We start from the raw sequence: 415,986 nt of genomic DNA on the forward strand, positions 1-415,986 counted from the left end.
GTCGTCCTGGGCCAGCTGCAGCTGGCGCCGCCGCGCGGCCTGTTCGAGCAGCAGCAGGGCGGCGCTGGCGCGCAGGTCGGCGCCGGCGAAGTGCTGGCGGCGCGTGCCGGCCGGCAGGCGCAGCCAGTCCTCGACCGTCGTCTGCGGCAGCGCCAGGCGCTCGCGGGCGATGGCGAACATGGCCTGGTAGCGCTCGCGGAAGGAGTCGAAGCGATAGCCCAGGCGCAGCGCCTCGCGCGGGTCGTCCAGCACGCTGCGGTCAGCCAGGCCACGCGCCTCGAGCAGCTCGAGCAGGCCGCTGGGGGTGATGCTGTCGAGGTCGGCGAGGCGCGGGTCGTGGCTGCCGCTCCTGAGCAGCTTGAGGGTCTCCACCGCGCAGTTGTTGCTGAGGAACCAGTAGTCGCCGTCGTGGCTCCAGTGCAGCTCGGCGGCATGCTCGGCCAGTTCGCGCAGCTGGCGGCGGCTCAGCCTGAGCGGCAGCGAGGCGAGGCTGCGCAGTTCGGTCTTGGTGTATTCGTCGATCACCTGGCCGAGCGGCAGGACGAACAGCCGCGACGGATAGGCGCCGGTCAGGCCGGCCCAGCTGGACAGCTGCACGTCGCCGACGAAGGCGCGGTAGGACAGCACCAGGTGCTGGTCGAGGTCTAGGCGGCAGTCCGGACCGCGCGGCCGGCCGGGGGCGCAGACCACCAGGCGCAGCATGCTGTGGCCCCAGCGGCTGACCCAGTTGTCGTTGGCCTCGGCGAACAGGTAGTCGACCGCGTAGAGGCGCTCGGGGTCGAGACGGCCGAGCGGTTGGCGGGCGAAGTCGCTGCCGGCGTTGAGGTAGGCCAGCTCGCCGGCGCAGGGCGCGGCCGGCGGCGCCCAGGCGAAGTGCTCGCGCAGGTGGCGATGCAGGGCCGGGCGGCGGCAGGCGTAGGCCGGATCGAGGAGGAAGTACTCGAGGTTCACCGCGACGAACTCGCGCGGGTTGCTCAGCTCGTAGGCGTCCGGGCTGCGCAGGTTCTGCGGATTGTCCGCCTCGCGCGCGCCGCGCTGGCCGACGCGCTGCGCCCAGCCGGCCAGGTCGAGCAGGCGCGGACTGTCGGAGAGGGTGAAGCGGCGCTCGGTCTGCCCGCGGCACTCGCCCGGCAGGCCGACCAGCCCCTGGCGCGCCGCCTGCTGCCGGCAGCGGCGGATCAGCCGTGCCTCGTCGGCCGGCCAGGCGCGCGCGCGGTCGTACAGGTGGGTCAGCTCGTGGAGCAGGGTGGCCAGCAGCTCGCGGCGCAGGGTGCCGTGCGGGCGGCCGGTCGGAGTGCGCGCGGCGCTGCCGTCGGCCAGCGCCGGCAGTAGGCGGGCGTTGAGCTCGAAGGCGTCGCGGCGGGTCAGGCGGCCGTACACCGCGCTCGGCAGCGCGTCGCTCCAGCGTACCGCGACGGTGCGCTCCAGCTGCTGGCGCAGGCGCGGCGGCAGGCTGGCGAGGGCCTCGTCGAGCAGCGCCTGGCTGGCCTGCCGTTCGCTGGCGGACAGGCCGCCGGCCTGCAGCTCGAGGCGCAGGCCGGCGGCGGACGGTGCGGGGCCGGCCTGCACGTTGCCCGGCTGGGCGAGCATGCCCAGCAGCAGGGCGAGGCCGCCCAGCGCCGCCCGCCAGTGCATCACAGGGCGAGCAGGGCCTGCGCCAGTTCGGCGTCGCTGGCCTGGCGGGCTTCCGGCACGCGCTCGCGCACCACCTGCAGGGCGGCTTCCAGCTGGGCGCCACGGATCGCGCCTGCGCTGGCGACGAAGCTGGCGGCGTCGTCGCGGGCGGCCTGCACCAGCTTCATGTCGCGCAGCGAGGTGGTGGTGTCGGAGGTGAAGTCGAAGCTGCGCTCGAGGGCGCGGACGACGATGTTGCTGGTGGCGACCAGGGTCTGGGCCTGGGCGCTGCCGGCGGCGAGCAGGACGAGGGAGGCGGCGATCAGGGAACGGCGCATGGCGGAACTCCGGTGAGGGGGGAACGAGGCGCGTAATGTATTGATTCGCATGGCCTCGTGCCAGTCGCGCAGCGCCGCAGCGTGACCTGTCTGGCGCCTGCGCGACGGGTCGCCCTTACAGGGTGAGGATGGCGCGCGCCAGCTGCAGGTCGTCGGCCTGCAGCTGCGGGGCCTGCTGGCGGATATGGCGCAGCGCGGCTTCCAGGCGGGCGCCACGGATCTGGCCCTGGCTGGCGACGAAACTGGCGGCGTCGTCGCGGGCGGCGAGGACGATCTTGTCGTCGTTGAACGAGGAGGAGATGTCGCTGGTGCTTTCGCTGGCGTTGGCGGTCAGGCCACCCAGGGTGTCGGTGGTGGCGACGAAGCTGGTGGCGGAGGCGTGGCCGGCCAGGGTCAGCAGGGCGGCGCCGGCGAGCAGGGTGAGACGGGGCATGGGGCAGTTCCTGTGCGCAATTGAGTCGATAAGATGGACAGCAGCAGGCGGCGCGAGTTCGCGGCGGCGCCAGCGGCAAGGCTGCCGCAAAGCCCGGCGCCGGGCAATCGGCGAGGCGGAAACGACTGCGCCGCCCGAAGGCGGCGCAGTGTTGCAGCGGTCAGCGAGTCAGCGCAGGCCGATCACTTGTTGCCCAGCATGTGGCCGGTCTGCTGCATGTTGATGTGCCAGGAGAAGGCCTCGCTCAGGATGTGCGGGGTCTGGCCGCCGACGGTGGCACAGGCGCGGTCGAAGTAGTCCTGCATGGCCGGGCGGAAGTCCGGGTGCACGCAGTTGTTGATGATCAGCTGGGCGCGCTCGCGCGGGGCCAGGCCGCGCAGGTCGGCCAGGCCGATCTCGGTGACCAGGATGTCGACGTCGTGCTCGTTGTGGTCGACGTGCGGGGTCATCGGCACGACGCTGGAGATGGCGCCGCCCTTGGCCACGGACTTGGTGACGAAGATGGCCAGGTGGGCGTTGCGGGTGAAGTCGCCCGAACCGCCGAGGCCGTTCATCATGTGGGTGCCGTTGACGTGGGTGGAGTTGACGTTGCCGTAGATGTCGAACTCCAGCGCGGTGTTGATGCCGATGATGCCGAGGCGACGGACGATCTCCGGATGGTTGGACAGCTCCTGCGGACGCAGCACCAGCTTGTCCTTGTACTTGTCCAGGTTGGCCAGCACGTGGTGGCACATCTTCTCGGACAGGGTGAAGGAGCAGCCCGAGGCGGCGGTCAGCTTGCCGGCGTCGAACAGTTCGAAGGTGGAGTCCTGCAGCACCTCGGAGTACATGGTCAGGCCGCTGAAGTTGGACTTCAGCAGGCCGTTCATCACGGCGTTGGCGATGGTGCCGACACCGGCCTGCAGCGGCAGCAGGCTGTTGGTCATGTGGCCGGCTTCCACTTCCTTCTCGAGGAAGGCGATCAGGTGGTTGGCGATGGCCTGGGTCTCGTCATCCGGCGGCAGGACGTTGGAGTAGGAGTCTTCCTGGTCGGTGATGACGATGGCGGCGATCTTGGCCGGGTCGACCGGGATGTACGGCAGGCCGATGCGGTCCTGGCCGTTGACCAGCGGGATCGGCTTGCGGTTCGGGCGCTTCTCCGGGAAGTAGATGTCGTGCAGGCCTTCCAGGGCCAGCGGGTGGGCCAGGTTCAGCTCGATGATGACCTTGTCGGCGGTGGCGCCGAAGGTGGCGGAGTTGCCCACGGAGGTGGTCGGCACGATGCCGCCTTCCTCGGTGATGGCGCAGGCCTCGATGATGGCCACGTCGACCGGCTTCAGGCTGCCGCCGCGCAGTTGTTCGGCGGTGTCGGACAGGTGCTGGTCGATGAACATCACCTCGCCGGTGTTGATCGCCTTGCGCAGGCCGGCGTCGGACTGGAAGGGCATGCGGCGGGCCAGCAGGCCGGATTCGGCCATCAGCTTGTCCAGATCGTTGCCCAGGCTGGCACCGGTGATCAGGGTGATCTTCAGCTCTTCGCTGCGGGCGCGCTCGGCGAGGGCGACCGGCAGGGCCTTGGCTTCGCCGGCGCGGGTGAAACCGCTCATGCCGACGGTCATGCCGTTCTTGACCAGCTTGGCAGCTTCGGCTGCGGTGGTGATTTTGTCGGTCAGGGACTGCAGACGAATACGATCAGGGTACTGGGACATGGAGCGGTTCCTTTGGATACGGCCTGGGACGAACACAGTGCGCCGAGTCTAAGGATTCGCTATCGCTACGCCTTTAATACTAAGGTCGTAATGCGCTGGACGGTTTTTGCAAGGCGTCGCGACCTTTTGCCGCAGAAACAGCCACTTCCGACCGGCGGAAGTGGCTGTTCCGGGGCGTTCTACGGCTTTAGTCGACCGCCTTGACCATGTCCTCGACCACCTTCTTGGCGTCGCCGAACACCATCATGGTCTTGTCCATGTAGAACAGCTCGTTGTCGAGACCGGCGTAGCCGCTGGCCATCGAGCGTTTGTTGACGATCACGGTGCGCGCCTTGTACGCGTCGAGGATCGGCATGCCGGCGATCGGCGACTTCGGATCGGTCTTCGCCGCCGGGTTGACCACGTCGTTGGCGCCGAGCACCAGCACCACGTCGGCCTGGCCGAACTCGGGGTTGATGTCCTCCATCTCGTGCACCTGCTCGTAGGGCACCTCGGCCTCGGCCAGCAGCACGTTCATGTGCCCCGGCATGCGCCCGGCGACCGGGTGGATGGCGTACTTCACCGTCACCCCGCGATGGGTCAGCTTCTCGGTCAGCTCCATCAGCGCGTGCTGGGCACGCGCCACCGCCAGACCATAGCCGGGGACGATGATCACGCTGTCGGCGTTGCCGAGCAGGAACGCGGCGTCGTCGGCCGAGCCGCTCTTCACCGGGCGCTGCTCCTGGCCGCCGGTCACGGTCGCGCCGGCTTCGGCGCCGAAGCCGCCGAGGATCACGTTGAAGAACGAGCGGTTCATCGCCTTGCACATGATGTAGGAGAGGATCGCACCGCTCGAACCCACCAGCGAACCGGCGACGATCAGCATCGAGTTGTTCAGCGAGAAGCCGATGCCGGCGGCTGCCCAGCCCGAGTAGCTGTTGAGCATCGACACCACCACCGGCATGTCGGCGCCGCCGATCGGGATGATGATCAGCACGCCGATGACGAAGGCCAGCGCCACCAGCACGGCGAAGGCGGTCAGGTCACCGCTGAAGGTGAAGGCCAGACCGAGGCCGACGATGGTCAGGCCGAAGGCCAGGTTCAGCCAGTGCTGGCCGGCGAAGGTCACCGGGGCGCCCTGGAACAGGCGGAACTTGTATTTACCGGACAGCTTGCCGAAGGCGATCACCGAACCGGAGAAGGTGATCGCGCCGATGGCCGCGCCGAGGAACAGCTCCAGGCGGTTGCCCGCCGGGATCGGCTCGCCGAGGGCGGCGACGATGCCCAGCGACTGCGGCTCGACCACGGCCGCCACGGCGATGAATACCGCGGCCAGGCCGATCATGCTGTGCATGAAGGCGACCAGCTCGGGCATCTTGGTCATCTCCACGCGCTTGGCCATGATGGTGCCGGCCGTGCCGCCGAGCAGCAGGCCGAGGACCACGTAGCCGATGCCGGCGCCTTCGCCCATCTGCGCGCCGAGCTTGTAGATCAGGCCGACGGTGGTGAGCACGGCGATGGCCATGCCGACCATGCCGAACAGGTTGCCCCGGCGCGAGCTGGTCGGGTGCGAGAGGCCCTTGAGCGCCTGGATGAAGCACACCGAGGCGACCAGGTAGAGGGCGGTGATCAGGTTCATGCTCATCTCAGTGCGCCTCCGCCTTGGCCGGCTTGTCTTTCTTCTTGAACATTTCCAGCATGCGCCGGGTGACCAGGAAGCCGCCGAACACGTTGACCGCGGCCAGCGCCACGGCCAGGGTGCCCATGGTCTTGCCCAGGCCGGTTTCGGTCAGCGCGGCGGCCAGCATGGCGCCGACGATGACGATGGCGGAGATGGCGTTGGTGACCGCCATCAGCGGGGTGTGCAGCGCGGGGGTGACGTTCCACACCACGTGGTAGCCGACGTAGATCGCCAGCACGAAGATGATCAGGTTGTAGAGACCGTCGGAGATCGGGTCCATGGGGGTAATCCTGTAATGGGGGTCGCAGAGGGTGGGAGCGATCAGGCCGCGTTGCGGCGGACCTGCTGGCCGCCTTCGCACATCAGGCAGGCGGCGACGATGTCGTCTTCGCGGTTGAGCTGGAACTGGCCGTCCTTGTCGAGGACCAGCTTGAGGAAGTCCAGCAGGTTGCGCGCGTACAGGGCCGAGGCGTCCGCCGCCACCAGCGCCGGCAGATTGCTGTGGCCGACGATGGTCACGCCGTGCTTGACCACCACCTGATCGACTTCGGTCAGCGGGCAGTTGCCGCCCTGGGCGGCGGCCAGGTCGATGACCACCGAGCCGGGCTTCATCGCCGCCACCGTGGCCTCGTGCAGCAGGGTCGGCGCCAGACGGCCGGGGATCAGCGCGGTGGTGATGACGATGTCGGCCTGCCTGGCGCGCTCGTGCACGGCCTTGGCCTGGCGCTCCATCCAGGATTTCGGCATCGGCCGCGCGTAGCCGCCGATGCCCTGGGCGCACTCGCGCTCTTCATCCGTTTCGTAGGGCACGTCGACGAACTTGGCGCCGAGCGATTCCACCTGCTCCTTGACCGCCGGACGCACGTCCGAGGCCTCGATCACCGCGCCCAGGCGCTTGGCGGTGGCGATCGCCTGCAGGCCGGCGACGCCGGCGCCGAGTACCAGCACGCGGGCGGCCTTCACCGTACCGGCGGCGGTCATCAGCATCGGCATGAAGCGCGGGTAGTGGTTGGCGGCGAGCATCACCGCCTTGTAGCCGGCGATGTTGGCCTGCGACGACAGCACGTCGAGGCTCTGCGCGCGCGAGGTGCGCGGCGCGGCCTCGAGGGCGAAGGCGGTGATGCCACGCGCGGCCATGCGCGCCAGGTTGGCGTCGTCGAACGGGTTGAGCATGCCGACCAGCACGGCGCCGGGCTGCATCAGCTGCAGCTCGCTGGCGTCGGGGGCGACGACCTTGAGCACCAGGCCGGCGCCGAAGGCTTCGGCGGCCGAGCCGATGCGCGCACCGGCGGCGACATAGGCGTCGTCGGGGACGCTGGCCTGGATGCCGGCACCGGACTGGACGACGACCTGGTGACCCTGGCCGACGAGTTTCTTCACCGTTTCCGGCGTGGCGGCCACGCGGGTTTCCCCGGCGTGGGTTTCGAGGGGGATGCCGATCTGCACGGGCAAATCTCCAATGGCTAGTTGTTGTTATCTGGAGCTCCGCAAGGCGCCAGCTCATCTGGCATGGGGCGCACGGGGCGCCCGCGCGGGGCAGTGGCGGCATTGTGCGGGGGGAAAGCCGCGCTCTTCAATAGTTCGCAACAGAATTAAGACGATAATTGCAAGTGGACTTTGGCCTAAAAGGTCGGCCTTTTCCCACTAAAGTAGCAGCGCGGCTGACGATCTGTTGAAAAACAGATTATTTATTTATATATTGTTTTCGGCTTAACTTTAGTGGGTTCCTGCATGCCTCTCGCCTGTCTCGACCTCGCCTTGCTGCGCTCCCGGGCCGACACCGCCAGCCAGCTGCTCAAGGTGCTGGCCAATCCCGACCGCCTGCTGCTGCTCTGCCAGCTGGCCGAGGGCGAGCGCAACGTCGGCGAACTGCAGGCGGCGCTGGGCATCGTCCAGCCAACCCTGTCGCAGCAGCTCGGTGTGCTGCGCCGCGAGGGCCTGGTGGCGACCCGGCGCGAGGGCAAGCAGATCCACTACCGCATCGTCAGCCCTGCTGCCCTGGCGCTGATCCATACCCTCTATCAACAGTTCTGCACCAAGGAGCAGCCATGACCATCGACTGGCTTCACTTCACCCCCTGGAGCGCCCTGGCCGGCGGCATCCTGATCGGCCTGGCCGCCGGGCTGTTCGTGCTGGCCAACGGCCGCATCGCCGGTATCAGCGGCCTGCTCGGCAACCTGCTCAATCCGCAGGCCAGCGGCCGCCTGGACAGCCTGCTGTTCGTCCTCGGACTGCTGCTCGCGCCCTGGCTGTGGCAGGCGTTCGCCGCCCTGCCGGTGATCGAGATGCAGGCCGGCGTGCCGGGCCTGCTGCTCGCCGGCCTGCTGGTCGGCTTCGGCGCGCGGCTGGGCTCCGGTTGCACCAGCGGTCACGGCGTGTGCGGCCTGTCGCGGCTGTCGCCGCGTTCGCTGGTGGCCACCCTGAGCTTCATGGCCACCGGCTTCGCCACCGTGTTCGTCGTTCGTCATCTGCTGGGAGCCTGAGCATGAACCGTCTGACCGCCTTCCTCGCCGGCCTGCTGTTCGGCCTCGGCCTGCTGCTGGCCGGCATGGCCGATCCGGCCAAGGTGCTGGCCTTCCTCGATCTGGCCGGCGCCTGGGATCCGTCGCTGGCTCTGGTGATGGGCGGCGGCATCGGCGCCGCACTGATCCCCTTCACCCTGGCCAAGCGCCGCCCGCAGTCGCTGACCGGCTGCCCGATGCAGCTGCCGAGCAAGCGCGAGCCGGACCGCGCGCTGGTGATCGGCAGCCTGCTGTTCGGCATCGGCTGGGGCATCGCCGGCATCTGCCCGGGGCCGGCGGTGGTGGTGCTGGGCAGCGGCAATGCCGGCATCCTGCCGTTCGTCATCGCCATGCTCGCCGGCATGGGCCTGTTCCGCTGGTATGAAAGTCGCCGCGCATGAACTGCGCGGCACACACGCGACGGTGGAACGGCTAATCTAGAGCCTTCGCCGGCCCGCTGGCCGGCATGACCGTGATTACACCGCTAAGGAAGGGAGAAGCGCCTGATGATGAACAAACTGATTGCCTGCAGCGCCGGCCTGCTGCTGACCTGCGCCGCCGGCCTGGCCGTGGCCCAGGTCAGCCCGGAAGACCAGATCGAGTACCGCAAGGCCGGCTACAGCTTCATGGCCTGGAACATGGGCAAGATCAAGGCGCAGGTCATCGACGGCTCGGTGGCCTACGACCAGGCGCAGGTCGCCGCCGCCGCCAACACCATCGCCGCCATCGCCAACTCCGGCATGGGCGCGCTGTACGGCCCGGGGACCGAGAAGTCGGTGGGCAAGGAGAAGACCCGGGTCAAGCCGGAGTTCTTCGAGCAGAAGGAAGAGGTCGCCAAGGTGGCCATCGCCTTCAACCAGGCCGCCAACAACCTGGCCAAGGTCGCCGCCGAGGGCGACAAGGCGGCCATCGCCCAGGCCTTCGGCGAAGTGGGCAAGAGCTGCAAGGGCTGCCACGACCAGTTCCGCATGGACTGATCGGTAGTCGATGCCCGATGCGTTTGGCACACCCTGCGCAGAAGCTGCTGTAGGGGGGGATGCGCACCGGGCTGTACGAGACGAAGAGGGCGACCCGCGGGTCGCCCTTTTTCGTTACCAGGCCGGCGCGCTCTGCGCCGGCGGTGGCGGGGCCGGAATCCAGCTGCCGCCGGCTGCCCAGACCGCGCCGCCGGCGCAGGCCAGGGCGACGATCAGCGCCGGCAGGCTGCCGCCGCTGGCCGGCTTGACCGGTTGGTTCGCCGGTACCCGGCGCTTGCCGTGGAGCATGGCCTCGATGAGGTTCTCGCCACGCACCAGGCGGTAGAACAGCAGCGCCGCCAGATGCAGGCCGACCAGCGCCAGCACCAGCCACAAGCCCTGGCGGTGCAGGCCGGTCAGGCGGCTGCTGGTCTCGGAATCGACCAGGCGGTACAGCGGGCCGGTGAAGGCGATGTCGTCGTTGGCGACCAGGCCGCTGGCGACCTGGAAGCCGAGGGCGGCGAGCATGGCCAGCACCGACAGCCAGCCCAGCGGGTTGTGGCCGCCGCCGTGCCATTCGCCGCGCAGGTAGGCCGGCAGGCTCTGCGGCAGGTGCAGGACCTGGCCGAAGCGCACGTAGGTGGAGCCGAGCACGCCCCAGGCCAGGCGGAAGGCGAGCAGGCCGGCGATGGCCAGGCCCAGGCGGCCGTGCCAGACCATCCAGTTGCCGCCGACCCAGCCGGTGGCCAGGGCGGCGGCGACGCTCAGCGCCAGCGACCAGTGGAAGATGCGGGTGGGCAGGTCCCAGATGCGGATATGCAGGGTCATCAGCGTGTCCTTGCCGGAGGGGAGCAGCGGATTATACGAGCGCCGGCACCCGCAGGGGGCGCCGGCGCATGCTGCGTGAGACTGCGTCGGGTCGCGCGGGCTCAGCTCCGTGCGGCGCGGCGCCGGCGGCTCTGCAGCAGCCAGACCAGGCCGAACAGGGCGAAGCCCGGCAGCCAGATCAGTTCCTTGGGCCAGCGCGCGGTGGGCGCGCGCACGTCGAGGATCTGCTGGTCGAACTCCAGGCCGAGGTCGGCGGCCGGGCTGCCGAAGGCGACGTTGTCGATCAGCGTCCTGCCGTCCTGTTCGTAGAGCTGGATGCCCAGCTTGCCGAGGCGTTCCTCGCCGCTCTCGCCGTCCGGCACCGGCAGCAGCACGGTGAAGGTGCGCGGATCGCCAATGGCGTCCTCGCCGCGGATGCGCAGACGCAGGCTGCTGTCCGCCTCGACCTCGCCGAGCGCGCTGGCCAGCTGCGCCGGCGGCACCGCGCGGTAGGGGTCGTGCAGCATGTCCATCCAGAAGCCCGGGCGGAACAGGGTGAAGGCGACCAGCAGGAGCAGGACGTTCTCGTACCAGCGGCTCCTGACCAGGAGGAAGCCCTGGGTGGCGGCGGCGAAGATCAGCATGGCGATGGTGGCGACGATGAAGATCAGTACGCCATGCCACCAGCTCACGTCGATCAGCAGCAGGTCGGTGTTGAAGATGAACAGGAACGGCAGCGCCGCGGTGCGCAGGCTGTAGTAGAAGGCCACCAGGCCGGTCTTGATCGGGTCGCCCTTGGACACCGCGGCGGCGGCGAACGAGGCCAGCCCGACCGGCGGGGTGACGTCGGCCATGATGCCGAAGTAGAAGACGAACAGGTGCACGGCGATCAGCGGCACGATCAGGCCGTTCTGCTGGCCGAGGGTGACGATCACCGGCGCCAGCAGACTGGACACCACGATGTAGTTGGCGGTGGTCGGCAGGCCCATGCCGAGGATCAGGCTGAACACCCCGGTGAGCAGCAGCATCAAGAGCAGGTTGCCCATCGACAGCAGCTCGACCAGGTCGGCGAGCACCAGGCCGACACCGGTCTGCGACACCGCGCCGACGATGATGCCGGCGGCGGCGGTGGCGATGCCGATGCCGATCATGTTGCGCGCGCCGGCGATCAGGCCCTCGCGCAGGTCGACGCAGCCGTCGATGAAGCTGCCGTGGGTGGCGCCGCCGTCACCGCGCAGCCAGCTCAGCAGCGGACGCTGGGTGAGCAGGATGATCATCAGCATCACGCTGCCCCAGAACGCCGACAGGCCGGGCGACAGGCGCTCGATCATCAGGCACCACACCAGCACCACCACCGGCAGCAGGAAGTGCAGCCCGGACAGCAGCACGGCGCGGGTCTCGGGCAGCGCGTCGATGGGCTTGTGCGGATCCTCGGCGGGCAGCGGCGGGTTGCTGGCGGCGACCTTGAGCAGGCCCAGGTAGACCGCGGCGAGCAGCACGGAAACGCCCGGCAGGGCGTAGTCGCCGAGCGCCGGCTTGAGCCAGCCGAGGCCGTAGTAGACCGCCAGCGACAGGCCGGAGATCAGCGCGACGCCGAAGGCGAAACCGGTCAGGCGGCGCAGCCAGGGTTTCGGCTGGCGCGTGCCGATCGGCTGCATGCCGAGCTTCAGCGCCTCAAGGTGGACGATGTAGAACAGCGCGATGTAGGAGATCGCCGCCGGCAGGAAGGCGTGCTTGATGATCTCCACGTAGGGCATGCCGACGTACTCGACCATCAGGAAGGCCGCGGCGCCCATCACCGGCGGCATGATCTGGCCGTTGACCGAGGAGGCCACCTCCACCGCGCCGGCCTTCTCCTTGGAGAAGCCGACCTTCTTCATCATCGGGATGGTGAAGGTGCCGGTGGTCACCACGTTGGCGATCGACGACCCGGAGATCACCCCGGTCAGCGCCGAGGACACCACCGCCGCCTTGGCCGGGCCGCCGCGCAGGTGGCCGAGCAGGCTGAAGGCCAGCTGGATGAAGTAGTGGCCGGCGCCGGCGCGCTCGAGCAGGGCGCCGAACAGCACGAAGAGGAACACGAAGCTGGTCGACACGCCGAGGGCGATGCCGAACACGCCTTCGGTGGTGATCCACTGGTGGTTGGCCAGCGCGGTGAAGCTCACCCCGCGGTGCGCCAGCAGCTCCGGCATCCACGGGCCGGCGACGCTGTAGACCAGGAACAGCAGGGCGATCACCGCCAGCGCCGGGCCGAGGGCGCGGCGGGTGGCCTCCAGCAGCAGCGGGATGCCGACGCAGGCGGTGACCAGGTCGAGGGTGGTCAGGTTGCCCGGCCGCTGCGCCAGCTGCTCGTAGGCGACGAACAGGTAGGCGGCGCTGGCCGCCGCGGCCAGGCCCATGGCCAGGTCGGTGAGCGGTACGCGGTCGCGTGGCGAGCGGCGGAATGCCGGGTAGGCGAGGAAGGCCAGCAGCAGGGCGAAGGCCAGGTGGATCGAGCGGGTCTCGGTGTCGTTGAACACGCCGGCGCCGATCAGGTACGGCAGCGGCGAGGCGATCCACAGCTGGAACAGCGACCAGGCCAGCGCCAGGCCGGTGATCACCTTGGCCATCGGCCCCGCGGGCAGGCGGGCGCCGACGTCCTGGGCGATCAGCTCCTCGGTGGAGAGTTGCTTGTCATGCATGGGTAGAACCTGCATCGGAAATAGGACAACGCCGGAACCCGCGGCCTCGCGGCGCGCGGGTTCCGGTGGGAAGCAGCGTGGCGGGCGCTACTAGCAGCGTAGCAGCGCCCGGAGGGGGTGGAGCGGCGGCGCCTTACAGCCAGCCGCGCTCCTTGTAGTAGCGCGCGGCGCCCTCGTGCAGCGGCGCGGACAGGCCGACCTTGATCATGTCCTCGGCCTTGAGGCTCTGGAAGGCCGGGTGCAGGCGCTGGAAGCGCTCGAGGTTGTCGAACACCGACTTGACCAGCTGGTAGACCACTTCCGGGTCGGTCTTGGCGCTGGTGGAGAGCACCGCCTTGCCGCCGATCGAGGCGGTCGGCGCGTCGTTGCCCTTGTACAGGCCGCCGGGGATCTCGGCCTTGCTGTAGTAGCTCTTCTCGGCCAGCAGCTTGTCGATGTCCGCGCCGGTCACCGGTACCAGCACCGCATCGACGGTGGTGGTGGCTTCCTGGATCGCGCCGTTGGGATGGCCGACGAAGTAGGTCATGGCGTCGATGTTGTTGTCGCTCAGCGCGGCGGCCTGCTCGGCCGGTTTCAGCTCGGCGGCGAGGGCGAAGGCCGACTTGTTCCAGCCCTTCACGCGCATGATCTCGTCGAGTGTGTCGCGCTGGCCGGAGCCGGGGTTGCCGATGTTGACGCGCTTGCCCTTGAGGTCATCGAAGCTGGCGATCTTGGCGTCGCGGCGGGCGAGGATGGTGAACACCTCGCTCTGCAGGGAGAACACCGCGCGGATGTCGTCCATCGGCCCTTCGGCCTGGAACGGCGCCTCGCCCTTCATCGCCTTGTACTGGTGGTCGGACTGCATGATGCCGAAGTTGAATTCGCCGCTGCGGATGCCGTTGACGTTGGCCACTCCGCCGCCGCTGGCCGGGGCGTTGCACTTGATCTGGTGCTCGGCGCTGCCGCGGTTGAGGAACCGGCAGATTGACTGGCCGGCCACGTAGTAGACGCCGGTCTGGCCGCCGGTGCCGATGGTGACGAACTTCTCCTGTGCCTGAACGGTACCGCCCAGAGAGAGGCCTGCCAGGGTTGCCGACAGGGCCCATGCCAAGGTTTTGCCTTTCATGGAGGTGCTTCCTTCTTCTGTTTGTTGGATCTGCCGGCGCGCTTGTGGAACGGCGGCAGACCGGCAAGTGTACCTGCAAACGCGTGCGCTTCCGCCTGTCGCGGCAGAAACCCTGTGCAGAGTGTAGAAGGTCGCGGCGTTGCGAACGGTCAGTCGGGCAGGGCCAGCAGCAGGGCGGCGCTGTGCAGGTCGGGCTGGCCGTCGTGCAGTTCGGGGCGGTACTTCATCTGGAAGGCGGCCAGCACGTTGCGGGTCGCCTCGTCCAGCTTGCCGTGCTGCGGCACCGCGTAGCCGACTCGTTCGAGCTGGTGCTGGAACCAGGCGACGTCGGGGACGCGGCCGTCGAGCTGGCGCAGCTTGTCCTGCACCGTGGCGGCCTGGGGCCAGGGGATCAGGCCGGCGGCGGCCAGCTGGCGCCAGGGGAACAGCGGCCCCGGGTCGACCTTGCGCTGCGGGGCGATGTCGCTGTGGCCGACGATGTTGACCGGCGCCACGCCGTGACGGGCCTTGAGGTCCTCGAGCAGGGCGATCAGCGTGTCGATCTGCGCCTGCGGGTAGGGATACCAGCGGCGGCCGTCCGGGGTGTCCTCGTAGCCGGGGTTGACGATCTCGATGCCGATCGAGCTGGCGTTCAGCCAGGTGCGCCCGCGCCACTGGCTGTCGCCGGCGTGCCAGGCACGGCGCTCGTCGTCGACCAGGCGGTAGATCTTGCGGCCGTCGGCCGGCAGCAGGTAGTGGGCGCTGACCCCGCCATGGGTCAGGGTGGCGAGCGAGGCGCCCAGGTCGCTGGAGGTGTAGTGGATGACGATCTGCTCGACGCGGCTGCTCTGGTCGCGGGAGCGCAGGCTGTCGTCGATGCGCAGGCCGCCGGTGCAGCCGGCAAGCAGCAGGGCGAGGGCCAGGAGGGAGAGGGTCTTCATGGCAGGCAGCGGTTTCAGGCCGGCTGGCGGCGCTCCGGCAGGCGCTGGGTATGCAGGCCGGCCGGCAGGCGGATGTCCACCGCCACCGGCAGGTGGTCGGAAATGGGCGCATCGAGCACCTGCATGCGCTCGAGGGTCAGTTGCGGGCTGAGCAGGATGTGGTCGATGCAGCGTTGCGGTTGCCAGCTGGGATAGGTGGCGCGGGTCTGTGGCGCGATCAGGGCGAGGTCGCGCAGCGGCGAGTTGACCAGCAGCTCCTCGGCGTGGGTGTTCATGTCGCCCATCAGCACCACATGGCGGTAGTCGCGGATCAGCTCGCGGATGTAGGCCAGCTGGCGGGTGCGGACCCTGGCGCCGAGGGCCAGGTGCATGACCACCACCGCCAGCGCCTCGCTGCCCTCGCCGAAGCGCAGCAGGATGGCGCCGCGCCCGCGCGGGCCGGGCAGCGGGTGGTCTTCCAGACTGCTCGGGCGTAGGCGGCTGAGCACGCCGTTGCTGTGCTGGGCCAGCGGACCGAGGTCGCGGTTGAGCTGCTGGTACCACCAGGGGAAGTCGCCGAGCTGGGCGAGGTGCTCGACCTGGTTGACGTAGTCGGAGCGCAGGCTGCCGCCATCCACCTCCTGCAGGGCGACCAGGTCGAAGTCGCCGAGCAGACGGCCGATCTGCTGCAGGTTGACCGCCCGCTCGCGGTGCGGCAGCAGGTGCTGCCAGCTGCGGGTCAGGTAGTGGTGATAGCGGCGGGTGCTGATGCCGACCTGGATGTTGAAGCTGAGCAGGCGCAGGCATTCGCCCACGCCACCGCCGGCGGCGTGCGGGTTGCGTTGCGCGGCCCGGATGCCGGGCGCGCGCGGGGTGAGCCAGCGGCGCAGCATGGCGGCCGCTTACTTGGCGGCACGCTCCTTGGCGATCAGGTGCTCGGCGACCTTGATCGCGCCGCCGGGACCGCCGGCGCTGCCGAGGTCGAAGCGGTACTTGCCGTTGACCACCAGCACCGGCACGCCGGTGATCTGATAGGCCATGGCCAGCTTCTTGGCCTTCTCCATCTGGCCCTTGATGGCGAAGGAGTTGAAGGTGCTCAGGTAGCTGTCCTTGTCGACGCCCTGGCTGGCGAGGAACTCGGCCTGCTCCTCGGCGGAGGCGAGCTTCTTGCCTTCGCGGTGGATGGCGGCGAACACGGCGTCATGCACCTTGCCTTCCACGCCCATCGCCTCGAGGGTCAGGAACATCTGGCCGTGGATGTTCCACAGGCCGCCGAACATGGCCGGGATGCGCACGAAGTTGACGTCTTCCGGCAGCTGCTTGGACCACGGCTGGATGGTCGGCTCGAGCTGGTAGCAATGCGGGCAGCCGTACCAGAACAGTTCGACCACCTCGATCTTGCCGGGCTTGGCGACGGGGACCGGGCTGGTCAGCTCGGTGTACTGCTTGCCGGCCTGGATGTCCTCGGCGTGGACGCCGGCGGTGGCTCCGAACAGGCTGACGCCGGCCAGCACGGCCGAGAGAATCAGGTTACGCATGCTTGACTCCTGAACAGGATGTAAAGAGGGCTGGATGGCAGTTTGACGTCGGCAGGGCCGACCTGTTCCGGGGATTGTAGGCGAGACGGGCAAAAAAAAGGGCGGCCGTGGCCACCCTTTTGTGTTGCGGGCTACTGCAGGTCTGCTCAGTGCAGGCCCTGGATGTAGCTGGATACCGCTTCGATATCCTTGTTGCTCAGCTTGGCGGCGATGGAGCGCATGATCATGGCGTCGCCGTCGTTGGTGCGGTTGCCTTCGCGGAAGTCGGTCAGCTGCTTGGCCACGTACTGGGCATGCTGGCCGCCCAGTTGCGGGAAGCCGGCCAGGTCGTTGCCGCGGCCGTCCGGAGCGTGGCAGCCGGTGCAGGCCGGCATGCCCAGTTCCAGGTTGCCGCCGCGGAACAGTGCCTCACCGCGCTCGACCAGCTTGGGATCGGCGGCGCCGACGCTGCCCTTCTGGCTGGCGAAGTAGGCGGCGATGTCGGCCAGGTCCTGATCGCTCAGGTTGTTCAGCAGGCCGGTCATCTCGATCACGGTACGCTTACCACCCTTGATGTCCTGCATCTGCTTGAGCAGATAGCGCTCGCCCTGGCCAGCCAGTTTCGGGAAATTGGGCGCTGCGCTGTTGCCGTCCGGGCCGTGGCAGGCGCCGCAGACGGCCGCCTTGGTTTGTCCAGCGGTGGCGTCGCCGGCGGCATGGGCCACACCGGTCACGCCCAGGGTCAACAGCAGACTCACGAGTAGTTTGTTCATCAGCTAATCCAACTACGGCTAAGTGGGGAAAGGGATTACTTGCTCATCCATTCGATGGTGGCTTTGTAGTCTTCGGCGGTGCAGTCGGTGCACATGCCACCAGGCGGCATGGCATTGAAGCCTTCGGTAACGTGCTTCACCAGGGTGTCCATGCCCTGGGCCAGGCGCGGTTGCCAGGCAGCGGCATCACCCTTCTTCGGTGCCATCGGCAGCTGGCCGTTGTGGCAGACGCCACAGGCCTTGTTGAAGACCGCTTCCGGATCCTGGGCAGCCTGGGCGGAGGCGGCGACAGCGACGAGCGACACAGCAAGCAGGAATTTCTTCATGGTCGACCTCATTTCATCAGGGGAATACGGCCCGGCATTCGGCTGGCAGGGTCCGTCCATATGGACACCAACTGGTAATGCAAAGCGCACACAAAAACCGTGGCATTATATACAGGCGACGTAAAAACGGAAACGGAACCGCCGCGCGCGACATTCGGTCGCAGCCCTCTCAGTCCCAGCCTGCCAGCCATCTTGGCCGGCGCAGAACAGGCCCACGCCATGTCCGTCAAGAATCCCATCCTCGGCCTTTGCCAGCAGGCCGCCTTCATCAAGAGCGCCGCCAAGGTCGACCAGTGTCCGCCGGACGAAGGCTACGAAGTGGCCTTCGCCGGGCGCTCCAACGCCGGCAAGTCCAGCGCGATGAACACCCTGACCCACGCTCGTCTGGCGCGCACCTCGAAGACCCCGGGGCGCACCCAGCTGATCAACTTCTTCCGCCTCGACGACGAGCGCCGACTGGTCGACCTGCCCGGCTACGGCTACGCGAAGGTGCCGATTCCGCTCAAGCAGCACTGGCAGCGCCATCTGGAGGCCTACCTGGGCAGCCGTCAGTCGCTGGTCGGCGTGGTCCTGTTGATGGACATCCGCCACCCGCTCACCGAGTTCGACCTGCTGATGCTCGACTGGGCCAAGGCCAGCTGCCTGCCCATGCACATCCTGCTGACCAAAGCCGACAAGCTGACCTTCGGCGCGGCGAAGAACACCCTGCTCAAGGTGCAGAAGGAGATCCGCCAGGGCTGGGGCGAGGTGGCCAGCGTGCAGCTGTTCTCCGCACCCAAGCGCCAGGGCATCGAGGAGGCGCAGGCGGTGCTGGCCGGCTGGATGGGGCTGCTCGAGGAGGGCGAGGCCGCGACCGCCGAGCAGCCGGCCTGAGTCTGACGCGGGCAAAAAAAACCGACCTTTCCGGGGGGGGATGAAAGGTCGGTTCATGGCGCCGGACGCCAGGGCGGGGCGAGCCGGCATACTGCCGCACAGGATCTTGCAGACATGATCCCATCGAGGGTCTGCCAACCACTCACCTGAGTTGACCCCGCCCCTGGCGCAAAGTTCGACCGTTGGTCGGGTTCAGTGCGCCTCGTCCCAGTTGCGGCCCACTCCGGCCTCGACCAGCAGCGGCACGTCCAGCGCGGCGGCGCCGCTCATGCGTGGCAGCAGGCCGGCCTTGAGCGCCTCGACCTGATCCTCGCGCACTTCCAGCACCAGTTCGTCGTGCACCTGCAGGATCATCCGCGCGTCCAGCGCGGATTCCTGCAGCCAGGCATCCACCGCGACCATGGCGCGCTTGATGATGTCGGCGGCGGTACCCTGCATCGGCGCGTTGATCGCCGTGCGTTCGGCGGCCTTGCGCATCGCACCGTTCCTCGAATGGATCTCCGGCAGGTACAGGCGGCGGCCGAACAAGGTCTCCACAAAGCCCTGCTCGGCGGCCTGGGCGCGGGTGCGCTCCATGTAGGCGAGCACGCCGGGGTAGCGGGCGAAATAGCGGTCGATGTACTCCTGCGCCTGCTTGCGCTCGACGCCGATCTGCTTGGCCAGGCCGAAGGCGCTCATGCCGTAGATCAGACCGAAATTGATCGCCTTGGCGCTGCGCCGCTGCTCGGCGCTGACCTGCTCCAGCTCGACGCCGAACACCTCGGCGGCGGTGGCGCGGTGCACGTCGCGGTCGTGGCGGAAGGCGTCCAGCAGGCCCGCGTCCTGCGCCAGGTGGGCCATGATGCGCAGCTCGATCTGCGAATAGTCGGCGGCCAGCAGGCGGTAGCCCTCGGCGGCGACGAAGGCCTGGCGGATGCGCCGCCCCTCGGCGGTACGGATCGGGATGTTCTGCAGGTTCGGATCCGAGGAGGACAGCCGGCCGGTGGCGGTCACCGCCTGGTGGTAGCTGGTGTGGATGCGTCCGGTACGCGGGTTGATCTGCTCGGGCAGCTTGTCGGTGTAGGTGCTCTTCAGCTTGCTGACGCTGCGGTAGTCGATCAGCACCTGCGGCAGCGCGTAGCCCTGCTCGGCCAGCTCGGCGAGCACGCCTTCGGCGGTGGAGGCCTGGCCCTTGGCGGTCTTCGACAGGATCGGCAGGCCGAGCTTGTCGTAGAGGATGGCGCCGAGCTGCTTGGGCGAGGCGAGGTTGAACTCCTCGCCGGCCAGCTCGAAGGCCTGGCGCTCGAGCTGCTGCATCTTCTCGCCCAGCTCGACGCTCTGCTGGCCGAGCAGCCGGGCGTCGACCAGCGCGCCGTGGCGCTCGATGCGCGCCAGCACCGGCACCAGCGGCATCTCGATGTCGGTGAGCACCCGGGCCAGCGACGGGATGGCCTCCAGCCTGGCCCACAGGGTCTGGTGCAGGCGCAGGGTGACGTCGGCGTCCTCGGCGGCGTAGGGGCCGGCCTGTTCGAGGGCGATCTGGTCGAAGGTCAGCTGCTTGGCACCCTTGCCGGCGATGTCCTCGAAGTGGATGGTCGAGTGGCCGAGGTATTTCAGCGCCAGGCTGTCCATGTCGTGGCGGGTGGCGGTGGAGTCCAGCACGTAGGATTCCAGCATGGTATCGAAGGCCAGGCCGCGCACTTGGATGCCGTAGCGGGCGAGGATGTTCATGTCGTACTTGGCGTGCTGGCCGACCTTGGCCTTGGCCGGATCCTCCAGCAGCGGCTTGAGCGCGGCGAGCACCGCGTCGCGGTCGAGCTGCGCGGGCACGCCCATGTAGCTGTGCGCCAGCGGCACGTAGGCGGCCTCGAGCGGGCTGACCGCGAAGGACAGGCCGACCAGTTCGGCCTGCTGGGCGTCGAGACCGGTGGTCTCGGTGTCGAAGGCGAACAGTTCGGCGGCCTCGAGTTTGGCCAGCCAGGCGTCGAACTGCGCCTGCTCGAGCACCGTCTCGTAGCGGGTTGCCGGTGCGACGGCGGTTTCTGCGGCGGGAGCCTCGCCGTCGGCGGCAGGTGTGGCCGCTGTCGCTTCGCCGGCCACCGGAATGCCGGCCACCGGAGCGCCGGCCGCCTTGGCCTCGCGCAGCAGGTCGTCCAGCCAGCTCTTGAATTCCAGCTCGCGGTACAGCGGGATCAGTGCCTCGCGGTCCGCCGGCGCCGGGTGCAGCTCGTCGATGGCGACGTCCAGCGCCACGTCGGTCTTGATGGTCGCCAGCTGGTACGAGAGGTAGGCCATTTCACGGTGTTCCTCGAGCTTGGCCGGCAGGCTCTTGGCGCCGCGGATCGGCAGCGCCGGCACCTGGTCGAGGTTGGCGTAGATCACGTCGAGGCCGCCGCCGAGGCCCTGCAGCAGGCCCAGCGCGGTCTTCTCGCCGACTCCGGGCACGCCGGGGATGTTGTCGACCTTGTCGCCCATCAGCGCCAGGAAGTCGATGATCAGCTCAGGACCGACCCCGAATTTCTCTTTTACGCCATCGCGGTCCAGCACGCTTCCGGTCATGGTGTTGACCAGCGTAATGTGGCCGTCGACCAATTGCGCCATGTCCTTGTCGCCGGTGGATATCACCACCGGCCGGTCGGCGGCGGCGCTGGAGCGCGCCAGGGTGCCGATCACGTCGTCGGCCTCCACTCCCTCGATGCACAACAGCGGCAGGCCGAGCGCGCGCACGCAGGCGTGCAGCGGTTCGATCTGCACGCGCAGGTCGTCCGGCATCGGCGGGCGGTGCGACTTGTAGTGCTCGAATAGTTCGTCGCGGAAGGTCGGGCCCTTGGCGTCGAACACCACGGCGAACGGACTGTCCGGGTACTGCCGGCGCAGGCTGAGCAACATGTTCAGCACGCCCTTCACCGCACCGGTGGGCAGGCCGGCGGAGGTGTGCAGCGGCGGCAGCGCGTGGAAGGCACGGTACAGGTAGGAGGAACCGTCCACCAGGACGAGAGGGGCTAGACTCATAGGGAAATCGACTCTTGGGCGATGCGACCGGAGTAAGATGAGAGGCTCGATAACTGCAAAGGAACAAGGTTACCACCATGCGCGCATTCAACCGCCTGTTGCTCGCCGGCCTGCTGGCCGTTGCCCCGCTGGCCGCCACTGCCCAGGACGAGACGCCGAGCGGCGAGCCTGACGTGACCATCCGCCAGGACGGCGACAAGACCATCCAGGAATACCGCATCAACGGCTTCCTCTACGCCATCAAGGTGACGCCGAAGCTCGGCAAGCCCTACTTCCTGGTGCGCGCCGATGGCGACAGCAACTTCATCCGCTCGGACAACCCGGACATGCTGATCCCGCAGTGGGAAATCTTCCGCTGGTAAGCCGCTAGACCTCGACACAGGAGACCCCATGTCCGTTTTCACCCCCCTGGAACGCCACGAACTGGAAGCCTTCCTCGCGCCCTTCGGGCTCGGGCGTCTGCTGGAGTTCCAGGGCATCGCCGCCGGCACGGAGAACAGCAACTTCTTCGTCAGCCTGGAGAAAGGCGAGTACGTGCTGACCCTGATCGAGCGCGGCCCGCGGGACGACATGGGGTTCTTCATCGCCCTGCTCGACGTGTTGCACGATGCCGGCCTGCCGGTGCCCTATGCGGTGCGCACCACGGACGGCCGGGCGGTCGGCGAGCTGGCCGGGCTGCCGGCGCTGCTGCAGCCGCGCCTCGCCGGCCACCACGTCAGCCAGCCCAACCCGCACCAGTGCCAGGCGGTCGGCGAGCTGCTGGCGCGCCTGCACCTGGCCACCCGCGAGCAGATGCTCGAGCGGCCGAGCGACCGCGGCTTCGACTGGATGCTCGCCGAGGGGCCGCTGCAGGCCCTGCGCCTGGACGACGCGGCCTGCAGCCTGCTCAAGGCCGCGCTGGCGGAGATCGCCCAGCTGCGCCCGCGCCTCGACCTGCTGCCGCAGGCCAACCTGCACGGCGACCTGTTCCATGACAACGTGCTGTTCGACGGCAACTACCTCAGCGGCGTGATCGACTTCTACAACGCCTGCTCGGGACCGATGCTCTACGACCTGGCGATCGCCGCCAACGACTGGTGCTCGGAGCCGTGCGGCGAGTTCGATGGCCACCGCCTGAACGCCCTGCTCGCCGGCTACGCGGCGCTGCGTCCGTTCACCGCCGCCGAGGCCGAGCTGTGGCCGGCCATGCTGCGCATCGCCTGCGTGCGCTTCTGGCTGTCGCGGCTGATCGCCGCCGAGGCCTTCGCCGGCCAGGACGTGCTGATCAAGGATCCGGAGGAGTACCGCCGCCTGCTCGCGGCGCGGGCGGCGGTGAAGGTCGGCTTGCCGTTCGCCCTGTGAAGCCGCGCGCTCAGTCGAGGTAGCGGGATTCGAGCTGATGCAGCAGCGCATGCAGCTGCTCGTGGCGCCCCTGACCGATGACCTTGTCCTCGTGCTCGGCGAAGGCCCGGGCCAGCGCCTCCATGGCGGGGGCGTCGAGCAGCCGCTCGCTCATGGAGAACAGCGCGGCGTTCTCCTTGTCGATGTGCGCGCGCAGGTGCGCGGCATAGGCCGTTGCGGCGCTGGCGAACTCGCTGGCGCGGATCGGCGGTGTGGCGGCCTCGGCCATGCGTCGGACCAGCTCGCGGCCCTGGACGTGCTCGGCGTGCAGCTCGTCGATGAAGCCGCCGTGCTCGGCGAGTCCGGCCCGGATCAGGGCCGGGAACAGCAGGCCTTCTTCCTTGCCATGGTGACAGCGGTCGACGAACTCGCGGAGGAAGTCGAGGAAGCCGCTCAGATCCTCGGCGGTGATCGTGCCACGGCCAGCGTGCTCGGCCATGCGCTCGAGGATCTGCAGGGCGAAGAGGATCGCTTCGTGTTCGTGGCGGAGATCGGCAATGGCCTGGCTCATGGCGCGGCTCCTGCGTGGCAAGGGACTCTACTAGGCAGTCTAGGGGGCGTCCGGGGCTTGTCCAGCATGCCCCGGCCAGCCGATGACCGGCCAGGCGGCGCCCGGCAGCCCGCCTAGACTTGTCAGCCTCTGCCGCGGCCCGAGCCGCTTTACGGAGGTTGCCATGAAAGTCGAACCCTACCTGTTCTTCTACGGGCGCTGCGAGGAGGCGCTGGGCTTCTACGTCCAGGCGCTCGGCGCCGAGATCACCTTACTTATGCGCTACCGGGAGTCGCCGGATCCGGCGCCGGTGCCCCCCGACTGGGGCGACAAGGTGATGCACGCCGGCCTGCGCATCGGCGATAGCACGCTGATGGCTTCCGACGGCTGCCCGGAGGGCACGGCCTTCGGCGGTTTCGCGCTGACGCTGGCGGCGCCTTCGCCGGAGCATGCCGCGGCCTGGTTCGCCGCGCTGGGCGAGGGCGGCAAGGTCGACATGCCGCTGCAGCAGACCTTCTGGGCGCGCGCGTTCGGCATGCTCACCGATCGCTTCGGGGTGAGCTGGATGGTCAACTGCGAGTAGCCGTGAGGCCTGCGGCTGCTCGGCATCCGCAGGTCGTGCGCCGGCGTGCGGATTTGCACGGGCGGCAGCGCCGTCTGGCGGACAGTCGGGCTACCCGCCGCATGCCGCGTCGGCGAGGGGTTACATCTGCGACTGCAGGTAGTTCTGCAGGCCGAGCTTGTCGATCAGCCCCAGCTGGATCTCCAGCCAGTAGGCGTGGTCTTCCTCGGTGTCGTGCAGCTGCTTCTCGAGGATCTCGCGGGTCACGTAGTCCTTGTGCAGTTCGCACAGGGCGATGCCCCTGGCCAGCGCCTCGCGCACCTCGTATTCCAGCGCCAGGTCGGTCTTGAGCATCTCCGGCACGGTCTTGCCGACCCGCACGGCGTCGGGGGTCATGTCCGGCACGCCCTCGAGGAACAGGATGCGCTGCAGCAGGGCGTCGGCGTGCTCGGTTTCCTCGGCCATCTCGTGGTTGAGGCGCTCGTAGAGCTTGTGCAAGCCCCAGTCCAGGTACATCCGCGAGTGGATGAAGTACTGGTCGCGGGCGGCCAGCTCGCCCTTGAGCAGGGTCTTCAGGTAGTCGATGACGGCGGTCTGACCTTTCATGGTGGGCGTCCTGCAATGCGTAAAGGAGCCTATGTTCGTCCCGTCGCGGCGGGGGGTCAATTCACTATAGACGCTGCGCCGGCGTCGGCATGTCTCAGCCGCTCGCGGCCTCGTCCTGCGCGCGGGCGGCGTGCGCCGCGCCGACTGCCTGATCGAGCACCCGCTGGCGCGGCAGCAGCCACAGGCACCAGGCCAGCAGCAGGGCGCCGGCGCCGCCCAGGGTGACGGGGGCGCCGAAGCGGGTGGCGAGCAGGCCGGCGCACAGGCCGCCGAGGGCCTCGAAGCCGAAGCGGCAGGCGATGTAGAAGGACACCACGCGACCGCGCAGGGCGTCCGGCGCCATGCTCTGCAGGAGGATGTTGGTGCCGACGTTGGCGCAGGTCAGGCCGAAGCCGAGCAGGACCATGGCGGCGAGCGCCAGGGGCAGCCGCGTGCTGTTGGCGAACAGCAGCAGGGCGCCGCCGCACAGCGCGCTGGTGACCAGGATCAGCCACACCTGACCGTCGGTCGAGCGACGGCTGGCGAGGAACAGCGAGGCGGCCAGCGCGCCGCCGCCGGCCGCGCCCCACAACCAGCCGAGGGTGCTGGCGTCGCCGGCGAACACGTCCTTGGCGAACACCGGCAGCAGCACCACGTAGCAGGAGGCGCACAGGTTGAGCATCGCGACGCCGAGCATCAGCCGGCGCATCGCCAGCTCGCCGCGCAGGTAGTCCAGGCCCTGGCGGAACACCGCCCCGACCGAGCCGCGCGCCGCCGGCGCCGCTTCGATGCGCATCAGGCGCAGGCCGGCGAACAGCGCCAGATAGGAGGCGGCGTTGAGGGCGAAGCAGAACGCCTCGCTGCTGACGCCGAGCAGCAGGCCGGCCAGCGGCGGGCCGACGAAGCGCGAGCTGTTGACCAGCATGGCGTTGAGCGCCAGGGCGTTGGGCAGGTCGGCGCGCGTGTCGATGAAGCGGCTCATCAGTGCCTGGCGGGTCGGTGTGTCGAAGGCGTTGAGCACGCCGAGCAGGGCGGCCATGGCCACCAGCAGGTGGGGCGTGACCCAGCCCAGCGCGGTGAGCGTGGCCAGCGTGGTGGCCTGCACGCAGAGCAGGCCCTGCACCTGTTGCAGCAGGCGGTGCTTGTTGCGGCGGTCGATCCAGGCGCCGATCAGCGGGCCGATCAGCAGCTGGGGGGCGAGGGCGAGGAAGCTGGTCAGGCCGAGCAGGGCGCTCGAACCGGTCAGCCGGTAGACCAGCCAGGCCAGCGCCACCTGCTGGATCCAGTTGCCGAGGATCGACACCAGCTGGCCGCCGAAGTACAGGCGGAAATTGCGATGGCGCAGTGCGCGCACGGCTTGGGGCCAGCGGCTGGCGCCGGCGGACGGGGTGGCACTCACGAAGGCGATCCGCAACCGGGAATTTCGGGCGGCACAGCTTACTGTCCGCCGCGGCGGCTGTCGCCCGCGGCGTGGCCCGCCCGCGCGCTCACTCCTTGTGCCGCAGTGCCTGCACCCCGCGGCTCTGCGGATCGAAGCCGTCCAGACGCATCTGTTCGGCGAAGGCGGGCAGCGCCGCGGCGGCGGAGAGAAACTGCGCGCGGGCCGCCGGCCAGTCGTCCGGACGCAGGCGCACCAGCCAGCCGGCGCCGTAGCAGTCGCGGTTGATCAGCCCCGGCTGTTCCGCCAGTACCGGGTTGCCGGTCAGCAGCTCGCCGGCCAGCGGACTGCGCGCCGAGCAGGCGGCCTTGGCGAACTCGACCACGCCGAAGCTGCGTTCGGCGTCGACGTGTAGGCCGGCGCGCTTGGCGGTGAAGGCGAAGATCTGCCCGTACAGCGCGCAGCCGTAGGCGGTCAGGCCGAGGGTCACGCTGCCATCGGCCTCCTCGCGCAGCCACAGGTTGTGCGCCGGCGCATACAGGCGGTCGGCGGGGAAGGGCAGGCCGTGCAGGTTGAGGGGCTCGCTCATCGGCACTCCAGGCGTTCAGAGGGTCAGCACGCGGTCGTACTCGAGGATCATCTGCGCCAGCTCGCCGCCGCTGGCGCTGCTCTCCACCTCGTCGATCAGCCGGTACTCGTGCAGCGGCACGCCCGGCGCACGACACATCAGCAGGCGCGCGCCGGCGCTGCGCGCCTGACGGATGAAGTGGCGGATCGGCTCGCCGCCGTCGATGGCGCAAAGCGTGTCGGCGATTTCGCTGCGGGCCAGTTGCACGCCCTCGCCGGTGAGGAACAGGGTCACCTCGGCGTCCATGCAGGCGAGCAGGGTGGCGATGTGGAACGGCGCGGCGCAGCGCAGCGGCGTGCTCGGGCCGCTGGCGACCAGGATCAGGATGCGCTGGCCCATGGCGCTCAGCGCCCCCGCGGCGGGTACTGGGCGAGGATCTTCGCCACACTGTCGTGGATCGCCCGGCTGCGCTCGGCCGGCGACTTCTGCCCGGAACGGAGGATCTGCGCTGCGCTGCCGCGCCAGATCAGCCGGCCGTCGCGATCGAGGAAGTCGAGCTGCAGGGTGCCCACCTGATAGTCGAGGGTGCGCACCTCTGTGTGGCCGGGGTAGCCCCACATGCCGCCCCAGTAGCCGCCGCCGTAGTAACCGCCGTAGTAGGTGGCGACCTGCTGCTGGCGCTGGTCGACGATCAGGAATGCCTGCACGAGGAAGTCGGCGGCCGCGGCGCTGGCAGCCTGGCGCAGGCCGCGTTGCTCGAGCTGCTGGCCGACCGCCTCGCGCAGCCGCTGGGCGGTGAGGTCGCTGCTCAGGCGCGGGTCGTTCGGTCGGTACTGCACGGCCGGCTCCTGCCAGGCCCAGCTCTGCAGGCTGGTGAAGTTGCGGTTGGGGTCGTAGTCGCTGTCGAGCTGCACGGTCTGGCAGGCGGGCAGGGCGAGCAGGGCGGCGACAAACAGCAGGCGGTGCAGCATGGTGGTGCTCCCGTCGGCGCTGAGGGCCGACTCTGTTGTTCCAGTGTGGCGCGCCGCCGGCCAGGGTCAAGGCGGCGGGAAGCTGCTCAGCGCCTCGGCCACCGCGCGGCGCAGGCTGTCGGCGATGCTGGCCGGGCCGTCGCCGGCGCGCACCGCTTCGCCGTTGCCGCTCCACACACGCACGCCGCTCTGCGCGTCGAACAGTTCGAGCCGCACCACCTCGACGGGGAAGCTGACGATGCGCACGATGGGCACCGGGGTGGTTCCCCAGTAGCCGGCGTGGCGGTCGTAGATGGCGAAGCCGTCGCCATAGGCCGGCTCGTCGAAGATCTGCCGCTGGTGGATGCTGGTGCGCTGCAGCACCCGGAGTTCCAGGGTGGCCGGTGCCTGCGCGGTGGCCGGGCGCAGGCCGCGCTGGTCGAGCGCGGCGCTGACGATGCCGGCCAGCGGCTCGTCGATCGCCATGCCCCATTGCCAGTTGCGGTAGCGACCGAGGTCGAGTGGCGGCGGTGGATAGCTGCCGGGGTCGGCCCGCACCGCCGCCTGCGGATCGCTGGGTGTCGGCGGGTAGGGCAGGTGGCTCGCGCTGTAGGGATTGTCGCGGCAGCCGGCGAGACTGGCGACGAGCAGCAGGGCGAGGCAGCGACGCATGCTGGTGACTCTCAGCTACGTGGCCGGCACAGCCAGTGCAGGTAGCGACCGAGCCCGGCGAAGGCCGGATGGCGGCGGTAGGCCAGCTCCATCTCCAGCAGGTCGCCCAGTTCGGCGCGGCCCTGGAACTCGGCCGGCATGTAGTCGTGGAACACCCGCACGCCGCTGCGCTGCTCGACGGCGAACCAGTCGTCGAGCTGGCCGGCCAGCTCGCGCGGATCGAGCGGGCGCTGCGGGGTCAGGCTCTGCCCCTCGCCGGCGAAGCGCTCCTTGCGCAGCTTGCGGAAGTGGCCCTTGAGCAGGTTGCGGTAGATCAGCGCGTCACGGTTGTAGAAGGCCAGCGACAGCCAGCCGCCTGCCGCGGTGAGCTGGTGCAGTACCGGCAGGATCGCCGGCGGCTCGGCCAGCCACTCCAGCACGGCATGGCACAGTACCAGGTCGAAGGGTTGCTCGAAGCGGCCGAGCAGCTCCTGCCAGGGCGCCTGGACGAAGGCGGCCTGCCGTCCGGCCGCGGCGAAGCGCGCACGGGCGCCGTCGAGCATCGGCGCGGCCGGCTCGGCGAGGGTCACCGCGTGACCGTGCTCGGCCAGCCACAGGCTCATGTGGCCGAGGCCGGCGCCGACGTCGAGCACACGCAGCGGGCGCTGCGGCAGCGCTTCCTTGAGGTCGGCCTGCAGCACGGCGAGGCGAATGGCGCCCTTGGCGCCGCCGTAGATCTTCTCGGCGAAGCGGGTGGCCAGCTCGTCGAAGTGGCGGTCGGGCAGAGGCATGTCGATCCCGCTCATCGCTTGTAGCGCCTTTCGGTGTCGGCCAATTTGGCGCGCACCACCTGGTCCAGGTCCAGACCGAGCTCGCCGCACAGCAGCAACAGGTAGAGCACCACGTCGCCGATCTCCTGACCGGCATGTTCCAGCTGCTCTGCCGGCAGGGCGCGTGCCTCGTCCTCGCTCAGCCACTGGAAGATCTCCACCAGCTCGGCCATTTCCACGCTGGCGGCCATGGTCAGGTTCTTCGGGCTGTGGAAGCGCCGCCAGTCGTTGTGGTCGCGGATGGCGTGCAGGCGGCGGGTCAGTTCGTCGATGTTCATGGGCGCTCCTTGAATGGAGCATAGCTTCGACCGCTGGCGCTCGGCAGGCAAGTGGCGGTCAGTGGCGCGGGTTGTCCAGTTCGCCGCTGAACAGCTCGTCTTCCAGGTTGTCGCCCGGAATCGCGTGCTCCTCGGCGGCCCAGGCGCCGAGATCGATCAGCTTGCAGCGCTCGCAGCAGAACGGGCGGAACGGGTTGTCGGCAGCCCATTCCACCTGCGCGCCGCAGGTCGGACAGGCGACGGTCAGCGGCTTCTTCATCAGCGGCCTCCTCGCAAGGTCAGGTAGTAGTCGTGCAGGCGCTCGACCTCGCGCTGCAGCCAGGCCAGGTCGCGATCGTTGACCAGCACGTCGTGGGCATGCCGCAGGCGCTCCTCGCGGCTGGCCTGGGCCTGCAGGATGGCGCGGACCTGTGCCTCGGGCACACGGTCGCGGGCGAGTGTACGCTCGACCTGCAGCTGTTCCGGCACGTCCACCACCAGCACGCGCTGGGTCATCTGCCGCTGCGGCACGGACTCGACCAGCAGCGGCGACACCAGGATGGCGTAGGGCGAGCGGGCCTCTTCCAGCACACTGCGGATTTCCTCGCGGATCAGCGGGTGCAACAGCTGCTCCAGCCACTGACGCTCCTCCGGCACCTGGAAGATCCGCGCACGCAGGGCGGCGCGGTCGAGATGGCCGCTGTCCTGGAGGATCTGCTCGCCGAAGCGGTCGACGATATGGGTCAGCGCCGGGCGTCCCGGTTCCACGACCCAGCGCGCTGCCTGGTCGGCATCGACCTGATGCACGCCGAGGCTGGCGAAGTGGCTGGCCGCGGCGCTCTTGCCACTGCCGATGCCGCCGGTGAGGCCGAGAATCCAGGGTTTCATGGGGAAGAGAAGATCCGTTGCCGCGATGGGCGCATTATCGCCCGGTTGGCGGCGGGCCTCCACAGGAGGGTGAGTCACCGTTCGGAAGCAGGGTGCGCATGGCGCACCCTACGTTCAACCCAGCCCGGCGAAGCGCAGGTAGCTGCCGGTGATCGCATCGCCCCACAGCAGGGCGATCCAGCCGGCGAGCGCCAGGTAGGGACCGAACGGCAGCGGCGTGCCGCTGTCGGCGCTGCGCAGGCGCAGGATGATGATGCCGAGCACCGCGCCGACCACCGAGGAGAGCAGGATGGTCAGCGGCAGGATCTGCCAGCCGCCCCAGGCGCCGAGCATGGCCAGCAGCTTGAAGTCGCCGTAGCCCATGCCCTCCTTGCCGGTCACCAGCTTGAACAGCCAGTACACCGACCACAGGCTGAGATAGCCGGCCACCGCACCCCAGAAGGCATCGCTCGGACTGGCCAGCAGCCCGGACTGGTTGACGATCAGCCCCAGCCACAGCAGCGGCAGTACCAGCACGTCGGGCAGCAGCTGGTGGTCTGCGTCGATCAGGCTCATCGCCAGCAGGCCCCAGGTCAGCAGCAGTACCGCACCGGTGGCCCAGGAGAAACCGAACTGCCAGGCGACCACGGCAGACAGCACACCGCAGGTCAGCTCGACCAGCGGGTAGCGCAGGCTGATCGGCGCCTTGCAACCGGCGCAGCGTCCCCGCAGCAGCAGCCAGCTGAGGATTGGGATGTTCTCCCAGGCGCGGATCTGGTGCCCGCAGTGCGGGCAGTGCGAGTCCGGCAGCAGCAGGTTGAAACGCTCGGCCGGTTCGACCGACTGCAGTTCCAGTACCTCGCGCGCCTGCGCCTGCCAGTCGCGCTGCATCATCACCGGCAGGCGGTAGACCACCACGTTGAGGAAGCTGCCGACCAGCAGGCCGAGGATGGCGGTGCAGAAAACAAAGGCCAGCGCGTGGCTGGCCAGAAAGTCGAGAATGTTCATCGATCAGACGACGGCACCCAGCTGGAAGATCGGCAGGTACATGGCGATGATCAGGCCGCCGACCAGTACGCCGAGCACGGCCATGATCATCGGCTCCATCAGCGTGGTCAGGTTGTCGACCATGTTGTCCACCTCCGCCTCGTAGTATTCGGCAACCTTGTCCAGCATGCTGTCCAGCGAACCGGACTCCTCGCCGATAGAGGCCATCTGCACGGCCATGGCCGGGAACACGCCAGTGGCGCGCATCGAGAAATTCAGTTGCATGCCGGTGGAAACGTCCTGCTTGATGCGGTTGACCGCTTCGCGGAACACCACGTTGCCGGCGGCGCCGGCGACCGAGTCGAGAGCTTCGACCAGTGGCACGCCGGCAGCGAAGGTGGTGGACAGGGTGCGCGCGTAGCGGGCCACGGCGCTCTTGTAGGTGATATCCCCGACGAGCGGCATTTTGAGCACGGTACGATCCACTTGATTACGGAATTTCTCCGAGCGCCTGTGGACTTCCTTGAAGGCGTAACCAATAGCTATGATCGCGACCAGGACGATCAGCCACCATTCCTGCAGCATCTCCGAGAGATTGATCACCATCTGGGTGAAGGCCGGCAGCTCGGCGCCGAAATTGGCGAATACTTCCTGGAATTGCGGCACGACCTTGATAAGCAGAATGGCCGAGACGATCAGGGCGACCACGATGACCGCGATCGGATAGGTCATTGCCTTCTTCACCTTGGCCTTGAGCGCCTCGGTCTTTTCCTTGTAGGTGGCAATGCGGTCGAGCAGGGTTTCCAAGGCGCCGGACTGTTCGCCCGACTCCACCAGATTGCAGTAGAGATCGTCGAAGTACAGCGGCTTCTTGCGCAATGAACTGGCCAGGCTGTTACCGGCGGCCACTTCCTGCTTGATATCCAGCACCAGGGCACGCATGTTCTGGTTTTCCACGCCGTCGGCGATGATGTCGAACGACTGCAGGAGCGGAACGCCGGACTTCATCATGGTCGCCATCTGCCGGGTGAACAGGGCAATATCGATGGGTTTGATCTTCTTGCCCTTGCCCAGTAACGAGCCGGTCTTCTTCTTCACCTTGAGCGGGTTGATACCCTGCTTGCGCAGTTGCGCCTTGGCCAGAGCCGGATCCTGGGCGCTGATCTCGCCCTTGACCTTGGCTCCTTTGCGGTCGGTGCCTTCCCAGACGAAGGTGCTGTTCTGTAACGCTTTTGCCGCCATGGTTAATCCTTGGTCACGCGGTTGACTTCCTCGAGGCTGGTCATGCCTTGCATGGCCTTGAGCAGGCCCGAGGTGCGCAGATCGTTGAAGCCTTCTTCGCGGGCCTTGGCCGCGATTTCGATGGAATTGCCTTCTTCCATGATAATGCGCTGCAATGCCGGCGTGATTTTAACCACTTCATAAATACCCACTCGGCCCTTGTAGCCGCCCTTGCAGACGTCACAGCCCACCGGCTGGTACAACTTGAACTTGCCGATCTGCTCCTCGGGGAAGCCTTCCTTGAGCAGCGTCTCGCGCGGTACGTCATGCACCTTCTTGCACGCCGGGCAGAGGCGGCGGGCCAGACGCTGGGCGATGATCAGGTTGACCGATGTCGCGATGTTGAATGCCGGTACGCCCATGTTGCGCAGGCGGGTGAGGGTTTCCGGGGCGCTGTTGGTGTGCAGGGTGGACATCACCATGTGGCCGGTCTGCGCGGCCTTGACGGCGATTTCGGCGGTTTCCAGGTCGCGGATCTCGCCGACCATGATCACGTCCGGGTCCTGACGCAGGAAGGCGCGCAGCGCCTGGGAGAAGTCCATACCCTGCTTGGGATTGACGTTGACCTGGTTGATACCTTCCAGGTTGATCTCCACCGGGTCTTCGGCGGTGGAGATGTTGATGTCCGGGGTGTTGAGGATATTCAGGCCGGTATAGAGGGAAACCGTCTTGCCCGAACCGGTGGGGCCGGTGACCAGGATCATGCCTTGCGGCTGGCTCAGTGCCTTGAGGTACAGCTCCTTCTGCTCTTCCTCGTAACCGAGGGCGTCGATACCCATCTGCGCGCTGGAGGGGTCGAGAATCCGCATCACGATCTTCTCGCCCCACAGGGTGGGCAGGGTGTTGACGCGGAAGTCGATGGCCTTGTTGGCGGAGATCTTCAGCTTGATTCGCCCATCCTGCGGCTTGCGCCGTTCGGAGATATCCATGGCAGCCATCACCTTGAGGCGTGCGGCGATGCGACTGGCCAGCTGAATCGGTGGGCGAGCCACCTCGTGGAGCATGCCGTCGGTACGGAAGCGCACCCGGTAGGTCTTCTCGTAGGGCTCGAAGTGCAGGTCCGAGGAGCCGCCGCGGATGGCGTCCAGCAGCATCTTGTTGACGAACTTGACTACCGGCGCATCGTCGGCATCGCTGCCGGCCACTGCCTCTTCCTTTTTCTCACCGCTCTGGTCGATGTCTACGCCGTCGAGGTCGACATCGGCCAGGTCCTCCATGCCGCTGGTGCCGGTATCGAAGAACTTGTCGATGGCCTCGCCCAGCTTGTCGTCTTCCACCAACAAGGTTTCCACGGTCAGGCCGATGCTGAACTGGATGTCGCGGATCGCCTGCTGGTTGGTCGGGTCGGAGGCGCCGACGAACAGCAGGTTGCCGCGGCGCAGCAGCGGTAGCACGCGGTGTTCGCGGATCAGCTTCTCACTGACCAGCTCCTTGGGTTGCAGCTCCTTGTCCAGCGCCTTGAGGTCGAAGAGCGGCAGGCCGAACTGCTCGCTGGCCATCTCCGCCAGCGCCCGCGGCTTGACCAGCTTGTTCTGCACCAGGTGGCTGACCAGCGGGACCTTGTTGCGCAGCGCTTCGGCCTGCGCCTGCTGTGCTGTTCTGGCATCCAGCAGCTCGGCGAACACCAGCTGGCGGGCCAGGCCGGTGAGGGCGATGGAGTCGTTCATGGGGGAGGCAACCTGTAAATCCGGTGGCTGCCTTATAGCGCAATGCCGTAGCGCTGCCAATTCCATACGAGCGGTGTGACAAAAAACGGCAGATCCTGGCGCGGATGGGGTTTCATGGGCGGGTGCATGGCCTGCAAACCCCGCAGAACAAGGCTTCTGCAAAGTTGGCATGCGGTCTGCATTAACTCTGGCAGGTCCGCAAGACCTCCTCTCTCTACATGGAGTACTAGTGATGAAAGCTCAACTGCAGAAAGGCTTTACCCTGATTGAATTGATGATCGTGGTCGCGATCATCGGTATCCTGGCTGCCGTCGCCCTGCCGGCCTACCAGGACTACACCATCCGCTCCCGCGTGACCGAAGGCGTCGGCCTGGCCGCCAGTGCCAAGCAGATGATCGGCGAAGTCAATACCGCAGCTGAGCTGACCGCTACCGCTAATACCTGGAACGCCCAGGCCAACGGCACCGGTGCCACCAGTAAGTACGTCACCTCCGTGCAGGTCGATCCCGGCACTGGCGAGATCACCGTCACCTTCAACGAGGCCAACGTCGGTAACATCCCGGCCGCTTCCACCCTGGTCTATACCCCCTACGTACAGACCGGCGTTGCTCCGGTGCAGCTGGCTGCCAACTTCGGTACCGGCAACACCGGCTCCGTCGACTGGGGCTGCGCTTCCGTCAACAACGCCGTCTCCACTGCTCGTAACCTGCCTGCTCTGAATGTCGGTACCCTGCCGCCGCAGTTCGCGCCGAGCGAGTGCCGCTAAGCAGAACGGGTCGCGCCTGATCTGCTTAGCGCCTAGCGCGGCCCTTCTGTCTTGAGTAAAAGACCCCTGATCTAAGGGGTCTTTTGCTTTGTGGGGGATTAAAGATTCGATATGCAGCCGTTTGGAGTTTCGCTCGAGATGGGTATGACGAAGTCGGTGAGTCGTTGGGGCGCTTTTGCTGTCCATCTGCTGATCAGCTTGCTGGTCTTTACCGTGCTGGCCGCGCTGGTATTGTTCTGGCTGTTTCCAGGCAGCTTGTTTCTCTCTGCCGGTGGTTGGGAAGGACTGCGGATCATCGCCGCCGTCGATCTGGTGCTCGGTCCCTGTCTCACCCTGATCGTGTTTAATCCGCGCAAGCCGAGGGCGGAGCTGGTCAGGGACCTGTCGCTGATCGGCCTGGTCCAGGTGCTGGCGCTGGCCGGCGGCTGTTATGTCGTTGCCCAGGCCCGTCCGCTGGCCGTGGTGCACGTGTTCGACACCTTCTACGTGCTCAACCGCGAGGATTACCGGCAGGCGGGACTCGATCCCAGGGTTGTGGACGAACTCGCCGGCTGGACGCCGAGATTTTTCTACCTCGAAGTGCCGGTCAACAAGGCCGACTTCCTGGTCCAGCATACCCAGGCGTTGCTCAATGGCGAGACGCCGCTGCAGCAGCGGGTGGAGCAGTACCGTGAACTGCCTGCCGACCTACAAGCGCTGAAGCAGGTTCTGCGTGTCGGTGACCAGACCGCCGGCGGCTCCTGCCTGCGCGTCGATCTCGAGAGCTCCTACCAGACCGGGTCGGTCTGTTTCGACCTGGAAGCACGCAAGGTCACGGACTTTATCCCAGCCACCTGAGGCGGGGACGCCCGCCATGTGTCTTCTCCGCGCCCCGTTGCGGCACGGGTGTGTCGAGATGCCACCGGCCCGGCGGCTTGCCATTCCGCCAGCTGCTATGGCCTGATTCCCCCATCGAATTTTCAAGGGAATCAAGACCATGAAACCACACCGCGCCGAACGCCTGCGCCACGCCATGCACCATCAGGCCGATGCCCTCGGCAATCTGCTGGTCGAGGGCTTCCACTATCTGGCGCTGTTCGCCATCGGCGGCACAGTGGCCTGGGCGGCGGCGGTGGCGTTCTGGGGGATGGTCGGCAAGGGTGCGGCGAGCATCGACGATATCCTGCTGCTGTTCATCTACCTCGAGCTGGGTGCCATGGTTGGCATCTATTTCAAGACCAACCACATGCCCGTGCGCTTCCTCATCTATGTGGCGATCACCGCGCTGACCCGTCTGCTGATCGCCGATATCCAGCACGAGCACAAGCCGAGCATGGGCATCGTCATGGTCTGCGGGGCGATCCTGCTGCTGGCGGTGTCGACCCTGGTGGTGCGCTATGCCTCGGCGCGCTTCCCGGTGCCGCCGACGGATGGCGGGCGCAAGGGGCTGGATCCGGCCAGTCTGGGCGACAAGCTCTGACGCTGGGGGCGAACCTCACTCGTCGAACCGCCCTTCCAGCCGCACGGCGCGGAACTCCAGGCCGGCGGCGCGATAGCCGGGGCGCAATGGTGGCAACGGCAGGCATTCCGTCCAGTCCCTGCCGGCCAGCACGGTGTGTGGGGCGCGGTAGTGCGGGCTGTCGTAGCGGCTGTCGGCGAGGTTGATGCTGTCGCCGCGCTGGTAGGCGCCGACCTGCCAGCGCAGGTCGTGCAAGGCGGCGTCGCTGCCGTTGTGCAGCCGCGCGCGCAGCGGGCGGTCGGCGGGGCAGACGGCGTCCAGCGCGAGGGTCAGTTCCAGGCGTTCGAGGCGTTGCCGCTGGCGCTGTTCCTGCCAGAGCAGCAGCAGCGCCACCAGACCGAGGGCGAACACCGCTGCCAGGCTGAGCGGCACCGCCCGCGCAGGGTAGCGGATCAGCAGAGCCAGCCAGCTGAGGGTGAGCAGGGCGCCGATCAGCATGCAGTCACCTCCCGTGGGTATCAGTCCTCGGCGTGGTCGCGCAGGAACACCAGCTTGTCCGCGCTCGAGTGCTGTTCAGCGTAGTAGTAGCCGTCGAGATCGAAGCCCTTGAGCGCCTCGGGGTCGCGCAGGCGGTTCTTGATCACGTAGCGCGCCATCAGGCCGCGCGCCTTCTTGGCGTAGAAGCTGATGATCTTGTACTGGCCGTTCTTCAGGTCCTTGAACTCGGTGTCGATGACCCGCGCCTGCACCGCCTTGCGCTTGACCGCGCCGAAGTACTCGTTGGAGGCCAGGTTGAGCAGGATGGCGTCGCCCTGTGCGGCCAGTGCCTGGTTCAGCCAGCCGCTGATGCGCTCGCCCCAGAAGGCGTCGAGGTCCTTGCCGCGCGCGTTGGCCAGTTTGGTGCCCATCTCCAGGCGGTAGGGCTGCATCAGGTCGAGCGGGCGCAGCACGCCGTACAGCCCGGAGAGCATGCGCAGGTGCTGCTGGGCGAAGTCGAAGTCGTCCTCGTCGAAGCTGTCGGCATCCAGCCCGGTGTACACGTCGCCTTTGAAGGCGAGCAGCGCCTGCTTGGCGTTGGCCGGGGTGAACTCCGGCGTCCACTCGGCGAAGCGCGCGGCGTTGAGGCCGGCGAGCTTGTCGGAGAGATGCATCAGCTCGGCGATCTGCGCCGGGGTCAGTTCGCGCAGCTGGGCGATCAGCTCGGCGGAGTGGTCCAGATGCTCGGGCAAGGTGTAGCGCGCGGTGACCGGCGCGTTGCCGTAATCGAGCGTCTTGGCGGGGGAAATCACCATCAGCATGGCGGGGCTCCTCGGACTTTGGCCCGATTCTAGCAGCGCTTTTCCCGTGTGGCTGCGGGCTTGACCTTGCCCCGGGGCAAGGGCGCAAGCTAGTGGCAAAGGCCGACAGGAAGCGTATCGATGGCTGAATGCGATCACTCGCGCTGGGAGTCCTCCCACGACTATCGTCCCCTCGAACGGCGCGCCGAACGCCAGGCTTGGACGGTGGTCGCGCTGACCGGGTTGACCATGCTGGTGGAGATCGTCGCCGGCAGCTGGTTCAACTCCATGGCCCTGCTCGCCGACGGCTGGCACATGGCCTCGCACATGCTGGCCCTGGGCCTTGCCGCGCTGGCCTACCAGATGGCGCGGCGCTACGCGCGCGATCCGCGCTTCGTCTTCGGTACCTGGAAGATCGAGGTGCTCGCCGGCTTCGCCAGCGCCCTGCTGCTGGTCGTGGTGGCCGGGCTGATGGCGCTGGAGTCGCTGGCGCGCCTGTGGCGACCGGAGCCGATCAGCTTCGACCAGGCGCTGTGGGTGGCTGGCATCGGCCTGGTCGTCAACCTCGCCTCGGCCTGGCTGCTGCACGACGAGCACGGCCATGACCATGCTCACGGTCATGGACATGCGCACGGCAGCAGCCACGCTCACCACGACCACGACCACGACCACGACCACGACCACGACCACGACCACGACCACGACCCTGCGCATGCCCATGGCGAGGGACAGGCGCCGGCCGGGCGCGACCTCAACCGCCATGCCGCCTTCCTCCACGTGCTGGCCGATGCGCTGACCTCGGTGGCGGCGATCGCCGCGCTGCTCGGCGGCAAGTACTTCGGCTGGGGCTGGCTGGATCCGCTGATCGGCGTGGTCGGCGCACTGATCATCGCAGTGTGGGCCAGGGGCCTGCTGCGCGAGACCAGCCATGCGCTGCTCGACCGCGAGGCGGACGACGGCGCCCTGGCGCGGAGGGTGCGCGCGCTGGTCGAGGCGGATCCGGACACCGAGGTCACCGACCTGCACCTGTGGCGGGTCGGTCGCGCCCAGTACGCCTGCCTGCTCAGCGTGGTGACCCACGATGGCCTGCAGCCGGACGACTACAAGGCGCGTCTTGCCGTGCTGGGCGAGCTGGTGCACGTCACCATCGAGGTCAATCGCTGCGCCAGCGGCCACCCGCCGCTGGCGACGCACTGAAAAAACAGGAGCAAAAAACTCCTGATGGCCGGCACACCGACGGACGGCCACCTAGACTGCAATCCAGGGGGAATCAACGCGGGGAGGAGGAAGTCAAACCCGGTAATCAATCGGTAAACGTTCAGGACGCAATTTGGCATGCAGGTCGCCACCACCGCATGACCCGGTGGCCGGGCGACCCCGAGGGCGGAGCGCCTGCGGGCATTCCGTCGCTGAGCAACGGGACCGGAGTACGAACATGGAAAAACACGCGGGCAAGACCACCCACCCCAGGCTGTATGTGCTCGATACCAACGTCCTGATCCACGACCCCAATGCCCTGCTGAACTTCCAGGAGCACCAGGTGGCCATCCCGATGACCGTGCTCGAGGAGCTCGATCATCTGAAGACCGGCAAGCACAGCGTGGCGGCCGAGAGCCGTCAGGCCATCCGCCTGATCGACCACCTGCTCGGCGAGGCGACGCCGGCGCAGGTCGAACAGGGCGTGCCGATCCAGCGTGGCAAGGGTGCCCCGCGCGGCAGCCTATCGATCCTCATGAGCCGCCTGGACACCACCCTCAGCGGCCTGCCCGAACACCTCAACGACAACAAGATCATCAACCAGCTGGTCGAGCTGCAGGGCCGTCGCCCGGACGTCGAGGTGGTGCTGGTCAGCAAGGACATCAACATGCGTCTGAAGGCGCGTGCCTGCGGGGTGGCTGCCGAGGACTACCACACCGACCAGCTGGTCGACGACGTTGCCCTGCTGCCGCGCGGCTACCACAGCGTGCCGGGCTCGTTCTGGCAGAAGGTCGGCAAGGTCGACACCCGCCAGGAGATCGGCCGCACCCTGCACCGCGTGCAGCTCAGCGACGCGCTGCCCAACGTCCACGTCAACGAGTTCATCGTCGACGAGCAAGGCTTCGTCGGCTGGGTCAAGGAAGTGCACAAGAGCCACCTGCTGCTGCTCGACCTGCACCAGGAGCCGCTGCTGCACCAGGAGGCCTGGGGCCTCAAGCCGCGCGACATCTACCAGGCGCTGGCGCTCTACGCGCTGCTCGACCCGGACATCCACCTGGTCAACCTGACCGGCGCGGCCGGCTCCGGCAAGACCATCCTCGCCCTAGCTGCCGCCATCGAGCAGACCATGGTCAGCAAGCGCTACCGGCGCATCATCGCCACCCGCAGCGTGCAGGGCCTCGACGAGGACATCGGCTTCCTGCCCGGCACCGAGGCGGAGAAGATGGAGCCCTGGCTCGGCGCCATCACCGACAACCTCGAGGCGCTGCACATGGACGACGAGAGCACCCACGGCAGTGTCGACTACATCCTCCAGCGCGTGCCGCTGCAGTTCAAATCGCTCAACTACATCCGCGGGCGCAGCTTCCAGCAGAGCCTGATCCTCATCGACGAGTGCCAGAACCTCACCCCGCACCAGATGAAGACCATCATCACCCGCGCCGGCAACGGCTCCAAGGTGATCTGCCTGGGCAACCTGGCGCAGATCGATACCCCCTACCTGTCGGCCACCAGCTCGGGGCTGACCTACCTGACCGAACGCTTCAAGGACTTCCCCCACGGCGTGCACATCACCCTGCAGGGAGTGCCGCGCTCGCTGCTGGCCGAGTACGCAGAAGCGCACCTGTAAGGACCGGCAGCGGCCTGCCCGGGATGGCGGGCCGCTGCACTCGGTCAATCCACAACTGCGGTAGGCGCCAGCAAGCTGGCGTCTACCGGCGGTGATCCGCCGATCGGTCGCGCGGGTAGAATGGCGCTCCGTTTCCTGTCCGGAGCCCAGCCGTGGCCTTGTCGTCCTCTCCCGCCACCCGTCCGCCCCGCCTGCGCCGCGCGCTGCTCGTGCTGGGTGGCCTGCTGCTGCTCGGCGCCGGCGGGCTGGGCGTCTACCTCTACGGCAAGCAGCCACAGCGCGACGGCGAGCTGCACCTGGCCGGCCTCGCCGCGCCGGTCGGCGTGCGCTTCGATGCCCAGGGCGTGCCGCACATCCGTGCCGAGCACGAGGCCGACCTGTACCGCGCGCTGGGCTACCTGCACGCCCAGGAACGCCTGTTCCAGATGGAGATGCTGCGCCGCCTGGCGCGCGGCGAGCTGGCCGAGATCCTCGGCGCCGGACTGCTCGACACCGACCGCCTGTTCCGCACCCTGCGCCTGCGCGAACGGGCCGCCGAGCAGGTGGCCCAGGCCGACCGCGCCAGCCCGGCCTGGCGCGCGCTGCAGGCCTACCTCGACGGCATCAACCAGTACCAGGCCAGCCGGCCGCTGCCGCTGGAGTTCGACCTGCTCGGCATCCGCCCGCGCCCGTTCAGCGCCGAGGACAGCTTCAGCGTGATCGGCTACATGGCCTACAGCTTCGCCGCCGCCCTGCGCACCGAACCGGTGCTGACCCATATCCGCGACCAGCTGGGCGTCGACTACCTGGCGGTGTTCGGCCGTGACCTGCCACCGGCGCGGTCCGCGCCGGCGCTGGCCGGCGCCGACTGGCGCGGCTTGCACGCCCTCGCCCGGCTCGGCGAGGCGGCGCCGGGGCGCAGCGGCCTCAGCCAGTTCGAGGGCAGCAACGCCTGGGCGATCAGCGGTGCGCATACCGCCAGCGGCAAGCCGCTGCTGGCCGGCGACCCGCACATCCGCTTCAGCGTGCCGCAGGTGTGGTACAGCGCGCACCTGTCGGCGCCCGGCTTCGAGCTGTACGGCCAGCACCACGCGCTGATCCCCTTCGCCCTGCTCGGCCACAACCGCGACTTCGGCTGGTCGCTGACCATGTTCCAGAACGACGACCTCGACCTGATCGCCGAGCGGGTCAATCCGGCGAACCCCGAGCAGGTCTGGTCGGGCGGACGCTGGGTGGCTCTGCAGAGCCGCACGGAGCGCATCGCGGTGAAGGACGCCGCGCCGGTGGAGCTGATCCTGCGCCGCTCGCCGCACGGCCCGCTGGTCAACGACGCCCTCGGCGCGCTGGCCGGGCCGACGCCGATCGCCCTGCGCTGGCTGCACCTGGAGGCCGATAACCCGATCCTCGACGCCTTCTACCGGCTCAACCGCGCCGACAGCCTGGCCGAGGGCCGCGCGGCGGCGGCCGAGATCGCCGCGCCGGGGCTGAACATCGTCTGGGCCTCGGCCCGCGGTGATATCGCCTGGTGGGCGGCGGGCCGCCTGCTCGAGCGTCCGCCCGGCGTCGATCCGGCCTTCGTCCTCGACGGCGCCAGCGCCGAGGCGGCGGCGCCGCGCCTGCTGCCGTTCTCCGCCAACCCGCGCGAGGAGAACCCGCCGCGCGGCTACGTGCTGTCGGCCAACCAGCGTCCGGCCGGCAGCGCGGTGCCCGGCTACTACAACCCGGTGGACCGCTACCGGCGCCTGCGCGAGCGCCTCGACGCCGCCAGCGGACACTGGGACGTGCACAACAGCCAGGCGCTGCAGCTGGAGGCGGGCAACGGCTTTCCGCAGCGCATCCTCGCCCCGCTGCTCGGCGAGCTGCGCGCCGCCGCGGCGGCGGACGAGGAGGTGCTGCTCGCCGAGCTGGCCGCCTGGGACGGCGAGCACCGCATCGGCTCGCGCGCCGCGGTGCTGTTCAACCAGCTGCTCTACCAGCTGGCCCACGAGGCGATGGCCGACGAGCTGGGCGAGTCGTTCTTCGCCGCGCTGCTCGGCACCCGCGCGGTCAACGACGCCCTGCCGCGGCTCGCCGCCGCCGAGGCCGCGCCCTGGTGGGACGACCGCGCCACGGCGGCGCGCGAGAGCCGCGCGGCGATAGTGGCGCGCGCCTGGCAGGCCAGCCTGGCGCACCTGCGCGCCACCCTGGGCGCCGACCCGGCCACCTGGCAGTGGGGCGCGGCGCACACCCTCACCTTCGAGCACCCGCTGGGCAAGGTCGCGCCGCTGGACCGCCTGTTCAACGTCGGCGCCTTCGCCGCGCCCGGTACCCACGAAGCGCCCAACAACCTGGCGCAGAAGTTCGGCCCGGCGCCCTGGCCGGTCGGCTACGGCCCCTCGGTGCGCCGCCTGATCGACTTCGCCGCGCCGCAGCAGGCGCTGGCCAGCAGCCCGCTGGGGCAGAGCGGGGTGCCGTTCGACGAGCATTACGCCGACCAGGCCGCTGCCTACCTCGCCGGCGACTACCGGCCGATGCTGCTGGACGAGGCGCAGATCGCCGCGCAGGCGCAGGGGGTGCTGTGGCTGCGCCCGCCGGGCGGCGCCGGGCGATAATGCGATCCTGCCATTCACACCGAGGAGACCCGTGACCGCGATGTTCGAGATCAAGCCGATGAACCCGGAGCTGTACCGGCGGCAGACGCGCCGCAGCACCCTGACCATCATCCTCACCTTCGTGCCGCTGGCCATGCTGCTGTCCGGCCTGCTGGTCCTGCTGTTCGGCACGCCGGGCGGCGACAACTTCCGCTGGAACCTCGGCGGGGTGGTCGGCGGCCTGCTGCTCACCGTGCTGCTGGTGCGCAAGCTGTACTGGTCGCAGCCCTGGATGGCCGCGGCGGTCTACGGCTGGCAGCTCAAGCGCAGCCTGATGAGCGTCACCAACGTCATGCACCATGTCGAGAGCGGCGTCGCCGCGGGCCGGCCGGAGGCGCTCAGGCTGCTGCGCTTCTACCACCTCGGGCTGACCCAGATGCACCAGCTGGACGGCAACTCCAGCGGCCTCAGCCAGATGGTGCGCGAGATCGACGCGCACCGGGCGCGCATGCAGGCGCTGGGCATGGACACCGAGCAGACCCGCCTGGATCCGGCCTGGCTGGAGGCGGTCAGGCGCGTCGACGGCTGAGGTTCAGGACGACACGGCCAGGCGCCGCCACGGTGCCTGCGTGCGCCACTGTTCGAGCCAGGTGGGCAGCTGCTCCGCCGCCATCGGCCGGGCGATGCCGTAGCCCTGGACGAGGCGGCAGCCGAGGCGCTGCAGGGCCTCGCCGTGCTCGAGGGTTTCCACGCCCTCGGCGATCACCCGGCGGTTGAAGGCGGAGGCCAGACGGATCACGCCGTCGACGATGGCGCGATCGTCGGGGTCGACCAGCATGTCGCGCACGAAGCTCTGGTCGATCTTCAGGGTGTCGACCGGCAGCTTGCGCAGGTAGGTGAGCGAGGAGTAGCCGGTGCCGAAGTCGTCGAGGGCGAAACGCACGCCCAGGCGGCCGCAGCGCTGCATTACCGCGATGGCCTGCGGCATGTCGGCGATCGCCGCGGTTTCCAGGATTTCCAGCTCCAGGCACTGGCGCGGCACCGCCGGGTAGCGCGCCAGCAGGCTGTCCAGGCGCTCGACGAAGTCGCCGTGCATCAGGTGCTGGGCGCTGATGTTGACGCTCATGTCGAGCTGCAGGCCGCTCTCCAGCCAGTGGTCGAGCTGCGCCAGCGCGTTGTCGAGCACCCATTCGCCGAGGGCGCGCTCCAGCTGCTCGACGCTGGCGACGTAGGGCAGGAACTCGCCCGGCGCGACCAGTCCGCGCCCCGGATCCTGCCAGCGCACCAGCGCCTCCACGCCGAGCACCCGGCCGTCGGCGAGGTCGACCTTGGGCTGGTAGTGGAGGACGAACTCGTCGCTCTCCAGGGCCAGGCGCAACTGCTCCAGGTACAGGCGGTGGCCCTGCGCCTTGCGGTGGCTGTCCGGGTCGAACAGGTGATAGCAGTTCTTGCCCGCCTCCTTGGCCATGAACATCGCCTGGTCGGCGTGGCGCAGCAGGGTGTCGCCGTCGACGTTGTCGTCGGGATACAGGCTGACGCCGATGCTCGCCGAGGTGCGCATCGGCCTGCCGGCGACCTTGACCGGCGTGGCGATGGCGGCCAGCACGCGGCTGAGGATGTTGGCGCAGTCCTCCGGCGAGTCGATGTCGGCCAGCAGCAGGGCGAACTCGTCACCGCTCAGGCGCGCCAGGGTGTCCTCGGCGCGCAGCACGTGGCGGAGGTTGCCGGCCACCGCCTTGAGCAGCGCGTCGCCGCCGGCATGACCGTACTGCTCGTTGATCTGGCGGAAGCCGTCGAGGTCGAGCATGCACACCGCCAGCGACTTGCCCGAGCGTGCCGAGCGGGCGATGGCCTGCTCCAGACGGTCGGCCAGCAGGCGGCGGTTCGGCGTGCCGGTCAGCGGGTCGTAGTTGGCCACCCGGTCCAGCTCGGCCTGGTGGTTCTTCAGCTGGCTGATGTCGGAGAACAGGCCGACGTACTGCTGCACGGTGCCGTCGGCGTCGCGCACCGCGGACAGCGACAGCAGCTGGGCGTAGCGCTCGCCGCCCTTGCGCCGGCTCCACACCTCGCCGCTCCAGAAGCCGCGCTCCTGCAGCGCCTGCCAGGGCGCGTCGGCGGGCTCCGAGTCGCCGGAGCCGGCGGCGTCCAGCCAGCGCGGCGGCCTGCCGAGCGCCTCGTCGGCGCTGTAGCCGGTGATGCGCACGAACGCCGGGTTGACCCGCACGATGCGTCGCGCGCGGTCGAGGATCATGATGCCCTCGTAGCTCGACTCGAACACCGCCGCGGCCTCCTGCTGGGCCAGCTCGGTCTGCTTGCGCGCGGTGATGTCGCGGGCGATGCCGAACAGGCCGCTGACCGCGCCGTTCTCGTCGAGCAGCGGTCCCTTGCTGACCGAGAACACCAGTCGGCGGCCCGCGGCGGTCGCCACGTGCTCGTCGAAGGTGCGGGTGTGCCCGCCGGCGATCACCTCGTGGTCGTTGCGGGCGATCAGCGCGCTGGCCTCGGGGCTGAACAGCTGTGCGTCGCTGCTGCCGATCAGCGTGTCGAGCGGGCGGCCGACGAAGTCCGCGGTGGCCTGGTTGGCGAGCAGGTAGCGGCCCTCGCGGTCCTTGACGAACAGGGCGTCGGAGGTGCCCGCGACCAGCGAGTCGAGCAGGCGGCGGTGGAAGCCCAGGCCCTCGCGGACACGCTTGAGCTGCTCGATGATCAGGCTGAGGGCGAGCCCGGTCAGCACGAAGCAGAACAGCTGGAAGCGCTCCACCCGCGAGGCGATCTCCAGGCTGCCGCTCGGCTCCAGGGCGAAGAGGCCGAGGCCCAGGGTGGCCAGCAGGGTGGCCAGCAGGCCCGGCAGCAGGCCGCCGAGCAGAGCGCTGAGGGTGACCGGCAGGACGAACAGGATCATCACCGGCCGCCCATCGATCACCCCGGCGAAGGTCTGCCGCACGCCGAGCACCACCAGGGTGATGGCCACGGCGAACAGCCAGGGCAGCCAGCCGTGCCGGCGCGGCGGCCCGGCACCCACCGCCATGCGTTCGAGCAGCGAGCCCGTGCGTGCGTCGGGCACGGCGCGCAGGGCGAAGAAGAGCAGGGCGGAGGTGGCCAGCACGAACAGCGCGCCCTTCCAGGTCGAGGCGCGCAGCAGGGTGTCCTTGTCGGCGAACAGCTCCAGCAGGCGGTCGGAAAGCAGGATCCACGCCGAACCGAGCAGCAGGTAGGTGACCGTCACGAGGCGAATGAACTTCGTGCGCGACATCTTGGTCATCTGCTGCTCCCACCCTGTTGTCCGGCGATGGTGCCACAGCGCCGGTGTCCCTCCAATCGCCCGAACGAACGAGATGCCGCCCCCGTCCGCCTACTGCATGCGCACCGCCAGCCGGGCCACGTGCTCGCCCTGGAAACGCGCCAGGGTCAGCTCCTTGGCGCTCGGCTGGCGCGAGCCGTCGCCGCCGGCGATGGTCGCCGCGCCGTAGGGCGAACCGCCGCGCAGCTCGCTGGTGTCGGTCAGCTCCGCGGCGCTGTAGGGCAGGCCGACGATCAGCATGCCGTGGTGGGCCAGGGTGTGCCAGAACGAGGTGATGGTGGTTTCCCCGCCGCCACCGGTGCCGGTGGAGGTGAACACGCTGGCCAGCTTGCCGATCAGCGCGCCCTTGACCCACAGCCCGCCGGTCTGGTCGAGGAAGTTGCGCATCTGCGCGGTCATGTTGCCGAAGCGGGTCGGCGTGCCGAACAGGATGGCGTCGTAGTCGGCCAGCTCCTGCGGGCTGGCCACCGCTGCCCGCTGGTCGAGCTTGGCGCCGGCCTTGCGCGCGATGTCCTCGGGCATGGTTTCCGGCACCCGCTTGAGGGTCACCTCGACCCCCGCCACACTGGCGGCGCCGGCCGCCACCGCCTCGGCCATCTGCTCGATATGTCCGTACATCGAGTAGTACAGCACCAGAACCTTTTTCATCGGCGTGACTCCAGTGGAAGGGGATGCCCGTTCAGCCTAGCAGCCGTGGCCGTGTCTGCCCGGATGACCGGGGGCGCTGCTGGCCGCTATCATCCGCCGCCTGCTTGCAAGGGAGATTCACGATGCTCAACGGCCTGTGGCTGGGATTCTTCGTCGTCGCGGCCATCGCCGCCGGCGGCCGCTGGCTGCTCGGCGACGACCCCGGCGTGTTCGCCGCCATGGTCGAGAGCCTGTTCGCCATGGCCAAGCTGTCGGTCGAGGTGATGATCGTGCTGTTCGGCACCCTGACCCTGTGGCTAGGCTTCCTGCGCATCGCCGAGCGCGCCGGGCTGGTCGAGCGCCTCGCCGTGCTGCTGGCGCCGCTGTTCCGCCGGCTGATGCCCGAGGTGCCCAGCGGCCACCCGGCGCTGGGGCTGATCACCCTCAACTTCACCGCCAACGCCCTCGGCCTCGACAACGCGGCGACGCCGATCGGCCTCAAGGCCATGCGCGCGCTGCAGGATCTCAACCCCAGCCAGACCTCGGCGAGCAACGCGCAGATCCTGTTCCTGGTGCTCAACGCCTCGTCGCTGACCCTGCTGCCGGTGTCGATCTTCATGTACCGGGTGCAGCAGGGCGCCGCGGACCCGACCCTGGTGTTCCTGCCGATCCTCTTGGCCACCAGCGCCTCGACCCTCGCCGGCCTGCTGGCGGTGGCCTTCATGCAGCGCCTGCGTCTGCACGACCCGGTGGTGCTGGCCTGGCTGGGCACCGGCGCGCTAGCCCTCGGCGCGTTCATGGCCTTCCTCGCCGGGCTGTCGGCCACCGCGCTGGCGGCGCTGTCCTCGCTCTTGGGCAACCTCACCCTGTTCGGCCTGATCCTCGCCTTCCTGCTGTTCGGCGCGCTGAAGCGGGTGCCGGTGTACGAGGCGTTCGTCGAAGGAGCCAAGGAAGGCTTCGAGGTGGCCAGGAACCTGTTGCCCTACCTGGTCGCCATGCTCTGCGCGGTGGGCGTGCTGCGCGCCTCCGGGGCGCTGGAGTTCGGCCTCGACGGCATTCGCTGGCTGATCGAGGCGTTCGGCTGGGACACCCGCTTCGTCGACGCGTTGCCCACCGCGCTGGTCAAGCCGTTCTCCGGCAGCGCGGCGCGCGCCATGCTGATCGAGACCATGCAGAGCCACGGCGTCGACAGCTTCCCGGCGCTGGTCGCCGCGACCATGCAGGGCAGCACCGAGACCACCTTCTACGTGCTCGCCGTGTACTTCGGCGCGGTCGGCATCCAGCGCGCCCGCCACGCGGTGGGCTGCGCGCTGCTCGCCGACCTGGCCGGGGTGCTGGCGGCGATCGGCGTGTGCTACTGGTTCTTCGGCTGACGCGCGCTGGCCGGCGCTTCGGCAGGGCACGCGCATGAATGGCTGCCGAGCCGGCCGGTTCCGCCGTAGGGGCGAATTCATTCGCCAAGACACCCCGCCAAGGCGAATGAATTCGCCCCTACGGGCCGGGGAAATCGGCTTCATGCGATGGCCCCGGGCGACTTGGCACCTTTCGGGCTGCGTGCTAGAGATGGCAGGCACGTTTGCAGGAGTTCGCCGCCCATGACGCCCCCCGCCGCTTCCCCGTTGCTTGCCGAGCTGGACAGCCTGAGCCAGCGCGCCGCGCAGCTGCGCGAGCAGGCGCAGTGGCGGCTGAGCACCCGCGATCCGGCGCAGGCCTCGAGCGGCCTGCACGAGAGCTACAGCCCGCACCGCATGCAGCTGCACGGCGACCCGGCGGCCTTCGAGATGCGCCTGGCGCGCCAGCCGCTGGGCAGCCTGGAGCTGAGCTGCCTGTCGTTCGGCACCGAGGTCGAGCTGGAGCAGGCCTGGACTACCGACTTCGTGCTGGTCACCACCCAGCTGTGCGGCCACTCGCGGATCCGCACCCGCGGCGACGAGGTGGGCGGCGCCGCCGGGCTGATCGTCGTCGACTCGCCGGAGAGGCCGGTCACCAAGCGCTTCAGCCCGGACAGTTGGCGGCTCAACCTGCGCATCGAACGCCAGGCCATGGAGCGCCTGTTCGAACGGCTCTACGAGCGTCCGCTGCGCGGGCCGATGCAGTTCCACCCCGCCATTGCCCAGGACAGCGCCCTGCACGAGCGCTGGCTGGCGCTGCTGCGCCTGGTGTCCAGTCAACTGGGCATGCCCTCGGCGCCGGCCCTGCTCGGCCCGCTGGAGGAGATGGCGATGCTCCTGCTGCTCACCGAGCTGCCGCACAACCAGGCCGCTGGGGCCGTCGCACCACCCCTGCCGGCGCCGCGCCATGTGCGCCGCGCCGAGGAGTTCATGCGCGCCCATCTCGGCGAGCCGCTGACCCTCGCGGCCATCGCCGCGGCCAGTGGCACCAGCATCCGCAGCCTGACCGCCGGCTTTCGCCAGTTCCGCCAGACCACCCCGATGCGCTGGCTGCACGAGCAGCGCCTGCAGGCGGCGCGCGACCAGCTGCAGCAGGCCGCGAGCGACGCCAGCGTGTCGAGCATCGCCCTGCACTGCGGTTTCGGCCATCTCGGGCGTTTCGCCGGCGACTACCTGCGCCGCTTCGGCGAGGCGCCCTCGGCGACCCTGCGCCGTCGCTGAGCCGTCCTCCCCGCTCTGCCTTTTAGCCTGGCTGGCGCGCGGCCGGGCGATTCCCGCCCGATGCGGACAGCCCTGGCCGGATGTGGATAGGCGCCGCTGGCCCCGCTGACTAAGGTTGACCTGCCTGACGTCCACGCTCCCCAGCGTGCCACCGACAAGAACAATAAATTTCCGAGGTTCCCATGAAGCCGGTATTCACCCGCCTGGCCGCACCCTTGCTGCTCGCCTGCGCTGCAGGCTCCGCCCATGCCGCTCCGATCACCCTGAAGATCGCGCATTTCCTGCCGGTCAACTCCAATGCCCAGCAGAACGTCATCCAGCCCTGGTGCGACGAGCTGAACCAGGCCTCGGCCGGCCGGCTGGTCTGCCAGATCTACCCCTCCATGCAACTCGGCGGCACCCCGGCCAAGCTGGTCGACCAGGTCCGCCAGGGTGTCGCCGACGTGGTCTGGACGGCGCCCGGTTACTCCCCCGGTCGCTTCCCCAAGACCGAGGCCCTGGAGCTGCCGGGCGTCCTGCCGCAGGGCGGGGTCGCCGCCGGCCGGGTGATCTGGGCCTTCTACCAGCAGCAGCTGACCGACGAGTACGCGCCCTACAAGGTGCTCGCCCTGTTCTCCGATGGCGGCATGAACCTGCACGCCACCCGCCATCCGCTGCGCACCTCGGCCGACCTGCAGGGCCTGCGCCTGCGCGTGCCCAACCGGACCATCTCGCGCACCCTCGAGGCGCTGGGCGTGGTGCCGGTGGCCATGCCGCCCGCGCTGGTCACCGAGTCGCTGTCCAAGGGCGTGGTGGATGGTGCCTCGGCGGTCTGGGAGGTGCTGGCGCCGACCAAGATGGACGAGATCACCCATCACCACCTGGAAACGCCGGCCGACCAGCCGGTACTCGGCGCCACCGTGCTGACGATGCTGATGAACAAGCGCAAGTACGACAGCCTGCCGGCCGACCTGCGGGCGATCGTTGACCAGCACAGCGGCCGGGCCCTGGTCGAGCGCTTTGGCCAGGCTTGGGATGTGGCCATCGAGCAGACCCGCAACAAGGTGATCGCGGCGGGGCACGAGGTTCATCGCCTGAGCGACGACGACTACCGGCAGGTGCTCGAGCGCGTGCGTCCACTCGAGCAGCAGTGGATCGACGAGGTGAGCGCCAAGGGCATCGACGGCCGCGCGCTGGTCGACGCCGCCCGCGCCCAGGCCACCCAAGCCGCCCGCTGAACAACCGATGGCCCTTATCCGGGCGGAGAGAGACGAGATGAACAACAACTACTACGAACGACCGCAACGCTTCAGCGAAGAGGAGTGGCAGGCCCGGGTCAAACTGGCCGCGGCCTACCGGATCTTCGACTACCTCGGCTGGTCCGAGCTGATCTACAACCACATTTCCCTGCGCGTGCCCGGCCCGGACAAGCACTTCCTGACCAATCCCTTCGGCCTGCACTACTCCGAGGTGCGGGCCTCCAATCTGGTCAAGGTCGACGTGGCCGGCAACGTGATCGGCGACTCGGACTGGCCGATCAACCCGGCCGGCTTCACCTTCCATGGCGCGATCCACGATCGCCTGCCGGAAGCCCACTGCGTGATGCACGTGCACACCACGCCGACCATGGGGGTCTGCTGCCTCGAGGACGGGCTGGAATTCAGCAACTTCTATGCGGCACAGTTGTACGGCAAGGTCGCCTACCATGACTTCGAGGGCATCACCGTGCACGCCGACGAGGGCGAGCGGATCCTGGCCAGCGCCGAGGACAAGCCGGTGCTGCTGCTGCGCAATCACGGCCCGGTGGTCATAGGCGCGACCCTGGCGCAGGCTTTCTCGTTGATGTTCCTGCTCCAGCGCGCTTGCGAGGTACAACTGGCGACCCGCACGATGGGTACGCCGCGGCAGATTCCCGAGGCGGTGCTGCGCAAGTGCGTGGCCGACTCGCTGCCGCTCGATCCGAAGTACGGGGCGGGCGAGGATGCCTTCTGTGCGCTGACGCGGCTGATCGATCGCATCGATCCCGACTACCGTCACTGATCGCCGGCAGTCGCCTGTTCCGCCAATCACCAAGGTCCTGCCGGGCTGTGTCCGGCCGGGCCTTTCCGGTCTCAGCAGAGGGTTATCCATGAAGGTCTGCATCGTCGGCGCCGGCGCCATCGGCGGTTTCCTCGGCAGCAAGCTCGCCGCGGCGGGAGCTACGGTCAGCGCCCTGGCGCGGGGCGCCACGCTGGATTCGCTGCGCCGCCACGGCTGGCGCCTGCAAACCGGCGAGGGCCTGCTGCAGGCGCCGCTGGCGGCGGCCGACGCCAGCGCCGGGGCGCTCGGCGAGCAGGATCTGCTGATCATCACGGTCAAGGGCCAGGCCCTGGCCGAGCTGGCGCCGCGTCTGGTGCCGCTGCTCGGGCCGGAAACCCTGGTGCTGCCGGCGATGAACGGCGTGCCCTGGTGGTTCTGCCACGGGCTGCCGGGCTTCGAGACACCGCTGGCCAGCGTCGATCCGCGCGGCGCCATCGCGCGGACTATCCCGCTGGAGCGGGTCGTCGGCTGCGTGGTGCACGCCAGCTGCACCGCTCCGGAGCCGGGACTGGTGCGCCACGTGATGGGCAACGGGCTGATCGTCGGCGAACCGGCCGGCGGCGCGTCCGCGCGGGTGCAGCAACTGGCCGGGCTGCTGGAGCGGGCCGGCTTCGCGGTCACCGTCAGCGCCGATATCCGCTACGACATCTGGTACAAGCTGTGGGGCAACCTGACCATGAATCCGGTCTCGGCGATCACCGGCGCGACCATCGACCGCCTGCTCGACGACCAGCTGGTGCGCCAGTTCTGCTCGGCGGCGATGGGCGAGGCCGCCGCCATCGGCCGGCTGATCGGCTGCGACGTCACCCAGAGCCCCGACGAGCGCCATGCGGTGACCCGCAAGCTGGGCGCGTTCAAGACCTCGATGCTGCAGGACGCCGAGGCGGGGCGCGCCATCGAGCTGGACGCCATCGTCGGCGCGGTGCAGGAGATCGGCCGGCGCGTGGGGGGCGAGACGCCGAACATCGACGCCCTGCTCGGCCTGACGCGGCTGTTCGCGCGGGTGCATGGCCTGTACCCGCAGGCCGGGGCGCAGGGCTGAAGGCCCGCGCCGCGGTTTTCTGCCGATACCCCCAGTTGCTGGTCGGTGGGCAATCGCTGCGCGAGTAGCGCCACCCTACGGACCAGGTGCCACAAACACGAAGCCCCCGCATCGCGGGGGCTTCGTGCATTGCAGCGAACTTGCAGGGTGGAAAACCGCGCAGCGTTTTCCACCGGCTAGCCAAGCCCTCAGGATCAGAACGCCGGCACCACCGCGCCCTGGTACTTGTCGGCGATGAAGGCCTTCACCTCGTCGCTGTGCAGGGCCTTGGCCAGCTTCTGCATGGCCTCGCTGTCCTTGTTGTCGGCGCGGCTGACCAGGATGTTGACGTAGGGCGAGTCGTTGCCCTCGATGGCCAGGGCGTCCTTGGTCGGGGTCAGGCCGGCTTCCAGGGCGTAGTTGGTGTTGATCAGCGCCAGGTCGACCTGCTTGAGCACGCGCGGCAGGGTGGCCGCTTCCAGTTCGCGCACCTGGATCTTCTTCGGATTGGCGGCGATGTCCTTCGGCGTGGCGGTGATGCCGGCGCCGTCCTTGAGGGTGATCACCCCGGCCTTGGCCAGCAGCAGCAGGGCGCGGCCGCCGTTGGTGGCGTCGTTGGGGATGGCCACGCTGGCGCCTTCGGGCAGCTCGTCGAGGCTCTTGATCTTGCTGGAGTAGGCGCCGAACGGCTCGATGTGCACGCCGGTCACGCTGACCAGCTCGGTCTTGCGGCTGGCGTTGAACTCGTCGAGGTAGGGCTGGTGCTGGAAGAAGTTGGCGTCGAGGTTCTTCTGCTGCACCTGCAGGTTGGGTTGCACGTAGTCGGTGAACACGCGCACCTTCAGCTCCACGCCCTGCTTGGCCAGCAGCGGCTTGACCACTTCGAGGATCTCCGCGTGCGGCACCGGGGTGGCGGCCACGTTGAGGGTTTCCGCCTGGGCGGTGGCGGAGAAGGCGGCGAACAGGGTCGCGGCGGCCAGCAGTTTCTTCATTGTCGAACTCCTTGTGGGATGGAACGCCGGGGCGGCGGATGGCCGCGCCCGATCGGATTCACTTGCGCGAGAAACGGATCACCAGGCGGTCGCCGACGCTCTGCAGCACCTGCACCAGCACCAGCAGGAGGACCACGGTGACCGCCATGACGTCGGGCTGGTAGCGCTGGTAACCATAGCGCACGGCGAGATCGCCGAGACCGCCGCCGCCGATCAGGCCGGACATGGCGGTATACGACACCAGGGTGATGGCGGTGACGGTGACCGCGGCGAGCAGGCCGGGGCGCGCCTCGGGCAGCAGCGCCGCGAGGATGATCTGCCGGGTGCTGGCGCCCATCGCCTGGGTCGCCTCGATGATGCCGCGGTCGACCTCGCGCAGCGCGGTCTCGGCCAGGCGGGCGAACAGCGGCGTGGCGCCGACCACCAGCGGCGGGATGGCGCCGATGGCGCCCAGCGAGGTGCCGACGATCAGCTCGGTGAGCGGGATCATCAGGATCAGCAGGATGACGAAGGGCACCGAGCGCAGCACGTTGACCACCAGCGACAGCAGGCGGTAGACGGGCTTGTGGTCGAACAGCTGGCGCGGGCCGGTGAGGAACAGCAGCACGCCGAGCGGCAGGCCGAACAGCACGGTGAACAGCAAGGATCCGCCGAGCATCGCCAGGGTGTCGAGGCTGGCCTGCCAGATTTCCGGCCAGAACACGTTGGGCAGCAGTTTCTCCAGCATCAGCGCAGCACCTCCACGTGCACGTCGGCGGCGTCGAGGCGCGCCAGGGCGGCCTCCAGGTCGCCGCCGGTGAGGGCCAGGGTCAGCTGGCCGTAGGGGATGTCGCGGATGCGGTCGATGCGTCCGGCGAGGATGCTGTAGTCGACCCCGGTGTCGCGCGCCACCTGGCCGAGCAGCGGTGCGTAGGTCGCCTCGCCGCGGAAGGTCAGGCGCAGGATGCGCCCCGGCACGTGGGCGAAGTCGTCCTGCTGCTCGCTTTCGTCGACGTGCTCGGACTCCAGCACGAAGCGCCGGGTGGTCGGGTGCTGCGGATGCAGGAACACGTCGGCCACCGCGCCCTGTTCGACGATCACCCCGCCGTCCATCACCGCCACGCGGTCGCACACGCGGCGGATCACCTCCATCTCGTGGGTGATCAGCACGATGGTCAGCTGGAGTTCGCGGTTGATCTCGGCCAAGAGCTGCAGCACCTGACCGGTGGTCTGCGGGTCGAGGGCGCTGGTCGCCTCGTCGCAGAGCAGGATCTTCGGCTCCAGGGCCAGCGCGCGGGCGATGCCGACGCGCTGCTTCTGCCCGCCGGAGAGCTGCGCCGGGTACTTGTCGGCGTGCGCGGAGAGGCCGACGCGGGCGAGCAGCTCGGCGACGCGCGCGTCGATCGCCGCGCGCGGCAGCTCGCCGGCCAGCTTCAGCGGCAGGGCGACGTTGTCGGCGACGGTCTTCGAGGCCAGCAGGTTGAAGTGCTGGAAGATCATGCCGATGCGCTGGCGCAGGCGGCGCAGACCGTCGGCGTCGAGGGCGGTGGCGTCGGCGCCGTCGATCAGGATGCGCCCGCCGGAGGGCTCCTCGAGGCGGTTGATCAGGCGCAGCAGGGTGCTCTTGCCGGCGCCGGAGTGGCCGATCAGGCCGAAGATCTCGCCGGCGCCGATCTGCAGCGACGTGGGCTGCAGGGCGGGTACGTCGCGGCCATTGACCCGGTACGCCTTGTGGACGTTGTCGAATTGGATCACGGGAAAACCTTGTGGGTGAGGGGACGGGCCCTGGCGGCAGAGTGTAGCGGCCCGTTTTTAGTGCGAAAAATGCTTTGAAAGACTATCGATATAGCTGATCGCGCGGAAAGGTCTACTCGGCGATCTCGCCGTCGACATCCGCCGCCGGCGCCGGCTGCAGCGCGCCACCCAGGCCGTTGGTCAGCGCCGGGGCCTTGGGCATCAGCGCGCGGGCGCGCGCCAGGGCGGTGGTGGCGGCGTTCAGGTCGCCGGCCTCGAGGGCCTGCTGGCTGCGCTGCAGCCAGGCGTCGGCGAGCAGGCGCTGGTAGGTCTCGGCCTGCGGATCGTCCTGTGCGCGCAGGTGGCCGAGGGTCAGCCCGGCCGCCTCCAGCTCGCCGGCGCTGAGCAGGCGCTCGAACTGCTGGCGCTCGCGGGCCTGTGCGCGACTCTCGGCACTCCACGGCAGGCTCTGGCAGGCAGCGAGCAGCAGCAGGCTCAGCAGCGGCAGGCAGCGAAGGGCACGGGTCATGGCAAAAGCCTCGGACTGTTCACAAAGTAGGCAATTCTACACCGCCCGGCGCGGCAGCAGGAAGCTCAGCAGGAACAGGGCGGCGGCGCTGACCACGATGGACGGCCCGGCCGGGGTGTCCTGGTACCAGGACAGCGCCAGGCCGGCGCACACCGCCACCAGGCCGACCAGGCTGGCGCCGGCGGCCATCTGCTCGGGGCTTTTCGCGTGGCGCTGGGCGCTCGCGGCGGGAATGATCAGCAGCGAGGTGATCAGCAGCACGCCGACGATCTTCATCGCCACCGCGATCACCACGGCGATCAGCAGCATCAGCGCCAGGCGCAGGGCGCCGACCGGCAGGCCCTCGACCCGCGCCAGCTCCTCGTGCACGGTGAGCGCCAGCAGCGGGCGCCACAGCCAGGCCAGCACGCCGAGCACCAGCGCGCTGCCGGCGACGATCCACCACAGGTCGCCGGCGCCCACCGCCAGCAGGTCGCCGAACAGGTAGGCCATCAGGTCGACGCGCACCGCGTCGAGGAAGCTGACGGTGACCAGGCCTAGCGACAGGGTGCTGTGGGCGAGGATGCCGAGCAGGGTGTCGGCGGCCAGCGGCTGGCGCTGCTGGAGGGTGACCAGCAGCACGGCGAGGATCACGCAGCCGACGGTCACCGCCAGGGTCGGGCTGACGTCGAGCAGGAAGCCCAGCGCCACGCCGAGCAGCGCGGCGTGGGCGAGGGTGTCGCCGAAGTAGGCCATGCGCCGCCAGACCACGAAGGAGCCGAGCGGGCCGGCGACCAGGGCCAGGGCGAGCCCGGCGAGCAATGCGTTGAGCAGGAAGTCGGGCATGTCAGTGCTTGCAGTTCGGGCCGTGGACGTGGGGTTGGGGGCGCAGCACCACGCTGCCGTGCAGGTCGTGCTGGTGGTCGTGCTGGTGGTGGTAGATCGCCAGGCTGCGCGCGTCGTTGCCGAACAGCTCGCGGAACACCGGGTCGCTGCTGACCTGTTCCGGATGGCCGGAGCAGCACACGTGGCGGTTCAGGCAGATCACCCGGTCGGTGGCGCTCATCACCAAGTGCAGGTCGTGGGAGACCATCAGCACGCCGCAGCCGTAGCGCTTGCGCAGGCGGCCGATCAGCCGGTACAGCTCGCTCTGCCCGGCGATGTCGACGCCCTGCACCGGCTCGTCGAGCACCAAGAGCTCCGGCTGGCGCAGCAGGGCGCGGGCCAGCAGTACGCGCTGCATCTCGCCGCCGGAGATCTTCTGCAGCGGGCTGTCGATCACCTTGGCCGCGCCCACCTCGCCGAGCGCCTCGAGGGCGCGGGCGCGGTCGACGCCGGGCACCAGGCGCAGGAAGCGCAGCACCGACAGCGGCAGGGTCGGCTCGACATGCAGCTTCTGCGGCATGTAGCCGATGCGCAGGCGCTCGCGGCGCCACACGCTGCCGCTGTGCGGTTCGAGCAGGCCGAGCACCACGCGCACCAGGGTGGTCTTGCCGGCGCCGTTGGGGCCGATCAGGGTGACGATCTCGCCGGGCTTGAGTTCCAGCTGCACGTCCTGCAGCACCGGGCTGCCGGCGAAGCTGACGCCGACGCCGTCGAGGCGGATCAGCGCGTCGCTCATGCTGCCTCCCGGCACTGCGCGCACAGGCCGACCACCTCGACCATCTGGCTCTCCACGGCGAAGCCGACCTCGGCGGCGGCGGCGTGGATGGCCGCGCCGATCGCCGGCTGCTCGACCTCGATGGCGGTGCTGCACTGACGACAGATGAAGAAGTGGCCCTGGTGGCTCTGCCCCGGATGGTTGCAGCCGATGAAGGCGTTCAGCGAGGCCAGGCGATGGATCAGGCCGTGCTCGAGGAGGAAGTCCAGCGCGCGGTACACGGTGGGCGGCGCGGCGCGGCGGCCGTCCTCGGCGCTGAGCACGCCGAGGATGTCGTAGGCGCCGAGCGGCCGATGACTCTGCCAGACCAGCTCCAGCACGCGCCGGCGCAGGGCGGTCAGGCGCGCGCCGGCGCGTGCGCACACGCTGTCGGCGGCGGCCAGCGCCGCGCTCACGCAGTGACTGTGGTCGTGGGGGTGACAGGCCAGCGGGGCGGTCGCCATGGTGACACTCCGGAGCAAAGGGATGTTATTGTATAACAATTTATGACTCTGGAGAGCTGCCACCGTGCGCCGTCTGTTTTCCCTGCTGTCCTCCGCCCTGCTCGCCGCCGCGCTGACCGCGCCGGCGCATGCCGAGGTGCGCGTGCTGACCAGCATCAAGCCGCTGCAGCTGATCGCCGCCGCCGTGCAGGACGGCGCCGGCAGCCCCGAGGTGCTGCTGCCGCCGGGCGCCTCTCCGCACCACTACGCGCTGCGCCCCTCCGACGTGCGCCGGGTATCCGAGGCCGACCTGCTGTACTGGATCGGCCCCGACCTGGAGGGCTTCCTGCCGCGCGTGCTGGAGGGCCGCAAGGCGCCCAGCCTGGCCGTGCAGGAGCTGCCCGGCCTGCACCTGCGCCGCTTCGGCGAGGAGCACCACCACGAGGACGAGGGGCACGCCGATGCCCATGGGGAGCACGACGCGCCCGGCCACGACGCGCACGAGGCCGGCGAACACGAGCACGACCATGCCCATCGCCCCGGTCTGCTCGACGCCCACCTGTGGCTGCTGCCGGGCAACGCGCGGGTGATCGCCGCGCGCATGGCCGCCGACCTGGCCCAGGCCGACCCGGCCAACGCGGCGCGCTACCAGGCCAACCTGGCCGCCTTCGAGCAGCGCCTCGCCGCCGCCGACGCCCGCCTCAAGGAGCGTCTGACTCCGCTGAAGAGCAAGCCGTTCTTCGTCTTCCACGAGGCCTTCGACTACTTCGAGGAGGCCTACGGCCTGCGCCATGCCGGGGTGTTCGCGGTCAGCGCCGAGGTGCAGCCGGGCGCCCGCCACGTCGCGGCGATGCGTCAGCAGCTCAAGGCCGCCGGACCGAGCTGCGTGTTCAGCGAGCCGCCGCTGCAGCCGCGCCTGGCGCAGACCCTCAGCGACGGCCTGCCGGTGCGCCTGGCCGAACTGGACGCGCTGGGCTTCGACCTCAAGGCCGAGGCCGGCGGCTACGAGCGCCTGCTGGAGAAGCTCGGCGACGGCCTGGCCGGGTGCCTGGAAAAGCTCTGAGGCGGGGGATGGCGCAGGGTGGGCAACCGCGTAGCGTTACCCACCAGCGCACGCGGGGTGGCCACTCCACGGTGAGGAAAATCGCTGCGCGAGTTTTCCACCCTACGGGCTGGAGCAGCTCCGAGGCAGGTGGATAGGTAGGGTAGGGCAGGCCGTAGGCCGTAACCCACCGACCGGCCGCCAGGCCGGCAACGGGGATGCCTGGCGGCATCCCGGGCGGGTTACGCCGCGGCGCGGCTGACCCGCCCTACAGCCAGCGCCTGACCCGCGCGCAGTAGGCGCGATACTCGTCGCCGAACAGGCGCTGCAGCGCGTGCTCCTCGGCGCGGATCTGGAAGCGGCCGATGAACCACACGAACAGCGGCAGCAGCAGGAAGTTGGCGGCGTTGCCGAAGCCGATCGCCAGCGCCAGCAGGATCAGCGCATCGCCGAGGTAGATCGGGTTGCGCGAGTAGGCGAACACCCCGGAAGTCACCAGCTGGCTGGCCCGCTCGGGCCTGAGCGGATTGACCGTGGTGCGCGCCCGGAACAGGCTCCAGGCCGCCGCCGCCATCAGCGCCAGCGCGGCCAGCAGCACCAGACCCGCCAGCGGACGCTGGCCGGCGAAGGCGAAGCCGCCCAGCGGCAGGTGCCCGGCCAGCAGCCACATGGCGTAGCCGAACAGCGCGACCAGCAGCGGCGGGGGGATCAGCAGCGGCATCGGTGGCTCCTCACTGCGCGTCGGTCCACGAACAGTAGCAGCCCAGCGCCAGGCTGCCGGTGCTGTGCACCGGGCGGCCGGCGAGCAGCGCCTCGAGCACCGGTTCGATGAAGCTGTTGGCCGAGGTGCAGGTGGCGCCCTCGCTGTACGGGCCGACGTAGGCCAGCGTGCCGTCCGCGGCCCAGATCGCCACCGCCGGGCTGGCCGGCAGCTGTTCCGCGCCGGGCAGCTCGGCCAGCGGCTGCAGCGCCTTGAGGGTGTCGGGCAGGTGGCCGCGGCTGCCGGGCTTCTGCCAGACATGGAAGCTCACCCGGTCGCCGAAGCGCGCGAGCAGTTCGGCCAGGTGCTGCTGGTTGCCGACGTTGCACGGGCAGGGCGGATCCCACAGGTGCACCACGCGGATCCGGCCCGACCCGGCCAGCTCGGCGGGCAGGCGCAGAGCGGCGCCGTCGAACAGCACGGTGGTCTCGCTGAACGGGCGGATGTAGCGCGCCTGGTACCACTGGTAGAGGCTCCACAGCACGGCGGCGCAGACGACGGCGAGCAGGGCGAGGACGAGGGACTGGCGGCGGGGCATGGGGCGACCTGCGGAAAATGACGGCCAAGCTTGCCATGTCGCGTCGCCGGTCTGAAGATCGACCATAGCAATCCATCAGCCCAAGCCGCCGTCCGGGCGGCCGAGTCCATGAGCGAAAACTTCGATCCCCACAGCCTGCGCCGGCAACTGCCGCCGCTGTCCGCTGCCGCGGCCGAGCACGGTCCGCAGGTGCAGGCCTACCGGCGCTACTACGGCCTGCAGCACCGCCCCGACATCCACAGTCGGCTCGGCTGGGTGGCGGTCGCGGGGCGGCGGGTCGCCGTGCAGGGCTGGTGGCGCGACGACGCGCGGGCGACCGTGCTGCTGCTGCACGGCTACTACGACCACATGGGCCTGTACCGCCACGTGTTCGACTGGGCGCTGCGCATGAACTTCGCCGTGCTGTCCTGCGACCTGCCCGGCCACGGCCTGTCCGAGGGCGCGCCGGCGAGCATCGGCGACTTCGCCGAGTACCAGGCCGTGCTCGCCGCGCTGTTCCAGGCCGCCGAGCTGCTGCACCTGCCGCAGCCCTGGCACCTGTTCGGGCAGAGCACCGGCGGCGCCATCCTGCTCGACTACCTGCTCACCGGCGCGCCGCGCCCGGACCTCGGCCAGACCGTGCTGCTCGCGCCGCTGGTGCGCCCGCGCGCCTGGCTGCGCTCCAAGCTCAGCTATCACCTGCTCAACCCCTTCGTCAGCCAGATCGCCCGGCGCTTCACCGACAACTCCGGCGATCCCGCCTTCCTCGACTTCGTGCGCCGCGATCCGCTGCAGGCGCAGATCCTGCCCACCGCCTGGGTCGGCGCACTGGCGCGCTGGATCCCGCGCATCGAGGACGCGCCGGCCTCGGCGCAGCGCCCGCTGATCATCCAGGGCGACGCCGACATGACGGTGGACTGGCAGCACAACCTCGAGATCCTGCAGGACAAGTTCCAGCGCGCCGAGCAGCTGATCCTGCCTGGCGCCCGCCATCACCTGGTCAACGAGGAAGAGGGGCAGCGCGAGAAGCTGTTCGAGCTGCTCGGCGAGCGCTTCGCCTGAAGCGCGGCCGGGGCCGGGCCGGCCTGGCGCCGGCCCGGCAGCGGCGTCAGCGCGCCGCCTGGCCGTTGTATTTGGCCACCAGCTGGCGCGCCTCCCGGAGCAGGGCGGCGCCGTCGGCGTAGCCCTGGCCCTCGACCTCGGCCACCCAGTCGGCGTCCAGGCGGCGGGCGGCCTCCATCCAGCGCTGCTGCTCGGCGGGCTCGAGCACGTGGATCTGGTTGTCGTGCTCGCGCGCCAGGCGGTGGCTGGTCTCCATGCCGTAGGCATCCCACAGGCGTCCGGCCTGGGCGGACAGGGCGCGTCCGCTGTTGGCGTCGATGATCTGCCGCAGGTCGGCCGGCAGGCTGTCGTAGCGCGCCTGGTTCATCGCCAGTACCAGCGCCGCGTGCATCAGCTTGGGCATGCCGGGGGCGGTTTCGGTGTGGTGCCTGACCCGCTCCTGCAGCCGGACCGAGGTGGCCACGTCCCAGGGCGCGGCGGCGCCGTCGAGCAGGCCGCGCGCCAGCGCGGCGGGCACCGGGTTGATCGGCATGGCCTGCGGCACGCCGCCGAACAGGGCGATCAGCCGGCTCTGCACCGGGTTGGCGCTGCGCAGGCGCAGGCCGGCGAAGTCGGCCATGCTGCGGATCGGCTGCTTGCGGGTGTGCAGCACCACGCTGTCGGTGAGATGGGTGGCGAGCAGCTGCACGCCCTGGTATTCGCGCTGGCCGTGCTTCTGCAGGAAGTCCCACAGCGCCTGGCTGCCGGCCTCGGCGCTGCGGTTCATGAACGGCTGCTCGAAGGCCGCGGTCAGCGGGAAGCTGCCGCTGTTGTAGCCAGGCAGCGCCCAGACCACGTCGGCGGTGCCGACCCGCGCCTGGTCGATCAGCTGGGTCGGCTTGCCGCCGAGCTGCATCGCCGGGAAGAAGTGGAAGCGGATGCGCCCGCCGGACTCGCGGCTGATCTTGTCCGCCCAGGGCTGGATGAACTGGCGCTGGGTGAACGAGTCGTGGGGCATGAAGTGGTGCACCTTGAGGGTGACCGTGTTTTCCGCGGCGGCAGTGGCCGCCAGGCTGGTGCTCAGGCTGAGCGCCGCCAGGGTTGAGCGCAGGTATTTCACCGTGACTGTCCTTTGTTCTTGTGGTCTTGGTGGGGTCGACTGCCCGCTGGGCAGCGGCGCTATGCTGGTGCGCACACGGGCCGCGCAACAATCCGGGCAAGCCAGCTTGTGTGCGATAGGCGCACGGAAAGTGAGGGCAAGCCGGCGGCAGGATGCCCAGCCGCCGCTCAGCCCTTGACGCACACCAGCGGCCGCAGCCGCGCCACCCGCCGCGCCAGGCCGGCCTGCTCGGCGGCCTCGACCACCGCGCCGACGTCCTTGTAGGCCAGCGGCGCTTCCTCGGCGACGCCGCGCAGGCTCGGGCTGCGGATCAGGATGCCGCGCCGCGCCAGCTCCTCGACCACGCTACGGCCCTGCCAGCGGCGCAGCGCCTCGTGGCGGCTCATCGCCCGCCCGGCGCCGTGGCAGGCCGAGGCGAAGGCATGGCTCTGGCTGCCGCCACTGCCGGCCAGCACCCAGGAGCCGGTGCCCATGCTGCCGCCGATCAGCACCGGCTGGCCGACCGCGCGGTACTCGGCCGGCAGCTCCGGATGGCCGGGGCCGAAGGCGCGGGTGGCGCCCTTGCGGTGGACGAACAGGCGGCGGCGCACGCCGCCGACGACGTGGCTTTCCTCCTTGCAGGTGTTGTGCGACACGTCGTAGAGCAGCGGCATGGCGATGCCGGGGAACAGCTCGGCGAACGCCGCGCGCGCCAGCTGGGTGAGGATCTGCCGGTTGGCCAGCGCGCAGTTGATCGCCGCACGCATGGCGCCCAGGTAGCTCTGCCCCAGCTCGGATTTCAGCGGCGCGCAGGCCAGCTCGCGGTCGGTGAGCTGGATGCCGGCGCGCGGCGCGGCGATCACCATCTCGCGCAAAAAATCCGTGCCGATCTGGTGGCCCATGCCGCGCGAGCCGCAGTGGATGGTGGTCAGCACGTCGCCGACGTGCAGGCCGTAGGCCTGCGCCGCCTTGAGGTCGAACAGTTCGTCGACCACCTGCAGCTCCAGGTAGTGGTTGCCCGAGCCGAGGGTGCCCATCTCGTCGCGCTGGCGGTGCCTGGCCTCGGCCGACACCGCGGCCGGCAGCGCGCCGGCCATGCAGCCGCCTTCCTCGATGCGCGCCAGATCCTCCGGGCTGCCGAAGCCCTGCTCGACCGCCCATCTGGCGCCGCCGCGCAGCATCGCGCCCATCTCCTTGCCGGTCAGGCGCAGCGCGCCGGTGCTGCCCAGACCCGCCGGGATGCGGCGGAACAGCAGGTCGGCGAGGCGTTCCCTGACCGCCGCGATGTCGGCTTCCTTCAAGCCGGTATGCAGGCTGCGCACCCCGCAGGAGATGTCGAAGCCGACCCCGCCGGCCGACACCACGCCGCCCGCGTCGGCGTCGAAGGCCGCCACCCCGCCGATCGGGAAGCCGTAGCCCCAGTGGGCGTCGGGCATGGCGTAGGCGGCGTCGACGATGCCCGGCAGGGCGGCGACGTTGGCCAGCTGTTCGCCGACCTTGGCGTCCATCGCCTCGAGCAGCTCGCGCGAGGCGAAGATCACCCCCGGCACGCGCATGGCGCCGTACCGGGGCATCTCCCATTCGAAGGGGCCGCGCTGGCGGAATTGGGCAAGGTCCATCGACGCTCTCCAGTGGGGAAGCCGTCGCCTGACTATAGGCGAGCGCCCCCGACCGGGGAGGCCCGGTCATCCGCCGGCCAGGCACCGGCGCAGATAGGCCAGCAGCACGTCCAGGGTGGTGAGTTGCTGGTAGTCGGCCTCGGGGATGTTCACCCCCAGGCGCTGGTGCAGGGCGGCGAGGAAGCGCAGCCAGTCCATCGAGTCGAGGTCGACCTCGTCGCGCAGCGGGCGGTCGCCGCGCAGGGTCTCGGGCTCGACCTCCGGGGCGATGCCCTGCAGGGCGGCGAACACTTCGTGGCGCAGTTGCGCGTCATCCATCGGGTTTTCCTCCTCACAGACGGTCGGGGTCCTGCAGGCGGCGGCGCAGCTCGGCGAGAAAGCGCGCGCCGTAGTGGCCGTCGCTGGCGCGGTGGTCGGCGGCCAGGCTGAACTGCGCAGTGGTCAGCGCGCAGACTTGGCCTTCGACCACCCAGGGGCGCTCGGCGATGCGGCCGACGCCGACCAGCGCCACCTGCGGCGGGTAGATCACGCCGAACACGCCGTCCACGCCCTGGTCGCCGAGCTGGGTGACGGTGAGGGTGGCCTCGCTCAGCTCCGAGCTGCGCAGCGAGTAGCTGCGCGCGCGCTGCACCAGGTCGCCCAGTTCGGCCATCAGCTGCGCCAGCGGCTTGTCGGCGACGTCGTGCAGCGCCGGGGCGATCAGCCCGCCCTGGCGCAGCGCCACCGCCACGCCGAGGTGGATGCCGGGGCCCGGCCGGAAGGCGTCGTCGCTCCAGAAGCCGTTGAGCTGCGGGTAGTCGCGCAGGGCCAGGGCCACCGCCTTGAGCACCAGCACGCCGGGCAGCAGGCGCCGCTCGGGCGGCAGCTCGGCGTTGTGCGCGGCGAGCCAGGCCAGCGCGGCGGCCATCGGCACCGTCTCGCTCAGGTAGTAGTGCGGGATCTCGTGCTTGGAACGGCTCATCGCCGTGGCGATGGCCTGGCGCATGGCGGCGTGGCGCTCCAGCGGCGTGGCCGGTTGCGCGGCCGGTCTGCTCGCGGCGGCGGCCTCGACGTCGGCCAGGCTGACCGAACCCTGCGGACCGGTGCCGGCCAGCGCGGCGGGATCGAGACCCAGCTCGGCGGCGCGCCGGCGTGCGGCGGGGGTGATGCGCGGGCGGCTGGCCGGCGCTGTGCCAAGCGTTGCTGCTGTCAGGGCTGGCGCCGGCTGGGCGGGTTTCGGCGCGGCGGTGCTGAGCGGGCGCGGGGTGCGCGGCGCCGTCTCCGCCGACTCACCGGCCTCCAGCAGGGTGGCGATGGGCGTGCCCACCGCCACCTTGGCGCCGGGCTGGATCAGCAGCTCGAACACCGTGCCGTCCTGCCAGCACTCGATCTCCACCGCCGCCTTGGCGGTGTCGACCACCGCGACCACCTGGCCGCGCGTGACCGCCTGGCCCGGTTCGACCTGCCATTCGAGCAGCGTGCCCGCGTCCATGTCGGCGCCGAGGGCGGGCATCCTGAATTCGATCATGCGTACCTTCCCGTAGGGTGCGCCGTGCGCACCATCGATCCTCGCGGTGCGCACGGCGCACCCTACGCCCGCAACCGCTTCGCGCCGGTCTGCGGCACTGCACCGGCTTGCAGCGCCGGTGGTGGGTAACGCTGCGCGGTTACCCATCCTACGTTTCAGGCCCGGCCGGGCAGATGCTTGGCCGCCGCGACGATGGTTGTAGCGCGTAGGGTGGGAAACTGCCGCAGGCATTTCCCACCAACACACACCGCCGGTGGTGGGTAACGCTGCGCGGTTACCCACCCTACGCTTCAGGTCCGGCCGAGCAGGCCCTTCGCCGCCGCCACGATGGCCGGCACCTGCGGCAGCGCCGCGTCTTCCAGGTGCTTGGCGTAGGGCGTCGGCACCTCGGCGCTGCACACTCGCGCCGGCGGCGCGTCGAGGTCGAAGAACGCCTGCTCGACGATGCGCGCCATCACCTCGGCGGCCAGGCTGCCGCTGCGCCAGCCCTCGTCGACCACCAGCGCGCGGCGGGTGCGGCGCACCGATTCCATGATGGTGACGTCGTCCAGCGGGCGCAGCACGCGCAGGTCGAGCACCTCGGCGGCGATGCCGTCGCCGGCCAGCTGCTCGGCGGCCTCCAGCGCCTTGCCCAGGGTACCGCCGTAGGCGATCAGGGTCAGGTCGCTGCCGGCGCGGCGCACCCGCGCCGAGCGGATGTCGACCACCTCCGTCTCGTCCAGCTCGCCCTCGAGGTTGTACAGCGCACCCTGCTCGAACAGCAGCACCGGGTCGGGGTCATGCAGCGCCGGCCAGAGCATGCCGCGGGCGTCCTCCAGGGTGGCCGGGGCGAGGATCCTCAGGCCGGGGATGTGCGCCAGCCAGCCCTCCAGGCTGTGCGAGTGCTGCGCGGCGAGCTGGCGCCCGGCGCCGGTGGTCATGCGCACCACCAGCGGCACCGAGAACTGCCCGCCGGACATGTGGCGCAGGGTGGCGGCGGTGTTCACCAGCTGGTCGAGGGCGAGCAGGCTGAAGTTCACCGTCATCACCTCGACGATCGGCCGCAGGCCGCCGAGCGCCGCGCCGATGCCGGCGCCGACGAAGGCCAGCTCGGACAGCGGGGTGTCGCGCACCCGCTCCTCGCCGAACTCGTCGAGCAGGCCCTTGCTCACCGCGAAGGTGCCGCCGTAACGGCCGACGTCCTCGCCCATCAGGAACACCCGCGGGTCGCGCGCCAGCGCCTCGCGCAGCCCCTGGCGCAGCGCCTCGCGGTAGCTGATGCGGCTCATGGCTGCGGCTCCGGCGTATGGAGGTCGCGCGCCAGATCCGCGACCGGCTCCAGGCTGCCGGCCTCGGCGAAGGCCACCGCCGCTTCCACCTCGGCGGCCGCCTCGGCTTCCAGCGCCGCCGCGCCGGCCGCGTCGAGCAGGCCGTCGGCGAGCAGCCGCGCGCGGTAGCCGGCGATCGGGTCGCGCTGCTTCCACGCCTCGACCTCGGCCTTGTCGCGGTAAAGCTCGGGGTCGAACATCGAGTGGGCGCGGAAGCGGTAGGTCTGGTACTCGAGGAACACCGGGCCGTGGCCGGCGCGCACCTGCTTGGCGGCCAGGCGGGTGGCCTGCTGCACGGCGACCACGTCCATGCCGTCCACCGCGCGGACCGGCACCTTGAACGCCTCGGCCTTGGCGCACAGGTCGGTCTGCGCCTGCGAGCGGGCCAGCGCAGTGCCCATGGCGTAGAGGTTGTTCTCGCAGCAGAACAGCACCGGCAGTTGCCACAGCGCGGCGAGGTTCAGCGACTCGGCGGCGGCGCCCTCGGCCAGCGCGCCCTCGCCGAAGAAGCAGGCGGTGATGCGCTTGCCGCCCTGCAGGCGCTCGGCCAGCGCCAGGCCCACCGCCAGCGGGATGCCGCCGCCGACGATGGCGTTGCCGCCGAAGAAGCGCCGGGCGGCGTCGAACAGGTGCATGGAGCCGCCGCGGCCGCGGCAGCAGCCCTCCCGCCGGCCGTACATCTCGGCCATGATCGCGTTCATCGGTGTGCCGCGCAGCAGGGCGTGGCCGTGCTCGCGGTAGGTGGCGACCACCGCGTCGCCGGCCTCCAGGGCGTGCAGCGCGCCGGTGGCCACCGCCTCCTCGCCGATGTACAGGTGCAGGAAGCCGCGGATCTTGCCCGCGCCATACAGCTCGGCGCAGCGCTCTTCCATCCGGCGGATGCGCAGCATGTCGCGCAGCAGGGTCACGGCGAACTCGGCCGGGTAGGGCACCGAACTCATGTCGGGTTCTCCAGGGTCGAGGTGTCGCCCTCGGGCAGGCCCAGCTCGCGGGCCTTGAGCAGGCGGCGCAGCAGCTTGCCGCTGCGCGTGCGCGGCAGGCTGGGCAGGATGTCCAGCTCCTTGGGTGCCACCGCCGCGCCGAGGCGCTTGCGCGCGTGGCCGAGCAGCTCGGCGTGCAGCGCTTCGCTGGCGCTGAAGTCGCCCTTGAGCGAGACGAAGGCCTTCACCGTCTCGCCGAGGATCTCGTCGGGCTTACCGATCACCGCCGCCTCGGCCACCGCCGGGTGTTCGAGCAGCGCGCTCTCCACCTCGAACGGGCCGATCAGGTGGCCGGCCGACTTGATCACGTCGTCGCTGCGGCCGACGAACCAGTAGTAGCCGTCGGCGTCGCGGCGGGCCAGATCGCCGCTCAGGTACCAGTCGCCGGCGAAGCAGCGCCGGTAGCGCTCGTCCTGGCCGAGATAGGCGCGAAACATGCCGGGCCACGGCTGGCGCAGCGCCAGCTCGCCGATGGCGTCATCACCGAGCATCTCCAGCGTGCCGTCGTCGCGGCGCTGGACGATGGCCGCCTCGATGCCCGGCAGCGGCTGGCCCATCGAGCCCGGCTTGATCGGCATGGCGGCGGTGTTGGCCAGCATGATCCCGCCGGTCTCGGTCTGCCACCAGTTGTCGTGGATCGGCAGGCCGAGCACCTCCTGGCCCCACCACACCGCCTCCGGGTTGAGCGGCTCGCCGACGCTGGCGACGAAGCGCAGGGCCGGATACTGGTGCGCGCGGGCCAGCTGGTCGCCGGCCTTGATCAGCAGGCGGATGGCGGTCGGCGCGGTGTACCAGACGCTGACGGCTTCGCTTCTGAGGATGCCGTACCAGCGCACCGCGTCGAAGTCGGCGCAGTCGACCACGCTGGTGACGCCGAGCAGCAGCGGGGCGAGGATGCCGTAGGAGGTGCCGGTGACCCAGCCGGGGTCGGCAGTGCACCAGAACACGTCGTCCGGATGCAGGTCGAGGGCGTACCGGCCGGTGACGTAATGGGTCAGCGCCGCGCCGTGCACGTGCAGCGCGCCCTTCGGCGTGCCGGTGGTGCCGCTGGTGAAGTGCAGCAGCGAGGGGCTGTCGGCGGTGGTCGGCGCCACGCTGAATTCGTCAGCCGCCTTGTCCATCAGCTGGTGCAGGTCGTGGGTGCCTTCGATCCGCACGCTGCCGCCATTGTCGTCGAACAGCAGCACGTGTTCGAGCAGCGGCAGCCGCTCGCGGATGGCCGCCACCTTGCGTCGGTACAGCGACTCGCTGGTCAAGAGCACGCTGCCCTCGCCCAGCTGCAGGCGGGTCTGCAGCGGCTCCGGGCCGAAGGCGGAAAACAGCGGCGACACCACGCAGCCGGCCTTGAGGCCGCCGAGCACGCCGAGGTACAGCTCCAGGCCGCGGTTGCACAGCACGAACAGCCGCGCGCCGGGCTTGACGCCCAGCCCCGCGAGGGCGCCGGCGAAGCGGCTGGTCAGCCGCGCCAGCTCGGCGTAGCTGACCTCGCGGCGGCCTTCGTCGCGCAGCAGCAGGCGCAGCGCCGTGTGGCCGCGCAGCGGCCCGGCGGCATGCCGGTCCACCGCCTCGTAGGCCAGGTTGAGGCCGCCGCCGGGCAGCCCGGTGAGGCCCTTGGCTTCCTCCGCCCAGGAGAAGGCGGCGCGCGCCGCGGCGGTGGCCGGCCAGTTGGGCGTCACCCGCAGCGCGGCGGGCGTCTTGTCGATCAGCTTCGGGCGCATCGGCGGCTCCTGTGCGCTTGGCTCCCTTCGCCCGCTGGCGAGAGGGACCGGGGAGAGGGAAAGCCGGCGTCACTCCATGCCCGGCATGGGCGGCGTGCTCTCGTGCTCGTCCTTGCCGGGGATCTCGGTCAGGGTCGCCTCGGTGAGCAGCAGTACGCTGGCCACCGACACCGCATTCTCCAGGGCGATGCGTACCACCTTGGTCGGGTCGATGATCCCGGCGGCGTACATGTCGACGTACTGGTTGGTCGCCGCGTCGAAGCCCACCGGCCCGCTCTCGGCAAGGATGCGCGCCACCACCACGCCGGCGTCCACCGCCGAGTTCTCGGCGATGCTGCGGGTCGGCGCCTCCAGGGCGCGGCGCAGGATCTGCACGCCGGTCTTCTCGTCGCCGGCGCACTGCGCCTCCAGCGCGGCGAGCGCCGGCACCGCGCGCAGCAGGGCCATGCCGCCGCCGGGGACGATACCCTCCTCGATGGCCGCGCGGGTGGCGGCGATGGCGTCGTCGAGGGCGTCCTTCCTGGTCTTCATCTCCGCCTCGGTGGGTGCGCCGACGCGGATCACCCCGACCCCGCCGGCGAGGCGGGCGAGGCGTTCCTGCAGCTTCTCGCGGTCGTAGTCGCTGGTGGCCGCTTCGATCTGCGTGCGGATCTGCGCGATGCGCGCCTCGATGGCCTCCTTGCGCCCGCCGCCGCCGATCAGCGTGGTGCTCTCCTTGTCGACTACCACCCGCTTGGCGCGGCCGAGCTGGCGCAGCTCGACCTGCTCCAGGCGCAGGCCCAGCTCGCTGGAGATCACCTGGCCGGCGGTGAGCACGGCGATGTCCTGCAGCATCTCCTTGCGCCGGTCGCCGAAGCCCGGCGCCTTCACCGCCACCGCGCGCAGCACGCCGCGGATCTGGTTGACCACCAGGGTGGCCAGCGCCTCGCCGTCGATGTCCTCGGCGATGAACAGCAGCGGCCGGCCGCTCTTGGCGATCTGCTCGAGCAGCGGCACCAGCTCCTTGAGCAGGCCGATCTTGTGGTCGCAGAGCAGCAGGAAGGGATCGTCGAGCACCGCCTGCATCTTCTCGGCGTCGGTGATGAAGTAGGGCGAGATGTAGCCGCGGTCGAAGCGCATGCCCTCGACCACGTCGACCACCGTCTCGGTGGTGCGCGACTCCTCGACGCTGATCACCCCCTCGCCGCCGACCCGCTCCAGGGCGTCGGCCACCAGCTCGCCGATCGGGTCGTCGTTGTGCGCCGAGATGGCCGCCACCTGGGCCTTCTCCTTGCGCGTCTGCACCGGGCGCGACTGCGCCTTGAGCGAGTCGATGGCCGCCTGCAGGCCGCGGTCCAGGCCGCGCTTGAGGTCTATGGCGCTGGCCCCGGCGACCACGTTGCGCACGCCGTCGGCGAGGATCGCGTGGGCCAGCACCGTGGAGGTGCTGGTGCCGTCGCCGACCGCCTCGCCGGTGCGCTCGGCGGCCTGGCGCAGCATCTGCGCGCCGAGGTTCTCCTCGGGGTCCTCCAGATCGACCAGCTTGGCGATGCTCACCCCGTCGTTGCACACCGTCGGCGTGCCCCACTTCTTCTGGATCAGCACCGACTTGGACTTGGGGCCGAGGGTCACGCGGATCGCGTCGGCCAGCTGGGTGGCGCCGCGCAGCACCTTCTCGCGCGCGGCGTTGCGGAACAGCAGCTTGGTGTGGGGCATCGGGGGTGCCTCCTTCGTCATTGAGCGGCGGCGGGATCGGCTCGTCGCCGGAGTCCTTTCAGCGTAGCGAGGGGATGGAGAGTTCGCCGGGCCGGCCGGCTTGACGGATCGTTCACGTCGCCCCGGCCATACTGGGGCTCTCATTCCAGGAGGATTCAGCATGTTTGGCAGACGGACAGGTTCGCTCGCCAGCGTCGCCCTGGCGCTGCTGGTCGCCGTGCCCATGGCGCAGGCGGGAACGCCGGAGATCTACGGCTGGGTCGAGGAGAGCCGCCTGCTCCCGGAGAACGTCACGGTGAAGAGCAAGCTCGACACCGGCGCGCTCACCTCGTCGCTGGATGCCAAGGAACTCGAGCGCTTCGACAAGAACGGCGAGAAGTGGGTGCGCTTCAAGGTCGAGGTGAAGGACAGCGACACCGGCAAGCAGGTGAGCATCCCCTTCGAGCGGCGCCTCGAGCGCGACGTCAAGGTGCGCGGCGCCGGCGGTGCCGAACGGCGCCCGGTGGTAATGATGCAGATGTGCATCGGCAGCCATCTACTCGACGAGCAGTTCTCCCTCAACGACCGCGGCGACATGCTCTACCCGGTGCTGATCGGCCGGCGCACCCTGGAGCACCTCGGCGCTGTGGACGTCTCGCGCACCTTCACCCACAAGCCCAGCTGTCCGGGCGGCAAGGCCCGATAACCGGCCCGGCCCAGCCAGACTCATCGCGCCGCACCCCGGCAGCGCCAGCCGGAGCATGACGGCGCGCGCTGTTCAGACGTCGACCACCGCCTGTGCCAGCCAGCTGCCGTCCGCCTGCTGACAGACCTTCAGCTCGCAGAACGACACCCCCTTGGCCTCCGCCGCCGGCTGATGCCGCGCCACGTCCACCGCCTCGCCCCAGGCGCTGGCGTGCAGGCGGGTGCCGTCGATCCTTATCTCGAAGCGCGAGAACAGCAGGTGGCGGGTGGCCATGCGGTAGATCAGCGCGTTCAGCCAGTCGACCAGCAGCAGCTCCAGGTCGGGCGCGGCGCAGTCGATGGTCAGTGACTGCTTCGGCATCACCGAGGCCGGATCGCAGATCGCGGCGGTCAGCGCCAGCGCCGCGCCGGCGAACGCCTCCTCCAGCGTGGCACCGCTGCCGCGTACGCCGATGTCGGCTTCGTGGGGGAAGGTTTGCCAGGGCATGGGGGCTCCGGGGCTGGAAGTCGACGCAACCTCATACAAGCTGTAACCGGCGTGGCGCCTTTTTTCCAGTCATGCGGCAGCCGCTTCGGTAGATCCGTCTGATGCCTCAATTGCCGCCTACTGTAGATCAGCCTGCTAGTAGACGTGACAGGCGGTGAGCGCCAATGATCGCTCATCTCGCAATGGTGTGGTGTGCTCCTGGCTGCTATAGAGTTGGCTTGCTGCAGTTTTACTTTTAGTTGCTGTTGAAGCCATGCATGCGAGTCATCAGTATCTCTTTCCAATGGCTCTCACGCTTACGCATGTTTTCCGGGCTTTCGCTGACGTCTGCGATTTCAAGGATTGAGTAACGAAACCCTGTGAGTCTGTCTGTTCCGCCGGCGTTCATTAAATCAATCAACTCCACATTTCCGCCATGCCCCGTATCAGCATATTGCACCCAGCGCTGCCAGATTCCTGCTCCACCAGTAGCACTGCCCACATAGAGTTTTCCTGAAACAGTGTCGGAAATCAGGTAGACCCCCGCGACGCTTGATAATGCTGTGCGCCAAGACTCTGGAGCGCTTCGGACCATGACCTGGAGGTCCTGGCGAGAAAGCAGTACCTTCTTGAACCCGGGGAACTCACCGATGCTGACTGCTTCACCCTTCCACTCGACTGCCTCGAACAGATCTTCCCATTTGTCCATGAGTAGGTATGACTGACGACCAGGGCGAGAAAACTTGACCACCAGCCGAGCTTTAAAGTCGCGAAATTCTTCAAGCTCTTCCAAGTCATAGAAAAATAAGTCTGGCCTGTTCTCCCTGATGACAGGTTTGCACGATTGGTATACGCCGGCGAATAGCCAGTGGTTTGGCTTTTTGAGTTTGATCAGGGAGACGACGAATTTCCGCTCGAAGTTTTTCTGTGACTGCCATTTTTGCCAGCGCTCGAAATTACCGCTGAGCAATTCGTCGTAAGGGTCTTCTCCCTCTTCATTTGGGACTGCGAGATGGACCTTGGCTGCTTTGGAAGAGAAGGTGGGTGACAACGTTCTGAGCAGGTCGATAAGGAGCATAAGACTTCCTTGCGTATGCCGGGAAAGGGGGGATTCATTCTTGATGGCGTCGATAGTCGCCCCAAGCTTACCAACTCAACGCTTCCCCGCCTCCCGATAAACCTCCCCGCGCTCCCGCTTGCCCACGGCGATCACCGCCACGGTGATTTCCTGCTCGCGGACTTCGTAGACCAGCCGGTAGCCGGCCGAGCGCAGCTTGATCTTGTAGCGGTTGTGGCTACCGCTGAGGCGGTCGCCCGGCACTACCGGGTTTTCCAGGCGCTCGGCCAGTTTCTTCTTGAACTGCTCGCGGACGGTGTCGCCGAGCCGGCGCCATTCCTTGAGGGCTTCTTCCTTGAAGACCAGCTTATAGGTCATCCAGCGAGACCTCGACTTCCGGCGAGTGCTGGCGGCTGTCGGCCAGGGCGTTGAGCTCCAGGTCTTCCAGGCGCGCCAGCAGGGCCTCGTAGGCTGGAGCGGGCACGCAGTAGAACGCCGGTTCGTTGCGATTGAGGATGGCCACCGCGCCGCCTTCGCCGGCCGCGACCGTACCCATGGGGTTGCGCTTGAGCTCGGAAATGCTGGCGGCAACGTCGGACAGCACCAAGTGAGTCATCGGCTTTGCTCCTGCTTGGGGGAATCGTTGGAGAGCCATTATAGGTGCTTTCAATGGTGCTGTTCAGCGTGCTCCAGGTCCGGAGGTGTCGGGTGGCTCCCCTCCAGCCTCGCCACCAGCAGAGCCGTCCCGGGGCGGCGCAGTCGATGATGACTCTGGCGGTGCGCTCACGTTTCCCTGATGCCCCTCCACAAACGCCTTCACCGCCTTGCGCATGGTCGGGAAGTACAGGGTGTCGTCGTCCTCGAGGGCGTGCGCCTTGCGCCAGTCCAGGATCTCCTTGCGCCGTCCGGCGACGACCAGCTGGATACCCTTCTGGCGCAGGGAAGCCTTCAGGTCCTCGACCACCAGGTAGCCTGTGACGTCCATCTGTGTGATCGGCAGGGCATCGAGGACTAGCCAGCGCAGGTCGGTGCCGGTATGCGCGACGGCGCGCTCGACCTGCTGCTTGAAGTAGTTGACGTTGAAGAACACCAGCGGCGCGTTGAAGCGCAGCAGCAGCAGGCCGGGCCAGGTGGTGGCCTCGGGGTGGTTGGCCAGCGGATGGAACCCGGAGATGCCTGCCACCTTGCCCAGTACATCAAAGCGCGGCCGCGAGGAGAGCATGACGAAGCGGATCAGCGAGAGGACCAGCACCACCAGGATCGCCTTGATGGCGCCCACCCAGATCACGCCCGTGGTGGCCAGCATCGCCAGGGCGAACTCGATCCGGCTGAAGTGCAGCAGCAGGACCAGGCCGCGCACGTCCAGCAGGGATATCGACGCCATGACCAGCACCGCGGCCAGCGCGGCGATCGGTACGTAGCGCAGGGGGTCGCTGAGGAACAGCAGCACCACGGCAATCGACAGCGCGGCGATCACCCCGGTCAGCTGGGTGCGGCCGCCGGCGGCGTCGCTCACCGCGGTGCGCGAGTCGGCGCCACTGATGGCGAAGCTCTGGGTCAGCGCGGCGGCGAGGTTGGCCGCGCCGAGGGCGGCGAATTCGCGGTCGGCATCGATCTCGTAGTGGTTCTTGGCGGCGAAGCTGCGCGCCGTCAGCATCATGCTGGAGAAACTGACCAGCGCCACGCCCAGCGCGGCCGCCATCAGTTCGTCGATCAGATGCCAGGGCACGTTCGGCAACTTCAGCTCCGGCAACCCCGCGGGCACCGCACCGACGACCGCCACGCCGCGCTGGTCGAGATCGAAGGCGGCGACCAGCGCGGCGGCGACCACCAGCGCCAGCAGGGCCGCCGGCAGGCGCGGCAACAGGCGCGGGGCGAGCAACAGCACGGCAAACGCGACCAGCCCGACCAGCAGGGTCGGCCAGTGGTAGTCGGCGTACTGCTCGAGCAGTTGCACCGTCGCCGGCACCACGCCGGGCGCATCGATGGATACCCCGGCCAGCTTGCCCAGCTGCCCGGCGAGGATGTGCACGGACACGCCGTTGAGGAAGCCGACCAGGATCGGCTTGGAGAGGAAGTCGGCCAGCGCGCCGAGGCGGATGAAGCTGGCCAGGATGCAGCACAGCCCGGCCAGCGCGGCGAGGGCGACCGACAGCGACAGGTAGAGCGCGGCATCGCCAGCGGCCAGCGGCACGAGCGCCGAAGCCACCAGCGCGCAGGTCGCCGCGTCCGGGCCGACGATCAGCTGGCGCGAGGTGCCGAACAGGGCATAGACCAGCAGCGGCAGGATGCTGGCGTACAGGCCGACCACCGGGCTGAAGCCGGCGAGCTGGGCATAGGCGACGCCGACCGGCAGGGCCACCGCGGCCACCGACACGCCGGCGACCAGGTCGCCGGGCAGATCGCGGCGCCGGTAGGCGAGCAGCGCCGCCAGGCCGGGGGCCAGGCGCGTGAGCCAGCGGGAGGAACGGCCGTGCTGCACTTTGCCCATGCTGGAGTCCTTGGCCGGAGGGCGGAAGGGGGAACATTGCCGGCAAGGCCCGGCGCCCTTCCGCCGTGCCGGTAGGCGCGGAGGGGCGAGCGCCGGGTGCCCATCCCTTCAGCGTAGCGGGGGCAGGGGAGTTCGCTGCTGCCCAGGTGGGGCGCTCTCTGCTGCACCGGGGGCTTGCGCGCGGCAGGCTACACTGCGGCTGTCGGTCGTCAGGATGGCGGAGCCGCCGCCTTGCGACGCAGGTCAATCGGACGTCGAGGGCTGCGCATGTGGTGCATCCGGAGAGCGGGCTGTGTGCTGCTGGCCCTGCTGAGCCTGCCGGCTCAGGCGGAACTGCCGGCCGGCGTGGTGAAGATCGCGCTGGATGTGCGAAGCGAAAGCCCGGCGCTCGCCCTCACCCATGATGGCCGGCTGCTGGTCTCCGCGGCGGTCTCCCGGGGGTGCTCGACGGAGGCCTGGTTGCTGCGCCTGCTCCCCGACGGGCGTCCGGACCCGGCGTTCGGCCAGGCTGGCGTGGTGGTGGTGAAGGGCGGCGCCGGCGACGCCTCGCTGGTGCCGGAGGCTCTGGCGCTGCAGGCGGACGGCCGGGTCGTCCTCGCCGGGAGCGCCTATCCGGCGCAGCGCCAGGATGGCGACTTCCTGTTGATGCGTTTCCTGCCCGATGGCCGTCCGGATCCCGGCCTGGACGGTCGGGGCTGGCTGGCGACCGGAATCGGCAGAAGCCACGACATGGCGCGCGGCGTGACGGTCCTGGCCGACGGCCGGATCATTGCGGCAGGGGGCAGCCTGCAGCGCCAGATGCTGATCAGCGCGCGCTACGACTTCGCGGTGGTGGCGTACCAGGCCGATGGCCGGCTGGATCGGCGGTTCTCCGGCAAGGGCAAGGCGCTGTTCCGGGTTGGCACGGTTTCCGAGGACTTTGCCGAAGCGGTGCTGGCGGACCGCCAGGGCCGCATCCTGGTCGCCGGCATGATGCATAGCCGTGGCAACCCGGACCTGGCGCTGCTGCGCCTGCAGGCCGATGGTCGGCCGGACCGTGCGTTCGCCCGCGGCGGCACCCTCGTCAGGTCGTTCGGGGACGCCACCTCCACGGTCGCCAAGGCCATCGCCGTGCAGGCTGACGGCAGGATCCTGCTGGCCGGGACGACCCACCAGAGGATATCCCGCGATGACGGCAGTACCGGCCTGGACTCGGCTGGCGTGCTGTTGCGCCATGACGACGCCGGCCAGCCGGACCCGACTTTCGGGCAGGCGGGCGTGGTGCGCTTGCCCATGGTTTCCGGGCTGGCGGCCATCCAGCTCCAGGACGATGGCCGGATAGTGCTCCTGGGAACCCGCAGCACCACGAGGCAGCAGTGGGCGGCCATGCGGGTGATGCGCCTGCATCCCGACGGCACGCCGGACACCGGCTTCGGGGAGGACGGGGTCGCCAGCGTCGAACTGGGCAGCCACCTCACCGCCACGGGCCTGGCGCTGGCCGCCAATGGCACGATCTTCGTCTGCGGCTCGGCGAGCACGCGCTTCCAGGATCCGGCGACCCGCCAGGACAACGGTCTGGTCCTGTTCGCCCTGACCCCGCAGGGCCGCCTCGACACGACCTTTGGCGCCCGCTGAGCGACTGCGGTCTGCCGGGGCGGGGCGCCAACCGGCGGCGCATCCGCGTCACGGCGGGCCTGGCGCTGGCGGGATACAGGCCCGCGCGCCGTCAGCGCCGGGAGTGGAGCGGGGTAATTGTTTAGTTCAGGCTAAACCATGCATCTGAAATGCTGGATTTTTGCGAAGCGAGCCCTGTGCCACCTTGTGTCCATCCGCTCCCCGCTGCGCCCGGGAGCCAACCCGACCAGGTCCCGCGGGGCCGGCACACAACACGCACGCAGGAGAGCACGCCCATGTCGCTGGCAGAGCAACTCAAGCTGGATGCCCACTGGATGCCATTTTCGGCCAACCGCAACTTCCAGCGCGACCCGCGGCTGATCGTCGGCGCGGAGGGCAGCTGGCTGGTCGACAGCGACGGACGCAGGGTCTACGACAGCCTGTCCGGGTTGTGGACCTGTGGCGCCGGCCACTCGCGCAAGGAGATCCAGGAGGCGGTGGCCCGCCAGCTCGGCACCCTCGACTACTCGCCGGGCTTCCAGTACGGCCATCCGCTGTCGTTCCGGCTGGCCGAGCAGATCGCCGAGCTGACTCCGGGCGAGCTGAACCACGTGTTCTTCACCGGCTCCGGCTCCGAGTGCTGCGATACGGCAGTGAAGATGGCCAAGGCCTACTGGCGCCTGAAGGGCCAGCCGAGCAAGACCAGGTTCATCGGCCGCGCGCGCGGCTACCACGGCGTGAACATCGCCGGCACCAGCCTCGGCGGCATCGGCGGCAACCGCAAGATGTACGGCCAGCTGATGGACGCCGACCACCTGCCGCACACCCTGCAGGCGGAACTGGCCTTCACCAGGGGCGCGGCGGAAACCGGCGGCGTGGCGCTGGCCAACGAGCTGCTCAAGCTGATCGAGCTGCACGACGCCTCCAACATCGCCGCGGTGATCGTCGAGCCGATGTCCGGCTCGGCCGGGGTCATCGTGCCGCCCCAGGGCTACCTGCAGCGCCTGCGCGAGATCTGCGATCAGCACAACATCCTGCTGATCTTCGACGAGGTGATCACCGCCTTCGGCCGCATGGGCAAGTGGACCGGCGCCGAGTACTTCGGCGTGACCCCGGACCTGATGAACGTCGCCAAGCAGATCACCAACGGCGCCATCCCGATGGGCGCGGTGGTCGCCAGCCGCGAGATCTACGCCACCTTCATGCAGCAGGCCAGCCCCGAGTACGCGGTGGAGTTCACCCACGGCTACACCTACTCGGCGCACCCGGTGGCCTGCGCCGCCGGCCTCGCCACCCTGGAGCTGCTGAAGAAGGAACACCTGGTCGAGCAGGCCGCCGAACTGGCGCCCTACTTCGAACAGGCGCTGCACGGCCTGAAGGGCGCCAGGCACGTCATCGACATCCGCAACTGCGGCCTGGCCGGCGCCCTGCAGCTCGCCCCGCGCGACGGCGACGCCATCGTCCGTCCGTTCGAGGCCGGCATGGCGCTGTGGAAGGCCGGTTTCTACGTGCGCTTCGGCGGCGACACCCTGCAGTTCGGCCCGACCTTCAACGCCAGGCCGGAAGACCTCGACCGCCTGTTCGATGCGGTCGGCCAGGCCCTCAACGGCGTCGCCTGATCGCCGCGCGTCCCGACACCCCAATCCCTTTCGTCCCGCCTGCGCGGCGGGGCATGTCGAGCCAAGGAAAACCAGATGAGCCTGATCCCCCACCTGATCAACGGCGAGCGCACCGCCAGCCAGGGCCGCGCGGCCGACGTGTTCAACCCCTCCACCGGCAGCGTCAGCGGCCAGGTCGCCCTCGCCGACCGCGCCACCGTGCAGCTCGCCATCGACGCGGCCAGGGCCGCCTTCCCGGCCTGGCGCAACACCCCGCCGGCCAAGCGCGCCCAGGTGATGTTCCGCTTCAAGCAGCTGCTCGAGCAGCACGAGGCCGAGATCGCGGCGCTGATCAGCGCCGAGCACGGCAAGACCCTCGAGGACGCCGCCGGCGAGCTCAGGCGCGGCATCGAGAACGTCGAGTTCGCCTGCGCCGCTCCGGAAATCCTCAAGGGCGAGTACAACCGCAATGTCGGCCCGAACATCGACGCCTGGAGCGACTTCCAGCCGCTGGGCGTGGTCGCCGGCATCACCCCGTTCAACTTCCCGGCCATGGTGCCGCTGTGGATGTATCCGCTGGCCATCGTCTGCGGCAACTGCTTCATCCTCAAGCCCTCCGAGCGCGACCCGAGCTCCACCCTGTTCATTGCCGAGCTGCTGCAGCAGGCCGGCCTGCCGAGCGGCGTGCTCAACGTGGTGCACGGCGACAAGGAGGCGGTGGACGCGCTGATCGAGGCGCCGGAAGTCAAGGCGCTGAGCTTCGTCGGCTCGACGCCGATCGCCGAGTACATCTATGCCGAAGGCAGCAAGCGCGGCAAGCGCGTGCAGGCGCTCGGCGGGGCGAAGAACCACGCGGTGCTGATGCCCGACGCCGATCTCGACAACGCGGTCAGCGCGCTGATGGGCGCCGCCTACGGTTCCTGCGGCGAGCGCTGCATGGCCATCTCGGTGGCTGTGTGCGTGGGCGACCAGGTCGCCGATGCGCTGATCGACAAGCTGGTGCCGCAGATCCAGGCGTTGAAGATCGGCGCCGGCACCAGCTGCGGCCTGGACATGGGCCCGCTGGTCACCGCCGCGGCGCGCGACAAGGTGGTCGGCTACATCGACGACGGCGTGGCCGCCGGCGCCGAGCTGGTGGTGGACGGCCGCGGCTACCGGGTGGCCGGGAACGAGGACGGCTACTTCGTCGGCGGCACCCTGTTCGACCGGGTGACCCCGGACATGCGCATCTACCAGGAAGAGATCTTCGGCCCGGTGCTGTGCGTGGTGCGGGTGAACAGCCTGGAACAAGCCATGCAGCTGATCAACGACCACGAGTACGGCAACGGCACCTGCATCTTCACCCGCGACGGCGAGGCGGCGCGGCTGTTCTGCGACGAGATCGAGGTGGGCATGGTCGGCGTCAACGTGCCGCTGCCGGTACCGGCGGCCTACCACAGCTTCGGCGGCTGGAAGCGCTCGCTGTTCGGCGACCTGCACGCCTACGGCCCGGACGGCGTGCGCTTCTACACCCGGCGCAAGGCCATCACCCAGCGCTGGCCGCAACGCGCCAGCCACGAGGCGGCGCAGTTCGCCTTCCCGAGCAACGGCTGATGGCCGCAGGGCCAGCAGCCTGAGCCGCCCGCAACGCCGCTTTCCTTCGGGGGGCGGCGTTTTGCTGCGTGCGGCTCCCTTTCAGATCCGGCAACAAAAACGCCCCGGACCCAGTTGGCGGGTCCGGGGCGTTGTGCAGGCTGGCGTGCGGGTCAGGCTTTCGCCTCGAAGATCACGTACACCTTGCGGCACGGCTCCAGCACTTCCCAGGTGCCGGAGAAGCCGGCCGGGATGACGAAGCGGTCGCCGGCGCGCAGGGTCTTGGCGTTGCCGTCCCGGTCGCGTAGCACCGACACGCCCTGGAGGATCTCGCAGTATTCGTGCTCGGTGTAGTTGACCTGCCACTGGCCGACCGCGCCCTCCCAGACGCCGGCATTGAACTGGCCGCAGGGGCTGGCGTAGTGGTTGCGCACGCTCTGCTCGGGGTCGCCGGCGAGCACCTTGTCCGCCGCCGGGCGGTAGTGCTCGGTGGCGGTGCTGGCCTGGGCGAAGTCGACGATCTCGCGGATGGACATGGGGGCTCTCCCGGTTGTTTGGCCGAACGGGATGGGGGTCGGTCTGTTGGTTATAGCCTGCCGGCGCACCGCGCCGGCAGGGCAGCAGGCGTCAGCGCAGCTTCTCCAGCAGCTGGTAGTACCACATGCCGGCCATCAGCAGCGGGTTGCCGAGGGCGTCGCCGAACGGCACGCGGATGTGCTTGCAGCTGGCGAAGGTGTCGAACTTGCCGAGGTCGCCGCTGATCGCTTCGGCCAGGATCTCGCCCATCACGTGGCTGGTGGCCACGCCGTGGCCGGAGTAGCCCTGGCAGTACCAGACGTTGTCCGACAGTTTGCCGAGCTGCGGGATGCGGTTGATCACGATGCCCATCGCGCAGCTCCACTGGTAGTCGATGCGCACGCCCCTGAGCGCGGGGAAGGTGCGCTCGATGCACGGGCGCAGCTCGCCGGCGATGTCGCGCGAGTCGCGCCCCGAGTAGTTGGCGCCGCCGCCGAACAGCAGGCGGCCGTCGGCGGTCAGCCGGTAGTAGTCGAGGACGAAGCGGCAGTCGTAGACCGCCAGATCCTGCGGGTTGATCTGCCGGGCCAGCGCGCCGAGCGGCTCGGTGGCGACGATGCCGCCCATCGCCGGGAAGATCATGCCCTTGAGCCGCTGCCGCTCGAGCTTGTGGTAGACGTCGCCGGCCAGCAGCACCTGGCGGGCGCGGATGCGCCCCTCGGCGGTGACCACCACGGGCTGCGCGCCGTGGACGATGTCCAGCACCGGCGAGTGCTCGAAGATCAGCGCGCCGAGGCTCTGCGCCGCGCGGGCCTCGCCGATGCACAGGTTGAGCGGGTGCAGGTGCAGGTTGCGGGTGTTCTTCAGTGCGCCCAGGTAGAGGTCGCTGGCCAGGTGCTCGCGCACCCCGGCGGCGTCGAGCAGGCTGACCTCGTCGGCCATGCCGCGGCGCTGGGCTTCCTCCCAGGAAGCGCGCAGTTCGGCGAGGTGCGCCGGGGTCATCGCCGCGTGCAGGTGGCCGCGCTTGAGGTCGCAGGCGATGGCGTACGTGTCCACCCGCGCCTCGATGATCTGCTGGCCGCGCCAGCGCAGCCACCAGATGAAGTCGTCCACCTCGGCGCCGAGGCGGGCGCGCATCTGCTTGCGCATGGCGCCCTCGCCGGACAGGCTGCCGGTGACCTGGCCGCCGTTGCGGCCGCTGGCGCCCCAGCCGATCTTGTGGGTCTCGACGATGGCGACCCTGAGGCCGCGCTCGGCCAGCTCCACGGCGCTGGCCACGCCGGTGAAGCCGCCGCCGATGATGGCGACGTCGACGCTGACCTCGCCCTGCAGGCGGGGGCAGTCGGTTTCCTGGTGGATGGTCGCGCTGTAGTAGGACGGCGCGCGCTCGGCGGCGGCGCGCATGGGCATTGCGATGGTCATGGCGTTTCCTCGAATTGCGGGAACAGGCGCGCCGCGTCCGGCGGCGCGCGCTGGATGGCAAGGCCGGGCGGCGGTTCAGACCTGGTTCAGGTACCAGCGCCAGTCCTGCTCGCCGACCTCGCTCATGAACTGGCGGTATTCGGCGCGCTTGACCGCCAGGTAGACGCGCAGGAACTCGGCGCCGAAGGCGTCGCGCGCCCAGTCGGAGCGCTCCAGGGCGTCGATTGCGGCGAGCCAGTCGGTGGGCAGCAGGCCGCTGGCCTGGGCGTAGCCGTTGCCTTGCACCGGATCGCCCGGATCGAGCTGATCGCGCACGCCGCGGTGCACGCCGGCGAGGATCGCCGCGGCGGCCAGGTAGGGGTTGGCGTCGGCGCCGCAGATGCGGTGCTCGACGTGCCGCGTGCAGGCCGGGCCGCCCGGCACGCGCAGGCTGACGGTGCGGTTGTCGACGCCCCAGTTCAGCGCCAGCGGCGCGTAGCTGTGGGCCTGGAAGCGCCGGTAGGAGTTGGCGTTGGGGCAGAACAGCAGCAGCGAGTCGAGCAGGCTGGCGAGCATGCCGCCGACCGCCTGGCGCAACAGCGGGGTGCCGGCAGCGTCCTCCGCGGCGAACAGGTTGTTGCCGGCGGCGTCGGCCAGGCTGACGTGCATGTGCAGGCCGGTGCCGGCGATTGCGGCGAACGGCTTGGCCATGAAGCAGGCGCGCATGCCGTGGGCATGGGCGACGCCCTTGACCAGGCGCTTGTAGCGCACCGCCTGGTCCATGGCCTGCAGTGCCGGGCCGTGCTCCAGGGTGATCTCCACCTGGCCGGGGGCGTACTCGGAGATCGCCGTGCGCGCCGGGATGCCCTGCGCCTTGCAGGCGGCGTAGAGGTCGGCGAGGAACGGCTCGATCTGCTCCAGCTCGCGCAGGCCGTAGACCTGGGTCTGGGTCGGCCGGCCGCCGTCGGCGTCCAGCGCTGGTTGCGGCCGGCCGTGGGCGTCGGGGCGCTCGTCGAGCAGGTAGAACTCCAGCTCGCAGGCCATCACCGGGTGCAGGCCCTCGGCGGCCAGCTGGTCGATCATGCGGATCAGCAGGTGGCGCGGGTCGGCGACGCTGGCCGGCAGGCCCTCCAGCGGGTGCATGCTGACCTGCAGCGCGCCGGTCGGCACCTTGCGCCAGGGCAGGCGCACCAGGCTGCCGGGCAGCGGGTAGGCGCGGCAGTCGATGTCGCCGACGTCCCACACCAGGCCGCTGTCTTCCACGTCCTCGCCGGCCAGGCTGAGGCCGAGGATGGTGCTGGGCAGCGGGCGGCCGCTGCGGTACACGGCGAGCAGTTCCTCGCGGTGCAGCAGTTTGCCGCGCGGCACGCCGTTGGCGTCGAGGATGAACAGTTCGAAGAGGTCGATGTCGGGGTTCTGGGCCAGGAAATCCTGGGCTTCCTGCTCATGGGCGAAATGCATGGTCGCTCTCGTCTGCGCCGGGGCGCACGGGCTCCTCCCGCCGGGTGGGGGGAAGCGTTCATCGGTTGCCGCACGGGGCGGCGTCAGTGGGTGGCGATGAAACGGCGACGAGACGCGGGAGGCCGGGCGTGGCGGCAGTGAAACAGCGCCCAGAAGGCGAGGATGGCGTTGAGGAAGGGGTTGAGCCACGCCGCCACGAACACGGCCCGGCGCCGCAGGGTGGCGGCGAGACGGAGCGGGCTGAGGTTTAGCGTGGTCAGGGACATGAGCTGGCTGAAGGACCGGGATGCATTGAATCTAGGTGGGTTCGGGCTTGCCCGCAATAGCGCATGTGCATTTTGTTGCACAGCCTGCCCGGGTTTCCGCCACGCCTGCCTCTCCGGCTTGCGAGCGGAGCCCGCCCGGCGGCGTGGCCACAGGTTATGCTCCCCGTGCTGCCGGCCGGCTCTTGTGCCAGGTACCGGAAAGCCCCGGGCGACTCTGGGGCGCGTCCGGCAGGGACAGTCCCCTTTTCAGGAGAAAGCATGGATATCTTCAAGTCGCGTTCCGCGGTCGTGCTGCTCACCGGCCTGGTGCTGGCGGCCGGCTCGCCGGCCCTGCTGGCCGAGCCCAGGGGCAAGGACGAGCACCCGCAGCAGATGCACTCGCCGCAACAGGGCAAGGGCAACCAGGGGCAGAAAGGCGCCGCGCCCCAGGGGCACCAGCCGCAGAACGGCAAGCCGGCCAGCGGCGGGCCGTCCCGCCATGACGGCCATGGCGATTTCCGGGTCGACAGCGAGCGCATCCGTGTGACCATCGGCGACAACCGCGCGTACTGGAATCCGGGCAAGCCGTTGCCGCCGGGCATCCGCAACAACCTGCAGCGCGGCAAGCCGCTGCCGCCGGGGATCGCCAGGCAGCAGCTGGACCGTCGCCTAGTCAGCCGTCTGCCCTACCACGAGGGGCACGAGTGGGTGCGGGTGGGGACCGACCTGGTGCAGGTGTCGATTTCCACCGGGCTGATCAACGCGGTGCTGAACGACATGTTCAACTGACGCGCACAGGCCGGGGTCTGCGTGCCCCGGCTTTTTGCTGCCGGTCGCGGTGCCGGTGGCTACCCTTGCATGACAGGAGTCAGGCGAAGGAGGCGGGGGATGAAGGGACAGCCGTTCATCAGGCGCGTGGGTTTTGCCCTGCACGGGCTGCGCCTGGCGGTGCAGCGCGAAGGCAGCCTGCGCACCCATCTGCTGGCCACCACGGCGGTGCTGGTTCTGCTGCTGGCGACGCGGCCGGCGCCGCTGTGGTGGGCGCTGCTGGCGCTGGCGGTCGGGCTGGTGCTGGTGGCCGAGCTGGTCAACAGCGCGCTGGAGGCGCTGATCGACCACCTGCATCCCGAGCGTCATCCGGAGATCGGCGCGGCCAAGGACATCGCCGCCGGCGCGGCGCTGGTGGCCAGCGGCATCGCCGTGGTGGTGGGAGTGGCCTTCGGGCTGGACTGGCTGGCGGGCTGAGGCGCGCGTGCAGAGACGCCTGAATTCAGAAAGCCGAACAAGGTGTCGGGCTGGCGGCGCGGACAAAAAGACGCCGGCTTGTGGCCGGCGCGGAGAGACAGATCTGGAGTCCAACCGAAACGCTGCCGGGAGGCAGCGCGAGGGGCTTGGGGCGGGCCGAGGAACGGGCCCCGCTTGTGGCGGAACGCCGGCCCTGGGCCGCGCCGCAAACCGTCCTGGGGTGACGCCGCGCCGGTGGGGCGCGGCGAAGTCTTGCGAAGGGCTCAGCCGCGCTTGGCCACCAGGGTCAGGATGTCGTAGCTGGCCACCAACTCGCCGTTCTGGTTGGTGACTTCCACGTCCCAGGCCACCACGCCCTGCGGGGTGCCGAGGCTGGACTGCTTGCCCTGGTCGATCTTGCGCTTGCAGGTCAGGCGCGCCTGGATGGTGTCGCCGATGCCCACCGGGCTGACGAAGCGCAGGGTGTCGAGGCCGTAGTTGGCCAGCACCGGGCCGACGCCGGGGGAGACGAACAGGCCGGCGGCCGCCGACAGCACGAAGTAGCCGTGGGCGATGCGCTTGCCGAACTGCGATTCCTTGGCGGCGATCTCGTCGAAGTGCATGTAGAAGTGGTCGCCCGACAGGCAGCCGAAGTTGACCAGGTCAGCCTCGGTGACGGTGCGGCGGTGGGTCAGCAGCGACTCGCCGATCTGCAGGTCCTCGAAGTGGCGACGGAACGGGTGCACTTCGGTCTCGATGACCTTGGCGCCGCGCACGTACTCGCCGGTGATGGCGCTGAGCATGGTCGGCGAACCCTGCACCGCGGTGCGCTGCAGGTAGTGCTTGACCGCGCGGATGCCGCCCAGCTCCTCGCCACCACCGGCGCGGCCGGGGCCGCCGTGCTTGAGCATCGGCAGCGGCGAGCCGTGGCCGGTGGATTCCTTGGCGGCCTCGGCGTCCAGCACGTGCACGCGGCCGTGCCAGGCGGCGGCGGCCGGCACCACCTGGGCGGCGACGCGCGGATCCTTGGTGACCAGGGTGGAGACCAGGCTGCCCTTGCCGCGGGCGGCCAGGGCCAGGGCCTCGTCGATCTCGGCGTAGCCCATCAGGGTGCTGACCGGGCCGAAGGCCTCGATGTCGTGGGCGCCGCCGGTGGCGTGCGGATCGCGGCTCTTCAGCAGGGTCGGGGCGAAGAACGCGCCCTCGGCGACGTTGTCACCGACGAACTGCGCCTCGCCGCGGAACAGCAGCTCGCTGCTGGCGAGCAGGGCGTCGACGCGGCCGGAGACGTCGTCGAACTGGTCGTGGGAGGCCAGCGCGCCCATCTTCACGCCTTCCTTGCTCGGGTCGCCGACCACCACCTTGGCCAGGCGCGCGGCCAGGCGCTCGGCGACGGCGTCGATGCGGCTCTCGGGGACGATGATGCGGCGGATCGCGGTGCACTTCTGGCCGGCCTTGACCGTCATCTCGCGGGCGACTTCCTTGACGAACAGCTCGAACTCCTCGTCGTCCGGGGTCACGTCCGGGGCGAGGATCGCGCAGTTCAGCGAGTCGGCCTCGGCGTTGAACGGGATCGAGTTGCGGATCAGGTTGGGGTGCACGCGCAGCTTGGCGGCGGTGTCGGCCGAGCCGGTGAAGGTCACCACGTCCGGGCCTTCCAGACGGTCGAGCAGGTCGCCGGTGCTGCCGACGATCAGTTGCAGGCTGCCCTCGGGCAGCAGGCCGGATTCGTGCATCAGGCGCACGCAGGCCTCGGTAACGTAGCTGGTCGCGGTGGCCGGCTTGACGATGCACGGCATGCCGGCGAGGAAGGTCGGCGCGAACTTCTCCAGCATGCCCCAGATCGGGAAGTTGAAGGCGTTGATGTGCACGGCCAGGCCGCCGCGCGGCACCAGGATGTGGGTGCCGGCGAAGTGGTTCTGCTTGCCCAGCGGGATGGCCGGGCCTTCGTGGACCAGGTTGCCGGAGGGCAGCTCGCGGGTGCCCATGCTGGCGTAGGCGAACAGGGTGCCGGCGCCGCCCTCGATGTCGATCCAGCTGTCCATGCGGGTCGCACCGCTGTGGTGGCTGATCGCGTAGAGCTGTTCCTTGCGTTCCATCAGGTACTTGCCGAGCGCCTTGAGGATCTGCGCGCGGCTCTGGAAATCGAGCTTCAGCAGCGCCGGAGTACCGCTCTGGCGGGCGAAGCTGACCGCCTCGGCGAAGTCGAGCTTGTCGGCGTGGGTGTGGGCGACGATCTGGCCGTCGATGGCGCTCTTCAGCGCCTGGGCGGCGTCGGCGCCGATCCAGCGGCCGCCGATGAAACTTTGCAGGGTGGTCATCAGGGAATCTCCTGAAGCAAGGCAGAACGGGCGGTCATGGCCGCCCGTGATTGTTCTGTCCTGCGGCGCCACGCTGGCGCCGCAGGGGATAAAGTCGCCAGAGCCTGCCCACGACCTCGCGAGCTAGAGCCAGGCAAGGCGGAATCGGTTGAGGAAGCGGAGTTTGCTGGCTGCAAATGAGCATTCCGAAACCGATTCCAACGCCGCCTGGCCGACGCGCAGCAGGTCGTGGGCTGGCTCTCAGAGCTGGTCGAAGTCCAGCACAACCTCGTCGCTGACCGGGAAGGCCTGGCAGGACAGCACGTAGCCGGCGGCCACCTCGTAGTCCTCCAGCGCGAAGTTGGCATCCATCTCCACCTCGCCCTTGACCACCTTGCACTTGCAGGTCGAGCACACGCCGGCCTTGCACGAGTAGGGCAGCTCCATGCCGTGGGCGTTGCCGGCGTCGAGCAGGCTCTGGGTGTTGCGCGCCAGGTCGAAGCTCATGCTGCGGCCGTCGCTGGTCACGGTGACGTGGCTGACCGCGCCGCCGACCCTGGCCGCGGCCTCGCGGGCGGCACGCTTCTCGGCGGCGGCGCCCGGGGTGCCGGCGGTGAACAGCTCGAAGTGGATGCGCTCGTTGATCAGGTCGTGGCGGCGCAGGGCGTCGCGCACGCACTCGGTCATCTCCACCGGGCCGCAGATGAAGGCGGCGTCGAGGTTCGGCACGTCCAGCCAGCGGGAGAACAGCGCGTCGCACTTGGCAGCGTCGATGCGGCCGTTGTACAGGTCGATGTCCTGCTGCTCGCGGCTGAACACGAAGATCAGGTTGAGGCGGTCGAGGTACTGGTTCTTCAGGTCCTCGAGCTGCTCGCGGAAGATGGTGCTGGCGCTGGAGCGGTTGCCGTAGATCAGGGTGAAGCGGCTGTCCGGTTCGGTTTCCAGGGTGGTCTTGACGATCGACATGATCGGCGTGATGCCGCTGCCGGCGGCCACCGCCAGGTAGTTGCCGGCGCGCGCCGGATCCAGCGGGATGGAGAAGTGGCCGGCCGGCGGCATCACTTCCAGGGTCGCGCCGGCCTTGAGCTGGTCGTTGGCGAAGTTGGAGAACAGGCCGCCGTCCACGCGCTTGATTGCCACGCGCAGGTCGTCCTCGCTCACCGCGCTGCAGATCGAGTAGGTGCGGCGCACTTCCTCGCCGTCGATCTGGGTGCGCATCACCAGGTGCTGGCCCTGGGTGTAGTGGAAGCTGTCCCTGAGCTCGGCGGGCACGGTGAAGGCCACGGACACCGTGTCGCGGGTTTCCGGGCGCACTTCGCGGATGGTCAGCGTATGGAACTTGCTCATCTTGTTATTCTCCAGGCCCGCGTCGCGGCGGTGGGCGAGCCGTTCAGATGCACTTGAAATAGTCGAAGGGCTCCAGGCAGGAGCGGCAACGGTACAGGGCCTTGCAGGCGGTGGACCCGAACTGGCTGACCACCTCGGTGTCGTGGCTGCCGCAGTGCGGGCAGCTGATCTCGTCCTTCTCGCCGAGCAGGCTGCGCTTGCTGCTGCTGCCGGACGGCGGGGCGATGCCGAAGGCGCGCAGGCGCTCGCGGCCCTGCTCGCTGATCCAGTCGGTGGTCCAGGCCGGCGCCAGGCGGCGCTCGATGCGCGGGGCGCGGAAGCCGGCGCGCTCCAGGGCCTTGCTCACCTCGTTCTCGATCAGCTCGGTGGCCGGGCAGCCGGAGTAGGTCGGCGTCACGGCCACCTGCAGGTGGCCGTCGACCCAGGCGACGTCGCGGATGATGCCGAGGTCGATCACGCTGACCACCGGCACCTCCGGGTCCATCACCTGCTCCAGCACCTGCCAGGCGCGCGGCAGGTCGGACTCGTCCGCCGCGCGGGCGCCGCCGTCGGAGGCGATCAGCCCGGAGGGCTGATCGCTGCTGCCCATGCCGGCGACGGGGCTGCCGCCGAACAGGGCGTCGAGCTCGGAATCTTTGCTCATGGCTCCTCCGCTTGCGGTCGGTTGCGGACCGGGCTTACCAGGTCGCACCCGGGTAGGCGCGCTGCAGGAACTGCATCTCCGCCAGCAGGATGCCCAGGTGCTCGGTGTGCAGGCCGCGCTTGCCGTCCAGGTAGAAGTAGCTGGCCGGCTGCGGCACCGGCAGGCTGGCGGCGCCGAACACCTGCTCGACGGTGGCCTGCCAGGCGCTCGCCACGGCCTCGGCGTCGGCGGCGATGCCGGCAGTGGCCAGGCGCTGCTGGATCTCGTCGCCGGCCAGCAGGTCGCCGGTGAAGCGCCACAGCTCGTCGATGGCGGCGAGCATGCGCTGGCGGCTTTCCTCGGTGCCGTCGCCCAGGCGCTCGACCCACTCGCCGGAGCGGCGCAGGTGGTAGGTCGCTTCCTTGAGGGCCTTGGCGGCGATGGCGGCGATGCGCTCGTCCTTGGAGGCGGACAGCGCCTGCAGGGTGTGCAGGTGCCAGGCGTCGAACAGGAACAGCTTGGCGGTGGTCACCGCGTAGTCGCCGTTGGGCTGCTCGACCAGCAGGGTGTTGCGGAAGTCGCGCTCGTCGCGGGTGAAGGCCAACTGGTCGGCGTCGCGGCCGTCGGCCAGCAGCTCGGCGGCGTACTCGTACCAGTTGCGGGCCTGGCCGACCAGGTCGAGGGCGACGTTCATCAGCGCCATTTCCTCTTCCAGGGCCGGCGCGTGGCCGCACCACTCGCACAGACGCTGGCCGTTGATCATGGCGTTGTCGCCGAGGCGCAGCAGGTATTCGATCAGGTCGTTCTTGTTGTCAGTCATGACCGGCATCCTCACATGTGCCCGACTTCTTCGGGCAGCTCGTAGAAGCTGGCGTGACGATAGACCTTGTCCTGCGACGGGTCGAAGAACGGCTCTTTCTCGTCGCCGGCGGTGGCGGTGATCTGCGCCGAGGGCACGACCCAGATGCTCACGCCTTCGTTGCGGCGGGTGTACAGGTCGCGGGCGCTCTCCAAGGCCATGTTGGCATCGGCGGCGTGCACGCTGCCGACGTGCTTGTGGTTCAGGCCGTGCTTGGAGCGGACGAAGACTTCAAAAAGGATCCATTCGGACATGGCGGGGTTCTCCGATTCAGGCGCCGATCAGGCAGCGTTTTGTTTTTGTTGGCGTTTGGCGGCGTGGGCGACGGCGGCTTCGCGGACCCACTTGCCATCCTCGAGCGCCTTGCGGCGGGTGGCGATGCGTTCGCGGTTGCACGGGCCGTTGCCCTTGAGCACGTCGTAGAACTCCTGCCAGTTGATCTGGCCGAAGTCGTAGTGGCCGCGCTCCTCGTTCCACTTGAGGTCCGGGTCGGGAGCGGTGCAGCCGAGGAATTCCAGTTGCGGCACGGTCTGGTCGATGAAGCGCTGGCGCAGGTCGTCGTTGCTCATGCGCTTGATCTTCCAGGCCATCGACTGGGCGCTGTTCGGCGAGTCGGCGTCGCTCGGGCCGAACATCATCAGCGCCGGCCACCACAGGCGGTTGATGGCGTCCTGGACCATGTCCTTCTGCGCCTGGTTGCCGTGGCGCATCATGGTCAGGAGGATTTCGTAGCCCTGGCGCTGGTGGAAGCTCTCTTCCTTGCAGATGCGGATCATCGCGCGCGAGTAGGGGCCGTAGCTGGTGCGCTGCAGCACCACCTGGTTGACGATGGCGGCGCCGTCGACCAGCCAGCCCACCGCACCCATGTCGGCCCAGTTCAGGGTCGGGTAGTTGAAGATGCTCGAGTACTTGGCCTTGCCGGCGTGCAGCTTCTCGATCTCCTCGTCGCGGTCGGCGCCGAGGGTCTCCATGGCGCTGTACAGGTACATGCCGTGGCCGGCCTCGTCCTGGATCTTGGCCATCAGCTGCAGCTTGCGCTTGAGGGTCGGGGCGCGGGTGACCCAGTTGCCTTCCGGCAGCATGCCGACGATTTCCGAGTGGGCGTGCTGGGAGATCTGGCGGATCAGGGTCTGGCGATAGGCGTCCGGCATCCAGTTCTTCGGCTCGATCTTGATCTCGGCATCGATGCGTTCCTGGAAGGCGCGCTCCTCGGGAGACATCTCCTCGAGGCTCTTGACGCGCTTGACTCCGGTTTCGACGAGTTGTGCGTACATTTTCTTGTTTTCTCCAGCCGTGGTTGCAGGCAGGGCAGGGCCTGGGCGTTGAGTATTTGTATATGATACACAAACGATGCGCAAGAAAATATTTTCAGTGTCGCTTTGTGCCTTTTGGCGATGAGCGGGAGGGTTTTCAGAGCATCGGGAAGTGCCCGGGCGCAGGGGACTCCGTAGGGTGGGTTAGGCCGCAGGCCGTAACCCGCCAACCGGCCGCCAGGTCGGCCATGGCGATGCCTGGCGGCATCGTCGGTGGGTTACGCCGCGTTGCGGCCAGCCCACCCTACGGAGGCCGTGCGGGTGATTTGCGGGCATAAAAAAGCCCCGCCGCAGCGGGGCTCCTGGCTGGCGCCGGTCAGGCGCTCTTGCGCTTGTCGTAGACGTGGCAGGCCTTGCCTTCCGAGCGCTTGAGGCTGAAGCACGGGCAGATGTTGATGCGCGTGCTGATGCCGACGCTGCTCTTGATGTGGTGGGCCAGCTCGCGGCTCACCGCCTGGCGTTCGACGTCGTTCAGGTGCTCGAACTCGGGCTTGAGCTCGACCAGCACGTCCATGCCGTCGAGATTGCCGTTGCGATACACGTGCAGCTCGTACTGCGCGGAAAGCTGTTTGACTTTCAGCACCTGCTCCTCGATCTGCGTGGGGAACACATTGACCCCGCGGATGATCAGCATGTCGTCGCTGCGCCCGGTGATCTTGTCGATGCGGCGCATGGCGCGGGTGGTGCCCGGCAGCAGGCGGGTCAGGTCGCGGGTGCGGTAGCGGATCATCGGCAGCGCTTCCTTGGACAGCGAGGTGAACACCAGCTCGCCCATCTGGCCGTCCGGCACCGGTTCGCCGGTCACCGGGTCGATGATCTCCGGGTAGAAGTGGTCTTCCCAGATGGTCGGGCCGTCCTTGCAGTCGACGCACTCCATGGCCACGCCCGGGCCCATCACCTCGGACAGGCCGTAGATGTCCATGGCCTGGATGCCCAGGCGGCTCTCCAGCTCGCCGCGCAGCTGGCCGGTCCACGGCTCGGCGCCGAAGATGCCCAGGCGCAGCGGCAGCTTGTGCGGGTCGATGCCCTGGCGCTCCATCTCGTCGGCGATGTTCAGCATGTACGACGGGGTGACCATGATGATGTCCGGCTGGAAGTCCTTGATCAGCTGGACCTGCTTCTCGGTCTGGCCGCCGGACATCGGGATCACGGTGCAGCCCAGGCGCTCGGCGCCGTAGTGGGCGCCCAGGCCGCCGGTGAACAGGCCGTAGCCGTAGGCGACGTGGATGCGGTCGCCCGGGCGGCCGCCGGCGGCGCGGATCGAGCGCGCCACCAGGTTGGCCCAGGTGTCGATGTCGTTGGCGGTGTAGCCGACCACGGTGGGCTGGCCGGTGGTGCCGCTGGAGGCGTGGATGCGCGATACCTGCTCCATCGGCACGGCGAACATGCCGAACGGGTAGTTGTCGCGCAGGTCGCTCTTGCCGGTGAAGGGGAACTTGGCCAGGTCGGCCAGCGACTTCAGGTCGCTGGGGTGCACGCCGAGGGCGTCGAACTTCTGGCGGTACACCGGCACGTTGTCGTAGGCGTGCTGCAGGGTCCAGCGCAGGCGCTCGAGCTGGTGGGCGCGCAGGTGGTCGAGGCTGGCGGTTTCCATCGGGTCGATGATGGCGGTGTGCGCAGAGGCATTGTGCATGGCGTTCATGGCGTCTCTCTTTGTTCTTGTGTGGAGCCACGGGCGACTGGCGAGGCCGCCCGTTCTTCTTGTTATTGCGAATCGTCGATCAGCGTAGCGCGCTCACGGGGCGGGGCGCGCTGCGCCGGGTATCACAGGCGTTCGATGACCATGGCGATGCCCTGGCCGACGCCGATGCACATGGTGCACAGCGCATAGCGGCCCTGGCGCTCCTCCAGCTCGTTGAGCGCGGTGGTGACCAGGCGCGCGCCGCTCATGCCCAGCGGGTGGCCGAGGGCGATGGCGCCGCCGTTGGGGTTGACCCGTGCGTCGTCGTCGGCGATGCCCAGCTCGCGCAGCACGGCCAGGCCCTGGGCGGCGAACGCCTCGTTGAGCTCGATCACGTCCATGTCGGCCAGGCTCAGGCCGGCCAGCTCCAGCACCTTGCGGGTGGCCGGCACCGGGCCGATGCCCATGATGCGCGGCTCGACGCCGGCGCTGGCCATCGCCAGCACGCGGCCGCGGGCCTTGAGGCCGAAGCGGGCGGCGGCTGCCGGGCTGGCCAGCAGCAGGGCGCAGGCGCCGTCATTGACGCCGGAGGCGTTGCCGGCGGTGACGCTGCCGCCGTCGCGGAACGGCGTGCCGAGCTTGGCCAGCTGCTCCAGGGTGGTGTCCGGACGCGGGTGCTCGTCCTGCGCCACGACCTTGGCCGGGCCCTTGCGCTGGGGAATCTCCACCGGGACGATCTCGCGCGCGAAGCGGCCGCGGGCCATGGCGGCGCCGGTCTTCTGCTGGCTGCGCAGGGCGAAGGCGTCTTGGTCGGCGCGCGAGACGTTGAACTGCGCGGCGACGTTCTCGGCGGTCTCCGGCATCGAGTCGATGCCGAACTCCTTCTGCATGATGGCGTTGACGAAGCGCCAGCCGATGGTGGTGTCGAACATTTCGGCCGAGCGCGAGAAGGCGCTCTCGGCCTTGCCCATGACGAACGGGGCGCGCGACATGGATTCCACGCCGCCGGCGATCATCAGCTGGGCCTCGCCGCAGCGCAGGGCGCGGGCGGCGCTGCCGATGGCGTCCATGCCCGAGCCGCACAGGCGGTTGACGGTGGTGCCCGGCACGTTGATCGGCAGGCCGGCGAGCAGCGAGGACATGCGCGCGACGTTGCGGTTGTCCTCGCCGGCCTGGTTGGCACAGCCGAAGATCACGTCGTCGACGGCGGTCCAGTCGACCTGCGGGTTGCGGGCCATCAGTGCGCGCAGCGGCACGGCGCCGAGGTCGTCGGCACGCACGGCGGACAGCGCGCCGGCGTAGCGGCCGATCGGGGTGCGGATGGCGTCGATGATCAGGGCTTCACTCATGCCTGGTTCTCCTGCTGGCGGACGGTGCCGCGGATCTTGTAGGACTTGCCGTGGAACACGGCGATCAGCTGGCCGTGCTGGTTCTCGATGCGCACGTCGTAGTTGCCGGTGCGGCCGCTGCGGCTGACCTGGGTGGCGCGTGCGGTGAGCACGTCGCCGAGGCGGCCGGGGGCGATGTAGTCGATGCTGCAGCCGAGCGCCACGCAGGCGTCGTCGTAGCTGTTGCAGGCGTAGGCGAAGGCCGAGTCGGCGAGGGTGAACAGGTAGCCGCCGTGGCAGCTGTTGTGACCCTGGATCATGATCTCGCTGACGGTCATCTGCAGGTCGGCCTCGCCCGGGCCCATGCGCAGCACCTCGATGCCGAGGTGGCGCACGGCCAGGTCGCGCTCGTACATGGCGGCGGCGCAGGCCTCGGCCAGTTCCTGGGGCGGCAGCTGGCCGTTGTCGTCGTTATGAAGATGCTCAGCCATGGAAACGCTCCCCGGCGCAGTGCAGGCGGCGCAGCAGCAGGGACGGGCGGTAGCGGTCCTCGCCGTAGCTGCGTTGCAGGTTGTCGAGCACGCTCAGCACGGTGCCCACGCCGATGGCGTCGGCCCAGGCCAGCGGGCCCTTCGGATAGTTGACCCCGGCGCACATGGCCAGGTCGATGTCGGCGGCGGTGCCGACGCCCTGCAGCACGGCGTCGGCGGCCTCGTTGGCGAGCATCGCCACGGTGCGCAGCACCACCAGCGCCGGGCTGTCGGTCACTTCGGTGACTTCGAGGCCGGCGGCCTGCAGCAGGCCGGCGACCGCTTCGCGGGCGGCAGCATCGCTGCCGGCGGCGAAGGCCACGGCCAGGCGGGTCGCCTTGGCGTAGTCCAGCGCCAGGTCGAACACGGCCAGGTTGCGCAGGCCCTCGTCGCGGGCGCGCTCGGCAGCCATGCGGCCGTCGCTGAGCGCCAGCAGCGCCTCGCCGACGCGCAGCAGGCCGGCGCCGTCGCGGCGGATCACCTGCACGCCGGCGGCCGCGATACGCTCGATCAGCGCGCTGGCCGGGCCGAGGTCGCCTTCCACCACCACGCATTCGGGCCTGGCGGCGGCTGGCAGGCTCTGCGCAGCCGGACGCTCGGCGCCTTCGGCGTAGTCGTAGAAGCCGCGGCCGCTCTTGCGGCCGAAGCGGCCGGCGTCGACCAGCTCCTTCTGGATCAGCGAGGGCTGGAAGCGGAAGTCGCCATAGTAGGCGTCGAACACCGAGCAGGTCACCGCGTAGTTGACGTCGTGGCCGATCAGGTCGGTCAGCTCGAAGGCGCCCATGCGGAAGCCGCCGGCGTCGCGCAGCAGGGCGTCGAGGCTGGCGCAGTCGCTGGCGCCTTCCTGCAGCAGGCGCAGGCTTTCGGCGTAGAACGGCCGGGCCACGCGGTTGACGATGAAGCCCGGGGTGGACTTGGTGTGCACCGGCTTCTTGCCCCAGGCCCTGGCGGTGGCGTATAGGCAGTCGACCACCGTCTTGTCGCTGGCCAGGCCGGCGACGATCTCGACCAGCGCCATCACCGGCGCCGGGTTGAAGAAGTGCAGGCCGGCGACCCGCTCGGGACGCTGCAAGGTGGCGGCCAGCGAGGTGATCGACAGCGAGGAGGTGTTGCTGGCGAGGATGCAGGCGTCGCCGCAGATGGCTTCCAGCTTCTCGAACAGCTCGCGCTTGATCTGCAGGTTCTCGACGATGGCCTCGACCACCAGGGCGCTGCCGGCCAGATCCTCGAGGCGCGCGGCCGGAGTCAGGCGGGCGACCACGGCGTCGCGCTCGGCGGCGTCCAGCTTGCCGGCCTCGACGCGCTTGTCGAGCTGCCTGGCGATGCCGGCGATGGCCTGGGCGGCGGCGCCTTCGCGGGTGTCGAACAGGGCGACCGGATGGCCGGCCTGGGCGGCGACCTGGGCGATGCCGGCGCCCATCGCGCCGGCGCCGATCACCGCGACGGCGGCGTCTTTATTCAGTGCGGTCATTTCAGCGGCCCTTGAACTCGGGGGTGCGTTTTTCCATGAAGGCGGCGACGCCCTCGCGATAGTCCTCGCTGCGCCCGGCCAGGCGCTGCAGGTCGCGCTCCAGGTCGAGCTGCTCGTCGAAGCTGTTGCTGGCGCTGGCGTTCAGCGCGCGCTTGATCAGCGCCAGGCCGTAGGTCGGCTGGGCGGCCAGGTGGCGGGCCAGCTTGAGCGCCTCATCCTGCAGGGACTCGTCGTCGACGCAGCGCCAGATCATGCCCCACTGCTCGGCCTGCTCGGCGCTGAGCTTGTCGCCCAGCAGGGCGAGGGCCTTGGCGCGGGCCATGCCGATCGCGCGCGGCAGGGTCCAGGTGCCGCCGGAGTCCGGCACCAGGCCGATCTTGCAGAACGCCTGGATGAAGCTGGCCGAGCGGGCGGCGAGGGTGATGTCGCAGGCCAGGGCGATGTTGGCGCCGGCGCCGGCGGCCACGCCGTTGACAGCGCACACCACCGGCATCGGCAGGTCGCGCAGGGTGCGGATCAGCGGGTTGTAGTTCTTCTCGATCGACTCGCCCAGGTCCGGCATGGCCGCGCCCGGCGCCACGTTGCGGTCGCTGAGGTCCTGGCCGGCGCAGAAGCCGCGGCCGTTGCCGGTGATCAGCAGGCAGCGCGCCTCGGGGCTCTGGCGCAGCTGCTTGAGGGCCTCGCGGACTTCCTTGTGCATCTGCGCGTTGAAGCTGTTGAGCTGCGCCGGGCGGTTCAGGGTCAGGGTGGCGACGCCCTGCTCGATGGTGAAGAGGATGTGTTCGAAACTCATGAAGGCTCTCTCTTATTAGAGGAGGGCGCGCGGCGCGCCCCCGGTGCAGAGGTGGGCTGCAGGCGCGCTCAGCGGCCCTTGTAGACCGGCTTGCGCTTTTCCTGGAAGGCGCGGATGCCTTCGTTGCGGTCCTCGGTGCCGGCCAGCAGGGTGAAAGCGTGGCGCTCGAAGCGCAGGCCGCTGGCCAGGTCGGTGTCCTCGGCCTTGAGCAGGGCTTCCTTGGCCAGGCGCACGGCCAGCGGCGCCTTCTCGGCGATCTTGCGGGCGATGGCGACGGCGCGCTCGACGGTCAGCTCGGGCTGGGTGATCTCGCTGACCAGGCCCGCCTCGAGGGCGCGGCGGGCGCTGATCGGCTCGCCGGTGAGGACCATCTGCATGGCCAGCGACTTGCCGACCGCGCGCAGCAGGCGCTGGGTGCCGCCGGCGCCGGGCATGATCGCCAGGTTGATTTCCGGCTGGCCGAACTGGGCGTCCTCGCCGGCGATGAGGATGTCGGCGTGCATGGCCAGCTCGCAGCCGCCGCCGAGGGCAAAGCCGTTGACCGCGGCGATCAGCGGCTTGGAGAAGCGGGTGATGCGCTGCCAGTGGGCCAGGCGCGGGTCCTCGAGGATGCCGACCAGGTCGCGCTCGGCCATCTCCTTGATGTCGGCGCCGGCGGCGAAGGCGCGGCGGCTGCCGGTGATGACCACGGCGCGGGTGCCGGCGCAGGCTTCGGCGGCATCCAGTTCGGCGGCGAGTTCGCCGAGCAGCTGGGTGTTGAGGGCGTTCAGCGCTTCGGGGCGCTGCAGGGTGATCAGGCGCACGCCCTGTTCGGGAGGCAGGACGCTGAGGGTCTGAGGCATGGAGGCACATCCTCGCGGTGCACGCCGGCAGATGGCGCCGGGCTCGTTCTTGGAATTGTTGTCGCTGCCGGGGCCCGTTCCTGCGCTGCTGACGGGACTTTAACGGGGCAGCCGTTTGAGCCGAGTATACCCATAAAGTGATACAGATCAACTAATGCAAAGTTGCTTTCCCGTGTCTGTTTTATCGCATTCCGTGCCCCGGCCGACGAGCGGAAGGGGTGGGCGATGGCCGCTCGTGGCGGCCCGGAATGCCGCCGGACAGGCCGGATTTACTGCCATTCCCTTGATTTGCAAGGGCTTTGCCCGGCGTATGGATTTCTCCGCCGGGCGCGGTTAAGGTGATGTGATACAAGAAAGTGGCTGCGCATTAGACAAATGTCGTGTTTGTCGGGCCGGCCCGTCACCCCACGAGGAAGCCGCCGTGCCCGCAACCGTCTCCGCACTCGACCTGTTCGCCCGCCACCAGCCGCTGCTCGAGCGCGCCGTGGAGGCCATCGCCAGCCGCGACCACTGGACGCCCTATCCGGAAAGCCAGCGTCCCTACGGCGAGGAGGCCGCGGCCGCCGGCCCAGCCAACTTCGCCGCGCTGCGTGACCGCCATTTCGAGCTGCACTGCCCGGTGGCCTCGACCCGCGTCGGCGGCGAGCGCTCGCCCTACGGCTTCGCGCTGGGCATCACCTACGACCAGCCGGACCTCGACGCCCTGCTGAGCCACCTGCAGGCGCAGCTGCCGAGCTGGCGCGCTGCCGGCCCCAGGGCGTGGATCGGCGTGTGCCTGGAGATCCTCCAGCGCCTCAACGCGCAGAGCTTCGACATCGCCCACGCCGCCGTGCATACCACCGGCCAGGGCCTGCCGATGGCCTTCCAGGCCGCCGGCCCGCATTCCCAGGACCGCGGCCTGGAGGCGGTGGCGCAGGCCTGGAAGCTGCTGCGCGAGGTGCCGGATACGGCGCGCTGGACCAAGCCGCAGGGCAAGCTCGACCCGCTGGTGGTGGACAAGCGCTTCCACATCGTGCCGCGCGGCATCGCCCTGGTGATCGCCTGCTCGACCTTCCCGACCTGGAACACCTATCCGGGCCTGTTCGCCAGCCTGGCCACCGGCAACCCGGTGCTGGTCAAGGCGCACCCCGGCGCCATCCTGCCGGTGGCGATGACCGTGCGCGTCGCCCAGCAGGTGCTCGCCGAGGCCGGCTTCGACCCGGCGCTGGTCAGCCTGGTGCCGGATACCCTGGAGGCGCCGGTGGCCAAGCAACTGGCCCTCGACCCGCGGGTCAAGGTGATCGACTTCACCGGCTCCAGCGCCTTCGGCGACTGGCTGGAGGACAACGCCCGCCAGGCCCAGGTGTTCACCGAGAAGTCCGGCCTCAACAGCGTGGTGATCGACAGCGTGAGCGACCTCAAGGCGGTGGCGCGAAACCTGGCGTTCAGTCTCAGCCTGTACTCCGGGCAGATGTGCACCACCCCGCAGGCCATCTACGTGCCGCGCGGCGGCATCCGCACCGCCGAGGGCGTGCTGGGCTTCGACGAGGTGGCGCAGACCCTGGCCACGGCGATCAGCAAGTTCCTGTCCGACAACGAGCGCGCCTGCAGCGTGCTCGGCTGCATCCAGTCCGAGGCCACGCTGGCGCGCATCGACGCCTGCCGCACGCTCGGCGAGGTGCTGCTGGACAGCGAGGCGCGCGTGCATCCCGAGTACCCCGAAGCGCGCGTGCGTACCCCGCTGCTGCTCAAGGTCGACGCCGAAGACCGCGAGATCTACGCCGAGGAGCGCTTCGGGCCGATCGCCTTCGTGATCGCCACCGACGACACCGCGCACAGCCTGCAGCTGGTGCGCGAGACCCTCAGCGAGAAGGGCGCGCTGACCCTGGCGCTGTACTCCACCGACGAGGCGGTGCTGGCGCAGGCCGAGGAGCTGGCGCAGGATGTCGCCGTGGCGCTGTCGGTCAACCTGGACAACGGCCTGTTCGTCAACCAGTCGGCGGCGTTCAGCGACTTCCACGGCACCGGCGGCAACCCGGCGGCCAACGCCGCGCTGACCGACGCGGCCTTCGTCGCGCGGCGCTTCGTGGTGGTGCAGAGCCGCCGCCACGTCGCCGCCGAATAAGCGGACCTTCCCGCAGGGGCGAATCCATTCGCCCCTGCGGGGGCACAACAACAAGAAGAGGAATACCTATGCCCTGCTACCGTTACGCCGGGGTCACCCCGGTGGTCCATCCCACCGCCTTCGTCCATCCCACCGCAGTGCTGATCGGCGACGTGATCGTCGGTCCCGGCTGCTACGTCGGCCCGCTGGCCTGCCTGCGCGGCGATTTCGGCCGGATCGTCCTCGAGGAGGGCGCCAACCTGCAGGACACCTGCGTGATCCACGGCTTCCCGGAGAGCGTCACCCGCGTCGCCCGCAACGGCCACATCGGCCACGGCGCGGTGCTGCACGGCTGCCAGATCGGCGAGGACGCCATGGTCGGCATGAACGCGGTGGTGATGGACGACGCGCAGATCGCGCCGCGCTCGATCGTCGCCGCCTGCGCCTTCGTCAAGGCCGGCTTCGCCTGCGAGGAACAGTCGCTGGTGATGGGCGCGCCGGCGCGGGTCAGCCGCCAGCTCACCGACAAGGAGGTGCGCTGGAAGCAGGCCGGCACCCGCGAGTACCAGGTGCTGGCGCAGCGCTGCCGCGAGGCGATGGAGGAGTGCGCGCCGCTCGCTGCGGTGGAGAGCGACCGGCCGAGCCTGCCGGCCTCCGAGGTCAAGCCCAAGGGCGCGTCCTGACCGGCGATTCTTGGCATGCGATATGCTCAACGCATGCCGGGAGGTGGCGAATGAACATGAAACACACGGCGGTGGATCAGGCCCTCGACGGTTGGCTGCAGCGCGTCAACGAGCTGTGCGGTCGTTTCTGTGCCAAGGCGCTGGGCGAGGAGTTCGCCGGGCGCATCGAGCAGTACCGGGGCGGCGCGCTGCAGATGTCGTTCAACGACATCGCCCACGCGCGGCTGTACCGCACCGAGCGCGAACTGGCCGCCGGCGAGGACAAGGGCTACTTCGCGGTGTTCCAGCTCGAGGGGCGCGCGCAGATGGCCCAGGACACCCAGCGCATCGTCCTCGCCCCCGGCGACATCACCCTGATCGACGCCGCGCGGCCCAGCGAGTTCGAGTACGGCGCGGGCTCGCGCCAGCTCAGCCTGATCCTGCCGCGCGAGCTGGTCGAGCGCAGCCTGCGCTTCTCCAGCGTGCGCAGCTGCGCGCGGATCGCCGCGCACACTCCGGTGGCGGTGCTGGCCCACGGCCTGGTGCGCGAGTCGGCGCGCCAGGAGGGGCTGAGCCTGGCAGAGAGCGAGGCGACCCTCGACGCGCTGGTCAGCCTGCTGCGCCCGGCGCTGGCCGGCGGCGACAGCGACGACGACCCGCACGCGCGGCTGTTCCGCCGCGCCCAGGCGTTCATCGAGCGGCACATATGCGAGGCCGAGCTGTGCCCCGAGCTGATCGCCCGCGAGATCGGCGTGTCGCTGCGCGGCCTGTACCGGCTGTTCGCCCGCCACCAGCTGGTGGTGGCGCAGTACATCCGCAACCGCCGCCTCGACCTGTGCGCCGAGGCGCTGCGCCACGCCGGCGGCGAACTCAAGCTGTCGGCGCTCGGCTACGACTTCGGCTTCTCCGACGCCAGCTACTTCTCCAGCGCCTTCAAGGCGCGCTTCGGGGTTTCGCCCGGCGAGTACCGCAAGCGCTACCAGTAGTGGTCGACCTGGCGTCCGTTAGTAGGGGCGAATTCATTCGCCAAGCAGGCCAGCGGCCTGCCCTTGGCAACAACCGGGGCCGCGTTGCGGCCCATGGCGAATGAATTCGCCCCTACAGGCGCCATGGCCGGACGGATGGCTGGGTGTGCTGGTCGCCTTGGCAGCCTCGGCAATGTGCCTGGCACGCACAGACCAGCTTTGCCTCCAGCGCCTGCGCACAATCCCCGCTGACTGTTCGGCATGGCCCGCGGGCCATGCGCGACTCCCGGATTCAGCGCAAGCGAGGTTTCAGCATGAGTGTCGTCAGTATCCTGCCGCAGGTCGCGGCCTTCCTTCAGCGTCGCCACGGCTGCTTCATCGACGGCCAGTGGCTGGTCGACGACAGCCCGCGCAGCCCGGTGGTCAACCCGGCCGACGGCCAGGTGATCGCCGAGGTGGCCGAGGCCGACGTGGCGCTGCTCGACCGCGCCGTGCAGTCGGCGCACGCTGCGTTCAAGGGTGGCGTGTGGTCCGGCCTGCGTCCGGCCGACCGCGAGCGCATCCTGTTGCGCTTCGCGGCGCTGGTCGAGGAGCACGGCGAGGAGCTGGCGCAGCTGGAGACCCTCAACCAGGGCAAGTCGATCAACACCTCGCGCATGCTCGACGTCGGCGCCAGCGTCGAGTTCATGCGCTACATGGCCGGCTGGGCGACCAAGATCGAGGGGCAGACCCTCGACGTGTCCATCCCGGTGCCGCAGGGCGCGCGCTACACCGCCTTCGCCCGTCGCGAGCCGGTCGGCGTGGTAGCCGGGATCATCCCGTGGAACTTCCCGCTGATGATCACCCTGTGGAAGGCCATGCCGGCGCTGGCCTGCGGCTGCACCGTGGTGCTCAAGCCGGCCAGCGAGACGCCGCTGTCGGCCCTGCGCCTGGTCGAGCTGGCCCATGAGGCCGGCGTGCCGGCCGGCGCGCTCAACCTGGTCACCGGCCGCGGCAGCCGCATCGGCAACGCCCTGGCCGGTCACCCGCTGGTGAGCAAGGTGTCGTTCACCGGCTCCACCGAGGTGGGCCGCGGCGTCGGCATCGCCGCCATGCAGAACATGACCCGCTTCGCCCTCGAGCTGGGTGGCAAGAACCCGATGATCCTGCTGGCCGACGCCGACCTCGACAAGGCGGTGCAGGGCGCGCTGCTCGGCGGCCTGCTCAACCAGGGCCAGGTGTGCGCCGCCGCCTCGCGCTTCTACGTGCACCGCTCGCGCTACGCCGAGTTCGTCGACAAGCTGGGCGCCGCGGTGGCCGGCCTGCCGCTCGGCCCCGGCCTCGACCCAGCCGCGGCGATCAACCCGCTGGTGTCGCGCAAGCAGCAGCAGAGCGTGCTCGAGCACATCGACAGGGCGCGCGCCGAGGGCGCCCGCGTGGTCACCGGCGGTCAGGTGCCGGCGCTCGACGGCTTCTACGTGCAGCCCACCGTGCTCGCCGACGTGCGCCAGGACATGGGCATCGCCCGCGACGAGGTGTTCGGCCCGGTGCTCGCGGTGCTGCCGTTCGACAGCGAGGAGGAGGCCATCGCCATGGCCAACGACAGCGAATACGGCCTGGCCGCCAGCCTGTGGACCAACGATCTGACCAAGGCGATGAACCTGGTGCCGCGCATCGAGGCCGGCACCGTGTGGGTCAACGCCCACGTGCTGCTCGACCCCAACATGCCGTTCGGCGGGGTCAAGCAGTCCGGCGTCGGCCGCGAGTTCGGCCGCGCGGCGGTCGAGGCCTATACCGAGATCAAGTCGGTGTGCATCGCCCACTGATCGATCGAGTGGGGTTGAAGACGGGCGGGGCAGCGATGCTCCGCCCGTTTTTCATTGCATGCGGGTCGATCAGAAGTTGAACACGTAGTTCAGATAGAAGCGTTCGGCATTGTGGGTGATGATGCCGGCCGGCCCGCGCGTGGTCATGTGCCGGGAAATACCGTCGGGTGTGCCTTCGGTCTCGAACTCCACGTGCAGCCAGGCGGCGCTGAGCCCTTTCAGGACGCCGTCGAAGTTGTATTGCAGGACGGTCTGCAGTTCGTCGCGGGAGAAGTCGTCGAAGCCGGCGGCGTGACTGGAAAAGGCATAGTGGGCGTCGAGGCGAAGTTGCGGCAGGCCGAAGTCGGCGAAACTCATGCCGGCGCTCAGCTTGAACATTTCCTCGTTCTCCAGGCCGAAGTAGTAGAACAACTTGGCGCTGCTGTTCCAGGTGCCGTGGTCTTTGGCGAAGAACAGTCGATCGTGGTCGTCGCCCCAGACCTTGTTGTAGGCGAGACCCGCGTAATACGCGCCGCTGCGGTACTTGGCCGAGAGGTCGAGATAGCGTGCGTCGTGGGACTGCTCCGCCTCGTAGAGGCCCTTCACGCCGGCGTACTCGAAGCGCTTGCCGGCGTCTTCCTGCAGGCCGCTGGTGGCGTAGAGGTCGAGGCCGCGACCGCCGCCGAGGTCGAAGCCGTGCTCGAGCTTGACCATCGCCTCGCGCAGGTAGTCGGCGGCCTCGGCGTATTCGGCCTGCAGGGCGCTGCCGCTGGGCAGCTTCCAGGTCAGCGCGTACAGGTGCAGGTCGTCGATCGTCTCGCCACGGAAGTTGCTCAGCGCGTCGCCCCAGCCGTTCTCGTGGCGCGGGCTGAAGGCGTGGATGCGGCTGAAGCGCAGCTCGAGCGGGTCGAGGCGGTAGCCGAGATCGAAGCCGACGGTGGCCGCCGGGAGGATGCGCGTGGTGTCGTCGCGGTACTGGGCGTAGCGGCGGATCTTCTTGCCGGTGCCGAAGCTGAACTCGCCGGCATCCCCGGCCAGCCTGCCGCGCAGGTAGGCTTCCAGCGGCTTGGCGATGCCGTGCGGCGACTGCACGCGGTCGCCGCGCTCCAGGTTGCTGATGCTGTTGGCGTCGTCGCCGACGTGCAGGTCGTCGGCCAGGCCGTAGCTGTAGTCGACGCCGAGCAGGTCGCGGTACCAGCCGGAGTTGAAGCTGAACTGGGCGGCCTGCACCCACTCGTCGCGGGTCGGGCCGAAGCCGCCGCCGTCGTTTTCATCCCAGTAGAACTGGCTGTAGCGCAGCGCAGTCTTGCTGTCGTCGAGAAAACCGCCGGCGTGCACGGCGCTGGCCAGCAGGCAATACGTCAGTCCCGCAATATGACGCGGTTTAATCCACATGAACTCACCTCTTGTTGTTATAGAGCAGTGCGTGAATCGGTCCGGCTGACCGGAAACCTAGATTCGCGACAAGCGTTCAGGCGGGCAATTCAATTGGGTTCCACGCTGTGGAATCGTTCGGCGGAGTGACACGGCGGGTTGTTCGGCAGGTTTGCCGGCGGGGTTCTGGCGGCGATGAGAAATGCGGCCCGCAAGTCGTTGCGGGCCGCACTTCAATAATTCGGGCGGGTAATCAGGACAGGTTTCAGTCGAAACTCTTCTGCAACTGGCTGACCGTCTCGGCGAGGCTGTGCAGGTGGCGGCGGCGCACCTGCTCGACGCTGCCCCGCTCCTGCGGCCAGTGCAGGGCCAGGCCGCCGACCAGGCGACCTTCGGCGCGTACCGGCAGGGCCAGGGCGCGGATCAGGAACGGCAGGCGCAGCGGGTATTCCCAGTGGCCCTCGGTGCGCTCGCCGAAGCCCTGGCGGTGGGCCTGCGCCTGCACCTGCTGCAGCTCCTCGATGCTGCCCCGGTGGCGCTGTGCCAGGCGCTCGACCTCGGCGCTGTCCAGCTCGCCGAGGCAGGCCTTGCCCATCGCCGAATGGAGCAGGCTGGCGGCCTGGCCGACCAGCATGCGGTGCAGCGGATAGCTCTTGCGCAGGGTCTGCGGGATGGCGCTTTCCAGCACGTAGAGGTTGTCGCCGTCGAAGAACGACAGGTCGGCGACCAGCCCGGTGCGTTCGCTGAGTTCCAGCAGCAGCGGCGCGGACTGCTCGACCAGGCGGCGGCTGAAGCGCTTGACCGGATCGCCGTACAGGCGTCGGGCGCACAGCCGGTAGCGGCGATCGCACAGGCCGCGGTAGATCCAGCCCTGTTCCTGCAGGGTGTGCAGCAGGCGCGACACCGTGGCCTTGGGCAGACCGGTCAGGTAGTGCAGTTCCTCAAGGCCGAGCTCCTGGTGCTCGCCGAGCAGCTCGACGATGGCCAGCGCCCGTTCCACCGAGCGCACGGTGCCCGCTTCGTCTTTGCCTTGCATCTTCACCTCCCGCCTGCGTAACAGAGAAGTCCCAGGCAAGAAACAGGCCCGTGCGCCGCTGGCCGGGGAGCCGGCTGCTCAGCGGCCGTCGCGCAGCAGGGCCGGCGGGTAGTCGCGCACCCACTGGGTGAGCTGCTCGTGGGCGTGGGCGAGCTGCAGCACGGCCAGATCGGCCTGCGCCGGGCCGATGATCTGCAGGCCCATCGGCAGGCCGGCGGGGCTGAAGCCGACCGGCACGCTGATCGCCGGCAGGCCGGCCAGGCTGGCGCCGACCACCACCTCCATCCAGCGGTGGTAGCTGTCCATCTCGCGTCCGGCGATGCGCCGCGGCCAGGGCTGGGTTGCGTCGAAAGGAAACACCTGGGCGCTGGGCAGCAGCAGGTAGTCGTAACGCTCGAACAGCTTGCCGAGCGCGCGGTACCAGTCGCTGCGGTCGACGCTGGCGCGGTAGACGTCGGCGCCGCTCAGCGCCAGGCCGCCTTCCACCTCCCAGCGCGCCTCCGGCTTGAGCAGTTCGCGCTTGGCCGGATCGGCGTACAGCTCGCCGAGCAGGCCCTGCACCAGCCAGTGGCGGTGCACCAGCCAGGTCCGCCACAGACGCTCGGGGGCGTAGTCGGGCAGGCAGGGCTCGACCTCGCAGCCGAGTTCGGCGAAGTCGGCCAGGGCGCGCTCGCAGAGGTTCAGCACGCCCATCTCCATCGGCAGGTGGCCGCCCAGATCGCCCAGCCAGCCGAGCCGCGCGTCCTGGAAGTCGCGCTCGAGCGGGCCGAGCAGGGCCGCCGGATCCTCGTGCAGCGCCAGCGGCGTGCGCGCGTCGTGGCCGGCCTGGGTGTGCAGCAGGCGGGCGACGTCGGCGACGCTGCGGCCCATCGGGCCTTCGGTGGCCAGCTGCTGGACGAACAGTTCGCCGCCCGGGCCGAACGGCACGCGGCCCTGCGACGGGCGCAGGCCGTAGACGTTGTTGAACGCCGCCGGATTGCGCAGCGAGCCCATCATGTCGCTGCCGTCGGCCACCGGCAGCATGCGCAGGGCCAGCGCCACCGCGGCGCCGCCGCTGCTGCCGCCGGCGCACAGGGTCGGGTCGTAGGCGTTGCCGGTGGTGCCGTGGACCGCATTGTAGGTGTGCGAGCCGAGGCCGAACTCCGGCACGTTGCTGCGGCCGACGAAGATCGCCCCGCTGGCGCGCATGCGCGCCACGGCGATGGCGTCGTGGCCACTCAGCTGCCCGGCGAACAGCGGCGAACCCAGGCTGGTCGGCAGCCCGGCGCAGGCGGCCAGATCCTTCACCGCCTGCGGCATGCCGTGCATCCAGCCCAGCCACTCGCCGCGCGCCAGCTGGCGGTCGCGCTCGTCGGCCTCGGCCAGCAGCGCCTCGGCCGGCTGCAGGGCGACCAGCGCGTTGACCCGCGGGTTGAACGTGTCGATCTGCTCCAGGTAGGCCTGCATCACCTCGCGGCAGGACAGCTGGCGGCTGCGGATCGCTTGGGACAGCGGCAGGGCGTCGAGGGCGACGATCTGCGCGCGCAGGCTGCTGGCTGCGGCGCTGCGCGGTGCTTGGTTGACGGCGGACATTCACAGGCTCCTTGCGCGGGCGGCGAGCGGGGCGCTGCGGAGCTGCTTGCGGGCCAGCGCGGCGGGCGCCGCCTCGCGCAGCAGGGCGATGCCGGAGAGGCCGATCAGCGAGGCGAACAGCACGTAGTAGGCCGGCGCCACCGGGGTGCCGGTGGTCTGCGTCAGCCAGGTGACGATGAACGGGGCGAAGCCGCCGAACAGCATCACCGCGATGTTGTAGGCCACGGCGAGACCGGTGGAGCGCACCTTGGTGGGGAACTGCTCGGCCATGGCGGTCGGCGTCGGGCCGAAGAACAGGCCCATGCAGGAGCACAGCAGCAGCTGCATGATCAGCAGGCGTTCCACGCTGGGCGCGGCGGCGACCCACCCGTACAACGGGTAGACCAGCAGGAAGAAGCCGAGCATGCCGGCCAGCAGCACCGGGCGGCGGCCGAGGCGGTCGGAGAGCATGCCGGCCAGCGGGATCACCAGGGTCATCAGGCCTACCGCCAGCATCTGCACCATGAACACCTGATCGAGCGCCAGGCCGAGCTGCTTGTGGGCGAAGGTCGGCATGTTCACCAGCACCACGTAGAAGGCCACGGTGCCGTTGATGGTCGAGGCCATGGTGGCCAGCACCGCGCGCAGGTTGCCACGGATCACCGCGAACAGGCCCTGGCCCGGCTCGGCGCTCTGCTGCGCGGCGAGGAAGTCCTCGCTCTCCTCCAGATGGCGGCGGATCCACAGGCCGACCGGGCCGATCAGCAGGCCGAGGATGAACGGCAGCCGCCAGCCCCAGCTGTCCAGCGCCTCGGGCGACAGGTTGTGGGTGACCAGGGCGCCCATGCCGGCGCCGGCGAACACCGCCAGGCACTGGCCGAAAAGCTGCCAGGCGCCGTACAGGCCGCGGCGGTTGGCCGGCGCGCACTCGACCAGGAAGGCGGTGGCGCTGGCGTACTCGCCGCCGGTGGCGAAGCCCTGCAGCAGGCGCGCGACGACGATCAGCAGCGGCGCGCCGATGCCGATGGCGGCGTAGTCGGGGGCGAAGGCGATCATCGCGATCGACAGGGTCATCAGCAGGATGATCAGCTGCATGGCCGCCTTGCGGCCCTTGCGGTCGGCGTAGATGCCGAGCAGCACGCCGCCCACCGGGCGCATGAAGAAGCCGACGCCGAAGGTGGCCAGCGCCATCAGCAGCGAGGCGTGCTCGTCGCCGGCCGGGAAGAACAGGCGGGCGATGATGCTCGAGAGGAAGCCGTAGACGATGAAGTCGTACCACTCGAGGGCGTTGCCGATGACCGCGGCGGTCACCTGGCGGGAACGCGAAGTCCCGCTCGGGGAAGCGTGCATGGGTATATCTCCTGTCAGGTATTGAGGATAGGGGGTCAGGCGGCCGGTGTGGCCTGCGGTTGGTCGGCGGGCGTTGCCGCCAGCCAGGATTCGGTGAGCGCGGCCCAGTAGGCGGCGCCACGCACCAGGAGGGTGTCGTTGAAGTCGTAGGCCGGGTTGTGCAGGTGCGCGCCGCCGCAGCCGTTGCCGATCAGCAGGTAGCTGCCCGGGCAGCGCTGCAGCATCCAGGCGAAGTCCTCGCTGCCCATCACGGTGGCGGCCTCGACCACCTCTTCGGGGCCGACCAGTTGGTGGCCGACCGCGCGGGCGAAGGCGGTTTCCTCGGCGCCGTTGACCAGCAGCGGGTAGGCCGGGCGGTGCTCGATCCGCACCTGGCAGCCGTAGCTCTGCGCCTGCGCCCGGATGATCGCCTGCACGCGCGCCAGCACCTGCTCGCGCACGCCGGGGTCGAGGGCGCGCAGGCTCAGGCGCAGCAGCGCCTCCTCGGCAATCACGTTGGCCGCCTCGCCGGCCTGCAGGGCGCCGACGGTGACCACCGCGGCCTGCTGCGGGTCGATGTTGCGCGCCACCACGCTCTGCAGGGCCACGACCGTGGCGGCGGCGGCGAGCAGCGGGTCGACGGCGAGGTGCGGCATCGAGCCGTGGCCGCCGACGCCGCGCAGGCGCACCTCGAGCAGGTCCTGCGAGGCCAGCAGCGCGCCGCTGCGGAAGGCCAGCTGGCCGGCGGGCAGGCCGGGCATGTTGTGCATGGCGAACAGCGCGTCGCAGGGGAAGCGCTTCAGCAGGCCGTCGGCGAGCATCGCCTCGGCGCCGCCCTGGCCTTCCTCGGCGGGCTGGAAGATCAGCACCAGGGTGCCGTCGAAGCGGCGGGTGGCGGCCAGGTAGCGGGCCGCGCCGAGCAGCATCGCGGTGTGGCCGTCATGACCGCAGGCGTGCATGCAGCCGGCGTGGCGGCTGGCGTGCGGTCGCGCGCCGGTCTCGGTGATCGGCAGGGCGTCCATGTCGGCGCGCAGGCCGAGGCGCCGCGCACTGTTGCCGCTGCGCAGCACGCCGACCACGCCGGTGCGGCCGATGCCGCGGTGCACCTCGTAGCCCCACTCGCCGAGCCGGCGGGCGACCTCGGCGGCGGTGCGGTGTTCCTCGAAGCCCAGCTCGGGGTGGGCGTGGATGTCGCGACGCAGGGTCTGCAGCTCGTCGCGGATGTCGTGCAGCCAGGCCAGGATGTGGGCGTGTCGGGCCATGCCGGTGCTCCTCGTAGCCGGGCTCGTGCCCGGTCTTGTTGATCGATGGCCACGCCTGGGGAATCCTCCGCCGGCGGCCGGTCTCCAGCTAACCGCGGCGGCGCGCCGAGGACAACGCAAGGCGGTTCCACAGGGTGGAACCATGGGCGAGGGCGATCGGTCGGGCAGGCGGTTAGCCTGTCTGCCGGGATGCTGGCGCGGAACTTGCTGCAATCCGCGCAGCCCGGACGGTCGCCAGGTTGACCTTTACGTCAACCGGGTGCCATGCAATGCTGTCCGCCCGCTCCCCTGCGCCCTGCCGGCGCCGGGGGCGCAGTGAACGACGGCCATCCGCTTCCCGGGCGATGGTTTCCCCCGGCCACACCGCGTGCGCCGGCGGGTGGTTTCCACTCACCCCGGCATGCGCCGGGGCGAGCTTCCGAGTCGTGATTCGCTGGAGTACCCATGGCCCTGTCGACAAGAACAACAGAAGACTTCATCGGGGCTTCGCGCAGGATCCGTCAGACCTTGCGGTCCGGCGGGCGCTTGCCCGAAGGCGTCCTGCGTGCCGAGATCGACGCCTCCTGGCGGCGCAGCCTCGACTTCGGCGTGAGCTGCGACGAGCCGGCGCTGGCCAGCGACGCCGCGCCCGACGCCGAGCAGGTGCTCGCCGTCAACCGCCTGCTGCTGGATGCCGCCACCCCGCAGCTCGACTACCTGACCCGCCAGCTCGGCGACAGCGGGCTGATCATCCTCGGCGACAGCGAGGCGCGCGTGCTGGCCATCGAGGGGCAGACCGCCCAGCTGGCGCGTTTCGGCCTGCACGACCTGCGCGTCGGCAGCTGCTGGAGCGAGGCGCTGCGCGGCACCAACGCCCTCGGCACCGCGCTGGTCGAGGCGCGGCCGACGCTGATCGACTGCGGCGAGCACTACCTCGACCGCCTCAGCCAGTTCTCCTGCACCTCGGTGCCGATCCGCGACCCGCGCGGCGGTGTGGTCGGCGTGCTCGACCTGACCCGCGTCGGCGGCATGCCGCAGCCGCAGGACAACCTCGCCACCCTGCTGCTGGCCGCCAGTCAGATCGAGAGCCGGCTGTTCGCCGCCCTGCATCCCGACCAACTGGTGGTGGCCTTCCACTGTCGCCGTCAGTACCTCGACTCGCCCTGGCAGGGCCTCCTGGCCCTCGACCTGGACGGCACGCTGCTGGCCGCCAACGACCAGGCCTGCGCGCTGCTCGAGCTGCCGCGCGAGCTGCTGCTCGGCCGGCGCTGCGCCGAGCTGCTCGGCGGCGACAGCCAGAACCTGCTGCGCCGCCTGCAGCAGGGCGCGCCGCTGTGCGCGCAGACCGCGCGCGGCGAGCTCTACTGCCGCACCCTGCAGCTGCCGGCGGCCGCCGCTGCCGGCGCGTGGACGGCGCCGCGCCCGGCCGCGGCGCGCGCCGACTGCCTGGAGGCGCTGGCCGGCGCCGATCCGCGCCTGGCCCGCGCCCTGCGCATGGCCCGCCAGGGCCTGGCCGGCGGCCTGCCGGTGCTGCTGCTCGGCGAGACCGGCACCGGCAAGGAGGTGGTCGCCCAGGCCCTGCACCAGGCCAGTGCGCGCGCCGACAAGCCGTTCGTCGCGGTCAACTGCGCGGCCATCCCCGAGGGACTGATCGAGTCCGAGCTGTTCGGCTACCGCGAGGGCGCCTTCACCGGCTCGCGCCGCGGCGGCATGGTCGGCCGCCTGCAGCAGGCCCACGGCGGCACCCTGTTCCTCGACGAGATCGGCGACATGCCGCTGGCCCTGCAGGCGCGCCTGCTGCGCGTGCTGCAGGAGCGCAAGGTGCTGCCGCTGGGCGGCGGCGCCGAGCAGGACATCGACGTGGCGATCGTCTGCGCCACCCACCGCGACCTGCGTAGCCGGGTGCAGGACAAGGCTTTCCGCGAGGACCTCTACTACCGCATCAACGGCATCAGCCTGCGCCTGCCGGCGCTGCGCGAGCGCGACGACCTCGCCGCGCTGATCGAGCGCCTGCTGGCCAAGCTCGGCGCGCCGCAGATGCGCCTCGACGCCGATCTCACCGAGCTGTTCGGCCAGTACGACTGGCCGGGCAACATCCGCCAGCTGGAGATGGTGCTGCGCGCCGCGCTGGCCATGCGCGAGGGCGACGAGAGCCTGCTCGGTCTCGACCACCTGAGCGACAGCCTGCTCGACGAGCTGACCGCCAGCACCCGGCAGGCCAGCAGCATCCGCGAGAACGAGCTGAAGCTGATCCGCGACACCCTTGACCGCCAGCAGGGCAACGTCTCCGCGGCCGCCGAGGCGCTGGGCATCAGCCGGGCGACCCTGTACCGCAAGCTCAAGCAGCTGCGCGGCTGACCGGCATGCTGAGTCTGCTGGTCCGCCTGATCGACAGCCCCGACCGCGCGCTGCTGGAGCGTTCGCTGCGCTGGCTGTTTTCCTTCGTGCGCCCGCACGGGCGGGCCATCGCCGGCCTGCTCGGCCTGTCGCTGTGCGCCTCGCTGCTGGTGCTGGCGCAGCCCTGGCTGACCAAGACGCTGATCGACGAGGGCTTGCTCGCCCGCGACTTCGACCGCCTGCTGCAGGTGGCGCTGGCGATGATCGGCGTCGGCGTGCTCGGCACCCTGCTCGGCGGGGTCAACCGCTACCTGCACACCCGCCTGTCCGGGCGCATCCTGTTCGCCCTGCGCGATGCCCTGTACCGCCACCTGCAGAGCCTGCCGCCGAGCTTCTACGCGCGCAGACGGATCGGCGACCTGCTGTCGCGCCTGGACGGCGACGTCGCCGAGATCCAGCGCTTCGCCGTCGACGCGCTGTTCTCCGCGCTGTCCAGCGTACTCGGCCTGTGCGGCGCGGTGGCGCTGATGCTGGCGCTGTCCTGGCAGCTGTCGCTGCTGCTCGCCGTGCTGGTGCCGCTGGAGGTGCTCTGGCTGCGCTGGATGCGGCGCAAGGTCGAGCGCCACAGCCGCGCGCTGCGCGAGCGTTCGGCGGACGTTTCCTCGTTCCTGGTCGAGACCCTGCCGGCGATGAAGTTCATCCAGGCCGCCGGCCAGCAGGAGCGCGAGGCGCAGCGCCTGGAGCGCCTTGGCGCGGGCTACATGAGCCAGCTGCTGCGCCTGCAGGTCACCGAATTCTTCACCCACGCGGTGCCCGGCACGCTGACTTCGCTGTCGCGCGCCGCCGCGTTCATCGTCGGCGGCTACTGGGTGGTGCAGGGCACCTGGCAGCTCGGCGCGCTGATCGCCTTCTCCACCTACCTGGGCATAGCGGTGGGGCCGGTGCAGAGCCTGCTCGGCCTGTACGTGGCGCTGCAGCGCATGACCGTCAGCCTCGGCCGGGTCATGGAGCTGCGCGCCGAGGCGCCGGCCATCGCCGCGCCGGCTGCGCCGCAGCCATTGCCCGCCGGTCCCGGCGAGCTGCGCCTGGAGGAGCTGTGGTTCCGCCACGACGGCCGCCAGGAAGCCGTCCTGCGCGGCGCCAGCGCCTGCCTGCCCGGCGGGACGAAGGTGGCGCTCAGCGGCCCCTCCGGGGTCGGCAAGTCGACCCTGATCGACCTGCTGCAGCGTTTCCACGACCCCGAGCGCGGGCGCATCCGGCTCGACGGCGTCGACCTGCGCGAGCTGGAGCTGGCCGAGCTGCGCCGCGCCATCGCCGTGGTCAGCCAGGACATCGTGCTGTTCCGCGGCAGCCTGGCCGACAACCTGGCCTACGCCGCGCCCGCCGCCAGCCGCGAGGAGATCGAACGAGTCGCGCAGCTGGCGCGCCTCGACGAGCTGCTCGCCAGCCTGCCGCAGGGCCTCGACAGCCCGCTCGGCGAGCGCGGCCAGCAGCTCTCCGGCGGGCAGAAACAGCGCATCGCCATCGCCCGCGCGCTGCTGCAGCAGCCGCGCATCCTGGTCCTCGACGAGGCCACCTCGGCGGTCGACGAGGCCACCGAGCGCGAGGTGATCGCCGCCATCGACCGGCTGTTCGCCGGGCGCACGCGCATCCTGATCAGCCACCGCGCCTCGACCCTGGCCGCCGTCGACCTGCACCTGGAACTGGTCGACGGCCAGCTGCGCGAACGCGCGCTGCGGGAGGTGGGGACATGAGCCGCGAACTGCTGATCGGCGTGGTCGACAGCGGCCACGCGCCGCACCAGAGCGCCCTGGTGCGGGCGGCGCGCGGTTTCTATCTGGTCGGGGACGAGCTGCAGGAGGACGCGGCGCAGACCGACCGTCTCGGCCACGGCAGCGCGGTGCTCGAGGCGCTGGCGCTCGAGCCGGGAGTGGTGCGCGGCTGCGTCGCCCAGGTGTTCGCCGAACGCTGGCAGACCAGCCCGCTGCAGGTCGCCGCGGCGGTGCACTGGCTGATCGAGCAGGACGTGGCGCTGATCAACCTGAGCCTCGGCCTGCGCCACGACCGCCCGCTGCTGCGCGAGGCCTGCGAGCGCGCGCTGGCCGCCGGCGTGCTGCTCTGCGCCTCCAGTCCGGCGCAGGGCGAGGCGGTGTGGCCGGCCAGCTATCCGGGTGTGCTGCGCATCACCGGCGACGCGCGCTGCGCGCCGGGGCAGTGGTCGTGGCTGGCCAGCGCCCAGGCCGACTTCGGCGCGCCGGTCACCGCCGGCGGCCTGGCCGGCGCCAGCCTGGCCTGCGCCCACTTCAGCGGGCTGCTCGCCCGCCATCTGCACGACCATCCGGGCAGCGACCGTGCGGCGCTGCTCGATCATCTGCGCTGCGGCGCGGCATTCCTCGGCCCGGAGCGGCGCGGGAGGCACCCATGAAGGCACCGAGGATCGCGGTGCTCGGCGCCGGCCCGGCCGGGGTGGCGGTGGCCATCGGCCTGCGCCGCCTCGGCTACGAAGTAGTCGTGATCAGCGAGTGGCGGCGCTTCGCCGCGGTGGAGGGCGTCTCGGCGCGGGTGCTCGACGGCCTGGGCCAGGCCGGCCTGCAGCGCACCCTGGCCAGCGCCGACCTGGCCTCGCCGCGGCGGGTGCTGTGGAACGGCACGGAAAGCGCGCTCAACCAGGAATTCCTCCTCGACCGCCCGCGCTTCGACGCCGCGCTGCGCGAGGACCTGCGCGCCGCCGGGGTGGGGCTGCGCGAGGCGCGGGTGCGCGAGGTGCGCAGCGACGCCCACGGCCATCGCCTGCTGCTGGACGGCGCCGAGGGCGAGCGGCAACTGCCGGCGGCCTTTCTGGTCGAGGCGCGCGGCCGCCAGGCGCCGCTCAGCGGCGGGCGCCTGCGCGGGCCGGAGACGGTCAGCCTGCTCAACCAGTGGCAGGAGGAGCCGGGCCGCGGCGGCTCGGCGGTGGAGAGCCTGGAGGACGGCTGGGCGTGGATGGCGCGGCTGGCCGACGGCCGCTGCTACTGGCAGATCACCTTGGACGCGGCGAGCGGCGCGCTGCCGGCGCGCGACGAGCTGCCCGCGTACTGCGCGGCGCGACGTGCGCAATCGGCGCGGGTCGCCGAGCTGTTCGGCGCCGCGGCGCTGCAGCCGGCCGCCCTGCACGCGCGCAGCAGTACGGCGATCCTCGCTTTGGAAACTGGCGGCGCCAACTGGCTGCGGGTCGGCGACGCGGCCATGGCGGTCGATCCGCTGTCCGGCAACGGCATCTTCCAGGCGCTGTCCTCGGCGCTGCAGGCGCCGGCGGTGATCAACACCCTGCTCACCCATCCCGAGCGCGCCGAGCTGGCGCTGGGTTTTCACCAGCGGCGCATCGAGCAACTGTTCCTGCGCTTCGCACGCACCGGCCGCGACTTCTACGCGCTGGAGCAGCGCTGGGCGGAGCAGCCATTCTGGGCGGCGCGGCGCGCCTGGCCGGACGACGAACCGCTGCACGCGCCGGCCGACTTCGCCAGCCTGCGGGTGGAACGCGCGCCGGTGCTGCGGGACAACCTGATCGACGAGGCCGAGGTGGTGCTCAGCGCCGACCAGCCATTGGGCATCTGGCACCTGCAGGGCATCGAACTGGCACCGCGCCTGCGCCGCCTGCAGGCCGGCGAGTCGTTCGAGCACATGGCCGCGGACCTGCCCGGGCCGCAGCGGGCGATGCTACGCGGTTGGCTGCACAGCCAGGGGTATGCGGGGGTGTAGGGGCGAATTCATTCGCCAAAATGCCCCGTAAAGGCGAATGAATTCGCCCCTACAGCGGCTGGCGGTTGCCCTGGCGAAAAAATGCCGGACCGCCCGCTGCCTTGGGAGGTCCGGCCAGGGTGGGAAGCTCCCCGGTCGTGGTGCGATCAGAGCCTGATCAGCACCGACTTCAGCTCGGTGTAGTGCTCGATGGCCGCGGCGCCCATCTCGCGGCCGAGGCCGGACATCTTGTAGCCGCCGAACGGCAGCGCCGGGTCGAGGGCGCTGTGGCAGTTGACCCATACCGAGCCGGACTTGATGCGCGGCACCAGGCGGTGCACGGCGGCCAGGTCGTTGGACCAGATGCTGGCGCCCAGGCCGTAGGGGTTGTCGTTGGCCATGCGCAGCACCTCGTCGATCTCGTCGAAGGGCATCGCCACCAGCACCGGGCCGAAGATCTCCTCCTGCACCAGGCGGTGCTGCTGGTCGACGTCGACGATCACCGTCGGCTGCACGAAGTAGCCGGGGCCGAAGCGCTCGCCGCCGCAGGCGACGGTGGCGCCCTGCTCGCGGCCGAGCTGGATGTAGTCGTGCACGCGCTGCTGCTGGCGCGCCGAGATCAGCGGGCCCATGTCGACGCTGGCGTCCAGGCCGTTGCCGAGCTTCATGCCGTTGGCGATGCCGGCGATGTCGGCCACCACGTTGTCGAAGTGCTTGCGCTGCACGTACAGGCGCGAGCCGGCGCAGCACACCTGGCCCTGGTTGAAGAAGATGGCGCTGGCGGCGCCGGCGGCGGCCTGCTGCAGGTCGGCGTCGGCCAGCACGATGGTCGGCGACTTGCCGCCCAGCTCCAGGGTCACCCGGGTCATGCTGTCCATGGCCGCCTTGCCGATCTGCTTGCCGACCTCGGTGGAGCCGGTGAAGGTCAGCTTGTCGACGCCCGGATGGCGGGTCAGCGCCGCGCCGGCCTGCGCGCCGCTGCCGCTGACCACGTTGAACACCCCGGCCGGGTAGCCGGCTTCCAGCACCAGCTCGGCCAGCTTGAACGCCGACAGCGGGGTCTCGTCGGCCGGCTTGAGCACCACGGTGCAGCCGGTGGCCAGCGCCGGGCCGAGCTTCCAGCAGGCCAAGAGCAGCGGGAAGTTCCAGGCGACTATGGCGCCGACCACGCCCACCGCCTCACGGCGGATGTAGCCGTGGAACTCGTCATTGGGCATCAGCGGCATCGACACGTCGACCGTGCTGCCCTCGATCTTGGTCGCCCAGCCGGCCATGTAGCGCAGGAAGTCGATGGCCAGCTGCACGTCCATCACCCGCGCCACCGCGGCGCTCTTGCCGTTGTTCAGGCACTCCAGCTCGGCCAGCACCTGGGCGTCGCGCTCCATCAGCTCGGCCAGGCGCCACAGCAGGTTCTGCCGCTCGCGCGGGCGCATGCGGCTCCATGGCGAGTCGTCGAAGGCGCGGCGGGCGGCCTGCACGGCCAGCTCGATGTCCTCGGCGCCGCCGGCCGGCACCTGGCACAGCGGCTCACCGCTGGCCGGGTTGTACACCGGCATGCGCGCGCCGGCGACGGCGTCGACCCACTCGGCGCCGATCAGCATCCGCTGCGGGCGGTCGAGGAATTCGCGGGTACGGGGATGGATGGGCAGGGAAGCGGACATGGGGGGGCCTCTCGGGTTGTTTGCCCCATCCCGGTACAACCGCCGTGCCAACTCGCTTGTTTAACTTAAGTAACTGAAATAAATGGGATTTTTTCAGGGTTGTGGCGGCGGCGGCGCATCCGCCTGTCGCAGTTTGAGACGCCGCGCCACGGCGTTGCGACAGTCGCCGCCGGCCCTGCTGCCGGGCGTCGCGCGGCTGTCTCAGATTGCAACCGCTGTCTCGAAATGTGACGCCACGGCTGTTTCCCCGGCCGCGCCAGGAGGCCGGAAAAGCACGCCATCCCGTTGTTTTAAAAAGGCTTTCCGATGAATGGCACGCAATGTGTATCGCTCCGTCGCAGGGGCGCATCCGCCGTGCCGCGGTGCCGATCAGAACAACAGCGAGGAGAGCCGATATCCATGATGACAAGACTCCGCTACTACGTCGGGGCCGCCAGCCTGGCCGCGGCCGCCGCCGGTCTGGCGCAGCCGGCCCTGGCCGCCGGGCGCACGGCCGAGCAGATCCTGGGCGAGACCTGCGCGGCCTGCCACGCCAAGGAAGGCGACCAGCAGTTCAGCCGCATCAGCCACCAGCGCAAGACGCCGGAAGGCTGGCTGATGAGCATCGCGCGCATGCAGGTGATGCACGGGGTGAAGATCGATGACGCCGACCGCCGCACCCTGGTCAAGTACCTCGCCGACCGCCAGGGCCTGGCGCCGAGCGAGACCGAGGGCGTGCGCTACGCCATGGAGCGCCGGCTGAACACGGTGGAGCAGTTCGACGACCAGTTCGCCCAGATGTGCGCGCGCTGCCACTCCGGCGCGCGGGTGGCGCTGCAGCGCCGCCCGGCCAAGGAATGGGAGCACCTGGTCAACTTCCACCTCGGCCAGTGGCCGTCGCTGGAGTACCAGGCGCAGTCGCGCGATCGTGACTGGCTGCCGATCGCCCTGGGCGAGATGGTGCCGCAGCTGGCCAGCCGGTATGCGCTGGACAACCCGGCCTGGGCCGACTGGCAGAAGGCGCGGCCGAGCGCCGCCGCGCTGCCGGGGCAGTGGAGCTTCAGCGGCCACATGCCGGCCAGGGGCGACGTGCGCGGGGTGATGACGGTGAGCGCCGCCGAGGGCGACAGCTTCAGGGTCGAGCTCAAGGGCCAGTACGCCGACGGCAAGCCGCTGGCGGGCAGCGGCTCGGCGATCCTCTACAACGGCTATGAATGGCGCGGCAACCTCAAGGTCGACGGCGTGACCATGCGCCAGGTGTTCAGCGCGTTGAACGGCGAGATCCAGGGGCGCATGTTCGAGAGCGAGCACGACGAGCGCGGCCTCGACTTCGTCGCCGCCAAGACCGGCACGCCGCGCCTGCTCGCCGTGCAGCCGGGCTATCTGAAGGCCGGCAGCACCGCCGAACTGACCCTGGTGGGCAGCGACCTTTCCGGCACGCCGGACTTCGGCCCGGGCGTCGCGGTGGTCAAGGTGCTGGAGCAGAGCCCCGAGCGGATGCGGGTGCAGGTCAGGGCCGCCACCGATGCCGCCGCCGGCAACCGCGCGGTGGCGCTGGGCGCACTGAAGGGCGCAAACCTGGCGGTGTACCGCGAGGTCAGCGAAGTCAAGGTGGTGCCGGCGTTCTCGGTCGCCCGCATCGGCGGCAACGGCGGCTCGACGCCCAAGGTGCAGGGCCGCTTCGAGGCCGAGGCCTGGGGCCAGGACGCCGCGGGCCAGGCCTTCCGCATCGGCTACCTGCCGGCACAGTGGGCGGTGGAGCCATTCAACGAGCAGGCGGTGGAGGACGAGGACGTCAAGTTCGCCGGCACCATGCATGCCGACGGCGTGTTCGTGCCGGGCGACGCCGGTCCCAACCCGGCGCGCAAGATGTCCACCAACAACGCCGGCAACCTCAAGGTGATCGCCCGGGTCGAGGACGGCGGCAAGCCGCTCGAGGGCGAGGGCCAACTGATCGTCACCGTGCAGCGCTGGAACAACCCGCCGCTGCCGTAAGCGCCCGCGTGCCGGGCGGGTCCGTCCCGCCCGCAGGGCAACGACGAGGGCAACGAATCCGGAGGCCGCCATGGGCGCAATCTTGAATCTGGTCGAGCGCAACCTGCACGAGGTGCAGGTCAACGCCGACCGTCTGCTGTTCCATATCCCGAGCAGCTCGCTGTTCGCCGCCGATGAATTGACCGGCGGCATCATCGACGCGCTGCGCGGCGCGGGCTGCTCGCCCGAAGCGCTGGTGCAGCGCCTGGCCGGGCGCTTCGAAGGTGCGGAGATTGACGAGACCCTGCGCGAGCTGATCGCGCTGGAGGTGGTCAGCGACGGTGCGCCGCTGACCCCGGAGATCGCCGTGCGCCGGGTCGAGCGCACCGCGCTGAACACCGTGGTGCTCAACGTCAACACCGGCTGCAACCTGAGCTGCACCTACTGCTACAAGGAAGACCTCGACAAGCCGTCGGCCGGCAAGAAGATGCAGCTCGACACCGCCCAGGCGTCGGTGGAGATGCTGCTCAGGGAGTCGCCGGACGAGGCGCGCTACACCGTGGTGTTCTTCGGCGGCGAGCCGCTGTCCAACCGGCCGCTGATCGAGGCGATGGTGGACTGGTGCGAGGCGCGCTTCGCCGCGGCGGGCAAGGCGGTGGACTTCGTGATGACCACCAACGCCACCCTGCTGACCGAGGAGATCGTCGACTGGCTCAACGCCCATCGCTTCGGCCTGTCGGTGAGCATCGACGGGCCGAAGACGGTGCACGACCGCAACCGCATCACCGTGGGCGGCCAGGGCACCTACGACGTGGTGAGGAAGAAGGTCGACATGCTGCTGTCGCGCTACGACAGCCGCCCGGTGGGCGCGCGGGTCACCCTGACCCGCGGCATCACCGACGTCGAGACCATCTGGAACCACCTGTTCAACGAGCTGGGTTTCGCCGAGGTCGGCTTCGCCCCGGTCACCTCGGGCGACGTCAGCGACTACAACCTGAGCGGCGAGGAGCTGGCCGCGGTGTTCGCCAACATGAAGGCGCTCGGCCGCCGCTATCTCGACGAGGCGCTGGCCGGGCGCAACATCGGCTTCTCCAACCTGCACCAGCTGCTCACCGACATCCACGAGGGGCAGAAGAAGGCCCTGCCGTGCGGCGCCGGGCTGAAGATGCTGGCGGTCGACCACAAGGGCGAGCTGAACCTCTGCCACCGCTTCACCGGCTCCAGCCTGCCGACCTTCGGCAACGTGCACGAGGGGGTGAAGCAGGCCGAGCTCAACGACTTCCTCTCCCAGCGCCTGGACCGCAGCGGCACCGGCTGCGACAGCTGCCGCATCCGCAACCTGTGCTCGGGCGGCTGCTACCACGAGAGCTACGCCCGCTACGGCGACCCGGCCCACCCCACCTATCACTACTGCGAACTGATGCGCGACTGGGTCGACTTCGGCATCGAGGTCTACCACCGGATCATGGCCGGCAACCCGGCCTTCTTCAGCCGCTTCATCGCACCGAGAAAGGCGCACTGACATGAAACATCTCAAGCCGCTCAACCAGAAAGCCCAGCTGCTCGACCAGGCCGCCGCGGAGGATCGCGTCGAGGACGTCATCGCCATGAGCGCCGTGGCCGGCTGCACCGCCACCACCGACCCGGGCTGGGAGATCGACGCCTTCGGCGGCGTCGCCTCGCTGTGCCAGCCGATGGAGTCCGACCTGTACGGCTGCTCCGACCCGTGCTGGTGGCCGGCCCAGGTGCCGGACATGATGAGCACCTACCCGGACTGGAACAAGGACGCGCAGGCCTCGGCCGAGGACTGGCGCAACCTCGGCACCGTCTTCCCGAAAGACCAGTAAACGGCCGCAGACCCACAGGGGAACCGACATGAAGCTGCACACCATCAGCGGCCTGGCGGCCGCCATCGCCGGCGTCGTACTGGGCCTGCCGGCGCACGCCGCGGACAGCGGCCCGGCGCTCAAGCCCGGCCACGAGTACCTGATCGCCACCAACTATCCGAACAACCTGCATGTGGTCGACCTGGCCAGCGACAAGCTCTACAAGACCTGCACGATGCCCGACGCCTACGGCCCGGGCACCACGCAGATCGGCCCGGACGGCAAGACCGCCTACGTGCTCAACAACCACTACGGCGACCTCTACGGCATCGACCTGGACAGCTGCAAGACGGTGTTCCACGCGCGCCTGGCGCAGGCGCCGACCGAGAAGGCCAAGGCGCTGTTCTCCATCGCCCTGAGCCCGGACGGCAAGGAGATCTACAGCGTCGCCAATCCGACCGAGCTGAAGACCGATCACTACGTGGTCAAGGCGCCGCGCCTGCAGGTCTACGCCACCGATGGCGGCCTCGACGCCAAGCCCGTGCGCAGCTTCGAGGTGCCGCGGCAGATCAGCATCATGCAGGCCGGCGCCGACGGCAGCCTGTACATGGCCGGCGCCGACGTCTACAAGCTCGACGTGCAGACCGGCAAGTACGAGGTGGCGCTGGCCAGCCGCAACTGGCAGCGGCCGCTGTACAGCCCGCCGGACGTGCTCTACGCCTGGCCGCAGCAGACCCACCTGGGCGACTTCTCGATGCTCTACACCGCGGCCAAGTTCAAGGACGACCAGCAGGACCTGGCGACCGCCGACTTCGTCTACGGCTACTTCAGCATCGACCTGAAGACCGGCAAGACCACGGTGCAGGACTTCGCCCCGCTGACCGAGATCTACTTCACCGGCATGCGCTCGCCGAAGGACCCGAACCTGATGTTCGGCGTGCTCAACCGCCTGGCCAAGTACGACATCAAGGAGCAGAAGCTGCTGAAGACGGCCAAGCTGGACCATTCCTACTACTGCATCGCCTTCAACAAGGCCGGCAGCAAGGTCTACCTCGGCGGCACCTACAACGACCTGGCGGTGTTCGACGCCGACAGCCTGGCGCCGCTCGGCAAGATCGAGCTGCCCGGCGGCGACATGGCCATCGCCACCACCCAGGTGTTTACCCGTTGAGGATGGTGCGGAACGGCCACTGACCAGCGCTCCGCCGGAAACGACGAGGCCGCTTCCCGTGTCGGCGGGGAGCGGCCTCGTCGCGTCTGCGCCGGGTTCAGGAGTTGCTTTCGGTCACGCCGCAGCCGGTGCTCCACTTGCGGTAGTCGAGCACGCGGACTTCGCCTTGCGAGTCCTGGTAGGTCATGCGCGCGGTGACCACGCCGCAGACATCCTCGGGTTCCTCGATGGTGATCACCCGGTCGATGTCCAGCGGCATGCCGTAGGTGTAGCGCTCTTCCGGCGGATCGGCGGCCAGCGCCGGGCCCGCGATCAGCGCGAGCAGGAGGAAATGGATCTTCATGGGGCACCTCCGGCTCCGATGGAAAACTTCCCTACCGTGGCCAGGCTGCCGGCTCCGCGGCAGTCTGTTACTTGTGCCAACAGACAAGTCTAGTTCGCGGCAGGGCGTGCCAAAGCCCCTGGAGGGACCGATGGGGAGCAGCCGACGATGGGCTGATAGCGAGTGGTGCTGAGGGGCGGAAGCGACGCGGGCCGGCTCGGGCCGGCCCGCGGGGCAGGAGCGACGGACTCAGGGGTTGCCCATGCCGTCGTCGATGGCAATGCCCTGCGCGCGCATCCGCTCGATCAGCCCGGCGCGGGTGCCGGGGCGGTTGAGCAGCGCCCGGTGGCGCACCTCGGCGACTTCCGTGGCGCTGTAGGGCTGGAAGTCGGCCGGAGTGCTGGCGCCGGCCATGCCGTGGCGCGGATCGAGGATCCAGTTGAGCAGCTCGGCGATCTGCGCGTCGCTGAGCGCCGACTGGGCTACGCCGGGCACGCGCACGAGGAACTCGCGCCCGCCCTCGACGCGCAGGAAGTTGCCGACGAAGCCGGCCATCTTCGGTGTGCCGGTGCGCGGCGCGCCCTCGCCGTGGCCCAGGTGGCAGCCGAGGCACTGCAGCTGGTAGTTGGTCGCCACGCTGTAGCCGGCCTGGGCGATCGGCGTCTGCGCCTGCTCGTTGCCCGGTGCCGGCTTCTGCTGCGGGTCGGGGAAGGCGCGGGCCAGGGCCGGCGGGGCCGCCAGTACGGCGGCAAGTCCGGCGAGCAGCAGCAGACGCATGGCGCTTCCCTCCCTCACCTGGCGACGCCGCGGATCACCGAGATGGTGCAGTTGTAGACGCTGTTGGACTTGGCGCCCAGGCACCAGTTGACGTCGTTGTTGTTGAACGGACGGTACATCGGCTCCTCGCTGTCGTTGCGGGTGCAGGCGCACTGGCCGCAGGCGTGCTTGCCGCAGCAGTCGTTGTAGGAGATGACGTAGTCGATGCCGTCGGCCGGGTTGCGGCAGGTGCCGACCCAGGTCACCTGCGACACTTCGGTGCCGGGCGGGCAACTGGTGGCGGTGCCGCCGCAGCAGCTGCACAGGAAGCCGTCCACCGAGCAGTAGCGCCAGTAGTCGCAGCTGTTCGGATCGCCCGGATCGCCGGGGATGCCGGTCTCGCCGGCGTGCGCCTTGGAGGCGCGGTCGATGGGCAGCAGCAGCGGCAGGGCGGCGCCGGCCACCAGCCAGGAGCCGATGCGGGAGATGGCCTGGCGGCGCGAGGTGAGGTCGGCGACTCGGCGGGCGGAGCGCTCGAACAGCAGGTCCAGCAGTTTCATGATCAGTCTCCTCGGGCCTTAGTGATGGATTTTCACGGCGTTGTCGGGGGTGTGCAGGTAGTCCTGCAGCGAGGCGATGCCCATGCGCTCGGCCTCGAACAGGCTGTCCAGGTGCTCGCGGGAGTTGACCAGGCCCTTGGCGCGCAGCACGCCGGCGGCGTCGATCAGCACGGCGTAGGGCAGCTTGCCGATCTGGTAGGTCATGCCGACTTCCGGGCCGACCACGTAGGCCGCGTCTTCCAGCTTGAACTCGCGGATCAGCGCGGCCTGGGCCTCCAGGTCGCCGTCGCTGACGTAGACCACCTCGAGATCCGTGCGCGCCTTGGCGATGGCCTTCACCGCCGGCAGCAGCGACTTGCAGATCGGGCAGGTCGGCGACAGGAAGAACAGCAGCTGGCCCTTGTCGCCGGCGTAGCCGAAGTTCAGCGGGCGGCCGTTGCGGTCGGCGGCGGTGACCTTGGGCGCCGGTTCGTTGACCGCCACGCCCTTGTCGATCATCAGCGCCCCGGCCGGGGCCAGGCGCGCGTGCAGCACGCCGATCTGGCGCACCAGGCCCATGAGCACGAAGGCCAGGGCGATCAGCAGGATCCACAGCAGGATGTTGGAAACGATCAGAGCTTCCATGGGTTCACCTTCCAGTCAGTTTGAGCAGGCGCGGGGCGTTGGTCAGCAGACCGTCGGCCGCCGCGTAGAGCAGCAGGAGCACCGCGGCGGCGGCGATGGCGACGAAGCCGTCGAAGGCGCCGAGCTCGCGCACCAGCGGCGGCTGGCCGGCGAGCAGGGCCAGGCCGAGCAGCGCGGCGTTGCGCGAGAGCAGCAGCGGGCGCAGCGGCTGGGCGGCGCCGGGGCCGGCGCAGCCGCAGTCGATGTCGCGGCGGCCGCGCCACAGATTGACGGCGATGGCGCCGGCGTAGGCCAGCATCAGCGCGCCGGCGGCCAGCGCAGCAAAGCCGCGGCTGACCGGCAGCAGCAGGCCAAGGGCGACGGCGCCCTCGACCAGCGGCAGCAGGCGGGCCACCGGCGTGAGCAGCCCTGCCGGCAGCAGCGCGTAGGCCTCCAGCTGGCTGGCGAACCAGCGCGGTGCGCGCAGCTTGTGGCTGGCCGCGGTGGCGAGGATCGCCGCCAGCGGCAGGGCGCAGGCGTGGATCAGGATGGGATCGAGCGGCATGGCGGCCTCCTCAGTGGCTCTGCACCAGGGTCGGCGTCTTGGCGATCCCGGTCATGGTGCCGGTGTGCTTGCCGCTCTTGAGGTCGAACACCTCCAGGTCGCCGGTGACGGTGCCGGCCAGCAGCAGCGGGTTGTCGTCGCCGGTGGCGTGCAGGCTCCACATCAGGCCGGACGACTCGAGGGTGCCGATCTTCTTGCCGGTCTTCAGGTCGAAGGCCCAGATGGTGTTGCTCGGGTCTTCCCAGTTCAGCGGCTTGTGGTCGGGGTGCATCAGCACGTACAGGCGATCGAGCTTGGGCGCCAGCGCCATCATCTGCCAGCCGCCGGGTGCCCAGCCGGCCTTCTTCTCTTCCGCGCTGACCAGCGACCAGGTCGGCAGGAACTTGGGCTTGTCGCCGGACAGGTCGACCGGATGGATCACCCCTTCGGTGGTGACGAAGTAGTAGGTATCGCCCTTGGCCACGGCGCGCTCGACCATCTTCACCTGGTTGGGATCGAACATCGGCGTCTGGTGGCGGGAAACCTCCTTGCCCGCGTCGTCGAGGGTGACCACCTGCAGGCTGCCGTTGCCGCACAGCGAGGCGAAGCGCCGCGCGCCCACCGGGTAGTTGAGGATGCAGCCGCTGATGTCGACCTCGCTGGCGACCTTGCGCGCCTTGACGTCGACCACGGTGACCGAGGTGGCGGGGGTGAAGTTGTAGATGTAGACGAAGCGGTCGTCGCTGCTGGGGTTCAGCGCGTAGCGCTCGGTGATGCTGTTGGTGCGCTTGGGCGGGATTTCCACCTCCCACAGCGGCGACAGGGTCGAGCTGTCCCAGGCGGTCAGCATGTCGGTGCGCGTGCCGCGCACGTAGCGCGACCAGTAGGTGTCGGCGGTGTACAGGGTCTTCTGGTCGTGGGCGGGCACCATCGGCGCCATGCCGCCGGTGCTGAGCATGCCGAGCATGCGCTTGGCGTCCGGATCGACCACCACCACGCGGGTGGCGATCATGTTCTGGAACTCGACGTCGACGATGTAGGCGCGGTGCGGCTCCGGCGGGAAGGGCAGGGTGACCTGGCCCTCCGTCTCCACCGGCAGTTCGGCGTGGGCGACGCTGGCCAGGGCGACGGTGAACGCCAGGGCAGTACGCGCAAGGATGGGGGTGATTGGCATGGGATGGCTCCCTGTTCTGGGTATCGGACCGCTGGTTTTTATGCGCGGTGGTTGGCGCCTCCGAGTCTGCCGGCCCGTCGCCCGGGCTGCATGGCTGTGCCTGCCAAGCGCTTGATTCACTGTGCCACGACCCGCCGTCGCGCCGCGGCGAGGATTGTGGCGCGCGGGCGGATCCTCTATGTATAGTCGCGATTTTTCGGCCCTTCCCTGACCCATGACCGCCCTCGCTCCCCTGGCCAACCTGATCAAGCGCTTTCAGGAACAGACCCCCATCCGCGCCAGCTCGCTGATCGTCACCGTCTACGGCGACGCCATCGAGCCGCACGGCGGCGCCGTATGGCTGGGCAGCCTGATCCAGCTGCTCGAGCCGATGGGCATCAACCAGCGGCTGATCCGCACCTCGGTGTTCCGCCTGACCAAGGACGGCTGGCTGAAGGCCGACAAGGTCGGCCGGCGCAGCTACTACAGCCTGACCGGCGCCGGCCGCCGGCGCTTCGAGAAGGCCTTCAAGCGCATCTACAGCAGCAGCGTGCCGGCCTGGGACGGCACCTGGTGCCTGGCGGTGCTGTCGCAGCTGGAGGCGGACAAGCGCAAGCAGGTGCGCGAGGAGCTGGAGTGGCAGGGCTTCGGCGCGCTGGCGCCGACCGTGCTGGCCAGCCCGCGCTGCGACCGCGCCGACGTGGCGGCGACCCTGCAGGAGCTGGAGGCGCTGGACGACACCATCCTGTTCGAGACCACCGCCCAGGAGGTGCTGGCCTCGCGCGCGCTGCGCCTGCAGGTCAAGGAGAGCTGGAAGATCGACGTGCTCGGCGCGCACTACAGCGAGTTCATCCAGCTGTTCCGCCCGCTCTGGCAGGCGCTGCGCGAGCAGGCGCAGCTCGACCCGCAGGACTGCTTCCTCGCCCGCACCCTGCTGATCCACGAATACCGCAAGCTGCTGCTGCGCGATCCGCAGCTGCCCGACGAGCTGCTCCCCGGCGACTGGGAAGGCCGCGCCGCGCGCCAGCTGTGCCGCAACATCTACCGCCTGGTCTGCGCGCCGGCCGAGCAGTGGCTGGGCAGTCTGCTGGAGACCGCCGACGGTCCGCTGCCCGAAGCCGGCGAGAGCTTCTACCGGCGTTTCGGCGGCCTCGAATAGAACATTTGTTCACGAGGCAGGCTTCCTTCATGTTTTTTGTATCGCATGCCCGGGCGGCGGGGCGGCCCTGCCGTGCCCGTCGCGCGCTCTAGCGTGCGTGCCGGCGCGTGGCTCCGGGGTGCTCGGCGGCCTGCCGGACGGACCGGCGAGGTGCCGGTTCTACGCCTAAAGAGATACGGAAAAATAGCTGTAGCATAGTTGATCTGTGTCTCTTTTTCGGTATGCTCGAAGCGTGTGGCACATTGTCGCTGGCCAGCCCGCCAGCCGCCGCCATCCCAAGAGCCTCGCAAGCTGATACAAAAATAATCCGGGAGCCTTACATGAAACGCCTCAAGTTGGCCGCACTGCTCGCTGCCCTCGGCTGCGCCTCCACCACCCTGCACGCCGCTGAAACCTACACCCTCAAGTTCGGCCACTTCCTGCCTTCCACTTCCTACCAGCAGCGCGAGATGTTCGAGCCCTGGTGCGCCAAGTTGAAGGAAGAGTCCGCCGGCCGTCTGCAGTGCCAGATCTACCCGTCCATGCAGCTCGGCGGCACCCCGGCCAAGCTGGCCGACATGGTGCGCAACGGCGTCGCCGACATCGTCTGGACCGCGCCGTCCTACTCGCCGGGCAAGTTCCCGCGCATCGAGGCGGTCGAGCAGCCGTTCCTGATGCCCTACGGTGCGCGCAACAGCGACCCGATCATCTGGAAGTTCTACGAGCAGTACGCCAAGGAAGACTTCCAGGGCTACAAGGTGCTGGCCATGCACGGCGACGGCGGCATGGGCTTCCATACCCGCAGCAAGGCGATCGCCAGCCTCGACGACCTCAAGGGCATGAAGCTGCGCGCCTCGCACCGCGCCTCCGCGCTGCTGGTCGAGTCGCTCGGCGCCGCGCCGGTGAGCATGCCGCCGCCGCAGATGACCGAGTCGCTGTCCAAGGGCGTGATCGACGGCGTGCTGTTCACCTGGAGCACCATCCGCGACGTCAAGGTCGACGAGGTCACCCGTTTCCACAGCGAGCCGCCGGCCGGTTCGCCGTCGCTGACCAGCACCGTGCTGACTATGCTGATGAACGAGAAGAAGTTCGCCAGCCTGCCCAAGGATCTGCAGGAGATCCTCGAGCGGAACAGCGGCCCGGCGCTCAACAACATGATCAGCGACGTGTGGGACCAGCACATGGAGAGCGCGGTCAAGGCCACTCCGGCTGATCAGATCGTCAACATCAGCGCGGAAAACTACGCCGCCATGCAGAAGGCCGCCGAGCCGGTGGCGCAGAACTGGGTGAAGGAAGTCGCCGCCAAGGGTGTCGACGGTACCGCCCTGTTGCAAGGTGTGCGCGACATCGCCGCTGCTCAGACCCGGTAAACCTCAATGGCTGAGTCGCTTTCCTTCGAAAGCGGGATCGAGGTGCAGCGCGGCCCGGTGGGCCGTCTGCTGCACTGGGCCTGTCAGGGCTTCGCCCTGGCAGGCGGCCTGATCCTGCTGCTGCTGATCAACATGTCGCTGATCTCGATCATCGGTCGCAAGCTGTTCGCCACGCCGATCCGCGGCGACATCGAGCTGATGGAGATCGGTGCCTCGATCGCCATCGCCGCCTTCCTGCCGCTGTGCGAGCTGCGCGGCACGCACATCAAGGTCGACACCTTCACCATGAAGGCGCCGCAGTCCGTGCAGCGCGGCCTGGACGCCATCGCCCACCTGCTGTGCCTGCTCGCCGCGCTGCTGCTGGCCTGGCGCACCAGCCTGCAGATGCTCGACAACATGGAGTACGGCGACGTCTCCACCCTGCTGTCGATCCCGATGTGGATCCCGCTCAGCATGATCGTACCCAGCCTGCTGCTGCTGGCGCTGGCCAGCGCCTGGCGGCTCGCCCTGTGCCTGAACCCCGGAGGCCGTCCATGATCCTCGGCCTGATTGCCCTGGCCATCACCCTGACCCTGCTGGCGCTGCGCGTGCACATCGGCATCACCATGCTGATCGGCGGCGCGGCCTGCTTCTGGGCGGTCAACGACGGCGACCTGTCCTCGCTGCTGTTCACCCTCAACAACCTGGCCTACTCGCGGCTGTCCAACTACGACCTGGCGGTGATCCCGCTGTTCGTGCTGATGGGCCAGTTCGCCACCCACGGCGGCCTGTCGCGCGCCATCTTCCGCTGTGCCGCCGCCTTCGTCGGCCACTGGAAGGGGGGCCTCGGCATGTCGGCGATCGGCGCCTGCGCCGGCTTCGGCGCCATCTGCGGCTCCTCGCTGGCCACCGCGGCGACCATGAGCCACGTCGCCCTGCCCGAGCTGCGCCGGCACAACTACTCCGGCCGCCTGGCCACCGCCACCGTGGCCTGCGGCGGCACCTTGGGCATCCTCATCCCGCCGTCGGTGCCGCTGATCATCTACGCGGTGCTGACCCAGGAGTCGATCGCCAAGCTGTTCGTCGCCGCCGTCATCCCCGGCATCATCGCGGTGATCGGCTACATGATCGTGCTGCGCATCATGGTCGCCCGCGAGGGCTCCCACACCAGCGGCGCGGAGCCGGCCAGCAATGCCGAACGGCTGAAGGCCTTCGTCAGCGTGCTGCCGGTGATCGGCGTGTTCGTGGTGGTGATCGTCGGCATCTACGGCGGCTGGTCCAACCCCACCGAGGCCGCCTCGATCGGCGCCGCGGCCTGCGGCATCCTCGCCGTGCTCCAGGGCGGCATGCGCTGGGAGGGCATCCGCACCAGCCTGCTCGGCACCGCCGAGACCACCGCGATGATCTTCCTCGTGCTGCTCGGCGCCGACCTGCTCAACTCCGGCCTGGCGCTGACCCAGATGCCCAGCGAGCTGGCCGAGTGGGTGAAGAACAGCGGCCTGGCGCCGATGCTGGTGCTGATCGCCATCCTCGCCCTGTACCTGTTCCTCGGCTGCGTGATGGACTCGCTGGCGATGATCCTGCTGACCATCCCGATCTTCTACCCGGTGATCATGGGGCTGGATTTCTTCGGCCTGGACGCCACCGAGAAGTCGATCTGGTTCGGCATCCTCGCCCTGATGGTGGTGGAGATCGGCCTGGTGACGCCGCCACTGGGGATGAACCTGTTCATCGTCCAGCGCGCCGCCGGCAACGTGGCGCTGACCGAGACCGCGCGCGGGGTGGTGCCCTTCCTGATGTCCGACCTGGCGCGCATCGTCCTGCTGGTGGCCTTCCCCGGCCTCAGCCTGTGGCTGCTGTCGGCCCTCGCCTGAGTCGCTGAACGCACAAGGCCCCGCCCGGTATCGCCGGGCGGGGCCTTGTCGTTTGCGCGGGCGAAGGAATCAGACCGCCACCGGCGCCTTGATGTGCGGGTGGCTCTGGTAGCCGACCAGCTCGAAGTCCTCGAAGCGGAAGGCGAACAGGTCCTTCACCGCCGGGTTGAGCTTCATGCTCGGCAGCGGGAAGGGCTCGCGCGACAGCTGCAGGTCGGTCTGCTCCAGGTGGTTGGCGTACAGGTGGCAGTCGCCGCCGGTCCAGATGAACTCGCCGGGCTGCAGGTCGCAGACCTGCGCCACCATCAGGGTCAGCAGGGCGTAGCTGGCGATGTTGAACGGCACGCCGAGGAAGATGTCGGCGCTGCGCTGGTACAGCTGGCAGGACAATTTGCCGTCGGCGACGTAGAACTGGAACAGCGCGTGGCACGGCGGCAGGGCCATCTGTTCGACCAGCGCCGGGTTCCACGCCGAGACGATCAGCCGGCGCGAGTCTGGATTGTTCCTGATCATCGCGATCAGGTTGGCGATCTGGTCGATCGACTCGCCGTTGGGCGCCGGCCACGAGCGCCACTGGTAGCCGTACACCGGGCCCAGTTCGCCGTTCGCATCGGCCCACTCGTCCCAGATGCTGACGCCGTTTTCCTTGAGGTAGCGGATGTTGGTCTCGCCCTTCAGGAACCACAGCAGCTCGTGGATGATCGATTTCAGGTGGCACTTCTTGGTCGTGACCAGCGGGAAGCCGTCGGCGAGGTCGAAGCGCATCTGGTGGCCGAACACGCTGTAGGTGCCGGTGCCGGTACGGTCGGCCTTGAAGGTGCCGGTCTCGCGCACGCGGCGCATCAGGTCGAGGTACTGTTTCATCGGAGGGCTCGGCGAAAGAGGGGGGGAGTCTCAAGGGGCGTAGGGTAGAAAACTCGCGCAGCAATTTTCTACCGATTCCGGCCGAAAGGTGGGTAATCGCTGCGCGAGTTACCCACCCTGCGGGGCTGGTGAATGAATTCGCCCTACGCGGTACGTCCGGCGCGCCGGTAGGCCCAGACCATCAGGCCGATGCCGCCGAGGATCATCGGCAGGCTGAGCAGCTGGCCCATGGTCAGCCAGCCGCCGGCCAGGTAGCCGAGCTGGGCGTCGGGCACGCGGACGAATTCGACCAGGAAGCGGAACAGGCCGTAGCAGGCGGCGAACAGGCCGGACACCGCCATGGTCGGACGCGGCTTGCGCGAGTACAGCCAGAGGATGACGAACAGCGCCACGCCCTCCAGGGCGAACTGGTAGAGCTGCGAGGGGTGGCGGGCGAGCTGCGCCGGATCGCTCCACGCCGGGAACACCATGGCCCACGGCAGATCGGTGGGCTTGCCCCACAGCTCGGCGTTGATGAAGTTGCCGATGCGCCCGGCGCCCAGGCCGATCGGTACCAGCGGGGCGATGAAGTCGAGCAGCTGGAACAGGCTCTTGCCGTGGCGCCGGCCGAACCACCACATCGCCAGCATCACGCCGAGGAAGCCGCCGTGGAACGACATGCCGCCTTCCCAGATGCGCAGCAGCCACAGCGGGTCGCGGATGAACTGCTCGAAGTTGTAGAACACCACGTAGCCGAAGCGGCCGCCGAGGACCACGCCGCAGGCGGCCCAGAACACCAGGTCGGAGAGGGTATCGCGGCTCCAGCTGGCGTCGAAGCGCGCCAGGCGCCGGCTGGCCAGCCACCAGGCGCCGCCGATGCCGACCAGGTACATCAGGCCGTACCAGTGGATCTTCAGCGGGCCGAGGGCGATGGCCACCGGGTCGATCTGCGGGTAAACCAGCATGTCAGGTCCTCAGAGCAGGAAATTCAGGCCGACGCAGAGCAGCAGCAGGGCGAACAGGCGCTTGAGCATCTGCGGCGACAGCTTGTGCGCCAGCTGCGCGCCGAAGCGGGCGAAGAACATCGAGGTGGCGGCGATGCCGACCATCGCCGGCAGGTAGACGAAGCCCAGGCTCCACTCCGGCAGCTGCGTTTCGTTGCGCCCCAGCCACATGAAGGTCAGTGCGCTGGCCACGGCGATCGGCAGGCCGCAGGCCGCCGAGGTGGCCACCGCCTGCTGCATCGACAGGCTGCGCCAGGTGAGGAAGGGCACGGTCAGCGAGCCGCCGCCGATGCCGATGATCGCCGAGGCCCAGCCGATCACCGTGCCGGCCACGCCGAGGCCGGTCTTGCCGGGCACGCTGCCGCTGGCCTTGGGCTGCAGGTTGAAGGCCATCTGCGCGGCCACGCTGATGGCGAACACGCCGATGACCTTCTGCAGCCATTCGCCCTGCAGCAGGGAGGCGGTCAGACCGCCGAGCAGGCTGCCGCCGAGGATGCCGACCGCCAGCCAGCGCACGATCTCCCAGCGCACCGCGCCGCGCTTGTGGTGGGCGCGGATCGAGTTGATCGAGGTGAAGGCGATGGTCGCCAGCGAGGTGCCGACCGCCATGTGGGTGAGCACTTCCGGGGCGAAGCCCTGGATCTGGAAGCTGTAGATCAGCACCGGCACGATGATCATGCCGCCGCCGACGCCGAACAGCCCGGCCAGCACACCGGCCGCGGCCCCCAGGATCAGGTAGATTACGAACTCCATTGCCACTCCCCGCAGGCAAAGCGGCATGGTAACGGATTGGGCGCTCGCGGCTCTAGGCTCCGGGCGAAAAGGCCCGGGCCGGGCTCAATTCTGCACGCTGCCGCTGGGGGCGAGGATGCGGCTCAGGCCCAGGTTGCGCATGTGCAGCTGCAGGGTGCTGTGGATCAGCGGCGCGTGGTCGAGCGACAGCACCAGTTCGAGCAGCTCGCGCGCCTGCTCCAGGGACAGCTGGCGCAGCAGCCACTTGACCTTGGGCAGGTTGGTGGCGTTCATCGACAGTGAGTCGAAGCCCATCGCCATCAGCAGCATGGCGGCAATAGGGTCGCCGGCCATCTCGCCGCAGATGCTCACCGGCTTGCCGACGCTGTGCGCGTCGTCGACCACGCGCTTGAGCGCCTGCAGGATCGACGGGTGCAGGTAGTCGTAGAGGTTGGCCACCCGCGGGTTGTTGCGGTCGACCGCCAGCAGGTACTGGGTCAGGTCGTTGGAGCCGACCGAGAGGAAGTCGACCTGGCGCGCCAGCTCGCGGGTCTGGAACACTGCGGCGGGGATCTCGATCATCACCCCGACCGGCGGCATGGGCACGTCGACGCCTTCCTCGCGCACCTCGCTCCAGGCGCGGTGCAGCAGGCGCTGCGCCTCCTCCAGCTCGGGCAGGCCGCTGATCATCGGCAGCAGGATGCGCAGGTTCTCCAGGCCCTCGCTGGCCTTGAGCATGGCGCGCGCCTGGACCAGGAAGATCTCCGGGTGGTCGAGGGTGACGCGGATGCCGCGCCAGCCGAGGAACGGGTTGTCTTCCTTGATCGGGAAGTAGGACAGCGCCTTGTCGCCGCCGATGTCGAGGGTGCGCATGGTCACCGGCAGCGGGTGGAAGGCCTTGAGCTGGTCGCGGTAGATCGCCACCTGCTCCTTCTCGCTGGGGAAGCGCTCGTTGGTCATGAACGGCACTTCGCTGCGGTACAGGCCGACGCCCTCGGCGCCGCGCTCCTGGGCGCGGGCGATGTCGGCGAACAGGCCGGTGTTGACCCACAGCGGCATGCGGTGGCCGTCGAGGGTCTCGCAAGGCAGGCTGCGCAGGGCGTCGAGGCCGCGGTTGAGCTGGCGCTCTTCCTCGGCGATCTCGCTGAACTGGCGACGCAGGCCGGGCGAGGGGTTGGTGAACACGTCGCCGCGATTGCCGTCGACGATCAGCTCGATGCCGTCGAGCATGGTGTAGGGCAGGTCGACCGCGCCCATCACCGTGGGGATGCCCATGGCGCGGGCGAGGATGGCGACGTGCGAGTTGCTCGAGCCGGTCACCGAGACCAGGCCGGTCAGCTTGCCGGGCGGCACCTCGCCGAGCATCGCCGGCGACAGCTCCTCGCTGACCAGGATGGTGTTGTCCGGGTAGACCAGCTTCTGCTGCCGCGCCTGCTGCAGGTAGGCGAGGATGCGTCGGCCGATGTCCTTGACGTCCGAGGCGCGCTCGCTGAGGTAGGCGTCGTCCATCAGCTCGAAGCGCTGCACGTGGCCGTTGACCACCTGGCGCAGGGCGCCCTGGGCCCACTGGCCGGTCTCGATGACCTTGATCACCTCGCCGGCGATCGAGGCGTCGTCGAGCATCATCAGGTAGACGTCGAACAGCGCGCGCTCTTCCTGGCGCAGCTGGGTGGAAAGGCGCGCGGACAGCTCGCGCATGTCCTTACGCACCGCCTCGATGGCGTTGTAGAAGTAGGCGATCTCGCCGTCGATGTCGTCGATCGGCCGGTCCGGCACCACCTCGAGGTCGGCCGGCGGCAGCACCACCACGGCGCTGCCGAGGGCCACGCCGGGCGAGCCGGGCACGCCGATGAAGCGGGTGTCGGGGGTGGCCTTGCCCTGCTTGCCGAGGCCGCGGATCGAGCCGGTGGCCTCGGCGTGGGCGATCACCCCGGCGAGCTGCGCGCTCATGGTGACCAGGAAGGCTTCCTCGCCCTCGTCGAACTGGCGGCGCTCCTTCTGCTGCACCACCAGCACGCCCATCACCCGGCGGTGGTGGATGATCGGCGCGCCGAGGAACGAGGCGTAGCGCTCCTCGCCGGTCTCGGCGAAGTAGCGGAAGCGCGGGTGACTGGCGGCGTCCTCGAGGTTGAGCGGCTCCTCGCGGGTGCCGACCAGGCCGACCAGGCCCTCGCTGGGCGCCATGCTGACCTGGCCGATGGAGTCCTTGTTGAGGCCCTCGGTGGCCATCAGCACGAAGCGGTTGCTCTGCGGGTCAAGCAGGTACACCGAGCAGACCTGGGTGCCCATGGCTGCACGCACGCGCTCGACGATGATCGCCAAGGCGGTGTCGAGATCCCGGGCGGCATTCACCTCCTGGATGATCTTGCGCAGCGTGTGGAGCATGGTCAAAGGTTGGGCGCTCCTCTAGTGGGTCGGCCTCGGTGGATGATTCACTCGCGGATCGGCAGGCGTGGCGCCAGTTCCTTCAGCGCGCGGCGGTACACCTCGCGCTTGAAGGACACCACCTGGCCCAGCGGATACCAGTAGCTGACCCAGCGCCAGCCGTCGAATTCCGGCTTGCCGGTCAGGTCCATGCGCACGCGCTGCTCGTCGCCGGTCAGGTGCAGGAGGAACCACTTCTGCTTCTGGCCGATGCACAGCGGCTGGCTGTGGGTGCGCACCAGACGCTGGGGCAGACGATAGCGCAACCAGCCGCGGGTACAGGCGAGGATGCGCACATCCTGCGGCTCGAGACCGACTTCCTCGTTCAATTCGCGAAACAGCGCATCTTCCGGCGACTCCTGCGGGTTGATGCCGCCCTGGGGGAACTGCCAGGCATCCTGGTTGATGCGTCGCGCCCACAGCACCTGGCCGACCTCATTGGCCAGGATGATGCCGACATTGGGTCGGAAGCCATCGGGATCGATCACGGCAGACACCTCGAAACACATATGCCCGGATTGTTCCACAAAGCCCGTCACAGCGGCAACGCGCGCGCGTGGGCGCATGGGCAGTGCCGACAAAACGGGGTAATCTTGGCCCTTCCTTGCACCTGTCTGAGAGAGCCTATCCGTGCGTCTGGCGTTGTTCGACCTCGACAATACCCTGCTGGCCGGCGACAGCGACCACGCCTGGGGCGACTGGCTGTGCCGGCGCGGCATCCTCGACGAAGCCAGCTACAAGGCGCGCAACGACGAGTACTACGAGGATTACCTGGCCGGCCGCCTGGACATCCAGGCCTACCTGAACTTCTGCCTGGCGGTGCTCGGCCAGTACGACCGCGCGCAGCTGGATGCCTGGCACCGCGAGTTCATGGCCGAGTGCATCGAGCCGATCATCCTCGCCAAGGGCGAGGCGCTGCTCGCCGAGCACCGCGCCGCCGGCGACATGCTGGTGATCATCACCGCCACCAACCGCTTCGTCACCGGCCCGATCGCCGCGCGGCTGGGCGTCGATGCCCTGCTTGCCACCGAGTGCGAGATGCAGGGCGGGCAGTACACCGGGCGCACCACCGACATCCCCTGCTTCCGCGAGGGCAAGGTCACCCGCCTGGAGCGCTGGCTGCTGGAGACCGGCATGAGCCTGGACGGCAGCTGCTTCTACAGCGACTCGCGCAACGACTTGCCGCTGCTCGAGCAGGTCGACAACCCGGTGGCGGTCGATCCCTGCCCGGAGCTGCGCGCCATCGCCGAGCAGCGCGGCTGGCCGGTGCTCTCGCTGCGCGGCTGATGACCGCGGAGCACTGAAGACGGCGCCTGCGGGCGCCGTCGTCGTTTGCGGCTCAGGCCGGCTTGGTGACCATCAGGAAGAAGATCACCACGAAGGCGGCGAAAGCCGGCCAGCCGAGGGCGAACCACCAGGCCATGTAGCGCCCGGCCACGGCCGGCAGCGGCGAGCCGTCGCGCTCGGCCTGCACGGCGAGGTCGCGCACGCGGATCTGCAGCCCGACCACCGGCAGCCAGCACAGCCCAGCCAGCACGTAGAGGACGAGGGTCAGCAGCAGCCAGTGCTGGCCGAGCGGCCAGCCGGCCAGGTGGACCATGGCCAGGCCGCTGAGCGGCTGGATGACAGCGGTGGGGGTGGTGAACAGCCAGTCGGCGGCGACCAGGTGGCGGAAGGTGGTGGCGATGGTCGCCACCTGCGCGCTCTTCCAGGCGCGCCAGGCGTAGTAGGCCGAGCCGAGGCCGGTGCCGAACAGCAGGGTGGAGGAGAGGATGTGCAGGGTCTTCAGCAGCAGGTAGAGGGTCATGCTTCGCTCCGTCCGTGAGCGGGGGGCAGCCACAGCAGCCACAGGCTGACCGCCAGCAGCATCAGGTTCTTGCCGACGCCCTGGAAGGGATCGAACCAGTAGTGCGGCAGCAGCCAGGTGATCAGCGCCGTGTAGGCGAGCATCAGGGCGACCTGCGCCTGCAGCGCGCGGCGCCGCCAGCGCCGCCACAGCAGGCTGAGGCCCAGCGCGCCGTCGAGCAGGGCGCCGCCGAGCACGGCGATGCGCGCCGGCCAGCCGTCGATGCCGGCCTCGGCGAGGATGCGCAGGCCCCAGGCGAAGCCGGGGCCGAGGCAGGCCAGCGCGGTGCCCAGCCAGACCAGCACCAGCAGGGCGAGCAGCAGCGGCTGCAGGATCAGGCCGAGGCTGTGCGTCGCCTGCGGCCAGTCGTGCAGGTGCGTCTCCAGCGGCAGGCAGCGATGGCCGCAGGCCTCGGCCAGCGGCTCCGGCGAGGCGAGGTTGTCGCGCCGCGCCAGACGCAGGGTCTGACGGTTCAGCGCGCGCCAGCCGAGGCGCTCGCCGAGCCAGGCGCCGGCCAGCGCCAGCGGCCGCGGTAGCGCCCAGTAGTGGCCCGCCCCCCAGCCTTGGGCGGCGCGCAGGCGGTCGAGGATCTGGCCCATGCTCAGCGCTTCGGGGCCGACCAGCGCCAGGCTGCACGGCTGGGCCGGCCAGTGAGCGAGCAGGGCGAGCACCGCGCTGCACAGGTCGTCGACGTGCAGCGGCTGCAGGCGCGCGCGGTTGTCCAGCAGCGGCGTCCACGGCCAGGGCGACAGGCGCTGCAGCCAGCGGCTGCTGGCCGCGCCCGGGCCGAGCACCAGCGAGGGACGCAGCACCACGGCGGGGATGCCGAGGCCGAGCAGGTGGCGCTCGGCGGCGGCCTTGCTGGCGAGGAACTCGGTGTCCGGCGTCTCCTCGGCGCCGAGTGCGGAGATCTGCAGCACCCGCGCGCCGTGTGCGGCGGCCAGCTCGAACAGCGCGCAGGCGCCGAGGTGCTGGACCTCGTGCAGGCGGGCGCGGTCGCTGGACAGCAGGCCGGCGGCGTTGATCACCAGCTCGATGCCGGCCGGCCAGGCGCAGCTGCGCGGATCGCGGGCCAGTTCGGCGAGATCCAGCGCCAGCCAGTCGCCGGCGGCGGCCGGATCGGGCTGGCGCGCCGTGGCCAGCACCGAATGGCCGGCCGCGCGCAGCGCGACATGCAGGTGGCGGCCGATGAAGCCGCCGGCGCCGACCAGCAGGATGCGCATCAGCACAGCCTCCCGGTCGGACGGTGGAGCGTGGGGAACATGGCGATCACCTCCCTGTGATCAGGCCGGCTTCAGCCGAGGAACAGCTTGTAGGCCGGGTCGTCGCTGGCGCTCCAGTACGGGTAGCCGATGTTGTCCAGCGCCTCGGTGAGCAGCGGCAGGTCGGCTTCCGGCACCTGCATGCCGACCAGCACGCGGCCGTCGGCGGCGCCGTGGTTGCGATAGTGGAACATCGAGATGTTCCAGCGCCCGCCCAGCTTGTTGAGGAAGTTGAACAGTGCGCCGGGGCGCTCGGGGAACTCGAAGCGGAACACCCGCTCGTTCTCCGCGCCCGGCGCGTGGCCGCCGACCATGTGGCGGATGTGCAGCTTGGCCAGTTCGCTCTCGGTCAGGTCGAGCACCGGGAAGCCCTGCTCGCGCAGGCCGGCGACCAGCTGCTCGCGCGGGTCTGTCTCCGGGTGGGTCTGCACGCCGACGAAGATGTGCGCCTGGTCCGGGCGGTTGTAGCGGTAGTTGAACTCGGTGATCGAGCGCTTGCCCAGCGCCTGGCAGAACGCCTTGAAGCTGCCCGGCTTCTCCGGGATGGTCACGGCGATGATCGCCTCGCGCTGCTCGCCCAGTTCGGCGCGCTCGGCGACGTAGCGCAGGCGGTCGAAGTTGACGTTGGCGCCCGAGTCGATGGCCACCAGGGTCTGCCCGGTCACGCCCTCGCGCTGCACGTAGCGCTTGATCCCGGCCACGCCCAGGGCGCCGGCCGGCTCGGTGATCGAGCGGGTATCGTCGTAGATGTCCTTCATCGCCGCGCAGATCTCGTCGGTGCTCACGGTGACCACCTCGTCGACGTGCTCGCGGCAGATGCGGAAGGTCTCGGCGCCGATCTGCGCCACCGCCACGCCGTCGGCGAACAGGCCGACCTGGTTCAGCACCACGCGTTCGCCGGCGGCCATGGCGGCGCGCAGGCAGTCGGACTCCTCGGGCTCGACGCCGATCACCTTGATGTCCGGACGCAGGTACTTGACGTAGGCGGCGATGCCGGCGATCAGGCCGCCGCCGCCGACCGGCACGAAGATGGCGTCCAGGCGCCCCGGCTGCTGGCGCAGGATCTCCATGGCGATGGTGCCCTGGCCGGCGATCACTTCCGGGTCGTCGTAGGGATGCACGAAGGTGTAGCCCTTCTCCTCGACCAGCTTCAGGCAGTGGGCCAGCGCTTCGGGGAAGGCCTCGCCGTGCAGTACCACGCGCGCGCCGCGGGCGCGCACCGCCTGGACCTTGATGTCCGGGGTGGTCTTGGGCATGACGATCACCGCCTTGATGCCGAGCTGCTTGGCGCTCAGCGCCAGGCCCTGGGCGTGGTTGCCGGCGGAGGCGGCGATCACCCCGCGCGCCTTCTCCTCCTCGCTGAGCTGGGCGACCTTGTTGTAGGCGCCGCGGATCTTGAAGGAGAACACCGGCTGCAGGTCCTCGCGCTTGAGCAGGATCTGGTTGTTGAGCCGCTCGGAGAGGCTGCGCGCCGGTTGCAGGGGGGTTTCCACCGCCACGTCGTAGACGGGCGAGGTGAGGATCTTCTTGACGTACTGTTCGAGCATCGGAGGGGGTCGCAGGCGGAATGGGCAGGATGGGCCGAGTCTACTCCTGCGACCGATGGTCGGCCAACCGCGCGGCCGCGCCGCGCCGGCTTGGCGCTATAATGCGCGGCGATTTTTCCCTCTCTCCGCGGAATCCGTCATGACCCAGGATCAGCTCAAGCAGGCGGTGGCCCAGGCCGCCGTCGATTTCATCCGCCCGCGCCTCGATGCCAAGAGCATCGTCGGGGTCGGCACCGGCTCCACCGCCAACTTCTTCATCGACGCGCTGGCCCAGTACCGCCACGACTTCGATGGCGCGGTGGCCAGCTCCGAGGCCACCGCGGCGCGCCTGAAGAGCCACGGCATCCCGGTCTACGATCTCAACGGCATTCCCGAACTGGAGTTCTACGTCGACGGCGCCGACGAGAGCAACGCGCGCCTGGAGCTGGTCAAGGGCGGCGGTGGCGCACTGACCCGCGAGAAGATCGTTGCCGCGGTGGCCCGGACCTTCGTCTGCATCGCCGACGAGAGCAAGCTGGTCGAGCGCCTGGGCGCCTACCCGCTGCCGGTGGAAGTGCTGCCGATGGCGCGCAGCCACGTGGCCCGCGAGCTGGTCAAGCTGGGCGGCGATCCGGTGCTGCGCGAGGGCTGCGTCACCGACAACGGCAACCTGATCCTCGATGTGCACAACCTGCTGGTCGGCGACGCCGTGGCCCTCGAGCAGCAGATCAACAACATCGTCGGCGTGGTCACCAACGGCCTGTTCGCCGCCCGCCCGGCCGACCTGCTGCTGCTCGGCACCAAGGACGGCGTGCGTCGCCTGGAGTGCTGATCCCCTCGCCGGAATGCCCCCGAACGCCGGACGGCCCCGCCGTCCGGCGTTTTTTGTTGCCTGGCGCACGTTCCGGAGACTTCGCCTGCCCGGTGGCGGCAACCGGACCGGCGTGCGGTGGTCACAGCGTCTAGGGTTATCGGCGAGCGATGATCCGCCAACACGGAGGTGCCACCATGTCCGGCAAGTTCCACCTGAAGAAGGCCGCCAACGGCCAGTTCCACTTCAACCTGGAGGCCAGCAACGGCCAGCCGATCCTCACCAGCGAGCTGTACAAGTCCAAGGAGTCGGCGCTCAACGGTATCGAGTCGGTGCGCAAGAACGCCGTGCGCGAGGGGGCGTTCGAGCCGCTGCTCGGCAAGGACGGTCGGCCCTATTTCGTGCTCAAGGCCAGCAACGGCCAGACCATCGGCCAGAGCCAGATGTATGCCAGCGTCGACGGCTGCAAGCTGGGCATGGAGTCGGTCAAGCGCCACGCCCCGGAGGCCGTGCTGGTCGACGCTACCCAGGGCTGAACCGTCAGTCGGCGGGCTTGTGGAACAGGTAGAACAGGTTCGGCTCGCTGACCAGGTAGAGGTTACCCGCATCGTCCAGGGCGATGCCCTCGGCCTGCGGCACCGAACGCTGCAGGCCGTGCTGGCCGGCCAGCAGCGACAGGCTGCTGATCGGCCGGCCGTGGCTGTCCAGCTCGAGCACCAGGCGCGACTCGTCGGACAACGCCAGCAGGTGGCCGCTGGCGCTGTCGTACTGCAGGCTGGACAGGTCGCGGACGAACAGTCGCCGGTCACGCTGCGGGTCGTCCTGTACCTGCACGGCCAGCGGCTGGGCCGCATCGACGTGGGGGAAGCCGCGGATCTCGTAGATGCGCATGGGGTCGCGCTCCTTGGCAACGAACAGGCGCTGGCCGGCGGAGTCGTAGGCCAGTCCCTCGAAACCCTTGTTGTCGTCGGCGTGCTCGATGCCCAGCGCCAGCTGCTGACCGTCGCGGGCGTCGAGGGCGGTGGCGCTGTCGTCGACGCGCACCTTGATCAGGCGCTGGTCGCGCTCGTCGCTGATCACGAACACGCCGGGGGCGATGTACTCGATCGCCTCCGGATCGCCGAAGCCGTGCAGGGCGATGCGCCGCAGGATGCGGCCGTCCAGCGACAGTTCGAGCAGCTCGGGGGTGGCGTTGGTCACCGTGAACAGGCTGCGCCGCCCGGGATCGAAGGTCAGCGCGGAGATGTCATCTTCCAGCCCCTCGATCGGCCGCGCCTCGATGGCCACCCGGTAGTCCGGCAGCCACAGCGAGCGCTCGCGCCACTCGGCGGTGTGCCGCCACTCGCGGACGAAGAACCAGCCGCGCTCGAACAGGCGCAGGTGCTGGGCGAAGGCCAGCAGGCCGAGCGCCAGGAGGGCGGCGAGCAGCCCGAGCAGCAGGCGTGCCGGGCGTGTGCGGCGCGGCGCAGGTGGCAACAGCGGCATGGTCTGGAAGCTCTTCATGGTGGGCTCCGTCTCCCGGCACTCGACTGAATGCACGAGCTTGCCCGCCTTGCATGAATCTAGGCTTAAAGCGTGGCGTCCGCCGGCTGGCGGCTGAACACGTAGAAGCGGTTCGGCTCGCCGACCACGTAGATGTTGCCGGCGGTGTCCATGGCCACGCCCTCGGCCTGGGCGATGCCGCGCACCAGGCCGTGCAGGCCGCTGAACAGGCCGATGAAGCTGCGCGGCTTGCCCTCCAGGTCGAGCTCGACCAGCAGGCGCGATTCGTCGGAGAGCAGCAGGGTATGCCCGCTGCGCGGATCGATGGCCACCGAGGACAGGTCGCGGACCAGCAGATGGGCGCCGGGCATCGGCTCCAGGCTGCCGGCGGCGCCGTCCTCGCCGGGGAACGGCAGGCTGAACAGGCCGAGCGGTTCGCGCTCCTTGGCCAGCAGCAGGCGGCGGGTGCGCGGGTTCCAGGCCAGCCCCTCGAAGCCCTTGTTGCCGGCATCGGCGAAGCCCAGGTCGTAGCTGGGCAGCGTGGCGAAGTCGAGGTGCTCGACGCCGGGCTCGAGGTGGAACACCGCGAGGCGCCGGCGGCGCTCGTCGACGATGGCCAGGCGGCCGTCGCCGAGGGCCTCGACCGCCTCGGGGTCGGAAAAACCGTCGAGGCGGATACGCCGCAGGATCACCCCGCCGGGGGTGAACTCGACCAGCTGCGGGTTCTGTCCGGTGACGGTGAACAGGGTGCCGGTCAGCGGGTTCCAGGTCAGGCCGGAGGTCTCGTCATCCTCGAGACCGGCCAGCTCGGTCTCCAGCTGCAGGCGGTAGTCCGGCAGCCAGATGCCGGACGTGCGCTCGGCGTCGGTCGCCGACTGCTCCTGCCAGAACAGCGCCAGCTGGTCATCCCAGTGCAGCAGATGGGTGGCGCTCAGCAGGGCGGTGGCGCCGAACAGCAGACAGACGAGCAGCAGGTGGCGCCAGCGGACGGGGCGGGAGGAGCGGAGCGGCATCGGCGACGGTCATGTGGACAGGGCGTGCCAGAATGCCTGCGCATTGTTGAAAAGCGTGTGAAGGGCGGACCGCAGGCGCACGCCGCGGCCCGCCGTCCGCTCAGAGCACGTGGGTCGCGAAGCGGCTCAGTCCGGGCAGCTCGACCACCAGCTGGTCGCCGCTGGCCAGCGGGCCGACTCCGGCCGGGGTGCCGGTGAGCACCACGTCGCCCGGTTGCAGGGAGAAGTGGCCGCTGATGTGGCGGATCAGCGGCAGGATCGGGGTCAGCATGTCGCGGCTGTTGCCGTCCTGGCGCACTTCGCCGTTGAGGGTCAGGCGCACGCCGATGTCGCTCAGGTCTTCCACCGCGTCGCTGGGCACGAAGGGCGACAGCGGGCAGGCGCCGTCGAAGGCCTTGGCGATCTCCCACGGATGACCCTTGTCCTTGAGGCGTGCCTGCACGTCGCGCAGGGTCAGGTCGAGGGCCACGCCGAAGCCGGAGATGGCGCCGAGGATCTCCTCGTCGTCCGGGTGGGTGGACAGCGGCTTGCCGATCAGCACGGCGATCTCGGTCTCGTAGTGCACCTCGCCGCGGCCTTCGGGAATGGCGAAGCCGCCTTCCAGATTGACCACCGCGGTGGCCGGCTTGATGAACAGCAGCGGCTCGCTGGGCACCGGGTTGTTCAGTTCCTTGGCATGTTCGGCGTAGTTGCGGCCGACGCAGACCACCTTGCCCAGCGGGAAGTGGATGCGCGTGCCGTCGGCGTACTGGTGCTGGTAGCTCATGCGTGACTCCTGAAGGCTGGGGTCCTTGACGGGCGAGAGGGGTGGCAGCCGGCATGCGGTCCGCCACCCTGGGCGCATCAGGCCGGGAAGATCTTGCCGGGGTTCATGATGCCGTTGGGATCGAATACCGCCTTGACCGCCTTCATGCAGGCGATTTCCTCGGCCGAGCGACTGTAGCCCAGGTAGTCGCGCTTGGTCATGCCCATGCCGTGCTCGGCGCTGATCGAGCCGTGGTACTTCTCCACGGTCTCGAACACCCACTTGTTGACGGTAGCGCACTTGGCGAAGAAGTCTTCCTTGGCCATGGCGTCGGGCTTGAGGATGTTCAGGTGCAGGTTGCCGTCGCCGATGTGGCCGAACCAGACGATCTCGAAGTCCGGATAGTGCTCGCCGACGATGCTGTCGATTTCCTTGAGGAACGCCGGCACCTTCGACACGGTGACCGAGATGTCGTTCTTGTACGGGGTCCAGTGGCTGATGGTCTCGGAGATGTACTCGCGCAGCTTCCACAGGTTCTGCAGCTGCTGCTCGCTCTGGCTCATCACGCCATCGAGCACCCAGCCCTGCTCGACGCAGTGCTCGAACAGCTCCAGCGCGGCGTTGGACACCTCCTCGCTGCTGGCTTCGAACTCGAGCAGCGCGTAGTACGGGCACTCGGTCTCGAACGCCGCCGGCACGTCGCCGCGGGCCAGCACCTTGGCCAGCGCCTTGTCGGAGAAGAACTCGAAGGCGGTCAGGTCGAGCTTGTCCTGGAAGGCGTGCAGCACCGGCATGATCGAGTCGAGGTCGGCGGCGCCGAGGACCATGGCGGTGAGGTTCTTCGGTGCGCGGTCGAGGCGCATGGTCGCTTCCACCACGAAGCCCAGGGTGCCCTCGGCGCCGATGAACAGCTGGCGCAGGTCGTAGCCGGTGGCGTTCTTGATCAGGTCGCGGTTCAGCTCGAGGATGTCGCCCTTGCCGGTGACCACCTTGAGGCCGGCGACCCAGTTGCGGGTCATGCCGTAGCGGATCACCTTGATGCCGCCGGCGTTGGTGCCGATGTTGCCGCCGATCTGGCTGGAGCCGGCCGAGGCGAAGTCCACCGGGTAGTACAGGCCCTGCTCTTCGGCGAAGTTCTGCAGCTGCTCGGTGACCACGCCGGCCTGGCAGCGCACGGTACGGTCGAAGGCGTTGAACTCGAGAATCTTGTTCATGTAGTCGAAGGCCACCACCACCTCGCCGTGGGCAGCGACGGCGCCGGCGGACAGGCCGGTACGGCCACCCGAAGGCACCAGGGCGACCTTGCGCTCGTTGGCCCAGCGCACGATGGCCTGCACTTCCTCGATGGACTTGGGGAAGGCGATGGCCAGCGGCGCCGGGGCGAACTGCTTGGTCCAGTCCTTGCCGTAGGCGTCCAGGGAGTCGGCGTCGGTCAGCACCTTGCCGGGCTCGACCAGTGTCTTCAGTTCTTCGATCAGGGCAGCTTGGCTCATCTGCGGAAATCTCGGGCGGTTCATGGTCACCCTGAGCAGGCTTCATGCTCGGGGATGGGCGCTTCGCGGGGGCGCTATGGTAGCATACGCACCCCGCCGATCGCGCCCGCCGCCGACTTTCGGGTCGGCACAGCCCGCGCTGTCCATCGCCCAGACAACCCCCGGGACAACAGGTTTACGCAGATGAGCAAGACGACCTCTCTCGACAAGAGCAAGATCAAGTTCCTTCTTCTCGAAGGTGTGCACCAGAACGCCGTGGACACCCTGAAGGCCGCCGGCTACACCAACATCGAGTACCTGAAGGGCGCCCTGTCCGGCGAGGAGCTCAAGGCCAAGATCGCCGACGTGCACTTCATCGGCATCCGCTCGCGCACCCAGCTGACCGAGGAAGTCTTCGACTGCGCCAAGAAGCTGGTAGCCGTCGGCTGCTTCTGCATCGGCACCAACCAGGTCGACCTCAACGCCGCCCGCGAGCGTGGCATCGCGGTGTTCAACGCGCCCTACTCGAACACCCGCTCGGTGGCCGAGCTGGTGCTGGCCGAGGCCATCCTGCTGCTGCGCGGCATCCCCGAGAAGAACGCCTCCTGCCACCGCGGCGGCTGGATCAAGTCGGCGGCCAACTCCTTCGAGATCCGCGGCAAGAAGCTCGGCATCGTCGGCTACGGCTCGATCGGCACCCAGCTCTCCGTGCTCGCCGAGGCCCTCGGCATGCAGGTCTACTTCTACGACGTGGTGACCAAGCTGCCGATCGGCAACGCCACCCAGATCGGCTCGCTGTACGAGCTGCTGGGCATGTGCGACATCGTCTCCCTGCACGTGCCGGAGCTGCCGTCCACCCAGTGGATGATCGGCGAGAAGGAAATCCGCGCGATGAAGAAGGGCGGCATCCTGATCAACGCCGCGCGCGGCACCGTGGTCGAGCTGGACCACCTGGCCGAGGCGATCAAGGACGAGCACCTGATCGGCGCCGCCATCGACGTGTTCCCGGTCGAGCCCAAGTCCAACGACGAGGAGTTCGAGAGCCCGCTGCGTGGCCTGGATCGCGTGATCCTCACCCCGCACATCGGCGGCTCCACCGCCGAGGCGCAGGCCAACATCGGTCTGGAAGTGGCCGAGAAGCTGGTCAAGTACAGCGACAACGGTACCTCGGTGTCCTCCGTGAACTTCCCGGAAGTGGCCCTGCCGGCCCACGCCGGCATGCACCGCCTGCTGCACATCCACCAGAACATCCCGGGCGTGCTCAGCGAGATCAACAAGGTGTTCGCCGACAACGGCATCAACATCTCCGGCCAGTTCCTGCAGACCAACGAGAAGGTCGGCTACGTGGTGGTCGACGTCGACAAGGAATACTCCGACCTGGCTCTGCAGAAGCTGCAGGAGATCAAGGGTACCATCCGCTGCCGCGTGCTGTTCTAAGCATCGCGCCAGGATGAAAAAGGGAGGCCTCGGCCTCCCTTTTTTGTTTTTGTGGTCCGCGCTTACTGCACGGTGATGGTGATCTTCTCCGACAGCACCGGCGGCTGGTGCGGGACATGGTTCTTGTCGCCCATCAGCAGCTGCAGGCTGTGCTGGCCCGGCGGCAGGGTCAGTTCGGTCTCGGTCTGGCCCTTGCCGAAGTGGCGGATGTTGTCGGTGGCCGGCAGCGGCTGATCCATGGCCGGCAGCTCGGCGACGTCGATCAGCAGGTGGTGATGGCCGGAGGCCGGGGCATCGGAGCCGGCCGGTGCCACGCTCATGCCCTCGAGGCCGAACTTGACGGTGAACGGTCCGCTGAGGGTGGCGCCGTCGGCGGGTTCGACGATGTGCACGGCGGCGCCAGCCGGGGCCGGGGTGCGCGGCACTTCGGCCATGGCCGGAGTGGCGAGGGCAACGGCGGCGAGCAGACCGCAGGTGGCAAGCAGAGAGCGCATCGCAAGGTTCCTTGTGCAGGGAAAGTCCCGTTACAGACTAGCCGCTCCGCTGCAAGGTTCCAGCCACAGGCGCAATTCAGAGCGGCCCGCTGCCGCGTCGGCGATACCAGCCGGTCAGCGACAGGCGCTCGCGGCCGGCCGGCAGCACCTCGTGGGGGAAGTCGGCGGACATGAACACCACCAGGGTGCCGGCGGCCGGCAGCACGTCCTGCTCACTGCCGTCGGCCAGTTCCATGCGCAGGGCGCCGCCGTGCTCGACCTGCCAGTCGGCGTTGAGGTAGCACACCGTGGTCACCGTGCGGCGGTCGTCGTCGCGGAAACGGTCGAGGTGGCGGCGGTAGAAGCTGCCCGGCGGATACAGGGCGAAGTGGCACTCGTAGTCCTCAAGGCCGAGGAACAGCTCGCGGTTGAGCGCCTCGCGCAACGTATCGAGCAGGTCGAGGTACTGGTCGGTGGCCGGCGTCTCGCCGCGTCCCAGCCACTGGATATGGTCGCCGCGGATGCCCTCGTCGACCAGCTGGGCGCTGCCGCGGCCGACCGAGGCGCGCGCCAGCTCGCCAGCGGCGTGGCGGCGGCGGCACTCCGCGGCCAGCGCGGCGCTCAGTTGCGGCGGCAGGGCGGCGGTCTGCACCGACCAGCCCTGGCTGGCCAGATCGTCGAGGATGCGGGAGATCAGCGGGGCGGCGGTGTCGTGCTCGGTCATGGCGCTTTCCAGAGGCTGGGCGGAGCCGCGGCCGGGCGGAGGGCCTGCGGCGCGGCAGCCGAGTGTACGGGTAGCGGGCGCGCCTGCCGAGCCACTTTTTGCCGCAGCGCGGACCGGCTGAACCAATGCCCGCGGCGATGGCCAAACCCACCAGGAGCGTCCGGCCTGGCGACCGCTGGCAGGCCGGCGCGCCTCGACAAGTTGGCCGCACAGCGCCGACAATACGCCCCTGTTTCGCTGGAGTTGCCATGCGTGTCCTGATCGCCCTCGCCCTCTGTGTCGTCAGCCTGCTGAGCCGGGCCGACGAGCACGACCTGCTCTACGAGCTGGCCGGCTGGCCGCAGCAGCGCGAACACTTCAGCGCCGCGCTGGTCAACGCCCAGCAGCGTTACCAGGGCAGCCTGCCGCCGGCGGTGTTCCAGACCCTGGTCGACAACAGCAACCGCCGTTTCGCGCCGCAGGCGATCGACCAGCGCGCGCTGGCCAGCCTGCGCCAGAGCCTGCCTGACCCGCTGCCGGCGATCCGCTTCTTCGACAGTCCGCTGGGCCGCGCGGTGGTCGCGCGCGAGGTGCGCGCCACCTCGCCCGCCGAGCTGCAGCGTCATGCCGACGGGCTGCCGCAGGTGAACGCCAGTGCCGCGCGGCGCGCCCTGGTGCAGCGCCTGGGCAAGGCGCTGCCGGCGCGCGAGGCCGGCGCCGAGGTCAGCCTGGCGCTGGCCGGAGTAGCCGCCGACAGCCTCAGCCAGATGCTGCCCGGGCTGTCCGGACTGCTCGGCAACGGCACCCCGCAGGACATGCTCAGCGGCCAGCGCGAGCGGCTGATGCAGCAGATCGATGGCCAGCTGGAGAACACCCTGCTGTACGTGTACCGCGAGCTGAGCGACGCCCAGCTCGCCGAGTACGTGGCCTTCGCCGAGTCGGTGGAGGGCCAGGTCTACTACCGCGCGGCGCTGCAGGCGATCCGCGCCGGTCTGCAGGGCGGGCAGTAAGCGCCGGAGGGTGCGCCACGCGCACCGCAGATATCCCCCTCGGTGTGCGTGGCGCACCTACGTCCGCAGCTCCTCCGCCAGCCGGCGGATCGCTTCCTGGCGCTCGGCCTGCTGCGGCAGATCGCCGTCGTTGAGGTTCGACCACTCGGGGTGGGCGCGCGCCCGGTGCAGGGGCTCCGGCAGTTTTCCTTCGCGCCAGGTCTGCTCCTGCGGGTTGTCCAGGCGCAGGCGCTGCTGCGCGGCGTGGCCGCGGCCTTCCAGCGCGGTCAGCAGCTGGCGCTGGCGCAGGGCGAGCAGGCGCAGCACGGCGTCGTCGACGCTCAGCTCGCGCTGGCCGGTGAGCTTGCCCTTGAGGCGCTGCCCGTAGTTGCGCAGGGTCTGCCAGCTGCCGCCGGCGATGGCGCCCAGCGCCGCGGCGGTACCCAGGGTGAGGCCGCCGACCAGCAGGTCGATGCCCGCACCGGCTGCGGCACCGGCCGCCATGCCGCCGCCGACCCGCACGCCGAGCTGCTTCAGGGTTTCCGCATGGAACAGGTCGTCGCCCCAGCGCCCGTCCAGCAGCGGCAGCGCGCCGGTCACGGCGTCGCCGGGGCGGAACGCGTACAGCTCGAGCAGCGCCTCGACGCAGCGCTGCTCGCGCTCGCGCAGTTCGCCCTGCAGCCGCTCGACCGCGGCGGTCAGGCTGGCCGCATCGCCGGGCACCAGGCGCCGGCAGGCGGCAGCGTCGAGCAGCAGCTCGGCGATCAGCCGCGCCCCGCCGGCACGGCGCGCCAGGCGCTGTGCCTGGTGATCGGCGATCAGTCGTTCCAGCGCCGGGCGCGCACGTTCCAGCAGCAGGGCGAGGCTCTCGTACAGGCGCCGCTCGCCGTCCAGCGGCGGCGCCACGCTGTCGAAGCACACCAGCGCGTGCAGGCCGAGGCGGGCCAGCGCGGCGCGCCAGTCGTCCTCGCGCTGCCGGCCGGCGGCGACGAAGTTGAGCACCGGCAGCAGCGGCTTGCCGCAGTCGGCGAGCACCGCCAGCTCGTCGCGGTACTTGGCCAGCACCGGCTCGCGGGCGTCGATCACGTACAGGCCGGCGTCGGAGGCGAGCAGCTGGCGCAGCACCTTGGCCTCCTGCTCGAAGCGCCCGCGCGCCTCGGGGCCGGCGAGAAAGCGCGTCAGCCGTTCCGGGCCGTCGAGACGCTCGCCGGGCGCGGCGAGGGCGTCGAGGAAGTCGCGCAGGGCGATGGCGTCCTCCAGGCCCGGGGTGTCGTACAGCTCGAGCAGCGCGCTGCCGTCCACCGTCAGGCGCGCGCCCTCGACGTGGCGGGTGGTGCTCGGCCGGTGCGATACCTCGCCGAAGTCGACGTCGCGGGTCAGGGTGCGCAGCAGCGAGGTCTTGCCGACGTTGGTGTGGCCAACCACGGCCAGCTTCAGCGGTTCAGTCATGCCCCTTCTCCAGCCAGTGCCAGGCCGCGCTGTCGGCCCACGGCAGGTGCAGGGCGTCGAGGGCGGCGTGCCAGTCGCCCAGGCGCTGGCTGTCCAGCGCTTCGCCGGGCGGCGCCGGCAGCAGCCAGATGCGCGTGGCGCTGGCGCTGCGCGCCAGCTCGCCGAGCAGCGCCAGGGTGCCGCGGTCCGGCGAGCGGCGCGGGTCGCAGGCGATCAGCAGGCGCGCCGGCGGATGCTGGCTGAGCTGCTCGAGCAGGCGGCGGCGCTGGGCGCCGTCGTCGAGGATGCCGGCATCGCGCACCCCGGCCGGCAGTGCCGGCGGCCAGGCGCGGCGGTCGTCCAGCTCCACCGCCACCAGCAGGGCGCCCCGGGCGCCGCTGTCGGTCTGCCCGGCGGCCGGCTGGTGCAGCTGCGCGGGGGCCAGGTCGCTGACGCCGAGGCGTTCGCTGGACGGCAACAGACGCGCGCGCAGGCGGCTGTAGCCGGGCTGGTCGAGATCCAGCTCGAGGCGGGCGAGGCCGCGCCGCCAGCGCCACAGGCAGAGCAGGGCGAGCAGGGCGCGCGGCAACAGGCCGTAGACCACGAACACGCCGAGCAGCCAGGCCGCCCAGGTCTGCCGCGCCGCCTCGCCGCCGACCACCGACTCGCCGCTGGCGCGCAGCAGCGCGAGGTCCGGCTGCGGGAAGCCGAGCAGGGCGGGCAGGGCGCCGAGGCCGTGGATCAGTGCGGCGAAGCTCTCCGCCGGCAGCAGGGTGGTTTCCCAGACGAAACCGTAGCGGCGGGTGGCCAGCTGGGCCAGCAGCACCGCCAGCGCGGCGAGCAGGGCGAGCAGCCACAGGCCGTGGCTGAGCAGGCCGAGCGCCCAGCGCTGCAGCCCGGCGCGGCCGAGCAGCTGGGCCAGGGCCGGGCCGAGCCAGGCGCCACGGCGGTCGCGCAGCAGACGGTCGCTCAGGCCCAGCCACAGGCGGCCGAGGGCGCTGCCGGCTTCGCCGCCTAAGGCCAGACCCAGCGCCCAGCCGGCGAGGGTGGCGAGATGCAGGCCGAGCAGGCTGCCCAGCGCCCACAGCAGGTTGACCGGGCGGGCGCCGTCGCCGAGTGCGGCGAAGGCCAGCCCGGCGCCGCTGCCGAGCGCCAGCACGGCGAGCAGCAGCAGGGCCAGGCGCGCGCCCTGGCGCCAGTGGCGCAGGGCCTGGTCGAGGCCGTCGCGGCAGGCCAGCAAGGCCGCGCGCTCGAGGATGCGCCGACGCAGGTCGCCGCCACCGGCGCGCGCCTGGCGGCAGGCCTCGGCGTCCTCCAGCGGGCCGCGCTGCTCCTCGGTCAGGCGCAGGGCTTCGGCCAGCCAGAGGGTGTCGGGGATGGACTTCAGCGGCACGCGGCCTCCATGGCGGCAGGGATCATGCGTCGAGGATAACCGCTGGCGCCGGCCCCGGCATCGTCAGGGTCGCTGTCGGCTGCTATCCTCGCGCCCCATGAAGACCTCGACACTCCCCCTCGCCCTGATCGCCGCGCTGGCCGACAACCGCGTGATCGGCATCGACAACCGCCTGCCCTGGCACCTGCCGGCGGATCTCAAGCACTTCAAGGCCGTGACCCTCGGCAAGCCGATCATCATGGGCCGCAAGACCTGGGATTCGCTCGGCCGGCCGCTGCCGGGCCGGCTCAACCTGGTGGTCAGCCGCCAGGCCGATCTCGTGCTGGACGGCGCCGAAGTATTCCTCTCCCTCGAGGCGGCCATCGCCCGCGCCGACCAGTGGGCGCGGGCGCAGGGCGCCGACGAACTGATGCTGATCGGCGGCGCCGAGTTGTACGCCCAGGGGCTGCCGCGCGCCGCGCGTCTGTACCTGACCCGCGTGCATCTCAAGCCGGCGGGTGATGCCTTCTTCCCCGAGTTCGCGGTGGACGGCTGGCGGCTGGCCGCGCGCGAGGAGCACGGGGCGACGGGCGAGACGCCGGCGCACGCCTACGAGACCTGGCAGCGCGTCTGATCGCCCTTCAGCCGTCACGGCGCAGGCGGAAGCGGCACACCGCGCCGCCACGCACCATGCATTCGCAGTGCTCGACGGCGGCACCGCCCAGACTGCCGATCAACGCCAAGTCCAGTTCGCAGACCTGCGGGTGGCGGCTGGCCAGGTGGTGGAACACGCAGTTGTGGGCGACGATTTCCGCCGCGCCGCCCGTGCGGGCGATCAGCTGCGCGGAGTAGCCGACCTGGTTCATGTGGTCGACGATGCGCGCCTCGTCCACCACCTGTGACTCCAGTCCGGCGGCCAGGCGCTGGCCCAGGCCGCGCAGCAGCGCCACCAGCTGTTCCTCGCCGATGCGCTGCGCCACCTCGCCGAGCAGCAGGTCGGCGAGCAGCTGGTACTGGCGGGGAAACAGCTCGCGTCCGCGCGCGCTGAGTCGGTGCAGCTGCTCCGGACGCCGGCCGGTGGGCCGGGTCGCGCCGCGCTCGACCAGGCCGTCGCGCTCGAGGGCGGCCAGGTGCTGGCGCACGGCGGTGCGGGTCACGGCGAGCTGCGCGGCCAGCCCCTCGATGCTCATGCCTTCCGGGGTGTGCAGCAGCGCGGCGAGCAGCGCCTGCTGGGTGTGGCCAAGTCCGGGAACCATCGGTACCTCGCCTGTCGTGGCGCGGGGCGCACTGCGCGCCCCGCTGCGGGTTTCAGAACTTGTCGGGGAACTGCTTGGCCAGCGCGCCGGCGAGGGCGTCGGCGATGGCCAGGATGTGCTCGCGCATGGCCTGCCAGGTCTGCGCCTCGCCGCTGTAGTCGGACCTGGCGAGTTGGTCGATCTGCGTGATGTGGTGGCCGCCGTGGGCGCCGAGCAGGCTCACCAGGCTGTCCTCCGCCAGGTAGGGGTTGGCCTTGGCCAGGAAGGCGGCGATGGCCCTGGCGTTGCTGGTCAGGGCGTCCACGGCCGACTTCTGCTTGCTCGGGTCCTTGGTCACGCTGGCGTCGCTGTAGTCCTTGATCGCGCCCCAGTGGCCGGCCAGCAGCTTGAGCAACTGGTCGGCGGCCGGCTGGCCGTACAGCGGCTGCAGGCTGTTGGCGATCGCGGTGGCGTTGGCCACCACTTGCTTGACGGCGCTCTGGGCCTGGGCGGTGTTGCCGGCCTGGTTGGCCAGGGCGTAGTTGCGGACCCAGAAGATGTGCTCGACCCACAGGTCGCGCAGGGCCAGGCGGGTATCCAGGACGGCGGCGGAGGCGGGCGCGGTGGCCGGCTGTGGCGTGGTCTGGCCCCAGGCCAGCGGCGCACAGAGCGCCAGCAGCAGGGTCAGGGTGCGGATGATCATGGCGGTATCCTCGTGAGATGGCTGATCCCCCAAGAACAATTAAAGCAGTAAAAAATGCCGAAATAGCTCCGGACAACGGCAACGGACGAACGGCAGTGCGCTTGCCGACCGGTGGCGCGCAGCAGAAAGGCGAACGCCCCGCGGGGCGGGGCGTTCGTCAGGGAAACGCTGGCGTTTCCGGGGGCGGGCTCAGTCCTCGAGCAGCGCCTTGTTGCGCACCGCGCCCTTGTCGGCGCTGGTGGCGAGCAGGGCGTAGGCCTTCAGCGCGGTGCTGACCTTGCGCGCGCGCGGGGCGGCCGGCTTCCAGCCCTTGTGGTCCTGGTGCAGGCGGCGGGCCTTCAGCTCGTCGTCGCCGACCAGCAGGCTGATGCTGCGGTTGGGGATGTCGATGAGGATCTTGTCGCCTTCCTCGACCAGGCCGATGGCGCCACCGGAAGCGGCTTCCGGCGAGACGTGGCCGATCGACAGGCCCGAGGTGCCGCCGGAGAAGCGGCCGTCGGTGAGCAGGGCGCACTGCTTGCCCAGGCCCTTGGACTTCAGGTAGCTGGTCGGGTAGAGCATTTCCTGCATGCCCGGGCCGCCCTTCGGGCCTTCGTAGCGGATCACCACGATGTCGCCCGGCTGGATCTCGTCGGCGAGGATGCCCTTCACCGCGGCGTCCTGGCTCTCGTAGATGCGCGCGCGGCCTTCGAACACGTGGATCGACTCGTCGACGCCGGCTGTCTTCACCACGCAGCCGTCCAGGGCGATGTTGCCGTACAGCACGGCCAGGCCGCCTTCCTGGGAGTAGGCGTTCTCGACGCTGCGGATGCAGCCCTCGAAGCGGTCGGTATCCAGGCTCGGCCAGCGGGTGGCCTGGCTGAACGCGGTCTGCGACGGGATGCCGGCCGGGCCGGCCTTGAAGAAGGTGTGCACCGCCTCGTCGCTGGTCTGGGTGATGTCCCAGGCGGCGATGGCGTCGGCCAGGGTCTTGCTGTGCACGGTCGGCACGTCGGTGTGCAGCAGGCCGCCGCGGGCCAGCTCGCCGAGGATCGAGAAGATGCCGCCGGCGCGGTGCACGTCTTCCATGTGGTACTTCTGGATGTTCGGCGCGACCTTGCACAGCTGCGGCACGCGACGCGACAGCTGGTCGATGTGGCGCAGGTTGAAGTCGACCTCGGCCTCCTGGGCGGCGGCCAAGAGGTGCAGGATGGTGTTGGTCGAGCCGCCCATGGCGATGTCCAGGGTCATGGCGTTCTCGAACGCCTTGAAGCTGGCGATCGAGCGCGGCAGCACCGACTCGTCGCCCTCGCCGTAGTAGCGCTGGCACAGTTCGACGATCAGGCGGCCGGCGCGCAGGAACAGCTGCTCGCGGTCAGCGTGGGTGGCCAGGGTGGTGCCGTTGCCTGGCAGCGACAGGCCGAGGGCCTCGGTCAGGCAGTTCATCGAGTTGGCGGTGAACATGCCCGAGCAGCTGCCGCAGGTCGGGCAGGCGCTGCGCTCGTACTCGGCGACGGTCTCGTCGGAGCAGGAGTCGTCGGCGGCGGCGACCATGGCGTCGACCAGGTCGAGGCCGTGGCTGGCCAGCTTGGTCTTGCCGGCTTCCATCGGACCGCCGGAGACGAACACCACCGGGATGTTCAGGCGCAGGGCGGCCATCAGCATGCCGGGGGTGATCTTGTCGCAGTTGGAGATGCACACCAGGGCGTCGGCGCAGTGGGCGTTGACCATGTACTCGACGGAGTCGGCGATGATCTCGCGGCTCGGCAGCGAATAGAGCATGCCGTCGTGGCCCATGGCGATGCCGTCGTCGACGGCGATGGTGTCGAATTCCTTGGCCACGCCGCCGGCCTTCTCGATCTCGCGGGCGACCAGCTGGCCGAGATCCTTCAGGTGCACGTGGCCGGGCACGAACTGGGTGAAGGAGTTGGCGACGGCGATGATCGGCTTCTTGAAGTCCTCGTCCTTCATCCCGGTGGCGCGCCACAGCGCGCGGGCGCCGGCCATGTTGCGGCCGAAGGTGGAGGTTTTCGAGCGATAGTCAGGCATGGCGGGTTCCCGGAATGCAGGCGGATACTGAGCTTTCCAGAATACCAGCGATTGGCGGGCGGGGGCAGCGGGGCGGATGGGCTGCGCGCGGCGCACCCTGTTCCAGACTGACTGGCGTAGGGTGCGCCATGCGCACCAGTGCGGTAGGGTGGAAAATGGCCGCAGGCCTTTTCCACCACCGGTACCGGTCTGGTGGACAAGGCTGCGCCGTTGTCCACCCTACACTCGGCCTCAGCTCGGCAGGATCCGGCAGGTCAGGCTCTTGATGTAGCGGGTCTCGTTGATCGCCGGGTGCACCGGGTGATCCGGGCCCTGGCCGCCGCGCTCGAGCAGCTGGATGTGGCGGTCGAGGTGGCGGGCGCTGGACAGCAGGATGTTCTGCAGGTCGTCCTCCGGCAGGTGCATCGAGCAGCTGGCGCTGACCAGGATGCCGTCCTTGTTGAGCAGGCGCATGGCCTGTTCGTTGAGGCGGCGGTAGGCGGCCTCGCCGTTCTTCAGGTCCTTCTTGCGCTTGATGAAGGCGGGCGGGTCGGCGACGATCACGTCGAAGCGCTCCTCGGCGGCCTTCAGCTCCTTGAGCGCCTCGAACACGTCGCCCTCGACGCAGGCCATCTTCTCGCCCACGCCGTTGAGCGCGGCGTTGCGCTCGACGCCGTCCAGCGCCAGCGCCGAGCCGTCCACGCACATCACCTCGGAGGCGCCGAATACCGCGGCCTGCACGCCCCAGCCGCCGACGTAGCTGAACAGGTCGAGCACCCGCTTGCCCTTGACGTAGGGTGCCAGGCGCGCGCGGTTGAGGCGGTGGTCGTAGAACCAGCCGGTCTTCTGCCCGCCCTGCACCGGCGCCTCGAACTTCACGCCGTTCTCTTCCAGGGACACCCACTCCGGCACCACGCCGAAGGCGGTCTCCACGTAGCGCTGCAGGCCCTCGGCATCGCGGGCGCTGGAATCGTTCTTGAACAGGATGCCGGCCGGCTTGAGCACCTGCACCAGCGCCTCGACCACCGCGTCCTTGTGGCGCTCCATGGCCGCCGAGGCCAGCTGCACCACCAGATGGTCGCCGAAGCGGTCGACCACCAGGCCCGGCAGCAGGTCGGAGTCGCCGTACACCAGACGGTAGCAGGGCGCGTCGAACAGGCGCTCGCGCAGGCTCAGGGCGACGTTGAGGCGGTGCACCAGCAGCGACTTGTCCAGCGGGTGCTTGACGTCGCGGGAGATCAGCCGCGCGCAGATCAGGTTCTGCGGGCTGATGGCGACGATGCCCAGCGGCTTGCCGCCGGCCATCTCGAGGATGGCCTGGTCGCCCGGCTGGAACAGCGACAGCGGGGTGGCCGCCACGTCCACCTCGTTGCTGTAGACCCACAGGTGGCCGGCGCGCAGGCGGCGCTCGGCGTTGGCTTTCAGTCGCAGGCTGGGCAGGGACATGGGGCTCTCTCGCAAAAAGCGCGCAGTATAGCGGAAGGCGCCGAGCCCGGCCGCAGCCATCCGCCGGCGGGCGGTGAGCGGCGGCGCCGATCCTGCTAAGGTGGCGTCCCCGAAGTTCCGCTCCGTATGATCGCCATGCCCGAACTGCCCGAAGTCGAAACCACCCGCCGCGGCATCGCCCCGCACCTGGAAGGCCACCGCGTGACCCGCGTGATCGTCCGCGAGCGACGCCTGCGCTGGCCGATTCCCGAGGATCTCGACGTGCGCCTGTCCGGGCAGCGCATCCTGCGGGTCGGCCGGCGCGCCAAGTACCTGCTGATCGAGGCCGAGTGCGGCACCCTGATCGGCCACCTGGGCATGTCCGGCAGCCTGCGCCTGGTCGAGGCCGGCCTGCCGGCGGAGAAGCACGAGCATGTCGACATCGTGCTGGATTCCGGGCTGGCGCTGCGCTACCACGATCCGCGACGCTTCGGCGCGCTGCTGTGGAGCGCGGCGCCGCTCGAGCACGAGCTGCTGCGCAAGCTCGGCCCCGAGCCGCTGGGCGACGACTTCGACGGCGAGCGGCTTTACCAGCTGTCGCGCGGGCGCAGCATGGCGGTCAAGCCGTTCATCATGGACAACGCGGTGGTGGTCGGCGTCGGCAACATCTACGCCAGCGAGGCGCTGTTCGCCGCCGGCATCGATCCGCGCCGCGAGGCCGGCTCGATCTCGCGGGCGCGTTACCTGCGGCTGGCCGAGGAGATCAAGCGCATCCTCGCCGCGGCCATCGACTGCGGCGGCACCACCCTGCGCGACTTCGTCGGCGGCGACGGCAAGCCCGGCTACTTCCAGCAGACCCTGCTGGTCTACGGCCGCGGCGGCGAATTCTGCAAGGTCTGCGGCAGTACCCTGCGCGAGGTCAAGCTGGGCCAGCGCGCCAGCGTGTACTGTCCGCGCTGCCAGCGCTGAGAGCGGCTTTCGCTCGCGGCGCGCTTGCGGCGATTGACGGCGTTCACGCTGAGGTCGGTCGATTCGCTGATATAGTTAACCCACGTGCAACGCGGCAAAAGGACCCTGCGCATGAATCTGTTCCGTTCCACCGCTCTCGGCCTGATCCTGACCACCGGCCTGGCCTCCCTTCCGCTGTCCGCGTCTGCCTCCCAGGACAACGTCAGCGGCGATCCCGCCTACACCCTGGAGGCCCCGCCGGCCTACGCCATGGTCGGCGACCTGGTCATCGCGCGTCCGCTGCTGATCGCCGGCACCGCCATTGGCGCCGTGCTGTTCGTCGTCAGCCTGCCGTTCTCGGCACTGGGCGGCAACGTCGAGGAAGCCGCGCAGGCGCTGGTGGTCGAGCCGGGCCGCGAGGCCTTCGTGCGCTGCCTGGGCTGCACCTCGTCCTGGGCGGAAAGCGAGCAGTACCAGCAGTAAGCCAGAGGGCGCCATCGCGGCGCCCTTGTTGTTTCGGGCTGTCCTCCACCCTTCCCCTTCGGGCAGAATCGCCATGCATCCGCCATCCGGCGGTCATGCCGCAGTCATGCCCCCACGGCAGGCGATTCCGCTACCGTGACACACTCCCGGCAGGACGCGGCGACGCTCACGCGGGGGAAAGTTCTTGTCGAAAAGCGCGCTTAACACGGCCGTCATGTGGATGCTGGCCGCGCTGCTGGCGTTGTCGTTCTGGTTCAGCCCCGACTGGACGCGGCTGGCCGGTGGCCTGGCGCTGTTCCTGTTCGGCATGCAGTGCCTGGAGGAGGGCCTGCGCCAGCTGGCCGGCAGCGAGCTGGAGCGTTTCCTCGCCCGGGCCACCGACCGCGCCTGGAAAAGCCTGGGCTTCGGCGTGTTCGCCACGGTGCTGCTGCAGTCCAGTTCGCTGGTTTCGCTGCTGACCATCGCCTTCCTCGGCACCGGCCTGATCGGTCTGGCGGCGGGGCTGTGCATCGTCTTCGGCGCCAATCTGGGCACCACCAGCGGCGTCTGGCTGCTGGCTCTGGCCGGTCAGAGCGCCAGCCTGAGCGTTCTGGCCCTGCCGCTGGCAGTGTTCGGCATCCTGCTCGGCTTCAACGGGCCGAGATCCCGGGGCATCGGTCGGGTGATGCTCGGGGTCTGCTTCCTGTTTCTCGGCATCGATCTGATGAAGACCGGCTTCACCGATGCCAGCGCCTGGCTGGATCCGGCGCAGGTGCACGTGTCCGGCCTCCTGGGCGTGCTGCTGTACGTGGCGGTGGGCATGCTCGCCACCGCGCTGCTGCAGTCCAGCCATGCCAGTCTGATGCTGACCCTGACGGCGCTGTCCGCTGGGCAGATCGGCCTCGAGCAGGCCTTCGCCCTGGCCATCGGCGCCAACATCGGCAGCACCATCACCGCGGTGCTCGGCTCGCTGGGCGGCGCCCGGGCCGGCAAGCGGCTGGCCATCGCCCACGTGCTGTTCAATGGCCTCACCGGGGTGCTGGTCCTGCTGCTGCTCGGACCGCTGACCCTGCTGACCGATCTGCTGGCCGTCCGCCTGGGGCTGGCCGGCAGTGCCGTGTTCCAGCTGGCGCTGTTCCATACCCTTTTCAACGGCCTCGGCCTGCTGCTGTTCCTGCCCTGGCACCGTGCGCTGGCCGGCTGGCTGGAGCGGCGCCTGCCCGAGGCGGCGGAACCGCACGTGCTGATCGCCGAAGTCAGCAACGGCCACGTCGCCCAGGAACTGCCGCAGACCCGCGCCCGCTACCTCGACGAGGCCGCACTGGGCTCGGCGGGGGCGGCGGTGCAGGCGGTGGCCCGCGAGCTGCAGCACCTCGCGCGGCTGAGCCTGGAGGTGATCTGCCACGCCCTGTACCTGCCGGTCGACCAGTTGAGCAGTGCGCAGATCGACGAGGCGGTGCTGCGCAGTTCGGCGCAGACGGCCGGGCATGCGCTGGATGCCGAGCAGCTGTACCAGCGCCACATCAAGGGCGTGTATGGCGACCTGCTGAGCTACATGGGGCGTCTGGAGGTCAATCTGGACGAGGCGCACAGCCGCGCCTGGGTGGCCAGCCAGGTGGTGGCGCTGCAGCTGGTGGATGCGGTGAAGGACGCCAAGCACCTGCAGAAGAACCTCAAGCGGCTGCTCACCGACGGCGATCCGGCGGTCAGCGCCGCCTATGCCGAGCTGCGCCGCCATCTGCTCTGGGTGCTGCGCGAAATGCGCGCGATCAGCCTGCTCGAGCTGCCCGCCGAGGCGCTGCGCGCGCGCCTGGAGATGTTCGACAACCAGGCGGCGGGCTTCGATGCGGCGTTCCGCGAGCGGCTGTTCGCCGCGGTGCGCGAGCAGCGCCTGGATGGCCTGCGCGCCGGCTCGCTGATGAATGACCTGGGCTACGCCAGCCGCATCGGCCAGAGCCTGCGCAACGTGTTGCTGCTGGGCCTCGGCGAGGGGCGCGAGGTGATGCCGCAGCTGCCGTTCCGCAGCGCCGGCGACGAGCCGCTGATCCGGCTCGAGAGCAAATGAAAACGCCGGCCCCGGGGCCGGCGTCCGTGCACATCAGGGGCGCGGCGCTCAGGCCTTGCCGCTGATGATCAGGTACTTCTGCATCAGCTCGTCGCGGCTTTCCGCGTGGTTGGGGTCGAGCGGGATGCAGTCCACCGGGCACACCTGCTGGCACTGCGGTTCGTCGTAGTGGCCGACGCACTCGGTGCACAGGTTCGGATCGATCTCGTAGATCTCCTCGCCCTGGGAAATGGCGCCGTTCGGGCACTCCGGTTCGCAGACGTCGCAGTTGATGCAGTCGTCGGTGATCATAAGGGACATGGGACAACTCCAGGAGCAGATACAGTCAACATGCTGCTTATTGTGCCGCAAGCACAGGCGGGCTGCACTCGCCGCGTCAGCCGGCGAAGCGCTCGCGCAGGGCCTCGGCGACGACCGGGTGGACGAACTTGTCGATGTCGCCGCCGAGCGCGGCGATTTCCCGCACCAGGGTCGAGGAGATGTAGGAGTACTTCTCCGACGGGGTGAGGAACAGGCTTTCCACGTCCGGGGCCAGTTGCCGGTTCATGTTGGCCAGCTGGAACTCGTACTCGAAGTCGGAGACGGCGCGCAGGCCGCGCAGCAGGACGTTGGCCTGCTGCTGGTGGGCGAACTGGGCGAGCAGGTTGGAGAAGCCGAGCACCCGCACGTTGGGCAGGTGGGCGCTGACCGCCTGGGCCAGCTCGACGCGCTTGTCGAGGCTGAACAGCGGGTTCTTCTTCGGGCTGGCCGCCACCGCGATGATCACCTCGTCGAACAGGCGCGAGGCGCGCTCGATCAGGTCGCCATGGCCCTTGGTGATCGGGTCGAAAGTGCCCGGGTAAAGCACGCGATTCATCCAGTTGTCCTGTCGGCAGGGAGCGGAGGAGGCCCGGATGGTAGCGCAGCGCCGACCGGGCGGCCAAGCCAAAGCTATGGCTGCGATTCAGGCACCGCTCTCGACGGGGGCGCCGCAGACCCGGTTGCGGCCGCTGCCCTTGGCGGCATAGAGCGCCTGGTCGACGCGCTGCAGCAGGCTCTCGTGGCTGTCGCCGGGGTGCGCGCTGGTGACTCCGAAGCTGGCGGTGACCCGGCCGACCGCAGGGAAGGGCGCGCTTTCCAGCAGCTGGCGCAAGGCCTCGGCCAGCTGGCCGGCCTGGGCGGCGTCGGTTTCCGGGCAGATCACGATGAACTCCTCGCCACCGAGGCGGCAGAAGCAGTCGAGGCGCCGCAGGCGCGCGGCGATGCGCCGGCACAGCTCGCGGAGCACCTGATCGCCGGCATCGTGGCCGAAACTGTCGTTGATCCGCTTGAAGTGGTCGATGTCCAGCATGATCAGGCTGAACGGGCGCCCGGTGCGGTTGCGCCGCTCCAGCTCGATATGCAGCTGGTCGAGGAAGTAGCGGCGGTTGTGGATGCCGGTCAGCGGGTCGGTGATGGTCAGGGTGCGCAGCTCGTCCTCGACCTGCTTGAGGCTGGTGATGTCGGCGATGAAGCCGTGCCAGAGCACCGAGCCGTCCGGCAGGCGCTCCGGCATGGCGTCGCCGCGCAGCCAGCGCAGGCCGCGCTGCGGCAGCTGCACGCGATAGTCCTCCTGCCAGCGGAGCAGGGCGCTGGCCGACGCGTGGATCGAGCGGTCGATGCGCGCGCGATCGTCGGGGTGCAGGCGGGCGAACACCGGCGAGGCGTCCGCGCGCACCTGCTCGGGGCTGACCTCGTAGACCTCGTGGATGCCGGCGCTGGCGTAGGGGAAGCAGCTGCGGCCGTCGGGGTACAGGCGGAACTGGTAGATGCTGCCGGGGACCTGCGCGCCGAGCTTCTGCAGCAGGTGGCTGTGTTCCTCCAGTGCCCGGCGGGTGCGCATTCGTTCGCCGATGTCGATGGCGATCAGCAGATAGCCGTCGAGCTGGCCGTCGGCGGCGAGGATGGCGGACAGCATCAGGGTCACCTGTAGCGGCTCGCGGTTGCGCCTGAGCAGCACGGTGTCCAGCTCGCGGTGCTGGCGCGTGCGGAGCAGGGCGGCGAGCAGGGCCGGAACGGCGTCCGGCACCTCGGCCAGCCCGGCGCTGGCGGCCAGCGGCTTGGCGGCGAGCAGCGGGCTGGCGGCCTGGCCGAGGATTTCCGTGCGGTCGTAGCCCAGCAGGCGCTCGGCGCCGGCATTGAAGGTGCGGACTTCGCCGGCGCGGTCGATGCCGATGATGGCGACCTGGGTGGCCGCCTCGAGCAGCCCCTGCAGGCGCGCATGGCTCTGGCGCAGCTCCAGTTCCAGGGCCTTGCGCATCGAGATGTCGACGTGGGTGCCGATGATGCGCGCCGGCTGGCCGTCGGGCAGCCGTTCGACCACCTTGCCGCGTGCCAGCAGCCATTTCCAGCCACCGTCCTTGCAGCGCAGCCGCTTCTCGCTGCGGTACAGCGGCGTGCGCCCGGCCAGGTGCTCGTGCAGCGCCTGCTCGCAGCGCGCGGCATCCTCCGGATGCAGGCGGCTGCGCCACTCCTCGGGGCGGTCGCCGATCTCGTCCTCGGCGTAGCCGAGCATGCGCTTCCACATCGGAGACAGGTACAGGCGATCGGCGAGCAGGTCCCAGTCCCACACGCCGTCGCCGATACCGTCGAGGGCCAGCGCCCAGCGCTCCTCGCTGAGGCGCAGGGCCTCGCGGCTTTCCTGCAGCTCGGCGGTGCGCCGCTCGACCAGGGCGAGGGCGCGTTGGCGCTGGCTGAGCAGGACGAACAGCAGAACGCCGAGCAGCAGGCTGAGCGCCGTACCCGGCAGGGCGATGCTCCAGACCGGCAGGACCGGGTGCTGGGCCAGGAAGCGGGTGGTGGGGCGGATCACCAGGTGGAAGTCGCCGCCCGCGGTGCGCAGTTCGCGGCTGGCCAGCAACGAGCTGTCGGCGGCCGGACGGCCGAGGTGGTAGGTCGGTGTGGCGCCCGCGTGGATCGGATCGTGCAGCTCGAGGGCCAGGCTCTCCAGGGTCAGCGCGGTCTGTCCCTCTTCGAGTAGCTGGCGCAGGCTGATCGTGCTGAACAGCGCACCGCGCAGGGGCGCGGCGGCGTGGCTGCCGGCGTGGGCCGTGGCGGCACGGTCGCGCACCGGGGCGACCAGCAGCAGGCCGAGCCGGTCGGCCTCGGCCCCGCTGGTGAAGCGCAGGATGGCGCTGCGGCTGATGTGGTCATGGCGCAGGGCATCCTCCAGCGCCTCGCGCCGTGGGCCGGGCGAGGCCATGTCCTGGCCGAGCGGCAGCTCGCTGACGCTGCGCGACAGGCTGAACAGCAGCGGGTAATAGTGTCCGCGCGGCTGCAGCGGCTGCAGGCGGCCCTGGCTGTCCGCCTCGCGCAGCTGGAAGCCGCTGCCGACCAGGATTTCCGCGCGGCGGGCGAAGGCCAGCAGCTGCGCGTCGCGGATGGCGGGGTCGACCTTCAGCAGCGGCGCCCACGACAGCACCAGGTGGTCGTCGAGCAGCGGTCTGGCGAAGCGCTCGAACTCGCTGCGGCTCACCGCAGCGGAGCTTTCGAAGAAGCGCCGCACGCTGTCGAGGTCGCGCTGGCGAGTCTCGAGCCGCTCCTCGAGGCGGGCGAGGCGTTCCCCGGCGAGCTGGTCGAAGTGCTGCTGGCGCAGGGCCTGGCTGTCATGGTGCAGCTTGAGGCTCAGCCAGGTGGTGAGGGCGAGTCCGATCAGGACCAGCAGGCAGCACAGCGCCCACTGGCAGCGACGGCTGCAGCGCAGGGGTAGGGCGTCGCGGGGGGCGGACATGCAGGCTCCTTGTCCGCCGTACTTCAGGCAGGCAACGGCCGGACTATTCGCCAAGGATATCGTCCGGGCCGCTGTGCTCGCAGTAATGTGAAGAGATCGACAGTTTGCAGTGTGATGCAGTCGACAGTTTTCCGCCGCTCAGGCGCCTGTCGCGGGGCGGCGCTGCCAGAGGGCGTAATGCACCTGGCCGGTGTGCTTCTCGCGGTGCAGGTGCCAGTGGCCGGGCAGGCCGAGGCTGGAGGGGGCGCTTTCGCTCTCGGTGTAGATCCAGGCATCGGCCGCCAGCCAGCCGCGGCTTTCCAGCAACTGACAGGCTGGGACGAGCAGTTCCTTGTGGAACGGCGGGTCGAGGAACACCAGGTCGAAGGGCTCGGCGCTCGCGCCCTGCAGGTGCTGCAGGGCGTCGGCCTGGCGTACCTCGGCGCCGCTGGCGCGCAGCAGTTCGAGGTTGCCGCGCAGGGCGCTGGCCGCGGCCGGGTTGAGTTCCAGCGCCAGGCCGCGGCTGGCGCCGCGTGACAGCGCTTCCAGCAGCAGGGCGCCGCTGCCGGCGAAGGGGTCGAGCACGCGCGCGCCCTCGACGTGGGGCGCCAGCCAGTTGAACAGGGTCTCGCGCACGCGGTCCGGGGTCGGGCGCAGGCCGGGTGCGTCGGGGAAGCTCAGGCGCCGCGAGCGCCACTCGCCGCCGATGATGCGCAGCTGGCCCTGCCCCTGGGGCTGGCTGGCGGAGGGCTTGCGGGCGGGCTTGGTGCTGGGACGGGCCATCAGTGCTCCGGTACGCCGGCGTTCTGCGCGGCGGGACGTTCGACAGGGGGAGGCAGCGGCTGCTGGGCGACCGTCGGGCCGCTGGTGACCACCACGAAGGCGTCGGCATCCAGGTGGCGGGCCATGGCCGCGCGTACCTGTTCGACGGTGAGTTGCTGCACCTGGTTCATGAAGTCTTCCAGCTGGGTGGTCGGCAGGTCGTAGAAGCCGATGGCGGCGAGCTGGGCAACGATGTCGGCGTTGCTCGCGGTGGACAGCGGGAAGCTGCCGGCCAGTTCGCGCTGGGTCGTGGCCAGCTCCTCGGCGCTCGGCCCCCGGGCGATGAATTCGCGCACCAGCTGGCGCACCAGGCCGAGGGTGGCCTCGCTCAGTTCGGCGCGGGTCTGCACGTTGATCATGAACGGGCCGGCCACCTGCATCGGGGTGAAGCCGGAGTAGATACCGTAGGTCAGGCCGCGCTTCTCGCGCACCTCCTCCATCAGGCGGGTGCCGAAGCCGCCGCCGCCGAGGATCTGGTTGCCGACGTAGAGCGCGGCGTAGTCCGGGTCGCGGCGGTCGATGCCGAGCTGGGCGAGCAGCAGGTGGGTCTGCTGCGAGGGGTATTCGACGTGCCGGCTGACCGCGGCCGGGGCCTCGGGCGCCGGCGGTGGCGGCAGCGCCGGCCCCGCGGGCAGGGCGGCGGATACCTGCGCGGCGATGGCCTCGGCCTCGACGCGGTCGAGGTCGCCGACCAGGGCGATCACCGCGTTGCCGGCGGCGTAGGCGCGGGCATGGAAGGCGGCCAGCTGGGCGCGGTCGATGGCCGGGATGCTGGCCGGCGTGCCGTCGCTCGGCTGGGCGTAGGGATGCTGGCCGTACAGCTGCTGGAACAGGGCGATGCTGGCCAGCTTGCCGGGGTTCTGCTTCTGCAGCTCGAGGCCGGCGAGCACCTGGTTCTTCACCCGTGCCAGGGCGTCGTCGGGGAAGCTGGGGGCGCCGACCACCCGGGCGAACAGCGCCAGCGCCGGCTCGCGCTGCTCGCGCGCGGACAGGCTGCGCAGCGAGGCGACGGCCATGTCGCGGTAGGAGCCGTTGCCGAACTGCGCGCCGAGGCCCTCGAAGCCGGCGGCGATGGCGGTGGCGTCGCGGCCGTCGATGCCCTCGTTGAGCATGGCGTTGGTCAGCAGGGCCAGGCCAGGGCTGGCGCCATCCTGGCTGCTGCCGGCGGCGAAGGTCAGGCGCAGGTCGAACATCGGCAGCTCGTGGGCGGCGACGAACAGCACGCGGGCGCCCTCGGCGGTGGTCCAGCGCTGGATGTCCAGCGGGCGGCGTGCCGGTGCCTGGCCGTCGATCTTGGCCAGCGAGGCGATCTTCGGCGCGGCGGCCGGTGTGCCGTCGGCGACGGGGCTGTCCGGCTGGGCGGCGGGGCGGCTGATCAGCAGCAACAGGCCGAGCAGGCCGAGCAGGGCGGCGATCAGCAGCAGGTGACGCTTATTCATGGCTGTTCTCCTCAGCGGCCGGCAGCGGCAGCACCTGGGCCAGGGTCAGGCGCTCGCGCTGGAACAGGCGGCGGGCGGCGGCCTGGATGTCGGCGGGGGTCACCGCCTTGAGGGATTCGAGCTCCTGGTCGAGCAGCTGCCAGGACAGGCCGACGGTTTCCAGCATGCCGATGCTGGTGGCCTGGCTGGCGATCGAGTCGCGCTCGTAGACCAGGCCGGCGATCACCTGCGCCTGCACCCGCGCCAGCTCCGCGCTGCTCGGCGCCTCGTTCTTCAGACGTTCCAGCTCCTGCCACAGGCCGGCCTCGACCTGCTCGAGGGTCTTGCCCTGCTGCAGGTTGGGGCGTGCGGAGAGCACGAACAGGCTGTCGCCGCGGTTGAACGGGTCGTAGCTGGCCGATACCCCGGTGACCAGCTCCTGCTCGCGTTCCAGACGGGTGGGCAGGCGTGCGCTGTAGCCGCCGTCGAGCAGGGTGGCGATCAGGCGCAGGGCGTGGACTTCGCGGGGATTGTCGGCGCTGGCCAGGGCGGGCACGTTGAAGCCCATCAGCAGGCTGGGCAGCTGGGTCTTCACCTGCAGGGTCAGACGCCGTTCGCCGAGCGCCGGCAACTCCAGCGGCATGCGCGCCGCCGGCAGCGGGCGCGCCGGGATGGCGGCGAAGTGGCGCTCGACCAGGCTCTTCACCTCGTCGCGGCTGACGTCGCCGACCACCACCAGGATGGCGTTGTTCGGGCTGTACCAGTCCTCGTGCCAGGCACGCAGGTCGTCCACCGTCATGCGCTCGAGGTCGGCCATCCAGCCGATGGTCGGCGTGCGATAGCCGGTGGCCGGGAAGGCGGCGGTCTTGAAGCGCTCCCAGGCCAGCGCCGAAGGGTTGTCTTCGGTGCGCAGGCGGCGCTCCTCCTTGATCACCTCGATCTCGCGGGCGAACTCGTCGGCCGGCAGGCGCAGACCGGCCAGGCGGTCGGCCTCCATCTCCAGGGCGACCTCCAGGCGATCGCGCGCCAGCACCTGGTAGTAGGCGGTGTAGTCGTCGCTGGTGAAGGCATTCTCCTCGGCGCCCAGCTCGCGCAGGATGCGCGAGGACTCGCCGGGGCCGAGCTTGGCGCTGCCCTTGAACATCATGTGCTCGAGGGCGTGGGACAGGCCGGTGAAGCCGGGGCGCTCGTAGCTGGAGCCGATGCGGTACCACAGCTGCGACACCACCACCGGCGCACGGTGGTCCTCGCGGACGATCACCTTGAGGCCGTTGTCCAGGGTGAACTCGTGGGTCGGCTGGCTGCTGGCGGCGAAGGCGCCCAGCGGCAGGCACAGGGCGACCAGCAGGAGGCGGGCGGCGTGGCGCAGGGATGCATTCATCAGAGAGACCTTTCAGACTGCCGGCGGGTTTTGGCGCCGGCGGGTGCGGAGGTGCTAGGATACCCAACCGATTTACTGGCGGCCACGTCAGTGCGCAGCCGCTCACTTGAGATGCAAGCCGTTCATGTTTGGTTCCAAAGACGACAAGAAGGCTCCGGACAACGGAGAAAAGAAAGGCCTGTTCGGCTGGTTCCGCAAGAAGGCGCCGTCCGAGGCCGCCGAGCAGGCGACCGGCGAGCCGTTGCCGGCCGAAATCGCCGCTGACGCCGACGCCGACGCCGCGCCGCTCGCCGAAGTCGCCCAGCCCGAGCCGCCGGCCGAGCCTGCGCCCGCGCCGGTGGTGGCCGCGCCCGTGGTCGAACCGGCCCCGGTTGCCGCGCCGCCGGCAGTGGTCGCGGCTGCCCCGCTGGTCGAGGAGAAGCCGGCCAAGCTCGGCTTCTTCGCCCGCCTCAAGCAGGGCCTGGCCAAGACCAGCGCCAGCCTCGGCGAGGGCATGGCCAGCCTGTTCCTCGGCAAGAAGGCGATCGACGACGACCTGCTCGACGAGCTGGAGACCCGCCTGCTGACCGCCGACGTCGGCGTCGAGGCGACCACCGCGATCATCCAGAACCTGACCAAGCGCGTGGCGCGCAAGGAGCTGGCCGACAGCGAGGCGCTGTACAAGGCGCTGCAGGAAGAGCTGGCCGCCATCCTGCGCCCGGTCGAGCAGCCGCTGGCCATCGAGGCCGGCCGCAGGCCCTACGTGATCCTGGTGGTCGGCGTGAACGGCGCCGGCAAGACCACCACCATCGGCAAGCTGGCCAAGAAGCTGCAGGACGAAGGCAAGAAGGTCATGCTCGCCGCCGGCGACACCTTCCGCGCCGCGGCGGTCGAGCAGCTGCAGGTGTGGGGCGAGCGCAACCGCATCCCGGTGATCGCCCAGCACACCGGCGCCGACTCCGCCTCGGTGATCTTCGACGCCGTGCAGGCCGCCCAGGCGCGCGGCATCGACGTGCTGATCGCCGACACCGCCGGACGCCTGCACACCAAGGACAACCTGATGGAGGAGCTGAAGAAGGTCCGTCGGGTGATCGGCAAGCTCGACGATAGCGCGCCGCACGAGACCCTGCTGGTGCTGGACGCCGGCACCGGGCAGAACGCCCTCAGCCAGGCGCGCCTGTTCCACCAGGCGGTCAACCTCAGCGGCCTGGCGCTGACCAAGCTGGACGGCACCGCCAAGGGCGGGGTGATCTTCGCCCTGGCCAAGCAGATGAGCCTGCCGATCCGCTACATCGGCGTCGGCGAGGGCATCGACGACCTGCGCCCGTTCGAGGCCGATGCCTTCGTCAAGGCGCTGTTCGCAGGACAGGAGTCTGCATGATCCGTTTCGAGCAGGTGGGCAAGCGTTATCCCAACGGCCACGTCGGCCTGCACGAACTGAGCTTCCGCGCCCGGCGCGGCGAGTTCCTCTTCGTCACCGGCCACTCCGGCGCCGGCAAGAGCACCCTGCTGCGCCTGCTGCTGGCGCTGGAGCGACCGACCAGCGGCAAGCTGCTGCTGGCCGGCCAGGACATCGGCGCGATCAGCAACGCGGAGATCCCCTTCCTGCGCCGGCAGATCGGCGTGGTGTTCCAGAACCATCATCTGCTGTTCGACCGCAGCGTGTTCGACAACGTCGCCCTGCCGCTGCAGATCCTCGGCCTGCCGCGCGAGGAGATCGAGCGGCGGGTGAGTGAGGCGCTGGAGCGGGTGTCGCTGAAGGACATGGGCGAGCAGTTCCCCGCCGACCTGTCCAGCGGCCAGCAGCAACGCGTCGGCATCGCCCGCGCGGTGGTGCACCAGCCGGCGCTGCTGCTCGCCGACGAACCGACCGGCAACCTCGACCCGCGCCTGGCCGCCGAGATCATGGGCGTGTTCGAGGACATCAATCGCCTGGGGACCACCGTGCTGATCGCCAGTCACGACCTTGCCCTGATCGCGCGCATGCGCCATCGCCTGCTCACCCTGCAACGCGGTCGCCTGATCGGCGACGGGGAGCCGACCTGATGACTGCCAAGCAATTGCCGCGCGGCGCCGAGGAAGGCGCCCCGGAGCAACGCCAGCGCCGCCTGCAGGAGGAGGAGCGCACCGACTGGGGCGGCCTGCTGCGTGCCTACGGCGAGAGCCATCGCGCCAGCCTGGCCGACAGCCTGCGCCGCCTGGTCCGCCAGCCGTTCGGCAGCTTTCTCACCTGCCTGGTGATGGCCATCGCCCTGTCCCTGCCGATGGGCCTGTCGCTGCTGCTCGACGGCGTCGAGCGCCTCGGCGGTTCCTGGCAGCGCGCCGCGCAGATCTCGCTGTTCCTCGAGCTGGAGGTGGCCGAGGTCGAAGGGCAGACGCTACGCGAGCAGATCGAGAGCATGGACGAGGTGCTGTCCGCCGAGTGGATCAGCCGTGAGCAGGGACTGGCCGAGCTGCAGCAGCATTCGGGGCTGGGCGATGCGCTGCGCGAACTGCCGGAGAACCCGCTGCCCGCGGTGGTGCTGGTAACGCCGAAGGAGATCGACAAGGCGGCGCTGGAGGCCCTGCGCGAGCGCCTGGCGGCCCTGCCCGGTGTCGACCTGGCACAGCTCGACCTGCAGTGGGTGGAGCGCCTCGGCGCCATCCTCAAGCTCGGCGACCGCTTCGTCTTCGGCCTGGCGGTGACCCTGGTGCTGGCCCTGCTGCTGGTGGTGGGCAACACCATCCGCCTGCACATCGAGAACCGCCGCGCCGAGATCGAGGTGATCAAGCTGGTCGGCGGCACCGACGGCTACGTGCGCCGCCCCTTCCTCTATACCGGGGCCTTCTACGGTATCGGTGCCGGCCTGCTGGCCTGGGGGCTGCTGGAGTACGGCCTGAGCTGGCTGAACCAGTCGGTGGTCGGCCTCGCCGCGCTGTACGACAGCGATTTCGCCCTCGCCGGGGTGCCGCTCGAGGATGGCCTGTCGCTGCTGGTCGGCGCCCTGCTGCTCGGCTGGGTGGGCGCCTGGCTGGCCGTCGCCCGGCACCTGCGCCAGCTTGCGCCTCAGTGATAAGTGATTGATTTTGTTGTGTTTTTCAAGGTGTAAGGGAACTTTTCGCGGCTGTTTCCTGTCTCAATGGCACAGTGCTATAGTCACACGCTGATTCGGCTACCTGGAGGATGTCCATGTCCACCTCTCTGCAACCTGTCTATGCCCTGGCTCCCGGCGCGAACCTGGAGGCCTACGTGCATTCGGTCAACAGTATTCCGCTGTTGTCCGTCGAGCAGGAGCGCGAGCTGGCCGGGCGTCTGTACTACGAGCAGGATCTCGAGGCTGCCCGCCAGCTGGTGCTGGCGCACCTGCGCTTCGTGGTGCACATCGCCCGCAGCTACTCCGGCTACGGCCTGGCCCAGGCCGACCTGATCCAGGAAGGCAACGTCGGCCTGATGAAGGCGGTCAAGCGCTTCAACCCGGAAATGGGCGTGCGCCTGGTGTCCTTCGCGGTGCACTGGATCCGCGCCGAGATCCACGAGTTCATCCTGCGCAACTGGCGCATCGTCAAGGTCGCCACCACCAAGGCGCAGCGCAAGCTGTTCTTCAACCTGCGCAGCCAGAAGAAGCGTCTGGCCTGGCTGAGCAACGACGAGGTCTCCGCGGTCGCCGAGAGCCTGGGCGTCGAGGCGCGCGAGGTGCGCGAGATGGAGAGCCGCCTGTCCGGTCAGGACATGGCCTTCGATCCGGCCAGCGACGCCGACGACGATGCCGCCTTCCAGGCGCCGGCCCACTATCTGGAAGACAACCGCTACGACCCGGCGCGTCAGCTGGAGGAAGCCGACTGGAGCGACAGCTCCAACGCCAGCCTGCACGACGCCCTCGACGGCCTCGACGAGCGCAGCCGCGACATCCTCTACCAGCGCTGGCTGGCCGAGGAGAAGGCCACCCTGCACGAGCTCGCCGCCAAGTACAACGTCTCCGCCGAGCGCATCCGCCAGCTGGAGAAGAACGCCATGACCAAGCTCAAGGGCCGCCTGCTGGCCTGATCCCGCGGCGGCGGCGCATCCGGCGCCGGTCGCCCGCTGCGCGTCCTGGTCGCAGGCATGCAAAAAAGCCCCCGGCAGTCACCTGTCGGGGGCTTTTTCGTTGGCGGGCTGCCCGCGTGGCGGGCGGCGGCTCAGTGGCGGACCAGCTCGAACAGGTAGTCGGGCAGTGGATCGAGGACGATCTCCTGGCCTTCGTACTCGGCCTCGAGCCGCTCGCGCGGCACTGCGCCGTGCGGGGCGCGCTGGTCGTTCAGTTGCGGACGGGCGCGGTAGTCGATCACGCAGTCGCTGGTCTCGACCCAGAAGTGCGGGTAGAGCTCCTTGTCGCCCAGTTTCACCTTGCCCAGCATTGCCCGATAGGGAATCCGCTTTTCCGCCAGGCGGGTCACCACCAGACGGCTCAGGCCGTCGTCGGCGAGGTGGGCGGAGTCCAGATCATCAAGCAGGTTGCTAAGCTGGGGGTCGTTCATGGCGGTTGTCCTCGATGGACCTCGGTTGGGATGGCGCGCATCTTATACCAAAGTCTAATTCGTGTGTAGATCGGTAACGAATCTTTCGAGGTGGTAACAGTGGTGGATGGCTACGGTTACAACCGTTGCAGGTAGTGACTGCCGCCGAGCTGCCACATCTGCTGGCGGATCCAGCCGGCGCGGCGGCTGACGTAGGCGCCCGGCCGGCCGGCGCTCCACTCGCGTGGGTTGGGCAGCACGGCGGCGAGCAGGCTGGCCTGCTGGCGTGACAGGTAGGGTGCGCCCCTGCCGAAATGGTGGCGCGCCGCGGCTTCGGCGCCGAACACGCCATTGCCCCACTCGGCGCTGTTCAGGTACACCTCGAGGATGCGCTGTTTCGGCCACAGGGTTTCGATCAGCAGGGTGAACCAGGCTTCCAGGCCCTTGCGCAGCCAGCTGCGTCCGGACCAGAGGAACAGGTTCTTGGCCACCTGCTGGCTGAGGGTGCTGGCGCCGCGCAGCTGGCCGCCGCGCTCGTTGTGCGCCAGGGCGGCGCGGATGGCGGCGATGTCGAAGCCCCAGTGCTCGGCGAACTTCTGGTCCTCGGCGGCGATCACCGCCACCTTGAGGTCGTCGGGCAGTTCCTCCCACGGACGCCAGCTGCGCTGCAGATCGATCGGCTCGCCGGCGAGCCAGGACTCGATCTTGCGCTCGACCATCAGCATGCTGCCCGGTGGCGGAACCCAGCGCAGGATCAGCACCAGCAGTGCGCTGGCGGCCAGGCTGTAGAGCAGGGCTCGGACGGTACGGCGAAGCAGGCGGCGGGGTGGCATGGAGGCGAGAGGCGGCTGGAGGGGGCGACCATTATAGAGGTCGCCCGGCCGCAGCGGGACAGCCGTGCTGCCGGGCGGCGGCCGCCCGGCTGCTCGGTTACTCAGTCGGCGACGAAGATGAAGTACTTGCGCACGGTCTCGACCACTTCCCAGGTACCGCGCATGCCCGGCTCGATCATGAAGATGTCGCCGGCGCGCAGGTGGATCGGTTCCTGCCCTTCCGGGGTGATGATGCAGTAGCCCTCCTGGAAGTGGCAGTACTCCCACTTGTCGTAGCTGACCTGCCACTTGCCGGGCGTGCAGATCCAGGTGCCCATGATCTTGCGGCCGTCGGGCGAGGTGTAGGCGTTGAGGTTCACCGTGCGCGGCTCGCCCTCGATGATCTGCCACTTGGAGGCGTCGAGGACGGGAACCGGACGGGTGTCGCGCAGCAGGGTGATCGGCTGGTGCATGGAGGCTCCCTGGTGATCGGGTGGGTGGCCCACCACCATAGCGATCCACGCGCAGGCGACTTGTCTGCAATCGACATCCGCTTGTCCGTGCCGCCGGTTTGCCTGGCGCGCGGCGCGCGGCGATCATGGTGGCCCCGTCAGTCAGTGGAGTTCCCGATGTCGCGTCCCTTCGTCCTGCTCGCCGCGCTGTTCGGCTTCACCGGCGTGGCCCTCGGCGCCTTCGCCGCCCACGGCCTGCGCGGCCGGCTGAGCCCCGAGTATCTGGCGGTGTTCCAGACCGGCGTGCTCTACCAGCTGGTGCATGCCCTGGCCCTGCTCGGCGTCGGCCTGCTGGCCCTGCACTGGCGCTCGCGCCTGCTCGGCGCCGCCGGCGGGCTGTTCGCCCTCGGCATCCTGCTGTTCTCCGGCAGCCTGTACCTGCTGACCCTGAGCAGCCTGAAGCTGGGCATGGTCACGCCGCTGGGCGGCGTCTGCTTCCTCGCCGGCTGGCTGTGCCTGGCCCTGGCCGCCTGGCGTGCGCGCCCGCACGGCTGCTGAGTGCCGTGCCATCCGGCCGGCGCCTTGGTCATCGGCGCCGATCGGCGCTAGAATGCCGGCCTTTCCCCCGATCTTGCGAGTAGCCAACCATGCGCATTCAGCTCAATGGCGAAGCTGTGGAGCTGCCCGAAGGGCTGTCCGTCGCCGACCTGCTGGCCCGTCTCGACCTGGCCGGCCGGCGCGTGGCGGTCGAACTCAACCTGGATATCGTGCCGCGCAGCCAGCACGCCGGCACCCCGCTGCGCGAGGGTGACCGCGTCGAGGTGGTGCACGCCATCGGCGGCGGTTAGCCGTCCGGTATCGCTGCCGCCCCTTTCCGATCCGCCCGCGCATGCCTGCAGAGGAATCCCCGATGAGCCAGTCTTCCCCGATCGACAAACCGCTGGTCCTGGCCGGCCGCAGCTACAACTCGCGCCTGCTGGTCGGCACCGGCAAGTACAAGGATCTCGAAGAGACCCGCCTGGCCATCGAGGCCTCCGGCGCCGAGATCGTCACCGTCGCCGTGCGCCGCACCAACATCGGCCAGAATCCCGGCGAGCCGAACCTGCTCGACGTGATCAGCCCGGACCAGTACACCATCCTGCCCAACACCGCCGGCTGCTACGACGCCGAGGAAGCGGTGCGCACCTGCCGCCTGGCCCGCGAGCTGCTCGACGGCCACAAGCTGGTCAAGCTGGAAGTGCTGGCCGACCAGAAGACCCTGTTCCCCAACGTCATCGAGACCCTCAAGGCCGCCGAAGTGCTGGTCAGGGACGGTTTCGACGTGATGGTCTACACCAGCGACGACCCGATCGTCGCCCGCCAGCTGGCCGAGATCGGCTGCATCGCGGTGATGCCGCTGGCCGGCCTGATCGGCACCGGTCTGGGCATCTGCAACCCGTACAACCTGCGCATCATCCTCGAGGAGGCCAAGGTGCCGGTACTGGTCGACGCCGGGGTGGGCACCGCCTCCGACGCCACCATCGCCATGGAGCTGGGCTGCGAGGCGGTGCTGATGAACAGCGCCATCGCCCACGCGCAGCACCCGGTGCTGATGGCCGAGGCGATGAAGCACGCCATCGTCGCCGGCCGTCTGGCGTACCTCGCCGGACGCATGCCGAAGAAACTGTACGCCAGCGCCTCGTCGCCGCTGGAAGGCCTGATCCGCTGATCGTCCGGGTGGCAGCGCTGCCGCCCATCCCCTCCGCGAGCCCTGCACGATGGCGGGGCTCGGTTGTCCTTCAGGAAGCACAATGACCGACGAAATCCAACAAGCGCCGGAGACCGCCGGCGAAGCGCCGCGCCTGCGCACCATCAAGAGCTTCGTGATGCGCGCCGGGCGCATGACCGACGGCCAGCAGCGCGGCCTCGAGCAGGGCTGGCCGCAGTTCGGTCTGCAGCTGGAGGATGGCCTGCGCGACTTCGACCAGGTGTTCGGGCGCAGCGCGCCGCGCACCTTCGAGATCGGCTTCGGCATGGGCCACTCGACCCTGGAGATGGCCGCTGCCGCGCCCGAGCAGGACTTCATCGGCGTCGAGGTGCACAAGCCGGGCGTCGGTGCCCTGCTGTCCGGTGCGCTGGCGCAGAACCTGAGCAATATCCGCGTGTACAGCTGCGACGCGCTGGACGTGCTGCGCCAGTGCGTGGCCGACGCCAGTCTGGATCGCGTGCTGCTGTTCTTCCCCGATCCCTGGCACAAGGCCCGCCACCACAAGCGGCGCATCGTCCAGCCGGCGTTCGCCGAGCTGATCCGCCAGAAGCTCAAGGTCGGCGGCGTGCTGCACATGGCCACCGACTGGCAGCCCTACGCCGAGCACATGCTCGAGGTGATGAGCGTCGCGCCCGGCTACCGCAACCTGGCCGCCGACGGCAGCTACGTGCCACGCCCCGAGGAGCGTCCGGTGACCAAGTTCGAGCGCCGCGGCGAGCGCCTCGGCCACGGCGTGTGGGACCTGAAGTTCCAGCGCGTCGACTGAGTCGCTGGCGCTGACGACGAAGCCGGGCTTGCCCGGCTTCGTCGTTTCTGAGCCGTGCGCTGCGGGGGCGTCAGCGCCGCTCGGCGATCACGCCAATGCCGATGAACACCAGCAGCAGCGCCGGCGCCAGGGTGTAGTTGTTGAGCTGGGCCAGGCCCTTGGCCAGCCAGGGTGTGGCGTGGACGATGAGCATGCCGTAGCCGATGGCGCAGAGCAGGATGAACAGCAGGGTGCGGAACACAAAGTTGAGACTGCCGACCTGGCGCTGCAGCCAGGCGTTGACCAGCGGGCCGAACAGCACCAGCAGCGCGGCGACCACCGCCAGGGCGATCTCGTCGAGGTGGCTGCGGCACCAGCGCGACAGGGTGGTGAACAGGTCGAGTAGCAGATCCATGCGGGCTCCTTGCAGGTATGGCGATCACGGCTGGCGTCAGTCTACCTGCACGTGGCAGGCAGTCCTGCCACTCTGAACACGCTCAGGACAGAAAGTGCTGCAGCAGGTCGTTGAGAAACAGCTGGCCACGCGCCGTCGGCCGCAGCACCTGCGCATCGCTGTCGAGCAGCCCGGCGCTGCGTGCCGCGGCGCAGGCTTCCGCGATGCTGGCCAGTGCCAGCCCGGTGCGCTGCTCGAACAGCGCGGCCGGCACGCCTGCGGTCAGGCGCAGGGCGTTCATCATGAACTCGAACGGCAGCTCGGCCGGCTCCAGCTCCCGCTCGCCGGCCTGGAAGCGCTTGGCCGGGTCGAGGTAGTCCTTGGGCAGGCGGGTCTTCCAGCTGCGGCGGATATGGCCGTTCGGGTCGCTCAGCTTGGCGTGGGCACCGGCGCCGATGCCGAGGAAGTCTCCGAAAGTCCAGTAGTTGAGGTTGTGCCGGGCGCGGCGGCCATCCCGGGCGTAGGCCGAGGTCTCGTACTGGGCGAAGCCCTCGGTGGCGAGCAGCGCCTGGCCGGCCTCCTGGATGTCCCAGAGGATGTCGTCCTCGGGAATCTCCGGCGGCTGGCTCCAGAACACCGTGTTCGGCTCCAGGGTCAGCTGGTACCAGGACAGGTGCGTCGGTGCCAGGGCGATGGCCTGGCGCAGGTCGGCCAGGGCGCCGGCGACGTCCTGGCCCGGCAGGCCGTGCATCAGGTCGAGGTTGAAGTTGTCGAAGCCGGCCGCGCGGGCCATCTCGGCGGCGCGGATCGCCTCATCGCCGTCGTGGATGCGCCCCAGCGCCTTGAGCTGCTCGGTCTGGAAGCTCTGCACGCCGATCGACAGGCGATTGATGCCGAGGCTGCGGTAGTCGCGGAACTTGGCCTGCTCGAAGGTGCCGGGATTGGCCTCGAGGGTGATCTCGATGTCGCCGGCGAAGCCCAGGCGCCGTTCGACGCCCTGCAGCAGGCGGTCCAGGGCGCGCGCCGAGAACAGGCTGGGCGTGCCGCCGCCTAAGAAGATCGAGGTGAGCTCGCGACCGTGGGCGCTGTCCAGGTCGGCCTCGAGGTCGGCGAGCAGGGCGTCGACGTAGGCTTCCTCGGGCAGCTCGGGGCCGGCGGCATGGGAGTTGAAGTCGCAGTACGGGCACTTGCGCACGCACCACGGGATGTGGATGTACAGCGCCAGCGGCGGCAGGCGGAACAGCCCCGGCCGCGCCGGGGCGGGCGTGGCGGGGCTCAAGCGAGGCCCAGCCGCTGCTTGAGCTGGGCCATGGCGCGGGCGCGGTGGCTCAGGCGGTTCTTCTCGGTGGCCGGCAGCTCGGCGCTGGCGCAGTCGCACTCCGGCACCCAGAACAGCGGGTCGTAGCCGAAGCCGCCGGCGCCGCGCGCCTCGTGCAGGATGCGGCCGTGCCAGAGGCCCTCGCAGAGGATCGGCAGCGGATCCTCGGCATGCCGCACCAGAGCCAGGGCGCAGACGAACTGGGCGTCGCGTTCGGCGTCCGGCACGTCCTTGAGCGCATCGAGCAGCTTGGCGTTGTTCGCCGCGTCGTCCTTGCCGCCGGCGTAGCGCGCCGAGTAGATGCCCGGCGCGCCGCCGAGGGCGTCCACGGCCAGGCCCGAGTCGTCGGCCAGCGCCGGCAGGCCGGACACGCGGGCGGCGTGGCGGGCCTTGAGGATGGCGTTCTCGACGAACGACAGGCCGGTCTCTTCCGGCTCGACAGTGCTGAACTCGGCCACCGAGCGCACGCGCACGGCGTCGCCGAGCATGGCCTGCAGTTCCTTGAGCTTGCCGGCGTTGTGGCTGGCCAGCACCAGTTCGGTCAGGGCTTTCATTCGTCGGGGAACACTTCCTGGTTGAAGGTGAGACTGTGGGTGACGCCGCCTTCCTGCACCTTGAGGTCGAAGGTCAGCACCTCGCGCTCGGTCACCGGGAACTGCGCCAGGTGGTAGACCGCCTGCTTGTCGCCTTCACCCTCGCTGACGCGCTGGAAGGCCAGCGGCTTGCTCTGGCCGAGCAGGTTCTTCACCGTGCCGCTGACCGCGGCGGCCGGCACCGGCTTGCCGGCGCGCATCACCGCGACGTTGAGCACGCCCTGGGTCTTGCTGCGCACCAGGCCGGAGCTGGCGGCGATGTCCGGTTGCAGGAAGCTGGAGTTGAACACGTTGTAGTGCACCTCGAGGTCGCCGAAGCGTTGCAGGCGTTCGGCGGCTGCGGGCAGGGCGAGGCTCAGGGTGAGCAGGAGCAGGGCTAGGCGACGCATGGCGATGATCTCCTTGGTAGAGGCCTTGGTCAGCGGGTGACGCGATAGATACCGATCTCACCCAACAGATTAGGCCACCAGCGGGCGAGTGCGCGCAGGCGGTGGTCGCGGTCCACGGCCAGGCGGTCGAGCACGCGCAGCTGCTGTTCGCGGCACAGCGCCTCGAAATCGCGGAAGGTGCAGAAGTGGATGTTCGGCGTGTTGTACCAAGTGTACGGCAGGAAGTCGGAGCGCGGCATCTCGCCGTGGCGCGCCAGGTACCAGCGGCAGCGCCAGTGGCCGAAGTTGGGGAAGGTGATGATGCAGGTCTTGCCGACCCGCAGCATGTCGCGCAGCAGGCGGTCGGGGTAGTGCACCGCCTGCAGGGTCTGGGTCATCACCACCACGTCGAAGCTGTCGTCGGCGAAGTGGTCGAGGCCCTGGTCGAGGTCCTGCTCGATGACGTTGACGCCGCGGTCCAGGCACTGGGCGATCTTGTCCGGGTCGCGCTCCAGGCCGTAGCCGTGCACCTGCTTGTGGTCGCGGAGGAAGGCCAGCAGCTCGCCACCGCCGCAGCCGAGGTCGAGGACCCGGCTGCCGGCGGGGATCCATTCCTGAATGATTTCCAGATCGGCACGCATGTTCGACGGCAGTCCTTACACGGCAATACGGTTCATGTAGCGGCCGAAGCCCTGGATGTAGCGCGGGCTCGGGATGAGGAAGGCGTCGTGGCCGTGGGCCGATTCGATCTCCAGGTAGCTGACGTTCTTCTTCGCGCCGACCAGGGCGTCGACGATCTCCCGCGAGCGCGCCGGCGAGAAGCGCCAGTCGGTGGAGAAGGAGATCACGCAGAAGTCGGCCCTGACCGGCTCGAGGGTCTTCACCAGATCGCCGGCATGGGCGGCGGCGGGGTCGAAGTAGTCCAGCGCCTTGGTCATCAGCAGATAGGTGTTGGCGTCGAAGCGCCCGGAGAACTCCTCGCCCTGGTAGCGCAGATAGCTCTCGACCTGGAATTCCACGCTGTGGAAGTCGTAGTTGAGCTGGTCGGTCTTCAGCTCGCGGCCGAATTTCTCGCCCATCGAGTCGTCGGACAGGTAGGTGATGTGGCCGACCATGCGCGCCAGCATCAGGCCGCGCTTGGGCACCACGCCCTGCTCCTGGAAGTGGCCGCCGTGGAACTCCGGATCGGTGAGGATGGCCTGGCGCGCCACCTCGTTGAAGGCGATGTTCTGCGCCGACAGCTTGGGCGCCGAGGCGATCACCACGCAATGGCGCAGGCGCTCGGGATGGCTGATGCTCCACTGCATGGCCTGCATGCCGCCGAGGCTGCCGCCGACCACCGCGGCCCACTGCTTGATGCCGAGGGCGTCGGCCAGGCGGGCCTGACTGTGCACCCAGTCCTCCACGGTCAGCACCGGGAAGTCGGCGCCGTAGGCGCGGCCGGTTTCCGGGTTGCGGCTGCCGGGGCCGGTGGAGCCGTTGCAGCCGCCGAGGTTGTTGAGGCTGACAACGAAGAACTTGCGGGTGTCGATCGGCTTGCCCGGGCCGATGCAGCTGTCCCACCAGCCCGGCTTGCGGTCGTCAGGGCTGTGGTAGCCGGCGGCGTGGTGGTGGCCGGAGAGCGCGTGGCAGATCAGCACGGCGTTGCTGCGCTCGGCGTTGAGGGTGCCGTAGGTTTCGTAGACCAGCTCGTAGTCGGCCAGCTGGCGGCCACAGGCGAGCGGGAGGGGATCCTTGAAATGCAGGACCTGGGGACTGACCAGGCCGACGGAATCTTCCGCGAAGACGGTGGGCATCGACCCTGCTCTCGAAAAGTGAAGTCGGCAAGTCTAAAGAGCGCGCCCCCGGGGGGCAAGGGCGCGGCGGAGGCGGGTAGGCTTCGAGTCGTAGGGTGGGTTAGCCGCGCAGCGGCGTAACCCACCAAGGATGCCGACAGGCATCCCGATTGCCAGCCTGGCGGCCGATTGGTGGGTTACGGCCTGCGGCCTAACCCACCCTACGTCGGGCGCCCGGCTTCGAGTTCGCCAGCCAGCTCCGTCGGCAGCTTCTGTGGCGCGCGGATGCGCACGCGCTTCTGCCGGTTCAGCTCGCCGCTCTCCAGCACGACCTGGCTCTTGGCCACGCCGAAGGCCTTGCCGAGGAAGGCCAGCAGGTGGGCGTTGGCCTTGCCCTCCACCGGCGGCGCGGTGAGGCGGATCTTCAGCCGCTCGCCGTGCAGCCCGGCGAACTCGTCCTTGCTCGCCTTGGGCTGCAGATGGCAGTCGAGGATCAGGTCCGCGCCGTCCCAGCGGAAGAACGCCATCAGAGGAACGGGCTGAGCAGCTGCGGCATGTGGGTCAGTACCGCGAGGTTCTTGATCACCAGCATGTCGATCAGCTGCAGGGCGAGGAAGGCGAAGATCGGCGAGATGTCCAGGCCGCCGAGGTTGGGCAGCAGGCGGCGGAACGGCATCAGCAGAGGCTCGCAGATCTGGTTGATCAGCTGCGCCGCCGGGTTGTAGCTGCCCGGCGCCACCCAGGAGAGGATCACGCTGACGATCAGGGCGAAGAAGAACACCTTGAGGAACAGCGCGGTGACGCCGATCACCGACCAGACCAGCAGCTGCGGCAGCACGCCGCCGATGCCGTAGCCCAGCAGCAGCAGGGTCAGCACCATCAGCAGCAGCTGGATCAGGATCGCCAGCACCAGCGAGGCCAGGTCCAGCCCGCCGAAGCCGGGGATCACCTTGCGCAGCGGGTTGAGCAGCGGCTTGGTGGCCTTCACCGCGAACTGGCTGAGCGGGTTGTAGAAGTCGGCGCGCACCAGCTGGAGGATGAAGCGCAGCAGGACGAGCAGCAGGTACAGGCTGCCGAGGGTCTGCAGTACGTAGACGGCGGCGGTGGTGAGTCCGTTCATCGTCTCTCCTTACTGGCCGAGCTGTTCGGCGAGCTCCGCCGAACGGCGGGCGGCGGCCTGCAGGGCCTGCTCGACCAGCGCCTCGAAGCCGCCGGCCTGGAAGGCGTTGATCGCCGCCTCGGTGGTGCCCTTGGGCGAGGTCACCCGGCGGCGCAGCTCGGCCGGGTCGACGTCGCTGACCAGCGCCATGCGTGCGGCGCCGAGGGCGGTCTGGCGCGCCAGCAGGCTGGCGGTCTCGGCGGACAGGCCGAGACGCTCGCCGGCGGCGGTCATCGCCTCCATCAGCAGGAAGAAGTAGGCCGGACCGCTGCCGGACACTGCGGTCACCGCGTCGATCTGCTGCTCGTCGTCCAGCCACAGGGCCAGGCCGACCGCCTCCAGCAGCGCCTCGGCCTGCTCGCGCTGGGCGGCGCTGGTGTGTGCGTTGGCGAACAGGCCGCTGGCGCCCTGGTGGAGCAGTGCCGGGGTGTTGGGCATGCAGCGCACGATGGCCTTGGCGCCCAGCCAGCGCTCGAGGCTGGCGCAGGGAATGCCGGCGGCGATCGAGACGATCAGCGCGTCGGCCGGCAGTACCGGCGCCAGCGCCAGGCAGACCTCCTTCATCACCTGCGGCTTGACCGCCAGCACCACGATGTCGGCGCCGGCCACTGCGGCGGCGTTGTCTGCGTACACCGTGATGCCGTGCTCGCGGGCGACGCGCTCGCGCTGCTCGGCAAAGGGTTCGCTGGCGCGGATGTTCTCGGCGGGCACAGCGCGGGCGATCAGGCCGCCGATCAGGCTGGTGGCCATGTTGCCGGCGCCGACGAAGGCGATACGCGGATGAGTCATGGTGAGATTCCTTGTCTGCTCGGGGGAGTCGCGCCTCAGGAGGCGGGGCTCGCGGATGATTTGTGAGAGTAGTCGCGGGCGCCGAACAGGGCGCTGCCGATGCGCACCCAGGTGGCGCCCTCGGCGATGGCGGCCTCGAGGTCGTCGCTCATGCCCATCGACAGGCTGTCGAGCGGCAGCGGCAGGCTGTCCTTCAGCTCGCGCAGGCGGGCGAAGGCGGCGCGCTGGGCGGCGACGTCGGGGGTCGGTTCGGGGATGGCCATCAGGCCGCGCAGGCGCAGGTTGGGCAGCGCGGCGACCGCGGCGGCCAGCGCCGGCAGTTCCTCGGGCGCGCAGCCGGATTTGCTGGGCTCAAGGCTGACGTTGACCTGCAGGCAGATGTTCAGCGGCGGCAGGTGCGCGGGGCGCTGGGCGGACAGGCGCTCGGCGATCTTCAGGCGGTCCACCGAGTGGACCCAGGCGAAGTGCTGGGCGAGCGGCTTGGTCTTGTTCGACTGGATCGGGCCGATGAAGTGCCAGACGAGGTCGAGGTCGGCGAGCTCGGCCTGCTTGGCCAGCGCCTCCTGCAGGTAGTTCTCGCCGAAATCGCGCTGGCCGCAGGCGAAGGCCTCGCGCAGGGCGTCGGCCGGCTTGGTCTTGCTCACCGCCAGCAACTGCACGTCCGCCGGCTCGCGGCCGCAGTATTGCGCTGCCTCACGGATGCGCGCTCGGACCTTTGCAATATTGTCGTGGATCGTGGACATTTGGTTCCGCTTTTCGCCCGGCCGCTACCTGTCGCGGCATTCTACCCGCTTGTTTGTGATTGGGGATCCCCATGGATATTACCGAGCTGCTGGCCTTCAGCGCCAAGCAGGGCGCATCCGACCTGCACCTCTCCGCCGGCCTGCCGCCGATGATCCGCGTCGATGGCGACGTGCGCCGCATCAACCTGCCGCCGATGGAGCACAAGCAGGTGCATGCGCTGATCTACGACATCATGAACGACAAGCAGCGCAAGGACTACGAGGAGTTCCTCGAGACCGACTTCTCCTTCGAGGTGCCCGGCGTGGCGCGCTTCCGGGTCAACGCGTTCAACCAGAACCGCGGCGCCGGCGCGGTGTTCCGGACCATTCCCTCGCGCGTGCTGAGCATGGAAGACCTCGGCATGGGCGAGGTGTTCAAGAAGATCTCCGACGTGCCGCGCGGCCTGGTGCTGGTCACCGGCCCGACCGGCTCGGGCAAGTCGACCACCCTGGCGGCGATGCTCGACTACATCAACAACAACAAGTACCACCACATCCTCACCATCGAGGACCCGATCGAATTCGTCCACGAGTCGAAGAAGTGTCTGGTCAACCAGCGCGAGGTGCATCGCGACACCCTCGGCTTCTCCGAGGCGCTGCGCTCGGCACTGCGTGAGGACCCGGACATCATCCTGGTCGGCGAGATGCGCGACCTGGAAACCATCCGCCTGGCGCTGACCGCCGCGGAAACCGGTCACCTGGTGTTCGGCACCCTGCACACCACCTCGGCGGCCAAGACCATCGACCGGGTAGTCGACGTGTTCCCCGCCGAGGAGAAGTCCATGGTCCGCTCCATGCTCTCCGAGTCGCTGCAGGCGGTGATCTCGCAGACCCTGCTGAAGAAGATCGGCGGCGGCCGGGTGGCGGCCCACGAGATCATGATCGGCACCCCGGCGATCCGCAACCTGATCCGCGAGGACAAGGTGGCGCAGATGTACTCGGCGATCCAGACCGGCGGCGCGCTGGGCATGCAGACCCTGGACGCCTGCCTGAAGACCCTGGTCAGCAAGGGCCTGGTCAGCCGCGAGGCGGCCAAGGAAAAGGCCAAGGCGCCGGAAAGCCTGTAACAGTCGCGCCGGCCGCCGCGGCGGCCGGCCCACGCCGCGCGGCGGGGCCGCGCAGGAACGTCGAGGTAAGCCATGGAATTCGAGAAACTGCTGCGCCTGATGGTCGAGAAGGGCGGCTCCGACCTGTTCATCACTGCCGGCGTGCCGCCGTCGATGAAGGTCAACGGCAAGATCCTGCCGGTGACCAAGAACCCGATGGCACCGGAGCAGACCCGCGAGACGGTGCTGTCGGTGATGAACGAGCAGCAGCGCCGCGAGCTGGCGGAAACCCACGAGTGCAACTTCGCCATCAGCGCTCGTGGCATCGGCCGCTTCCGCGTCAGCGCCTTCTACCAGCGCAACCTGGTGGGCATGGTGCTGCGCCGCATCGAGACCAACATCCCGACCTTCGATGACCTCAAGCTGCCCGAGGTGCTCAAGCAGCTGTCGATGACCAAGCGCGGCCTGGTGCTGTTCGTCGGCGCCACCGGCGCGGGCAAGTCGACCTCGCTGGCGGCGATGATCGGCTACCGCAACAAGAACGCCAACGGCCACATCATCTCCATCGAGGACCCGATCGAGTTCATCCACCAGCACCAGGGCTGCATCGTCACCCAGCGCGAGGTGGGCATCGACACCGAGTCCTACGAGGTGGCGCTGAAGAACACCCTGCGTCAGGCGCCGGACGTGATCATGATCGGCGAGGTGCGCACCCGCGAGACCATGGACTATGCGGTGGCCTTCGCCGAGACCGGCCACCTGTGCCTGGCCACCCTGCACGCCAACAACGCCAACCAGGCGCTCGACCGCATCATCCACTTCTTCCCGCCGGATCGCCACGATCAGGTGTGGATGGACCTGTCGCTCAACCTCAAGGCGATCATCGCCCAGCAACTGGTGCCGACCCCGGACGGCAAGGGCCGGCGCGCGGTGATCGAGGTGCTGATCAATACGCCGCTGGCCGCCGACCTGATCCGCAAGGGCGAGGTGCACGAGCTCAAGCCGCTGATGAAACGCTCCACCGAGCAGGGCATGCAGACCTTCGACCAGGCGCTGTACCAGTTGTACAGCAATGGCGAGATCACCTACGAGGACGCCCTGGCCCATGCCGACTCGGCCAACGACCTGCGTCTGATGATCAAGCTGGGCTCGGAGACCGACGCCGAGCACCTCAGCAGCGCGACCCAGACGCTCAGCCTGGAGCATGCTGAGGAGGATCGCCCCGGCCTGCGCCGCCGCTGATTGGCCGGGGAACCGCCGGCCAGCCGGGCGGGTCGAACGGGGGCAGCCTAGACTCCCAGGTCAGGGCCGTCGCGCTGTACGAGCCGAGGCTGCCGCCCCGTTATCCGCCTGGAGGACTGCATGACCACTCTGCATCAGGACACCCACAGCAAGGCGATCGGCTACCTGTTGTGGCTGTTCGGCTTTCTCGGTGCGCACCGCTTCTACTACGGACGGCCGGTCACCGGCACCATCTGGTTCTTCACCCTCGGCCTGCTCGGCATCGGCTGGCTGGTCGACCTGTTCCTGATCCCCGGCATGGACCGCGAGGCCGACCTGCGCTTCCACAGCGGGCGCACCAGCTACAACGTGGCGTGGATCCTGCTGACCTTCCTCGGCATCTTCGGCGTGCACCGCATGTACATGGGCAAGTGGCCCACCGGCATCCTCTACCTGCTGACCGGCGGCTTCTTCCTGATCGGCGTGCTCTACGACTTCTGGACGCTCAACGACCAGGTGTCGATCCGCAACGCCTGGCGCTTCTGAACCGTCCCCGAAACGACGAGGCCCGCCAATCGGCGGGCCTCGTCGTTTCGGGGCGGTGGATCAGCCTTCGTGGCTGACGCGGCCGCCCTGCAGGGTGTAGCGCACCGCGCCGGGCAGGCAGTGGCCGATGAACGGGCTGTTGCCGCCGCGCGACAGCCAGCGCTCGCCGGCCAGGGTCTGGGCCTTGGCGTCGAACAGCAGCAGATCGGCATGTTCACCGACCGCCAGACGGCCGACCGGCAGGCGCAGGGCGTCGGCTGGGCCGCAGGTCAGGCGGGCGAGCAGGGTCGGCAGGTCGAGCAGGCCGTCCTCCACCAGGGTCAGTGCCAGCGGCAGCAGCAGCTCGACGCTGCTGATGCCCGGCTCGGTGGCGCCGAACGGCGCCAGCTTGGCATCCGGCTCGTGGGGCTGGTGGTGGCTGGCGATAGCCGAGACCACGCCGGCCTGCACCGCTTCGCGCAGGGCGTCGCGGTCGGCGCGCGAGCGCAGCGGCGGCTGCACGTGGTAGAGGCTGGAGAAGCCCGTCAGCGCCTCGTCAGTGAGGATCAGCTGGTACATGGCCACGTCGGCGGTCACCGGCAGGCCGCGCGCCTGGGCGGCGGCGATCATCTCCACGCCGCGCGCGCTGGTCAGCTGGCTGAAGTGGGCGCGCACGCCGCTCTGCTCGACCAGCAGCAGGTCGCGGGCCAGCGCCACGGTCTCGGCGCTCTCCGGGATGCCCGGCAGGCCGAGGAAGCTGGCGGTGGGGCCCTCGTGGGCCAGGCCGCCCTCGGCGAGGTCGGCATCCTGCGACTTGAACACTACGGTGAGGTCGAAGGTGGCGGCGTATTCGAGGGCGCGGCGCAGCACGCGGTTGTTGGCCAGCGGCGCCAGGCCGTTGGTGAAGGCCACGCAGCCGGCGTCGCGCAGGGCGACCAGTTCGGCCAGCTGTTCGCCCTCCAGGCCCTTGGTCAGCGCGCCGATGGGGAACACGCGGCTGTGGCCGGCCGCTGCCGCGCGATCGAGGATCAGCTCGACCACCGCCGAGGTGTCCAGCACCGGCTTGGTGCGTGGCGGGCAGCACAGGCTGGTGACACCGCCGGCGGCGGCGGCACGGGTCTCGCTGGCGATGTTGCCCTTGCGGGTGTAGCCCGGTTCGCGCAGGCTCACCGCCAGGTCGACCAGGCCTGGCGCGGCGATCAGGCCGTGGGCCGATATCTGCTGTTCGGCGTCGAAGCCGGCCGGGGCGGTGCCGAGGGCGGCGATGCGGCCGTTGTCGATGTGGATGTCGCTGATCCGGTCGAGGCCGCTGGCCGGATCGATGAGGCGGGCGCCGTGGATGCTGAGTTTCACTGGGCGTCTCCCTGTGCGAGCTGGCGCTGGGCCTGCTGGCCGCTCATGGCCATGGACAGCACAGCCATGCGGATGGCGATGCCATAGGTTACCTGGTTGAGAATCACCGACTGGGCGCCGTCGGCCACCGCCGACTCGATCTCCACGCCGCGGTTGATCGGTCCGGGGTGCATGACGATGGCGTCCGGCTTGGCCAGTGCCAGGCGCTGCTCGGTGAGGCCGTAGAGCTTGTAGAACTCGCCCTGGCTGGGCAGCAGGCCGCCCTGCATGCGCTCGCGCTGCAGGCGCAGCATGATCACCACGTCGACGTCCCTGAGGCCGGCGGCGAGGTCGGTGTAGGCGTGCACGCCGTACTGCTCGATGCCGACCGGCAGCAGGGTCTTCGGCGCAATCACGCGGATGTCGGGGCAGCCGAGAGTCTTCAGCGCCAGCATGTTGGAGCGCGCCACCCGCGAGTGCAGGATGTCGCCGACGATGGCCACCGAGAGGTTCTCGAAGCTGCCCTTGTGACGGCGGATGGTCAGCATGTCGAGCATGCCTTGGGTCGGGTGGGCGTGACGGCCGTCGCCGCCGTTGATGATCGCCACCTCCGGGCAGACGTGCTCGGCGATGAAGTGGGCGGCGCCGGAATCGGCGTGGCGCACCACGAACATGTCGGCGGCCATCGCCTCGAGGTTGCGCAGGGTGTCGAACAGGGTCTCACCCTTGCTGGTCGAGGAGGTCGACACGTTGAGGGTGATCACGTCGGCGGACAGGCGCTTGGCGGCCAGCTCGAAGGTGGTGCGGGTGCGCGTGGAGTTCTCGAAGAACACATTGCACACGGTCTTGCCGCGCAGCAGCGGCACCTTCTTCACCGCGCGGGCACCGACCTCGAGGAAGGAGTCGGCGGTGTCGAGGATCTCGGTAAGCAGCTCGCGGGGCAGGCCGTCGAGCGACAGGAAGTGGCGCAGCTGGCCCTGGTCGTTGAGCTGCAACGGGCGCTTGGCGTCGGTTGGCGTCATCGCGGAATTCTCAGTGGGAGGCGGCGAGGGTCTGCAGCTCGAGGGCGAGCGGCGCGGGACCGAGCAATTTTACCCGCTGGTCGGGGGCCAGCGACAGGGTGGCGCCGAGCACGTCGGCACGGATCGGCAGTTCGCGGGCGTCGAGGTCGAGCAGGCAGGCCAGGGTCACGCTGGCCGGTCGACCATAGTCGAACAGGGCGTTGAGAGCGGCGCGCACGGTGCGCCCGCTCATCAGCACGTCGTCGATCAGCACCAGGTGGCGACCCTCGATGTCGAACGGCAGTTCGGAGGGGCGTACCTGCGGGTGCAGGCCGTGCTGGCTGAAGTCGTCGCGGTAGAAGGACACGTTGAGGATACCCAGCGGGGCATCGCCCTGGCCGAGCTCGGCGAGCAGGGCGCGGGCGACCCACACGCCGCCGGTATGGATGCCGACGAACAGCGGGTCATGGATGCCGCGGCGGGTCAGGTGGGCGCGCAGCTCGGCGGCCATCCTTGCGAGCAGGGCGGCGGGATCGGGCAGGGTCATGGACAGTCCTCGGGCAGTCAAAGCGGGGCGGCAGGCTGTTGCTCCAGCCAGCCTTCGAGCAACAGGGCGGCGGCCAGTGCGTCCACCGGGCGTTCACGATAGCCGTCGCGCTGGCCCTGGGCCAGGCGCTGGCCCTTGGCCTCGAAGGTGGTCAGGCGCTCGTCGTGGGTGAACACCGGCAGGCTGAAGCGGCCGTGCAGGCGGCGGGCGAACTTCTCGGCGCGCGCGCTCATCTCGCTGGGCGTGCCGTCCATGTTCAGCGGCAGGCCGACCACCAGGGCGTCCGGTTGCCACTCCTTGAGCAGGCGTTCGATCTGGCTCCAGTCCGGCACGCCGTTCTGCGCCTTGAGCACGCACAGCTCGCGGGCCTGGCCGGTGACGGCCTGGCCGACGGCGACGCCGATCTGCTTGCTGCCGTAGTCGAAGCCGAGCAGCAGGCGCGGGCCGCTCATGCGTGGCCGGCCTGGCTGGACAGCAGGCGCAGGTCGATGCCCAGCGGTGCGGCGGCGCGCTGCAGGCGCTGGTCGATGGCGACGTCGAACAGCACGGCGGGGTCGGCCGGGCAGGTCAGCCAGGCGTTGTCGATCAGTTCGGCCTCCAGCTGGCCGGCTTCCCAGCCGGAGTAGCCGAGGGCGATCAGGTGGCGGTCGGGGCCGCTGCCGTCGGCTATGGCCAGCAGCACGTCCTGGGAGGTGGTCAGCGCCAGCTCGCCGAGCTCCAGGGTGGCCTGGTAGTGCCAGCCCTGCGGATGGAGGACGAAGCCGCGCTCGCCGTGCACCGGGCCGCCGTCGAAGATCGGGACCTGCTGGCTGCGCTCGTCGGGTTCGCTGCCGGGGCGCAGCTGCACGAGCACGTCGGCGAGGGTCAGCTCGCTGGTCTTGTTGATCACCAGGCCCATGGCGCCGTGCTGGTTGTGTTCGACCAGGTAGATCACCGTCTGGGCGAAATGCGGATCGCCCATGTGCGGCATGGCGATCAGGAAGTGGTGCTTGAGGTAGCTGGGGGCTGTGTTGTTCATCGGCCTAGTTTCGAGCTTCGGGGGACTGGCTTCAAGTGTAGGCCGGCACGATGCTCGGCCGTCACTGGCTGGCCAGACGGTCGCCGCGTTCGAAACGCCAGGTGCGGATGATCTCCAGCACGTCGATGTCGCTGAGGTCGCCACTGAAGGGTGCGAACGGCGCCGACAGGCGGACGATGCGCAGGGCGGCCTGGTCGAGGATCGGCTGGCCCGAGGATTCCAGCACCTGCACCTCGCGCAGGGTGCCGTCGCGGTTGATCGCCACCAGCAGGCGCAGGCTGCCGTAGATCTGCTGGCGGCGGGCGGCGTCTGGATAGTTGAGGTTGCCGACCCGCTCGACCTTGCGCCGCCACTCCTCCTTGTACCAGGCGCCCTTGTCGCGCATGGTCGAGGCGGCGTTCAGGCGGTGGACGCGCGGGCGCTTGGCGTACAGCTGGCGCTCGTGGCTGAGCTGGGCCTCGAGGCTGGCGATCTCGTCGGACAGCTGGCTGCTGTCGAAGTCGGGGGTCGGCTGCGGCGGCTGCGGCGGCTTGGGCGTTTCCGGCTTGCTCGGGGCCCTGTCGCGCTGCGGGGCGCGAGTGGCGATGGCGGCCTGGGTGGTCTGCGGCGTGTCATTCGGCTTGGGCCGGGCCTGCGGCTCGACGCGGCGGATCTCGCTGTCCTGGAACGGCGCGAGTTCGGTGGTCTTCGGCGTGGCCTTGTGCTCCAGGCTGCCGCTGCCCTGCTGGTCGTGCTGGGCGAGGAAGTCGGCCTGCTTGGGCTGTTCCGCGCTCTTGAAGGTGGCCAGGGTGACGTCGAGGGTCTTGCTCACCATGCTCGGCTCGGGCAGGGCGAAGCTGACGCCGAGCAGCAGCGCCAGGTGCAGCGCGGCGGCAATGAACAGGGTGAAGCCCAGGCGGTCGGCTGGGCGCACGCTGGCGGCGGCGCGGAAGGGGGAGATGTTGACAGCTGCGTTCATCGGCGGGCGCATGACAGGGAATCGGCGCAGTCTGCCGTCGCCTCGGACAAAAGTCCATGAAGCACTCCGCGCCTTGAACTTTTGTCCGGGGGATGCCCGGCATGATGTGCCGGGCATCAACCTCAGGTTCGTTTGGCCAGCCGGCTGGCGATGACCTCCATCAGCTGGCCGGCGATGTCGGTGTGGAAGGCGGCGTCGATCTCGCGGATGCAGGTCGGGCTGGTGACGTTGATCTCGGTGAGGTGCTCGCCGATCACGTCGAGGCCGACGAACAGCAGCCCCTTCTCGCGCAGGGTCGGGCCGACCTGGGCAGCGATCCAGCGGTCGCGCTCGGTCAGCGGGCGCGCCTCGCCCCGACCGCCGGCGGCCAGGTTGCCGCGTGTCTCGCCCTGCGCCGGGATGCGCGCCAGACAGTAGGGCACCGGCTCGCCGTCGATCATCAGGATGCGCTTGTCGCCGTCCTTGATCGCCGGCAGGTAGCGCTGCGCCATGATCTGCCGGGTGCCGTGGCCGGTGAGGGTCTCGAGGATCACCGAGAGGTTGGGGTCGCCGGCGCGGTGATGGAAGATCGACGAGCCGCCCATGCCGTCCAGGGGTTTGAGAATGATGTCACGCTGCTCGGCGGCGAACTCGCGCAGAATGTCGACCCGCCGGCTCACCAGGGTCGGCGGCGTGCACTGCGGGAACTGCGTGGCGAACAGCTTCTCGTTGCAGTCGCGCAGGCTCTGCGGGCGGTTGACCACCAGCAGGCCCTGCCGCTCGGCCTGCTCGAGCAGATGGGTGCAATAGAGGAACTCGTTGTCGAACGGCGGATCCTTGCGCATCAGCACCACGTCCAGTTCGTGCAGTGCGAGATCCTGCTGCTCATCGAGGTGGAACCAGTGCTTGGGGTCGTGGAACACCTTCAACGGGCGAGTGCGGGCGCGAGCCTGGCCGTCGCGCAGGTAGAGGTCCTGCTGCTCCATGTAGAACAGCGACCAGCCGCGCGCCTGAGCGGCGAGCAGCATCGCCAGCGAGCTGTCCTTCTTGAAGGCGATGTGGGCAATGGGGTCCATGACGATGCCCAGGCGAACGCTCATAGGGGGTGTCCTCCACGACGAAACAGCGGCTCGAAGGCCGGGAAAAGGCGATTGGCGGTTGCCCAAGGTGGCGGTGACTTTGCCTTGAGTCAAGGAAAAACCTTGCACATCCGGGGCTTATGGCTTGCCATCGGAGAGTGTGCTAAAAAGCCCCGACGATCAGGTAGCAGCCCTTGGGTGGCAGCGCTGCAAGTGTCTGGGCGATGGACTACAACGAGTCACCGAGTCAATGGTAGGGCAGACTATGGAACAGCATTCCGATAGCTTGAAAGTCATGGTGATCGACGACTCGAAGACGATTCGTCGCACCGCCGAAACGCTGCTGAAGAAGGTGGGCTGCGATGTGATCACCGCGATCGATGGCTTCGATGCCCTGGCCAAGATCGCCGATTCGCATCCGAACATCATTTTCGTCGACATCATGATGCCGCGGCTGGATGGCTACCAAACCTGCGCCCTGATCAAGAATAATAGTGCGTTCAAATCCACGCCGGTGATCATGCTGTCCTCCAAGGATGGTCTGTTCGACAAGGCCAAGGGGCGTATCGTGGGTTCCGACCAGTATCTGACCAAGCCCTTCAGCAAGGAAGAACTGCTCGGTGCCATCAAGGCGCACGTTCCGGGTTTTGTGCCGGTGGAGCAAGCAACCACCTGATGTCCGGCCTAACCGGCTGCTGACGCGTGCCTTCAATTGGGGGATTCCATGGCTCGTATTCTGATTGTTGATGATTCGCCTACCGAGATGTACAAGCTCACCGCCATGCTCGAGAAACACGGGCATCAGGTGCTCAAGGCGGAAAACGGTGCCGACGGCGTCGCCCTGGCCCGCCAGGAAATGCCGGACGTCGTGCTGATGGATGTGGTGATGCCGGGGCTCAATGGCTTCCAGGCCACCCGCCAGCTGACCAAGGATCCGGAAACCGGTCACATTCCGGTGATCATCGTCACCACCAAGGATCAGGAAACCGATAAGGTCTGGGGCAAGCGTCAGGGCGCGCGCGACTACCTGACCAAGCCGGTTGATGAAGATACCCTGCTGAAGACCATCGCTGCGGTTCAGGCGGGCTGACAGCTCATCGCAAGGCGCCACGCAGAACATAGGCCAGCAGCGGCATGCCCGACGTCATGACTCCCTTCCAGCATCTGCTCGACATCGATCAGCTCTGTCGTCGCTATTCCGCGGGTCTGCCAGCCCAGCAGGAAGTGGCGCAGAGCTGGAGCGGCATCGGCTTTCGCATGGGTTCGCGGCTCTACGTCGCCCCCATGGGGGAAGTGACCGAGGTGCTGCACGAGCCACGCTATACCCAGTTGCCGGGCGTCAAGTCTTGGATCAGGGGGGTGGCCAACGTGCGTGGTCGTCTGCTGCCGATCATGGACCTGTGCGGTTTCCTCGGTGGCGAGCTGTCGCCGCTGCGCAAGCAGCGGCGGGTGCTGGTGGTGGAGCATGACAAGGTATTCGCCGGTCTGGTGGTGGACGAGGTGTTCGGCATGCAGCACTTCTCCGTCGACGCCTTCACCGAGCAGCTGCCGCCGCTCGAGGCGGCCATTCAGCCGCTGATCCATGGCGTGTTCCAGCGCGAGCGTCCCTGGCTGGTGTTCAGCCCGCACGCGTTGGCCAGGGAGTCGGCGTTTCTCGACGTTGCCGTATAGCTAGCAAGATCTGCCGGACGGACCGGTCTGCCGGTCCGTGCCGTTACTTGGAAACCGTTTAGTGTGGAAGGTCCAGGCGGGGGCCAGACGATGAAAAAACTCAACGCAGGCAATCTCTTCACGGGTATGCGCAGCAGTGTGATGATCGGCGGGCTGTTCGCCGTGCTGATCGTCTCGGTGGTGCTGCTGTTTGCCAACTTCGCATACCTCAACCAGCAGGCCGAATACGACAAGCAGTACATCGGTCACGCTGGCGAGCTGCGGCTGCTCTCGCAAGGTATTGCCAAGAACGCGGTCGAGGCCGCGGCGGGCAAGCCGGAGGCCTTCAGCCTGCTGAAAGGCGAGCGCGAAGACTTCGAACAGCGCTGGGCCTGGCTGAGCAACGGCAACCCGGAGACCGGCCTGCCGGCCAGTCCGGAGGCGGTATCCGACGACATGCAGGCGCTGGGCGGTGACTGGCAGCGTCTGCGCGACAGCGCCGACTCCATCCTCGCCAGCCAGCAGACCGTGCTGTCCCTGCACCAGGTGGCCGAGACCCTGGCGGAAACCATCCCCCAGTTGCAGGCCGAGTACGAAGAGGTGGTGGACATCCTCCTCGAGAACGGCGCCTCATCCGACCAGGTGGCCGTGGCCCAGCGCCAGACCCTGCTCGCCGAACGTATCCTCGCCGCCGTGAACAAGGTGCTCGCCGGTGCCGAGGACTCGGTGCAGGCCGCCGACAGTTTTGGTCGTGATGCCAGCCTGTTCGGTCGCGTACTGAAAGGCATGCACGAGGGCAACCCGGCGATGGGCATCACCAAGGTGACCGATGCCGAGGCGATCACCCGCCTGAACGAGATTTCCGAGCTGTTCGCCTTCGTATCCGGCTCGGTGGACGAGATCCTGGAAACCTCGCCGCAACTGTTCCAGGTGCGCGAATCGGCCAACAACATCTTCGTCGTGTCGCAGAAGGTGCTGGAAGACACCACCACGCTGGCCACCGACTTCGAGAACCTCGCCGACAGCCGTACCTTCAACTCCCTGGCCGGTTACGTGCTGGGCCTGGCGGCCCTGGCCTCGATCATGCTGATGGCGCTGATCCTGGTCCGCGACACCCGTTCCCGTCTCGCCGAGACCGCCGAGAAGAACGATCGCAACCAGACCGCGATTCTGCGTCTGCTCGACGAGATCGGCGACCTCGCCGACGGTGACCTGACCGTGCAGGCCACGGTGACCGAGGACTTCACCGGCGCCATCGCCGACTCCATCAACTACTCCATCGACCAGCTGCGCGACCTGGTAGAGACCATCAACCAGACCGCCGTGCAGGTGGCTGCCGCTGCCCAGGAAACCCAGGCCACCGCGATGCACCTGGCCGAGGCCTCCGAACACCAGGCCCAGGAAATCGCCGGCGCCTCCGCGGCGATCAACGAAATGGCGGTGTCGATCGACCAGGTATCGGCCAACGCCGCCGAATCCTCCGCGGTAGCGGAACGCTCGGTAGCCATCGCCAACAAGGGCAACGAGGTGGTGCAGAACACCATCGCCGGCATGGACAACATCCGCGAGCAGATCCAGGACACCTCCAAGCGAATCAAGCGCCTCGGCGAATCGTCCCAGGAGATCGGTGACATCGTTAGCCTGATTAACGACATTGCCGACCAGACCAACATCCTGGCGCTCAACGCGGCGATCCAGGCGTCCATGGCCGGCGACGCCGGCCGCGGCTTCGCGGTGGTTGCGGACGAAGTACAGCGCCTCGCAGAACGCTCCTCGGCAGCGACCAAGCAGATCGAGGCCCTGGTGAAGACCATTCAGACCGACACCAACGAGGCGGTCATCTCGATGGAACAGACCACCACCGAGGTGGTGCGCGGTGCCCGCCTGGCACAGGATGCCGGTGTGGCCCTGGAAGAGATCGAGAAGGTATCGCGCAGCCTCGCGGCGCTGATCCAGAACATTTCCAACGCCGCCCGCCAGCAGTCGTCCTCGGCGGGCCACATCTCCAACACCATGTACGTGATTCAGGAGATCACCACCCAGACCTCGTCGGGTACCACCGCTACCGCACGCAGCATCGGTAACCTGGCCAAGATGGCCAGTGACATGCGCAAGTCGGTATCCGGTTTCACCCTGCCGGAGCATCGGGAACAGGCCTGAACCCAGAGAGGGTGGCAGCCTGAGAGGGCCGCCGCCGGACGAGCATGAACGAGGGGCGCGGCATGCAGCCAGGCGCGGTCTGGGCCATGAAACCCCTGCCCGATATCACGGCAGCGGAGTTCCGGGCTTGGCAGGAATTGCTGGAAACGCGTAGCGGCATCGTGCTCAACGAGCAGCGCCGCGCGTTTCTGCAGACCATTCTGGCCATGCGTCTGCGCACGTTGGGCTTGAGCAGCTACGCCAGCTATTTCCAGCAGGTCACCGATGGGCCGCGCGGTGCGGTCGAGTGGTCGCACCTGATGGACCATCTGACCGTGCAGGAGACCCACTTCTTCCGGCATCCACCGTCGTTTCGTCTGCTCGGCGAATACCTGCGCGCACGCCAGGTCGCAGCCGATGGCGGGGCGGGCTGGCAGCTGTGGAGTGTGGGCTGTGCGTCCGGCGAGGAGGCGTATTCGATGGCCCTGGTGGCGGCGGAGGTACAGCGTGAGCTCGAGACCGACGGCTGTTTCGGCGTCACCGGCAGCGACCTCAGCCTCAACGCCCTGGCCCGTGCGCGCGAGGGCAACTACAGCCCTCGGCGGGTCGCCGAACTGGCTCCTGAGCTGCTCGAGCGCTACTTCCTCGCGCAGTCGGATGGCAGCTTCACGGTCTGCGACACCTTGCGTGAACGAACCTGTTTTGCCCGTTTGAATGTGCTCGATCTGGCGCGTGCGCCGCAGCGCGGCATGGACGTCATTTTCTGTCAGAACCTGCTGATCTATTTCCGGCGTTGGCGCCGGCGCGACATCCTGGCGCGCCTCGCCGAGCGTCTGGCGCCTGGCGGGCTGCTGGTGATCGGAGTCGGCGAAGTGGCCGACTGGCATCACCCGCTGCTGGAGTCGGTGGCCGATGAGCAGGTACTGGCCTTTACCCGAAAGGGGTAACCATGATCAATGTGTGGAGTCGCTATGGGTGATCGGCACGACTATGTCGCCCTGGAGTGGGTCAAAGGCGAAATCGCGGAAACCCTCAAACAGGCACGGCAGGCCCTGGAGGCCTACGTCGAGAGCCCGCAGGATCTGACACGCCTGCGTTTCTGCCTGAACCACGTCCATCAGGTGCAGGGTACCCTGCAGATGGTCGAGTTCTATGGTGCGGCCCTGCTCGCCGAGGAAATGGAGCGGTTGCTGCAGGCCCTGATCGACGGGCGGGGCAGTCGTGGCGACGCCCTGGAAGTGCTGATGCAGGCGATCCTGCAGCTGCCGGTCTATCTCGAGCGGATCCAGAGCGCACGCCGCGACCTGCCACTGGTGGTCCTGCCGCTGCTCAACGACCTGCGTACCGCGCGCGGCGAGGCGCTGCTCACGGAAACCAGCCTGTTCACCCCCGACCTGTCGGCACGCCAGGCGCCGCTGACCCAGTCGGCACTCGATCGTCTCGAGCGTGCCGGGCTGCCTGCCCTGCTGCGCAAGCTGCGGCAGATGCTGCAGATGGCCTTGCTCGGCTACATGCGCGACCAGGAGCCGCAGACCCAGTTGGGGCTGCTGGTCAAGGTCTTCGCCAAGCTGGAAAGCCTCAGCGCCTCCGCGCCCATCGGGCCGCTGTGGGCGGTCGCCGCCGGCGTGGTCGAAGGCCTGCTATCCGGCAGCATCGCCGGCAGCGGCAGCGTGCGTACCCTGCTCCGGGAGGTGGATCGTGAACTCAAGCGGCTGATCGACGACGGGGTCGTCGCGCTCAACCAGCCGGCGCCCGATCAGCTGCTCAAGCACCTGCTGTTCTACGTGGCCAAGAGCCCCAGCGAGGAAGGGCGCATTGGCGAGCTGAAGGCGCGCTACCAGCTGGCCGACGCCCTGCCCGACAGCCGGGTCGTGGACGAGGAGCGCGCGCGCATGGCCGGCCCCGACCGCGATGCGATGCGCTCGGTGGTCGGCGCCCTGTGCGAGGAGCTGGTGCGGGTCAAGGACAACCTCGATCTGTTCGTGCGTGGCGACCGCAGCCGCATCGACGCCCTGACCGTGCTGCAGGCGCCACTCAAGCAGATCGCCGACACCCTGGCAGTGCTCGGCTTCGGCCAGCAGCGCAAGGTGATCGCCGACCAGTTGGGGCTGATCGGCCGCCTGCTCGCGGGCCAGCAGCAGGCCAACGATGCGGTGCTTATGGATGTCGCCGGTGCCCTGCTGTTCGTCGAGGCCAGCCTGTCCGGCATGGTCGGTCCGGCCGAGGGCGAGCGGGCAGAGGAAAGCCTGCTGCCGACCACCGATGTGGGGCAGATCCACCAGATGGTGATCAAGGAGGCGCGCACCGGCCTGGAGCAGGCCAAGGACGCGATCATCGAGTTCATCGCCTCGCAGTGGAACCACGAGCATCTGGCCCGTGTGCCGGAGCTGCTTACCCAGGTCCGCGGCGGTCTCGGTATGATCCCGCTGCCGCGCGCCGCCGCGCTGCTGGATGCCTGCTGCCGCTACATCCGCGAGCAACTGCTGGTCCGCCAGGCCGTGCCGAGCTGGCAGAGCCTGGACACCCTGGCTGACGCCCTGACCAGCGTCGAGTACTACCTCGAGCGGATCGCCGAGGACCATGCCAGCCAGGGCGAGCTGATCCTCGACGTTGCCGAGGAGAGCCTGACCGCGCTGGGCTACGGCCTGCAGCCGACCCGTTCGATTCTCGACATGCCGTCTGCGGTGGGCGAGGCACCTGCCGTTTCCGTGCCGCCGCCCCTGGCGGTGAACGAGTGCCAGCTGCCGGTTCAGGCCGTCGCGGCCCCGCTGGATGCCCCGGTCGAAGCCGTTGCCGAGCCGTGCCCGCCCGCCGATACGCCGGCAGCGCTGGCCGAGGAGGCCAGCGCCCAGCCGGTCGTCGAGCCGGTCGTGGCCGAGTCTCCGCAGGCACTCTCGGCGGAGGAGCAGGAGCTCCCGGCTGCCGCGGTTGCCGCGCCGCTCGACGCTGCCGAGCCGTCGGTCGAACCGAGTCTGGCGGCCGTGATGGCAGCCCCGGTGCTGGCGATCAATCCGCCGGCCAAGGACGCCCCGCCGCAATTGCTGCCGCCGCCGGCCGACGAGGAGCCGGTGGACGATGACCTGCAGGAGGTCTTCATCGAGGAGGCCGGCGAGGTCCTCGACACCATCAACGAATACCTGCCGCAGTGGTCGGCCAATGTCGCCAACCGCGAGGCGCTGACCGAGGTGCGTCGCGCCTTCCATACCCTCAAGGGCAGCGGCCGCATGGTCCGCGCCCTGATCATCGGCGAGCTGGCCTGGTCGGTCGAGAACATGCTCAACCGGGTCATCGATCGCAGCATCGGGGCCGATGCAGCGCTGCTGCAGGTGATCGCCGACGTGGTGGCGAAGCTGCCGGAGCTGGTCGAGGAGTATGCCGCCAAGGCCCAGCGCCAGCGTGACGATGTCGATCGCCTGGCCGCGGCGGCCCACGCCCTGTCCCGTGGCGAGGCCTTGCCCGTCCCGCTGCCGGATGCTCCCTCCGCGCCGAGCACTGCGCCGCTCGCAGACATGCCCCAGGAAACCGCCGCGCCGCTCGCCGGCAACGAGACTGCCGAGCTGCTCGATCCGGTGCTGCTCGAGGTGTTCTCCACCGAGGCGGACGCCCATCTCGAGGCATTGTCGCGCTTCCTCGCCGCCTGCGACCGCGAGCTGCCGCAGCCGGTCACCGACGAGTTGCAGCGCTCGCTGCACACACTCAAGGGCAGTGCCTACATGGCCGGCATCCAGCCGATCGCCGAGGTGGCGGCGCCGCTGGAGAAACTGCTCAAGGAGTTCAAGACCAACCTGATTCCGGTCGGCCTGGCGATGGTCGAGCTGCTGCGTGACGCCGAACGCATGTTGCGCCAGGGGCTGCAGGGACTGGGCAAGACGCCGCTGACCAGCCTGCCCGGCAGCGTCGAACTGCTCGCCCGCGTGCAGCAGCTGCACCAGGAGCAGATGGAGGTGGCCGAGGCCGGCTGGCGCAGCCAGAGCGGGCGTGATCCGAAGCTGATCAGCCAGTTCCTCGCCGAAGGCATGGACATCCTGCTGGATGCCGACGAACTGCTCGGACGCTGGCGTCAGCACCCGGCCGAGCGCGTGGAGCTGGAAGCCCTGCAGGCCGAGCTGACCGAGCTGGGTGAGGGCGCGCGGCATGCCGAGCTGCCTCAGGTCGAGGTGCTCTGCAACGCCTTGCTGGCGATCTATACCGCCGTCGGCGAGTCGTGTCTGGCGGTCAACGAGCTGTTCTTCCACGAAGTCGAGGCTGCCCATGAAGCCCTGATCGGCATGCTCGATCAGGTCGCGGCGGCACTCGAAGTCAGCGCGCAGCCGGAGCGGGTGCAGGCGCTGGAGCGCCTGCTCGAGCAGGCCGCCGAGCTTGCCAGGGAACCCGCCGCGCCAGCCGTAGCCGATGAAGCGCCTGTCGCGCCGGCGGTAGCCGGCGACCTGTCGCTGGACTGGCCGTCTCTCGACGCCGCCGTGGCGTCGGTCCCCGAGATTGCGCCGCTGCCGGCGGAAGAGCCGCTGGAGTGCCAGGGTGTCGTCTCGGCTGAGGCCGCCGACGAGCAGGCCGAATTCGACCTGTCGGTGCAATGGCCGCAGCTGGACGGCGAGGCGTCGCTGCCCGCCAGCCAGACCGAAGACGCCGCGGCCGGCGACTTCGAGCTGCTGGCGGCCGCCGGGCTGCCGCTGGATGCGGCAGTGGACGATCCGTCCCGCGACAGTGTTGCCCCGCAGGCGGCTCCGGCCGAGACCGATGCGTCGCTCGAATGGCTGCTGAGCGAGACCCCGACAGACGCGTGCAGCGGCGAGAACCTGGTCGATCAGCCGCTGGCTGCCAGCGTTATCGAGCTCAGCGAAAGCGAGTCGGTCGAGCCGGCCGCATGGCTGGTCGAGCCGCCGGCGAGCGACGCCGAGGGCGATGCTTCGTTGGACTGGCTGCTGGAGGACTCGGCGTCTGCGCCCGAGGTGCTCGATGCCGACAGCGGATTCGCGCTGCTCGGCGAACCGGTTGCTGCGGAAGCGCCCGTGCCCCTCGCCGTGGAGCCGCTCGTGGCGGAGTCCGTGGTCGAGGAGGAACTCGATCCGGAAATGGTGGAAATCTTCCTCGAGGAGGCCGGCGACATCCTGGAATGCGCCGCGCTGGCCCTCGAGCACTGGCTGGCCGATCCGCATGATCGTGCCTCCCTGGCCGCGCTGCAGCGCGATCTGCATACCCTCAAGGGTGGTGCGCGGATGGCTGGTGTGCGGGCGATCGGCGACCTGGCCCACGAGCTGGAGTCGATCTACGAGGGGCTGACCGATGGCCGCTTCGCCATGGCCGCCGTCTTTGTCCAGCTGCTGCACCAGGGCCACGATCTGCTGGCCCGCCAGGTGGAGGAGCTGCAGCTCGGCCTGCCGCTGACCGCCGCAGGCGGGCTGCTCGCCCAGATGCGCGCCCTGCGCCACGGCGAGCAGCTGGAGTTGCCGGCCGCGGCGGGTGAGCCGCATCCTGAAGCCGAAGCCGAAGCCGAAGCCGAAGCCGAAGCCGAAGCCGAAGCCGAAGCCGAAGCCGAAGCCGAAGCCGAAGCCGAAGCCGAAGCCGAAGCCGAAGCCGAAGCCGAAGCCGAAGCCGAAGCCGAAGCCGAAGCCGAAGCCGAAGCCGAAGCCGAAGCCGAAGCCGAAGCCGAAGCCGAAGCCGAAGCCGAAGCCGAAGCCGAAGCCGAAGCCGAAGCCGAAGCCGAAGCCGAAGCCGAAGCCGAAGCCGAAGCCGAAGCCGAAGCCGAAGCCGAAGCCGAAGCCGAAGCCGAAGCCGAAGCCGAAGCCGAAGCCGAAGCCGAAGCCGAAGCCGAAGCCGAAGCCACGGCACCGCAGCCGCTCCAGGCACCGCTCGTCGCCGCGGCCCCGTTCATTCCTTCCGCCAGCGATGCCGAGCTGAGCGAGCGGGATCCGGAACTGGTGGAGATCTTCCTCGAGGAAGGTTTCGATATCCTCGAGTCGGCTGGCGAAGCGCTGGAGCGCTGGATCGCCGCCGGCGCCCGCGGCGACGGCCTGGATGGGCTGCAGCGCGACCTGCACACCCTCAAGGGCGGTGCGCGCATGGCCAGCGTCAGCGCAGTCGGCGATCTGGCCCACGAACTGGAATATCTGTACGAAGGTCTCGGCGAGGGCCGCTGGCAGTCCAGCCCGGTCCTGTGCAGCCTGCTGCACGACTGCCACGACCGCTTGAGCGTGATGCTCGAGGCCCTGCGCGATGGCGGTGCGATGCCTGACGCCGGCCCGCAGATCGCGGCAATCCGCGACTTCCGCCAGCAGGCGCAGCATGCCAGCGATGCCCTGCAGGCGAGCAGCCTCGGTCTGCCGCTGCATGCGCAGGCGGTGGCCGAGGAACGCGAGGCCCAGCCGATCGAGGTGCTCGACGACCCGGTGCCGGTCGTGGACGAGCCGCACGGCGCCACCCCGTCGGCCATCGAGCGACTGGCGGAGGCGGGCGACTATCACGCCCCCGAGCTGGCTGACGATGAGGTCCTGCCGCTGTTCCTCGAGGACGTCGGCGAACTGCTGGAGAGCCTGGAGGCCGCGCTGGCCGGCTGGGAGCACAGTGGCGTGGCGCCGCTGGACGAGCTGCTGCGCACCCTGCAGACCCTCAAGGGCGGGGCCCGCCTGGCTCGTCAACTGGCCCTGGGCGAACTGAGCGAAAGCCTCGAGCAGCGTCTGCTCGGCGCAAGCGGCGGTAGCACGGACCTGCACGGCGTGCTGGAGCAGTTCAAGGCGGGCTGCCAGCAGCTGCGCGACGGCGTCGAGCGACTGCGTCGCCAACTGCCCGACGCCCCCGTCGAGGCCGCGGTGGCGGAGACCGTGGAGCCGCGCTTCAAGCTTGCGCCCCTGGTGCAGCGCCTGACCCCGGCCAGGGGGCTGGCGCCGCGCAAGATCCTGCCGTTCGTCCAGCGCGCCCAGCAGGCGGCGGCCGAGGCGGAAGCCCGCCGCGCCCCGCAGGAACTGGTCAAGGTCCCGGCCGAACTGCTCGAGGCGCTGGTCAACCTGGCCGGCGAGACCTCGATCTTCCGCGGTCGCGTCGAGCAGCAGGTCAACGACACCGCCTTCACTCTCGGGGAAATGGAAGCGACCATCGAGCGGGTGCGCGACCAGCTGCGCCGTCTGGATACCGAGACCCAGGCGCAGATCCTGTCGCGCTACCAGGCCGAAGGCGAGCGTGCCGGCTACGAGGACTTCGACCCGCTGGAAATGGACCGCTACTCGCAGTTGCAGCAGCTGTCGCGCGCACTGTTCGAGTCGGCCTCCGACTTGCTCGACCTCAAGGAGACCCTGGCCGCGCGTAACCGCGACGCGGAAACCCTGCTGCTGCAGCAGGCGCGGGTCAACACCGAGCTGCAGGAAGGTCTGATGCGCACCCGCATGGTGCCGTTCGACCGCCTGGTGCCGCGTCTGCGCCGCATCGTGCGCCAGGTCGCCGGCGAGCTGGGCAAGCAGGTCGAGCTGGTGGTGCACAACGCCGAAGGCGAAATGGACCGCAGCGTGCTGGAAGGCATGGTGGCGCCGCTCGAGCACATGCTGCGCAACGCCGTCGACCACGGCATCGAATCGCTGGAGGCGCGCCGCGCCGCCGGCAAGCCCGATCAGGGCACGATTCGCCTGAACCTGAGCCGCGAGGGTGGCGACATCCTGCTGACCCTGGCCGACGATGGCGCGGGGGTGAACATCGCCGCAGTGCGCAAGAAGGCCATCGAGCGCGGCCTGATGGCTGCCGATGCCGAGCTGTCCGACTACGAGGTGCTGCAGTTCATCCTCGAGGCCGGCTTCTCCACCGCCGCCAAGGTCACCCAGATCTCCGGGCGTGGCGTGGGCATGGACGTGGTTGCCTCCGGGGTCAAGCAGCTGGGCGGTACGGTGGCCATCGATTCGGTCGCCGGCCAGGGCACCCGCTTCCTGGTGCGCCTGCCGTTCACCGTGTCGGTCAACCGGGCGCTGATGGTGCTCTCCGGCGAGGACCTGTACGCCATCCCGCTGAATACCGTCGAGGGTATCGTGCGCATCTCGCCGTTCGAGCTGGAGGCCTACTACCAGCCGGGCGCTCCGCGTCTCGAGTACGCCGGTCAGGTGTACCAGGTCAAGTATCTCGGCGAGCTGCTGGGCAATGGCCAGCAGCCCAAGCTCAGTGGCCAGAGTCTGCCGTTGCCGGTGGTGCTGGTACGCTCCGGCGAGCATGCCACTGCGGTACAGGTGGACAGTCTGGCCGGCTCGCGGGAAATCGTGGTGAAGAGCCTGGGCGCGCAGTTCTCCGGCGTGGCCGGCATCTCCGGTGCGACCATCCTCGGCGACGGCCGGGTGGTGGTGATTCTCGACCTGTTGGCGACCCTGCGCGCCCGTCACGCCCAGCAGTTGCCACGGCACGCGGTGGCGACGCGCAGCAGCGCCGAAGTGGCCGACAAGCAACGTCCGCCGCTGGTCATGGTGGTCGACGACTCGGTTACCGTGCGCAAGGTGACCACGCGTCTGCTGGAGCGCAACGGCATGGAGGTGGTGACCGCCAAGGACGGGGTCGACGCCATCGCCCAGCTCCAGGAGGTGCTCCCGGACGTCATGCTGCTCGACATCGAGATGCCGCGCATGGACGGCTTCGAGGTGGCCACCCTGGTGCGCCACGACGAACGCCTCAAGGACCTGCCGATCATCATGATCACCTCGCGTACCGGCGAGAAGCACCGCGAGCGGGCCCTCGGCATCGGCGTCAACCAGTACCTCGGCAAGCCCTATCAGGAAGCGGTGCTGCTCGAGCACATCCAGCAGCTGGTGAAGCGCAATGAGTGAACGCAGCAGCGGCCGCGTCGCGGTCATCGCCGATACCTCGCTGCAGCGCCATGTGCTGCAGCAGACCCTGCAGGCCAACGGCTATCAGGTCCTGCTCAACTGTGATCCGCAGCGCCTGGACGACGGCCAGCTGCAGGACTGCAATCCCGACCTGTGGCTGGTCGATCTGGCGCAGATGGAGGACGCGCCGCTGATCGACCTGCTCCTCGAGCGCGCCAGCGTGCCGGTGCTGTTCGGCGAGGGCCAGGCGCCGGAGCGCAGTTCCGAGAACTATCCGCGCTGGGAGCGGCGCCTGGTCGGCAAGCTCAAGCGCCTGGTCGGCGACCCGGCGCGGGCCGTCGGTCCGAGCCTCGAGGCCCTGCTCCAGCAGGGCCAGACGCCGGCGCACCTGCATCTGCCGGAAGCCCTGGCGGCCACCGGCAGCGCCGGTCAGCCGGCGCGCCAGGTGTGGCTGCTGGCGGCTTCGCTGGGGGGACCGCAGGCGGTCAAGGAATTCCTCGACGCCCTGCCGGCCGGCCTGCCGCTGGGCTTCGTCTACGCCCAGCACATCGATGCGTCGTTCGAGCAGCGCCTGCCACAGGCGGTCGGCCGGCACAGCCAGTGGCCGGTCAACCTGGCCCGCGATGGCGACTACGTGCGCTGTGGCGAAGTGGTGGTGGCGCCGATCAGCCAGGAACTGACCTTCGACGACGACGGTCGCATGCACGTCCTGCCGCGGCCCTGGCCGGAGCCCTACAGCCCGTCGATCGACCAGATGATGCTCAACCTGGCGCAGCACTTCCCGTCCGCCTGCGGCGTCATCGCCTTCAGCGGCATGGGCAGCGACGGCAGCGCCGCCGCCGCCTACGTGCGCCGTCAGGGCGGGCAGATCTGGACGCAGAAGGGCGACAGCTGTGCCTGCCCGAGCATGCCGGACAGCCTGCGCGACGGCGGCTACAGCAACCTCAGCGCGACGCCGCGCGAGCTGGCCGAGGCGCTGGTGACGCGCCTGGCCGAGCAGTACGACCAGTGAATTCCGGGAGTTCTCCAATGAGCCAAGCCCCTGTCGCCGGCAGCACGGCGAAAGCCATCAGCAGCCTGCTGCTGCCCCTGAGCGACCGCGCCCTGCTGCTGCCCAGCGTGGCTCTGGCCGAGCTGATCAACCTGTGTCCGGTCGAGCCGTGCCCGGGGGCGCCGGAGTGGTACCTGGGTGACATCGGCTGGCGCGAACTGCGTTTGCCGCTGCTGTCGTTCGAGACCCTGTCCAGCGGTGTGGTGGCGGCCGAGCCGGCCGCTGGCGCGCGTATCGCGGTGATCAACGCCATCGGCGGCCGTCCGCACCTGAGGTTCTTCGCTCTGCTGGTGCAGGGCATTCCGCGGCCGCACAAGCTCGATGCCAGCCTCGCTCCCGCCGGCGCGCCGCTGGCGGCGCTGGAGCTGGAGTCGGCGATCGTCGAGGGCATGGTGGTGCGCATTCCCGACCTGATCGCGGTGGAGCAGCGTCTGGCGGATATCGGCCGGATCTGATCCCTGCCGACCGGCCCGCCAGTGCGCGCCGGCGGCCGGTCAGGCGAGCGTTTCCTTCAGAAGTCGCCCCACAGCTGCTGCGCCACGCTGAGCGCCACCACCGGCGCGGTCTCGGTGCGCAGCACGCGCGGCCCGAGGCGCGCGGCCCGGTAGCCGGCGCGCTGCGCGGCCGCCACTTCATCGTCGGTCAGGCCGCCTTCGGGGCCGATCAGGAAGGCCAGCGAGGCCGGCCGGGCGTGGCTGGCCAGCGGCTCGGCCACCGGATGCAGCACCAGCTTCAGCTCGGCTGCGGTCTGGGCCAGCCACTCGGCGAGGGGCATCGGCGGGTGGATCACCGGCACCACCGAGCGGCCGCACTGCTCGCAGGCGCTGATGGCGATCTGCCGCCAGTGCGCCAGGCGCTTGTCGGCGCGTTCGTCCTTCAGGCGCACCTCGCAGCGTTCGCTGACGATCGGGGTGATCTCCGCCGCGCCCAGTTCGGTGGCCTTCTGGATCGCCCAGTCCATGCGCTCGCCGCGCGACAGGCCCTGGCCGAGGTGGAGGTGCAGCGGCGACTCGGCGAGGCCGGCGTGCTGCTCGCGCAGCTCGACCTGCACGCTCTTCTTGCCCACCTCGACCAGTTCACCGAGATATTCCTGACCGCTGCCATCGAATAGCTGCACGGCGTCGCCGGTGGCGAGGCGCAGCACGCGGCCGATGTAGTGGGCCTGGGCTTCCGGCAGTTGGTGGCGGCCAAGGGACAGGGGGGCGTCGATGAAGAAACGGGACAGGCGCATGGCAATCGGCGATCGGCTGGAAAAGTGCAGAGTGTACCGGCCGGCATCGCCGGCTGCAGCCGACGGGATGCAGCAGCGGCAGAACGGCGGCCGCCAGTCCGCCGCCGCCTGCTGCGCTTGCGTGGGGATCAGCCCGGATCGTGGAAGGTCGCCGGACCGCCGCTGGGCACGCTGACGCTGACCGCCGTGCGGGTGGCCAGGTCGATGCCCTCGCTGGCCACCTCGGCGAGGAAGTCGATCTGCTCGGGGGTGATCACGTAGGGCGGCAGGAAGTACACCACGCTGCCCAGCGGGCGCAGCAGCGCGCCGCGCGACAGGGCGTGCTGGTAGACGCGCAGGCCACGGCGCTCCTGCCAGGGATACGGCGTCTTGCTCGCCTTGTCGGCGACCATCTCGACGGCCAGGGCCATGCCGGTCTGGCGCACCTCGGCGACGTGCGGGTGGTCCTTGAGATGCTCGGTGGCGCGCGCCATGCGCGCGCTGAGCAGCTTGTTGCTCTCGATCACGTCGTCTTCGGCGAAGATGTCCAGGGTCGCCAGGGCAGCGGCGCAGGCCAGCGGATTGCCGGTGTAGGTGTGCGAATGCAGGAAGGCGCGCAGGGTGGCGTAGTCGGCGTAGAACGCCTGGTAGACGTCGTCGGTGGTCAGCACCGCGGCCATCGGCAGGTAGCCGCCGGTCAGCGCCTTGGACAGCACCAGGAAGTCCGGGGTGATGCCGGCCTGCTCGCAGGCGAACATCGTGCCGGTGCGGCCGAAACCGACGGCGATCTCGTCGTGGATCAGGTGCACCTGGTAGCGGTCGCAGGCCTCGCGCAGCAGCTGCAGATAGATCGGGTGATACATGCGCATGCCGCCGGCACCCTGGATCAGCGGCTCGACGATCACCGCGGCGATCTCGGCGTGATGCTCGGCGAGGGTCTGCTCCATGTGGGCGAACATGTTCCGCGAGTGCTCCTCCCAGCTCACGCCCTCGGGGCGCAGGTAGCAGTCGGGGCTAGGCACCTTGAAGGTGTCCAGCAGCAGCGGCTTGTAGGTGTCGGTGAACAGCGCCACGTCGCCCACCGACATGGCCGCCACCGTCTCGCCGTGGTAGCTGTTGGTCAGGGTGACGAAGCGCTGCTTGCCGTCGCGGCCGGCGTTGCGCCAGTAGTGGAAGCTCATCTTCAGCGCCACCTCGATGCCCGAGGAGCCGTTGTCGGCGTAGAACACCCGCTCGAGCCCGGGCGGGGTGAGCGCCACCAGGCGCTCGGACAGCTCGATGACCGGCTGGTGGCTGAAGCCGGCGAGCATCACGTGCTCCAGGCTGTCCAGCTGCGCGCGGATGCGCGCGTTGATGCGCGGATTGGCGTGGCCGAACACGTTGACCCACCAGGAGCTCACCGCGTCCAGGTAGCGCTTGCCGTCGAAGTCCTCCAGCCACACGCCGGAGCCGGACCGGATCGGGATCAGCGGCAGCTGCTCGTGGTCCTTCATCTGCGTGCAGGGGTGCCAGAGCACGGCCAGGTCGCGCTCCATCCACTGTTGATTGCGGCTCATCGGCGGCATTCCTCGATTGGGCGGGCGCACAGTGTAGCCCCGGCCGTGCGGCGAGTGACAATCGGGCCACATATCGATCATTTGAATTGTTTTGAACCAGAAATTCCGCTTTAAGCCGATGGGTTTGTTGGTAGTCTTGCCGCAGGTTTTAACGGGAATCCTTCTCATGCAATGGCGCAATTCCGCCCGCCGCTACGGGCTGGTCAGCATCCTCCTGCACTGGAGCGTCGCTCTCGCCGTGTTCGGCCTGTTCGGCCTCGGCCTGTGGATGGTCGGCCTCGACTACTACAGCAGCTGGTACCGCCGCGCGCCCGAACTGCACAAGGGCATCGGCATCCTGCTGTTCCTCGCCATGCTGCTGCGCCTGGGCTGGCGCCTGGCGAGCCCGCCGCCGGCCGCACCGGCCAGCCACGGCGCCACGACCCGCCGCGCTTCGGCGCTGGCGCACGGCCTGCTGTATCTGGGCCTGTTCGCCGTGATGCTGTCCGGCTACCTGATCTCCACCGCCGACGGCCGCGCCATCGAGGTATTCGGCTGGTTCGCCGTGCCGGCGACCCTCAGCGGCCTGCCCGGCCAGGAAGACCTCGCCGGCCTCGTGCACCGCTGGCTGGCCTGGGGCCTGCTCGGCCTGGCCGTGCTGCACGCCCTGGCCGCGCTCAAGCACCACTTCATCGATCGTGACGCCACCCTGGTCCGCATGTTCGGCCAGGCGCGCGACTGAGCTTTCCGCACACCTGCAACGGAGTTTCCCATGCTGAAGAAATCCCTGCTCGCCCTGAGCCTCGGCTCCCTGCTGTTCGGCGCCCAGGCCATGGCCGCCGACTACAAGATCGACAAGGAAGGCCAGCACGCCTTCGTCAACTTCAAGATCAGCCACCTCGGCTACAGCTGGCTGTACGGCACCTTCAAGGACTTCGACGGCAGCTTCAGCTTCGACGCCGCCAAGCCGGAGGAGAGCAAGGTCAAGGTCGAGCTGCAGACCGCCAGCGTCGACTCCAACCACGCCGAGCGCGACAAGCACCTGCGCAGCGCCGACTTCCTCAACGTCGCCAAGCACCCGACCGCCACCTTCGAGTCGACCGGCGTCAAGTCCACCGGCGACGGCAGTGCCGATATCACCGGCAACCTGACCCTCAACGGGGTGACCAAGCCGGTGGTGATCGCCGCCAGGTTCATCGGCGAAGGCCAGGACCCGTGGGGCGGCTACCGCGCCGGCTTCGAGGGCAGCACCAAGCTCAAGCTCAAGGACTTCGACATCCAGAAGGACCTCGGCCCGGCTTCCCAGGAAGTCGAGCTGATCATCTCCGTCGAGGGTGTGCGCCAGTAACGCTCCCGCCGTCCAGCGCGCCGCCTTCGGGCGGCGCGTTCGTTTCCGGGCCGTGATCCGCGCCTGCCGCCGGTGTGCGCAGCTCTGGACGCGCGCCCGTACCTTCTGCAGACTCCGCGCTTTTCCATCCCAGGGGTCCTGACCGTGAATGAGCGGCTGCTGCGCTATCGCTTCCGTCTGCTGCTGCTGGCCACCATCCTGCTGACCCTGGTGCTCGGCTGGCCGCAGCCGCCGGTCGTCCTCGAGTGGGGCAGCCTGCTGCTGCTGGTGCTGGCGGCGATCAACACCCTGCGCCACAAGCGCGCGTTCCAGCGCCTGGCGCTGCTGCTCGGCCTGTGCAACCTGACCCTGCTGGTGCTCGACCACCTGGACCACCTGCCGCGCGCGCTGAGCGACGGCCTCGGCCTGATCGCCTTCTACCTGCTGCTCGGCGCCGCGCTGTTCCAGCGCGTGACCCGCGAGCGGCCGGTGACCCGCGAGCTGCTGTACGGGCTGTGCGCCCTGTACCTGCTGATCGCCCTGGCCTTCGCCTGTGCCTTCCAGGTGGTCAACGGCCTGCAGCCCGGCGCCTTCGGCGGCCCCGCCGCCAGCCTCGGCCTGGATGGCTTCGTCTACTACAGCCTGGCCACGCTCACCACCGTCGGCTACGGCGACATCCACGCGCTGGCGCCGGTGGCGCGCCTGCTGGCCGCCGCCGAGGCGGTGGTCGGGGTGATGTTCATCGCCCTGGCGGTGGCGCGCAGCCTCGCGCTCATGCAGGACGAGGAGCTGTGAGGGTGTCGCCGCACACCTGATTGCGGCCCTGGTGCTTGGCCTGGTAGAGGGCGCGATCGGCACGGTCGATCAGGTTGGGGATGCTCTCGTCATCCTGCAGGGTGGCGACCCCGATGCTGACGGTGAGCTGCAGCGTCTCGTCATCGCTCAGCGGCAGCTGGCTGGCCGCCACCCGCCGGCGTACCAGCTCGGCCGCGGCCAGGGCGCCTTCGGTGCCGGTGTCCGGCAGCACCACGAGAAACTCCTCCCCACCGTAGCGGGCGGTCAGGTCGACCTGGCGCAGGCCGCTGACCAGGAGCCGCGCCAGCCCCTGCAGCACGTGGTCGCCGGCGTTGTGCCCCCAGTTGTCGTTGACCCGCTTGAAGTGATCGATGTCGATCAGCAGCAGCGACAGCGGCTGCAGGCTGCGCCTGTGGCGCGCCGCCTCGTGGTCCAGTTGCTCGAACAGGCGCCGGCGGTTGGCCAGGCCGGTCAGCGGGTCGGTGGTGGCCAGTTGCTCCAGCGCCAGGTTCTGCTCGGTCAGGCGGCCGAGCAGCCTGGCCAGCTCGGCCTGCATGGCGTCCAGTTCGTCGCCGCGGCCGTCGCCGCGCAGCAGCTGGGCATCGACCGTGCCGCTCAGCATGCTGTGGCGCAGGGTCTCGATGCGCTGCAGCAACTGGCGTTCGAGCAGTTTCGACTGGGCCAGCAGCAGGGTGCCGATGGTCAGGCCGGCGAGCAGGATCAGCAGGGTCTGCAGCCAGTGCTTGAGGGCGAACTCGTCGCGCTGGGCCTGCAGCAGCTGCTCGGTATCGTTGGCCAGTACGCTGGCGTAGCTGGTCAGCACCACTGACTGCTCGTCGAGCAGACGCGCCAGATCCCGCTCCATCCGGCGCAGGGCGACGGCGGAGTCGCCGCCGCCGTCGCGTGCCGTGGTTTCCTCGGCGATGCGCTGGCGGGTGACCGCGCTGGCGCGCTCGATGGTGGCACGCAGCTGCGCCATGGCCCGGCGCAGGCTGGCGATGTCGCGGGTCTCGCCGGTATGCGCGAGCAGCCGGGCAAGGTCCTCGTCGAGCAAGGACAGGCGGCTTTCCACCTGCATGAGCAGGGTATCCAGCTCGCCCTCGCCGAGCGCCAGCGGCAGGCGCGCGGCCTGGGCGCTGAGCGCGCGGGCGTCGGTGTTCAGCCGCTGGGCGGTCTGCCAGTGCGGCAGCAGGTGCTGCTGCAGGCGCAGGCTGCTGCGCTCCAGCCACATCTGGCTGACCAGCAGGCTGGCGATGGCCAGCAGCACCACGCCGAGCATCAGCCAGGAAAAACGGCGCAGACGGGCACGCACGCTGCCGCGAAGACGCGGGGCTGGCTCGGTCATGCGGGGATCTCCGACGCCCGGCGGCCGGCCAGGCGTAATTCAGGACGTTTATAGCGAAATGCTAGCATACGCACGGACACGGCCGCGCTGAGGCCGGGCAAGGAGAGGGCCAGACCATGCAGGCAGGATGGAGACGGAACGGCAAGCGGCTGGGGGCGGCGCTGCTAGGCGGCCTGTGGCTGATCGCGGGCGGCGTGGCGGCGGATACCCTGGAGCGGGTGCAGGCGCGCGGCGCGCTGCGCTGCGCGGTGGACGGCACGCCCGGCTTCGGCGGCATCGATGGCAGCGGGCGTCCCGCCGGCTTCGATGTCGATTTCTGTCGCGCGGTGGCCGCGGCGGTGCTCGGCAGCGGCGCGGCGGTGGAGATCGAACGGGTCAACACGGCCAACAAGTTCAAGGCGCTGGCGCGCGGCGAAGTGGACATCGCCTTCGGCATGGCCACCTGGACCTACGGCCGCGACCTCGACCTGGGGGTGCGCTTCGTCACGCCGACCTTTTTCGACGGCCAGGCGCTGATGGTCTGGGCCGACAGCCCGGTGCGCCGTATGGAGGATGCCCGCGGACGCACGGTCTGCGTGCAGGCCGGCACCACCACGGCGGCCAACCTCGACGACCTGTCGCGCAGCCGCGATCTGGCGCTGCGGCCGCTGCCGGCCGCGCAGACCGAGGAGCGCCTCAACCGCTTCATCCGCCGCGACTGCGAGCTGGTCAGTGGCGACCGCTCGGAGCTGGCCGCCTCGCGGGCCAGCCGCATCGCCGATCCCGCGCGCTGGCGTCTGCTTGACGAAACCCTGTCGCGCGAGCCGCTGGGCCCCTACGTGGCGGCCGGCGACGAGCGCTGGTTCAACCTGGTGCGCTGGGTGATCAACGTCACCCTGCTCGGCGAGCTGCACGGGCTGGGTGGCGACAATCTCGGCGGGGTCGATGCCCGGGCGGGCCAGGAACTCCAGGCGCTGGCGGGGCGCCAGCCCGGACTGGGCAAGGCGTTGGGCCTGGACGATGGCTGGGCTCGCGAGGTGCTGGTGCAGGTGGGCAACTACGGGCAGATCTACGAGCGCAACCTAGGCAGCGCCAGCCCGCTGGCTCTGCCGCGAGGCTTCAACCGGCTGTGGCGCGACGGCGGGCTGTTCTTCCCGCCGCCGCTGCGCTGAGCCAGCGGGCAAGCGGCGCCCCGCAGGCGGGGCGCGGGCTTACTTGTTGCGGGTCAGCAGCGCCGGCTTCTCGCTGCGCGGACGGTTGTCCTGCTCCAGTTGCTCGAGTTGCTCGGCGGTGGGCAGGCGGTCGTTGCGCGAGGGCTTGCGCACGATCAGCGGCTGGGTGTCGCGCGGGCTGCGCACGGCCGCCGGTTCGCGGAGCGGCGCTTCGCGCAGCAGGCTGTCGCGGGCGCGCTGACCGATGTCGCGGCTGGCGCGGTTGGCACCGCCACCACTGCCACTACGGCTGCCCTGGTAGCCGCCCTGATTGCGGTTGCTGCCGCCCTGGCCGGGGCGGCCGCCGCGACCCTGCTTCTTGCCCTGGTAGGGGCTGACGTAGTCGACGCTGTTGCCGAAGTTGTCGTAGTCGTCGTCGAGGAATGCCTCCGGATCACGGTCCGGGCGCGCCGGCAGCGGCAGTTCGCCGGGGGCCAGCTGGATCACCGGCGGCTTGCCGCGACGCTGCTGGCCCTGGCCCTGCGCCTGGCTCTGACCGCCACGGCGGTTGCGGCCCTTGTCGCCACCCTGGCTGGCCGGCGCGGCGTTGTCGCCGCGGCCCTGACGCTCGCCGCGGGCCGGCTTGGCCTGCGTCTTGCCAGCCTGCTCGCCCTTGGCCGGCTTGGCGGCTTTGTCGCCCTTCTCGCTCTTCTCGCCCTTGGCGGTGCGCGGGGCACGCTCCTTGCGCTCCTGCTGCGGCAGGTCCTTGCGGCCGTGGCCACGGCCCTGGCGCGGCGGGCGCTCGTCGCTGTCGGCCGGCGCGGCTTCCACCACCTGGCTGGGATCGAAGCCCTGCATGTCGCCGTCGGGAATGCGCTGCTTGGTCAGCCGCTCGATGGCCTTGAGCAGCTTGTCCTCGTCGGGGGATACCAGCGAGATCGCCTCGCCGCTGCGCCCGGCGCGACCGGTCCGGCCGATGCGGTGGACGTAGTCCTCCTCGACGTTGGGCAGCTCGTAGTTGACCACGTGCGGCAGCTGGTCGATGTCCAGGCCGCGGGCGGCGATGTCGGTGGCGACCAGGATGCGGATGGCGTTGGCCTTGAAGTCGGCCAGCGCCTTGGTCCGCGCGTTCTGGCTCTTGTTGCCGTGGATCGCCGCCGCCGGCAGGCCCTGCTTGCACAGGTATTCGGCCAGACGGTTGGCGCCGTGCTTGGTGCGGGTGAACACCAGCACCTGCTCCCAGGCGCCGAGGGTCACCAGATGGGCGAGCAGGGCGCGCTTCTGGGTAGCGGCGATGCGGAACACGCGCTGCTCGATGCGTTCCACCGTGGTGTTCGGCGGGGTCACCTCGATGCGCTCGGGGTTGTGCAGCAGCTTGTTGGCCAGATCGACGATGTCGGTCGAGAAGGTCGCCGAGAACAGCAGGTTCTGGCGCTTGGCCGGCAGCTTGGCGAGCACCTTCTTGACGTCGTGGATGAAGCCCATGTCGAGCATGCGGTCGGCCTCGTCGAGGACGAGGATCTCCACGTGGCCGAGGTCGATGGCCTTCTGGTTGGCCAGGTCGAGCAGGCGGCCGGGGCAGGCGACCAGCACGTCGAGGCCCTTGGCCACCGCCTGGACCTGCGGGTTCATGCCGACGCCGCCGAAGATGCACGCGCTCTTCAGCGGCAGGTCGCGGGCGTACAGCTTGAAGCTGTCGTGCACCTGGGCGGCCAGCTCGCGGGTCGGGGTCAGTACCAGCACGCGCGGCTGCTTGGCGGCGTGGCGGTGTTCGCGGTCGGGGTGGCCGCCCGGGAACAGCAGTTCGAGCACCGGCAGGGCGAAGCCGCCGGTCTTGCCGGTACCGGTCTGCGCGGCGACCATCAGGTCGCGGCCCTGCAGCACGGCGGGGATGGCGCGTTGCTGCACCGGGGTGGGCTGGGTGTAGCCGGCGGCTTCGACGGCGTTGGCCAGAGCCTCGGAGAGACCGAGGGAAGTAAAGGACATGCGGGGTTCCTGTTTCATGTCGGCAACCCGCCGACTCGGGGGGGATCTACCGGCCACCGGCCGGTAGATCCCACGCGCATCATCATCGGCTGCGAACAGGGCGCGGGCTCGGCCCGCGCCCCCGCCCGACGGCCGTCGCCCTGCGCTGGGCGGCGGTCTGGACGGAAGGTCCGTAGCATTGCGAGAAGCCGGCCGCGCGGCGCGCGGGCAGGCTCACTGAGCCGGATGGCTCGACCTCAGGACTGCATCGCGCCGGCGTCGTGACCGAGCGCGGACCGCTTCTCAGCGGGGCAGCTTGAGGTTGTTCCAGATCGCCAGGCTCGGTTCAGCCTGGTTCAGGGTGTAGAAGTGCAGGCCGGGGGCGCCGCCGGCGAGGAGTTTCTCGCACATCTCGGTCACCACCTGCTCGCCGAACGCCTGGATGCTCTCCAGATCGTCGCCGTAGGCTTCCAGCTGCTTGCGCACCCAGCGCGGCAGTTCGGCGCCGCAGGCGTCGGAGAAGCGCGCCAGCTTGCTGTAGTTGGTGATCGGCATGATACCCGGAACGACCGGGATTTCGACACCCAGTTTGCGCACGCGTTCCACGAAGTAGAAGTAGCAGTCGGCGTTGAAGAAGTACTGGGTGATCGCGCTGTCGGCGCCGGCCTGGGCCTTGCGCACGAAATTGTGCAGATCATCCTCGAAACTGCGTGCCTGCGGGTGGACTTCCGGATAGGCGGCAACCTCGATGTGGAAGTGCTCGCCGGTTTCCGCACGGATGAACTCGACCAGCTCGTTGGCGTGGCGCAGTTCGCCGTTGGCCAGGCCCATGCCCGAGGGCAGGTCTCCGCGCAGGGCGACGATGCGCTGGATGCCGGCATCCTTGTAGGTGGTGAGCAGCTGGCGAAGCTCGGCCTTGGTGTCGCCGACGCAGGACAGGTGCGGGGCGGTCGGCACCTTCACCTCGCCGTCGAGCTGCAGCACGGTGTTCAGCGTGCGGTCGCGGGTCGAGCCGCCGGCGCCATAGGTGCAGGAGAAGAAGTCGGGATTGTAGCCGGCCAGCTGGCGGGCCACGTTCAGCAGTTTTTCATGCCCGGCTTCGGTCTTGCAGGGGAAGAACTCGAAGCTGTAGCGGCGTTCCTGGGACATGGAGTCGATCCGTTCAGACGTAGGGTGCGCCGTGCGCACCGGGGTAATCATCGCTGCGGATGGTGCGCGTGGCGCACCCTACGATGTGTCCGTGTGGCGTAGCCGGGGGAGGGAAACCGCGGCACGGGTTTCCCTCCCGGCACAGGCGTATCAGTAACGATAGCTGTCCGGCTTGAACGGGCCGGAGGCGTCGACGCCGATGTACTCGGCCTGCTTGCCGGTCAGGCGGGTGACCACGCCACCGAAGCCCTTGACCATCTCCAGGGCGACTTCCTCGTCGAGCTTCTTCGGCAGCACCTCGACGGTCAGGCGCGCGGCCTTGTCGGCGGCCGGCAGGTCGGCGAAGCGCGCGCCGTACAGGTGGATCTGCGCCAGCACCTGGTTGGCGAAGGAGCCGTCCATGATCCGGCTCGGGTGGCCGGTGGCGTTGCCCAGGTTCACCAGGCGGCCTTCGGCCAGCAGGATCAGGTAGTCGTCGTTGAGCGGATCGAAGCCGTCCTTGCCGGTGCGGTGGATCTTGTGCACCTGCGGCTTGACCTCTTCCCAGGCCCAGTTGGCGCGCATGAAGGCGGTGTCGATCTCGTTGTCGAAGTGGCCGATGTTGCACACCACGGCACGCTTCTTCAGCGCCTTGAGCATGTTGGCGTCGCAGACGTTGACGTTGCCGGTGGTGGTGACGATCAGGTCGATCTTGCCGAGCAACGCCTGGTCGATGCTGGCCTCAGTGCCGTCGTTCTCGCCGTTCAGGTAGGGGGAGACCACCTCGAAGCCGTCCATGCACGCCTGCATGGCGCAGATCGGGTCTATCTCGGACACCTTGACGATCATGCCTTCCTGGCGCAGCGACTGCGCCGAGCCCTTGCCCACGTCGCCGTAGCCGATCACCAGCGCCTGCTTGCCGGACAGCAGGTGGTCGGTGCCGCGCTTGATGGCGTCGTTGAGGCTGTGGCGGCAGCCGTACTTGTTGTCGTTCTTGCTCTTGGTCACCGAGTCGTTGACGTTGATCGCCGGGACCTTGAGGGTGCCGGCCTTGAGCATGTCGAGCAGGCGGTGCACGCCGGTGGTGGTTTCCTCGGTGATGCCGTGGATCCGCTCCAGCATCGCCGGGTAGCGCTCGTGGAGGATCTGGGTCAGGTCACCGCCGTCGTCCAGCACCATGTTGGCGTCCCACGGCTGACCGTCCTTGAGGATGGTCTGCTCGATGCACCACTCGTACTCCTCCTCGGTCTCGCCCTTCCAGGCGAACACCGGGATGCCGGCGGCGGCGATGGCGGCGGCGGCCTGGTCCTGGGTGGAGAAGATGTTGCAGGACGACCAGCGCACCTCGGCGCCGAGGGCGACCAGGGTCTCGATCAGCACCGCGGTCTGGATGGTCATGTGGATGCAGCCGAGGATCTTCGCGCCGGCCAGCGGCTTCTCCGCGGCGTACTTGCGGCGCAGGCCCATCAGCGCCGGCATCTCGGATTCGGCGATGATGATCTCGCGACGGCCCCAGTCGGCCAGGGTAATGTCGGCAACCTTGTAGTCGGCAAAAGCAGCGCTCATGCGTATCTCCATTCGTGTATGCGAATGGGCGCCGTTGAAGTCAGAAGCGGCGCCGCAGGAAGCGGACAGCCGGAGCGACAGCCGTCCGAGCCTGACAGGCGGCCGATGCACGGATCGGCGCAGAGCCTGCTGCAGCGCCCCTCGGACGGGTGGCGGGTTGCGGCGCGCGGCCGCAAGGAGCGGCGATTATAGCGGCGCGCGCGCGCAGGCCCAAGCTTTCCGTGCCGGCGGGCGGGCTGCGACAGCGCGACACGCCCGGTTACGCCGCACGGACTTGGCCGAGGCCGGCGATGCGCGGATACTGTCGCGCGTTTTCGACCCCACCCCGCGAGTTGCCATGATTGCCCGAACCCTGCTGTTGCTGGCCCTGTGCGGCCTGACCCTGACCGCCTGCGACCGTGTCGATCCCAACTCCCCGCTGGGCAAGCGCCAGACGCTGTTCAAGGACATGCTGAAGACCAGCGAGGACCTCGGCGGCATGATTCGCGGGCGCATCACCTTCGACGAGCAGCGCTTCGCCGCCGGTGCGCTCAAGCTCGACCAGCTGTCGCGCCAGCCCTGGCAGCACTTCCCGCAGGTGCGCGAGGAGGACAGCCGCGCCCGCAACGAGGTGTGGCAGCGCCAGGAGCGCTTCCAGCAGCTGGCCCGCGACCTCGAGGCCAACACCGCGGCGCTGGTCGCCGCCACCGCCACCCGGCCGCTCGAGGCCAAGGCGCTGGCCGCGCCGGTCGACCGCGTGGAAAAGGCCTGCAAGGCCTGCCATGAGGAGTTCCGCATCTACTGACGGCGCCTGCCGCTCAGAACCCCGCCACCCCGGCCGCCTGCAACCGGCGGCGCAGCGCGCCCACCTCGGGATGGGCGAAGAACGCCTGCAGCTGCCGGGCCTGGCGCGCGCCGGCGCCGGCGGCCTGCCAGTCGGCCGCGCCGCGGGCGGCCAGGGTCGTCCAGTCCGCCGCCAGGCGCGTATCGCCGGCCGCCGGCAGGCCGAGGGCGCGCAGCCAGGCGTGGAACGGCCGCTGGCGGGCCGCCTGCAGGCTGCGCCACAGGCGGCCCGCGCGCTGCGCGCCGAAGCCCGGCAGGGCGGTCAGGCGGTCCTGCTCCAGGTCCAGCCAGTCGAGCAGACCGTTGACCAGCCCGGCCTCCTGCAGCGAGCGCCAGGTGGCCGGGCCGACCCCGTCCAGCGCCAGGCCCTGTCGCCCGCCCAGCCACACCAGGCGGGCGTGGAGCTGGGCGGCGCAGCCCGGCTCGCCGGCGCGCCAGCAGCTCAGGGCGTGATGCCGCGCCGGATCGGGCACCGCCAGCGGCGCGCGTTCGCTGCCCTGCCAGACCACCCCCTCAAGGCGCGGGACGGTCAGCCCGGCGAGGCGCACCGCCACCTGATCGCCGGGGCGGATGTCCAGCTCGCGCCAGCGCCCGAGCGAGCCGACGCTGACCCGGGCGATGCGCCGGTCCTCCAGCAGCAGCGGCTCGAGGTGCAGCAGCGGGGTGATGCGGCCGCTGCGGCCGATGCGGAACTCCACCCGGCGTACCTCGGCCAGCGCCTGTTCGGCGGGGTACTTCCAGGCCACCGCCCAGTGCGGCGGCTCGGCGCGCCAGCGCGACGCCGGCGGGCGGCGGCCGTGGCGGATGACGATGCCGTCGCTGGCGAACGGCAACGGCTGGCGGTACCAGCGCTCGCGCCAGGCGGCGATGTCGTCGGCATGGCTCACCGCCAGGGTGTAGTCCGGGCTGTCGAAGCCCAGCCGGCGCAGGCCGGCCAGGCGCTCGGCCATCGCCTCGGGGCCTTGCGGCCAGTCCCAGACGAACAGGCCGATGCCCCGGCCGTCAGCCTCGCTCAGCGCTGCGCGGGCGAGCAGGCCGGCGACCCGGGCGCGCGCGCCGGCGCCGCCGTGCTCGGCCTGCACATGGTCGTCCAGCCGCCAGTACAGCTCGCCCTGCAGCAGCAGCCGCGCCGGCGCGCCGGGCAGTTCGGCGGGGATGGCGGGAATCCGCCGCGCGCTGGCGCTCCAGTCCTGGCCGTGGCGGCCGTCGCCACGGCTGATCACCCGTGCCAGGCGGCCGTCCTCGTAGATCAGGCTGACCGCCACGCCGTCGACCTTGGGCTGCACCCACAGGTCATCCTGGCCGGCGATCCAGGCTTCCACCGCGGCGGCATCGTCGAGCTTGGCCAGCCCGGTGTGCGCCACCGGATGGGCCAGCGGGCCGGCTGCGGCGGCCAGGGCATGGGGCGTGCGGGCCAGTGCCGGGAAGCAGCGGTTCCACTGCGCGAGGCGCGCGCGTGCCTGGTCGTAGAGGCTGTCGTCGATGGGGCTGCGGCCGTCGCGGTGATAGGCGCTGTCCCAGCCGGCGATGCGTTCGGCGAGGCTGTGCAGTTCATCGGCGGCGCGGGACTGTGGCCAGTCCGGGCATTCGGCGTGGGCGAGGGCGGGCAGCAGCAGGGCCAGCGCCAGGGCGGCGCCGGGCCATGCGGATGGGCGGCGGGGCATGAGGTGAGCGTCCTTGCTCGAGGGAGACGGCAGCTTAGCGGCGGCCGAGCGGGGTGGCTGTGCGCCGGGTCGCGGAACCGCGCACCTTTCGTCGGGCAAAAAAAAGACCCGGCAGAGCCGGGTCGAACGCCTTTCAAGCGCAAAGGGTGACGGTCAGCTCATGCCCAGCCAGTTCGGCAGGGCCAGGGAGATCGCCGGAATGTAGGTGATGATCACCAGGAAGCCGAGCAGCATCATCAGCCAGGGCATGGCGGCGCGGATCACCGCAGCCACCGGCATGCCGGTGACCGCCGAGGTGACGAACAGGTTGAGGCCCACCGGCGGGGTGATCAGGCCGATCTCCATGTTCACCACCATGATGATGCCGAGGTGGATCGGGTCGATGCCCAGCTGCACGGCGATGGGGAACAGGATCGGGGCGAGGATCAGGATGATCGCCGACGGCTCCATGAAGGCGCCGGCCACCAGCAGCACGATGTTCACCACCAGCAGGAACATCCACGGCGACAGGCCCATCTCGATCACCCAGGCGGTGATCTGCTGGGGAATCTGCTCGGTGGTCAGCACGTGGGCGAACAGCATGGCGTTGGCGATGATGAACATCAGCATGATGCTCAGCTTGGCCGACTCGAGGATCACCTTCGGACATTCGCGCAGGGTCATGTCCTTGTAGACGAACAGGGCGACGAAGCCGGAGTACACCGCCGCCACCGCGGCCGCCTCGGTGGGGGTGAACATGCCCGAGTAGATGCCGCCGAGGATGATCACCATCAGCAGCAGGCCCCAGATCGCCTTGCGCGCGGCGCTCAGCCACTCGCGGAAGGAGGCGCGCGGCAGCGCCGGCAGGTTCTTCTTCACCGCGATGATGTAGATCGCCGCCATCAGCACCACGCCGAGCAGGATGCCCGGCACCACGCCGGCCATGAACAGCTTGCCGACCGAGGTCTCGGTGGCGGCGGCGTACACCACCATCACCACCGACGGCGGGATGAGGATGCCCAGGGTGCCGGCGTTGCAGACGATGCCGGCGCCGAACGCCTGCGGGTAGCCGGAGCGCACCATGCCGGCGATGGCGATCGAGCCGACCGCGGCGACGGTGGCCGGGCTGGAGCCGGACAGCGCGGCGAACAGCATGCACGCCAGCACCGCGCCGATCGCCAGGCCGCCGCGGATGTGGCCGACGCAGGCGTTGGCGAAGTCGATCAGCCGGCGCGCCACGCCGCCGGTGGTCATGAAGGCGCCGGCGAGCAGGAAGAACGGAATCGCCAGCAGGGTGTAGTGCTCGGAGGTTTCGAACAGCTTGATCGCCAGCGAGCGTACCGAGTCCTCGCTGAAGATCATGATGGTCAGCGAGCCGGCCAGGCCCAGCGACACGGCGATCGGCACGCCCATGAACATCAGCACGAACAGGGCGAGGAACAGGAACAGGATGGTCATTTGCCGTGCTCCTCGTGCTCGGTCAGCTTGATCGCCTCGGCGGCTTCGTCGGCCAGGCCCAGGCCGGTCTGGCGGTTGGTGAGGATGCGCACGAAGATCTCGGCGAAGCGGATGAACACCATGGCGAAGCCGAACGGCACGATCAGGCCGATGTGCCACTGCTGCACGCCGAAGTGGCCGAGGTCCTCGGCGCCGATGGCGGCGGTGAACAGGGTCTGGGCCCACGAGAAGCTGGCCACGCTGAGCAGGCCGGCGTAGCCCAGGCAGGCCAGGCAGCCGAGCAGGCCGATGATGCGCTGCACCGGCTTGCTGGCCAGCTTGACCAGCGCGTCGACGCCGATGTGGCCGGCGGTGCGCACGCCGTAGGCCAGGCCGAAGAAGATCAGCCAGGCGAACAGCGCCTTGGTCAGCGCGTTGCTCCAGGTCATCGCCTGGGCGAGGTCGAGGATGAAGTCGCCGATGGCGAAGAAGAAGTCGCCGGCGCCCTCGAAGCGGTCGCCGAGGTTGTAGAACAGGGTGTACAGGTTGTTGAGGATGACGTAGACGAACGTCACCAGGGTCATGGCCGTCAGCAGGAAGACGATGAAGCCTTCCTCGAAGCGATCCCAGACCAGGCGCAAGGCGTTCATGGCAGGTTTCTCCGCTGGAAAGAAGTGCGGGGCGGGCGTCGGGCAGCGCTGCGGCTGTCGACGGCGCCCGCCCCGCGGGCGAACCAGTCGCTTGGATGAAGCTTAGTTGGCGGCGTTGGCTGCCTCGGCTGCCTTGATCAGGTCGGCGCCGATCTCACCCTCGAACTTCTTCCACACCGGTTTCATCGCCTCGCGCCACTTGGCGCGCTGCTCGTCGTTCAGGGCGATGATCTCGGTGGTCTTGGCGTCGAGGATGCGCTGCTTGTCGCCCTGGTTGAGGGCGTCGGCCTGCTTGTTCACCTCGACGGTCACCTCTTCCATGATCTTCGCCAGCTCGCCGCGCACGTCTTCCGGCAGGCCGTTCCAGAACTTGGTGTTGGTGATCACCATGTAGTCCAGCACGCCATGGTTGGACTCGGTGATGTACTTCTGCACCTCGTGCATCTTCTGCGAGTAGATGTTCGAGTAGGGGTTCTCGGCGCCGTTGACCACGCCGGTCTGCAGGCCCTGGTAGACCTCGGCGAAGCTCATCTTGCGCGGGTTGGCGCGCACCGCCTTGAACTGCTCCTCGAGCACCGCGGAGGCCTGCACGCGGAACTTCAGGCCGCGGGCGTCCTTGGGCTCGTACAGCGGCTTGTTGGCCGACAGCTGCTTCATGCCGTTGTGCCAGTAGCCCAGGCCGGTGATGCCCTTGCCTTCCATCGAGGTCAGCAGCGCCTTGCCCTGCGGGCTGTTCTGGAAGCGGTCGACCGCGGCGATGTCGTCGAACAGGAACGGCAGGTCGAAGATCTGCACCTGCTTGGTGTACTGCTCGAACTTGGCCAGCGACGGGGCGATGATCTGCACGTCGCCGAGCAGCAGGGCCTCCATCTCCTTGCCGTCACCGAACAGCGAGGAGTTCGGGTAGACCTCGACCTTCACCTTGCCCGGCAGGCGTTCCTCGGCCAGCTTCTTGAACAGCATGGCGCCCTGGCCCTTGGGGGTGTTCTCGGCGACCACGTGGGAGAACTTGATGACCACCGGATCGGCGGCCTGGGCCAGGCCGGCGACGGCGAGCGAAAGGGCGCAGGCGAGCGCCTTGGCAGTGAGCTTGAACATGCGGGGTCTTCCTCGTTGTTGTGATGACGCAGCTTGATCGGCGTTACCCGGCGGCGGCCTGTCCGGCCGCCGCGACCGGCGGAGAGAGGGGGAACCGGTCGGTGCGGCGGACAGGACGGCGCAGGATGTCCTGAGCTTAGCAACCGCTATGCCAGAGCGTGGCAATCTGCCGCGGGGCGCGCCGGGAACTGCGCGCGGAGCGCTCTGTCACGCGGCCTGGCGAGGAGATGTAGACCTTGGTCGTAGCCGCCCGGCGGGCTGCTGGCGGACGCCGGGACGGCGTCCGGGGCGAGGAGAATGGCGGTGGGCTGGCGGAAATCCGCCGCCTCAGTCGAGCTCGTCGTGCGGATTTCCGCCAGCCTCGCCGAGGCTCAGACCGTGCTTGCGCAGCTTGTCGTGCAGGGTCTTGCGCGGCACGCCGAGCGCCTCGGCCAGACTGCGCAGCGAGGCGTGGCCGTGGGCCAGCTCGGCGGCGATCAGGTTGCGCTCGAAGGCCTCCACCCGCGCCGCCAGGTTGCCCTCGCCCGGCAGATCCGGCAGCGCCGCGCCGAGGTCGAGGCCAAGGTCCAGGCCGAGGGCGAAGCGCTCGGCGGCGTTCTGCAGCTCGCGCACGTTGCCCGGCCAGGCGTGGCCGAGCAGGGCGGCGCGCTCGCCGGTGTCCGGCTCGCGCAGCGGCAGGCCGTGGCGCTGCGCCGCCGAGGCGCAGAAGTGGCGGAACAGCAGCAGCACGTCGTCGCCGCGCTCGCGCAGCGGCGGGATGCGCAGCGGCGCGACGTTGAGACGGTAGTAGAGGTCGGCGCGGAAGCGGCCCTGGTCGGCGGCCACGCGCAGGTCCTCCTTGGTCGCCGCAATTACCCGGATGTCCAGCGGGATCAGCTGGTTGGAGCCGAGGCGCTCGACCACCCGCTCCTGCAGCATGCGCAGCAGCTTGACCTGCACGTCGAGGCTCATGCTCTCGATCTCGTCGAGGAACAGGGTGCCGCCGTTGGCGTACTCGAACTTGCCGATGCGCCGCTTGCTGGCGCCGGTGAAGGCGCCGGCCTCGTGGCCGAACAGCTCGCTCTCCACCACCGACTCGGCCAGCGCGCCGGCGTTGATCGCCACGAACGGGCCGTCGCGACGGCTGGACAGATCGTGCAGGGCGCGCGCCACCACCTCCTTGCCGCTGCCGGTCTCGCCGAGGATCAGCACGTCGGCGCTGGTCGCGGCCAGCGCGGCGACCTGCTGGCGCAGGCGCACGAGGCCCGGCGACAGGCCGATCAGGCGGCCCTCGAGGGCGTCGCGGCCGGACAGGGTCTGGCGCAGCTGGCGGTTCTCCAGCACCAGGCGGCGCATCGCCAGGCCGCGGCGCACGCCGTCGAGCAGGGTGTCGCTGGGGAACGGCTTCTCGAGGAAGTCCCAGGCGCCGGCGCGCATCGCCTGCACCGCCAGCGGCACGTCGCCGTGGCCGGTGATGAGGATCACCGGCAGTTCGGCGTCGCGGCCGTGCAGCTGTTCGAGCAATTGCAGGCCGTCGATGCCCGGCATGCGGATGTCGCTGACCACCACCCCCGGCCAGTCCGCCGGCAGCGCCGCCGCCAGGCCGCGCGCGTCGCCGCGCGCCTCGACCCTGAGGCCGGCCAGATCGAGGGTCTGCGCCAGCGCCTGACGCAGGTGCGGGTCGTCGTCGACCAGCAGCACTTCGGTGGTGGCGGCGACGCCGGGTGCGGAACTCATGGGCGATCCTCCGGGGACTGGGTGCCGGGGCCGGCGCTGGCCGGCAGCAGGTTGAGGGTGACCAGCGCGCCGCCCTGCGGATGGTTGGCCAGCAGCAGCTCGCCGCCGAGGGCGCGGGTCAGGCTGTCGCAGATGGCCAGGCCGAGGCCGAGGCCGCGCGCGGTGGTCTTGGTGGTGAAGAACGGCTCGCGGGCGCGCTCCAGCGCCTCGGCGGAAAAGCCCGGGCCGTTGTCGCGCAGGGTCAGGCTGATGCGCCCGTCGGCCAGGGGCTGCGCGCTGAGCCACAGGCGCCGCGGCGGCGCCTTCTCGCTCATCGCGTCGAAGGCGTTGGCCAGCAGGTTGCCGAGCACCTGGCGCAGGCGCGTCTCGCCGGCCTGCACCCACAGGGTGGCGTCCGGCAGGTCGCGCAGCAGCTCCACCTCCAGGGCGCGGCGGCGCTGGGCGAGCAGGGCCAGGGCGTCGTCCAGCGCCGGCTGCAGGGCCACGGTCTCCGGCGCCTTGCGGTCGCGGCGGGCGAAGGCCTTGAGGTGGCTGATGATCGAGGCCATGCGCGCGGTCAGCTCGCTGATCAGCTTGAGGTTGCCGCGCGCATCCTCGACCCGGCCGTGGTCGAGCAGCACGCCGGCGTTGTCGGCGTAGCTGCGGATCGCCGCGAGCGGCTGGTTGAGTTCGTGGCTGATGCTGGCGCTCATGGTGCCCAGCGCCGACAGCTTGCCGGCCTGCACCAGCTCGTCCTGGGCGCGCACCAGCTCCTGCTGGGCCTGCTCGCGCTCGAGCACCTCCTGCTTGAGGCGCTCGGTCAGCGCCAGCAGGTCCTCGGTGCGCTCGGCGACGCGCTGCTCCAGCTCGCGGCGGGTGCGCGCATCGATGGCCAGGCGCTCGAGCAGGTGGCGGCGGCGCTGCAGCAGCACCGCGGCGAGCAGCAGCACGGCGAGCAGGGTCGCTCCGGCGATGGCCATCACGCTCTGCACCGGGCGTTCGATCAGGCTGCGCGGGGCGAGGATGCTCGCCGTCCAGCCGGTTTCCTCGAGGGTGCTGCTCTGGCGCAGCCAGTCCCGCTCGACCAGCGCCAGCGGCTGCGGCGTCTGGGTCGGATAGGGCAGGTTGGCGGCGATGTCGGCGCGCTCGCCGGCGCTCAGCTCGCGGGTGGCGCGGAAGCGCCAGTCCGGCCGCGAGGTGAGGATCACCACGCCGTGGGCGTCGGTGACCAGCAGCTGCTCCGGGGTGCTGCCGAGCAGCGTCTCGGTGTGGTCGAGGTCGACCTTGACCACCAGCACGCCGAGCACCTCGTGGCCGTCGCGCACCGCCGCGGCGAAGAAGTAGCCGCGCTTGCCCGAGGTGGTGCCGAGGCCGAAGAACTGGCCGAGGCGACCGGCCAGCGCCTCGCGGAAGTACGGGCGGAAGGCGAAGTTGCGTCCGACGAAGGCGTCGAACTCGCTCCAGTTGGACGCCGCCAGGGTCAGCCCGGCGGGGTTCATCAGGTAGATCACGTCGGCGCCGCTCTGATCGCGCACGCGCTTGAGCAGCTGGTTGGCGGCATTGATGGTGTCGGCGTCCTCGGCGGCGCGCAGCGCGGCGCGCAGCGCCGGCAGGTCGCCGAGGATGTGCGGCAGGGCCTCGTAGCGGCGCAGGGTGCCGCGCAGGTTGGCCACGTACAGCTCGAGGGTCTGCGCGTTCTGCTCGGCGACCCGCTCGCTGTAGTAGCGGGTCGCCAGGTGCTCGATCGGCCACAGCAGCGGCGCGAGCAGCACGGCGAGCAGGACCAGGGTGCGCCAGCGGGGGCGGGAGAACAGGTTGAGCGCGGTGGGCATGGCGGGGGTCGCTTGCGGATCGGCGCGCATTATGTGGCGCCGGCCAGACAGTCGGCCAGCGCCTGGCGCCAGTCGGGCAGCGCCACGCCCCAGTCGCGCGCCAGCGCGGCGCAGTCCAGCCGCGAGTCGGTCGGGCGCGCCACCGCGCTGGGGTAGTCGGCGCTGGCGATCGGCAGCAGCCGCGCGCAGGGCTCGCCGCGCACGCGCAGGTCGGCGGCGATCGCGCAGGCCAGCTCGTACCAGCTGGCGCCGCCGGCGCAGCTGGCGTGGTACAGGCCGGCCGGGCCGGGAGCGCCGGCGGCGAGGCGCGCCACCAGCGCCGCCGTCGCGTCGGCCAGCGCCGCGCAACTGGTCGGGTTGCCGAACTGGTCGGCGACCACCCGCACCTCGGCGCGCTCGCGCAGCAGGCGCTGCATGGTCAGCAGGAAGTTGCGGCCGTGGCGGCTGTACAGCCAGCTGCTGCGCAGAATCAGGTGCGCCCCGCCGACGGCGGCGATCGCCAGCTCGCCGGCCCGCTTGCTCTGGCCGTAGAGGTTGAGCGGCGCGCAGGCGTCGTCCTCGCGGTAGGGGCGGCCGAGGCGCCCGTCGAACACGTAGTCGCTGGAGTAGTGCAGCAGCCAGGCGCCCAGCGCCGCCGCCTCCTCGGCCAGCGCGGCGGGTGCGGCGGCGTTGACCGCGAAGGCCGCTTCCGGCTCGCGCTCGGCCTGCTCCACCGCGGTGTACGCCGCGGCGTTGACCACCAGTTGCGGGCGCGCGCGCTGCAGGTAGCGGCGCAGGGCGGGCAGGTCGCGCAGATCCAGCGTGGCGCGGCTCGGCGTGAGCAGCTCGCCGTGGCCGGCCAGGCGCGGGGCGAGGGCGTGGCCGAGCTGGCCGCCGGCGCCGAGCAGGAGGATCTTCACGGGAACACCTCGGCGTCGGCGAGGGCGAGGCCTTGGGCATCGCGCGGCGACAGCAGCGGCACGCCGGCCAGCGGCCAGGCGATGGCCAGGCGCGGATCGTCCCAGCGCAGGCAGCGCTCGTGCGCCGGGCTGTAGCCGGCGGTGGTCTTGTACAGGACGACGCTGGCGTCGGCCAGGCTGAGGAAGCCGTGGGCGAAGCCCGGCGGAATCCACAGCTGGCGGCGGTTTTCCGCGCTCAGCTCGACCCCGTGCCAGCGGCCGAAGCGCGGCGAGGCGCGGCGCAGGTCGACCACCACGTCGAACACCGCGCCCTGCACCACGCGCACCAGCTTGCCCTGCGCCATGGGCGGCAGCTGGTAGTGCAGGCCGCGCAGCACGCCGCGGTGCGAGACCGAGTGGTTGTCCTGGACGAACTCGGCCTGCACTCCGGTCAGTTCGGCGAAGGTGCGCGCGTTCCAGCTCTCGAAGAAGCAGCCGCGCGCGTCCTCGAACACCCTGGGCTCGAGGATCAGCACGCCGTCGAGGGCGGTGGCGATGGCCTTCACGGTAGCTCCTCGAGCAGGCGCGTCAGGTACTGGCCGTAGCTGCTGTGCCCGTGCAGGCGGGCGCGTGCGGCCAGCCGCTGGCGGTCGATCCAGCCCTGCTGCAGGGCGATCTCCTCCAGGCAGGCGATCTTCAGGCCCTGGCGGTGCTCGATGGTCTGCACGTACTGCGCCGCCTCCAGCAGGCTGTCGTGGGTGCCGGTGTCGAGCCAGGCGAAGCCGCGGCCGAGGCGCTCGACCTGCAGCTCGCCGAGGGCCAGGTAGGCGTTGTTGACCTCGGTGATCTCCAGCTCGCCGCGCGCCGAGGGCTTGAGCTGCGCGGCGATGGCCAGGGCGCGGCGGTCGTAGACGTACAGCCCGGTCACCGCGTAGCGCGACTTCGGCTTGAGCGGCTTCTCCTCGATCGACCGCGCGCGGCCGTCGGCGTCGAACTCGATCACGCCGAAGCGCTCGGGGTCGCTGACCTGGTAGCCGAACACCGTGGCGCCGGGGCGGCCGAGCGCCTGGCGCAGCGCGGCGATGAAGTGCGGGCCGTGGAACAGGTTGTCGCCGAGGATCAGGCAGATACGCTCGTCGTCGCCGATGAAGGGCGCGGCGATCAGCAGCGCCTGGGCAATGCCCTCCGGGCGCGGCTGCTCGGCGTAGCTCAGGCGCACGCCGAAGGCGCTGCCGTCGCCCAGCAGACGCTCGAACAGCGGCCGCTCGTGCGGCGTGGTGATGATCAGGATGTCGCGGATGCCGGCCAGCAGCAGCACCGACAGCGGGTAGTAGATCAGCGGCTTGTCGTACACCGGCAGCAGCTGCTTGGACAGGCCGAGGGTCAGCGGATACAGGCGGCTGCCGCTGCCGCCGGCGAGGACGATGCCCTTCATGCGCCGCGCCCCAGGCGCTGCGCCGGATCGTGCTCGGCGAGCACCTCGGCGCACCAGTCGCGGTGCTGCAGGTACCACTGCACGGTCTGGCGCAGGCCGCTGGCGAAGGACTCCTGCGGCGCCCAGCCCAGCTCGCCCATCAGCTTGCCCGGGTTCACCGCGTAGCGGCGGTCGTGGCCGGGGCGGTCGGGCACCGAGTGGATCAGCTGGCGGTAGTGCTGCACGCCGGCCGGCTTGTGCGGCGCCAGCTCCTCGAGCAGGTCGCACAGGGTCTCGGCCACCGCGCGGTTGCTGCGCTCGCTCTGCCCGCCGACCAGGTAGCTCTGCCCCGGCGTGCCACGCTCGAGGATCAGCTGCAGGGCGCGGGCGTGGTCCTCGACGTACAGCCAGTCGCGCACCTGCAGGCCGTCGCCGTACAGCGGCAGCGGCTGGCCGGCGAGGGCGTTGAACAGCAGGCGCGGGATCAGCTTCTCGGGGAACTGGCGCGGGCCGTAGTTGTTCGAGCAGTTGCCGAGCAGCACCGGCAGGCCGTAGGTGCGCCCCCAGGCGCGCACCAGATGGTCGGCGCCGGCCTTGCTCGCCGCGTAGGGCGAGCTGGGCGCGTAGGGCGTGCCCTCGTCGAACGGCGGCGCGTCCGGCGCCAGGTCGCCGAACACCTCGTCGGTGGACACGTGGAGGAAGCGGAACGCCGCCCGCTCCGCCGCCGGCAGCGCCTGCCAGTGCGCGCGCGCCGCTTCCAGCAGGGTGAAGGTGCCGACCAGGTTGGTCTGGATGAACGCCGCCGGGCCGTCGATCGAGCGGTCGACGTGCGACTCGGCCGCCAGGTGCACCACCGCCTGCGGACGGAACTCGGCGAACAGTCGGGCGAGCAGCGTGGCGTCGCCGATGTCGCCGTGGACGAAACGATGGCGCGGCTGGTCCGCCACCTCGCGCAGCGAGGCGAGGTGGCCGGCGTAGGTCAGCTTGTCCAGGTCGAGCAGCTCGTGCCCGCTGTGGCGGATCAGCTGGAGCACCAGCGCCGAGCCGATGAAGCCGGCACCGCCGGTGAGCAGGATGCGCATGCGCGGTCTCCGCAGGTCATTTCCGGTAACGGCGCCGGGCTGGCTCCGCTGCGTGGCGCGGGCGAAGATGGCCGCCCGCCGCCCTGCCACAAGGATACCCGATGCCACCGCCTGCCGCCCCGGAGCCCCGATGCTGACCCTCGACCTCGGCCCGCTGGCCTTGCCGGTGCGCTACCTGCTCCTGCTGCTGGCCTTCACCGTCGCCTGGGTCTGCGGCTGGTGGGTCGGGCGCCGCCAGCGCCTCGACCCCGAACCCACCCTGTTCGCCATGCTGCTCGGCGGCCTGCTGCTGGCGCGGCTGGCCTTCGTGCTGCAGTACGCCGACGACTACGCCGCCGCGCCTTGGCAGGCGCTGGACATCCGCGACGGCGGCTTCCTGCTCTGGCCCGGCGTGCTCGGCGCGCTGCTGATCGGCACCTTCCAGGCCTGGCGGCGCGCACCGCTGCGCCGCCCGCTGGCGCTTGGCGTGCTGGCCGGCGCGCTGGTCTGGGGCGGGGCCAGCCTGGCCCTGCACCGGCTCGAACGCGCCGGCCAACTGCCCGAGCTGGTCCTGCGCGACCTCGCCGGCCGCCCCGTGCCACTGGCCGAACTGCGCGGCCAGCCGCTGGTGGTCAACCTCTGGGCCAGCTGGTGCCCGCCATGCCGGCGCGAGATGCCGGTGCTGCTGGCCGCGCGGCACAGTGAGCCCGGCGTGCGCTTCCTGCTGGTCAACCAGGGCGAGGGCGCCGCCGAGGTGGCCGCCTTTCTCGCCCGCCAGGGCATCGCCGCCGAGGATGTGCTGCTCGACGGCGGCAACCAGCTCGGCCAGCTGGCCGGCTCGCGCGCCCTGCCGACCACCCTGTTCTACGACGCCGCCGGCCGCCTGCGCCACAGCCACCTGGGCGAGCTGTCCCCCGCCAGCCTGCGCCACGCCCTGCAGTTCATCCGCCAGCCCCCAGGGGATGGCGCAAGACCCTGAAGATTCAGGCATTTTCCGGTTTACTCCGGCGCCTCAGCCGCTATAATTCCGACCCATTGCCGGTATAGCTCAGCTGGTAGAGCAACTGACTTGTAATCAGTAGGTCCCGGGTTCGATTCCTGGTGCCGGCACCATCACACTTCACGCCAAAGGCTCGCAGCGATGCGGGCCTTTGGCGTTTTTGGGTGTTTGGGGGCTTCTTGGGCTTCTGAGGTGACGTGGTGGACGGCGATGGCCCCGTCCGCGTTACCCCGGCATGCGTTTGGCTTCGCCTAGCGCACCCCGTATGCGCTGAGTGAAGTCCGACTCCTCGCGATAGGTCATCACCAAGCGGTCGATGGCGCGGGTCATGGCGACGTAGAGCAGGCGCGCATCCTCGGCTGTCGAATCGGCCGACTTGGGTAGCTCGTGCAGGCCGGGGATCAACACCAAGCCGAACTCCAGGCCTTTGCTGGAGTGCATGCTCACAACCTTGACCGAGTCCTGGTCGCCGTACAGATTGCCTTTGCCCTGACTGGATAGCCCAGACGCGGAGGGAATGCCCTCGCGCTGCAGAACCTGCTCGAGCTGCCTGCCTTGGTTGTTGCTGCGATAGATCACCGCCATATCGTTGTAGGCACGCCCTTGGCCATGTTCGTAGCGAATGCGTTCGACGATGCAGTGCCATTCCTGCCAATCCGATTGGCAGTGCAGCAACTCCGGCAGCGGGCCGCGGCGGCCGGCGCTTTCCGGGGTGATCATGGGCACGCCATCCTCGCTCGCATCGCGGGCGGTGAGCAGTTCGGTGGCGAAGCTGCGCGCTAACGTCAGCACTTCCAGCGTATTGCGGTAGTTCACGCGCAGGATGGTGGTGCGCCCCTGAGCCTGGATACCGACGCTGGCAAAGCTGAAATCGAGCTTCGCCTTGCGCCCTTGGTCGCGATAGATGGATTGGGCATCGTCGTAGAGCACCAGCAGGGAGTTGGTCTCGGGATCGACCATCTGCACTGCCAGTTTGAACCACTCCGGTTGGAAGTCGTGGCCTTCGTCGATCAGCACGGCGCCGTATTGGCCGCTGGGTATACAGCCGTTGGTGACAGCGGCATAGGTGATGTCCACCGCCTGCGCCATTTTCTTATCCATCGGCAGTTTGAAGTCTGGTGGCTCGATACCGAAGGTTTTCAACTGCTCGTAGCACCAAGCGTGAAAGTTGCGTACCACGACTTTCTCGCCCAAGCCGCGCTCGGTCATGACCTGCTGGAGGCGCCCCGCCAGTGAGCGGTTGTAGCAAAGCACCAGGATCGGCTTGTTCAGGGTGCTGGCCAGATGTGCGCAGCGGTAGCCGAGGATCATGGTCTTGCCGCTGCCGGCGGCGCCATGGATGACCCGGTGTCCCTCGCCCAGGGAGCGGGCCAGTTGCTCTTGCTGCAGATCCATTACCTTGATCAGGCTGGGTAGCGGCGCTTGCTGTTCCGAGAACAGGCCGAACTGTCCCGGAGTACTGTTGACGCGTATCTCGGGGTAGAGGTGATAGCGTACCCGGTCGAGCTGCGACTGGCCCAGGTTGCACGGGAAGCTCTGGTAGAACATGTCCCACAGCCGTTGCTGAAACACCTCATCTTCCACGCCCTCGGTCATTTCGTCCTGGAACAGCACATGCGTGGGGTCCAGCACTTCCGCGAGGTCGGTCTGTTCGAACTGGCGCCGAGTAATGGCTGTCAACACGACGCCCCAGCCGTAGGGCATCACCAATGCGCCAGTGTATTTCGAGCCTGGTGGCTGTTTCAGTTCCGGGTCTTTCTGCAGTGTGGTGACCACTTCCAGCACATGGGCGCGCGCTTGGGTCATGGGGTTACGCACCGACTTCAACTGGCCGTCGACGAACAACTCGGCTTTGCCGCGATCCATGCTGCGGATGCTGTCCAGTTTCCAGTCTTTGACCTCTAGTACCAACACGCCGCGTTGCGGATGCATCACCACAAAGTCCGGCTGCAAGGCTTTGGGGCCTACCGGCACGTTGAACCAGCACAGGTAATCGTCATCGAGCTTCTTTTCCAGACGCTCGGCCAGTCGCCGCTCGCCGTTGGTATCAAAGCGGCAGGCGGAACGGGAAGGGAAGAATTTGGCCATTACAGGGATGCCTTCCATGGTGTGCCCGCTGGGCACGGCTACAGATCAACGATAAGCCAGTGCCGAATTATCCCCGGCGCTGGCCAAGCCGGCGCAACAATACGCCAGCCAGCATAAACAAAAGCTGCTCGGTACTTAGGGTTGCACTGCAAACACCACACTCATCGGCTTGCTCCCGCTATGGCTCTGGTAGTTCACCTTGCCGTAGTAGCGGAACGGCGCCGCCTTACCGTTTTCCAGTTTGTTGTCCCGCACGAACAGGTGCAGGTCGATGCCCAGTGCCGCGTGGTGGATGATCTCCTTGCCGCGCTTGTTGTCGGGCGCCGTCTGGTTCTGCGTCTGCCAGTGGAAATGCTGCTCGTCGATCCAGTGATCCCGATAGCGCAGGTCTTCCGCCTTGCCCTGTTTGTTCAGGGTGACCAACAGCACATGGGCATTACGCTCGTCGATCACCACATGTCCGCTGTTCCAACTGCCGGGATTGAACTCGACGCCGAACAGCGGCGGGATGTCTTCGCGCTTAAAGCGCTGGCCCACCTGCATCTCTAGCGGGTCGATGACCGCTTTCAGGCGGGCGAAGGTGCGCAGCTGTTCCCGGAGTTCGTCCGTGACCTGAATATCGGCGTAGTCGGGGTTGTTGGCGCGCAGGCGGTATTGGCCGTTGGCGTCCTTGAGGACTTTGCGCAACAGGTATTGGTTGTCGCCGGATTCGTCCTGGCGTTCGATGGCCACGGTTTCGCCGGTGATCTTGCCGGCGCTGTCGCTGCCGACCACCTCCAGCAATAGGTAGTCGCCGTCACGGATCGGCTGTTTGCCGCCATTCATGGAGTTGCCGGAAGCGCGGGCGAGGAAGTGGCGGCTGGGGTCGAGATTGCCATAGTGGCTGCCGAGCGAGCGGTATTCCTCGTAATCGGCGCGGCTGCTGCGGAAGTGGCCGCAGGCGATTTTCAGGCTGGGGAAATAGGCCAGCTCCACTTGTTGCGGGCGATTCGGCAGTGGCAGCACATTATCGTCGGCTGGCTTGAGGCGCGTGGCATAGCTGGTCAGGCGGTAATCCACCAGTTCCTGCACCATTTCGCTCAGTGGCGCTATCGCCGGTTCAGCGATGACGAGATTGCCGATGAATAGCCCTTCTTCGCTGCTGAAGTAACGGCCGCCGGTCCAGGCGGCGATGGGGTTCCTTTTCCAGTAGCTCAGCCAATCGGCTGGCATCTGGCGCGCGCCTTGGTAGTCCTCGGGCAGATCGCCGAGCAGCGGGCGACGGCGCTGCAGCACCTGCCAGGAGCGCTCGGCCAACTGCTCCATGCGGATCGCTTCGCGCCAGCCGTCCAGTTCCTGGAAGGCTTCCAGCAGCACCATCTTGTAGCTCTTGGTCATCGCGGTGGTTTCCAGCTCGCGCAGGAAGTCGCCGTGCTTGGCGATGAGCTGGCGCCCGACCTCGGGCAGTTCGCTTTCCTCGCTGGCGACCAAGGCGAACCAGTGGCCGTGCTGGCGGCGCATGTCCTGCAAGCTGGCGCCCGAGCGGTAGAACTCGGTCAGGCTAGGGCGGCGGCCGAGCACTTCGCGCAGGCTGCGGTAGTCGCTTTGCACGCTGTCGCTGTCCAGCGATTTGAGGAAGTCGATGAACTGCAGGTCGTAATTGACGAAGCAGCCCTCCGGCAGATCCAGCTGGCCTTGTTCTGCCTTACGGGCGAATTCGGCCAGTTGCCGATGGTTCATGCTGCGGTTCATCAGCGCCATCGGCTTGTGCAGGAAGCTCTGGTGGTTGGCGACGAAGTCGAGCACCACCAATCGGTCCTTGCCGTCCGCCTTGCGCAGGCCGCGGCCGAGCTGCTGGAGAAAGAGGATCTTCGACTCGGTAGGGCGCAGCATCATCACCGTGTCGATGCTCGGCAGGTCGACGCCCTCGTTGAACAGGTCGACGGAGAACAGCACCTGCAACTGGCCGGCGCTCAGTCGCTGAAGCGCTTCGCCGCGCGACAGCGGCGAGTCGGCGTATACCGCGGCGGCGCGCACGCCCTGCTTGCGGAAGTAGTCGGCCATGAAGTCGGCGTGGCGGGTCGACACGCAAAAAGCCAGGGTGCGCTGCTGGGCGTGCAGGCGCCAGGTGCTCAGCGCATGGCGGGCGCGGCCGAGGGTGGCCAGCTTGTTGCCGAGCAACTCGGGATCGAAGCGGCCGTTGCGCCAGGGAATGGCCTGATAGTCCACGTCGTCGTCGAAGATGCCGTAGTAGTGGAAGGGCACCAGCAGCCGTTCGGTGACGCCGCAGAACAGGTCGCTCTGGTAGACCAGATTGTCGTCGCACAGGGCGAGGATGTCGGCGTTGTCGGTGCGATCCGGGGTGGCGGTCAGGCCGAGTAGGAAGGCCGGGGCGAAATGCTGCAGCAGGCTGCGATAGGTCGGTGCCGAGGCGTGGTGGAATTCGTCGACCACCAGGTAATCGAAGTGCTGTGGCTTGAAGCGCTGCAGGTGCTCGGCCTTGCCGAGGGTCTGCACCGAGGCGCAGAGGATGTCGACCTGATAGTCGCGTTGCTGGCCGCGATAGAAACCGATGCGCGCCGAGGGCTGGATACGCGCGAAGGTCGCCGCCGCCTGGTTGAGGATTTCCTCGCGGTGGGCGACGAACAGTACGCGGCGCGCGCCCATTTGCTTGACGTCGAAGGCGGCCAGCCAGGTCTTGCCCAAGCCGGTGGCCAGCACCACCAGGCCGCGCAGGTAGCCTTCGGTGCGAGTGGCGCTGAGCGCCTGCAGGGCTTCGCGCTGGATCTTGCTGGGCGTCGGCGGCGGCTCGCTTTCGGTGCTGCCCGGCTCGAATGCTTGTGTCGGCGGGATGCGGCGCTTCTCGTAGGCATCGATCCAGGCATCGCTGAGTTCGGCACAGCGCGGGTGGGCGAACAGCTCGTCAAAGCGCCGTTGCGCTTCCAGATAGCCGTCATCGCCGGGGTAGTCGATCCGGTAGTTCCATTCCAGGCCCTGTTGCAGCGCCTGGCGGCTGATATTGCTGGAACCGATGAAGGCGCGCCCCCAGTCCTGGCCGGCGAACAGGTAGGCCTTGAGGTGGAAGCTGCTGCCGCTGCTCTGGTAGACGCGCACCTGGGCGCCTTGCTCGGCCAGCAGCATCAGCAGGCGCAGGGCCTCCGGATCGGTGACGTCCAGATAGTCGCTGGTCAGGATGCGCACTTGCGCCGGCGGCAGCGCGGATTCGTTGCGTTGCAGGGACTCCAGCAGGTCGGGCAGCAGCAGGCGTAGGCCGGTGGTCTTGATGAAGGCGACCGCCATGTCGACCTGATGCGCCTGGTGGATGGCGGCGCACAGGTGCGGCAGGAAGGGATGCGCCTCGCCGCCGGTCACCAGCTTGCTGGGCGCCTTGTGCAGCAGGGCGTTGAGCCACTGCTCGCTGCGGCCGGGGCGTTGGTCCGCGCTGCTCCAGTATTGCGTGCGGGTCAGGCCGGGCAGCGGCTGGACCCAGGCGGCGAGGCGCGCTTCGTCGGCATCGGTGAAGTGGCGCTCGTGGTGCAGGCGCTCGCTCTGGCCGCGCTTGAAGCTGCAGTACAGCACCCCGCCGGGCTTGAGCGCCCGCCACAGGCGGGCGAAGGCGTCCGGCAGTCGGTTTTCCGCTACATGCAGCAGGCTAGCGCAGGCCCAGATGCCGTCGTAGCGCTCGACTTCGTGGACCTCGGTGAAGCACCGCACCGGCACCGCCTGGCCGAGCAGTTGGCTGGCGTGTTCGGCCATCTGCGGGCAGGCATCGAAGGCGCTGACGCTATGGCCGAGTTGTTGGAAGGCCAAGGCATCGCGGCCCGAGCCGCAGCCGGCGTCGAGTATCTGCGCGTTGGCCGGCAGTGCGGCGAGAAAGGGCGCGTAAAGCGCCTGCATGTCCACCTGCAGGGTGTCGGCGATGAACTGCTGGGCGTTGCGGGCGTAGTAGGTGTCGGTGCTACTCACTGGGGAACTCCGGTTTCAGCCGACGGGCAGAGCGGGCGGCAGATCGGGAGGGCGTAGCGGAGCCGGGAGCGTGCGTCCAGAAGCTGAGGCGGAGGGACCATCCCTGAGGTACTGCGATCTGCCATGAGGATGGCTACCTTATGCCACCCCAAGCGCGGCGGCAAACCATTGGACCGATCAAATCTGCGGCGCCTCGCCAACCGCCCGCCAACGCCTATGCTTTTCTGGGCAGTTAGCCGCGCTGGTGGCGCTTGGCCATGGTTGCCTGTCGCTCCCGGCGTTCTCACCCAGGAGATGCGCCATGCGTATCGATCGTCGTTTCAGCGCCGCTCTGCTCGCCTGGCTGGCCCTCGCCGGCTGGCCGCAGCTGAGTGCCGCGCAGGTGGCCACGGAGGCGGCCAGTGCCACGGCCGCGCCCGCCGGTCAGCAGGCTGTGTTCCGCCAGGAGGAACTCGACCAGATGATGGCGCCGCTGGCGCTGTATCCGGATGCGTTGCTCGCCCAGGTGCTGATGGCCAGCACCTATCCCGGTGACGTCGCCGACGCGGTGGCCTGGTCCAAGGCTCATCCGGACGCCAGCGGCGATGACGCCGTGCGTCAGGTCGCCGACCAGCCCTGGGATCCCAGCGTGCAATCGCTGGTCGCCTTCCCGGCGGTGCTGGTCACCCTCGGCCAGGATCCGGCCTGGGTCCAGCGCGTTGGCGATGCCTTCCTCGCTCAGCCCGGCGAGGTGATGGACTCGGTGCAGCGCCTGCGGCGCCAGGCCAAGGCCGCCGGCAATCTCGAATCCAACGAACAGCAGACGGTCAGCGTGCAGAGTGTGGCGCAGGGCGGCTCCACCACCGTGGTACAGACGCCGCCGGCCGAGCAGACCATCATCATCGAGCCGGCCGACCCGCAGGTGGTCTACGTGCCCAGCTACAACCCCAGCGTGGTCTACGGCAGCTGGCCCTATCCGTCCTATCCGCCGGCCTACTACCCGCCGCCGCCCGGCTACTACTTCGGCTCGGCGCTGGTCGCCGGCCTGGGCTTCGCCGCCGGCGTGGCGATCATCGACTCGATCTGGGGCGACTGCGACTGGGGCCACGGCGACGTCGACATCGACGTCAACAAGTACAACAACATCAACCGCAACAACCAGATCAACAGCAACGACAACAAGTGGCGGCACAACGCGGCCAATCGCGACGGCGTGCCCTACCGTGACAACGCCAGCCGCGAGCGCTACAGCCAGCGCCTGCCCGGCGCCGAGCAGCGCGAGGCGCTGCGTGGCCGCGAGCCGGCGCGCATGGCCGAACGCGAACGCGCCAGCCAGGCCCTCAACCAGCGCGGCTTCCAGGCGCCGGCCAGCAGCAACCGCGAGGCGCGCGAGCGGGCGCTGCCCGAGCAGCCGGTGCGCATCGGCCAACGCAGCCAGGCCGGCGCCCAGCCGCGCCAGCGCACGCAGAACAGTGCGCAGGCCCGCCAGGAGGTGCGGCAGAAGTACGCCAGCAGCCCGAACACGCGCAACAACGCCTTCGCCGGCGCGCGCGATCCGGCGCGCTCCCAGGCCGTCGCCAGCCGTGGCGACAGCAGCCGGGCCGCGGCCAGCCGGCCACGGGTGGAGCGCGCCAGCCGCCCGGTGCAGCGCTCGGCCGCCAGCCGGCCGGCGCGCAGTGGCGGCGGCTTCCGGCGTTGACAAGGAGACTTCCCATGCATCCGCTCATGCGTATCTGCCTGCCGGCGCTGCTGGCCCTGTTGACCCTCGAGGCGCGCGCCCAGCAAGCCTTTGCCAGTCCCACCGCCGCGGTCGACGCGCTGATCGCCGCGCTCGGCACGCAGCATGCCGATCCCCAGCGCATGGCCGCGCTGCTCGGCGCCGACTGGCAGACCTGGATTCCCACCGATGACATCGAGCGCAAGGACGTCGACGCCTTCCTCGCCCTGTACCGCGAGGAGCGCACCATCCGCCTCGGCGGCCAGGGGCGCGCCCGGCTGGTGGTCGGCCATACGCCCTGGACCTTCCCGCTGCCGCTGGTCCACGGCGCGGACGGCTGGCGCTTCGACCCCAAGGCCGGTGGCGAGGAGATCCGCGCGCGGCGCATCGGCCGCAACGAGCTGGCCGCGATCGAGGCGGTGCGCGCCTACCACGACGCGCAGATGGACTACGCCGAGGCCGACCACGACGGCGACGGCGTGCTCGAGTACGCGCAGCAGTTCATGAGCAGCGACGGCCAGTACGACGGCCTGTACTGGCCCGATGAGCCGGGCGTTCCGCAGAGCCCGCTGGGTCCGCTGTTCGGCGACGAGCTGCCGGACGGCGAGTGGCACGGCTATCGCTACCGTATCCTCGCTGCCCAGGGGCCGTCGGCGCCAGGCGGAGCCTATGCCTACCGGATCGGCGACAACATGAGTCGCGGCTTCGCCCTGATCGCCTGGCCGGCGCGCTACGGCGAGAGCGGCGTGATGAGCTTCATGATCAGCCATGACGGCAAGGTGTTCGAGAAGGACCTGGGGCCGGACGGTGCCAGGGACGCCCTGGCGATGCCGCGTTTCGACCCGGACAGCAGCTGGCGCGAGGAGCAGGACGGCGCGGTGGCGCAGCACTGAGCGCCCGCGCCAGGGGCGGGCGGCGCTAGACTGACCGCTTCCCGCCCGCCGAGCCGTAGCATGTCCGACCACGACCACGACCACGACCACGACCACGACCACGACCACGACCAGCCGCAGTCCCGCGCCGACTACCACCGCGCCCACCAGGCCCGCGCCGAGGCCGAGGCCGAGCGCCTGCTGGCGGCGCGCGCGCAGTTGGGCGCGCGCTGGCTGGGCTGGGTGGCCGGCGAGCTGTATGCGCTGAGTCCGCCGCAGTTCGCCAGCATGGTGCGCCGCGAACTGCAGCGCCGCCAGGAGCAGCAGGACTAGTCGCCGCAGCCCTCGCACAGGTCGCGCAGCAGGCGCGCATCGAGCAGGGCGTGGTGCGGCACGCTGTCCTCCGGCAGGGCGGCGAGCGGGTCGTCGACCTGCCGGCAGCCCAGCACGTTGCCCGGCAGGCCCTGCTCGCCGAGCAGCTCGAGCAGCAGCGGCCAGTCCCAGGCCAGCGCATCGCCGACGATCTCCACCGCGCCGAGGCCGGCGAGGAAGGCGTGCAGCGCCGCGCAGGCCTCGGCGCGCGAACGGCCGTGGCGGGGCAGGTCGAGCTGCGGCAGGACGATCTCGACGACGAACTCCGAGCAGTCGTCCGTACACCAGCCGTCGCTCAGCTCGACGTAGAACTCGGAGTCGTCGCTGTCGACCAGCGCCAGGGAAATCAGCCGCCGCTCGGCGCTCAGCTGGGTGAATTCGGTGTCGATGTAGAGGGTCCGCATGCTGCCTCCTCGTCGGTTCCGCTCAGTGTTTTTAGCCCAGAACGGTGGCGTCGGGACGGGATTCCGCCATGCGGTCGCCTTCTCAGCGCCCCAGCTCCTCCACCAGCAGCCACAGCGCGGTGGCCGCCAGCAGGCCGGCCATGGCGGCGTTGAACAGGCGCAGCGCCCAGTCCTGCTGCAGCCAGTGGCGCAGGCGTTCGCCGCCCCAGGCCCACACCGCGATGCACGGCAGGTTGACCACCAGCGCCAGCAGCGCCATCGCCGCGGCGGCGGACAGCTGGCCATCGCGCGGCAGGAACAGCACGCAGGCGTTGAGCACCATGATCCACGCCTTGGGGTTGACCCACTGGAACAGCGCGGCGGCGACGAAGCCCATCGGTCGCGCCGTCTCGCGGCGGCCCGGGGCGGCGGCGCGCGCCAGTTGCAGCGACAGCCACAACAGGTAGGCGCAGCCGGCGGCGGCCAGCAGCGGACGCACCTCGCCGAGCCAGCCGGAGACCTGGGCGAACAGCGCGGCGCACAAGAGCAGCTGCAGCGAGCAGCCGAAGGCGATGCCGAGCATGTGCGGCAGGGTGCGGCGGAAGCCGAAGTTCACCCCGGAGGCGGTGAGCATGATGTTGTTGGGGCCGGGAGTGATCGACATCACTCCCATGTAGCTGGCCAGGGCGAGGGCTTCGAACATGGCGGGCTCCTGCGGTTGATCCATGGCAGTCCATGCTAGGCACTGGCGGCAAATGGTGACAGACTCACGAAACGACTTTTGTCATGGTGACAGATGCCAGTCGAGTGCAACTGTCACCATGCTTCGCCCACCCCGCTGTCACCGGTGATCTGCATGAACGCACCTGCGTCCGCCCCCGTCCGCTACCGCCTGCTCGCCGACCAGCTGGCCGAGGCCATCGACCGCGGCAGCCTGCCGGCCGGCGCTCGCCTGCCGTCGGTGCGCGCCTGCGCGGTGCAGCACGAGCTGAGCCTGAACACCGTCACCGCCGCCTACCGCCTGCTCGAGGACCGCGGCCTGATCGAGGCGCGCCCGCAGTCCGGCTACTACGTGCGCAGCAGCCTGCCGCCGCTGCAGCGGCCGCTGCGCGAGCAGCCGGCCGGGGTGCGCAAGGCGGGCGAGATGGAGGATCTGATGGCGGTGGTGCTGCAGTGCCAGCAGCGCGCCGATCACGTCGACCTGGCGCTGGCCTGCCCGCGTGGCGAGGCGTTCTATCCCGGCGCCAAGCTGGCGCGGCTGACCGCCAGCCTGCTGCGCCGCCAGCCGCAGCTGGTGTCGCGCTACGCGCTGCCGCCGGGCTCGCAGCGCCTGCGCGAGCAGATCGCCCGGCGCGCCGCGCTGCTCGGCATGACCCTGGCCGCCGACGACATCCTGCTCACCCACGGCGCCATGGAGGCTCTGCAACTGGCGCTGCGCGCGGTGACCCGCGCCGGCGACACCGTGGGCATCGAGTCGCCGAGCTACTTCAACCTCTACCCGCTGCTCGCCAGCCTCGGCCTCAAGGTGCTGGAGATCCCCACCCACCCGCAGCACGGCCTGGCCCTCGACGCCCTCGAGCTGCTGCTCGAGGAGAAGCGCCTGAGTGCGATCATCGCCATGCCCACGGTGCACAACCCGCTCGGCTGCAGCATGCCGCTGGCGGCCAAGCGGCGCCTGGCCGAGCTGGCCAACCGCCACCAGGTGCCGCTGATCGAGGATGCGCTGTACGCCGAGCTGCAGTTCGCCGAGCCGCTGCAGCCGACGGCCAAGGCCTTCGACCGCGACGGCTGGGTGATGACCTGCGCCAGCTACACCAAGACCCTGGCGCCGGACTACCGCATCGGCTGGCTGGAGGCCGGGCGCTTCCGCGACGCGGTGCGCCAACTGAAGTTCAGCTCCAGCGTCGCCGAGTCGCTGCTGCTCGCCGAGACGGTCGGCCTGTTCCTCGAGAACGGCGGCTACGACCACCACATGCGCGCCCTGCGCCGGCGCTACGCGGCGCAGGTCGATGCGGTGCGCGGCATCGTCGCCCGCCACTTCCCGGCCGGCACCCGCGCCACCCAGCCGGTCGGCGGCTTCCTGCTGTGGCTGGAGCTGCCGGAGACGGTGGATAGCCTCGAGCTGTTCCACGCCGCGCTGGCCGAGCGCATCGTCATCATCCCCGGCCAGCTGTACTCCAACGGCGCGCGCTTCCGCCACTGCCTGCGTCTGTCCTGCTGCCAGGAGCTGGACGAGCGGGTCACCGGCGCGCTGCGCCGCCTCGGCGAGCTGGCCACCGCGCTGGCCGCCGGCGCCGCGTCGGCCTGAGGCGTCGGCGGGTTACCAGCGGCGATCGCCGTAGTAGTGATCGCGGTGCTGGTGATGGCGGTGCTGATGGCGATAGCGCTCGCCGTGGTAGTGCGCGCGCGGGCGGTAGGCCGGCGCGGGGCGGTAGTGCGGGGGATAGTAGGCCGGGCGCGGCGCGTCGTAGTACGCCGGGCCCCGTCGCACCTCGACGTAGCGCTCGTGGCGCAAGTGCTGGTCGCGCTCGGCGGCGCGAGCCGGCGCCTGGATCAGCATGGCCAGGCCGGCGAGCAGGGCGGTGACGAGGACAAGACGCGAAAGCATGATCGGGGCTCCTGTGCTGCCGGCGGATCCGGCCTTCCCCTGGGACCGCCGCGCCGGCCGATGGCTCACTCCCGCGCCGTAAGATTTTGTGTCGGCGGTCAGTCGCGCCGGCTGCACTGCTCGAGACGGCGCTGGTCGGCGGCCAGGCGCGCCGGCATGTAGTCGCGCAGGAACTCCACCCAGGTGCGGATCTTGGCGTCCAGGTACTGGCGCGACGGATAGAGGGCGAACACCCCCAGCGGGTACAGGGTGTGCGCGGGCAGCACGCGCACCAGGCTGCCGTTCTCCAGGCTCTCCAGCGCCGAATACACCGGCAGCGCGCCGATGCCCATGCCGGCCTTGAGCGCCACGGTCATGGCGTCGACGGTGTTGACCTGGAAGTGGGTGCGCTCGACGCTGACCAGCTCCTGGCCGTCCGGGCCGTCGAGCAGCCACTTGTCCATGCTCATCACCGGGTAGACCAGGCGCAGGCAGCGCTGCGCGGCCAGCTCGGCGGGCTGCTGCGGAATACCGTGCTGCGCCAGGTAGGCGGGCGCCGCGCACAGCACGCTGTGCGTATCGCCCAGGCGCTTGGAGATGAAGCCCGAGTCGGGCAGCTCGCGGGCGGTCACCACCGAGACGTCGTAGCCCTCGTCGAGGATGTCGGTGGTGCGGTTGGCCAGGGTCAGGTCGAAGCTGACCTCCGGATACTTCTCGTGGTACTCGGCGGCGGCCTGGATCAGGTAGTGATGGCCGATGCCGGTCATCGAGTGCAGCTTGAGGTTGCCGGCCGGGCGCGCATGGGCGTCGCTGGCCTCGGCCTCGGCTTCCTCGATGCAGCCGAGGATCTGCTGGCAGCGCAGCAGGTAGCGCTGGCCGGCCTCGGTCAGGGCGATGCGTCTGGTCGTGCGGTGCAGCAGGCGGGCGCGCAGATGGGTTTCCAGGGTGGCGACCGCGCGGGAGACGTAGGAGGTGGTCAGGTCGAGGCGCGCGGCGGCGGCGGTGAAGCTGCCGGTTTCCGCCACGCAGACGAAGGCGCGCATGTTGAAGAGGATGTCCATCGGGCTCCAGGGGCAGGCAACGGGCCGGGCTTCCGGCTGTTCCTGGCCGGCGCGGCCGGCCAGGCGGGGCGCGTCCTGCGAAAACCGGAGTCCTCGGCGGGTAGACAGCGATTGTGTCACAAAGTCTGTCGGCCGATTAGGTACTGACAGTACACAATCCATCGCCTGACTGGCGCCTTATCCTCGCCCGCGGCCGCTCTTAGAATCGCCTGCCCTTCCCGGTCCACCGCCCTCTCCAGGATGCGCCGCAGTGCCCGCCATCGTTCGGCCCGAGCTGTATCTCGCCCCCCTGTTGCTCCTGTTCACCTCCCTCGCCGGCTGCATCGACCGCGGCGGCATCGCCCCGCAGGCCGAGCGTCTCGACGCCACTGCGCTGGACGCCGGCGAGGCCATCGCCCACGCCGAGCGCCGCGCCGCCTGGCCGGCCGCGCACTGGTGGCGGGCCTACGGCGACGCGCAGCTGGACGCCTGGGTCGAACGTGCCCTGGCCGGCAGCCCGAGCCTGGCCGTCGCCGGCGCGCGGCTGCGCGAGGCGCAGGCGCTGGCCGGGGTGGCCGCCAGCGCGCAGGCGCCGCAGGTGGCCGTCGACGCCAGCGTGCAGCGCCGGCGCTGGCCGACCGACAACTTCTACGGCCCCGGCCCGCTGGCCGGCACCAGCACCTGGAACAACACCGCGAGCTTCGCCCTGAGCTACGACCTCGACCTCTGGGGCCGCCTGCGCAGCGAACGCCAGCGCGCCCTCAGCATGGCCGAGCTGGCCGCCACCGAGGCGCGCGCCGCGGCGCTGCAGCTGCAGGGCGAGGTGGTTCGGGCCTATATCGCCCTGGCGCTGGCCTACGCACGCCTGGACATCGCCAAAGCCGAGCTCAAGCAGCGCGAGGAACTGCTGGCGCTGGCCCGCGAGCGCCTGCGCATCGGCCTGGGCACCCGCCTGGAGGTCAGCGAGGCCGAGGCGCCGCTGCCGGAGGCGCAGCGCCAGCTCGACCTGGTCCACGAGAGCATCGCCCTGGCGCGCCACCAGTTGGCCGCGCTGGCCGGCGCGGGGCCGGGCGCCGGCACCCGGCTCAGGCGCCCGCGTCTGAAGCTGCAGGCGGCGCCGGGGCTGCCCGGCCAGCTGCCGCTGGAGCTGCTCGGCCGGCGTCCCGACCTGGTCGCGCGGCGCTGGCAGGTGGCGGCGCAGGCGCGCGGCATCGAGGTGGCCGAGGCCGAGTTCTATCCCAACGTCGACCTGCTCGGCAGCTTCGGCCGCGCCGCGGTGCAGGGTGGCGTGCTGGATTTTTTGCGCCACGACAAGCTGGCCGCGGGCCTCGGCCCTGCGCTCAGCCTGCCGCTGTTCGACGGCGGCCGCCTGCGCGGCCGGCTCGGCGCGCAGGCGGCTGCCTACGACCAGGCCGTCGCGCAGTACAACCAGACCCTGGTACAGGCGCTCAAGGGCGTCGCCGACCTGCTGGTGCGCCTGCACTCGCTGCACGAGCAGGAGGGCTTCGTCGCCAGCGGGCTGGCCAGCGCCGAGGAGCGCTGCCAACTGGCCGCCGAGGCGCACCGGCGCGGCCTGACCGACGCCCGCGCGGTCCTCGAGGCGCAGAGCCAGCTGTTCGCCCAGCAGCGCCTGCAGCAGCAGGTGCGTGCCGAGCAGCTGGCGGCGCAGGCCGAGCTGTGGGTGGCGCTCGGCGGCGGCGTGCTGCCGGCCGGCAGCGGCCCGGACGCCGCCGCGCTGCGCGCCCGCGCGGTCGGCCTGCGCCTGCCGGGGCGCGACTGAGATGGCCGCGATCCCCGCGCTGCGCGGCTCCCTGCGTCGCGCCCTGGCCGAGTGGGCGCAGGACGAGGGGCGCGTCTGGGCCTTCGTGTTCAAGGCGCTGCTCACCGCCTTCCTCGCCCTGTGGCTGGCCTACCGCCTGGAGCTGCCGCAGCCGAGCACGGTGCTCGCCACCGTGTTCATCGTCCTCCAGCCGCAGAGCGGCCAGGTGCTGGCCAAGAGTTTCTACCGCATCGTCGGCACCCTGCTCGGCCTCACCGTGATGGTGCCGCTGATCGCCCTGTTCGCCCAGGAGCGGGTGCTGTTCCTGCTCTGCCTGGCGCTGTGGATCGGCCTGTGCACCGCCGGCGCGGCGCGCTACCGCGACTTTCGCGGCTACGCCTGCGTGCTGGCCGGCTACACCGCGGCGATGATCGGCCTGCCGGCCATCGCCGCCCCGCAGGCTGCCTTCATGCAGGCGCTGTGGCGGGTTCTGGAGATTGGCCTGGGCATCCTCTGCGCGGGACTGGTCAGCGCGCTGCTGCTGCCGCAGACCAGCAGCGCCAGCCTGCGCACCGCGCTGGCTACGCGCTTTCGCGAGTTCGCCGGGTTCGCCGCCGCGGGCCTGGCCGGCCAGCTCGAGCCGGCGCGCGTCGAGCAGGTCAACGCGCGCCTCGCCGCCGAGGCGGTGGGGCTCGACAACCTGCGCAACGCCGCCGCCTTCGAGGATCCGCACATCCGCCTGCGCAGCGGCCGCCTGGCGCGGCTGAACAACGAGTTCATGGTGCTGAGCACGCGCTTCCACGCCCTCTACCAGCTGCTGCAGCGCCTGCATGGCGATGCCGGTGCGCGGATCCGCGGCGCCGTGCAGCCCTGCCTCGACGCGGTCGCCGCGCAGCTCGCGCCCTTCGCCGGCCTGCTCGCCGACGAGGCCGACCTCGCCCGCCTGGCCGAGCGGCTGAGCGGCGCACGCGCGCAGCTGATGCAGGCGATCCGCGACGGCCGCCAGCAGCTCGCCGCGCTGGACGGTGCCGAAGTGGAGGCGGCGCTGCTCGACTACGACACCGCCGCCGAGCTGCTCTACCGCTTCGCCGACGACCTGCTCGCCTACGCCCACACCTATGCCTCGCTGCGCGAGCACCGCCACGCCCGCGAGCAGTGGCCGGACAGCTTCACCCCGCGCGCCAACGGCGCGGCGGCGGCGGTGGCGGGGATGCGCAGCGCGCTGTTGATCCTGCTGCTCGGCACCTTCTGGATCGCCTCGGCCTGGCCGAGCGGCAGCACCTTCGTGCTCACCGCGGCGATGGTCTCGGCGCTGGCCTCCACCGCCGCCAATCCGCGCCGGCTGTCCTGGCAGCTGCTTGCCGGGGCCGGCGGCGCGGCGCTGTACGCCGGCTTCGTGCAGTTCTGGGTGCTGCCCTGGCTGGACGGCTTCGCCCTGCTGTGCAGCGCGCTGGCGCCGCTGTTCGCCCTCGGCGCCTGGCTGCTCGCCCGCCCGCCGCGCATGGGCTACGGCGCCGGCCTGTTGCTGTGGTTCTGCATGCTCGGTCTGCCGGCCAACCTGACCGTCTACGACCCCTACCGGCTGTTCAACGAGTACCTCGCCGCGCTGCTGTCGATCGGCCTGGCGGCGCTGGCCGCCACCCTGATCCTGCCGCCCGACCGGCCCTGGCTGTGGCGCAGCCTGGAGCGCGACCTGCGCCAGCGCGTGGTGTTCGCCGTCAGCGGCCGGCTCAAGGGCCTGGTCGCCGGCTTCGAGAGCGGCACCCGCGACCTGTTCAACCAGGCCTACGGCCTGGCCGCCGGCCGCCCCGTGGTGCAGCGCCGCCTGCTCGGCTGGCTGTTCGCCGTGCTGGAGATCGGCCACGCGCTGATCGAGCTGCGCCAGGAACAGGCGCGCCTGCCCGGCGATGCCTGCTACGCCGAGGACATGCCCTGGCGGCAGAGCATCCGCGCCCTCGGTCGCGCCCTGGTGCGCCTGTTCCTGCAGCCCGACGAAGGCAACCGCCAGCGCGCCCTGGCGGCGGTCGAGCAGGCCATCGCCGCGGTGCGCCAGACCCCCGAGGAACGCCCGCCGCAGTTCGACACCTCGCCGCTGCGCCGGGTGCTCAGCTACCTGCACTTCGTGCGCAGCTCGCTGCTCGATCCCCACTCGCCGCTGGCCGCTGGAAGTCCCCCCCATGCCCCGTGAGATCGCCCTGTTCGGCGTGTACCTGCCGAACCTGACCCTGCTGTTCCTGCTCACCCTGGCCGGCGGCTGGGTCATCGACCGCCTGGTCGCCTGGTGCGGGCTGTACCGCCACGCCTGGCACCCCACGCTGCTGCGGGTCAGCCTGTTCACCTGCCTGTACGGCGCCCTGGTGCTGTACGTCTACCACTGAGCCCCGCCCGAGAGCCCGGAAATGCCCTGGAAGAGAGTCATCAGCGTCGTCTTCACCCTGCTGGTCTTCGCCGCCGCCGTGTGGCTGGTGCGCAGCATGTGGCTGCACTACATGGACGCGGCCTGGACCCGCGACGGCCGGGTGCGCGCCGAGGTGGTCAACATCGCCCCCGACGTCGCCGGCCTAGTGGTCGAGGTGGCGGTGCACGACAACCAGATGGTCAAGCAGGGCGACCTGCTGCTGCGCATCGACGCCGAGCACTACCGCGCCGCTGTGCGCGAGGCCGAGGCGCGGGTGGCGGCGCGCCGGGCCGAGCTGGCGATGCGCGAGGCCAACGCCGCGCGGCGCGCCGACATGGACGAGCGGGTGGTGTCGCGCGAGAGCCGCAGCGACGCCGACCACCTGGCCGCCGGCGCGCGCGCCAGCCTGCACCAGGCGCAGGCGCAGCTCGACGAGGCGCGCCTCGACCTCGAACGCACCGAGGTGCGCGCGCCGGTGGACGGCTATGTCACCAACCTCAACCTGTTCGCCGGCGACTTCGCCAGCCGTGGCGAGCCGGCGCTGGCGCTGGTCGACGCCCGCTCGTTCTACGTCTACGGCTACTTCGAGGAGACCCGCCTGCCGCTGATCCGCGTCGGCGACCGCGCGCAGATGCGCCTGATGAGCGGCGAGGAGCTGAGCGGCCGGGTCGAGGGCATCGCCCGCGGCATCTACGACCGCGACAACCCGGAAAGCCGCGAGCTGACCGCCGACGTCAACCCGACCTTCAACTGGGTGCGTCTGGCCCAGCGCGTGCCGGTGCGCATCCGCCTCGACCCGCCGCCGGAGGGCGTGCTGCTCGCCGCCGGACTGACCTGCACGGTGATCATCACCCCGCCGAGCGGCGAACCGCGCGCCGTGCCGCAGCGCTGGTAGGGCGCGCACGGACGCCGGACGCGGCGCAGGGTGGACAACGGCGCAGCCTTGTCCACCGGCTGTCTCAGTGCGTCGCCGGTTTCGGTTCTTCGCCCAAGCTGCCGCGCGCGCTTTCCCAGCCACCGCCGAGGGCGAGGAACAGGCCCACCTCGTCCTGGCTCAGCCGCGCCTGCGCCGCCGCCAGGGCGGCCTCGGCCTCGGCCAGGGTACGCTCGGCGTCCAGGCTGTCGAGATAGGCCAGGCGGCCCTCCTGGTACAGCCGACGGTTGTACGCGGCAGCGTCGCGCGCGGCGTCGCGGGCCTGGCGCAGCGCCTGGCGGCGCTGCAGGTCGTGGGCGTAGTGGCTGAGCGCGGTCTGCGTCTCGCGCAGGGCGCCGAGCACCACGCCGTCGAAGCGCGCCAGGGCGGCGCCGGCGCCGGCCTCGCTGGCGCGGATGCGCGCGCGGTCGACCTCGGTGGGGATGTGCCAGGCAATGTGCGGGCCGAGGTTCCAGAAGCGGGTGATCGGGTCGCCGATGTGGTCGAGCATGCCGGTGTAGCCGAGGCCCGCGCCCAGGCTGATCTCGGGATACAGCATCGCGGTGGCCACGCCGATCCGCGCGGTGGCGGCGGCCAGCTCGCGCTCGGCGGCGCGCACGTCCGGGCGGCGCAGCAGCAGCGCGGCGCCGTCGCCCACCGGCAGCGCCCCGGCCAATTGCGGCGCGTGCGCGCACTCGGCCACGCCGGCCGGCAGGTCGCCGGGGGTGCGTCCGAGCAGGGCGGCCAGGGTGTACAACGCGGTGGCCTGCTGCGCCGCGAACGGCGGCAGTTCGGCGCGTAGCGCCTCGGCCTGCGCCTGGGCGCGGGCCACGTCGACCGCGTTGCCGCGCCCGCCGGCGAGCAGGCGCTGTGCCACCTCCAGCTGGCGCTGCTGGATGTCCAGCGACCGGCGGGCGATCGCCAGCTCCTCGCGGGCATGGCAGGCGCTCAGGTAGTTGCCGACCACCAGGGCGACCACGCTGATCCGCGCAGCGTCCAGCGCCGCCTGGCTGGCCTGGGTGCCGGCGGCGGCGGCCTCGGTGGCGCGCGCGAGCCTGCCGAACAGGTCGAGCTGGTAGCCGACCGCCAGGCCGACATGGCCGAGGTCCATCACCGGGATCTGCTCGGTCTCGCCCAGGCCCTCGCTGGAGATCTGCCCGCGGCCGACCGAGGCCTCGCCGCCGACTTCCACTTCCTGGGCGTGATGGGCCATCTGGTACTGCTCGTAGGCGCGGCGCAGGTTGTGCCAGGCCAGGCGCACCTCGCTGTTCTTGGCCAGCGCCTCCTTGACCAGCGCGTCGAGCTGCGGGTCGCGGTACAGCTGCCACCAGTCGGCGGGCAGTTCGGCCTGGCTGACCCGGGCGTTGCCGGCCAGGTCGAAGGGCGCCTCGGCCTGCGGCAAGCGGATCGCCGCCTCGTCGGGCACCCGGTAGTCCGGGCCGACCGGGGCGCAGGCGGCCAGCGCCAGGCTCAGGGCGGCGACGGCGAAACGGATGGGCACACTCATGGCGCGGCCTGCCGGGCAGCGACCGGCTGCGGCGCGGTCGGCCACGGCTGCACGCTGAGGGTGGCGGTGCGGCCGACCACCAGGCGGATGTCTTGCGGGGTGCTGTCGATGCTCACCCGCACCGGGATGCGCTGCGCCAGGCGCACCCAGTTGAAGCTCGGGTCGATGTCCGGCAGCAGGCTCTCGCCGCGGTTGCGGTCGCGGTCCTCGATGCCGGCGGCGATGCTCTGCACGTGGCCGCGCAGGTGCTCCGCCTCGCCCATCAGGACGATGTCCACCGGCTGACCGATGGCGATGGCGTGCAGCTTGGTCTCCTCGAAGTAGCCCTCCACGCGCAGCGAGCCGGTGTCGACGATCGACAGCACCGGCGTGCCGGTCTTCACGTAGTCGCCGACGCGCACGGTGCGGTCACCGATGTAGCCGTCCACCGGGCTGAGCACGCGGGTGCGCTCGAGGTCGAGCCGCGCGCTGCCGAGCGCCGCCTCGGCGGTGGCCAGCGCGGCCTCGCTGCGCTGCACCAGGGTGTCGCCTTCCTCGACCGTCTCGGCGGCGATCAGGTCCCTGAGCACGCGGTTGCGCTGGGCCTCGCGGCGCGCCTGCGCGAGCTGGGCGCGGCGTTCGCGCACCCGCGCCGCGGCCTTCTGCACCGCCAGCTCGAAGCGCGCGCGGTCGATGACGAACAGTGGCTGGCCGCGGCTGACCCGCTGGTTGTCGCGCACCAGGAGTTCGCTGACCAGCCCGGAGACGTCGGGGGCGACCTGGATGACGTCGGCGTGCACGCGGCCGTCGCGGGTCCACGGCGCCTGCATGTAGTAGTCCCACAGGTGCAGGCTGACGAGGCCGGCGGCGGCCACGGCGACCAGGGTCAGCAGCACGGAGCCAAGGGAGGGTAGCCAGTTCTTCACGATCGGATTCCCGGGGCGAGGGTGAACAGGGCGCCCAGTACCAGCACGTACAGGGCGAGGTTGAACAGCGGCGGGTGCCAGACCCAGCGGTAGACGCCGAGGCGCGCGAGCAGCGCGCGCAGAAGGCTCTTCACCGCGTAGGCGGCCAGCAGCAGGAGCAGCAGGCTCGGCACGAACACGCCGTAGAGGTCGAAATGGCCGCTCATGCGGGGGCTCCGGCGAGGTCGGGGACGGGGCGCGCGGCGGCCGGCGCGGGATACAGCGCCAGCTGCAGGCCGGCCAATGCCGCGGCGGCCTTGTGCGCCGGTGCGCCGGGCAGCGCGAGCAGCGCCGCCAGGCTGGCCTCCAGCTGCCCGGCCAGGACGTCCGGCAGCGCCAGCTGGCGGCCCGCGGCGGCGCAGGCGGCGAAGTAGCCGTGCAGCGCGGCGAGCACCGGCTCGACCTGGCGCCGGCTGGCCGCCGGCAGGCTGCGCTGCAGGTCGAGCAGGCGGAAGCACACGCGCAGGTCGCGGGTGAGGTCGGCCAGCGCCAGACCGGGCGCGCCGATCTGGCCGAGGCGCGGCAGCAGCTGGCTGGCGCGGTCGATCGTCCGCGCGGCGACCCGGTCCGGGTCCTCGGCCCGCGCGCCGCGCGCCAGTTCGCCCAGATCGCGCCAGGTGGCGCGGGCCAGGCGCCGCGCCGCCCACTCGGCGCCGAACGGCTTGCTCAGCCGCGCCCAGACCAGGGCGAACAACAGGCCGAGCACGTTGGACAGGGCGACGTCGGCGAACAGCGGGAAGTTGGCACGGTAGCTGTCCTGCAGGGTCAGGCTGGAGATGGTCTGCACGGCGAACAGCATCACCGCCATGTTGAACTGCGGCCGCCCGGTGAGGGTGCCGGCGAGCAGCAGCGGCACCGCCAGGGCGATCGCCAGCATGGCGAAGTCGTGGACGAAGGGCAGCACGCCGAACAGATAGAGGCCGGCGGCGGCGGTGGCGATCAGCGTCCACAGCAGGAAGGTGCGGATGAACGGCGCCGGGTCGTCCTGGCCAGCGAAGAAGCAGCCGACCACCGCGACCATGAAGATGCCGCTGAAGCCGTAGTCCCAGCCGACGGCGATCCACAGCAGGCAGGCGACGAACACCGACAGGCCCACCGAGGCGGCGGAGAAGGCCAGCAGGCCATAGTCGAAGTGCTGCGGCGCGCCGACCAGCTGGCGCACCTTGTAGCGCAGCGTCTGCGTCGGCCCCGGATGATCGGCGAAGCTGGCGCGCAGGTGCAGGCAGTCCTGCCACAGGTCGAGCAGCTGGCGCAGCTGACGCATCGCGCCGGCGATCAGCAGGGCCTGCGCCGGCGGACGGTCGTCCAGCCAGGTTTCCAGGCGCGTGCTGCGCTCGCGCAGCTGGCGCGCGCCGTCGGCGTCGCCGTGCTGCAGCCAGGCGTTCAGGCGTTCGAGCAGCTCGGCGAGTTCCGCCGGCAAGCGGCCGGACAGCGCCTGCAGGCGGCGCAGCGGGTCGAGCAGCGCGTCGACCTGCGGCGGCAGCATGGCCAGGCGCGCGCGGAACTGGCGGGCGTGGCGCGCCGGCAGGTGGCTGGCGCTGTCGTAGGACAGCTGCACGATCAGGCCGTCCAGCGCCATCACGTCGGCGAGCAGCCGCTGCAGGGCGCGCGGCGCGGCGCCGGCGGGGGCGTCGAGGGCGAGGCCCCGGGCGATCCAGCGCCGCGCGTCGCCGAGCAGGGCGTCCATGCGCGCGCCGAGCACCGGGGCGATGCGGCTGGGCAGCAGCACGGCGTTGACCAGCGCGGCGCAGGTGATGCCGAGCAGGATCTCCTCGCTGCGCGCCAGCGCCACGGCGAAGATGGTCTGCGGATGCTCGACCTGGCCCATGGCGATCAGCGGCACGCTGTAGGCCGCCAGCATGAAGATGTAGCTGCGCGGCGTGCGGTCGAGCAGGGAGAGGAACAGCAGCGTGCCGACCCACAGCGCCACCGCCAGGCTGAGCAGCACCGGCTGGTGCACCAGAGGCGGCAGCATGGCCACCGCGGCGGCGGCGCCGAGCAGGGTGCCGAGGGCGCGGAACAGCGCCTTGGAGCGCGTCGCCCCGGACAGCGGATGGGACACAACGTACACCGAGGCCATGGCCCAGTAGGGGTTGTCGAGGGGCAGCGCGAGGGCGATGTACAGGGCCAGCAGGGCGGCCAGCAGGGCCTTGGCCGAATACAGCCATTCGCGCCAGCTAGGTAGGTTCATGGGCGGGTGGAACTCGACGGACGACGACGGAAAACGCAAACGCGGGGATGCTGCATGCTGCTATTAAAGCGGAGCGCGGTTGCACAAACGGCACGATGAACAGGACAATCCGCGCGGATTCACCCGGTCGGCGAGAGGCCCCGATGAAAGGCAAGCGCATCCCCAACTACGCCCTCTACGGCGAGACGGCCAGTCCGCTGTGGCACGACCTGCTGCACGTCGAGTGGATCCACGAGCGCAGCCTGCTGTACCGCGGCGAGATCGAGCCGCACCGCCACGACGCCCTGGTGCAGTTTCTCTATGTGCGCTGCGGCTCCGGCACCCTCAGCGTCGAGCACCGCCGCTTGGCGATAGTCGCGCCCTGCCTGATCCTGCTGCCGTGCGGCGTGGTGCACGCCTTCAGCCACAGCCTGGATACCGACGGCCTGGTGATCACCGCCGCGCACCGCCCGCTGGAGTCGATGGCGCGCATCGCCTCGGCCGAGCTGGCCGCCCTGCTGCAGCGTCCGGCGCTGATCCCGCTGCCCTGGCCGGCCGACGGCGGCGAGCCGCTGTGGCCGCTGCTGCAGCTGCTCGAACAGGAGGCCGGCAGCGAGGCGCCGGGGCACACGGCCGCCGGCCTCGCCCTGTTGGTCACCCTGCTGGTGCACATCTCGCGCCTGGCCCAGCCGCAGCCGGGCAGCCTGCCGCCGGCCGGTCGCGGGCGGCGCGCCGCGCTGCTCGCCCAGTTCCGCGAGCTGGTCAACCGCCAGTTCCGCCAGCACTGGCCGCTGGAGCTGTACGCCAGCCATCTCGGCATCAGCGTCGCCCAGCTCGGCCGCATCTGCCGCGAGGAGGTCGGCGAGTCGGCGATGAACCTGGTCAACGCGCGGCTGATGCGCGAGGCGCAGCGCCAGCTCGCCTACTCGGAGCTGGAGGTCAAGCAGATCGCCCACGACCTCGGCTTCCGCGACACCTCCTACTTCAGCCGCTACTTCCGCAAGCAGGCCGGCATCCAGCCCGGCGCCTTCCGCGAGGCGTTCCGCAAGGCCGAGCCGGCCGCGCGCCCGGGCTGAAGGCGCCGCGGATTATTGCCGGATCAGGAACAAGTCCCTGTATGCATTGGCGGTGTAACCGCCCCGGCGCACTTCCTAGAATGCGCCGGCCTTCCAGGCAAAGGCACTGACGGAGCGGCGTGCCGTTCCTTGGTTGCGTGCTGTGCAAGAACTTCGGCAGTCCCCCGCGGGGCTGCCGAAGCCTCTCCGATGCGGTAACTCTCTACAGGTAACGACGAAATGAAAGCGTGGACCTTGCTGGCTCTGGCCGGGGTTTCGTGCATGGCGCTGGCCGGCGAACCGCCGGCGGCGGGTGATCGGCAAGCGGCGAAAGTCGAACGTTATGAATACGGCATGGAGCTGGATGTGGCGCGCGTCATCCAGCCGGCCGAGGTGCCCAGCAGCTGCGGCGTGGAGCCGGTGCGGATGGTCTACGAGGACCACCAGGGCCAGCGCCACACCCTGGAGTACCTGGTGGTGGGCAGCGGCTGCAGCGGCGGTTGACGGTCGGGGGACGTCAGCTCCCGTCCCCCGTGGCGCAGGGCAGGGATGCCCTGCGCGTTTTATTGTCGGCTGCTCGGCAGGGCAAGCGCGTGAATGGCTGCCGAGCCTGCTCGGTCCGTTGTAGGGGCGGAAAATGGCGCGATGCCGAGTGAGCAGGCTGAGGGTTCTTCCCGAAGTTGCCGCTATGGATGTCGCGGCAACTCTCCTCAATTCACTTGGGCGATCCAGTCGTTGAGGTTGTAGTAGTTGCTGATGCGCGCCACCTTGCCGTCGCGGATCTCGAAGAAGGCGCCGGCCGGCAGCACGTAGGTCTGGCCGTTGGCCGGCGGCAGGCCCTCGTCGTCGGCCAGGTACTCGCCGTGCACCACGAATTCGGCGGCGCCGCGCGTGCCGTCGGCGCTGGTCATGATCACGATGTCGGTCAGGCGCTCGCGGTAGCAGCGGTTCATCTTGGCCATGAACGCGGCGAACACGGCCTTGCCGACCTGGCGCTCGCCCTGGTTGATGTCGTGCACCACGTCGTCGGTGAGCAGGTCGAGGAAGGCGGGCATGTCGCCTGCGTTGAAGGCGGCGTAGTAGGCCTGGAGTACGTCGGCTGCGCGCATGGGCAATCTCCTGTCGCGAATCGGGCTGAGCCGGGGATGCCGGCATGATAGGGTTTCCCCCGGAGTCCGACATAGCCAACCACGCCATCTTCTATCGACAGAACGCCCCCGCCATGGAAATCCGCCTGCTTCAGGGCGCGGCCATCGCCTCGCACATCGAGGACCTGGCGCGCCTGCGCATCACCGTGTTCCGCGAGTTCCCCTACCTCTACGACGGCAGCCCGGCCTACGAGGCCGAGTACCTGGCCACCTACGCCAACGCGGCGGACAGCCTGTGCGTGCTGGTGCTCGACGGCGGGCGGGTGGTCGGCGCCTCCACCGCGCTGCCGCTGGCCGACGAGACCGAGGAGTTCCGCCGGCCGTTCGTCGCCGCCGGGCGGGACTGCGCGCGGGTGTTCTACTTCGGCGAGTCGCTGCTGCTGCCGGAATACCGCAACCGCGGCCTCGGCGTGCGCTTCTTCGCCGAGCGCGAGGCCCATGCGCGGCGCCTGGGGCGCTTCGACTGCTGCGCCTTCTGCGCGGTGCAGCGCCCGGCCGAGCATCCGCGCCGCCCGGCCGACTACCAGCCGCTCGACGCCTTCTGGCAGCGCCGCGGCTTCCGTCACCATCCCGAGCTGCGCACCGAATACCACTGGCAGGATCTCGACGAGGACGCCGAGTCGGCCAAGCCGATGTCCTTCTGGCTCAAGGAGCTCACCCCATGATCCGCGTCGCCGCCTGCCAGTACGCCATCGAGCTGCTGGAAGACTGGGAGGCCTATGCCGCCCACCTCACCGCGCTGTGCGCGGAGGCCGCCGCGCAGGACGCGCAGTTGCTGCTGCTGCCCGAGTACGCCGGGCTGGTGCTCTCCGGCCAGCTGCCGCCGCAGCAGCGCGGCGACCTGCACGCCTCGATCGCCGGCATCCAGCCGCTGCTGCCGCGCTGGCTGGAACTCTGTGCGGCGCTGGCTCGCAGCCTGAACGTTTACCTGCAGCCCGGCTCGCTGCCGGTGCGGGATGCCGACGGCCGCTATCGCAACCGCGCCTTCCTGTTCGGCCCCGAGGGCCTGCTCGGCCACCAGGACAAGCTGGTGATGACCCGCTTCGAGCGCGAGCTGTGGCAGATCGACGGCGGCGCGGGCCTCAGGGTGTTCGATACCGCGCTCGGTCGCCTGGGCATCCTGATCTGCTACGACAACGAGTTCCCGCTGCTGGCCCGCCGCCTGGCCGAGGCCGGCGCCGACCTGATCCTCGCGCCGAGCTGCACCGATACCGAGGCGGGCTTCTTCCGCGTGCGCATCGGCGCCCAGGCGCGCGCGCTGGAGAACCAGATCGCCGTGCTGCAGGCGCCGACCGTGGGCCTGGCGCCCTGGTCGCCGGCGCTCGACGAGAACATCGGCCGCGCCGCGCTCTATGTGCCCTCGGACTACGGTCTGCCGGCCAGCGGGGTGGTCGCCGAGAGCGCCGAGCTGTGCCCGGCGCGCAGCCAGTGGCTGGTCGCCGATCTCGATCTCGAGCAGGTGCGTCGGGTGCGCGGCGCGGGCCAGGTGTTCATCCGCCGCGACTGGCCGGAGCAGTTCGAGCCGGCGCGGGTGTTCCTCAGCACGCCTGAGTGACGCCGGGGAAGCGCGCGCGGAAGCTCTCCGGCATCGGCGTCACCCGGCTGGCGCGGTAGTCGAAGAACACGAAGCCGTTCTTCGCCAGGGCGATCAGCGCGCCGTCGTCCGGGCGGCTGACGCGGAAGGTGATGTCGCCGCCGTACTTGTTGAAGTCCATCACGCCGACCTCGAACAGCAGCTCGTCGCGGGCGAAGGCCTCGGCCTTGTACAGGGTGGCGAGGTCGGTGACCACGATGCCCAGGCCGTCCTCGTCGCCGGCGTCGTCGATGCCCTCGGCGAACAGGAAGCGCGAGCGCGCCTCGGACAGCATCGACACCAGCGCGTCGTTGCCCAGGTGCTGGCCGGCGTTGATGTCGGTGCTGCGCACGGTCATGCGCGTGGAGAAGCGGAAACCGTCTTCGGGAAGGTCGAGCTGCAGGCGGGCCATGGGCGATCCTTGGTCATGGAGGGGGATGCCACGAGTCTAAGCCGCCCGCGGGCTGTCCGGTAGGAGCCGGCAGGCTGGCTGCTACGGCGCCGGCTGCGGCACCCGCCACAGGTACCAGGCGGCCACCGTGCGCCACGGGCTGTAGGCCTGCCCGATGCGCGCCAGCTCGCGCGGCGTCGGCAGCTTCTCCAGGCGCTTGAGGCGACGATAGCCGTTGCGCACGCCGAAGTCGTCCACCGGCAGCACGTCGCGGCGTTCGAGGGTGAAGATCAGCAGCATCTCCACCGTCCAGCGGCCGATGCCGCGCAGGGTCACCAGCCGCTCGATCAGCGCCGCGTCGTCCAGCCTTGCGGCCTCCGCGCCGCTTGGCACCAGGCCGCTCAGCGCGCCCTCGGCGATGCCGCGCAGGGTCTCCACCTTGCGCGCCGACAGGCCGGTGCCGCGCAGGGCGTCGAAGTCGGTGGCCAGCAGTTGCTCTGGGGCGGGGAAGGGCGTGTCGGGATACAGGGCGAGCATCCGCGCGAGGATGCTCTCGGCAGCGCGCGCGTGCAGTTGCTGGTGGGCCACCGCGCGCACCAGCGCCTCGAAGGGCTCGCGCGCCGCCTGGCACTCCAGGGTGCAGGGGCCGACCTGCTCGACCAGGCGCGCCCAGTCGGCGTCGAGCGCCGCGAGAAAGACGCTGGCGGCGCGGTAGTCGCGGATCTGACTGGGCATGGTGGCGGTCCTCGGCGCGGGCGATCCGGCCAGTCTGCCGCCGGCCAGCGTGCCGCGTCACCCCGTTTCTTGCGTGTGGCCGCAGAGCGTTTGCCCGCAGGGGGCAGCGCACAGCCGCGCGTGCCCAGCGCGACAATGGCACCGCCGATGCGGACGGATTCGAGCGCAAGCCGCGGAGTGCGTCGCCGCGCCGGCGCGGGTACAGTCATCCGCGAACAGCGTTGTCCGGGAGCTTTCGATGACCACCGTCAAGACCGCAGAACAGGCCGCCGCACTGGCCGCCGCCACCCTCGCCGATCCGCGCTGGGCTGCGGTGCTGGCGCGCGACGCGGCGGCCGACGGCCAGTTCGTCTACTCGGTGCGCACCACCGGGGTTTACTGCCGGCCATCCTGCCCGTCGCGGCACGCGCGCCCGGAGCATGTGAGCTTCCACGCCAGCGCCGCGGCGGCCGAACAGGCCGGTTTCCGCCCGTGCCGGCGCTGCCAGCCGCAGCAGCCGTCCCCGGCCGAACGGCAGGCAGCGCGGATCGCCGAGGCATGCCGCATCCTCGACAGCGAGGAAGCGCCGGCGCTGGCCGAACTGGCTGCGCGGCTCGGTCTCAGTCCCTGGCACTTCCACCGCCAGTTCCGCCAGATCACCGGGGTGACGCCGCGCGCCTGGGCCGCCGCCCGCCGCGCCGAGCGCCTGCGCCGCGAGCTGGGCCAGCAGGACTCGGTCACCGCGGCGATCTACGCCGCCGGCTACAACGCCAGCAGCCGCTGCTACGCCGAGAGCGACGCGGTGCTCGGCATGAGCCCGGGCGCCTGGCGCGCCGGCGGCCGCGGCCAGACCATCCGCTTCGCCATCGGCCAGTGCGCGCTGGGCGCCATCCTGGTGGCGCAGAGCGCGCGCGGCCTGTGCGCCATCCTGCTCGGCGACGATCCCGCCGAGCTGCTCGCCGACCTCGAGCGGCGCTTCCCCGAGGCCGAGCTGATCGGCGGCGACGCCGGGTTCGAGCGCCTGGTGGCGCAGGTGGTCGGCTTCGTCGAGGCGCCGCGCCTGGGCCTCGACCTGCCGCTGGACCTGCGCGGCACCGCCTTCCAGCAGCGCGTCTGGCAGGCCCTGCGCGCCATCCCGCCGGGCCGCACGCTGAGCTACGCCGAACTGGCCGAGCGCATCGGCGCGCCGAAGGCGGTGCGCGCGGTGGCCGGCGCCTGCGCGGCCAATGCGCTGGCGGTGGCCATCCCCTGCCACCGCGTGGTGCGCAGCGACGGCGGGCTGTCCGGCTACCGCTGGGGCGTGGAGCGCAAGCGCGCGCTGCTGCAGCGCGAGGCGGAGGAGTGAGTCAGGCGCGCGGTGCCGCCACGCTGCGTCGCCAGGTCGCCGGCGGCACGCCGACCAGGCGCCGGAAGGCGCGCGAGAAGGCGGCTTCCGACTCGTAGCCGACCTCCTGGGCGATGGCGGCGACGGTGTGGTTGCTCTCGCGCAGCAGGCGCGAGGCGAGCTGGATGCGCCACTGCGCGAGGTAGTGCATCGGCGGCTGGGCGAGGAACTGCAGGAAGCGCTCGTGCAGCGCCGAGCGCGACAGGCCGACCTCGCGGCTGAGTTCGTCCATGCTCCACGCCCGCTGCGGCGCCTCGTGCAGCAGGGCCAGGGCGCGGCCGACGTGGCGGTCGCGCAGGCCGGCCAGCCAGCCGGTGGCGTCCGCCGGCAGGTCGTCGAGGTAGCGCCGCGCGGTGTCGACGAACATCATCTCGGCCAGCCGCTCCAGCACCGCCTCGGCGCCGGGGCGGCGCTCGCTGGACTCCACGGCGGCCTGCTCGATGACCCGCGCGACCCAGCCGCCGGCGCGCGCGGCCGGCAGGTGCAGCAGGCGCGGCAGGGCGGCGATCAGCGGGTTGAAGGGGCGCAGGTCGCAGCCGAGGAAGCCGCACACCAGCACGGTGTCGGCCTCGGCCACCGGCAGGCTGGCGCCCGGCTCGCGCACGCCGCTGTGGAAGGCGACCGGCATGGGCTTGGGCTGGTGGCGGGTGGCGAACACCCACTCGACGCCGATGCGCTGCGGCGCCAGCCCCGGCGCGCTGGACAGCACGTGGGCGTCGCCGTGCGGGAACATCACGATGTCGCCGCACTCCAGGCGCACCGGCGGCTCGCCGCCGAGCGCCGCCCAGCCGCTGCCGCGGGCGACCATGTGGAACTCGATGACGTGCTCGGCGCCGGGCAGCACCGCCGCGGCGATCTCCCGCGCCGGCGGCGCCTCGGCGGCCCAGTCCGCCCAGTTGCTCACGTAGTAGAACACCGCGCCGCGCAGGCGCACGGCGCGCAGCAGGTCCGACAGCGTGTCTCGACTCATGGCCTGGCTCCGTACCGGCGCTGCCGGCGGCAGGGGGCTGAGTCCATTCAGGGGCGGTTCGCGCGATGGCGGACGCGCGGGCAAGTTTCCCGGACTTCCAGTGAAGCACCGATTGCCCGGCGGCGGAACAATGGACTCGTCGGGATGCCGTCATCCCGCCCGTCCACCGAGGAGACCGTTCATGAACGCACCCGCCCAGCACTGCCCGGCCACCGCCGCCAGCACCACGCCGCAACCCGACCTCGCCGCGATCAAGGCGCGCCAGCAGGCCACCTGGGCCAGCGGCGACTTCGCGGTGATCGGCACCACCCTGCAGATCGTCGGCGAGTCGCTGGCCGAGGCCGTCGACCTGCGCGCCGGCGAGCGCGTGCTCGACGTCGCCGCCGGCAACGGCAACGCCACCCTGGCCGCCGCGCGGCGCTTCGCCACGGTGACCTCCACCGACTACGTGGCGCACCTGCTCGACAAGGGCGCCGCGCGCGCCCAGGCCGAGGGCCTGGCGGTCGAGTTCCGGGTCGCCGACGCCGAGAACCTGCCGTTCGCCGCCGCCAGCTTCGACGTCGCGCTGTCCACCTTCGGCGTGATGTTCACCGCCGACCAGCCGCGCGCCGCCGCCGAGCTGCTGCGCGTGGTGCGCCCCGGCGGGCGCATCGGCCTGGCCAACTGGACGCCGGAGGGCTTCATCGGCGAGCTGTTCCGGTTGATCGGCGCCCATGTGCCGCCGCCGGCCGGCCTGCGCTCGCCGCTGCGCTGGGGTGACGAGGCCGGGCTGGTCGAACTGTTCGGCCCGCAGGCCGCCGACATCCGCTGCACGCGCCAGTCGTTCAACTTCCGCTACCGCTCGGCGGCGCACTGGATCGACATCTTCCGCCGCTACTACGGCCCCACCCACAAGGCCTTCGCCGCCCTCGACGCAGCCGGCCAGGAGGCGCTGCACGCCGACCTCAAGCGCCTGCTGGAGACGCGCAACATCGGCGGAGCGGATGCGCTGGTGGTGCCGGGGGAATACCTGGAGGTGGTGATCGTCCGGCGCTAGCCGGCGGCGGGTGCGGGTGGCGCGCCTGGCTCGCGGGCCAGCAAGTCGGCCGCCGCCCGCAGGCCGGCGCGGACCAGCAGCTCCTCGGGCACGCTGTCGAAGCTCGTCGCGCCGATCTCCAGGGTGCGGCATGCGGCCGGGCCGCACTGGGCGCAGCACGGGCTGCTGCCGGCGCGGGCGTCGAGCCAGTGCTCCAGCGGCTGGCCGGCGATCCAGATGCGGTTGGATTCGGCCGGCGCGGCGGCGAAGCGGGTGGCGTCCAGTTCGCTGATCTCCAGGCGCGGCTGGATGCCCTGCGGGCGCAGGGCGGCGTCGAGGCGGGCGACGGCGTGTTGCAGGGCGTCGCGGGTTGCCTGGCAGCGTGGGCAGGTGGCGCCGTCGGCGTCGACCAGGCGCTGCCAGCGGATGATCAGGATGGGCATGGCGAAACCCTCGGTGGAGTCTTCAGCCAAGCCTAGCCTGTCGCGGGCGTCACCAGCGCCGGCGGTGGTCACGGTCGCGATAGTAGTAGTCGCGGTGGTAGCGCTTGTGCGGATGGTAGCGGTGATGATGGTGATGGCGCGGCGGGTAGTAGTAGATCGGCGCCGGGTAGTAATGATGATGGGGGACCGGGTAGTAGTAGGGCGGGTAGTAGCGCGGCGCGCCGAACTGGATGCTCAGCGGCGGCGAGTGGATCTCGACGTTGGGGACGCCGATGATGACCCGCGTGTCGTCTGCCGCGGCCGGCGCCGGGTCGAACAGGGTCAAGCAGGCGAGCAGACCGGTGGCGAGGGAAAGGCGCGCAAGCATGGTCGTGACTCCTGTGTTGCCGGACAGGTCCGGTCACAGGATTTGACCGCCGCACAGGGGGGAAGTCGCACCGTGCCGATGGATGGCGCGGGGCCAGGCGACGGACGGAACGGGGGGCGTCCGCCGCGCCGAGCCGTCCGCGCGCAGGGGCGGTTCAGGCGCTCAGTGCTCAGCCTGCCAGGCGTCGATCACTTCCTGGGCGGCGCGGAAGGCGTCGATGGCCGCCGGCACGCCGGCGTACACCGCGCAGTGCAGCAGCGCCTCGCGGATCTCCTCGACCGTGCAGCCGTTGTTCAGCGCGCCGCGCACGTGGCCCTTGAGTTCCTGCGGGCACTTCAGCGCGGTGAGCGCGGCGAGGGTGATCAGGCTGCGGGTCTTGCGCGGCAGGCCCTCACGGGTCCACACCCCGCCCCAGGCGTGGGCGTTGACGAACTCCTGCAGCGGAGCGGTGAAGTCGGTGGCGTTGCCCATGGCGCGGTCGACGAAGGCGTCGCCCATCACCTCGCGGCGCACCTGGAGGCCCTGGTCGTGGCTGTCGGTCATCGGGAAGTCCTGCGGATTGGCGGGGAAGGGGCGCCGGCGCGGCTGGCCGGTGCCGGTGGATCACTTGGTCTCGGCGAGCTTGCCGGTGGTTTCCTCGAGGGCGGCGCGGCAGCGCTCCTCGGCGGTGTCCAACTCCAGCTGCATCTGGCGGATGTCGAGGATCTGCTGCTCGAGCTGGCGGCGGCGCTCGGCGATCAGCTCGAGCATGCTGTTGAGCTGCTTCTTGTTGCCGGCCTGCGGGTCGTACAGCTCGATCAGCGTCTTGCACTCGGCCAGCGAGAAGCCCAGGCGCTTGCCGCGCAGGATCAGCTTGAGGGTCACCCGGTCCCTGGGGCTGTAGATGCGCTCCTGGCCGCGGCGCTGCGGCGAGAGCATGCCCTGCTCCTCGTAGAAGCGGATGGTGCGGGTGGTCACGTCCAGTTCCTGGGCGAGGTCGGAAATGCTGTAGGTCTGCTTCGCCATGGCGGGGTCCAGAGTCTGCGGGGCGCGCCCCCGGCGCCGTGCCGGCGGCGGGGCTACGCTGTTCATCGGTGTTCGATGGACAAGGCTACACCTTGGCCATCGCCGCTGCACGGGGTCGCGAGGGCCCGCGGCGGGGCAGGGAAGACGACGTCGTTCATCTTGTTGTTCTCTTCTGGCGTCGTGGCTGGAGGGGGTAGGGTGGGAAACTCGCGCAGCGATTGCCCACCGTCAGGGCGTGCGGTGGACAAGGCTGCACCGTTGTCCATCGCCCCGCGCGCCGGTGCGCACGGCGCCCCCTACGGACGAGCGGCTCCGGTAGGGTGCGCCATGCGCACCGCTGTCAGCGGCGGATCGGGCAGCCGGTGGCTTGCTGCAGCTCCTCGAAGCTCACCCCTTCGGCCAGTTCGACCAGCGTCAGGCCCTGCTCGGTGACATCCAGCACGGCCAGGTCGGTGATGATGCGGTCGACCACGCCGACACCGGTCAGCGGCAGGTCGCACTGCGGCAGGATCTTGTGCACGCCGCCCTTGGCGGTGTGCTCCATCAGCACCACCACGCGGCGCACGCCGGCCACCAGGTCCATCGCCCCGCCCATGCCCTTGACCATCTTGCCGGGGATCATCCAGTTGGCCAGGTCGCCGTGCGCCGACACCTGCATGGCGCCGAGGATCGACAGGTCGATATGGCCGCCGCGGATCATCGCGAAGCTGGCCGCGCTGTCGAAGAAGCAGCTGCCGGGCAGGGTGGTGATGGTCTGCTTGCCGGCGTTGATCAGGTCCGGGTCGACCTGCTCCTCGGTGGGGAACGGGCCGATGCCGAGCAGGCCGTTCTCGCTCTGCAGCCAGACGTCCATGCCTTCGGGGATGTAGTTGGCCACCAGGGTCGGCAGGCCGATGCCGAGGTTGACGTAGAAGCCGTCCTGCAGCTCGGCGGCGGCGCGCTGCGCCATCTGTTCGCGGGTCCAGGCCATGTTCAGTTCCCCCCTGCCGGTTTGGAAAGCGTGCGTTGTTCGATGCGTTTCTCGGGGTTGGCATTGACCACGATGCGCTGCACGTAGATGCCCGGCAGGTGGATCTGGTCGGCGTCCAGCGCGCCGGTCTCGACCAGCTCCTCGACCTCGACCACGCAGACCTTGCCGGCCATGGCGGCGAGCGGGTTGAAGTTGCGCGCGGTCTTGCGGAACAGCAGGTTGCCGGCCTTGTCGGCCTTCCACGCCTTGACCAGCGCCACGTCGGCGGTCAGCGAACGCTCCATCACGTACCACTCGCCGTCGAACTGGCGGGTCTCCTTGCCCTCGGCGACCAGGGTGCCGTAGCCAGTCTTGGTGAAGAACGCCGGGATGCCGGCGCCGCCGGCGCGCAGCTTCTCGGCCAGGGTGCCCTGCGGGGTGAACTCCAGCTCCAGCTCGCCGGCCAGGTACTGGCGCTCGAACTCCTTGTTCTCGCCGACGTAGGAGGAAATCATCTTGCGGATCTGCCGGGTGGCGAGCAGTTGGCCGAGGCCGAAGCCGTCGACGCCGGCGTTGTTGCTGATCGCGGTGAGGTTGTTCTTGCCGCTGTCGCGCAGCGCGGCGATCAGTGCCTCGGGGATGCCGCACAGGCCGAAGCCGCCGACGGCGATGGTCATGCCGTCCTCCACCAGCCCGTCGAGGGCCGCCTGGGCGCTGGGGTAGAGCTTGTTCATCGGGATGCCTCGCTGGTTGTTCTGGTTGGGCAATTGGTGTCGGTGCGCACGGCGCATCCTACGACCACGCAAGCGTAGGGTGCGCCGTGCGCACCACGGCTCAGCAGCCGCGCCGCGCGCGTGCCACCCGCGAGCCGGTGGCGCGGCCGAGCACGGCGCAGATGCGCTCGCCGGCCTCGATCAGCGCATCGAGGTCGATGCCGGTGTGGATGCCCAGGCCGTTCAACAGATACAGCACGTCCTCGCTGGCCACGTTGCCGCTGGCGCCCTTGGCGTAGGGGCAGCCGCCCAACCCTGCCACCGAGCTGTCGAACACGTGGATGCCCTCCAAGAGGCTGGCGTAGATGTTCGCCAGCGCCTGGCCGTAGGTGTCGTGGAAGTGCCCGGCCAGCCTGTCGCGCGGGATGTCGCGGCCGACCACGTCGAACAGGGTGCGGGTGGCGCCGGCGGTGCCGGTGCCGATGGTGTCGCCCAGCGACACCTCGTAGCAGCCCATCTCGAACAGCTCGCGGGCCACCGCGGCGACCTGCTGCGGCGCCACTTCGCCCTCGTAGGGGCAGCCGAGCACGCAGGACACGTAGCCGCGCACGCGCACGCCCTGCTCGCGGGCGGCGTCCATCACCGGCACGAAGCGCTGCAGGCTCTCGCTGATCGAGCAGTTGATGTTCTTCTGCGAGAACGCCTCGCTGGCGGCGGCGAATACCGCGACCTCCTTCACCCCGGCCAGCATGGCGGCCTCGAAGCCCTGCAGGTTGGGGGTCAGCGCGGCGTAGGTGACGCCGGGTTTCTGCTGGATCTGCGCGAACACCTCGGCGGAGCCGGCCATCTGCGGCACCCACTTGGGCGACACGAAGCTGCCGACCTCGACGTATTCGACGCCGGCGGCGCTCAGGTCGTCGACCAGGCGCACCTTGTCGGCCACGCTGATCGGCTGTTTCTCGTTCTGCAGGCCGTCGCGCGGGCCGACTTCGACCAGGCGGACGTGCTGGGGCAGTTCAATGGCGGTTGTCTTCATCTGCGATTTCCGTGTCGAAGTACAGGCTCGGTGGTTCAGCGGCGATCAGGGGACCGGCGTAGGGTGGACAACGACGCAGTCTTGTCCACCGCTGCGGGGCCATGGTGGGCAATCGCTGCGCGAGTTGCCCACCCTACGGCTGGCTTGACTGTCGGGGCGAATCTATTCGCCTTTGCAGCCTGCATGGCGAATGAATTCGCCCCTACAGGGGCTGGCGTCTGCCTTCAGACCTCCTCCCGAACGTAGGGTGGACAACGGCGCAGCCTTGTCCACCGCTGCGGTGCCATGGTGGAAACTCGCTGCGCGAGTTGCCTACCCTAGGCTGGCTTGTCTGTAGGGGCGAATTTATTCGCCTTTGCACGCTATGTGGCGAATGAATTCGCTCCTACAGGGGCTGGCGCCGGCCCTCAGGCCTCCTCCAGCTCCACCAGCGCGGTGCCTTCGCTGACCAGTTCGCCCTCGCTGCAGTACAGGCCCTTGACCACCCCGGCCTGCGGCGCGCGGATGCTGTGCTCCATCTTCATCGCCTCCAGCACCACCAGGGCGGTGCCGGCCTCGACGTGCTGGCCGGCCTCGACCAGCACGCGGACGATGCTGCCGTTCATCGGCGCGGTCAGGCCGCCGTGGTGGGCGTGGCTGGCCTCGGCCTCGGCGATCGGGTCGACGCGCTGCACGCAGCGCAGCTCGCCGCCCCACTCCAGGTACAGGCTGTCGCCACGGCGTAGCGCCAGGTGCTGGCGGCGCAGGCCGTCCTGCTCGACCCACAGCAGCTCGCCGTGCAGGCTGACCCGGGCTGCGCCCTGGCCGCGCAGGCGCACCGGCTGGCGGTGCTCGCCGCAGCGCAGCAGCAGGTCGGTCTCCGCCGGCAGGCCGGCGCGCCAGCCGCTGGTGGCGTTCCACGGCGAGTGCGGATCGTCGCCGCGCACGCGCTGCGCCTCGCCGAGCACGAAGGCCTCGGCGGCCAGCTGCCAGAAGCTCTCCGGCAGGTCGCCGGCCAGCGGCAGCAGGTCGTTCTGGTGGCGCGGGATGAAGCCGGTGTCCAGCTCGGCGGCGGCGAACGCCGGGTGGGCCAGCACGCGGCGCAGGAACGCCAGGTTGGTCCTGACCCCGCCGACGGCGGTCTCGGCGAGCATGGCCAGCAGGCGCTGGCGCGCTTCCTCGCGGTTCTCGCCCCAGGCGATCAGCTTGCCGAGCATCGGGTCGTAGAACGGCGACACCGTGTCGCCCTCGGCCACGCCGCTGTCGACGCGGCGGCCGGGCCCTGCGGCCGGCTCGCGGTACAGCTCCAGCCGCCCGGTGGCCGGCAGGAAGTCGTGGTCGGGGTCCTCGGCGTACAGACGCACCTCGATGGCGTGGCCGTTGAGCGGCACCTGCTCCTGAGTGAGCGGCAGGGGCTCGCCGCGGGCGACGCGGATCTGCCAGGCGACCAGGTCGAGGCCGGTGATCGCCTCGGTGACCGGGTGCTCGACCTGCAGGCGAGTGTTCATTTCCATGAAGAAGAATTCGCCGCGCGCGTCGAGGAGGAACTCCACGGTGCCGGCGCCGACGTAGCCGATGGCCTTGGCCGCCTTGACCGCCGCCTCGCCCATGGCGCGGCGCAGTGCGGGGGAGAGGCCCGGGGCCGGGGCTTCCTCGACCACCTTCTGGTGGCGGCGCTGGATCGAGCAGTCGCGCTCGTTGAGGTACAGGCAGTTGCCGTGCTTGTCGGCGAACACCTGGATCTCCACGTGGCGCGGCTTGAGCACGTACTTCTCGACCAGCATGCGCGAGTCGCCGAACGCCGCCTGGGCTTCGCGCTGCGCCGAGGCCAGCGCCTCGGCCAGCTCGCTCTCCTGCTCGACCACCTTCATGCCCTTGCCGCCGCCGCCGGCGGCGGCCTTGAGCAGCACCGGGTAGCCGATCACCTCGGCGGCGGTGCGGAAGGTTTCAAAATCCTGGGCTTCGCCGTGGTAACCGGGCACCAGCGGCACGCCGGCGGTTTCCATCAGCGCCTTGGCCGCCGACTTGCTGCCCATCGCCTCGATGGCGCTGGCCGGCGGGCCGAGGAACAGCAGGCCGGCCTCCTCGATGGCGCGGGCGAAGCCGGCGTTCTCGGAGAGGAAGCCGTAGCCGGGGTGGATGGCCTGGGCGCCGCTGGCTTTGGCGGCCTGGATCAGCTTGTCGACCAGCAGGTAGCTGTCGGCCGGCTTGGCGCCGCCCAGATCGACCGCGCAGTCGGCCTCGCGCACGTGGCGGGCGCCGGCGTCGATGGCGCTGTGCACCGCGACGCTGCGGATGCCCAGGGCGCGGGCGCTACGGATGACCCGGCAGGCGATCTCGCCGCGGTTGGCAATCAGCAGGGTTGTAATCATTGTTCTGGCTCCCGAGGTGGCTGCTGCCTGGTGTTCAGTGGTTCTGCCACTGCGGCTGGCGTTTCTCCAGGAAGGCGCGCAGGCCCTCCTGGCCTTCCGCGCTGACGCGGACGCGCGCGATGGCGCTTTCGGTGTAGCGGCGCAGGGCCGGCGACAGCGCGCCGCTGCCGACTTCCTTGAGCAGGTCCTTGGTCGCCTTCATCGCCTGCGGGCTGTTCAGCAGCAGGTTGGCGATCCACTGCTCCAGCGCGGCGTCCAGCTCGGCGGCCGGGTAGCACTCGGCGAGCAGGCCCAGCTCGCGGGCGCGACTGCCGGCGAAGCGCTCGGCGGACAGCGCGTAGCGGCGCGCGGCGCGTTCGCCGATGGCCTGCACCACGAACGGGCTGATCACCGCCGGCAGCAGGCCGATGCGCACCTCGGACAGCGAGAACTGCGCGTCCTCGGCGCCGATCGCCACGTCGCAGCAGGCGGCCAGGCCCACCGCGCCACCGAAGGCGGCGCCCTGCACCACGGCGAGGGTCGGCAGCTTGAGGTGGTAGAGGTTGTACATCAGCTCGGCCAGCGCCTGGGCGTCGCGCAGGTTGGCGTCGTAGTCGAGCTCGGCGGCCTCGCGCATCCAGGCGAGATCGGCGCCGGCGGAGAAGTGCTTGCCGCGCCCGCGCAGGACGAGGAAGCGCAGTTCGCCGTGGTCCTGGACGACGTCCAGGGCCTGGATCAGCTCCTGGATCATCGCGCCGTTGAAGGCGTTGTTCTTGTCGGCGCGGTCGAGCCACAGGGTGGCGAAGCCGCGCGGGTCGAATTCGAGTTGTACGGTCTGGAAGTCGCTCATGATCGTTCCTGTAGGGGGTGCGGGGCCGCCAGGGCTACGCGCACCAGATGCCAGGGTAGTGGTGCGCACGGCGCACCCTACGGCTGAGTCATGTCACATCCGGAACACGCCGAAGCGGGTCGGCTCGATCGGCGCGTTGAGCGTGGCCGACAGCGCCAGGGCGAGCACCTCGCGGGTCTGCGCCGGGTCGATCACGCCGTCGTCCCACAGCCGCGCGCTGGAGTAGTACGGGTGCCCCTGGCGCTCGTACTGCTCGAGGATCGGCTGGCGGATCGCCTCCTCCTCCTCGGCGGAGAAGCTCTTGCCGCTGCGCTCGACCTGCTCGCGCTTGACCTGGGTGAGCACGCCGGCGGCCTGGGCGGCGCCCATCACGCCGATCCGCGCGTTCGGCCACATCCACAGGAAGCGCGGGTCGTAGGCGCGGCCGCACATGCCGTAGTTGCCGGCGCCGAAGCTGCCGCCGATGATCACGGTGAACTTCGGCACGCTGGCGCAGGCCACCGCGGTGACCAGCTTGGCGCCGTGCTTGGCGATGCCGCCGGCCTCGTACTTCTGCCCGACCATGAAGCCGGTGATGTTCTGCAGGAACAGCAGCGGGATGCCGCGCTGGCAGGCCAGCTCGATGAAGTGTGCGCCCTTCTGCGCCGCTTCGGCGAACAGGATGCCGTTGTTGGCGAGGATGGCGATCGGATAGCCGTGCAGGCGGGCGAAGCCGCACACCAGGGTGGTGCCGAACAGCGCCTTGAACTCGTCGAATTCGCTGCCGTCGACCAGCCGGGCGATCACCTCGCGCACGTCGAACGGCTGCTTGGCGTCGGCCGGGATGATGCCGTACAGCTCGTCGCCGGCGTACAGCGGCGCGCGCGGCGCGACGCTCTCCAACTGGCCCTGCTTGCGCCAGTTGAGGTTGGCCACGCAGCGGCGGGCGATGGCCAGCGCATGGGCGTCGTTCTCGGCGTAGTGGTCGGCCACCCCGGAGGTCTTGCAGTGCACGTCGGCGCCGCCCAGTTCCTCGGCGGTGACCACCTCGCCGGTGGCGGCCTTCACCAGCGGCGGGCCGGCGAGGAAGATGGTCGCCTGGTTGCGCACCATGATGGTCTCGTCGGCCATCGCCGGCACGTAGGCGCCGCCGGCGGTGCACGAGCCCATCACCACGGCGATCTGCGGGATGCCCATCGCGCTCATGTTGGCCTGGTTGAAGAAGATCCGCCCGAAGTGCTCGCGGTCGGGGAACACCTCGTCCTGGCGCGGCAGGTTGGCGCCGCCGGAGTCGACCAGGTAGATGCACGGCAGGCGGTTCTGCTGAGCGATGGTCTGCGCGCGGATGTGCTTCTTCACCGTCAGCGGGTAGTAGCTGCCGCCCTTCACGGTGGCGTCGTTGCCGACGATCATGCACTCGACGCCCTCGACCCGGCCGATGCCGGCGACCACGCCGGCGGCCGGCACGTCCTCGCCGTACACCTCGAAGGCGGCCAGCGCGGAGAGTTCGAGGAAGGCCGAGCCCGGGTCGAGCAGAGCGTTGATGCGCTCGCGCACCAAGAGCTTGCCGCGCGCGCTGTGGCGCTGCTGGGCGGCCACGCCGCCGCCCTCGCTGATGCGGCCGAGCAGGGCACGCAGGTTGTTGACCTGCTCGCGCATCGCCGCGCTGTTGGCGGCGTACTCCGGCGAGCGGGTGTTGATCTGGGTATGCAGGATGGCCATGGATGGGCTCCCCTAGGGTGGCAAACCCGCGAAGCGGTTTTCCACCTGTCCGTGTTTCGGTGGAAAAGGCCGGCGGCCGTTTTCCACCCTACGCCTGGATGCGCTCAGCGCGACTCGTTGAACAGCTCGCGGCCGATCAGCATGCGGCGGATCTCGCTGGTGCCGGCGCCGATCTCGTAGAGCTTGGCGTCGCGCAGCAGGCGCCCGGTGGGGAACTCGTTGATGTAGCCGTTGCCGCCGAGGATCTGGATCGCCTGCAGGGCCATCTGGGTGGCGTTCTCGGCGGTGTAGAGGATCACCCCGGCGGCGTCCTTGCGGGTGGTCTCGCCGCGGTCGCAGGCCTGCGCCACCGTATAGAGGTAGGCGCGGCTGGCGTTGAGCTGGGTGTACATGTCGGCGACCTTGCCCTGGATGAACTGGAACTCGCCGATGCTCTGGCCGAACTGCTTGCGGTCGTGGATGTAGGGCACCACCACGTCCAGGCACGCCTGCATGATGCCGGTCGGGCCGCCGGCGAGCACCACGCGCTCGTAGTCGAGGCCGCTCATCAGCACGCGCACGCCGCCGTTGAGCTGACCGAGGACGTTCTCCTCCGGCACCTCGACGTCGTCGAAGAACAGCTCGCAGGTGTTGGAGCCGCGCATGCCCAGCTTGTCGAACTTGCTGCCGCGGCTGAAGCCCTTCCAGTCGCGCTCGACGATGAACGCGGTGATGCCGTGCGGGCCCTTGTCCAGGTCGGTCTTGGCGTAGATCACGTAGGTGTTGGCGTCCGGGCCGTTGGTGATCCAGGTCTTGCTGCCGTTGAGGACGTAGCGGTCGCCGCGCTTCTCGGCGCGCAGCTTCATGGAGACCACGTCGGAGCCGGCGTTCGGCTCGCTCATCGCCAGCGCGCCGACGTGCTCGCCGCTGATCAGCTTGGGCAGGTACTTGGCCTTCTGCGCCTCGGTGCCGTTGCGCTTGATCTGGTTGACGCACAGGTTGGAATGCGCGCCGTAGGACAGCGCCACCGAGGCCGAGGCGCGGCTGATCTCCTCCATGGCCACCACGTGGGCCAGGTAGCCCATGCCGGCGCCGCCGTACTCCTCGGGCACGGTGATGCCGAGCAGGCCCATCTCGCCGAACTTCTTCCACATGTCCATCGGGAAGGTGTTGGTGGCGTCGATCTCGGCGGCGCGCGGCGCCAGCTCGGCGTCCACGAAGGCGCGCACCTGGTCGCGCAGCATGTCGATGGTTTCACCGAGGGCGAAGTTGAGGCTGGAGTACGTCATGGAACCACCTTTGTCTGTCTTGTAGTTGTGCGGTTTGCGGAGTAGTACGGTAGCCGGAGCGCAGACCCCGGCCTGTCCGCCCGCCGCTCCGGCACGCTGTTCCGGAGCCCCATTCCAGCGTAGCGCTTGCTGCTCTGGCGTGGGTTGTCAGGCTGTGACCTTTACGTTAACGTAAACAAACCCCGCGGCGACTGTCAACACGCAGGCCGCCGTCGGGAGCGCAAACTCAGAAGTAGCAAACCTCATAACAAACATAAGACTGAGGGATCCTATGAGTCATCCGAGCTATACCCGCGGCCCGCAGGACAAAGAACTGCTGGCCATGACCATCGGCGCGGCCTTTGACCGCACGGTTGCCCGCTTCCCTCAACGCGATGCGCTGATCGTCCGTCACCAGGGCCTGCGCTACACCTGGAGCGAACTGGCCGAGGCGGTCGACCGCTGCGCCCGCGCCTTCATCGCCCTCGGCCTGCAACCCGGCGAGCGTCTCGGCATCTGGTCGCCCAACTGCGCCGAGTGGTGCATCACCCAGTTCGCCAGCGCCAAGGTCGGCGCCATCCTGGTCAACATCAATCCCGCCTACCGCCTCAGCGAGCTGGAGTACGCGCTCAAGCAGTCCGGCTGTCGCTGGCTGATCTGCGCCGACTCGTTCAAGACCTCCGACTACCACGCCATGCTCGGCGAGCTGCTGCCGGAGCTGGCGCCCAGCGCCACCGGCGCGCTGCACAGCCACATGCTCCCCGAGCTGCGCGGGGTGATCAGCCTGGGCAAGCAGCCGGCCGACGGCATGCTCGGCTGGCAGCGCCTGCAGGCCATGGCCGACGAGGTCGGCCCCGAGCAGCTGCGCGAGCGCAGCGAGCTGCTGCAGTTCGACGAGCCGATCAACATCCAGTACACCTCCGGCACCACCGGCTTCCCCAAGGGCGCCACCCTCAGCCACTTCAACATCCTCAACAACGGCTTCATGGTCGGCGAGAGCCTCGGCCTCACCGAGCAGGACCGCCTGGTCATCCCGGTGCCGCTGTACCACTGCTTCGGCATGGTGATGGGCAACCTCGGCTGCCTGACCCACGGCAGCGCCATGATCTATCCGAGCGCCGCTTTCGAGCCGCTGGCCGCCCTGCAGGCGGTGGCCGAGGAACGCGCCACCGCGCTGTACGGCGTGCCGACCATGTTCATCGCCATGCTCGACCACCCCGAGCGCGACGGCTTCGAGCTGTCCAGCCTGCGCACCGGGATCATGGCCGGCGCCACCTGCCCGATCGAGGTGATGAAGCGGGTGATCGCCGAGATGCACATGAGCGAGGTGCAGATCGCCTACGGCATGACCGAGACCAGCCCGGTGTCGACCCAGACCGGGCCGAGCGACGACCTCGAGCGCCGCGTCACCAGCGTCGGCCGCACCCAGCCGCAGCTGGAGAGCAAGATCGTCGACGAGCACGGTCGCATCGTGCCGCGCGGACAGATCGGCGAGCTGTGCACCCGCGGCTACAGCGTGATGCTCGGCTACTGGAACAACCCCGACGCCACCCGCGAGGCCATCGACGGCGCGCGCTGGATGCACACCGGCGACCTGGCGGTGATGGACGACGAGGGCTACATCAAGATCGTCGGGCGCAACAAGGACATGATCATCCGCGGCGGCGAGAACGTGTACCCGCGCGAGATCGAGGAGTTCCTCTTCACCCATCCGGCGGTGGCCGACGTGCAGGTGATCGGCGTGCCGGACCAGAAGTACGGCGAGGAGATCGTCGCCTGGGTCAAGCTGCACCCGGGGCAGGCGGTCGAGGGCGAGACGCTGCGCGAGTTCTGCAAGGGGCGCATCGCCCACTTCAAGATCCCGCGCCACGTGAAGTTCGTCGACGACTTCCCGATGACCATCAGCGGCAAGGTGCAGAAGTTCCGCATGCGCGAGATCAGCGTGGTGGAGCTGGGCATCAACCAGCACTGAGTGGCGTTGTGCCGAGCGTTCCCACGCGCCGTGTGGGAACGCCGCCGCGCCCGGATGCTCCGCGCCCCTCCCGCGTGACGACGGGCGCAGGAGCGCCCCGGGCAGGAGCGCCCCGGAGCAGGTGCCTGCGCGGGAGCCTGGGCACCATCAACTCGATAGATGAAGGACCATTGCATGACCGCCCCGATCAGCCGCTTCCCCGTTCCCGAGACCCTCGACGCGCTGCCGCAGGACCTGCGCGAGCGCATCCTCGCCGTGCAGGACAAGGCCGGCTTCGTGCCCAACGTGTTCCTCATGCTGGCGCACCGCCCCGACGAGTTCCGCGCCTTCTTCGCCTACCACGATGCGCTGATGGAGCGCGAGTCGGACACCCTGAGCATCGCCGAGAAGGAGATGATCGTGGTCGCCACCAGCGCCCGCCACGGCTGCCTGTACTGCGTGGTGGCGCACGGCGCGGTGCTGCGCATCCGCAGCAAGCAGCCGGAGCTGGCCGACCAGCTCGCCATCAACCACCGTACCGCGCCCATCGGCGCGCGCCAGCGGGTGATGCTCGACTTCGCCCTGCACCTCTCCTTCGACCACGGCGTGCTCGACGACGCCTGGCAGCAGCGCCTCGAGGCGGTCGGCTTCAGCCACGACGACATCTGGGACATCGGTGCCATCGCCGCCTTCTTCAGCCTGTCCAACCGTCTGGTGTCGCTGGCCGGCACCCCGCCGAATCCCGAGTTCTACCTGATGGGCCGGCTGCCGCGCGAATCGCGCAGCTGATCACGCTGCACTGCACTAAAGGCGTAGGCGAGATGCTTGCCGGGCGCTTCCTGATGCTGTTAACGTAAACGTCAAGGCCTCCCCGGCCTGCGCCTCATCCAACAAAAACAATCAAGGTTAGAGGGCACCCCATGGCACCAGAGTTCGTGCTGGAAACTCGCGGCCTGACCAAGGAATTCCGCGGCTTCACCGCGGTCGACTCGGTCGATCTGCGTGTGCAGAAGGGCCACATCCACGCGCTGATCGGTCCCAACGGGGCCGGCAAGACCACCGTATTCAACCTGCTCACCAAGTTCCTCACCCCGACCCGCGGCGAGATCCTCTACTACGGCAAGCCGATCACCGGCATGAAGCCCAACGAGATCGCCCGCCTGGGGCTGGTGCGCTCGTTCCAGATCTCCGCGGTGTTCGGCCACATGAGCGTGCGCGACAACGTGCGCGTGGCCCTGCAGCAGCGCGAGGGCAACTCCTTCCACTTCTGGAAGCCGGCGCGCTGCCTGGACGCGCTCAACGAGCGCGCCGAGCAGCTGCTCGCCGAGGTCGACCTGCTGTCCTTCGCCGATACCCTGACCATCGAGCTGCCCTACGGCCGCAAGCGCGCCCTCGAGCTGGCCACCACCCTGGCGCTGGAGCCCAAGGTGCTGCTGCTCGACGAGCCGACCCAGGGCATGGGCCACGAGGACGTCGACATGGTGGTCGACCTGGTGCGCCGCGCCGCGGTCGGCCGCACCGTGGTGATGGTCGAGCACAACCTCAGCGTGGTCAGCCGCCTGTGCGACCGCCTCACCGTGCTGGCGCGCGGTTCGATCCTCGCCGAGGGCGACTACGCCAGCGTCTCCGCCAACCCGCAGGTGCGCGAGGCGTACCTCGGTAGCGAGGCCGCCGCCGAGGAGTCCCACGCATGACCAGCCTGCACACCCCCGATTTCGAACAGCTGCGCATCAGCGACCTGCACGCCTTCTACGGCGAGTCGCACATCCTCCACGGCATCGACATGCTGGTGCGCCGCGGCGAGCTGGTGACCCTGCTCGGCCGCAACGGTGCCGGGCGCACCACCACCCTGCGCGCGATCATGAACCTGGTCGGCCGGCGCACCGGCTCGATCATGATCAACGGCAACGAGACCATCGGCAGCGCCGCGCACCTGATCCCGCGCCTGGGCGTCGGCTACTGCCCGGAGGAGCGCGGCATCTTCGCCAGCCTCAACGTCGAGGAGAACCTGCTGCTGCCGCCCACCGTGCGCAGCGGCGGCATGGGCCTCGACGAGATCTACGAGATGTTCCCCAACCTCTACGAGCGGCGCTTCAGCCAGGGCACCCGGCTGTCCGGCGGCGAGCAGCAGATGCTGGCCATGGCGCGCATCCTGCGCACCGGCGCCAACCTGCTGCTGCTCGACGAGATCACCGAGGGCCTCGCCCCGGTGATCGTGCAGAAGCTCGGCGAGGTGCTGCTCAAGCTCAAGGACAAGGGCCTGACCATCGTCCTGGTCGAGCAGAACTTCCGCTTCGCCGCACCGCTGGCCGACCGTCACTACCTGATGGAGCACGGCCAGATCGTCGAGGAGATCAGCGCCGCCGAGCTGCCGGCGCGCAAGGAAATGCTCAACGCCTGCCTCGGCGTGTGACAGCGAACCCGTAACACCCCGCGAGCGACTCGCGGCGGCGCGGCTCCACCGCGCCGTCCGGGCCGCCCGCGGGCCGCGCAACACCTGGTCGATCTGTACAACAACAAAAACCGAGCACAGTGGGTACATACCATGAAGCTGTTCCAGAAGACTGCTAGCGCCATCCTCGTCTCCAGCCTGATCGCCGGCACTGCCCAGGCGTCGATCAGCAACGACGAAATCCGCATCGGCTACCTGGCCGACATGTCCGGCACCTACCGCGATCTCGCCGGCCCGGGCGGCCTGGAGGCGCTGAAGATGGCCGTCGAAGACTTCGGCGGCAGCGTCGACGGCAAGAAGATCGTCATCTTCAACGCCGACGACCTCAACAAGCCGGACGTCGGCGCCAACACCGTGCGCCAGTGGGTCGACGAGAAAAACGTCGACATGGTGACCGGCCTGGTCGCCACCTCGGTGGTGCTGGCCGCGGCCAAGGTGGTCGAGCAGGCCGACAAGCTGGCGCTGATCTCCGGCGCGGCCTCCTCGAGCATCACCAACGAGTACTGCTCGCCCAACCACATCCACTGGACCTACGACACCTACGCGCTGGCCAACGGCACCGCCAAGGCGGTGATGGGGCAGGGCGGCAAGAGCTGGTACATGCTGACCGCCGACTACGCCTTCGGCCACGCCATGGAGGCCGACATCACCAAGGTGGTCAAGGAGGGCGGCGGCGAGGTGCTCGGCTCGGTGCGCCATCCGTTCCCCAGCCAGGACTTCTCCTCCTACGTGCTGCAGGCGCAGGGCTCCGGCGCCCAGGTGATCGCCCTGGCCAACGCCGGCGCCGACACCGTCAACGCGCTGAAGACCGCCAGCCAGTTCGGCGTCACCCAGGCCGGGCAGAAGCTGGCCGGCATGGTGGTGTTCCTCAACGACATCCACGCCATGGGCCTGGAGGTCACCCAGGGCCTGATGCTGACCACCGGCTGGTACTGGGACATGAACGACGAGACCCGCGCCTGGGCCAAGCGCTACTTCGAGCGCTTCGGCCGCATGCCGAGCATGGCCCAGGCCGGCGTCTACTCGGCGACCATGCACTACCTGAACGCGGTCAAGGCCACCGGCAGCGACGACACCAAGACCGTGCGCGCGCAGATGGCCGCCACCCCGGTCAACGACATGTTCGCCAAGGGCGGCAAGATCCGCGAGGACGGCCGCATGGTCCACGACATGTACCTGGTGCAGGTGAAGACCCCGGCCGAGTCCAAGGGCGAGTGGGACCTGTACAAGATCGTCAGCACCATCCCCGGCGAGCAGGCCTACCGCCCGCTGGCCGAGAGCCAGTGCAAGCTGGTCGGCAAGGTGGCGCAGAACTGATCGACCGCCGGCTCCCGCGCCGCGTGGCGCGGGGGCGAGCCATCCACCCGGCCCGCGCGGCCGGGTGTCGCGGACTTCCTGTGGGTGGTGACTCATGACTCTCGTATTCGGTATTCCCCTGAGCGTGCTGCTCGGCCAGCTGCTGCTCGGCCTGATCAACGGCGCCTTCTACGCGCTGCTCAGCCTGGGCCTGGCGATCATCTTCGGCCTGCTGCGCATCATCAACTTCGCCCACGGCGCGCTGTACATGCTCGGCGCCTTCGCCGCGCTGCTCGGCCTCAACTACCTGGGCGTCAACTACTGGGTGGCGCTGGTGCTGTCGCCGCTCCTGGTCGGCGCCATCGGCATGGCCATCGAGCGCAACCTGCTGCGCCGCATCGCCGGCGAGGACCACCTCTACGGCCTGCTGCTGACCTTCGGTCTGGCGCTGATCCTCGAGGGCTGCTTCGTCAAGCTGTTCGGCGTCTCCGGCGCCTCCTACCCGACCCCCGACCTGCTCAAGGGCGGCGTCAACCTCGGCTTCATGTTCCTGCCGACCTACCGCGCCTGGGTGGTGGTGGCCGCGCTGGTGGTGTGCCTGGTCACCTGGTACATGATCGAGCGCACCCGTCTAGGCTCCTACCTGCGCGCCGGCACCGAGAACCCCAAGCTGATGCAGGCCTTCGGCATCAACGTGCCGCTGCTGATCACCCTGACCTACGGCTACGGTGTGGCCCTGGCCGCCTTCGCCGGGGTGCTCGCCGCGCCCATCTATCCGGTCAGCCCGACCATGGGCGCCAACCTCTTGATCGTGGTGTTCGCCGTGGTGGTGATCGGCGGCATGGGCTCGATCATGGGCGCCATCGTCACCGGTCTGGCCATGGGCCTGATCGAGGGCCTGACCAAGGTGTTCTATCCCCAGGCGGCCAGCACCGTGGTGTTCCTGGTCATGGTCATCGTCCTGCTGGTGCGTCCGGCGGGTCTGTTCGGCAAGGAGGCATGAGCATGTCGACTCTCGAGAATCTTCCGTCGGTCGCCGCGCTGCCGCCGAGCGTGGAACAGGAACGTCGGCGCGCCGCCCGGCGCCGCAAGCTCGGCTTCTGCGCCGCGCTGGTCGGCGTGGCGCTGGTCGCGCCGCTGGCGATCTACCCGGTGTTCCTGATGAAGCTGCTGTGCTTCGCCCTGTTCGCCTGCGCCTTCAACCTGCTGCTCGGCTACGCGGGGCTGCTGTCGTTCGGCCATGCGGCCTTCCTCGCCACCGGCGGCTACGTCACCGGCTACCTGCTCAGCCAGTACTCGGGGCTGTCCACCGAGCTGGGCATCCTCGCCGGCACCGTGGCGTCCGGCGTCCTCGGCCTCGGCTTCGGCCTGCTGGCGATCCGCCGTCAGGGCATCTACTTCGCCATGATCACCCTGGCGCTGGCCCAGCTGGTGTTCTTCGTCTACGTGCAGGCGCCGTTCACCGGTGGCGAGAACGGCCTGCAGGGCGTGCCGCGCGGCGAGCTGTTCGGCCTGATCGATCTGAAGAACAACCTGGCGATGTACTACTTCGTGCTGGCGGTGTTCCTGTTCGGCTTCGCGGTGATCCAGCGCACCATCCACTCGCCCTACGGCCAGGTGCTCAAGGCGATCCGCGACAACGAGCCGCGCGCCATCTCGCTCGGCTACAACGTCGACGCCCACAAGCTCCTGGCCTTCGTCATCTCCGCCACCCTCACGGGCCTGGCCGGAGCGACCAAGACCGTGGTGTTCCAGCTCGCCTCGCTGACCGACGCGCACTGGCACATGTCCGGCGAGGTGATCCTGATGACCCTGCTTGGCGGCGTCGGCACCGTGCTCGGCCCGCTGGTCGGCGCCGGCGTGGTGGTGACCCTGCAGAGCTACCTGTCCAGCGGCCCGCTGGGCGACTGGGTGCACGTGATCCTCGGTCTGATCTTCGTGCTCTGCGTGCTGCTGTTCCGCGCCGGCATCGTCGGCTGGGTGCAGAAGCTGATCCGCCGCAACTTCAAGTGAGATAGAGGTAACCGATGAAGATCCTCGTGACCGTGAAACGCGTGGTCGACTACAACGTCAAGGTCCGCGTCAAGGCCGACGGCTCCGGCGTCGACCTGGCCAACGTCAAGATGGCGATGAATCCCTTCTGCGAGATCGCCGTGGAGGAAGCGGTGCGCCTCAAGGAAAAGGGCATCGCCTCTGAGGTGGTGGTGGTCTCGGTCGGCGCCAGCGCCGCCCAGGAGCAGCTGCGCACCGCGCTGGCCCTCGGCGCCGACCGCGCCGTGCTGGTCGAGTCCAATGATGAGCTGAACTCCCTGGCCGTGGCCAAGCTGCTCAAGGCGGTGGTCGACCGGGAGCAGCCGCAGCTGGTCATCACCGGCAAGCAGGCCATCGACAGCGACAACAACCAGACCGGGCAGATGCTCGCCGCGCTGACCGGCTTCGCCCAGGGCACCTTCGCCTCCCGGGTGGAGATCGCCGGCGGACAGGCCCGCGTCACCCGCGAGATCGACGGCGGCCTGCAGACCGTTTCACTGAAACTGCCGGCCATCGTCACCACCGACCTGCGCCTCAACGAGCCGCGCTACGCCTCCTTGCCCAACATCATGAAGGCCAAGAAGAAGCCGCTGGAGGTGCTGACCCCGGAGGCGCTCGGTGTGTCCACCGCCTCCAGCGTCAGGGTGCTCAAGGTCGAGGCCCCGGCCGCGCGCAGCGCCGGGATCAAGGTCAAGTCGGTGGCCGAGCTGGTCGAGAAACTGCAGAACGAAGCGAAGGTGATCTGATGGCCATTCTCGTCATTGCCGAACACAACAACGTCGCCCTGGCCGCGGCCACCCTCAACACCGTGGCCGCGGCACGACAGATCGGTGGCGATGTCCACCTGCTGGTCGCCGGTTCCGCCTGCGTCTCCGTGGCCGACGCCGCTGCCAAGGTCGCCGGCGTGGCCAAGGTGCTGCTCGCCGACGCCCCAGCCTACGCCCACCAGCTGCCGGAGAACCTCGCGCCGCTGATCGTCGAGCTGGCGCGGGGCGGCTACAGCCACGTGCTGGCACCGGCCACCAGTAACGGCAAGAACCATCTGCCGCGCGTCGCCGCGCTGCTCGACGTCGAGCAGATCTCCGAGATCGTCCGGGTGCTCGACGCCGACACCTTCCAGCGGCCGATCTACGCCGGCAACGCCATCGCCACCGTGCAGTCCAGCGCGGCGGTCAAGGTGATCAGCGTGCGCAGCACCGGCTTCGACGCGGTGGCCGCCACGGGCGGCAGCGCGGCGATCGAGACCCTGGCCTGCGGCGAGGACTACGGCCTGTCGTGCTTCGTCGGTGCCGAGCTGGCGCAGTCCGAGCGCCCCGAGCTGACCGCCGCGCGGGTGGTGGTTTCCGGCGGGCGCGGCCTGCAGAACGGCGACAACTTCCAGCTGCTCTACGCGGTGGCCGACAAGCTCGGCGCCGCCGTCGGCGCCTCGCGCGCCGCGGTGGACGCCGGCTTCGTGCCCAACGACATGCAGGTCGGCCAGACCGGCAAGATAGTCGCGCCCGAGCTGTACATCGCCGTCGGTATCAGCGGCGCCATCCAGCACCTGGCCGGCATGAAGGACTCCAAGGTGATCGTGGCGATCAACAAGGACGAGGAGGCGCCGATCTTCCAGGTCGCCGACTACGGCCTGGTCGCCGACCTGTTCGAGGCGGTACCGGAGCTCGGCCGCACGCTCTGAGCCGGCGCGTGCCGGTCGCCGCGCGGCTGACCGGCACGCCGTCCCTCGCTTCCTATACTGAGGGGCATGCCCAGCATGCCAGGAAGGGGGACGGCCATTGGACATTCCACAGCTGCGCAAGCACTACGCCGGGCGCATCGTCCTGCTCGGCTTCGGCTGCATCGGTCAGGGGGTACTGCCGCTGCTGCTGCGCCATCTCGCCATCCGCCCGGCGCAGATCGAGATCCTCGCCGCCGACGCCGCCGGCTTCGACCAGGCCATGCAGGCCGGCGTCCCCTACCGGCTGCAGGCGCTGGATGCCGGCAATTACCGGGCGGTGCTCGAGCCGCGCCTCGGCCCCGGCGACTTTCTGCTCAACCTGACGGTCGACATCTGCAGCGTCGCGCTGATCGACCTGTGCCGCGAGCGCGGCGCCCTGTACCTGGACGCCTGCATCGAGCCCTGGGCCGGCGGCTACGTCGACCGCCGCCTGCCGGCGGCGCAGCGCAGCAACTACGCCCTGCGCGAGGCGGCGCTGGCCCTGCGCCGGCCGGACGATCCGGGGCCGACCGCGGTGCTGGCCCACGGCGCCAATCCCGGGCTGGTCTCGCACCTGCTCAAGCAGGCGCTGCTCAACGTCGCCGCCGACACCGGCACGCCGCTGCCGCCGCCGACCGGCCGCGAAGGCTGGGCGCGCCTGGCGCAGCAGCTGGGCGTGCGCGTGGTGCATGTCGCCGAGCGCGACTGGCAGGTCGATCGCGTGCGCAAGGTGCCGGACGAGTTCGTCAACACCTGGTCGGTGCCCGGCTTCGTCAGCGAGGCGCTGCAGCCGGCCGAACTGGGCTGGGGCGGCCACGAGCGGCACTTCCCGGCCGATGGCCGCCGCCACAGCTACGGCTGCCGGGCGGCGATCTACCTGGAGCGGCCGGGCGCGGCCACCCGGGTGCGCAGCTGGACGCCGCTGGCCGGCCCGCAGCACGCGTTCCTGATCACCCACGGCGAGTCGATCTCCATCGCCGACTACTTCACCCTGGGCGCGGGCGCGCAGCCCGAGTACCGGCCCACCGTGCTGTACGCCTACCGGCCGTGCGACGACACGCTGCTGTCGCTGGACGAGCTGGCCGGGCGCAACTGGCGGCTGCAGCCGCGCCGTCGCCTGCTGCGCGACGGCCTGGTCAGCGGTGTCGACGAACTCGGCGTGCTGCTGATGGGCGAGGGCTTCGGCGCCTACTGGTACGGGTCGCGGCTGTCGATCGACCAGGCACGCGCGCTCTGTCCGGCCAACAGTCCGACCAGCCTGCAGGTGACGGTGGCCGTCGCCGCCGGGGTGCTCTGGGCGATCGACAATCCGGCCTGCGGGGTGATCGAGCCGGACGAGCTGCCCTTCGCCGAGATCCTCGACTTCTGCCGGCCCTACCTGGGCGATCTGGTCGGCGTGTTCAGCGACTGGACCCCGCTCGCGGGCCGCGGCTGGCTGTTCGACGAGGACCTCGACAGCGACGATCCCTGGCAATTCAAGAACTTCCGCGTGCTGTAGGGTGCGCCGCGCGCACCATGGGAGGGGCCTCGGTGAGCCCGCTCAGGCATTGGCCTGGTCGCTGACGATGCGCCCGTCGACCAGCTGCACGGTGCGCGCGCAGCTGGCCGCCAGGCGCGGGTCGTGGGTGACCACCAGCACGGCGCAGCCGAACTCGCGGTTGAAGCGGCGGAACAGCTCGAACACGCTCTCGGCGGTCCTGGTGTCGAGGTTGCCGGTCGGCTCGTCGGCCAGCAGCAGTGCCGGGCGGGTTACCAGCGCGCGGGCGATGGCCACCCGCTGCTGCTGGCCGCCGGAGATGCGGTTGGCCTTGCTGGCGGCGAAGCCGGACAGGCCGACCGCGTGGAGCAGCTCGAGGGCCAGCTCGCGGTCCGCGGCGCGCGGCTTGCCGTGACGGATCATCAGCGGCATCAGCACGTTGTCCAGCACGCTGAACGCCGGGATCAGGTGGTGGAACTGGAACACGAAGCCGATCGCCTCGTTGCGCAGGCGCGTGCGTGCGCCGTCGTCGAGTTCGCGGGTCGGCTGGCCGAGCAGGTACAGCTCGCCGCCGGTGGGCGAGTCGAGCAGGCCGATGACGTTGAGCAGGGTGCTCTTGCCCGAGCCGGACGGGCCGATCAGCGCGGTCAGCTCGCCGCGCACCAGGCGCAGGTCAATGTCGTGCAGCACCTGCTGCTCCAGCGGCGTGCCGGGGTTGTAGGCCTTGCCCAGGCCGGCCAGGCGCAGCACTTCCTGATCGCGGTCGAAGTCAGACATAGCGGATCGCCACTGCCGGGTCGTAACGGGCGGCGCGCCGCGCCGGCATGGCCGCGGCCAGCACGCCGGTGACGGTGGCCACCGCCATCGCCGTCGGGATCAGCGTCGGCTCGACCGGAATGAAGAACAGGCCGGGGCCGAAGGTGTTGAACACCTGCACCAGCGACCAGCCGACCAGGCCGCCGAGGCCGGAGCCGGCCATGCCGAGCAGGCCGCCCTGCAGCAGGAACACGCGCAGGATCTGCCCGCGCGGGCTGCCCATGGCGCGCAGGATGCCGATCTCGCGGGTGCGCTGGACCACGCTCACCGCCAGCACGCTGGCGATGCCGAAGGCCACCGACAGGCCGACGAACAGGCGGATCATCTGGGTGGTCATGGTCTGCGAGCGCAGCGCGTTGAGCAGCTGGCCGTTGGTGGCCATCCAGCTCTCCGCCTTGAGCCCGGTCAGGCGCGCCAGGCGCTCGGCGATGGCCTCGGCCTGGAAGATCTGCTGCACCGCGGTCTCGATCACCGTCACCCCGCCGGGCAGGTCGAGCAGGGTCTGCGCCTGCTTGAGGTCGAGGTAGACGTAGCGCGCGTCCAGCTCGCGCACCTCCAGTTCGAAGATCCCGGACACGTCGACCACCGCCTCGCGGCCCTCGCCGGCGTCCAGGCGCAGCTTGTCGCCGATGCCGAGGCCGAGGTCCTCTGCCAGTTCCTTGCCGATCACCGCATGTCCGGCCTCGACGTGGAAGCTGCCGGCGACCAGGTGCGGTTCGATGGGGATGATGCGCTGGTAGCGCGCCGGGTCGATGCCGAGCAGGGCCACCGAGGCGCGCGCCACGCCGCGGCGGGCGATGGCCGGGCCGCTGATCAGCGGCGACACCGCGCGCAGCTGCGGCTGCTGGTCGAGGGCGTCGCGCACGTCGGGCCAGTTGACGATGGTGCGCAGGCGCTGGGCGCGCGGGCTGGCCAGGTCGAGGGCCAGCGCGCCACCTTGCGGCGGCGGCACGCGGTTGACCTCGTCCGGCGGCAGGATGCGGATGTGCGCCTGGGTGCCGAGGGTGCGTTCGATGACGTTGGCCTGCAGGCCGGTGATCAGCGCGGTGATGAACACGATCACCGCCGAGCCGACGGCGATGCCGACGATGATCAGCAGGCTCTGCAGGCGGTTATCGGCGAGGAAGCGCATGGCGATCTTCCACTCGATCCACTGCGTGTCGATCAGGCGCATGGCCTCACTCCGTCACGCCGGCCGGCAGCGGCTGCTCGCGCAGGCGCACGCGCTGGCCGGGCTCGGCGTCGTCGACCAGCACCGCATCGCCCGCGGCCAGGCCCTCGACCACCTCGCTGAGGCTGGTGCCGCGCAGGCCCAGACGCACCGCCACGCGCTCGACCTTGCCGCCCTGCACGCGCAGCACCTCGGCGTGCTGGCCGGCGACGGCCTGCAGGGCATCGTTGGCGATCACCAGCGCACGTTCGCGGCGCGCGGTCTCGATGCTCACCGAGACGGTCATGCCCTGGCGCAGGAAGTCGGCCGGCTCGACCAGGTCGAGGTGCACGTCGAGGGTGCCGCGCGCCGGGTCCACCGCCGGCGCCAGGTAGCTGACGCGGGCGGCCAGCACCCGCTCGGGAAAGGCGTCGGCGACCACCTGGGCGCTCTGGCCGTGCTGCAGCGGGGCGAGGTTCTTCTCGTCCAGCGGCAGGAGGATCTCGCGGCTGTCGCGGCGGGCGATCTCCAGCAGGGTGTCGCCGGGGCGCACCAGGTCGCCCGGTTCGACGTTGCGGATCTGCACGCTGCCGGCGAACTGGGCGACGATCCGGGTCTTGGCCAGGGCGCTGCGCGCCTGCTCGAGGCGCTGGCGCAGCTGCTGCTCGGCGGTACCGCCCACCGCCAGGGTGCTGACGTTGAGGCGCGCGCGGGCGCGGGCGGCGCGCGCCACCGTTTCGGCGTGACGCGACTGGTCGCGCACCTCGGCGGACAGCAGCTGGCGGTCGAACAGCGCGTCGCGTCGCTCGCGCTCGCGGCTGGCGCGCGCCAGCAGGCTTTCCGTCTCGCGCAGGGTGGCCAGCGCCTGCGGACGCTCGGAGTCGATCAGCTGGCGCAGCGCCGCCTCGGCCTCGCGCAGGCGCGCCTGCTGCTCGGTATCGTCGAGTTCGAGCAGCAGCTGGCCCGGCTCGACGCTGTCGCCCTCGCGCACGTGGCGGGCCTTGACCACCCCGGTCAGCTCGCTGCCGACGCGCGCCAGCGACTGGCTGCTGACCTCGCCGCTGGCCACCACGCGCTGCACCAGCGGGCGCATCTCCAGGCGGTAGCCGGGCAGCAGGGGGCCTTGCCAGGCGCGCCAGCCCAGCCACAGCAGCAGGGCGAGCGGCAACAGAAACAGGAGGAAGGCGGGACGCAGGCGAAGAGGGGCGGACACGAATCACTCCCTGATGGAGCCGGGGCGGAGGGCAATGGCAGGAGTGTGCGAGAAAAGCCGGCGGCAGGCTACCGGGGCAGCGTCACCGGCGGTGCGGTGCGGGGCGAGCGCGCGTCCACGCCGGGGCATGGGCGCGCCCGGCCGCGGCGCTCAGTCCTTCTGCAGCCAGGTCGAGACGAACTGCTCGCCGTACTCTTCCTTCCAGGCCTTGAGGGTCTTGTTGTTGCCGCTCTTGGTTTCCAGCACTTCGCCGGTGATCGGGTTCTTCCACACCTGCAGCCTGCGCACGCGGCGGCCACTGTCCTGTTCCAGGACGTCCAGCTCGGGAATGTGGAGCGGCTGCGGGTCGAGGATGTCGACGATGTTCTGCAGTCGGTAGCCGTACTCTTGCAGCAGCGCCTTGAGTTTGTCCTCGAACTCCATTTCGCGCTTGAGTTCCTGATCGTGCTTGAGCGATTCCAGGCGCGCCAGTTGTTCCCTGAGCGCCTGTTCGGCCTTGCGGAATTCCAACAGTTTGGACATCGGGTTTCTCCGAGAGAAGAGGTGGGTCTGCAATAAGAAAATCCGGATAAGCGAAATTCTCGCAATCCCTGCGCTTATTTCTGCTGCGGATGAGGGTCTGCTTTTTATAGGGACGGCTGGCGGCCGTCAACAGTTTCAATAATAGCGAATAATATCTGTGGCGGCGTCGGTGAAGTGCGCCGGCCACGATTAGTGCAATTCCACGCGCCCCCTTGTCCCGTCTGGAGTGCAGGGGCGGCGGAATGCAGTTCGATTGCCTGCGCAGGCAGCCTTAGCTGTGCGTCAATGCAGGCAGCACTGCTTGAACTTCTTGCCACTGCCGCACGGGCAGGGATCGTTGCGGCCGGTCTTCGGTGCCTTGGGCTTTTCCGCTTCGGCCATCCAGAAGTCGCGAATGGCGAATACCAGGTCGGGCAGGCTGTCGCGCATCTGCGCGAGGTCGTCCTCGCTGGCTTCCTCGCCGTCGTCCAGCGAGAAGGCGCCGCTGAGCAGCATGAACGGCAGCAGCAGTTCCGGCTGGGCGTCGCGCAGGGCCTGCCAATCGCGGTCGCGCAGCTCCACGCCGCGCATGTAGCCGTAGCACCATTCGTCGACCAGGACTTCGTCCTCGCTGTCACCCACCTCGTAGATGGGCGCGAAGCTGTCCGGATTGTCGAACAGGCTGTTGGCCAGGCTGTTCATGTGGCGCATCAGCAGGTCGGTGAGTTGTTGCAGTTCGGCTTCCGACTCGAACTTCGGCAACTTGCCGCGCCACAGTGCCGGCAGCCATTCCGACGGCGAAATCGGATTGAGACCGGTGAGTACCGCGGTAAGGTAGCCGTCCAGTTCGGACACGCTGAATACGCAGTCGATATCTTCGCCGTCCTTGCCGTGTTCCTGTTCGGCCTTTTCCGAATAGCTGAACAGCAGTTCGTTCAACTGATCGATTTCCGCCTCGTCGAGGGGTTTTTCGAGCTCTTGCATGGGGAATGTCCTGCGCTAATGGGGCGGGGGGGCGGATATTAACAGGCCTGCCCGCCGGGAGGGATTCTGTGCGCAACAATGACCGGCCAGGCGGCAGGCGGGCGACCGGCGGGCACACGCCGGCTCGCCCGGGGCGGGCAGGCGATTATTCCTGCTGCTTGTCGAGCATCGCCTTCAGATTGGCGAAGGGGTTGTGCTTGACCTGCGGCGATTTCTCGCCGGGAATCACCGCGCTGCCGTTGTCGCCGTTGTAGATCGAATACTTGGAGTGTTCATGGTCGTGGCAATACAGGCAGAGCAACTCCCAGTTGCTGCCGTCGGCCGGATTGTTGTCGTGGTTGTGGTCGATATGGTGGACGGTGAGCTGGCTCAGATTGGAATAGGTGAATTCCCGGGCGCAGCGTCCGCATACCCAGGGATACATCTTCAGTGCCTTGTCCCGGTAGCCCGCCTCGCGCTGCCTGTAGCTGGCGCTGCTGCCTGTTCTGTCGGCCATGGTGGTTCTCGCATTCTCGCTGGTTGAACGGGGTGGCGCCGCTGTGCGTCACCGTTTGTGCGAGTGTTGGCCATGTGCCGCGGGCAGGCAAGAGGCGCGCGGCGGATGCTGGGGCATGTGCGAGGCGGCGGCCCGAGCGCCGGAGCCTAGGCCGCCGGCAGGCGCAGCGCCGGGCTGTAGCGCAGCATGTCGAGCAGCGCGTCGACCAGCGCGCCGGCCTCGCGGTCAAGGGCGAAGCTGTCCGGGCGCAGCAGCCAGTTGTTGATCAGGCCGTGGATGTAGGCGTGCATGCCGATGGCTGCGCGGGTCAGATCGAGGTCGGCGGGCAGCTGGCCGCGGCTGATGGCGTTGCGCAGCGACAGGGCAATGTCGCGGTCGATCTCGTCGCCGGTGGCCTGCAGCTGCTCGCGCAGGCTTTCCTGATCGCCGGCCAGTTCGCACTTGTGGTGGAAGATCTCGTTGACCCGGCGCTGCTGCGGGTCGTGCACCGTCTTGCACAGGAAGTGCACGAGAATGTTGCGGATCTGCCCCAGCGGGTCGCATTCCTCGGGGTCGCGCGCGGCGGCGCAGACCACCTTGTTGGCGTCGTGCTGGCGGGTGAGCATGGCGTTGAATACGTCGGCCTTGCTGGTGAAGTGCCAGTACACCGCGCCGCGCGACACCCCGGCGTCGGCGGCGATGTCGGCCATGGTGGTGTGGGCGACACCCTTGGCGGCGAACACGCGCTCGGCGCTGTCGAGGATCTGTTGCCGGGTGGCGGCGGCTTCTTCTTTGGTTCTGCGGGCCATGCGGGGTCTCTGAGCCTGGGGCGGATTGTGACTTCCCTGTGGTGTAGAGGGCGCGCAGTTTCACAAAAAACGCCGGCTTCGGCGAGTGACGTCGTGGCGCGATCTCCCGAGCGGGTCAACACTTGCAGTACTGCGAATTTACAAACAGACGCGAATGTAAGTATAGTGCCTGGCACTGGAGATGCAATCTCCTCGCGGATTTACACCCTTGCTTGTGCTCAACGATTTCGAGGCTTTCCGATGAAAAGCGCTTCCGCTCGCGCGACGCTGGGCTCCGCCGCCCTGCTGTCGCTTTTGCTGTTGGCCGGCTGCCAGAAAGAAGAGGCGCCGAAGCAGGCTGCGCCCGCGCCCAAGGTGGGCGTTGTGACCCTCGAGGCGCAGCCGTTCACCCTGACCAGCGAGTTGCCGGGCCGCACCGCGGCCTTCCGGGTCGCCGAGGTGCGCCCGCAGGTCGACGGCATCGTGCACAAGCGTCTGTTCGCCGAGGGCAGCGAGGTCAAGGCCGGCCAGCAGCTGTACCAGATCGATCCGGCCACCTACCAGGCGACCCTGAAGAGCGCCGAGGCCAGCGTGCTGTCCAGTCGTTCGCTGGCCGAGCGCTACCAGGTGCTGGTCAAGGACCAGGCGGTCAGCCGCCAGCAGTTCGACGAGGCGCGTGCAGCCCAGCTGCAGGCCGAGGCGGCGCTGGAGAAGGCGCGCATCGACCTGCGCTACACCCGGGTGCTGGCGCCGATCGGCGGACGCATCGGCCGCTCGGCGGTGACCGAGGGCGCGCTGGTCAGCAGCGGGCAGAGCGAGGCGCTGGCGGTGATCCAGCAGCTCGATCCGATCTACGTCGACGTCACCCAGCCGGCCACCGAGCTGCTGCGCCTGCGCCGCGAGCTGGCCAGCGGCCAGCTGGAGAAGGCCGGCGACACCGCCGCGCGGGTCGAGCTGAGCCTGCCGGACGGCAGCACCTACGCCCACGCCGGGCGCCTGGAGTTCTCCGAGGTGTCGGTCGACGAGGGCACCGGTTCGGTGACCCTGCGCGCGGTGTTCCCCAACCCCGAACAGGAGCTGCTGCCGGGGATGTTCGTCCAGGCGCGGCTGCAGACCGGCAGCAAGAGCGCGGCGATCCTCGCCCCGCAGCAGGGCGTGACGCGCAACCCTAAGGGCGAGGCGGTGGCCATGGTGGTCAACGCCGAGAACAAGGTCGAGGTGCGCACCCTCAAGGCCGAGCGCACCGCCGGCAGCTTCTGGCTGGTCAGCGAGGGCCTCGCGCCGGGCGACCGGCTGATCACCGAGGGCCTGCAGTTCATCAAGCCGGGCGTCGAGGTCCAGGTGCAGCCGGCCAGCAACGTGCCGGCGCTGGGCAAGCCCGCCACCGGCCAGCCGGCCCAGGGTCGTTAAGGGGATAGCCTCATGTCCAGATTCTTCATCGACCGGCCGATCTTCGCCTGGGTGATCGCCCTGGTGATCATGCTGGCCGGCGGCCTGTCGATCCTCAAGCTGCCGATCAACCAGTACCCGAGCATCGCCCCGCCGGCGGTGGGTATTTCCGTGCGCTATCCGGGCGCCTCGGCGCAGACCGTGCAGGACACCGTGGTGCAGGTGATCGAGCAGCAGCTCAACGGTATCGACGGCCTGCGCTACATCAGCTCGTCGAGCAACTCCGACGGCAGCATGGAAATCACCGCGACCTTCAACCAGGGGATCAATCCGGATATCGCCCAGGTGCAGGTGCAGAACAAGCTGCAGCTGGCCACCCCGCTGCTGCCGCAGGAGGTCCAGCAGCAGGGCATCCGCGTGACCAAGGCGGTGCGCAACTTCCTACTGGTGATCGGCCTGGTGTCCGAAGACGGCAGCATGGACCGCAACGACCTGGCCGACTACATCGTCTCCAACATCCAGGACCCGCTGTCGCGCACCAGGGGCGTCGGCGACTTCCAGGTGTTCGGCGCGCAGTACGCCATGCGCATCTGGCTGGATCCGAGCAAGCTCACCAACTACGCGCTGACCCCGGTGGACGTGAAGAGCGCCATCCAGGCGCAGAACGTGCAGGTGTCCTCCGGCCAGCTCGGCGGCCTGCCGGCCTCGCCGGGCCAGCAGCTGACCGCCACCATCATCGGCAAGACCCGCCTGCAGACCCCCGAGCAGTTCCGCGACATCCTGCTCAAGGTCAATGCCGACGGCTCGCAGGTGCGCCTCAAGGACGTCGCCCGCGTCGAGCTGGGCGGCGAGAACTACAGCATCAGCGCCGAGTACAACGGCCTGCCGGCCACCGGCATCGCGGTCAAGCTGGCCACTGGCGCCAACGCGCTGGATACCGTGGCGGCGGTGCGCCAGACCCTCGACGAGCTGGAGCCGTTCTTCCCGCCGGGAATGAAGGCGGTCTATCCCTACGACACCACGCCGGTGATCTCGGCGTCGATCCTCGGGGTGGTGACCACCCTGTTCGAGGCCATCGGCCTGGTGTTCCTGGTGATGTACCTGTTCCTGCAGAACTTCCGCGCCACCCTGATCCCCACCCTGGCGGTGCCGGTGGTGCTGCTCGGCACCTTCGGCATCCTCGCGGCGTTCGGCTTCAGCATCAACACCCTGACCATGTTCGCCATGATCCTGGCCATCGGCCTCTTGGTCGACGACGCCATCGTGGTGGTGGAGAACGTCGAGCGGGTGATGAGCGAGGAGGGCCTGTCGCCGCTGGAGGCCACGCGCAAGTCTATGGGGCAGATCCAGGGCGCGCTGGTCGGCATCGGCCTGGTGCTGTCGGCGGTGTTCGTGCCGATGGCGTTCTTCCCCGGCTCCACCGGGGTGATCTACCAGCAGTTCTCGATCACCATCGTCTCGGCCATGGCCCTGTCGGTGCTGGTGGCGCTGATCTTCACCCCGGCGCTGTGCGCCACCCTGCTCAAGCCGATTGCCAAGGGCCAGCATCACGAGAAGAAGGGCTTCTTCGGCTGGTTCAACCGCAGCTTCCAGCGCAGCGTGCACGGCTACGAGCGCGGCGTGAAGGCGGTACTCAGGCGCAAGGCGCCCTACCTGCTGATGTACCTGGTGATCGTCGGCGTGATGGCCTGGATGTTCACCAGGATCCCCACCTCGTTCCTGCCGGAAGAGGACCAGGGCGTGCTGTTCGCCCAGGTGCAGACCCCGGCCGGCTCCAGCGCCGAGCGTACCTACGAGGTGGTGCGGCAGATGCGCGAGTACCTGCTCGAGGAGGAGGGCGAGGTGGTCAAGTCGGTGTTCACCGTCAACGGCTTCAACTTCGCCGGGCGCGGGCAGAGCTCGGGCATGGCGTTCATCAACCTGCGGCCGTGGAACGAGCGCACGGAGCCGGGGCAGAGCGTGTTCGAGCTGGCGCAGCGCGCCCAGCAGCGCTTCTTCGGCTTCCGCGACGCCATGGTGTTCGCCTTCGCCCCGCCGGCGGTAATGGAGCTGGGCAACGCCACCGGCTTCAACATCTTCCTGCAGGACCGCGCCGGCGTCGGCCACCAGGTGCTCAGCCAGGCGCGCGACCAGTTCCTCGGCCTGGCCGCGCAGAATCCCAAGCTGGCCGGCGTGCGCCCCAACGGCCTGCGCGACGAGCCGCAGTACCAGTTGCTGATCGACGACGAGAAGGCGCGCGCCCAGGGTGTGGCGCTGTCGGACATCAACCAGACCCTGTCGATCGCCTGGGGCGGCAGCTACGTCAACGACTTCATCGACCGTGGCCGGGTGAAGAAGGTCTACCTGCAGGGCGAGGCCGGCGCGCGGATGAACCCCGAGGACCTCGACAAGTGGTTCGTGCGCAACGACCAGGGCCGGATGGTGCCGTTCAGCGCCTTCGCCAGCGGCCAGTGGATCTACGGCCCGCCCAAGCTGTCGCGCTACAACGGCGTGCCGGCCATGGAGATCCTCGGCGCCGCCGCACCGGGCTACAGCTCGGGCGAGGCGATGGCCGAGGTGGAGAAGCTCGCCGCCCAGCTGCCGCCGGGCATCGGCCTGGCCTGGACCGGGCTGTCCTACGAGGAGCGCCTGGCCGGCGACCAGGCCACCGCGCTGTACGCGCTGTCGCTGCTGGTGGTGTTCCTCTGCCTGGCGGCGCTGTACGAGAGCTGGTCGATCCCGTTCTCGGTGATGCTGGTGGTGCCGCTGGGGGTGATCGGTGCGCTGCTCGCCACCTACGGCCGCGGCCTGTCCAACGACGTGTACTTCCAGATCGGCCTGCTCACCACCATCGGCCTGTCGGCGCGCAACGCGATCCTCATCGTCGAGTTCGCCAAGTCGCTGCACGAGCAGGGCATGGGGCTGGTCGACGCCGCGGTGGAAGCCTGCCGCATGCGTCTGCGGCCGATCGTGATGACCTCGCTGGCGTTCATCCTCGGCGTGGTGCCGCTGGCCATCTCCAGCGGCGCCGGCTCCGGCAGCAAGCACGCCATCGGCACCGGGGTGATCGGCGGCATGCTCTCCGCGCTGGTGCTGGCGATCTTCTGGATCCCGCTGTTCTACGTGTTGATCTGCTCGCTGGCCGAGCGTCGCCGCAAGGCCATCGAGAAGGAGTCCGCGCTGTGAACAAGTCGATCCTCTCCCTGAGCATCCTGCTGGTCCTCGGCGGCTGCTCGCTGATCCCCGACTACCAGCGCCCGGAGGCGCCGGTGGCCGCGGCCTGGCCGCAGGGCCCGGCCTACGCCGCCGAAGTGGGGGAGGCGGGCGCCGCGGTGCCCGCCTGGCGCGGCTTCTTCCGCGATGCGGCGCTGCAGCGGGCGATCGAGGTGGCGCTGGCCAACAACCGCGACCTGCGCGTCGCCGCGCTGAATGTCGAGGCCTACCAGGCGCAGTACCGCATCCAGCGCGCCGAGCAGTTTCCCCAGCTCGACGCGCGCGGCAGCGGCACCCGCCAGCGCCTGCCGGCCGAGCTGACCCGCACCGGCTCCGCCGAGACCAACGGCGAGTACGGTGCCACGGTCGGCGTCAGTGGCTGGGAACTGGACCTGTTCGGCCGCCTGCGCAGCCTCAGCGCGGCGGCGCTCGAGCAGTACTTCGCCACCGAGCAGGCACGGCGCAGCGCGCAGACCGCCCTGGTGGCCAGCGTCGCCGACGCCTGGCTGACCCTGCAGGCCGACCGCGAGCTGCTGGCGCTCAGCGAGCAGACCCTCGAGACCTACGAGCAGAGCCTGGCGCTGACCCGGCGCAGCTTCGACGTCGGCGTGGCTTCGGCACTGGAGCTGGCGCAGGCGCGCAGCGCGGTGGAAGGCGCGCGGGTCAGTGTCGCCCGGTACACCCGCCAGGTCGCCCAGGACCGCAACGCCCTGCAGCTGCTGCTCGGCGGCAACCTGCCGGACGATCTGCCGGCCGCCGCGCCGCTGGAACAGCCGCAGCTGGCCGAGCTGCCGGTCGGCCTGCCGTCCGAGCTGCTGCAGCGCCGCCCGGACATCCTCCAGGCCGAACACCGGCTCAAGGCCGCCAACGCCGACATCGGCGCCGCGCGCGCGGCGTTCTTCCCCAGCATCAGCCTGACCGGGCGCGCCGGCACCACCAGCACCGAGCTGTCCGGACTGTTCAAGGGCGGCAGCGGCACCTGGCTGTTCCAGCCGTCGATCAACCTGCCGATCTTCACCGCCGGCAGCCTCAAGGGCAGCCTGGACTACGCCAAGCTGCAGAAGGAGATCGGCGTGGCGCAATACGAGCAGGCGATCCAGACCGCGTTCAGCGAGGTCGCCGACGGTCTCGCCGCGCGTACCACCTACAGCGCGCAGCTCGCCGCGCAGCGCGACCTGGTGACGGCCAATGCCGAGTACTACCGCCTGGCCGAGCAGCGCTACCGCACCGGCGTCGACAGCCACCTGACCCTGCTCGACGCGCAGCGCCAGCTGTTCGGCTCGCGCCAGCAACTGATCGGCGACCGCCTGGCCCAGCTGTCCAGCGAGATCGCCCTGTTCAAGGCGCTCGGCGGCGGAGTGGAGTAGGGACAGACCCTGAGCGTGCCCACGCGGGAGCGTGGGCACGCTCAGGGTCTGCGGTGGCGGACTGTCTGTTTGTAGGGGCGAATTCATTCGCCTGACGTCGCCGCGATGGCGAATGAATTCGCCCCTACAGGCCGGCCGCACCCTACGCTGATTGGCGCTCGGCCAGCAGCAGGATGTTGCGCGGTGTCAGGCGGTATTCGCAGAAGGCGCCGAGACGCACGCGGTAGCCCTGCTCCTCCAGGTACAGCGCGCGGTCGAGCAGCAGCCACAGCTCCAGCGGCCGGCGGAACAGGCCGCGCACCAGTTCGAGGTTGCGCACTTCGGCCAGGCGCCGCCAGCCGGCGGCTTCCAGTGCCGCCCAGTCGCGCTCGCCGGGTGTCGGCAGTCCCTTCAATTCGGCCAGTTCGCGGCAGTAGTCGGCGAACGGCTTGTCCAGCCAGGCCGGCGCCAGCGAGGGCACCGGCAGGTAGTCGTCCACCCCGCGCAGCTCGCGCTGCAGCAGGTCGAAGGCCAGTCGGCGCGCCATCGACTGGTCGCGCTGGCGGCGCACCCGCGCGCCGGCGGTGACCGTCTCGGCCAGCGGCAGGCGCAGGTCGTCGCGGCTGAGGCTGAGGGTCGAATCCCGCGCCGGCTGCGACAGTGGCTGGTATTCGTCGCTGGCGATGCGGTTGTAGCAGCAGGGCGCCACCGCCAGCTGGCGGCAGCCCTTGGCGCTGGCCTGCTGGAGCAGGCGCACGTGCAGCTCGCCGCAGGCGTGCAGGGCCACCGGGGTGTGCCCGGCCTGCAGGCGTTCGGCGGCGCTGGCGGCCAGCACGTCCTGCTCGAGGTGACGGGCGTCCAGCTGCAGGCGGTCGCTGAGGCGCTGGCCGTCCGCGACCAGCGCGGCGTCGTATTCCAGGCAGGTCAGCGGCGTGCCGGCATGCGCCAGGCGCCGGCCCAGATGGCCCTTGCCGGAGCACCAGTCCAGCCAGTGGCGCGGCGGTTCGCGGAACTGCAGGCGGCTGGCGAAGGCGTCGATCTGCTGCCACTTGCGCCCCGGCACGTCGACGCTGAACTGCGCCGGCAGCTGTGCCACGGCGCCGGCCGGCAGCTCGCCGAGCGCGGCGAGCTGCGCGGCGCGCGCGGCCAGCTGCGGGAAGGGCGCCGGGGCGTCCAGCCGTTCGGGCTGGTTGTGCGCCGCGTCGGCCTGCGCCAGCGTGCGTCCGCGCAGCCAGGCGGCCAGTACGGCGTGCTCGTGTTCCCAGGCGAGGGTCGGGGCGGTGAACGGCTTGTCGCGCCACAGCGCCTGGTGGGCGCACAGGAAGGCGTCCAGCTCGGCGAAGCGCTGGCGCAGCAGGGGGCCTTGGAGTATGTCGGACACGGCAGACGCGGCGGGCAGTGGGCGGGCGGCGATTATAGCGGCGCTGCGGTGCGCATGGCGCACCCTACGGGATGGCACTGGTCGGCGGTAGGGTGCGCCGTGCGCACCTCAACCCGCCGGGGCGGGTGAGCAACGGCGCAGCCTGTCCACCCGGCCGGCTACTGGTGGGCACTCGCTGCGCGAGTTGCCCACCAGTGGGCTCAGCGCGCGCGCGCCGCGTCGACGCGCAGCCAGCGCTCGATGCCGCGGAAGATCCAGGTCAGGCCGATGGTGATGATCAGGTAGAGCGCGCCGGCATAGAGGAAGAAGAACATCTGCTCGTAGGTGCGCGAGCTGATGGTGCGCGCCATGCCCATGATGTCGTAGAGGGTCACGGTGTAGACCACCGCGCTGGCCTTGAGCATCAGGATCACTTCGTTGGTGTAGGCCGGCAGGCCGATGCGCGCCGCGCGCGGCAGGATGATGTGCCACAGCGCCTGGCGCCTGGACATGCCCAGCGCGCGCGCCGCCTCGACCTCGCCGACCGGCACGGCGTGGATCGCCCCGCGCAGGATCTCGGCGATGTAGGCTGCGGTGTGCAGGGTCATGGTCAGCAGCGCGCACCAGTACGGGTCGCGCAGGAACGGCCACAGTGCACTCTGGCGCACCGCCGGGAACTGCGCGAGGCCGTAGTAGACGATGAACAGCTGCAGCAGCAGCGGCGTGCCGCGGAAGAAGAAGATGTACGCCGAGGGCAGCGCGCGCACGTACCAGTGCCGCGAGGCGCGGGCGATGCCCAGCGGCAGGGCGACCAGCAGGCCGGCGACCACGGCGATCGCCACCAGCTCGAGGGTCAGGCCGACGCCCTGGAGCATCTTCGGGGTCCATTTGACCAGCAGTTCCCAGCCGCTCATAGCTCATTCCTCGCGATGCCGCGGCCGGCGCGTTTTTCCAGCTGGTGCAGGACCAGCATGACGATCACGGTGAGGCCGAGGTAGATGGCCGCGGCGCTCATGTAGAAGGTGAAGGGGGCCTTGGTGGCGTTGGAGGCGACGCTCGCCTTGCGCATGATCTCCTCCAGGGAGATCAGCGACACCAGCGCGGTGTCCTTGAGCAGGATCATGTACAGGTTGCCGAGGCCGGGCAGCGCGGTGCGCCACAGCTGCGGCAGGGTGATGCGCCAGAAGATCCGCAGGGCGGACAGGCCGAGCGCCTGGCCGGCCTCGCGCTGGCCCTTGGGGATGGCCAGCAGCGCGCCACGGAACACCTCGGTGGCGTAGGCGCCGAAGCACAGGCCGAGCGCCAGGGTGCCGGCGGCGAACGGGTCGAGGGCCAGCTCCGGGTAGCCGAACAGCGCGCCGACGGCGTTCAGGCCGCTCACCGTGCCGTAGTAGATCATCAGCACCCAGAGGGTCTCCGGCACGCCGCGCACCAGCGTGGTGTAGCCGCCGCCGAGCAGGCGCAGCGCCAGGTTGCCGGAGGTCTTGGCCAGAGCGCCGAGCAGGCCGAGGACAAGTCCGACGCTGACCGCAGCGAGGGACAGTTTGAGGGTCATCCAGGTGCCGGCGGCCAGCGCCGGCCCGAAGCCTTGAAGGTCAGGAATCATGGGTTATCGGCAGCGCGCCCCCGCGTGCGGAGGCGCGCTGCTGCCGGCTCAGTAGATGCTGAAGGGGAAGTACTTGTCGTTGATCTGCTTGTAGGTGCCGTCGGCCACGATCGCCTGGATGGCGTCGTTGAGCTTCTGGCGCAGGGCATCGTCGCCCTTGCGCACGGCGATGCCGATCTTGTCGTTGTCGAACACCGGCTCGCCCTTGAACTCGAAGTCCTTGCCGGCGTCGCTCTTCAGCCATTCCCAGTTGACGAACTTGTCGGCCAGCACGCCGTCGACGCGGCCGGCGGCCAGGTCGAGGTAGGCGTTCTCCTGGGTGTCGTAGAGCTTCACCTCGACCACGTCGCCGAGGTTGTCCTCCAGCCAGGTGCCGGCGATGGTGGCGCGCTGCGCGCCGATCACCTTGCCGTCGAGGCTCTTCTCGTCGGTCTTGAACTCGGCCGCCTTGGGTGCGATGAACTGCAGCTTGTTGATGTAGTAGGGCTCGGTGAAGTCCACCGCCTGCTTGCGCTCGTCGGTGATCGACATGGAGGCGACGATCATGTCGAACTTCTTGGCGTTGAGCGCCGGGATGATGCCGTCCCAGTCGGAGGTGACGAATTCGCACTCGGCCTGCATCTTCACGCACAGGGCCTTGGCGATCTCCACGTCGAAGCCGACCACGTTGCCGCTGGCGTCGATCTGGTTGAAGGGCGGGTAGGCGCCTTCGGTGCCGATCTTCAGCTTGTCGGCGGCCAGCGCCGGGGTGGCCAGGACCAGGGCTGCGGCAAGGGCCAGCAGCGAGTTGCGGATTTTCATGGGTAGGGCTCCTTGGGTGGCTTTCCGTCGCCCGGCCGCGGCACGGGCGCGTCGGCCGAGTTGTTATTTGAGGCTAGACATGAACTGGCGGCAGCGCTCCGAGCTCGGGTTGCCGAACACCTGGCTCGGCGGCCCCTGCTCTTCGACCAGGCCCTGGTGGAGGAATACCACCTCGCTGGACACCTGGCGGGCGAAATTCATCTCGTGGGTGACCAGCAGCATGGTGCGGCCCTCTTCGGCCAGCGCACGGATCACGTTAAGCACTTCCTGGACCATCTCCGGGTCGAGCGCCGAGGTCGGCTCGTCGAACAGGATCACCTTGGGCTCCATGCACAGGGTGCGGGCGATGGCCGCGCGCTGCTGCTGGCCGCCGGACAGCTGGGTGGGATAGCTGTCGCGCTTGGCGGCGATGCCGACCTTGGCCAGCAGCGCCTCGGCGCGCTCGGTGGCCTCGGCCTTCGACAGGCCGAGCACGCGGCGCGGCGCCTCGATCACGTTGTCGAGGATGCTCATGTGCGGCCACAGGTTGAAGTTCTGGAACACGAAGCCGAGCTGGCTGCGCAGGCGGTTGATCTGCCGGTTGTCGGCGGCGACCAGCGCGCCGTCCTTGCCCGGCTTGAGCTTGAGTTCCTCGCCGGCGACGAAGATCTGCCCTTCGTGCGGGCTTTCCAGCAGGTTGATGCAGCGCAGGAAGGTGGACTTGCCGGAACCGGAGGAACCGAGGATGGAAATGACGTCGCCGTCGCGCGCGGTCAGCGAGATGCCCTTGAGCACCTCGAGGTCGCCGTAGCGTTTGTGCAGGTTGCGGATTTCCAGTGCCGGAGTGGCGGCGGCCATGGGGGGATTCCTGATGTTGTTGTGCGACTCAAGCTAGCACAGCGGCCGGCGGGGTCGCCATGGGACGCCCGGGCGGCTGGCTGCGGTTTTCTGCGACCGCTGTCGCAGCGGCTCAGCGCCGCTGCAGCAGTACGCCACTCTCCATGTGATGGGTCCAGGGAAACTGGTCGAACAGCGCGCAGCGCACGATGCGGTGGGTGTCGTGCAGCTGGGCGATGTTCTCGGCCAGGGTCTGCGGGTTGCAGGAGATGTACAGGATGCTGTCGAAGCGCCGGGTCAGCTCGCAGGTGTCCGGGTCCATGCCGGCGCGCGGCGGGTCGACGAACACGCTGCCGAACTGGTAGCCCTTGAGGTCGATGCCGGCCAGGCGGCGGAACGGACGCACCTCGTTGAGCGCCTGGGTCAGCTCCTCGGCGGACAGGCGCACCAGCTCGATGTTGTCGATGCCGTTATCGGCGATGTTGGCCAGCGCGGCGTTGACCGAGGTCTTGCTGATCTCGGTGGCCAGCACGCGGCGCACCCGGGTGGCCAGCGGCAGGGTGAAGTTGCCGTTGCCGCAGTACAGCTCGAGCAGGTCGTCGTCGCGCTCGCCGAGCACGTCGTAGGCCCAGTTGAGCATCTTCTCGCAGACCACGCCGTTGGGCTGGGTGAAGGCGCCTTCCGGCTGGCGGTAACGGAAGCTCCGCCCGGCCACGCTCAGCTCTTCCTCCACGTAGTCGCGGCCGATGACGATGCGCTTGCCGCGCGAGCGGCCGATCAGGCTGACGCCCAGCTCGGCGGCGAGCCGCTCGGCCTCGGCCTGCCAGGCTTCGTCGATCGGCCGGTGGTAGCACAGGGTGATCAGTGCATCGCCCTTGCGGGTGGTGAGGAACTCGACCTGGAACAGCTTGTGCGACAGCACCGCGCTGGCCTGCCAGGCGGCCTTCAGGCGCGGCATCAGCTGGTTGATGCGCGCACTGGCGATGGGGAACTGCTCGATCAGCACCGGGGTGTGCTTGTCGCCCTCGAACATCGCGTAGTGGCGGCCGTCCTCCTCGCGCCACAGGCGGAACTCGGCGCGCAGGCGGTAGTGCTCGGCCGGCGAGTCGAACACTTCCGGCTCGGGGGCGGCGAACGGCGCCAGCAGCTCCTGCAGGCGGGCCTTCTTCTCGGCGAGCTGGGCGGCGTACTGGGTCGGGTCGAGGGAGGGACTATGCATGGCGGACTCGTGTGGCGAAGGGGTTACCGGCTCAGGCGAAGAAGCCCAGCTTGACGATGAACAGCACGGACAGCACCCACATGGCGCTGTTCAGCTCGCGGGCGCGGCCGCAGCACAGCTTGATCGCGGTCCAGCTGATGAAGCCCAGGGCGATGCCGTTGGCGATGGAAAAGGTCAGCGGCATGCTGAGGGCGGCGATCACCACCGGCGCGGCCTCGCTGAGGTCGTCCCAGGCGATGTCGGCCAGCCCGCCGGTCATCAGCACGGCGACGAAGAACAGCGCCGGGGCGGTGGCGTAGTCGGGCACCGCGGCGGCCAGCGGCGAGAAGAACAGGCTGGTCAGGAACAGCACGGCGACCACGCAGGCGGTCAGCCCGGTGCGCCCGCCGGCGCTGATGCCGGCGGCCGACTCGATGAAGCTGGTGGTGGTCGAGGTGCCCAGCGCGGCGCCGGCCATGGTCGCCGTGCTGTCGGCCAGCAGGGCGCGGCCCAGGCGCGGCAGGCGGCCGTCGGGGCCGACCAGGCCGGCCTTCTGCGCCACGCCGATCAGGGTGCCGGAGGTGTCGAACAGGTCGACGAACAGGAAGGCGAAGATCACGCTGACCAGGCCGACGTCCAGCGCGCCGGCGATGTCCAGCTGCAGCAGGGTCGGCATCAGGCTCGGCGGCGCCGCCACCACGCCGTCCAGCTCGGTCAGGCCGAGGGCCAGCGACACGCCGGTGACGGCGAGGATGCCGATCATCACCGCGCCGGTGACGCGGTGGTGGACCAGGGCGACGATCAGCAGGAAGCCCAGGCCGGCGAGCAGCGGGCCGGGCTGGCCGAGGTCGCCGAGCGCCACCAGGGTGGCCGGGTGATCGACGACGATGCCGGTGTTCTTCAGGGCGATCAGCGCGAGGAACAGGCCGATGCCGGCGCTGATCGCGGTGCGCAGTGGCAGCGGGATGCTGTGGATGATCCACTCGCGGATGCGGAAGATCGACAGGGCGAAGAACAGCAGGCCGGAGAGGAACACCGCGCCGAGCGCCACCTGCCACGTGTAGCCCATGGTCAGCACCACGGTGTAGGTGAAGAAGGCGTTGAGGCCCATGCCGGGAGCGAGGGCGATCGGGTAGTTGGCCAGCAGGCCCATGACCAGCGAGCCGAGCGCGGCGGCCAGGCAGGTGGCGACGAACACCGCGCCCTGGTCCATGCCGGTCTTGGCGAGGATGCTCGGGTTGACGAACAGCACGTAGGCCATGGTCAGGAAGGTGGTCAGGCCGGCGAGAAGCTCGGTGCGCACCGTGGTGTGGTGGGCCTGCAGGTGGAACAGTCTTTCCAGCATGGGGTTCTCCGGAGCTCGATGGGGACGAGCGTGACGCCGGGGTTGGCGTCGACGGCCCCCGGCGCCTTGTGGGCGGCGGGGGGCGGGAAAAAGGCGCGCATCATACCAGCGCCGCGGCGGCTGGTGAAATTCTGCGCAGCTCAGCCCTTGCGTGCGCGCAGGATGACGAACTTCGGGTTGGCGCCGACCTGGCTCACCTCGCGGAACAGGCGCTTGAGCTTGGCGTGGTAGCCGAGGTGGCGGTTGCCGACGATCCACAGTTCGCCGCCGCGCCCCAGGGCGGCGTGGGCCTGCTGGAACATGCGCCAGGCGAGGAAGTCGCCGACCACCTGCTGCTGGTGGAACGGCGGGTTGCACAGCACCAGATCCAGCGAGGCCGGCGGCTGCCCGGCCAGGCCGTCGGCGGCACGCACTTCCACCGGCCGCTCGCCCAGCGCGGCGCGCCAGTTCGCTTCGGCGGACTGCACGGCCATGAACGACTCGTCGACCAGCAGGTACTCGGCCTCGGGATTGGCCAGGGCGCTGGCGATGGCCAGCACGCCGTTGCCGCAGCCGAGATCGGCCACCCGCGCGCGGCCGAGACCGCTCGGCAGGTGCGGCAGGAAGGCGCGGGTGCCGATGTCCAGGCCCTCGCGGCAGAACAGGTTGGCGTGGTTGACCAGCTCCAGGCGCGGCTGGTCCAGGCGGTAGCGGGTCGGGTAGGGCGACACGGGGGCCGGCCGGGCCTCCGGGCTGCACAGCAGCAGGCGCGCCTTCTTCACCGCCAGCGAAGCCTGCACCGGGCCGAGGTACTGCTCCAGCAGGTCGCCGGCGGCGCGTGGCAGGTGCTTGACCATGCCGGCGGCCACCACCTTGGCGTCCGGAGCGAGCTGGCCGTGCAGGCGGATCAGCTGCTCCTCGAGCAGGGCGAGGGTCTTGGGCACGCGGATCAGCACCCAGTCGAACGGCCCCTGCGCCGCCTGGCTGGCCGGCACGAAGCGCACCGCGTCCGCCGCCAGGCCGTTGCGCGCGAGGTTCTTGTGCAAGGCGAGGGCGCCGAGGAAGGAGTCGCCGCTGCTGGTCACGCTGGCGTGGCTGGCCAGGGCGCAGGCGAGGGCGCCGAAGCCGTCGTTGAGCAGCAGCACCCGGCTGCCTTGGGCCAGGCCCTGCTCGTGCAGATGCTGCAGCAGGTACTCGTCGGCGGCGTCGAAGGCCTGCAGCGGGTCCTGGCGCTGCTCGGGCTGGCGCAGCAGGTCGAGTTGGGCGAAGGGGGAGACGAACAGGGGCATGGGTGGGGGATTTGCGCTATATGAAGGAAGCCGCCGCGCCGGCGGCAGCGAAGGGAGGCAAGTATGACGGCGAGCGCCGAGAAGTTCACCCGTCAGCGCCTGCTCGAGGTGTGGCGCTGGTCGCCGAGCCTGTTCAGCCTGCGCTGCACCCGCGATGCGGGCTTCCGCTTCCGCGCCGGGCAGTTCGCCCGCCTCGGCGTGCGCAAGGCCGGTGGCGGCATCGTCTGGCGTGCCTACTCGATGGTCTCGGCGCCGCACGACGAGTTCCTCGAGTTCTTCTCCATCGAGGTGCCGGACGGCGAGTTCACCAGCGAACTGCGCCAGCTCGCTCCGGGCGACGAGCTGCTGGTGGAGCGCCAGCCCTACGGCTACCTCACCCTCGACCGCTTCGCCGACGGTCGCGAGCTGTGGCTGCTGGCCAGCGGCACCGGGGTGGCGCCGTTCCTGTCGATCCTCCAGGACCCCGAGGTGTGGCAGCGCTTCGAGCGCATCGTGCTGGCCTACAGCGTGCGCAGCGCGTCCGAGCTGGCCTACCAGGCGCTGATCGCCGATCTGCCGCGGCGCGAGTGGCTGGAGGGCGCGGCCGACAAGCTGGTCTATCTGCCGGTGGTGACCCGCGAGCAGGTGCCCGGCTGCCTGCAGGCGCGGCTCACCGCGCTGCTCGACAGCGGCGAACTGGAGCGCGGCGCAGGATTGGCGATCAGCCCCGAGCACTCGCGGCTGATGCTCTGCGGCAACCCGGCGATGGTCGAGGAGCTGCACGCGCGTCTCAAGCTGCGCGGCCTGCAGCTCAGCCTGAGCCGGCGGCCGGGGCAACTGGCGCTGGAGAACTACTGGTGACGAGCGCAGGCATCGACCCCGTGGGCGTTGCGCCGTCGCCGGCAACACCGCTCGCAGTCTAAAAATTGGTTACGCTTTTTCGTCAGACTGACACGGAACTCGCCGTACCATGGCGGCCAGTTCCCCACTTTCCGGTTGTCGATGGACAGCGATTGTCGTCAGCCGCCCGCAGCTTCAGCCCCGCGAGCGGCCCCTCCCGTGATCTTCCCCGCCTGCTGGCGTGCTTCGTGCATTGCCATCGTTACCTGTTGCGCTTGCCCGTCCGCCGGCCCGTTTGCCGTCGGCCTGGCGCTGCGCGCCCGTTTGTCTGCTGAGAGAGTCTGACTGTCATGGAATGGATCGCCGATCCGACGGCGTGGATGGGTCTGTTGACCCTGATCGTCCTGGAAATCGTGCTGGGTATCGACAACCTGGTGTTCATCGCCATCCTCGCCGACAAGCTGCCACCGCACCTGCGCGACCGCGCGCGGCTGATCGGCCTGGCGCTGGCGCTGCTGATGCGCCTCGGCCTGCTGGCCAGCATGGCCTGGCTGGTCACCCTCACCGCGCCGCTGTTCGAGGTGTTCGGCCAGAGCTTCTCCGGGCGTGACCTGATCATGCTGTTCGGCGGCGTGTTCCTGCTGTTCAAGGCCACCATGGAGCTGCACGAGCGCCTCGAGGGCCACGTCCAGCACAGCGGCGGCAGCCGCAGCTATGCGCAGTTCTGGCCGGTGGTGGCGCAGATCGTGGTGCTCGATGCGGTGTTCTCCCTGGATGCGGTGATCACCGCGGTGGGCATGGTCGAGCAGTTGTCGGTGATGATGGTCGCGGTGATGATCTCCATCGGCCTGATGATGGTGGCCAGCAAGCCGCTGACCGCCTTCGTCAACGCGCGGCCGACGGTGATCATGCTGTGCCTGGGCTTCCTGATGATGATCGGCTTCAGCCTGACCGCCGAGGGCCTGGGCTTCCACATTCCCAAGGGCTACCTGTACGCGGCCATCGGCTTCTCGATCCTCATCGAGCTGTTCAACCAGCTGGCCCGCCACCGCCGCAAGCGCAGCCTGCAGGGCGCGCGCAGCCATCGCGAGCGCACCGCCCACGCCGTGCTGCGCCTGCTCGGCGGCAAGCCGGTGGCTGCCGACGAGGTCGGCGAGGAAATCGCCGATCTGCTTGACGGGGGCGAAGCCGGCGAGCCGGCGGCCTTCGACCGCCGCGAACGGGTGATGATCAGCGGGGTGCTGCACCTGGCCGAGCGCTCGATCCGCACGGCGATGACCGAGCGCCACGCGGTCGACCACATCGACCTCGACGCCGACCGCGAGGCGGTCCACCAGGCCCTGCTCGAGTCGCCGCACTCGCGCCTGCTGGTGCTGCGCGCTGGCGCTGTGGACGAGCCGCTCGGCTACGTGCACAAGAAGGAGCTGCTTCGGGAACTGCTGCGCGGCGCGCAGCCGGACATCGAGGGCCTGCTGCGCGCGCCGCTCAACCTGCCGGACAGCTGCACGGTGCTCGGCGCCCTGGAGCAGATGCGCGAGGCCCAGGCCCACGTGGCCTTCGTGGTCAACGAGTTCGGCGCCTTCCAGGGCCTCTTGACCCTCACCGACATCCTCGAGGCCATCGCCGGCGAGCTGCCGGACGCCAGCGAGGTGGCGGGGCCGGACATCGAGCCGTGTGCTGAGGGCTACAAGGTCAGCGGCGCCATCAACCTCAGCCTGCTGCGCGAGCGCCTGGGCTTCCAGGCGCGGCCGACCGAGGACTACCAGACCCTCGCCGGCCTGGCGCTGAGCCTGCTCGACCGCCTGCCGGCGATCGGCGACGCGCTGGAGTTCGCCGGCTGGCAGCTGCGGGTGATCGAGGTGCGGGAGCGCCGGGTGAGTCGCCTGCTGCTCAAGCCGCCGGCCCAGATGGCGTGAGCCTGTTCTGACGCCGGAAACGACAACGGCGCCCATCGGGCGCCGTTGTGCGTTGTGCGGCAGGACTACTTGTTCTGCTGTGCCTTGAGCAGGTCGCGGATCTCGGTGAGCAGCTCCTGGTCCTTGGTCGGCGCCGGCGGCGCGGCCGGGGCGGCTTCCTCCTCGCGCTTGAGCCGGTTGATCGCCTTGATGCCGATGAAGATGGCGAAGGCGATGATGGTGAAATCGATGATGGTCTGGATGAACTTGCCGTAGGACAGCACCACCGCAGGGAGATCGCCCTCGGCGGCCTTGAGGGTGATCGCCAGGTCGGAGAAGTCGACCCCGCCGATCAGGATGCCCAGCGGCGGCATGATCACGTCGCCGACCAGCGAGGAGACGATCTTGCCGAAGGCGGCGCCGATGATGATGCCGACCGCCATGTCGATCATGTTGCCCTTGACGGCGAAGGCCTTGAATTCTTGCAGCAGGCTCATGGTTCACTCCCTTGGGTTCTGGTGGCGGCCAGTATAGTCCGACCGTGGCGGTTGGACATGTGCGCCAGTGGGCGGTTCAGCCGCCGTTGCGGGCCTGGCGCAGGCGTTCGGCGATCTGCTCGGTGAGGGTCACTCGCTGGTTCTTCAGGGTCTGCAGGGCTGTGTCGTCGAGCGGCTCGCGGCCGTCCTCGACGGCGTAGATGCGCTTGTCCAGAGCCTCGTAGCGTTCGGCCAGCTGGCCGAAATGGCTGTCGCTGGCCAGCAGCGTGCGCAACTGCTCCTGGTGTTCGGGGAACTCGCGGTGCAGTGGATGACGTGCGTGGGGCATGACGATCACTCCCGGCTGGATGAGGTCCCTTGAGCCTAGCTCATCGGCCGCCGGCGGCGTGGCATCGGCTCAGTGGGTTGGCGGGTTGATCAGGTAGCTGAGCAGCGCGTCCTCGCCGTCAGCCGGGAGGATCGGCACGGCGCGCAGCGGCAGCTGCGCCAGCAGGGCCTGCCAGAACGCGCAGGCCTGGGCGTCCTGGCGGTAGAAGCGCACCACCCAGGGCGCGCCATCGCCCATCAGCTGCTCCACCAGCGCGCGGCCGATGCCCTGGCGGCGGTATTTGCGCAGGATGAACAGGTCGGCGAACTCGGCGGCGTCGATGCCCGGCAGCTCGCAGCGCTCGATCAGCAGGAAGCCGGCGATGAAGCCGTCGGCAAGGATCAGCTGGGCGCTCCAGCCCGGATCCTGCCAGTAGCGCGCGAGGTGCGCTTCGTGGATGTAGAAGCGCCCGTCGGTCTCGACGTCCTCGGCTTCCCAGTCCGACGAGTCGTAGGCGTAGAATTGGTAGAGGTTGCGCACCAGCGGCAGTTGCGCGGCGCTGGCGGGGACGAGCTGGATCTGCATGGCGGGGCGACTCGGGCGCGGACGGAGCGCTATTATCGCGCTTTTCCGGACGGAGACCGCCATGGCCAAGGCCAAGCGCATGTACGGCTGCAGCGAGTGCGGCGCGACCTTCCCCAAGTGGGCCGGGCAGTGCGCCGAGTGCGGGGCGTGGAACACCCTGATCGAGACCGTGCTGGAGGGCGCGGCGACGCCTTCCGGGCGCGGCGGCTGGGCCGGCCAGCAAGCCAACGTGAAGACCCTGGCCGAGGTCAGCGTCGAGGAGACGCCGCGCTTCTCCACCGCCTCCAGCGAGCTGGACCGGGTGCTCGGCGGCGGCCTGGTCGATGGCTCTGTGGTGCTGATCGGCGGCGACCCGGGGATCGGCAAGTCGACCATCCTGCTGCAGACCCTGTGCCGCATCGCCGAGCGCATGCCGGCTCTGTACGTCACCGGCGAGGAGTCGCAGCAGCAGGTGGCGATGCGCGCGCGGCGCCTCGGCCTGCCCGAGGACAAGCTCAAGGTGATGACCGAGACCAACATCGAGTCGATCATCGCCACCGCGCGCCAGGAGAAGCCGCGGGTGATGGTGATCGACTCGATCCAGACCATCTTCACCGAGCAGCTGCAGTCGGCGCCCGGCGGCGTCGCCCAGGTGCGCGAGAGCGCGGCGCTCCTGGTACGCTTCGCCAAGCAGAGCGGCACCGCGGTGTTCCTGGTCGGCCACGTCACCAAGGAGGGCGCGCTGGCCGGCCCCAGGGTGCTCGAGCACATGGTCGACACCGTGCTGTATTTCGAGGGCGAGTCGGACGGCCGCCTGCGTCTGCTGCGCGCGGTGAAGAACCGCTTCGGCGCGGTCAACGAGCTGGGCGTGTTCGCCATGACCGACCGCGGCCTCAAGGAGGTCAGCAACCCCTCGGCGATCTTCCTCACCCGCGCCCAGGAGGAGGTGCCGGGCAGCGTGGTGATGGCCACCTGGGAGGGCTCGCGGCCGATGCTGGTGGAGGTGCAGGCGCTGGTCGACACCAGCCACATGGCCAACCCGCGGCGCGTGACCCTCGGCCTCGATCCCAACCGCCTGGCCATGCTGCTCGCCGTGCTGCACCGCCACGGCAGCATCCCCACCTACGACCAGGACGTGTTCCTCAACGTGGTCGGCGGGGTCAAGGTGCTGGAGACCGCCTCCGACCTGGCGCTGCTCGCCGCGGTGATCTCCAGCCTGCGCAACCGCCCGCTGCCGCACGACCTGCTGGTGTTCGGCGAGATCGGCCTGTCCGGTGAGATCCGTCCGGTGCCCAGCGGCCAGGAGCGCCTCAAGGAGGCCGCCAAGCACGGCTTCAAGCGCGCCATCGTGCCCAAGGGCAACGCGCCCAAGGAGGCGCCGCCCGGATTGCAGGTGGTGGCGGTGACGCGCCTGGAGCAGGCGCTGGATGCGCTGTTCGAGTGAGCCACCAAGCTCCCATAGGGTGCGCCGCGCGCCCCGCACCCCCGCCGGTGACCTTCGGTGCGCGTGGCGCACCCTACCGGCGGGCCAGGGTGCTGCTCCGCGCCTGCTTTCGCGCACGCCGGGATGCCCGTTATGGTGGCGGCAAGGGCCGGTGCGGTGCGCTGCTGACGCCGTAGATGGACAACGCCGCAGGCTTGTCCACCGATGCCCGATTGCCGCCCCGTCATTCAATTCCCGCGCCACGCTCCGTCGTGGCGCGTTTCGTTGCGAGGATTGCCATGTCGCAAGCCCCCATCCCGGTCATCGTGCTGACCGGCTTTCTCGGCGCCGGCAAGACCACCCTGCTGCGCCATATGCTGCAGGCCGAGCACGGCCTCAGGCTCGCGGTGATCGAGAACGAGTACGGCGCGACGCCGATCGACGGCCAGTTGCTCGGCAGCGCGCCGGTCGAGCTGCTGACCCTGGCCAACGGCTGCGTCTGCTGCTCGATCCACGTCGAACTGGAGAAGGCGCTGTACCTGCTGCTCGAGCGGCTGGACAGCGGCGAGCTGGCCTTCGACCGCCTGGTCATCGAGTGCACCGGCCTGGCCGATCCGGCGCCGGTGGCGCAGACCTTCTTCGCCGACGAGGAGCTGTGCAGCCGCTACATGCTGGACGGCATCCTCACCCTGGTCGACGCCGCCAACGCCGAGCGCCACCTGCAGGAAGCCATCGCCCAGGCTCAGGTCGGCTTCGCCGACCGCATCCTGCTGAGCAAGACCGATCTGGTCGATGACGCGAGCGTCGAGGCGCTGCGCCAGCGTCTGGCGCGGATCAACCGCCGCGCGCCGATCCGCACCGTCGAGCACGGCCGCATCGAGCTGGCCGAGCTGCTCGACATCCGCGGCTTCAACCTCGACGCCGCCGTCGCCCCGACGCAGGGCCCGCGTCCGCTGCTGCCGGCGGCGCCCAAGGACCGCATCGCCACCCTAGTGCTCGGCAGCGAGCGGGCGCTGGATATGCAGCGCCTCAGCGCCTTCATGGAGGACCTGCTGGAGCGCCACGGCAACGCGCTGCTGCGCTACAAGGGCGTGCTCAACGTGGCCGGCGAGGAACGCCGCCTGGTGTTCCAGGGCGTGCTGCGCCTGTACGGCTTCGACTGGGACGCCGCGTGGGGCGCGGACGAGCCGCGCGCAAGCGTGCTGGTGTTCATCGGCGACAACCTGCCGGAGGCGGAGATCCGCGCCGGCTTTGCCGCGGTGCAGGTCTGAGGTCGTCGTCGGTGCCTGCTCAGGCCTGCATCAGGGTGCCCAGTTCGCGCTCCAGCAGGCCGCTGCTGCCCAGGTTCAGCTCGAGCAGCCGGCGCAGGTGGGTGAGCGAGTCGAGATCGATCTCGCGGCAATGGAAGCCGAGCAGGTCATCCCGCTGGTGGGCGATCGCCACCTGCATGGACACCTCGACGCCGGGCCCGAGCTCGAGGCAGGCGTGCAGCGGCGCATCGGCCAGCGCTTCCCAGCCGTCCGGCCGGCTGACCAGCAGGCCGTTGAGGGACAGGTCATGCAGGCGCGCCTGCCAGCGCCGCTGACCTTGCAGCAGCAGGACCTCCGCGGCGAAGGGAATGCGCTGGAAACGTCGGCGCTCGTGAGGGTAGGCGGACATGCGGGGGAACCTCCTTTGTTGTTTTCGCGTCTGCAGGTGTTAGTCGGCAGCGACAGGGCCGCGCTGAAGGGCGGACAAAAAGAAACCCGGCGCAAGGCCGGGTTTCTTCACTGCAGCGAGCCTTACTTGCCGTACACCGGCAGCTTGGCGCAGATGGCCTTGACCTTTTCGCGCACGGCGTCGACCACGGACTCGTCGCCCATGTTCTGCAGGATGTCGCAGATCCAGCCGGCCAGCTCGCGGCACTCGGCTTCCTGGAAGCCGCGGGTGGTCACCGCCGGGGTGCCGATGCGCAGGCCGGAGGTGACGAACGGCGAACGCGGGTCGTTCGGCACGGCGTTCTTGTTCACGGTGATGTAGGCGCGGCCCAGGGCGGCGTCCGCATCCTTGCCGGTGATGTCCTGCTTGATCAGGCTGAGCAGGAACAGGTGGTTCTGGGTGCCGCCGGAAACCACGTCGAAGCCGCGCTCGATGAATACCTGGGCCATGGCCTGGGCGTTCTTCACCACCTGCTGCTGGTAGGCCTTGAACTCGTCGGAGAGGGCTTCCTTGAAGCACACCGCCTTGGCGGCGATCACGTGCATCAGCGGGCCGCCCTGGCCGCCCGGGAACACGGCGGAGTTCAGCTTCTTCTCGATCTCTTCGTTGGCGCGGGCCAGGATCAGGCCGCCGCGCGGGCCGCGCAGGGTCTTGTGGGTGGTGGTGGTGACCACGTCGGCGAACGGCACCGGGTTCGGGTAGACGCCGGCGGCGACCAGACCGGCCACGTGGGCCATGTCGACGAACAGGTAGGCACCGACCTTGTCGGCGATCTCGCGGAAGCGGGCGAAGTCCAGCACCTGCGAGTAGGCGGAGAAGCCGGCGATGATCATCTTCGGCTGGTGCTCGACGGCCAGGCGCTCGACCTCGTCGTAGTCGATCAGGCCGGTTTCCGGGTTCAGGCCGTACTGCACGGCGTTGTAGATCTTGCCGGAGAAGTTGACGCTGGCGCCGTGGGTCAGGTGGCCGCCGTGGGCCAGGCTCATGCCCAGCACGGTGTCGCCCGGCTTGACCAGCGCCTGGAACACCGCGGCGTTGGCCTGGGAGCCGGCGTGCGGCTGGACGTTGGCGTAGTCGGCGCCGAACAGCTGCTTGGCGCGGTCGATGGCCAGCTGCTCGACCACGTCGACGTATTCGCAACCGCCGTAGTAGCGCTTGCCCGGGTAGCCTTCGGCGTACTTGTTGGTCAGCACGCTGCCCTGGGCTTCCATCACCGCCGGGCTGGTGTAGTTCTCGGAAGCGATCAGCTCGATGTGCTCTTCCTGGCGCTGGGCTTCTTGCTCCATGGCGGCGAACAGGTCGGCATCGTAGCGGGCGATGGTCAAATCACGGCTGAACATGGCGGTCCTCTGAGGATCGGGGCGAATAGGGGAAAGCAAGGGAAATATTCTACCCGAATGTGCCGCCCCTGGCACATGAATGGCGGTCAGGCGGCGGACAAGTGGCGCTCATCCGCCGGCCGGCGCGGCGCCCGGCCCGCCAGTCCCGGCGGTTTGCCCTGTCCGGCGCATTCGGGTAGCTTTGCGCCACGCGCGCGAGGCCCCGGCGCGGAGTTCGCCAACGGCCTTGCCATCACCGTCGTCAACCATTCAGGTCCGTCATGGCTCAATACGTTTTCACCATGCATCGGCTCGGCAAGGTCGTGCCGCCGAAGCGTCAGATTCTCAAGGACATTTCCCTGTCGTTCTTCCCCGGCGCGAAGATCGGCGTGCTCGGCCTGAACGGCGCGGGCAAGTCGACCCTGCTGCGCATCATGGCCGGCGTGGACACCGAGTTCGAGGGCGAGGCCCGGCCGATGCCGGGGATCAAGATCGGCTACCTGCCGCAGGAGCCGCAGCTCGATCCGGAGAAGAGCGTGCGCGAGATCGTCGAGGAGGCGGTGGGCGAGATCAAGCAGGCCCAGGCCCGCCTCGACGAGGTGTACGCCGCCTACGCCGAGCCGGACGCCGACTTCGACGCGCTGGCCGCCGAGCAGGCCAAGCTGGAGGCGATCCTGCAGGCCGCCGACGGCCACAACCTCGAGCGCCAGCTGGAAGTCGCCGCCGACGCCCTGCGCCTGCCGGCCTGGGAGGCGAAGATCGAGCACCTCTCCGGTGGCGAGAAGCGCCGTGTGGCGCTGTGCCGCCTGCTGCTGTCGGCTCCCGACATGCTGCTGCTGGACGAGCCGACCAACCACCTGGACGCCGACTCGGTGGCCTGGCTGGAGCGCTTCCTGCACGACTTCCCGGGCACCGTGGTGGCGATCACCCACGACCGCTACTTCCTCGACAACGTCGCCGGCTGGATCCTCGAACTGGACCGCGGCGAGGGCATCCCCTTCGAGGGCAACTACTCGCAGTGGCTGGAGTCCAAGGCCGCCCGCCTGGCCCAGGAGGCCAAGGCCGAAGCCGCCCATGCCAAGGCCATGAAGGCCGAGCTGGAGTGGGTGCGCCAGGGCGCCAAGGCCCGCCAGGCCAAGTCCAAGGCCCGCCTGCAGCGCTTCGAGGAGATGCAGTCGCAGGAATTCCAGAAGCGCAGCGAGACCAACGAGATCTACATCCCGGCCGGTCCGCGCCTGGGCGACAAGGTCATCGAGTTCAACGGCGTGTGCAAAGGCTACGGCGACCGCCAGCTGATCGACGACCTGAGCTTCAGCGTGCCCAAGGGCGCCATCGTCGGTGTGATCGGCGGCAACGGCGCGGGCAAGTCGACCCTGTTCCGCATGATCCTCGGCAAGGAGCAGCCGGATGCCGGCACCATCGACATCGGCGAGACCGTGCAGATCGCCAGCGTCGACCAGAGCCGCGACAGCCTCGACGGCAGCAAGACCGTGTGGGAGCAGGTCTCCGACGGCTTCGACATGATCAAGGTCGGCAACTACGAGGTGCCGTCGCGCGGCTACGTCGGGCGCTTCAACTTCAAGGGCGCCGACCAGCAGAAGTTCGTCAAGGACCTCTCCGGTGGTGAGCGCGGTCGCCTGCACCTGGCGCTGACCCTCAAGCAGGGCGGCAACGTGCTGCTGCTCGACGAACCGTCCAACGACCTCGACGTGGAAACCCTGCGGGCCCTGGAAGAGGCGCTGCTCGACTTCCCCGGCGCGGCCATCGTGATCTCCCACGACCGCTGGTTCCTCGACCGTATCGCCACCCACATCCTCTCCTACGAGGATGACGCCAAGGTGTACTTCTTCGAAGGCAACTACACCGAGTTCGAGGCCGACCGCAAGAAGCGCCTCGGCGACGCGGCGGCCCAGCCGCACCGCGTGCGCTACAAGAAGCTGGCCTGATCGGTCGCGCTGCATGAAAAACGGAGCCCTCGGGCTCCGTTTTTTTATGCCTGCCGGCCTCAGCCGAGCCGTTCCAGCTCCGGCGCGTCCGCCTGGTGCAGGGGCCAGTCGGCGTCGTGCTGGCTCACCCGGTTGCGCCCGCTGCGCTTGGCGCGGTACAGCAGCTGGTCGGCGTCGCTGGCCAATGCCTTGGCTTCCTGGCCGTCGTGCAGCTGGGCGACGCCGGCGCTGAAGGTGCAGTGCAGGTCCTGCGGCTGGGCGGGGAAGCTCATCTCGGCGAAGCGCCGACGGATCTCGTCGAGCACCCGCGCGGCGGTGGCGGCATCGGTGTCCGGCAGCACCACGGCGAACTCCTCGCCGCCGTAGCGGCCGATGTGGTCGCTCTTGCGCAGGCGCTGCTTGAGGAACAGCGCCAGGCTCTTGATCACCCGGTCGCCCATCGGGTGGCCGTAGCGGTCGTTGACCTGCTTGAAGTGGTCGATATCGAGCATGGCGAAGGCCAGCGGCTGCTGGTCGCGTTGGGCGCGCAGGCGGGCATCCTCGAGCAGCTGGAGGATGTGGGTGTGGTTGTACAGGCCGGTCAGGCTGTCGCGCACCATGCGCGCCTTGAGGTTGCGCGCGCGGGCGGCGCGGTTGCGCACGGTGGCGATCAGGTGGCGCGGCTTGATCGGCTTGGTCAGGAAGTCGTCGCCGCCCTCGCCCATGGCGCTGAGCTGCTTGTCGAGGTCGTCCTCGGCCGACAGGTAGATGATCGGCACGCTGACGTAGCGCTCGTGGTGGCGGATCACCCGGGCCAGCTCGGTGCCGAGGCACTCGGGCATGTACATGTCGAGGATGATCAGGTCGGGCTGGAACTCGCCGAGCTCGGCCATGGCGCGGATCGGGTCGGTGAGGCTGCGGGTGATGATGCCGGCGCTGTTGAGCATGCGCTCGGTGAAGGTGGCCTGGGCGCGCGAGTCGTCGACGATCAGCACCCGGTAGGGCTCCTGCTGGCTGACCCGGGTCAGCTCCTCGAGGCGCTCGAGCAGCGCCGAGGCATCCAGACTGCCGCTGAAGAAGTCTTGGCCGCCGGCGCGCACCGCGGCCAGGCGGGTGCGGGTGTCGGCCTCGTGTTCGCTGAAGAACAGCACCGGCAGTCGCTGCTCCAGGCCCTGCTGGATTTCCTCGGCCAGCTGCAGGCCGACGCCGCTGCCGGCGAAGTCGACCTCGACGATCAGCGCGGCGGGGGGGCGCCGGGCCAGCGCCAGGCGCAGCGCGGCGGCGTCGTCCAGCGCCAGGGCGGTGAAGCCGAAGAACTCCAGCTGGCGGACGAGGCGCAGGCTGCGCTCGCGGTCGCGCAGGGCCAGGTAGATCGGCTTGCGCAGCTGGCTGAGGATGGCGGCGTCGAGGCTGTCGCCGCGGCGCAGGCCGGTGCGTGCCAGGCGCTGCATCAGACCGTCGAGCTGGGCGATCAGCGTGCTGTTCAGGCGGCCGCGATTGGCGGCCACCGCCTGCAGGCTGCAGCTGATGGCGTTGGCCAGCTGCACGTGATCGGCCTGGTGCAGGCGTTCGGCGGTGACGCCCAGGCGCTGGGCGGCCTCCGTCAGCTCGGCCATGTAGGGGGCGTTCCACTCGCCGTGCTGCAGGCGCTGCCACAGGTCGAGGACCTGGCGGGCCTGCTGGATCAGTCGCCTGATGAAGTGCTGTTCGAGGCTGGCGCCCTGGACTGCCTGGGACCCGGTCATGTTGCCCTTTCCTTGGCTGGATGGCGCAGCTCCCGCGCCGTTGTTGTCGTCTCGCCCGCTCCTCGGAGCGAAGGGCAGTCGAGTCTAACGCAGTCGTGTTGCCGAAAGGCGGCAATCGAGCCCCGGATTCTGCCCTTCGTCGGCCGATTCTTCGTTGACCGGCATCAGTGCAAGCTGGCCGCGAGCGTCCAGACTGTAATCAATCCATCCCCGACCGCCGGAGAGTCCGCATGACCAGCCTTGTCGATCCCCGTTCCGCCCTCGAAGCCCTGGCCGCCGAATATGCCGCGCGGGCCGAGGCGATCCGCCGCGACCTGGCGCGCCCCTCCGCGGCGGGATTCGCCGAGCAGGCCGTGCAGCGGCAGAACGACGATGTCCTGCGGGCGCTGCTGGCCGAGGCCGAGGACGGCCTGCGGCAGGTGGCGCAGGCCCGCGAGCGGCTGGCCGCGGGGCGCTACGGCACCTGCCGGCTGTGTGGCGAGTCGATCCCGCCGGCGCGCCTGGCGGCGCTGCCGATCGCCGAGCTGTGCGCCAGCTGCGCGGCGGGGCAGCCGCACTGAGCGGCACCCGCGCGGCTCACGGGCGCGGTGGCAGGATCTCGAGGATCTCGATCACCCAGTCGCCGGCCGGGCGGCGCCAGACCACCTCTTCGCCGGGGGCGGCGCCGAGCAGGGCGCGGCCCAGCGGCGAGCCCCAGTTGATCTTGCCGGCGGCGGCATCGGCCTCGTCCTCGCCGACCAGCTGTACTTCATGCTCGTGGCCCCTGGCATCGGCGAAGGCCACCCGGCTGCCGATCTGCACCTGGTCGCGCGAGGTCGCCGGCGGCACCACCAGCGCACTCTGCACCCGCTGGTGCAGGTAGCGCAGGTCGCGCTCGAGTTCGGCGATGTGCTGGCGGTCGGCCTCCTCGCCGCGCGCCTGTTCGGCGGCCAGCGCCTGCTGAGCCGCGGCCAGACGCTCTTCGAGCTGCGCCAGACCGTGGGCAGTGACGTAGTTGGGCTGGTCGCTGACGCTGCGCTCGACCGGCTGGTCGGTCTGCTCGGCGGCCAGTTCCTCGTTGACGAAGGCTCGGCTCATGGCGGTTCTCCTGCAGCAGCGGGCATGTTCCGAGTGTGGCGCGTTTGCCGGCGCCCGCCAATCGCCGTCGCGGGATGGCCGGCCGGATGGTCGTCACGAGGCCTCATCCCGGCGGTCTCGTTCTTGTCATTCGGGGAGGACGGGTCAACAATCGGCGGCAATCAGGTCCGCTCGCGGTCGCGCCAGGCGCGCGAGCGGATCGCCGCAGCGCGGTGCCCGCCCGCCGCGCCCGCCCGTCACTCTCGTGGAACCCCTTGATGGCCGATTTCCAGCAATCCCTGCGCCTGCCGCCCGAGCGGCTCAGCAGCCAGTTCAACGCCGAACAGCTGACCTTCGACAGCACCGACGAACTCGAGCCGTTCCGCGGCGTGCTCGGCCAGGAGCGCGCGGTCGCCGCCCTGCAGTTCGGCGTGGCCATGCCGCGCCCCGGCTACAACGTGTTCGTCATGGGCGAATCGGGCACCGGGCGCTTCTCCTTCGTGCGCCGCTACCTCAAGGCCGAGGCCAAGCGCCAGCAGACGCCGTGCGACTGGCTGTACGTCAACAACTTCGACGATCCGCGCGAGCCGCGCGCGCTGCGCCTGCCCTCGGGGCGCGCGCAGGGGCTGATGGCCGACGTCGAGCAACTGATCGACAACCTGCTGGCCACCTTCCCGGCGGCCTTCGAGACGCCCACCTACCAGCAGAAGAAGAACGCCATCGATCGCGGCTTCAACCAGCGTTACGACCGCGCCCTCGACGTGATCGAGAAGCTGGCCCTGGAGAAGGACGTCGCCCTGTACCGCGACAGCGCCAACATCGCCTTCACGCCGATGAAGGATGGCAAGGCACTCGACGAGGCCGAGTTCGCCCAGCTGCCGGAAGCCGAGCGCGAGCGCTTCCATGACGACATCGCCGAGCTGGAGGAGCGCCTCAACGAGGAGCTGGCCGGCCTGCCGCAGTGGAAGCGCGAGTCGAGCAACCTGCTGCGGCAGCTCAACGAGGAGACCATCACCTTGGCGTTGGCGCCGCTGCTCACGCCGCTGTCGGAGAAGTACGCCGACAACGCCGGGGTCTGCGCCTGGCTGCAGGCGGTGCAGGTCAACCTGCTGAAGACGGTGGTCGACCAGCTGGTCGAGGACAACCGGCCGGACGCGCAGAAGCGCCTGGCGCTGGTGGAGTTCTACAGCCCGAGCCTGGTGGTCGGTCACGCCCTCGACGGCGGCGCGCCGGTGGTGTTCGAGCCGCACCCGACCTACGACAACCTGTTCGGCCGCATCGAGTACAGTTCAGAGCAGGGCGCGCTGTACACCAGCTATCGCCAGCTGCGCCCCGGCGCTTTGCACCGCGCCAACGGCGGCTTCCTGATCCTCGAGGCGGAGAAGCTGCTGTCCGAGCCGTTCGTCTGGGACGCGCTCAAGCGCGCCCTGCACTCGCGTCAGCTGAAGATGGAATCGCCGCTGGCCGAACTCGGCCGCATCGCCACCGTCACCCTGACCCCGCAGGTGATTCCGCTGCAGGTCAAGGTGGTGATCGTCGGCTCGCGTCAGGTCTACTACGCGCTGCAGGAGCTGGACCCCGACTTCCAGGAGCTGTTCCGCGTGCTCGCCGACTTCGACGAGGACATCCCGCTGGTCGAGGACAGCCTCGAGCAGTTCGCCCAGCTGTTGAAGACGCGCACCTCCGAGGAGGGCCTGGCGCCGCTGTCCAGCGATGCGGTGGCGCGCCTGGCCACCTACAGCGCGCGCCTGGCCGAGCACCAGGGACGTCTGTCGGCGCGCATCGGCGACCTGTTCCAGCTGGTCAGCGAGGCCGACTTCATCCGCCAGCTGGCCGGTGAAACGCTGACCGACGTCGGCCACATCGAGCGCGCCCTCAAGGCCAAGGCCACGCGCACCGGCCGGGTGTCGGCGCGCATCCTCGACGACATGCTCGCCGGGGTGATCCTCATCGACACCAGCGGCGCGGCCATGGGCAAGTGCAACGGCCTGACCGTGCTGGAGGTCGGCGACTCGGCGTTCGGCGTGCCGGCGCGCATCTCCGCCACCGTCTATCCGGGCGGCTCGGGCATCGTCGACATCGAGCGCGAGGTCAGCCTCGGCCAGCCGATCCACTCCAAGGGGGTGATGATCCTCACCGGCTACCTGGGCAGCCGCTACGCCCAGGAGTTCCCCCTGGAGATCTCGGCGAGCATCGCCCTCGAGCAGTCCTACGGCTACGTCGACGGCGACAGCGCCTCGCTCGGCGAGGTGTGCGCGCTGATCTCGGCGCTGTCGCGCACCCCGCTCAAGCAGTGCTTCGCCATCACCGGCTCGATCAACCAGTTCGGCGAGGTGCAGGCGGTCGGCGGGGTCAACGAGAAGATCGAGGGCTTCTTCCGTCTCTGCGAGGCGCGCGGCCTCAGCGGCGAGCAGGGGGTGATCATCCCGCACGCCAACGTCGGCAACCTGATGCTCGACGAGCGGGTGATCCAGGCGGTACGCGGCGGCCTGTTCAACGTCTACGCCGTGCGCACGGTGGACGAGGCGCTCAGCCTGCTGGTCGGCGAGGCCGCCGGGGCGCCGGACGAGTGCGGCCAGTTCCCCGCCGGCTGCGTCAATGCGCGGGTGGTCGAGCGCCTGCGCGAGATCGCCGAGATCGAGACGGAGGACGAGGAGGAGAGCGAGGCGGCCAAGGTCGCCCCCGCCAAGGCCGAGGCGGCTCCGGCCATCGCGCAGTCCGGCCAGGCGCGTCGCCTGCGCCGCTGACCCGGCCCCGGCGGCTGGCGATTTTTCGTCCAGCCGCGCGCCGGGGGCGCCGCCTGTGCCTCCGGCCGCGCTGCCCCCGCGGCATGCACAAGGTTATCCACAGATCGCGGGGATAACTGCGACTTTCCATGGCGACGCCATCCGACTAGGATCAATACAGGTCCTCGAAAGGAGCGTCGCCATGTCGCGTCACTTCTGTCTGACCCGGCGCAGCCCGGGAGTCGTCACCCGCATCGAATGCGCGATCCATCCTCTGGCCGGCGGGCAGGGACTGTGGACCCTGCTGTGCGCGGCCGGCCTGGATGCCGCCCAGCCCTCGGCGGTCAAGGCGCAAGGGCCGTTCCACGGCCTCGCCGAGGCGCAAGCCGTACTGGGCGAGATCATCGACAACCTGCGCGGCCAGGGTTACCGCAACGTCGACGAGCCGTCGATCTGGTGCCTGCACATGCAGGCCGAACTGCGCCGGCAGAACGCCGGACGCGGCCACCCCGCCGGCGATTTCCGCTGGGTGCCCTGAGGCCGGCGGTCTGCGCCGGCTCGCGAGCAGACGCCAGCCGGCACCTTTCATTCCAGGCTCATCCACAAGGTTATCCACAGGTTCGCAGGCATCGCGGACTGCCGCGGCCCGGGGCTGGCCGGTATACTCCGCGCTCCCTAGGTCACTGCTGTGCTTCCCCTCATGGAACGACTCATCGAATCCACCATGTACGCCGCGCGCTGGCTGCTGGCGCCGATCTACCTGGGCCTGTCGCTGGCGCTGCTGGCGCTGGCCCTGAAGTTCTTCCAGGAAGTCTTCCACGTCCTGCCGCACGTGTTCGAGATGGCCGAGGCCGAGCTGATCCTCATGCTGCTGTCGATGATCGACATGGCGCTGGTCGGCGGCCTGCTGGTGATGGTGATGTTCTCCGGCTACGAGAACTTCGTCTCCCAGCTGGACATCGCCGAGGGCAAGGAGAAGCTCGACTGGCTGGGCAAGATGGACGCCGGCTCGCTCAAGCTCAAGGTGGCCTCGTCGATCGTGGCGATCTCCTCGATCCATCTGCTGCGCATGTTCATGGACGCGCAGAAGATCGCCAACGACAAGCTGCTGTGGTACGTGATCATCCACATGACCTTCGTGGCCTCGGCGTTCGCCATGGCCTACGTGGACAAACTGACCAAGCACAGTCACTGAGCCGCCGGGTGCGCGCCGCGCGCGGGGTGGTTGTGCTAGTCTAGCCGGCCTTTTTCCCCCCTTGCCTGGAGTTCCCATGGCCCAACTCGACCTTTCCACCGACGAAGCCCGTGTCAGCTACGGCATCGGTCGCCAGCTCGGCGGTCAACTGCGCGACAACCCGCCGCCCGGCGTGACCCTCGACGCCATCCTCGCCGGCCTGGCTGACGCCTTCGGCGGCGCCGACAGCCGCGTGCCGGACGACCAGCTGACCGCCAGCTTCCGGGTGATCCGCGAGCGCATGCAGGCCGAGCAGGCCGCCAAGGCCGAAGCGGCCGCCGCTGCCGGTCGCGACTACCTGGCCGAGAACGCCAAGCGCGCGGGCGTCACCGTGCTGGCTTCCGGCCTGCAGTACGAGGTACTGGTTGCCGGCGAGGGCGCCAAGCCGGGCGTCGACGACCAGGTGCGTACCCACTATCACGGCACCCTGATCGACGGCACCGTGTTCGACAGTTCCTACGAGCGCGGCGCGCCTGCCGAATTCCCGGTCGGCGGGGTGATCCCGGGCTGGGTCGAGGCCCTGCAGCTGATGAACGCCGGCAGCAAGTGGCGCCTGCACGTGCCGAGCGAGCTGGCCTACGGCGCCCAGGCCGTCGGCAGCATCCCGCCGCACAGCGTGCTGGTGTTCGACGTCGAGCTGCTGGACATCCTGTAAGGCGCTCGGTTGCCCGCGCCGCCGGCGCGGGCAACGAAAAACGCCCGTCGCGGCCAGGCCGGACGGGCGTTTTGTCGTGTGCGGAAAACTCAGTGGGTGCGGGCGACCGCAAACTCGGTCAGTTCCACCAGCGCATCGCGATACTCGCTGGGCGGCAGGGCGCCGAGGCTGGCGATGGCGCGGGCGGCGTAGTCGCGCGCCTGGCGAGCGGTGTAGTCGAGGGCACCGGCGGCTTCCACGGCGGCGCGGATGCTCTCCAGGTCTTCGATGCCGCCCTGCTGGATGGCCTTGCGCACCAGGGCGGCCTGCTCGGCCGTACCTTCGCGCATGGTGTAGATCAGCGGCAGGGTCGGCTTGCCTTCGGCGAGGTCGTCGCCGACGTTCTTGCCCAGGGTGGCGGCGTCGCCACGGTAGTCGAGCAGGTCGTCGACCAGCTGGAAGGCGATGCCGAGGGCGTCGCCGAAGGTGCGCAGGGCGGCGGCCTGTTCGACGCTGGCGCCGGCCAGCTGGGCGGCGCTGTGGGTGGAGGCCTCGAACAGCATCGCGGTCTTGCCGCGGATGACCTCCATGTAGATCTCTTCGGTGGTGCTGGCGTCGCGGATCTTCGACAGCTGCAGCACCTCGCCTTCGGCGATCACCCGGGTGGCGTTGGCCAGGGTCTGCATCACCGGCAGCTCGCCGAGCTCGACCAGCATCTCGAAGGAGCGCGCATAGAGGAAGTCGCCGACCAGCACGCTGGGTGCGTTGCCCCACAGTGCGTTGGCGGTGGAGCGGCCGCGGCGCATGCCGGACTTGTCGACCACGTCGTCGTGCAGCAGGGTGGCGGTGTGCAGGAACTCGATGGTCGCGGCCAGCAGGTTGAGCCGTTCGCCGCGCGCGCCCAGGGCATTGCCGGCCAGCAGGACCAGCAGCGGGCGCAGGCGCTTGCCGCCGGCCGAGGTGATATAGTCGCCGATCTTCTCCACCAGGGGGACGCGGGAGGCGAGCTGGCGGCGAATGATGCCGTCGACGGCGGTGAAGTCGTCCGCCACCACGCGGTAAAAGGCCTGGGGTTGCATCAGCTGACAGGGCTCCTCTCTAGTTGCGCGGCATGCTAGGTGCCGGGTCCGGCACTGTCAAGGCAAGCCAGGGTCGCACTTGCCTGGGGCGGCGGCTTTGCGTACAATCGCCGGCCCGAACTTCCCTGGCATTCCCTGCCTTACGCAATGCAGTGGCGACCCTTCCGGCGCGCTGCAGCCATGCTGGCCAATAACTCCTCCACCAAAGCGCCAGGTGAGCAGGTCTAACGGAGACATTCCATGTACGCAGTAATTGTTACCGGCGGCAAGCAGTACAAAGTCGCTGAAGGCGAATTCCTCAAGATCGAGAAGCTCGACGTAGCCACCGGTGAAAGCGTTGCTTTCGACAAGGTGCTGCTGGTCGGCAACGGCGACGACGTCAAGATCGGTGCTCCGGTCGTCGAAGGCGCCAAGGTGACCGCCGAAGTGATCGCCCAGGGCCGTCACGACAAGGTGCGCATCATCAAGTTCCGCCGCCGCAAGCACCACATGAAGCGTCAGGGCCACCGCCAGTGGTTCACTGAAATCAAGATCACCGGCATCCAGGCCTGATCCCCTTCTTTTTACCGGAGTATTGACTCATGGCACACAAAAAAGCTGGCGGTTCTACCCGTAACGGCCGCGATTCCGAAAGTAAACGCCTTGGCGTGAAGATGTTCGGCAGCCAGGCTGTCGTTGCCGGCAACATCCTCGTGCGTCAGCGCGGCACCAAGTTCCACGCCGGCTACGGCGTTGGCATGGGCAAGGACCACACCCTGTTCGCCAAGGTTGACGGCGTGGTGAAGTTCGAGACCAAGGGTGCCTTCGGTCGCAAATACGTGAGCATCGTGGCCAACTGATCACGCGCTTGCAGAAAAAGCCCTGTCTGCCGACAGGGCTTTTTTGTTTGTAATATCCCAGTTTTCATGACCCGCCAGGCGCGGGAGGCATTGCCCAATGAAATTCGTCGATGAAGTATCCATTCACGTGCAGGCCGGCGACGGCGGCAACGGTTGCCTGAGCTTCCGTCGTGAAAAATTCATGCCCATGGGCGGTCCGGACGGCGGCGATGGCGGTGATGGCGGTTCGGTCTACCTGCAGGCCGACAGCAACCTCAACACCCTGGTGGACTACCGCTACACCCGTCGCTTCCAGGCCCAGCGTGGCCAGAACGGCCGCAGCAAGGACTGCACCGGCGCCAAGGGCGAGGATCTCACCCTGCCGGTGCCGGTCGGCACCACGGTGATCGATGCCGGTACCCAGGAGATCATCGGCGACCTGACCGTCGATGGTCAGCGTCTGCTGGTGGCCAAGGGCGGCTGGCACGGTCTGGGCAACACCCGCTACAAGACCAGCACCAACCGCGCGCCGCGGCAGACCTCGCCGGGCAAGCCGGGCGAGGCGCGCGACCTCAAGCTGGAGCTCAAGGTGCTGGCCGACGTCGGCCTGCTCGGCATGCCCAACGCCGGCAAAAGCACTCTGATCCGCGCGGTGTCCGCGGCCAAGCCGAAGGTCGCCGACTACCCGTTCACCACCCTGGTGCCCAACCTCGGTGTGGTCAGCGTCGGTCGCCTGAAGAGCTTCGTGATCGCCGACATTCCCGGCCTGATCGAGGGCGCTTCCGACGGCGCCGGTCTCGGTATCCGCTTCCTCAAGCACCTGGCGCGTACCCGCCTGCTGCTGCACCTCGTGGACATGGCGCCGCTGGACGATTCCGACCCGGCCGATGCCGCCGAGGCGATCATCAAGGAGCTGGGCCGCTTCAGTCCGGCGCTCACCGAGCGCGACCGCTGGCTGGTGCTGAACAAGGCCGACCAGCTGCTCGACGAGGAGCGTGAGGCGCGCATGCGCCAGGTGATCGAACGCCTGAACTGGCAGGGCCCGGTGTATGTGATCTCCGCCCTGGAGCGCGAAGGTACCGAGCGCCTGTGCGGCGATATCATGAACTACATCGACGCGCGCACCCAGCGTCTGGCCGAGGAACCGGCATTCGCCGAGGCCGCCGCCGAACTGGATCAGCGCATCGAGGACGAGGCCCGCGCCCGTCTGCAGGAACTCGACGACGCCCGCGCCCTGCGCCGAGCCGGGGTACGCAGCGCCGACGAGGAATACGACGAAGACGACTTCGACGACGAGGACGACGAGGACGGTCCGGAGATCTTCTACGTCCGCTGAAGTCCGTGACAGGAGGGGCCGTCCGGCCCCTCGAGCCCGAGTGCAAGGTTGCAGAACATGCGTGAGAAGGTGAGCAAGGCCCGCCGCTGGGTGGTGAAGATCGGCAGTGCGCTGCTGACCGCCGACGGCCGGGGGCTCGACCGCGGCGCCATGGCGGTGTGGGTCGAGCAGATGGTGGCGCTGCGGCGCGCCGGGGTGGAGCTGGTGCTGGTGTCTTCCGGCGCCGTGGCGGCGGGCATGAGCCGGCTGGGCTGGAACGAGCGACCTAGCACCATCCACGAGCTGCAGGCCGCCGCCGCGGTCGGTCAGATGGGCCTGGTGCAGGCCTGGGAATCGAGCTTCGCCGAGCACGGTCTGCAGACCGCCCAGGTGCTGCTGACCCACGACGACCTCTCCGACCGCAAGCGCTACCTCAATGCGCGCAGCACCCTGCGCACCCTGGTCGATCTCGGCGTGATCCCGGTGATCAACGAGAACGACACTGTGGTCACCGACGAGATCCGCTTCGGTGACAACGACACCCTGGCCGCGCTGGTCGCCAACCTGGTCGAGGCCGACCTGCTGGTGATCCTCACCGACCGCGACGGCATGTTCGACGCCGATCCGCGCCACAACCCCGACGCCCAGCTGATCTTCGAGGCGCGTGCCGACGATCCGTCGCTCGACGCGGTGGCCGGCGGCACCGGCGGGGCGCTGGGCCGCGGCGGCATGCAGACCAAGCTGCGCGCCGCGCGTCTGGCCGCACGCTCCGGGGCCAACACCATCATCGTCGGCGGACGCATCGAGCAGGTGCTCGACCGCCTCAAGGGCGGCGAGCGCCTCGGTACCCTGCTGACCCCCGAACGCGGCCGGCATGCCGCGCGCAAGCAGTGGCTGGCCGGTCACCTGCAGATGCGCGGCACCCTGACTCTCGACGCCGGCGCGGTGCGCGCGCTGGTCGAGCAGCGCAAGAGCCTGCTGCCGGTCGGCGTCACCGCGGTGGAGGGCAGCTTCCGCCGCGGCGAGATGGTCGCCTGCGTCGGCCCGGATGGCCGCGAGGTGGCGCGCGGGCTGGTCAACTACAATGCCAGCGATGCCCAACGCATCATCGGCCTGGGCACCGAGGCGATCGAGCAGGCGCTCGGCTACCTCGAGGAGCCCGAGCTGGTGCACCGCGACAACCTGGTGCTGGTGTGAGGACGCGCATGATCGCGAGGACGCTGCTCCAGCCGCTGGCCGCCGCCCTGGCGCTGCTCGCCGCCGGCGCCCAGGCCGAGACCATCGGCGAGGTGTCGACGGTGTTCAAGCTGATCGGCCCCAACCACAAGATCGTCGTCGAGGCGTTCGACGATCCCAAGGTGGAGGGGGTGACCTGCTATCTGTCGCGGGCCAAGACCGGCGGCATCAAGGGCGGCCTGGGGCTGGCCGAGGACCGCGCCGAGGCGTCGATCGCCTGCCGCCAGGTCGGTCCGATCCGCTTCCTCGAGCGCTTCGAGGATGGCGAGGAGGTGTTCAAGGAGCGCACCTCGCTGGTGTTCAAGACCATGCAGGTGGTGCGCTTTTTCGACCAGAAGCGCAATACGCTGGTGTACATGGTCTACAGCGACCGGGTGATCGAGGGCAGCCCGCAGAACTCGGTGACCGCCATCCCGATCCTGCCCTGGCCAAAGGCGGCTGACTGATTCCGTGACTGTAGGGTGGGTTAGGCCGCAGGCCGTAACCCACCGAGTGGGCCAGCAGCCCGGCCATGGCGATGCCTGGCGGCATCGATGCTGGGTTACGCCGCTGCGCGGCTAACCCACCCTACGCAGGCGCGGCAACAAAAAAGCCGGTCGGGGCGACCCGACCGGCTTTTTCACGTCCGCAGTCCGGTTCAGAAGCCGGCTTGTTGCACCAGCGCCAGCAGCGGCTGCGGGTAGACGCCGAGCAGCAGGGTCAGGCCGGCCACCGCCAGCAGCATGATGCCGCCGGTCTGCTGCGCCCAGTGCTGCGGCGCGTCGCGGCGCTGCAGGCTGGGTTCGACCAGGAACAGGCTGACCATCACCCGCAGGTAGTAGTACACGGCGATGGCGCTGCCGAGGATCAGCGCGCCGAGCAGCCACCACAGCTGCGCCTGCACGCCGGCGGCGATGACGAAGAACTTGCCGATGAAGCCACCGGTCAGCGGGATGCCGGCCAGCGACAGCATCATCACCGCCAGCACCGCGGTCAGGTACGGGCGACGCCAGAACAGGCCGCGGTACTCGAACAGCGCGTCGGTGTCGCGGCCCTGGTACGGAGTGGACATCAGGGTGATCACGCCGAAGGCGCCCAGGCTGGTCAGCACGTAAGTGAACAGGTAGACGCCGATGGCCTCGCTGGCCAGGCCCTTGCTGGCGATCAGCGCCACCAGCAGGTAGCCGAAGTGGGCGATCGACGAGTAGCCGAGCAGGCGCTTGAGGTTGTTCTGCAGCAGCGCCAGCAGGTTGCCGACCAGGATCGAGGCGATCGCCAGCAGGCTCAGCAACTGGCCCAGCCAGCCGTCGGCGAAGGCCGGCGACACCTGGTACAGGCGCAGCAGCACGGCGAACACGGCCACCTTGCTGGCGGTGGCGAGGAACGCCGACACCGGCGCCGGCGCGCCCTCGTAGACGTCCGGGGTCCACAGGTGGAAGGGCGCCAGCGACAGCTTGAAGGCCAGGCCGATCAGCATCATGCCGACGCCGATCTGCGCCAGCTGGCTGGGTGCCTCGCCGCTGGCGGCCAGGCTGGTGCCGATGGCGGCGAAGCTCAGGCTGCCGGCGTCGGCGTACAGCAGGGCCATGCCGAACAGCAGGAAGGCGCTGCCTGCGGCCGACAGCACCATGTACTTGATGCCGGCCTCCAGCGAGCGGCGGTTGAAGAAGGCGTAGGCGATCAGGCCGTAGGTCGGCACCGACAGCAGCTCCAGGCCGATGAACAGGCCGGCCAGATGCTGCGCGCTGACCAGCACCTGGCCGCCGGCGCAGGCCAGCAGCATCAGCAGGTACAGCTCCTCGCGGTTGCCCGGGTAGCCCTTGCCCGACGCACCGCCCAGGTAGGCGTGGGTCAGGGTGATGCAGGCCAGGGTGGCGGCGAGGATCACCGCCTGGTAGTAGCAGGCGAAGTTGTCGATGCGCAGCAGCGGGGTCACCTCCAGCGGGGCGACGCCGAGGGCCGGGATGAGCGCCAGCAGGGCCAGGTTGAGGCCGGCCACCGAGAGCAGGAAGGTCTGCCCGTGGTGACGCTTCCAGGCGATCGCCAGCATCACCACGACGGTGGTAGCGCCGGTGATCAGCAGCGGCAGCAGGGCGGTCAGGTGTTGAGTGGTGAATTCCATGACGTGACTTACCGGGCCGATTCAAGTTGGGAGAAGGCGGCGCCCAGCCACTGCTGCACGCCGTGCATGCTGGCCGCCGAGGTGTCGAGCACCGGCTGCGGGTAGACGCCGAGCAGGATCAGCAGCACGGCCAGACCCAGCACCATGAGCAGTTCGCGGGAATTCAGGCCGGGCACGGCGGTTTCCGCCTTGGCCGGGCCGAAGTAGGCGCGGTGGATCATGCACAGCGCATAGACCGAGCCGAACACCAGGCCGGTGGCGGCCAGCACGGCGATCCACGGCTGCACCTGGAAGGTGCCGAGCAGGATCAGGATCTCGCCGACAAAGTTGCCGGTGCCGGGCAGGCCCAGCGCCGCGGCGGCGAAGAACAGGCTGATCGCCGGCAGCCAGGGCATGCGTCCCCACAGGCCGCCGAGGGCACGGAAGTCGCGGGTGTGCAGGCGCTCGTAGAGCTGGCCGCAGAGGATGAACAGCGCGGCGGCGGACAGGCCGTGGGCGATCATCTGCACCACCGCGCCCTGCAGGGCCAGCTGGCTGCCCGAGTAGATGGCGATCAGCACGAAGCCCATGTGCGACACGCTGGAGTAGGCGACCAGGCGCTTGATGTCGGTCTGCGCGAAGGCCAGCAGGGCGCCGTAGACGATGGCGACCACGCCGAGGCCCATGGCGATCGGCGCGAACTCGGCCGAGGCGTTGGGGAACAGCGGCAGGGCGAAGCGCAGCAGGCCGTAGGCGGCGGTCTTCAGCAGGATGCCGGCGAGGTCCACGGAACCGGCGGTCGGTGCCTGGGCGTGGGCGTCAGGCAGCCAGGAGTGCACCGGCACCACCGGGAACTTCACCGCGAAGGCGACGAAGAAGCCGAGCATCAGCAGGTACTCGGTGCCCGGCGCCAGCTCGGTCTGCAGCAGGTCGGCGTAGTTGAAGGTCAGCACGCCGCTCTGGCTGTAGTGGACGAACACCAGGGCGAGGATCGCCACCAGCATGATCAGGCCGCTGGCCTGGGTATAGATGAAGAACTTGGTGGCGGCGGTGATGCGGCTCTTGCCGCTGCTGCCGCTGTGACCCCAGAGCGCGATGAGGAAGTACATCGGCACCAGCATCACTTCCCAGAAGAAGAAGAACAGGAACAGGTCGACGGCGAGGAACACGCCGACCACGCCGGCGAGGATCCACAGCAGGTTGAGGTGGAAGAAGCCGACGCGGCGGCTGATCTCGTTCCACGAGCAGACCACCGAGAGCACGCCGAGCAGGCCGGTGAGCACCACCATCAGCACCGACAGGCCGTCGAGGGCGAGGTGGATGTCGATGCCCAGGCGGGCGATCCAGGCGGCGCGGAACTCGTAGGCCCAGCGCGGGCCGGCGTCCGGCGCCGGAGCCAGGGTGAAGTCGGCGGTGCCCCACAGCCACAGGCCGAGGCCGAGCAGCAGGGCCATGCTGGCGAGGGCGATCCAGCGGGTCAGGGCCGCGCCGAAGCGCTCGGCCTGCCAGCACAGCAGGCCGCCGATGAAGGGAATCAGGATTAGCCAGGGCAGAATCATGACGGGCCGTTTTCCTTAATTCAGAAGCAGAAGGGCAGCGAGCACGAACACGGCCCCGCCGACTATGGAGGTGGCGTACCAGCGCAGGTTGCCGGTCTGGCTCTGGCGCAGGGCGAGGTGGCCGCCGCGGGCCAGCAGCGGCAGCAGGCCGATGCTGATGTCGATCGGGTCACGGCCGAGCAGGCGGCAGAGCAGCAGGTAGGGCCTGACGAACAGCTTGTCGTACAGCCAGTCGAAGCCCCAGGCGGCGTACCACCAGGCGCCGAGCAGGCGCCCCGGCGCGCTCTGCGCGACGCTGCTGACCAGGCTGCGCTTGCCAAGGAACAGCAGCGCGGCGATGACGATGCCGACCACGGCGATGGCGCCGGACAGCAGCTCCAGACCGTGCTTGGCCTCGCCGCCGGCATGGCCGACGCTCTGCGGCAGCACCCCGGCCAGCGGCGGAGTGATCAGCGCGCCGACGAAGGTCGACAGCACGATCAGCGTGGCCAGCGGCAGGTTGTGGGCGATGCCATGACCAGCGTGGGCCTCGGTCTTCGGCTCGCCGTGGAAGGCGATGAAGATCAGCCGGAAGGTGTAGATCGAGGTCAGGAAAGCGCCGGCAAGACCCGCGTAGAGCAGTTCGCTGTGGCCGCTGGCGAAGGCTTCCCAGAGGATCTCGTCCTTGGAGTAGAAGCCCGCGGTCAACAGCGGCAGGGCGGCCAGCGCCGCGCCGCCGACGATGAAGCTGGCGTAGGCCAGCGGCAGCTTCTTCCACAAACCGCCCATCTTGAAGATGTTCTGCTCGTGGTGGCAGGCGTGGATCACGCTGCCGGAGGCGAGGAACAGCAGGGCCTTGAAGAAGGCGTGGGTCATCAGGTGGAAGATCGCCGCGTCCCAGGCGCCGACGCCGAGGGCGAGGAACATGTAGCCGATCTGGCTCATGGTCGAGTAGGCGAGGATGCGCTTGATGTCGGTCTGCACCAGCGCGGCGAAGCCGGCCAGCACCAGGGTCACGCCGCCGACGATGCCGACCAGCTCGAGGATCTCCGGAGTGAGCAGGAACAGGCCGTGGGTGCGGGCGATCAGGTAGACGCCGGCGGTGACCATGGTCGCCGCGTGGATCAGCGCCGAGACCGGGGTCGGGCCGGCCATGGCGTCGGCCAGCCAGGTCTGCAGCGGCAGCTGGGCGGACTTGCCGACCGCGCCGCCGAGCAGCATCAGGGTAGCCAGCCACAGCCAGGTATCACCGGCCACGTATTTCTGCGGCGCCAGCACCAGCAGCTCCTGGATGTTCAGGGTGCCCAGATTCAGCAGCAGGATGAACAGGCCGATGGCCATGAACACGTCGCCGATGCGGGTGACGATGAACGCCTTGAGTGCCGCGTTGCCGTTCTTCACTTCCTTGAAGTAGAAGCCGATCAACAGGTAGGAGCACAGGCCCACGCCTTCCCAGCCGAAGTAGAGGAACAGCAGGTTGTCGCCCAGCACCAGGAACAGCATGCTGGCGATGAACAGGTTGGTGTAGGCGAAGAAGCGCGAGTAGCCCTCCTCGCCGCGCATGTACCAGCTGGCGAACAGGTGGATCAGGAAACCGACGCCGGTGACCACGCCGAGCATGGTGACCGACAGGCCGTCCAGATACAGGGTGAAGCTCGGCGCGAAGCCGGCGACGTCCATCCACTGCCAGAGCAGCTGGGTGTACACGCCGCTTTCCGGCGGGGCGACGTTGAACTGGAAGATGACCCAGGCGGCGCTCAGCGCCGACAGGCCCACCGAGCCGACGCCGATCAGCGCCGCCAGGTTCTCGGAGAAACGCCCGCGGGAGAAGGCCAGCAGCAGCCAGCCGAGCAGCGGAAACAGGAAGGTGAGGAATAGAAGGTTCATCCGCGCATCTCGCTGGCAGCGTCGATATCGAGGGTATTGAAGCGGCGATACAGCTGCAGCAGGATCGCCAGGCCGATGCTGGCCTCGGCGGCGGCCAGGGTGATCACCAGAATGAACAGGATCTGCCCGTCGGGCTGGATCCAGCGGCTGCCGGCGACCACGAAGGCCAGCGCGCAGGCGTTCATCATCACTTCCAGGCTCATCAGCACGAACAGGATGTTGCGCCGCACCATCAGGCCGACCAGGCCCAGGCTGAACAGCACGGCGGCCAGGGCCAGACCGTGCTCCATGGGAATCGCATTCATGCGGTGGGCTCCTTGGCGTCGTGGCGGCCGAGGTGGTAGGCGGCGACCAGTGCGGCGAGCAGCAGCATGGAGGCCAGCTCTACCGCCAGTAGGTAGGGACCGTACAGGTGGGCGCCGACGGCCTTGGCGTCGACCGTGGTCAGGCCGATGCCGGCGGCGCTGTGGGTGCTGCCCAGCAGCACCCACAGCAGCAGGGCGAGCAGGGCGCCGGAGAGCAGGCCGGGGCCGACCCACAGGCCGGGCTTCAGCCAGGCGCGTTCCTGTTCGGCGGTGGCCGGACCGAGGTTGAGCATCATCACCACGAAGACGAACAGCACCATGATGGCGCCGGCGTAGACGATGATCTCCAGCACGCCGGCGAAGGGCGCGCCGAGGGCGAAGAAGGTCATCGACACGGCGAGCAGCGAGACCACCAGGTAGAGCAGTGCGTGCACCGGGTTGGTGTGGGTGATCACCCGCAGGGTGGACGCCACGGCCACCCCGGCGGCGAAGTAGAAGGCGAATTCCATCTTTCTTCCGTCCTTTAAGGCAGCAGGCCTTTCACGTTGATCGGCTCGGCCTCGTTCTGGTGCGAGCCCTTGGGCTTGCCCGCGGTGGCCATGCCGGAGACGCGGTAGAAGTTGTAGTCCGGGTTCTTGCCCGGGCCCGAGATCAGCAGGTCTTCCTTCTCGTAGACGAGGTCCTGGCGCTTGTACTCGGCCATCTCGAAATCCGGGGTGAGCTGGATCGCGGTGGTCGGGCAGGCCTCCTCGCACAGGCCGCAGAAGATGCAGCGCGAGAAGTTGATGCGGAAGAACTCGGGATACCAGCGGCCGTCCTCGCGCTCGGCCTTCTGCAGGCTGATGCAGCCGACCGGGCAGGCCACCGCGCACAGGTTGCAGGCCACGCAGCGCTCGTCGCCGTCGGGGTCGCGGGTCAGCACGATGCGCCCGCGGTAGCGCGGCGGCAGGTACACGGGCTCTTCCGGATACTGCAGGGTGTCGCGCTTGCGGAAGGCGTGGGAGAACACCATCACCAGGCTGCGCAGCTGGGTCCAGGTGCCGTGCAGCACCTCACCGATGTATTTGAACATGCGTGTTTCTCCTTACTGGGCAGCCAGCACCAGGGCGCCGGTCACCAGCAGGTTGAGCAGGGTCAGCGGCAGGCAGAACTTCCAGCCGAAGGCCATCATCTGGTCATAGCGCGGGCGCGGGATGGACGCGCGCAGCAGGATGAACAGCATGATGAAGAAGCAGGTCTTCAGGGCGAACCAGAGGAACGACAGCTGCGGCAGGATGCCGAACGGGCCGTGCCAGCCGCCGAAGAACAGGGTCACCAAGAGCGCCGAGACCAGCACGATGCCGATGTACTCGCCGACGAAGAACATGCCCCACTTCATCCCCGCGTACTCGATGTGGTAGCCGTCGGCCAGCTCCTGCTCGGCCTCCGGCTGGTCGAACGGGTGGCGGTGGGTCACCGCCACGCCGGCGATGAAGAAGGTGCAGAAGCCGAGGAACTGCGGAATCACGAACCACAGGTTCTGCGCCTGGTAGTCGACGATGTCGCGCATGTTGAACGAGCCGACCTGCGCCACGATGCCCATCAGCGACAGGCCGAGGAACACCTCGTAGGACAGCGTCTGCGCCGAGGCGCGCAGGGCGCCGAGCAGGGCGAACTTGTTGTTGCTCGACCAGCCGGCGAACAGCACCGCGTAGACGGTCAGGCCGGCCATGGCGAAGAAGAACAGCAGGCCGATGTTGAGGTCGGCGACGCCCCAAGTCGCGGTCACCGGGATCACCGCGAAGGCGATCAGCAGCGCGCTCATGGCGACGATCGGCGCCAGGGTGAAGATCAGCTTGTCGGCGAACGGCGGTGTCCAGTCCTCCTTGAAGAACATCTTCAGCATGTCGGCGGCCAGCTGGAACAGGCCGAACGGACCGACCCGGTTGGGGCCGTGGCGGTCCTGCCAGAGGCCGAGCAGGCGCCGCTCGACGAAGCTGAGGAAGGCGCCGCAGACCACCACGGCGAGCAGGATGACGATGGCCTTGAGCACGCCGACGATGACGGCGATCACTTCCGGTGTGAGCCAGCTCATTGCGCCACCTCCTGCAGGGCTTCGGCGAACAGGTTGCCGGCCAGCGGCGGGATGCCGTCGAAGCCGGCGGGCAGGCCGAGCAGGCCGTCGGCCAGCTCGTCGATCACCCGCAGCGGCAGACGCAGCTCGCGCCCGGAGACCTTCAGGCTGAGCAGGGCGCCGTCCTTGAGGCCGAGACGCGCGGCGGCGTCGCCGCCGAGAGCGGCGTAGACGGCCGGGATGCGCTGCTGCACCGGCGCGGCGCGCGAGGAGGTCTCGTCGCTGCCGAACAGGTGGTGCAGGGCGACCACCTGCCAGCGGCCGGCGGCGCTGAGCGGGGCGGCCGGCGCGGCGAACCACTCGACACGGTTGGCCGGGGCGTCGAACAGGCGCACGCCCGGATCGCCGGCGCGCAGGTGGCCGCCGACCTCGTCCTGGAACTTGTTCCAGGCCTGCGGAGAGTTCCAGCCCGGCGACCAGGCGAAGGGGATCTGCTGGCGGGCCTCGGCGCTGCCGGCGTAGCCTTCCATGGAGAAGGCGAACGGGCTGTCCGGGTCCTGCGGCTGGCGCGGTTCGTGCACGTCGAGGTTGGCGCGCATCGAGGTGCGGCCGCTGTAGCGGTGCGGCTCGCGGGCCAGCTTGAGGCCCTTGATGCGAAACGCGGCCTTGGGCGCGGCGTTCTCGATGGCGGCCAGCTGCGGGCTGCTGGCGGCGCAGGCGGCGGTGACCTGATCGAGCTGGGTCCAGTCGACGGCGCGGCCCTGTACGGTGCTGTGCAGGGCGTGCAGCCAGCGCCAGCCCTCGCGCACCAGGATCTCGGCGTCGTAGTAGCTCGGCTCGTACACCTGGAAGAAGCGCTGGGCGCGGCCTTCCTGGCTGACCAGGGTGCCGTCGCCTTCGGCGAAGCTGGCCACCGGCAGCAGCAGGTCGGCGCGGGCGGCGGTGGCGGTGTGCTGGTGGTCGGCGACGATCAGCACCTTGGCCGCATTGAGTGCGGCGTCCACCCTGGCCTGATCGGCGCGGCGGTACAGGTCGTTCTCCAGCACCACCACGGCGTCGGCCTGGCCGCAGGTCAGGGCGTCCAGCGCGGCGTCGAGAGACGCGCCGCGCTGCTCTTCACCCAGAAGCAGGGTCAGACCGAGGCTGTTGGCCTCGGCGGCGACCAGGCTGATGCCGGCGTGCTTCTCGCGGTTCTTCAGGGCCTTGGCGATGTTGCCGGCGGCCTCGAGCAGCGCCTGCGAGCCCAGCGAGGCGCCGGCGACGATCAGCGGGCGCTGTCCTTTGATCAGGGCGGCAGCGATGCGCTCGGCCAGCGCAGCGGCCTCGGCATCCAGGCCGGCCACGGCCGGGGCGCTCGGGTCGATGGCGTGGGCCACGGCGAAGCCGAGGCGGGCCAGGTCGTCCGGCGCAGCGTGCACGCACTCCTCGGCGACGTCGTCGAGGCGGGTGCTGGTGACGCTGGCGATGAACAGCGGATTCAGCGCGCTCTGGGCGACGTTCTGCACCGCCAGCTGGTGCCACTCGGGGATCTTCGCCGCGGCGGCGATCTCGCTGGCCTTGCCGCGGGCGGCCTGGCGCAGGGCCAGGGCGATGCGCGGCGCGGTCTGGGTGAGGTCCTCGCCGAGCACGAACACGGCGTCGAACTCTTCCATCTCGCGCAGCGACGGCGTCGGCAGCGGACCGTTGTCGAGCAGCTCGCGGATCAGGCGCAGGTTGGCCAGCTCGCCTTCGGCGATGCCGCTGTAGAAGTTGCCGGCGCCGACCAGCTGGCGCAGGGCGAAGTTGCTTTCCAGGCTGGCACGCGGCGAGCCGATGCCGATCACCTTGCGGCCCTTGAGCAGTTCGGCGGCCTGGTCCAGCGCGGCGTCGATGCCCAGTTTCTGGGTACCTTGCCCTTTATTCAGCAGCAGCGGCTGGCGCGGACGGTCTTCGCGGTTGACGTAGCCGTAGCCGAAGCGGCCGCGGTCGCACAGGAAGTAGTGGTTCACCGCACCGTTGAAGCGGTTCTCGATGCGGCGCAGCTCGCCGTAGCGCTCGCCGGGGCTGGTGTTGCAGCCGACGCTGCACTGCTGGCAGATGCTCGGGGCGAACTGCATGTCCCACTTGCGGTTGTAGCGCTCGGAGTGGGTCTTGTCGGTGAACACCCCGGTCGGGCACACCTCGACCAGGTTGCCGGAGAACTCGCTCTCCAGCACGCCGTCCTCGACGCGGCCGAAGTAGACGTTGTCGTGGGCGCCGTAGACGCCCAGGTCCTCGCCGCCGGCGTAGTCCTTGTAGTAGCGCACGCACCGGTAGCAGGCGATGCAGCGGTTCATCTCGTGGGCGATGAACGGGCCGAGGTCCTGGTTCTGGTGGGTGCGCTTGGTGAAGCGATAACGGCGCTTGTTGTGGCCGGTCATCACCGTCATGTCCTGCAGGTGGCAGTGCCCGCCCTCCTCGCACACCGGACAGTCGTGCGGGTGGTTGGTCATCAGCCATTCGACGACGCTGGCGCGGAACTGCGTGGCTTCCTCGTCGTCGATGGAGATCCAGGTCTTGTCGCTGGCGGGGGTCATGCAGGACATGACGATGCGCCCGCGCGTGTCGTTCTCGTCGTTGTACTGCTTCACCGCGCACTGGCGGCAGGCGCCGACGCTACCCAGCGCCGGGTGCCAGCAGAAGTAGGGGATGTCGAGGCCGAGGGACAGACAGGCCTGCAACAGGTTGTCTGCGCCGTCGACGTCGTACGACTTGCCGTCTACGTGGATGGTGGCCATGGTTCAGGTTTCTTCGTTTGCCCGCGTGAGCGGACTGGCTAATGGAATTCCGTGGTGCCGCGCGCCCGGGGCGCGCGGCGCCGGGACGGGGAAATGCGCTGGCGTACATGCACGCCGCGCAACATCCCGTCCCGCGCTGTAATCGCTACGCCGGCGCCTCAGGCGCCGGCCGTCTGTACCGCTTCGCCGCGCGAGGCGACGCCCGACGCCACGCCGGCCTCGAACTCCTCGCGGAAGTACTTGATCGCGCTGCCCAGCGGCTCCACCGCGCCCGGTGCGTGGGCGCAGAAGGTGCGGCCCGGGCCGAGGAAGTTGACCAGGCCCAGCAGGGTCTCGATGTCCTCGGCGCTGCCCTGGCCGCGCTCCAGCGCGCGCAGCATCTTCACGCTCCACGGCAGGCCGTCGCGGCACGGGGTGCACCAGCCGCACGACTCGCGGGCGAAGAACTCCTCCATGTTGCGCAGCAGCGAGACCATGTTGACGGTGTGGTCGACCGCCAGCGCCAGGCCGGTGCCCATGCGGGTGCCGACCTGGCCGATGCCGGCGCTGTGCATCGGCGCGCAGAGGTGCTCGGGCAGCAGGAAGCCGGTGCCGGCGCCGCCGGGCTGCCAGCACTTCAGCCGGTAGCCGTCGCGCATGCCGCCGGCGTAGTCCTCGAACAGCTCCTGGGCGGTGATGCCGAACGGCAGCTCCCAGATGCCGGGGTTGTTCACCTTGCCGGAGAAGCCCATCAGCTTGGTGCCGTGATCGTTGCTGCCCGCTCTGGCCAGCGAGTGGTACCACGGCACGCCGTTGCCGATGATCGCCGGCACGTTGCACAGCGACTCGACGTTGTTGACGCAGGTCGGCTTGCCCCACACGCCGACCGCGGCGGGGAACGGCGGCTTGGCGCGCGGGTTGGCGCGGCGGCCTTCCAGCGAGTTGATCAGCGCGGTTTCCTCGCCGCAGATGTAGCGGCCGGCGCCGGTATGCACGAACAGCTCGAAGTCGAAGCCTGAGCCGAGGATGTTCTTGCCGAGCAGGCCGGCGGCCTTGGCTTCCTCGATGGCGCGGTTGAGGTTGGTGGCGGCGTCGACGTATTCGCCGCGCAGGAAGATGTAGCCGCGGTAGGCCTTGAGCGCGCGCGCGCTGATCAGCATGCCCTCGATCAGCAGATGGGGCAGCTGCTCCATCAGCATGCGGTCCTTCCAGGTGTTGGGCTCCATCTCGTCCGCGTTGCACAGCAGGTAGCGGGTCTTGATCGACTCGTCGGCCGGCATCAGGCTCCACTTCACCCCGGTGGGGAAGCCGGCGCCGCCGCGGCCCTTGAGCCCGGATTCCTTGACCTGGTTGACGATGTCAGCCTCGGCCATGTCCTTGAGCGCCTTGCGCGCGGCGCTGTAGCCGTCCTTGCGCTGGTACTCGTCGAGCCACACCGGCTGGGCGTCGTCGCGCAGGCGCCAGGTCAGCGGGTGGGTTTCCGGAGTGCGGGCGACCTTGTTGACCGGGCCGATGGAGGTGAGGGTCTTGGCGGTCATGCGTACGCCTCCAGCAGTTGGCCGACACTGTCGGCACTGACGTTGCCGAAGGTGTCGTCGTCGATCATCAGTGCCGGGGCCTTGTCGCAGTTGCCCAGGCAGCACACCGGCAGCAGGGTGAAGCGGCCATCGCTGCTGGTCTGGCCGGGGGCGATGCCCAGCTGCTGCTGGATGGCGCCCAGTACCGACTCGTGACCGCCGATGAAGCAGGTCATGCTGTCGCACACGCGGATGATGTGGCGGCCGACCGGCTGGCGGAAGATCTGGCTGTAGAAGGTGGCCACGCCCTCGACGTCGCTGGCGGGGATGCCCAGCACCGCGGCGATGGCGTAGATGGCGCCGTCCGGCACCCAGCCGCGCTGCTTCTGGACGATCTTCAGCGCCTCGATGGACGCCGCGCGCGGGTCCTCGTAGTGGTGCATCTCGTGCTCGATGGCCGCGCGCTCGGTCTCGCTGAGGGCGAAACGGTCGGTGTGGATCAGTTCTTGCGAAGAAACAGGGGTCTGGCTCATATCAGCGGTCCACGTCAGCCATCACGAAGTCGATACTGCCCAGATAGGCGATCAGGTCCGGCACCATGCTGCCGCGGATCACCGCAGGGATCTGCTGCAGGTGGGCGAAGCTGGGGGTGCGGATCCGCGTGCGGTAGCTCATGGTGCTGCCGTCGCTGGTCAGGTAGTAGCTGTTCGCGCCCTTGGTCGCCTCGATCATCTGGAAGCTTTCGTTGGCCGGCATCACCGGGCCCCAGGACACCTGCAGGAAGTGGGTGATCAGGGTCTCGATGTGCTGCAGGGTGCGCTCCTTGGGCGGCGGCGTGGTCAGCGGGTGGTCGGCCTTGTACGGGCCTTCCGGCATGTTGCGCAGGCACTGGTCGATGATGCGGATGCTCTGGCGCATCTCCTCGACGCGTACCAGGCAGCGGTCGTAGGCGTCGCCGCTATGGGCCAGCGGCACCTCAAACTCGAAGTTCTCGTAGCCGGAGTACGGCCGTGCCTTGCGCAGGTCGAAGTCCAGACCGGTGGCGCGCAGGCCGGCGCCGGTGACGCCCCACTCCAGCGCTTCCTTGGTGTTGTACTGGGCGACGCCCTTGGTGCGGCCGATCAGGATGCTGTTCTTCAGCGCCGCCTTCTCGTATTCGTCGAGGCGCTTGGGCAGCCAGTCGACGAACTCCTTGACCAGGCGGTCCCAGCCGCGCGGCAGGTCGTGGGCGACGCCGCCGATGCGGTACCAGGCCGGGTGCAGGCGGAAGCCGGTGATCGCCTCGATCACCTTGTAGGCGCGCTGGCGGTCGGTGAAGGTGAAGAACACCGGCGTCATGGCGCCGACGTCCTGGATGTAGGTGCCGAGGAACAGCAGGTGACTGGTGATGCGGAAGAACTCGGCCATCATCACGCGGATGAAGTCGACGCGCTGCGGCACCTTGATGCCGGCCAGCTTCTCCACCGCCAGCACGTAGGGCAGGTTGTTCATCACCCCGCCGAGGTAGTCGATGCGGTCGGTGTAGGGGATGAAGCTGTGCCAGCTCTGCCGCTCGGCCATCTTCTCGGCGCCGCGGTGGTGGTAGCCGATCTCCGGCACGCAGTCGACGATCTCCTCGCCGTCCAGCTGCAGGATGATGCGGAAGGCGCCGTGGGCGGACGGGTGGTTGGGACCGAGGTTGAGGAACATGTAGTCCTCGTGCTCGCTGCCGCGCTTCATGCCCCAGTCTTCCGGCTTGAAGCGCAGGGCTTCCTGCTCGAGATCCTGCTTGGCGGCGGACAGACTGAACGGGTCGAACTCGGTGGCGCGCGCCGGGTAGTCCTTGCGCAGCGGGTGGCCCTGCCAGGTCGGCGGCATCAGGAGGCGGGTCAGATGCGGGTGGCCGCTGAAGGTGATGCCGTAGAGGTCCCAGACCTCGCGCTCGTACCAGTTGGCGTTGGGCCAGATGGCGGTGGCGCTGGGGACGTTGAGATCGCCTTCACGCAGGGCGACCTTGATCATCACGTCGCTGTTCCGCTCGATCGACAGCAGATGGTAGAACACGCTGAAGTCGGCGGCGGGCAGGCCGCGGCGCTGGGTGCGCAGGCGTTCGTCGACGCCGTGCAGGTCGTAGAGCATGACGTAGGGCTTGCTGACGTCACGCAGGAAGCGCAGCACCTCGGTCAGGCGCTCGCGCGGCACCCAGAGCACCGGCATGCCGGTACGGGTGGGCTGGAGGGTGAAGGTGTCGGCGCCAAAGCGCGCCTGCAATTCGATGACGATGTCCTGGTCATCGGCCTTGTACGGCGGAACGGACAGAGCGTTGTCTGCAGTCATGATTCTCGGTCGCTGTCGGTCAACGGATGGGCGCGCCCGCACCTGGCGGGCGGGGGCTCATACTTCGTCGGGGCTGCGCAGGTTGGTTACCTGAATGCGCTGTTCACGGCGGACGTCACGCTGCGCCGGCATTTCGGCGCGGTAGATGCCCTGGTCGCCAACCACCCAGGACAGCGGACGACGCTCCTCGCCGATGGAGTCCTGCAGCAGCATCAGCGCCTGCAGGAACGCCTCGGGACGGGGCGGACAGCCGGGAACGTAGACATCCACGGGGAGGAACTTGTCCACCCCCTGGACGACCGAGTAGATGTCGTACATGCCGCCGGAATTGGCGCATGCACCCATGGAAATGACCCACTTGGGCTCCAGCATCTGCTCGTACAGGCGCTGGATGACCGGCGCCATCTTCACGAAGCAGGTGCCGGCGACGACCATGAAGTCGGCCTGGCGCGGTGAGGCGCGGATCACCTCGGCGCCGAAGCGGGCGATGTCGTGCGGCGCGGTGAACGCCGTGGTCATCTCCACGTAGCAGCAGGACAGGCCGAAGTTGTACGGCCACAGGGAATTCTTGCGTCCCCAGTTGACCGCCTTGTGCAGGACGTCTTCCAGCTTGCCCATGAAGACGCTCTTGTGCACCTGGTCCTCTAGCTGGGAGTCGGACACGGTCTCCCGCTGGCCGATCGGATACTGGTCATTGACCGCATCCGGATCGATCCGGGTAAGTTCATATCGCATTGCCAAAGCCTCATTGTTTCAGCTTCGCCTGCCGCTTGCGACGTGCTTCGGGTGCCCAGTCGAGCGCGCCGATACGCCAAAGGTAGACAAGACCCGCCAACAGAATTGCTATGAAAACGGTAGCTTCGATGAGGCCCGCCCAGCCGCTTTCGCGCACCGAGACGGCCCAGGCAAAGAGGAAGAGGGCTTCGACGTCGAAGATCACGAACAGCATCGCGACCAGATAGAATTTGGCGGAGAGGCGCAGGCGCGCACTGCCGGTGGGCACCACGCCGGCTTCGAACGGCTCGTTCTTGCTGCGCCCCCAGGCGCGGCTGCCGAGCAGGCTGGAGACGCCGAGCATGAAGGCGATCAGGCCGAACACGCCGAGCAGGAAGACGGCGAAACTCCAGTTGTGGGCGAGCAGGGCGGTCGATTCGGTCATGCCGGAGACTCTTCGAGGGCTTTGGGCGGGCTGCGGGACGCTCTGGCGCGCCAGAAGTGCGCGAAGAATGCGGCACTGTGTCGCAGCTTGCAATAAATTTTTGCAATTCTATGCCGGCTGCCCGAGCAAGTAAATTCATCCCTTGGAAGGGTCTCTTGCGGGGCGGTAAATAATGCGGCCTGGTGTCGCAGGCGGACCAAAAAAGACCCCGCCAGAGGCGGGGTCGAATGTGCCGTAGCACGACCTTGAAAGGTGGGCGCCTGCGCCCGGGTCAGGCCCCCAGGCCGGGCGCCTTGGCCCGGGTGACCCGGTCCACCAGGTAGACCAGGCCGTGGTAGTCGATCCCCGAGTGCTGCGACAGGCCGATCTCGCAGGTGCGGCTGGTCGACACCCCCTCGCCGCACTGCTGCACCGCGTCCTTCAGCGAGCGCAGGGCGTGGGCGTTGAGCTCCGGCTGGTTGAAGCCCTTGTCGCCGGCGAAGCCGCAGCAGTGGATGCCTTCCGGGACCACCACCTGCTGGGTGCAGCGGCGGACGATGTCGATCAGTCCCTGCGCCTCGCCCAGGTGCTGGGTGCTGCAGGTGACGTGCACCGCCACCGGCTCCTGTTGCGGGACGAACTCCAGCCGGTCGAGCAGCTGCTCGCGGATGAACTTCACCGGGTCATGGATCTGCAGCCGCGGATCATCGAGGTCCTGCACCAGGCGCAGGGTGCACGGGCTGGTGTCGCAGTAGATCGGATCGAGGCCGCCGCGGCTGGCCTCGAGCAGTGCGTCGAGCAGCTCGCGGCGCTTGGCCTCGGCCTGCGCCGGGTAGCCCTTGGAGGCGAACGGCTGGCCGCAGCACAGGTTGTCCAGCTCGGCGGGGAACACCACGGCGAAGCCGGCCTTCTCCAGCAGGGTGCGGGTCTTGTCGAGCAGCGGGGTCTGCTCGGCGTCGCCGGCCGCCGGGCCCATGGCGCGCGACACGCAGGCGGCCAGATAGACCACCCGCGGTTTTTCCGTGTGTTGCGGCGCGGCCGGCAGCTGCAGGCGCACCGGCTGCGGCATGGCGGCCGTCCACTGCGGCAGGCGCTCGCCGGACAGCCGGCGCAGACCGGCGCTCAGCGCGGCCAGGCGCGGCGCGCCGAGCAGGCGGCGGGCGCTGTCGGCGGCGGCCAGGGTCAGGCGGGTGCCCTTGAGCGCGCTGGCGAAGTGCCCGGCCAGCCAGGTGGCGGTGCCCGGGTGATGCGCCTCGGCGGCGCGCAGCTTGCGCACCAGGTCGCCGGTGTTGATGCCCACCGGGCAGCGCTGGGCGCACAGGCCGGTGGCGGCGCAGGTGTCGAGGCCGTGGTAGTGGTAGGCGCGCTCCAGCTCCGTGGTGTCGATGGCGGCGCGTTTCTTCGCCTGGATGTCGCGCCAGATGACGATGCGCTGGCGCGGGGTCAGGGTCAGGCCGCGCGACGGGCAGACCGGCTCGCAGAAGCCGCACTCGATGCACTTGTCGACGATCGCGTCGGCGGCCGGCAGCGGCTTGAGGTTCTTCAGGTGGATCTCGGGGTCCTCCGAGAGCACCACGTCTGGGTTGAGGATGCCCTTGGGGTCGAGCAGGCGCTTGATCTTCCACATCAGCTGGTAGGCCTCTTCGCCCCACTCCAGCTCGACGAACGGCGCCATGTTGCGCCCGGTGCCGTGCTCGGACTTCAGCGCGCCGCCGAACTCCACCGCCACCAGCTGGGCGACGTCCTGCATGAACGCCTCGTAGCGGGCCTTCTCCGCGGCGCTGTCGAAGCCCTGGGTGAACACGAAGTGCAGGTTGCCCTCCAGGGCGTGGCCGAAGATGATCGCCTCGTCGTAGCGGTGCTTGTCGAGCAGCGCCAGCAGGCGGTTGACGCCCTCGGCCAGCTGTTCGACCGGGAAGGTGACGTCCTCGATGATCACCGTGGTGCCGGTGCGGCGCACCGCGCCGACCGCCGGGAAGGTGTCCTTGCGGATCTTCCACAGCTGGTTGTAGACCGCCGGGTCCTCGCTGAAGTCGACCTGCTTCTCCACCGGGAAGTGGGCGATGGCGGCCATGATCCGGTCGATCTGCTCGTGCAGCAGGCTCTGGCTGGCGGCGCGCGACTCGATCAGCAGCGCGCAGGCGCCAGCGGACAGCTCGCGGACCCAGGCCGGCATGCCCTGCATGTTCTCCACCGAGCGCAGGCTGCGCCGGTCGAGCAGCTCCACCGCGGACACCGGCTGCTGGCGCAGCACCGGCACGGCGCGGCAGCAGTTTTCCACGTCGGGGAAGACGATCAGCGCGCTGGCCTTGTGCGGGTAGTCCGGCACGGTGTCGTAGGTCACCGCGCTGATGAAACCGAGGGTGCCTTCCGAGCCGACCATCAGGTGGTTGAGGATCTCCAGCGGCTCGTCGAAGTCGACCAGTGCGTTGAGCGAGAAGCCGGTGGTGTTCTTCAGCCGGTACTTGTGGCGGATCCTGTCGGCCAGCGCGGTGTTGGCGCGGGTCTGCCGGCCCAGTTCGGCCAGCTCGGCGAGCAGCGCGCCGTGGCTCTGGCGGAAGGCGCGCACGCTGGCCGGGTCCTCGCTGTCCACCACCGTGCCGTCGGCCAGCACCAGGCGCAGGCCGGCGAGGGTCTGGTAGCTGTTCTGCGCGGTACCGCAGCACATGCCGCTGGAGTTGTTGGCGACGATGCCGCCGATCTTCGCCGCGTTGATCGACGCCGGATCCGGGCCGATCTTGCGCTGCAGCGGCGCCAGCACAGCGTTGGCCTGGGCGCCGATCACCCCCGGTTGCAGGCGGATCTGCGCGCCATTGGCGCGGATCTCGCGGCCGTTCCAGTGGTCGCCGAGCACGATCAGCACCGAGTCGCTGATCGCCTGGCCGGACAGGCTGGTGCCGGCAGCGCGGAAGGTCACCGGCACCCGCTCGGCATGGGCCAGCCGCAGCAGCTCGACCACCTCGCGCTCGGATTCGACGCGCAGCACCAGCTGCGGGATCAGCCGGTAGAAGCTGGCGTCGGTGCCGAAGGCCAGGGTCGACAGCGGGTCGTCGAAACGCCGCTCGCGCGGGATCAGCCGCTCGACGGCGGCGAGGAAGGCGGCCGGCAGACTCATGCGTCCTCCAGGATCAGCACGATCAGGTCCTTGGGGCCGTGGGCGCCGTAGGCCAGCACCTGCTCGATGTCGGCGGTCTTCGACGGGCCGGAGATCAGCAGGGCGTTGGTCGGCATGCCGGCGGCCCACTGCTGTTCCTGCAGCACCTCGTAGAGGTTGTCGCGGATCGTGCTGGCCCTGAGCAGGGCGAAGTGCACCGGCGGCACCAGGCTCATCAGCCGCGGCTCGTGGCGGTCCGGCCAGAGGATCAGGCTGCCGGTGGCGGCGATGGCGCCGAGGGTGGCGGTCAGGCTGGCCGGGGTGTCGTCGAACAGCTCGGCCTTCCATTCCTCGACCGGGCGGTCGTAGGCCTTGAGCGCCGGCAGGCCGTCGCGCCCGGCGAAGTGCGCGGCGAGCTGGGCGCCGTGGGCGGTGCCCGGGGCGATCAGCAGGCTGGGCAGCTGGCGCTCGGCGAGCAGCCGCTCGAGCAGCGCCGGCCACTCGGCGGCGCGGCTCAGGTGGGTTTCGGTGTGCACCGCTTCCATCAGCTGGCGCAGGCGGGCGACGCGCTCGCCGGCCGGATAGCGCCACGGCTCGGTCACCAGGTTCACGTCGTAGTCGTCGGCGATGGGCTGGGTGCCCTGCAGGCTGCTGCGCAGCTTGGCGAGGATATTGGCTCTGGCGCTCATGCGATCGCTCCGAAGCGGTGTAGGGGCGAATTCATTCGCCGGGCGGGGCGGTGTCGGGCGAATGAGTTCGCCCCTGCAGAACAGGTTGCAGCGCGCATCACTTGCCCTCCAGGTGCTCGCGGGCCAGCTCGTGCAGCGAGCGGGCGGCGGGTTTCGGTGCGCTGTGGTGCTGCGTCCACGGGCCGAGCTGGTTCGGCGTCAGGCCGCGCAGGCGGGTGGCCAGCAGGCCGAAGGCGCGGTAGGCCAGCGGCGTGGTGTTGAGCAGGCGCCAGCCCTTCCACAGCAGGCGCTCGCTGGCCGAGTACTTGCTGCCCTGGCCGCGCATCACCCGGTGCGGGTCGTCCGGGCTCTTGACGTTCTCCTCGCGCAGGCGGCGCAGAAGCGCGGGGATCGGGATCTTCACCGGGCAGACCTCGCCGCAGGCGCCGCACAGCGAAGAGGCGGACGGGTGGTCCGGGGTGTTCTCCAGGCCCATCAGGTGCGGCGAGATGATCTTGCCGATCGGCCCCGGATACACGGTGCCGTAGGCCTGGCCGCCGATGCGGGTGTACACCGGGCAGTGGTTCATGCAGGCACCGCAGCGGATGCAGTTGAGGGTCTGGCGCAGCTCACCGTCGGCGAAGGCCTGGCTGCGGCCGTTGTCGAGCAGCACCAGGTGGACTTCCTGCGGGCCGTCCAGCTCGTCGGCCTTGCGCGGTCCGGAGATCATGTTGACGTAGGTGGTGATGCCCTGGCCGAGCGCCGAGCGGGTCAGCAGGGACAGCAGCGGCACCACGTCGCGCAGGTTCTCGACGACCTTTTCTATCCCGGTGACGGCGATATGCACCGGCGGCACGCTGGTCGACATGCGGCCGTTGCCCTCGTTCTCCACCAGCAGCAGGGTGCCCGTCTCGGCCACCGCGAAGTTGACCCCGGAGACGCCGATGTCGGCCTCGAAGAACTTCTTGCGCAGCACGCGCCGACCGGTCTGGATCAGCTGGTCGACGTCTTCGGTATAGGGTTCGCCGAGCCTGTCGTGGAACAGGTCGGCGACCTGCCGGGCGTTCTTGTGGATCGCCGGCATGATGATGTGGGTGGGCTTCTCGTGGTCGAGCTGGATGATGTACTCGCCCATGTCGGACTCCAGGGCCTCGATGCCCTCGGCTTCCAGCACATGGTTCATGTCCATCTCTTCGCTGACCATCGACTTGCCTTTGATCACTTGCCGCGCCTCGTGGGCGCGGATGATCGACAGGACGATGGCGTTGGCCTCGTCCACCGTCTCCGCCCAGTGCACCTTCACACCGTTGCGGGTCAGGTTGGTTTCCAGCCGCTCGAGCAGGTCGGGCAGCTGCGACAGCGCGCGGGCGCGCACGTGGTTGCCCATCTCGCGCAGGTGTTCGCGCTCAAAGTCGTCGGGCATCGACGCGAGGCGCTTGGCCATCAGCGAGTCCATGGCCTTGCGCATGTTGCCGCGCAGCTGGGCGTCGCCGAGGGCGGTGCGGGCGTTGTGCTTGAGTGCGCGGCTGGGGATTTCCAGCGCCGGAATACGTTCGCTCATCGGGCACCTCCGGTGCGTTGCCAGAGGAAGCTGGCCAGGTGCTGGCCGCGCAGCGCCGCGTTCTGCTTCTCGAAGGCGCCGTTGATGTTGAGCAGGCAGCCGCAGTCGGCGCTGACCACCTGGGCGGCGCCGGACTCCTGCAGGGCGCGGGTCTTGTCGGCGACCATGGCGCCGGAGATGTCCGGCATGCGCACGCTGAAGGTGCCGCCGAAGCCGCAGCACTCGCTCTCGTGGTCGTGGTCGACGCGCTCGACCTGGCCAAGCTGGGCGAGCAGGGCGCGGCCGTGCAGGTGGGTGTTCATCTCGCGGCGCGCCGAGCAGGAGGTGTGCAGGGCGATCTTGGTCGGCGCGCCCTGGTCCTGGAACTCGACCTTGCAGATATAAAGGAGGAACTCGGCCAGCTCGAAGGTGCGCTCGGCCAGCGCTTGGGCGCGGGCGAGGGTGGCCGGCTCGTCCTTGAACAGCTCGACGTAGTGGTGGCGGATCATCCCGGCGCAGGAGCCGGACGGCACCACCAGCGGCCAGTCCTGCTCGAACAGCGCCAGCTGGGCGCGCGCCACCTTACGGGCCTCGTCGGTGTAGCCAGAGGTGTAGGCCGGCTGGCCGCAGCAGCTCTGCGCCTGCGGGAAGTGCACGCGGATGCCCTCGCGCTCGAGCAGGCGGATGGCGTCCATCCCGGCCTCGGGGAAGAACAGGTCGAGCACGCAGGTGCCGAACAGGTAGACGTTGGCCGGCTTGTGCGCCGGGTACTGGCGCGGCGTCGGCAGCGGCGGCGCCACGCGGGTGGCGTTGGGCGCGGCGTTGTAGAACAGTTCGCTCATGAGAGTCTCCGGTGGTGCCGGTCATCCATTCAGCTTAGGTGTGCGGCGAGGGAGTGCGGCAACGGCGAAATCCGCCGGAGCGGATTTCGCGTGCAACGGTTGCCGGTCAGCGCGCGACCACCAGCGGGTCGCTGACCCCGAGCACGTAGATCGCGAACAGGGCGATCAGGCCGGTGAACAGCACGTAGTAGAAGGTCGGCCACACGGTCTTGCGCAGGGTGCTGCCCTCGCGGCCGAGCAGACCGACGGTGGCCGAGGCGGCCACCACGTTGTGGATCGCCACCATGTTGCCGGCGGCGGCACCGATGGCCTGCACGGCGACGATCAGCGCGCCGGAGATGCCCAGGGTCTCGGCGACGCCGAACTGGAACTGGCTGAGCATCATGTTGCTCACCGTGTTGGAGCCGGCAATGAAGGCGCCCAGGGCGCCGACGCTCGGCGCCAGCAGCGGGTAGATGCTGCCGACGCTGTCGGCCACCCACTGCGCCATGGCGATCGGCATGCTCGGCAGCTCGGCGGCGTTGACTCCCGAGTTGATCAGGATGCGCACCATCGGCACGGTGAACAGCAGCACGAAACCGGCACCGAGCAGCACCTTGCTCGACTCGCCGACCGCGGCGGTCAGCTCGCGCAGCTTCATGCCGTGCAGGAAGAAGGTAGCGATGACCACGGCGACCAGGATGCCGCCCGGCAGGTACAGCGGCATGAAGTCGGCCTTGATGCCCTTCTCGCCGAGCAGGTCGGGGAACACCAGCACCACCGACTTCAGTGCGGCACCGACTTCCGGGAACACCCGGCTGATCACCAGCAGGGCGCCGACCAGCACGTAGGGCAGCCAGGCGCGCAGGGTGCTCATCGGCCGCTGGGTGAGCGAATCGAGCTTCATCTCCACGCTGCCCAGCCACTCGCTCGGCCAATCCTTGGCGTCGGCGAAGTCCCAGGTGTTCTTCGGCACCAGGAAGCCGAAGCGGGCGGCGCTGGTGACAATGGCCAGACCAATCAACCCGCCGGCCAGCGAGGGGAACTCGGGGCCGAGGAACACGCCGGTGGCGACGTAGGGCAGGGTGAAGGCCAGGCCGCCGAAGATGGCGAACGGCAGCACCTCGAAGCCGGCCTTCCAGCTCTTCTCCTTGCCGAAGAAGCGGGTCAGCATCAGCACCATGATCAGCGGCATCAGGGTGCCGACGGTAGCGTGGATGATCGCCACGTTGCTGGTGATCTGCTGCAGGAAGATCTCCCAGCTGGAGCCCTGCTCGACCAGGCGTGCGCCGAGGCTGGCGGTGTCCAGGCCGCTGTTGACGCCGATGATGATCGGTGTGCCGACCGCGCCGAAGGATACCGGGGTGCTCTGCACCAGCATGCCGAGCAGCACCGCGGCCAGTGCCGGGAAGCCGATGGCCACCAGCAGCGGCGCGGCGATGGCCGCCGGAGTGCCGAAGCCGGAGGCGCCCTCGATGAAGCAGCCGAACAGCCAGGCGATGATGATCGCCTGGATGCGGCGGTCGGGGCTGATGGTGGCGAAGCCGGCGCGGATCGCGGTGATGCCGCCGGAGTGCTTGAGGGTGTTGAGCAGCAGGATGGCGCCGAAGATGATCCACAGCACGCCGATGGTGATGATCAGGCCCTGTACGGTGGAGGCGAGCACGCGGTTGAAGCTCATGTCCCACACGTAAAGGCCGATGCCGGCGGTGAGCAGGTAGACCAGCGGCATGGCGCGCTTGGCGGGCCAGCGCAGACCGACCAGCAGGATGGCGGCGAGCAGGATCGGGGAGAAAGCGAGCAGCGCAAGGGTTCCGGGTTGCATGGCGATACCTCGGATCAGCGCGCGGCGCGCAGGCAGAAGGACGGGGTGTAACGGGCGAGCGGAGCAGACATGGCTGTACCTCGTGGCCGGTTCTTGGATTTGTTGGCTGAAATTGGTAATACCAATTTACAAGCGGCGAGGCTCAGGTTAAAAGTACGCTTGCAGGCTGTCAATTTGCCGCGCTACGACTTTCGTCGGCGGCGCACGGCTTGTACGGTCTTTCACCGGAGCGCTAGGCTTGCCGTGCGCGCGCTCTGGCGCGGGGTTCGGTGGTCAAACCAGTGGAGAAGCGAACAATGGGTTTTGGTCCGCTTCGGCAGCGCCGTCTGTCGGATGACATCGTCGAGCGCCTCGAGGCGATGATCCTCGAGGGCTCGTTGCAGGCCGGCGAACGCCTGCCGCCGGAGCGCGCCCTGGCCGAGCAGTTCGGCGTGTCGCGGCCCTCGCTGCGCGAGGCGATCCAGAAGCTGGCGGCGCGCGGCCTGCTGGTCAGTCGCCAGGGCGGTGGTACCTACGTCGCCGAGGGGCTCGGTTCGACCTTCAGCGATCCTCTGCTGCGTCTGCTGGAGACCAGCAGCGAGGCGCAGCGCGACCTGCTGGAATTCCGCCATACCCTGGAGGGGGCCTGCGCCTTCTACGCGGCGCAGCGCGCCACGCCGGTGGATCACGCGCGCCTGCGCGAGGCGTTCGAGCGTCTGCAGGCCTGCTACGCGGCGCCGGTACCGGGCGGCGGCGCCGAGGAGGGGCTGGCCGATGCCGGCTTCCACCTGGCGATCGCCGAGGCCAGCCACAATGCCGTGCTGCTGCACACCATCAAGGGGCTGTTCGACCTGCTCAAGCGCAACGTGGTGACCAATATCGGCGGCATGTACGCGCAGCGCAGCGAGACCCGCGACATGCTGATGCAGCAGCATCGCGAGCTGTACGAGGCGATCGTCGAGGGGCGCGCCGAGGAGGCGCGGGCGATTTCCAGCCGGCACATCCACTACGTGCAGGAGGTGCTGGCCGAAGTGCAGCAGGAGGCGCGGCGCGAAGCGCGGGCGCGGCGTCGCCAGGGGCTGGAGGGGTAGGGCTGGTATGGCGCCGGCAGACGAGGCCGGCGCCGGGCGGGATCAGTCGTCCTTGCCCTTGCTGCGCACCGCGCGCTGGATCTCGCGGTTGGAGTCGCGTTCCTTCTCCACGGCGCGCTTGTCGAATTCCTTCTTGCCCTTGGCCAGGGCGATCTCGCACTTGACCAGGTGCTTCTTCCAGTACAGCGACAGCGCCACGCAGGCGTAGCCCTTCTGCTGCACGGCGCCGAACAGCTTGCCGAGCTCCTGCTTGTGCAGCAGCAGCTTGCGGGTGCGCGTCGGGTCGGCGATGACGTGGGTGCTGGCGGCGCTCAGCGGGGTGATGTGGCTGCCGAGCAACCAGGCTTCGCCGTCCTTGAGCAGCACGTAGCTGTCGGTGAGCTGGCCCTTGCCGGCGCGCAGACTCTTGATCTCCCAGCCGACCAGGGCGACGCCCGCCTCGAAGCGCTGCTCGATGTGGTAATCGTGCAGGGCCTTCTTGTTGAGGGCGATGGTGCCGGCGGGGTGTTTTTTCTGTTTAGCCATAGGCCGCGCATTATAGGGACTTGCCGCGCGCGGCGCCACGCGTATCGCCGGTGGCGGGCCGCTTGAGCGGTTGCGGCGAAAACCGGACAATGCGCGGATATTTTCCGGCGAGTCCCGCATGAGCACGCACATCCAACGCTCGGCCCTGCTGCCGTATCCGGCGCAGGCCCTGTACGACCTGGTCAACGATGTGGCCAGCTACCCGCAGTTCCTGCCCTGGTGCAGCGCCAGCGAGGTGCTGGAAAGCACGCCCACGCGCATGCGCGCGACCCTCAAGGTGGGGCGGGCCGGGATCAACCAGCAGTTCACCACCTGCAACAGCCTGACGCCGGGCGAGTCGATCGAGATGAAGCTCGAGCAGGGGCCGTTCAGCGCCCTGTACGGGGTGTGGACCTTCCAGGCGCTGAGTGACAGCGCGTGCAAGATCAGCCTCGATCTGTCCTTCGATTATTCCGGGGCGCTGGTCAAGGCGACCCTCGGGCCGCTGTTCAACCAGGCCGCCACCACCATGGTCGACGCCTTCTGCCAAAGGGCCAAGCAACTCTATGGGTAAGTCGGACACCATCGCCGTCGAGGTGGTCTACGCCCTCGCCGACAAGCAGAAACTCCTGCGTCTGAGCGTGCCCTACGGCACCACCATACGCGAGGCCGCCGAGCGCTCGGGGATCGCCGGGCTGTTTCCGGGGCTGGATCTGGCCAGCGCGCCCATGGGGATCTTCGGCAAGGCGGTGGCCCGCCCCGAGGAGCGGGTGCTGGAGGACGGCGAGCGGGTGGAGATCTATCGGCCGCTGATCGCCGATCCCAAGGAAGCGCGCAAGCAGCGCGCCGCCAAGGTGGCCAAGGCCAAGTCGGACGGCGGCGAGTGAGGTTGGTCGCGGCCTGAAACGAAAAAGCCCGAGCGTTGCTCGGGCTTTGCATTTGCGGGCGGGAGGCGGCGGTTATTCCGCTTCTTCGGCCTCGGGCTCGACGTCCAGCGGTTCCGGGCTCGGTACCGCTGCCGGCTCGGCCTCGTCGACCTCGCGCTGGATCTGCTCGAGCAGCGAGCCGGGAGCCGGGGCCGCTTCGCTGGGGGCGGCGACCGGCGCCGCGGGCTGCTCGCCGGTGCTCGGCGTGGCTTGCAGCTGGGTATCGCCGGCGCTGCCGCTGATCGCTTCGTCGCGGCTCTGCCCGGGCATGAAGTCGCCGGCCAGGCCGATCAGCTGGTCGTTGCCGTCGAACATCAGGCTGATGCGTTCCTGCTGGCGTTCGCCGCCGCCCGGCTGGAGGCTGTACAGGTAATCCCAGCGGCGGGCGTGGAAGGTGTCGGTGATCAGCGGGTTGCCCATGATAAACCGCACTTGCCGCTGGGTCATTCCAGGGCGCAACTGGTCTATCATGTCCTGAGTAACCACGTTGCCCTGCTGGATATCGATCTTGTACACCCCCGGAAACGAACAGCCGGCGAGTGCTGCAAGTCCCAGGAAGGTGAGGCCGGTCAGCATGAGCTTGGCTTTTTGCATCGGTGGGTCTCTTCCACTATCTTGGCGGGCAACAGAAACGGGATCATACCCGCATTGAGGGAGGCTGCGAAGCGCTCCCCCGCGAGAAAGCTGAACATGGTTGAAAACAACGAACTGCGTAAGGCCGGGCTCAAGGTCACCCTTCCCCGGATCAAGATCCTGCAGATGCTCGACTCCTCCCAGCGGCGTCACATGAGTGCCGAGGACGTGTACAAGGCGCTGATCGATGCCGGCGAGGACGTCGGTCTGGCCACCGTGTACCGGGTGCTGACCCAGTTCGAGGCGGCCGGTCTGGTCGAGCGCCACAACTTCGATGGCGGTCATGCGGTATTCGAGCTGTCCGACGGCGCCCACCACGATCACATGATCAACGTCGACAGCGGCGAGGTGATCGAGTTCATCGATCCGCAGATCGAGAAGCGCCAGCGCGAGATCGCCGAGGAGCACGGCTACGAGCTGGTCGATCACAACCTGGTGCTCTACGTGCGCAAGAAGTCCTGATCGGACGTCGAACGCCAAAGGGCGACCCGCGGGTCGCCCTTCGCATGTCTGGCGGGTGCGTCAGGCCGCCACGTTGCCGATCAGCTGGCGGGCGTGGGCCAGGGACTCCTTGGTCAGGTCGAGACCGCCGAGCATGCGTGCGACTTCCTCGATGCGCTGGCTGGGGCCGAGTTCGGCGACCGCCGTGCGCGTCTCGCTGCTGCCGCGCTGCTTGTGCACGAACAGGTGCTGGTGACCATGTGCGGCTACCTGCGGCAGGTGGGTGACGGTGAGTACCTGGCCGCGCTCGCCGAGGCGACGCAGTAGTTGGCCGACCACCTCGGCGGTGGGGCCGCCGATGCCGACGTCGACCTCGTCGAACACCAGGGTGGGGATGCGCGAGGTCTGCGCGGTGATCACCTGGATGGCCAGGCTGATGCGCGACAGTTCGCCGCCGGAGGCGACCTTGGCCAGGCCCTTGAGCGGCTGGCCGGGGTTGGCGCTGACCTGGAACTCCACCTGCTCCTGGCCGTGGGCCTGCGGCTCCTCGCTGCCGCCCGGCTGCAGGGCGATGGCGAAGCGCCCGCCGGGCATGCCCAGGCGCTGCATCTCCGCTTCCACCGCGGCAGCCAGCTGGCCGGCCGCCGCGCGTCGGCGCGCGCTCAGTTCGCCGGCCCTGGCCTGGTAGTGGCGGGCGTAGGCGTCCAGTTCCTCGCCGAGCCGCTCGATGGCTTCGTCGCCGGCATGCAGGCCATCCAGTTCGGCCCGCAGGCGCTGCTGCAGTTCGCCCAGTTCGCCCGGCTGCACGCGGTGCTTGCGCGCCAGACTGTAGATGCTGTCCAGGCGCTCCTCGATCTGCTGCAGGCGTTGCGGGTCGGCCTCGAAGTGGTCGACGAAGCGGTTGAGGCTGCTGACCGCCTCCTCGACCTGGATCTGCGCGCTGGCCAGCAGGTTGATCGCTTCTTCCAGCGCGGCCGGCTGGCCGTGCCCGCCGCTCAGGCGTTGCAGGCTGCTGCCCAGGGCGCTGAGCACGTTGCCGTCGTCGCTCTCGCTGCACAGGTCGAGCACCTGGCGGCAGGCGCCGAGCAGGGCGCCGGCGTTGCTCAGGGTCTTGTGCTCGAGCTCCAGCTCTTCCAGTTCGCCATTGCCGAGGGCGAGGTTGTCCAGCTCCTCGAGCTGGTAGCTGAGCAGTTGCTGGCGCGCGCGCTGCTCCTCGCCGCTGCCGGCCAGGCGCTGCAGTTCGCTGCGCGTCTGCCGCCAGCGCTGCGCCGCCAGTTGCACCTGGCGCGCCAGCTCGTCGGCGCCGGCATAGGCGTCGAGCAGGCGGCGGTGGGTGTCGGGCTTGAGCAGCGACTGGTGCTCGTGCTGGCTGTGGATGTCGATCAGCCGCTCGCCGAGCAGCTTGAGGTCGCCCAGCGGGCAGGGCGTGCCGTTGATGTAGGCGCGCGAGCGGCCCTCGCGGGTGATCACCCGGCGCAGGATGCACGGTCCGTCGCCGTCGAGGTCGCGCTCGGCCAGCCAGGCGTGTGCCTCGGGGATGTCGGCGAGGTCGAAGCTGGCGAGGATGTCCGCCTTGTCGGCGCCGGGGCGCACCACCTCGCTGTCGGCGCGATCGCCGAGGGCGAGGCCCAGGGCGTCGAGCATGATCGACTTGCCGGCGCCGGTTTCGCCGGTGATGACGCTCATGCCGGCGCGCAGCTCCAGATCGAGCTGTTCGACGATGGCGTAGTTGCGGATCGACAGATGCACGAGCATGGCCGGGCCCTCGCGATGGGTTCTGTGTATTTGTACAGTGCTTGGTTATTTATACAGTAGCCAACTTTGTCGCGGCAATCCCCCTTGAAGCGGACGCGCGCGCCCCCATATAGGCGGACTGAATCGCGGGCCATGCGCCCGAGCGTTGTTTTCAAGGAGACATCCATGGCTGACGAACACAAGCTTGATCCGCAGGGCCCCGAGGCCGAGGTGCAGGACGCGGCGGCAACCGCCGGCGACGATCTGGCGCAGCGCGTGCAGGCGCTCGAGGAGCAGCTGGCCGAGGCCCGCGACCAGTCCCTGCGTGCCGTGGCCGAACTGCAGAACGTGCGTCGCCGTGCCGAACAGGATGTGGAGAAGGCGCACAAGTTCGCCCTGGAGAAGTTCGCCAGCGACCTGCTGCTGGTGGTCGACAGTCTGGAACGCGGCCTGGAGCTGTCCGATCCGGCCAACGAGGCCATCCGTCCGATGCGCGAAGGCATGGAACTGACCCTCAAGGCCTTCCACGACACCCTCAAGCGCTACCAGGTCGAAGCCATCGATCCGCACGGCGAGCCGTTCAACCCGGAGCATCACCAGGCCATGGCCATGGAGGCCAACGGCAGCGTCGAGCCGGGCAGCGTGCTCAAGGTGTTCCAGAAGGGCTACCTGCTCAATGGTCGTCTGCTGCGCCCCGCCATGGTGGTGGTCAGCAAGGCCGAGTGAATCAATCGCCGGGAATGCCCTTGAAAGCCGTCGGGGCATCCCCATCTGTAGTGCCAAGCATCGAGTCATCCGGGCGGCCGCGCGAGGCCGCCGGAATCCAAGTTTCGGGAGAGTGAATATGGGCAAAATCATCGGTATCGACCTGGGCACCACCAACTCCTGCGTGTCCGTGTTGGAAAACGGCGTGGCCAAGGTCATCGAGAACGCAGAAGGTGCGCGCACCACCCCGTCGATCATCGCCTACAGCAACGACGGCGAGACCCTGGTCGGCCAGAGCGCCAAGCGCCAGGCGGTGACCAACCCGCAGAACACCCTGTACGCAGTCAAGCGCCTGATCGGCCGCCGCTTCGAAGAAGACGTGGTGCAGAAGGACATCCAGCTGGTGCCCTACAAGATCGCCAAGGCAGACAACGGCGACGCCTGGGTCGAGGTCAAGGGCCAGAAGATGGCGCCGCCGCAGATCAGCGCCGAAGTGCTGAAGAAGATGAAGAAGACCGCCGAGGACTACCTGGGCGAGCCGGTCACCGAAGCAGTGATCACCGTGCCGGCCTACTTCAACGACAGCCAGCGCCAGGCCACCAAGGACGCCGGTCGCATCGCCGGTCTGGACGTCAAGCGCATCATCAACGAGCCGACCGCCGCGGCGCTGGCCTACGGCATGGACAAGGCCAAGGGCGACCACACCATCATCGTCTACGACCTGGGCGGCGGTACCTTCGACGTGTCGGTGATCGAGATCGCCGAGGTCGACGGCGAGCACCAGTTCGAGGTGCTGGCGACCAACGGCGATACCTTCCTGGGTGGCGAGGACTTCGACATCCGCCTGATCGACTACCTCGTCGACGAGTTCAAGAAGGAAAGCGGCATCGACCTCAAGGGTGACCCGCTGGCCATGCAGCGCCTGAAGGAAGCCGCCGAGAAGGCCAAGATCGAGCTGTCCTCCAGCCAGCAGACCGACGTCAACCTGCCGTACATCACTGCCGACCAGACCGGTCCGAAGCACCTCAACGTGAAGATTTCCCGCGCCAAGCTGGAAGCCCTGGTCGAGGAGCTGGTCGCCCGCACCATCGAGCCGTGCCGCATCGCCCTGAAGGATGCCGGCATCGACGCCAGCAAGATCGACGAGGTGATCCTGGTCGGTGGCCAGACCCGCATGCCGCTGGTGCAGCAGAAGGTCGCCGAGTTCTTCGGCAAGGAGCCGCGCAAGGACGTCAACCCGGACGAGGCGGTGGCCATGGGCGCCGCCATCCAGGGCGCGGTGCTGGCCGGTGACGTCAAGGACGTGCTGCTGCTCGACGTCTCCCCGCTGACCCTGGGCATCGAGACCCTGGGTGGCGTGATGACCGCGCTGATCGAGAAGAACACCACCATCCCGACCAAGAAGTCGCAGGTGTTCTCCACCGCCGACGACAACCAGAACGCGGTGACCATCCACGTGCTGCAGGGCGAGCGCAAGCAGGCCGCGCAGAACAAGTCGCTGGGCCGCTTCGACCTGGCCGACATCCCGCCGGCGCCGCGCGGCGTGCCGCAGATCGAGGTCACCTTCGACATCGACGCCAACGGCATCCTGCACGTGTCGGCCAAGGACAAGGCCACCGGCAAGCAGCAGTCCATCGTGATCAAGGCCAACTCCGGCCTGTCCGAGGAAGAGATCCAGCAGATGGTCCGCGACGCCGAGGCCAACGCCGAGGAGGATCGCAAGTTCGAGGAGCTGGTGGCCGCGCGCAACCAGGGCGACCAGCTGGTGCACGCCACCCGCAAGATGGTCACCGAGGCCGGCGACAAGGCGACCGCCGAGGAGAAGGCGGCGATCGAGACCGCGCTGGGCGAGCTGGAAGCCGCGGTGAAGGGCGACGACAAGGCCGCCATCGAGGCCAAGGTCCAGGCGCTGTCCGCCGCTTCCGCGCCGCTGGCGCAGAAGATGTATGCCGAGCAGGCGCAGGACGCGACCCAGCAGGGTGACGCCAAGCAGGACAAGGCACCGGGCGACGACGTAGTCGATGCCGAGTTCGAGGAAGTCAAGGACGGCAAGGACAACAAGTAAGCGTCACGCTTGCTTCCGCCCCCGGCCTGGCGCGCGTCTGCGTCAGGCCTGAACCGCCACGCGGGAGCTTGCTCCCGCGTCGGCGTGTCTGGGGAAGATGAAATCGGAGTGCACGAGATCCATGGCAAAACGTGACTATTACGAGGTGCTCGGTGTCGAGCGCGGCGCCAGCGAGGCGGAGCTGAAGAAGGCCTACCGTCGCCTGGCCATGAAGTACCACCCGGACCGCAACCCCGACGACAAGGCGGCCGAGGAGAAATTCAAGGAGGCCAACGAGGCCTACGAGGTGCTCTCCGACGCCAGCAAGCGCGCCGCCTACGACCAGTACGGGCATGCCGGCGTCGATCCGAGCATGGGCGGCGGTGCCGGTTTCGGCGCCGGTGGCGCCAACTTCTCCGATATCTTCGGCGATGTGTTCAGCGACTTCTTCGGCGGCGGGCGCGGCGGCTCGCGCGGCGGCCCGCAGCGCGGCGCCGACCTGCGCTACACCCTCGAGCTGGACCTCGAGGAAGCGGTGCGCGGCACCACGGTGACCATCCGTGTGCCGACCCTGGTGGCGTGCAAGACCTGCGACGGCAGCGGCGCCAAGAAGGGCAGCTCGCCGGTGACCTGTACCACCTGCGGCGGCATCGGTCAGGTGCGCATGCAGCAGGGCTTCTTCTCGGTGCAGCAGACCTGCCCGCGCTGTCATGGCAGCGGCAAGATGATTTCCGACCCGTGCGGCAGCTGTCATGGCCAGGGGCGCGTCGAGGAGCACAAGACCCTTTCGGTCAAGGTGCCGGCCGGCGTCGATACCGGCGATCGCATCCGTCTGGCCGGCGAGGGCGAGGCCGGTACACTGGGCGGCCCGGCCGGCGACCTGTACGTGGTGGTCAACGTGCGCGAGCATGCGATCTTCCAGCGCGACGGTAAGCACCTGTACTGCGAGGTGCCGATCAGCTTCGCCGACGCGGCGCTGGGGGGCGAGCTGGAGGTGCCGACCCTGGACGGTCGGGTCAAGCTGAAGATTCCCGAGGCGACCCAGACCGGCAAGCTGTTCCGCCTGCGCGGCAAGGGTGTCGTCCCGGTGCGCGGCGGTGGTGCCGGTGACCTGATGTGTCGGGTGGTGGTGGAGACGCCGGTCAACCTCGACAAGCGTCAGCGCGAGCTGCTCGAGGAGTTCCGCGGCACCCTGCAGGGCGACAGCTCGCACTCGCCCAAGGCCAGCGGCTGGTTCGAAGGCGTGAAGCGTTTCTTCGACGATCTTTAACCGAACGGGAAGGCGGCGCGGCGTGGTCCGGCCGCCCTCCGGAGCACAGTTATGCGACGTATTGCAGTGATGGGCGCCGCCGGGCGCATGGGCAAGACCCTGATCGAGGCGGTGCTGCAGGCGCCGGGCGCGGTGCTGACTGCCGCGGTGGATCGGCCGGACAGCACCCTGGTGGGGGCCGACGCCGGCGAGCTGGCCGGCCTCGGCCGCATCGGCGTGGCCCTGGCGGGCGACCTGGAGCGGGTGCTGGACGATTTCGACGTGCTGATCGACTTCACCCATCCGACCGTGACCCTGCGCAACTTGGCGGTCTGCCGCGCAGCCGGCAAGGCCATGGTGATCGGCACCACCGGTTTCACTCCGGAGGAGAAGCAGTTGTTGGTCGAGGCGGGGAAGGACATTCCGATCGTGTTCGCCGCCAATTTCAGCGTCGGCGTCAACCTGTGTCTCAAGCTGCTCGACACCGCGGCGCGGGTGCTGGGCGACGACGTCGACATCGAGATCATCGAGGCCCACCATCGGCACAAGGTCGATGCGCCGTCCGGCACCGCCCTGCGCATGGGCGAGGTGGTCGCCAGCGCTCTCGGCCGCGATCTGCAGAAGGTGGCGGTGTACGGTCGCGAAGGCCAGACCGGTGCGCGCGCGCGCGAGACCATCGGTTTCGCCACCGTGCGTGCCGGCGACGTGGTCGGCGACCATACCGTGCTGTTCGCCGCCGACGGCGAGCGGGTGGAGATCACCCACAAGGCCTCCAGTCGCATGACCTTCGCCCGCGGTGCGGTACGTGCCGCCTTGTGGCTGGAAGGTCGTGCGTCCGCCCTGTACGACATGCAGGATGTTCTCGACCTCGCTTGACTGTCGCCGGCCGCGGTTTTGCGGCCGGACGTGCCCCGCGAGGGTGCAGTGGCCGGCGCAGACGCCGCAGGCCCCTTTCCGCTGGATGATTTTTGTACTAAAATCTCAATCCAGTGTGTCCATTAAGAGCATGCAAAGTGTCCAAATCAAAGCGGGGTGATGTGGTTCTCACGTCATTCCGCTTTTTTGCAGCCTGAATTTGCATGAAACGGCTCTATTTACGGGAGGTCTTCTTGACTAAGCCAGCCATACTCGCGCTTGCCGACGGCAGCATTTTCCGCGGTGAAGCCATCGGTGCCGACGGTCATGCCGTCGGTGAGGTGGTGTTCAATACCGCCATGACCGGCTATCAGGAAATTCTCACCGATCCTTCGTATGCCCAGCAGATCGTCACCCTGACCTACCCGCACATCGGCAACACCGGCACCACGCCGGAAGATGCCGAGTCGACCAAGGTGTGGGCCGCCGGCCTGATCATCCGCGATCTGCCGCTGCTGGCCAGCAGCTGGCGCAACAGGCAGTCGCTGCCGGAGTACCTGAAGGAACACGGTACCGTCGCCATCGCCGGCATCGATACCCGCCGCCTGACTCGCGTGCTGCGCGAGAAGGGCTCGCAGAACGGTTGCATCCTGGTCGGCGACGACGCCACCGAGGAAAAGGCCCTGGAACTGGCGCGCGCCTTCCCCGGCCTCAAGGGCATGGACCTGGCCAAGGTGGTCAGCTGCAGCGAGCGCTACGAGTGGCGCTCCAGCGTGTGGAACCTGGAAACCGACAGCCATCCGGAAATCGCCGCCAGCGAGCTGCCCTACCATGTGGTGGCCTACGACTTCGGCGTCAAGCTGAACATCCTGCGCATGCTGGTCGCCCGCGGTTGCCGCTTGACCGTGGTGCCGGCGCAGACTCCGGCCAGCGAGGTGCTGGCGCTCAACCCGGACGGCGTGTTCCTGTCCAACGGCCCCGGCGACCCCGAGCCGTGCGACTACGCCATCCAGGCGATCAAGGACATCCTCGAGACCGACATCCCGGTGTTCGGCATCTGCCTCGGCCACCAGCTGCTGGCCCTGGCCTCCGGTGCCAAGACCGTCAAGATGGGTCACGGCCACCACGGCGCCAACCACCCGGTGCAGGATCTCGACAGCGGCGTGGTGATGATCACCAGCCAGAACCACGGGTTCTGCGCCGACGAGGCCAGCCTGCCGGCCAACCTGCGCGCCACCCACAAATCGCTGTTCGACGGCACTCTGCAAGGCATCGAGCGCACCGACAAGGTCGCCTTCAGCTTCCAGGGCCACCCGGAAGCCAGCCCGGGCCCGCATGACGTGGCCCCGCTGTTCGACCGCTTCATCGCCGAGATGGCCAAGCGTCGCTGAGACTGCCGACAGATCAACGGATTCGTGTGAGTAAACATGCCTAAACGTACAGACATCAAAAGCATCCTGATCCTCGGTGCCGGCCCCATCGTCATCGGCCAGGCCTGTGAGTTCGACTACTCCGGCGCCCAGGCCTGCAAGGCGCTGAAGGAAGAGGGTTACCGCGTCATCCTGGTGAACTCCAACCCGGCCACCATCATGACCGACCCGGCCATGGCCGACGCCACCTACATCGAGCCGATCAAGTGGCAGACCGTGGCCAAGATCATCGAGAAGGAGCGTCCCGACGCCCTGCTGCCGACCATGGGTGGCCAGACCGCGCTGAACTGCGCCCTGGACCTCGAGAAGCATGGTGTGCTGGAGAAGTTCGGCGTCGAGATGATCGGCGCCAACGCCGACACCATCGACAAGGCCGAGGACCGCTCGCGCTTCGACAAGGCCATGCGCGCCATCGGTCTGGAGTGCCCGCGCTCCGGCATCGCTCACACCATGGACGAGGCCTACAAGGTGCTCGACAAGGTCGGCTTCCCGTGCATCATCCGCCCGTCGTTCACCATGGGCGGCACCGGCGGCGGCATCGCCTACAACCGTGAGGAATTCGAGGAGATCTGCACCCGTGGTCTGGACCTGTCGCCGACCAACGAGCTGCTGATCGACGAGTCGCTGATCGGCTGGAAGGAATACGAGATGGAGGTGGTCCGCGACAAGAAGGACAACTGCATCATCGTCTGCTCCATCGAGAACTTCGACCCGATGGGCGTGCACACCGGCGACTCGATCACCGTGGCGCCGGCGCAGACCCTGACCGACAAGGAATACCAGATCATGCGCAACGCCTCCTTGGCGGTGCTGCGCGAGATCGGCGTGGAAACCGGCGGCTCCAACGTGCAGTTCGGCATCAACCCGGCCGACGGGCGCATGGTGGTGATCGAGATGAACCCGCGCGTGTCGCGTTCCTCGGCGCTGGCTTCCAAGGCCACCGGCTTCCCGATCGCCAAGATCGCCGCCAAGCTGGCGGTCGGCTACACCCTCGACGAGCTGTCCAACGACATCACCGGCGGTCGCACCCCGGCGTCCTTCGAGCCGTCGATCGACTACGTGGTCACCAAGGTGCCGCGCTTCGCCTTCGAGAAGTTCCCCAAGGCCGACGCCCGCCTGACCACCCAGATGAAGTCGGTCGGTGAGGTGATGGCGATCGGCCGCACCTTCCAGGAGTCGGTGCAGAAGGCTCTGCGCGGCCTGGAGGTCGGTGCACACGGCTTCGATCCCAAGCTCGATCCGGCCGATCCGGAAGCCGAGAGCATCCTCAAGCGCGAGCTGACCGTGCCGGGCGCCGAGCGCATCTGGTACGTGGCCGACGCCTTCCGCGCCGGCAAGAGCATCGACGACGTCTATGCCCTGACCAAGATCGACCACTGGTTCCTGGTGCAGATCGAGGATCTGGTCAAGGACGAGGAGAAGGTCAAGACCCTCGGCCTGGCCAGCATCGATCGCGACCTGATGTGGAAGCTCAAGCGCAAGGGCTTCTCCGACGCCCGTCTGGCCAAGCTGCTCGGCGTCACCGAGAAGAACCTGCGCAGCCACCGCCAGAAGCTCAAGGTGGTGCCGGTGTACAAGCGCGTCGACACCTGCGCCGCCGAGTTCGCCACCGACACCGCCTACATGTACTCGACCTACGAGGAAGAGTGCGAGGCCAATCCGTCCGGCCGCGACAAGATCATGATCCTCGGCGGCGGTCCGAACCGCATCGGTCAGGGCATCGAGTTCGACTACTGCTGCGTCCATGCCGCCCTCGCCATGCGCGAAGACGGCTACGAGACCATCATGGTCAACTGCAACCCGGAAACCGTCTCCACCGACTACGACACCTCCGACCGCCTGTACTTCGAGCCGGTGACCCTGGAGGACGTGCTGGAGATCGTCCGCGTCGAGCAGCCCAAGGGCGTGATCGTGCAGTACGGCGGCCAGACTCCGCTGAAGCTGTGCCGTGCCCTGGAAGAAGCCGGCGTGCCGATCATCGGCACCACCCCGGACGCCATCGACCGCGCCGAGGACCGCGAGCGCTTCCAGCAGATGGTCCAGCGCCTCGGCCTGCGCCAGCCGGCCAACGCCACCGCGCGCAGCGAGGAGGAAGCCCTGGCCCACTCCAAGGCCATCGGCTACCCGCTGGTGGTGCGTCCGTCCTACGTGCTGGGTGGGCGCGCGATGGAGATCGTCTACCAGGAAGAAGAGCTCAAGCGCTACATGCGCGAAGCGGTGAAGGTCTCCAACGACAGTCCGGTGCTGCTCGACCACTTCCTCAACTGCGCCATCGAGGTCGACATCGACGCGGTATGCGACGGCGAGAGCGTGGTGATTGGCGCGATCATGCAGCATATCGAGCAGGCCGGCGTGCACTCCGGTGACTCCGCGTGCTCGCTGCCGCCGTACTCGCTGCCGGCGCACATCCAGGACGAGATCCGTGCCCAGGTCAAGAAGATGGCCCTCGAGCTCGGCGTGGTCGGCCTGATGAACGTGCAGATGGCCGTGCAGGGCGAGGACATCTACGTCATCGAGGTGAACCCGCGTGCCTCGCGTACCGTGCCGTTCGTCTCCAAGTGCATCGGCGAGTCGCTGGCCAAGGTGGCTGCCCGCGTGATGGCCGGCAAGACCCTGGCCGAAGTCGGCTTCACCGCCGAGGTGATCCCGCCGTACTTCAGCGTCAAGGAAGCGGTGTTCCCGTTCAACAAGTTCCCCGGCGTCGACCCGATCCTCGGTCCGGAGATGAAGTCCACCGGCGAGGTGATGGGTGTCGGCGACAGCTTCGCCGAAGCTTTCGCCAAGGCTCAGCTGGGCGCCGGCGAGGTGCTGCCGACCGGCGGCACCGCGTTCATCAGCGTGCGCGAGGATGACAAGCCCTACGTGGCTCAGGTCGCCCGCGATCTGGTCGAGCTCGGTTTCGACGTGGTGGCCACCGCCGGCACCGCGCGCATCATCGAAGCCGCCGGTCTGCCGGTGCGCCGCGTGAACAAGGTGACCGAGGGTCGCCCGCACGTGGTCGACATGATCAAGAACGACGAAGTCAGCCTGATCATCAACACCACCGAAGGCCGCCAGTCGATCGCCGATTCCTTCTCCATTCGTCGCAACGCACTGCAGCACAAGATCTGCATCACCACCACCATCGCCGGTGGTCAGGCGATCTGTGAGGCGCTCAAGTTCGGCCCCGAGAAGACCGTGCGCCGCCTGCAGGATCTCCATGCAGGAATCCAGGCATGAGCAAGTTCCCGATGACTGTCCAGGGCGTGCGCGCCCTGGAAGAGGAGCTGAAGCTCCTCAAGACCGAGCGGCCGAAGATCAGCCAGGCGATCGCCGAGGCGCGCGAACTGGGCGATCTCAAGGAAAACGCCGAGTACCACGCCGCCCGCGAGCAGCAGGGACTGATGGAGGCGCGCATCCGCGACATCGAGGCCAAGCTGTCCAATGCGCAGGTCATCGACGTCAGCGCGATTCCGCGCACCGGCAAGGTGATCTTCGGTACCACCGTGGACATCGCCAACTGCGAGACCGACGAGACGGTGACCTACCAGATCGTCGGTGACGACGAGGCCGACATCAAGGCCGGCAAGATCTCCGTCAGTTCGCCCATCGCCCGTGCCCTGGTGGGCAAGGAGGAGGGGGACGTGGTGATCGTGCAGACCCCCGGCGGCAAGGTCGAGTACGAGATCGTCGAGGTGCGTCATATCTGAGCGGGCGCTGCCGCGCCCGCCGGCACGCGCCGGCGCCATCAGCTGGCGCCTGGCGCAGACCTTCTGGGTCGGTGGGCTGTGGCTGCTCTACTTCGTGCTGCTGCCGGCGCTGGAGCACTACGGTCTGGCGCCGGTGCTGCTGGCGGATATCTCCGCCAGTCTGGTGCCCCTGCTGCTCGGCTTCGCCGGCTTCTGCGCCCTGCTGCAGAAGCTGGTGCTGGCCCAGGCGGAGGGGTTGCGCGGGTTGTGGGGGGATTTTCGCGGGCAGCTGCTGAGCGCGGTGCTGCTGCTGGTGCTGGCGTTCTTCGCTGGATCCTGGCTGGAGCTGGCTGACGAGCGCTGGCAGCTGTTCTGTTACCTGGCCGTGGCGACCTGCGGTCTGGTGCTGGTGCTGCAGCCGGTCCCCGGCGAGCAGTGAGAGACCGGGCGATGCCGCGCGGCATCGCCCGGGCGCCACTCAGATCGAGTGGCGGACGATGTTCGACAGCTGGCGGTTCTGCTTGGCCGCCTTGCGATAGACCAGCGCCATCTTGCCGATCACCTGCACCAGTTCGCAGCGCGCCTGCTGGCACAGCTCGTCGATCAGGGTGCGGCGGTCGTCGCGTTCGGTCAGGGCGAACTTGACCTTGATCAGCTCGTGATCGTTCAGTGCCCGCTCCAGTTCGGCCAGTACGCCTTCGGTCAGGCCGTGTTCCGCGACTATCAATACCGGATTCAGGTGGTGGCCGATAGATTTGTATTGTTTCTTCTGCTCGTTGGTGAGCGGCATAATCTGACCCTTGCGTCCGATCCAGTGAAAAGCGGCAGCTAGTGTACCCGAGAGTCGGTATGCCGCCCAGATGAGGTGCCCCGTGGCCCGTTCCAAGGCCAGCACGCGCTGGCTGAAAGAGCATTACGACAACCGCGTTAAGATGACGCAGAGTGGCGGCTATCGCTCGCGCGGCCCCTCGAGGCAATCGGAGAGCAGCCGGTAGACCTTGTGATTTCCGACATGGCCCCCAATTATGGGTAGGGGGATGGCTGCTTCCCAGTTGCGCGTTCTGTGGCTGTACGCATGGGGGCGGATGTGGGGGCGCTCGGCGGCATTTTCCGATCAGGTTTTTTCCGGGCGAAAGCCTCGGCGCCAGCCACGGGAAGGTGTGCGAGTCGTTCGACAAGATGCAGATGTGCAGATGAGTTCGTCGCGTGAACGCTCGCGCGAGCAATCCCTGCTCGCTCGCGGCTTCCGCGGGGCCTAGACTGCAGCATGACCCGTGGTGACGGGTCAAACCAGGTTACAACCCGCTCTGCCAGCAATCGGGCGGCTGTAGTAAGTTAGGGCGGCGCAGATCCGGCCGTCATGTGAAGCGGTTTCCAGGCGGGGCCGGTCAGAGAGGGTAGGCAATTGAACGACATGGCAAAGAACCTGATCCTGTGGCTGATCATCGCAGCCGTGCTGGTGACGGTGATGAACAACTTCTCCACGCCGAACGAGCCGCAGACGCTCAACTACTCGGAGTTCATCCAGGAGGTCAAGGATGGCAAGGTCGAGCGTGTGACCGTGGATGGTTACATCATCTCCGGTCGCCGTGTCGATGGCGAACCCTTCCGCACCATCCGTCCGGCGATCCAGGACAACGGCCTGATCGGCGACCTGATCGACAGCAAGGTGGTGATCGAGGGCAAGCAGCCCGAGCAGCAAAGCATCTGGAGCCAGCTGCTGGTGGCCAGCTTCCCGATCCTGGTGATCATCGCCGTGTTCATGTTCTTCATGCGCCAGATGCAGGGTGGCGGCGGCGGCCGCGGCGGGCCGATGAGCTTCGGCAAGAGCAAGGCGCGCCTGCTGTCCGAGGACCAGGTGAAGACTACCCTGGCCGACGTCGCCGGCTGCGACGAGGCCAAGGAGGAGGTCGGCGAACTGGTCGAATTCCTCCGCGATCCGGGCAAGTTCCAGCGCCTCGGCGGGCGTATCCCGCGCGGCGTGCTGATGGTCGGCCCGCCCGGTACCGGCAAGACCCTGCTGGCGAAGGCCATCGCTGGCGAGGCCAAGGTGCCGTTCTTCACCATTTCCGGTTCCGACTTCGTCGAGATGTTCGTCGGCGTCGGTGCCTCGCGCGTGCGCGACATGTTCGAGCAGGCCAAGAAGCATGCGCCGTGCATCATCTTCATCGACGAGATCGATGCGGTCGGTCGCCATCGCGGCGCCGGTCTGGGCGGCGGTCATGACGAGCGCGAGCAGACGCTCAACCAGCTGCTGGTGGAGATGGACGGCTTCGAGATGAACGACGGCATCATCGTCATTGCCGCCACCAACCGCCCCGACGTGCTCGACCCGGCGCTGCTGCGCCCCGGCCGCTTCGATCGCCAGGTGGTGGTCGGTCTGCCGGATGTGCGCGGTCGCGAGCAGATCCTCAAGGTGCACATGCGCAAGGTGCCGCTGGGCGATGACGTCGAGCCTTCGGTGATCGCCCGTGGCACGCCCGGCTTCTCCGGTGCGGATCTGGCCAACCTGGTCAACGAGGCCTCGCTGTTCGCCGCGCGCAACGGCAAGCGCATCGTCGAGATGAAGGAGTTCGAGCTGGCCAAGGACAAGATCATGATGGGCGCCGAGCGCCGCTCCATGGTCATGACCGAGGACGAGAAGCTGATGACCGCCTACCACGAATCCGGTCACGCGATCCTCGGCTGTCTGTTCCCCTCCGATCCTGTGCACAAGGTCACCATCATCCCGCGCGGTCGCGCGCTGGGGGTGACCATCTCCCTGCCGGAGCGCGATCACCACGGCTACAGCCGCATCTGGCTGCACAACAAGCTGAAGATGATCTTCGGTGGGCGCATCGCCGAGGAGATCATCTTCGGTCACGACAAGGTCACCAACGGCGCCACCGGCGACATCGGCCAGGCCACCCGTATCGCGCGGACCATGGTCACCCAGTGGGGCATGTCCGACAAGCTGGGCTTCCTCTCCTACGCCGATGAGGAAGAGGAAGTGTTCCTCGGGCGTTCGGCCGGGCGCGGCAGCAATGTCTCCGCGGAAACCGCCCGGCTGATCGATGAGGAAGTGCGCGCGGTGATCGACGGCAACTATGCCCAGGCCGAGCAGGCCCTGCGCGACAACCTCGACAAGCTGCACGCCATGGCCGATGCGCTGATGAAGTACGAAACCATCGATGCCGAGCAGGTCGCCGACATCATGGGCGGCCGCGAGCCGCGTGCGCCCAAGGGTTGGAGCGACTCCGGCAGCGGCTCTTCGGGCAGCGCCCGGCCGCAGGCCGAAGCCGGTCCGCGGGTCGACAAGCCGATCGGCGGTCCGGCCGGAGAGCACTGATTTTTCCGATGAGCAAGCATTCCACTCTAGACCGGCTGCCCTGTGGCAGCCGGTTTCTTGATTTGTCCCGTCCGCAGGTGATGGGCATCCTCAATGTCACCCCCGATTCCTTCTCCGACGGCGGGCGTTTCAACCACCGGGATGCCGCGTTGCGTCATGCCGAGGCGATGGTGCGCGCGGGAGCCACGCTGATCGACATCGGTGGCGAGTCGACCCGGCCCGGAGCGCCGCCGGTTTCCGTGCAGGAGGAGCTGGAACGCGTCTGTCCGGCGGTCGAGGTGATCGCTCGCGAGCTGGACGTGATCATCTCGGTCGACACCTCCACGGCGGTGGTGATGCGCGAGGCGGCGCGTCTCGGTGCCGGCCTGCTCAACGACGTGCGTTCGCTGCAGCGTCCCGGGGCGCTCGAGGCGGCGGCCGCCAGCGGTCTGCCGGTGTGCCTGATGCACATGCGTGGCGAGCCCGGTAACATGCAGGACGACCCGCAGTACCCGGACATTTACACCGAAGTGCACGACTTCCTGGTCGAGCGGATGGTCGTCTGCGAGGCTGCAGGCATTCCCCGCGAGCGCATCGTGCTCGATCCGGGCTTCGGCTTCGCCAAGACCCTGGAGCACAATCTGGGATTGTTCCGTCAGCTCGAGCGCCTGCACGAGTTCAGTCTGCCGCTGCTGGTCGGGGTGTCGCGCAAGAGCATGATCGGCAAGGTACTGGACAGGCCGGTGGGGGAGCGCCTCTACGGCAGCCTCGCGCTGGCGGCCCTGGCCGTGGCCAAGGGCGCGCAGATCGTGCGCGTGCACGACGTGGCCGAGACGGTGGATGTGGTACGCATGATTGCCGCCGTGGAATGGGCGGACTGACAGCAGGATGAAAGCATGAGCAGAAAGTATTTCGGCACCGACGGTATCCGTGGCCGCGTCGGCGAGTTCCCCATCACCCCCGAGTTCATGCTCAAGCTGGGCTGGGCTGCGGGGATGGCTTTCCGCCGCCAGGGGCACTGCAAGGTGCTGATCGGCAAGGACACCCGGATCTCCGGCTACATGTTCGAGTCGGCCCTGCAGGCCGGCCTGATCGCCTCCGGAGCCGACGTCATGCTGCTTGGTCCGATGCCGACGCCGGCGGTGGCCTACCTGACGCGCACTTTCCACGCCGATGCGGGGATCGTGATCAGCGCCTCGCACAACCCGCACCACGACAACGGCATCAAGTTCTTCTCCGGCAAGGGTACCAAGCTTCCCGATGACGTCGAGCTGATGATCGAGCAGCTGTTGGACGAGCCCATGGTCGTGGCTGAGTCCGATCAGCTGGGCAAGGCCTCGCGGGTCAACGATGCCGCCGGCCGCTACATCGAGTTCTGCAAGAGCAGCGTGCCGACCAGTACCGACTTCTCCGGCCTCAAGCTGGTGCTCGATTGCGCCCATGGCGCGACCTACAAGGTGGCGCCCAGCGTATTTCGCGAACTGGGCGCCGAGGTCTCGGTGATTGCCGCGCAGCCCGACGGCCTCAACATCAATGCCGGGGTCGGCTCCACCCACATGGAGGCGCTGCAGCAAGTAGTGGTCGAGCGCGGGGCCGACCTGGGTATCGCCTTCGATGGCGACGGCGACCGCGTGCTGATGGTCGACCGTGCGGGTAACGTGGTGGACGGCGACGAGTTGCTCTACATCATCGCCACCGATCTGCAGGAGCGTGACCGTTTGCCGGCGGGCAGCGGCGTGGTCGGCACCCTGATGAGCAACCTGGGGCTCGAGCTTGCCCTGCAGGCGCGCGGTATCCCGCTGGTGCGTGCCAAGGTCGGCGACCGCTACGTGATGGCGGAGATGCTCGAACGTGGCTGGGTTCTGGGCGGCGAAAACTCGGGGCATATCGTCTGCATGCAGCACACCACCACCGGCGACGCCATCATCGCAGCGCTGCAGGTTCTGCTGGCTCTGCGTCGGCGCGGGCAGACCCTGGCCGAGGCACTGGCAGGACTCAGCAAGTGCCCGCAGGTGCTGATCAATGTGCGTCTGGGCGGGGCTGTCGACCCGGTGGCCCATCCGCAGGTGCAGGACGCCTGTGCGCGGGTCACCGAGGCGATGGCCGGGCGTGGTCGGGTGCTGCTGCGCAAGTCGGGCACCGAGCCGTTGGTGCGGGTCATGGTCGAGGGGGATGAGGAAGCGCTGGTGCGTCGCCATGCGGAAGACCTGGCTGCACTGGTCAAAACGGTATGTGCTTGATTTCGCTTGCCAGTTTGCCAATGCTTGAGTAACATCTGCGCCCACTTTGGACGACGAGGTTCGCATGCGCCGCCCGCTGGTCGCTGGTAACTGGAAGATGCATGGCACGCTTGCCAGCGTCTCCGAGCTGATCAAAGGTTTGCGCAAGCTGGCGCTGCCGGTTGATGTCGATGTTGTCGTCATGCCTCCTGCGTTGTACCTGTCCCAGGTGGTTGCTGGGTTGGAAGGCAAGGGCGTCGAGGTAGGCGCGCAGAATTGTGCTGCCGAGCCTCTGCAGGGCGCGCTGACCGGTGAGGTCGCCGCTGTGCAGTTGGTGGATGTCGGCTGCCGCTATGTGCTGGTCGGTCATTCCGAACGGCGCATGCTGCTCGGTGAAGGCGATGCGCTGATCGCGCGCAAGTTTGCTGCGGCGCAGTCCTGTGGTCTGGTTCCGGTGCTGTGCGTCGGCGAGACCCGGGAAGAGCGCGAGGCAGGGCGGACGATCGAGGTCGTGTCCCGGCAGATCGATGCGGTGCTCGAAGCGGTTGGTGTCGGCGCGTTTGTGCGCGCGGTTGTGGCTTATGAGCCGGTCTGGGCAATCGGTACCGGATTGACGGCCACTCCGGAGCAGGCGCAGGAAGTGCACGCAGCCATTCGTGCCCAGTTGGCGGCCGAAGATGCTGTCGTGGCTGCCGGGGTCAGGATCCTGTACGGTGGCAGCGTCAAGGCTGCCAGTGCTGCCGAGTTGTTCGGTATGCCGGATATCGATGGGGGGTTGGTTGGTGGTGCCTCCCTCAATGCGGATGAGTTCGGTGCGATCTGTCGCGCCGCGGGAAGCTGAAAGATGCTCGAGACAGTAGTGATTGTGGTTCATCTGCTGGTTGCTCTGGGCCTGGTTGGTCTGGTGCTGGTGCAGCAGGGGAAGGGCGCCGATGCTGGTGCGTCTTTCGGTGCGGGTGCTTCGGCAACCGTGTTCGGTAGTCAGGGTTCTGCTACCTTCCTGAGTCGTTTTACTGCTATACTTGCTGCTGTTTTTTTTGCAACTAGTTTGGGTTTGGCCTTTTTTGCCAAAGACAAAGCTGATATGCTTAACCAAGCTGGTTTGCCGGATCCGGCAGTACTGGAAGTTACAAGCAAGCCCGCAGCAGATGATGTGCCGGTGCTTGAAGATAAAAAGCCGGCATCTTCGGATGTGCCGGCAGGCGAAGAGCAAAAGCAGCAGTAACAAGCGCTTCGCATAAAGAGTTTGCCGAGGTGGTGGAATTGGTAGACACGCTACCTTGAGGTGGTAGTGGCCATAGGCTGTAGGGGTTCGAGTCCCCTCCTCGGTACCAAACACAACAAGCCCGCTGAATGCGGGCTTTGTTGTTTCTAGGGCTTCAGTTGACCGGCGTGGCCGGGCACTGTATAGTTCATCTTCTTTGACGCGGGGTGGAGCAGTCTGGTAGCTCGTCGGGCTCATAACCCGAAGGTCGTAGGTTCAAATCCTGCCCCCGCAACCAGTTATGACAAAAGGCCCCTTTTCAGGGGCTTTTTGCTAGTTGGACAGTTTGTACCACTCTTGAAGGGTGGTTACCTACGGGATGGGCGCTTCGCCCATTTTTTGTTTGCACAGCATGCGGAGGCGATCAGGTGTCGAGCAAGCTAGAACAGTTGCAGGCCTTGCTGGCCCCGGTAGTCGAGGCACTCGGCTACCAGTGCTGGGGCGTCGAATTCATTTCCCAGGGGCGGCACTCGCTGCTGCGGGTCTATATCGATCATGCGGATGGCATCCTGATCGACGATTGCGAAAAGGTCAGTCGCCAGGTCAGTGGCGTTCTGGATGTGGAAGACCCGATTTCCGGCGAATACACCCTGGAAGTATCTTCACCGGGAATGGACCGCCCCTTGTTCACCCTCGAACAGTTCGCCGCCCATGTCGGTGCGCAGGTGAAGATCCGGCTGCGCTCGCCCTACGAGGGGCGACGCAATTTCCAGGGCGTGTTGCGTGGCGTGGAAGAGCAGGACGTGGTGGTCCAGGTGGATAACCATGAATACCTGCTGCCGATCGAGTCGATCGACAAGGCCAACATCATTCCCAGTTTTGATTGAGGCGCGGATCCGCGGATCCCAATGGATTGCGAAAGGCGAGGCGTACGATGAGCAAAGAAGTACTGCTGGTAGTAGAGTCGGTCTCCAATGAAAAAGGAGTGCCGCCCGGCGTGATTTTCGAAGCGCTGGAGCTGGCCCTGGCCACTGCCACCAAGAAGCGTTACGAGGACGAGGTCGACGTGCGAGTGTCGATCAATCGTCACAATGGCAATTACGAGAGCTTCCGCTGCTGGACGGTGGTCGACGAGGAGGCCCTGGAAAATCCGGCGGCCGAGTTGACCCTGGCCGAAGCCCGCGAGAAGAAGGAAGACGCCAAGGTCGGCGACGTGATCGAAGAGAAGATCGAGTCGATCGAGTTCGGACGCATCGCCGCGCAGACCGCCAAGCAGGTCATCGTGCAGAAGGTGCGCGAGGCCGAGCGTGCCCAGGTGGTCGACGCCTATCGCGAGCGGGTCGGCGAGATCATCTCCGGCACCGTGAAGAAGGCCTCCCGCGACAACGTCATCGTCGATCTGGGCAACAACGCCGAGGCGCTGCTGTCCCGCGAGCACATCATTCCGCGCGAATCCTTCCGGGTCGGCGCCCGTGTGCGTGCCCTGCTCAAGGAAATCCGCAGCGAGAACCGCGGCCCGCAGCTGATCCTCTCGCGCACCGCGCCGGAGATGATCATCGAGCTGTTCCGCATCGAGGTGCCGGAGATCGCCGAGGGCCTGATCGAAATCATGGCGGCCGCCCGCGATCCGGGTTCGCGCGCCAAGATCGCCGTGCGTTCGAAGGACAAGCGCATCGACCCGCAGGGCGCCTGCATCGGCATGCGCGGTTCGCGCGTGCAGGCGGTGTCCGGCGAGCTCGGCGGCGAGCGCGTCGACATCGTGCTGTGGGACGACAACCCGGCGCAGTTCGTGATCAACGCCATGGCTCCGGCCGAGGTGGCGGCGATCATCGTCGACGAAGACACCCACACCATGGACATCGCGGTCGCCGAGGACAACCTGGCCCAGGCCATCGGTCGCAGCGGCCAGAACGTGCGACTGGCCAGTCAGCTGACCGGTTGGACCCTGAACGTGATGACCGAGGCCGACATCCAGGCCAAGCAGCAGGCCGAGACCGGCGACATCGTGCGCCTGTTCGTCGACGAGCTGGGCGTGGACGAGGAGCTGGCCGAGGTGCTGGTGGAAGAAGGCTTCACCACTCTGGAAGAGATCGCCTACGTGCCCATGGAAGAGATGCTGAGCATCGAGGGCTTCGATGAGGAGATCGTCAGCGAGCTGCGTTCCCGTGCCAAGGATCGTCTGCTGACCAAGGCGATCGCTACCGAAGAAAAGCTCGCGGATATCCACCCGGCAGATGACCTGCTGGAGCTGGAGGGCATGACCAAGGAGCTGGCTGTCGAGCTGGCCCTGCGTGGCGTGCCGACCCGCGAAGACCTGGCCGAGCAGTCGATTGACGACCTGCTCGAGATCGACGGCATGACTGAAGAACGTGCCGGCAAGCTGATCATGGCCGCCCGAGCCCATTGGTTCGAGTAAGTGGTCGCGGCCTGAGGAGAGAAGTGCATGACGCAAGTCACGGTGAAAGAACTGGCCCTGGTGGTCGACACACCGGTAGAGCGCCTGCTGCAGCAAATGCGTGAGGCAGGTCTGCCGCACAGCCGCGCCGAGCAAGTAGTGACCGACGAAGAGAAGCAGAAGCTATTGGCGCACCTGAAGAGCAGCCACGGTGAGAAGCTGGAAGAACCCAGCAAGATCACCCTGAAGCGCAAGACCACCAGCACCCTGAAGGTGGCTGGGAGCAAGACCATCAGCGTCGAAGTGCGCAAGAAGAAGACCTTCGTCAAGCCGGAAGCGGTCACGACGGTGGTCGTCTCCAAGCGCGAGCCGGAAGAGCCGCGCGTGGCCGAGCCGCGCGCCGTCGCCGAGCAGCCCGCTGCTGAAGCGGCGCGTCCGAAGGCCGAGGCGTCCGCAGCAGCTCCGGCTGCGGCCGCGCAACCCGCCGCGCGCCGCATCGATGATGCCGAGGAAGCCCGCCTGCGCGCCGTCGCCGCCCGTCAGGCCGCCGCCGAAGCGGCTGCCGCCGCACAGGTCGAGGCGGCCAAGCCGGCTGCCGCCGAACGCGCCAAGGAAGAGGCGCGCCGCGCCGCCGCGCCCAAGCGCAACGAGGATGACGAGCGTCGCGATCGCAAGCATGCCCAGCATCGTCCGTCGCTGAAGGAGAAGGAAAAGGCTCCGGCGCCGCGTAGCGTGGTGCGCAGCGGTGGCGAGGACGAGGACGGTTTCGGCCGTCGCGGTGGCCGCGGTGGCAAGGGTAAACTGAAGAAGCGCAACCAGCACGGCTTCCAGAGCCCGACCGGTCCGATCGTGCGCGAGGTCACCATCGGCGAGACCATCACCGTGGCCGAACTGGCCGCGCAGATGGCGGTCAAGGGCGCCGAAGTGGTCAAGTTCATGTTCAAGATGGGCTCCCCGGTGACCATCAACCAGGTGCTCGACCAGGAAACCGCGCAGCTGGTGGCCGAAGAGATGGGGCACAAGGTCAAGCTGGTCAGCGAGAATGCCCTGGAAGAGCAACTGGCCGAGTCCCTCAAGTTCGAGGGCGAGGCCGAGTCGCGCGCGCCGGTGGTTACCGTCATGGGTCACGTCGACCACGGCAAGACCTCGCTGCTCGACTATATCCGCCGCACCAAGGTGGCGACCGGCGAAGCGGGTGGCATCACCCAGCACATCGGCGCCTACCACGTGGAAACCGATCGCGGCATGATCACCTTCCTCGATACCCCCGGCCACGCAGCGTTCACCCAGATGCGTGCCCGTGGTGCCAAGGCCACCGACGTGGTCATCCTGGTGGTGGCGGCCGACGACGGCGTGATGCCGCAGACCCAGGAAGCCGTGCAGCACGCGAAGGCGGCTGGCGTGCCGATCGTGGTCGCGGTGAACAAGATCGACAAGCCGGACGCCAATCCGGACAACATCAAGAACGGCCTGGCCGCGCTGGATGTGATCCCGGAAGAGTGGGGCGGCGACGCACCGTTCGTGCACGTATCGGCCAAGGTCGGCACCGGCATCGACGAACTGCTCGAAGCGGTACTGCTGCAGGCCGAAGTCCTCGAGCTGAAGGCCACTCCGTCGGCGCCTGGCCGTGGTGTGGTGGTCGAATCGCGTCTGGACAAGGGCCGCGGTCCGGTGGCCACCGTGCTGGTGCAGGACGGTACTCTGCGTCAGGGCGACATGGTGCTGGTCGGCGTCAACTATGGCCGCGTACGCGCCATGCTCGACGAGAACGGCAAGCAGATCAAGGACGCCGGCCCGTCGATTCCGGTGGAGATCCTCGGCCTCGACGGCACCCCGGATGCCGGCGACGAGCTGACCGTGGTCGCCGACGAGAAGAAGGCCCGCGAAGTCGCACTGTTCCGTCAGGGCAAGTTCCGCGAGGTCAAGCTGGCCCGTGCGCATGCCGGCAAGCTGGAAAACATCTTCGAGACCATGGGTCAGGAAGAGAAGAAGACCCTCAACGTGGTCCTCAAGACCGACGTGCGTGGCTCCCTGGAGGCCCTGCAAGGCTCGCTGGAAGGCCTCGGCAACGAGGAAGTCCAGGTGCGCGTGGTCGGCGGCGGCGTCGGTGGCATCACCGAGAGCGACGCCAACCTGGCGCTGGCTTCCAATGCGGTGATCTTCGGCTTCAACGTCCGTGCCGACGCCGGCGCACGCAAGATCGTCGAGCAGGAAGGCCTGGACCTGCGCTACTACAACGTCATCTACGACATCATCGAGGACGTCAAGAAGGCGCTCACCGGTATGCTCGGCAGCGACGTGCGCGAGAACATCCTCGGCATCGCCGAAGTGCGTGACGTGTTCCGTTCGCCGAAGTTCGGCGCCATCGCCGGCTGCATGGTGCTGGAAGGTACCGTCCATCGCAACCGTCCGATCCGCGTGCTGCGCGACGACGTGGTGGTCTTCGAGGGCGAGCTGGAGTCGCTGCGCCGCTTCAAGGACGACGTCGCCGAAGTGCGTAACGGCATGGAGTGCGGTATCGGCGTGAAGAGCTACAACGACGTCCGCGTCGGCGACAAGATCGAAGTCTTCGAGAAGGTCCAGGTAGCGCGCAGCCTCTAAGCGCCAGCGAGTGCTGCAAGCGCCAAGCCGGAAGCTCCTGTAGGATGCTTCCGGCTTGTGCGTTTCGGCTTCAGCGTTTTTTACGGATTACAGTCATGGCCAAAGAATACAGCCGCACCCAGCGGATCGGTGACCAGATGCAGCGCGAGCTCGCGCAGCTGATCCAGCGCGAGATCAAGGATCCGCGCCTGGGCCTGGTGACCCTGACCGGCATCGATGTCAGCCGCGACCTGGCCCATGCCAAGGTGTTTTTCACCGTGATGGGGCAGGACGACAACGCCGAGAAGATCGCCCTCAACCAGGAGATCCTCAAGGATGCCGCCGGTTACCTGCGCATGCTGCTCGGTCGCGCGATCAAGCTGCGTACCATTCCGCAGCTGCATTTCCTCTACGACGAGAGCGTGCGCCGTGGCGCCCAGCTGTCGGCGCTGATCGAGCGTGCGGTGGCCGAGGACCGTCGTCACCACGACGCGGACGAGGAGTAAGGCGTGGCTCAGGTGAAACGCATTCGCCGCGCGGTCAGCGGCATCCTGATTCTCGACAAGCCGCGCGGCTTCAGTTCCAACGCCGCGCTGCAGAAGGTGCGCTGGCTGCTCAACGCCGAGAAGGCCGGGCACACCGGCAGTCTCGATCCGCTGGCCACCGGCGTGCTGCCGCTGTGCTTCGGCGAGGCGACCAAGTTCTCCCAGTACCTGCTCGACGCCGAGAAGGGCTACGCCACGGTCATGCACCTGGGCGTCACCACCACCACCGGCGACGCCGAGGGCGAGGTGCTCGAGCGCCGCGAGGTGAACTTCGATCGCGAGCAACTGGAGGCCCTGCTGCCGCGCTTCCGCGGGCAGATCCAGCAGGTGCCGCCGATGTACTCGGCGCTGAAGAAGGACGGCCAGCCGCTGTACAAGCTGGCGCGCGCCGGCGAGGTGGTGGAGCGCGAGGCGCGTTCTGTTACTATTGACCGGCTCGAGCTGACCCGCTTCGAACCGCCGTTCGCGGATCTGGCAGTGAGCTGCAGCAAGGGCACCTACATCCGTACCCTGGTCGAGGATCTCGGTCAGGCGCTGGGCTGCGGGGCGCACGTCGCCGAACTGCGGCGCACCCAGGCCGGGCCGTTCACCCTGGAGCAGGCGATCAGCCTCGACGAGCTGATCGCCGCCCACGAGCAGGGTGGCGCCGAGGCCCTGGATCGATTCCTGCTGCCGGTGGACTGCGGTCTGGAGCACTGGCCGGCGGTGCAGCTGTCGGAGCACAGCGCCTACTACTGGTTGCACGGGCAGCCGGTGCGGGCCCCCGAAGCGCCGAAGTTCGGCATGCTGCGGGTACGCGATCACGAGGGGCGCTTCATCGGTATCGGTGAGGCGACCGACGACGGGCGCATTGCGCCGCGTCGACTGATTCGGTCCTGAGGACCGGACGAGGGTGGCTGTCAGCAGGCACGGTCACTCCTCCATTCATGAAAACGGGGTACTTCCCCGGCCTGTTACCTCAGAGGAAAGTCCATCATGGCACTGAGCGTTCAAGAGAAAGCCCAGATCGTTAACGAGTACAAGCAAGCTGAAGGCGATACCGGTTCTCCGGAAGTGCAGGTTGCCCTGCTGACCGCCAACATCAACAAGCTGCAGGATCACTTCAAGGCCAACGCCAAGGACCACCACAGCCGTCGTGGTCTGATCCGCATGGTCAACCAGCGCCGCAAGCTGCTGGACTACCTGAAGGGTAAGGACACCACTCGTTACAGCGCCCTGATCGCGCGCCTGGGCCTGCGTCGCTAAGACGTGGCTCGCCGAAGCCGGGAGCTGGCGGATCGGTGCGGCAGGCGGGCCTTGGCCCGTCTCCGCACCGGGGCGCCGGCTCCCGGTTTTCCCAGGGCATCCACGAAAGGCCGCGGCAGTCGCCTTTCGTAGATGACTTGCGGAGCGCCGCAGCACGCGACTCCCAGCTCCACCGATTTCCCCCAAGGCAACATAGAGAAGGAAAACACCGTGAATCCGGTTACCAAGCAGTTCCAGTTCGGTCAGTCGACCGTCACCCTCGAGACCGGGCGCATCGCCCGCCAGGCCTCCGGCGCCGTGCTGGTGAAGATGGACGGCGTCAGCGTCCTGGTCACCGTGGTCGCCGCCAAGCAGGCCGACCCGGGCAAGGGCTTCTTCCCGCTGTCCGTGCACTACCAGGAGAAGACCTACGCCGCCGGCCGCATCCCGGGTGGCTTCTTCAAGCGTGAAGGCCGTCCGAGCGAGAAGGAAACCCTGACCTCGCGCCTGATCGACCGCCCGATCCGTCCGCTGTTCCCCGAGGGCTTCCTCAACGAAGTGCAGGTCGTCTGCACCGTCGTTTCCACCGACAAGAAGAGCGATCCGGACATCGCCGCGATGATCGGCACCTCGGCTGCCCTGGCCATCTCCGGCATTCCGTTCCAGGGCCCGATCGGTGCCGCCCGCGTCGGCTACCACGACGAGCTGGGCTACATCCTCAATCCGACCTACGAGCAGCTGCAGAGCTCGCGTCTGGACATGGTGGTCGCCGGTACCGAAGACGCCGTGCTGATGGTCGAGTCGGAAGCCGAGGAGCTGACCGAAGACCAGATGCTGGGCGCCGTGCTGTTCGCCCACGAAGAGTTCCAGAGCGCCATCCGTGCCATCAAGGAATTCGCCGCCGAAGCCGGCAAGCCGGCTTGGGACTGGCAACCACCGGTCGAAAACACCGTCCTGCTGGATGCCATCCGCGCCGAGTTCGGCGAGGCCATCTCGCAGGCCTACACCATCACCGTCAAGCAGGAGCGCTACGGCCGCCTCGACGAGCTGCGCGACCAGGTGATCGCCCGCTTCGCCGGTGAAGGCGAAGGCCAGTTCCCGGCTGGTGAGGTCAAGGACGCCTTCGGCCTGCTCGAATACCGCACCGTGCGCGAGAACATCGTCCACGGCAAGCCGCGTATCGACGGTCGCGACACCCGCACCGTGCGCCCGCTGAAGATCGAAGTCGGCGTGCTGGACAAGACCCACGGTTCGGCGCTGTTCACCCGCGGCGAAACCCAGGCCCTGGTGGTCGCCACCCTCGGCACCGCCCGCGATGCCCAGCTGCTCGACACCCTGGAAGGCGAGCGCAAGGACGCCTTCATGCTGCACTACAACTTCCCGCCCTTCTCGGTCGGCGAGTGCGGCCGCATGGGCAGCCCGGGCCGTCGCGAGATCGGCCACGGCCGTCTGGCCCGTCGTGGCGTCGCCGCCATGCTGCCGAAGCAGGACGAGTTCCCCTACACCATCCGCGTGGTGTCGGAAATCACCGAATCCAACGGCTCCAGCTCGATGGCCTCGGTGTGCGGTGCTTCCCTGGCACTGATGGACGCCGGCGTGCCGGTCAAGGCTCCGGTGGCCGGTATCGCCATGGGTCTGGTCAAGGAAGGCGACAAGTTCGCCGTGCTGACCGATATCCTCGGTGACGAAGACCACCTCGGCGACATGGACTTCAAGGTGGCCGGCACCGACAAGGGCGTCACCGCCCTGCAGATGGACATCAAGATCAACGGCATCACCGAAGAGATCATGGAGATCGCGCTGAACCAGGCTCTGGAAGCGCGTCTGAACATCCTCGGCCAGATGAACCAGATCATCGCCAAGCCGCGTGCCGAGCTGTCGGAAAACGCCCCGACCATGCTGCAGATGAAGATCGACTCGGACAAGATCCGCGACGTCATCGGCAAGGGTGGCGCCACCATCCGCGGCATCTGCGAAGAGACCAAGGCCTCGATCGACATCGAGGATGACGGCAGCGTGAAGATCTACGGTGAGACCCGCGAAGCGGCCGAAGCGGCCAAGCAGCGCGTGCTGGCGATCACCGCCGAGGCCGAGATCGGCAAGATCTACGTCGGCAAGGTCGAGCGCATCGTCGACTTCGGTGCCTTCGTCAACATCCTGCCGGGCAAGGACGGTCTGGTGCACATCTCGCAGATCAGCGACAAGCGCATCGAGAAGGTCACCGACGTGCTCAAGGAAGGCGAGGAAGTGAAGGTGCTGGTGCTGGACGTGGACAACCGCGGTCGCATCAAGCTGTCGATCAAGGACGTGGCGGCGGCGGAAGCCTCCGGCGTCTGATTTCGACAGCCATGCTGCAACAGAAAAGGCCCCGCGGGGCCTTTTCTGCTTTCTGCGGCAGCGCGCCCCGGATCAGCGCCGGCGCTGGCTGTCGACCTCGACCAGGCGGTTGCCCTCGAAGCGCAGGAAGTAGTACATGCCGTTGCGCGGTCCGTAGCTCCACTCCTCGACTGGCACCAGCTCGAAGCGGCCGTAGGCGTCGGTGCGCTCGCGCAGGCCGATCTGGTCGCGGGTGGCCGGTTCGCCGCATTTGCGCAGCACCTCGTCGGCCCGATCTCCGGTGGTGACCAGCTGGCTCTGGCAGCGCAGGCTGCCGGCATACAGCGGCGGGGCGATCAGCAGCAGGATCAGGCAAAGATATCTGGGCACGTGCGAACCTCGTGGATGGTCAGGGCAGGCGGGGCCGCCGACGGTGTCGTTTCAGCTTACTCGCTGTCCAGGTGCAGGGGAACGTTGACCAGGCCGTCCGCCGCGGTAGCTTCGCTGCTGCCGACCTCGAGCAGGTAGATGCGCTCGTCGGCCAGTCCGCCTTGCTCCACCAGCCAGGCCTTGATCGCCCGGGCGCGGTCCTGGGCCAACTGGCGTTGCAGCAGCGGGCTCTGCGCCCAGGAGGCGAGCACCGCCTGCTGCAGGCGCGCGGCGCGCTCGGGCTTCTTCAGCTCGCGCCACTCGGCCGGCGGCTGCTGCTTCAGGCGGGCGCGGTAGATGCCCTCCAGCAGCACCGCTTTCATGTCCTCCGGCACCTCGATCTGACTGGCCTCGGCCGGCACCTTGTCGCCGCGGCGCTGCAGCATGCGGTACCAGGTGTCCTGGTACTCGCGGGCCAGGCGCCGCTCGGCCAGCGGTGCGCCATCGACCGCAGCCACGCTCATGCCCTCCACCTCCAGGCGCAGCTCGGGCTTCTGTTGCAGGGCCTGGCCCAGCTTGGCGAGGTTGTCGCGCGCGGCTTCGCTCAGTTCGCTGGAGCCGGCGGCGAAGGGCACCTTGTCCAGCTCGGCCTCGCTGCCGTTGGCCAGGCCGGCGATCAGCTTGAAGGGCGCCTGCACCGCGCGCAGTACCAGGTTGCGCAGGGTCTGCCAGACGATCGGTACCACGCTGAACTGGGGATCGTTCAGATCGCCCTGCACCGGCATGGCGATGTCGATGTTGCCTTCGGTGTCCCGCAGCAGGGCGACCGCCAGGCGTACCGGCAGGTCGGTGGCGCTGGGACTGTCGACCCGCTCGCCGAGCTGCAGATCCTCCAGCAGCACGCGGTTCTCGGCGTCCAGCTGGCCCTTGCTGATGCGGTAGTGCAGGTCCAGGTTGAGCCGGCCCTTGCGGATCTTGTAGCCGGCGAACTTGCCGGCGTAGGGCGTCAGGGTGGTCAGCTCGACGCGCTGGAAGCGGGTGGCGATGTCCATCTGTTCCAGCGGCGAGAAGGGCGTCAGGCGGCCCTTGATGCTCACCGGCGCATAGCGGTCGACCTTGCCGCGGATGTCCACGCTGGCCGGCTTGTTCGACTGGTTGTCGAGGGTGCCGATGCTGCCGTTGAGCTGCTGGATGGCGGTGGCGAAGTCGGGGGTCAGCGAGAAGTCGGCGAAGTTGGCGGAGCCGTCCCTGATCTCGATGCCGCCGATCAGCAGGTGCAGCGGCTTGCCGGGCTGCGCCGCTGCGGGGGCGGGCGGCTGTGGGATCAGCAGCTCCTTGACGTTGGTACTGAGATCCTCGTTGATGATGAAGCGGGCGTAGGGTTGCTGCAGGCGCACCCGGTCGATGCGCAGCTGCTCGCCGTGGCGGTAGTCGAGACCGTCGAGGTCGAGGGTCTGCCACCTGACGAAGTCGCGCTCCTTGATGGTGTCCAGCGTGTGCAGGCGGTTCACCGCCGCCGTGCCGGATGCATGCAGCGCCAGCGGCGTGACGCCCTGCAGGTCGACGGCAAGGTCGGCATCCAGCTCGCCGCTGCGCAGCTCGAGGCGCACGAACGGGCTGAGATAGGACTGCGCCAGGCGCAGGTCGAGCGCGCGGGCCTGCACCTGCAGCTGGCCGGACAACGGCTGCAGGCGCAGCGTGCCGGCGGCCTGCAGGCGTCCGCCGGCGCCGATGCCGCCGGCCAGCCGGAGCCGCCAGGGCTGCTCGCCGCTGCTGGTCACGTCCTGCAGGTCGAGATCCAGCGGGCCGACCTGCAGCGGTACCGCCGGCGAGACGGCGCGGTCCTCCAGGTGGGCGCGCCAGTCGCGCAGCTGGGTGTCCTTGAGCAGCACCTGCCAGGGGCCGGTGGGTGCCGCACCGGGCGCCTCACTGGCGTTGGCGTCTGGCGGCGTGGCTGCGGCGAGCGGTTGTGGCGCGCTGTCGGTGGCCGCCGGTCGAAGCTGCGCCAGTTGCTGCTCCAGCAGCACCTGCCAGTCGAGCCGGCCATCCGCTTCGCGTGCGCCCCAGGCCTCCAGCCCCTGGCTGCGCAACTGGCCGATCACCGCCTGGCGTGTGGCCAGGTCCGCCGAGATGTCGCTGGCCTCCAGGCTGGCCAGGGTGAGCAGCGGTTGCGTCGAAGGGCGGTGCAAGCGGAGGGCGGCCAGAGCGAACCGGCCATTACCCAGGCCCAGTTGGCCAGGAGCCAGCTCCAGGCGCTCGGCGGCCATCTCCAGGCGGTCGAGATCGAGAAGCGGCTGACCGTCCGCCTGGCGCAGGCGCAGCGTCGAGAGTTGCACCTGACCGTTGGCCAGCTGCAGATGCAGTCCGTCCTTCAGATCCAGGCGGAACTCGCTGGCCACGTCGGCCATGCCTTCCGCCAGCTCCAGCGCCACCAGGCGGCGGACATAGGGCCACCAGGTGGGCAGGCCGATGTCGGTCACGTCCAGCCGGCCTTCGACGTGCAGCGGCTGCAGCGCCAGCTGTCCCTGCAGCGCCAGGTTGGCGCCGCTCGAGCCGCTGGCCGTGAGGCTGAACTCGCCGTTGTCTTCGGCGCGGGTACCGAAACGCTGCAGCTCGAGATCGAGGGAGTCGTAGCGGAGTTCGACCGGCGGCTGCGGGCGTTCGTCGAGCAGGTGCAGGCTGCCGCCGCTGAGCAGCAGGCGGTCGACGTACAGCGGGAACGGCTCGTCGGCGGGCGGCTCGGGAGTGCCGTCGGCTGCCGGCAGCTGGAACAGGCGCAGCAGGTTGAACGGCCGGTCGGCGGCGAACAGCAGCTCGACATGCGGGCGCTCCAGCTGCAGTTCGCGCAGATGCAGCGCGCCCTGCCAGAGGCTGTCGACCTGCAGGTTGGCGTAGAGGCGGGCGAAGGCCAGCTCCTCGCTCCCCGGCGCGCCGATGCGCAGCTGGTGCAGCGTCAGCTCCAGGCTGAACGGGTTGAACTCGATGCGCTCGAGCCGGGCTGGCAGCGTGGCGTATTCGGCCAGTTTCTGGTTGACGATCTTCAGTCCTGCCCAGGGCAGCAGGAAAAAGCCGAGCAGGGCATAGAGCAGGGGGGCGAGTACCACGGCGGCGAGGCCGCGTTGCAATCCTTTGGACATGGCCGGGCGCTTCTGTCAGGGCGGTGAACTGCCCTGGAGTATGGCATGTCCGGCCGCTCGCGAACCTTGCGGAGGCCGGCAGTTTGGCTGTTGCCGGCCCCGGAGAAGGAGGTCAGAAGCGCAGGATCAGGGTCTTCAACGGCGGCCGCTGGTCGAAGGAGGGGAAGTCGGCGGCCGGCGGCAGCACCTCGACCTCGCGCACCGCGCGGCCGCTCTTGCTGGCGCAGCGCAGCACCTGTTCCTGCCAGTCGGCCAGCTCGACCTTGGCCAGGTTGTTGCAGCACACCAGGGTGCCGCCCTCTGCGGTGGCCAGCAGCGCCGGCTTGAGCAGGCTCTGGTAGTCGCGCAGCAGGTCGACGGTACCGAAGGCGCTGCGCGCCCAGGCCGGCGGGTCGAGGAACACCAGGTCGAACTGCTCGGCGGACAGGCGCGGATAGCTCGGCAGACGCTGCCCGCGGCGGTGCGCCACCGGCAGGCCGGCCAGCTGGCGGATGGCCGGGAAGTAGTCGGACTGGATGTAGCGCATGGGCGGCAGGTGGGGATTCAGCGCGGCATTCTCGCGGCCGACCGCCAGGTTGCCCTCGGCGAAGTCGAGGTTGGTCACGCTGCGCGCGCCGCCGGCCGCGGCGCACAGGCCGACGCCACAGGTGTAGGCGAACAGGTTGAGCACCGACTTGCCGGCGCTGTGGCGCCTGACCCAGCCGCGGGCGTTGCGCAGGTCGAGGAACAGCAGCGGGTCCTGGCCAGGATGGCGCGCGCGCACCCGGTAGCTGAGGTCCCACTCGTGGCCGACCAGATCGGCCAGCGCCTCGGGGGCGGCCTGGTACACGGGGTCGCTGCGGTCGATGCGCGAGTTGTTCTGCGAGCGGTCGTTGTAGACCGGCAGCAGCGCAGTGGCGAGGGCCTCGGCGCAGGTGGCGAACAGCTCGAGCAACGCCTCGCGCTCCAGCGGCTGGTGGAAGCTCTGCACCAGCAGCTGCGGACCGTAGCGGTCGACGGTCAGTCCCGGCGCGCCTTCCTGGCTGCCGTGGAACAGGCGGTAGCAGTCGGTGCCCTGCTCGTGCAGCTCGGCGAGCAGGGGCTGACGGCGGGCGAGGGCGGCGCGCAGCGCCTGGTGCAAGGCGGACATGGCGCGTCTCCTCGGTTCAAGGGGCGGGCAGTTTAGCAGCCCGGCGTGCCGCGCGCCCCTCGCGTGCGGCTCAGCGCAGCAGCCGGGTCGCAATCAGCTGCTCGACCACCGACGGATCGGCGAGGGTCGAGATGTCACCGAGGTTGTCCAGCTCGTTGCAGGCGATCTTGCGCAGGATGCGCCGCATGATCTTGCCCGAACGGGTCTTCGGCAGGCCGGGCGCCCACTGGATCAGATCGGGGCGGGCGAAGCCGCCGATCTCGCGGGCCACCAGTTCGGCCAGCTCCTGGCGCAGCGGCTCGCTGGGCTGGGCGTCGCTCATCAGGGTGACGAAGGCGTACACGCCCTGGCCCTTGATGTCGTGCGGATAGCCGACCACCGCCGCCTCGGCCACCGCATCGTGCAGCACCAGCGCGCTTTCTACCTCGGCGCTGCCCAGACGATGGCCGGAGACGTTGAGCACGTCGTCGACCCGCCCGGTGATCCACCAGTCGCCGTCCTCGTCGCGGCGCGCGCCGTCGCCGGTGAAGTAGTAGCCGGGATAGGGCTTGAAGTAGGTGTCGAGCAGCCGCTGGTGGTCGCCGTAGACGCTGCGGATCTGGCTCGGCCAGCTGCCCTTGAGCGCCAGCATGCCGCTGCCGGGACCCTGGATCTCGCGGCCCTGTTCGTCGAGCAGCACCGGCTGCACACCGAAGAACGGCCGGGTCGCCGAGCCGGGCTTGAGGGTGGTGGCGCCGGGCAGCGGGCTGATCATGATCGCGCCGGTTTCGGTCTGCCACCAGGTGTCGACGATCGGGCAGCGGCTGTCGCCGACCACGTGGTAGTACCACTCCCAGGCCTCGGGGTTGATCGGCTCGCCCACCGAACCGAGTAGGCGCAGGCTCGCGCGCGAGGTACGGCGCACCGGCACCTCGCCCTCGCGCATCAGCGCGCGCAGGGCGGTCGGCGCGGTGTAGAAGATGTTGACCTTGTGCTTGTCGACCACCTGCCAGGGGCGCGAGGCGTCCGGATAGGCGGGCACGCCCTCGTACATCAGGGTGATGGCGCCGTTGGCCAGCGGGCCGTAGACGCCGTAGCTGTGCCCGGTGACCCAGCCGACGTCGGCGGTGCACCAGAACACCTCGCCGTCCTGGTAGTCGAACACGTACCTGTGGGTCATCGCCGCGGCCAGCAGGTAGCCGCCGGTGCAGTGCAACACCCCCTTGGGTTTGCCGGTCGAGCCCGAGGTGTAGAGGATGAACAGCGGATCTTCGGCGTCCATCGGCTCGGCCGGGCAGTCGGCATCGACCTGGCCAAGCAGCTCGTGGTACCAGTGGTCGCGCCCGGCCAGCCAGTCGATGCCGGCATGGCTGTGGGCGACCACGATCACCCCGGTCACGCCCGGACACTCCTGCAGGGCGCGGTCGACGTTGGCCTTCAGCGGGATGTGCTTGCCGCCGCGCACGCCCTCGTCGGCGGTGATCACCAGCCGGCAGTCGGCGTCCTGGATGCGGTCGCGCAGGGCGTCGGGGGAGAAGCCGCCGAACACCACCGAGTGCACGGCGCCGATGCGCGCGCAGGCGAGCATGGCGCAGGCCGCCGCGGGAATCATCGGCAGATAGATGCACACCCGGTCGCCCTTGCGGATGCCGAGCAGCTTGAGCGCATTGGCCAGCCGGCACACCTGTTCGTGCAGTTCGCGGTAGCTGAGGTAGCGCGACTGCGCGGGATCGTCGCCTTCCCAGATGATCGCCGTCTGCTCGCCGCGCGTGGCCAGGTGGCGGTCCAGGCAGTTGTAGGCGGCGTTCAGTTGGCCGCCGCGGAACCAGCTGGCCTGGCCGCGGCGGAAGTCGCCATGGTGCACGCTGCGCCAGGGCTTGAACCAGTCGAGGAACTGGCGGGCCTGCTCGGCCCAGAACTGCTCGGGATGGTCGATCGATTGGCGGTACAGGCGCTGGTAGTCTTCGGCGTGCAGCCAGGCATGCCGGTAGGCGGCTGCGGCGATCGGATGGATCTGGATGTCGAACATGGCGGATCTCCTGCGAGGCTGTCCGCGACGTTCTTCAGCGTGGACCCGGTTCGGGTGTGCTGCAAGGGCGACCCGCCGTACGGACGGGTCGCCGGGCTGCGGTCAGCCGCGATGGCGGGCGCGGAAGTAGTCGATCAGCCCCTGGGTCGAGCCGTCGGCGGCGGGACTGGCGTCCTGGCCGGTAAGGCGACCATAGAGGTTCTTGCCGAGCTCCTTGCCCAGCTCGACGCCCCACTGGTCGAAGGCGTTGATACCCCAGATCACGCTCTGCACGAACACCTTGTGCTCGTAGAGGGCGACCAGCGCGCCGAGACGCTGCGGGCTGACCCGCTCGAGGACGATGGTGTTGCTCGGCCGGTTGCCGGGGATCACCTTGTGCGGCGCCAGACGCTGCACCTCGGTCTCGGCCAGGCCCTGGGCGCGCAGCTCGGCCTCGGCTTCGGCGAGGGTCTTGCCGCACATCAGCGCCTGGCTCTGCGACAGGCAGTTGGCGAACAGCCACTGGTGGTGGTCGGCGACCGGGTGGTAGCTGGTCACCGGCACGATGAAGTCGGCCGGGATCATCAGGGTGCCCTGGTGCAGCAGCTGGTGATAGGCGTGCTGGCCGTTGCAGCCGACCCCGCCCCAGATCACCGGGCCGGTGCCGCAGTCGACCGGAGTGCCGTCCTGGCGCACGCGCTTGCCGTTGGACTCCATGTCCAGCTGCTGCAGATGCTGGTTGAAATTGCGCAGGTGGTGGTCGTAGGGCAGGATCGCGTGGCTCTGCGCGCCCCAGAAGTCGCCGTACCAGACGCCGAGCAGGGCCAGCAGCACCGGCATGTTCTGCTCGAAGGGCGCGGTGAGGAAGTGGCGGTCCATCTTGTAGGCGCCGGCCAGCAGTTCCTTGAAGTTGCCCATGCCGATGGACAGGGCGATCGGCAGGCCGATCGCCGACCACAGCGAGTAGCGCCCGCCGACCCAGTCCCACATCGGGAAGATGTTCTCCGCGGCGATGCCGAACTCGACCGCCGCCTTGCGGTTGCTGGACACCGCGATGAAGTGGCGGTGCAGCTCGCTTTCGCTGCAGCCCTGGGCGAGCACCCAGCGCCGCGCGGCCTGGGCGTTCTTCAGGGTCTCCAGGGTGCCGAAGGACTTCGAGGAGACGATGAACAGGGTGGTTTCCGCGCGCAGGTTGGCGGTCACCTCGTGGAACTCGCTGCCGTCGATGTTGGCCAGGTAGTGGCAGCGCACGCCGCGCTGGGCGAACGGCAGCAGGGCCTCGGAGACCAGCTGCGGGCCGAGGAAGGAGCCGCCGATGCCGATGTTGACCACGTCGGTGATCGATTTCTCGGTGTGGCCGCGCCACAGGCCGTTGTGGATGCGCTGCACCAGCTCGGTCATCTGCCCGAGCACGCGGTGTACCTCGGGCATCACGTCGTCGCCGTCGACCAGTACCTTGTCGCCGATCGGGCGGCGCAGCGCGGTGTGCAGCGCCGGACGGCTTTCCGAGGCGTTGACTGGCTGGCCTTCGAACAGCGCCTCGATGGCCTGGCGCAGGTTCATCTGCTCGGCCAGCGCCAGCAGCTGGGCCAGGCTGGCGTCGTCGATCAGGTTCTTCGAGTAGTCGAGGAACAGCCCGGCCTGACTCAGCGAGTAGCGCTGGAAGCGCTGCGGGTCGTTGGCGAAGGCCTCGCGCAGGCTGAACTGCTGCATGCGCTCGCGCTGCGCGCGCAGGGCCTGCCAGGCGGGTTGGTGGGTGGCATCCAGCGGCTTGAGATAGTGTTCCATCGACGAACTCGGAGAAGCGTGATCAGGAGGCAGATGCGCCAAGCCCGGTACGGGACCGGGCTTGGCAACGGCGTGTCAGGAGGCTCAGGCGACCTGCACGGGAATCGCGTGGCTGGTATGGCTGAGCTCGTTGCCCGGCTGGAAGTACAGCATGTGCGGCTTGTGCTGGGCCAGCTCGGCCTCGCTGTACTGGGCATAGGTGCAGATGATCAGGCGGTGGCCGACGCCGGCCTTGTGCGCGGCGGCGCCGTTCACCGAGATCATCTTCGAGCCTTCCTCGGCGCGGATCGCGTAGGTGGTGAAGCGCTCGCCGTTGTCGACGTTGTAGATCTGGATCTGCTCGTATTCGCGGATGCCGGCCAGGTCCAGCCATTCGCCGTCGATGGCACAGGAGCCTTCGTAATCCAGTACGGCGTGGGTCACTTGGGCACGGTGCAGCTTGGCTTTGAGCATGATGCTATGCATGGCGGGTTCCTCGTCAGGCCGTGGCGTCGAGATCCACGAGCAGGTTGTCGATCAGCCGGGTAGCGCCCAGGCGGGCGGCGGCCAGGATCACCAGCTGGCGGTCGGCACTGCTGGCCGGCTGCAGGGTGAGCGGGTTGCGGATTTCCAGGTAGTCGGGCACGAAGCCGGCGTCCTGCAGGCGCACGCTGGCGTCGGCCAGCAGGGCGGCGTGGTCGCTGGCGCCGGCGCGCAGAGCCTCGGCCAGCTGGTTGAGGGTGCGGTACAGCTGCGGTGCGACGGCGCGCTGGCTGTCGTCCAGGTAGCCGTTGCGCGAGGACAGCGCCAGGCCGTCGGCGGCGCGCACCGTCGGTTCGCCGAAGATCTGGATCGGCAGGTTGAGGTCGCGCACCAGCTTGCGGATCACCGCCAGCTGCTGGAAGTCCTTCTCGCCGAAGATCGCCAGGTCGGGCTGGACCATGTGGAACAGCTTGGTCACCACCGTGGCCACGCCGTCGAAGTGACCGGGGCGGCTGGCGCCGCACAGGCCGGCGGAGACGCCCGGTACGCTGACGATGGTCTGACCGCTCATGCCGTCGGGATACATTTCCTCCACGCCGGGGGCGAACAGCAGGTTGCAGCCGGCTTCGAGCAGCTTCTCCTGGTCGGCGGCGAGGGTGCGCGGGTACTTGTCGAGATCCTCGCCGGCGCCGAACTGCAGCGGGTTGACGAAGATGCTGGCAACCACGAAGTCGGCGCGCTGGGCGGCCTTGGCCACCAGGGCAGCGTGGCCGGCGTGCAGGTTGCCCATGGTCGGTACCAGGGCGATGCGCTTGCCTTCGCTGCGGGCGCGGGCCACGGCGGCGCGCAGCTCGCGAACGGTCTTGACGGTGATCATGCGGAGAAACCGTGTTCGGGGGCGGGGAACTGGCCGCTCTTGACGGCCTGGGTATAGGCGGCCAGGGCATCCTGGATGCTGGTCTGGCCGGCCATGAAGTTTTTCACGAACTTGGCCGGGCGCGGGTTGAGGCCGAGCATGTCGTGGACGACCAGCACCTGGCCGTCGGTATCCACGCCGGCGCCGATGCCGATCACCGGGATGCGCACCGAGCGGGTGATCTCGGCGGCCAGCGCGCTGGGCACGCATTCGAGCAGCAGCATCGCCGCGCCGGCCTCCTCGAGGCTGCGTGCGGCTTCGCGCATGGCCTGGGCGCGGGCCTCGTCGCGGCCCTGGACCTTGTAGCCGCCGAACAGGTTGACCGACTGCGGGGTCAGGCCCAGGTGCACGCAGGCCGGAATGCCGTTGTCGGCCAGGCGCCGCACAGTCTCGGCCAGCCAGGCGCCGCCCTCGAGCTTGACCATGTGCGCGCCGGCGCGCATCAGCTCGGCGCTGCTGGCGAGCGCCTGCTCGACGGTGGCGTAGCTCATGAACGGCAGGTCGGTGAGGATCAGCGCGCCACGGTTGCCGCGCTTGACGCAGGCGGTGTGGTAGGCCATGTCGGCGACGCTGACCGGCAGGGTGCTGTCATGCCCCTGCAGGACGTTGCCGAGCGAGTCGCCGACCAGCAGCACCTCGACGCCGGCGGCGCAGGACGCGCTGGCGAAGGTGGCGTCGTAACTGGTCAGCATGACGATCTTCTCGCCATTCTGCTTGAGACCCTGCAGCGTGGTGAGGGTGACATCAGGCATCAAGAGTTCCTCGTTGGCGCACCACAAGCGTGCGCGGGCAAACGGCTACCTATAGTCCCGATGGGGGCAGGTGAAGTCAATTGCGCGGCTTTCCCACTGGTCCCGTGCTCAGCCCGCGGACGTCGCGTCGGCGAGACGCTCGAGGCCGACGAACGGGCAGGCGGCGAGCAGCTCGTGCAGCGGGCGGCCGTCCGGCAGGCGCAGCTCGGGAGCGATCTCGGCCAGCGGATAGAGGACGAAGGCGCGCGCGTGCATATGATAGTGCGGCACGGTCAGGCGTTCCTCGTCCAGTTGCAGGTCCCCGAACAGCAGGATGTCCAGGTCCAGGGTACGCGGCCCCCAGCGCTCGGCCTTGCGCTCGCGGCCCTGCTCGCGCTCGATGGCCTGCAGGGCGTCGAGCAGCTCGAGCGGGGCGAGCTCGCAATCCAGCGCGGCGGCGGCGTTGACGTAGCGCGGCTGGTCCGGCGGGCCGAGCGGGTCGCTGGCGTACAGCGAGGACACCGCGACCAGCCGGCAGCGCGGCAGCTGTGCAAGGGCGCCGAGGGCGGCCTCGAGCTGGCGGCGCGGCTCGGCGAGATTGCTGCCTAGACCGATATAGACGCGGGCCATCGACGGTTACTCCTGCGGCTGGCCGCTGGGGCTGTCATTGCGCCGCTTGCGCGGGCTGCGCCGGCGCTTGCGCGGTGCCTTGTCGCGGCCTTCGCCCTCGCTGAGGGCGCGGATCATGCTGCGCCGTTCGCTGTCGCTGGCGTCCTGGTAGTGCGTCCACCACTCGCCCAGGTCGCCGGTTTCCTCGCCGGCGCTCTCGCGCAGCAGCAGGAAGTCGTAGCCGGCGCGGAAGCGCGGATTCTCCAGCAGCAGGTCGGCGCGCTTGCCCTGGCGGCGCGGCAGGCGCTCCTGCATGTCCCAGATCTCGCGCAGCGGCAGGGTGAAGCGCTTGGGGATGGCGGTGCGCCGGCACTGCTCGCTGATCACCTCGTGGGCGGCCTCCTGCAGCGCCGGGAGCGCCGGCATGCCGCGCGCCTGCAGCGCGGCGGCGCGAGCCGGCAGGGCCGGCCAGAGCAGGGCGGCGAACAGGAAGGCCGGGGTCACCGGCTTGCCGAGGCGGATGCGTTCGTCGGTGTTGGCCAGCGCCTGGCGCATCAGCGCGCCGGCGTACTCCGGATCGGCCTTCAGCGCGGCGGCGCTGGCCGGGAACAGCGGAGCGAACAGGTCGTAGTCGCAGAGCAGCTCGAAGGTGCGCACGCCTTGGCCGGCGAGGAACAGCTTGAGCACCTCGTCGAACAGGCGCGCGGCGGGAATGTCGTTGAGCAGCGGGGCCAGGCGGCGGATCGGCTCGGCGCTGTGCTTGTCGATGTCGAAGCCGAGCTTGGCGGCGAAGCGCACCGCGCGCAGCATGCGCACCGGATCCTCGAGGTAGCGCTGCTCGGGCACGCCGATCAGGCGTACCAGGCGGTTGCGGATGTCGTGCACACCGTGGGCGTAGTCGAGGATGTGCTCGCTGTTGGGATCGTAGTACAGCGCGTTGATGGTGAAGTCGCGGCGCTGGGCGTCGTCTTCCTGGCTGCCATACACGTTGTCGCGCAGGATGCGGCCGCTTTCGTGGCGCGAGGCCTGGGCGCTGTCCTCGTCGTCCTCGCCCTGCGAGTGGTGGGCGCGGAAGGTCGCCACCTCGATGATCTCACGGCCGAAGTGCACGTGGACCAGCTTGAAGCGGCGGCCGATCACCCGCGCGTTGCGGAACTCGGCGCGCACCTGCTCGGGGGTGGCGCTGGTGGCCACGTCGAAGTCCTTGGGCTCGATGCCCAGCAGCAGGTCGCGCACGCAGCCGCCGACCAGATAGGCCTTGTAGCCGGCCTTCTGCAGGCGCTCGACCACGGAGACGGCGTTGCGGCTGATCTGCTCGCGGCGCAGCGGGTGCTGGCGGTTGCCGAGCACCTCCGGCGTGGTGCGGACGGCCCGGGTGCGGCGCAGGGGAGAGCGCAGGGTCTGGAACAGCTTCTTCAGCATGGGTGACTGGTTACCGGATGGGCAGGAACAGGCGGCGCCTGGACAATGGAGGCGGATTCTAGCACTGGCCGGCGGGGATGGTGAACGCGGGGAGGGGGACGGGCTGGCAGGCCGGGAAGCACAAGGGGGAGCCGAGGCTCCCCCTTCAAGTGTCTGGTCGTGCTTTGTTCTTGTTGGTCTTGCGGGCTTGTTGTTCTTGTCGTTGACCCGCCCGGATGCGTGGATCCGGTGCCGATCCCAGGTCGGGATCTAGGAACAAACGGATTGCTTTGGACGCTGATCAGTCGCCTACCGGTTCGGGCCGCTGCCTGCTGGCAGTTTTATTGTTCTCGGCCGGTCGAGGCATGCCCTCGTCGCGCTGGTCCTCTCCAAAACGATCAGTTTGCTGCGCCTCCACCCTGTTGTTCTTGTTCTGTTGGAGTCGATGCGTCTTGTTCTTGTTGTGTTGGTTCGGCGTTCTTGTTTTTGTTGTGAGAATAACCAAGCACCTATCGTGCCAATTTATTGAATTACTTTTAAATCAGTAACTTGGCGTGTTGTGGTGGCGGCGGGCAGGCACAAAAAAGCCGGATTCCCGTTACCGGGGAACCCGGCTGCTGTTACGTGCCGGCGGTGGGGTAACACCTCAGTCGGTGGCGGCCCCCGACTTGCGCCGCGGGATGCCCAGGCGCTGGCGGCGTTCCCACAGGCACTTGCGGCTGATGCCGAGCTTGCGTGCCAGTTCGGTCTCGGTCATGTGGTCCTGGTGTTCGAGGACGAAGTGCTGGAAGTAGTCCTCCAGCGACAGGTTCTCGGCGGGCTCGCTGCCGGCCGGCAGCGGTGGCAGGTCGGCGGCGAAGTCCTCGGGCAGCTCCAGCTCGACGTCGATGCCGAGCAGGTCGACCGGAATGCTCGTGCCCTCGCAGAGGATCACCGCGCGCTCGATGGCGTTCTCCAGTTCGCGCACGTTGCCCGGCCAGTTGTAGTGGCGGATCGCCTTGAGCGCCTCGGCCGAGAACTGCAGCGGCTCGCGGCCCATGCGCGCGCACTGGCGGGCCAGGAACACCCGGGCGATCTCCAGCACGTCGTCCTCGCGCTCGCGCAGCGCCGGCAGGCGCAGGGAAATGACGTGCAGGCGGTAGTAGAGGTCCTCGCGGAACTGGCCGTTCTTGGCCAGGTTCTTCAGGTCGCGGTGGGTGGCGGCGATCAGGCGCACGTCGACCTTCTGCGATTGCACCGAGCCGACCCGGCGGATCTCGCCCTCCTGCAGCACGCGCAGCAGGCGCGCCTGGGCCTCCAGCGGCAGCTCGCCGATCTCGTCGAGGAACAGGGTGCCGCCGTCGGCCGCCTCGACCAGGCCGGTGCGTCCGGCGGTGGCGCCGGTGAAGGCGCCCTTCTCGTGGCCGAACAGCTCCGACTCGATCAGGGTCTCCGGAATCGCCGCGCAGTTCACCGAGATCAGCGGCGCCTTGGCGCGCCGCGACAGGTTGTGCAGGGCGCGCGCCACCAGCTCCTTGCCGGTGCCGGACTCGCCCTGGATCAGCACGGTGGAGTCGGTCGGCGCGACCTTGCGAATCTTGCCGTACAGATCCTGCATCGCCGCGCACTGGCCGATGATGCCGATGTCGGTGCTGGGGGCTGCGGCGGCCGGGCTGGCGACCTCGGCGGCGGGGCTGGGCGGAGCCACGGTGCGGGTCTGGCGCTCGCGCAGGATGCGCGCCACCGCCTGGAGCATTTCGTCGTGGTCGAACGGCTTGGCGATGTAGTCGATGGCGCCGAGCTTCATCGAGTCGACCGCCGAGCGCAGGCTGGCGTAGCTGGTCATGATCAGCACCGGGGTGCCTTCGGCCAGGCCGATCAGCTCGGTGCCCGGCGCGCCGGGCAGGCGCAGGTCGCTGATCACCAGGTCGAAGCCGGGGATGCTGTAGCGTTCGCGCGCCTCCTGTACCGAGCCAGCCTCGCTGACCTGGTACTGGTTGCGCTCCAGCAGGCGACGCAGTGCCGAGCGGATGATGGTTTCGTCTTCGACGATGAGGATGTGTGCCATGTCTGTTCAGCTCTCGCGACGTACTCGGAAGCGGCTGGAAACTGTCTGCGCCGGTCTCTGCGGACGGCTTTGCGGATGCGCCCGAAGCGGGCGGCGGACCGACCGGAAGGGAGCGCTCTGGCGCCCGCCCGGTGCGGTTGCAGTGTCCATCGGCTTCACGGGGTGTCGGCAGCCATGTGGCCGCCAAAGCGCGGCAAGGTGATCCGGAAGCGCGTACCACGCTGGTTTTCCGGGTCTGCCGGGCTGTCGATGGTTATCTGTCCATAATGCTCCTCGACGATCGAATAGACCAGTGCGAGGCCCAGGCCGGTCCCTTTGCCGGGGTCTTTGGTGGTGAAGAAAGGTTCGAACAGGCGCTCGACGATCGAGCGGGGAATCCCCGGGCCCTCGTCCTCGACCAGCAGGTCGACGGTGTGCTCGCCGGCCTCGGTGCGCACGCGGATGGCGCCGCCGTGGGGCGAGGCGTCGCGCGCGTTGGACAGCAGGTTGATCAGCACCTGGGCGAGACGCTGGGCGTCGCCCTCGACCCAGTGCTGCGGGTCGCACAGGTTGAAGTAGTGCACGTCGTAGTCGCGGTTCAGCGACAGCAGGCTGATCGCCTCGCGCGCCGCGTCGGCCAGGCACACCGGCTCGCTGCTCTGCTGGCGACCGCCGGCGTGGGCGAAGCTCATCAGCGACTGGACGATGCGGGTGATGCGCTTGGTCTGCTCGATGATCTGCTCGGCGGTCTCGGCGATCTCGGGGTCGCCGGCGCGCTCCTCGTGGAGGTTCTGCGCCAGGCAGGCGATGCCGGTGACCGGGTTGCCGATCTCATGGGCCACCCCGGCGGCCAGGCGGCCGATCGACGCCAGCCGTTCGGAGTGGACCAGGCGGTCCTCCAGCAACTGGGTTTCGGTGAGGTCCTCGACCAGCAGCACCAGGCCGCTGTTGCCGGGCGCCAGCGGCTCGTCGATTGCCGCCTTGTGCAGGTTGAACCAGCGCGTCTGGCCGTCGAGGGACAGGCGCTGCTTGTGCAGGTGTTCGTCGGGCGCCTCGATGAAGGCGGTGAGCAGTTCGCGCCAGGGTTCGGGCAGGGTGGCCAGGCGTGAGCCGACCACGCGATGCGCCTCGATGCCGGTGAGCTCCTCCATGGCTCGGTTCCACTTGATGATTTCCTGGTCCTGGGCCAGCGAGCAGACCCCCATCGGCAGCTCCTGCAGGGTCTGCCGGTGGTAGCGGCGCAGCGCGTCGAGTTCGGCGGCCAGGCCGGTCAGGCGCGACTGGTAGTCTTCCAGGCGGCTCTCGATGAAGTGGATGTCCTCGGTGACGTAGGTTTCGCCGCCGGCCTTGAAGGGCAGGAAGTTCTCGACGATGTCCTGGGCGACGCTGGGCCCCATGAGGCCGGACAGGTTGGCCTCGATGCGGTCGCGCAGGCGGCGCAGGGCGTAGGGACGCTGCTCGTCGAAGGGCAGGCCGAGGTCGCGCAGGGCCTGCTCCACCTCGCGCTGGGCGGTGCGCGCCCCGAGCGGTTTGGCCAGCTCGCTGGCGAACTCCTGGGGCGAGGCGGCGACCAGTTCGCGGCGCTGCGGGCGCCGCACGTTGTCCACCGCGCAGGCTTCGGCGGCGCTCTGCTCCTCGACGCTGGCCTCGGTGAACAGCGACACCAGGGTGAACACCAGCACGTTGACCGCCAGCGAGGCGATCCCGGCCAGGTGCCAGCTGGTGTCATCGAGCACGTAGACCAGGTTGAGCAGCGGCAGGTAGAAGCCCGGCACCTCGCCGATCAGCGGCAGCAGCATGGTCAGGATCCACACCGTGGCGCCGGCCAGCAGGCCGCCGATGAAGCCGCGGCGGTTGGCGCTCGGCCAGTACAGTACCGACAGCGCGCCGGGCAGGAACTGCAGGGTGGCGACGAAGGACACGGTGCCCAGGTGCGACAGTTCCTGATCGGAGACGATCAGCAGGTAGAAGCCGTAGCTGGCGGCGATGATCGCGGCGATCAGCGCGCGGCGCGTCCACTTCAGCCAGCGGTAGATGTTGCCCTCGGCCGGCGGCTGGTAGAGCGGCAGCACCAGGTGATTGAGGGCCATCCCCGACAGCGCCAGGGTGACCACGATGACCAGGCCGCTGGCGGCGGCGAGGCCGCCGATGTAGGCGGCCAGCACCAGCCAGGGATTGCCGACGTCGAGGCCGATGCCGAGGGTGAAGTATTCCGGGCTGGTGGCCACGCCGAGCTTGAGGCCGCCCCACAGGATCGGCGGCACGGCGAGGCTCATCAGCAGCAGGAACAGCGGCAGGCCCCAGCTGGCGGTAGCCAGCGCGCGCGGGTTGAGGTTCTCGGCGAAGGCCATGTGGAACATGTGCGGCATGACGATGGCGGCGGCGAAGAACACCAGCAGCAGGGTGCGCCAGGGGCCTTCCTGCAGCGGGGTGTGCAGGGTGGTCAGCGCGGTCTGGTTCTGCAGCAGCCACTGTTCGAGGCCGGCCGGCCCCTCGAACACGCCGTACAGGGCGTACAGGCCGATGGCGGTCATGGCGCACAGCTTGATCAGCGACTCGAAGGCGATCGCCAGTACCAGTCCCTCGTGGCGCTCGCGGGTGGCGATGCGCCGCGAACCGAACAGGATGGTGAACAGGGTGAGCAGGGCGCAGAAGCCCAGGGCCACCCGCTCGCGAGTCGGCTCGCCGGTGATGATGGCGATGCTGTCGGCGACCGCCTGGATCTGCAGGGCGAGCAGCGGCAGCACGGCGACCAGCATGAACAGGGTGGTCAGGGTGCCGGCCCAGGTGCTGCGGAAGCGGAAGGCGAACAGGTCGGCCAGCGAGGACAGCTGGTAGGTGCGCGTCAGGCGCAGGATCGGGTAGAGCAGTACCGGGGCGAGCAGGAAGGCGCCGGACAGGCCGAGGTAGATGGCCAGGAAGCCGTAGCCGTACTGGTAGGCCAGGCCGACCGCGCCGTAGAAGGCCCAGGCGCTGGCGTACACGCCGAGCGACAGGATGTAGACCAGCGGGTGGCGCACCAGGGCGCGCGGTACCGCGCCGCGCTCGGTCAGCCAGGCGACGCCGAACAGCACCAGCAGGTAGCCGGCGCTGATCAGCAGCAGGTGGGTCAGGTTAAAGCTCGTCGGCATCGCGCTGGCTCTGCAGGATGAAGGCCACGACGATGAGGATCAGCCAGAGCAGGTACGGCCGGTACCAGGCGCCATTGGGGTCGATCCACCAGTCCATGATGGCCGGGGAAAACAGATAGATCCCCACCACCAGGAGCAGGACCAGCCGGTAGATATACATGGGAGACCTCGTTGTTCGATGACCGGATGGTAGCGGAGGCGGGGGCGAAGCAGAAGCACGCGGTAACAATCCCGGGAGGGTGCTGTTACCGCACCTCGGCTTCGGGCAGGGCGGTCTGCCGCGGGATGGCGGCGGGATTCCAGTGCCGCGTGCCCCAGGCCAGAACCTCGCCGACCCCGGCCTGCGCCAGTTCCTCGGGCGGCCGCTGGCCGAGCGCGCGCAGGGCGCGGCTGAGCAGTGCCGGCGCCCGATCGGCGGGCAGTGGCGGCGAGCGGTAAGACTTGCCCAGCTTGTGGCCGTCCGGCTGCAGCAGCAGGGGAATGTGCAGGTAGCGCGGCTGCGGCAGGCCGAGCAGTTCCTGCAGGTACAGCTGGCGCGGCGTGGAGTCGAGCAGGTCGGCGCCGCGCACGATGTCGGTGACGCCCTGCCAGGCGTCGTCGAGCACCACCGCCAGCTGGTAGGCGAACAAGCCGTCGCGGCGACGGATCACGAAGTCGCCGACCTCGCGGGCGAGGTTCTGCGCGAAGGCGCCCTGCACCCGGTCAACGAAGCGGTACTCGGCATCCGGCACGCGCAGGCGGATGGCGGCATCGGCCAGTGGCCGGCCGGCGTCGCGGCAGGTGCCGGGGTAGATCGTCTGGCCCTCGAGCTGCTTGCGCGAGCAGGTGCACGGATAGGCCAGGCCACGTGCCAGCAGGTCGTTGACCGCCGCGGCATAGGCCGCATGACGGGCGCTCTGCCGTTGCACCGTGCCGTCCCATTCCAGTCCGTAGGTTTCCAGGGCGCGCAGGATGGCGTCCTGGGCACCGGGGACCTCGCGGGGCGGATCGAGATCCTCCATGCGCAGCAGCCAGCGGCCGCCGGCGGCGCGGGCGTCGAGCCAGGAGGCGAGGGCGGCGACCAGCGAGCCGAAATGCAGGTAGCCGCTGGGGGTGGGGGCGAAGCGGCCGGTGTAGGCGGTGGCTGGGCTCATCGGCGGGCGTTCGACTGGCAGGGCGGGGCGACAGCGGCCCCTGCCGCACGTGTCGGCGGGGGCCAGAAACAGCGCGGGGCGCCGTGGCGCCCCGTTGCGGGTCAGGAACCCAGCTGCTTTTCCTTGATTTCCGCGAGGGTCTTGCAGTCGATGCACAGGGTGGCGGTCGGCCGTGCCTCGAGGCGGCGGATGCCGATCTCGACGCCGCAGGACTCGCACCAGCCGTAGTCGTTGTCCTCGATCAGCTGCAGCGTCTCGTCGATCTTCTTGATCAGCTTGCGCTCGCGATCGCGGGTGCGCAGTTCGAGGCTGAACTCCTCTTCCTGACTGGCGCGGTCGGCAGGGTCCGGGAAGTTGGCGGCCTCATCCTGCATGTGGTGCACGGTGCGGTCGACTTCCTCCATCAGCTGCTTCTTCCAGCCGTTGAGAATGGCGGTGAAGTGGGCGCGCATCTTGTCGCCCATGTATTCCTCGCCGGGGGTCTCCTGGTAGGGTTCGAAGCTGCGGATCTGGGTGCTTTTGTCTTGGGTATTGGTCGGCATGTTATGTCCGCCTCTCACGTTCGCTAATCCCGTGCGCAGGTTGTGTCCATTAGCGGCATTCTAGCCGGGCCTGCGGTTGCAAGCGGGCGAACCTACCAGAATCGCGGTGAGGACGCTACCCCGAGGGTCACGCTCTCTGCACCAGGGCGCGCCAGTTGGCTAGAATCGCTTTTTGCCCAGTCACGGAGGGCCGTATGGCTCCGTCCTTCAGCGCGCGCAGCCGCGCCATCGCTCCCTTCCACGTCATGGCCCTGCTGGCGCGGGCTCACGAGTTGCAGGCCGCCGGTCATGACGTCATCCATCTGGAGATCGGCGAGCCGGATTTCACCACCGCCGAGCCCATCGTGCGCGCCGGTCAGGCGGCGCTGGCCGCCGGGCATACCCGCTACACCGCGGCGCGCGGCCTGCCGGCGCTGCGCGAGGCGCTGGCCGGTTTCTACGCCCGCCGCCATGGCCTCAGCATAGACCCCGAGCGCATCCTCATCACCCCCGGTGGCAGCGGCGCCCTGCTGCTGGCCGCGGCCCTGCTGGTTGATCCCGGCAAGCACTGGCTGCTCGCCGATCCGGGCTATCCGTGCAACCGCCACTTCCTGCGCCTGGTCGAGGGCGACGCGCAGCTGGTGCCGGTGGGGCCGGAGTCGCGCTACCAGCTGACCCCGGAGCTGATCGAGCGGCACTGGAACGCAGGCAGCGTCGGCGCGCTGCTCGCCTCGCCGGCCAATCCCACCGGCACGGTGCTGAGTCGTTCGGAGCTGGCGGCGCTGTCGGCGGCGCTGCGCGCGCGTGGCGGTCATCTGCTGGTCGACGAGATCTACCACGGTCTGACCTACGGGCTGGACGCGCCCAGCGTGCTGGAAGTGGACGACGAGGCCTTCGTGCTCAACAGCTTCTCCAAGTACTTCGGCATGACCGGCTGGCGCCTGGGCTGGCTGGTGGCACCGCCGGCGGCGGTGCCCGAGCTGGAGAAGCTGGCGCAGAACCTCTACATCAGTGCACCGACCCTGGCCCAGCATGCCGCGCTGGCCTGCTTCGAGGAGGAGACTCTGGCCATCCTCGAGGCGCGCCGCGCCGAGTTCGCGCGCCGCCGTGACTATCTACTGCCGGCCCTGCGCGACCTGGGCTTCACCATTGCCGTCGAGCCGCAGGGCGCCTTCTATCTGTACGCCGACATCTCGGCGTTCGGCGGCGATGCGCAGGCGTTCTGCCGGCACTTCCTGGAAACCGAGCACGTTGCCTTCACCCCGGGACTGGACTTCGGTCATCACCTGGCCGACCGCCACGTGCGCTTCGCCTACACCCAGAGCCTGCCGCGCCTCGAGGAGGCGGTGGAACGCATCGCGCGCGGCCTGCAGAGCTGGCGCCCCGATGCACTTTGATCCGCCGCTGGAGGAGGGCCGTCTGCTGCGGCGCTACAAGCGCTTCCTCGCCGACATCGAGACGCCCGCGGGAGAGACGCTGACCATCCACTGTGCCAACACCGGCTCGATGCTCAACTGCATGGCCGCGGGCGGACGGGTATGGTTCAGCCGCTCGCATGATCCGAAGCGCAAGCTGCCGGGTACCTGGGAGCTGAGTGAGACCCCGCAGGGGCGCCTGGCCTGCGTCAACACCGCACGGGCCAATGCGCTGGTCGAGGAGGCGCTGCGCGCCGGCGTCATCGTCGAGCTGGCCGGCTTCACCGCGCTGCAGCGCGAGGTGCGCTACGGCGCGGAGAACAGCCGCGTCGACTTTCGCCTGGATTACCCCGCTGGTGCCGCCTACGTCGAGGTCAAGAGCGTGACCCTGGGCTTCGATGGCACTCCGGTGGCGGCCTTTCCCGACGCGCGCACCGCGCGCGGCGCCAGACACCTGCGCGAGCTGGCCGCCCTGGCGCGCTGCGGCGTGCGTGCGGTGCAGCTGTACTGCGTGAACCTCAGCGGCATCGCGGCGGTGCGGGCGGCGGCGGAGATCGATCCGCACTACGCGCAGGAGCTGCAGGCGGCGGTGGCGGCGGGGGTCGAGGTACTGGCCTATGGCGCCGAGCTGTCGCCGCAGGGGATACGGCTGGCGCGGCGTCTGGAGGTCATCCTGCCTGGCGGCTGAGCGGGGCGTGTCGTGCCGGATCTGGCGCGCCCTATCCCGCGATCCAGATGGCGCCGTCCTGTTCGCGAGTGGCCAGGGCGACCAGGCTTTCGCCGGCGCAGGGGCCCGCCACGCACTCGCCGGACTCGATGACGAACAGGGCGCCGTGGGTGGCGCACTGGATCAGGCTGCCGCTGACGTCGAGGAACTGGTCGGGCTGCCACTCGAGGGGAATGCCGCGGTGCGGACAGCGGTTGCGGTAGGCGTACACCCGACCGTCGCGCCGTACCAGCAGAACGCTGCCGCCGTTCAGGGGGAAGCCGCGGCTGTCGCCTTCGCTCAGTTCGTCGCTGCTGCACAGTCGCTGCATGGGATCTCCTTCGTCTCGCCGCGATTATCCCCCGCAGCGCAGGTGACCGCCAGGGCGCGCGAGCGCCGCTGTCAGCCTGCTATGCTGCGCGTCATTTGCCGACCCTGCTGCGATCCATGAACCTTCCTCTCCGTGGCTCCCTGCTTCTGCCCCTGCTGGGCTTCGCCCTCGTACTGGCTTTCTGCCTGGCGCTGACGCTGGGACCGGTCGGCCTGTCGCCGGGCGACAGTCTGCGCGCGCTGCTGCGCCTGGTCGGCCTGCCGCTGGACGGCAGCGGGCTGCAGCAGGCCGAGCTGATCATCGGGCAGATCCGCCTGCCGCGCGCCTTGCTGGCGATTGCGCTGGGCACGGTGCTGGCGCTGGCCGGGGTGGCGATGCAGGGGCTGTTCCGCAATCCACTGGCCGATCCCGGCCTGATCGGCGTCTCCAGCGGCGCGGCGCTGGGGGCGGCGCTGGCCATCGTCGGCGGCAGCCTGCTCGGCTGGCAACCGGCGGCCTGGCTGGCGCCCTGGCTGCTGTCGGCCTGCGCCTTCGCCGGCGGCCTGCTGGTCACCGCGCTGGTCTACCGCCTGGGCCGGCGCGAGGGGCAGACGCGGGTGGCGACCATGCTGCTGGCCGGCATCGCCGTCAGCGCCCTGGCGGGTGCCGTCATCGGCCTGTGCAGCTACCTGGCCGACGACGCCACCCTGCGCAGCCTGACCTTCTGGAACCTGGGCAGCCTCAATGGTGCCAGCTACGCCCGCCTGTGGCCGCTGCTGCCGGTGTGCCTGCTGGTGGCGCTGTGGCTGCCGCGGCGTGCTGCGGCGCTGAATGCGCTGCTACTCGGCGAGTCGGAGGCGCGTCATCTCGGTTTCGATGTCGAGCGCCTGAAACGCGAGCTGGTGCTGTGCGTCGCCCTCGGCGTCGGCGCTGCGGTGGCGGCGGCCGGGATGATCGGCTTCGTCGGCCTGGTGGTGCCGCATCTGGTGCGCCTGCTCACCGGTCCCGACCATCGCCGGCTGCTGCCGGCGGCCGCCCTGGCCGGTGCCACCCTGCTGCTGCTCGCCGATCTGGCGGCGCGTCTGCTGCTGGCGCCGGCGGAGCTGCCGATCGGCACGCTCACGGCATTGCTCGGCGCACCGTTCTTCCTCTACCTGCTGAGCCGGGAGCGCCTGTGATGCTGCGTGCGGAGCGTCTGGCGGTGCGGCGTGGCCCCTGCGCCGTGCTGGCCGAGATCGATCTCGAGCTGCGCCCCGGCGAGCTGCTCGGCGTCCTGGGACCCAACGGTGCGGGCAAGAGCAGCCTGCTCGCCGCCCTCAGCGGCGAACTGCCGCCGGCGGCCGGGCGGGTGCTGCTGGATGGCCGCGCGCTGGAGGCCTGGCCCGGGCGCGACAGGGCGCAGCGGCTGGCGGTGCTGCCGCAGAGCCCGAGCCTGAGTTTTCCGTTCGCCGTCGAGGAAGTGGTCGCCATGGGCCGTCTGCCCCATGCCACGGGGCAGGTGCACGATGCCGAAGTGGTCGCCGCAGCGCTGGCTGCCGCGGATATCGCTCACCTGGCCGGGCGCAGCTATCTGGCGCTGTCCGGCGGCGAGCGTCAGCGCGTGCAGCTGGCGCGGGTCCTGGCGCAGCTGTGGCCGGGACGTGCGGGGCAGGTGCTGCTGCTCGACGAGCCGACCGCGATGCTCGATCCCCTGCATCAGCACGCCATCCTGCAGGCCGTGCGCCGGCTGGCCGCGCGCGGCGTGGCGGTGCTGACCGTGCTGCATGACCTCAACCTGGCCGCGCGCTACTGCGATCGCCTGTTGCTGCTCGTAGCCGGCCGGAGCCAGGCCCTCGGCACGCCACAACAGGTGTTGCAGCCGGCGTCGATCGAGGCGGTGTTCGGCCTCGAGGTGCTGGTGCAAAGCCATCCCGAACGGGGGCATCCCCTGATCATCGTGCGCTGAGGAGATTCGTCGATGCGTGTTCTGTTGCTCTGCGTCCTGGCCCTGCTGGCCGCCTGTCACAGCCTGCCGCCGCTGCCGGCCTGGCAGAGCCCGCAGGGACGGCAGCATGCCGATCAGGGCGTGATCCTCGACCTGCGCAGTGGCGAGCGGCTGACTTCGGCGCAGCTGGTCGCGCGCCTGGCGCCGGCTCCGCGGCTGCTGATTGGCGAGCAGCACGACAACCCCGATCACCATGCCCTGCAGCTGTGGCTGCTGCAGGCCCTGGCGCGCGAGCGTCAGCCGGGAGCCCTGCTGCTGGAAATGCTCAATCCCGACCAGCAGGTGCGAGTCGACGCCGTGCGAGCGCAGGTGCGGCGCGGCGCATGGCCGGCCGACCTGCCGGCGGCGCTGGCCTGGCAGAAGGGCTGGGACTGGGCGATGTACGGCGCGCTTCTGCGCCATGCCGTGGCCCAACCGGAGCCGCTGCTGGCGGCCAATCTCGACCGCGACGAGATCGGCCATATCTACCGTGCACCGCTGTCGCTCGCGGGGACGGCCTCGACGGCGCCGAGCGTGCAGGAGGCGCTGCGCGCGCAGATCCGCGAGGCGCACTGCCGGCTGCTGCCAGAGGAGCAGCTGCCGGCGATGCTGGCTGTGCAGCAGCAGCGCGACCGACGCATGGCCGAGCGCCTGCTGGCCGCGCCGCTGCCGGCCGTCCTGCTGGCCGGCGGCTACCACGTGCGCCGCGACCTGGGTGTGCCGCTGCACCTGAGCGATCTGGAAGCAAACGCGGGCCTGCTGGTGCTGCAGCTGGCGGAGGTGGGGCAGGCGGTGAGCTCGGCGCAGGCCGATTTCGTCTGGTACACCCCGGCGCAGCCCGAGCAGGATCACTGTGCCGGCCTGCGTCAGGGCAAGACGCGCTGAATCGCGGACAAAAAAAGACCCGGCAGAGCCGGGTCGAAACCGTGATTTAGCCTGATGAGGAGATAAACCGAAGATTGGCTGGCGCCTTTCCCGTTTATCCACTGGCCTCGCGACCAGTGGTTTAAATAATAATGCTTCTCATTTTTGAGTCAAGCGTTTTTCGATTGCCTTGGCAGCGGCCAACAAAAAAGGCGCGCGGAATGGCTCCGCGCGCCTTTTCTGCTGTGTCGCTCAGGTGGTTCAGTCGGGCTGCGCGACGCGCTGCTGGGTGACTTCCTGGTTGAGCAGGCGGATGCGCCGGGCCAGGCTTTCGATCAGGCTGTGGGCGATGCGCGGGTTGCTGTGCATCAGGCTGATGAACTGCTCCTTGGGGATGGTCATCACCGTGCAGGGCTCGCTGGCGATGACGCTGGCGCTGCGCTTTTCGCCGGTGAACACCGCCATGGCGCCGAAGATCTCATCCTTCTGCACATCGCCGACGCGCTGACCGTCGACGAAGGCCTCGGCGTGCCCCTCGACGATGATGAACACGTTGTCGGCATCGTCGCCCTGGTGGATCAGCTCCTCGCCGGCGGCGAAGTGCTGGTAGCCGGTGTTCGGGCGCAGCTCGGGCTGGCGCAGGCGGGCGAGGGCGTCGGCGAGCAGGGAGATCTGGCCGCTCAGATACTGGGTGAACAGCTCCTGACGGCGCGGTTCGGCGTGGATGTAGGCGAGCACCGCACTGCGCGAGTAGGGACGCAGGCGCACCCGTTCGTCACAGCTGTAGCGGCAGGCGGGGGACTCGAGCCCCTGGCGCAGGCCGAGCAGGTCACCCTCGCTGAGGAAGAACACTGGACGCTCGTCTATCTCGGCCTGCAGCAGGCCGCTCTCGATGAAGAACAGCTGGTCGGCCGGCAGCTCCGCCAGGACGTCCTGCCGATTGGCGATTTCCAGCGATGGACCTGCCGGCTCCAGTCCCTCCAGGAGTTGTCCGGGCAGGCTTTGCAGGTGGTTGATCAGTTGATCGGCATAGGCCGGGTGCTCGCCGGTGAGGTACATGGGCGCGATTCCTTGAGGAGCAGGTCGAATAATGACGCCAAGCGCCCGCAGACAATAAAGGTTTTGCCCGCTGCAGGTAAATTGATGGCGGTGGAGGTTGTGAGCTAGCTCTTGTTGCGTGGCTCGCCGGCGGCGAGCTGCTCGAGCAGTCGTGCCTTGTGCTCGTCGGGCAGCTCGCTCCAGTGGATGTCGAGCAGGGCGCCCTCGATGGAGTAGAGCAGGACTCGTGAAGCGTTGAAGCCGCGGGCGAGCACGGCCCGGTAGGCAGCGACCGCACCGCGGCGGCGCAGCTCGCTGGCGCTGTGGATGCCGACGGCGTGCAGCCACAGGGCCGAGGTCTTGCCCAGGTTCTTCAGTTGCAGCAGTTCGTCGCTCATCGCCCCCACCCCGCGGCTCACCGGCCGTCTAGCGAAAAGTCTAGACGGCGCTGGCGAAGTCGCGAGTGCGGGGCAGTCGCCGCCGGGATGGCGCCTTACAGGCCGGGGAGGTGGCGGCGCAGGCGCTCGACCAGATCGTCGAGACTGCCCGTTTCGTGGGTGGCGATGCGACCGCTGTGCGCCAGCTCCTCCTCGTCCAGCGGCTCGCGGCCGGCCTCCTGGGCCTGGACCACCGCTAGGGTGGCGTCGGACGGATCGCGTCCCTCGGCTCGGCGCTCGGCGAGCCAGGCCGCGATCACTTCCTGGGGGGCATGGCAGTCGAGGATCAGGAAGGGTACACCAAGCTGTTCGGCCACCGCGTGGGCGGCCTGGCGCTGGGCGTGCTTGAGGTAGGTGGCGTCCAGCACCACCGGGAAGCCGGCGCGCAGGACGGCGGCGCCCAGTTCGTGCAGGCGCGCGTAGGTGGCCTGGCTGGCCGCGGCCGAGTACAGCGCGCTTTCATCGGCACCGGGCAACAGGCGTTTGCGCTCGACGTCCGAGCGCAGGCGGATGGCGCCGAACGCTTCGACCAGCCGCTGGGCGACGTGACTCTTGCCGACGGCGGACACACCATGGGTGATGGCCAGGAAGCGGACCGGCACGGTGCTGTAGCTTTCCGCCAGACTCGCATAGTTGCGGTACTGGCTGAGGATGGTCGACCGCTCGCCGGCATCCTGCTCCTGGGCTAGGCGGAACAGACAGATCTTGGCGCGTACCATGGCCCGGTAGGCCTTGTAGAACGGCAGCAGGGTCAAACCCTGGTAGTCGCCGGTCAGCTCGAGATAGGCGTTGATGAAGCGGCTGGACAGCGACTTGAGGCCGCGATCCTCGAGGTCCATGGCCAGGAAGGCGGCATCGCTCATCACGTCGATCAGGCGGAACGGCTCGTTGAACTCGATGCAGTCGAACAGCAGCACGTCGGCGCCGAGCAGGGCGACGTTGGCCAGATGGATGTCGCCGTGGCATTCGCGGACGAAGCCGTCGGCCTTGCGCTGGTCGAGGACGGGTCTGAGGCGGGCGAAGGTGTCTTCCGCCCAGGCTTCCAGATGCTGCAGCTGGGCCAGGTCGTCGTTCTCGTCGAGCAGGGGGCGGATCTGCTCGAAGTTCTGTCGTACCGGCGCCATGATCGCCTCGGCGCTGCCCAGGGTGTGTTCGGACGGTACACGCTGGGCCTTGGCGTGCAGGTTGGCGATCTGCTGGGCGAGCTGGTCGATGTGCGCCGCAGTCAGCTCGCCGCGGGCCAGGACATTGGACAGCAGTCCGCTCTGCGGGAACTGGCGCATCTTCAGGACATGATCGACTGCCGGGCCAGTGCCGCCCAGTTGCGGGTTGTCCGCGCCGCCGGTGACCGGCAGGACCTCCAAGTAGATGTCCGGTGCGGTGCGCTGATTCAGGCGCAGCTCCTCGCGGCAGAAGTGTTCGCGGGCCTCGCGGGTGCTGAAGTCGAGGAAGCCGAAGTCGACGGGCTTCTTCAGCTTGTAGGCATAGGGGCCGGTGAGCAGGACCCAGGAGATGTGTGTCTCGATGACTTCGAAGCCCTCCACCGGGTGGGGGTACAGGGCGGGGTTCTGCAGGGCTTCGATCAGGGACTGGGGCACGGGTGGTCCTTTTCGTCGGAAAAGTGGCTGAATTCGCATTATGGCGGCTGCGTCCGGTCGTGCAAACCGTCGAGCGCCTCATCGGTCCTGCGGTGAAGCGCGTATAATGCCGAGCCATGACACGATCTCGCACTCCCTCCCGCCGTACATCTCCTTCCCGTCGTCAGCCGCCGCGCGCCTCCCGCCCCTGGATGGGCTGGCTGGTCAAGCTTGGGCTGGCCGGCCTGGTGTTGCTCGCCGCGCTGATGATCTACCTCGATGCCGTCGTCCAGGAGAAGTTCTCCGGGCAGCGCTGGACCGTGCCGGCGAAGGTCTACGCGCGGCCGCTGGAGCTGTTCGCCGGGCTCAAGCTGAGCCGCGAGGACTTCGTCACCGAGCTGCAGGCGCTCGGCTATCGGCGGGTCAACCGGGTGCAGCGCCCCGGCGAACTGGCGGTGAGCGCCAGCCAGGTCGAGCTGCACACGCGCGGCTTCCGGTTCTACGAGGGCGCCGAGCCGGCCCAGCAGCTGCGGGTGCGCTTCTCCGGCAACCAGGTAGTCGGGCTCAGCCAGTCCGGCGGTGGCGAGCTGGCGGTGGCGCGCCTGGAACCGCTGATGATCGGCGGTCTGTATCCGGCGCACAACGAAGATCGCATCCTGGTCCAGCTGGATGAGGTGCCGCCGCGTCTGCTGGAAACCCTGATCGCGGTCGAGGATCGCGAGTTCTACAGTCACTTCGGCGTGTCGCCCAAGTCGATCGCTCGTGCCATGTGGGTCAACACCACCGCGGGGTCGCTGGTGCAGGGGGGCAGTACCCTGACCCAGCAGCTGGTGAAGAACTTCTTTCTCAGCAACGAGCGCAGCCTGAGCCGCAAGGGTACCGAGGCGCTGATGGCGCTGTTGCTGGAGCTGCACTACGACAAGCAGCAGATCCTCGAGGCCTACCTCAACGAGGTTTTCCTCGGCCAGGACGGGCAGCGGGCGATCCACGGTTTCGGCCTGGCCAGCCAGTACTTCTTCGGCCAGCCGCTGGCCGAGCTGCGTCTGCACCAGATCGCCCTGCTGGTCGGTATGGTCAAAGGGCCGTCCTACTACAATCCGCGGCGGTACCCCGAACGGGCGCTGGTGCGGCGCAATCTGGTGCTCGACCTGCTCGCCGAGCAGGGGGTGGCCAGCAGCGAGGAAGTGGCGCTGGCGAAGAAGGCGCCGCTGGAGGTCAGCAGCCGCGGCAGCCTGGCCAACAGCACCTATCCGGCCTTCCTCGACATGGTCAAGCGCCAGTTGCGCCAGGACTACCGCGACGAGGATCTGACCGAGGAAGGGCTGCGCATCTTCACCAGCCTCGATCCCATCCTGCAGCTCAAGGCCGAGAAGGCCATGGCCGAGACGCTCAAGCGCCTCGGCGGGCGCAAGGGCATCGACGAGGTCGAGGCGGCGATGGTCGTCACCAATCCGCAGACCGGCGAGGTGCAGGCGCTGCTCGGCAGTCGTCAGCCGCGCTTCGCCGGTTTCAACCGAGCGCTGGACGCCCAGCGGCCGATCGGTTCGCTGGTCAAGCCGGCGGTCTATCTGACCGCTCTGGAGAAGCCGAGCCAGTACACCCTGACCAGTTGGTTGGCCGACGAGCCGTTTTCGATCAAGGGCGCTGACGGTCAGGTCTGGCAGCCGAAAAACTATGACCACCAGGCCCACGGCACCATCTTCCTCTATCAGGGGCTGGCGCACTCCTACAACCTGTCCACCGCCAAGCTGGGCCTCGAGCTGGGCGTCCCCAGCGTGCTGAAGACCGTGGCGCGTCTGGGCGTGGAGCAGGATTGGCCGGCCTACCCGTCGATGCTGCTGGGTGCGGGTTCGCTCAGTCCGATGCAGGTGGCGGGCATGTATCAGACGCTGGCCAACGGTGGCTTCAACACCCCGCTGCGCGGCATCCGCAGCGTGTTGACCGCTACCGGCGAGCCGCTCAAGGGCTATCCCTACGAGGTGCAGCAGCGCTTCGATCCGGGAGCCATCCATCTGGTGCAGGAGGCCATGCGCCGGGTGATGCGCGAGGGCACTGCGCGCTCGGTGTACAACCAGCTGCCGGCTTCGCTGAACCTGGCGGGCAAGACCGGCACCAGCAACGACTCGCGAGACAGCTGGTTCGCCGGTTTCGGCCAGGATCTGCTGGCGGTGGTGTGGATGGGACGCGACGACAACGGCAAGACGCCGCTGACCGGGGCCACCGGGGCGTTGCAGGTGTGGGCCGGCTTCATGCGCAGCGCCATGCCGACACCGCTGGACACCACTCCGCCCAACAACGTGACCCTGGCCTGGGTCGACCCCTACAGCGGCCAGGGCTCCGACCAGAGCTGCCCGGGAGCGGTGCAGATGCCGTATATTCGCGGCAGTGAGCCGCCATCCGGTGCGCCCTGCGGTCTGCCCCAGCAGTTGCAGGAGCCGGCGCAGCAGGTCATGGACTGGGTGCGTGGCTGGCTGGAGCAATAACCAAGGGGCGGCACTTTGCTGGCTGGCGGCAGGTCTAATCGCATGAGTGACGGCCGCCGGGCGGTTCGTCATGCGTCATTCACGGCAGGGAGACTGGAAGTGAACAAGGGTTGGTTGGTGCCGCTGGCATTGTCGCTGCTGGCGGGCTGTGCGACTCCGGTGCAGCGGGGGTCGATTCCGGTGGTCGAGGCTGGGCGGCCGGTCAGTGCCGGCGGGCAGCAGATGCGTGCGCCGGCTGCGGTAACGCCGCAAGCGGCGCCGCAGATGCAGGCGCAGGATTCCGGTGTGGTGGTGATGGTGCCGCAGGAGGTGGCTGCTGCGCCGATCCAGACTTTTCCAGGGGCTTCGAGCAGTGCCCCGCTGACCACCAGTGGCGGACTCGGCGCTTCGCCATCGGGCGTGTCGGCGCCTGCAGCGCCGCAGGCCGGCTCGGGGGCGGTTACCCTGGCGGCGGACGAGCGTCTCGACGGTCCGGTGCTGGCGCTGCTGACTTCGGCGCAGCAGATGGAGCGCAGTGGCAACCTGGCCGGTGCCTCGTCCAGTCTGGAGCGTGCCCAGCGTATCGCTCCGCGCGAGCCGCAGGTGCTCTATCGATTGGCGGAAGTGCGCCTGGCTCAGGGCGATCCGGCCCAGGCCGAGCAGCTGGCGCGCCGTGGCCTGACCTATGCCGGCGGCCGTCCGGCGCTGCAGGCCAGCCTGTGGGAGGTGATCGCCCAGGCGCGGGAGCGTCAGGGGGATGCGGCTGGTGCGGCCCAGGCTCGCCAGCGCGCCAAGGTGCCGCTCTGATGGACGCTCGCCTGCCTGTCCTGGCCGAACAGTTGCTGCTGATCGAGCGTGAGCTGCGTCTGCTCGGCTGGTGGGCCAGTGTGCCCCCCGATGCTGCGCGGCTGTCCAGTCGCGAGCCCTTCTGCGTCGATACTCTGGCGTTCGAGGAGTGGTTGCAGTGGATCCTGCTGCCGCGGATGAAGGTGCTTGTCGAGGCGGGCGGAGCTTTGCCCTCGGCCTGCGCGTTGCGTCCGATGGGTGAGATGTCCTGGGCGGGAGATGCGCGTGTGGCCGGGCTGCTGGACTTGCTGGGCGAGGTTGATTGCGTGCTGACCGCCGCCTGAAGTTGGCGGCGGCCCACAGGATTACTGGCAGTTCTCGGCGATGGCCTTTTCCGTCTCGCTGATCCTGGTCTGGCGCTCATCCTGCGTCAGACGGCGCGCCTCGCCCTCGGCATCGGACACCCGCACGCGGCGGTTGTTGCGCAGCTGGGCCAGGTTGGTGCGCAGGCTGGTGCAGTACGCCTCGAGCTCCTTTTCCTTCTGCGCCACTTCCTGGCGCACGCGGGCATCGATTTCCTCCTGCTGCGGGTCGTTGACCATGCCGCTTGCCGCCGGCGGGGTTGCTGCGGGCTTGCCAGCCGCTGGCTGCTTGGCGGTGGGGATCACGCTGGCTTCGGCCGACTGCGGCGGCTGGGCGGTGAAATGGGTAACGCCCTGGGCATCGACCCACTTGTAGATCTGGCCGGCGCAGGCTGCGCCCACGCAACCGAACAGCAGACTGGCGAGAAGAAGTGTGCGACGCATGCTGGATCCTTGTCGTGTCGGGAAAGGCGCCGGTCACTATACCGAAAAGCAGCGCCCCGGCAGTCTGCGCTGGGTCACAGGCGCAGCGGTGAACTTCGGCTTGACTTGCCTGCGGCTTACCCGAACAATCTGCGATTCGCTGTAGCGAGTCCGATACTCTTGCGGCTCCTCGGCAGACCATGAGGTGCACACCCGCGCCGCCCAAGCCAGGCCCTGTCACGCGTTACCTCGCGCCGGGGGGGGAGCTTTCCGTAACACCAGGAGCGCTCCCGATACTTGCTAAGTCAGCAGCTGACGTCGCCGGCGACTACCGTCGCCCATGCTCTGCCTGGCAGTTAACCGAACTTCGGTCGCCCCTTCGAGGGTGTTTCTCAGGCGTTCTAGAGGTGAAACGTGGAGCTTTTATCAGGCGCTGAAATGATCGTCCGCTTCCTGCGCGACGAGGGCGTGAAGTACATCTACGGGTACCCGGGTGGTGCCGTTCTGCATATCTACGATGCGCTTTTCAAGGAAAAGTCCATCGAGCACATTCTGGTCCGTCACGAGCAGGCCGCCACCCACATGGCCGACGGCTATGCCCGCGCGACCGGCAAGGCCGGCGTGGTGCTGGTGACTTCCGGCCCGGGGGCGACCAACGCCATCACCGGCATCGCCACCGCCTACATGGACTCGATCCCCATGGTGGTGCTGTCCGGCCAGGTGCCGAGCAACATGGTCGGTACCGACGCCTTCCAGGAAACCGACATGGTCGGCATTTCCCGGCCGATCGTGAAGCACAGCTTCATCATCAAGCACCCGTCGGAAATCCCCGAGGTGCTGAAGAAGGCCTTCTACATCGCCGAGTCCGGTCGTCCCGGTCCGGTGGTCGTCGATTTCCCCAAGGACATGACCAACCCGGCGGAGAAGTACGAGTACGTCTACCCGAAGAAGGTCAAGCTGCGCTCCTATGGCCCGGCCGTGCGCGGCCACTCCGGGCAAATCCGCAAGGCTGCCGAGATGCTGCTGGCGGCCAAGCGCCCGGTGCTCTACTCCGGTGGTGGCGTGATCATGGGCAATGCTTCGGCGCCTTTGACCGAGCTGGCGCGCATGCTCAACCTGCCGGTGACCAACACCCTGATGGGACTCGGCGGCTACCCGGGCAGCGACCGCCAGTTCCTTGGCATGCTCGGCATGCACGGCAGCTACACCGCCAACCTGACCATGCACCACGCCGACGTGATCCTCGCCGTCGGTGCGCGCTTCGACGATCGGGTGATCAACGGTGCGCCGAAGTTCTGCCCGAACGCCAAGATCATCCACATTGACATCGACCCGGCGTCGATCTCCAAGACTATCAAGGCCGACGTGCCGATCGTCGGTCCGGTCGACAGCGTGCTCACCGAGATGGTGGCCATCCTCAAGGAAATCGGCCAGAAGCCGAACCAGGAAGCCCTGGCCAGCTGGTGGAAGCAGATCGAGGAGTGGCGCGGTAACCGTAGCCTGTTCCCCTACGACAAGGGCGACGGCAGCATCATCAAGCCGCAGACCGTGATCGAGACTCTCTACGAGGTTACCCGTGGCGATGCCTTCGTCGCCTCGGACGTCGGCCAGCACCAGATGTTCGCCGCCCAGTACTACAAGTTCGACAAGCCGAACCGCTGGCTGAACTCCGGAGGCCTGGGCACCATGGGCTTCGGCCTGCCGGCGGCCATGGGCGCCAAGCTGAACTTCCCGGATGTCGACGTCGCCTGCGTCACCGGTGAAGGCAGCATCCAGATGAACATCCAGGAGCTGTCGACCTGCCTGCAGTACGACCTGCCGGTGAAGATCGTCACTCTCAACAACCAGGCTCTGGGCATGGTCAAGCAGTGGCAGGACATGGTCTACAGCGGCCGCCACTCGCACTCCTACATGGATTCGCTGCCGGACTTCGTCAAGCTGGTCGAAGCCTACGGGCACGTCGGCATGAAGATCACCCGGCTCGAGGACCTCAAGCCGAAGATGGAAGAGGCCTTCGCGCTCAAGGATCGCCTGGTGTTCCTGGACATTCAGGTGGATGCCAGCGAGCACGTATACCCGATGCAGATTCGTGACGGCTCCATGCGCGACATGTGGCTGAGCAAGACGGAGCGCACCTGAACATGCGACACATCATCTCCCTGCTCCTGGAAAACGAACCCGGCGCGCTGTCGCGCGTGGTCGGTCTGTTCTCCCAGCGCAACTACAACATCGAGAGCCTGACCGTGGCGCCGACCGAGGACCCGACTCTGTCGCGTCTGACGCTCACCACCATCGGTCAGGACGAAGTGATCGAGCAGATCACCAAGAACCTGAACAAGCTGATCGAAGTGGTCAAGCTGGTGAACCTGTCGGAAAGCGCGCACATCGAGCGCGAGCTGATGCTGGTCAAGGTCAAGGCCACCGGCGCCCAGCGCGCCGAGATCAAGCGCACCGCCGACATCTTCCGCGGCCAGATCGTGGACGTCACCAGCAGCGTCTACACCGTGCAGCTGGCAGGTACCAGCGACAAGCTCGACAGCTTCATTCAGGCCATCGGCACCGCGTCGATCCTGGAAGTGGTCCGCAGCGGTGTCACCGGCATCGCCCGCGGCGACAAGACGCTGAGCATCTGATTTTGAACAAGGCCTGACAGGCCGCACTGAACCGAGGGTTTTCCATGCACGTTTACTACGACAAAGACTGCGATCTGTCGATCATCCAGGGCAAGAAGGT

At 69.2% G+C, this 415,986-nt stretch carries 391 protein-coding genes, 3 tRNA genes and 1 riboswitch (2 of these 395 running past the window's edge); of the genes, 158 read left to right on the forward strand and 236 right to left on the reverse strand.

Annotated features, from left to right (window positions below):
- The 7 genes from BLT78_RS18010 to BLT78_RS18040 all read right to left on the reverse strand — a co-directional run.
- Positions 1-1,590 carry the 5' portion of a DUF7844 domain-containing protein gene (locus BLT78_RS18010; protein WP_090352390.1) on the reverse strand. It extends 348 nt beyond the left edge of the window, so only the first 1,590 of its 1,938 coding nucleotides appear in the window; the start codon lies at positions 1,588-1,590; the stop codon falls past the left edge of the window.
- A gap of 44 nt (positions 1,591-1,634) precedes the next feature.
- Entirely contained in the window at positions 1,635-1,952 is a 318-nt protein-coding gene (locus BLT78_RS18015) for a DUF2388 domain-containing protein (protein ID WP_090351126.1), read from the reverse strand.
- A 115-nt stretch (positions 1,953-2,067) separates the two neighbouring features.
- Positions 2,068-2,385: a DUF2388 domain-containing protein gene (locus BLT78_RS18020; protein ID WP_090351128.1), complete on the reverse strand. Its 318-nt coding sequence runs from the start codon at positions 2,383-2,385 to the stop codon at positions 2,068-2,070.
- A gap of 182 nt (positions 2,386-2,567) precedes the next feature.
- A complete protein-coding gene (locus BLT78_RS18025) occupies positions 2,568-4,073 on the reverse strand; it encodes an acetyl-CoA hydrolase/transferase family protein (protein WP_090351130.1) in 1,506 nt (501 codons plus the stop codon).
- A 187-nt stretch (positions 4,074-4,260) separates the two neighbouring features.
- On the reverse strand, positions 4,261-5,697 hold the full coding sequence (locus tag BLT78_RS18030; RefSeq protein WP_090351131.1) for an NAD(P)(+) transhydrogenase (Re/Si-specific) subunit beta: 1,437 nt from the start codon (positions 5,695-5,697) through the stop codon (positions 4,261-4,263).
- Between the two features lies 1 nt (position 5,698).
- The gene (locus BLT78_RS18035; protein ID WP_041506114.1) at positions 5,699-6,013 is read right to left on the reverse strand and encodes an NAD(P) transhydrogenase subunit alpha; all 315 of its coding nucleotides are present in this window, start codon (positions 6,011-6,013) and stop codon (positions 5,699-5,701) included.
- A gap of 41 nt (positions 6,014-6,054) precedes the next feature.
- On the reverse strand, positions 6,055-7,179 hold the full coding sequence (locus BLT78_RS18040) for a Re/Si-specific NAD(P)(+) transhydrogenase subunit alpha (protein WP_090351133.1): 1,125 nt from the start codon (positions 7,177-7,179) through the stop codon (positions 6,055-6,057).
- 285 nt (positions 7,180-7,464) lie between these two features.
- On the opposite strand from BLT78_RS18040, the gene BLT78_RS18045 reads away from it, so the two are divergent.
- From BLT78_RS18045 to BLT78_RS18060, 4 genes are all read left to right on the forward strand, one after another.
- Positions 7,465-7,785, forward strand: coding sequence for an ArsR/SmtB family transcription factor (locus BLT78_RS18045; protein WP_090352392.1), 321 nt, complete (start codon positions 7,465-7,467; stop codon positions 7,783-7,785).
- Positions 7,782-8,216: a YeeE/YedE family protein gene (locus tag BLT78_RS18050; RefSeq protein WP_090351134.1), complete on the forward strand. Its 435-nt coding sequence runs from the start codon at positions 7,782-7,784 to the stop codon at positions 8,214-8,216. The genes BLT78_RS18045 and BLT78_RS18050 overlap by 4 nt, the downstream gene beginning before the upstream one ends.
- 2 nt (positions 8,217-8,218) lie before the next feature.
- The gene (locus tag BLT78_RS18055; protein ID WP_090351136.1) at positions 8,219-8,635 is read left to right on the forward strand and encodes a YeeE/YedE family protein; all 417 of its coding nucleotides are present in this window, start codon (positions 8,219-8,221) and stop codon (positions 8,633-8,635) included.
- A gap of 108 nt (positions 8,636-8,743) precedes the next feature.
- The gene (locus tag BLT78_RS18060; protein ID WP_090352394.1) at positions 8,744-9,211 is read left to right on the forward strand and encodes a c-type cytochrome; all 468 of its coding nucleotides are present in this window, start codon (positions 8,744-8,746) and stop codon (positions 9,209-9,211) included.
- 114 nt (positions 9,212-9,325) lie between these two features.
- Here the strand turns inward: BLT78_RS18060 and BLT78_RS18065 are convergent, their stop codons facing one another.
- The 8 genes from BLT78_RS18065 to BLT78_RS18100 all read right to left on the reverse strand — a co-directional run bounded on the left by BLT78_RS18065 (position 9,326) and on the right by BLT78_RS18100 (position 17,298).
- Positions 9,326-10,018 (reverse strand): cytochrome b/b6 domain-containing protein, encoded by a 693-nt coding sequence (locus BLT78_RS18065; RefSeq protein WP_090351139.1) that lies wholly within the window; start codon positions 10,016-10,018, stop codon positions 9,326-9,328.
- Positions 10,019-10,119: 101 nt separating this feature from the next.
- Positions 10,120-12,678, reverse strand: a complete 2,559-nt coding sequence (locus BLT78_RS18070; protein ID WP_090351140.1) for a TRAP transporter permease — start codon at positions 12,676-12,678, stop codon at positions 10,120-10,122.
- A gap of 133 nt (positions 12,679-12,811) precedes the next feature.
- On the reverse strand, positions 12,812-13,783 hold the full coding sequence (locus BLT78_RS18075) for a TAXI family TRAP transporter solute-binding subunit (RefSeq protein ID WP_090351142.1): 972 nt from the start codon (positions 13,781-13,783) through the stop codon (positions 12,812-12,814).
- Positions 13,784-13,932: 149 nt separating this feature from the next.
- On the reverse strand, positions 13,933-14,703 hold the full coding sequence (locus BLT78_RS18080) for an N-acetylmuramoyl-L-alanine amidase (protein ID WP_090351143.1): 771 nt from the start codon (positions 14,701-14,703) through the stop codon (positions 13,933-13,935).
- Between the two features lie 14 nt (positions 14,704-14,717).
- Complete coding sequence (locus BLT78_RS18085) at positions 14,718-15,575, reverse strand: endonuclease/exonuclease/phosphatase family protein (RefSeq protein ID WP_090351145.1); 858 nt, start codon at positions 15,573-15,575, stop codon at positions 14,718-14,720.
- A gap of 9 nt (positions 15,576-15,584) precedes the next feature.
- Complete coding sequence (locus tag BLT78_RS18090; RefSeq protein WP_090351146.1) at positions 15,585-16,220, reverse strand: thiol:disulfide interchange protein DsbA/DsbL; 636 nt, start codon at positions 16,218-16,220, stop codon at positions 15,585-15,587.
- A gap of 146 nt (positions 16,221-16,366) precedes the next feature.
- Positions 16,367-16,972 (reverse strand): c-type cytochrome, encoded by a 606-nt coding sequence (locus tag BLT78_RS18095; protein WP_090351147.1) that lies wholly within the window; start codon positions 16,970-16,972, stop codon positions 16,367-16,369.
- 35 nt (positions 16,973-17,007) lie between these two features.
- On the reverse strand, positions 17,008-17,298 hold the full coding sequence (locus tag BLT78_RS18100; RefSeq protein WP_090351148.1) for a c-type cytochrome: 291 nt from the start codon (positions 17,296-17,298) through the stop codon (positions 17,008-17,010).
- A gap of 219 nt (positions 17,299-17,517) precedes the next feature.
- Here BLT78_RS18100 and yihA point away from each other — a divergent pair, with 219 nt between their 5' ends.
- Positions 17,518-18,171: a ribosome biogenesis GTP-binding protein YihA/YsxC gene (gene yihA / locus BLT78_RS18105; RefSeq protein WP_090351150.1), complete on the forward strand. Its 654-nt coding sequence runs from the start codon at positions 17,518-17,520 to the stop codon at positions 18,169-18,171.
- A 192-nt stretch (positions 18,172-18,363) separates the two neighbouring features.
- On the opposite strand, the gene polA is transcribed toward yihA, so the two are convergent.
- Positions 18,364-21,162 carry a DNA polymerase I gene (polA, locus tag BLT78_RS18110; RefSeq protein ID WP_090351151.1) on the reverse strand — a complete coding sequence of 933 codons (2,799 nt, stop codon included), beginning with the start codon at positions 21,160-21,162 and terminating at the stop codon, positions 18,364-18,366.
- Between the two features lie 77 nt (positions 21,163-21,239).
- Between polA and BLT78_RS18115 the strand changes: the two genes are divergently transcribed.
- Positions 21,240-21,524: a DUF2782 domain-containing protein gene (locus BLT78_RS18115; RefSeq protein WP_090351153.1), complete on the forward strand. Its 285-nt coding sequence runs from the start codon at positions 21,240-21,242 to the stop codon at positions 21,522-21,524.
- A 28-nt stretch (positions 21,525-21,552) separates the two neighbouring features.
- The gene (locus tag BLT78_RS18120) at positions 21,553-22,503 is read left to right on the forward strand and encodes a homoserine kinase (protein WP_090351154.1); all 951 of its coding nucleotides are present in this window, start codon (positions 21,553-21,555) and stop codon (positions 22,501-22,503) included.
- A gap of 10 nt (positions 22,504-22,513) precedes the next feature.
- On the opposite strand, the gene BLT78_RS18125 is transcribed toward BLT78_RS18120, so the two are convergent.
- On the reverse strand, positions 22,514-23,053 hold the full coding sequence (locus BLT78_RS18125) for a hemerythrin domain-containing protein (protein WP_090351156.1): 540 nt from the start codon (positions 23,051-23,053) through the stop codon (positions 22,514-22,516).
- A gap of 163 nt (positions 23,054-23,216) precedes the next feature.
- Between BLT78_RS18125 and BLT78_RS18130 the strand changes: the two genes are divergently transcribed.
- Positions 23,217-23,615: a VOC family protein gene (locus BLT78_RS18130; RefSeq protein ID WP_090351157.1), complete on the forward strand. Its 399-nt coding sequence runs from the start codon at positions 23,217-23,219 to the stop codon at positions 23,613-23,615.
- Positions 23,616-23,735: 120 nt separating this feature from the next.
- Here BLT78_RS18130 and bfr read toward each other — a convergent pair whose 3' ends face one another.
- From bfr to pilB, 13 genes are all read right to left on the reverse strand, one after another.
- The gene (bfr, locus tag BLT78_RS18135; RefSeq protein WP_090351159.1) at positions 23,736-24,200 is read right to left on the reverse strand and encodes a bacterioferritin; all 465 of its coding nucleotides are present in this window, start codon (positions 24,198-24,200) and stop codon (positions 23,736-23,738) included.
- Positions 24,201-24,294: 94 nt separating this feature from the next.
- Positions 24,295-25,578, reverse strand: coding sequence for an MFS transporter (locus BLT78_RS18140; protein WP_197673123.1), 1,284 nt, complete (start codon positions 25,576-25,578; stop codon positions 24,295-24,297).
- An 88-nt stretch (positions 25,579-25,666) separates the two neighbouring features.
- Positions 25,667-26,146 (reverse strand): glycine cleavage system protein H, encoded by a 480-nt coding sequence (locus BLT78_RS18145; RefSeq protein WP_090351161.1) that lies wholly within the window; start codon positions 26,144-26,146, stop codon positions 25,667-25,669.
- A gap of 15 nt (positions 26,147-26,161) precedes the next feature.
- On the reverse strand, positions 26,162-26,524 hold the full coding sequence (locus tag BLT78_RS18150) for a DsrE family protein (protein WP_090351163.1): 363 nt from the start codon (positions 26,522-26,524) through the stop codon (positions 26,162-26,164).
- 5 nt (positions 26,525-26,529) lie between these two features.
- Positions 26,530-27,096: a DUF4136 domain-containing protein gene (locus tag BLT78_RS18155; protein WP_090351165.1), complete on the reverse strand. Its 567-nt coding sequence runs from the start codon at positions 27,094-27,096 to the stop codon at positions 26,530-26,532.
- A gap of 66 nt (positions 27,097-27,162) precedes the next feature.
- Positions 27,163-27,747, reverse strand: a complete 585-nt coding sequence (locus BLT78_RS18160; protein ID WP_090351166.1) for a DUF4136 domain-containing protein — start codon at positions 27,745-27,747, stop codon at positions 27,163-27,165.
- Between the two features lie 11 nt (positions 27,748-27,758).
- The gene (locus tag BLT78_RS18165) at positions 27,759-28,511 is read right to left on the reverse strand and encodes a methyltransferase (RefSeq protein ID WP_090352397.1); all 753 of its coding nucleotides are present in this window, start codon (positions 28,509-28,511) and stop codon (positions 27,759-27,761) included.
- 17 nt (positions 28,512-28,528) lie between these two features.
- Positions 28,529-28,834: a MazG-like family protein gene (locus tag BLT78_RS18170; protein WP_090351168.1), complete on the reverse strand. Its 306-nt coding sequence runs from the start codon at positions 28,832-28,834 to the stop codon at positions 28,529-28,531.
- A gap of 58 nt (positions 28,835-28,892) precedes the next feature.
- Complete coding sequence (yacG, locus tag BLT78_RS18175) at positions 28,893-29,093, reverse strand: DNA gyrase inhibitor YacG (protein WP_090351170.1); 201 nt, start codon at positions 29,091-29,093, stop codon at positions 28,893-28,895.
- Positions 29,093-29,701: a dephospho-CoA kinase gene (gene coaE, locus BLT78_RS18180; RefSeq protein WP_090351171.1), complete on the reverse strand. Its 609-nt coding sequence runs from the start codon at positions 29,699-29,701 to the stop codon at positions 29,093-29,095. Before coaE ends, yacG begins: the two co-directional genes overlap by 1 nt.
- 114 nt (positions 29,702-29,815) lie before the next feature.
- Positions 29,816-30,688: a prepilin peptidase gene (locus tag BLT78_RS18185; RefSeq protein WP_090351173.1), complete on the reverse strand. Its 873-nt coding sequence runs from the start codon at positions 30,686-30,688 to the stop codon at positions 29,816-29,818.
- 3 nt (positions 30,689-30,691) lie between these two features.
- Positions 30,692-31,909 carry a type II secretion system F family protein gene (locus tag BLT78_RS18190; protein ID WP_090351174.1) on the reverse strand — a complete coding sequence of 406 codons (1,218 nt, stop codon included), beginning with the start codon at positions 31,907-31,909 and terminating at the stop codon, positions 30,692-30,694.
- Positions 31,910-31,911: 2 nt separating this feature from the next.
- Positions 31,912-33,615 carry a type IV-A pilus assembly ATPase PilB gene (gene pilB, locus BLT78_RS18195; RefSeq protein ID WP_090351175.1) on the reverse strand — a complete coding sequence of 568 codons (1,704 nt, stop codon included), beginning with the start codon at positions 33,613-33,615 and terminating at the stop codon, positions 31,912-31,914.
- Between the two features lie 232 nt (positions 33,616-33,847).
- Here pilB and BLT78_RS18200 point away from each other — a divergent pair, with 232 nt between their 5' ends.
- From BLT78_RS18200 to BLT78_RS18210, 3 genes are all read left to right on the forward strand, one after another.
- A complete protein-coding gene (locus BLT78_RS18200) occupies positions 33,848-34,381 on the forward strand; it encodes a pilin (RefSeq protein ID WP_090351176.1) in 534 nt (177 codons plus the stop codon).
- Between the two features lie 144 nt (positions 34,382-34,525).
- The gene (locus BLT78_RS18205; protein ID WP_090352399.1) at positions 34,526-35,218 is read left to right on the forward strand and encodes a hypothetical protein; all 693 of its coding nucleotides are present in this window, start codon (positions 34,526-34,528) and stop codon (positions 35,216-35,218) included.
- 139 nt (positions 35,219-35,357) lie between these two features.
- The gene (locus BLT78_RS18210) at positions 35,358-35,840 is read left to right on the forward strand and encodes a phosphate-starvation-inducible protein PsiE (protein WP_090351178.1); all 483 of its coding nucleotides are present in this window, start codon (positions 35,358-35,360) and stop codon (positions 35,838-35,840) included.
- 15 nt (positions 35,841-35,855) lie between these two features.
- Here the strand turns inward: BLT78_RS18210 and BLT78_RS18215 are convergent, their stop codons facing one another.
- Entirely contained in the window at positions 35,856-36,317 is a 462-nt protein-coding gene (locus tag BLT78_RS18215; RefSeq protein WP_090351180.1) for a multidrug transporter, read from the reverse strand.
- Positions 36,318-36,337: 20 nt separating this feature from the next.
- The gene (yaaA, locus tag BLT78_RS18220) at positions 36,338-37,117 is read right to left on the reverse strand and encodes a peroxide stress protein YaaA (protein WP_090351181.1); all 780 of its coding nucleotides are present in this window, start codon (positions 37,115-37,117) and stop codon (positions 36,338-36,340) included.
- Between the two features lie 120 nt (positions 37,118-37,237).
- On the opposite strand from yaaA, the gene dmeF reads away from it, so the two are divergent.
- The 4 genes from dmeF to BLT78_RS18240 all read left to right on the forward strand — a co-directional run bounded on the left by dmeF (position 37,238) and on the right by BLT78_RS18240 (position 43,058).
- On the forward strand, positions 37,238-38,293 hold the full coding sequence (gene dmeF, locus BLT78_RS18225; protein ID WP_090351183.1) for a CDF family Co(II)/Ni(II) efflux transporter DmeF: 1,056 nt from the start codon (positions 37,238-37,240) through the stop codon (positions 38,291-38,293).
- A gap of 238 nt (positions 38,294-38,531) precedes the next feature.
- Positions 38,532-39,920: a PhoH family protein gene (locus BLT78_RS18230; protein ID WP_090351184.1), complete on the forward strand. Its 1,389-nt coding sequence runs from the start codon at positions 38,532-38,534 to the stop codon at positions 39,918-39,920.
- A gap of 191 nt (positions 39,921-40,111) precedes the next feature.
- Positions 40,112-42,490, forward strand: coding sequence for a penicillin acylase family protein (locus tag BLT78_RS18235; RefSeq protein WP_090352401.1), 2,379 nt, complete (start codon positions 40,112-40,114; stop codon positions 42,488-42,490).
- A 40-nt stretch (positions 42,491-42,530) separates the two neighbouring features.
- Entirely contained in the window at positions 42,531-43,058 is a 528-nt protein-coding gene (locus tag BLT78_RS18240; RefSeq protein WP_090351186.1) for a DUF3087 family protein, read from the forward strand.
- Between the two features lie 3 nt (positions 43,059-43,061).
- On the opposite strand, the gene BLT78_RS18245 is transcribed toward BLT78_RS18240, so the two are convergent.
- Complete coding sequence (locus tag BLT78_RS18245; RefSeq protein ID WP_090351187.1) at positions 43,062-45,731, reverse strand: putative bifunctional diguanylate cyclase/phosphodiesterase; 2,670 nt, start codon at positions 45,729-45,731, stop codon at positions 43,062-43,064.
- A gap of 90 nt (positions 45,732-45,821) precedes the next feature.
- Positions 45,822-46,418 (reverse strand): NAD(P)H:quinone oxidoreductase, encoded by a 597-nt coding sequence (wrbA, locus tag BLT78_RS18250; protein WP_090351189.1) that lies wholly within the window; start codon positions 46,416-46,418, stop codon positions 45,822-45,824.
- Positions 46,419-46,540: 122 nt separating this feature from the next.
- On the opposite strand from wrbA, the gene BLT78_RS18255 reads away from it, so the two are divergent.
- The 5 genes from BLT78_RS18255 (at position 46,541) to BLT78_RS18275 (ending at position 52,109) form a co-directional block, all read left to right on the forward strand.
- A complete protein-coding gene (locus tag BLT78_RS18255; RefSeq protein ID WP_090351191.1) occupies positions 46,541-47,770 on the forward strand; it encodes a nucleoside recognition domain-containing protein in 1,230 nt (409 codons plus the stop codon).
- A gap of 222 nt (positions 47,771-47,992) precedes the next feature.
- Positions 47,993-49,009: an AraC-like ligand-binding domain-containing protein gene (locus BLT78_RS18260; RefSeq protein WP_172830806.1), complete on the forward strand. Its 1,017-nt coding sequence runs from the start codon at positions 47,993-47,995 to the stop codon at positions 49,007-49,009.
- A gap of 182 nt (positions 49,010-49,191) precedes the next feature.
- Positions 49,192-50,226, forward strand: coding sequence for a TRAP transporter substrate-binding protein (locus BLT78_RS18265; RefSeq protein WP_090351194.1), 1,035 nt, complete (start codon positions 49,192-49,194; stop codon positions 50,224-50,226).
- Between the two features lie 37 nt (positions 50,227-50,263).
- On the forward strand, positions 50,264-51,028 hold the full coding sequence (locus BLT78_RS18270) for a class II aldolase/adducin family protein (RefSeq protein WP_090351196.1): 765 nt from the start codon (positions 50,264-50,266) through the stop codon (positions 51,026-51,028).
- 88 nt (positions 51,029-51,116) lie between these two features.
- A complete protein-coding gene (locus BLT78_RS18275; RefSeq protein ID WP_090351198.1) occupies positions 51,117-52,109 on the forward strand; it encodes a 2-dehydropantoate 2-reductase in 993 nt (330 codons plus the stop codon).
- 194 nt (positions 52,110-52,303) lie between these two features.
- Here the strand turns inward: BLT78_RS18275 and BLT78_RS18280 are convergent, their stop codons facing one another.
- The 7 genes from BLT78_RS18280 to BLT78_RS18310 all read right to left on the reverse strand — a co-directional run bounded on the left by BLT78_RS18280 (position 52,304) and on the right by BLT78_RS18310 (position 57,404).
- Entirely contained in the window at positions 52,304-53,080 is a 777-nt protein-coding gene (locus BLT78_RS18280) for a MetQ/NlpA family ABC transporter substrate-binding protein (RefSeq protein ID WP_090351199.1), read from the reverse strand.
- A gap of 58 nt (positions 53,081-53,138) precedes the next feature.
- Positions 53,139-53,807, reverse strand: a complete 669-nt coding sequence (locus BLT78_RS18285; protein ID WP_090351201.1) for a methionine ABC transporter permease — start codon at positions 53,805-53,807, stop codon at positions 53,139-53,141.
- Positions 53,807-54,814: a methionine ABC transporter ATP-binding protein gene (locus BLT78_RS18290; protein WP_090351203.1), complete on the reverse strand. Its 1,008-nt coding sequence runs from the start codon at positions 54,812-54,814 to the stop codon at positions 53,807-53,809. The genes BLT78_RS18285 and BLT78_RS18290 overlap by 1 nt, the downstream gene beginning before the upstream one ends.
- 112 nt (positions 54,815-54,926) lie before the next feature.
- Positions 54,927-55,322 carry a hypothetical protein gene (locus tag BLT78_RS18295; protein ID WP_090351204.1) on the reverse strand — a complete coding sequence of 132 codons (396 nt, stop codon included), beginning with the start codon at positions 55,320-55,322 and terminating at the stop codon, positions 54,927-54,929.
- A 36-nt stretch (positions 55,323-55,358) separates the two neighbouring features.
- Positions 55,359-56,147: a zinc ABC transporter permease subunit ZnuB gene (gene znuB / locus BLT78_RS18300; RefSeq protein ID WP_090351206.1), complete on the reverse strand. Its 789-nt coding sequence runs from the start codon at positions 56,145-56,147 to the stop codon at positions 55,359-55,361.
- A 1-nt stretch (position 56,148) separates the two neighbouring features.
- Positions 56,149-56,922: a zinc ABC transporter ATP-binding protein ZnuC gene (gene znuC / locus BLT78_RS18305; RefSeq protein WP_090351208.1), complete on the reverse strand. Its 774-nt coding sequence runs from the start codon at positions 56,920-56,922 to the stop codon at positions 56,149-56,151.
- On the reverse strand, positions 56,919-57,404 hold the full coding sequence (locus BLT78_RS18310; RefSeq protein ID WP_090351209.1) for a Fur family transcriptional regulator: 486 nt from the start codon (positions 57,402-57,404) through the stop codon (positions 56,919-56,921). Before BLT78_RS18310 ends, znuC begins: the two co-directional genes overlap by 4 nt.
- Before the next feature lie 64 nt (positions 57,405-57,468).
- On the opposite strand from BLT78_RS18310, the gene znuA reads away from it, so the two are divergent.
- Entirely contained in the window at positions 57,469-58,446 is a 978-nt protein-coding gene (gene znuA, locus BLT78_RS18315; protein WP_090351211.1) for a zinc ABC transporter substrate-binding protein ZnuA, read from the forward strand.
- 247 nt (positions 58,447-58,693) lie between these two features.
- Here znuA and BLT78_RS18320 read toward each other — a convergent pair whose 3' ends face one another.
- Together BLT78_RS18320 and BLT78_RS18325 are read right to left on the reverse strand one after the other, a co-directional pair.
- Complete coding sequence (locus tag BLT78_RS18320; RefSeq protein WP_090351213.1) at positions 58,694-59,146, reverse strand: methyltransferase family protein; 453 nt, start codon at positions 59,144-59,146, stop codon at positions 58,694-58,696.
- Between the two features lie 10 nt (positions 59,147-59,156).
- Positions 59,157-59,723, reverse strand: coding sequence for a DUF6436 domain-containing protein (locus BLT78_RS18325; RefSeq protein WP_090351214.1), 567 nt, complete (start codon positions 59,721-59,723; stop codon positions 59,157-59,159).
- A gap of 108 nt (positions 59,724-59,831) precedes the next feature.
- Here BLT78_RS18325 and BLT78_RS18330 point away from each other — a divergent pair, with 108 nt between their 5' ends.
- A complete protein-coding gene (locus tag BLT78_RS18330) occupies positions 59,832-60,764 on the forward strand; it encodes a phospholipase BipL (RefSeq protein ID WP_090351216.1) in 933 nt (310 codons plus the stop codon).
- A gap of 46 nt (positions 60,765-60,810) precedes the next feature.
- On the opposite strand, the gene BLT78_RS18335 is transcribed toward BLT78_RS18330, so the two are convergent.
- From BLT78_RS18335 to groL, 8 genes are all read right to left on the reverse strand, one after another.
- Complete coding sequence (locus tag BLT78_RS18335) at positions 60,811-61,863, reverse strand: TRAP transporter substrate-binding protein (protein WP_231975653.1); 1,053 nt, start codon at positions 61,861-61,863, stop codon at positions 60,811-60,813.
- Positions 61,864-62,030: 167 nt separating this feature from the next.
- Entirely contained in the window at positions 62,031-63,461 is a 1,431-nt protein-coding gene (locus BLT78_RS18340) for an RtcB family protein (RefSeq protein ID WP_090351217.1), read from the reverse strand.
- A 66-nt stretch (positions 63,462-63,527) separates the two neighbouring features.
- Entirely contained in the window at positions 63,528-63,779 is a 252-nt protein-coding gene (locus BLT78_RS18345; protein ID WP_090351219.1) for an acyl carrier protein, read from the reverse strand.
- Between the two features lie 13 nt (positions 63,780-63,792).
- Entirely contained in the window at positions 63,793-64,968 is a 1,176-nt protein-coding gene (locus BLT78_RS18350) for a dihydrolipoamide acetyltransferase family protein (protein WP_090351220.1), read from the reverse strand.
- Between the two features lie 290 nt (positions 64,969-65,258).
- Positions 65,259-66,236 (reverse strand): alpha-ketoacid dehydrogenase subunit beta, encoded by a 978-nt coding sequence (locus BLT78_RS18355; protein WP_090351222.1) that lies wholly within the window; start codon positions 66,234-66,236, stop codon positions 65,259-65,261.
- Entirely contained in the window at positions 66,233-67,216 is a 984-nt protein-coding gene (gene pdhA / locus BLT78_RS18360) for a pyruvate dehydrogenase (acetyl-transferring) E1 component subunit alpha (protein WP_090351223.1), read from the reverse strand. The genes BLT78_RS18355 and pdhA overlap by 4 nt, the downstream gene beginning before the upstream one ends.
- Complete coding sequence (gene acsA / locus BLT78_RS18365; protein WP_090351225.1) at positions 67,213-68,973, reverse strand: acetate--CoA ligase; 1,761 nt, start codon at positions 68,971-68,973, stop codon at positions 67,213-67,215. Before acsA ends, pdhA begins: the two co-directional genes overlap by 4 nt.
- Before the next feature lie 69 nt (positions 68,974-69,042).
- Positions 69,043-70,668 (reverse strand): chaperonin GroEL, encoded by a 1,626-nt coding sequence (gene groL, locus BLT78_RS18370; RefSeq protein ID WP_090351227.1) that lies wholly within the window; start codon positions 70,666-70,668, stop codon positions 69,043-69,045.
- 160 nt (positions 70,669-70,828) lie between these two features.
- On the opposite strand from groL, the gene rloA3 reads away from it, so the two are divergent.
- Complete coding sequence (gene rloA3, locus BLT78_RS18375; protein ID WP_090351228.1) at positions 70,829-71,353, forward strand: retropepsin-like aspartic peptidase RloA3; 525 nt, start codon at positions 70,829-70,831, stop codon at positions 71,351-71,353.
- 72 nt (positions 71,354-71,425) lie between these two features.
- Here the strand turns inward: rloA3 and BLT78_RS18380 are convergent, their stop codons facing one another.
- The 5 genes from BLT78_RS18380 to BLT78_RS18400 form a co-directional block, all read right to left on the reverse strand.
- On the reverse strand, positions 71,426-71,839 hold the full coding sequence (locus tag BLT78_RS18380; RefSeq protein ID WP_090351230.1) for an archease: 414 nt from the start codon (positions 71,837-71,839) through the stop codon (positions 71,426-71,428).
- Positions 71,840-72,074: 235 nt separating this feature from the next.
- Positions 72,075-72,896 carry a GIY-YIG nuclease family protein gene (locus BLT78_RS18385; RefSeq protein WP_090351231.1) on the reverse strand — a complete coding sequence of 274 codons (822 nt, stop codon included), beginning with the start codon at positions 72,894-72,896 and terminating at the stop codon, positions 72,075-72,077.
- Between the two features lie 75 nt (positions 72,897-72,971).
- Positions 72,972-73,253 (reverse strand): type II toxin-antitoxin system RelE family toxin, encoded by a 282-nt coding sequence (locus BLT78_RS18390; protein WP_090351233.1) that lies wholly within the window; start codon positions 73,251-73,253, stop codon positions 72,972-72,974.
- On the reverse strand, positions 73,243-73,491 hold the full coding sequence (locus tag BLT78_RS18395) for a type II toxin-antitoxin system Phd/YefM family antitoxin (protein ID WP_090351234.1): 249 nt from the start codon (positions 73,489-73,491) through the stop codon (positions 73,243-73,245). Before BLT78_RS18395 ends, BLT78_RS18390 begins: the two co-directional genes overlap by 11 nt.
- Positions 73,492-73,554: 63 nt before the next feature.
- The gene (locus BLT78_RS18400; protein WP_172830807.1) at positions 73,555-75,366 is read right to left on the reverse strand and encodes a SulP family inorganic anion transporter; all 1,812 of its coding nucleotides are present in this window, start codon (positions 75,364-75,366) and stop codon (positions 73,555-73,557) included.
- A gap of 294 nt (positions 75,367-75,660) precedes the next feature.
- Between BLT78_RS18400 and BLT78_RS18405 the strand changes: the two genes are divergently transcribed.
- The 3 genes from BLT78_RS18405 to BLT78_RS18415 all read left to right on the forward strand — a co-directional run bounded on the left by BLT78_RS18405 (position 75,661) and on the right by BLT78_RS18415 (position 80,150).
- Positions 75,661-76,980 carry an NHL repeat-containing protein gene (locus tag BLT78_RS18405; RefSeq protein ID WP_172830808.1) on the forward strand — a complete coding sequence of 440 codons (1,320 nt, stop codon included), beginning with the start codon at positions 75,661-75,663 and terminating at the stop codon, positions 76,978-76,980.
- Between the two features lie 275 nt (positions 76,981-77,255).
- Positions 77,256-78,578, forward strand: a complete 1,323-nt coding sequence (locus BLT78_RS18410) for an aspartate aminotransferase family protein (RefSeq protein WP_090351237.1) — start codon at positions 77,256-77,258, stop codon at positions 78,576-78,578.
- 75 nt (positions 78,579-78,653) lie between these two features.
- Positions 78,654-80,150, forward strand: coding sequence for a CoA-acylating methylmalonate-semialdehyde dehydrogenase (locus BLT78_RS18415; protein ID WP_090351239.1), 1,497 nt, complete (start codon positions 78,654-78,656; stop codon positions 80,148-80,150).
- A 152-nt stretch (positions 80,151-80,302) separates the two neighbouring features.
- On the opposite strand, the gene BLT78_RS18420 is transcribed toward BLT78_RS18415, so the two are convergent.
- The 4 genes from BLT78_RS18420 to BLT78_RS18435 form a co-directional block, all read right to left on the reverse strand.
- Positions 80,303-80,665, reverse strand: coding sequence for a cupin domain-containing protein (locus tag BLT78_RS18420; RefSeq protein WP_090351240.1), 363 nt, complete (start codon positions 80,663-80,665; stop codon positions 80,303-80,305).
- Between the two features lie 91 nt (positions 80,666-80,756).
- Positions 80,757-82,067: an NAD(P)/FAD-dependent oxidoreductase gene (locus BLT78_RS18425; protein ID WP_090351242.1), complete on the reverse strand. Its 1,311-nt coding sequence runs from the start codon at positions 82,065-82,067 to the stop codon at positions 80,757-80,759.
- A 75-nt stretch (positions 82,068-82,142) separates the two neighbouring features.
- The gene (locus BLT78_RS18430) at positions 82,143-83,507 is read right to left on the reverse strand and encodes a glutamine synthetase family protein (protein ID WP_090351244.1); all 1,365 of its coding nucleotides are present in this window, start codon (positions 83,505-83,507) and stop codon (positions 82,143-82,145) included.
- A gap of 83 nt (positions 83,508-83,590) precedes the next feature.
- Positions 83,591-83,773: a hypothetical protein gene (locus BLT78_RS18435; protein ID WP_090351245.1), complete on the reverse strand. Its 183-nt coding sequence runs from the start codon at positions 83,771-83,773 to the stop codon at positions 83,591-83,593.
- 264 nt (positions 83,774-84,037) lie between these two features.
- On the opposite strand from BLT78_RS18435, the gene BLT78_RS18440 reads away from it, so the two are divergent.
- Positions 84,038-84,541 carry an anti-virulence regulator CigR family protein gene (locus tag BLT78_RS18440; protein WP_090352406.1) on the forward strand — a complete coding sequence of 168 codons (504 nt, stop codon included), beginning with the start codon at positions 84,038-84,040 and terminating at the stop codon, positions 84,539-84,541.
- Between the two features lie 99 nt (positions 84,542-84,640).
- Positions 84,641-84,997: a diacylglycerol kinase gene (locus BLT78_RS18445; protein ID WP_090351247.1), complete on the forward strand. Its 357-nt coding sequence runs from the start codon at positions 84,641-84,643 to the stop codon at positions 84,995-84,997.
- A gap of 263 nt (positions 84,998-85,260) precedes the next feature.
- Here BLT78_RS18445 and paaZ read toward each other — a convergent pair whose 3' ends face one another.
- From paaZ to paaF, 12 genes are all read right to left on the reverse strand, one after another.
- Entirely contained in the window at positions 85,261-87,297 is a 2,037-nt protein-coding gene (paaZ, locus tag BLT78_RS18450; protein WP_090351248.1) for a phenylacetic acid degradation bifunctional protein PaaZ, read from the reverse strand.
- A gap of 240 nt (positions 87,298-87,537) precedes the next feature.
- Positions 87,538-88,623, reverse strand: coding sequence for a 1,2-phenylacetyl-CoA epoxidase subunit PaaE (paaE, locus tag BLT78_RS18455; RefSeq protein ID WP_090351250.1), 1,086 nt, complete (start codon positions 88,621-88,623; stop codon positions 87,538-87,540).
- A gap of 43 nt (positions 88,624-88,666) precedes the next feature.
- On the reverse strand, positions 88,667-89,212 hold the full coding sequence (paaD, locus tag BLT78_RS18460; protein ID WP_090352407.1) for a 1,2-phenylacetyl-CoA epoxidase subunit PaaD: 546 nt from the start codon (positions 89,210-89,212) through the stop codon (positions 88,667-88,669).
- 88 nt (positions 89,213-89,300) lie between these two features.
- Positions 89,301-90,065, reverse strand: a complete 765-nt coding sequence (paaC, locus tag BLT78_RS18465; protein WP_090352409.1) for a 1,2-phenylacetyl-CoA epoxidase subunit PaaC — start codon at positions 90,063-90,065, stop codon at positions 89,301-89,303.
- Between the two features lie 11 nt (positions 90,066-90,076).
- A complete protein-coding gene (paaB, locus tag BLT78_RS18470; RefSeq protein ID WP_090351251.1) occupies positions 90,077-90,358 on the reverse strand; it encodes a 1,2-phenylacetyl-CoA epoxidase subunit PaaB in 282 nt (93 codons plus the stop codon).
- A gap of 27 nt (positions 90,359-90,385) precedes the next feature.
- Positions 90,386-91,378, reverse strand: a complete 993-nt coding sequence (gene paaA / locus BLT78_RS18475) for a 1,2-phenylacetyl-CoA epoxidase subunit PaaA (protein WP_090351253.1) — start codon at positions 91,376-91,378, stop codon at positions 90,386-90,388.
- A gap of 355 nt (positions 91,379-91,733) precedes the next feature.
- On the reverse strand, positions 91,734-93,059 hold the full coding sequence (gene paaK, locus BLT78_RS18480) for a phenylacetate--CoA ligase PaaK (protein WP_090351254.1): 1,326 nt from the start codon (positions 93,057-93,059) through the stop codon (positions 91,734-91,736).
- Positions 93,060-93,181: 122 nt separating this feature from the next.
- Positions 93,182-94,387, reverse strand: a complete 1,206-nt coding sequence (pcaF, locus tag BLT78_RS18485; RefSeq protein ID WP_090351256.1) for a 3-oxoadipyl-CoA thiolase — start codon at positions 94,385-94,387, stop codon at positions 93,182-93,184.
- Positions 94,384-94,857: a hydroxyphenylacetyl-CoA thioesterase PaaI gene (paaI, locus tag BLT78_RS18490; protein WP_090351257.1), complete on the reverse strand. Its 474-nt coding sequence runs from the start codon at positions 94,855-94,857 to the stop codon at positions 94,384-94,386. The genes pcaF and paaI overlap by 4 nt, the downstream gene beginning before the upstream one ends.
- Positions 94,850-96,367: a 3-hydroxyacyl-CoA dehydrogenase PaaH gene (gene paaH / locus BLT78_RS18495; protein ID WP_090351259.1), complete on the reverse strand. Its 1,518-nt coding sequence runs from the start codon at positions 96,365-96,367 to the stop codon at positions 94,850-94,852. The genes paaI and paaH overlap by 8 nt, the downstream gene beginning before the upstream one ends.
- Position 96,368: 1 nt before the next feature.
- Entirely contained in the window at positions 96,369-97,160 is a 792-nt protein-coding gene (paaG, locus tag BLT78_RS18500) for a 2-(1,2-epoxy-1,2-dihydrophenyl)acetyl-CoA isomerase PaaG (RefSeq protein ID WP_090351261.1), read from the reverse strand.
- 68 nt (positions 97,161-97,228) lie between these two features.
- Positions 97,229-98,002, reverse strand: coding sequence for a 2,3-dehydroadipyl-CoA hydratase PaaF (gene paaF / locus BLT78_RS18505; RefSeq protein ID WP_090351262.1), 774 nt, complete (start codon positions 98,000-98,002; stop codon positions 97,229-97,231).
- A 421-nt stretch (positions 98,003-98,423) separates the two neighbouring features.
- Between paaF and paaN the strand changes: the two genes are divergently transcribed.
- The 4 genes from paaN (at position 98,424) to BLT78_RS18525 (ending at position 103,517) form a co-directional block, all read left to right on the forward strand.
- Positions 98,424-100,106 (forward strand): phenylacetic acid degradation protein PaaN, encoded by a 1,683-nt coding sequence (paaN, locus tag BLT78_RS18510; RefSeq protein ID WP_090351264.1) that lies wholly within the window; start codon positions 98,424-98,426, stop codon positions 100,104-100,106.
- Positions 100,107-100,174: 68 nt separating this feature from the next.
- On the forward strand, positions 100,175-100,768 hold the full coding sequence (locus BLT78_RS18515; RefSeq protein WP_090351265.1) for a phenylacetic acid degradation protein PaaY: 594 nt from the start codon (positions 100,175-100,177) through the stop codon (positions 100,766-100,768).
- A gap of 50 nt (positions 100,769-100,818) precedes the next feature.
- Positions 100,819-101,733 carry a transcriptional regulator FeaR gene (feaR, locus tag BLT78_RS18520; protein ID WP_090351267.1) on the forward strand — a complete coding sequence of 305 codons (915 nt, stop codon included), beginning with the start codon at positions 100,819-100,821 and terminating at the stop codon, positions 101,731-101,733.
- Between the two features lie 293 nt (positions 101,734-102,026).
- Entirely contained in the window at positions 102,027-103,517 is a 1,491-nt protein-coding gene (locus BLT78_RS18525) for an aldehyde dehydrogenase family protein (protein ID WP_090351269.1), read from the forward strand.
- Positions 103,518-103,586: 69 nt separating this feature from the next.
- Here BLT78_RS18525 and BLT78_RS18530 read toward each other — a convergent pair whose 3' ends face one another.
- The 5 genes from BLT78_RS18530 to BLT78_RS18550 all read right to left on the reverse strand — a co-directional run bounded on the left by BLT78_RS18530 (position 103,587) and on the right by BLT78_RS18550 (position 110,048).
- Positions 103,587-104,891: an OprD family outer membrane porin gene (locus tag BLT78_RS18530; protein ID WP_090351271.1), complete on the reverse strand. Its 1,305-nt coding sequence runs from the start codon at positions 104,889-104,891 to the stop codon at positions 103,587-103,589.
- 244 nt (positions 104,892-105,135) lie between these two features.
- On the reverse strand, positions 105,136-105,906 hold the full coding sequence (locus BLT78_RS18535; protein ID WP_090351272.1) for an IclR family transcriptional regulator: 771 nt from the start codon (positions 105,904-105,906) through the stop codon (positions 105,136-105,138).
- 78 nt (positions 105,907-105,984) lie between these two features.
- Positions 105,985-107,478, reverse strand: a complete 1,494-nt coding sequence (locus BLT78_RS18540; protein WP_090351274.1) for an amidase — start codon at positions 107,476-107,478, stop codon at positions 105,985-105,987.
- Positions 107,479-108,807, reverse strand: a complete 1,329-nt coding sequence (locus BLT78_RS18545) for a citrate-proton symporter (protein WP_090351276.1) — start codon at positions 108,805-108,807, stop codon at positions 107,479-107,481. It abuts the gene before it with no gap.
- 35 nt (positions 108,808-108,842) lie between these two features.
- Positions 108,843-110,048, reverse strand: a complete 1,206-nt coding sequence (locus BLT78_RS18550) for a M20 aminoacylase family protein (protein WP_090351277.1) — start codon at positions 110,046-110,048, stop codon at positions 108,843-108,845.
- Positions 110,049-110,492: 444 nt separating this feature from the next.
- On the opposite strand from BLT78_RS18550, the gene BLT78_RS18555 reads away from it, so the two are divergent.
- From BLT78_RS18555 to qhpG, 4 genes are read left to right on the forward strand one after another with little or no spacing between them, the layout of a single operon-like run.
- Complete coding sequence (locus BLT78_RS18555; RefSeq protein WP_090351279.1) at positions 110,493-112,385, forward strand: sigma-54-dependent Fis family transcriptional regulator; 1,893 nt, start codon at positions 110,493-110,495, stop codon at positions 112,383-112,385.
- Between the two features lie 5 nt (positions 112,386-112,390).
- On the forward strand, positions 112,391-114,118 hold the full coding sequence (locus tag BLT78_RS18560; RefSeq protein WP_090351281.1) for an ABC transporter ATP-binding protein: 1,728 nt from the start codon (positions 112,391-112,393) through the stop codon (positions 114,116-114,118).
- A complete protein-coding gene (qhpE, locus tag BLT78_RS18565) occupies positions 114,115-114,789 on the forward strand; it encodes a subtilisin-like serine protease QhpE (protein ID WP_090351282.1) in 675 nt (224 codons plus the stop codon). Before BLT78_RS18560 ends, qhpE begins: the two co-directional genes overlap by 4 nt.
- Positions 114,786-116,102, forward strand: coding sequence for a flavin-dependent monooxygenase QhpG (gene qhpG / locus BLT78_RS18570; protein WP_090351284.1), 1,317 nt, complete (start codon positions 114,786-114,788; stop codon positions 116,100-116,102). The genes qhpE and qhpG overlap by 4 nt, the downstream gene beginning before the upstream one ends.
- Before the next feature lie 146 nt (positions 116,103-116,248).
- Here qhpG and BLT78_RS18575 read toward each other — a convergent pair whose 3' ends face one another.
- On the reverse strand, positions 116,249-117,742 hold the full coding sequence (locus BLT78_RS18575) for an aldehyde dehydrogenase family protein (protein WP_090351286.1): 1,494 nt from the start codon (positions 117,740-117,742) through the stop codon (positions 116,249-116,251).
- A gap of 399 nt (positions 117,743-118,141) precedes the next feature.
- On the opposite strand from BLT78_RS18575, the gene peaA reads away from it, so the two are divergent.
- The 4 genes from peaA to peaD all read left to right on the forward strand — a co-directional run bounded on the left by peaA (position 118,142) and on the right by peaD (position 122,692).
- On the forward strand, positions 118,142-119,716 hold the full coding sequence (peaA, locus tag BLT78_RS18580; protein WP_090351287.1) for a quinohemoprotein amine dehydrogenase subunit alpha: 1,575 nt from the start codon (positions 118,142-118,144) through the stop codon (positions 119,714-119,716).
- A gap of 70 nt (positions 119,717-119,786) precedes the next feature.
- Positions 119,787-121,217: a quinohemoprotein amine dehydrogenase maturation protein gene (gene peaB / locus BLT78_RS18585; protein ID WP_090351290.1), complete on the forward strand. Its 1,431-nt coding sequence runs from the start codon at positions 119,787-119,789 to the stop codon at positions 121,215-121,217.
- 1 nt (position 121,218) lies between these two features.
- Positions 121,219-121,542, forward strand: coding sequence for a quinohemoprotein amine dehydrogenase subunit gamma (gene qhpC / locus BLT78_RS18590; RefSeq protein WP_090351291.1), 324 nt, complete (start codon positions 121,219-121,221; stop codon positions 121,540-121,542).
- A 28-nt stretch (positions 121,543-121,570) separates the two neighbouring features.
- Positions 121,571-122,692: a quinohemoprotein amine dehydrogenase subunit beta gene (gene peaD, locus BLT78_RS18595; protein ID WP_090351293.1), complete on the forward strand. Its 1,122-nt coding sequence runs from the start codon at positions 121,571-121,573 to the stop codon at positions 122,690-122,692.
- A 97-nt stretch (positions 122,693-122,789) separates the two neighbouring features.
- On the opposite strand, the gene BLT78_RS18600 is transcribed toward peaD, so the two are convergent.
- The 6 genes from BLT78_RS18600 to BLT78_RS18625 form a co-directional block, all read right to left on the reverse strand.
- Complete coding sequence (locus BLT78_RS18600; RefSeq protein ID WP_090351295.1) at positions 122,790-123,035, reverse strand: DUF2790 domain-containing protein; 246 nt, start codon at positions 123,033-123,035, stop codon at positions 122,790-122,792.
- Between the two features lie 228 nt (positions 123,036-123,263).
- Positions 123,264-123,791, reverse strand: a complete 528-nt coding sequence (locus BLT78_RS18605) for a cytochrome C (RefSeq protein ID WP_090351296.1) — start codon at positions 123,789-123,791, stop codon at positions 123,264-123,266.
- A 14-nt stretch (positions 123,792-123,805) separates the two neighbouring features.
- A complete protein-coding gene (locus BLT78_RS18610) occupies positions 123,806-124,330 on the reverse strand; it encodes a methylamine dehydrogenase light chain (RefSeq protein ID WP_090351298.1) in 525 nt (174 codons plus the stop codon).
- Between the two features lie 18 nt (positions 124,331-124,348).
- The gene (gene mauD, locus BLT78_RS18615; protein ID WP_090351299.1) at positions 124,349-124,954 is read right to left on the reverse strand and encodes a methylamine dehydrogenase accessory protein MauD; all 606 of its coding nucleotides are present in this window, start codon (positions 124,952-124,954) and stop codon (positions 124,349-124,351) included.
- A 4-nt stretch (positions 124,955-124,958) separates the two neighbouring features.
- Positions 124,959-125,498, reverse strand: a complete 540-nt coding sequence (locus BLT78_RS18620; RefSeq protein WP_090351301.1) for a MauE/DoxX family redox-associated membrane protein — start codon at positions 125,496-125,498, stop codon at positions 124,959-124,961.
- Between the two features lie 10 nt (positions 125,499-125,508).
- Positions 125,509-126,651 (reverse strand): amine dehydrogenase large subunit, encoded by a 1,143-nt coding sequence (locus tag BLT78_RS18625; RefSeq protein ID WP_090351302.1) that lies wholly within the window; start codon positions 126,649-126,651, stop codon positions 125,509-125,511.
- Positions 126,652-126,865: 214 nt separating this feature from the next.
- Here BLT78_RS18625 and paaX point away from each other — a divergent pair, with 214 nt between their 5' ends.
- The 4 genes from paaX (at position 126,866) to BLT78_RS18645 (ending at position 130,991) form a co-directional block, all read left to right on the forward strand.
- On the forward strand, positions 126,866-127,789 hold the full coding sequence (gene paaX / locus BLT78_RS18630; RefSeq protein WP_090351304.1) for a phenylacetic acid degradation operon negative regulatory protein PaaX: 924 nt from the start codon (positions 126,866-126,868) through the stop codon (positions 127,787-127,789).
- A gap of 320 nt (positions 127,790-128,109) precedes the next feature.
- Positions 128,110-129,138 carry a TRAP transporter substrate-binding protein gene (locus tag BLT78_RS18635; RefSeq protein WP_090351305.1) on the forward strand — a complete coding sequence of 343 codons (1,029 nt, stop codon included), beginning with the start codon at positions 128,110-128,112 and terminating at the stop codon, positions 129,136-129,138.
- Between the two features lie 6 nt (positions 129,139-129,144).
- Positions 129,145-129,675, forward strand: coding sequence for a TRAP transporter small permease (locus BLT78_RS18640; protein ID WP_090351306.1), 531 nt, complete (start codon positions 129,145-129,147; stop codon positions 129,673-129,675).
- Complete coding sequence (locus tag BLT78_RS18645) at positions 129,672-130,991, forward strand: TRAP transporter large permease (protein WP_090351308.1); 1,320 nt, start codon at positions 129,672-129,674, stop codon at positions 130,989-130,991. Before BLT78_RS18640 ends, BLT78_RS18645 begins: the two co-directional genes overlap by 4 nt.
- A 69-nt stretch (positions 130,992-131,060) precedes the next feature.
- Here the strand turns inward: BLT78_RS18645 and BLT78_RS18650 are convergent, their stop codons facing one another.
- From BLT78_RS18650 to BLT78_RS18670, 5 genes are all read right to left on the reverse strand, one after another.
- Positions 131,061-131,855, reverse strand: coding sequence for a thymidylate synthase (locus tag BLT78_RS18650; protein WP_090351309.1), 795 nt, complete (start codon positions 131,853-131,855; stop codon positions 131,061-131,063).
- 143 nt (positions 131,856-131,998) lie between these two features.
- Positions 131,999-132,799: a prolipoprotein diacylglyceryl transferase gene (gene lgt, locus BLT78_RS18655; protein WP_090351311.1), complete on the reverse strand. Its 801-nt coding sequence runs from the start codon at positions 132,797-132,799 to the stop codon at positions 131,999-132,001.
- Positions 132,800-132,808: 9 nt separating this feature from the next.
- On the reverse strand, positions 132,809-133,591 hold the full coding sequence (locus BLT78_RS18660; protein WP_090351313.1) for a sulfite exporter TauE/SafE family protein: 783 nt from the start codon (positions 133,589-133,591) through the stop codon (positions 132,809-132,811).
- Positions 133,592-133,675: 84 nt separating this feature from the next.
- Entirely contained in the window at positions 133,676-135,955 is a 2,280-nt protein-coding gene (gene ptsP / locus BLT78_RS18665) for a phosphoenolpyruvate--protein phosphotransferase (RefSeq protein ID WP_090351314.1), read from the reverse strand.
- A gap of 47 nt (positions 135,956-136,002) precedes the next feature.
- Complete coding sequence (locus BLT78_RS18670) at positions 136,003-136,482, reverse strand: RNA pyrophosphohydrolase (RefSeq protein ID WP_090352410.1); 480 nt, start codon at positions 136,480-136,482, stop codon at positions 136,003-136,005.
- A 142-nt stretch (positions 136,483-136,624) separates the two neighbouring features.
- Between BLT78_RS18670 and BLT78_RS18675 the strand changes: the two genes are divergently transcribed.
- A complete protein-coding gene (locus BLT78_RS18675; protein WP_090351316.1) occupies positions 136,625-137,281 on the forward strand; it encodes a histidinol-phosphatase in 657 nt (218 codons plus the stop codon).
- Between the two features lie 52 nt (positions 137,282-137,333).
- Here the strand turns inward: BLT78_RS18675 and BLT78_RS18680 are convergent, their stop codons facing one another.
- From BLT78_RS18680 to ilvA, 3 genes are all read right to left on the reverse strand, one after another.
- On the reverse strand, positions 137,334-137,801 hold the full coding sequence (locus BLT78_RS18680; RefSeq protein WP_090351318.1) for a DUF2269 family protein: 468 nt from the start codon (positions 137,799-137,801) through the stop codon (positions 137,334-137,336).
- The gene (locus BLT78_RS18685; protein ID WP_090351319.1) at positions 137,798-139,063 is read right to left on the reverse strand and encodes an SDR family oxidoreductase; all 1,266 of its coding nucleotides are present in this window, start codon (positions 139,061-139,063) and stop codon (positions 137,798-137,800) included. The genes BLT78_RS18680 and BLT78_RS18685 overlap by 4 nt, the downstream gene beginning before the upstream one ends.
- Positions 139,064-139,134: 71 nt before the next feature.
- On the reverse strand, positions 139,135-140,649 hold the full coding sequence (ilvA, locus tag BLT78_RS18690) for a threonine ammonia-lyase, biosynthetic (RefSeq protein WP_090351321.1): 1,515 nt from the start codon (positions 140,647-140,649) through the stop codon (positions 139,135-139,137).
- A 139-nt stretch (positions 140,650-140,788) separates the two neighbouring features.
- Here ilvA and rpiA point away from each other — a divergent pair, with 139 nt between their 5' ends.
- Positions 140,789-141,460, forward strand: coding sequence for a ribose-5-phosphate isomerase RpiA (gene rpiA, locus BLT78_RS18695; RefSeq protein WP_090351322.1), 672 nt, complete (start codon positions 140,789-140,791; stop codon positions 141,458-141,460).
- A gap of 176 nt (positions 141,461-141,636) precedes the next feature.
- A complete protein-coding gene (locus tag BLT78_RS18700; protein ID WP_090351323.1) occupies positions 141,637-141,975 on the forward strand; it encodes a YegP family protein in 339 nt (112 codons plus the stop codon).
- 4 nt (positions 141,976-141,979) lie between these two features.
- Here BLT78_RS18700 and BLT78_RS18705 read toward each other — a convergent pair whose 3' ends face one another.
- From BLT78_RS18705 to BLT78_RS18720, 4 genes are all read right to left on the reverse strand, one after another.
- Positions 141,980-142,924, reverse strand: a complete 945-nt coding sequence (locus BLT78_RS18705; RefSeq protein ID WP_090352412.1) for an SdiA-regulated domain-containing protein — start codon at positions 142,922-142,924, stop codon at positions 141,980-141,982.
- A gap of 83 nt (positions 142,925-143,007) precedes the next feature.
- Positions 143,008-143,934 carry an SdiA-regulated domain-containing protein gene (locus BLT78_RS18710; RefSeq protein WP_090351325.1) on the reverse strand — a complete coding sequence of 309 codons (927 nt, stop codon included), beginning with the start codon at positions 143,932-143,934 and terminating at the stop codon, positions 143,008-143,010.
- A 100-nt stretch (positions 143,935-144,034) separates the two neighbouring features.
- Positions 144,035-144,700: a fumarylacetoacetate hydrolase family protein gene (locus BLT78_RS18715; protein ID WP_090351326.1), complete on the reverse strand. Its 666-nt coding sequence runs from the start codon at positions 144,698-144,700 to the stop codon at positions 144,035-144,037.
- Positions 144,701-144,777: 77 nt separating this feature from the next.
- Positions 144,778-146,172: an FAD-binding oxidoreductase gene (locus tag BLT78_RS18720; RefSeq protein ID WP_090351328.1), complete on the reverse strand. Its 1,395-nt coding sequence runs from the start codon at positions 146,170-146,172 to the stop codon at positions 144,778-144,780.
- 183 nt (positions 146,173-146,355) lie between these two features.
- Here BLT78_RS18720 and serA point away from each other — a divergent pair, with 183 nt between their 5' ends.
- Positions 146,356-147,588, forward strand: a complete 1,233-nt coding sequence (gene serA / locus BLT78_RS18725) for a phosphoglycerate dehydrogenase (protein ID WP_090351330.1) — start codon at positions 146,356-146,358, stop codon at positions 147,586-147,588.
- Between the two features lie 62 nt (positions 147,589-147,650).
- Here the strand turns inward: serA and BLT78_RS18730 are convergent, their stop codons facing one another.
- On the reverse strand, positions 147,651-148,082 hold the full coding sequence (locus BLT78_RS18730) for a DUF4399 domain-containing protein (RefSeq protein WP_090351332.1): 432 nt from the start codon (positions 148,080-148,082) through the stop codon (positions 147,651-147,653).
- Between the two features lie 76 nt (positions 148,083-148,158).
- Positions 148,159-148,785, reverse strand: coding sequence for a 2OG-Fe(II) oxygenase (locus BLT78_RS18735; RefSeq protein WP_090351334.1), 627 nt, complete (start codon positions 148,783-148,785; stop codon positions 148,159-148,161).
- A gap of 248 nt (positions 148,786-149,033) precedes the next feature.
- Between BLT78_RS18735 and BLT78_RS18740 the strand changes: the two genes are divergently transcribed.
- Positions 149,034-149,774: a hypothetical protein gene (locus BLT78_RS18740; protein ID WP_090351335.1), complete on the forward strand. Its 741-nt coding sequence runs from the start codon at positions 149,034-149,036 to the stop codon at positions 149,772-149,774.
- Between the two features lie 57 nt (positions 149,775-149,831).
- On the opposite strand, the gene BLT78_RS18745 is transcribed toward BLT78_RS18740, so the two are convergent.
- Together BLT78_RS18745 and BLT78_RS18750 are read right to left on the reverse strand one after the other, a co-directional pair.
- A complete protein-coding gene (locus BLT78_RS18745) occupies positions 149,832-151,202 on the reverse strand; it encodes a DUF3482 domain-containing protein (RefSeq protein ID WP_090351337.1) in 1,371 nt (456 codons plus the stop codon).
- Entirely contained in the window at positions 151,195-152,574 is a 1,380-nt protein-coding gene (locus BLT78_RS18750; RefSeq protein ID WP_090351339.1) for a DUF2868 domain-containing protein, read from the reverse strand. Before BLT78_RS18750 ends, BLT78_RS18745 begins: the two co-directional genes overlap by 8 nt.
- Before the next feature lie 97 nt (positions 152,575-152,671).
- Between BLT78_RS18750 and BLT78_RS18755 the strand changes: the two genes are divergently transcribed.
- Positions 152,672-153,187 carry a dihydrofolate reductase gene (locus BLT78_RS18755; protein ID WP_090351340.1) on the forward strand — a complete coding sequence of 172 codons (516 nt, stop codon included), beginning with the start codon at positions 152,672-152,674 and terminating at the stop codon, positions 153,185-153,187.
- A 7-nt stretch (positions 153,188-153,194) separates the two neighbouring features.
- Here the strand turns inward: BLT78_RS18755 and BLT78_RS18760 are convergent, their stop codons facing one another.
- The 4 genes from BLT78_RS18760 to BLT78_RS18775 all read right to left on the reverse strand — a co-directional run bounded on the left by BLT78_RS18760 (position 153,195) and on the right by BLT78_RS18775 (position 157,944).
- Positions 153,195-153,809: a helix-turn-helix transcriptional regulator gene (locus BLT78_RS18760; protein WP_090351341.1), complete on the reverse strand. Its 615-nt coding sequence runs from the start codon at positions 153,807-153,809 to the stop codon at positions 153,195-153,197.
- A gap of 52 nt (positions 153,810-153,861) precedes the next feature.
- Entirely contained in the window at positions 153,862-154,491 is a 630-nt protein-coding gene (locus BLT78_RS18765; protein WP_090351343.1) for a hypothetical protein, read from the reverse strand.
- Positions 154,492-154,680: 189 nt separating this feature from the next.
- Positions 154,681-156,519 carry a dihydroxy-acid dehydratase gene (ilvD, locus tag BLT78_RS18770; RefSeq protein ID WP_090351345.1) on the reverse strand — a complete coding sequence of 613 codons (1,839 nt, stop codon included), beginning with the start codon at positions 156,517-156,519 and terminating at the stop codon, positions 154,681-154,683.
- A gap of 231 nt (positions 156,520-156,750) precedes the next feature.
- Positions 156,751-157,944: a class I SAM-dependent rRNA methyltransferase gene (locus tag BLT78_RS18775; protein WP_090351346.1), complete on the reverse strand. Its 1,194-nt coding sequence runs from the start codon at positions 157,942-157,944 to the stop codon at positions 156,751-156,753.
- A 135-nt stretch (positions 157,945-158,079) separates the two neighbouring features.
- On the opposite strand from BLT78_RS18775, the gene mutM reads away from it, so the two are divergent.
- The 3 genes from mutM (at position 158,080) to BLT78_RS18790 (ending at position 161,398) form a co-directional block, all read left to right on the forward strand.
- Positions 158,080-158,892, forward strand: a complete 813-nt coding sequence (gene mutM / locus BLT78_RS18780) for a bifunctional DNA-formamidopyrimidine glycosylase/DNA-(apurinic or apyrimidinic site) lyase (RefSeq protein ID WP_090352413.1) — start codon at positions 158,080-158,082, stop codon at positions 158,890-158,892.
- A gap of 111 nt (positions 158,893-159,003) precedes the next feature.
- Entirely contained in the window at positions 159,004-159,354 is a 351-nt protein-coding gene (locus tag BLT78_RS18785) for a multidrug transporter (RefSeq protein WP_090351348.1), read from the forward strand.
- 214 nt (positions 159,355-159,568) lie between these two features.
- Positions 159,569-161,398: a Na/Pi cotransporter family protein gene (locus BLT78_RS18790; RefSeq protein WP_090351349.1), complete on the forward strand. Its 1,830-nt coding sequence runs from the start codon at positions 159,569-159,571 to the stop codon at positions 161,396-161,398.
- A 48-nt stretch (positions 161,399-161,446) separates the two neighbouring features.
- Here the strand turns inward: BLT78_RS18790 and BLT78_RS18795 are convergent, their stop codons facing one another.
- From BLT78_RS18795 to BLT78_RS18820, 6 genes are all read right to left on the reverse strand, one after another.
- Positions 161,447-161,698 (reverse strand): YfhL family 4Fe-4S dicluster ferredoxin, encoded by a 252-nt coding sequence (locus BLT78_RS18795; RefSeq protein ID WP_090351351.1) that lies wholly within the window; start codon positions 161,696-161,698, stop codon positions 161,447-161,449.
- 76 nt (positions 161,699-161,774) lie between these two features.
- Positions 161,775-162,254, reverse strand: coding sequence for a pantetheine-phosphate adenylyltransferase (gene coaD / locus BLT78_RS18800; RefSeq protein WP_090351352.1), 480 nt, complete (start codon positions 162,252-162,254; stop codon positions 161,775-161,777).
- Between the two features lie 87 nt (positions 162,255-162,341).
- Positions 162,342-165,146 (reverse strand): diguanylate cyclase, encoded by a 2,805-nt coding sequence (locus BLT78_RS18805; RefSeq protein ID WP_090351354.1) that lies wholly within the window; start codon positions 165,144-165,146, stop codon positions 162,342-162,344.
- 138 nt (positions 165,147-165,284) lie between these two features.
- On the reverse strand, positions 165,285-165,908 hold the full coding sequence (rsmD, locus tag BLT78_RS18810) for a 16S rRNA (guanine(966)-N(2))-methyltransferase RsmD (RefSeq protein ID WP_090351355.1): 624 nt from the start codon (positions 165,906-165,908) through the stop codon (positions 165,285-165,287).
- Positions 165,908-167,386, reverse strand: coding sequence for a M16 family metallopeptidase (locus BLT78_RS18815; protein WP_090351356.1), 1,479 nt, complete (start codon positions 167,384-167,386; stop codon positions 165,908-165,910). Before BLT78_RS18815 ends, rsmD begins: the two co-directional genes overlap by 1 nt.
- On the reverse strand, positions 167,379-168,746 hold the full coding sequence (locus tag BLT78_RS18820; protein WP_090351358.1) for a M16 family metallopeptidase: 1,368 nt from the start codon (positions 168,744-168,746) through the stop codon (positions 167,379-167,381). Before BLT78_RS18820 ends, BLT78_RS18815 begins: the two co-directional genes overlap by 8 nt.
- A 124-nt stretch (positions 168,747-168,870) precedes the next feature.
- Between BLT78_RS18820 and ftsY the strand changes: the two genes are divergently transcribed.
- From ftsY to rpoH, 4 genes are all read left to right on the forward strand, one after another.
- A complete protein-coding gene (gene ftsY, locus BLT78_RS18825; RefSeq protein ID WP_090351359.1) occupies positions 168,871-170,106 on the forward strand; it encodes a signal recognition particle-docking protein FtsY in 1,236 nt (411 codons plus the stop codon).
- Entirely contained in the window at positions 170,103-170,771 is a 669-nt protein-coding gene (ftsE, locus tag BLT78_RS18830; RefSeq protein ID WP_090351361.1) for a cell division ATP-binding protein FtsE, read from the forward strand. The genes ftsY and ftsE overlap by 4 nt, the downstream gene beginning before the upstream one ends.
- Entirely contained in the window at positions 170,771-171,778 is a 1,008-nt protein-coding gene (ftsX, locus tag BLT78_RS18835) for a permease-like cell division protein FtsX (RefSeq protein ID WP_090351362.1), read from the forward strand. Before ftsE ends, ftsX begins: the two co-directional genes overlap by 1 nt.
- Positions 171,779-171,894: 116 nt before the next feature.
- Positions 171,895-172,749, forward strand: a complete 855-nt coding sequence (gene rpoH / locus BLT78_RS18840) for an RNA polymerase sigma factor RpoH (protein ID WP_090351363.1) — start codon at positions 171,895-171,897, stop codon at positions 172,747-172,749.
- Between the two features lie 131 nt (positions 172,750-172,880).
- On the opposite strand, the gene BLT78_RS18845 is transcribed toward rpoH, so the two are convergent.
- The 3 genes from BLT78_RS18845 to BLT78_RS18855 all read right to left on the reverse strand — a co-directional run bounded on the left by BLT78_RS18845 (position 172,881) and on the right by BLT78_RS18855 (position 174,483).
- Entirely contained in the window at positions 172,881-173,219 is a 339-nt protein-coding gene (locus BLT78_RS18845; protein WP_090351365.1) for a hypothetical protein, read from the reverse strand.
- 116 nt (positions 173,220-173,335) lie between these two features.
- Positions 173,336-174,031, reverse strand: a complete 696-nt coding sequence (mtgA, locus tag BLT78_RS18850) for a monofunctional biosynthetic peptidoglycan transglycosylase (RefSeq protein WP_090351367.1) — start codon at positions 174,029-174,031, stop codon at positions 173,336-173,338.
- 101 nt (positions 174,032-174,132) lie between these two features.
- On the reverse strand, positions 174,133-174,483 hold the full coding sequence (locus tag BLT78_RS18855) for a cupin domain-containing protein (RefSeq protein ID WP_090351368.1): 351 nt from the start codon (positions 174,481-174,483) through the stop codon (positions 174,133-174,135).
- Between the two features lie 156 nt (positions 174,484-174,639).
- Here BLT78_RS18855 and BLT78_RS18860 point away from each other — a divergent pair, with 156 nt between their 5' ends.
- From BLT78_RS18860 to trmB, 4 genes are all read left to right on the forward strand, one after another.
- The gene (locus BLT78_RS18860) at positions 174,640-175,020 is read left to right on the forward strand and encodes a DUF423 domain-containing protein (RefSeq protein ID WP_090351369.1); all 381 of its coding nucleotides are present in this window, start codon (positions 174,640-174,642) and stop codon (positions 175,018-175,020) included.
- Positions 175,021-175,109: 89 nt separating this feature from the next.
- Positions 175,110-175,310, forward strand: a complete 201-nt coding sequence (thiS, locus tag BLT78_RS18865; protein WP_090351371.1) for a sulfur carrier protein ThiS — start codon at positions 175,110-175,112, stop codon at positions 175,308-175,310.
- Positions 175,311-175,372: 62 nt separating this feature from the next.
- Positions 175,373-176,170, forward strand: a complete 798-nt coding sequence (locus BLT78_RS18870) for a thiazole synthase (protein WP_090351372.1) — start codon at positions 175,373-175,375, stop codon at positions 176,168-176,170.
- A gap of 133 nt (positions 176,171-176,303) precedes the next feature.
- Entirely contained in the window at positions 176,304-176,975 is a 672-nt protein-coding gene (trmB, locus tag BLT78_RS18875; RefSeq protein WP_231975829.1) for a tRNA (guanosine(46)-N7)-methyltransferase TrmB, read from the forward strand.
- Positions 176,976-177,045: 70 nt separating this feature from the next.
- On the opposite strand, the gene BLT78_RS18880 is transcribed toward trmB, so the two are convergent.
- From BLT78_RS18880 to BLT78_RS18925, 10 genes are all read right to left on the reverse strand, one after another.
- Entirely contained in the window at positions 177,046-177,369 is a 324-nt protein-coding gene (locus BLT78_RS18880) for a DUF3392 domain-containing protein (protein WP_090351375.1), read from the reverse strand.
- A gap of 82 nt (positions 177,370-177,451) precedes the next feature.
- Positions 177,452-178,627, reverse strand: a complete 1,176-nt coding sequence (gene hemW / locus BLT78_RS18885) for a radical SAM family heme chaperone HemW (protein ID WP_090351377.1) — start codon at positions 178,625-178,627, stop codon at positions 177,452-177,454.
- On the reverse strand, positions 178,624-179,220 hold the full coding sequence (rdgB, locus tag BLT78_RS18890; RefSeq protein WP_090351378.1) for an RdgB/HAM1 family non-canonical purine NTP pyrophosphatase: 597 nt from the start codon (positions 179,218-179,220) through the stop codon (positions 178,624-178,626). The genes hemW and rdgB overlap by 4 nt, the downstream gene beginning before the upstream one ends.
- The gene (locus BLT78_RS18895; protein WP_090351380.1) at positions 179,217-179,648 is read right to left on the reverse strand and encodes a DUF4426 domain-containing protein; all 432 of its coding nucleotides are present in this window, start codon (positions 179,646-179,648) and stop codon (positions 179,217-179,219) included. Before BLT78_RS18895 ends, rdgB begins: the two co-directional genes overlap by 4 nt.
- A 29-nt stretch (positions 179,649-179,677) precedes the next feature.
- A complete protein-coding gene (metW, locus tag BLT78_RS18900; RefSeq protein WP_090351382.1) occupies positions 179,678-180,268 on the reverse strand; it encodes a methionine biosynthesis protein MetW in 591 nt (196 codons plus the stop codon).
- 15 nt (positions 180,269-180,283) lie between these two features.
- Entirely contained in the window at positions 180,284-181,423 is a 1,140-nt protein-coding gene (gene metX, locus BLT78_RS18905) for a homoserine O-succinyltransferase MetX (protein ID WP_090351384.1), read from the reverse strand.
- A gap of 200 nt (positions 181,424-181,623) precedes the next feature.
- Positions 181,624-181,929, reverse strand: coding sequence for a DUF167 domain-containing protein (locus tag BLT78_RS18910; protein WP_090351386.1), 306 nt, complete (start codon positions 181,927-181,929; stop codon positions 181,624-181,626).
- Positions 181,929-182,522 (reverse strand): YggT family protein, encoded by a 594-nt coding sequence (locus BLT78_RS18915; RefSeq protein WP_090351388.1) that lies wholly within the window; start codon positions 182,520-182,522, stop codon positions 181,929-181,931. Before BLT78_RS18915 ends, BLT78_RS18910 begins: the two co-directional genes overlap by 1 nt.
- A 9-nt stretch (positions 182,523-182,531) precedes the next feature.
- Positions 182,532-183,350 carry a pyrroline-5-carboxylate reductase gene (gene proC, locus BLT78_RS18920; RefSeq protein WP_090351390.1) on the reverse strand — a complete coding sequence of 273 codons (819 nt, stop codon included), beginning with the start codon at positions 183,348-183,350 and terminating at the stop codon, positions 182,532-182,534.
- 35 nt (positions 183,351-183,385) lie between these two features.
- Complete coding sequence (locus BLT78_RS18925) at positions 183,386-184,093, reverse strand: YggS family pyridoxal phosphate-dependent enzyme (RefSeq protein ID WP_090351391.1); 708 nt, start codon at positions 184,091-184,093, stop codon at positions 183,386-183,388.
- A gap of 71 nt (positions 184,094-184,164) precedes the next feature.
- Between BLT78_RS18925 and BLT78_RS18930 the strand changes: the two genes are divergently transcribed.
- From BLT78_RS18930 to BLT78_RS18940, 3 genes are all read left to right on the forward strand, one after another.
- Positions 184,165-185,199: a type IV pilus twitching motility protein PilT gene (locus tag BLT78_RS18930; protein ID WP_090351392.1), complete on the forward strand. Its 1,035-nt coding sequence runs from the start codon at positions 184,165-184,167 to the stop codon at positions 185,197-185,199.
- A gap of 72 nt (positions 185,200-185,271) precedes the next feature.
- Entirely contained in the window at positions 185,272-186,420 is a 1,149-nt protein-coding gene (locus BLT78_RS18935) for a PilT/PilU family type 4a pilus ATPase (RefSeq protein WP_090351394.1), read from the forward strand.
- Positions 186,421-186,540: 120 nt separating this feature from the next.
- A complete protein-coding gene (locus tag BLT78_RS18940; RefSeq protein WP_090351395.1) occupies positions 186,541-186,945 on the forward strand; it encodes an NINE protein in 405 nt (134 codons plus the stop codon).
- A gap of 60 nt (positions 186,946-187,005) precedes the next feature.
- On the opposite strand, the gene BLT78_RS18945 is transcribed toward BLT78_RS18940, so the two are convergent.
- From BLT78_RS18945 to gshB, 7 genes are all read right to left on the reverse strand, one after another.
- A complete protein-coding gene (locus tag BLT78_RS18945) occupies positions 187,006-188,277 on the reverse strand; it encodes a dihydroorotase (RefSeq protein ID WP_090351397.1) in 1,272 nt (423 codons plus the stop codon).
- Positions 188,274-189,278, reverse strand: a complete 1,005-nt coding sequence (locus BLT78_RS18950) for an aspartate carbamoyltransferase catalytic subunit (RefSeq protein ID WP_090351399.1) — start codon at positions 189,276-189,278, stop codon at positions 188,274-188,276. Before BLT78_RS18950 ends, BLT78_RS18945 begins: the two co-directional genes overlap by 4 nt.
- A gap of 10 nt (positions 189,279-189,288) precedes the next feature.
- Positions 189,289-189,804: a bifunctional pyr operon transcriptional regulator/uracil phosphoribosyltransferase PyrR gene (gene pyrR, locus BLT78_RS18955; RefSeq protein ID WP_090351400.1), complete on the reverse strand. Its 516-nt coding sequence runs from the start codon at positions 189,802-189,804 to the stop codon at positions 189,289-189,291.
- A gap of 17 nt (positions 189,805-189,821) precedes the next feature.
- On the reverse strand, positions 189,822-190,256 hold the full coding sequence (ruvX, locus tag BLT78_RS18960) for a Holliday junction resolvase RuvX (protein ID WP_090351402.1): 435 nt from the start codon (positions 190,254-190,256) through the stop codon (positions 189,822-189,824).
- A complete protein-coding gene (locus tag BLT78_RS18965; RefSeq protein ID WP_090351404.1) occupies positions 190,253-190,822 on the reverse strand; it encodes a YqgE/AlgH family protein in 570 nt (189 codons plus the stop codon). Before BLT78_RS18965 ends, ruvX begins: the two co-directional genes overlap by 4 nt.
- 61 nt (positions 190,823-190,883) lie before the next feature.
- Positions 190,884-191,780: an energy transducer TonB gene (locus tag BLT78_RS18970; RefSeq protein ID WP_090352415.1), complete on the reverse strand. Its 897-nt coding sequence runs from the start codon at positions 191,778-191,780 to the stop codon at positions 190,884-190,886.
- Between the two features lie 122 nt (positions 191,781-191,902).
- Positions 191,903-192,859 carry a glutathione synthase gene (gshB, locus tag BLT78_RS18975; protein ID WP_090351405.1) on the reverse strand — a complete coding sequence of 319 codons (957 nt, stop codon included), beginning with the start codon at positions 192,857-192,859 and terminating at the stop codon, positions 191,903-191,905.
- 244 nt (positions 192,860-193,103) lie between these two features.
- Between gshB and pilG the strand changes: the two genes are divergently transcribed.
- The 8 genes from pilG (at position 193,104) to BLT78_RS19015 (ending at position 206,922) form a co-directional block, all read left to right on the forward strand.
- Positions 193,104-193,514: a twitching motility response regulator PilG gene (pilG, locus tag BLT78_RS18980; protein WP_090351407.1), complete on the forward strand. Its 411-nt coding sequence runs from the start codon at positions 193,104-193,106 to the stop codon at positions 193,512-193,514.
- Positions 193,515-193,562: 48 nt separating this feature from the next.
- Entirely contained in the window at positions 193,563-193,928 is a 366-nt protein-coding gene (pilH, locus tag BLT78_RS18985; protein ID WP_090351409.1) for a twitching motility response regulator PilH, read from the forward strand.
- 44 nt (positions 193,929-193,972) lie between these two features.
- Complete coding sequence (locus tag BLT78_RS18990; RefSeq protein ID WP_090351411.1) at positions 193,973-194,509, forward strand: chemotaxis protein CheW; 537 nt, start codon at positions 193,973-193,975, stop codon at positions 194,507-194,509.
- Between the two features lie 90 nt (positions 194,510-194,599).
- The gene (locus tag BLT78_RS18995; RefSeq protein WP_090351413.1) at positions 194,600-196,648 is read left to right on the forward strand and encodes a methyl-accepting chemotaxis protein; all 2,049 of its coding nucleotides are present in this window, start codon (positions 194,600-194,602) and stop codon (positions 196,646-196,648) included.
- A gap of 62 nt (positions 196,649-196,710) precedes the next feature.
- On the forward strand, positions 196,711-197,574 hold the full coding sequence (locus BLT78_RS19000) for a CheR family methyltransferase (protein WP_090351414.1): 864 nt from the start codon (positions 196,711-196,713) through the stop codon (positions 197,572-197,574).
- 24 nt (positions 197,575-197,598) lie between these two features.
- The gene (locus BLT78_RS19005; RefSeq protein ID WP_090351416.1) at positions 197,599-205,416 is read left to right on the forward strand and encodes an Hpt domain-containing protein; all 7,818 of its coding nucleotides are present in this window, start codon (positions 197,599-197,601) and stop codon (positions 205,414-205,416) included.
- A complete protein-coding gene (locus tag BLT78_RS19010; RefSeq protein WP_090351418.1) occupies positions 205,409-206,428 on the forward strand; it encodes a chemotaxis protein CheB in 1,020 nt (339 codons plus the stop codon). The genes BLT78_RS19005 and BLT78_RS19010 overlap by 8 nt, the downstream gene beginning before the upstream one ends.
- A 17-nt stretch (positions 206,429-206,445) precedes the next feature.
- Positions 206,446-206,922: a chemotaxis protein CheW gene (locus tag BLT78_RS19015; protein ID WP_090351420.1), complete on the forward strand. Its 477-nt coding sequence runs from the start codon at positions 206,446-206,448 to the stop codon at positions 206,920-206,922.
- 56 nt (positions 206,923-206,978) lie between these two features.
- Here BLT78_RS19015 and BLT78_RS19020 read toward each other — a convergent pair whose 3' ends face one another.
- Positions 206,979-207,698, reverse strand: coding sequence for a 16S rRNA (uracil(1498)-N(3))-methyltransferase (locus BLT78_RS19020; protein WP_090351421.1), 720 nt, complete (start codon positions 207,696-207,698; stop codon positions 206,979-206,981).
- Between the two features lie 128 nt (positions 207,699-207,826).
- On the reverse strand, positions 207,827-209,233 hold the full coding sequence (locus BLT78_RS19025) for an adenosylmethionine--8-amino-7-oxononanoate transaminase (RefSeq protein ID WP_090351423.1): 1,407 nt from the start codon (positions 209,231-209,233) through the stop codon (positions 207,827-207,829).
- A gap of 166 nt (positions 209,234-209,399) precedes the next feature.
- Here BLT78_RS19025 and BLT78_RS19030 point away from each other — a divergent pair, with 166 nt between their 5' ends.
- The 3 genes from BLT78_RS19030 to BLT78_RS21560 all read left to right on the forward strand — a co-directional run bounded on the left by BLT78_RS19030 (position 209,400) and on the right by BLT78_RS21560 (position 211,334).
- On the forward strand, positions 209,400-209,954 hold the full coding sequence (locus tag BLT78_RS19030; protein WP_090351424.1) for a cytochrome b: 555 nt from the start codon (positions 209,400-209,402) through the stop codon (positions 209,952-209,954).
- A 30-nt stretch (positions 209,955-209,984) separates the two neighbouring features.
- Complete coding sequence (locus tag BLT78_RS19035) at positions 209,985-210,560, forward strand: YceI family protein (RefSeq protein WP_090351426.1); 576 nt, start codon at positions 209,985-209,987, stop codon at positions 210,558-210,560.
- Positions 210,561-210,704: 144 nt separating this feature from the next.
- Positions 210,705-211,334: a potassium channel family protein gene (locus BLT78_RS21560; RefSeq protein ID WP_172830809.1), complete on the forward strand. Its 630-nt coding sequence runs from the start codon at positions 210,705-210,707 to the stop codon at positions 211,332-211,334.
- On the opposite strand, the gene BLT78_RS19045 is transcribed toward BLT78_RS21560, so the two are convergent.
- Complete coding sequence (locus BLT78_RS19045; protein ID WP_090351427.1) at positions 211,312-212,679, reverse strand: GGDEF domain-containing protein; 1,368 nt, start codon at positions 212,677-212,679, stop codon at positions 211,312-211,314. The two genes, BLT78_RS21560 and BLT78_RS19045, sit on opposite strands and share 23 nt — an antisense overlap.
- 116 nt (positions 212,680-212,795) lie before the next feature.
- On the opposite strand from BLT78_RS19045, the gene BLT78_RS19050 reads away from it, so the two are divergent.
- A complete protein-coding gene (locus BLT78_RS19050; RefSeq protein WP_090351429.1) occupies positions 212,796-213,830 on the forward strand; it encodes a transporter substrate-binding domain-containing protein in 1,035 nt (344 codons plus the stop codon).
- Between the two features lie 39 nt (positions 213,831-213,869).
- Here the strand turns inward: BLT78_RS19050 and BLT78_RS19055 are convergent, their stop codons facing one another.
- The 3 genes from BLT78_RS19055 to ahcY form a co-directional block, all read right to left on the reverse strand.
- Positions 213,870-215,795 carry a DEAD/DEAH box helicase gene (locus tag BLT78_RS19055; RefSeq protein WP_172830810.1) on the reverse strand — a complete coding sequence of 642 codons (1,926 nt, stop codon included), beginning with the start codon at positions 215,793-215,795 and terminating at the stop codon, positions 213,870-213,872.
- A gap of 282 nt (positions 215,796-216,077) precedes the next feature.
- Complete coding sequence (gene metF / locus BLT78_RS19060; protein ID WP_090351431.1) at positions 216,078-216,923, reverse strand: methylenetetrahydrofolate reductase [NAD(P)H]; 846 nt, start codon at positions 216,921-216,923, stop codon at positions 216,078-216,080.
- 150 nt (positions 216,924-217,073) lie between these two features.
- Positions 217,074-218,468 (reverse strand): adenosylhomocysteinase, encoded by a 1,395-nt coding sequence (ahcY, locus tag BLT78_RS19065; RefSeq protein WP_231975656.1) that lies wholly within the window; start codon positions 218,466-218,468, stop codon positions 217,074-217,076.
- Positions 218,469-218,487: 19 nt separating this feature from the next.
- Positions 218,488-218,617, reverse strand: a riboswitch (S-adenosyl-L-homocysteine riboswitch).
- A gap of 188 nt (positions 218,618-218,805) precedes the next feature.
- On the opposite strand from ahcY, the gene BLT78_RS19070 reads away from it, so the two are divergent.
- Complete coding sequence (locus tag BLT78_RS19070; protein ID WP_090351435.1) at positions 218,806-219,252, forward strand: c-type cytochrome; 447 nt, start codon at positions 218,806-218,808, stop codon at positions 219,250-219,252.
- A gap of 13 nt (positions 219,253-219,265) precedes the next feature.
- On the opposite strand, the gene ligB is transcribed toward BLT78_RS19070, so the two are convergent.
- The 10 genes from ligB to rfbB all read right to left on the reverse strand — a co-directional run bounded on the left by ligB (position 219,266) and on the right by rfbB (position 231,019).
- Positions 219,266-220,954, reverse strand: a complete 1,689-nt coding sequence (gene ligB, locus BLT78_RS19075) for an NAD-dependent DNA ligase LigB (protein WP_090351437.1) — start codon at positions 220,952-220,954, stop codon at positions 219,266-219,268.
- A gap of 153 nt (positions 220,955-221,107) precedes the next feature.
- A complete protein-coding gene (gene dctM / locus BLT78_RS19080; protein ID WP_090351439.1) occupies positions 221,108-222,391 on the reverse strand; it encodes a C4-dicarboxylate TRAP transporter large permease protein DctM in 1,284 nt (427 codons plus the stop codon).
- Positions 222,388-223,020, reverse strand: a complete 633-nt coding sequence (locus BLT78_RS19085) for a TRAP transporter small permease (RefSeq protein ID WP_090351440.1) — start codon at positions 223,018-223,020, stop codon at positions 222,388-222,390. The genes dctM and BLT78_RS19085 overlap by 4 nt, the downstream gene beginning before the upstream one ends.
- Before the next feature lie 102 nt (positions 223,021-223,122).
- The gene (dctP, locus tag BLT78_RS19090) at positions 223,123-224,118 is read right to left on the reverse strand and encodes a C4-dicarboxylate TRAP substrate-binding protein DctP (protein WP_090351442.1); all 996 of its coding nucleotides are present in this window, start codon (positions 224,116-224,118) and stop codon (positions 223,123-223,125) included.
- A gap of 327 nt (positions 224,119-224,445) precedes the next feature.
- Positions 224,446-225,834 carry a sigma-54-dependent transcriptional regulator gene (locus tag BLT78_RS19095; RefSeq protein ID WP_090351443.1) on the reverse strand — a complete coding sequence of 463 codons (1,389 nt, stop codon included), beginning with the start codon at positions 225,832-225,834 and terminating at the stop codon, positions 224,446-224,448.
- The gene (locus BLT78_RS19100; protein ID WP_090352418.1) at positions 225,831-227,645 is read right to left on the reverse strand and encodes a sensor histidine kinase; all 1,815 of its coding nucleotides are present in this window, start codon (positions 227,643-227,645) and stop codon (positions 225,831-225,833) included. The genes BLT78_RS19095 and BLT78_RS19100 overlap by 4 nt, the downstream gene beginning before the upstream one ends.
- A gap of 29 nt (positions 227,646-227,674) precedes the next feature.
- Entirely contained in the window at positions 227,675-228,544 is an 870-nt protein-coding gene (gene rfbD / locus BLT78_RS19105; RefSeq protein ID WP_090351445.1) for a dTDP-4-dehydrorhamnose reductase, read from the reverse strand.
- Positions 228,541-229,089 carry a dTDP-4-dehydrorhamnose 3,5-epimerase gene (gene rfbC / locus BLT78_RS19110; RefSeq protein ID WP_090351446.1) on the reverse strand — a complete coding sequence of 183 codons (549 nt, stop codon included), beginning with the start codon at positions 229,087-229,089 and terminating at the stop codon, positions 228,541-228,543. Before rfbC ends, rfbD begins: the two co-directional genes overlap by 4 nt.
- Positions 229,086-229,958 (reverse strand): glucose-1-phosphate thymidylyltransferase RfbA, encoded by an 873-nt coding sequence (rfbA, locus tag BLT78_RS19115; protein ID WP_090351448.1) that lies wholly within the window; start codon positions 229,956-229,958, stop codon positions 229,086-229,088. The genes rfbC and rfbA overlap by 4 nt, the downstream gene beginning before the upstream one ends.
- Entirely contained in the window at positions 229,955-231,019 is a 1,065-nt protein-coding gene (gene rfbB / locus BLT78_RS19120) for a dTDP-glucose 4,6-dehydratase (protein WP_090351450.1), read from the reverse strand. Before rfbB ends, rfbA begins: the two co-directional genes overlap by 4 nt.
- Before the next feature lie 130 nt (positions 231,020-231,149).
- Here rfbB and BLT78_RS19125 point away from each other — a divergent pair, with 130 nt between their 5' ends.
- Positions 231,150-231,977, forward strand: a complete 828-nt coding sequence (locus BLT78_RS19125; protein WP_090351452.1) for a TlpA family protein disulfide reductase — start codon at positions 231,150-231,152, stop codon at positions 231,975-231,977.
- A gap of 58 nt (positions 231,978-232,035) precedes the next feature.
- Positions 232,036-232,111 (forward strand) — tRNA-Thr (locus BLT78_RS19130).
- A 112-nt stretch (positions 232,112-232,223) separates the two neighbouring features.
- On the opposite strand, the gene BLT78_RS19135 is transcribed toward BLT78_RS19130, so the two are convergent.
- Positions 232,224-234,086 carry a 3'-5' exonuclease gene (locus BLT78_RS19135; RefSeq protein ID WP_090351453.1) on the reverse strand — a complete coding sequence of 621 codons (1,863 nt, stop codon included), beginning with the start codon at positions 234,084-234,086 and terminating at the stop codon, positions 232,224-232,226.
- Between the two features lie 135 nt (positions 234,087-234,221).
- Positions 234,222-238,031, reverse strand: a complete 3,810-nt coding sequence (locus BLT78_RS19140; RefSeq protein ID WP_197673124.1) for a DUF3427 domain-containing protein — start codon at positions 238,029-238,031, stop codon at positions 234,222-234,224.
- Positions 238,032-238,332: 301 nt separating this feature from the next.
- Here BLT78_RS19140 and BLT78_RS19145 point away from each other — a divergent pair, with 301 nt between their 5' ends.
- The 3 genes from BLT78_RS19145 to BLT78_RS19155 are packed head-to-tail and all read left to right on the forward strand — an operon-like array spanning position 238,333 to position 240,932.
- Positions 238,333-239,709, forward strand: coding sequence for a DUF3300 domain-containing protein (locus BLT78_RS19145; protein ID WP_090351455.1), 1,377 nt, complete (start codon positions 238,333-238,335; stop codon positions 239,707-239,709).
- 14 nt (positions 239,710-239,723) lie between these two features.
- Complete coding sequence (locus BLT78_RS19150; RefSeq protein WP_090351457.1) at positions 239,724-240,620, forward strand: DUF2950 domain-containing protein; 897 nt, start codon at positions 239,724-239,726, stop codon at positions 240,618-240,620.
- Positions 240,621-240,680: 60 nt separating this feature from the next.
- Positions 240,681-240,932: a hypothetical protein gene (locus BLT78_RS19155; protein WP_090351458.1), complete on the forward strand. Its 252-nt coding sequence runs from the start codon at positions 240,681-240,683 to the stop codon at positions 240,930-240,932.
- Here the strand turns inward: BLT78_RS19155 and BLT78_RS19160 are convergent.
- Both BLT78_RS19160 and BLT78_RS19165 read right to left on the reverse strand, forming a co-directional pair.
- Positions 240,929-241,375, reverse strand: coding sequence for a hypothetical protein (locus BLT78_RS19160; protein ID WP_090351460.1), 447 nt, complete (start codon positions 241,373-241,375; stop codon positions 240,929-240,931). The genes BLT78_RS19155 and BLT78_RS19160 overlap by 4 nt on opposite strands.
- 82 nt (positions 241,376-241,457) lie before the next feature.
- Positions 241,458-242,057, reverse strand: coding sequence for a LysE family translocator (locus tag BLT78_RS19165; protein WP_090351462.1), 600 nt, complete (start codon positions 242,055-242,057; stop codon positions 241,458-241,460).
- A 153-nt stretch (positions 242,058-242,210) separates the two neighbouring features.
- Between BLT78_RS19165 and BLT78_RS19170 the strand changes: the two genes are divergently transcribed.
- Positions 242,211-243,662: an aminotransferase-like domain-containing protein gene (locus tag BLT78_RS19170; RefSeq protein WP_090351464.1), complete on the forward strand. Its 1,452-nt coding sequence runs from the start codon at positions 242,211-242,213 to the stop codon at positions 243,660-243,662.
- 12 nt (positions 243,663-243,674) lie between these two features.
- Here the strand turns inward: BLT78_RS19170 and BLT78_RS19175 are convergent, their stop codons facing one another.
- Entirely contained in the window at positions 243,675-243,962 is a 288-nt protein-coding gene (locus BLT78_RS19175; RefSeq protein ID WP_090351465.1) for a hypothetical protein, read from the reverse strand.
- A gap of 98 nt (positions 243,963-244,060) precedes the next feature.
- Positions 244,061-245,002: a LysR family transcriptional regulator gene (locus tag BLT78_RS19180; protein ID WP_090351467.1), complete on the reverse strand. Its 942-nt coding sequence runs from the start codon at positions 245,000-245,002 to the stop codon at positions 244,061-244,063.
- Positions 245,003-245,252: 250 nt separating this feature from the next.
- On the opposite strand from BLT78_RS19180, the gene BLT78_RS19185 reads away from it, so the two are divergent.
- Genes BLT78_RS19185 through BLT78_RS19200 form a run of 4 tightly spaced genes read left to right on the forward strand, consistent with a single transcriptional unit; the run spans position 245,253 to position 250,033 of the window.
- The gene (locus BLT78_RS19185; protein ID WP_090351468.1) at positions 245,253-246,761 is read left to right on the forward strand and encodes an efflux transporter outer membrane subunit; all 1,509 of its coding nucleotides are present in this window, start codon (positions 245,253-245,255) and stop codon (positions 246,759-246,761) included.
- A gap of 1 nt (position 246,762) precedes the next feature.
- Complete coding sequence (locus BLT78_RS19190; RefSeq protein WP_090351470.1) at positions 246,763-248,928, forward strand: FUSC family protein; 2,166 nt, start codon at positions 246,763-246,765, stop codon at positions 248,926-248,928.
- On the forward strand, positions 248,918-249,118 hold the full coding sequence (locus BLT78_RS19195; protein WP_090351472.1) for a DUF1656 domain-containing protein: 201 nt from the start codon (positions 248,918-248,920) through the stop codon (positions 249,116-249,118). The genes BLT78_RS19190 and BLT78_RS19195 overlap by 11 nt, the downstream gene beginning before the upstream one ends.
- Before the next feature lie 21 nt (positions 249,119-249,139).
- Positions 249,140-250,033: an efflux RND transporter periplasmic adaptor subunit gene (locus BLT78_RS19200; protein ID WP_090351473.1), complete on the forward strand. Its 894-nt coding sequence runs from the start codon at positions 249,140-249,142 to the stop codon at positions 250,031-250,033.
- A gap of 64 nt (positions 250,034-250,097) precedes the next feature.
- On the opposite strand, the gene BLT78_RS19205 is transcribed toward BLT78_RS19200, so the two are convergent.
- Genes BLT78_RS19205 through BLT78_RS19220 form a run of 4 tightly spaced genes read right to left on the reverse strand, consistent with a single transcriptional unit; the run spans position 250,098 to position 254,693 of the window.
- Complete coding sequence (locus BLT78_RS19205; protein ID WP_090352422.1) at positions 250,098-251,558, reverse strand: efflux transporter outer membrane subunit; 1,461 nt, start codon at positions 251,556-251,558, stop codon at positions 250,098-250,100.
- Positions 251,555-252,463: an efflux RND transporter periplasmic adaptor subunit gene (locus tag BLT78_RS19210; protein WP_090351475.1), complete on the reverse strand. Its 909-nt coding sequence runs from the start codon at positions 252,461-252,463 to the stop codon at positions 251,555-251,557. The genes BLT78_RS19205 and BLT78_RS19210 overlap by 4 nt, the downstream gene beginning before the upstream one ends.
- Entirely contained in the window at positions 252,460-252,669 is a 210-nt protein-coding gene (locus BLT78_RS19215; RefSeq protein ID WP_090351477.1) for a DUF1656 domain-containing protein, read from the reverse strand. The genes BLT78_RS19210 and BLT78_RS19215 overlap by 4 nt, the downstream gene beginning before the upstream one ends.
- On the reverse strand, positions 252,666-254,693 hold the full coding sequence (locus tag BLT78_RS19220) for an FUSC family protein (RefSeq protein ID WP_090351478.1): 2,028 nt from the start codon (positions 254,691-254,693) through the stop codon (positions 252,666-252,668). Before BLT78_RS19220 ends, BLT78_RS19215 begins: the two co-directional genes overlap by 4 nt.
- Positions 254,694-254,836: 143 nt before the next feature.
- On the opposite strand from BLT78_RS19220, the gene BLT78_RS19225 reads away from it, so the two are divergent.
- Together BLT78_RS19225 and BLT78_RS19230 are read left to right on the forward strand one after the other, a co-directional pair.
- Positions 254,837-255,748, forward strand: coding sequence for a helix-turn-helix domain-containing protein (locus BLT78_RS19225; RefSeq protein ID WP_090351480.1), 912 nt, complete (start codon positions 254,837-254,839; stop codon positions 255,746-255,748).
- Between the two features lie 219 nt (positions 255,749-255,967).
- A complete protein-coding gene (locus BLT78_RS19230; RefSeq protein ID WP_090351481.1) occupies positions 255,968-256,231 on the forward strand; it encodes a DUF2790 domain-containing protein in 264 nt (87 codons plus the stop codon).
- Between the two features lie 206 nt (positions 256,232-256,437).
- Here the strand turns inward: BLT78_RS19230 and BLT78_RS19235 are convergent, their stop codons facing one another.
- On the reverse strand, positions 256,438-256,836 hold the full coding sequence (locus tag BLT78_RS19235; RefSeq protein WP_090351483.1) for a nuclear transport factor 2 family protein: 399 nt from the start codon (positions 256,834-256,836) through the stop codon (positions 256,438-256,440).
- Positions 256,837-256,949: 113 nt separating this feature from the next.
- Between BLT78_RS19235 and BLT78_RS19240 the strand changes: the two genes are divergently transcribed.
- Positions 256,950-257,540 (forward strand): GNAT family N-acetyltransferase, encoded by a 591-nt coding sequence (locus tag BLT78_RS19240; RefSeq protein WP_090351484.1) that lies wholly within the window; start codon positions 256,950-256,952, stop codon positions 257,538-257,540.
- Complete coding sequence (locus BLT78_RS19245; RefSeq protein ID WP_090351486.1) at positions 257,537-258,430, forward strand: carbon-nitrogen hydrolase family protein; 894 nt, start codon at positions 257,537-257,539, stop codon at positions 258,428-258,430. The genes BLT78_RS19240 and BLT78_RS19245 overlap by 4 nt, the downstream gene beginning before the upstream one ends.
- On the opposite strand, the gene BLT78_RS19250 is transcribed toward BLT78_RS19245, so the two are convergent.
- Both BLT78_RS19250 and BLT78_RS19255 read right to left on the reverse strand, forming a co-directional pair.
- Complete coding sequence (locus BLT78_RS19250) at positions 258,414-258,860, reverse strand: acyl-CoA thioesterase (protein ID WP_090351487.1); 447 nt, start codon at positions 258,858-258,860, stop codon at positions 258,414-258,416. The two genes, BLT78_RS19245 and BLT78_RS19250, sit on opposite strands and share 17 nt — an antisense overlap.
- 81 nt (positions 258,861-258,941) lie before the next feature.
- The gene (locus BLT78_RS19255; protein WP_090351489.1) at positions 258,942-259,574 is read right to left on the reverse strand and encodes a DNA-3-methyladenine glycosylase family protein; all 633 of its coding nucleotides are present in this window, start codon (positions 259,572-259,574) and stop codon (positions 258,942-258,944) included.
- Between the two features lie 238 nt (positions 259,575-259,812).
- Between BLT78_RS19255 and ada the strand changes: the two genes are divergently transcribed.
- Entirely contained in the window at positions 259,813-260,898 is a 1,086-nt protein-coding gene (ada, locus tag BLT78_RS19260) for a bifunctional DNA-binding transcriptional regulator/O6-methylguanine-DNA methyltransferase Ada (protein ID WP_090351490.1), read from the forward strand.
- A 1-nt stretch (position 260,899) separates the two neighbouring features.
- On the opposite strand, the gene BLT78_RS19265 is transcribed toward ada, so the two are convergent.
- On the reverse strand, positions 260,900-261,907 hold the full coding sequence (locus tag BLT78_RS19265; protein ID WP_090351492.1) for an AraC family transcriptional regulator: 1,008 nt from the start codon (positions 261,905-261,907) through the stop codon (positions 260,900-260,902).
- Between the two features lie 181 nt (positions 261,908-262,088).
- Between BLT78_RS19265 and BLT78_RS19270 the strand changes: the two genes are divergently transcribed.
- Entirely contained in the window at positions 262,089-262,943 is an 855-nt protein-coding gene (locus BLT78_RS19270) for a class I SAM-dependent methyltransferase (RefSeq protein ID WP_090351493.1), read from the forward strand.
- Here the strand turns inward: BLT78_RS19270 and BLT78_RS19275 are convergent.
- The 11 genes from BLT78_RS19275 to BLT78_RS19325 form a co-directional block, all read right to left on the reverse strand.
- Complete coding sequence (locus BLT78_RS19275; RefSeq protein WP_090351495.1) at positions 262,940-263,365, reverse strand: DUF2703 domain-containing protein; 426 nt, start codon at positions 263,363-263,365, stop codon at positions 262,940-262,942. The two genes, BLT78_RS19270 and BLT78_RS19275, sit on opposite strands and share 4 nt — an antisense overlap.
- 49 nt (positions 263,366-263,414) lie before the next feature.
- Complete coding sequence (locus BLT78_RS19280; RefSeq protein ID WP_090351496.1) at positions 263,415-263,732, reverse strand: hypothetical protein; 318 nt, start codon at positions 263,730-263,732, stop codon at positions 263,415-263,417.
- 162 nt (positions 263,733-263,894) lie between these two features.
- Complete coding sequence (locus BLT78_RS19285; protein WP_090351497.1) at positions 263,895-264,275, reverse strand: carboxymuconolactone decarboxylase family protein; 381 nt, start codon at positions 264,273-264,275, stop codon at positions 263,895-263,897.
- Positions 264,276-264,335: 60 nt separating this feature from the next.
- Complete coding sequence (locus BLT78_RS19290; protein ID WP_090351499.1) at positions 264,336-264,737, reverse strand: MerR family transcriptional regulator; 402 nt, start codon at positions 264,735-264,737, stop codon at positions 264,336-264,338.
- A 340-nt stretch (positions 264,738-265,077) separates the two neighbouring features.
- Positions 265,078-265,707, reverse strand: a complete 630-nt coding sequence (locus tag BLT78_RS19295) for a CoA transferase subunit B (RefSeq protein ID WP_090351500.1) — start codon at positions 265,705-265,707, stop codon at positions 265,078-265,080.
- 2 nt (positions 265,708-265,709) lie between these two features.
- A complete protein-coding gene (locus BLT78_RS19300; RefSeq protein ID WP_090351502.1) occupies positions 265,710-266,420 on the reverse strand; it encodes a CoA transferase subunit A in 711 nt (236 codons plus the stop codon).
- Between the two features lie 100 nt (positions 266,421-266,520).
- Positions 266,521-267,420 (reverse strand): hydroxymethylglutaryl-CoA lyase, encoded by a 900-nt coding sequence (locus BLT78_RS19305; RefSeq protein WP_090352424.1) that lies wholly within the window; start codon positions 267,418-267,420, stop codon positions 266,521-266,523.
- A 422-nt stretch (positions 267,421-267,842) separates the two neighbouring features.
- A complete protein-coding gene (locus BLT78_RS19310; RefSeq protein ID WP_090351503.1) occupies positions 267,843-269,786 on the reverse strand; it encodes an acetyl/propionyl/methylcrotonyl-CoA carboxylase subunit alpha in 1,944 nt (647 codons plus the stop codon).
- A 34-nt stretch (positions 269,787-269,820) separates the two neighbouring features.
- A complete protein-coding gene (locus BLT78_RS19315; protein WP_090351505.1) occupies positions 269,821-270,615 on the reverse strand; it encodes a gamma-carboxygeranoyl-CoA hydratase in 795 nt (264 codons plus the stop codon).
- A 93-nt stretch (positions 270,616-270,708) separates the two neighbouring features.
- Positions 270,709-272,316 carry a carboxyl transferase domain-containing protein gene (locus BLT78_RS19320; RefSeq protein ID WP_090351507.1) on the reverse strand — a complete coding sequence of 536 codons (1,608 nt, stop codon included), beginning with the start codon at positions 272,314-272,316 and terminating at the stop codon, positions 270,709-270,711.
- 104 nt (positions 272,317-272,420) lie between these two features.
- Positions 272,421-273,584 carry an isovaleryl-CoA dehydrogenase gene (locus BLT78_RS19325; protein ID WP_090351508.1) on the reverse strand — a complete coding sequence of 388 codons (1,164 nt, stop codon included), beginning with the start codon at positions 273,582-273,584 and terminating at the stop codon, positions 272,421-272,423.
- A 271-nt stretch (positions 273,585-273,855) separates the two neighbouring features.
- Here BLT78_RS19325 and BLT78_RS19330 point away from each other — a divergent pair, with 271 nt between their 5' ends.
- The 10 genes from BLT78_RS19330 to BLT78_RS19375 all read left to right on the forward strand — a co-directional run bounded on the left by BLT78_RS19330 (position 273,856) and on the right by BLT78_RS19375 (position 284,487).
- Entirely contained in the window at positions 273,856-275,535 is a 1,680-nt protein-coding gene (locus BLT78_RS19330) for an AMP-binding protein (protein ID WP_090351510.1), read from the forward strand.
- 174 nt (positions 275,536-275,709) lie between these two features.
- A complete protein-coding gene (locus BLT78_RS19335) occupies positions 275,710-276,303 on the forward strand; it encodes a peroxidase-related enzyme (protein ID WP_090351511.1) in 594 nt (197 codons plus the stop codon).
- A 131-nt stretch (positions 276,304-276,434) separates the two neighbouring features.
- The gene (locus tag BLT78_RS19340) at positions 276,435-277,208 is read left to right on the forward strand and encodes an ABC transporter ATP-binding protein (protein ID WP_090351513.1); all 774 of its coding nucleotides are present in this window, start codon (positions 276,435-276,437) and stop codon (positions 277,206-277,208) included.
- Complete coding sequence (locus tag BLT78_RS19345) at positions 277,205-277,927, forward strand: ABC transporter ATP-binding protein (protein ID WP_090351514.1); 723 nt, start codon at positions 277,205-277,207, stop codon at positions 277,925-277,927. The genes BLT78_RS19340 and BLT78_RS19345 overlap by 4 nt, the downstream gene beginning before the upstream one ends.
- A 132-nt stretch (positions 277,928-278,059) precedes the next feature.
- Positions 278,060-279,283 (forward strand): ABC transporter substrate-binding protein, encoded by a 1,224-nt coding sequence (locus BLT78_RS19350; RefSeq protein WP_090351516.1) that lies wholly within the window; start codon positions 278,060-278,062, stop codon positions 279,281-279,283.
- A 94-nt stretch (positions 279,284-279,377) separates the two neighbouring features.
- The gene (locus tag BLT78_RS19355; RefSeq protein ID WP_090351517.1) at positions 279,378-280,265 is read left to right on the forward strand and encodes a branched-chain amino acid ABC transporter permease; all 888 of its coding nucleotides are present in this window, start codon (positions 279,378-279,380) and stop codon (positions 280,263-280,265) included.
- Positions 280,266-280,267: 2 nt separating this feature from the next.
- Entirely contained in the window at positions 280,268-281,275 is a 1,008-nt protein-coding gene (locus BLT78_RS19360; protein WP_090351518.1) for a branched-chain amino acid ABC transporter permease, read from the forward strand.
- Positions 281,276-281,289: 14 nt separating this feature from the next.
- A complete protein-coding gene (locus BLT78_RS19365) occupies positions 281,290-282,039 on the forward strand; it encodes an electron transfer flavoprotein subunit beta/FixA family protein (RefSeq protein ID WP_090351519.1) in 750 nt (249 codons plus the stop codon).
- Positions 282,039-282,971 (forward strand): FAD-binding protein, encoded by a 933-nt coding sequence (locus tag BLT78_RS19370; protein ID WP_090351521.1) that lies wholly within the window; start codon positions 282,039-282,041, stop codon positions 282,969-282,971. Before BLT78_RS19365 ends, BLT78_RS19370 begins: the two co-directional genes overlap by 1 nt.
- Before the next feature lie 97 nt (positions 282,972-283,068).
- Positions 283,069-284,487 (forward strand): homospermidine synthase, encoded by a 1,419-nt coding sequence (locus tag BLT78_RS19375; protein ID WP_197673125.1) that lies wholly within the window; start codon positions 283,069-283,071, stop codon positions 284,485-284,487.
- A 42-nt stretch (positions 284,488-284,529) separates the two neighbouring features.
- On the opposite strand, the gene BLT78_RS19380 is transcribed toward BLT78_RS19375, so the two are convergent.
- From BLT78_RS19380 to BLT78_RS19410, 7 genes are all read right to left on the reverse strand, one after another.
- The gene (locus BLT78_RS19380; RefSeq protein ID WP_090351523.1) at positions 284,530-285,243 is read right to left on the reverse strand and encodes an ABC transporter ATP-binding protein; all 714 of its coding nucleotides are present in this window, start codon (positions 285,241-285,243) and stop codon (positions 284,530-284,532) included.
- The gene (locus BLT78_RS19385) at positions 285,236-286,456 is read right to left on the reverse strand and encodes an ABC transporter permease (protein ID WP_090351524.1); all 1,221 of its coding nucleotides are present in this window, start codon (positions 286,454-286,456) and stop codon (positions 285,236-285,238) included. Before BLT78_RS19385 ends, BLT78_RS19380 begins: the two co-directional genes overlap by 8 nt.
- A gap of 4 nt (positions 286,457-286,460) precedes the next feature.
- Positions 286,461-287,645, reverse strand: coding sequence for an efflux RND transporter periplasmic adaptor subunit (locus BLT78_RS19390; RefSeq protein WP_231975657.1), 1,185 nt, complete (start codon positions 287,643-287,645; stop codon positions 286,461-286,463).
- A gap of 150 nt (positions 287,646-287,795) precedes the next feature.
- A complete protein-coding gene (locus BLT78_RS19395; protein WP_090351525.1) occupies positions 287,796-288,167 on the reverse strand; it encodes a histone-like nucleoid-structuring protein, MvaT/MvaU family in 372 nt (123 codons plus the stop codon).
- Positions 288,168-288,449: 282 nt separating this feature from the next.
- The gene (locus tag BLT78_RS19400; RefSeq protein WP_090351527.1) at positions 288,450-289,130 is read right to left on the reverse strand and encodes a UPF0149 family protein; all 681 of its coding nucleotides are present in this window, start codon (positions 289,128-289,130) and stop codon (positions 288,450-288,452) included.
- 145 nt (positions 289,131-289,275) lie between these two features.
- Positions 289,276-289,626 carry a YajD family HNH nuclease gene (locus BLT78_RS19405; protein ID WP_090351529.1) on the reverse strand — a complete coding sequence of 117 codons (351 nt, stop codon included), beginning with the start codon at positions 289,624-289,626 and terminating at the stop codon, positions 289,276-289,278.
- Between the two features lie 146 nt (positions 289,627-289,772).
- A complete protein-coding gene (locus tag BLT78_RS19410; RefSeq protein ID WP_090351530.1) occupies positions 289,773-290,414 on the reverse strand; it encodes a TetR family transcriptional regulator in 642 nt (213 codons plus the stop codon).
- Between the two features lie 240 nt (positions 290,415-290,654).
- Between BLT78_RS19410 and BLT78_RS19415 the strand changes: the two genes are divergently transcribed.
- From BLT78_RS19415 to adeC, 3 genes are read left to right on the forward strand one after another with little or no spacing between them, the layout of a single operon-like run.
- Positions 290,655-291,803, forward strand: a complete 1,149-nt coding sequence (locus BLT78_RS19415; protein WP_090351532.1) for an efflux RND transporter periplasmic adaptor subunit — start codon at positions 290,655-290,657, stop codon at positions 291,801-291,803.
- Between the two features lie 12 nt (positions 291,804-291,815).
- Entirely contained in the window at positions 291,816-294,947 is a 3,132-nt protein-coding gene (locus BLT78_RS19420; RefSeq protein ID WP_090351534.1) for an efflux RND transporter permease subunit, read from the forward strand.
- Positions 294,944-296,341: an AdeC/AdeK/OprM family multidrug efflux complex outer membrane factor gene (gene adeC, locus BLT78_RS19425; RefSeq protein ID WP_090351536.1), complete on the forward strand. Its 1,398-nt coding sequence runs from the start codon at positions 294,944-294,946 to the stop codon at positions 296,339-296,341. Before BLT78_RS19420 ends, adeC begins: the two co-directional genes overlap by 4 nt.
- A gap of 142 nt (positions 296,342-296,483) precedes the next feature.
- On the opposite strand, the gene BLT78_RS19430 is transcribed toward adeC, so the two are convergent.
- From BLT78_RS19430 to BLT78_RS19465, 8 genes are all read right to left on the reverse strand, one after another.
- Positions 296,484-297,701 carry a methyltransferase gene (locus BLT78_RS19430; RefSeq protein ID WP_090351537.1) on the reverse strand — a complete coding sequence of 406 codons (1,218 nt, stop codon included), beginning with the start codon at positions 297,699-297,701 and terminating at the stop codon, positions 296,484-296,486.
- A 200-nt stretch (positions 297,702-297,901) separates the two neighbouring features.
- On the reverse strand, positions 297,902-298,594 hold the full coding sequence (locus BLT78_RS19435) for an ABC transporter permease (RefSeq protein WP_090351539.1): 693 nt from the start codon (positions 298,592-298,594) through the stop codon (positions 297,902-297,904).
- Entirely contained in the window at positions 298,591-299,286 is a 696-nt protein-coding gene (locus tag BLT78_RS19440; RefSeq protein ID WP_090351540.1) for an ABC transporter permease, read from the reverse strand. The genes BLT78_RS19435 and BLT78_RS19440 overlap by 4 nt, the downstream gene beginning before the upstream one ends.
- Before the next feature lie 48 nt (positions 299,287-299,334).
- Positions 299,335-300,087, reverse strand: a complete 753-nt coding sequence (locus BLT78_RS19445; protein ID WP_090351542.1) for an ABC transporter substrate-binding protein — start codon at positions 300,085-300,087, stop codon at positions 299,335-299,337.
- 63 nt (positions 300,088-300,150) lie between these two features.
- Positions 300,151-300,924 carry an ABC transporter ATP-binding protein gene (locus tag BLT78_RS19450; RefSeq protein WP_090351543.1) on the reverse strand — a complete coding sequence of 258 codons (774 nt, stop codon included), beginning with the start codon at positions 300,922-300,924 and terminating at the stop codon, positions 300,151-300,153.
- Positions 300,925-301,036: 112 nt separating this feature from the next.
- Positions 301,037-302,122, reverse strand: a complete 1,086-nt coding sequence (gene trmA / locus BLT78_RS19455; protein WP_090351545.1) for a tRNA (uridine(54)-C5)-methyltransferase TrmA — start codon at positions 302,120-302,122, stop codon at positions 301,037-301,039.
- A 31-nt stretch (positions 302,123-302,153) separates the two neighbouring features.
- Positions 302,154-303,446, reverse strand: coding sequence for an NCS2 family permease (locus BLT78_RS19460; RefSeq protein WP_090351546.1), 1,293 nt, complete (start codon positions 303,444-303,446; stop codon positions 302,154-302,156).
- Positions 303,447-303,586: 140 nt separating this feature from the next.
- Positions 303,587-304,714: a methyltransferase gene (locus tag BLT78_RS19465; protein WP_090351548.1), complete on the reverse strand. Its 1,128-nt coding sequence runs from the start codon at positions 304,712-304,714 to the stop codon at positions 303,587-303,589.
- A 63-nt stretch (positions 304,715-304,777) separates the two neighbouring features.
- On the opposite strand from BLT78_RS19465, the gene BLT78_RS19470 reads away from it, so the two are divergent.
- Both BLT78_RS19470 and BLT78_RS19475 read left to right on the forward strand, forming a co-directional pair.
- Positions 304,778-305,554: a ferredoxin--NADP reductase gene (locus BLT78_RS19470; RefSeq protein ID WP_090351549.1), complete on the forward strand. Its 777-nt coding sequence runs from the start codon at positions 304,778-304,780 to the stop codon at positions 305,552-305,554.
- A 329-nt stretch (positions 305,555-305,883) separates the two neighbouring features.
- Positions 305,884-307,449 carry a TerC family protein gene (locus BLT78_RS19475; RefSeq protein ID WP_090351551.1) on the forward strand — a complete coding sequence of 522 codons (1,566 nt, stop codon included), beginning with the start codon at positions 305,884-305,886 and terminating at the stop codon, positions 307,447-307,449.
- A 65-nt stretch (positions 307,450-307,514) separates the two neighbouring features.
- Here the strand turns inward: BLT78_RS19475 and mscL are convergent, their stop codons facing one another.
- From mscL to BLT78_RS19490, 3 genes are all read right to left on the reverse strand, one after another.
- Entirely contained in the window at positions 307,515-307,925 is a 411-nt protein-coding gene (gene mscL / locus BLT78_RS19480; protein WP_090351553.1) for a large-conductance mechanosensitive channel protein MscL, read from the reverse strand.
- A 76-nt stretch (positions 307,926-308,001) separates the two neighbouring features.
- Positions 308,002-308,253 carry a YdcH family protein gene (locus BLT78_RS19485; RefSeq protein ID WP_090351555.1) on the reverse strand — a complete coding sequence of 84 codons (252 nt, stop codon included), beginning with the start codon at positions 308,251-308,253 and terminating at the stop codon, positions 308,002-308,004.
- A gap of 69 nt (positions 308,254-308,322) precedes the next feature.
- Positions 308,323-308,817: a GNAT family N-acetyltransferase gene (locus tag BLT78_RS19490; protein ID WP_090351557.1), complete on the reverse strand. Its 495-nt coding sequence runs from the start codon at positions 308,815-308,817 to the stop codon at positions 308,323-308,325.
- A gap of 61 nt (positions 308,818-308,878) precedes the next feature.
- On the opposite strand from BLT78_RS19490, the gene radA reads away from it, so the two are divergent.
- Complete coding sequence (radA, locus tag BLT78_RS19495) at positions 308,879-310,240, forward strand: DNA repair protein RadA (protein ID WP_090351559.1); 1,362 nt, start codon at positions 308,879-308,881, stop codon at positions 310,238-310,240.
- Between the two features lie 278 nt (positions 310,241-310,518).
- On the forward strand, positions 310,519-311,490 hold the full coding sequence (gene yjiA, locus BLT78_RS19500) for a GTPase (RefSeq protein ID WP_090351560.1): 972 nt from the start codon (positions 310,519-310,521) through the stop codon (positions 311,488-311,490).
- Between the two features lie 19 nt (positions 311,491-311,509).
- On the opposite strand, the gene BLT78_RS19505 is transcribed toward yjiA, so the two are convergent.
- Complete coding sequence (locus BLT78_RS19505; protein ID WP_090351562.1) at positions 311,510-311,878, reverse strand: PilZ domain-containing protein; 369 nt, start codon at positions 311,876-311,878, stop codon at positions 311,510-311,512.
- 122 nt (positions 311,879-312,000) lie between these two features.
- A complete protein-coding gene (gene glyA / locus BLT78_RS19510; protein ID WP_090351563.1) occupies positions 312,001-313,257 on the reverse strand; it encodes a serine hydroxymethyltransferase in 1,257 nt (418 codons plus the stop codon).
- A gap of 260 nt (positions 313,258-313,517) precedes the next feature.
- Here glyA and ettA point away from each other — a divergent pair, with 260 nt between their 5' ends.
- A complete protein-coding gene (ettA, locus tag BLT78_RS19515; protein ID WP_090351565.1) occupies positions 313,518-315,182 on the forward strand; it encodes an energy-dependent translational throttle protein EttA in 1,665 nt (554 codons plus the stop codon).
- A 59-nt stretch (positions 315,183-315,241) separates the two neighbouring features.
- Here ettA and BLT78_RS19520 read toward each other — a convergent pair whose 3' ends face one another.
- Positions 315,242-316,906 (reverse strand): GGDEF domain-containing response regulator, encoded by a 1,665-nt coding sequence (locus BLT78_RS19520; protein WP_090351566.1) that lies wholly within the window; start codon positions 316,904-316,906, stop codon positions 315,242-315,244.
- A 230-nt stretch (positions 316,907-317,136) separates the two neighbouring features.
- On the opposite strand from BLT78_RS19520, the gene BLT78_RS19525 reads away from it, so the two are divergent.
- On the forward strand, positions 317,137-317,466 hold the full coding sequence (locus BLT78_RS19525) for a TraR/DksA family transcriptional regulator (protein WP_090351568.1): 330 nt from the start codon (positions 317,137-317,139) through the stop codon (positions 317,464-317,466).
- Between the two features lie 16 nt (positions 317,467-317,482).
- Here the strand turns inward: BLT78_RS19525 and BLT78_RS19530 are convergent, their stop codons facing one another.
- Positions 317,483-317,983: a GreA/GreB family elongation factor gene (locus BLT78_RS19530; protein ID WP_090351569.1), complete on the reverse strand. Its 501-nt coding sequence runs from the start codon at positions 317,981-317,983 to the stop codon at positions 317,483-317,485.
- Between the two features lie 257 nt (positions 317,984-318,240).
- Here BLT78_RS19530 and BLT78_RS19535 point away from each other — a divergent pair, with 257 nt between their 5' ends.
- From BLT78_RS19535 to BLT78_RS19550, 4 genes are all read left to right on the forward strand, one after another.
- Positions 318,241-320,709: a Lon protease family protein gene (locus BLT78_RS19535; protein WP_090351571.1), complete on the forward strand. Its 2,469-nt coding sequence runs from the start codon at positions 318,241-318,243 to the stop codon at positions 320,707-320,709.
- Positions 320,710-320,890: 181 nt separating this feature from the next.
- A complete protein-coding gene (locus BLT78_RS19540) occupies positions 320,891-321,226 on the forward strand; it encodes a PA4575 family protein (protein ID WP_090351573.1) in 336 nt (111 codons plus the stop codon).
- Positions 321,227-321,388: 162 nt separating this feature from the next.
- On the forward strand, positions 321,389-321,883 hold the full coding sequence (locus tag BLT78_RS19545) for a TIGR00645 family protein (protein ID WP_090351575.1): 495 nt from the start codon (positions 321,389-321,391) through the stop codon (positions 321,881-321,883).
- Positions 321,884-321,959: 76 nt separating this feature from the next.
- Positions 321,960-322,577 carry an FKBP-type peptidyl-prolyl cis-trans isomerase gene (locus tag BLT78_RS19550; protein WP_090351576.1) on the forward strand — a complete coding sequence of 206 codons (618 nt, stop codon included), beginning with the start codon at positions 321,960-321,962 and terminating at the stop codon, positions 322,575-322,577.
- 89 nt (positions 322,578-322,666) lie between these two features.
- Here the strand turns inward: BLT78_RS19550 and BLT78_RS19555 are convergent, their stop codons facing one another.
- Complete coding sequence (locus BLT78_RS19555; RefSeq protein WP_090351578.1) at positions 322,667-323,635, reverse strand: polyprenyl synthetase family protein; 969 nt, start codon at positions 323,633-323,635, stop codon at positions 322,667-322,669.
- Between the two features lie 240 nt (positions 323,636-323,875).
- Here BLT78_RS19555 and rplU point away from each other — a divergent pair, with 240 nt between their 5' ends.
- The 5 genes from rplU (at position 323,876) to BLT78_RS19580 (ending at position 327,450) form a co-directional block, all read left to right on the forward strand.
- Positions 323,876-324,187, forward strand: coding sequence for a 50S ribosomal protein L21 (gene rplU, locus BLT78_RS19560; protein WP_090351580.1), 312 nt, complete (start codon positions 323,876-323,878; stop codon positions 324,185-324,187).
- 29 nt (positions 324,188-324,216) lie between these two features.
- Positions 324,217-324,474: a 50S ribosomal protein L27 gene (rpmA, locus tag BLT78_RS19565; RefSeq protein ID WP_090351582.1), complete on the forward strand. Its 258-nt coding sequence runs from the start codon at positions 324,217-324,219 to the stop codon at positions 324,472-324,474.
- A gap of 97 nt (positions 324,475-324,571) precedes the next feature.
- On the forward strand, positions 324,572-325,789 hold the full coding sequence (gene cgtA, locus BLT78_RS19570) for an Obg family GTPase CgtA (RefSeq protein WP_090351583.1): 1,218 nt from the start codon (positions 324,572-324,574) through the stop codon (positions 325,787-325,789).
- A gap of 57 nt (positions 325,790-325,846) precedes the next feature.
- On the forward strand, positions 325,847-326,965 hold the full coding sequence (gene proB / locus BLT78_RS19575) for a glutamate 5-kinase (RefSeq protein WP_090352428.1): 1,119 nt from the start codon (positions 325,847-325,849) through the stop codon (positions 326,963-326,965).
- Between the two features lie 8 nt (positions 326,966-326,973).
- Positions 326,974-327,450 carry a CreA family protein gene (locus BLT78_RS19580; RefSeq protein ID WP_090351584.1) on the forward strand — a complete coding sequence of 159 codons (477 nt, stop codon included), beginning with the start codon at positions 326,974-326,976 and terminating at the stop codon, positions 327,448-327,450.
- 191 nt (positions 327,451-327,641) lie between these two features.
- On the opposite strand, the gene nuoN is transcribed toward BLT78_RS19580, so the two are convergent.
- From nuoN to BLT78_RS19670, 18 genes are all read right to left on the reverse strand, one after another.
- Positions 327,642-329,105: an NADH-quinone oxidoreductase subunit NuoN gene (gene nuoN, locus BLT78_RS19585; RefSeq protein ID WP_090351585.1), complete on the reverse strand. Its 1,464-nt coding sequence runs from the start codon at positions 329,103-329,105 to the stop codon at positions 327,642-327,644.
- Between the two features lie 8 nt (positions 329,106-329,113).
- The gene (gene nuoM / locus BLT78_RS19590) at positions 329,114-330,643 is read right to left on the reverse strand and encodes an NADH-quinone oxidoreductase subunit M (protein WP_090351586.1); all 1,530 of its coding nucleotides are present in this window, start codon (positions 330,641-330,643) and stop codon (positions 329,114-329,116) included.
- A 15-nt stretch (positions 330,644-330,658) separates the two neighbouring features.
- Complete coding sequence (gene nuoL / locus BLT78_RS19595) at positions 330,659-332,509, reverse strand: NADH-quinone oxidoreductase subunit L (protein WP_090351588.1); 1,851 nt, start codon at positions 332,507-332,509, stop codon at positions 330,659-330,661.
- Positions 332,506-332,814 (reverse strand): NADH-quinone oxidoreductase subunit NuoK, encoded by a 309-nt coding sequence (gene nuoK, locus BLT78_RS19600; RefSeq protein WP_090351589.1) that lies wholly within the window; start codon positions 332,812-332,814, stop codon positions 332,506-332,508. The genes nuoL and nuoK overlap by 4 nt, the downstream gene beginning before the upstream one ends.
- Positions 332,811-333,323: an NADH-quinone oxidoreductase subunit J gene (gene nuoJ, locus BLT78_RS19605; RefSeq protein WP_090351591.1), complete on the reverse strand. Its 513-nt coding sequence runs from the start codon at positions 333,321-333,323 to the stop codon at positions 332,811-332,813. The genes nuoK and nuoJ overlap by 4 nt, the downstream gene beginning before the upstream one ends.
- A 14-nt stretch (positions 333,324-333,337) precedes the next feature.
- Positions 333,338-333,886: an NADH-quinone oxidoreductase subunit NuoI gene (nuoI, locus tag BLT78_RS19610; RefSeq protein ID WP_090351592.1), complete on the reverse strand. Its 549-nt coding sequence runs from the start codon at positions 333,884-333,886 to the stop codon at positions 333,338-333,340.
- 12 nt (positions 333,887-333,898) lie between these two features.
- Positions 333,899-334,888, reverse strand: a complete 990-nt coding sequence (nuoH, locus tag BLT78_RS19615) for an NADH-quinone oxidoreductase subunit NuoH (protein ID WP_090351594.1) — start codon at positions 334,886-334,888, stop codon at positions 333,899-333,901.
- Positions 334,885-337,623: an NADH-quinone oxidoreductase subunit NuoG gene (gene nuoG, locus BLT78_RS19620; RefSeq protein ID WP_090351596.1), complete on the reverse strand. Its 2,739-nt coding sequence runs from the start codon at positions 337,621-337,623 to the stop codon at positions 334,885-334,887. The genes nuoH and nuoG overlap by 4 nt, the downstream gene beginning before the upstream one ends.
- Before the next feature lie 158 nt (positions 337,624-337,781).
- On the reverse strand, positions 337,782-339,140 hold the full coding sequence (nuoF, locus tag BLT78_RS19625; protein WP_090351597.1) for an NADH-quinone oxidoreductase subunit NuoF: 1,359 nt from the start codon (positions 339,138-339,140) through the stop codon (positions 337,782-337,784).
- Positions 339,137-339,652 carry an NADH-quinone oxidoreductase subunit NuoE gene (nuoE, locus tag BLT78_RS19630; protein ID WP_090351599.1) on the reverse strand — a complete coding sequence of 172 codons (516 nt, stop codon included), beginning with the start codon at positions 339,650-339,652 and terminating at the stop codon, positions 339,137-339,139. Before nuoE ends, nuoF begins: the two co-directional genes overlap by 4 nt.
- Before the next feature lies 1 nt (position 339,653).
- The gene (nuoC, locus tag BLT78_RS19635) at positions 339,654-341,435 is read right to left on the reverse strand and encodes an NADH-quinone oxidoreductase subunit C/D (protein WP_090351600.1); all 1,782 of its coding nucleotides are present in this window, start codon (positions 341,433-341,435) and stop codon (positions 339,654-339,656) included.
- 57 nt (positions 341,436-341,492) lie between these two features.
- Entirely contained in the window at positions 341,493-342,170 is a 678-nt protein-coding gene (locus BLT78_RS19640) for an NADH-quinone oxidoreductase subunit B (protein ID WP_090351601.1), read from the reverse strand.
- A gap of 10 nt (positions 342,171-342,180) precedes the next feature.
- Positions 342,181-342,594 carry an NADH-quinone oxidoreductase subunit A gene (locus BLT78_RS19645; protein WP_090351603.1) on the reverse strand — a complete coding sequence of 138 codons (414 nt, stop codon included), beginning with the start codon at positions 342,592-342,594 and terminating at the stop codon, positions 342,181-342,183.
- 271 nt (positions 342,595-342,865) lie between these two features.
- Entirely contained in the window at positions 342,866-345,688 is a 2,823-nt protein-coding gene (locus BLT78_RS19650; protein ID WP_090351605.1) for an FAD-binding and (Fe-S)-binding domain-containing protein, read from the reverse strand.
- Positions 345,685-346,356 carry a LutC/YkgG family protein gene (locus BLT78_RS19655; RefSeq protein ID WP_090351606.1) on the reverse strand — a complete coding sequence of 224 codons (672 nt, stop codon included), beginning with the start codon at positions 346,354-346,356 and terminating at the stop codon, positions 345,685-345,687. The genes BLT78_RS19650 and BLT78_RS19655 overlap by 4 nt, the downstream gene beginning before the upstream one ends.
- Positions 346,357-346,453: 97 nt before the next feature.
- Entirely contained in the window at positions 346,454-347,896 is a 1,443-nt protein-coding gene (locus tag BLT78_RS19660; RefSeq protein ID WP_090351608.1) for a LutB/LldF family L-lactate oxidation iron-sulfur protein, read from the reverse strand.
- Complete coding sequence (locus tag BLT78_RS19665; protein WP_090351610.1) at positions 347,893-348,717, reverse strand: (Fe-S)-binding protein; 825 nt, start codon at positions 348,715-348,717, stop codon at positions 347,893-347,895. Before BLT78_RS19665 ends, BLT78_RS19660 begins: the two co-directional genes overlap by 4 nt.
- Positions 348,718-348,823: 106 nt before the next feature.
- Entirely contained in the window at positions 348,824-350,521 is a 1,698-nt protein-coding gene (locus BLT78_RS19670) for an L-lactate permease (RefSeq protein WP_090351611.1), read from the reverse strand.
- 296 nt (positions 350,522-350,817) lie between these two features.
- Here BLT78_RS19670 and BLT78_RS19675 point away from each other — a divergent pair, with 296 nt between their 5' ends.
- Positions 350,818-351,591 (forward strand): GntR family transcriptional regulator, encoded by a 774-nt coding sequence (locus BLT78_RS19675; RefSeq protein ID WP_090351613.1) that lies wholly within the window; start codon positions 350,818-350,820, stop codon positions 351,589-351,591.
- A gap of 42 nt (positions 351,592-351,633) precedes the next feature.
- Here the strand turns inward: BLT78_RS19675 and smpB are convergent, their stop codons facing one another.
- Positions 351,634-352,116, reverse strand: coding sequence for an SsrA-binding protein SmpB (smpB, locus tag BLT78_RS19680; protein WP_090351615.1), 483 nt, complete (start codon positions 352,114-352,116; stop codon positions 351,634-351,636).
- 118 nt (positions 352,117-352,234) lie between these two features.
- Between smpB and BLT78_RS19685 the strand changes: the two genes are divergently transcribed.
- Positions 352,235-352,669: a type II toxin-antitoxin system RatA family toxin gene (locus BLT78_RS19685; protein WP_090351616.1), complete on the forward strand. Its 435-nt coding sequence runs from the start codon at positions 352,235-352,237 to the stop codon at positions 352,667-352,669.
- On the forward strand, positions 352,662-352,982 hold the full coding sequence (locus tag BLT78_RS19690) for an RnfH family protein (RefSeq protein ID WP_090351618.1): 321 nt from the start codon (positions 352,662-352,664) through the stop codon (positions 352,980-352,982). Before BLT78_RS19685 ends, BLT78_RS19690 begins: the two co-directional genes overlap by 8 nt.
- 72 nt (positions 352,983-353,054) lie before the next feature.
- Here the strand turns inward: BLT78_RS19690 and BLT78_RS19695 are convergent, their stop codons facing one another.
- The gene (locus BLT78_RS19695; protein ID WP_090351619.1) at positions 353,055-353,615 is read right to left on the reverse strand and encodes an outer membrane protein assembly factor BamE; all 561 of its coding nucleotides are present in this window, start codon (positions 353,613-353,615) and stop codon (positions 353,055-353,057) included.
- 96 nt (positions 353,616-353,711) lie between these two features.
- Here BLT78_RS19695 and fur point away from each other — a divergent pair, with 96 nt between their 5' ends.
- Positions 353,712-354,116 carry a ferric iron uptake transcriptional regulator gene (gene fur / locus BLT78_RS19700; protein WP_090351621.1) on the forward strand — a complete coding sequence of 135 codons (405 nt, stop codon included), beginning with the start codon at positions 353,712-353,714 and terminating at the stop codon, positions 354,114-354,116.
- A 60-nt stretch (positions 354,117-354,176) separates the two neighbouring features.
- Here the strand turns inward: fur and recN are convergent, their stop codons facing one another.
- Complete coding sequence (gene recN, locus BLT78_RS19705; RefSeq protein ID WP_090351623.1) at positions 354,177-355,850, reverse strand: DNA repair protein RecN; 1,674 nt, start codon at positions 355,848-355,850, stop codon at positions 354,177-354,179.
- Positions 355,851-356,015: 165 nt separating this feature from the next.
- On the opposite strand from recN, the gene grpE reads away from it, so the two are divergent.
- The 8 genes from grpE to BLT78_RS19745 all read left to right on the forward strand — a co-directional run bounded on the left by grpE (position 356,016) and on the right by BLT78_RS19745 (position 366,219).
- On the forward strand, positions 356,016-356,555 hold the full coding sequence (gene grpE / locus BLT78_RS19710) for a nucleotide exchange factor GrpE (protein WP_090351624.1): 540 nt from the start codon (positions 356,016-356,018) through the stop codon (positions 356,553-356,555).
- A 118-nt stretch (positions 356,556-356,673) separates the two neighbouring features.
- Entirely contained in the window at positions 356,674-358,599 is a 1,926-nt protein-coding gene (gene dnaK, locus BLT78_RS19715) for a molecular chaperone DnaK (RefSeq protein ID WP_090351626.1), read from the forward strand.
- Between the two features lie 121 nt (positions 358,600-358,720).
- The gene (gene dnaJ, locus BLT78_RS19720; protein WP_090351627.1) at positions 358,721-359,848 is read left to right on the forward strand and encodes a molecular chaperone DnaJ; all 1,128 of its coding nucleotides are present in this window, start codon (positions 358,721-358,723) and stop codon (positions 359,846-359,848) included.
- A gap of 51 nt (positions 359,849-359,899) precedes the next feature.
- A complete protein-coding gene (gene dapB / locus BLT78_RS19725) occupies positions 359,900-360,703 on the forward strand; it encodes a 4-hydroxy-tetrahydrodipicolinate reductase (RefSeq protein ID WP_090351629.1) in 804 nt (267 codons plus the stop codon).
- Positions 360,704-360,936: 233 nt separating this feature from the next.
- Positions 360,937-362,073: a glutamine-hydrolyzing carbamoyl-phosphate synthase small subunit gene (gene carA / locus BLT78_RS19730; protein WP_090351630.1), complete on the forward strand. Its 1,137-nt coding sequence runs from the start codon at positions 360,937-360,939 to the stop codon at positions 362,071-362,073.
- Positions 362,074-362,109: 36 nt separating this feature from the next.
- Entirely contained in the window at positions 362,110-365,331 is a 3,222-nt protein-coding gene (gene carB, locus BLT78_RS19735) for a carbamoyl-phosphate synthase large subunit (RefSeq protein WP_090351632.1), read from the forward strand.
- Positions 365,328-365,801: a transcription elongation factor GreA gene (gene greA, locus BLT78_RS19740; protein WP_090351634.1), complete on the forward strand. Its 474-nt coding sequence runs from the start codon at positions 365,328-365,330 to the stop codon at positions 365,799-365,801. The genes carB and greA overlap by 4 nt, the downstream gene beginning before the upstream one ends.
- Entirely contained in the window at positions 365,794-366,219 is a 426-nt protein-coding gene (locus BLT78_RS19745) for a DUF4149 domain-containing protein (RefSeq protein ID WP_090351635.1), read from the forward strand. The genes greA and BLT78_RS19745 overlap by 8 nt, the downstream gene beginning before the upstream one ends.
- A 39-nt stretch (positions 366,220-366,258) precedes the next feature.
- On the opposite strand, the gene yhbY is transcribed toward BLT78_RS19745, so the two are convergent.
- Positions 366,259-366,570 carry a ribosome assembly RNA-binding protein YhbY gene (gene yhbY, locus BLT78_RS19750; RefSeq protein WP_090351636.1) on the reverse strand — a complete coding sequence of 104 codons (312 nt, stop codon included), beginning with the start codon at positions 366,568-366,570 and terminating at the stop codon, positions 366,259-366,261.
- 624 nt (positions 366,571-367,194) lie between these two features.
- Here yhbY and ftsH point away from each other — a divergent pair.
- From ftsH to pnp, 14 genes are all read left to right on the forward strand, one after another.
- Positions 367,195-369,108 carry an ATP-dependent zinc metalloprotease FtsH gene (ftsH, locus tag BLT78_RS19760; RefSeq protein ID WP_172830811.1) on the forward strand — a complete coding sequence of 638 codons (1,914 nt, stop codon included), beginning with the start codon at positions 367,195-367,197 and terminating at the stop codon, positions 369,106-369,108.
- A gap of 8 nt (positions 369,109-369,116) precedes the next feature.
- Positions 369,117-369,968, forward strand: coding sequence for a dihydropteroate synthase (gene folP, locus BLT78_RS19765; protein WP_090351639.1), 852 nt, complete (start codon positions 369,117-369,119; stop codon positions 369,966-369,968).
- Between the two features lie 15 nt (positions 369,969-369,983).
- Positions 369,984-371,327, forward strand: coding sequence for a phosphoglucosamine mutase (glmM, locus tag BLT78_RS19770; RefSeq protein ID WP_090351641.1), 1,344 nt, complete (start codon positions 369,984-369,986; stop codon positions 371,325-371,327).
- Between the two features lie 64 nt (positions 371,328-371,391).
- The gene (gene tpiA / locus BLT78_RS19775) at positions 371,392-372,147 is read left to right on the forward strand and encodes a triose-phosphate isomerase (protein WP_090351643.1); all 756 of its coding nucleotides are present in this window, start codon (positions 371,392-371,394) and stop codon (positions 372,145-372,147) included.
- Between the two features lie 3 nt (positions 372,148-372,150).
- Positions 372,151-372,531 carry a preprotein translocase subunit SecG gene (secG, locus tag BLT78_RS19780; RefSeq protein WP_090351644.1) on the forward strand — a complete coding sequence of 127 codons (381 nt, stop codon included), beginning with the start codon at positions 372,151-372,153 and terminating at the stop codon, positions 372,529-372,531.
- Positions 372,532-372,554: 23 nt separating this feature from the next.
- Positions 372,555-372,640, forward strand: a tRNA-Leu gene (locus BLT78_RS19785).
- A gap of 91 nt (positions 372,641-372,731) precedes the next feature.
- Positions 372,732-372,808, forward strand: a tRNA-Met gene (locus BLT78_RS19790).
- A gap of 130 nt (positions 372,809-372,938) precedes the next feature.
- A complete protein-coding gene (gene rimP, locus BLT78_RS19795; protein ID WP_090351646.1) occupies positions 372,939-373,397 on the forward strand; it encodes a ribosome maturation factor RimP in 459 nt (152 codons plus the stop codon).
- A 47-nt stretch (positions 373,398-373,444) separates the two neighbouring features.
- Positions 373,445-374,926, forward strand: coding sequence for a transcription termination factor NusA (gene nusA, locus BLT78_RS19800; protein ID WP_090351648.1), 1,482 nt, complete (start codon positions 373,445-373,447; stop codon positions 374,924-374,926).
- 27 nt (positions 374,927-374,953) lie between these two features.
- Positions 374,954-377,506, forward strand: a complete 2,553-nt coding sequence (gene infB, locus BLT78_RS19805) for a translation initiation factor IF-2 (RefSeq protein ID WP_090351649.1) — start codon at positions 374,954-374,956, stop codon at positions 377,504-377,506.
- A 95-nt stretch (positions 377,507-377,601) separates the two neighbouring features.
- The gene (rbfA, locus tag BLT78_RS19810; protein ID WP_090351651.1) at positions 377,602-377,991 is read left to right on the forward strand and encodes a 30S ribosome-binding factor RbfA; all 390 of its coding nucleotides are present in this window, start codon (positions 377,602-377,604) and stop codon (positions 377,989-377,991) included.
- A 3-nt stretch (positions 377,992-377,994) separates the two neighbouring features.
- A complete protein-coding gene (truB, locus tag BLT78_RS19815; protein ID WP_090351652.1) occupies positions 377,995-378,909 on the forward strand; it encodes a tRNA pseudouridine(55) synthase TruB in 915 nt (304 codons plus the stop codon).
- Between the two features lie 96 nt (positions 378,910-379,005).
- Positions 379,006-379,275, forward strand: a complete 270-nt coding sequence (gene rpsO, locus BLT78_RS19820) for a 30S ribosomal protein S15 (RefSeq protein WP_090351653.1) — start codon at positions 379,006-379,008, stop codon at positions 379,273-379,275.
- Positions 379,276-379,485: 210 nt separating this feature from the next.
- Complete coding sequence (gene pnp / locus BLT78_RS19825) at positions 379,486-381,591, forward strand: polyribonucleotide nucleotidyltransferase (RefSeq protein ID WP_090351654.1); 2,106 nt, start codon at positions 379,486-379,488, stop codon at positions 381,589-381,591.
- Positions 381,592-381,663: 72 nt separating this feature from the next.
- Here the strand turns inward: pnp and BLT78_RS19830 are convergent, their stop codons facing one another.
- The 15 genes from BLT78_RS19830 to dksA all read right to left on the reverse strand — a co-directional run bounded on the left by BLT78_RS19830 (position 381,664) and on the right by dksA (position 400,931).
- The gene (locus BLT78_RS19830; protein WP_090351656.1) at positions 381,664-381,960 is read right to left on the reverse strand and encodes a DUF2845 domain-containing protein; all 297 of its coding nucleotides are present in this window, start codon (positions 381,958-381,960) and stop codon (positions 381,664-381,666) included.
- A gap of 56 nt (positions 381,961-382,016) precedes the next feature.
- The gene (locus tag BLT78_RS19835; protein ID WP_090351657.1) at positions 382,017-385,076 is read right to left on the reverse strand and encodes a DUF748 domain-containing protein; all 3,060 of its coding nucleotides are present in this window, start codon (positions 385,074-385,076) and stop codon (positions 382,017-382,019) included.
- A 112-nt stretch (positions 385,077-385,188) separates the two neighbouring features.
- On the reverse strand, positions 385,189-386,205 hold the full coding sequence (locus tag BLT78_RS19840; protein ID WP_090351659.1) for a class I SAM-dependent rRNA methyltransferase: 1,017 nt from the start codon (positions 386,203-386,205) through the stop codon (positions 385,189-385,191).
- 70 nt (positions 386,206-386,275) lie between these two features.
- Positions 386,276-388,213, reverse strand: a complete 1,938-nt coding sequence (gene acs / locus BLT78_RS19845) for an acetate--CoA ligase (protein ID WP_090351660.1) — start codon at positions 388,211-388,213, stop codon at positions 386,276-386,278.
- Positions 388,214-388,315: 102 nt separating this feature from the next.
- Positions 388,316-389,980: a glucose-6-phosphate isomerase gene (gene pgi, locus BLT78_RS19850; RefSeq protein ID WP_090351662.1), complete on the reverse strand. Its 1,665-nt coding sequence runs from the start codon at positions 389,978-389,980 to the stop codon at positions 388,316-388,318.
- Positions 389,981-390,064: 84 nt separating this feature from the next.
- Positions 390,065-390,445, reverse strand: a complete 381-nt coding sequence (gene panD / locus BLT78_RS19855) for an aspartate 1-decarboxylase (protein ID WP_090351663.1) — start codon at positions 390,443-390,445, stop codon at positions 390,065-390,067.
- Between the two features lie 13 nt (positions 390,446-390,458).
- Positions 390,459-391,319 carry a pantoate--beta-alanine ligase gene (panC, locus tag BLT78_RS19860; RefSeq protein ID WP_090351665.1) on the reverse strand — a complete coding sequence of 287 codons (861 nt, stop codon included), beginning with the start codon at positions 391,317-391,319 and terminating at the stop codon, positions 390,459-390,461.
- The gene (gene panB, locus BLT78_RS19865) at positions 391,316-392,110 is read right to left on the reverse strand and encodes a 3-methyl-2-oxobutanoate hydroxymethyltransferase (RefSeq protein ID WP_090351667.1); all 795 of its coding nucleotides are present in this window, start codon (positions 392,108-392,110) and stop codon (positions 391,316-391,318) included. Before panB ends, panC begins: the two co-directional genes overlap by 4 nt.
- A 108-nt stretch (positions 392,111-392,218) precedes the next feature.
- The gene (folK, locus tag BLT78_RS19870) at positions 392,219-392,719 is read right to left on the reverse strand and encodes a 2-amino-4-hydroxy-6-hydroxymethyldihydropteridine diphosphokinase (protein ID WP_090351668.1); all 501 of its coding nucleotides are present in this window, start codon (positions 392,717-392,719) and stop codon (positions 392,219-392,221) included.
- A 6-nt stretch (positions 392,720-392,725) separates the two neighbouring features.
- Positions 392,726-394,120: a polynucleotide adenylyltransferase PcnB gene (locus BLT78_RS19875; RefSeq protein ID WP_090351670.1), complete on the reverse strand. Its 1,395-nt coding sequence runs from the start codon at positions 394,118-394,120 to the stop codon at positions 392,726-392,728.
- 625 nt (positions 394,121-394,745) lie between these two features.
- Positions 394,746-396,146 (reverse strand): sigma-54-dependent transcriptional regulator, encoded by a 1,401-nt coding sequence (locus BLT78_RS19880; RefSeq protein WP_090351671.1) that lies wholly within the window; start codon positions 396,144-396,146, stop codon positions 394,746-394,748.
- A gap of 155 nt (positions 396,147-396,301) precedes the next feature.
- Entirely contained in the window at positions 396,302-399,256 is a 2,955-nt protein-coding gene (locus tag BLT78_RS19885) for a sensor histidine kinase (protein ID WP_090351673.1), read from the reverse strand.
- Positions 399,240-399,416 (reverse strand): hypothetical protein, encoded by a 177-nt coding sequence (locus BLT78_RS19890; protein ID WP_043244475.1) that lies wholly within the window; start codon positions 399,414-399,416, stop codon positions 399,240-399,242. Before BLT78_RS19890 ends, BLT78_RS19885 begins: the two co-directional genes overlap by 17 nt.
- Positions 399,417-399,501: 85 nt before the next feature.
- Complete coding sequence (gene gluQRS, locus BLT78_RS19895; RefSeq protein ID WP_090351675.1) at positions 399,502-400,389, reverse strand: tRNA glutamyl-Q(34) synthetase GluQRS; 888 nt, start codon at positions 400,387-400,389, stop codon at positions 399,502-399,504.
- A 101-nt stretch (positions 400,390-400,490) separates the two neighbouring features.
- Complete coding sequence (dksA, locus tag BLT78_RS19900) at positions 400,491-400,931, reverse strand: RNA polymerase-binding protein DksA (RefSeq protein WP_090351676.1); 441 nt, start codon at positions 400,929-400,931, stop codon at positions 400,491-400,493.
- Positions 400,932-401,125: 194 nt separating this feature from the next.
- Here dksA and BLT78_RS19905 point away from each other — a divergent pair, with 194 nt between their 5' ends.
- Together BLT78_RS19905 and sfsA are read left to right on the forward strand one after the other, a co-directional pair.
- On the forward strand, positions 401,126-402,307 hold the full coding sequence (locus tag BLT78_RS19905) for a pyridoxal phosphate-dependent aminotransferase (protein WP_090351678.1): 1,182 nt from the start codon (positions 401,126-401,128) through the stop codon (positions 402,305-402,307).
- The gene (sfsA, locus tag BLT78_RS19910) at positions 402,297-403,013 is read left to right on the forward strand and encodes a DNA/RNA nuclease SfsA (RefSeq protein ID WP_090351680.1); all 717 of its coding nucleotides are present in this window, start codon (positions 402,297-402,299) and stop codon (positions 403,011-403,013) included. The genes BLT78_RS19905 and sfsA overlap by 11 nt, the downstream gene beginning before the upstream one ends.
- Positions 403,014-403,044: 31 nt before the next feature.
- Here the strand turns inward: sfsA and BLT78_RS19915 are convergent, their stop codons facing one another.
- Positions 403,045-403,362, reverse strand: coding sequence for a Rieske (2Fe-2S) protein (locus BLT78_RS19915; RefSeq protein ID WP_090351681.1), 318 nt, complete (start codon positions 403,360-403,362; stop codon positions 403,045-403,047).
- A gap of 116 nt (positions 403,363-403,478) precedes the next feature.
- On the opposite strand from BLT78_RS19915, the gene BLT78_RS19920 reads away from it, so the two are divergent.
- Genes BLT78_RS19920 through BLT78_RS19930 form a run of 3 tightly spaced genes read left to right on the forward strand, consistent with a single transcriptional unit; the run spans position 403,479 to position 406,189 of the window.
- Positions 403,479-404,519, forward strand: coding sequence for a FecCD family ABC transporter permease (locus BLT78_RS19920; RefSeq protein ID WP_090351683.1), 1,041 nt, complete (start codon positions 403,479-403,481; stop codon positions 404,517-404,519).
- Positions 404,519-405,286 carry a heme ABC transporter ATP-binding protein gene (locus BLT78_RS19925; RefSeq protein ID WP_090351684.1) on the forward strand — a complete coding sequence of 256 codons (768 nt, stop codon included), beginning with the start codon at positions 404,519-404,521 and terminating at the stop codon, positions 405,284-405,286. Before BLT78_RS19920 ends, BLT78_RS19925 begins: the two co-directional genes overlap by 1 nt.
- 12 nt (positions 405,287-405,298) lie before the next feature.
- The gene (locus tag BLT78_RS19930; protein WP_090351686.1) at positions 405,299-406,189 is read left to right on the forward strand and encodes a ChaN family lipoprotein; all 891 of its coding nucleotides are present in this window, start codon (positions 405,299-405,301) and stop codon (positions 406,187-406,189) included.
- 240 nt (positions 406,190-406,429) lie between these two features.
- Here BLT78_RS19930 and BLT78_RS19935 read toward each other — a convergent pair whose 3' ends face one another.
- The 3 genes from BLT78_RS19935 to BLT78_RS19945 all read right to left on the reverse strand — a co-directional run bounded on the left by BLT78_RS19935 (position 406,430) and on the right by BLT78_RS19945 (position 409,241).
- On the reverse strand, positions 406,430-407,227 hold the full coding sequence (locus BLT78_RS19935; RefSeq protein WP_090351688.1) for a Crp/Fnr family transcriptional regulator: 798 nt from the start codon (positions 407,225-407,227) through the stop codon (positions 406,430-406,432).
- A 104-nt stretch (positions 407,228-407,331) separates the two neighbouring features.
- Positions 407,332-407,604, reverse strand: coding sequence for a TfoX/Sxy family protein (locus BLT78_RS19940; RefSeq protein WP_090351690.1), 273 nt, complete (start codon positions 407,602-407,604; stop codon positions 407,332-407,334).
- Positions 407,605-407,699: 95 nt separating this feature from the next.
- The gene (locus BLT78_RS19945; protein ID WP_090351691.1) at positions 407,700-409,241 is read right to left on the reverse strand and encodes a bifunctional aminoglycoside phosphotransferase/ATP-binding protein; all 1,542 of its coding nucleotides are present in this window, start codon (positions 409,239-409,241) and stop codon (positions 407,700-407,702) included.
- 116 nt (positions 409,242-409,357) lie between these two features.
- Between BLT78_RS19945 and mrcB the strand changes: the two genes are divergently transcribed.
- The 3 genes from mrcB (at position 409,358) to BLT78_RS19960 (ending at position 412,812) form a co-directional block, all read left to right on the forward strand.
- The gene (gene mrcB, locus BLT78_RS19950) at positions 409,358-411,703 is read left to right on the forward strand and encodes a penicillin-binding protein 1B (protein WP_090351693.1); all 2,346 of its coding nucleotides are present in this window, start codon (positions 409,358-409,360) and stop codon (positions 411,701-411,703) included.
- A gap of 99 nt (positions 411,704-411,802) precedes the next feature.
- On the forward strand, positions 411,803-412,489 hold the full coding sequence (locus BLT78_RS19955) for a tetratricopeptide repeat protein (RefSeq protein WP_090351695.1): 687 nt from the start codon (positions 411,803-411,805) through the stop codon (positions 412,487-412,489).
- Positions 412,489-412,812, forward strand: coding sequence for a YqcC family protein (locus BLT78_RS19960; RefSeq protein WP_090351696.1), 324 nt, complete (start codon positions 412,489-412,491; stop codon positions 412,810-412,812). Before BLT78_RS19955 ends, BLT78_RS19960 begins: the two co-directional genes overlap by 1 nt.
- A gap of 21 nt (positions 412,813-412,833) precedes the next feature.
- Here the strand turns inward: BLT78_RS19960 and BLT78_RS19965 are convergent, their stop codons facing one another.
- Positions 412,834-413,274 carry a DUF4124 domain-containing protein gene (locus BLT78_RS19965; RefSeq protein ID WP_090351698.1) on the reverse strand — a complete coding sequence of 147 codons (441 nt, stop codon included), beginning with the start codon at positions 413,272-413,274 and terminating at the stop codon, positions 412,834-412,836.
- 393 nt (positions 413,275-413,667) lie between these two features.
- On the opposite strand from BLT78_RS19965, the gene BLT78_RS19970 reads away from it, so the two are divergent.
- The 3 genes in view from BLT78_RS19970 to ilvC are tightly spaced (at most 44 nt apart) and all read left to right on the forward strand, a layout consistent with a single transcriptional unit that may run on beyond the window.
- Entirely contained in the window at positions 413,668-415,392 is a 1,725-nt protein-coding gene (locus tag BLT78_RS19970) for an acetolactate synthase 3 large subunit (RefSeq protein ID WP_090351700.1), read from the forward strand.
- Between the two features lie 2 nt (positions 415,393-415,394).
- Entirely contained in the window at positions 415,395-415,886 is a 492-nt protein-coding gene (gene ilvN / locus BLT78_RS19975; protein WP_090351701.1) for an acetolactate synthase small subunit, read from the forward strand.
- Between the two features lie 44 nt (positions 415,887-415,930).
- Positions 415,931-415,986: the 5' portion of a ketol-acid reductoisomerase gene (ilvC, locus tag BLT78_RS19980; RefSeq protein ID WP_090351703.1), read on the forward strand. Its footprint extends 961 nt past the window's final position; 56 of the gene's 1,017 nt are visible here — the first part of the coding sequence; its start codon is at positions 415,931-415,933; its stop codon lies beyond the right edge, outside the window.

This window comes from Pseudomonas oryzae, assembly GCF_900104805.1.
Lineage (GTDB): Bacteria > Pseudomonadota > Gammaproteobacteria > Pseudomonadales > Pseudomonadaceae > Geopseudomonas > Geopseudomonas oryzae.

Coding starts and splice junctions, on each gene's coding strand:
- BLT78_RS18015 (WP_090351126.1), bottom strand. CDS start 1,952: ATGCGCCGTTCCCTGATCGCCGCCTCCCTCGTCCTGCTCGCCGCCGGC.
- BLT78_RS18020 (WP_090351128.1), bottom strand. CDS start 2,385: ATGCCCCGTCTCACCCTGCTCGCCGGCGCCGCCCTGCTGACCCTGGCC.
- BLT78_RS18025 (WP_090351130.1), bottom strand. CDS start 4,073: ATGTCCCAGTACCCTGATCGTATTCGTCTGCAGTCCCTGACCGACAAA.
- BLT78_RS18030 (WP_090351131.1), bottom strand. CDS start 5,697: ATGAGCATGAACCTGATCACCGCCCTCTACCTGGTCGCCTCGGTGTGC.
- BLT78_RS18035 (WP_041506114.1), bottom strand. CDS start 6,013: ATGGACCCGATCTCCGACGGTCTCTACAACCTGATCATCTTCGTGCTG.
- BLT78_RS18045 (WP_090352392.1), top strand. CDS start 7,465: ATGCCTCTCGCCTGTCTCGACCTCGCCTTGCTGCGCTCCCGGGCCGAC.
- BLT78_RS18050 (WP_090351134.1), top strand. CDS start 7,782: ATGACCATCGACTGGCTTCACTTCACCCCCTGGAGCGCCCTGGCCGGC.
- BLT78_RS18055 (WP_090351136.1), top strand. CDS start 8,219: ATGAACCGTCTGACCGCCTTCCTCGCCGGCCTGCTGTTCGGCCTCGGC.
- BLT78_RS18060 (WP_090352394.1), top strand. CDS start 8,744: ATGAACAAACTGATTGCCTGCAGCGCCGGCCTGCTGCTGACCTGCGCC.
- BLT78_RS18065 (WP_090351139.1), bottom strand. CDS start 10,018: ATGACCCTGCATATCCGCATCTGGGACCTGCCCACCCGCATCTTCCAC.
- BLT78_RS18070 (WP_090351140.1), bottom strand. CDS start 12,678: ATGCATGACAAGCAACTCTCCACCGAGGAGCTGATCGCCCAGGACGTC.
- BLT78_RS18075 (WP_090351142.1), bottom strand. CDS start 13,783: ATGAAAGGCAAAACCTTGGCATGGGCCCTGTCGGCAACCCTGGCAGGC.
- BLT78_RS18080 (WP_090351143.1), bottom strand. CDS start 14,703: ATGAAGACCCTCTCCCTCCTGGCCCTCGCCCTGCTGCTTGCCGGCTGC.
- BLT78_RS18085 (WP_090351145.1), bottom strand. CDS start 15,575: ATGCTGCGCCGCTGGCTCACCCCGCGCGCGCCCGGCATCCGGGCCGCG.
- BLT78_RS18090 (WP_090351146.1), bottom strand. CDS start 16,220: ATGCGTAACCTGATTCTCTCGGCCGTGCTGGCCGGCGTCAGCCTGTTC.
- BLT78_RS18095 (WP_090351147.1), bottom strand. CDS start 16,972: ATGAACAAACTACTCGTGAGTCTGCTGTTGACCCTGGGCGTGACCGGT.
- BLT78_RS18100 (WP_090351148.1), bottom strand. CDS start 17,298: ATGAAGAAATTCCTGCTTGCTGTGTCGCTCGTCGCTGTCGCCGCCTCC.
- yihA (WP_090351150.1), top strand. CDS start 17,518: ATGTCCGTCAAGAATCCCATCCTCGGCCTTTGCCAGCAGGCCGCCTTC.
- polA (WP_090351151.1), bottom strand. CDS start 21,162: ATGAGTCTAGCCCCTCTCGTCCTGGTGGACGGTTCCTCCTACCTGTAC.
- BLT78_RS18115 (WP_090351153.1), top strand. CDS start 21,240: ATGCGCGCATTCAACCGCCTGTTGCTCGCCGGCCTGCTGGCCGTTGCC.
- BLT78_RS18120 (WP_090351154.1), top strand. CDS start 21,553: ATGTCCGTTTTCACCCCCCTGGAACGCCACGAACTGGAAGCCTTCCTC.
- BLT78_RS18125 (WP_090351156.1), bottom strand. CDS start 23,053: ATGAGCCAGGCCATTGCCGATCTCCGCCACGAACACGAAGCGATCCTC.
- BLT78_RS18130 (WP_090351157.1), top strand. CDS start 23,217: ATGAAAGTCGAACCCTACCTGTTCTTCTACGGGCGCTGCGAGGAGGCG.
- bfr (WP_090351159.1), bottom strand. CDS start 24,200: ATGAAAGGTCAGACCGCCGTCATCGACTACCTGAAGACCCTGCTCAAG.
- BLT78_RS18145 (WP_090351161.1), bottom strand. CDS start 26,146: ATGAGCGAGCCCCTCAACCTGCACGGCCTGCCCTTCCCCGCCGACCGC.
- BLT78_RS18150 (WP_090351163.1), bottom strand. CDS start 26,524: ATGGGCCAGCGCATCCTGATCCTGGTCGCCAGCGGCCCGAGCACGCCG.
- BLT78_RS18155 (WP_090351165.1), bottom strand. CDS start 27,096: ATGCTGCACCGCCTGCTGTTTGTCGCCGCCCTGCTCGCCCTGCCCGCC.
- BLT78_RS18160 (WP_090351166.1), bottom strand. CDS start 27,747: ATGCGTCGCTGCCTCGCCCTGCTGCTCGTCGCCAGTCTCGCCGGCTGC.
- BLT78_RS18170 (WP_090351168.1), bottom strand. CDS start 28,834: ATGAACATCGACGAACTGACCCGCCGCCTGCACGCCATCCGCGACCAC.
- yacG (WP_090351170.1), bottom strand. CDS start 29,093: ATGAAGAAGCCGCTGACCGTCGCCTGTCCGACCTGCGGCGCGCAGGTG.
- coaE (WP_090351171.1), bottom strand. CDS start 29,701: ATGAAACCCTGGATTCTCGGCCTCACCGGCGGCATCGGCAGTGGCAAG.
- BLT78_RS18185 (WP_090351173.1), bottom strand. CDS start 30,688: ATGAACATTCTCGACTTTCTGGCCAGCCACGCGCTGGCCTTTGTTTTC.
- BLT78_RS18190 (WP_090351174.1), bottom strand. CDS start 31,909: ATGGCGGCAAAAGCGTTACAGAACAGCACCTTCGTCTGGGAAGGCACC.
- pilB (WP_090351175.1), bottom strand. CDS start 33,615: ATGAACGACTCCATCGCCCTCACCGGCCTGGCCCGCCAGCTGGTGTTC.
- BLT78_RS18200 (WP_090351176.1), top strand. CDS start 33,848: ATGAAAGCTCAACTGCAGAAAGGCTTTACCCTGATTGAATTGATGATC.
- BLT78_RS18205 (WP_090352399.1), top strand. CDS start 34,526: ATGACGAAGTCGGTGAGTCGTTGGGGCGCTTTTGCTGTCCATCTGCTG.
- BLT78_RS18210 (WP_090351178.1), top strand. CDS start 35,358: ATGAAACCACACCGCGCCGAACGCCTGCGCCACGCCATGCACCATCAG.
- BLT78_RS18215 (WP_090351180.1), bottom strand. CDS start 36,317: ATGCTGATCGGCGCCCTGCTCACCCTCAGCTGGCTGGCTCTGCTGATC.
- yaaA (WP_090351181.1), bottom strand. CDS start 37,117: ATGCTGATGGTGATTTCCCCCGCCAAGACGCTCGATTACGGCAACGCG.
- dmeF (WP_090351183.1), top strand. CDS start 37,238: ATGGCTGAATGCGATCACTCGCGCTGGGAGTCCTCCCACGACTATCGT.
- BLT78_RS18230 (WP_090351184.1), top strand. CDS start 38,532: ATGGAAAAACACGCGGGCAAGACCACCCACCCCAGGCTGTATGTGCTC.
- BLT78_RS18240 (WP_090351186.1), top strand. CDS start 42,531: ATGTTCGAGATCAAGCCGATGAACCCGGAGCTGTACCGGCGGCAGACG.
- BLT78_RS18245 (WP_090351187.1), bottom strand. CDS start 45,731: ATGACCAAGATGTCGCGCACGAAGTTCATTCGCCTCGTGACGGTCACC.
- wrbA (WP_090351189.1), bottom strand. CDS start 46,418: ATGAAAAAGGTTCTGGTGCTGTACTACTCGATGTACGGACATATCGAG.
- BLT78_RS18255 (WP_090351191.1), top strand. CDS start 46,541: ATGCTCAACGGCCTGTGGCTGGGATTCTTCGTCGTCGCGGCCATCGCC.
- BLT78_RS18260 (WP_172830806.1), top strand. CDS start 47,993: ATGACGCCCCCCGCCGCTTCCCCGTTGCTTGCCGAGCTGGACAGCCTG.
- BLT78_RS18265 (WP_090351194.1), top strand. CDS start 49,192: ATGAAGCCGGTATTCACCCGCCTGGCCGCACCCTTGCTGCTCGCCTGC.
- BLT78_RS18270 (WP_090351196.1), top strand. CDS start 50,264: ATGAACAACAACTACTACGAACGACCGCAACGCTTCAGCGAAGAGGAG.
- BLT78_RS18275 (WP_090351198.1), top strand. CDS start 51,117: ATGAAGGTCTGCATCGTCGGCGCCGGCGCCATCGGCGGTTTCCTCGGC.
- BLT78_RS18280 (WP_090351199.1), bottom strand. CDS start 53,080: ATGAAGAAACTGCTGGCCGCCGCGACCCTGTTCGCCGCCTTCTCCGCC.
- BLT78_RS18285 (WP_090351201.1), bottom strand. CDS start 53,807: ATGCTGGAGAAACTGCTGCCCAACGTGTTCTGGCCGGAAATCTGGCAG.
- BLT78_RS18295 (WP_090351204.1), bottom strand. CDS start 55,322: ATGACCCGTGCCCTTCGCTGCCTGCCGCTGCTGAGCCTGCTGCTGCTC.
- znuB (WP_090351206.1), bottom strand. CDS start 56,147: ATGCCCGACTTCCTGCTCAACGCATTGCTCGCCGGGCTCGCCCTGGCC.
- znuC (WP_090351208.1), bottom strand. CDS start 56,922: ATGAGCGACGCGCTGATCCGCCTCGACGGCGTCGGCGTCAGCTTCGCC.
- BLT78_RS18310 (WP_090351209.1), bottom strand. CDS start 57,404: ATGGCGACCGCCCCGCTGGCCTGTCACCCCCACGACCACAGTCACTGC.
- BLT78_RS18320 (WP_090351213.1), bottom strand. CDS start 59,146: ATGCCGCTGCTGATCCCCCCGCCGCTGCTGGTCGCGCTGTTCGGCTAC.
- BLT78_RS18325 (WP_090351214.1), bottom strand. CDS start 59,723: ATGCCCCGCCGCCAGTCCCTCGTCCTCGCCCTGCTCGCCGTCGTCTGC.
- BLT78_RS18330 (WP_090351216.1), top strand. CDS start 59,832: ATGAGCGAAAACTTCGATCCCCACAGCCTGCGCCGGCAACTGCCGCCG.
- BLT78_RS18340 (WP_090351217.1), bottom strand. CDS start 63,461: ATGGACCTTGCCCAATTCCGCCAGCGCGGCCCCTTCGAATGGGAGATG.
- BLT78_RS18345 (WP_090351219.1), bottom strand. CDS start 63,779: ATGGATGACGCGCAACTGCGCCACGAAGTGTTCGCCGCCCTGCAGGGC.
- BLT78_RS18350 (WP_090351220.1), bottom strand. CDS start 64,968: ATGATCGAATTCAGGATGCCCGCCCTCGGCGCCGACATGGACGCGGGC.
- BLT78_RS18355 (WP_090351222.1), bottom strand. CDS start 66,236: ATGAGCCGCATCAGCTACCGCGAGGCGCTGCGCCAGGGGCTGCGCGAG.
- pdhA (WP_090351223.1), bottom strand. CDS start 67,216: ATGAGTTCGGTGCCCTACCCGGCCGAGTTCGCCGTGACCCTGCTGCGC.
- acsA (WP_090351225.1), bottom strand. CDS start 68,973: ATGCGCCCGAAGCTGATCGACAAGACGCCCGCCGCGCTGCGGGTGACG.
- groL (WP_090351227.1), bottom strand. CDS start 70,668: ATGCCCCACACCAAGCTGCTGTTCCGCAACGCCGCGCGCGAGAAGGTG.
- rloA3 (WP_090351228.1), top strand. CDS start 70,829: ATGTTTGGCAGACGGACAGGTTCGCTCGCCAGCGTCGCCCTGGCGCTG.
- BLT78_RS18380 (WP_090351230.1), bottom strand. CDS start 71,839: ATGCCCTGGCAAACCTTCCCCCACGAAGCCGACATCGGCGTACGCGGC.
- BLT78_RS18385 (WP_090351231.1), bottom strand. CDS start 72,896: ATGCTCCTTATCGACCTGCTCAGAACGTTGTCACCCACCTTCTCTTCC.
- BLT78_RS18390 (WP_090351233.1), bottom strand. CDS start 73,253: ATGACCTATAAGCTGGTCTTCAAGGAAGAAGCCCTCAAGGAATGGCGC.
- BLT78_RS18395 (WP_090351234.1), bottom strand. CDS start 73,491: ATGACTCACTTGGTGCTGTCCGACGTTGCCGCCAGCATTTCCGAGCTC.
- BLT78_RS18400 (WP_172830807.1), bottom strand. CDS start 75,366: ATGGGCAAAGTGCAGCACGGCCGTTCCTCCCGCTGGCTCACGCGCCTG.
- BLT78_RS18410 (WP_090351237.1), top strand. CDS start 77,256: ATGTCGCTGGCAGAGCAACTCAAGCTGGATGCCCACTGGATGCCATTT.
- BLT78_RS18415 (WP_090351239.1), top strand. CDS start 78,654: ATGAGCCTGATCCCCCACCTGATCAACGGCGAGCGCACCGCCAGCCAG.
- BLT78_RS18420 (WP_090351240.1), bottom strand. CDS start 80,665: ATGTCCATCCGCGAGATCGTCGACTTCGCCCAGGCCAGCACCGCCACC.
- BLT78_RS18425 (WP_090351242.1), bottom strand. CDS start 82,067: ATGACCATCGCAATGCCCATGCGCGCCGCCGCCGAGCGCGCGCCGTCC.
- BLT78_RS18430 (WP_090351244.1), bottom strand. CDS start 83,507: ATGCATTTCGCCCATGAGCAGGAAGCCCAGGATTTCCTGGCCCAGAAC.
- BLT78_RS18435 (WP_090351245.1), bottom strand. CDS start 83,773: ATGTCCCTGACCACGCTAAACCTCAGCCCGCTCCGTCTCGCCGCCACC.
- BLT78_RS18445 (WP_090351247.1), top strand. CDS start 84,641: ATGAAGGGACAGCCGTTCATCAGGCGCGTGGGTTTTGCCCTGCACGGG.
- paaZ (WP_090351248.1), bottom strand. CDS start 87,297: ATGACCACCCTGCAAAGTTTCATCGGCGGCCGCTGGATCGGCGCCGAC.
- paaE (WP_090351250.1), bottom strand. CDS start 88,623: ATGAGCAAGTTCCATACGCTGACCATCCGCGAAGTGCGCCCGGAAACC.
- paaD (WP_090352407.1), bottom strand. CDS start 89,212: ATGGGCAGCAGCGATCAGCCCTCCGGGCTGATCGCCTCCGACGGCGGC.
- paaC (WP_090352409.1), bottom strand. CDS start 90,065: ATGACTGACAACAAGAACGACCTGATCGAATACCTGCTGCGCCTCGGC.
- paaB (WP_090351251.1), bottom strand. CDS start 90,358: ATGTCCGAATGGATCCTTTTTGAAGTCTTCGTCCGCTCCAAGCACGGC.
- paaA (WP_090351253.1), bottom strand. CDS start 91,378: ATGTACGCACAACTCGTCGAAACCGGAGTCAAGCGCGTCAAGAGCCTC.
- paaK (WP_090351254.1), bottom strand. CDS start 93,059: ATGAACGCCATGCACAATGCCTCTGCGCACACCGCCATCATCGACCCG.
- pcaF (WP_090351256.1), bottom strand. CDS start 94,387: ATGAGTGAAGCCCTGATCATCGACGCCATCCGCACCCCGATCGGCCGC.
- paaI (WP_090351257.1), bottom strand. CDS start 94,857: ATGGCTGAGCATCTTCATAACGACGACAACGGCCAGCTGCCGCCCCAG.
- paaH (WP_090351259.1), bottom strand. CDS start 96,367: ATGACCGCACTGAATAAAGACGCCGCCGTCGCGGTGATCGGCGCCGGC.
- paaG (WP_090351261.1), bottom strand. CDS start 97,160: ATGAGTTTCGAACACATCCTCTTCACCATCGAGCAGGGCGTCGCCACC.
- paaF (WP_090351262.1), bottom strand. CDS start 98,002: ATGCCTCAGACCCTCAGCGTCCTGCCTCCCGAACAGGGCGTGCGCCTG.
- BLT78_RS18515 (WP_090351265.1), top strand. CDS start 100,175: ATGCCCTGCTACCGTTACGCCGGGGTCACCCCGGTGGTCCATCCCACC.
- feaR (WP_090351267.1), top strand. CDS start 100,819: ATGAACATGAAACACACGGCGGTGGATCAGGCCCTCGACGGTTGGCTG.
- BLT78_RS18525 (WP_090351269.1), top strand. CDS start 102,027: ATGAGTGTCGTCAGTATCCTGCCGCAGGTCGCGGCCTTCCTTCAGCGT.
- BLT78_RS18530 (WP_090351271.1), bottom strand. CDS start 104,891: ATGTGGATTAAACCGCGTCATATTGCGGGACTGACGTATTGCCTGCTG.
- BLT78_RS18535 (WP_090351272.1), bottom strand. CDS start 105,906: ATGCAAGGCAAAGACGAAGCGGGCACCGTGCGCTCGGTGGAACGGGCG.
- BLT78_RS18540 (WP_090351274.1), bottom strand. CDS start 107,478: ATGTCCGCCGTCAACCAAGCACCGCGCAGCGCCGCAGCCAGCAGCCTG.
- BLT78_RS18545 (WP_090351276.1), bottom strand. CDS start 108,807: ATGCACGCTTCCCCGAGCGGGACTTCGCGTTCCCGCCAGGTGACCGCC.
- BLT78_RS18550 (WP_090351277.1), bottom strand. CDS start 110,048: ATGGCCCGACACGCCCACATCCTGGCCTGGCTGCACGACATCCGCGAC.
- BLT78_RS18555 (WP_090351279.1), top strand. CDS start 110,493: ATGGCCCTGTCGACAAGAACAACAGAAGACTTCATCGGGGCTTCGCGC.
- BLT78_RS18560 (WP_090351281.1), top strand. CDS start 112,391: ATGCTGAGTCTGCTGGTCCGCCTGATCGACAGCCCCGACCGCGCGCTG.
- qhpE (WP_090351282.1), top strand. CDS start 114,115: ATGAGCCGCGAACTGCTGATCGGCGTGGTCGACAGCGGCCACGCGCCG.
- qhpG (WP_090351284.1), top strand. CDS start 114,786: ATGAAGGCACCGAGGATCGCGGTGCTCGGCGCCGGCCCGGCCGGGGTG.
- BLT78_RS18575 (WP_090351286.1), bottom strand. CDS start 117,742: ATGTCCGCTTCCCTGCCCATCCATCCCCGTACCCGCGAATTCCTCGAC.
- peaA (WP_090351287.1), top strand. CDS start 118,142: ATGATGACAAGACTCCGCTACTACGTCGGGGCCGCCAGCCTGGCCGCG.
- peaB (WP_090351290.1), top strand. CDS start 119,787: ATGGGCGCAATCTTGAATCTGGTCGAGCGCAACCTGCACGAGGTGCAG.
- qhpC (WP_090351291.1), top strand. CDS start 121,219: ATGAAACATCTCAAGCCGCTCAACCAGAAAGCCCAGCTGCTCGACCAG.
- peaD (WP_090351293.1), top strand. CDS start 121,571: ATGAAGCTGCACACCATCAGCGGCCTGGCGGCCGCCATCGCCGGCGTC.
- BLT78_RS18600 (WP_090351295.1), bottom strand. CDS start 123,035: ATGAAGATCCATTTCCTCCTGCTCGCGCTGATCGCGGGCCCGGCGCTG.
- BLT78_RS18605 (WP_090351296.1), bottom strand. CDS start 123,791: ATGCGTCTGCTGCTGCTCGCCGGACTTGCCGCCGTACTGGCGGCCCCG.
- BLT78_RS18610 (WP_090351298.1), bottom strand. CDS start 124,330: ATGAAACTGCTGGACCTGCTGTTCGAGCGCTCCGCCCGCCGAGTCGCC.
- mauD (WP_090351299.1), bottom strand. CDS start 124,954: ATGGAAGCTCTGATCGTTTCCAACATCCTGCTGTGGATCCTGCTGATC.
- BLT78_RS18620 (WP_090351301.1), bottom strand. CDS start 125,498: ATGCCGCTCGATCCCATCCTGATCCACGCCTGCGCCCTGCCGCTGGCG.
- BLT78_RS18625 (WP_090351302.1), bottom strand. CDS start 126,651: ATGCCAATCACCCCCATCCTTGCGCGTACTGCCCTGGCGTTCACCGTC.
- paaX (WP_090351304.1), top strand. CDS start 126,866: ATGACCGCCCTCGCTCCCCTGGCCAACCTGATCAAGCGCTTTCAGGAA.
- BLT78_RS18635 (WP_090351305.1), top strand. CDS start 128,110: ATGAAACGCCTCAAGTTGGCCGCACTGCTCGCTGCCCTCGGCTGCGCC.
- BLT78_RS18640 (WP_090351306.1), top strand. CDS start 129,145: ATGGCTGAGTCGCTTTCCTTCGAAAGCGGGATCGAGGTGCAGCGCGGC.
- BLT78_RS18645 (WP_090351308.1), top strand. CDS start 129,672: ATGATCCTCGGCCTGATTGCCCTGGCCATCACCCTGACCCTGCTGGCG.
- BLT78_RS18650 (WP_090351309.1), bottom strand. CDS start 131,855: ATGAAACAGTACCTCGACCTGATGCGCCGCGTGCGCGAGACCGGCACC.
- lgt (WP_090351311.1), bottom strand. CDS start 132,799: ATGCTGGTTTACCCGCAGATCGACCCGGTGGCCATCGCCCTCGGCCCG.
- BLT78_RS18660 (WP_090351313.1), bottom strand. CDS start 133,591: ATGGAGTTCGTAATCTACCTGATCCTGGGGGCCGCGGCCGGTGTGCTG.
- ptsP (WP_090351314.1), bottom strand. CDS start 135,955: ATGCTCCACACGCTGCGCAAGATCATCCAGGAGGTGAATGCCGCCCGG.
- BLT78_RS18680 (WP_090351318.1), bottom strand. CDS start 137,801: ATGACCCTCTACCTGCTGCTGAAGACCCTGCACATCCTCTCCTCCACC.
- BLT78_RS18685 (WP_090351319.1), bottom strand. CDS start 139,063: ATGCGCATCCTGCTGGTCGGCGCCGGCGGCTTCATCGGCCGCCACCTG.
- ilvA (WP_090351321.1), bottom strand. CDS start 140,649: ATGCTCGAACAGTACGTCAAGAAGATCCTCACCTCGCCCGTCTACGAC.
- rpiA (WP_090351322.1), top strand. CDS start 140,789: ATGACCCAGGATCAGCTCAAGCAGGCGGTGGCCCAGGCCGCCGTCGAT.
- BLT78_RS18700 (WP_090351323.1), top strand. CDS start 141,637: ATGTCCGGCAAGTTCCACCTGAAGAAGGCCGCCAACGGCCAGTTCCAC.
- BLT78_RS18705 (WP_090352412.1), bottom strand. CDS start 142,924: ATGCCGCTGTTGCCACCTGCGCCGCGCCGCACACGCCCGGCACGCCTG.
- BLT78_RS18710 (WP_090351325.1), bottom strand. CDS start 143,934: ATGCCGCTCCGCTCCTCCCGCCCCGTCCGCTGGCGCCACCTGCTGCTC.
- BLT78_RS18715 (WP_090351326.1), bottom strand. CDS start 144,700: ATGAGCTACCAGCACCAGTACGCCGACGGCACGCGCATCCACTTCCCG.
- BLT78_RS18720 (WP_090351328.1), bottom strand. CDS start 146,172: ATGAGCCAAGCTGCCCTGATCGAAGAACTGAAGACACTGGTCGAGCCC.
- serA (WP_090351330.1), top strand. CDS start 146,356: ATGAGCAAGACGACCTCTCTCGACAAGAGCAAGATCAAGTTCCTTCTT.
- BLT78_RS18730 (WP_090351332.1), bottom strand. CDS start 148,082: ATGCGCTCTCTGCTTGCCACCTGCGGTCTGCTCGCCGCCGTTGCCCTC.
- BLT78_RS18735 (WP_090351334.1), bottom strand. CDS start 148,785: ATGACCGAGCACGACACCGCCGCCCCGCTGATCTCCCGCATCCTCGAC.
- BLT78_RS18740 (WP_090351335.1), top strand. CDS start 149,034: ATGCGTGTCCTGATCGCCCTCGCCCTCTGTGTCGTCAGCCTGCTGAGC.
- BLT78_RS18745 (WP_090351337.1), bottom strand. CDS start 151,202: ATGACTGAACCGCTGAAGCTGGCCGTGGTTGGCCACACCAACGTCGGC.
- BLT78_RS18755 (WP_090351340.1), top strand. CDS start 152,672: ATGAAGACCTCGACACTCCCCCTCGCCCTGATCGCCGCGCTGGCCGAC.
- BLT78_RS18760 (WP_090351341.1), bottom strand. CDS start 153,809: ATGGTTCCCGGACTTGGCCACACCCAGCAGGCGCTGCTCGCCGCGCTG.
- BLT78_RS18765 (WP_090351343.1), bottom strand. CDS start 154,491: ATGATCATCCGCACCCTGACCCTGCTGCTGGCGCTCTGTGCGCCGCTG.
- ilvD (WP_090351345.1), bottom strand. CDS start 156,519: ATGCCTGACTATCGCTCGAAAACCTCCACCTTCGGCCGCAACATGGCC.
- BLT78_RS18775 (WP_090351346.1), bottom strand. CDS start 157,944: ATGTCCCTGCCCAGCCTGCGACTGAAAGCCAACGCCGAGCGCCGCCTG.
- mutM (WP_090352413.1), top strand. CDS start 158,080: ATGCCCGAACTGCCCGAAGTCGAAACCACCCGCCGCGGCATCGCCCCG.
- BLT78_RS18785 (WP_090351348.1), top strand. CDS start 159,004: ATGAATCTGTTCCGTTCCACCGCTCTCGGCCTGATCCTGACCACCGGC.
- BLT78_RS18790 (WP_090351349.1), top strand. CDS start 159,569: ATGTGGATGCTGGCCGCGCTGCTGGCGTTGTCGTTCTGGTTCAGCCCC.
- BLT78_RS18795 (WP_090351351.1), bottom strand. CDS start 161,698: ATGTCCCTTATGATCACCGACGACTGCATCAACTGCGACGTCTGCGAA.
- coaD (WP_090351352.1), bottom strand. CDS start 162,254: ATGAATCGCGTGCTTTACCCGGGCACTTTCGACCCGATCACCAAGGGC.
- BLT78_RS18805 (WP_090351354.1), bottom strand. CDS start 165,146: ATGTCCGCCCCCCGCGACGCCCTACCCCTGCGCTGCAGCCGTCGCTGC.
- rsmD (WP_090351355.1), bottom strand. CDS start 165,908: ATGGCCCGTCCCAGCACCAAGCCCGCCCGCAAGCCCTCCGCCAGCCAG.
- BLT78_RS18815 (WP_090351356.1), bottom strand. CDS start 167,386: ATGAATAAGCGTCACCTGCTGCTGATCGCCGCCCTGCTCGGCCTGCTC.
- BLT78_RS18820 (WP_090351358.1), bottom strand. CDS start 168,746: ATGAATGCATCCCTGCGCCACGCCGCCCGCCTCCTGCTGGTCGCCCTG.
- ftsY (WP_090351359.1), top strand. CDS start 168,871: ATGTTTGGTTCCAAAGACGACAAGAAGGCTCCGGACAACGGAGAAAAG.
- ftsE (WP_090351361.1), top strand. CDS start 170,103: ATGATCCGTTTCGAGCAGGTGGGCAAGCGTTATCCCAACGGCCACGTC.
- ftsX (WP_090351362.1), top strand. CDS start 170,771: ATGACTGCCAAGCAATTGCCGCGCGGCGCCGAGGAAGGCGCCCCGGAG.
- rpoH (WP_090351363.1), top strand. CDS start 171,895: ATGTCCACCTCTCTGCAACCTGTCTATGCCCTGGCTCCCGGCGCGAAC.
- BLT78_RS18845 (WP_090351365.1), bottom strand. CDS start 173,219: ATGAACGACCCCCAGCTTAGCAACCTGCTTGATGATCTGGACTCCGCC.
- mtgA (WP_090351367.1), bottom strand. CDS start 174,031: ATGCCACCCCGCCGCCTGCTTCGCCGTACCGTCCGAGCCCTGCTCTAC.
- BLT78_RS18855 (WP_090351368.1), bottom strand. CDS start 174,483: ATGCACCAGCCGATCACCCTGCTGCGCGACACCCGTCCGGTTCCCGTC.
- BLT78_RS18860 (WP_090351369.1), top strand. CDS start 174,640: ATGTCGCGTCCCTTCGTCCTGCTCGCCGCGCTGTTCGGCTTCACCGGC.
- thiS (WP_090351371.1), top strand. CDS start 175,110: ATGCGCATTCAGCTCAATGGCGAAGCTGTGGAGCTGCCCGAAGGGCTG.
- BLT78_RS18870 (WP_090351372.1), top strand. CDS start 175,373: ATGAGCCAGTCTTCCCCGATCGACAAACCGCTGGTCCTGGCCGGCCGC.
- BLT78_RS18880 (WP_090351375.1), bottom strand. CDS start 177,369: ATGGATCTGCTACTCGACCTGTTCACCACCCTGTCGCGCTGGTGCCGC.
- rdgB (WP_090351378.1), bottom strand. CDS start 179,220: ATGAAAGCCCTGACCGAACTGGTGCTGGCCAGCCACAACGCCGGCAAG.
- BLT78_RS18895 (WP_090351380.1), bottom strand. CDS start 179,648: ATGCGTCGCCTAGCCCTGCTCCTGCTCACCCTGAGCCTCGCCCTGCCC.
- metW (WP_090351382.1), bottom strand. CDS start 180,268: ATGCGTGCCGATCTGGAAATCATTCAGGAATGGATCCCCGCCGGCAGC.
- metX (WP_090351384.1), bottom strand. CDS start 181,423: ATGCCCACCGTCTTCGCGGAAGATTCCGTCGGCCTGGTCAGTCCCCAG.
- BLT78_RS18910 (WP_090351386.1), bottom strand. CDS start 181,929: ATGGCGTTCTTCCGCTGGGACGGCGCGGACCTGATCCTCGACTGCCAT.
- BLT78_RS18915 (WP_090351388.1), bottom strand. CDS start 182,522: ATGAACGGACTCACCACCGCCGCCGTCTACGTACTGCAGACCCTCGGC.
- proC (WP_090351390.1), bottom strand. CDS start 183,350: ATGACTCATCCGCGTATCGCCTTCGTCGGCGCCGGCAACATGGCCACC.
- BLT78_RS18925 (WP_090351391.1), bottom strand. CDS start 184,093: ATGTCCACGATCCACGACAATATTGCAAAGGTCCGAGCGCGCATCCGT.
- BLT78_RS18930 (WP_090351392.1), top strand. CDS start 184,165: ATGGATATTACCGAGCTGCTGGCCTTCAGCGCCAAGCAGGGCGCATCC.
- BLT78_RS18935 (WP_090351394.1), top strand. CDS start 185,272: ATGGAATTCGAGAAACTGCTGCGCCTGATGGTCGAGAAGGGCGGCTCC.
- BLT78_RS18940 (WP_090351395.1), top strand. CDS start 186,541: ATGACCACTCTGCATCAGGACACCCACAGCAAGGCGATCGGCTACCTG.
- BLT78_RS18950 (WP_090351399.1), bottom strand. CDS start 189,278: ATGACGCCAACCGACGCCAAGCGCCCGTTGCAGCTCAACGACCAGGGC.
- pyrR (WP_090351400.1), bottom strand. CDS start 189,804: ATGACCCTGCCCGATCCCGCCGCCCTGCTCGCAAGGATGGCCGCCGAG.
- ruvX (WP_090351402.1), bottom strand. CDS start 190,256: ATGAGCGGCCCGCGCCTGCTGCTCGGCTTCGACTACGGCAGCAAGCAG.
- BLT78_RS18965 (WP_090351404.1), bottom strand. CDS start 190,822: ATGAACAACACAGCCCCCAGCTACCTCAAGCACCACTTCCTGATCGCC.
- BLT78_RS18970 (WP_090352415.1), bottom strand. CDS start 191,780: ATGAACGCAGCTGTCAACATCTCCCCCTTCCGCGCCGCCGCCAGCGTG.
- gshB (WP_090351405.1), bottom strand. CDS start 192,859: ATGAGCGTTCGCCTGGGCATCGTCATGGACCCCATTGCCCACATCGCC.
- pilG (WP_090351407.1), top strand. CDS start 193,104: ATGGAACAGCATTCCGATAGCTTGAAAGTCATGGTGATCGACGACTCG.
- pilH (WP_090351409.1), top strand. CDS start 193,563: ATGGCTCGTATTCTGATTGTTGATGATTCGCCTACCGAGATGTACAAG.
- BLT78_RS18990 (WP_090351411.1), top strand. CDS start 193,973: ATGCCCGACGTCATGACTCCCTTCCAGCATCTGCTCGACATCGATCAG.
- BLT78_RS18995 (WP_090351413.1), top strand. CDS start 194,600: ATGAAAAAACTCAACGCAGGCAATCTCTTCACGGGTATGCGCAGCAGT.
- BLT78_RS19000 (WP_090351414.1), top strand. CDS start 196,711: ATGCAGCCAGGCGCGGTCTGGGCCATGAAACCCCTGCCCGATATCACG.
- BLT78_RS19005 (WP_090351416.1), top strand. CDS start 197,599: ATGGGTGATCGGCACGACTATGTCGCCCTGGAGTGGGTCAAAGGCGAA.
- BLT78_RS19010 (WP_090351418.1), top strand. CDS start 205,409: ATGAGTGAACGCAGCAGCGGCCGCGTCGCGGTCATCGCCGATACCTCG.
- BLT78_RS19015 (WP_090351420.1), top strand. CDS start 206,446: ATGAGCCAAGCCCCTGTCGCCGGCAGCACGGCGAAAGCCATCAGCAGC.
- BLT78_RS19020 (WP_090351421.1), bottom strand. CDS start 207,698: ATGCGCCTGTCCCGTTTCTTCATCGACGCCCCCCTGTCCCTTGGCCGC.
- BLT78_RS19025 (WP_090351423.1), bottom strand. CDS start 209,233: ATGAGCCGCAATCAACAGTGGATGGAGCGCGACCTGGCCGTGCTCTGG.
- BLT78_RS19030 (WP_090351424.1), top strand. CDS start 209,400: ATGCAATGGCGCAATTCCGCCCGCCGCTACGGGCTGGTCAGCATCCTC.
- BLT78_RS19035 (WP_090351426.1), top strand. CDS start 209,985: ATGCTGAAGAAATCCCTGCTCGCCCTGAGCCTCGGCTCCCTGCTGTTC.
- BLT78_RS19045 (WP_090351427.1), bottom strand. CDS start 212,679: ATGACCGAGCCAGCCCCGCGTCTTCGCGGCAGCGTGCGTGCCCGTCTG.
- BLT78_RS19050 (WP_090351429.1), top strand. CDS start 212,796: ATGCAGGCAGGATGGAGACGGAACGGCAAGCGGCTGGGGGCGGCGCTG.
- BLT78_RS19055 (WP_172830810.1), bottom strand. CDS start 215,795: ATGTCCTTTACTTCCCTCGGTCTCTCCGAGGCTCTGGCCAACGCCGTC.
- metF (WP_090351431.1), bottom strand. CDS start 216,923: ATGTCCCAGGAACGCCGCTACAGCTTCGAGTTCTTCCCCTGCAAGACC.
- ahcY (WP_231975656.1), bottom strand. CDS start 218,468: ATGAGCGCTGCTTTTGCCGACTACAAGGTTGCCGACATTACCCTGGCC.
- BLT78_RS19070 (WP_090351435.1), top strand. CDS start 218,806: ATGATTGCCCGAACCCTGCTGTTGCTGGCCCTGTGCGGCCTGACCCTG.
- ligB (WP_090351437.1), bottom strand. CDS start 220,954: ATGCCCCGCCGCCCATCCGCATGGCCCGGCGCCGCCCTGGCGCTGGCC.
- dctM (WP_090351439.1), bottom strand. CDS start 222,391: ATGACCATCCTGTTCCTGTTCCTCGCCCTGTTCGTGCTGATGTTCATG.
- BLT78_RS19085 (WP_090351440.1), bottom strand. CDS start 223,020: ATGAACGCCTTGCGCCTGGTCTGGGATCGCTTCGAGGAAGGCTTCATC.
- dctP (WP_090351442.1), bottom strand. CDS start 224,118: ATGTTCAAGCTCACTGCCAAGGCGCTCGCCTGCGCCCTTTCGCTCGCC.
- BLT78_RS19095 (WP_090351443.1), bottom strand. CDS start 225,834: ATGAGTTCCGCACCCGGCGTCGCCGCCACCACCGAAGTGCTGCTGGTC.
- BLT78_RS19100 (WP_090352418.1), bottom strand. CDS start 227,645: ATGCCCACCGCGCTCAACCTGTTCTCCCGCCCCCGCTGGCGCACCCTG.
- rfbA (WP_090351448.1), bottom strand. CDS start 229,958: ATGAAGGGCATCGTCCTCGCCGGCGGCAGCGGCAGCCGCCTGTATCCG.
- rfbB (WP_090351450.1), bottom strand. CDS start 231,019: ATGCGCATCCTGCTCACCGGCGGTGCCGGCTTCATCGGCTCGGCGCTG.
- BLT78_RS19125 (WP_090351452.1), top strand. CDS start 231,150: ATGCTGACCCTCGACCTCGGCCCGCTGGCCTTGCCGGTGCGCTACCTG.
- BLT78_RS19135 (WP_090351453.1), bottom strand. CDS start 234,086: ATGGCCAAATTCTTCCCTTCCCGTTCCGCCTGCCGCTTTGATACCAAC.
- BLT78_RS19145 (WP_090351455.1), top strand. CDS start 238,333: ATGCGTATCGATCGTCGTTTCAGCGCCGCTCTGCTCGCCTGGCTGGCC.
- BLT78_RS19150 (WP_090351457.1), top strand. CDS start 239,724: ATGCATCCGCTCATGCGTATCTGCCTGCCGGCGCTGCTGGCCCTGTTG.
- BLT78_RS19155 (WP_090351458.1), top strand. CDS start 240,681: ATGTCCGACCACGACCACGACCACGACCACGACCACGACCACGACCAC.
- BLT78_RS19160 (WP_090351460.1), bottom strand. CDS start 241,375: ATGCGGACCCTCTACATCGACACCGAATTCACCCAGCTGAGCGCCGAG.
- BLT78_RS19165 (WP_090351462.1), bottom strand. CDS start 242,057: ATGTTCGAAGCCCTCGCCCTGGCCAGCTACATGGGAGTGATGTCGATC.
- BLT78_RS19170 (WP_090351464.1), top strand. CDS start 242,211: ATGAACGCACCTGCGTCCGCCCCCGTCCGCTACCGCCTGCTCGCCGAC.
- BLT78_RS19175 (WP_090351465.1), bottom strand. CDS start 243,962: ATGCTTTCGCGTCTTGTCCTCGTCACCGCCCTGCTCGCCGGCCTGGCC.
- BLT78_RS19180 (WP_090351467.1), bottom strand. CDS start 245,002: ATGGACATCCTCTTCAACATGCGCGCCTTCGTCTGCGTGGCGGAAACC.
- BLT78_RS19190 (WP_090351470.1), top strand. CDS start 246,763: ATGGCCGCGATCCCCGCGCTGCGCGGCTCCCTGCGTCGCGCCCTGGCC.
- BLT78_RS19195 (WP_090351472.1), top strand. CDS start 248,918: ATGCCCCGTGAGATCGCCCTGTTCGGCGTGTACCTGCCGAACCTGACC.
- BLT78_RS19200 (WP_090351473.1), top strand. CDS start 249,140: ATGCCCTGGAAGAGAGTCATCAGCGTCGTCTTCACCCTGCTGGTCTTC.
- BLT78_RS19205 (WP_090352422.1), bottom strand. CDS start 251,558: ATGAGTGTGCCCATCCGTTTCGCCGTCGCCGCCCTGAGCCTGGCGCTG.
- BLT78_RS19215 (WP_090351477.1), bottom strand. CDS start 252,669: ATGAGCGGCCATTTCGACCTCTACGGCGTGTTCGTGCCGAGCCTGCTG.
- BLT78_RS19220 (WP_090351478.1), bottom strand. CDS start 254,693: ATGAACCTACCTAGCTGGCGCGAATGGCTGTATTCGGCCAAGGCCCTG.
- BLT78_RS19225 (WP_090351480.1), top strand. CDS start 254,837: ATGAAAGGCAAGCGCATCCCCAACTACGCCCTCTACGGCGAGACGGCC.
- BLT78_RS19230 (WP_090351481.1), top strand. CDS start 255,968: ATGAAAGCGTGGACCTTGCTGGCTCTGGCCGGGGTTTCGTGCATGGCG.
- BLT78_RS19235 (WP_090351483.1), bottom strand. CDS start 256,836: ATGCGCGCAGCCGACGTACTCCAGGCCTACTACGCCGCCTTCAACGCA.
- BLT78_RS19240 (WP_090351484.1), top strand. CDS start 256,950: ATGGAAATCCGCCTGCTTCAGGGCGCGGCCATCGCCTCGCACATCGAG.
- BLT78_RS19245 (WP_090351486.1), top strand. CDS start 257,537: ATGATCCGCGTCGCCGCCTGCCAGTACGCCATCGAGCTGCTGGAAGAC.
- BLT78_RS19250 (WP_090351487.1), bottom strand. CDS start 258,860: ATGGCCCGCCTGCAGCTCGACCTTCCCGAAGACGGTTTCCGCTTCTCC.
- BLT78_RS19255 (WP_090351489.1), bottom strand. CDS start 259,574: ATGCCCAGTCAGATCCGCGACTACCGCGCCGCCAGCGTCTTTCTCGCG.
- ada (WP_090351490.1), top strand. CDS start 259,813: ATGACCACCGTCAAGACCGCAGAACAGGCCGCCGCACTGGCCGCCGCC.
- BLT78_RS19265 (WP_090351492.1), bottom strand. CDS start 261,907: ATGAGTCGAGACACGCTGTCGGACCTGCTGCGCGCCGTGCGCCTGCGC.
- BLT78_RS19270 (WP_090351493.1), top strand. CDS start 262,089: ATGAACGCACCCGCCCAGCACTGCCCGGCCACCGCCGCCAGCACCACG.
- BLT78_RS19275 (WP_090351495.1), bottom strand. CDS start 263,365: ATGCCCATCCTGATCATCCGCTGGCAGCGCCTGGTCGACGCCGACGGC.
- BLT78_RS19280 (WP_090351496.1), bottom strand. CDS start 263,732: ATGCTTGCGCGCCTTTCCCTCGCCACCGGTCTGCTCGCCTGCTTGACC.
- BLT78_RS19285 (WP_090351497.1), bottom strand. CDS start 264,275: ATGACCGACAGCCACGACCAGGGCCTCCAGGTGCGCCGCGAGGTGATG.
- BLT78_RS19290 (WP_090351499.1), bottom strand. CDS start 264,737: ATGGCGAAGCAGACCTACAGCATTTCCGACCTCGCCCAGGAACTGGAC.
- BLT78_RS19295 (WP_090351500.1), bottom strand. CDS start 265,707: ATGGCCTGGACCCGCGAACAGATGGCGCAGCGCGCCGCCGCCGAGCTG.
- BLT78_RS19300 (WP_090351502.1), bottom strand. CDS start 266,420: ATGAACAAGCTCTACCCCAGCGCCCAGGCGGCCCTCGACGGGCTGGTG.
- BLT78_RS19310 (WP_090351503.1), bottom strand. CDS start 269,786: ATGATTACAACCCTGCTGATTGCCAACCGCGGCGAGATCGCCTGCCGG.
- BLT78_RS19315 (WP_090351505.1), bottom strand. CDS start 270,615: ATGAGCGACTTCCAGACCGTACAACTCGAATTCGACCCGCGCGGCTTC.
- BLT78_RS19320 (WP_090351507.1), bottom strand. CDS start 272,316: ATGGCCATCCTGCATACCCAGATCAACACCCGCTCGCCGGAGTACGCC.
- BLT78_RS19325 (WP_090351508.1), bottom strand. CDS start 273,584: ATGACGTACTCCAGCCTCAACTTCGCCCTCGGTGAAACCATCGACATG.
- BLT78_RS19330 (WP_090351510.1), top strand. CDS start 273,856: ATGAGTCATCCGAGCTATACCCGCGGCCCGCAGGACAAAGAACTGCTG.
- BLT78_RS19335 (WP_090351511.1), top strand. CDS start 275,710: ATGACCGCCCCGATCAGCCGCTTCCCCGTTCCCGAGACCCTCGACGCG.
- BLT78_RS19340 (WP_090351513.1), top strand. CDS start 276,435: ATGGCACCAGAGTTCGTGCTGGAAACTCGCGGCCTGACCAAGGAATTC.
- BLT78_RS19345 (WP_090351514.1), top strand. CDS start 277,205: ATGACCAGCCTGCACACCCCCGATTTCGAACAGCTGCGCATCAGCGAC.
- BLT78_RS19350 (WP_090351516.1), top strand. CDS start 278,060: ATGAAGCTGTTCCAGAAGACTGCTAGCGCCATCCTCGTCTCCAGCCTG.
- BLT78_RS19355 (WP_090351517.1), top strand. CDS start 279,378: ATGACTCTCGTATTCGGTATTCCCCTGAGCGTGCTGCTCGGCCAGCTG.
- BLT78_RS19360 (WP_090351518.1), top strand. CDS start 280,268: ATGTCGACTCTCGAGAATCTTCCGTCGGTCGCCGCGCTGCCGCCGAGC.
- BLT78_RS19365 (WP_090351519.1), top strand. CDS start 281,290: ATGAAGATCCTCGTGACCGTGAAACGCGTGGTCGACTACAACGTCAAG.
- BLT78_RS19370 (WP_090351521.1), top strand. CDS start 282,039: ATGGCCATTCTCGTCATTGCCGAACACAACAACGTCGCCCTGGCCGCG.
- BLT78_RS19380 (WP_090351523.1), bottom strand. CDS start 285,243: ATGTCTGACTTCGACCGCGATCAGGAAGTGCTGCGCCTGGCCGGCCTG.
- BLT78_RS19385 (WP_090351524.1), bottom strand. CDS start 286,456: ATGCGCCTGATCGACACGCAGTGGATCGAGTGGAAGATCGCCATGCGC.
- BLT78_RS19395 (WP_090351525.1), bottom strand. CDS start 288,167: ATGTCCAAACTGTTGGAATTCCGCAAGGCCGAACAGGCGCTCAGGGAA.
- BLT78_RS19400 (WP_090351527.1), bottom strand. CDS start 289,130: ATGCAAGAGCTCGAAAAACCCCTCGACGAGGCGGAAATCGATCAGTTG.
- BLT78_RS19405 (WP_090351529.1), bottom strand. CDS start 289,626: ATGGCCGACAGAACAGGCAGCAGCGCCAGCTACAGGCAGCGCGAGGCG.
- BLT78_RS19410 (WP_090351530.1), bottom strand. CDS start 290,414: ATGGCCCGCAGAACCAAAGAAGAAGCCGCCGCCACCCGGCAACAGATC.
- BLT78_RS19415 (WP_090351532.1), top strand. CDS start 290,655: ATGAAAAGCGCTTCCGCTCGCGCGACGCTGGGCTCCGCCGCCCTGCTG.
- BLT78_RS19420 (WP_090351534.1), top strand. CDS start 291,816: ATGTCCAGATTCTTCATCGACCGGCCGATCTTCGCCTGGGTGATCGCC.
- BLT78_RS19435 (WP_090351539.1), bottom strand. CDS start 298,594: ATGAGCGGCTGGGAACTGCTGGTCAAATGGACCCCGAAGATGCTCCAG.
- BLT78_RS19440 (WP_090351540.1), bottom strand. CDS start 299,286: ATGATTCCTGACCTTCAAGGCTTCGGGCCGGCGCTGGCCGCCGGCACC.
- BLT78_RS19445 (WP_090351542.1), bottom strand. CDS start 300,087: ATGAAAATCCGCAACTCGCTGCTGGCCCTTGCCGCAGCCCTGGTCCTG.
- BLT78_RS19450 (WP_090351543.1), bottom strand. CDS start 300,924: ATGGCCGCCGCCACTCCGGCACTGGAAATCCGCAACCTGCACAAACGC.
- trmA (WP_090351545.1), bottom strand. CDS start 302,122: ATGCATAGTCCCTCCCTCGACCCGACCCAGTACGCCGCCCAGCTCGCC.
- BLT78_RS19460 (WP_090351546.1), bottom strand. CDS start 303,446: ATGCTGGAAAGACTGTTCCACCTGCAGGCCCACCACACCACGGTGCGC.
- BLT78_RS19465 (WP_090351548.1), bottom strand. CDS start 304,714: ATGCCCCTGTTCGTCTCCCCCTTCGCCCAACTCGACCTGCTGCGCCAG.
- BLT78_RS19470 (WP_090351549.1), top strand. CDS start 304,778: ATGACGGCGAGCGCCGAGAAGTTCACCCGTCAGCGCCTGCTCGAGGTG.
- BLT78_RS19475 (WP_090351551.1), top strand. CDS start 305,884: ATGGAATGGATCGCCGATCCGACGGCGTGGATGGGTCTGTTGACCCTG.
- mscL (WP_090351553.1), bottom strand. CDS start 307,925: ATGAGCCTGCTGCAAGAATTCAAGGCCTTCGCCGTCAAGGGCAACATG.
- BLT78_RS19485 (WP_090351555.1), bottom strand. CDS start 308,253: ATGCCCCACGCACGTCATCCACTGCACCGCGAGTTCCCCGAACACCAG.
- BLT78_RS19490 (WP_090351557.1), bottom strand. CDS start 308,817: ATGCAGATCCAGCTCGTCCCCGCCAGCGCCGCGCAACTGCCGCTGGTG.
- radA (WP_090351559.1), top strand. CDS start 308,879: ATGGCCAAGGCCAAGCGCATGTACGGCTGCAGCGAGTGCGGCGCGACC.
- yjiA (WP_090351560.1), top strand. CDS start 310,519: ATGTCGCAAGCCCCCATCCCGGTCATCGTGCTGACCGGCTTTCTCGGC.
- BLT78_RS19505 (WP_090351562.1), bottom strand. CDS start 311,878: ATGTCCGCCTACCCTCACGAGCGCCGACGTTTCCAGCGCATTCCCTTC.
- glyA (WP_090351563.1), bottom strand. CDS start 313,257: ATGTTCAGCCGTGATTTGACCATCGCCCGCTACGATGCCGACCTGTTC.
- ettA (WP_090351565.1), top strand. CDS start 313,518: ATGGCTCAATACGTTTTCACCATGCATCGGCTCGGCAAGGTCGTGCCG.
- BLT78_RS19520 (WP_090351566.1), bottom strand. CDS start 316,906: ATGACCGGGTCCCAGGCAGTCCAGGGCGCCAGCCTCGAACAGCACTTC.
- BLT78_RS19525 (WP_090351568.1), top strand. CDS start 317,137: ATGACCAGCCTTGTCGATCCCCGTTCCGCCCTCGAAGCCCTGGCCGCC.
- BLT78_RS19530 (WP_090351569.1), bottom strand. CDS start 317,983: ATGAGCCGAGCCTTCGTCAACGAGGAACTGGCCGCCGAGCAGACCGAC.
- BLT78_RS19535 (WP_090351571.1), top strand. CDS start 318,241: ATGGCCGATTTCCAGCAATCCCTGCGCCTGCCGCCCGAGCGGCTCAGC.
- BLT78_RS19540 (WP_090351573.1), top strand. CDS start 320,891: ATGTCGCGTCACTTCTGTCTGACCCGGCGCAGCCCGGGAGTCGTCACC.
- BLT78_RS19545 (WP_090351575.1), top strand. CDS start 321,389: ATGGAACGACTCATCGAATCCACCATGTACGCCGCGCGCTGGCTGCTG.
- BLT78_RS19550 (WP_090351576.1), top strand. CDS start 321,960: ATGGCCCAACTCGACCTTTCCACCGACGAAGCCCGTGTCAGCTACGGC.
- BLT78_RS19555 (WP_090351578.1), bottom strand. CDS start 323,635: ATGCAACCCCAGGCCTTTTACCGCGTGGTGGCGGACGACTTCACCGCC.
- rplU (WP_090351580.1), top strand. CDS start 323,876: ATGTACGCAGTAATTGTTACCGGCGGCAAGCAGTACAAAGTCGCTGAA.
- rpmA (WP_090351582.1), top strand. CDS start 324,217: ATGGCACACAAAAAAGCTGGCGGTTCTACCCGTAACGGCCGCGATTCC.
- cgtA (WP_090351583.1), top strand. CDS start 324,572: ATGAAATTCGTCGATGAAGTATCCATTCACGTGCAGGCCGGCGACGGC.
- proB (WP_090352428.1), top strand. CDS start 325,847: ATGCGTGAGAAGGTGAGCAAGGCCCGCCGCTGGGTGGTGAAGATCGGC.
- BLT78_RS19580 (WP_090351584.1), top strand. CDS start 326,974: ATGATCGCGAGGACGCTGCTCCAGCCGCTGGCCGCCGCCCTGGCGCTG.
- nuoN (WP_090351585.1), bottom strand. CDS start 329,105: ATGGAATTCACCACTCAACACCTGACCGCCCTGCTGCCGCTGCTGATC.
- nuoM (WP_090351586.1), bottom strand. CDS start 330,643: ATGATTCTGCCCTGGCTAATCCTGATTCCCTTCATCGGCGGCCTGCTG.
- nuoL (WP_090351588.1), bottom strand. CDS start 332,509: ATGAACCTTCTATTCCTCACCTTCCTGTTTCCGCTGCTCGGCTGGCTG.
- nuoK (WP_090351589.1), bottom strand. CDS start 332,814: ATGAATGCGATTCCCATGGAGCACGGTCTGGCCCTGGCCGCCGTGCTG.
- nuoJ (WP_090351591.1), bottom strand. CDS start 333,323: ATGGAATTCGCCTTCTACTTCGCCGCCGGGGTGGCCGTGGCGTCCACC.
- nuoI (WP_090351592.1), bottom strand. CDS start 333,886: ATGTTCAAATACATCGGTGAGGTGCTGCACGGCACCTGGACCCAGCTG.
- nuoH (WP_090351594.1), bottom strand. CDS start 334,888: ATGAGCTGGCTCACACCGGAAGTGATCGCCGTCATCGTCGGCGTGCTC.
- nuoG (WP_090351596.1), bottom strand. CDS start 337,623: ATGGCCACCATCCACGTAGACGGCAAGTCGTACGACGTCGACGGCGCA.
- nuoF (WP_090351597.1), bottom strand. CDS start 339,140: ATGACCGCCAAGACCCTCACCTCCATCGGCCCGGTCAACAAGGTCGCC.
- nuoE (WP_090351599.1), bottom strand. CDS start 339,652: ATGAGCCAGACCCCTGTTTCTTCGCAAGAACTGATCCACACCGACCGT.
- nuoC (WP_090351600.1), bottom strand. CDS start 341,435: ATGACTGCAGACAACGCTCTGTCCGTTCCGCCGTACAAGGCCGATGAC.
- BLT78_RS19640 (WP_090351601.1), bottom strand. CDS start 342,170: ATGCGATATGAACTTACCCGGATCGATCCGGATGCGGTCAATGACCAG.
- BLT78_RS19645 (WP_090351603.1), bottom strand. CDS start 342,594: ATGACCGAATCGACCGCCCTGCTCGCCCACAACTGGAGTTTCGCCGTC.
- BLT78_RS19650 (WP_090351605.1), bottom strand. CDS start 345,688: ATGAGTCTGCCGGCCGCCTTCCTCGCCGCCGTCGAGCGGCTGATCCCG.
- BLT78_RS19655 (WP_090351606.1), bottom strand. CDS start 346,356: ATGAGCGCCAGAGCCAATATCCTCGCCAAGCTGCGCAGCAGCCTGCAG.
- BLT78_RS19660 (WP_090351608.1), bottom strand. CDS start 347,896: ATGAGCGAACGTATTCCGGCGCTGGAAATCCCCAGCCGCGCACTCAAG.
- BLT78_RS19665 (WP_090351610.1), bottom strand. CDS start 348,717: ATGAGCGAACTGTTCTACAACGCCGCGCCCAACGCCACCCGCGTGGCG.
- BLT78_RS19670 (WP_090351611.1), bottom strand. CDS start 350,521: ATGCAACCCGGAACCCTTGCGCTGCTCGCTTTCTCCCCGATCCTGCTC.
- BLT78_RS19675 (WP_090351613.1), top strand. CDS start 350,818: ATGGGTTTTGGTCCGCTTCGGCAGCGCCGTCTGTCGGATGACATCGTC.
- smpB (WP_090351615.1), bottom strand. CDS start 352,116: ATGGCTAAACAGAAAAAACACCCCGCCGGCACCATCGCCCTCAACAAG.
- BLT78_RS19685 (WP_090351616.1), top strand. CDS start 352,235: ATGAGCACGCACATCCAACGCTCGGCCCTGCTGCCGTATCCGGCGCAG.
- BLT78_RS19690 (WP_090351618.1), top strand. CDS start 352,662: ATGGGTAAGTCGGACACCATCGCCGTCGAGGTGGTCTACGCCCTCGCC.
- BLT78_RS19695 (WP_090351619.1), bottom strand. CDS start 353,615: ATGCAAAAAGCCAAGCTCATGCTGACCGGCCTCACCTTCCTGGGACTT.
- fur (WP_090351621.1), top strand. CDS start 353,712: ATGGTTGAAAACAACGAACTGCGTAAGGCCGGGCTCAAGGTCACCCTT.
- recN (WP_090351623.1), bottom strand. CDS start 355,850: ATGCTCGTGCATCTGTCGATCCGCAACTACGCCATCGTCGAACAGCTC.
- grpE (WP_090351624.1), top strand. CDS start 356,016: ATGGCTGACGAACACAAGCTTGATCCGCAGGGCCCCGAGGCCGAGGTG.
- dnaK (WP_090351626.1), top strand. CDS start 356,674: ATGGGCAAAATCATCGGTATCGACCTGGGCACCACCAACTCCTGCGTG.
- dnaJ (WP_090351627.1), top strand. CDS start 358,721: ATGGCAAAACGTGACTATTACGAGGTGCTCGGTGTCGAGCGCGGCGCC.
- dapB (WP_090351629.1), top strand. CDS start 359,900: ATGCGACGTATTGCAGTGATGGGCGCCGCCGGGCGCATGGGCAAGACC.
- carB (WP_090351632.1), top strand. CDS start 362,110: ATGCCTAAACGTACAGACATCAAAAGCATCCTGATCCTCGGTGCCGGC.
- greA (WP_090351634.1), top strand. CDS start 365,328: ATGAGCAAGTTCCCGATGACTGTCCAGGGCGTGCGCGCCCTGGAAGAG.
- yhbY (WP_090351636.1), bottom strand. CDS start 366,570: ATGCCGCTCACCAACGAGCAGAAGAAACAATACAAATCTATCGGCCAC.
- ftsH (WP_172830811.1), top strand. CDS start 367,195: ATGGCAAAGAACCTGATCCTGTGGCTGATCATCGCAGCCGTGCTGGTG.
- folP (WP_090351639.1), top strand. CDS start 369,117: ATGAGCAAGCATTCCACTCTAGACCGGCTGCCCTGTGGCAGCCGGTTT.
- glmM (WP_090351641.1), top strand. CDS start 369,984: ATGAGCAGAAAGTATTTCGGCACCGACGGTATCCGTGGCCGCGTCGGC.
- tpiA (WP_090351643.1), top strand. CDS start 371,392: ATGCGCCGCCCGCTGGTCGCTGGTAACTGGAAGATGCATGGCACGCTT.
- secG (WP_090351644.1), top strand. CDS start 372,151: ATGCTCGAGACAGTAGTGATTGTGGTTCATCTGCTGGTTGCTCTGGGC.
- nusA (WP_090351648.1), top strand. CDS start 373,445: ATGAGCAAAGAAGTACTGCTGGTAGTAGAGTCGGTCTCCAATGAAAAA.
- infB (WP_090351649.1), top strand. CDS start 374,954: ATGACGCAAGTCACGGTGAAAGAACTGGCCCTGGTGGTCGACACACCG.
- rbfA (WP_090351651.1), top strand. CDS start 377,602: ATGGCCAAAGAATACAGCCGCACCCAGCGGATCGGTGACCAGATGCAG.
- rpsO (WP_090351653.1), top strand. CDS start 379,006: ATGGCACTGAGCGTTCAAGAGAAAGCCCAGATCGTTAACGAGTACAAG.
- BLT78_RS19835 (WP_090351657.1), bottom strand. CDS start 385,076: ATGTCCAAAGGATTGCAACGCGGCCTCGCCGCCGTGGTACTCGCCCCC.
- BLT78_RS19840 (WP_090351659.1), bottom strand. CDS start 386,205: ATGTCCGCCTTGCACCAGGCGCTGCGCGCCGCCCTCGCCCGCCGTCAG.
- acs (WP_090351660.1), bottom strand. CDS start 388,213: ATGTTCGACATCCAGATCCATCCGATCGCCGCAGCCGCCTACCGGCAT.
- pgi (WP_090351662.1), bottom strand. CDS start 389,980: ATGGAACACTATCTCAAGCCGCTGGATGCCACCCACCAACCCGCCTGG.
- panD (WP_090351663.1), bottom strand. CDS start 390,445: ATGCATAGCATCATGCTCAAAGCCAAGCTGCACCGTGCCCAAGTGACC.
- panC (WP_090351665.1), bottom strand. CDS start 391,319: ATGATCACCGTCAAGACCGTTCGCGAGCTGCGCGCCGCCGTGGCCCGC.
- panB (WP_090351667.1), bottom strand. CDS start 392,110: ATGCCTGATGTCACCCTCACCACGCTGCAGGGTCTCAAGCAGAATGGC.
- folK (WP_090351668.1), bottom strand. CDS start 392,719: ATGGCCCGCGTCTATATCGGTCTAGGCAGCAATCTCGCCGAGCCGCGC.
- BLT78_RS19875 (WP_090351670.1), bottom strand. CDS start 394,120: ATGCTGAAGAAGCTGTTCCAGACCCTGCGCTCTCCCCTGCGCCGCACC.
- BLT78_RS19880 (WP_090351671.1), bottom strand. CDS start 396,146: ATGGCACACATCCTCATCGTCGAAGACGAAACCATCATCCGCTCGGCA.
- BLT78_RS19885 (WP_090351673.1), bottom strand. CDS start 399,256: ATGCCGACGAGCTTTAACCTGACCCACCTGCTGCTGATCAGCGCCGGC.
- BLT78_RS19890 (WP_043244475.1), bottom strand. CDS start 399,416: ATGTATATCTACCGGCTGGTCCTGCTCCTGGTGGTGGGGATCTATCTG.
- gluQRS (WP_090351675.1), bottom strand. CDS start 400,389: ATGAGCCCAGCCACCGCCTACACCGGCCGCTTCGCCCCCACCCCCAGC.
- dksA (WP_090351676.1), bottom strand. CDS start 400,931: ATGCCGACCAATACCCAAGACAAAAGCACCCAGATCCGCAGCTTCGAA.
- BLT78_RS19905 (WP_090351678.1), top strand. CDS start 401,126: ATGGCTCCGTCCTTCAGCGCGCGCAGCCGCGCCATCGCTCCCTTCCAC.
- sfsA (WP_090351680.1), top strand. CDS start 402,297: ATGCACTTTGATCCGCCGCTGGAGGAGGGCCGTCTGCTGCGGCGCTAC.
- BLT78_RS19915 (WP_090351681.1), bottom strand. CDS start 403,362: ATGCAGCGACTGTGCAGCAGCGACGAACTGAGCGAAGGCGACAGCCGC.
- BLT78_RS19920 (WP_090351683.1), top strand. CDS start 403,479: ATGAACCTTCCTCTCCGTGGCTCCCTGCTTCTGCCCCTGCTGGGCTTC.
- BLT78_RS19925 (WP_090351684.1), top strand. CDS start 404,519: ATGCTGCGTGCGGAGCGTCTGGCGGTGCGGCGTGGCCCCTGCGCCGTG.
- BLT78_RS19930 (WP_090351686.1), top strand. CDS start 405,299: ATGCGTGTTCTGTTGCTCTGCGTCCTGGCCCTGCTGGCCGCCTGTCAC.
- BLT78_RS19935 (WP_090351688.1), bottom strand. CDS start 407,227: ATGTACCTCACCGGCGAGCACCCGGCCTATGCCGATCAACTGATCAAC.
- BLT78_RS19940 (WP_090351690.1), bottom strand. CDS start 407,604: ATGAGCGACGAACTGCTGCAACTGAAGAACCTGGGCAAGACCTCGGCC.
- mrcB (WP_090351693.1), top strand. CDS start 409,358: ATGACACGATCTCGCACTCCCTCCCGCCGTACATCTCCTTCCCGTCGT.
- BLT78_RS19960 (WP_090351696.1), top strand. CDS start 412,489: ATGGACGCTCGCCTGCCTGTCCTGGCCGAACAGTTGCTGCTGATCGAG.
- BLT78_RS19965 (WP_090351698.1), bottom strand. CDS start 413,274: ATGCGTCGCACACTTCTTCTCGCCAGTCTGCTGTTCGGTTGCGTGGGC.
- ilvN (WP_090351701.1), top strand. CDS start 415,395: ATGCGACACATCATCTCCCTGCTCCTGGAAAACGAACCCGGCGCGCTG.